412 protein-coding genes, 9 tRNA genes, 1 other RNA gene, 1 pseudogene, 3 riboswitches and 7 other annotated features (1 of these 433 only partly in view) are annotated in these 461,373 nt (G+C 35.3%); of the genes and pseudogenes, 287 read left to right on the top strand and 136 right to left on the bottom strand.

The features are described from left to right. Positions 1–1,351: the 3' portion of a malate:quinone oxidoreductase gene (locus tag SPD48_RS02115; RefSeq protein WP_336256398.1), read on the top strand. The gene continues 155 nt to the left of window position 1, outside the view; only the last 1,351 of its 1,506 coding nucleotides appear in the window; its start codon lies beyond the left edge, outside the window; its stop codon occupies positions 1,349–1,351. A gap of 41 nt (positions 1,352–1,392) precedes the next feature. On the opposite strand, the gene SPD48_RS02110 is transcribed toward SPD48_RS02115, so the two are convergent. Further along, complete coding sequence (locus tag SPD48_RS02110) at positions 1,393–1,602, bottom strand: hypothetical protein (RefSeq protein WP_336256397.1); 210 nt, start codon at positions 1,600–1,602, stop codon at positions 1,393–1,395. A gap of 578 nt (positions 1,603–2,180) precedes the next feature. Here SPD48_RS02110 and SPD48_RS02105 point away from each other — a divergent pair. Genes SPD48_RS02105 through SPD48_RS02095 form a run of 3 tightly spaced genes read left to right on the top strand, consistent with a single transcriptional unit; the run spans position 2,181 to position 4,207 of the window. Continuing rightward, positions 2,181–2,678 carry a MarR family winged helix-turn-helix transcriptional regulator gene (locus tag SPD48_RS02105; protein WP_336256396.1) on the top strand — a complete coding sequence of 166 codons (498 nt, stop codon included), beginning with the start codon at positions 2,181–2,183 and terminating at the stop codon, positions 2,676–2,678. Next, on the top strand, positions 2,659–4,014 hold the full coding sequence (locus SPD48_RS02100) for a serine hydrolase domain-containing protein (protein ID WP_336256395.1): 1,356 nt from the start codon (positions 2,659–2,661) through the stop codon (positions 4,012–4,014). The genes SPD48_RS02105 and SPD48_RS02100 overlap by 20 nt, the downstream gene beginning before the upstream one ends. Before the next feature lie 28 nt (positions 4,015–4,042). After that, positions 4,043–4,207, top strand: a complete 165-nt coding sequence (locus tag SPD48_RS02095) for a GNAT family N-acetyltransferase (RefSeq protein WP_336256394.1) — start codon at positions 4,043–4,045, stop codon at positions 4,205–4,207. 472 nt (positions 4,208–4,679) lie between these two features. Here the strand turns inward: SPD48_RS02095 and SPD48_RS02090 are convergent, their stop codons facing one another. Beyond that, a complete protein-coding gene (locus tag SPD48_RS02090; protein ID WP_336256393.1) occupies positions 4,680–5,732 on the bottom strand; it encodes an NAD(P)/FAD-dependent oxidoreductase in 1,053 nt (350 codons plus the stop codon). 140 nt (positions 5,733–5,872) lie between these two features. Here SPD48_RS02090 and SPD48_RS02085 point away from each other — a divergent pair, with 140 nt between their 5' ends. The 4 genes from SPD48_RS02085 to SPD48_RS02070 all read left to right on the top strand — a co-directional run bounded on the left by SPD48_RS02085 (position 5,873) and on the right by SPD48_RS02070 (position 10,034). Next, positions 5,873–6,718, top strand: a complete 846-nt coding sequence (locus SPD48_RS02085) for an ABC transporter ATP-binding protein (RefSeq protein ID WP_336256392.1) — start codon at positions 5,873–5,875, stop codon at positions 6,716–6,718. Next, on the top strand, positions 6,669–7,586 hold the full coding sequence (locus tag SPD48_RS02080; protein ID WP_336256391.1) for an iron-hydroxamate ABC transporter substrate-binding protein: 918 nt from the start codon (positions 6,669–6,671) through the stop codon (positions 7,584–7,586). The genes SPD48_RS02085 and SPD48_RS02080 overlap by 50 nt, the downstream gene beginning before the upstream one ends. Before the next feature lie 430 nt (positions 7,587–8,016). After that, positions 8,017–9,030 (top strand): FecCD family ABC transporter permease, encoded by a 1,014-nt coding sequence (locus tag SPD48_RS02075; protein ID WP_336256390.1) that lies wholly within the window; start codon positions 8,017–8,019, stop codon positions 9,028–9,030. Then, positions 9,027–10,034: a FecCD family ABC transporter permease gene (locus tag SPD48_RS02070; protein ID WP_336256389.1), complete on the top strand. Its 1,008-nt coding sequence runs from the start codon at positions 9,027–9,029 to the stop codon at positions 10,032–10,034. The genes SPD48_RS02075 and SPD48_RS02070 overlap by 4 nt, the downstream gene beginning before the upstream one ends. 121 nt (positions 10,035–10,155) lie before the next feature. On the opposite strand, the gene ffs is transcribed toward SPD48_RS02070, so the two are convergent. Next, positions 10,156–10,422: signal recognition particle sRNA large type (gene ffs, locus SPD48_RS02065), an RNA gene on the bottom strand. A gap of 69 nt (positions 10,423–10,491) precedes the next feature. Then, a complete protein-coding gene (gene tadA / locus SPD48_RS02060; protein WP_336256388.1) occupies positions 10,492–10,953 on the bottom strand; it encodes a tRNA adenosine(34) deaminase TadA in 462 nt (153 codons plus the stop codon). Between the two features lie 89 nt (positions 10,954–11,042). Here tadA and SPD48_RS02055 point away from each other — a divergent pair, with 89 nt between their 5' ends. Further along, on the top strand, positions 11,043–12,335 hold the full coding sequence (locus SPD48_RS02055) for a glycoside hydrolase family 18 protein (RefSeq protein ID WP_336256387.1): 1,293 nt from the start codon (positions 11,043–11,045) through the stop codon (positions 12,333–12,335). 99 nt (positions 12,336–12,434) lie between these two features. Here SPD48_RS02055 and SPD48_RS02050 read toward each other — a convergent pair whose 3' ends face one another. From SPD48_RS02050 to dnaA, 15 genes are all read right to left on the bottom strand, one after another. Next, positions 12,435–12,728: a TIGR04104 family putative zinc finger protein gene (locus SPD48_RS02050; RefSeq protein WP_336256386.1), complete on the bottom strand. Its 294-nt coding sequence runs from the start codon at positions 12,726–12,728 to the stop codon at positions 12,435–12,437. Positions 12,729–12,752: 24 nt separating this feature from the next. Beyond that, positions 12,753–13,565, bottom strand: coding sequence for a pyrroline-5-carboxylate reductase (gene proC / locus SPD48_RS02045; protein WP_336256385.1), 813 nt, complete (start codon positions 13,563–13,565; stop codon positions 12,753–12,755). A 61-nt stretch (positions 13,566–13,626) separates the two neighbouring features. Next, positions 13,627–13,841: a binding site (T-box leader), on the bottom strand. A gap of 173 nt (positions 13,842–14,014) precedes the next feature. After that, positions 14,015–14,107, bottom strand: a tRNA-Ser gene (locus SPD48_RS02040). Between the two features lie 178 nt (positions 14,108–14,285). Continuing rightward, positions 14,286–15,557, bottom strand: a complete 1,272-nt coding sequence (gene serS, locus SPD48_RS02035) for a serine--tRNA ligase (protein ID WP_336256384.1) — start codon at positions 15,555–15,557, stop codon at positions 14,286–14,288. 78 nt (positions 15,558–15,635) lie between these two features. After that, positions 15,636–15,845: a binding site (T-box leader), on the bottom strand. A gap of 49 nt (positions 15,846–15,894) precedes the next feature. Then, entirely contained in the window at positions 15,895–16,743 is an 849-nt protein-coding gene (pdxS, locus tag SPD48_RS02030) for a pyridoxal 5'-phosphate synthase lyase subunit PdxS (protein WP_336256383.1), read from the bottom strand. An 18-nt stretch (positions 16,744–16,761) separates the two neighbouring features. Beyond that, the gene (locus tag SPD48_RS02025) at positions 16,762–18,084 is read right to left on the bottom strand and encodes a D-alanyl-D-alanine carboxypeptidase family protein (RefSeq protein ID WP_442962090.1); all 1,323 of its coding nucleotides are present in this window, start codon (positions 18,082–18,084) and stop codon (positions 16,762–16,764) included. A gap of 102 nt (positions 18,085–18,186) precedes the next feature. Then, positions 18,187–19,653, bottom strand: coding sequence for an IMP dehydrogenase (gene guaB, locus SPD48_RS02020; RefSeq protein WP_336256382.1), 1,467 nt, complete (start codon positions 19,651–19,653; stop codon positions 18,187–18,189). 127 nt (positions 19,654–19,780) lie between these two features. Then, entirely contained in the window at positions 19,781–20,656 is an 876-nt protein-coding gene (locus tag SPD48_RS02015) for an HD-GYP domain-containing protein (RefSeq protein WP_336256381.1), read from the bottom strand. Positions 20,657–20,675: 19 nt separating this feature from the next. Beyond that, positions 20,676–23,147 (bottom strand): DNA gyrase subunit A, encoded by a 2,472-nt coding sequence (gene gyrA, locus SPD48_RS02010; protein WP_442962095.1) that lies wholly within the window; start codon positions 23,145–23,147, stop codon positions 20,676–20,678. Positions 23,148–23,233: 86 nt separating this feature from the next. Next, complete coding sequence (gyrB, locus tag SPD48_RS02005) at positions 23,234–25,159, bottom strand: DNA topoisomerase (ATP-hydrolyzing) subunit B (protein ID WP_442962089.1); 1,926 nt, start codon at positions 25,157–25,159, stop codon at positions 23,234–23,236. Between the two features lie 57 nt (positions 25,160–25,216). Further along, positions 25,217–25,462 carry an extracellular matrix regulator RemB gene (gene remB, locus SPD48_RS02000; RefSeq protein ID WP_336256378.1) on the bottom strand — a complete coding sequence of 82 codons (246 nt, stop codon included), beginning with the start codon at positions 25,460–25,462 and terminating at the stop codon, positions 25,217–25,219. A gap of 24 nt (positions 25,463–25,486) precedes the next feature. Beyond that, positions 25,487–26,602, bottom strand: a complete 1,116-nt coding sequence (gene recF / locus SPD48_RS01995) for a DNA replication/repair protein RecF (RefSeq protein WP_336256377.1) — start codon at positions 26,600–26,602, stop codon at positions 25,487–25,489. A gap of 24 nt (positions 26,603–26,626) precedes the next feature. Further along, entirely contained in the window at positions 26,627–26,854 is a 228-nt protein-coding gene (locus SPD48_RS01990; RefSeq protein WP_336256376.1) for an RNA-binding S4 domain-containing protein, read from the bottom strand. Between the two features lie 859 nt (positions 26,855–27,713). Further along, entirely contained in the window at positions 27,714–28,850 is a 1,137-nt protein-coding gene (dnaN, locus tag SPD48_RS01985) for a DNA polymerase III subunit beta (RefSeq protein WP_336256375.1), read from the bottom strand. Between the two features lie 178 nt (positions 28,851–29,028). Next, positions 29,029–30,378 carry a chromosomal replication initiator protein DnaA gene (dnaA, locus tag SPD48_RS01980; protein ID WP_336256374.1) on the bottom strand — a complete coding sequence of 450 codons (1,350 nt, stop codon included), beginning with the start codon at positions 30,376–30,378 and terminating at the stop codon, positions 29,029–29,031. A gap of 686 nt (positions 30,379–31,064) precedes the next feature. On the opposite strand from dnaA, the gene rpmH reads away from it, so the two are divergent. The 4 genes from rpmH (at position 31,065) to jag (ending at position 33,031) form a co-directional block, all read left to right on the top strand. Continuing rightward, positions 31,065–31,199, top strand: coding sequence for a 50S ribosomal protein L34 (rpmH, locus tag SPD48_RS01975; protein ID WP_336256373.1), 135 nt, complete (start codon positions 31,065–31,067; stop codon positions 31,197–31,199). A gap of 72 nt (positions 31,200–31,271) precedes the next feature. Continuing rightward, positions 31,272–31,613 carry a ribonuclease P protein component gene (gene rnpA, locus SPD48_RS01970; protein ID WP_336256372.1) on the top strand — a complete coding sequence of 114 codons (342 nt, stop codon included), beginning with the start codon at positions 31,272–31,274 and terminating at the stop codon, positions 31,611–31,613. Positions 31,614–31,643: 30 nt separating this feature from the next. Beyond that, positions 31,644–32,408 (top strand): YidC family membrane integrase SpoIIIJ, encoded by a 765-nt coding sequence (gene spoIIIJ, locus SPD48_RS01965; RefSeq protein WP_336256371.1) that lies wholly within the window; start codon positions 31,644–31,646, stop codon positions 32,406–32,408. Then, positions 32,405–33,031 (top strand): RNA-binding cell elongation regulator Jag/EloR, encoded by a 627-nt coding sequence (jag, locus tag SPD48_RS01960; RefSeq protein WP_336256370.1) that lies wholly within the window; start codon positions 32,405–32,407, stop codon positions 33,029–33,031. Before spoIIIJ ends, jag begins: the two co-directional genes overlap by 4 nt. 136 nt (positions 33,032–33,167) lie before the next feature. On the opposite strand, the gene SPD48_RS01955 is transcribed toward jag, so the two are convergent. Next, entirely contained in the window at positions 33,168–33,614 is a 447-nt protein-coding gene (locus SPD48_RS01955) for a hypothetical protein (RefSeq protein WP_336256369.1), read from the bottom strand. A gap of 309 nt (positions 33,615–33,923) precedes the next feature. On the opposite strand from SPD48_RS01955, the gene SPD48_RS01950 reads away from it, so the two are divergent. From SPD48_RS01950 to SPD48_RS01915, 8 genes are all read left to right on the top strand, one after another. Next, positions 33,924–34,901, top strand: coding sequence for a M20/M25/M40 family metallo-hydrolase (locus SPD48_RS01950; RefSeq protein ID WP_336256368.1), 978 nt, complete (start codon positions 33,924–33,926; stop codon positions 34,899–34,901). A 217-nt stretch (positions 34,902–35,118) separates the two neighbouring features. Continuing rightward, complete coding sequence (mnmE, locus tag SPD48_RS01945) at positions 35,119–36,495, top strand: tRNA uridine-5-carboxymethylaminomethyl(34) synthesis GTPase MnmE (RefSeq protein WP_336256367.1); 1,377 nt, start codon at positions 35,119–35,121, stop codon at positions 36,493–36,495. Positions 36,496–36,863: 368 nt separating this feature from the next. After that, entirely contained in the window at positions 36,864–38,750 is a 1,887-nt protein-coding gene (mnmG, locus tag SPD48_RS01940) for a tRNA uridine-5-carboxymethylaminomethyl(34) synthesis enzyme MnmG (RefSeq protein ID WP_336256366.1), read from the top strand. Between the two features lie 35 nt (positions 38,751–38,785). Further along, a complete protein-coding gene (rsmG, locus tag SPD48_RS01935; protein WP_336256365.1) occupies positions 38,786–39,502 on the top strand; it encodes a 16S rRNA (guanine(527)-N(7))-methyltransferase RsmG in 717 nt (238 codons plus the stop codon). A gap of 171 nt (positions 39,503–39,673) precedes the next feature. Then, the gene (gene noc / locus SPD48_RS01930; protein ID WP_336256519.1) at positions 39,674–40,537 is read left to right on the top strand and encodes a nucleoid occlusion protein; all 864 of its coding nucleotides are present in this window, start codon (positions 39,674–39,676) and stop codon (positions 40,535–40,537) included. Positions 40,538–40,569: 32 nt separating this feature from the next. Next, positions 40,570–41,343 (top strand): ParA family protein, encoded by a 774-nt coding sequence (locus tag SPD48_RS01925; protein ID WP_336256364.1) that lies wholly within the window; start codon positions 40,570–40,572, stop codon positions 41,341–41,343. Beyond that, positions 41,324–42,151 carry a ParB/RepB/Spo0J family partition protein gene (locus tag SPD48_RS01920; RefSeq protein WP_336256363.1) on the top strand — a complete coding sequence of 276 codons (828 nt, stop codon included), beginning with the start codon at positions 41,324–41,326 and terminating at the stop codon, positions 42,149–42,151. The genes SPD48_RS01925 and SPD48_RS01920 overlap by 20 nt, the downstream gene beginning before the upstream one ends. A 131-nt stretch (positions 42,152–42,282) precedes the next feature. Further along, positions 42,283–42,993, top strand: coding sequence for a DUF554 domain-containing protein (locus SPD48_RS01915; RefSeq protein WP_336256362.1), 711 nt, complete (start codon positions 42,283–42,285; stop codon positions 42,991–42,993). Here the strand turns inward: SPD48_RS01915 and yyaC are convergent, their stop codons facing one another. Further along, positions 42,994–43,605: a spore protease YyaC gene (yyaC, locus tag SPD48_RS01910; protein WP_336256361.1), complete on the bottom strand. Its 612-nt coding sequence runs from the start codon at positions 43,603–43,605 to the stop codon at positions 42,994–42,996. A gap of 905 nt (positions 43,606–44,510) precedes the next feature. Here yyaC and SPD48_RS01905 point away from each other — a divergent pair. The 5 genes from SPD48_RS01905 to rpsR all read left to right on the top strand — a co-directional run bounded on the left by SPD48_RS01905 (position 44,511) and on the right by rpsR (position 47,180). Then, positions 44,511–44,711, top strand: a complete 201-nt coding sequence (locus SPD48_RS01905; RefSeq protein WP_336256360.1) for a DUF951 domain-containing protein — start codon at positions 44,511–44,513, stop codon at positions 44,709–44,711. 172 nt (positions 44,712–44,883) lie between these two features. Then, a complete protein-coding gene (gene ychF / locus SPD48_RS01900; RefSeq protein WP_336256359.1) occupies positions 44,884–45,984 on the top strand; it encodes a redox-regulated ATPase YchF in 1,101 nt (366 codons plus the stop codon). A gap of 141 nt (positions 45,985–46,125) precedes the next feature. Further along, the gene (rpsF, locus tag SPD48_RS01895; RefSeq protein WP_336256358.1) at positions 46,126–46,416 is read left to right on the top strand and encodes a 30S ribosomal protein S6; all 291 of its coding nucleotides are present in this window, start codon (positions 46,126–46,128) and stop codon (positions 46,414–46,416) included. Between the two features lie 15 nt (positions 46,417–46,431). Then, entirely contained in the window at positions 46,432–46,914 is a 483-nt protein-coding gene (ssb, locus tag SPD48_RS01890; protein ID WP_336256357.1) for a single-stranded DNA-binding protein, read from the top strand. 41 nt (positions 46,915–46,955) lie between these two features. Continuing rightward, entirely contained in the window at positions 46,956–47,180 is a 225-nt protein-coding gene (gene rpsR / locus SPD48_RS01885) for a 30S ribosomal protein S18 (RefSeq protein WP_336256356.1), read from the top strand. 141 nt (positions 47,181–47,321) lie between these two features. On the opposite strand, the gene SPD48_RS01880 is transcribed toward rpsR, so the two are convergent. Continuing rightward, complete coding sequence (locus SPD48_RS01880) at positions 47,322–47,807, bottom strand: DUF1189 family protein (RefSeq protein WP_336256355.1); 486 nt, start codon at positions 47,805–47,807, stop codon at positions 47,322–47,324. A 216-nt stretch (positions 47,808–48,023) separates the two neighbouring features. On the opposite strand from SPD48_RS01880, the gene SPD48_RS01875 reads away from it, so the two are divergent. The 11 genes from SPD48_RS01875 to SPD48_RS01825 all read left to right on the top strand — a co-directional run bounded on the left by SPD48_RS01875 (position 48,024) and on the right by SPD48_RS01825 (position 61,365). Next, positions 48,024–48,974 (top strand): YybS family protein, encoded by a 951-nt coding sequence (locus SPD48_RS01875; RefSeq protein WP_336256354.1) that lies wholly within the window; start codon positions 48,024–48,026, stop codon positions 48,972–48,974. A gap of 30 nt (positions 48,975–49,004) precedes the next feature. Further along, entirely contained in the window at positions 49,005–50,975 is a 1,971-nt protein-coding gene (locus SPD48_RS01870; RefSeq protein WP_336256353.1) for a DHH family phosphoesterase, read from the top strand. Between the two features lies 1 nt (position 50,976). Continuing rightward, positions 50,977–51,423, top strand: a complete 447-nt coding sequence (rplI, locus tag SPD48_RS01865; RefSeq protein ID WP_336256352.1) for a 50S ribosomal protein L9 — start codon at positions 50,977–50,979, stop codon at positions 51,421–51,423. Between the two features lie 53 nt (positions 51,424–51,476). Further along, entirely contained in the window at positions 51,477–52,832 is a 1,356-nt protein-coding gene (gene dnaB / locus SPD48_RS01860) for a replicative DNA helicase (protein ID WP_336256351.1), read from the top strand. A 177-nt stretch (positions 52,833–53,009) separates the two neighbouring features. Continuing rightward, positions 53,010–54,296 carry an adenylosuccinate synthase gene (locus tag SPD48_RS01855; protein WP_336256350.1) on the top strand — a complete coding sequence of 429 codons (1,287 nt, stop codon included), beginning with the start codon at positions 53,010–53,012 and terminating at the stop codon, positions 54,294–54,296. Between the two features lie 228 nt (positions 54,297–54,524). Further along, a complete protein-coding gene (gene yycF, locus SPD48_RS01850; RefSeq protein ID WP_336256349.1) occupies positions 54,525–55,229 on the top strand; it encodes a response regulator YycF in 705 nt (234 codons plus the stop codon). A gap of 7 nt (positions 55,230–55,236) precedes the next feature. After that, positions 55,237–57,078, top strand: a complete 1,842-nt coding sequence (gene walK / locus SPD48_RS01845) for a cell wall metabolism sensor histidine kinase WalK (RefSeq protein WP_336256348.1) — start codon at positions 55,237–55,239, stop codon at positions 57,076–57,078. Further along, the gene (locus SPD48_RS01840) at positions 57,075–58,373 is read left to right on the top strand and encodes a YycH family regulatory protein (RefSeq protein ID WP_336256347.1); all 1,299 of its coding nucleotides are present in this window, start codon (positions 57,075–57,077) and stop codon (positions 58,371–58,373) included. Before walK ends, SPD48_RS01840 begins: the two co-directional genes overlap by 4 nt. Positions 58,374–58,375: 2 nt before the next feature. Then, positions 58,376–59,293, top strand: coding sequence for a two-component system regulatory protein YycI (locus SPD48_RS01835; RefSeq protein WP_336256346.1), 918 nt, complete (start codon positions 58,376–58,378; stop codon positions 59,291–59,293). 8 nt (positions 59,294–59,301) lie between these two features. After that, a complete protein-coding gene (locus tag SPD48_RS01830; protein ID WP_336256345.1) occupies positions 59,302–60,087 on the top strand; it encodes an MBL fold metallo-hydrolase in 786 nt (261 codons plus the stop codon). A gap of 90 nt (positions 60,088–60,177) precedes the next feature. Beyond that, on the top strand, positions 60,178–61,365 hold the full coding sequence (locus tag SPD48_RS01825) for a S1C family serine protease (RefSeq protein WP_336256344.1): 1,188 nt from the start codon (positions 60,178–60,180) through the stop codon (positions 61,363–61,365). 397 nt (positions 61,366–61,762) lie between these two features. Here SPD48_RS01825 and SPD48_RS01820 read toward each other — a convergent pair whose 3' ends face one another. Continuing rightward, positions 61,763–62,320: a GNAT family N-acetyltransferase gene (locus SPD48_RS01820; protein ID WP_336256343.1), complete on the bottom strand. Its 558-nt coding sequence runs from the start codon at positions 62,318–62,320 to the stop codon at positions 61,763–61,765. A 22-nt stretch (positions 62,321–62,342) separates the two neighbouring features. Then, positions 62,343–62,897, bottom strand: coding sequence for an O-acetyl-ADP-ribose deacetylase (locus SPD48_RS01815; RefSeq protein WP_336256342.1), 555 nt, complete (start codon positions 62,895–62,897; stop codon positions 62,343–62,345). A 244-nt stretch (positions 62,898–63,141) separates the two neighbouring features. On the opposite strand from SPD48_RS01815, the gene SPD48_RS01810 reads away from it, so the two are divergent. Continuing rightward, a complete protein-coding gene (locus SPD48_RS01810; protein ID WP_336256341.1) occupies positions 63,142–64,164 on the top strand; it encodes a hydroxymethylglutaryl-CoA lyase in 1,023 nt (340 codons plus the stop codon). A gap of 160 nt (positions 64,165–64,324) precedes the next feature. Here SPD48_RS01810 and SPD48_RS01805 read toward each other — a convergent pair whose 3' ends face one another. Genes SPD48_RS01805 through SPD48_RS01795 form a run of 3 tightly spaced genes read right to left on the bottom strand, consistent with a single transcriptional unit; the run spans position 64,325 to position 67,435 of the window. Continuing rightward, entirely contained in the window at positions 64,325–66,583 is a 2,259-nt protein-coding gene (locus SPD48_RS01805; RefSeq protein WP_336256340.1) for a carboxypeptidase-like regulatory domain-containing protein, read from the bottom strand. After that, complete coding sequence (locus tag SPD48_RS01800) at positions 66,570–66,896, bottom strand: hypothetical protein (RefSeq protein WP_336256339.1); 327 nt, start codon at positions 66,894–66,896, stop codon at positions 66,570–66,572. The genes SPD48_RS01805 and SPD48_RS01800 overlap by 14 nt, the downstream gene beginning before the upstream one ends. Next, on the bottom strand, positions 66,893–67,435 hold the full coding sequence (locus SPD48_RS01795) for an RNA polymerase sigma factor (protein WP_336256338.1): 543 nt from the start codon (positions 67,433–67,435) through the stop codon (positions 66,893–66,895). The genes SPD48_RS01800 and SPD48_RS01795 overlap by 4 nt, the downstream gene beginning before the upstream one ends. A gap of 161 nt (positions 67,436–67,596) precedes the next feature. Between SPD48_RS01795 and SPD48_RS01790 the strand changes: the two genes are divergently transcribed. Beyond that, on the top strand, positions 67,597–68,157 hold the full coding sequence (locus SPD48_RS01790) for a helix-turn-helix domain-containing protein (protein WP_336256518.1): 561 nt from the start codon (positions 67,597–67,599) through the stop codon (positions 68,155–68,157). Positions 68,158–68,186: 29 nt separating this feature from the next. Further along, on the top strand, positions 68,187–68,573 hold the full coding sequence (locus tag SPD48_RS01785) for a rhodanese-like domain-containing protein (protein ID WP_336256337.1): 387 nt from the start codon (positions 68,187–68,189) through the stop codon (positions 68,571–68,573). Positions 68,574–68,617: 44 nt separating this feature from the next. Here SPD48_RS01785 and SPD48_RS01780 read toward each other — a convergent pair whose 3' ends face one another. Then, positions 68,618–70,192, bottom strand: a complete 1,575-nt coding sequence (locus tag SPD48_RS01780; RefSeq protein WP_336256336.1) for a fatty acyl-CoA synthetase — start codon at positions 70,190–70,192, stop codon at positions 68,618–68,620. Between the two features lie 140 nt (positions 70,193–70,332). On the opposite strand from SPD48_RS01780, the gene SPD48_RS01775 reads away from it, so the two are divergent. After that, positions 70,333–70,506 carry a YfhD family protein gene (locus SPD48_RS01775; RefSeq protein ID WP_336256335.1) on the top strand — a complete coding sequence of 58 codons (174 nt, stop codon included), beginning with the start codon at positions 70,333–70,335 and terminating at the stop codon, positions 70,504–70,506. Between the two features lie 175 nt (positions 70,507–70,681). Here the strand turns inward: SPD48_RS01775 and SPD48_RS01770 are convergent, their stop codons facing one another. Next, on the bottom strand, positions 70,682–72,199 hold the full coding sequence (locus tag SPD48_RS01770) for an AbgT family transporter (RefSeq protein ID WP_336256334.1): 1,518 nt from the start codon (positions 72,197–72,199) through the stop codon (positions 70,682–70,684). A gap of 238 nt (positions 72,200–72,437) precedes the next feature. Here SPD48_RS01770 and SPD48_RS01765 point away from each other — a divergent pair, with 238 nt between their 5' ends. Next, on the top strand, positions 72,438–74,153 hold the full coding sequence (locus SPD48_RS01765) for an ABC transporter ATP-binding protein (protein ID WP_336256333.1): 1,716 nt from the start codon (positions 72,438–72,440) through the stop codon (positions 74,151–74,153). Positions 74,154–74,396: 243 nt separating this feature from the next. Here the strand turns inward: SPD48_RS01765 and SPD48_RS01760 are convergent, their stop codons facing one another. Both SPD48_RS01760 and SPD48_RS01755 read right to left on the bottom strand, forming a co-directional pair. Then, positions 74,397–74,960, bottom strand: coding sequence for a GNAT family N-acetyltransferase (locus SPD48_RS01760; protein WP_336256517.1), 564 nt, complete (start codon positions 74,958–74,960; stop codon positions 74,397–74,399). Between the two features lie 302 nt (positions 74,961–75,262). Further along, positions 75,263–76,927, bottom strand: a complete 1,665-nt coding sequence (locus SPD48_RS01755) for an FMN-binding glutamate synthase family protein (RefSeq protein WP_336256332.1) — start codon at positions 76,925–76,927, stop codon at positions 75,263–75,265. Positions 76,928–77,505: 578 nt separating this feature from the next. On the opposite strand from SPD48_RS01755, the gene SPD48_RS01750 reads away from it, so the two are divergent. The 7 genes from SPD48_RS01750 to SPD48_RS01720 all read left to right on the top strand — a co-directional run bounded on the left by SPD48_RS01750 (position 77,506) and on the right by SPD48_RS01720 (position 85,556). Continuing rightward, positions 77,506–78,969 (top strand): OmpA family protein, encoded by a 1,464-nt coding sequence (locus tag SPD48_RS01750; protein ID WP_336256331.1) that lies wholly within the window; start codon positions 77,506–77,508, stop codon positions 78,967–78,969. Between the two features lie 21 nt (positions 78,970–78,990). Then, entirely contained in the window at positions 78,991–80,031 is a 1,041-nt protein-coding gene (locus tag SPD48_RS01745) for a hypothetical protein (RefSeq protein ID WP_336256330.1), read from the top strand. Positions 80,032–80,045: 14 nt separating this feature from the next. Next, positions 80,046–80,918, top strand: a complete 873-nt coding sequence (locus SPD48_RS01740; protein ID WP_336256328.1) for a hypothetical protein — start codon at positions 80,046–80,048, stop codon at positions 80,916–80,918. Between the two features lie 146 nt (positions 80,919–81,064). Continuing rightward, positions 81,065–82,207 (top strand): hydroxymethylglutaryl-CoA reductase, degradative, encoded by a 1,143-nt coding sequence (locus SPD48_RS01735; RefSeq protein WP_336256326.1) that lies wholly within the window; start codon positions 81,065–81,067, stop codon positions 82,205–82,207. 139 nt (positions 82,208–82,346) lie between these two features. Continuing rightward, positions 82,347–82,586: a hypothetical protein gene (locus SPD48_RS01730; protein WP_336256325.1), complete on the top strand. Its 240-nt coding sequence runs from the start codon at positions 82,347–82,349 to the stop codon at positions 82,584–82,586. Beyond that, on the top strand, positions 82,587–83,936 hold the full coding sequence (locus tag SPD48_RS01725; RefSeq protein WP_336256324.1) for a tripartite tricarboxylate transporter permease: 1,350 nt from the start codon (positions 82,587–82,589) through the stop codon (positions 83,934–83,936). Between the two features lie 747 nt (positions 83,937–84,683). Next, positions 84,684–85,556, top strand: a complete 873-nt coding sequence (locus tag SPD48_RS01720; RefSeq protein ID WP_336256323.1) for a pirin family protein — start codon at positions 84,684–84,686, stop codon at positions 85,554–85,556. 197 nt (positions 85,557–85,753) lie between these two features. Here the strand turns inward: SPD48_RS01720 and SPD48_RS01715 are convergent, their stop codons facing one another. The 3 genes from SPD48_RS01715 to SPD48_RS01705 all read right to left on the bottom strand — a co-directional run bounded on the left by SPD48_RS01715 (position 85,754) and on the right by SPD48_RS01705 (position 87,753). Then, positions 85,754–86,482, bottom strand: a complete 729-nt coding sequence (locus SPD48_RS01715; protein ID WP_336256322.1) for a FixH family protein — start codon at positions 86,480–86,482, stop codon at positions 85,754–85,756. A gap of 72 nt (positions 86,483–86,554) precedes the next feature. Then, positions 86,555–87,145 (bottom strand): SCO family protein, encoded by a 591-nt coding sequence (locus SPD48_RS01710; RefSeq protein ID WP_336256321.1) that lies wholly within the window; start codon positions 87,143–87,145, stop codon positions 86,555–86,557. Positions 87,146–87,180: 35 nt separating this feature from the next. Further along, positions 87,181–87,753 (bottom strand): DeoR family transcriptional regulator, encoded by a 573-nt coding sequence (locus SPD48_RS01705; protein WP_336256320.1) that lies wholly within the window; start codon positions 87,751–87,753, stop codon positions 87,181–87,183. A 280-nt stretch (positions 87,754–88,033) separates the two neighbouring features. On the opposite strand from SPD48_RS01705, the gene SPD48_RS01700 reads away from it, so the two are divergent. From SPD48_RS01700 to SPD48_RS01650, 11 genes are all read left to right on the top strand, one after another. After that, positions 88,034–89,386, top strand: a complete 1,353-nt coding sequence (locus SPD48_RS01700) for a YjiH family protein (protein WP_336256319.1) — start codon at positions 88,034–88,036, stop codon at positions 89,384–89,386. 165 nt (positions 89,387–89,551) lie between these two features. Continuing rightward, positions 89,552–89,887, top strand: coding sequence for a DUF3870 domain-containing protein (locus SPD48_RS01695; protein ID WP_336256318.1), 336 nt, complete (start codon positions 89,552–89,554; stop codon positions 89,885–89,887). A gap of 252 nt (positions 89,888–90,139) precedes the next feature. Further along, entirely contained in the window at positions 90,140–91,171 is a 1,032-nt protein-coding gene (locus SPD48_RS01690) for a DctP family TRAP transporter solute-binding subunit (protein WP_336256317.1), read from the top strand. A gap of 106 nt (positions 91,172–91,277) precedes the next feature. Then, the gene (locus SPD48_RS01685; protein ID WP_336256316.1) at positions 91,278–91,772 is read left to right on the top strand and encodes a TRAP transporter small permease; all 495 of its coding nucleotides are present in this window, start codon (positions 91,278–91,280) and stop codon (positions 91,770–91,772) included. Then, positions 91,753–93,024 (top strand): TRAP transporter large permease, encoded by a 1,272-nt coding sequence (locus tag SPD48_RS01680; RefSeq protein ID WP_336256315.1) that lies wholly within the window; start codon positions 91,753–91,755, stop codon positions 93,022–93,024. The genes SPD48_RS01685 and SPD48_RS01680 overlap by 20 nt, the downstream gene beginning before the upstream one ends. 34 nt (positions 93,025–93,058) lie before the next feature. Next, positions 93,059–94,204, top strand: a complete 1,146-nt coding sequence (locus tag SPD48_RS01675) for a muconate/chloromuconate family cycloisomerase (protein ID WP_336256314.1) — start codon at positions 93,059–93,061, stop codon at positions 94,202–94,204. Further along, on the top strand, positions 94,201–94,668 hold the full coding sequence (locus SPD48_RS01670; protein WP_336256313.1) for a DUF3237 domain-containing protein: 468 nt from the start codon (positions 94,201–94,203) through the stop codon (positions 94,666–94,668). Before SPD48_RS01675 ends, SPD48_RS01670 begins: the two co-directional genes overlap by 4 nt. Before the next feature lie 12 nt (positions 94,669–94,680). Further along, on the top strand, positions 94,681–95,532 hold the full coding sequence (locus tag SPD48_RS01665; RefSeq protein ID WP_336256312.1) for an alpha/beta hydrolase: 852 nt from the start codon (positions 94,681–94,683) through the stop codon (positions 95,530–95,532). Continuing rightward, positions 95,532–96,227 (top strand): CoA transferase subunit A, encoded by a 696-nt coding sequence (locus tag SPD48_RS01660; protein WP_336256311.1) that lies wholly within the window; start codon positions 95,532–95,534, stop codon positions 96,225–96,227. Before SPD48_RS01665 ends, SPD48_RS01660 begins: the two co-directional genes overlap by 1 nt. Beyond that, entirely contained in the window at positions 96,217–96,867 is a 651-nt protein-coding gene (locus tag SPD48_RS01655; RefSeq protein WP_336256310.1) for a 3-oxoacid CoA-transferase subunit B, read from the top strand. Before SPD48_RS01660 ends, SPD48_RS01655 begins: the two co-directional genes overlap by 11 nt. Next, on the top strand, positions 96,864–98,069 hold the full coding sequence (locus SPD48_RS01650; protein WP_336256309.1) for a 3-oxoadipyl-CoA thiolase: 1,206 nt from the start codon (positions 96,864–96,866) through the stop codon (positions 98,067–98,069). The genes SPD48_RS01655 and SPD48_RS01650 overlap by 4 nt, the downstream gene beginning before the upstream one ends. Positions 98,070–98,117: 48 nt before the next feature. On the opposite strand, the gene SPD48_RS01645 is transcribed toward SPD48_RS01650, so the two are convergent. Continuing rightward, entirely contained in the window at positions 98,118–98,579 is a 462-nt protein-coding gene (locus tag SPD48_RS01645) for an Hsp20/alpha crystallin family protein (RefSeq protein ID WP_336256308.1), read from the bottom strand. Between the two features lie 208 nt (positions 98,580–98,787). Between SPD48_RS01645 and htpG the strand changes: the two genes are divergently transcribed. After that, positions 98,788–100,668, top strand: coding sequence for a molecular chaperone HtpG (htpG, locus tag SPD48_RS01640; RefSeq protein WP_336256307.1), 1,881 nt, complete (start codon positions 98,788–98,790; stop codon positions 100,666–100,668). A gap of 414 nt (positions 100,669–101,082) precedes the next feature. Here the strand turns inward: htpG and SPD48_RS01635 are convergent, their stop codons facing one another. Both SPD48_RS01635 and SPD48_RS01630 read right to left on the bottom strand, forming a co-directional pair. Continuing rightward, the gene (locus SPD48_RS01635) at positions 101,083–101,763 is read right to left on the bottom strand and encodes a DUF4956 domain-containing protein (RefSeq protein ID WP_336256306.1); all 681 of its coding nucleotides are present in this window, start codon (positions 101,761–101,763) and stop codon (positions 101,083–101,085) included. Between the two features lies 1 nt (position 101,764). After that, the gene (locus tag SPD48_RS01630) at positions 101,765–102,529 is read right to left on the bottom strand and encodes a polyphosphate polymerase domain-containing protein (protein WP_336256305.1); all 765 of its coding nucleotides are present in this window, start codon (positions 102,527–102,529) and stop codon (positions 101,765–101,767) included. A gap of 229 nt (positions 102,530–102,758) precedes the next feature. Between SPD48_RS01630 and SPD48_RS01625 the strand changes: the two genes are divergently transcribed. From SPD48_RS01625 to SPD48_RS01615, 3 genes are read left to right on the top strand one after another with little or no spacing between them, the layout of a single operon-like run. Then, positions 102,759–103,388, top strand: coding sequence for a class I SAM-dependent methyltransferase (locus SPD48_RS01625; protein WP_336256304.1), 630 nt, complete (start codon positions 102,759–102,761; stop codon positions 103,386–103,388). Positions 103,389–103,424: 36 nt separating this feature from the next. Continuing rightward, positions 103,425–103,781 (top strand): CidA/LrgA family protein, encoded by a 357-nt coding sequence (locus SPD48_RS01620; RefSeq protein WP_336256516.1) that lies wholly within the window; start codon positions 103,425–103,427, stop codon positions 103,779–103,781. Then, positions 103,778–104,467: an LrgB family protein gene (locus SPD48_RS01615; protein WP_336256303.1), complete on the top strand. Its 690-nt coding sequence runs from the start codon at positions 103,778–103,780 to the stop codon at positions 104,465–104,467. The genes SPD48_RS01620 and SPD48_RS01615 overlap by 4 nt, the downstream gene beginning before the upstream one ends. Positions 104,468–104,907: 440 nt before the next feature. Here the strand turns inward: SPD48_RS01615 and SPD48_RS01610 are convergent, their stop codons facing one another. Together SPD48_RS01610 and SPD48_RS01605 are read right to left on the bottom strand one after the other, a co-directional pair. After that, positions 104,908–105,969: an NAD(P)/FAD-dependent oxidoreductase gene (locus SPD48_RS01610; RefSeq protein ID WP_336256302.1), complete on the bottom strand. Its 1,062-nt coding sequence runs from the start codon at positions 105,967–105,969 to the stop codon at positions 104,908–104,910. Positions 105,970–106,073: 104 nt separating this feature from the next. Next, positions 106,074–107,309, bottom strand: a complete 1,236-nt coding sequence (locus SPD48_RS01605) for an MFS transporter (RefSeq protein WP_336256301.1) — start codon at positions 107,307–107,309, stop codon at positions 106,074–106,076. A gap of 191 nt (positions 107,310–107,500) precedes the next feature. Here SPD48_RS01605 and motA point away from each other — a divergent pair, with 191 nt between their 5' ends. The 6 genes from motA to SPD48_RS01575 all read left to right on the top strand — a co-directional run bounded on the left by motA (position 107,501) and on the right by SPD48_RS01575 (position 111,916). Then, positions 107,501–108,319 carry a flagellar motor stator protein MotA gene (motA, locus tag SPD48_RS01600; RefSeq protein ID WP_336256300.1) on the top strand — a complete coding sequence of 273 codons (819 nt, stop codon included), beginning with the start codon at positions 107,501–107,503 and terminating at the stop codon, positions 108,317–108,319. Further along, the gene (gene motB, locus SPD48_RS01595) at positions 108,297–109,094 is read left to right on the top strand and encodes a flagellar motor protein MotB (protein ID WP_336256299.1); all 798 of its coding nucleotides are present in this window, start codon (positions 108,297–108,299) and stop codon (positions 109,092–109,094) included. The genes motA and motB overlap by 23 nt, the downstream gene beginning before the upstream one ends. 196 nt (positions 109,095–109,290) lie before the next feature. Continuing rightward, positions 109,291–110,352, top strand: coding sequence for a 23S rRNA (adenine(2503)-C(2))-methyltransferase RlmN (rlmN, locus tag SPD48_RS01590; protein WP_336256298.1), 1,062 nt, complete (start codon positions 109,291–109,293; stop codon positions 110,350–110,352). A gap of 432 nt (positions 110,353–110,784) precedes the next feature. Further along, positions 110,785–110,997: a helix-turn-helix transcriptional regulator gene (locus SPD48_RS01585; protein ID WP_336256297.1), complete on the top strand. Its 213-nt coding sequence runs from the start codon at positions 110,785–110,787 to the stop codon at positions 110,995–110,997. A 4-nt stretch (positions 110,998–111,001) separates the two neighbouring features. Then, positions 111,002–111,433, top strand: coding sequence for a hypothetical protein (locus SPD48_RS01580; protein ID WP_336256296.1), 432 nt, complete (start codon positions 111,002–111,004; stop codon positions 111,431–111,433). After that, complete coding sequence (locus SPD48_RS01575) at positions 111,434–111,916, top strand: small multi-drug export protein (RefSeq protein ID WP_336256295.1); 483 nt, start codon at positions 111,434–111,436, stop codon at positions 111,914–111,916. A gap of 327 nt (positions 111,917–112,243) precedes the next feature. Here SPD48_RS01575 and SPD48_RS01570 read toward each other — a convergent pair whose 3' ends face one another. From SPD48_RS01570 to SPD48_RS01540, 7 genes are read right to left on the bottom strand one after another with little or no spacing between them, the layout of a single operon-like run. After that, positions 112,244–112,600: a Na+/H+ antiporter subunit G gene (locus SPD48_RS01570; RefSeq protein ID WP_336256294.1), complete on the bottom strand. Its 357-nt coding sequence runs from the start codon at positions 112,598–112,600 to the stop codon at positions 112,244–112,246. Next, entirely contained in the window at positions 112,578–112,862 is a 285-nt protein-coding gene (locus tag SPD48_RS01565; protein ID WP_336256293.1) for a Na(+)/H(+) antiporter subunit F1, read from the bottom strand. Before SPD48_RS01565 ends, SPD48_RS01570 begins: the two co-directional genes overlap by 23 nt. Further along, entirely contained in the window at positions 112,862–113,344 is a 483-nt protein-coding gene (locus SPD48_RS01560) for a Na+/H+ antiporter subunit E (RefSeq protein ID WP_336256292.1), read from the bottom strand. Before SPD48_RS01560 ends, SPD48_RS01565 begins: the two co-directional genes overlap by 1 nt. A gap of 22 nt (positions 113,345–113,366) precedes the next feature. Further along, positions 113,367–114,845 (bottom strand): Na+/H+ antiporter subunit D, encoded by a 1,479-nt coding sequence (locus SPD48_RS01555; RefSeq protein WP_336256291.1) that lies wholly within the window; start codon positions 114,843–114,845, stop codon positions 113,367–113,369. Continuing rightward, entirely contained in the window at positions 114,838–115,176 is a 339-nt protein-coding gene (locus SPD48_RS01550) for a Na(+)/H(+) antiporter subunit C (RefSeq protein ID WP_336256290.1), read from the bottom strand. The genes SPD48_RS01555 and SPD48_RS01550 overlap by 8 nt, the downstream gene beginning before the upstream one ends. A gap of 3 nt (positions 115,177–115,179) precedes the next feature. Further along, entirely contained in the window at positions 115,180–115,602 is a 423-nt protein-coding gene (locus SPD48_RS01545; RefSeq protein WP_336256289.1) for a Na(+)/H(+) antiporter subunit B, read from the bottom strand. Next, positions 115,592–117,991 (bottom strand): Na+/H+ antiporter subunit A, encoded by a 2,400-nt coding sequence (locus SPD48_RS01540; RefSeq protein WP_336256288.1) that lies wholly within the window; start codon positions 117,989–117,991, stop codon positions 115,592–115,594. The genes SPD48_RS01545 and SPD48_RS01540 overlap by 11 nt, the downstream gene beginning before the upstream one ends. Before the next feature lie 241 nt (positions 117,992–118,232). Between SPD48_RS01540 and SPD48_RS01535 the strand changes: the two genes are divergently transcribed. The 3 genes from SPD48_RS01535 to zwf all read left to right on the top strand — a co-directional run bounded on the left by SPD48_RS01535 (position 118,233) and on the right by zwf (position 122,069). Beyond that, complete coding sequence (locus SPD48_RS01535) at positions 118,233–118,925, top strand: histidine kinase (RefSeq protein WP_336256287.1); 693 nt, start codon at positions 118,233–118,235, stop codon at positions 118,923–118,925. Between the two features lie 416 nt (positions 118,926–119,341). Next, a complete protein-coding gene (locus SPD48_RS01530; RefSeq protein WP_336256286.1) occupies positions 119,342–120,388 on the top strand; it encodes a lactonase family protein in 1,047 nt (348 codons plus the stop codon). 226 nt (positions 120,389–120,614) lie between these two features. Next, a complete protein-coding gene (gene zwf / locus SPD48_RS01525; RefSeq protein WP_336256285.1) occupies positions 120,615–122,069 on the top strand; it encodes a glucose-6-phosphate dehydrogenase in 1,455 nt (484 codons plus the stop codon). 231 nt (positions 122,070–122,300) lie between these two features. On the opposite strand, the gene SPD48_RS01520 is transcribed toward zwf, so the two are convergent. From SPD48_RS01520 to SPD48_RS01495, 6 genes are all read right to left on the bottom strand, one after another. Continuing rightward, the gene (locus SPD48_RS01520) at positions 122,301–123,437 is read right to left on the bottom strand and encodes a hypothetical protein (RefSeq protein ID WP_336256284.1); all 1,137 of its coding nucleotides are present in this window, start codon (positions 123,435–123,437) and stop codon (positions 122,301–122,303) included. Positions 123,438–123,491: 54 nt separating this feature from the next. After that, the gene (locus tag SPD48_RS01515) at positions 123,492–124,604 is read right to left on the bottom strand and encodes a hypothetical protein (protein ID WP_336256283.1); all 1,113 of its coding nucleotides are present in this window, start codon (positions 124,602–124,604) and stop codon (positions 123,492–123,494) included. A gap of 12 nt (positions 124,605–124,616) precedes the next feature. Continuing rightward, entirely contained in the window at positions 124,617–126,035 is a 1,419-nt protein-coding gene (locus SPD48_RS01510; RefSeq protein ID WP_336256282.1) for an alpha/beta fold hydrolase, read from the bottom strand. Between the two features lie 13 nt (positions 126,036–126,048). After that, complete coding sequence (locus SPD48_RS01505) at positions 126,049–126,705, bottom strand: hypothetical protein (protein ID WP_336256281.1); 657 nt, start codon at positions 126,703–126,705, stop codon at positions 126,049–126,051. Next, complete coding sequence (locus SPD48_RS01500) at positions 126,702–127,001, bottom strand: DUF4176 domain-containing protein (RefSeq protein WP_336256280.1); 300 nt, start codon at positions 126,999–127,001, stop codon at positions 126,702–126,704. Before SPD48_RS01500 ends, SPD48_RS01505 begins: the two co-directional genes overlap by 4 nt. A gap of 324 nt (positions 127,002–127,325) precedes the next feature. Next, complete coding sequence (locus SPD48_RS01495; RefSeq protein WP_336256278.1) at positions 127,326–128,048, bottom strand: NAD-dependent deacylase; 723 nt, start codon at positions 128,046–128,048, stop codon at positions 127,326–127,328. Between the two features lie 432 nt (positions 128,049–128,480). On the opposite strand from SPD48_RS01495, the gene SPD48_RS01490 reads away from it, so the two are divergent. Beyond that, entirely contained in the window at positions 128,481–128,747 is a 267-nt protein-coding gene (locus SPD48_RS01490) for a hypothetical protein (RefSeq protein WP_336256277.1), read from the top strand. A gap of 122 nt (positions 128,748–128,869) precedes the next feature. Then, entirely contained in the window at positions 128,870–129,208 is a 339-nt protein-coding gene (locus tag SPD48_RS01485) for a hypothetical protein (RefSeq protein WP_336256276.1), read from the top strand. Between the two features lie 137 nt (positions 129,209–129,345). Here SPD48_RS01485 and gdhA read toward each other — a convergent pair whose 3' ends face one another. Further along, on the bottom strand, positions 129,346–130,674 hold the full coding sequence (gene gdhA, locus SPD48_RS01480) for an NADP-specific glutamate dehydrogenase (protein ID WP_336256515.1): 1,329 nt from the start codon (positions 130,672–130,674) through the stop codon (positions 129,346–129,348). A 241-nt stretch (positions 130,675–130,915) separates the two neighbouring features. Between gdhA and SPD48_RS01475 the strand changes: the two genes are divergently transcribed. The 4 genes from SPD48_RS01475 (at position 130,916) to SPD48_RS01460 (ending at position 135,929) form a co-directional block, all read left to right on the top strand. After that, on the top strand, positions 130,916–131,821 hold the full coding sequence (locus tag SPD48_RS01475) for a LysR family transcriptional regulator (protein ID WP_336256275.1): 906 nt from the start codon (positions 130,916–130,918) through the stop codon (positions 131,819–131,821). 73 nt (positions 131,822–131,894) lie between these two features. Beyond that, positions 131,895–132,084, top strand: a riboswitch (cobalamin riboswitch). A 158-nt stretch (positions 132,085–132,242) separates the two neighbouring features. After that, on the top strand, positions 132,243–134,474 hold the full coding sequence (locus SPD48_RS01470) for a ribonucleoside-diphosphate reductase subunit alpha (protein ID WP_336256274.1): 2,232 nt from the start codon (positions 132,243–132,245) through the stop codon (positions 134,472–134,474). Then, positions 134,471–134,905 (top strand): flavodoxin, encoded by a 435-nt coding sequence (locus SPD48_RS01465; RefSeq protein ID WP_336256273.1) that lies wholly within the window; start codon positions 134,471–134,473, stop codon positions 134,903–134,905. Before SPD48_RS01470 ends, SPD48_RS01465 begins: the two co-directional genes overlap by 4 nt. Continuing rightward, positions 134,889–135,929, top strand: a complete 1,041-nt coding sequence (locus SPD48_RS01460; protein WP_336256272.1) for a ribonucleotide-diphosphate reductase subunit beta — start codon at positions 134,889–134,891, stop codon at positions 135,927–135,929. Before SPD48_RS01465 ends, SPD48_RS01460 begins: the two co-directional genes overlap by 17 nt. Before the next feature lie 215 nt (positions 135,930–136,144). Here the strand turns inward: SPD48_RS01460 and SPD48_RS01455 are convergent, their stop codons facing one another. Together SPD48_RS01455 and SPD48_RS01450 are read right to left on the bottom strand one after the other, a co-directional pair. Beyond that, complete coding sequence (locus tag SPD48_RS01455) at positions 136,145–136,288, bottom strand: hypothetical protein (protein ID WP_336256271.1); 144 nt, start codon at positions 136,286–136,288, stop codon at positions 136,145–136,147. Continuing rightward, positions 136,285–139,323: an efflux RND transporter permease subunit gene (locus SPD48_RS01450; protein ID WP_336256270.1), complete on the bottom strand. Its 3,039-nt coding sequence runs from the start codon at positions 139,321–139,323 to the stop codon at positions 136,285–136,287. Before SPD48_RS01450 ends, SPD48_RS01455 begins: the two co-directional genes overlap by 4 nt. 271 nt (positions 139,324–139,594) lie before the next feature. Here SPD48_RS01450 and SPD48_RS01445 point away from each other — a divergent pair, with 271 nt between their 5' ends. From SPD48_RS01445 to SPD48_RS01420, 6 genes are all read left to right on the top strand, one after another. Continuing rightward, positions 139,595–140,053, top strand: coding sequence for a hypothetical protein (locus SPD48_RS01445; protein ID WP_336256269.1), 459 nt, complete (start codon positions 139,595–139,597; stop codon positions 140,051–140,053). Positions 140,054–140,536: 483 nt separating this feature from the next. Beyond that, positions 140,537–141,217, top strand: coding sequence for a response regulator transcription factor (locus SPD48_RS01440; RefSeq protein ID WP_336256268.1), 681 nt, complete (start codon positions 140,537–140,539; stop codon positions 141,215–141,217). A gap of 93 nt (positions 141,218–141,310) precedes the next feature. Further along, entirely contained in the window at positions 141,311–142,225 is a 915-nt protein-coding gene (locus SPD48_RS01435) for an ABC transporter ATP-binding protein (RefSeq protein WP_336256267.1), read from the top strand. Further along, a complete protein-coding gene (locus SPD48_RS01430) occupies positions 142,222–142,956 on the top strand; it encodes an ABC transporter permease (protein WP_336256266.1) in 735 nt (244 codons plus the stop codon). The genes SPD48_RS01435 and SPD48_RS01430 overlap by 4 nt, the downstream gene beginning before the upstream one ends. 14 nt (positions 142,957–142,970) lie before the next feature. Next, a complete protein-coding gene (locus SPD48_RS01425) occupies positions 142,971–143,888 on the top strand; it encodes a sensor histidine kinase (protein WP_336256265.1) in 918 nt (305 codons plus the stop codon). A 349-nt stretch (positions 143,889–144,237) separates the two neighbouring features. Beyond that, positions 144,238–144,600, top strand: a complete 363-nt coding sequence (locus SPD48_RS01420; RefSeq protein ID WP_336256264.1) for a VOC family protein — start codon at positions 144,238–144,240, stop codon at positions 144,598–144,600. Between the two features lie 175 nt (positions 144,601–144,775). On the opposite strand, the gene SPD48_RS01415 is transcribed toward SPD48_RS01420, so the two are convergent. From SPD48_RS01415 to SPD48_RS01400, 4 genes are read right to left on the bottom strand one after another with little or no spacing between them, the layout of a single operon-like run. After that, positions 144,776–145,624, bottom strand: coding sequence for an ABC transporter ATP-binding protein (locus SPD48_RS01415; protein WP_336256263.1), 849 nt, complete (start codon positions 145,622–145,624; stop codon positions 144,776–144,778). 2 nt (positions 145,625–145,626) lie between these two features. After that, a complete protein-coding gene (locus SPD48_RS01410; protein ID WP_336256262.1) occupies positions 145,627–146,019 on the bottom strand; it encodes a GntR family transcriptional regulator in 393 nt (130 codons plus the stop codon). A 14-nt stretch (positions 146,020–146,033) separates the two neighbouring features. Beyond that, positions 146,034–146,747, bottom strand: coding sequence for a hypothetical protein (locus SPD48_RS01405; protein ID WP_336256261.1), 714 nt, complete (start codon positions 146,745–146,747; stop codon positions 146,034–146,036). A gap of 13 nt (positions 146,748–146,760) precedes the next feature. Beyond that, positions 146,761–147,483, bottom strand: coding sequence for a hypothetical protein (locus tag SPD48_RS01400; RefSeq protein WP_336256260.1), 723 nt, complete (start codon positions 147,481–147,483; stop codon positions 146,761–146,763). A gap of 149 nt (positions 147,484–147,632) precedes the next feature. On the opposite strand from SPD48_RS01400, the gene SPD48_RS01395 reads away from it, so the two are divergent. From SPD48_RS01395 to SPD48_RS01385, 3 genes are all read left to right on the top strand, one after another. Then, positions 147,633–148,235, top strand: coding sequence for a superoxide dismutase family protein (locus SPD48_RS01395; protein WP_336256259.1), 603 nt, complete (start codon positions 147,633–147,635; stop codon positions 148,233–148,235). A gap of 589 nt (positions 148,236–148,824) precedes the next feature. Then, a complete protein-coding gene (locus tag SPD48_RS01390; protein WP_336256258.1) occupies positions 148,825–150,012 on the top strand; it encodes an MFS transporter in 1,188 nt (395 codons plus the stop codon). A gap of 29 nt (positions 150,013–150,041) precedes the next feature. Beyond that, the gene (locus SPD48_RS01385) at positions 150,042–153,188 is read left to right on the top strand and encodes a DEAD/DEAH box helicase (protein WP_336256257.1); all 3,147 of its coding nucleotides are present in this window, start codon (positions 150,042–150,044) and stop codon (positions 153,186–153,188) included. A gap of 276 nt (positions 153,189–153,464) precedes the next feature. Here SPD48_RS01385 and SPD48_RS01380 read toward each other — a convergent pair whose 3' ends face one another. Together SPD48_RS01380 and msrA are read right to left on the bottom strand one after the other, a co-directional pair. After that, a complete protein-coding gene (locus tag SPD48_RS01380) occupies positions 153,465–154,004 on the bottom strand; it encodes a GNAT family N-acetyltransferase (protein ID WP_336256256.1) in 540 nt (179 codons plus the stop codon). A gap of 132 nt (positions 154,005–154,136) precedes the next feature. Next, positions 154,137–155,264, bottom strand: a complete 1,128-nt coding sequence (gene msrA, locus SPD48_RS01375) for a peptide-methionine (S)-S-oxide reductase MsrA (protein ID WP_336256255.1) — start codon at positions 155,262–155,264, stop codon at positions 154,137–154,139. 140 nt (positions 155,265–155,404) lie between these two features. Between msrA and SPD48_RS01370 the strand changes: the two genes are divergently transcribed. After that, positions 155,405–155,554, top strand: a complete 150-nt coding sequence (locus SPD48_RS01370) for a hypothetical protein (RefSeq protein ID WP_336256254.1) — start codon at positions 155,405–155,407, stop codon at positions 155,552–155,554. 68 nt (positions 155,555–155,622) lie between these two features. Here the strand turns inward: SPD48_RS01370 and SPD48_RS01365 are convergent, their stop codons facing one another. After that, positions 155,623–157,194, bottom strand: coding sequence for a PucR family transcriptional regulator (locus SPD48_RS01365; protein WP_336256253.1), 1,572 nt, complete (start codon positions 157,192–157,194; stop codon positions 155,623–155,625). Between the two features lie 572 nt (positions 157,195–157,766). Here SPD48_RS01365 and SPD48_RS01360 point away from each other — a divergent pair. The 11 genes from SPD48_RS01360 (at position 157,767) to SPD48_RS01310 (ending at position 171,566) form a co-directional block, all read left to right on the top strand. After that, a complete protein-coding gene (locus SPD48_RS01360) occupies positions 157,767–159,140 on the top strand; it encodes an NAD(P)-dependent oxidoreductase (protein WP_336256252.1) in 1,374 nt (457 codons plus the stop codon). A 108-nt stretch (positions 159,141–159,248) separates the two neighbouring features. Continuing rightward, positions 159,249–160,547, top strand: a complete 1,299-nt coding sequence (gene preA / locus SPD48_RS01355; protein WP_336256251.1) for an NAD-dependent dihydropyrimidine dehydrogenase subunit PreA — start codon at positions 159,249–159,251, stop codon at positions 160,545–160,547. A 5-nt stretch (positions 160,548–160,552) separates the two neighbouring features. Further along, the gene (gene hydA / locus SPD48_RS01350; RefSeq protein ID WP_336256250.1) at positions 160,553–161,968 is read left to right on the top strand and encodes a dihydropyrimidinase; all 1,416 of its coding nucleotides are present in this window, start codon (positions 160,553–160,555) and stop codon (positions 161,966–161,968) included. A gap of 338 nt (positions 161,969–162,306) precedes the next feature. Continuing rightward, the gene (locus tag SPD48_RS01345) at positions 162,307–163,761 is read left to right on the top strand and encodes an NCS1 family transporter (protein ID WP_336256249.1); all 1,455 of its coding nucleotides are present in this window, start codon (positions 162,307–162,309) and stop codon (positions 163,759–163,761) included. A gap of 185 nt (positions 163,762–163,946) precedes the next feature. After that, on the top strand, positions 163,947–164,162 hold the full coding sequence (locus SPD48_RS01340; protein WP_336256248.1) for a hypothetical protein: 216 nt from the start codon (positions 163,947–163,949) through the stop codon (positions 164,160–164,162). A gap of 658 nt (positions 164,163–164,820) precedes the next feature. Further along, on the top strand, positions 164,821–166,056 hold the full coding sequence (locus tag SPD48_RS01335; RefSeq protein ID WP_336256247.1) for a Zn-dependent hydrolase: 1,236 nt from the start codon (positions 164,821–164,823) through the stop codon (positions 166,054–166,056). Positions 166,057–166,430: 374 nt separating this feature from the next. After that, entirely contained in the window at positions 166,431–166,583 is a 153-nt protein-coding gene (locus SPD48_RS01330) for a hypothetical protein (protein ID WP_336256246.1), read from the top strand. Beyond that, positions 166,584–168,155, top strand: a complete 1,572-nt coding sequence (locus SPD48_RS01325) for a sodium/proline symporter (RefSeq protein WP_336256245.1) — start codon at positions 166,584–166,586, stop codon at positions 168,153–168,155. It begins immediately after the preceding gene. Continuing rightward, positions 168,152–168,640 carry a hypothetical protein gene (locus SPD48_RS01320; protein ID WP_336256244.1) on the top strand — a complete coding sequence of 163 codons (489 nt, stop codon included), beginning with the start codon at positions 168,152–168,154 and terminating at the stop codon, positions 168,638–168,640. The genes SPD48_RS01325 and SPD48_RS01320 overlap by 4 nt, the downstream gene beginning before the upstream one ends. A 102-nt stretch (positions 168,641–168,742) precedes the next feature. After that, entirely contained in the window at positions 168,743–170,086 is a 1,344-nt protein-coding gene (locus SPD48_RS01315) for an aspartate aminotransferase family protein (RefSeq protein ID WP_336256243.1), read from the top strand. Positions 170,087–170,102: 16 nt separating this feature from the next. Then, complete coding sequence (locus SPD48_RS01310) at positions 170,103–171,566, top strand: CoA-acylating methylmalonate-semialdehyde dehydrogenase (protein WP_336256242.1); 1,464 nt, start codon at positions 170,103–170,105, stop codon at positions 171,564–171,566. A 758-nt stretch (positions 171,567–172,324) separates the two neighbouring features. Here the strand turns inward: SPD48_RS01310 and SPD48_RS01305 are convergent. Beyond that, positions 172,325–173,953 (bottom strand): long-chain fatty acid--CoA ligase, encoded by a 1,629-nt coding sequence (locus tag SPD48_RS01305; RefSeq protein WP_336256241.1) that lies wholly within the window; start codon positions 173,951–173,953, stop codon positions 172,325–172,327. Between the two features lie 146 nt (positions 173,954–174,099). Between SPD48_RS01305 and SPD48_RS01300 the strand changes: the two genes are divergently transcribed. From SPD48_RS01300 to SPD48_RS01285, 4 genes are all read left to right on the top strand, one after another. Next, positions 174,100–175,446, top strand: coding sequence for an MATE family efflux transporter (locus SPD48_RS01300; RefSeq protein WP_336256240.1), 1,347 nt, complete (start codon positions 174,100–174,102; stop codon positions 175,444–175,446). A 29-nt stretch (positions 175,447–175,475) separates the two neighbouring features. Beyond that, positions 175,476–176,093 (top strand): lysozyme family protein, encoded by a 618-nt coding sequence (locus SPD48_RS01295; protein ID WP_336256239.1) that lies wholly within the window; start codon positions 175,476–175,478, stop codon positions 176,091–176,093. A gap of 176 nt (positions 176,094–176,269) precedes the next feature. Continuing rightward, entirely contained in the window at positions 176,270–176,644 is a 375-nt protein-coding gene (locus SPD48_RS01290; RefSeq protein WP_336256238.1) for a RidA family protein, read from the top strand. Positions 176,645–176,695: 51 nt separating this feature from the next. After that, entirely contained in the window at positions 176,696–177,865 is a 1,170-nt protein-coding gene (locus tag SPD48_RS01285) for an iron-containing alcohol dehydrogenase (RefSeq protein ID WP_336256237.1), read from the top strand. A 26-nt stretch (positions 177,866–177,891) separates the two neighbouring features. Here the strand turns inward: SPD48_RS01285 and SPD48_RS01280 are convergent, their stop codons facing one another. Then, entirely contained in the window at positions 177,892–178,137 is a 246-nt protein-coding gene (locus SPD48_RS01280; protein ID WP_336256236.1) for a DUF1450 domain-containing protein, read from the bottom strand. Between the two features lie 181 nt (positions 178,138–178,318). Between SPD48_RS01280 and SPD48_RS01275 the strand changes: the two genes are divergently transcribed. From SPD48_RS01275 to SPD48_RS01245, 7 genes are all read left to right on the top strand, one after another. Next, positions 178,319–179,227 (top strand): DUF1002 domain-containing protein, encoded by a 909-nt coding sequence (locus SPD48_RS01275; RefSeq protein ID WP_336256235.1) that lies wholly within the window; start codon positions 178,319–178,321, stop codon positions 179,225–179,227. 106 nt (positions 179,228–179,333) lie between these two features. Beyond that, positions 179,334–180,866, top strand: coding sequence for an MFS transporter (locus tag SPD48_RS01270; RefSeq protein WP_336256234.1), 1,533 nt, complete (start codon positions 179,334–179,336; stop codon positions 180,864–180,866). Between the two features lie 143 nt (positions 180,867–181,009). Beyond that, positions 181,010–182,695, top strand: coding sequence for a peptide ABC transporter substrate-binding protein (locus tag SPD48_RS01265; RefSeq protein WP_336256233.1), 1,686 nt, complete (start codon positions 181,010–181,012; stop codon positions 182,693–182,695). A gap of 156 nt (positions 182,696–182,851) precedes the next feature. Further along, a complete protein-coding gene (locus SPD48_RS01260) occupies positions 182,852–183,784 on the top strand; it encodes an ABC transporter permease (protein WP_336256232.1) in 933 nt (310 codons plus the stop codon). Positions 183,785–183,786: 2 nt separating this feature from the next. After that, positions 183,787–184,710 (top strand): ABC transporter permease, encoded by a 924-nt coding sequence (locus SPD48_RS01255; RefSeq protein WP_336256231.1) that lies wholly within the window; start codon positions 183,787–183,789, stop codon positions 184,708–184,710. Between the two features lie 16 nt (positions 184,711–184,726). Further along, positions 184,727–185,755 (top strand): ABC transporter ATP-binding protein, encoded by a 1,029-nt coding sequence (locus SPD48_RS01250; RefSeq protein WP_336256230.1) that lies wholly within the window; start codon positions 184,727–184,729, stop codon positions 185,753–185,755. After that, positions 185,748–186,776, top strand: coding sequence for an ABC transporter ATP-binding protein (locus tag SPD48_RS01245; RefSeq protein ID WP_336256229.1), 1,029 nt, complete (start codon positions 185,748–185,750; stop codon positions 186,774–186,776). Before SPD48_RS01250 ends, SPD48_RS01245 begins: the two co-directional genes overlap by 8 nt. 856 nt (positions 186,777–187,632) lie before the next feature. Here SPD48_RS01245 and SPD48_RS01240 read toward each other — a convergent pair. Next, on the bottom strand, positions 187,633–189,252 hold the full coding sequence (locus tag SPD48_RS01240) for an ABC-F family ATP-binding cassette domain-containing protein (RefSeq protein ID WP_336256228.1): 1,620 nt from the start codon (positions 189,250–189,252) through the stop codon (positions 187,633–187,635). Positions 189,253–189,380: 128 nt separating this feature from the next. Between SPD48_RS01240 and SPD48_RS01235 the strand changes: the two genes are divergently transcribed. Continuing rightward, a complete protein-coding gene (locus SPD48_RS01235) occupies positions 189,381–190,364 on the top strand; it encodes a helix-turn-helix transcriptional regulator (RefSeq protein WP_336256227.1) in 984 nt (327 codons plus the stop codon). Between the two features lie 20 nt (positions 190,365–190,384). On the opposite strand, the gene SPD48_RS01230 is transcribed toward SPD48_RS01235, so the two are convergent. From SPD48_RS01230 to SPD48_RS01220, 3 genes are all read right to left on the bottom strand, one after another. Then, positions 190,385–191,041 carry a YpmS family protein gene (locus SPD48_RS01230; protein ID WP_336256226.1) on the bottom strand — a complete coding sequence of 219 codons (657 nt, stop codon included), beginning with the start codon at positions 191,039–191,041 and terminating at the stop codon, positions 190,385–190,387. Next, positions 191,013–191,945, bottom strand: coding sequence for an SGNH/GDSL hydrolase family protein (locus SPD48_RS01225; protein ID WP_336256225.1), 933 nt, complete (start codon positions 191,943–191,945; stop codon positions 191,013–191,015). Before SPD48_RS01225 ends, SPD48_RS01230 begins: the two co-directional genes overlap by 29 nt. A gap of 166 nt (positions 191,946–192,111) precedes the next feature. After that, positions 192,112–193,788 carry an aminotransferase class I/II-fold pyridoxal phosphate-dependent enzyme gene (locus tag SPD48_RS01220; RefSeq protein WP_336256224.1) on the bottom strand — a complete coding sequence of 559 codons (1,677 nt, stop codon included), beginning with the start codon at positions 193,786–193,788 and terminating at the stop codon, positions 192,112–192,114. Between the two features lie 147 nt (positions 193,789–193,935). After that, a riboswitch (SAM riboswitch) is annotated at positions 193,936–194,055 on the bottom strand. Between the two features lie 174 nt (positions 194,056–194,229). On the opposite strand from SPD48_RS01220, the gene SPD48_RS01215 reads away from it, so the two are divergent. Beyond that, positions 194,230–197,289, top strand: coding sequence for a hybrid sensor histidine kinase/response regulator (locus tag SPD48_RS01215; RefSeq protein ID WP_336256223.1), 3,060 nt, complete (start codon positions 194,230–194,232; stop codon positions 197,287–197,289). Between the two features lie 120 nt (positions 197,290–197,409). Here SPD48_RS01215 and SPD48_RS01210 read toward each other — a convergent pair whose 3' ends face one another. After that, positions 197,410–204,597: a Cna B-type domain-containing protein gene (locus SPD48_RS01210; RefSeq protein ID WP_336256222.1), complete on the bottom strand. Its 7,188-nt coding sequence runs from the start codon at positions 204,595–204,597 to the stop codon at positions 197,410–197,412. Between the two features lie 552 nt (positions 204,598–205,149). On the opposite strand from SPD48_RS01210, the gene SPD48_RS01205 reads away from it, so the two are divergent. After that, positions 205,150–206,268 (top strand): response regulator, encoded by a 1,119-nt coding sequence (locus tag SPD48_RS01205; protein ID WP_336256221.1) that lies wholly within the window; start codon positions 205,150–205,152, stop codon positions 206,266–206,268. Here SPD48_RS01205 and rarD read toward each other — a convergent pair whose 3' ends face one another. Beyond that, positions 206,269–207,195 (bottom strand): EamA family transporter RarD, encoded by a 927-nt coding sequence (rarD, locus tag SPD48_RS01200; protein ID WP_336256220.1) that lies wholly within the window; start codon positions 207,193–207,195, stop codon positions 206,269–206,271. Positions 207,196–207,403: 208 nt separating this feature from the next. Between rarD and megL the strand changes: the two genes are divergently transcribed. From megL to SPD48_RS01175, 5 genes are all read left to right on the top strand, one after another. Then, positions 207,404–208,570 carry a methionine gamma-lyase gene (gene megL / locus SPD48_RS01195; protein WP_336256219.1) on the top strand — a complete coding sequence of 389 codons (1,167 nt, stop codon included), beginning with the start codon at positions 207,404–207,406 and terminating at the stop codon, positions 208,568–208,570. A gap of 67 nt (positions 208,571–208,637) precedes the next feature. Next, positions 208,638–210,080, top strand: coding sequence for a cardiolipin synthase (gene cls / locus SPD48_RS01190; protein ID WP_336256218.1), 1,443 nt, complete (start codon positions 208,638–208,640; stop codon positions 210,078–210,080). Between the two features lie 31 nt (positions 210,081–210,111). After that, positions 210,112–210,618, top strand: a complete 507-nt coding sequence (locus SPD48_RS01185; RefSeq protein ID WP_336256217.1) for an acyl-CoA thioesterase — start codon at positions 210,112–210,114, stop codon at positions 210,616–210,618. A 16-nt stretch (positions 210,619–210,634) separates the two neighbouring features. Further along, entirely contained in the window at positions 210,635–211,873 is a 1,239-nt protein-coding gene (locus SPD48_RS01180; RefSeq protein WP_336256514.1) for an aminopeptidase, read from the top strand. A gap of 158 nt (positions 211,874–212,031) precedes the next feature. Beyond that, positions 212,032–213,870: a cation:proton antiporter gene (locus SPD48_RS01175; RefSeq protein ID WP_336256216.1), complete on the top strand. Its 1,839-nt coding sequence runs from the start codon at positions 212,032–212,034 to the stop codon at positions 213,868–213,870. A gap of 206 nt (positions 213,871–214,076) precedes the next feature. Here SPD48_RS01175 and SPD48_RS01170 read toward each other — a convergent pair whose 3' ends face one another. After that, on the bottom strand, positions 214,077–214,265 hold the full coding sequence (locus SPD48_RS01170; RefSeq protein WP_336256215.1) for an SE1832 family protein: 189 nt from the start codon (positions 214,263–214,265) through the stop codon (positions 214,077–214,079). A gap of 432 nt (positions 214,266–214,697) precedes the next feature. Between SPD48_RS01170 and SPD48_RS01165 the strand changes: the two genes are divergently transcribed. From SPD48_RS01165 to SPD48_RS01150, 4 genes are all read left to right on the top strand, one after another. Further along, on the top strand, positions 214,698–216,446 hold the full coding sequence (locus SPD48_RS01165) for a phospho-sugar mutase (protein ID WP_336256214.1): 1,749 nt from the start codon (positions 214,698–214,700) through the stop codon (positions 216,444–216,446). A gap of 296 nt (positions 216,447–216,742) precedes the next feature. Further along, positions 216,743–217,510, top strand: a complete 768-nt coding sequence (locus SPD48_RS01160) for a TerC family protein (RefSeq protein WP_336256213.1) — start codon at positions 216,743–216,745, stop codon at positions 217,508–217,510. 217 nt (positions 217,511–217,727) lie between these two features. Then, positions 217,728–219,158, top strand: a complete 1,431-nt coding sequence (gene aspA, locus SPD48_RS01155) for an aspartate ammonia-lyase (protein WP_336256212.1) — start codon at positions 217,728–217,730, stop codon at positions 219,156–219,158. Positions 219,159–219,387: 229 nt separating this feature from the next. Further along, on the top strand, positions 219,388–221,079 hold the full coding sequence (locus SPD48_RS01150) for a PucR family transcriptional regulator (RefSeq protein ID WP_336256211.1): 1,692 nt from the start codon (positions 219,388–219,390) through the stop codon (positions 221,077–221,079). 489 nt (positions 221,080–221,568) lie between these two features. Here the strand turns inward: SPD48_RS01150 and SPD48_RS01145 are convergent, their stop codons facing one another. The 8 genes from SPD48_RS01145 to SPD48_RS01110 all read right to left on the bottom strand — a co-directional run bounded on the left by SPD48_RS01145 (position 221,569) and on the right by SPD48_RS01110 (position 230,363). After that, positions 221,569–222,402 carry a hypothetical protein gene (locus SPD48_RS01145; protein ID WP_336256210.1) on the bottom strand — a complete coding sequence of 278 codons (834 nt, stop codon included), beginning with the start codon at positions 222,400–222,402 and terminating at the stop codon, positions 221,569–221,571. Positions 222,403–222,407: 5 nt separating this feature from the next. Then, complete coding sequence (locus SPD48_RS01140) at positions 222,408–223,439, bottom strand: polysaccharide deacetylase family protein (RefSeq protein WP_336256209.1); 1,032 nt, start codon at positions 223,437–223,439, stop codon at positions 222,408–222,410. A gap of 40 nt (positions 223,440–223,479) precedes the next feature. Beyond that, positions 223,480–224,403, bottom strand: a complete 924-nt coding sequence (locus SPD48_RS01135; RefSeq protein ID WP_336256208.1) for an NAD-dependent epimerase/dehydratase family protein — start codon at positions 224,401–224,403, stop codon at positions 223,480–223,482. Further along, positions 224,400–225,533, bottom strand: coding sequence for a glycosyltransferase family 4 protein (locus SPD48_RS01130; protein ID WP_336256207.1), 1,134 nt, complete (start codon positions 225,531–225,533; stop codon positions 224,400–224,402). Before SPD48_RS01130 ends, SPD48_RS01135 begins: the two co-directional genes overlap by 4 nt. Positions 225,534–225,723: 190 nt before the next feature. Next, positions 225,724–226,911, bottom strand: coding sequence for an O-antigen ligase family protein (locus tag SPD48_RS01125; protein WP_336256206.1), 1,188 nt, complete (start codon positions 226,909–226,911; stop codon positions 225,724–225,726). A gap of 59 nt (positions 226,912–226,970) precedes the next feature. Next, a complete protein-coding gene (locus SPD48_RS01120; protein WP_336256205.1) occupies positions 226,971–228,272 on the bottom strand; it encodes a lipopolysaccharide biosynthesis protein in 1,302 nt (433 codons plus the stop codon). Continuing rightward, a complete protein-coding gene (locus tag SPD48_RS01115) occupies positions 228,235–229,653 on the bottom strand; it encodes a polysaccharide biosynthesis tyrosine autokinase (protein WP_336256204.1) in 1,419 nt (472 codons plus the stop codon). The genes SPD48_RS01120 and SPD48_RS01115 overlap by 38 nt, the downstream gene beginning before the upstream one ends. Positions 229,654–229,685: 32 nt before the next feature. Continuing rightward, positions 229,686–230,363 carry a sugar transferase gene (locus SPD48_RS01110; RefSeq protein WP_336256203.1) on the bottom strand — a complete coding sequence of 226 codons (678 nt, stop codon included), beginning with the start codon at positions 230,361–230,363 and terminating at the stop codon, positions 229,686–229,688. Positions 230,364–230,908: 545 nt separating this feature from the next. Between SPD48_RS01110 and SPD48_RS01105 the strand changes: the two genes are divergently transcribed. The 12 genes from SPD48_RS01105 (at position 230,909) to SPD48_RS01050 (ending at position 242,807) form a co-directional block, all read left to right on the top strand. Continuing rightward, complete coding sequence (locus SPD48_RS01105) at positions 230,909–231,871, top strand: ornithine cyclodeaminase family protein (protein ID WP_336256202.1); 963 nt, start codon at positions 230,909–230,911, stop codon at positions 231,869–231,871. A gap of 11 nt (positions 231,872–231,882) precedes the next feature. Next, positions 231,883–233,112 (top strand): M20 metallopeptidase family protein, encoded by a 1,230-nt coding sequence (locus SPD48_RS01100; protein ID WP_336256201.1) that lies wholly within the window; start codon positions 231,883–231,885, stop codon positions 233,110–233,112. A gap of 4 nt (positions 233,113–233,116) precedes the next feature. Further along, positions 233,117–234,553: an aldehyde dehydrogenase family protein gene (locus tag SPD48_RS01095; RefSeq protein WP_336256200.1), complete on the top strand. Its 1,437-nt coding sequence runs from the start codon at positions 233,117–233,119 to the stop codon at positions 234,551–234,553. Between the two features lie 152 nt (positions 234,554–234,705). Continuing rightward, the gene (locus SPD48_RS01090; protein ID WP_336256199.1) at positions 234,706–236,016 is read left to right on the top strand and encodes an aminotransferase family protein; all 1,311 of its coding nucleotides are present in this window, start codon (positions 234,706–234,708) and stop codon (positions 236,014–236,016) included. Between the two features lie 277 nt (positions 236,017–236,293). Then, complete coding sequence (locus SPD48_RS01085) at positions 236,294–237,028, top strand: maleate cis-trans isomerase family protein (RefSeq protein WP_336256198.1); 735 nt, start codon at positions 236,294–236,296, stop codon at positions 237,026–237,028. Positions 237,029–237,091: 63 nt separating this feature from the next. After that, positions 237,092–237,586 (top strand): TRAP transporter small permease, encoded by a 495-nt coding sequence (locus tag SPD48_RS01080; RefSeq protein WP_336256197.1) that lies wholly within the window; start codon positions 237,092–237,094, stop codon positions 237,584–237,586. A 72-nt stretch (positions 237,587–237,658) separates the two neighbouring features. Continuing rightward, positions 237,659–238,948, top strand: a complete 1,290-nt coding sequence (locus SPD48_RS01075; RefSeq protein WP_336256196.1) for a TRAP transporter large permease — start codon at positions 237,659–237,661, stop codon at positions 238,946–238,948. A 109-nt stretch (positions 238,949–239,057) separates the two neighbouring features. Beyond that, a complete protein-coding gene (dctP, locus tag SPD48_RS01070) occupies positions 239,058–240,152 on the top strand; it encodes a TRAP transporter substrate-binding protein DctP (protein WP_336256195.1) in 1,095 nt (364 codons plus the stop codon). 396 nt (positions 240,153–240,548) lie between these two features. Next, on the top strand, positions 240,549–241,718 hold the full coding sequence (locus SPD48_RS01065; protein ID WP_336256194.1) for a M24 family metallopeptidase: 1,170 nt from the start codon (positions 240,549–240,551) through the stop codon (positions 241,716–241,718). A gap of 171 nt (positions 241,719–241,889) precedes the next feature. Beyond that, positions 241,890–242,030 (top strand): hypothetical protein, encoded by a 141-nt coding sequence (locus SPD48_RS01060; protein WP_336256193.1) that lies wholly within the window; start codon positions 241,890–241,892, stop codon positions 242,028–242,030. Positions 242,031–242,157: 127 nt separating this feature from the next. Continuing rightward, entirely contained in the window at positions 242,158–242,418 is a 261-nt protein-coding gene (locus SPD48_RS01055) for a DUF5327 family protein (RefSeq protein ID WP_336256192.1), read from the top strand. A 20-nt stretch (positions 242,419–242,438) separates the two neighbouring features. Continuing rightward, positions 242,439–242,807 carry a DUF423 domain-containing protein gene (locus SPD48_RS01050; protein ID WP_336256191.1) on the top strand — a complete coding sequence of 123 codons (369 nt, stop codon included), beginning with the start codon at positions 242,439–242,441 and terminating at the stop codon, positions 242,805–242,807. On the opposite strand, the gene SPD48_RS01045 is transcribed toward SPD48_RS01050, so the two are convergent. Both SPD48_RS01045 and hemQ read right to left on the bottom strand, forming a co-directional pair. After that, positions 242,802–243,065 carry a hypothetical protein gene (locus SPD48_RS01045; RefSeq protein WP_336256190.1) on the bottom strand — a complete coding sequence of 88 codons (264 nt, stop codon included), beginning with the start codon at positions 243,063–243,065 and terminating at the stop codon, positions 242,802–242,804. The two genes, SPD48_RS01050 and SPD48_RS01045, sit on opposite strands and share 6 nt — an antisense overlap. Before the next feature lie 134 nt (positions 243,066–243,199). Next, positions 243,200–243,949 carry a hydrogen peroxide-dependent heme synthase gene (gene hemQ / locus SPD48_RS01040; protein WP_336256189.1) on the bottom strand — a complete coding sequence of 250 codons (750 nt, stop codon included), beginning with the start codon at positions 243,947–243,949 and terminating at the stop codon, positions 243,200–243,202. 197 nt (positions 243,950–244,146) lie between these two features. Between hemQ and pta the strand changes: the two genes are divergently transcribed. Then, the gene (gene pta / locus SPD48_RS01035) at positions 244,147–245,118 is read left to right on the top strand and encodes a phosphate acetyltransferase (RefSeq protein WP_336256188.1); all 972 of its coding nucleotides are present in this window, start codon (positions 244,147–244,149) and stop codon (positions 245,116–245,118) included. A gap of 432 nt (positions 245,119–245,550) precedes the next feature. Here the strand turns inward: pta and SPD48_RS01030 are convergent, their stop codons facing one another. Then, entirely contained in the window at positions 245,551–246,408 is an 858-nt protein-coding gene (locus SPD48_RS01030; protein WP_336256187.1) for a lipoate--protein ligase family protein, read from the bottom strand. Between the two features lie 91 nt (positions 246,409–246,499). Here SPD48_RS01030 and SPD48_RS01025 point away from each other — a divergent pair, with 91 nt between their 5' ends. Together SPD48_RS01025 and SPD48_RS01020 are read left to right on the top strand one after the other, a co-directional pair. Beyond that, positions 246,500–247,792, top strand: coding sequence for an HD domain-containing protein (locus SPD48_RS01025; protein ID WP_442962094.1), 1,293 nt, complete (start codon positions 246,500–246,502; stop codon positions 247,790–247,792). 51 nt (positions 247,793–247,843) lie between these two features. Then, on the top strand, positions 247,844–248,353 hold the full coding sequence (locus SPD48_RS01020; RefSeq protein ID WP_336256185.1) for a YwhD family protein: 510 nt from the start codon (positions 247,844–247,846) through the stop codon (positions 248,351–248,353). Between the two features lie 153 nt (positions 248,354–248,506). Here SPD48_RS01020 and SPD48_RS01015 read toward each other — a convergent pair whose 3' ends face one another. Then, positions 248,507–250,519 carry a transglycosylase domain-containing protein gene (locus SPD48_RS01015; RefSeq protein WP_336256184.1) on the bottom strand — a complete coding sequence of 671 codons (2,013 nt, stop codon included), beginning with the start codon at positions 250,517–250,519 and terminating at the stop codon, positions 248,507–248,509. Between the two features lie 164 nt (positions 250,520–250,683). Between SPD48_RS01015 and SPD48_RS01010 the strand changes: the two genes are divergently transcribed. The 42 genes from SPD48_RS01010 to ilvA all read left to right on the top strand — a co-directional run bounded on the left by SPD48_RS01010 (position 250,684) and on the right by ilvA (position 298,334). Further along, positions 250,684–251,121, top strand: a complete 438-nt coding sequence (locus SPD48_RS01010) for a DUF1934 domain-containing protein (protein ID WP_336256183.1) — start codon at positions 250,684–250,686, stop codon at positions 251,119–251,121. Beyond that, complete coding sequence (gene argS / locus SPD48_RS01005; protein ID WP_336256182.1) at positions 251,118–252,788, top strand: arginine--tRNA ligase; 1,671 nt, start codon at positions 251,118–251,120, stop codon at positions 252,786–252,788. Before SPD48_RS01010 ends, argS begins: the two co-directional genes overlap by 4 nt. Before the next feature lie 227 nt (positions 252,789–253,015). Further along, complete coding sequence (locus tag SPD48_RS01000; RefSeq protein WP_336256181.1) at positions 253,016–255,124, top strand: heterodisulfide reductase-related iron-sulfur binding cluster; 2,109 nt, start codon at positions 253,016–253,018, stop codon at positions 255,122–255,124. A gap of 363 nt (positions 255,125–255,487) precedes the next feature. Beyond that, positions 255,488–256,675, top strand: a complete 1,188-nt coding sequence (locus tag SPD48_RS00995) for an acetyl-CoA C-acetyltransferase (RefSeq protein ID WP_336256180.1) — start codon at positions 255,488–255,490, stop codon at positions 256,673–256,675. A 63-nt stretch (positions 256,676–256,738) separates the two neighbouring features. Beyond that, positions 256,739–257,590, top strand: coding sequence for a 3-hydroxybutyryl-CoA dehydrogenase (locus SPD48_RS00990; protein ID WP_336256179.1), 852 nt, complete (start codon positions 256,739–256,741; stop codon positions 257,588–257,590). Positions 257,591–257,624: 34 nt separating this feature from the next. Then, the gene (locus SPD48_RS00985; protein WP_336256178.1) at positions 257,625–258,767 is read left to right on the top strand and encodes an acyl-CoA dehydrogenase; all 1,143 of its coding nucleotides are present in this window, start codon (positions 257,625–257,627) and stop codon (positions 258,765–258,767) included. 10 nt (positions 258,768–258,777) lie between these two features. Then, positions 258,778–259,917 (top strand): acyl-CoA dehydrogenase, encoded by a 1,140-nt coding sequence (locus SPD48_RS00980; RefSeq protein WP_336256177.1) that lies wholly within the window; start codon positions 258,778–258,780, stop codon positions 259,915–259,917. A gap of 24 nt (positions 259,918–259,941) precedes the next feature. Beyond that, positions 259,942–260,583 carry a TetR/AcrR family transcriptional regulator gene (locus SPD48_RS00975; protein ID WP_336256176.1) on the top strand — a complete coding sequence of 214 codons (642 nt, stop codon included), beginning with the start codon at positions 259,942–259,944 and terminating at the stop codon, positions 260,581–260,583. Between the two features lie 34 nt (positions 260,584–260,617). After that, positions 260,618–263,860 (top strand): fused isobutyryl-CoA mutase/GTPase IcmF, encoded by a 3,243-nt coding sequence (icmF, locus tag SPD48_RS00970; RefSeq protein WP_336256175.1) that lies wholly within the window; start codon positions 260,618–260,620, stop codon positions 263,858–263,860. 1,156 nt (positions 263,861–265,016) lie between these two features. Then, complete coding sequence (gene rpoE / locus SPD48_RS00965; RefSeq protein ID WP_336256174.1) at positions 265,017–265,436, top strand: DNA-directed RNA polymerase subunit delta; 420 nt, start codon at positions 265,017–265,019, stop codon at positions 265,434–265,436. A 190-nt stretch (positions 265,437–265,626) separates the two neighbouring features. Next, a complete protein-coding gene (locus SPD48_RS00960) occupies positions 265,627–267,219 on the top strand; it encodes a CTP synthase (RefSeq protein WP_336256173.1) in 1,593 nt (530 codons plus the stop codon). A gap of 117 nt (positions 267,220–267,336) precedes the next feature. Continuing rightward, positions 267,337–268,200: a class II fructose-1,6-bisphosphate aldolase gene (gene fba, locus SPD48_RS00955; RefSeq protein ID WP_336256172.1), complete on the top strand. Its 864-nt coding sequence runs from the start codon at positions 267,337–267,339 to the stop codon at positions 268,198–268,200. Between the two features lie 63 nt (positions 268,201–268,263). Next, on the top strand, positions 268,264–268,914 hold the full coding sequence (gene fsa, locus SPD48_RS00950; protein ID WP_336256171.1) for a fructose-6-phosphate aldolase: 651 nt from the start codon (positions 268,264–268,266) through the stop codon (positions 268,912–268,914). A 58-nt stretch (positions 268,915–268,972) separates the two neighbouring features. Beyond that, positions 268,973–270,262 (top strand): UDP-N-acetylglucosamine 1-carboxyvinyltransferase, encoded by a 1,290-nt coding sequence (locus SPD48_RS00945; protein WP_336256170.1) that lies wholly within the window; start codon positions 268,973–268,975, stop codon positions 270,260–270,262. A gap of 29 nt (positions 270,263–270,291) precedes the next feature. Then, a complete protein-coding gene (gene glpX / locus SPD48_RS00940) occupies positions 270,292–271,260 on the top strand; it encodes a class II fructose-bisphosphatase (RefSeq protein ID WP_336256169.1) in 969 nt (322 codons plus the stop codon). 324 nt (positions 271,261–271,584) lie between these two features. After that, a complete protein-coding gene (gene rho, locus SPD48_RS00935) occupies positions 271,585–272,865 on the top strand; it encodes a transcription termination factor Rho (protein ID WP_336256168.1) in 1,281 nt (426 codons plus the stop codon). Between the two features lie 129 nt (positions 272,866–272,994). Beyond that, complete coding sequence (locus SPD48_RS00930; RefSeq protein WP_336256167.1) at positions 272,995–273,240, top strand: type B 50S ribosomal protein L31; 246 nt, start codon at positions 272,995–272,997, stop codon at positions 273,238–273,240. 259 nt (positions 273,241–273,499) lie between these two features. After that, the gene (gene prfA, locus SPD48_RS00925; RefSeq protein WP_336256166.1) at positions 273,500–274,570 is read left to right on the top strand and encodes a peptide chain release factor 1; all 1,071 of its coding nucleotides are present in this window, start codon (positions 273,500–273,502) and stop codon (positions 274,568–274,570) included. A 1-nt stretch (position 274,571) separates the two neighbouring features. After that, entirely contained in the window at positions 274,572–275,438 is an 867-nt protein-coding gene (gene prmC / locus SPD48_RS00920) for a peptide chain release factor N(5)-glutamine methyltransferase (protein ID WP_336256165.1), read from the top strand. A gap of 78 nt (positions 275,439–275,516) precedes the next feature. Continuing rightward, positions 275,517–276,173, top strand: a complete 657-nt coding sequence (gene spoIIR, locus SPD48_RS00915) for a stage II sporulation protein R (RefSeq protein ID WP_336256164.1) — start codon at positions 275,517–275,519, stop codon at positions 276,171–276,173. A gap of 56 nt (positions 276,174–276,229) precedes the next feature. Then, positions 276,230–276,637, top strand: a complete 408-nt coding sequence (locus tag SPD48_RS00910; RefSeq protein ID WP_336256163.1) for a hypothetical protein — start codon at positions 276,230–276,232, stop codon at positions 276,635–276,637. A 109-nt stretch (positions 276,638–276,746) separates the two neighbouring features. Further along, positions 276,747–277,760 (top strand): L-threonylcarbamoyladenylate synthase, encoded by a 1,014-nt coding sequence (locus tag SPD48_RS00905; RefSeq protein WP_336256162.1) that lies wholly within the window; start codon positions 276,747–276,749, stop codon positions 277,758–277,760. Between the two features lie 87 nt (positions 277,761–277,847). Further along, the gene (locus SPD48_RS00900) at positions 277,848–278,405 is read left to right on the top strand and encodes a manganese efflux pump MntP (RefSeq protein ID WP_336256161.1); all 558 of its coding nucleotides are present in this window, start codon (positions 277,848–277,850) and stop codon (positions 278,403–278,405) included. Positions 278,406–278,535: 130 nt separating this feature from the next. After that, entirely contained in the window at positions 278,536–278,970 is a 435-nt protein-coding gene (locus SPD48_RS00895) for a low molecular weight protein arginine phosphatase (RefSeq protein ID WP_442962088.1), read from the top strand. 18 nt (positions 278,971–278,988) lie between these two features. Further along, on the top strand, positions 278,989–280,278 hold the full coding sequence (locus SPD48_RS00890) for a methyl-accepting chemotaxis protein (RefSeq protein ID WP_336256159.1): 1,290 nt from the start codon (positions 278,989–278,991) through the stop codon (positions 280,276–280,278). 38 nt (positions 280,279–280,316) lie between these two features. Beyond that, entirely contained in the window at positions 280,317–280,757 is a 441-nt protein-coding gene (rpiB, locus tag SPD48_RS00885) for a ribose 5-phosphate isomerase B (protein ID WP_336256158.1), read from the top strand. A gap of 35 nt (positions 280,758–280,792) precedes the next feature. Continuing rightward, complete coding sequence (locus SPD48_RS00880; RefSeq protein ID WP_336256157.1) at positions 280,793–281,332, top strand: TIGR01440 family protein; 540 nt, start codon at positions 280,793–280,795, stop codon at positions 281,330–281,332. Between the two features lie 101 nt (positions 281,333–281,433). Next, entirely contained in the window at positions 281,434–282,669 is a 1,236-nt protein-coding gene (gene glyA / locus SPD48_RS00875; RefSeq protein WP_336256156.1) for a serine hydroxymethyltransferase, read from the top strand. Between the two features lie 134 nt (positions 282,670–282,803). Then, positions 282,804–283,433 (top strand): uracil phosphoribosyltransferase, encoded by a 630-nt coding sequence (upp, locus tag SPD48_RS00870; RefSeq protein WP_336256155.1) that lies wholly within the window; start codon positions 282,804–282,806, stop codon positions 283,431–283,433. 23 nt (positions 283,434–283,456) lie between these two features. Further along, positions 283,457–284,572 carry a non-hydrolyzing UDP-N-acetylglucosamine 2-epimerase gene (gene wecB / locus SPD48_RS00865; protein WP_336256154.1) on the top strand — a complete coding sequence of 372 codons (1,116 nt, stop codon included), beginning with the start codon at positions 283,457–283,459 and terminating at the stop codon, positions 284,570–284,572. An 852-nt stretch (positions 284,573–285,424) separates the two neighbouring features. After that, positions 285,425–286,222 carry a molybdate ABC transporter substrate-binding protein gene (modA, locus tag SPD48_RS00860; RefSeq protein WP_336256153.1) on the top strand — a complete coding sequence of 266 codons (798 nt, stop codon included), beginning with the start codon at positions 285,425–285,427 and terminating at the stop codon, positions 286,220–286,222. A 17-nt stretch (positions 286,223–286,239) separates the two neighbouring features. Further along, positions 286,240–286,920 carry a molybdate ABC transporter permease subunit gene (gene modB, locus SPD48_RS00855; protein WP_336256152.1) on the top strand — a complete coding sequence of 227 codons (681 nt, stop codon included), beginning with the start codon at positions 286,240–286,242 and terminating at the stop codon, positions 286,918–286,920. A 10-nt stretch (positions 286,921–286,930) separates the two neighbouring features. Beyond that, the gene (locus SPD48_RS00850; RefSeq protein WP_336256151.1) at positions 286,931–287,557 is read left to right on the top strand and encodes an ATP-binding cassette domain-containing protein; all 627 of its coding nucleotides are present in this window, start codon (positions 286,931–286,933) and stop codon (positions 287,555–287,557) included. A 146-nt stretch (positions 287,558–287,703) separates the two neighbouring features. Further along, positions 287,704–288,603 carry a branched-chain-amino-acid transaminase gene (gene ilvE / locus SPD48_RS00845; RefSeq protein WP_336256150.1) on the top strand — a complete coding sequence of 300 codons (900 nt, stop codon included), beginning with the start codon at positions 287,704–287,706 and terminating at the stop codon, positions 288,601–288,603. A 683-nt stretch (positions 288,604–289,286) separates the two neighbouring features. After that, entirely contained in the window at positions 289,287–290,975 is a 1,689-nt protein-coding gene (gene ilvB / locus SPD48_RS00840; RefSeq protein WP_336256513.1) for a biosynthetic-type acetolactate synthase large subunit, read from the top strand. Then, positions 290,972–291,496 carry an acetolactate synthase small subunit gene (ilvN, locus tag SPD48_RS00835; RefSeq protein WP_336256149.1) on the top strand — a complete coding sequence of 175 codons (525 nt, stop codon included), beginning with the start codon at positions 290,972–290,974 and terminating at the stop codon, positions 291,494–291,496. The genes ilvB and ilvN overlap by 4 nt, the downstream gene beginning before the upstream one ends. A gap of 134 nt (positions 291,497–291,630) precedes the next feature. Beyond that, positions 291,631–292,629 (top strand): ketol-acid reductoisomerase, encoded by a 999-nt coding sequence (gene ilvC / locus SPD48_RS00830; protein WP_336256148.1) that lies wholly within the window; start codon positions 291,631–291,633, stop codon positions 292,627–292,629. Positions 292,630–292,653: 24 nt separating this feature from the next. Then, positions 292,654–294,204: a 2-isopropylmalate synthase gene (locus SPD48_RS00825; RefSeq protein WP_336256147.1), complete on the top strand. Its 1,551-nt coding sequence runs from the start codon at positions 292,654–292,656 to the stop codon at positions 294,202–294,204. Between the two features lie 21 nt (positions 294,205–294,225). Next, positions 294,226–295,287, top strand: coding sequence for a 3-isopropylmalate dehydrogenase (gene leuB / locus SPD48_RS00820; protein WP_336256146.1), 1,062 nt, complete (start codon positions 294,226–294,228; stop codon positions 295,285–295,287). Between the two features lie 27 nt (positions 295,288–295,314). Further along, positions 295,315–296,721: a 3-isopropylmalate dehydratase large subunit gene (leuC, locus tag SPD48_RS00815; RefSeq protein WP_336256145.1), complete on the top strand. Its 1,407-nt coding sequence runs from the start codon at positions 295,315–295,317 to the stop codon at positions 296,719–296,721. Positions 296,722–296,735: 14 nt separating this feature from the next. Then, positions 296,736–297,320, top strand: a complete 585-nt coding sequence (gene leuD, locus SPD48_RS00810) for a 3-isopropylmalate dehydratase small subunit (RefSeq protein ID WP_336256144.1) — start codon at positions 296,736–296,738, stop codon at positions 297,318–297,320. 81 nt (positions 297,321–297,401) lie between these two features. Then, on the top strand, positions 297,402–298,334 hold the full coding sequence (gene ilvA, locus SPD48_RS00805) for a threonine ammonia-lyase (protein WP_336256143.1): 933 nt from the start codon (positions 297,402–297,404) through the stop codon (positions 298,332–298,334). A gap of 26 nt (positions 298,335–298,360) precedes the next feature. Here ilvA and SPD48_RS00800 read toward each other — a convergent pair whose 3' ends face one another. Both SPD48_RS00800 and SPD48_RS00795 read right to left on the bottom strand, forming a co-directional pair. Continuing rightward, positions 298,361–300,424 (bottom strand): LTA synthase family protein, encoded by a 2,064-nt coding sequence (locus SPD48_RS00800; protein WP_336256142.1) that lies wholly within the window; start codon positions 300,422–300,424, stop codon positions 298,361–298,363. A 243-nt stretch (positions 300,425–300,667) separates the two neighbouring features. Beyond that, positions 300,668–301,288: a spore coat protein gene (locus tag SPD48_RS00795; RefSeq protein ID WP_336256141.1), complete on the bottom strand. Its 621-nt coding sequence runs from the start codon at positions 301,286–301,288 to the stop codon at positions 300,668–300,670. Positions 301,289–301,476: 188 nt separating this feature from the next. On the opposite strand from SPD48_RS00795, the gene SPD48_RS00790 reads away from it, so the two are divergent. After that, on the top strand, positions 301,477–302,817 hold the full coding sequence (locus tag SPD48_RS00790; protein WP_336256140.1) for a uracil/xanthine transporter: 1,341 nt from the start codon (positions 301,477–301,479) through the stop codon (positions 302,815–302,817). A 611-nt stretch (positions 302,818–303,428) separates the two neighbouring features. On the opposite strand, the gene SPD48_RS00785 is transcribed toward SPD48_RS00790, so the two are convergent. Then, the gene (locus SPD48_RS00785) at positions 303,429–304,184 is read right to left on the bottom strand and encodes an exodeoxyribonuclease III (protein ID WP_336256139.1); all 756 of its coding nucleotides are present in this window, start codon (positions 304,182–304,184) and stop codon (positions 303,429–303,431) included. A 238-nt stretch (positions 304,185–304,422) separates the two neighbouring features. Here SPD48_RS00785 and SPD48_RS00780 point away from each other — a divergent pair, with 238 nt between their 5' ends. Genes SPD48_RS00780 through SPD48_RS00765 form a run of 4 tightly spaced genes read left to right on the top strand, consistent with a single transcriptional unit; the run spans position 304,423 to position 307,551 of the window. Continuing rightward, positions 304,423–304,797 carry a GntR family transcriptional regulator gene (locus SPD48_RS00780; RefSeq protein ID WP_336256138.1) on the top strand — a complete coding sequence of 125 codons (375 nt, stop codon included), beginning with the start codon at positions 304,423–304,425 and terminating at the stop codon, positions 304,795–304,797. A gap of 11 nt (positions 304,798–304,808) precedes the next feature. Then, positions 304,809–305,498, top strand: coding sequence for an ABC transporter ATP-binding protein (locus tag SPD48_RS00775; protein WP_336256137.1), 690 nt, complete (start codon positions 304,809–304,811; stop codon positions 305,496–305,498). Continuing rightward, positions 305,495–306,331 (top strand): hypothetical protein, encoded by an 837-nt coding sequence (locus tag SPD48_RS00770; protein ID WP_336256136.1) that lies wholly within the window; start codon positions 305,495–305,497, stop codon positions 306,329–306,331. Before SPD48_RS00775 ends, SPD48_RS00770 begins: the two co-directional genes overlap by 4 nt. Before the next feature lie 11 nt (positions 306,332–306,342). After that, a complete protein-coding gene (locus tag SPD48_RS00765) occupies positions 306,343–307,551 on the top strand; it encodes a hypothetical protein (protein ID WP_336256135.1) in 1,209 nt (402 codons plus the stop codon). A 148-nt stretch (positions 307,552–307,699) separates the two neighbouring features. Here the strand turns inward: SPD48_RS00765 and SPD48_RS00760 are convergent, their stop codons facing one another. The 7 genes from SPD48_RS00760 to SPD48_RS00730 form a co-directional block, all read right to left on the bottom strand. Beyond that, positions 307,700–308,038, bottom strand: coding sequence for a thioredoxin family protein (locus tag SPD48_RS00760; RefSeq protein ID WP_336256134.1), 339 nt, complete (start codon positions 308,036–308,038; stop codon positions 307,700–307,702). Positions 308,039–308,288: 250 nt separating this feature from the next. After that, positions 308,289–308,858 carry a CotY/CotZ family spore coat protein gene (locus SPD48_RS00755; protein ID WP_336256133.1) on the bottom strand — a complete coding sequence of 190 codons (570 nt, stop codon included), beginning with the start codon at positions 308,856–308,858 and terminating at the stop codon, positions 308,289–308,291. Positions 308,859–309,413: 555 nt separating this feature from the next. Continuing rightward, positions 309,414–310,079, bottom strand: coding sequence for a beta-phosphoglucomutase (gene pgmB / locus SPD48_RS00750; RefSeq protein WP_336256132.1), 666 nt, complete (start codon positions 310,077–310,079; stop codon positions 309,414–309,416). Then, on the bottom strand, positions 310,057–312,375 hold the full coding sequence (locus SPD48_RS00745) for a glycoside hydrolase family 65 protein (protein WP_336256131.1): 2,319 nt from the start codon (positions 312,373–312,375) through the stop codon (positions 310,057–310,059). Before SPD48_RS00745 ends, pgmB begins: the two co-directional genes overlap by 23 nt. A gap of 22 nt (positions 312,376–312,397) precedes the next feature. Next, positions 312,398–313,231, bottom strand: a complete 834-nt coding sequence (locus SPD48_RS00740) for a carbohydrate ABC transporter permease (RefSeq protein WP_336256130.1) — start codon at positions 313,229–313,231, stop codon at positions 312,398–312,400. 12 nt (positions 313,232–313,243) lie between these two features. After that, positions 313,244–314,461 carry a carbohydrate ABC transporter permease gene (locus SPD48_RS00735; protein WP_442962087.1) on the bottom strand — a complete coding sequence of 406 codons (1,218 nt, stop codon included), beginning with the start codon at positions 314,459–314,461 and terminating at the stop codon, positions 313,244–313,246. Positions 314,462–314,863: 402 nt separating this feature from the next. Further along, complete coding sequence (locus tag SPD48_RS00730) at positions 314,864–316,162, bottom strand: extracellular solute-binding protein (protein ID WP_336256128.1); 1,299 nt, start codon at positions 316,160–316,162, stop codon at positions 314,864–314,866. 117 nt (positions 316,163–316,279) lie between these two features. Here SPD48_RS00730 and SPD48_RS00725 point away from each other — a divergent pair, with 117 nt between their 5' ends. From SPD48_RS00725 to SPD48_RS00695, 7 genes are all read left to right on the top strand, one after another. After that, positions 316,280–317,035: an AraC family transcriptional regulator gene (locus tag SPD48_RS00725; protein WP_336256127.1), complete on the top strand. Its 756-nt coding sequence runs from the start codon at positions 316,280–316,282 to the stop codon at positions 317,033–317,035. A gap of 208 nt (positions 317,036–317,243) precedes the next feature. Continuing rightward, entirely contained in the window at positions 317,244–318,260 is a 1,017-nt protein-coding gene (locus tag SPD48_RS00720; RefSeq protein ID WP_336256126.1) for an ABC transporter ATP-binding protein, read from the top strand. Beyond that, entirely contained in the window at positions 318,235–319,203 is a 969-nt protein-coding gene (locus SPD48_RS00715) for an ABC transporter ATP-binding protein (protein ID WP_336256125.1), read from the top strand. The genes SPD48_RS00720 and SPD48_RS00715 overlap by 26 nt, the downstream gene beginning before the upstream one ends. Before the next feature lie 138 nt (positions 319,204–319,341). Further along, a complete protein-coding gene (locus SPD48_RS00710; protein WP_336256124.1) occupies positions 319,342–321,003 on the top strand; it encodes an ABC transporter substrate-binding protein in 1,662 nt (553 codons plus the stop codon). Between the two features lie 234 nt (positions 321,004–321,237). After that, positions 321,238–322,239 carry an ABC transporter permease gene (locus SPD48_RS00705; RefSeq protein WP_336256123.1) on the top strand — a complete coding sequence of 334 codons (1,002 nt, stop codon included), beginning with the start codon at positions 321,238–321,240 and terminating at the stop codon, positions 322,237–322,239. A gap of 14 nt (positions 322,240–322,253) precedes the next feature. Continuing rightward, positions 322,254–323,165 (top strand): ABC transporter permease, encoded by a 912-nt coding sequence (locus SPD48_RS00700; protein WP_336256122.1) that lies wholly within the window; start codon positions 322,254–322,256, stop codon positions 323,163–323,165. A gap of 267 nt (positions 323,166–323,432) precedes the next feature. Further along, positions 323,433–324,074, top strand: coding sequence for a helix-turn-helix transcriptional regulator (locus tag SPD48_RS00695; protein ID WP_336256121.1), 642 nt, complete (start codon positions 323,433–323,435; stop codon positions 324,072–324,074). Positions 324,075–324,093: 19 nt separating this feature from the next. Here the strand turns inward: SPD48_RS00695 and SPD48_RS00690 are convergent, their stop codons facing one another. Together SPD48_RS00690 and SPD48_RS00685 are read right to left on the bottom strand one after the other, a co-directional pair. After that, positions 324,094–326,196 (bottom strand): heavy metal translocating P-type ATPase, encoded by a 2,103-nt coding sequence (locus SPD48_RS00690; protein ID WP_336256120.1) that lies wholly within the window; start codon positions 326,194–326,196, stop codon positions 324,094–324,096. Positions 326,197–326,198: 2 nt separating this feature from the next. Continuing rightward, positions 326,199–326,543, bottom strand: coding sequence for an ArsR/SmtB family transcription factor (locus tag SPD48_RS00685; RefSeq protein WP_336256119.1), 345 nt, complete (start codon positions 326,541–326,543; stop codon positions 326,199–326,201). 249 nt (positions 326,544–326,792) lie between these two features. After that, a riboswitch (TPP riboswitch) is annotated at positions 326,793–326,901 on the top strand. A gap of 96 nt (positions 326,902–326,997) precedes the next feature. On the opposite strand from SPD48_RS00685, the gene tenI reads away from it, so the two are divergent. From tenI to SPD48_RS00665, 4 genes are read left to right on the top strand one after another with little or no spacing between them, the layout of a single operon-like run. Further along, on the top strand, positions 326,998–327,609 hold the full coding sequence (gene tenI, locus SPD48_RS00680) for a thiazole tautomerase TenI (protein WP_336256118.1): 612 nt from the start codon (positions 326,998–327,000) through the stop codon (positions 327,607–327,609). After that, positions 327,610–327,813, top strand: a complete 204-nt coding sequence (gene thiS, locus SPD48_RS00675) for a sulfur carrier protein ThiS (protein ID WP_336256117.1) — start codon at positions 327,610–327,612, stop codon at positions 327,811–327,813. Between the two features lie 42 nt (positions 327,814–327,855). After that, positions 327,856–328,620 carry a thiazole synthase gene (locus SPD48_RS00670; RefSeq protein WP_336256116.1) on the top strand — a complete coding sequence of 255 codons (765 nt, stop codon included), beginning with the start codon at positions 327,856–327,858 and terminating at the stop codon, positions 328,618–328,620. Further along, positions 328,617–329,636: a thiazole biosynthesis adenylyltransferase ThiF gene (locus SPD48_RS00665; RefSeq protein WP_336256512.1), complete on the top strand. Its 1,020-nt coding sequence runs from the start codon at positions 328,617–328,619 to the stop codon at positions 329,634–329,636. Before SPD48_RS00670 ends, SPD48_RS00665 begins: the two co-directional genes overlap by 4 nt. A gap of 153 nt (positions 329,637–329,789) precedes the next feature. On the opposite strand, the gene trpA is transcribed toward SPD48_RS00665, so the two are convergent. The 6 genes from trpA to trpE are packed head-to-tail and all read right to left on the bottom strand — an operon-like array spanning position 329,790 to position 335,604. Then, positions 329,790–330,563: a tryptophan synthase subunit alpha gene (trpA, locus tag SPD48_RS00660; protein WP_336256115.1), complete on the bottom strand. Its 774-nt coding sequence runs from the start codon at positions 330,561–330,563 to the stop codon at positions 329,790–329,792. Next, positions 330,556–331,761: a tryptophan synthase subunit beta gene (gene trpB / locus SPD48_RS00655; protein WP_336256114.1), complete on the bottom strand. Its 1,206-nt coding sequence runs from the start codon at positions 331,759–331,761 to the stop codon at positions 330,556–330,558. The genes trpA and trpB overlap by 8 nt, the downstream gene beginning before the upstream one ends. Before the next feature lie 15 nt (positions 331,762–331,776). Then, positions 331,777–332,385: a phosphoribosylanthranilate isomerase gene (locus SPD48_RS00650; protein ID WP_336256113.1), complete on the bottom strand. Its 609-nt coding sequence runs from the start codon at positions 332,383–332,385 to the stop codon at positions 331,777–331,779. 1 nt (position 332,386) lies between these two features. Next, a complete protein-coding gene (gene trpC, locus SPD48_RS00645) occupies positions 332,387–333,175 on the bottom strand; it encodes an indole-3-glycerol phosphate synthase TrpC (RefSeq protein WP_336256112.1) in 789 nt (262 codons plus the stop codon). Further along, positions 333,176–334,201 carry an anthranilate phosphoribosyltransferase gene (trpD, locus tag SPD48_RS00640; protein ID WP_336256111.1) on the bottom strand — a complete coding sequence of 342 codons (1,026 nt, stop codon included), beginning with the start codon at positions 334,199–334,201 and terminating at the stop codon, positions 333,176–333,178. Between the two features lie 2 nt (positions 334,202–334,203). Further along, positions 334,204–335,604, bottom strand: a complete 1,401-nt coding sequence (trpE, locus tag SPD48_RS00635) for an anthranilate synthase component I (protein ID WP_336256110.1) — start codon at positions 335,602–335,604, stop codon at positions 334,204–334,206. 83 nt (positions 335,605–335,687) lie between these two features. Beyond that, positions 335,688–335,944 (bottom strand) — a binding site (T-box leader). A 50-nt stretch (positions 335,945–335,994) separates the two neighbouring features. Beyond that, positions 335,995–336,238, bottom strand: a binding site (T-box leader). Between the two features lie 311 nt (positions 336,239–336,549). On the opposite strand from trpE, the gene SPD48_RS00630 reads away from it, so the two are divergent. Next, positions 336,550–336,948, top strand: a complete 399-nt coding sequence (locus SPD48_RS00630) for a VOC family protein (RefSeq protein ID WP_336256109.1) — start codon at positions 336,550–336,552, stop codon at positions 336,946–336,948. Between the two features lie 46 nt (positions 336,949–336,994). On the opposite strand, the gene SPD48_RS00625 is transcribed toward SPD48_RS00630, so the two are convergent. From SPD48_RS00625 to SPD48_RS00600, 6 genes and pseudogenes are all read right to left on the bottom strand, one after another. Further along, the gene (locus SPD48_RS00625) at positions 336,995–337,501 is read right to left on the bottom strand and encodes a DNA polymerase III (protein ID WP_336256108.1); all 507 of its coding nucleotides are present in this window, start codon (positions 337,499–337,501) and stop codon (positions 336,995–336,997) included. 317 nt (positions 337,502–337,818) lie between these two features. Further along, positions 337,819–338,259 (bottom strand): annotated as a pseudogene (locus SPD48_RS00620) (IS110 family transposase); the annotation flags it as partial. A gap of 127 nt (positions 338,260–338,386) precedes the next feature. After that, on the bottom strand, positions 338,387–338,866 hold the full coding sequence (locus SPD48_RS00615) for a DUF2247 family protein (protein WP_336256107.1): 480 nt from the start codon (positions 338,864–338,866) through the stop codon (positions 338,387–338,389). Positions 338,867–338,878: 12 nt separating this feature from the next. Then, positions 338,879–340,531: an LXG domain-containing protein gene (locus SPD48_RS00610; RefSeq protein ID WP_336256106.1), complete on the bottom strand. Its 1,653-nt coding sequence runs from the start codon at positions 340,529–340,531 to the stop codon at positions 338,879–338,881. Between the two features lie 56 nt (positions 340,532–340,587). Beyond that, positions 340,588–340,854, bottom strand: coding sequence for a YwqI/YxiC family protein (locus SPD48_RS00605; protein WP_336256105.1), 267 nt, complete (start codon positions 340,852–340,854; stop codon positions 340,588–340,590). Continuing rightward, positions 340,855–341,262 carry a YwqH-like family protein gene (locus SPD48_RS00600; protein WP_336256104.1) on the bottom strand — a complete coding sequence of 136 codons (408 nt, stop codon included), beginning with the start codon at positions 341,260–341,262 and terminating at the stop codon, positions 340,855–340,857. A gap of 374 nt (positions 341,263–341,636) precedes the next feature. Here SPD48_RS00600 and SPD48_RS00595 point away from each other — a divergent pair, with 374 nt between their 5' ends. From SPD48_RS00595 to SPD48_RS00570, 6 genes are all read left to right on the top strand, one after another. Next, positions 341,637–343,004 (top strand): sigma-54 interaction domain-containing protein, encoded by a 1,368-nt coding sequence (locus tag SPD48_RS00595; protein ID WP_336256103.1) that lies wholly within the window; start codon positions 341,637–341,639, stop codon positions 343,002–343,004. A gap of 227 nt (positions 343,005–343,231) precedes the next feature. After that, positions 343,232–343,918, top strand: coding sequence for a CoA transferase subunit A (locus SPD48_RS00590; RefSeq protein WP_336256102.1), 687 nt, complete (start codon positions 343,232–343,234; stop codon positions 343,916–343,918). A gap of 24 nt (positions 343,919–343,942) precedes the next feature. After that, entirely contained in the window at positions 343,943–344,605 is a 663-nt protein-coding gene (locus SPD48_RS00585; protein ID WP_336256101.1) for a 3-oxoacid CoA-transferase subunit B, read from the top strand. A gap of 26 nt (positions 344,606–344,631) precedes the next feature. Beyond that, positions 344,632–345,411 carry a 3-hydroxybutyrate dehydrogenase gene (locus tag SPD48_RS00580; RefSeq protein ID WP_336256100.1) on the top strand — a complete coding sequence of 260 codons (780 nt, stop codon included), beginning with the start codon at positions 344,632–344,634 and terminating at the stop codon, positions 345,409–345,411. Between the two features lie 24 nt (positions 345,412–345,435). Next, a complete protein-coding gene (locus tag SPD48_RS00575) occupies positions 345,436–346,614 on the top strand; it encodes an acetyl-CoA C-acetyltransferase (protein ID WP_336256099.1) in 1,179 nt (392 codons plus the stop codon). Between the two features lie 34 nt (positions 346,615–346,648). Further along, the gene (locus SPD48_RS00570) at positions 346,649–347,932 is read left to right on the top strand and encodes a GntP family permease (protein WP_336256098.1); all 1,284 of its coding nucleotides are present in this window, start codon (positions 346,649–346,651) and stop codon (positions 347,930–347,932) included. Between the two features lie 200 nt (positions 347,933–348,132). Here the strand turns inward: SPD48_RS00570 and SPD48_RS00565 are convergent, their stop codons facing one another. Continuing rightward, entirely contained in the window at positions 348,133–348,690 is a 558-nt protein-coding gene (locus SPD48_RS00565; RefSeq protein WP_336256097.1) for a nitroreductase family protein, read from the bottom strand. Positions 348,691–348,885: 195 nt separating this feature from the next. Here SPD48_RS00565 and SPD48_RS00560 point away from each other — a divergent pair, with 195 nt between their 5' ends. The 5 genes from SPD48_RS00560 to SPD48_RS00540 all read left to right on the top strand — a co-directional run bounded on the left by SPD48_RS00560 (position 348,886) and on the right by SPD48_RS00540 (position 352,775). After that, entirely contained in the window at positions 348,886–349,902 is a 1,017-nt protein-coding gene (locus SPD48_RS00560) for a PTS transporter subunit IIC (RefSeq protein ID WP_336256096.1), read from the top strand. A gap of 188 nt (positions 349,903–350,090) precedes the next feature. Then, the gene (locus SPD48_RS00555; RefSeq protein WP_336256095.1) at positions 350,091–350,552 is read left to right on the top strand and encodes a nucleoside deaminase; all 462 of its coding nucleotides are present in this window, start codon (positions 350,091–350,093) and stop codon (positions 350,550–350,552) included. Further along, on the top strand, positions 350,539–351,420 hold the full coding sequence (locus tag SPD48_RS00550) for a fructosamine kinase family protein (RefSeq protein WP_336256094.1): 882 nt from the start codon (positions 350,539–350,541) through the stop codon (positions 351,418–351,420). Before SPD48_RS00555 ends, SPD48_RS00550 begins: the two co-directional genes overlap by 14 nt. Before the next feature lie 94 nt (positions 351,421–351,514). Beyond that, positions 351,515–351,967 carry a DUF2269 family protein gene (locus SPD48_RS00545; RefSeq protein WP_336256093.1) on the top strand — a complete coding sequence of 151 codons (453 nt, stop codon included), beginning with the start codon at positions 351,515–351,517 and terminating at the stop codon, positions 351,965–351,967. A gap of 22 nt (positions 351,968–351,989) precedes the next feature. Beyond that, positions 351,990–352,775: an MBL fold metallo-hydrolase gene (locus tag SPD48_RS00540; protein WP_336256092.1), complete on the top strand. Its 786-nt coding sequence runs from the start codon at positions 351,990–351,992 to the stop codon at positions 352,773–352,775. A 212-nt stretch (positions 352,776–352,987) separates the two neighbouring features. Here the strand turns inward: SPD48_RS00540 and SPD48_RS00535 are convergent, their stop codons facing one another. Then, complete coding sequence (locus tag SPD48_RS00535; protein ID WP_336256091.1) at positions 352,988–353,974, bottom strand: D-alanyl-D-alanine carboxypeptidase family protein; 987 nt, start codon at positions 353,972–353,974, stop codon at positions 352,988–352,990. A 101-nt stretch (positions 353,975–354,075) separates the two neighbouring features. Beyond that, on the bottom strand, positions 354,076–355,314 hold the full coding sequence (gene pepT, locus SPD48_RS00530; protein ID WP_336256090.1) for a peptidase T: 1,239 nt from the start codon (positions 355,312–355,314) through the stop codon (positions 354,076–354,078). A 92-nt stretch (positions 355,315–355,406) separates the two neighbouring features. On the opposite strand from pepT, the gene SPD48_RS00525 reads away from it, so the two are divergent. From SPD48_RS00525 to SPD48_RS00510, 4 genes are all read left to right on the top strand, one after another. Next, positions 355,407–356,240, top strand: coding sequence for a sulfurtransferase (locus SPD48_RS00525; RefSeq protein WP_336256089.1), 834 nt, complete (start codon positions 355,407–355,409; stop codon positions 356,238–356,240). 2 nt (positions 356,241–356,242) lie between these two features. Continuing rightward, positions 356,243–356,809, top strand: coding sequence for a DNA-3-methyladenine glycosylase I (locus tag SPD48_RS00520; protein WP_336256088.1), 567 nt, complete (start codon positions 356,243–356,245; stop codon positions 356,807–356,809). A 12-nt stretch (positions 356,810–356,821) separates the two neighbouring features. Beyond that, the gene (locus SPD48_RS00515) at positions 356,822–357,637 is read left to right on the top strand and encodes a sulfurtransferase (protein ID WP_336256087.1); all 816 of its coding nucleotides are present in this window, start codon (positions 356,822–356,824) and stop codon (positions 357,635–357,637) included. Positions 357,638–357,798: 161 nt separating this feature from the next. After that, on the top strand, positions 357,799–359,130 hold the full coding sequence (locus tag SPD48_RS00510) for a short-chain fatty acid transporter (RefSeq protein WP_336256086.1): 1,332 nt from the start codon (positions 357,799–357,801) through the stop codon (positions 359,128–359,130). A 1,000-nt stretch (positions 359,131–360,130) separates the two neighbouring features. Here the strand turns inward: SPD48_RS00510 and SPD48_RS00505 are convergent. Together SPD48_RS00505 and SPD48_RS00500 are read right to left on the bottom strand one after the other, a co-directional pair. Next, a complete protein-coding gene (locus tag SPD48_RS00505) occupies positions 360,131–361,699 on the bottom strand; it encodes a 2-isopropylmalate synthase (RefSeq protein WP_336256085.1) in 1,569 nt (522 codons plus the stop codon). A 58-nt stretch (positions 361,700–361,757) separates the two neighbouring features. Then, positions 361,758–361,997 (bottom strand) — a binding site (T-box leader). Positions 361,998–362,075: 78 nt separating this feature from the next. Next, positions 362,076–363,857: a methyl-accepting chemotaxis protein gene (locus tag SPD48_RS00500; RefSeq protein ID WP_336256084.1), complete on the bottom strand. Its 1,782-nt coding sequence runs from the start codon at positions 363,855–363,857 to the stop codon at positions 362,076–362,078. Positions 363,858–364,164: 307 nt separating this feature from the next. Between SPD48_RS00500 and fni the strand changes: the two genes are divergently transcribed. The 6 genes from fni (at position 364,165) to SPD48_RS00470 (ending at position 369,982) form a co-directional block, all read left to right on the top strand. Beyond that, positions 364,165–365,211, top strand: coding sequence for a type 2 isopentenyl-diphosphate Delta-isomerase (gene fni / locus SPD48_RS00495; protein WP_336256511.1), 1,047 nt, complete (start codon positions 364,165–364,167; stop codon positions 365,209–365,211). A 222-nt stretch (positions 365,212–365,433) separates the two neighbouring features. After that, positions 365,434–366,141 carry a DsbA family oxidoreductase gene (locus SPD48_RS00490; protein WP_336256083.1) on the top strand — a complete coding sequence of 236 codons (708 nt, stop codon included), beginning with the start codon at positions 365,434–365,436 and terminating at the stop codon, positions 366,139–366,141. 215 nt (positions 366,142–366,356) lie between these two features. After that, positions 366,357–367,310, top strand: a complete 954-nt coding sequence (locus tag SPD48_RS00485; protein ID WP_336256082.1) for an ABC transporter permease — start codon at positions 366,357–366,359, stop codon at positions 367,308–367,310. Then, positions 367,300–368,250: an iron chelate uptake ABC transporter family permease subunit gene (locus SPD48_RS00480; protein WP_336256081.1), complete on the top strand. Its 951-nt coding sequence runs from the start codon at positions 367,300–367,302 to the stop codon at positions 368,248–368,250. Before SPD48_RS00485 ends, SPD48_RS00480 begins: the two co-directional genes overlap by 11 nt. Beyond that, entirely contained in the window at positions 368,244–368,999 is a 756-nt protein-coding gene (locus tag SPD48_RS00475; protein WP_336256080.1) for an iron ABC transporter ATP-binding protein, read from the top strand. Before SPD48_RS00480 ends, SPD48_RS00475 begins: the two co-directional genes overlap by 7 nt. Before the next feature lie 20 nt (positions 369,000–369,019). Then, positions 369,020–369,982, top strand: a complete 963-nt coding sequence (locus SPD48_RS00470) for a siderophore ABC transporter substrate-binding protein (RefSeq protein ID WP_336256079.1) — start codon at positions 369,020–369,022, stop codon at positions 369,980–369,982. Between the two features lie 48 nt (positions 369,983–370,030). On the opposite strand, the gene SPD48_RS00465 is transcribed toward SPD48_RS00470, so the two are convergent. Next, positions 370,031–372,211 carry an MMPL family transporter gene (locus SPD48_RS00465; protein WP_336256078.1) on the bottom strand — a complete coding sequence of 727 codons (2,181 nt, stop codon included), beginning with the start codon at positions 372,209–372,211 and terminating at the stop codon, positions 370,031–370,033. Between the two features lie 237 nt (positions 372,212–372,448). Here SPD48_RS00465 and SPD48_RS00460 point away from each other — a divergent pair, with 237 nt between their 5' ends. The 6 genes from SPD48_RS00460 (at position 372,449) to SPD48_RS00435 (ending at position 377,590) form a co-directional block, all read left to right on the top strand. Further along, complete coding sequence (locus tag SPD48_RS00460) at positions 372,449–373,456, top strand: PstS family phosphate ABC transporter substrate-binding protein (RefSeq protein ID WP_336256077.1); 1,008 nt, start codon at positions 372,449–372,451, stop codon at positions 373,454–373,456. Between the two features lie 35 nt (positions 373,457–373,491). After that, on the top strand, positions 373,492–374,442 hold the full coding sequence (gene pstC, locus SPD48_RS00455; RefSeq protein WP_336256076.1) for a phosphate ABC transporter permease subunit PstC: 951 nt from the start codon (positions 373,492–373,494) through the stop codon (positions 374,440–374,442). A 38-nt stretch (positions 374,443–374,480) separates the two neighbouring features. Then, positions 374,481–375,353 (top strand): phosphate ABC transporter permease PstA, encoded by an 873-nt coding sequence (gene pstA / locus SPD48_RS00450; RefSeq protein WP_442962086.1) that lies wholly within the window; start codon positions 374,481–374,483, stop codon positions 375,351–375,353. Between the two features lie 14 nt (positions 375,354–375,367). Further along, positions 375,368–376,201 (top strand): phosphate ABC transporter ATP-binding protein PstB, encoded by an 834-nt coding sequence (gene pstB / locus SPD48_RS00445; protein WP_336256075.1) that lies wholly within the window; start codon positions 375,368–375,370, stop codon positions 376,199–376,201. Between the two features lie 186 nt (positions 376,202–376,387). After that, positions 376,388–376,711 (top strand): YxeA family protein, encoded by a 324-nt coding sequence (locus tag SPD48_RS00440; RefSeq protein ID WP_336256074.1) that lies wholly within the window; start codon positions 376,388–376,390, stop codon positions 376,709–376,711. A 15-nt stretch (positions 376,712–376,726) separates the two neighbouring features. Next, positions 376,727–377,590, top strand: coding sequence for an ROK family protein (locus tag SPD48_RS00435; RefSeq protein ID WP_336256073.1), 864 nt, complete (start codon positions 376,727–376,729; stop codon positions 377,588–377,590). Positions 377,591–377,646: 56 nt separating this feature from the next. On the opposite strand, the gene SPD48_RS00430 is transcribed toward SPD48_RS00435, so the two are convergent. From SPD48_RS00430 to SPD48_RS00415, 4 genes are read right to left on the bottom strand one after another with little or no spacing between them, the layout of a single operon-like run. After that, positions 377,647–378,348 carry a LutC/YkgG family protein gene (locus SPD48_RS00430; protein ID WP_336256072.1) on the bottom strand — a complete coding sequence of 234 codons (702 nt, stop codon included), beginning with the start codon at positions 378,346–378,348 and terminating at the stop codon, positions 377,647–377,649. Beyond that, entirely contained in the window at positions 378,345–379,763 is a 1,419-nt protein-coding gene (locus SPD48_RS00425; protein ID WP_336256071.1) for a LutB/LldF family L-lactate oxidation iron-sulfur protein, read from the bottom strand. The genes SPD48_RS00430 and SPD48_RS00425 overlap by 4 nt, the downstream gene beginning before the upstream one ends. 19 nt (positions 379,764–379,782) lie before the next feature. Beyond that, positions 379,783–380,499, bottom strand: coding sequence for a (Fe-S)-binding protein (locus SPD48_RS00420; RefSeq protein WP_336256070.1), 717 nt, complete (start codon positions 380,497–380,499; stop codon positions 379,783–379,785). 14 nt (positions 380,500–380,513) lie between these two features. Further along, the gene (locus tag SPD48_RS00415; protein ID WP_336256069.1) at positions 380,514–381,212 is read right to left on the bottom strand and encodes a FadR/GntR family transcriptional regulator; all 699 of its coding nucleotides are present in this window, start codon (positions 381,210–381,212) and stop codon (positions 380,514–380,516) included. Between the two features lie 960 nt (positions 381,213–382,172). Between SPD48_RS00415 and SPD48_RS00410 the strand changes: the two genes are divergently transcribed. From SPD48_RS00410 to SPD48_RS00385, 6 genes are all read left to right on the top strand, one after another. Continuing rightward, positions 382,173–382,853, top strand: coding sequence for a SurA N-terminal domain-containing protein (locus tag SPD48_RS00410; protein ID WP_336256068.1), 681 nt, complete (start codon positions 382,173–382,175; stop codon positions 382,851–382,853). 137 nt (positions 382,854–382,990) lie between these two features. After that, positions 382,991–384,346: a branched-chain amino acid transport system II carrier protein gene (gene brnQ / locus SPD48_RS00405; protein ID WP_336256067.1), complete on the top strand. Its 1,356-nt coding sequence runs from the start codon at positions 382,991–382,993 to the stop codon at positions 384,344–384,346. Between the two features lie 90 nt (positions 384,347–384,436). Continuing rightward, positions 384,437–385,126, top strand: a complete 690-nt coding sequence (locus SPD48_RS00400; RefSeq protein WP_336256066.1) for a response regulator transcription factor — start codon at positions 384,437–384,439, stop codon at positions 385,124–385,126. Positions 385,127–385,136: 10 nt separating this feature from the next. Beyond that, on the top strand, positions 385,137–386,114 hold the full coding sequence (locus SPD48_RS00395; protein WP_336256065.1) for a sensor histidine kinase: 978 nt from the start codon (positions 385,137–385,139) through the stop codon (positions 386,112–386,114). 103 nt (positions 386,115–386,217) lie between these two features. Beyond that, positions 386,218–386,985 carry an ABC transporter ATP-binding protein gene (locus SPD48_RS00390; RefSeq protein ID WP_336256064.1) on the top strand — a complete coding sequence of 256 codons (768 nt, stop codon included), beginning with the start codon at positions 386,218–386,220 and terminating at the stop codon, positions 386,983–386,985. Continuing rightward, positions 386,957–388,828, top strand: coding sequence for an ABC transporter permease (locus SPD48_RS00385; RefSeq protein ID WP_336256063.1), 1,872 nt, complete (start codon positions 386,957–386,959; stop codon positions 388,826–388,828). Before SPD48_RS00390 ends, SPD48_RS00385 begins: the two co-directional genes overlap by 29 nt. A 58-nt stretch (positions 388,829–388,886) precedes the next feature. On the opposite strand, the gene SPD48_RS00380 is transcribed toward SPD48_RS00385, so the two are convergent. Further along, entirely contained in the window at positions 388,887–389,783 is an 897-nt protein-coding gene (locus SPD48_RS00380) for a LysR family transcriptional regulator (RefSeq protein ID WP_336256062.1), read from the bottom strand. 374 nt (positions 389,784–390,157) lie between these two features. On the opposite strand from SPD48_RS00380, the gene SPD48_RS00375 reads away from it, so the two are divergent. The 11 genes from SPD48_RS00375 (at position 390,158) to SPD48_RS00325 (ending at position 401,923) form a co-directional block, all read left to right on the top strand. Then, a complete protein-coding gene (locus SPD48_RS00375; RefSeq protein ID WP_336256061.1) occupies positions 390,158–391,090 on the top strand; it encodes an ABC transporter permease in 933 nt (310 codons plus the stop codon). Beyond that, complete coding sequence (locus SPD48_RS00370; protein ID WP_336256060.1) at positions 391,091–392,050, top strand: ABC transporter permease; 960 nt, start codon at positions 391,091–391,093, stop codon at positions 392,048–392,050. It abuts the gene before it with no gap. A 9-nt stretch (positions 392,051–392,059) separates the two neighbouring features. Continuing rightward, positions 392,060–393,067 carry an ABC transporter ATP-binding protein gene (locus SPD48_RS00365; protein WP_336256059.1) on the top strand — a complete coding sequence of 336 codons (1,008 nt, stop codon included), beginning with the start codon at positions 392,060–392,062 and terminating at the stop codon, positions 393,065–393,067. Positions 393,068–393,080: 13 nt separating this feature from the next. Then, a complete protein-coding gene (locus SPD48_RS00360) occupies positions 393,081–394,733 on the top strand; it encodes a peptide ABC transporter substrate-binding protein (protein WP_336256058.1) in 1,653 nt (550 codons plus the stop codon). 94 nt (positions 394,734–394,827) lie between these two features. Continuing rightward, positions 394,828–395,787 carry an ABC transporter ATP-binding protein gene (locus SPD48_RS00355; RefSeq protein WP_442962085.1) on the top strand — a complete coding sequence of 320 codons (960 nt, stop codon included), beginning with the start codon at positions 394,828–394,830 and terminating at the stop codon, positions 395,785–395,787. A gap of 157 nt (positions 395,788–395,944) precedes the next feature. Next, positions 395,945–396,886, top strand: coding sequence for a dipeptidase (locus SPD48_RS00350; protein ID WP_336256057.1), 942 nt, complete (start codon positions 395,945–395,947; stop codon positions 396,884–396,886). 38 nt (positions 396,887–396,924) lie between these two features. Further along, positions 396,925–398,367, top strand: a complete 1,443-nt coding sequence (locus SPD48_RS00345; RefSeq protein WP_336256056.1) for a serine hydrolase domain-containing protein — start codon at positions 396,925–396,927, stop codon at positions 398,365–398,367. Next, positions 398,348–399,145: a serine hydrolase gene (locus tag SPD48_RS00340; protein ID WP_336256055.1), complete on the top strand. Its 798-nt coding sequence runs from the start codon at positions 398,348–398,350 to the stop codon at positions 399,143–399,145. The genes SPD48_RS00345 and SPD48_RS00340 overlap by 20 nt, the downstream gene beginning before the upstream one ends. A 33-nt stretch (positions 399,146–399,178) precedes the next feature. Further along, positions 399,179–400,015: a M55 family metallopeptidase gene (locus SPD48_RS00335; RefSeq protein ID WP_336256054.1), complete on the top strand. Its 837-nt coding sequence runs from the start codon at positions 399,179–399,181 to the stop codon at positions 400,013–400,015. 43 nt (positions 400,016–400,058) lie between these two features. Then, complete coding sequence (locus tag SPD48_RS00330; RefSeq protein ID WP_336256053.1) at positions 400,059–401,144, top strand: DmpA family aminopeptidase; 1,086 nt, start codon at positions 400,059–400,061, stop codon at positions 401,142–401,144. 65 nt (positions 401,145–401,209) lie between these two features. Beyond that, complete coding sequence (locus SPD48_RS00325) at positions 401,210–401,923, top strand: gamma-glutamyl-gamma-aminobutyrate hydrolase family protein (protein WP_336256052.1); 714 nt, start codon at positions 401,210–401,212, stop codon at positions 401,921–401,923. A 98-nt stretch (positions 401,924–402,021) separates the two neighbouring features. On the opposite strand, the gene hisC is transcribed toward SPD48_RS00325, so the two are convergent. The 8 genes from hisC to hisZ form a co-directional block, all read right to left on the bottom strand. Beyond that, the gene (hisC, locus tag SPD48_RS00320) at positions 402,022–403,080 is read right to left on the bottom strand and encodes a histidinol-phosphate transaminase (RefSeq protein WP_336256051.1); all 1,059 of its coding nucleotides are present in this window, start codon (positions 403,078–403,080) and stop codon (positions 402,022–402,024) included. After that, positions 403,073–403,705: a bifunctional phosphoribosyl-AMP cyclohydrolase/phosphoribosyl-ATP diphosphatase HisIE gene (hisIE, locus tag SPD48_RS00315; protein WP_336256050.1), complete on the bottom strand. Its 633-nt coding sequence runs from the start codon at positions 403,703–403,705 to the stop codon at positions 403,073–403,075. Before hisIE ends, hisC begins: the two co-directional genes overlap by 8 nt. 2 nt (positions 403,706–403,707) lie before the next feature. Continuing rightward, positions 403,708–404,460, bottom strand: a complete 753-nt coding sequence (gene hisF / locus SPD48_RS00310; protein ID WP_336256049.1) for an imidazole glycerol phosphate synthase subunit HisF — start codon at positions 404,458–404,460, stop codon at positions 403,708–403,710. 2 nt (positions 404,461–404,462) lie between these two features. Beyond that, a complete protein-coding gene (gene hisA, locus SPD48_RS00305) occupies positions 404,463–405,170 on the bottom strand; it encodes a 1-(5-phosphoribosyl)-5-[(5-phosphoribosylamino)methylideneamino]imidazole-4-carboxamide isomerase (RefSeq protein WP_336256048.1) in 708 nt (235 codons plus the stop codon). 346 nt (positions 405,171–405,516) lie between these two features. Then, a complete protein-coding gene (gene hisB / locus SPD48_RS00300) occupies positions 405,517–406,101 on the bottom strand; it encodes an imidazoleglycerol-phosphate dehydratase HisB (protein ID WP_336256047.1) in 585 nt (194 codons plus the stop codon). 13 nt (positions 406,102–406,114) lie between these two features. Next, complete coding sequence (gene hisD, locus SPD48_RS00295) at positions 406,115–407,389, bottom strand: histidinol dehydrogenase (RefSeq protein WP_336256046.1); 1,275 nt, start codon at positions 407,387–407,389, stop codon at positions 406,115–406,117. Then, positions 407,386–408,021 (bottom strand): ATP phosphoribosyltransferase, encoded by a 636-nt coding sequence (hisG, locus tag SPD48_RS00290; protein WP_336256045.1) that lies wholly within the window; start codon positions 408,019–408,021, stop codon positions 407,386–407,388. The genes hisD and hisG overlap by 4 nt, the downstream gene beginning before the upstream one ends. Positions 408,022–408,023: 2 nt before the next feature. Further along, complete coding sequence (gene hisZ, locus SPD48_RS00285) at positions 408,024–409,271, bottom strand: ATP phosphoribosyltransferase regulatory subunit (RefSeq protein ID WP_336256044.1); 1,248 nt, start codon at positions 409,269–409,271, stop codon at positions 408,024–408,026. Positions 409,272–409,399: 128 nt separating this feature from the next. Between hisZ and SPD48_RS00280 the strand changes: the two genes are divergently transcribed. The 10 genes from SPD48_RS00280 (at position 409,400) to SPD48_RS00235 (ending at position 418,150) form a co-directional block, all read left to right on the top strand. Beyond that, positions 409,400–410,197, top strand: coding sequence for a histidinol-phosphatase HisJ family protein (locus SPD48_RS00280; protein WP_336256043.1), 798 nt, complete (start codon positions 409,400–409,402; stop codon positions 410,195–410,197). Positions 410,198–410,282: 85 nt separating this feature from the next. Further along, positions 410,283–411,200: a UDP-N-acetylmuramate dehydrogenase gene (murB, locus tag SPD48_RS00275; protein WP_442962084.1), complete on the top strand. Its 918-nt coding sequence runs from the start codon at positions 410,283–410,285 to the stop codon at positions 411,198–411,200. Positions 411,201–411,272: 72 nt separating this feature from the next. Then, the gene (ytzI, locus tag SPD48_RS00270; protein WP_336256041.1) at positions 411,273–411,428 is read left to right on the top strand and encodes a YtzI protein; all 156 of its coding nucleotides are present in this window, start codon (positions 411,273–411,275) and stop codon (positions 411,426–411,428) included. A 126-nt stretch (positions 411,429–411,554) separates the two neighbouring features. Next, positions 411,555–412,181, top strand: coding sequence for a glycerol-3-phosphate acyltransferase (locus tag SPD48_RS00265; RefSeq protein WP_336256040.1), 627 nt, complete (start codon positions 411,555–411,557; stop codon positions 412,179–412,181). 23 nt (positions 412,182–412,204) lie between these two features. Next, positions 412,205–412,690, top strand: coding sequence for a DUF456 domain-containing protein (locus tag SPD48_RS00260; protein ID WP_336256039.1), 486 nt, complete (start codon positions 412,205–412,207; stop codon positions 412,688–412,690). Between the two features lie 244 nt (positions 412,691–412,934). Beyond that, positions 412,935–415,277, top strand: coding sequence for a xanthine dehydrogenase family protein molybdopterin-binding subunit (locus SPD48_RS00255; protein WP_336256038.1), 2,343 nt, complete (start codon positions 412,935–412,937; stop codon positions 415,275–415,277). Then, complete coding sequence (locus SPD48_RS00250) at positions 415,270–416,106, top strand: FAD binding domain-containing protein (RefSeq protein ID WP_336256037.1); 837 nt, start codon at positions 415,270–415,272, stop codon at positions 416,104–416,106. The genes SPD48_RS00255 and SPD48_RS00250 overlap by 8 nt, the downstream gene beginning before the upstream one ends. Next, complete coding sequence (locus tag SPD48_RS00245; protein ID WP_336256036.1) at positions 416,106–416,573, top strand: (2Fe-2S)-binding protein; 468 nt, start codon at positions 416,106–416,108, stop codon at positions 416,571–416,573. Before SPD48_RS00250 ends, SPD48_RS00245 begins: the two co-directional genes overlap by 1 nt. Next, positions 416,566–417,600 carry an XdhC family protein gene (locus SPD48_RS00240; RefSeq protein WP_336256035.1) on the top strand — a complete coding sequence of 345 codons (1,035 nt, stop codon included), beginning with the start codon at positions 416,566–416,568 and terminating at the stop codon, positions 417,598–417,600. The genes SPD48_RS00245 and SPD48_RS00240 overlap by 8 nt, the downstream gene beginning before the upstream one ends. Continuing rightward, a complete protein-coding gene (locus SPD48_RS00235) occupies positions 417,536–418,150 on the top strand; it encodes an NTP transferase domain-containing protein (protein WP_336256034.1) in 615 nt (204 codons plus the stop codon). The genes SPD48_RS00240 and SPD48_RS00235 overlap by 65 nt, the downstream gene beginning before the upstream one ends. 45 nt (positions 418,151–418,195) lie before the next feature. Here SPD48_RS00235 and SPD48_RS00230 read toward each other — a convergent pair whose 3' ends face one another. Beyond that, the gene (locus SPD48_RS00230) at positions 418,196–418,585 is read right to left on the bottom strand and encodes a hypothetical protein (RefSeq protein WP_336256033.1); all 390 of its coding nucleotides are present in this window, start codon (positions 418,583–418,585) and stop codon (positions 418,196–418,198) included. Positions 418,586–419,630: 1,045 nt separating this feature from the next. Between SPD48_RS00230 and thiD the strand changes: the two genes are divergently transcribed. From thiD to udk, 7 genes are all read left to right on the top strand, one after another. Further along, positions 419,631–420,467 carry a bifunctional hydroxymethylpyrimidine kinase/phosphomethylpyrimidine kinase gene (thiD, locus tag SPD48_RS00225; RefSeq protein ID WP_336256032.1) on the top strand — a complete coding sequence of 279 codons (837 nt, stop codon included), beginning with the start codon at positions 419,631–419,633 and terminating at the stop codon, positions 420,465–420,467. A gap of 36 nt (positions 420,468–420,503) precedes the next feature. Continuing rightward, entirely contained in the window at positions 420,504–421,052 is a 549-nt protein-coding gene (locus tag SPD48_RS00220) for a cysteine hydrolase family protein (RefSeq protein WP_336256031.1), read from the top strand. Between the two features lie 100 nt (positions 421,053–421,152). Continuing rightward, positions 421,153–421,377, top strand: a binding site (T-box leader). Between the two features lie 114 nt (positions 421,378–421,491). Next, complete coding sequence (gene serA / locus SPD48_RS00215; RefSeq protein WP_336256030.1) at positions 421,492–423,078, top strand: phosphoglycerate dehydrogenase; 1,587 nt, start codon at positions 421,492–421,494, stop codon at positions 423,076–423,078. Between the two features lie 132 nt (positions 423,079–423,210). Continuing rightward, positions 423,211–423,461 (top strand) — a binding site (T-box leader). Positions 423,462–423,524: 63 nt separating this feature from the next. Then, entirely contained in the window at positions 423,525–424,961 is a 1,437-nt protein-coding gene (gene proS, locus SPD48_RS00210) for a proline--tRNA ligase (protein ID WP_336256029.1), read from the top strand. A gap of 344 nt (positions 424,962–425,305) precedes the next feature. Then, positions 425,306–425,902: a response regulator transcription factor gene (locus SPD48_RS00205; protein ID WP_336256028.1), complete on the top strand. Its 597-nt coding sequence runs from the start codon at positions 425,306–425,308 to the stop codon at positions 425,900–425,902. Positions 425,903–426,083: 181 nt separating this feature from the next. Then, entirely contained in the window at positions 426,084–426,803 is a 720-nt protein-coding gene (locus tag SPD48_RS00200) for a helix-turn-helix domain-containing protein (protein WP_336256027.1), read from the top strand. Between the two features lie 118 nt (positions 426,804–426,921). Then, positions 426,922–427,557, top strand: a complete 636-nt coding sequence (gene udk, locus SPD48_RS00195; RefSeq protein ID WP_336256026.1) for a uridine kinase — start codon at positions 426,922–426,924, stop codon at positions 427,555–427,557. A gap of 397 nt (positions 427,558–427,954) precedes the next feature. Here the strand turns inward: udk and SPD48_RS00190 are convergent, their stop codons facing one another. Beyond that, positions 427,955–428,341, bottom strand: coding sequence for a thiol-disulfide oxidoreductase DCC family protein (locus tag SPD48_RS00190; RefSeq protein ID WP_336256025.1), 387 nt, complete (start codon positions 428,339–428,341; stop codon positions 427,955–427,957). 53 nt (positions 428,342–428,394) lie between these two features. Next, entirely contained in the window at positions 428,395–429,357 is a 963-nt protein-coding gene (gene trhO, locus SPD48_RS00185; protein ID WP_336256024.1) for an oxygen-dependent tRNA uridine(34) hydroxylase TrhO, read from the bottom strand. 253 nt (positions 429,358–429,610) lie between these two features. On the opposite strand from trhO, the gene kynU reads away from it, so the two are divergent. Genes kynU through kynB form a run of 4 tightly spaced genes read left to right on the top strand, consistent with a single transcriptional unit; the run spans position 429,611 to position 433,776 of the window. Next, positions 429,611–430,897, top strand: coding sequence for a kynureninase (gene kynU, locus SPD48_RS00180; protein WP_336256023.1), 1,287 nt, complete (start codon positions 429,611–429,613; stop codon positions 430,895–430,897). Between the two features lie 20 nt (positions 430,898–430,917). Next, a complete protein-coding gene (kynA, locus tag SPD48_RS00175; RefSeq protein WP_336256022.1) occupies positions 430,918–431,772 on the top strand; it encodes a tryptophan 2,3-dioxygenase in 855 nt (284 codons plus the stop codon). Between the two features lie 16 nt (positions 431,773–431,788). After that, positions 431,789–433,135 carry a sodium-dependent transporter gene (locus SPD48_RS00170; RefSeq protein ID WP_336256021.1) on the top strand — a complete coding sequence of 449 codons (1,347 nt, stop codon included), beginning with the start codon at positions 431,789–431,791 and terminating at the stop codon, positions 433,133–433,135. Positions 433,136–433,146: 11 nt separating this feature from the next. Beyond that, positions 433,147–433,776 carry an arylformamidase gene (gene kynB / locus SPD48_RS00165; RefSeq protein WP_336256020.1) on the top strand — a complete coding sequence of 210 codons (630 nt, stop codon included), beginning with the start codon at positions 433,147–433,149 and terminating at the stop codon, positions 433,774–433,776. Between the two features lie 126 nt (positions 433,777–433,902). Here the strand turns inward: kynB and SPD48_RS00160 are convergent, their stop codons facing one another. Then, positions 433,903–434,268, bottom strand: a complete 366-nt coding sequence (locus tag SPD48_RS00160; RefSeq protein WP_336256019.1) for a DUF4363 family protein — start codon at positions 434,266–434,268, stop codon at positions 433,903–433,905. Positions 434,269–434,277: 9 nt separating this feature from the next. Next, entirely contained in the window at positions 434,278–434,994 is a 717-nt protein-coding gene (locus tag SPD48_RS00155; protein ID WP_336256018.1) for a DUF421 domain-containing protein, read from the bottom strand. Between the two features lie 259 nt (positions 434,995–435,253). Here SPD48_RS00155 and SPD48_RS00150 point away from each other — a divergent pair, with 259 nt between their 5' ends. The 3 genes from SPD48_RS00150 to SPD48_RS00140 all read left to right on the top strand — a co-directional run bounded on the left by SPD48_RS00150 (position 435,254) and on the right by SPD48_RS00140 (position 437,262). Then, positions 435,254–435,454: a cold shock domain-containing protein gene (locus tag SPD48_RS00150; protein ID WP_207519268.1), complete on the top strand. Its 201-nt coding sequence runs from the start codon at positions 435,254–435,256 to the stop codon at positions 435,452–435,454. Positions 435,455–436,274: 820 nt separating this feature from the next. Further along, positions 436,275–436,949, top strand: a complete 675-nt coding sequence (locus tag SPD48_RS00145; RefSeq protein WP_336256017.1) for a class I SAM-dependent methyltransferase — start codon at positions 436,275–436,277, stop codon at positions 436,947–436,949. 13 nt (positions 436,950–436,962) lie between these two features. Next, positions 436,963–437,262, top strand: a complete 300-nt coding sequence (locus SPD48_RS00140) for a hypothetical protein (RefSeq protein ID WP_336256016.1) — start codon at positions 436,963–436,965, stop codon at positions 437,260–437,262. Positions 437,263–437,530: 268 nt separating this feature from the next. Here the strand turns inward: SPD48_RS00140 and SPD48_RS00135 are convergent, their stop codons facing one another. Next, positions 437,531–438,403, bottom strand: a complete 873-nt coding sequence (locus SPD48_RS00135) for an NAD(P)-dependent oxidoreductase (protein WP_336256015.1) — start codon at positions 438,401–438,403, stop codon at positions 437,531–437,533. 274 nt (positions 438,404–438,677) lie between these two features. On the opposite strand from SPD48_RS00135, the gene SPD48_RS00130 reads away from it, so the two are divergent. Both SPD48_RS00130 and typA read left to right on the top strand, forming a co-directional pair. Beyond that, the gene (locus SPD48_RS00130) at positions 438,678–439,289 is read left to right on the top strand and encodes a TraR/DksA C4-type zinc finger protein (protein WP_336256014.1); all 612 of its coding nucleotides are present in this window, start codon (positions 438,678–438,680) and stop codon (positions 439,287–439,289) included. A 107-nt stretch (positions 439,290–439,396) separates the two neighbouring features. Continuing rightward, positions 439,397–441,223, top strand: a complete 1,827-nt coding sequence (gene typA / locus SPD48_RS00125) for a translational GTPase TypA (protein ID WP_336256013.1) — start codon at positions 439,397–439,399, stop codon at positions 441,221–441,223. Between the two features lie 92 nt (positions 441,224–441,315). Here typA and SPD48_RS00120 read toward each other — a convergent pair whose 3' ends face one another. Both SPD48_RS00120 and SPD48_RS00115 read right to left on the bottom strand, forming a co-directional pair. Continuing rightward, positions 441,316–441,594: a YciI family protein gene (locus SPD48_RS00120; protein ID WP_336256012.1), complete on the bottom strand. Its 279-nt coding sequence runs from the start codon at positions 441,592–441,594 to the stop codon at positions 441,316–441,318. 27 nt (positions 441,595–441,621) lie between these two features. Continuing rightward, positions 441,622–441,804 carry a hypothetical protein gene (locus SPD48_RS00115; protein WP_336256011.1) on the bottom strand — a complete coding sequence of 61 codons (183 nt, stop codon included), beginning with the start codon at positions 441,802–441,804 and terminating at the stop codon, positions 441,622–441,624. A gap of 374 nt (positions 441,805–442,178) precedes the next feature. Here SPD48_RS00115 and SPD48_RS00110 point away from each other — a divergent pair, with 374 nt between their 5' ends. The 7 genes from SPD48_RS00110 (at position 442,179) to SPD48_RS00080 (ending at position 454,157) form a co-directional block, all read left to right on the top strand. Further along, positions 442,179–442,475, top strand: a complete 297-nt coding sequence (locus tag SPD48_RS00110; RefSeq protein ID WP_336256010.1) for a WXG100 family type VII secretion target — start codon at positions 442,179–442,181, stop codon at positions 442,473–442,475. 164 nt (positions 442,476–442,639) lie between these two features. Further along, positions 442,640–446,065 carry a type VII secretion protein EsaA gene (gene esaA / locus SPD48_RS00105; RefSeq protein WP_336256009.1) on the top strand — a complete coding sequence of 1,142 codons (3,426 nt, stop codon included), beginning with the start codon at positions 442,640–442,642 and terminating at the stop codon, positions 446,063–446,065. Further along, positions 446,040–446,537, top strand: a complete 498-nt coding sequence (gene essA / locus SPD48_RS00100) for a type VII secretion protein EssA (protein WP_336256008.1) — start codon at positions 446,040–446,042, stop codon at positions 446,535–446,537. Before esaA ends, essA begins: the two co-directional genes overlap by 26 nt. Positions 446,538–446,563: 26 nt before the next feature. Continuing rightward, on the top strand, positions 446,564–446,815 hold the full coding sequence (locus SPD48_RS00095; protein WP_336256007.1) for an EsaB/YukD family protein: 252 nt from the start codon (positions 446,564–446,566) through the stop codon (positions 446,813–446,815). 45 nt (positions 446,816–446,860) lie between these two features. Next, the gene (gene essB, locus SPD48_RS00090; RefSeq protein WP_336256006.1) at positions 446,861–448,183 is read left to right on the top strand and encodes a type VII secretion protein EssB; all 1,323 of its coding nucleotides are present in this window, start codon (positions 446,861–446,863) and stop codon (positions 448,181–448,183) included. Positions 448,184–448,221: 38 nt separating this feature from the next. After that, on the top strand, positions 448,222–452,676 hold the full coding sequence (essC, locus tag SPD48_RS00085) for a type VII secretion protein EssC (protein WP_336256005.1): 4,455 nt from the start codon (positions 448,222–448,224) through the stop codon (positions 452,674–452,676). 332 nt (positions 452,677–453,008) lie between these two features. After that, positions 453,009–454,157 (top strand): thiolase family protein, encoded by a 1,149-nt coding sequence (locus tag SPD48_RS00080; protein WP_336256004.1) that lies wholly within the window; start codon positions 453,009–453,011, stop codon positions 454,155–454,157. 50 nt (positions 454,158–454,207) lie between these two features. Here the strand turns inward: SPD48_RS00080 and SPD48_RS00075 are convergent, their stop codons facing one another. Both SPD48_RS00075 and SPD48_RS00070 read right to left on the bottom strand, forming a co-directional pair. Next, positions 454,208–455,068 (bottom strand): cytochrome c oxidase assembly protein, encoded by an 861-nt coding sequence (locus SPD48_RS00075; protein WP_336256003.1) that lies wholly within the window; start codon positions 455,066–455,068, stop codon positions 454,208–454,210. A gap of 117 nt (positions 455,069–455,185) precedes the next feature. Then, complete coding sequence (locus tag SPD48_RS00070) at positions 455,186–455,956, bottom strand: rhomboid family intramembrane serine protease (RefSeq protein ID WP_336256002.1); 771 nt, start codon at positions 455,954–455,956, stop codon at positions 455,186–455,188. Between the two features lie 179 nt (positions 455,957–456,135). Here SPD48_RS00070 and acpS point away from each other — a divergent pair, with 179 nt between their 5' ends. The 13 genes from acpS (at position 456,136) to SPD48_RS00005 (ending at position 461,283) form a co-directional block, all read left to right on the top strand. Then, positions 456,136–456,492: a holo-ACP synthase gene (acpS, locus tag SPD48_RS00065; protein WP_336256001.1), complete on the top strand. Its 357-nt coding sequence runs from the start codon at positions 456,136–456,138 to the stop codon at positions 456,490–456,492. Positions 456,493–456,637: 145 nt separating this feature from the next. Then, positions 456,638–457,666, top strand: coding sequence for a LolA family protein (locus tag SPD48_RS00060; protein WP_336256000.1), 1,029 nt, complete (start codon positions 456,638–456,640; stop codon positions 457,664–457,666). A 153-nt stretch (positions 457,667–457,819) separates the two neighbouring features. Then, positions 457,820–458,932, top strand: a complete 1,113-nt coding sequence (alr, locus tag SPD48_RS00055) for an alanine racemase (protein WP_336255999.1) — start codon at positions 457,820–457,822, stop codon at positions 458,930–458,932. A gap of 91 nt (positions 458,933–459,023) precedes the next feature. Then, positions 459,024–459,308, top strand: a complete 285-nt coding sequence (locus SPD48_RS00050; protein ID WP_442962083.1) for an antitoxin — start codon at positions 459,024–459,026, stop codon at positions 459,306–459,308. Positions 459,309–459,312: 4 nt separating this feature from the next. Beyond that, positions 459,313–459,681, top strand: a complete 369-nt coding sequence (locus tag SPD48_RS00045) for a type II toxin-antitoxin system PemK/MazF family toxin (protein WP_336255997.1) — start codon at positions 459,313–459,315, stop codon at positions 459,679–459,681. Positions 459,682–460,339: 658 nt separating this feature from the next. Beyond that, positions 460,340–460,414, top strand: a tRNA-Asn gene (locus SPD48_RS00040). Between the two features lie 3 nt (positions 460,415–460,417). Next, positions 460,418–460,508 (top strand) — tRNA-Ser (locus SPD48_RS00035). Positions 460,509–460,514: 6 nt separating this feature from the next. Beyond that, a tRNA-Glu gene (locus tag SPD48_RS00030) sits at positions 460,515–460,586 on the top strand. A 43-nt stretch (positions 460,587–460,629) separates the two neighbouring features. Beyond that, positions 460,630–460,704, top strand: a tRNA-Gln gene (locus tag SPD48_RS00025). A 129-nt stretch (positions 460,705–460,833) separates the two neighbouring features. After that, a tRNA-Lys gene (locus tag SPD48_RS00020) sits at positions 460,834–460,906 on the top strand. Between the two features lie 58 nt (positions 460,907–460,964). Then, a tRNA-Leu gene (locus SPD48_RS00015) sits at positions 460,965–461,047 on the top strand. Positions 461,048–461,122: 75 nt separating this feature from the next. After that, positions 461,123–461,196 (top strand) — tRNA-Gly (locus SPD48_RS00010). Between the two features lie 13 nt (positions 461,197–461,209). Continuing rightward, positions 461,210–461,283, top strand: a tRNA-Ile gene (locus tag SPD48_RS00005). Positions 461,284–461,373: the final 90 nt, after the last annotated feature.

The following is a 461,373-nucleotide window of genomic DNA, read 5'->3' as shown; positions in this document are numbered from 1 at the left end:
AAATAATGCTGGAACTGGACATGCGGCTCTGTGTGAACTTAACTACACAACCGAAAAGCCAGATGGCTCTATTGATATTAGTAAAGCGATCAATGTAAATGAACAGTTTCAGGTATCTATGCAGTTTTGGTCGTATTTAGTAAATAGTAACCTAATTCAGAATCCTGAAGAATTTATTATGCCATTACCTCATATGAGCATGGTACAGGGTGAAGATAATATTGAATTTTTAAAGAAACGTTTTGAAGCAATGACAAGCAATCCATTGTTTCAAGGTATGGAATTTTCCAAAGATCCTGAGAAATTAATGGAATGGATCCCACTTATTATGAATGATCGTGATTCAAATGAACCGATCGCAGCTACCAAGATTGATACTGGGACAGATGTTAATTTTGGCGCATTAACTCGCATGTTATTCGAACACTTGGAAAAAGAAGATGTGGAGATTAATTACAATCATCACGTCGAAGATCTTAAACAGACAAGTGATGGTACATGGGAGTTAAAAGTGCGTAATGAACAGGCTGGTAAATTAGAATATATCACTTCCAAATTCGTCTTTATTGGGGGCGGGGGCGGTAGCCTGCATTTACTGCAAAAAACAGGCATTCCAGAAAGCAAACATATTGGTGGATTCCCTGTTAGCGGGATTTTTATGGTGTGTAATAATCCTGAAATAATTGAACAGCATCATGCAAAAGTATATGGAAAGGCGAAGGTGGGAGCACCACCGATGTCTGTTCCGCACTTGGATACACGGTATATTGATAATAAAAAGTCATTATTATTCGGACCGTTTGCTGGATTTTCGCCAAAGTTTTTAAAAACAGGCTCCATGTTTGATCTCATTACTTCAGTCAAGCCGAATAATGTTTTAACAATGCTTTCAGCAGGCGCAAAAGAAATGGCACTGACAAAATACTTGATCCAACAATTAATGTTGTCAAAAGAACAACGACTTGAAGAATTACGTGATTTTATCCCAGATGCTAAGCTTGAGGATTGGGACTTTATCGTTGCCGGCCAACGTGTTCAGGTAATCAAAGATACGCCGGATAAAGGAAAAGGAACACTTCAGTTCGGTACTGAGGTAATTAGTTCTACTGACGGTTCAATCGCTGCACTGCTCGGTGCTTCTCCGGGGGCTTCGACTGCGGTATCGATTATGCTTGAGATCTTAAACCGTTGCTTCCCAGAACAAATGAAAGAATGGGAGCCAAAAATCAAAGAAATGATCCCTTCTTATGGTAAATTATTAATGGAAAATCCGGAGTTATTACGTCAAGTTCACGCGTCAACGGCAGAAGCACTTCACTTACATGATCATTTACAATTAAAAACTAGTTAACCAAAAGGAAGCATAAAATTATGCTTCCTTTTCCTATCATGTTAATCTTTCTCATGTTTGTCCTTTAACGAAGCCACGGCTCCCGCCTCTTCTTTAGGCCGTTCAAATCCCTTATCAATTTGACCAGCATTTTCTATATTACCTGAAGTTCGGTAACCAGCAATCTCTTCATTGGAAGTTGTTCCATAAATCCCCATTCCTCCAAGTTCAACATTTATATCTTCGTTACTATTTTTTTTATTTTTATCCATGAATTACACCTCCCAATCGGTAATATAACCAACTTAGAGAGAAATTATTTCCCAAAAGGACCACATTCAATGACTGCTACTTGATTGACATAGAATACCATCTGATTGAGTTGCAATTACCATACTTATTTCAAACTTCTTCATATTTTAGAATTTTAATAAAATGAACGTGTAAAAGAGTGCTGTACTGTTTTAGAGTAAAAGGTTGTGTAGGATACAGATCATTTAAAATGTACAAGAAGTCTCGATTGTTTTCACTATGCAATTGGAGAGAGCATGAAACATAGCAATCAAACGAAAAAATAGTTGCTGAAAAACCGTAAAAAGAAATTTCTAGATAGGTAAGCAGTAAATGGAGTAATCAATCTTCCGCTTGGGCGCACTTCTAAATTAAGAAGGCGTTCTTTTCGAATTTTGAACAAAAAACTCTATGAAATACTAATTTTTAAGAACTGTTATGATCATTGACTTTGGGTGGAACAGCAAAAAAAATAAAATTATATAATTAGTTAACCTTGACATATATTAAAGTTAACTTTATTATCAAGTTAACTTTAATATAAAGGTGGTATTAGTATATGGAAAAAAATGATGAGGATAAATTATTTGAACTTGTTACTGAAATAAATGAAATGCATTATACAATGAATAAAATTATCATAAAAGAATATCAATCTTTACTTGATGATGATCTTTCTAATAATCAAACAATTCTAATGGATATTGTTAAAGATTACGAAAAAATTTCTATTGGGGAAATTGCACGACTAATGAAAATAACATCGAGTGCTGTTGGACAGATTGTTAATAAACTAGAAGATGAAAATTATTTAATGAGGACGATTAATCCAAAAAATAGACGCGAAATACTTGTGCAACTATTAGATAAAGGAACCCGATATTTTGAAAAGGAAGAAAAAATAAATCGTGAAATTATTAATCGTTTTTACTCGCAAATGGAATTGAGTGAAATGGAAGAACTCAAAAGAATTCTCACAAAGCTAAGTAAGATTGTAGAAAAAAAATGTACAAAACAAGATCGGGAGGAAACGAATCATGACCAACACAAGAGTTAAATTAGAAAGATTATTCAATGATATTAAGGAAAGAGAATTGTTAAATGGTACGGTTCTCGTCGCTAAAAAAGGCGAGATTTTATACGAAGTAGCTTTTGGTGATGCTGATCTATCAACAAATCGTCCATTAACATCACAATCTGTTTTCAACCTTGCATCTGTTTCAAAGCCAATTACAGCAACCGCAATATTGTTACTTGTTCAGGAAGGTAAGCTAAATCTAGATGATTTTGTGCAAAAATGGATACCTAATCTTCCTTATGAAGGCATTACGATTAGACATTTACTTAATCATACGAGCGGACTCCCTGATTATTTAGATCTATTTGAGTTGAACTGGGATAAAAAGAAAATCGCTGATAATGATGACCTAATCAAGTATTTAATCAAATTCAAACCTGAGCGTCTCTTTGCACCAAATGAGCGTGTTGAATATAGCAATACTGGCTATATTTTACTTGCACTCATTGTCGAGCGTGTAACCGATATGAATTTTGCCGATTTTTTACAAGAGAATATTTTTAAACCAATTAATATGACTCGTACTCAAGCTATTGGCGTTAGAAAAGAAAATATCGAAATTGATGATTATGCATACGGTTATGTCTACGACGTATATGCAGGTGACTATATTTTGGCAGATGATTTTGAGGAGTCAAAAATGGTTACCTATTTAGATGGAATACTTGGTGATGGTGGCATTCAATCAACTATTGGGGATCTCTATCTTTATGAGCGTGCTCTAAGCACAGGTAATTTAATCAACGATGAATTACTAAAAGAAGCTTATAAACCAGCGGTGACAGAAACTGAAACACCATTTAAATATGGTTTTGGTTGGATTTTGGAGGATGATGAGGAAAAAGGGCAAATAATTTGGCATAGTGGTGGTTGGCCAGGTTATGCTACAAGTCTTAGACGCTTCGTTGACCATGATATTGTCGTCATCACACTAAGAAATAAAGAGCAAGATTTCGATTTTGAACAACAAGTCTTACATGCAATTGAGCAAGCTGCTTTCAATGAGCCTTATGAACTTGCGGAGGAAAAACCTCCTTTAGAACGTGCCCAAGTTATTCCAGTAGATGTTTTAAATCGTCTTGTCGGTGATTATGCACTAACAGAACATCCTGATTTAATCATTCATGTTTCATTAGAAAACAACAGACTTTTTATCGAGATGCCTGCTACAATGAAACTCGAATTACACGCTAAAACAGAGAAAAAATTCTTCTTAAGAGGATTATCAATAGATGTTCATTTTACAACAGAAGACGGTAAGGAATTAGTAAAGATTATTGATGGTACCGATGTACAAACAGCAGAGCGTCAGTAATTAACTGAGGATAAATGGGGTTTTAAACATGCAGATTACAACGGAACGACTACTTATTCGGCAGTTCAAGCAAGAAGATTTTCCCTTCGTTTATGCGTATGTGTCAGATGAGGAAACGATGCACTATCTACATTCACTGAGGACGATTTTACAATCTGAATATAATGACACAAAAGTAAAAAAAGACGGTTGATGTACATGCCAGTATAAAAGAATGCTCCCCTTTACGTAGACAGATTTTTATTAATTAATCTGTCTACGTAAAGGGGAGCATATTAATTTTTATAAGGTTCTTTTTTATTTTTGGAAAAATATAGGCTTGTTGAAAATGAAAACATAGCATTTAGTCAACGATAAATATCTACTGGAGCGATAGCGAAAGGAACTTCAATTGGCCGCACCCGAACCCTCTTGAAGGTAACACCTTTGTTCTTTCAAAAATAGTAAATGGATCTTTTTTAAAAATTATTCTTTTAAAAAAGAGGAATATCTAAATAAAATGTCGAAGTATGTAACTAGATCCAAAAAAAAATATAATTAAACTGCTAATGACAAACTTCTCATGAATAACAAAAACGTTAAAAACTAATGGTTAATAAATTAAATTCATCACACGAAAAATCCTTCTCTTTAGAAAGGAAGGCATACTCGAACTATTTTAGTATTTATTGGTTAATTATCTTGTCGATTAATTCTTTATTACGTTTCTTGAATAGATCGTTGTGTGAAGAAACCATTCCAACTTTTTCAGCATCAGGATCAATAAATTGCTTTGCCTTATTTACCGCATTAGCAGCATCTTGAAAGGCCCCTGCAATTAAATTTAATTTACCTTCATGCATTAAAATATCCCCTGCAGCATATAATCCGGGTACAGAAGATTCGCTATTAACATTTCCTGCAATGAAGTAATTATCAGCAATTTCAATTTCTACATTACTATTTTCAAGTAAGGAAGTATCTCGTTCATATCCATGATTTACAATGACTTCATCAACAGGTAAATACGTTACAGCCCCTGTCTCATGATTAGTTAATTCTACTTTTTCAATTATCTGATGATCTTTATTAGCAATTAGTTTAGTAATCGTTGTGTGAAAAAAACAAACAACCGAACTATTTTTAATTTGCATGGCTTGTGATTCATGACATGAAAAATTGTTTTTACGACAAGTAATAAAAACGTGCTTTGCGATTGATTCTAGCTCATTCGCCCAGTCTATAGCTGAATTACCTCCTCCCGAAATTACTACTGTTTTATCTTTAAAATGACTTAAAGATTTAACCGTGTAATTCAAGTTCGATACTTCAAATCTCTCCGCACCCTCAATTGCTAATTTCTGAGGCTTCAGTATACCACTGCCAACAGCAACAATTACTGTTTTAGAATAATGTTTTTGACCAGAAGCAGCTTGTAGGACAAATATTCCTTCTCGATTACGAGTAATGGATTCTATTTTCTCGTTTAATGTAACTTCAGGACTAAACGTTAATCCTTGTTTTACAAGTTGTTCCATTAATTTAATTCCTGGTAACGGTGTCAATCCCCCAACATCCCAAATCATTTTCTCAGGATACACATGAATCTTTCCGCCAAGTTCCGACTGATATTCAATTATCTTTGTTTTCAATCCTCGTAAGCCACTGTAAAACGAAGAATATAATCCTGCCGGTCCTCCTCCAATAATTGTTACATCAAACAAATTATCTCTTTCCACAACGATCTGCTCCTTTTCCGCTCATCTATTATCTATTAAATTGCCTCTTGACTTTCATAATTTATGTGTTTATGATTATGATTATACTGAAATTGATAATCATTATCAATTAAAATCAAAAACTTATTGGGGGTTTCAAGATGGTTCGACTTCATACAAACGAGTTAAACATTGGTTATGGAGAGTCTTTAATTGTAAAAGATCTTAATATAGATATTCCTAATAAGAAAATTACTACAATTCTTGGTTCAAATGGATGTGGTAAATCGACCTTATTAAAAGCACTAACACGTATTATTCCCCATTCTTCTGGCTCAATTGTTTTGGATGGAAAAAATATATCCAAAGAAAATACAAAGCGACTAGCTCAAAAAATGGCTATTCTCCCACAAACGCCTGAAAGTGCTAGTGGGTTAACAGTAGGGGAGCTCGTGTCCTATGGACGTTTTCCTTATCAAAAGGGATTTGGTAAATTAACAAAACGAGACTACGAAGTTATTGATTGGGCGTTGGAAGTAACGGGAACCATAGAGTTTAAATTTCGTTTAGTAGATGCATTATCAGGTGGTCAGCGCCAACGTGTTTGGATTGCAATGGCACTAGCACAAGAAACGGAGATTATTTTTTTAGACGAACCGACAACATACTTAGATATGGCACACCAGCTTGAAGTATTAGAACTTTTAAAAAGGTTGAACAAGGAACAGGATCGAACAATTGTCATGGTTTTACACGATTTGAATCAAGCTGCTCGCTTTGCCGACTATATCATTGCATTAAAACAAGGTGAAGTTGTTAAGAAAGGAACTTGTTTTGAAGTAATAAATCAAGATGTTTTACGAAAGGTGTTTCAAATAGATGCAGTGATCGGCAAAGATCCACGAACGAATAAACCAATATGTATCACATATGATTTAATCAAAGGAGAAAAAGAGAATGAAAAAATTACTGCTATCCATTCTGCTACTATTGCTAATTACAGTTAGTGCTTGTAGTAATAATGATAATGAAAAAGAGAGCAACTCTACTGATAAAGCTGATGAAACAATTACATATGAGTCGGAAGATGGTCCAGTAGAAGTACCGGCAAATCCCCAACGTATTGTCGTACTTTCAACATATGCAGGGGACGTATTAAAGCTAGGTGGAAATATTGTTGGGGCGGATTCATGGTCAATTGAAAATCCAAATTTTTCTGAAGGTCTTGCTGATGCAGAGGAAGTATCCGATGAAAGCTTAGAAAAAATAATTGAACTTGATCCAGACTTAATTATCGGATTATCAACGATTAAAAATGTAGATAAATTAAAAGAAATTGCTCCAACCGTTACTTTTACATACGGTAAGGTTGACTACTTAAACCAACATATCGAAATTGGAAAACTTTTAAATAAAGAAAAAGAGGCTACCGAATGGGTGAACGACTTTGAACAACGTGCGGAGAAACTAGGAGAAGAAATAAAAGCTAAAATTGGTGAAGATGCGACTGTTTCTGTTATTGAGGACTATGATAAGCAATTATATGTATTCGGTAATAATTGGGGACGTGGAACAGAAATTTTATATCAAGCGATGGAATTGAAAATGCCGGAGAAAGTGAAAGAAATGGCATTAAAAGATGGCTATTATGCTCTCTCATTAGAGGTACTTCCAGAATATGCAGGTGATTATATGATTTTAAGTCGTAACAATGGTTCTGATCCATCATACTTAGAATCAGATACATATAAAAATATTCCTGCTGTACAAAATGGTCATGTATTTGAAGTAGAGCAACGTTCCTTTTACTTTAATGATGCGACCACTTTAGAATTTCAATTAGATTTCTTTGAAGAGAAATTTCTACAAGACTAAGATATGGAGGTTGGGACAAAACAAAATAGTAGATATGAAACACGAACAATATTTCAAGTTAGCGAAAGAAATATACGGAGACTCCTGCCAGAAGAAAAGCCTCGATAAGACACTAAAAAGGCGACAAATATCGAAAGATTACAGACTAAAACCGCCCTTTGCGGGCAACGTCTGCATACCCCTTGCCGGGGCAGGAGGCTTATCAGCGAGCAGCGGTAAAGGAGACACTGTGAAAGCAAGCGATAGTGCGGCTTGAACAGGTGTTTTTGATGGGACGAACCTTGTGCAGTCCCAGATGTCGCTCTTATGCCAGTGGTGAAAGCAGAATATATTTCTGTAGCGACTATTATAAACGTATTCATTCGTGTTTCAATAACTCTTTCTAGCTTATGTTCCAACCTCTCTATTTTAATAAGGATAGATGAACTTTATGTCAAAAAAAAATATTTCTGCTAATAGATCATTTACTTATAAAATAGTAGGTGCGATAAGTTTATTATTTATTATGTTTTTTGTTGCTATACTTTTCGGTGCTGCCAATACAACAATAAAAGATGTATGGGTAGCAATGACAACAAATCATTCGAGTGAAGCTGTTTCTATTATTCGTGATATTCGTCTTCCACGGGAAATTTCAGCTGTTTTTGTCGGAGCTGCTTTAGCAGTTTCCGGAGCGGTTATGCAAGGGATCACAAGAAATCCTTTAGCTGATCCCGGTTTACTCGGTTTAACAGCAGGCGCTAATGCAATGTTAGCGATAACGATTGTATTTTTTCCAACTGTAAATTATTTTGGAACGATGATAGCTTGCTTCGTCGGTGCTTTGGTGGGAACGGGTATGGTATTTAGTATTGGTGCAGTAAGAAAGGGAGGACTTTCTCCATTTAAAATTGTTCTTGCTGGTGCAGCAGTCTCCGCGTTTTTGTATGCTATTGAGCAAGGGGTAGGGATTTATTTTAAAGTGTCAAAAGATGTTTCAATGTGGACGGCTGGAGGTTTAATCGGCACGACATGGATGCAAGTTAAAACAATTATTCCTTTTATTTTGCTTGGGATTTTAATTGCTATAATGCTTTCTAGACAATTAACGATACTTAGCTTAAATGAAGAAGTTGCTATTGGGTTAGGACAAAAATTAACAGTGATTAAACCAGCCCTATTTATTGTAGTAATTCTATTGGCTGGTACAGCTGTAGCGTTAGTTGGAAATATTGCTTTTATTGGGTTGATGATTCCTCATATTGCGCGTTCATTCGTAGGAACAGATTATCGTTACATCATCCCAATGTCTGCCATTATAGGTGCCATTTTCATGCTATTTGCTGATACGATTGCAAGGACGATTAATGCACCCTATGAGACACCAATTATCGCTGTAGTTGCTATATCAGGGTTACCTTTTTTCCTTTTAATTATTAAAAAAGGAGGAAGGGCATTCACATGATTTCTACATCATTTATTAAAAAACAACGTATTATCATTTTAGTACTTTGTCTGTTGATTATTAGTACAGTGTTTATTAGTACCGGTATCGGTTATTCTGCTTTATCTTATGATCGAATTATCCCAACCCTTCTAGGAAATGGGAGTTTTAAAGAAGAGTTTGTACTTTTTTCTGTTCGTTTACCGAGAATTATTATTACGTTATTAGCTGGCATGGCACTAGCTTTGTCTGGATCGATATTACAAAGTATTACGCGTAATGATTTAGCTGATCCCGGCATTATTGGTATCAATTCGGGAGCCGGTGTAGCTATTGCTATTTTCTTTCTCTTTTTTCCAATCGATGTCGGTACATTTACATATTTACTTCCGATTGTTGCTTTTTTAGGAGCCTTTATTACAATTGTTTTCATTTATCTTTTTTCATTCGACAAACATATAGGACTTCAACCAATTCGGTTAATCTTGGTTGGGGTGGGATTCTCAATGGCGTTATCAGGTTTGATGGTCGTTTTAATTTCTTCATCTGAACGAGAAAAAGTTGACTTTATTGCAAAATGGCTCGCGGGAAATATATGGGGAACTGATTGGCCGTTTATTTGGTCCATACTCCCTTGGCTTATTATCCTAATACCTTTCTCTTTATACCGAGCAAATCGCTTAAATATTTTAGGACTGAGTGAACCTGTGTCAATCGGACTTGGAATGTCTATTAAAAAAGAACGTATCGTCCTTCTTACAACTGCTGTTGCATTAGCAGCCTCTGCCGTTTCAGTAACTGGTGGTATTGCTTTCGTTGGTTTAATGGCACCCCATTTAGCAAAAGCATTGGTTGGGCCAAGAAATCAATTATTTATGCCAGTTGCCATTTTAATTGGTGGTTGGCTTTTATTAGTGGCAGATACAATTGGAAGGAACTTAGTTGATCCAGATGGACTTCCTGCTGGTATTATGGTTGCATTAATAGGTGCACCGTATTTTATCTATTTATTACTTAAAAAGTAGAAGCACATACAAGAGTGGAGCATTTGCCAAGCTTCCAGCAAATGCTCTGGTTTCAACTTTAGTCCAAATTAAAAACCTCTTGTCAATAACACTGACAAGAGGTTATGTTTTATATGTAATACCGTGCACCCATTATCGATACGACGTCCCTATGCGTTACTTAAGTTCATGGCTCGGCCTAGGCTACCCCACGGCACACAAGAATGACCACTTACTGCTGCTTCCTTCCGGATCTGACAGGGTTCATGGGTTCCTGTTGCGCGGGACCTAAACGTCAACACCAATCCCTTAAGGCAGGCCATAAAAACGCCGCACCTAAAATGGGAATTCAGTCTTGCTATAGCGGATTGCAAGTTATAGGGCACCGCTACCTCCCCACCTAGCACGGTACTCTCCATTATACATTTTTATTATTTAATTTGCAATAAGAACTGATTCATTGTAAAAAATTACATATTTACTGTTTTCTTTTCTGACGTAACTCACGGAAAAAATCTGTTAAAAGCGCGCTACATTCTTCTTCAAGAATGCCAGATGTAACTTCTACCTGATGATTAAATCTTTCCTCTTGAAGTAAGTTCATCAATGTTCCAGCGCAACCCGCTTTCGGATCATTTGCCCCATATACTACTCGTTTTATTCTAGATTGAACGATAGCACCCGCACACATTGGGCATGGCTCTAACGTAATATAAAGAGTACAGTCTTCCAATCTCCAGCTGCCAATTACTTCATTCGCTTGCTGAATAGCTATCAACTCCGCATGAGAGAGGGTTGATTGAGTTTTCTCCCGTACATTATGTCCTGAAGCAATGATCGTATCATCACATACAATTACTGCTCCAATTGGTACTTCACCAAGTTGTTTAGCTTTATGTGCTTCACTTATAGCGCTTTCCATATATTTTTTATCATTCACGATTTATCACTTCTTACATAAATATAGTATATTCTTTATCTTAATTTCATAGGTTGTAATTAGCATTCATATAGAAAGGAGGAAGAAAATTGCAAATACACGTTGTAGCCCGTGGGGATACCTTATTTACAATTGCAAATACATATAACACATCCATTTTTTCTATTACTGAAGCGAATGAACTGGAAACACCAAATTTAGTTGTTGGGCAAGCGCTCGTCATTCCAATTATCGGTCAGTATTACTTTGTTAAACAAGGAGATACGTTATTCTCGATTGCACGCCGGTTTAATATCTCCAGAGAAGAACTTGCACGAATAAATAATATTCAGCTTAATGCAGTCCTCCCTGTAGGTTTAAGACTCTATATTCCTCCGAGACCAAAGCCTACGATTACTAGTTTCGGTTATGCAGAACCAATTGGGAATACGGTCTCTCCAGTATTGGAAAACGCTGTCGAAAAAAATACACCTTTTTTAACATACTTGGCTCCATTTAGTTACCGAGTTAACCGTGATGGAAGCTTAACAGCACCACCGCTTGATCGATTTCGAGAAATAGCAGAAAATAATCGAACGTATCTTTCTTTTGTCGTAACAAATTTAGAAGGAGATTCTTTCAGTTCTGAATTAGCCCATATTATTTTAACCGTTCAAGCCGTGCAAAATAGATTAATCGATGAAATTATTAATACTGCTACGGCAGGCGGTTTCCAAGATGTCCATTTTGATTTTGAATTTATTCCCCAAGATGATCGTGAAGCATATAATGAATTTTTAAGAAAAATAAAACCTCGATTAGAACAAGCTGGATTATTATTATCAGCCGCGCTTGCGCCGAAAACAAGTGCAACACAACAAGGATTACTTTATGAAGCTCATGACTATAGAGTACACGGAGAAATTGATAATTTCGTTGTTTTAATGACGTATGAGTGGGGTTATAGTGCAGGACCTCCACTTCCTGTTTCTCCAATCAATGAAGTGGAACGAGTTCTAAACTATGCTATAACTGAAATTCCTCCCAATAAAATATTAATGGGACAAAATTTATACGGATATGATTGGACGTTACCTTTTGTTAGAGGAGAGAGTTTTGCGCGTGCAGTAAGTCCTCAACAAGCTATCCGGATCGCACGTGAAAATAATGCTGCTATTCAGTATGACGAAACAGCACAAGCACCTTTCTTTACCTATTATGACAACCAACGTCGAGAACATATTGTTTGGTTTGAAGATGCAAGATCTATTCAGGCTAAGTTTGATTTAATTAAGCGGTTAGATCTACTTGGTATTGCATATTGGAAGTTAGGTCTTTCTTTTCCGCAAAACTGGTTGCTGCTTAACGACAATTTTATTATTACAAAAAAAAGAGAATCATAAAAAAATTAAATTCATCAAACCATTACACTTCTCATTTTGTTATTTGCTTGAAAATCGTTGGAAAGATACCGTTCTCTACATCCAACGATTTTCATGTTTCTAGAACAATGGTTCTTCTTCTTTCGTTAGCCTTAAATTAACCGGATAGGTTAATAAGTATACGATGAGCGCGACCATTCCAAAAATAGTTCTCCATAAAAACAGAATATCCATGAATGGGAAAATGAATAACATAATAATCGAAATGGAGAGTGAAAAAAGAATATCTCTTAAACGAAACTTTCGGGCATAATTTTTCTCCTTACAATAAGGGCATGTTAAAAACAATAAATTTTTAACAGATTCTCCATAATGCCAATCCATTTGACAATGTGCACATTTCGGTAAAGACAAGTCCTTCACCTCCACTGTAGATTATTAATCTTCTCCTAATTCAACGGATCGTTTTGTCGCATTTTTAACACAATTTACTACTGCTTCTTGAAATTGATATTCTGACAATGTCTGAATGCCTGCTGCAGTAGTTCCGTTTGGACTCGTAACATTCTCTCTTAATACATTTACAGGATCTTTTGCCTGTTTTAACATTTCACCAGCACCAATAATTGTCTGAGTAATTAATTGTTTCGTCGTATTTTCGTCTAATCCTTCTTCATGAGCCGCCTTCTCCATTGCTTCAACTAAATAATATACATATGCTGGGCCACTTCCGGAAATTCCAGTTACGATGTGCATTTTATCTTCATCCACTACTGAAACAGTGCCTATTGCTTTAAAGAGCCTTTCTGCTATTAATAAATGAGCGTCCGTTGCATACTTTCCTTTTGTTATTGCAGTGGCCGAATAACCAACGGCAGCCGATGTATTTGGCATGGAACGAATGACAGCTACCTCTTTTCCTAATCGATCAGTAATAAAATCAGTTGATATTCCAGCAACGACGGAAATTACTAAATGATGCGGTTGAATAAATTCTCTCGTATCCAGTATAGCATTTTCCATATCATATGGTTTGGTCGCAAATATAACGACATCTGAATCTTGAATTACTTCTTCTTTGTTTGTATTACCAACTATATTATATTTAGCCTTTAATTCCTCAAGTCTTGCTTCATTTTCTTTATTGGCCACATAAATGTATTCACTTTTTACTACTTTTTTATTAACCATTCCTTCGATGATTGCTTCAGCCATAGAACCGGCACCGATGAAGGCAATTTTTTGAATCATTCTTTTAACTCCTTTTTCGTGCTTCATATTTTTCCATTAAAAAAACCTCATTTCATCCTATAATAAGGACGGAAAATGAAGTTAAATCCGCGGTACCACCTAATTTGACATCGTAAATGCCCACTTTATCGTTTTAACGCAACATGCGGTTAGTTTTTTTAACCAACGACTCCTAGTTAGGTTCAATTACGTCTTATCCAATGGAATCTTTCAGCCGATGAATTCCACTCTCTTTTGGCAAGGAACACAATTTACTCGTCTATTCATAGTCTTCATATATTCAATTATATTAGTTAAATATTATGTTGTTCTAGCCTTTTTGTCAACTGTTAAATACAGTTATTTTTATAATATACCATGTAAATGAATATATATACCTAATTGCTGTTTCAAATTAAAAAACAGCATCTAGGAAATAATCCAGGATACTGTTATAACTTTTATATGAATGGAGGAGGAAGAGGGATTCGAACCCCCGCGGGCTTTGACACCCCTGTCGGTTTTCAAGACCGATCCCTTCAGCCAGACTTGGGTATTCCTCCACTAGCAACATTTTATAATATACATGATTTTTTTCATGTTGTCAATATTTTTCTATTAATTTTTTTAAAAAATCCTGATGTGATATTTCATTAGAAACATTCGAACGTAATCAAAGTCTTTTTTATCTTTAAATCAGTTCGAATGTTTCGTTAGTGAAAGACCTTTCTTAATTTAACATTATTTAATAATGTCTTTCCCACCCATATATGGACGAAGCACTTCTGGAATGACAACTGACCCATCTTCTTGCTGGTAATTTTCAATAATTGCTGTTACCGTTCTGCCAATCGCAAGTCCTGATCCGTTTAATGTATGGACATATTCTAATTTTCCTTCATTATTTCGATAACGGATCCCAGCACGTCTTGCTTGGAAATCTTCAAAATTTGAACATGAAGAGATTTCACGATATGTTTCTTGTGCGGGTATCCATACTTCAATATCATACTTTTTAGCTGCAGTAAATCCTAAATCTCCTGTACACATACTCATTACTCGATAAGGTAATTCAAGCAATTGTAGTACCTTTTCAGCTTGATTGGTTAACACCTCTAAAGCATCATAAGAATCTTCAGGTTTTACAAAATTAACAAGTTCAACCTTATTAAATTGATGTTGTCTTATAAGTCCTCTCGTATCACGTCCGGCAGATCCAGCCTCTGAACGGAAATTAGCACTATAGGCAACGTATTTTTTTGGTAACTCATCTTCTTTTAAAATTTCATCACGATGATAGTTCGTGACAGGAACTTCAGCAGTTGGAATTAAGAAATAATCCCATTCTTCTATTAAAAAAGCATCATCTTCAAATTTTGGTAATTGACCAGTCCCTGTTAAACTTTTTCGATTTACTAAGTAAGGGGGGATCATTTCTACATAGTCATGTTCATCTGCATGTAAATCCATCATGAAACTCATAAGAGCTCTTTCTAACCGAGCACCTAATCCTTTATAAAAAACAAAACGGCTTCCAGTTACTTTTGCAGCCCGTTCAAAGTCAACAATCTCTAAATTAGTTGCAATATCCCAATGAGGCTGGACTTCAAAGTCGAAAGAAGGTTTTTCTCCCCAAGTTCTCACTTCTACATTATCTTCTTCATCTTCTCCAACTGGCACACTTTCATGTGGAATATTAGGTATTGATAACATGACATGTTCCAGTTTATTATCAACTTCTTCTAATTCAGTATCTAAATTCTTTATTTTCTTTCCAACTTCTTGCATTTCCTGAATTAATGAAGAAGCATCCTTCTTTTCTCTTTTCATAATAGAGATTTGCTTAGATGTTTCGTTTCTTTTTGCTTTTAATTCTTCTACTTCCATAATAATAACACGTCGGCGCTGATCTAATTGTACAAAATTATCTAATTCCGATAAATCTTCTCCGCGATGTGTTAATTTTTCTTTCACTTCTTCAAAATTATTTCTTAATAATTTACGATCTAACATACTAATGCTCCTTCCTAAGAAATTTTACAATTGTATGGTATTTTAACCATAAAACAAAAAACTCCCATCCCTAATAAAATCAGGGACGAGAGTTTTTCCCGCGTTGCCACCCAAATTGAAGATAATTATCTTATCTCCCAGCTTTATTGTTGGTAACGGAACAAGCCGAATTTATTTATCATAAATTTGTTCAAGGATGGATTCCTAACCGCTTTTTATCGATTTACACCAACCATCGACTCTCTAGGAAAAAAGCTAGTTAATACTAATTCCTATCATTACAATTTTTATTTATCTTTTCGTTAGCATATCATAAATTGAGGGAATTGCAATTTATTTATTTACTGCGATCAGCCATGCGATCAAAGCCTTGTAACGTACTCATTTCAATTCCTTTCATCGCTGTCCCTAAATCCTTAGATAATTCTGCAATTAACTTATAATCTTGATAATTAGCTGTTGCTTCAACGATTGCTTTAGCAAATTTTTCAGGGTTGTCTGATTTAAAAATTCCAGATCCAACGAATACTCCGTCGGCCCCTAATTCCATCATTAACGCTGCGTCGGCAGGAGTTGCTACACCACCTGCTGCATAATTGATAACTGGTAAACGTCCTTGTTCACGGATTTCCATTAATACATCAAATGGAGCACTGTTGTCACGTGCAAATACCATTACTTCATCTGCACTCATAGATACCAATTGTTTAATTTCTGCATTAATCTGACGTAAATGGCGTACCGCTTCAACAATATTACCTGTTCCTGGTTCACCTTTTGTACGTAGCATTTTTGCTCCTTCACCGATACGGCGAGCAGCTTCTCCAATATTTCGGCAGCCACATACGAATGGAACTGTAAAATCAGACTTTTTAATATGGAATACATCATCCGCTGGTGTTAAAACTTCACTTTCATCAATGCAATCGACACCTAAAGATTCAAGCACACGAGCTTCTACAATATGACCGATTCTTCCTTTAGCCATTACCGGAATAGAGACTGCCTCCATAACTTCTTGTGTAATTGTCGGATCAGCCATTCTTGCTACGCCACCTTCTTTACGAATATCAGAAGGTACCCGTTCCAATGCCATAACAGCAACTGCACCAGATTGTTCAGCGATACGTGCTTGTTCGGCATTTATTACATCCATGATGACGCCGCCTCTTTTAAAATCAATCATATTAAAATCCCCCTTGAATTAAAATAAGTCCATAAATTTATGGTATAAATTGGTGAAAAACTGACCAATTGCTCCTAACATAAGCATAAACCAATTTTTCTTTTCTACATCTTGTGTTGCAATTAGATCAACAGATACTTTGTTATCACCATCTAAAATATATCCAAAATCTTCCCCATCGTCAAATACGAGCTCAGCCGTTCCAACTTTGTCACCTTTTTTAATTGGTGCAACTAGTTCACCATTTTCATTAAATGCCTTTTCATCTAAATTGTACTCAACATGATAGTTTTCTTCTGTTCCTTTTCCAATCGGTATAGATATACCTTCTTTTAATGCAACATCCACGGTCTTTTCTTTCCCTTTGGCGACAGGAACAGATGGCTCATTTTGAAGCTTATAACCAGCTTTAAAGAGTTCTACTACCTCGAATTGATTAAATCCATAATCTAATAGTTTTGCAGTTTCTTTAAATCTTTCATCTTCACTAGCAGTCTTCATAACAACTGTAATTAATCTACGATCCTTTTGTTTTGCCGTAGAAGTAAATGTAAATCCTGCTAAGTTTGTATGCCCAGTTTTTAACCCATCTACGCCTTCAAAATAGTATTGCTTTAAGTAAGTTGCATCATGTGGAAGCATCCAATTCCAGTTTTGAATCGTTTGTCCATCAAATTCAGTTTCAGGAATGCTGGAAATATCTAAAACCTCAGGATAATCAGTAACTAAATGATAAGCGAGAAGAGCTGCAGAACGAGCAGAAAGAAGATTTGTATCGTCTGCTTTTGTTCCTTCTGGATGATTACCATCCAAGGACTTATTATCTAAACCAGTTGAATTTACAAATTTAAATTCAGATAAATTCATTTCCTCAGCTTTTGCATTCATCATTTTGACAAAATCACCTTCGGAACCCGCAATCAATTCTGCAAGAGCAATCGTTGTCGCATTATCTGAATTAATAGCCATTGCTTCATATAATTCTAATACAGTATAATCTTTATTTTGTGTTAATCCTACACCCGAGAAACTGTTGTTTGCTGAAATACTGTATGCATAATCACTAATTTGAGTCGTTGTATTCCAGTCAATTTCTCCTTCTTCTATTTTTTCTAATACGATGTATTCGGTCATCATTTTAGTCATACTAGCTGGAGGTAAAGCTTCATTTTCATCTTTAGCATATAAAATTTTTCCTGTATTTACATCGACGATGATTGCAGACTCTGCTTTCGTATCAACAGTCTTCGCTTCTATTACATTTGGTTGCAATAGAAGTAAAAAGGCCAAGAAAGAAAATACGAAATAGAACCAACCTTTTTTTCTAAATATATTATTCAATTTAAATTTACCTCCATTTGATTTATAAAACACTAGCTATTTTATCACGAATTGTAAGATTAAGAAATATCTTTTTTGTTACAAATTGTTTCAATCATTTAATTAATTTAATGAATAATTTGGTGCTTCTTTCGTAATTTGGACTTCATGTGGGTGGCTTTCCTTTAATCCTGCATTCGTAATCCGAATAAATTGTGAATCTGTTCGTAATGCTTCTAAATCTTTGGAGCCGCAATATCCCATACCTGCTCGCAATCCACCTATTAATTGATCCATTGTGTTTACTAATGCGCCTTTATAAGCAACTCGTCCCTCAATACCTTCCGGGACCAGTTTTTTCACGTCATTATCATCTTGGAAATAACGATCTTTTGATCCAGACTTCATGGCACTAATTGAACCCATTCCACGGTAAACTTTATATTGTCTTCCTTGGAAAATCTCCATTTCACCTGGACTTTCAGTCGTTCCTGCAAAGAGACTACCTAGCATTACAGCATGTGCACCAGCCGCTAACGCTTTAACAACGTCTCCCGAAAATTTAATTCCACCATCCGCTATAATAGGGACACCATGTTTTTTGGCTTCTTCTGCACAATCGTAAATGGCTGTCACTTGAGGCACTCCTATTCCTGCTATGACTCGAGTTGTACAAATGGAACCTGGTCCAATTCCCACCTTTACAATATTTGCTCCTGCTTCAATCAAATCTCTAGTCGCTTCTGCTGTTGCTACATTTCCAGCAACAATATTTAAATCCGGGTACTTTTCTCTAACTTCCTTAACGGCGTTTAATACACCTTGAGAATGTCCATGGGCTGTATCAATTACAATCACATCTACATGGGCTGCTACTAACTTTTCAATTCTAGCCATTGTATCTTTTGTTACCCCTACAGCTGCACCAACCAATAAACGACCTTGGTCATCTTTTGCAGAATGAGGATATTCAATAACTTTTTCAATATCTTTAATGGTTATTAACCCTTTTAAAACACCATTTTCATCAACCAATGGTAATTTTTCAATTTTATACTTTTGTAATACTTTTTGTGCTTCTTCTAATGTTGTTCCAACTTCACCAGTTATTAAATTTTCACTCGTCATTACTTCTGAAATAAGAATCGAATAATCATCGATGAAACGAAGATCACGGTTCGTTAAAATACCGACTAATTTTTGTTCTTCTACATTATTTACAATTGGCACTCCTGAAATTCGGAACTTTGCCATTAAATGCTCCGCATCATATACCTGATGTTCAGGTGTTAAGAAAAATGGATTCGTAATAACACCACTTTCTGATCGTTTAACCTTGTCGACCAATTCAGCTTGTTCATCAATAGACATATTTTTATGAATGACACCAAAGCCGCCTTGACGTGCCATGGCGATCGCCATGTCCGCTTCCGTTACAGTATCCATTCCTGCACTGATAAAAGGTGCCTTCATATTTAATGTAGAAGATAAAGAAGTATTTATATTAACTTCCCTTGGTAGTACTTCTGATTTAGCTGGAATAAGTAATACATCATCAAATGTTAAGCCTTCTTTTGCAAATTTATCCATCTGTTTTTCCTCCTCTATTGATCTATCTCATACATAAGATGTACAATTTTCCTATACGTTATTTAAAATAATAACCTAAAGTTTTAAAAAGAAAAAAGAACTTGCCTATAAAGGCTAGCTCTTAAATCTATTCAATAAAACCTTGCAGTTCATTTACTAATGTATCAACGACTAACTTATCTAATTTATTAATCCGATAATCTTCTAATACGCTTATTATTTCTTTCGGCGAGGTTGAATATACAGTAGTAAACATATTACTTACAGCAATAATTCTTGCATACATCTTTACTTTATGTCCTTTTGACTTTGCAGGGAACCCACTTCCATCAAGATATTCATGATGTTGTAAAATAGCTATCTTAGCCTGCTGGGTTAATGTTGGTTCATTTTCAATCATTTTATATGAAAATACAGGATATTTTTGCCAAGTTGAATTTGGAAGTTTTGATTTGAATACAGATGGTTCTAATGTTGCTTTCCCACAATCACTCATTAATGCAGCAAGTCCAATTTGAAGCCAATCTTTTTTTTCAAACCCTAATTTATACGATAGATAAACAGAGATGATACTTTTTGCAATACCATTTTGAAAAAAACTATTCTGCTCGGAATTTGCAAATAATAACAGGAAAGTTTCCATATTTTGATCAATTGTTTTTTCAAACAATGGGATACAAAACTCTCTTATTTTATACATATTGACTGGTACATTATTTTGCCAACTGATAAACAATTTTTCATAGTGAAAAACAGCCTGTTCAAATTCCTCAATAAACAATTGGTTGCCATGTATTGATAAAAATCTCTGTTCATTATCTGAAGTACTACTTTGTATCCTACTAGTAGCAACTGTTACTTTATCAATTAGAAAATGCTTAATAAATTCAATATGGGTCTCTGTTAATTTTGTGTTTTTTTCAACAATTGGATTACCCGATTTACCGAGCACATCCTTTTCCAGAAGCATTCCAGGTGTTAAATGATTCACTTTAACTTCCATTTCAACGCCCCTTTACCATCTATTCTTCATCTATATCAGCTTGATCAATTCCCTTTTCAACTGTTTCATTTGTTTCGTTATCTATCTCTTTCAGCTCTTCTTCCACTTCTTCGTCCTCAGCTACTTTAGCAACAGTAGCCACTTCTTCTTTACCTTGTAATCGAATTAATCGTACTCCTTGTGTACTTCTTCCTGTCACAGGGATACCTTCAACTGGAATACGAATTAAGACACCTTGAATGGTAATTAACATTAAGTCCTCGTTACCATTGACTATCTTAACAGCAACAACATGCCCGGTTTCTTCCGTTAATCTACAAACATAGTACCCTTTACCACCACGATTTGTTTTCCTGTATTGAGTCTCTAATGTACGCTTTCCAATCCCTTTATTTGTTACATGCAAGATATACGATTCTTCGTCAATGATTTCCATAGAGACTACTTCATCATCATCTCTTAAATCAATCCCACGGACACCTGCTGCCGTTCGGCCCATTGATCGGACAACATTTTCATCAAAACGGATAATATACCCATTTTTAGTTGCAATCCCAATATCCTTTGTTCCATCCGTTAAACGAACTGAGATTAATTCATCATCGTCTCGCAGATTAATAGCTATTAAACCACCACGTCTAATATTTGCAAAATGTGGTAACGATACTCGTTTTGACAAGCCCGCTTTCGTTGTGAAAAACAAGAAGCCATTTTCATCAAATTCTCTTACCGTAATAACTGTATTAATCCATTCTTCTTTTTCAATTTGCAAAAGGTTAATTATTGGTAATCCTTTAGCAGTACGTCCAAACTCAGGAATTTCATACCCTTTAAGACGATATACTTTTCCTTTGTTTGTAAAAAATAGGACGGTATCATGGGTGGATGTTGATACTAAGTGCTCTACAAAATCATCTTCATGTGTTTCCATCCCTTGAATACCTCGTCCACCCCGATGTTGTGTTCGATAAGTAGAGGATGGTAGACGCTTGATATACCCTTTATGGGTTAATGTAATAATGATATTTTCTTCAGGAATTAAATCTTCATCTTCAAAGAAGTCGACTCCGCCCAATGCTATTTCTGTACGGCGTTCATCATTAAACTTCTCTTTAATTTCTGTTAACTCTTCTCGAATTATAGCAAGAATTTTTTCTTCATCTGCTAAAATTTCCTTTAATTCTTCAATAAGGACTAACAGATCTTTATATTCTTCTTCTATCTTTTCTCTTTCTAATCCAGTTAAACGTTGTAAACGCATGTCTAAGATTGCTTGCGCTTGTTTTTCTGATAAGTCAAAACGCTCCATTAAACCTGTACGTGCAATTTCAGTCGTTTTAGATTGGCGAATGAGTGTTATTACTTCATCCAAATGATCTAATGCAGTTCGTAAGCCTTCTAAAATATGTGCTCTTGCTTCTGCTTTATTTAAATCAAATTGGGTTCGTCTCCGGATAATATTAATTTGATGATCTAAATAATGTTGTAAACATTCTTTTAAACTAAGGACTTTTGGTTTTCCATCAACTAACGCTAATGTGTTAATTCCAAATGTAGTCTGTAATGCTGTATATTTATAAAGATTATTTAAAACGACATTCGCGTTTACATCTCGACGGATGCGCATAACAATCCGCATTCCTTCACGGTCTGATTCATCATTTAATTCGGTAATACCTTCAATTCGTTTATCACGGACTAATTCAGCTATCTTTTCTATTAATTTTGCTTTATTCACTTGATAAGGTATTTCAGTTACTAAAATAGTCGACGTTCCATTTTTGTTTTCTTGTACTTCAACTTTAGCTCGAATCGTTATTGATCCACGTCCTGTTTCATATGCTTTCCGGATTCCGCTACGTCCTAAAATTATTCCTGCAGTCGGGAAATCTGGCCCATGGATATAATTTTCCATTAATTCATCTACAGTGATGTCTGGATTTTTACTAATTGCAAGGACAGCATCTATCGCTTCACCTAGATTATGTGGCGGGATATTAGTCGCCATACCAACTGCAATACCTGATGAACCATTGACGAGCAAGTTTGGAAAACGAGCAGGTAAAAAGACTGGTTCCTTTTCCGTACTGTCATAGTTGTCTTGGTAGTCAATCGTATCTCTGTTAATATCACGAAGTAATTCCATTGATAATTTTGACATTCTAGCTTCGGTATAACGCATTGCAGCAGCCGAGTCACCGTCTACTGAACCAAAGTTTCCATGACCATCTATTAGTAAATAACGATGACTAAAATCTTGTGCCATCCGAACCATTGCATCATAAATAGATGAATCTCCATGAGGGTGATATTTCCCCATGACATCTCCGACAATACGAGCTGATTTTTTATACGGTTTATCAGAATGCATACCGGATTCATTCATTGCATATAAAATTCGACGATGTACTGGTTTTAATCCATCACGCACATCTGGTAATGCTCGTGAAACGATAACACTCATCGCATAGTCGAGGAAAGAAGTACGCATTTCTTCGCTTATGTTTATTTGTTCAACATTTGATCGTTCTTCCACTTAATAAAAACCTCCCAATCGATGAATAAAAAATAGTAGATTTATATATCTAAATTTTTTACATATTCAGCATTTTCTTCTATAAAGTCTCTTCTTGGTTCTACTTTATCACCCATTAAAATATTAAAAACTTCGTCTGCGTCTATCGCATCTTTTAATTTTACTTGTAATAATGTTCTCGTATCTGGATTCATCGTCGTTTCCCAAAGCTGGTCTGCGTTCATTTCTCCAAGACCTTTATATCTTTGTAAGTTTGGCTTTGGAGTTTGAGGAAGTTCAGATAAAAGTGAGTCTAATTGATCATCCGTGTATACATAGTGCAATGATTTTCCTTGTTTCACCTGGTATAAAGGCGGCTGTGCGATATACACATAACCATACTCAATTAATGGTCTCATAAAACGATAGAAAAATGTTAATAATAATGTTCGAATATGAGCACCATCCACATCAGCATCTGTCATTATAACAATTTTATGATAGCGAGCTTTCGTGATATCAAATTCTTCACCTATACCTGTACCAAGTGCTGTAATCATCATACGCACTTCATTATTTGATAGTATTCGGTCTAAACGTGCTTTTTCAACATTCAAAATTTTGCCTCGTAAAGGTAGAATAGCTTGAAAATGTCTATCTCGGCCTGATTTTGCTGAACCACCCGCCGAGTCACCCTCTACAATAAATAATTCGCTTATTTCGGGATCTTTTGAAGAACAATCAGATAATTTACCAGGTAAATTGGATATTTCGAGTGCGCTTTTTCGCCGAGTTAATTCACGAGCTTTCCGTGCTGCCACACGGGCACGTGATGCCATCATTCCTTTTTCAACAATGACTCTTGCGGTAGAAGGATTTTCAAAAAGAAATTTTGAGAAAGCATCGCTAAAAACAGAATCTGTAACAGAACGAGCGTCACTGTTGCCAAGCTTTGTTTTTGTCTGACCTTCAAACTGCGGATCTGTATGTTTTATAGAGACAATAGCAGTCATACCTTCCCTAACATCTTCTCCTGTTAAGTTATCGTCATCTTCTTTAAACAAATTACTTTTTCTTGCATAATCGTTTATTACTCGGGTAAGAGCAGTTCTGAATCCTGCTTCATGAGTTCCACCTTCGTACGTATGAATATTGTTCGCAAAAGAGAATAAGTTGCTAGCAAATCCATCGTTATATTGAAGGGCTACTTCTACAGAAATATCATTGTCTTCCCCCTCGGCATAGATCGGATCATGGAGAGCATCTTTTGTTCGATTCATAAACTCCACATATGATTTTATGCCACCTTCATAATAAAACGATTCTCTTTCTTTATTTTCTCTTTTATCTTCTAAAGTAATTGTCAATTTACGATTTAAAAATGCCAGTTCTCTTAAGCGATTTTTCAATGTATCATAATCATAAACTGTCGTTTCAGTAAATATCTCTGGATCAGGTTTGAAATTAATAACCGTGCCCGTCTTATCTGTGTCACCGATGACTTCAATTTGTCCTTGAGGTTCTCCTTTTCGGAATTCTAAATAATGAACTTTTCCATCACGGTGAACATATACTTTTAAATGCGTGGATAACGCATTAACTACTGAAGCACCAACACCATGTAAACCACCCGATACTTTATAACCACCGCCACCAAATTTACCTCCGGCGTGTAGAACGGTTAAAATTAATTCAACTGCGGGCTTTCCTGAGTCTTCATGAATATCGATTGGAATTCCTCTTCCGTTGTCTCTAACTGTGATACTGTTATCTTCCTCGATTATTACATCAATTTGGTCACAATATCCGGCTAAAGCTTCATCGATACTATTGTCAGTTATTTCCCAGACTAAATGATGTAGCCCCTTTTCATTCGTTGAACCAATATACATACTTGGTCTTTTTCGAACGGCTTCCAGTCCCTCTAAAACTTGTATTTGTTCTGCGTCATAAGCTTGGTTACTCATTACTTTATCTTCCATAAACATTCACCTTCATTTCTTAATTAAGGAACAGCTTGCTATAGTTAGTTTTTCTTTAGCTATTCATCCTTGCATATATAATTCATCTCGTTTCTTTAAAGTGGACGTAGAAAATGGACTATAATAAATACAATCTTCCGTAATAATGACTGACTTCGCATCCTCTTCTGATCCATGGATGGAATCTTCTTCTTTATGCTTATTAATTAATTGTCTTAATTTTGGAGAAGAATAAGTAAGTTGATAATCTAATATAATTATAATCTTTTTAGATTCAACAACATCATCATTACCAATATAAATAAACAATATTTTTCCATTCCTTTTCATTTTTTAAAATGTAATGGATCCTTGGTTAACTGAATAAATAGATGCTTCTTTTAACGTATCATGATTAATTCCGTCAACTGTTGTTGTAGATACAAATGTTTGTACTTTCCCTTGAATTGTACTTAATAAATGTGACTGTCTAAAATCATCAAGCTCACTTAACACATCATCTAAAAGTAAAATAGGATACTCATTAATTTGATCATATATAAGATCAATCTCGGCAAGTTTTAAAGACAAAGCTGTTGTACGCTGTTGTCCTTGGGAGCCGTATAATTTTACATCTTTATCATTAATATAAAAAAATAAATCATCGCGATGAGGTCCGACAAGTGTCGTTCCACGATGTATTTCATTTTTTTCAATTTTCTCTAATGCTGCATAATATTTATTCTCCAGTTTCTCCTCATCATCATCTTCTAATACTTCAATACTGGAGGAATATGCAATCCTAAGTTCTTCCTGTTCTCGACTTATTTGAAAATGGATAGGAACTGCCCATTTTCTTAATAACTGTAAAAATAAAAATCGTTTTTTTAAGATAATTGCAGCATGTTGAATAAATTGATCATTTAATACATGTAATAGTGTTGTATCTGGTTGAGCTTGCTGTTGTAGTTGTTTTAATAAATGATTTCTTTGTTTTAATATCTTTTGGTATTGAGCTAAATGGTAAATATATACCGGCTCTATCTGTCCTAATTCCATATCAATAAATCGCCTGCGGATTTGCGGAGATCCTTTGACAAGTGAAAGGTCTTCCGGGGCAAACATGACAACATTTAAGGCTCCTATATATTCACTTAATCGTTTTTGTTCTAAGCGATTTAATTTAGCCTTTTTTCCATTTTTGTGGAATATTAATTCTAATGGAATTTCTTGATTATTTCTTTTTTGAATAATTCCCGATATTTTGGCAAAATCTTTATTCCAAGAAATTAACTCACGATCATTAGATGTGCGATAGGACTTTGTGAAGGCTAATAAATAAATAGATTCTAACAGATTTGTTTTCCCCTGAGCATTTTCACCAATGATTACATTTACTTTATTATCAAATGTAATCTCAAGGTTTTCATAATTACGGTAATTTTTTAATTGCAGTTGTCGTATGAACATTTAAAATTCCTCATTTGTAATGCGTTAACTATCATTACTTTTCACAATAAATGTTTCTTCCGTTTTGAGTTTTACTACATCATTATGATAAAGCTTTCTTCCTCTTCGATGTTCTATATCTCCGTTGACATAGACACCTTCTTCATTGATATATGCTTTAATAAATCCGCCTGAATCGAACATATTGGTAAGCTTTAATAACTGATTTAAAGTAATGAATTTATCTTCTATCAAAACTTCTTCTATTTTCATTCTTCACGATTCCTTTACATATTTTTTACAACAACATAGTAATGAGGATGATAAAATTAATAAGTTTAACTTTAAATCTTCTTATAACCTATTTTACTAAAGTTTTTGCTCGATTGGAAGCTTTACCCCTCCTAAGGGTAAAATCCGCTTCAATATGCTTAAAATGAATTTTTAACAGTATAAAAAGGAGAACAAAGTGGCTGAACATAGATAAAAAATAGTTTTTAAATCAAAAATGTAAAAAAGAATAGTTAAAAAACCTTAGCTTACTCTCTAATTTGCGTAAAATACGCATCAACTTTATTAATATTTTCGGAAGCCGCTTCGGCGAAATACTTCGCTTTCACCACAGGCATAAGAGCGACATCAGTTCAAGCTACGCTACCAATCGCTTTCACTGTGTCTCCTTTACCGCAGGCACGGCCTCAGCTTCTGTAGCTTCTCGTTAACGAGAAGCTACAGGGATCTTCGGACACGTTGCTGTTCCTGCAGGAGTCTTCGTATTTTGCCTACGCTAGCATGTAAATGTTATTCAATAGACAGAAAAATTGTTTTTGTCGATTCTTAATTTCATTCAAGAATGACCATCCCAGCGGAGGAAATATGTGGAGACTCCTATGGGAGCATAGGCCTAGGTGAGACTACGTAGTGCTTAGCACATAGGAGGCCGGGCAGCCGCCCATGGAAAGCGAAGCATATTTCCGCAGCGGTAAATCATCTCATCCCTAAATTTAGTTACTACGCAGTTTCCACAATATGCAGTCTCGTTATAAAAATAAAAGAGAAATCGAACAATGGATCCAATTATAAGAATCATTGTTTGGATTTCTCTATAAGTTAAAAACTTATTTTGAATATTTTAATATGTTCGAACTGGAAGGATCAGTTGTAATATATTCTCTTCTTCAGGTGTTTTAATAACAAAAGGTCTCATAGCACCCGTAAAGTTTATCTGAACTCTCTCACTATCAATGGTTCGAAGTGTATCTAACATATATCTAGAGCTAAATGAGATTTTTAATTCTTCTCCTTCAATAGCGATAGCACCTAGTTGCTCTTTTACATTTCCAATTTCAGGAGAATTACTTGATATTTCAATACTATTTTCATTAAGTGTATCTAAGCGGATTACATTGTTCTGATCTCTGCTTGATAATAGAGCAGCCCTTTCAATTGTATGTATAAGATCTTTTGTAAATACATGGATGGTAGTTTTGCTATCATTTGGAATTAATCGGGATGTCTCAGGATAATTACCGCTTAATAGTCTTGAAAGAAAATAAATATTTTCCGTATAAAATAGTACTTGATTGTTTATTATTTCCATATGAATTGTTTCATCGTTGTTATCAAAGATTTTATTTAATTCTTGTAAACTTTTCCCGGGAACAACGATATTTGCATCTTCAAGTCGATTTTGTTCTACAGGGATTGATCTCAACGCTAACCGATGGCTATCAGTAGCAGTAAATGTTAATAACTTGTCTTCAATAGTTATATTTACTCCCGTTAATATTGGACGAGTTTCCATTGGTGATACTGCAAATACTGTTTGTCGAATTAATGTTTTTAGATCTTTGCATTGAATGTTTAACTGTTCTTCACCTTCGTTTATTGCAATATGCGGATATTCACTACTACTCTGTCCATATAATGTAAAAATTGCTTTTCCAGATGTAATGATTGTTTTAAAATTCTCTTCAACCGTTACAGTAACTATTTCTTCAGGTAATTTTTTTATTATTTCAGGAAAATGTGGAACAGGTAGAACGATAGATCCAGGAGTTATATCAGTAATAATTTCTTCATCTTCTTTATTAATTGGAATTCGTGATTGAATCGTAATATCGGAATTACTCCCTGTTAATATGATATTTGCTGGTGTTACGTCAATTTTCATTCCTGTTAAAATCGGTATAACTGTTCTGGAAGATATAGCATTTGAAACAGCTTGTATGCTGTTAAGCAAATATTTTTTCTTAATTTTAAATTTCATTGTTTTCCTCCTAGATGGAACTATATATATATTTATTTATAAATAATTAGTAATAATAGTAATAGGGCCTGTTGATATGTGGATAAGTTTGTGTAAAGCTTAAAGCTAGTCCTTTTTCTATGTTATCAACATGTGAATATTAGGTCTATAAAATATTATTTATTCACATTTGTACACATTATAGATTATTTTTTATTTCTTCAATCAATGTATTTATTTCTGCTTGAAATTCATTATCTTTTGTTAAAAGCTCATTTACTTTTTTATGTGCATGTATAACAGTAGTATGATCACGTCCACCAAATTCTTCTCCAATTTTCGGTAAAGAGAGATCGGTTAATTCTCTACTTAAATACATAGCTATTTGTCGTGGAAAGGCGATTGTTTTCGTTCTTTTTTTAGATAAAAATTCATCGACGGTTACATTGTATTTTTCAGCTATAAAAGATTGGATTCCTTTTATAGTAATTTTCTTTGGTCGATTACTAGGAATGATATCTTTTAAAGCTTCTGTAGCTAGTTTTGTATCGATATCTTGATTAACTAAAGAAGAATAGGCAATCACTCGAATTAGAGCACCTTCTAATTCTCGTATATTTGTATCAATTTGATTTGCAATATATAACATGACTTCATTTGATATATCGTTAAGACCTTCTGCTTTTGCTTTCTTAGTAAGTATCGCAATCCTTGTCTCCAAATCAGGAGGGGAAATGTCGGTAATTAGTCCCCATTCAAATCGAGAACGTAAGCGATCTTCTAGAGTTGGTATTTCTTTTGGTGGACGATCACTTGAAATAATAATTTGTTTATTCTCTTCATGTAACGTATTGAATGTATGGAAAAATTCTTCTTGCGTTTGTTCTTTTCCAGCTAAAAATTGAATATCATCAACGAGTAAAATATCTACATTACGGTATTTATTACGAAAGTTTTCTGCTTTATTGTCCATAATAGAATTAATGAATTCATTCGTAAATTTTTCAGAGGACAAATAAATAACCTTTCGATCTGGATGGTATTCTCTAACATAATGACCGATTGCATGCATTAAATGCGTCTTTCCAAGTCCAACTCCACCGTATATAAATAATGGGTTATAGGACTTAGCAGGTGCTTCAGCGACTGCTAGAGATGCTGCATGAGCAAAGCGGTTTGCTGCACCAACAACAAAAGTATCGAAAGTGTATTTAGGATTTAACATATTTTGAATATCATCGGGGCTCGATTCCTTTGATTTCATTTCTTTTTTAACATCCGGTTCATCATTGCTTTGATGCTCATCAATTATTTCAAATTTTACAGAGAGTTCTGTACCAGTCATTTCAAATAAAAGAGTATCAATTACATCTGTGTATCGTTGATCCAACCAATTTTTAGTAAATTCATTCGGAACAGAAATTATTAATATATTGTCCTGTAAACTTTTTACAGTTGTCTGACTTAACCATGTATCATAACTTGGTTTGCTTATTTTAGACTTCATCTCATTTAGTATGTACTGCCATAATTCCTCTATGTTATCCAAGGGTTACACCTCTTTATATCATTAAAATAACTAGTTATAAGTGTAAAAATCCTTTCGCTAATTCTCTTAGAGTTGAGAAAGAAGGAAAGGAAATATAGTTTTTTATTTCAATTTATTTAAGATTCTTTATTTTGTTGCAACCAAAATTTAGCTGTGAATAACATTTTTAAATTATACAGTTTTCGTTGTATAAGGGACTTATTCACAATGTGGTTTTAAATATAAACAGAAGAAAGAAAATGTTAACATTTTATCCACAGCTTGGGGATAAGTTTATTGTTGATTAAAGTTATTAACATGTGGAAGCATTATAAGAATATCAAAATTTGCTAGATTATGCAATGTTTTTTATATAGTTATCCATATATTATTCATCTTGGGTATAAAAATTATCAACAACTGTTATTTTTGTGGTTAACTTGTCGATAATTGTAGAAAATTCACCTTGTTGATATTATATGATGTTAAAAGTTTGTGGAAAACTTATTTCATTTATATTTTATAGGTAAGACAGTTGGATGTTGACTATTAGCTTTCATTTACGTATAATTATCAAGACAGTTTTATGTCATGGAAACATAGAATGAAGAGTAGGTAATTTTAATAATTGAAAGATTGCTTCTCCTATTTATATTCGTTACGTTTCTAGATTAGTACCATTAAGTTTTTTTGAGGAGGTGCATGAAATGAAAAGAACATTTCAACCAAACAATCGTAAACGTAAAAAGATACATGGCTTCCGAGCACGTATGAGTACAAAAAACGGACGTAAAGTTCTAGCACGTCGTCGTAGCAAAGGAAGAAAGGTATTATCAGCATAGGCCACTGAAGCACGTCAGTGGTCTTTTTCAGTTTTTAAATGTATTAAGTTTAGGTTAAAGGTGATTGTTTTAATGAAAAAAGCTTACCGAGTAAAGAAAAATAGTGAGTTTCAAGAGATTTTAAAATCCGGTAAATCCTTTGCAAATCGTGAGCTTGTCATATACTATAAAGAAAAACCATTACAAACTCATTTTAGAATTGGAATTTCGGTTGGAAAGAAAATTGGGAACGCTGTTACAAGAAATAGGATCAAGCGATATATTAGAGAATCGTTTATTCAATTAGAAGACGACGTATTACCAGAACTGGATTTGGTCATCATTGCTAGAAAACCTACTATTAATATGGATTGTAAACAAATAAAAAAAAGTTTATTACATTTATTAAATAAATTAAATTTACTATATAAATAAAGCTATTTGTTTCGGTTAGGAGGAAGTTGTTTGCGTAAGAAAATCTACATATCTTTATTATTAATCGGTTTAGTTGCTTTATTATCAGGATGTACAGATATCAATCAGCCGATTAATGCAGAAAGTACAGGTATTTGGAATAAATATTTTGTTTATCCGATGTCTCAAGTAATTATCTATTTTGCTCAGTTATTTAAGGATAATTATGGTTTATCTATTGTAGTAGTTACATTAATCATTCGTTTATTTTTATTGCCTCTTAATGTTAAGCAATTAAAAAGTTCAAAAGCAATGCAAGATATTCAGCCTGAATTAAAAGAATTGCAGCAAAAATATAGCTCTAAAGATGCTAACACACAGCAAAAATTACAGCAGGAGACTATGGCATTATTTCAGAAACATGGTGTGAACCCGTTAGCCGGTTGTTTACCAATATTTGTTCAAATGCCGATCCTGATCGCAATGTATCATGCAATAATGCGAACACATGCAATTCAAGGACATGAATTTTTATGGTTTGCTCTAGATTCACCTGATTATATTTTACCTATAATCGCTGGGGCAGCTACATTTTTACAACAGAAATTGATGATGGCAGGTAGCCCTGCTGCTCAAAATCCACAAATGGTAGCGATGCTTTATATTATGCCGATTATGATCACTGTTTTTGCGTTTTTCTTCCCTGCAGCGTTAGCGTTATACTGGGTAGTAGGAAACATTTTCATGGTAGCTCAAACACTGTTTATTCGTAAACCAATGATGAAAGATGCGAGTACTGGAGGAGACAAAAAGTGAGAGAGGTAACTGCTAGTGGTCAAACAGTTGAAGAGGCAGTCCAATCAGCTTTAGAGCAGTTAAATGTTTCAAGAGATCAAGTCGAAATTGAAGTAATTGATGAAGGAAAAAAAGGATTTCTAGGTTTATTTGGATCTGCACTTGCTGTTGTTAAAGTAAGAGAGAAAAAGGACAATATTGCGGAGACAGAAGAGTTTTTAAAAAATGTCGCAAAAAATATGGGTGTAGAAGTAGATGTCCAAACAATAATCGAAGAAAATCATGTTACTTACCAATTATCTGGAGAAAATATTGCTATTTTAATTGGTAAAAGAGGTAAAACGTTAAACTCACTTCAATATTTAACTCAGTTAGTCTTAAATAAAAATGGAAGTCAGTATCATACAGTTACAGTAGATGCAGAAGGTTATCGGGATCGAAGAAAAGAGACGTTAATCGATTTAGCTCAAAAGATGTCTGGCAAAGCGATACGTATTAATCGTAAAGTTGCGCTCGAACCAATGCCAGCATTTGAACGAAAGATTATTCACAGTGCACTGCAGGAATCTAGTGAAGTTACAACGTATTCCGATGGAGTAGAACCACACCGGCATATTGTGATAAATCCAAAAAGTTTAGATTAAATAGTTATTTTATAAAGGAAGAGGATGAACATTAAACTTTGTTCATCCTCTTTTTTATATTTATATTGTTTGAACGAGAAGGTATTTAAACTCATTTCTTTAACAATAGCACGTTTAAATATGGAGCTTATTTATACTAAATAATTTCATTATAGATTAACCCATTGTCTTTTTTGATATCAATAATTTTTATTCTTTTTTCACTTTTGATAAATATAGTTTTGTATACTTTATGATGATTTTGATCTTCAAAGAGAATAACGCGTTTATTGTCTGTATCTGTTTCTACATTTACTTCTAATCCAGTAATATCTATATTTTCTTCAATAGCATTTTTTTCTTCAAAGTTTGATAATTTGTCATTTGTATCATTATTGTTCTCTGTTTCTACTTCATTTTCACTTGCTTTACTTTGATTTTGATCATCTATTTCTTTTTCACTCTCTTTACTCTGATCTTCGCCATCTACTTCTTGGTCAAACGAATTGTCTTCAGAACTGTCTGCTTTCTGAGAACTATTACATGCTGTCAGTCCAATTAAAAGTATAAAGCATATTAGAAAAGGTAGTACTTTTTTAATCATGATGTTTCTCTCCTTGTATGTATAGAATAGTATGTTTATATCATATTTTTATAAGAAAAATAAAGTATTTAAACTTAAAAACATGCAAGAATACTGCAGAAAATTTTTCCGTCTATTGAAGAATTATTAAGCTTGGGAAGCTAAGTTTTTTTACAGATAACTAGTAATGAAGACATAGTCGGAAAAACCTATAATCACTAATGTACAAGCTCTATTTCTATTACTATTGAATCAACTTTTGAAAAAATAAAGGAATTCTATTTATTTTTATTGTAATTATTATATATAACAAAAATATGAAAGAAGGATGTGGAATTTTTGAAAAGAATTTCTAGTATTCTTTTAGTTTTGTTGTTGTCATTTTCAATTCCTGTTTCAGCAGCGCCAAATGGACAATCCGGTCAAGCGTTTGATAATAAGATTGTTAAGCGGATTAAGGAGGATAATATTTATGAGCATGTTTCTTATTTGTCCGAAGTAATTGGCTCACGTCCGGCTGGTTCAGATGCGGAGCTTGAAACAGTAGATTACCTTGTTGAACAATTTGAGAGCTATGGATATACCGATGTAAATGTATATGATTTTACATTTGTTTCGCGTGGAAATACAATTACTTCTTATAATGTCGAAGCTGTAAAAAAACCGATGAAAAACCATGATACTGGCCAGCAAATTATTGTTGGAGCACACCATGATTCTGTACCAGCCGGACCAGGCGCAAATGATGATGCGTCAGGTACAGGGGCTTTATTGGAATTAGCGAGGGTATTTGCAAATACACCTACTGATACAACAATTAAATTTATTGCATTTGGTGCAGAGGAAAATGGATTGTTGGGTTCACGTAAATATGCTGAGGAAATGTCAGCTGATGAGGTTGAACGTACGGTAGCAATGTTTCAATTGGATATGGTAGGTAGTGCCGACGCAGGTGATTTAGTCATGTTTACTGCGGATGGAAAGAAAAACACAGTAACAGATCTAGGTGCTGCTGCAGGTTCCAGGGTAAGCGAGCTTGTCCCATACAGCGAGCTTGGTCGAAGTGATCATGTTCCGTTTCATAACCTTGGAATCCCAGCTGCTCTGTTTATTCATACTCCACTTGAGCCTTGGTATCATACTAAAGACGATGTAATAGAGCATGTCAGTAAGGAAAAATTAAAAGATGTTGCAAATATTGTAGGTGCTGCCGTCTTCCAAATTGCAAGAAAGGATACACCGGCTTTGGAAAGATCGAGAGTTGCACCAGTTCCAGTAGATTATTATTATGAAGAACCAAATCTATAGTAGACAATGTTGATAACTTAAAATAAGTAAAAAACATTTACTCACATGTGGGTAAATGTTTTTCTTTTGAAAAAAAGATAATTTGTGGATAAGTTTATTTTTTGATAAGATTATGGTATTCTGTTATATTAGTGACGTTTTGTTAACAGTTATTTTTCTGTGGATAAAAGCAGAAGTTTCTATATATTAATCATTATATAATCAGGAGGTGACATAGATGGAAATAGATACAATTGCGGCAATTTCTACTCCGGTAGGTGAGGGAGCTATTTCAATTGTTCGGTTAAGTGGACCTGACGCAATTAAAATAGCTGATAAACTATTTAAAGGGAAGAATTTAGAAAAAGTGAATAGTCATACGTTACATTATGGCAAAATCATTGATCCAGGGACGAATGAAATTGCTGATGAGGTAATCGTTTCTGTCATGAGAGCTCCTAAAACGTTTACGTGTGAAGATGTAGTTGAAATTAATTGCCATGGAGGATTAATGGCTGTAAACAGAATCTTAGAGATGGTTTTAGAATGCGGTGTTAGACTTGCTGAGCCTGGTGAGTTTACAAAACGAGCCTTTTTAAATGGACGTATTGATTTATCACAAGCTGAAGCTGTTATGGATGTAATTCAATCAAAAACAAGTCAAGCAATGAATGTAGCTTTAAACCAATTAGATGGAAAACTTTCTCGACTTATAAGGAAACTGCGTCAAGAACTAATTGAGACAATTGCTCACGTAGAAGTAAATATTGATTATCCGGAATATGATGATGTGGAAGAAATGTCCCATGAATTAATGAGAGAGAAAACGCGCTACGTTCACGAAGAAATTGAACGATTATTGCAAGTCGCAAAACAGGGGAAAATACTTCGTGAAGGAATTAAAACTGCGATTATCGGACGTCCGAATGTCGGTAAATCTTCCTTAATGAACTCATTGGTTCAAGAAGATAGAGCGATTGTGACTGATATTCCCGGTACAACAAGAGATATTATAGAAGAATATGTTAATGTTCGAGGGATTCCTCTTAAATTAATTGATACAGCAGGAATAAGAGAAACAAAAGATATTGTAGAGAAAATTGGGGTTGAAAGATCACGTAAAATATTACAAGAAGCTGATCTCGTTTTATTTATGTTAAACTATAATGATGAGCTTTCCGAAGATGATAAAGAAATTTTTCACATGCTCCATCAAATGAATTATATTGTTATTATTAACAAGACGGATCTTCCTCAGAAAATTAATATGGAAGAAATAGAAAAATTGGCAGATGGTAATGCTGTTATTACTACTTCGTTAATTCAAGAAGAAGGAATCGAAGAATTAGAAAATGAATTATCACATTTATTCTTTTCAAAAGAATTAATGTCGGATGATGTTACGTATGTTTCAAATATTAGACATATTCATTTATTGAAACAATCAAAAGAAGCATTAGAAGATGCGATGGAAGCATTAGAATTAGACATGCCACTTGATATTATTCAAATTGATGTGACTAGAACGTGGGAATTTCTAGGTGAAATTATTGGTGATACTGCAAGTGACAGTTTAATCGATCAATTATTTTCTCAATTCTGTCTAGGAAAATAAATTATTGTTTGAATGAATATCATAAGTACTAATTCAAATAGAAAATACGAGCAAATAACCAAATTATTTACTAATAGTTCATATATATAACAACTCATTACTAAGATTGAAACGAAAGGTGGCGACTCCTGCGGGATAAAAGGCATCGGTGAGACTCACAATGAGATAGTCAAGGAAGGCCAACTAACAACGCCCTTTGCGGGCAACGTCGGCATACCCCTTGTCGGGGCACCGCCCGAGGAAAGCGACCACCTGTAGTGGAAATCGATGTATTTCTGGAATCTAAAGAATGTTCGGGTTTGTGCTCGACTTAGTGAATTGTGAAATTGATTCGTTTAAATAACACGAAAAAGAAAGGGTGAAATAAAATGACATATGATGCAGGACATTATGATGTAATTGTAGTTGGAGCAGGTCATGCAGGATGTGAAGCTGCAATGGCTGCTGCTAAAATGGGTTCCAAAACGTTAATGTTAACGTTAAATTTAGATATGATCGCTTTTATGCCGTGTAACCCATCTTTAGGTGGACCGGCAAAAGGGATTGTAATCAGAGAGATTGACGCACTTGGCGGTGTAATGGGGAAGGTTATCGATAAGACATATATTCAAATGCGTATGCTTAATACTGGTAAAGGACCAGCTGTACGTGCGCTAAGAGCACAAGCTGATAAACCTTTATATATCCAAGAAATGAAAAGACTTATCGAAAATGAAGAAAATATCACATTAAAACAAGCAATGGTGAATGAATTAATAATTGAAGATGGAGTTTGTAAAGGTGTAATTACGGAAGCTCATGCTGCTTACCATGCTAAGACGGTTATTATCACGACTGGTACATTTATGCGCGGTAAAGTATTAATTGGCGACTTAGAATATGAAAGTGGACCAAATAACCAAAGAGTATCTATTAAATTATCCGAGAATTTAGAAGAACTTGGTTTTGATTTGGTACGTTTTAAAACAGGAACTCCTCCGCGTGTTAATAGTCATACAATTGACTATTCTAAAACAGAAATTCAACCAGGGGATGAGAAACCTCAAGGATTTTCATATGAAACTACTGAATATATTAAGGATCAAATTCCTTGTTGGTTAACCTATACGAATGAACGTACTCACCAAGTAATAAATGATAATTTGACATTATCTGCGATGTATTCAGGTATGAAAAGAGGAACAGGGCCTAGATATTGTCCATCAATCGAAGATAAAATTGTTCGTTTTAACGATAAACCTCGCCATCAAGTTTTTCTTGAACCTGAAGGTCGAAATACAGAGGAAGTTTATGTACAAGGATTATCTACATCTCTTCCTGAATTTATTCAAAATGAAATATTGCGTTCTGTACCTGGACTTGAAAAAGCGGAAATGATGCGTCCAGGATATGCGATCGAATATGATTCAGTTACTCCTACTCAACTTTGGCCAACTCTTGAAACAAAGAAAGTGGAAGGATTGTATACTGCTGGGCAAATAAATGGGACATCTGGATATGAAGAGGCAGCAGCACAAGGAATTATCGCTGGAATAAATGCGAGTCTAAAAGTCCAAAATAAAGAGCCATTTATCTTAGATCGTTCTCAAAGTTATATAGGAGTACTAATTGATGATTTAATAACAAAAGGGACGAGAGAGCCATATCGTCTACTTACTTCTCGTGCAGAATATCGCTTGCTTTTACGTCATGATAATGCAGATATTCGTTTAACGGAATTAGGATACAAATTGAATTTGATTACTGAAGAAAGATATGAAAAGTTCCAAGAGAAACTACGTCTTATTGATCTTGAGAAAGAAAGATTATTTAATACTATTATTAAAGTTACAGATCAGGTACAAATTATATTAAAAGATGCAAACTCTACACCATTAAAAGACGCTGTTAGAGCAATTGATCTATTGAAAAGACCAGAAATAACATATGATGTTATTGAGAAAATAGATGGAATGCAAGATATACCAGATGATGTGAAGGAACAAGTTGAAATACAAATCAAGTATGAAGGGTATATTAAAAAGGCGAATGAACAAGTGAAAAGAATGCTAAAGATGGAAGATAAAAAAATTCCTGAGAATATAGATTATGATTCCATCCATAGTTTAGCTGCCGAAGCGAGAGAAAAACTTAAAAACATTCGACCAATATCCATTGGGCAAGCATCAAGAATATCTGGTGTTAATCCAGCAGATATATCGATATTACTCGTCTACATTGAACAAGGTAATATTAAAAAAGTAGTGAGCGAGTAATGTCTATTTAGATAATTGATAAGGAGTTTATCAAATTGGATGAAAAGCTATTTAAAGAGGCTTTAAAAGAAAAAAACATTCTATTATCAGATAATCAAATAAATCAATTTCATGACTATTATGAGCTATTAGTAGAATGGAATGAAAAAGTGAATTTGACAGCTATTACAGACAAAGAAGATGTATATTTAAAACATTTTTATGATTCTGTTTCTGCAAGTTTCTATTACTCTTTTGAAAAGGACTTAACACTATGCGATATTGGAGCAGGTGCAGGATTTCCTAGTATACCTCTAAAAATTTGTTTCCCGAATCTACGAGTTACCATCGTTGATTCATTAAAAAAACGGATTAATTTTTTAGAAACATTAATTAGTAAGTTGAAATTAGAGAATGTAACAGTCATTCATTCACGTGCGGAAGATATCGGACAAAATAAAATATATAGGGAACATTTTGACCTAGTGACTGCACGTGCAGTTGCACGAATGTCCGTTCTATCAGAGTATTGTTTACCTCTATGTAAAGTGGGAGGTACTTTTATAGCATTAAAAGGTTCGAATAGTGAAGAAGAGTTAATAGATGCTAAGAAGGCAATCCATGTATTAGGTGGAGAGCTTATTCAAAACAACTTATTTCAGTTACCGAAAGAAAACAGTGATCGAGCAATTATTATAATTAATAAAACGAAAAAAACGAAAAAAACATATCCAAGAAAAGCAGGAACTCCACAAAAAAATCCAATTTGCTAGAACATTGTAAAAAATATAGGTAGTATCGTACTTTTTATAGTAATTTTATGATAAACTTAACTATATAGGTTAAGTTTCTTTCTTTTTGTCCTCATTTAACCCTTCTTTTGGATTAGTAGATTGTTTCACGTGAAACAATTTATAAATATTTTTAAAAAGGTGATGTTTATTATGCTGCAGTCCTTTAATCGGATCTTTACTAGTGGTAATAAATCAGATGATCAAGTATCGAATGACTTTGAAGATGTTATTCAATTAACTGTTGATCAAATAGTACCCAATGAGTTTCAGCCAAGAACTCAGTTTGACGATGATAAAATTAAAGAGTTAGCTCAAACACTACAAACTCATGGTATGATTCAACCTATTGTTGTCAGAAAAAAAGATGGAGAACAATATGAAGTTATTGCTGGTGAAAGAAGATTAAGAGCTGCTAAACTATTAGGTTGGGAGAAAATCTCAGCAATAATTCGTAATATGAGTGATACAGAGACAGCCTCAGTTGCGTTGATTGAAAACATCCAAAGAGAAGAACTTTCAGTAATTGAAGAGGCAAAAGCGTATGCACAATTAATAAAGATGCACTCTCTAACACAGGAAGCCTTGGCGCAGAGACTTGGTAAAAGTCAATCTACAGTAGCAAACAGACTACGTTTATTAACTTTACCGGAAGAAATTCAGTATTCTTTAATTGAGAAAAAAATTACTGAACGGCATGCTCGAGCGTTAATGAAGCTTAAAGAAGAAGCTATCCAGTTAAAGTTTTATAAAGAAATAATTGAAAAACAACTAAATGTTCGGGAAACCGAAGAACTAATAAATGATTTTCTTACTAAAGGGGAAGCGAAAAAGAAAGTTCGCTCTAGGTCTAAGTTTATAAGTAAAGACATTCGTATTGCAACTAATACAATCAGAAGGTCTTTAAAAATGATATCTGATACAGGTATAAAGGTAGAATCGAAAGAAGAAGAATTAGACGATTATTATCAGATAACGATAAGAGTAAAAAAGAATCAGTCAAAACCGAAGAAATAGAATGACAAGCTTTACAATAGGTAGGTGCCATAATGGGTAAAATCATAGCAATAACGAATCAAAAAGGTGGCGTAGGAAAAACGACATCAACAGTTAATTTAGGGGCTAGTTTGGCTCTTTTAGGAAATAAAGTTTTATTAATCGACATAGATCCACAAGGGAATGCAACTAGTGGAGTAGGCGTTAACAAGGGAGATATGGACAAGTGCGTCTACAATATATTAGTTGATGATTTAGATGCGAAAGAAGTTTGTGTGCCTACAGAAGTTGAAAATCTATCAATTATTCCAGCCACGATCCAACTTGCTGGAGCAGAAATTGAATTAGTACCTACTATTTCTCGCGAAGTGAAATTAAAAAAAGCTTTAGATGAAATAAAAGATCAATATGATTATATATTAATAGATTGCCCACCATCTCTTGGGTTATTAACTATAAATGCATTAACTTCAGCAGATAGTGTACTTATCCCTGTACAATGTGAATATTATGCATTGGAAGGATTGAGTCAACTTCTTAATACAATTAGATTAGTGCAAAAACACCTTAATAAACAATTAATGATTGAGGGAGTATTACTAACAATGTTAGATGCGCGAACTAATTTAGGAATCCAAGTTATTGAAGAAGTGAAAAAGTATTTTCAAGATAAAGTATATAAATCAATCATCCCTCGAAATGTTAGGCTTGGTGAAGCACCAAGTCATGGTAAACCAATAACAGTATACGATCCAAAATCCAGAGGAGCAGAAGTTTATCTAGAGCTTGCAAAGGAAGTGATGGAAGTTGGCCAAACGGTTAGGTAAAGGTTTAAACGCTTTGTTTCCAGATGTAGATGAACAATCTATTGAACAAATATCGATTGATGAATGTCGCACTAACCCTTATCAACCAAGAAAAACATTTGATGCAGATGCGATAGAGGAGTTAAAAACTTCCATCCTTGAATACGGTATTATTCAACCGTTGATTGTTAGGAAAAGTATTAAAGGTTATGAAATTGTTGCAGGGGAAAGACGTTTTAGAGCAGCTAAAGAAGCAGGTTTAGAACATGTACCCGCGATTGTGAAAGACTATGACGACCGCAAAATGATGGAGATTGCTTTATTGGAAAATTTACAGCGAGAAGATCTCACAGTTATTGAAGAAGCTGTAGCTTATAAAAATTTAATTAATGAACTGCATTTAACTCAGGAAGAATTATCAGCAAAAATAGGCAAAAGCCGCTCTCATATTGCAAATACGATGAGGTTATTATCTTTACCTGAAGACGTTATTCTTTTTATTAGCAATGGGGAACTTTCAATGGGACATGGAAGAGCACTTTTAGGCTTACAAGATAAAGAGCAGCTACCTTTATTAGTTGATAAAATAAGAAAAAATGATTTAAACGTTCGCCAAATTGAGCAAATGATAACTGAGTTAAATAAAAAGAAACCAAAACAAAAACGAGAAAAACCGAAAAAAGATATCTATCTTCAGCAATATGAAACAAAACTGAGAGATATTCTTGGAACAAATGTAAAAATTCAAAAGAATAAAGATAAAGGTAAAATAGAAATAGAATTTTACAACAATGAAGAATTAGAACGTTTTGTTCGTATGTTTCAATAAGGTAATAAAAATGATACATGAGACTGAGATACATCTATATGTAATCAGTCTTTTTACTTGGTGAAAATAAATGTTTCACGTGGAACATTTTTAAAAACACCTTAATCTTTTTAAATCAGTGAGGAAAAATCATGGTATTATTAGGAACGATAGTTAACGGTATATGTATAATAATCGGTTGTGTACTAGGCATGTTTTTGACGAAAATTAAAGATAAATATAAAGAAACAATTGTTCAAGGTATTGGACTAACTATTATCTTGATAGGTTTGCAAATGGCCTTACAAGTAAATTCTATTATTATCGTTTTGCTTAGTATACTTGCTGGTGCATTAGTGGGTGAGTTACTTAAGTTAGAAGACTTTTTAAATAAGTTTGGATATTGGGTTGCAAGTAAATTTACCAACAAAACTGAGGATGTGAATATAGCACAGGCATTTGTTACTGCATCATTGTTATTTGTGGTAGGTGCTATGTCTATACTTGGCTCTTTAGATAGTGGACTAAGAGGAGATCATGAAATATTATTTACGAAATCTGTTTTGGACGGATTCACGTCATTTATTTTAACAACAACATTGGGTATTGGTGTGATTTTATCAGTTGTTCCTGTAGTATTATATCAAGGAACAATAGCTTTATTAGCAACTCAAATAGAAAGAGTTATACCCGAACCGATTTTTGATAATTTACTAACGGATATAACTGCAGTCGGGGGATTATTAATTTTAGCCATAGGGTTGAATTTATTGAAAATAACAGAAATAAGAGTGACAAACTTATTGCCATCTATTATTATGGTAGCTATATTTGTATATATAAACCATTTGTTCTTTACTTAATTAGCTTGTCTTATTATGATTGTCTTTTACAATGTGTTTAGATTGATTAGATACATAGTGATTAAGCCAGAAATCAACCTTTTTAAGTACAAGTGCAATTTTATGGGACATATCATGTACGATAGATAAACGTGTGCTTTGTAAAACGGCGTAGTCCATAAATCCGCCAATATTTACTACGCCGGTTATATAAGCATCTCCAACAGCTGGCAACTTCTTATTTAAAGCTGCTCCAGGCTTTAGAGAGCCAATCCCAGTAATTAGATTACCAATCGAGGAACTTTTTCCGAGAGAGGCATCTACAGCAATAATAAAAGGTTTCCTGTACATCATATTAATTTCATTCATCGTTTCTTCTAAATTCACAGCGTGTATTGGATTATGTAAAGTCCCATAAACTTTTAAAAGCGATGGCATCATCTGTGTAAATATCGTTCCGGTTAATGGTCCGAGCGAATCACCCGTAGAACGATCGGTGCCAATACAAAGAACAATTAGTTGAGAATGATCTTGTGGAATATGTGTAATTAGGCGATCACTTGTCGATTTTAAAGCTAATGGGTCTTTATAATGAATGTAATTTGGCTCGTTATCATGGATATGATTGTTCATTCGTATATTCCTTCCGTCTATTTTTAACAGTATACGTTTTAAGGTGAAACAATATACATCTAAATAGAACAATCAAGATTGAATAAGTGAATATATTATTTTACTGAAAATGATATAATGAAAATTACGATCCACTTGATAAAGGAAGGTAATATAAATAAGAAGATAGCCTTAATCATCTACATTCTATTTTATTGAAACACCAAAACAGTTTTGTATAAAATACGTAAACTGTGTAGTAGTGAAAATTTGTAAACCTAGTAAACTGCAGCGTTGATTTCCGCCTACGAGCAGTTCGCTTTTACCACAGGCATAAGAGCGACATCAGTTTAAGCAACACTATAACTTGCTTTCACTGTGTCTCCTTTACCATGGGCACGGCTTCAGCCTCCTCGGAAGCAAAGACCACTTCCTGCTGGGTCTTCAGACTCGTGCTGGTCCCACAGGAGTCGACTGCCCTTTGGCTTCAATCAACCATTGTGATAGTGGTGTCAAAACGTACAGAACTGTTAACAAGTACACTCAGCGAAGGAAGTATGTGGAGACTTCTGCGGGAGGATAGGCCTCGGTGAGACCCTGCCCCGGCAAGGGGTATGCAGACGTTGCCCTCAAAGGGCGATTTTAGTCTGCCTTCCTTCAATAGTTGAGGAGACTCAACAGCCGCCCGCGAAAAGCGTAACATATTTCCATAGCGGTAAGGTAATTACTATCAAAATTACTGCACAGTTTATATCAAATGCCATGATGAAATATCGGAATATAGTTCTATTTTAAGCAATCAGTTAATTGAAAATACAAAAAGGAAGGAAATCTTAATTACCTCAATACTATCAAGGTTTAATTATCAATTTCACGCTGTGTTAATAACTGAAATCCCTCTAATTGATTTTAAAGGAGTAATAGAAATGGAGAATAAACAATTTTCATTAAATGATATTGTAGAAATGAAAAAACAACATCCTTGTGGTGAGAATAAGTGGAAAATTATTCGTATGGGAATGGATATTCGAATTAAATGTTTAGGCTGTGATCGAAGTGTTATGATACCAAGGAATGAGTTTCAAAAAAAATTAAAGAAAATAATAGAAAAAGGGTCAAAAGACTAAAGTTAGTACGTAACAAAGGAGCATTATGTAATTTTGCCTTATGGATTTTTGCATTTTAGTTAGTAAACAGGAAGGCAATATTTAATTTTTGTTATTTGTTACTTTTAATTAAACACATTATAATACGAATTAGTTCAACTGAACTAGGTAACCCTTAAGGAGTGGGAAATAGATGTCATTAACAGCAGGAATAGTTGGACTTCCCAATGTTGGAAAGTCAACGCTATTTAACGCCATTACTAGAGCAGGTGCAGAGTCTGCCAATTATCCTTTTTGTACGATTGATCCAAATGTTGGAATTGTTGAAGTGCCTGATGAGAGATTACAAAAGTTAACGGAAGTGGTAAACCCTAAAAAGACTGTTCCGACTGCTTTTGAATTTACTGATATTGCAGGTATTGTAAAAGGTGCGAATAAAGGAGAAGGTCTAGGAAACCAGTTTTTGTCTCATATTAGACAAGTTGATGCGATTTGCCAAGTAGTACGCTGTTTTGTGGATGAAAACATCACCCATGTAGCTGGTAAAATTGATCCGATTGATGATATAGAAACCATTAATTTGGAATTAATCTTAGCCGATCTTGAAACAGTAACTCGTCGTTTTGAACGCAGTGAAAAATTAGCACGACAAAAAGAAAAAACAGCAGTCCAAGAATTTAATGTAATGAAGAAATTAAAAGAAGGTTTAGAAGAAGAAATTCCGGCGCGATCCATTCAACTGACGGAGGAAGAATTAGTAATTGCAAAACAATTACATTTACTAACAGCAAAACCAATTTTATATGTTGCAAACGTAAGTGAAGACGACATAGTAGATATAGACGGAAATCAATATGTTGAACAAGTAAAAGAATTTGCTGAAAAAGATGGCGCCGAAGTTGTCGTCGTAAGTGCAAAAATTGAAGAAGAGATAGCAGAGCTCGATCAAGAGGAAAAAGAAATGTTTCTTGAAGAACTTGGAATTGAGCAGTCTGGTTTAGATCAACTAATTAAAGCTTCTTATCAATTATTAGGATTAGCGACATATTTTACGGCAGGGGAACAGGAAGTTCGTGCTTGGACGTTTAAAAAAGGAATGAAGGCACCACAGGCAGCTGGAATTATTCATACGGACTTTGAGCGAGGCTTTATCCGGGCTGAAACCGTCTCGTATGAAGATCTGATGGAAGCTGGATCTATGGTAAAAGCTCGTGAGAATGGGAAAGTAAGATTAGAAGGAAAAGATTATTTAGTTCAAGATGGAGATGTAATTCATTTCCGTTTCAATGTATAACGTAACGAAGGACATCCAAATCATTTGTTATTTAAATTGATTTTTGTTATAATTTTTATCTGTGGGTAATTTGAAAATTACTCCTTGCTCTGCCCGTTTATTGATAAGCAGAGCCGTATAGACCAAAAGGAGGTGCGTAGGATGAAAAATTATGAAATCATGTATATCATCCGTCCCAATATTGAAGAAGAAGCACAAAAGAGCTTAATTGAGCGCTTTAATGCAATTCTTACTGATAATGGGGCAGAGATTGATAAAGTGGACGAGTTAGGATCACGTCGACTTGCTTATGAGATTAATGATTATCGTGATGGCTACTATGTAGTACTTAACTTCAAAGGCGGTTCTGAAGCTGTAAATGAATTTGATCGTCAAGCTAAGTTCTCTGACGACATTATTCGTCACATGGTAGTACGTTTAGATGAAGAATAATAGGGAGTGATTCTGATGTTGAATAGAGTCGTATTAGTTGGAAGACTAACAAGAGATCCCGATTTACGTTATACTGCAAGTGGTGTTGCAGTTGCTAATTTTACTATAGCTGCAAACAGGCCTTTTAAAAACCAACAGGGTGAACAGGAAGCAGACTTCATTAACTGTGTTGTATGGAGAAAAGCTGCTGAAAACCTGGCAAATTATATGAAAAAAGGCAGTATGATTGGTGTTGATGGAAGAATTCAGACTAGATCATACGAAGGCCAGGATGGGAAAATGGTATATGTTACAGAAGTGATGGCTGAGAGTATACAATTCTTAGAGTCAAGAGGAGCTTCTCAACGAGATACATCCGGGTATAATCCGAACGATGCTTTTCAACATCAAGCACCATCCCAGTCACAACCATCAAGACAAATGGGAGAGCCACAAGCTAACCCGTTTCAAAATGATGGAGAACAAATTGATATTTCTGATGATGACTTGCCTTTCTAAATAAATTAATATATTAACAAACTGGTTAAAGGAGTGATACTATGAGACGTGGTCGTCCAAGACGTCGGAAAGTGTGTTTTTTTACAGCGAACGGAATTACACATATTGATTATAAAGACGTTGAATTATTAAAAAGATTTATTTCAGAACGTGGAAAAATTTTACCTAGACGTGTAACTGGTACATCAGCAAAATACCAAAGAAAATTAACTATAGCAATTAAACGCGCTAGATCAATGGCTTTACTTCCATTTGTTAGCGAGTAAATAATAAAATTCCTTTTCAATCTATTAAGATGAAAAGGAATTTTTATTTTAGTATTAAAATATTAGTTGGAGCTTTATAATATAACGTTTGGATTTAAAAAAACATAGAATTTTAGATACCAGTTAAAGCACAAAATCAGATTATTTCTGTGATTTCCGCTTTGGATAAATGAAAATAATTTTTATTAATATGAAGAAGATATAAAAAGCACTAATTAATAAAAAAAGCGGACTTAACGGATGAAAAAATGAAACAATAGAGAATGAAAGTAATGGAAGAGTAGTAGCAAATGCAGCCATTTTCCACATAATAGAATACCGTAATTTTCTCTCACTAAACCGGGCGAGTAATGTTCCAATATAAGCGAATAGTGATAAAATACTAAACACGATTAATACTAATGGTAAATAATAAAAAATAAAAAAGTAAATCAATAAAAAGAAGGTTTGTACCGAAGAAGAATCATTTACAATAACCTGTTCATATAGTGCCGGTAAAGAAGCTAAACCTAATAGGAAAAACAAATAAATAACAGTAATATCCATCCCAATACGATTTAAAGCAAAGACTGACTGCTTTATTGGCAGTTTAAAACTATGTATTAACGCATTCCAATAAACTTTCATCCATCTCTTCCTTTTAACTTTACAATTTTCTAATGAATACTATATCACTTTTCCAAAGGTTCTTACAGGAAAGAAGACAGGAAGAGAGAACTGATTTTTAAATCTGTGAATAATTTATATCAATCAAAGAAGAATTAAAATAGGCATCAATAACAATTCAACTTTAAATCTGATATTATTATGTAATAGGGTATTAACTAGTATAGAGGTGGAATGATGAATCAATCTAAAAAAATAACAGATGGAGCATTATTGACAGCAGTTTACATTGTCCTACTACTAATTGTAATATTCGTTCCATTTATTATGACATTTGGTATTTTTGTTTTACCTGTTCCATTTGTCATTTACGCAGCAAGACATGGGTGGAAGCCTACTATACTCATGTTGCTAACGACAACTTTGTTAACAATGGTCTTTGCAACCGTAGTATCGCTACCTGTTACTTTATTAGCAGGAATTGGTGGAATATTTATTGGAACAGCAATAAATAAAAAACTTGGAGCATATGAGGTATGGGCAAGGGGATCAGTAGGGTTTATTGTAGGAATGGTTTTCGTATTAATAATCGTACAATACGTAGTAAACATAAACATATATGAAGAAATGGATATCATGATTCAAGACTCCATTTCAATGACGCGTTCGATTATGGATCAGATAGGATTAGATGCAAATTCGGAGAAACAATTAAAGTTAATAGAAGAACAAATGTATACATTTAAAGACTTGTTACCTTCGAGTATTGCTATTGCAAGTATCTTTTTAGCTTTTGTTAGTCAATGGATAAGTAATAAAGTAATTAATCGAATTGAAAATAAAAAGCTCCAATTTCCTCCATTTAAACAGTTTAATCTTCCAACGGCTGTTATTTGGATATACTTCTTTGCTTTAATTTTATCATTTATTGATCTTGGAACGGATAGTGGGTTGTATTTAGTTGTTTTAAATGTCTTTGCCTTAACAACCATATTGATTACAATCCAAGGATTGTCATTTGTATTTTTCTATGCTGATTTTAAAAAAATGCATAAATCAATACCGATTATTATAGTTGTTTTTACTTTACTAATTCCTCAATTGTTTATGTTTCTCATTCGAATTATTGGTATAATGGATTTAGGTTTTTCATTAAAAGCAAGATTAGCAAGTAATAAAGAAAAGTAAAAAACAGCTAGTATATATTAGGAGTTGAACATGTTGGAGCATTATGAAAGAACAATTAGAAACAACTATATATGGGCGACATATGTTCTCTCTTTTCTGATGACAGGAGTTTTATTTTATTTTCAATGGTTAATCGGAGCTTTTTTTCTAATTCTATTGTGTATTTCATTTTATTACAATAAACGAGAAGAGAAAAGAATTAATAAACAACAGTTGAAATATTTATCGAAGCTCTCTTACCAAGTTGAAAATGCCGGAAAAAAAGTTTTTATAAATATGCCAATAGGAATTATTATTTATGATGACGATTATACCATTAAATGGATAAATCCATTTATTTTTAAAATAAACGATCGGCAAGATGTATTAGGAAAGACTCTGGATTTTTTTTCCGACGATTTAATCAATCAGATAAAATCTGAAAAAGAAGAGGTTTGGTTAACAATTAATCATTTGCAATTTAAGACAAAAATTGACCGAATCAATCAAACACTCTTTTTGTTTAATCGGACCGAGGAAAAACAACTAGAAAAGCTATATAAAGATGAACAAGTAGTATTAGCAACCATTTACTTAGATAATTACGAGGAAATTTCTCGCAATATGAGTGATAATTTAAAAAGTAAGTTAAACTCAGAAGTAACTGCTAAATTAAATAAATGGGCCGATGACTATCATTTTTATATAAAAAGAACATCTCAAGATCGTTTTGTTGCGGTTTTAACACAGGAGACGCTCTTACTGTTAGAAAAATCACGGTTTGAAATTTTAGATGAGATCAGATCTTTAAATATGGAAGAAGTTCAGAGAAATCCAATTACATTGAGTATTGGAATTGGAACGGGTAATGTTCCCATCCCTGAATTAGCAAAACTTTCACAATCCAGTTTAGACTTAGCACTTGGTCGAGGTGGAGATCAAATTGCGATTCGAGATGAAACAGGGAAGGTACGTTTCTTTGGTGGGAAGACAAACCCAATGGAAAAACGAACTAGAATTAGAGCTAGAGTAATATCTCATGCTTTAAAAGAGTTAGTAAAAGAAAGTGATAATGTACTTATTATGGGACATAAAGCCCCCGACATGGATTCATTAGGGTCAACTATTGGTGTGTTAAACATAGCTAATTCTAATGATGTAGAGGGATATATTGTATTTGATGAAAATGATGTCACAACTGGTGTTTCGAAAGTGATTGAGAAAGTAAAACAGGAAGAAGGATTATGGAAACATTTCATCGGTCCGGAAGAAGCAGAGGCAATTTATACAAGCAGAAGTTTAGTTGTCGTTGTTGATACGCATCGCCCTTCACTTGTGGCACACGAAAAATTAATCAGAAATGCAGAATATAAAGTTGTAATAGATCATCACAGGCGAGGAGAGGAGTTTATAGCTAATCCTACATTAGTGTATATGGAGCCATATGCTTCCTCGACCGCAGAATTAGTGACAGAATTAATTGAGTATCAACCTAATAAAAAGAAATTATCTACAATAGAGGCTACATCTTTATTGGCAGGAATTATCGTTGATACAAAAAGTTTTGCACTTCGAACAGGATCCCGTACATTTGATGCTGCATCTTATTTACGATCAAAAGGAGCAGATCCTGTATTAATTCAGAAGTTTTTAAAAGAAGACTTGGATACATTAATTAAAAGAAATAAGTTAATTGAACGGGCTTATATTTTTCATGATTCTTTGGCAATTGTTAAAGCCGATGATCAATATTACAATCAAATATTAATTGCCCAAACTGCAGACGCTCTACTAACTGTTGATAGGGTAAATGCTTCCTTTGTGATTGCAAGACGAAGTGAAGATGTAGTTTCTATTAGTGCTAGATCACTAGGTGAAGTAAATGTTCAAATTATTATGGAAGAGATGAACGGTGGTGGGCATTTAACAAATGCTGCTACACAAATAAAAGATAAGTCAATTGATGAGGTTGAAAATGAATTAAGAGAAAAAATAAATAGTTATTTTGAGGGGAGAACTTAACATGAAAGTAATCTTTTTGGAAGATGTAAAAGGAAAAGGTAAAAAAGGCGAAGTAAAAGATGTACCAGTAGGATATGCGAATAACTACCTATTTAAAAATAAATTAGCTGAAGAGGCAACTCCCGGAAACTTAAGAAAATTAAATGCGCAAAAACAAAAAGAAACAGAAAGAGCTCAAGAAGAGAAAGCAGCGGCAGAAGAACTGAAAAATAAATTAGCAGATACAACGGTACAAATGAAGGCTAAATCAGGTGAAGATGGACGATTATTTGGATCAATTACGAGTAAACAAATTACTGACACGTTAAAAAAGGAATATAAATTGGATGTTGATCGCCGTAAAGTTGAGCTGAAAGATCCGATTCGTTCATTAGGTCACCATTCAGTACCAGTGAAGCTTCATCATGAGGTGACAGGAACGATAAAGGTTCATGTTATTGAAGAATAATAAAAATTTTTCCATGCTATAATTTATAGCTGGAAGAAAAGGATGAATAAAGTGTGAATGAACGAACACCTCCACATAATATAGAAGCAGAGCAGGCAGTCATTGGAGCTATATTTTTAGAGCCAGATGTATTTTCAACGGCTTCTGAAAGGTTAGGCCCTACAGACTTCTATCGGGCCAGTCACGAAGTCATATTTGAAGCAATGTACCAATTATTCGAAAAAGGCGAACCAATTGATATTGTTACTGTAACCACGCTACTTGCTAATTCGGACAAGCTTGATATTGCGGGAGGAGTAACCTATTTAACAGATCTCGCTAGTAGTGTGCCAACGGCTGCAAATATTGATTATTACAGTAAAATCGTCGAAGAGAAGGCATTATTACGTCGTTTAATTAATACAGCAACAGATATTGTTACAAAAACTTTTTCTCGAGAAGATGAAGTAGAAGAAGTGCTTGATGAGGCAGAGAGAAACATTTTAGAAGTTTCAAGCCGAAAAAACGTCAATGCATTTAAGCCAATTAAAGATGTTCTTATAGATGTCTATGATAATATTGAACAATTACATCATGCAAAAGGTGATGTAACAGGAATTCCTACTGGTTTTAGAGATTTAGATCGGATGACATCTGGCTTCCAACGTAATGATTTGATAATTATTGCAGCTAGACCATCCATGGGTAAAACAGCATTTGCATTAAATATTGCTCAAAATGTTGCAATTAATACGGATGAAAATGTTGCTATTTTTAGTTTAGAGATGGGAGCAGATCAGCTCGTCCAAAGGATGTTATGTGCCGAAGGAAATATTAACTCGCAACGTCTTCGAACAGGGAAATTAGAGCAAGAAGATTGGGGAAAACTAACGATGGCAATGGGAAGTCTATCCCACGCTGGTATATATATAGATGATTCTCCAGGAATTCGTGTCACAGATATCCGTTCAAAATGCCGCAGACTGAAGCAAGAACATGGACTTGGTATGATTATTATTGATTACTTACAATTAATTCAAGGTAGTGAAAACTCCCGGGAAAACAGACAACAAGAAGTTTCAGAGATTTCTAGGTCTTTGAAAGGTTTGGCGAGAGAATTAGAAGTCCCTTTAATAGCCCTTTCTCAGTTATCACGTGGAGTGGAGTCCCGCCAGGATAAACGTCCGATGATGTCAGACTTAAGGGAATCTGGAAGTATTGAGCAAGATGCTGATATTGTAGGATTTTTATATCGAGATGATTACTATGATTCAGAATCTGAGCAACAAAACATTGAAATTATACTGTCTAAACAAAGAAATGGTCCAACAGGAACAGTGGAACTTGCTTTTGTTAAAGAGTTCAACAAATTTGTTGATTTAGACTTTAGATACGATAGCAGCGAAGTACCTCCCCCAATTCCAGTATAAAGAATTTGTATATGTGTAAACTAATGCTTAAAAACAGGAAATATACTGATATAACCGAACATTCTCAAGAAATAACTTATAAATGTTCGTGTTTCAGTTGACTTGATGCATGATAATTGATACACTTACAAATGTATTTAAGGAAAAATGACTTCAAAATATTAGTGGAGGTGCACGATGTCCTCAGTAGTTGTAGTAGGTACTCAGTGGGGAGATGAAGGGAAAGGAAAGATAACCGATTATCTATCCCAAAATGCTGAAGTAGTAGCTCGTTATCAAGGTGGAAATAATGCAGGTCATACGATAGTTTTTGATAATATTACGTATAAATTACATTTAATTCCTTCGGGTATATTCTTTCCCGAAAAAACATGTGTACTTGGAAATGGTATGGTAATTGACCCAAAAGCATTTGTAGAAGAAATAAAATATTTACATGATAAGAATATTTCTACAGATAAATTACGAGTGAGCAATCGCGCCCACGTTATCTTGCCATATCATTTAAAATTAGATATTCTTCAAGAGGAAGAGAAGGGTATCCATAAAATTGGAACAACGAAAAAAGGGATAGGCCCTGCATATATGGATAAAGCTGCACGGATGGGAATCCGAATTGCAGATCTATTAGATAAAGATGTATTTACTGAAAAATTAAAGCAAAACCTTAAAGAGAAAAACCGGTTATTGGAGAAAGTGTATGAAGTAGAACCGTTTCGTGTTGAAGATATTTTAGACGAATATTATGAGTATGGTCAACAAATAGAAAAATACGTTTGTGACACATCTGTCGTCTTAAATGATGCCTTAGACCAAGGACGTCGTGTCTTATTTGAAGGTGCTCAAGGGGTTATGCTTGATATTGATCAAGGAACGTATCCATTTGTTACATCTTCAAACCCAGTTGCGGGTGGAGTAACGATTGGTTCTGGCGTCGGTCCGACTAAAATCTCTGCTGTTGTAGGGGTGTCAAAAGCTTATACAACACGTGTTGGGGATGGGCCATTTTTAACAGAACTGACAGATGAGATTGGAGATCAAATAAGAGAAGTTGGTAAAGAGTACGGAACAACAACTGGAAGGCCGCGCCGGGTTGGATGGTTCGATAGTGTAGTTGTTCGCCATGCTCGTCGTGTCAGTGGAATTACTGATCTATCGCTTAACTCTTTAGATGTTCTGACTGGTATTGAAACGTTAAAAATTTGTGTAGCGTATAAATATAACGGTAAAATAATAAAAGAGTTTCCAGCTAATTTAAATATTCTAGCTAAATGTGAAGCAGTTTATGAGGAATTACCTGGATGGACAGAAGATATTACAGGTGTAAAAAGCTTACACGAATTACCTGATAATGCACGACATTATTTAGAGCGAGTAGCTCAGTTAACTGAAATTCCTTTGTCTATTTTTTCAGTTGGTCCAGATAGAACGCAAACAAATGTAGTTCGAAGCGTGTACAGATAAATATATAAAACGTATGATACAATCTATTTATACCAGATTGTTCGGATTTGATCTTAATAGGAAGTCCTTTCACTAATATTAAACTAGTGAAAGGACTTTTTTGCATCTAATTATAAAGGTAAGACAATTAAGCCGAAATAAGTTAAAATAGATAGATAGGATAAAACTAAACATAATCTTAAATGATAAAATAGATCATTATAAAATATAGAAAGCAGGGAGAATAAGATGGCTTTAAAAATATTAGTCGTTGATGATGAAAAACCAATAGCTGAAATATTAAAATTTAATTTAGAAAAAGAGGGTTATGATGTCGTTTGCGCGCATGATGGAAATGATGCAATCGAATTGGCAGAAAAGGAAAATCCAGATTTAATTTTACTTGATATTATGTTACCAGGTAAAGACGGGAATGAAGTATGTCGAGAAATTCGTAAAACGCAGAATATGCCAATTATTATGTTGACTGCAAAGGATTCTGAAATTGATAAAGTTCTTGGATTGGAATTAGGGGCAGATGATTATGTCACTAAACCATTTAGTAATCGAGAATTGATTGCTCGTGTAAAAGCAAATCTAAGAAGACAACAGCAAGTGATTGATGAGAGTACAGTAACGAAGAAAGAGATTAATATTGGAAGCTTAACAATCCATCCAGAGGCGTATAGTGTATCACGAGACGGAGAACATATTGATTTAACCCACCGTGAGTTTGAGTTATTTTATTATTTAGCTCGTCATATTGGACAAGTAATGACACGCGAACATTTATTGGAAACAGTATGGGGTTATGACTATTTTGGGGATGTAAGAACAGTAGATGTGACAGTTAGAAGATTACGTGAAAAAATTGAAGAAGACCCGAGTAATCCTCTATTAATTGTTACACGTCGAGGAGTAGGGTATTATTTGCGTAACCTAGACGAGGAGTAATTATTTTATGAAAAAAGTCGGTTTTTTTCGTTCGATCCAATTAAAGTTTATGATTATCTATATCTTGCTTCTAATTATCGCAGTACAAGTAATTGGTTCTTATGTTGCTCGCGAACTAGAAGTAGAATTACTTGATAACTTTAAGGAATCAATTAATGATCGGATCGATCTACTTGGTTATAATCTTGAACAAGCATTTAATAAAAAACGTACGGATGATCCATTAGAACCGACATTACAGGAAGATGTACAAAACATTGTTACAGATGTAGATGGTTCACGTGCCACAACGATTCAAGTTATTAACAACCAGGGAAGAGTACTCGGTACAAATGATTATTTAAATCAAGATATAATCGGAAAGAAGATAACTGAGGGAACGGTTCAAAGGGCAATAAAATTTAGAACATCAATTGACAGTACGTTGTTTAATAATAGAACTGGAGAGCGGATTTTTGTTCGAGTCGAGCCGATTCATGACCAGGAAAATAATGTTCAAGGCGTCATCTATTTAGAGACATCTCTAGAAGGTGTGTATGGACAACTCCAAAAAATAAATGAAATATTTTTCAAAGGTTCAGTGATTGCATTAGTAGTCTCGATGGGTCTTGGAATACTAGTAGCCAGAGCGATTACAAAACCGATAGTTGAGATGAGGCGACAAGCGCAAACGATGGCACGGGGCGACTTTTCTCAAAAGGTCAATGTATACGGTTCTGATGAAATCAGTCAATTAGCAGTGACATTTAACCATTTAAATGATCGTTTAAAACACTCGATGGCCACGATAGAAAATGAGCAGAAAAAACTAAGCTCCGTATTAGAGAATATGACTGAAGGTGTCATTGCAACGGATAATAAAGGTGAAATTACTCTAATCAATGAAGCTGCAGGAAGGTTTTTTAATGAAAATCCAAATAGTTTAATTAGTAAAGATTTATTAACACTATTAGATCTTGAAGATAAAGTAGAAGATATTATTGAACTTCAAGAAACAGGATCTATTGTTCTTGATTTAAGTGAAGAGAATAATATAATTTTAGTTCGAGCAAATTTCTCCATTATTTATGATAATCAAGATCACGATCAAGCAAGTGGTTTAATCGCAGTGTTAAGTGATGTTACAGAAGATGAGAAAATTGAACAGGAAAGAAGAGAATTCGTTTCTAATGTCTCACATGAACTTAGAACGCCGTTAACAACATTGCGAAGCTATATAGAGGCTTTAACGGATGGTGCTTGGGAAGATCCTGTTATAGCTCCTAAGTTTCTGGAAGTTACACAAAATGAGACAGAGCGAATGATCCGAATGGTGAATAGTTTACTACAATTATCAAGAATGGATAGTAAAGAGCTGTCATTGGTTAGAGAAAATGTAGAATTTGTTCATTATTTCCATGAAGTAATTGATCGTTTTGAAATGAACGTGAAAGATGGAAAAATTCAATTTGTAAGAGATATACCATCTGAATCGTATTATGTATGGATAGATAAAGACCGAATGACGCAAATTTTGGATAATATTATTTCTAATGCCATTAAGTACTCCCCAGATGGTGGAAAAATCACTTGCAAATTAGAAAAACATATTAGACAAATTGTGGTAAGTATAAGTGATGAAGGAATAGGAATTGAGTACGACAAATTGGATAAAATCTTTGACCGTTTCTATCGAGTCGATAAAGCAAGGACTAGGCAATTGGGTGGTACAGGATTAGGACTTGCTATTACACGTGAACTGGTAGAGGCACATTATGGTAGGATTTGGGTAAATAGTATAGAGGGTAAAGGATCAACCATCTACTTTACTCTCCCGCTTATTAATGAGAAGCGGAGGCGAGAAGTATGAAATATGAAACAGTGAAATCGTTTATTTTAGTTGTGTTAGTAGGAATAAGTTTTCTTCTCTCATTTATCTTATGGAGCTACCAGCCAAACTATGAAAATGTTTTGGACACCAGTTATGTAAATGAAGTAGATATTGGTGGATTGGAAAGAACAAAAAATGAAGTAGTTGAGCCAATAGAAATTGTTTTTAGAAATGGAGAAAAGGCGACTAGTTTTATTACCCCAAATGATCGTTACAGTTTTTATAAAGACATTGCTTCCTGGTCTCTGTACGATTATCGTTTGACAAACTCGAACGGTAGACCAGATGACAATAAAAAATTTGTTGAAATGGTATTTTCAAGTGCTATACCCGCCGATTTAGTTACGAACTTATTTACTTTTCATGACCAAATCGATCCACCTAGTTGGTCTTTTGAACGGGCTTTTTTAGTGCTTGATGAAAAACAACGCACTGTGGAATTGAAGATTATATCAGTAGATAACCGAAAACAAATAACTGCTACGATTGAAAAGGCAGAGGTATATGACGACATTTTAGCTATAATGAAAGATGAAAGTAAATCATCTGAATATATAAGTTTTGGAGTATCTAATTCACCAATCTACCTTCCGAAAGATCGAGTGAAGATGGCTAAAAAAACGCTAGCAGCTACTATTATTCGACCAGACGATTTTATCAATGCTTTATTTAGTAACCCAGCACTTGTAACTCCTAACGTAAGAGAAGCTTATTTTACAGATGGACAACGAGGTCTGAGAATTGTTCAAGACGGTAGGAAATTAGAGTTTTTTAATCCAATCGAGGCTACTTATAATATTTTAGATCCAATTGAACTGGTTGAAAAAAGCGTAAATAATATTAATGAACATAAAGGTTGGACAAACGATTATTTATTTGAAAATATTAATAAATCTTCTAACAATATTCGTTATCGTTTATATTATGAGGGTTATCCGGTATTTGATCATTATTCGTTAAGTATTATCGAACAGGAATGGCGTGAGCAAGAGTTATTTCAGTATACAAGATCACTTATTAAAATAGGAAATTTATTAAATTCTGAAGAGGTACAATTACCATCTGGACAAGAAATTAGTACTTTCTTGCAAAATGATAATCGTTTTAAAATTGAAAACATCCACGATATTCAGATTGGATATACAATGAGTCATTTAGATGATGCACATAGTTTAATGTTGGAACCTAATTGGTATATTTTATATCAAGGTGAATGGATTAAATTAAATTTAGAAGATTATCAAAAAGATTTACAAGTAACGGGAGGGGATTAACAATGCATTGGGGTCAAATAAAGTCATTATTAATCCTCAGTTTCCTAATTTTAGATGTATATCTATTTATGCAATTTTTAGATAAAAAAGACCAAGCAGACATTGGTATACTTGAACAGCAAACTTCTACGATTGAAGAACGTCTAAATGCAGAAGATATTACATTTAAAAATTTACCCGAACAAGAGTATGAAGAGGCGTTTATTTCTGTACAACAAAAAATGTTTAATAAAGATGAACTTTCTTCATTAAAACTCAATGAACTACAAAATACGTATCTTTTTAACAAATACTTTTTAATGTCGTCTATTAAAGAACCAATAAAAATAGAAGAAAAAGCTTCTAAAGAGGAAATAAATGAAATTTTTGAAGAATTGGTGTATTACTCAGAAGAATATTCATATTGGAATTGGAATAAAGAACTAAATGTATTAATCTTTTTTCAAAATAAGATGGATCGGCCAGTATATTATAATCAAAACGGGTTGGTTCTCCTATTTTTAAATAATCAAAATGAGGTTACTTTTTATACGCAAACGATGTTAGGGGATCCTGAACCTATAGCAGAAAAGAAAAAGTTAATTAAACCGATCCGTGCGATTGAAACGCTCTATCAAGATAGTGAACTCAAATCAGGGGATAACATATCGAAAGTAAATATTGGATTTCATACTAGGGTACCATTTGAAACAGGTGTTCAAGTTTTTGCACCGATATGGAAAGTGAATGTAAATAATGAAAAAGATTATTTTGTAAATGCGATTGAAGGATTTACTTTTTCAACGGATGAACAGGAATTTTTAGAACAAGTAATTGATTCAGCCTTAGAAAAAGTGCAAATTCCTTCTTTGGATACGGATCGAAATTTAGAAAAAATGATGAATCAATTGAATGAAAGATTAGAGAAAACATCGGGGTGAATCGAAAAATGACATTACGCTTTAGTGTTCTTGCTTCGGGAAGTACAGGAAATGCATTTTATTTGGAATCAAATGAAACGAAACTTCTCGTTGATGTAGGATTAAGCGGAAAAAAGATGGATCAGCTGTTTAATGAAATAAACGCTGACCCTAAAGAATTATCAGGAATTTTAGTTACGCATGAACATAGTGACCATATTAAAGGCTTAGGCATTTTGGCTAGAAAGTATAATCTGCCAATTTATGCGAATGACTTAACATGGAGAGCAATGGAGTCAAAGATTGGAAAAATATCGACTGAACAACGATTTCATTTTGAATCAAACAGTGTAATGACGCTTGGAGATATAGATGTAGAATCTTTTTCAGTTTCTCATGATGCAGCTGATCCGATGTTTTTTAACTTTTATAACGGAGATAAAAAAGTTTCGCTCGTTACCGATTTAGGTTATGTCTCTGATAAAATTAAAAAAACTGTGGAGGGAGCTAATGCCTATATTTTTGAAGCCAACCATGATGTCAGTATGTTACAGATGGGGCATTATCCTTGGAATGTGAAACGGAGAATTTTAGGCGATTCTGGTCACGTATCAAATGAAGATTGTGGATTAGCTCTTAGTGAAATTATTAGTGATAAAACGGAGCGAGTATATTTAGCACATTTGAGTAAAGATAATAACATGAAAGAGTTAGCAAGAATGTCAGTTGACCAAGTATTGAAGGAAAGAGATCTAAATATCCAATTATTTGATACGGATCCAGAAACGTCGACAAGTTTATATGAAGTAGGATAAAAGTTTTCTTACAAATAAAAATGGTGATTAAATGATATAATAATGGGGAATATTTTACATATTTTAACTCAGGAAAAAGGAGTTGTTTTTATGGGTTATTATAATGATAAACCAGCAAATAAAAAAGGTGGGGGTTGGTTAGTTCCTATCATTATTGGGCTTGTTGTCGGTGCATTGTTAATGGTAGTTGTTTATCCAAACTTTACAGGGAATAAATCAGTCGTTAATGACAATAAAAGTGAAAATGGGGATGTTACGAACGATAATGTAGCAAGGGAGCATGTCAATGTAGATGTTTCTACCCAAATTACGGATGTAGTCGAGAAAGTTTCTTCAGCAGTTGTTGGAGTGACAAATATTCAAAGACGGGCGGATTTCTGGCAAGAAGGGGAAGCCAGTGAGGCTGGAACAGGATCAGGTGTCATTTATAAAAAAGAAGGTGGATATGCATATATTGTGACAAATCACCATGTTGTAGAAGGAGCAGATATGCTTGAAGTCGTTTTGAAGGATGACACAAACTTGGATGCAGAGCTTTTAGGAAGTGATTTGTTTACTGACCTCGCTGTTTTAAGAGTTAAAGATGATAAGATAAAAACAACGATTGATATGGGATCATCCGAAGACCTAAAAGTCGGTGAACCTGCAATTGCAATCGGAAATCCTCTTGGACATATGTTTGCAGGATCTGTAACGCAAGGAATTATTAGTGGTAAGCAACGTACAATTCCTCAAGATTTTAATCAGGATGGACGACCGGATTGGCAAGCAGAAGTTATTCAAACGGATGCAGCGATTAACCCTGGTAATAGTGGAGGAGCTTTAATTAATATTCAAGGTCGATTAATAGGGATTAACTCTATGAAAATAAGTCAAAATATTGCTCAAGGGATTGGATTTGCAATTCCGATTGATACAGCTAGACCAATTATAAAAGAATTAGAAGAGACTGGAACAGTTACTCGTCCTTATTTAGGAGTTGAAATATATTCTCTAGAAGAAGTACCTAAAGTCGAGTGGAAAAATACGTTAAAGTTACCTGATGGTATAGAAGGTGGAGTATATGTCTGGAGTGTTGAGCCATTATCTCCTGCCGATCAAGCAGGTCTTGACCGATTAGATGTTATTACAGAATTTAATGGAGAGCAGGTATTAAACATTCTGGATTTACGAAAAGAACTGTATCAGAAATTGAAAATTGGTGATGAAGTAAATATTGTTTATTATCGAGATGGTAAGCAATTTGAAACGAATGTAAAACTTGGTGAACAAAAGTAAGAAATGCTGCTCATAAGGGCAGCATTTTTTTGTTATAAATACTTCTAAATTATGTTGGGATAAAATAAAGGCAAGCAAGCCCACTCAATCGGTTTATAGTATTATAAGAAAGTTGAAGAGATATTACCTGCAGAAAGGATGATACTTACGATTAATAAACAGTAATTTATTATATCAACATTTGACTAATACCTATTAGAAAAGTTATTCACAAAATTATCGAGTTATTAACAAACAGTGGATAACTTTGTGGAACAATTGTTTCCTTGTCGTTATATAGTAAAAAATGTCGAAAAAAAATCAATATGTATGTATTAATTGTGTGTATGTGAATAGTCGTGTGGATAAAATTAAAGCAATCTATTAAGTGCTTATCCACAGATAGAAAATAAATAACTTAGCTGTTTTGATCTTTATGGTTCCACTCTTCTTTTAACATACCATATATAATATGATCAACATAGTGGTCATATAACCATTCAGCTTGGCGAATTACTCCTTCATTAATAAAACCTAATCTTTCGGCGATAGCTCGACTTCGGGTATTTTTACTAGCTACACGAATATCAATTCGGTTTAAAGAAAGTTCTAGAAATCCATAAGAAATTAACGCTTCTACAGATTTTGTCATAATACCTTTTCCTTGGAATGATTCTGCTAACCAATAACCGATATATCCAATATTGTTTCGAAAATCTAATGTATTAAATCCGATTACACCAACTAAATTTTCTTCAAAAAAAATACCCGCAATGATGCCTTGCCGGTTATTGTAAACTTGAAATGAGTTTTTTATAAATGCCATTGAATCTGAATCAGATTTTATATCATTTAACCACGGCAACCATTTTTTAAGATGCTGTCTTGATTCGTTAGTTATTTTATAAAGTGCTTCTGCATCGCGTGCCGCTAACATCCGTAAATGTATTTGATGATCTACATGTAATTGGAACAAGTTAACCGCCTCCATCTGTTTATCAATTTTTTAAAGAAGTTATTTTATTTGTATATACTCGTAAATCTTCTTTAGAAAACAATGTGATAATTACCTTCCCAAAATTATTTTGATTTAAAAAGTCAGTAATCGTTTTAAGTGCAATTGATGATGCAAGTTCAATTGGGAAACCGTATGCACCTGTTGAGATCGATGGAAAGGCAATGCTTTTTAATTGCAAACTTTTAGCTAGTGATAGAGCATTCCAGTAACAATTAGCTAATTGTTTTTGCTGTAATTCTTTTAAATTTGGATCCCAGATGGGACCTACTGTATGAATAATAAATTTAGCCGGTAAGTTATAGCCTTTAGTAATAACAACTTCACCAGTTTTAAGGTGTTCACCATTTAAGTCTTTATTACGAATTGTTTGGCAGGCCTTCATTAGTTTAGGGCCAGCAGCTCTATGAATAGCACCATCTACCCCACCGCCACCTGATAGACTTCCATTAGCGGCATTCACAATAACATCTTTAAACTGTTTCGTGATGTCTCCAATACTAATTTCTAAAGTGTTATTATTTATATGCATTAACATGAAAACCCTCCTTTTTGACCAGAATAACTTTAGTATACTATACAAACTGAAACATTTTGTTGTTTTTAACAAAAACAGGTAATTTGCACTAGGAAAGAGAAATCATCATACTAGTTAAGAGAAAAACATGAGTTGACAAACCGGGTTTTTTTAATGTATAGTTAATTCAACAAAGTTGAATCGTATGAAACATAAGTTTAATGTAGGGAAATATCTTGAAAGCGGTTCCTAAGGAGGGGATTAAATGCAGTGGCCACAATATGTGCAAATTAAAGAAGTAGGACCAAGAGATGGTTTGCAAAATGAAAGAGAATGGATTTCTACCGAAGATAAAATTAAGTGGATTAATATGTTATCTGAATCAGGAGTAAAGGAAATAGAATATTCTGCTTTTGTACACCCTAAATGGGTTCCTGCGTTAAAAGATGCACGAGAAGTTGGTAAGCAAATCAAACGTAATCCCGATGTCACTTATTCTGCACTCGTACCAAATGAAAAAGGTCTGGAATACGCTCTAGAAGCGGGGATCGATATGGCTTCTGTTTTCATGTCGGCAAGTGAAACACATAATAAAAAGAATATAAATAAGTCTATCGACGAAACATACCCCGTATTACACAAAGTAATCTCCAGTGCAAAACAGGAAGGTAAACGTGTTACCGGATATATCTCCACGGTTTTTGACTGTCCATTTGAAGGAAAAATAAAAATAGACGATGTTTTGCGTGTGTGTGATCGACTGTTTGAGTTGGGTGTGGATGATCTATCACTTGGTGATACTATTGGGACAGCAGTTCCTTCTCAAGTGGAGGCCTTACTTGAAGAAGTGTTATACCGCTTTCCTAATAAAGATATTATCATGCATTTTCATGATACAAGAGGAATGGCGATAGCTAATATTGTTACATCAATGAACTATGGAATAAGACGTTTTGATTCTTCCATTGGTGGACTTGGAGGATGCCCTTATGCACCGGGTGCTGCGGGAAATGTTGCTACAAATGACTTGTTATATTTACTTCACGGCTTAGGTATATCAACAGGTATTGATGAGAATAAAATACAAGAAGCTGCTTTCTTTATTCAAGACAAGTTAAACAAGGAATTACCAAGCAGATCACTTGCCTATGAGATCGGCCAAAAGAAAAAAAGTCTTCAGTCAGTACAAGCAAAAACAAAGGTCGAGCCCATTCCGCAAAGAAAACGGGAGATTATTTATTATTTTATTAAGCACCAATATGAAAAACTTCGTAGTAAAGCACAGTAAATCAAGATTTTACTTTAAAAATGAACAATTATTGGCTAGGACTTTTGGAAAGTATTAAGTAGTATCCATCACCCACCAATATTTTTATACGGAAAAAGAGAAATCTTGGAGGGAATTAAAAACAACTACCCAGATTTCTCTTTGACATTTTATTTGTAAATTAATTCATTTTCCGCAACGCATTTATAAAGTCTTTTAGTGCTGGTTGATCAGATTTATTAAGTTGCTCCATTACTTCCTTATTCTCACCTATCATGTATAACGCAAGTATATCTTTTAATCCCTCAGTGTAATCCTCTGTTTGAGCTGCTTCGTTTTGCATTTGTCGAAGAATTGTTATCCAATTAGTTTTTTGTTCTTCTCCATGTGATCTTTCTGGGTACGTTTCAGCAAGTATTAGTGCCTTAGGAATTGATTCGTGCAAATAAAGATTAATTGCAATTAAATCTCCGATAAACTGATTACTTTTATCCATTTCCATCACTTTTATCCATTCTGTTTCAGCTGATTGTATGTCCCCCTGTTTCATAAGCGACTTTGCGTATAATGCTTTATCATATTCGGAAATATCTCCATTTAACATGGTAGAATACTGTTCAAAATAGTTGTTAAATGAATGCCAATCTTCTAAATCATAATAATATTCAACAAGCCTCCACACATCATCAGCAGTAGCAGCATGTTTATCGACCAAGTCAATTAAAAATGGCATAACGAGTTTACGTTCCATTGCTTCATCTTTTGCTTTCAGTCCGATTAATCTGGATATCATGCGTAAACTGTGTATATCATTTTGGTCTGATTTATAGGCCTCTTCATATGAATGAAGTGCTTCTTCTATTTTGTTATTCAAAAGTAATTGATCAGCATCCGTCAATTCTCGTTCTTTTAAATAGAAAAAAGGTAATTCACCAATCGAATCTTCATTAAGACGGTACCCGTTACTCCTTGAAAGAAGATTATCGTTTTGATCGTATGCTTCGACCGACCAAAAGAATATGCCTTCTGTGTTTGCAAAGGCCAACAAAGTGGAAGATTGAGAATGTATTTCCTCTAAATTATCTTCCGGAAATATCATACTTACCGTCTTGGCGTAGAAATCTTCAATGGGCACTTGTATATTGTTTTCTTTAATTTGACTTTTAAATTCAGTGCTTATAGAAGCTGATTCCAATTCTATGCCTAAATTAATCGCATAATATGCAGCATCTTCTACCTCTTCCCATTCAAAATTAACCATTTGATCATTTATAACTTCTTGATTTGTTGGGGATTTTATATTAATTAATTTATGGAGCGTAATATCGTACGTAATATTTTTTGTACCTGTCACATCAATCCAATCATCCATTTGAACGGGCCAGGTCCACCCATCAATCTGATCAAAAGAAAAACCTAGAAAAATTTGGTAACTTCCTGGGATAACTGTAGGAAACTCAAAATAACCATTTTCATCTGTTATTACTTTATATGGTTCATTCCACGACAAGCTTCTGTTTACATCGCTTTCCGCTCTTAAGAACACTCCAACATTTGCAACGGGGGTGCCATCTTTCCGGATAATTCGTCCTTCTACGTTACCAGTCTCAAATTCTTTTAATTGAAGAGATTGCTTTAACATTTGTTCCAATACTAAAAGTTCCTCATAAACAACCGAATTGTTAATAGATTCTGAAAGAACATCATTGTTAGTATCTTTCGTCCATTGTTCTTCGTACTCCTTTAAAGCTCTTTCCACCTCTTCTAAAGCTGTTTGGATTTTCCCTTGTTTTATAAGAGTATTCACTTTTAATTGGGCAATTTCTGCATGAAAGTAATATTCATCTGGCTGAATGGAATCAAGCATTTCATCAATTAAGCTTTCTGCTTTTTCATAGTTTGATCGATTGACCTCCATTTTGGCCCGCTCTAGTTGCAATTCTTTTTGATCCCAATAGTTTTCTGTATTCGAAAATCGCCCTATTGCCTCTTCAATAACTTGAGTAGCTCGATTATAATCTCCACTTCTCTCATAATAATAAGCCAATTCACTAGCAACAGTTACTAAATAACCATTGATCGGCCCCTTTTCTACATATTGCTCTAGAAAAGGCAACTTTTCTTCCCATGTGAATGAACTTTCTTTGTTTAAACCACTTACTTGAGAAAAAGAAGGTCCAACAATGACGTCAAACTGACTAGCGAGGCTGTAGTCTAGCATATAATCCGTTATTAATTCCCACTTTTGTGAAGTAAATAAATTAGCATTCATCAAGTTGATCATTTGTTCTTTACCAGCAATGTCACCTTCTTCCCACTTTTTTTTCGCCACATATAAACTAATTTGGGGTTGAATTAGGAAGATTATTAATAAATAGATTGTTATAATACCGGTAAACAACCAAATTAAATGTTTAACCTTTAATTTAACTTTCTTCATCTTTTGATTCCACCTTCAGTAATTCTTCTTTCCAATAAACATTTCCACCGGCTTCAATAAGGATTTTTTCTTTGTTTCTTCCAAGCCCATCATCCAAGATGATTGATTTAGTGGCGAAAGATAAAAAAAGTAATAGGAATACGGTACTTACAGGTAAGATAGGTAATTCAATTTCTTTATTCATAAACAATTTTATCCGCTGTTTCCACGATTTGTTATGAATGTGGTTGAGCACTTTTTGCTGACCTAAAAAATGAAGGTGGTTTAATTCTTTATTTAGTTGCTCTTTTAAATTGGATCTCTCTTTGTTCATCCCACATCCTCCTTCTTCTTTAAAAGATCTTTCAATAACAGCCGGCCCCTTTTTAAACGAGATTTGACTGTGTTTTCTTTCGTGTCAAGTTGTACTGCAATTTCCGTTATTTTATATTCATTGAAATAATATAACGTAATTACTTCCCGATATTTATAGTCTAATTGTTGAATTGCATCAACCATATTTTGTTTTGTATCCGCTCCAATTAACAAGTCATCATGAGTTTGATTGAGATCATCTTTTTGACTATTAATTATGTCAAAACTTGGAAAAACATGTTTCCAACTCCACTTTCTAAATCGAGCTCGACATTGATTGATCATGATAGCAGTAAGCCAACTCTTTAATTTTTTAGGATCATCGAGCTGTTCCATTTTTTGATAAGCTATTATGAATGTATCTTGCACAGCTTCTTCTGCTTCTTGATAGTCTTTTAATAATAAAACAGCAGTCCGTAACAAATAATCTCCATATTGCTCCATTATGTCATTTATTGCTTTTTCATCTATCTGTTTGATTCGGTTAACAAGGTGCAAATTCAGCTCTCCCCCTTCCCTTCACTATATAGATGCAAGTAACTTTAAAATAGTTGCATGATTTTAAAAATACATTTTAAATGATGTTACCATACTTACTATATGCATGATGATTTTTATGATAAAATTAATGATTAGAGAGTGTGAAGGGGTGAAATAGCATTAATCTTGATAATTTAGGGAAGAAAATTAAACAGCTTCGTTTACGTCAAAAAAAAACCCAACAACAAATAGCGGATGAATGTAATATTTCAAAAAGTTTATTATCTAAAATTGAGAACGGACAAACTTCTTCTGCGATAGCGACTTTATCTAAAATATCAAAAGTATTGGATGTCCCGCTTTCGTGGTTATTAGAGGATAATTCGGAACAAGATCTCGTATTATTATCAAAATCCGAACGCCAATCTAAAGTCGGTGATGAACATATGGGGTATTCCTACGAGTTACTTGCTAACCGTTCCCGATTTACTGGGGTTGAACCAACGATTGTTCATGTCACACCGAAAAATATTAATCTTAGAGAAGATGCATATACTCATTCACAAGATGAGTTTATATATATTTTAAAAGGAACAATTGAACTGTTGTACAATGGAAGCAGGAACTTGATGAAAGAGGGAGATACGGCTTATTTCAAAGGAACAAAGCCACATCTATTTATCCCTGTTGACAATAAAGGTGCGGAGGTATTAACATTATTTATTGAAACAAATGAATGAACGAGTAATTAAAAAGGGAGGAACGAAAGATGTCTCTTGATGTCATTAAATTTTTAGTGTCGATCATTTTTGCCCTGCTCGTATTAATAAAAATATTACCTGGCAGAGGAATAAATCAAATTACAGCGAACGATTTACGTAAACAACTAAAAGATGAATCGATTCAATTCATCGATGTTCGCCCTCCAGCAAAATATGACCAGTTCCATATATATGGATTTAAAAATATTCCACTAAGAGAAATTCGGAAACAAGCAAAAACATTATCAAAAGATAAACAGACAATCGTCATTTGTCAAACAGGGGCAAAAGGAAATGAAGCATGTAAACGATTGAAGCGAAGGGGTTTTACGAATTTATCGAATGTTAGAGGTGGATTAAGTACTTGGGAACCGATCCATATTGATCGAACATAATTAAGATGAAGAGTCCCACTCCTTTCATAGGAATGGGACCTTTCTTATTTTGCTTCGTATAGGGTACGTAAATCCTTTTTTAATACTTTTCCGCTTGGATTCTTTGGTAGCGTCTCTGTAAAATAAACAAATTTTGGAGACTTAAAGGCTGACAACTCCTGTTTGCAGTAATTTTGTACGGCTTGTTCAGATAAAGAATTGTTATCTTTTAAAACAATAATCGCCGTGATAGCTTCTATCCAATAATCATGCGGAATGCTGATGACAGCGACCTCTGCAACTTCCTTCATTTGATAAATGACTTCTTCAACTTCGCGGCTTGAAACATTTATCCCACCAGTATTTATAATATCTTTTTTACGATCTATAATTGTAATGTATCCATCTTCATCCATCGTACCAAGATCCCCACTATGGAACCAGCCATTTTGATAAGCTTCAGCAGTTTTTTCAGGTTCTTTCAAATAACCAAGCATCGCATGAGGAGTACGGTGAACTATTTCACCAATTTCCCCTCTTGGTACTTCGATATCATTCTCATCAACAATTTTCGTTTCGACATGTAATGTTGGTTTTCCAGCTGAACCAAGTTTTCGTAATTGATCCTCTGGTTGTAAAGCAGTAGCGAGCGGTGCAACTTCTGTTTGGCCGTAGAAATTCCAAAAGCGAGAATTCGGCAATCTTTTTGCTAATTCCCTTAATATTTCCCGGGGCATAATTGCTGCTCCATAATAACATTTTTTTAAAGATGTCAATTGAAAATTGTCGAATTCCGGGTGATGAAGCATTGCGATCCAAACCGTTGGTGGTGCAAATAATTGTGATGCTTGATGGTTTTCAATAGTTTCCATTATTTTGGAAGGATTTGCTTCATCCAGAATAATGCCACTCGAACCTAAATAAATACTAGGACCTAAAAATACATGAAGTTGGGCACTATGATAAAACGGCAAAGCATGAACTAATACATCTTCTGAACTCATTTTCCCATCAATAATACAACTAATATACTCATTTATAATACTTTTATGGGATAACATGACCCCTTTGGGAGCAGACTCAGTACCACTTGTATATAAAATTTGAGCGAGATCATCGTCTGCAATATCTGCTTCCACTGGTTCAGTACTTTGATTTTGTTGTAAAGTTGAAAGAGACGACCACTCTTTCAAATTCGTATCAGACTCTAATAAGTAGTGATGTTTAATGGATAAATTTTGAGATGCTTTATCTAAAGTAGGAGCATATTCTTCTGCGGCAAACATTCCATCGACTTCTGCGTGATTTAGTATATATGCAATATCACTTGTTGTTAGCATATAGTTAATTGGTATAAATACTGCACCTATTCTTGCAAGGGCAAATTTCACGATGACAAAGTCTAAACAGTTTTTCGATAAAACGACGAACTTATTTTCTTTTTTTACTCCCCTTTCCATCAAACCATGAGCAGTTTGATTTACCAAATCGTCTAACTGTTGGTAGGTCACACTTCTTTTATTATATGTAAGGGCTGTTTTTTCAGGGTACCGTGCAACTGTCCTTGTTAATAAATCCCCTAAAGTATTTCTTCTCGCCCTATTTATCATTGATGTAGATTGATCGCTATGAATATTCATGTAATCCCTCCACAATGTTTAATTTATTATTATTATATTTCGGAAAATTCAAAATAACAATGAAGAAATTAGATTTTCACATGAAAACGAGTCAATTTACATAAGCTAAACAAAATTAAAATAGAAAAGAGGTGCTAACCTTGGGAAGAGATGAACATAATAAGCCGCAAGGAAGAAATCGTTTTGCACAAACTCCTAAAAATCAAATAACGGAAAATATTGATATAGAATTCTCTCATGAATTAGTAGATGACGATGATAAAGAAGCAATCGCAAGGGCCCGAGCAGCGGACCAACGTGTGAAAGAGGACTAATTGATATTGTAAGGAAAAAAAGTTTGTAACCATAAAAAATCCGAACTATGCTGGAGTAGTTCGGATTTTTAATTGGATAAAATTTTTATTTAACAAAGTTGAGCATCGTTATCAGAAACGCTCTGATATACTATTCATTTAATTGACTAGAGTACTTTATGAAGTCTGATCCATCTTATTTATAATGGATCGGTGAACCTGGACCAAGATCTATTCCAAACAAGATCCACACAACGAGTAATAGAGTCCATGAAACTAAAAAGAAGATAGAATATGGAAGCATTACAGATATTAATGTACCAATTCCCATTTTTTTATCATATTTTTGTGCAAAGGCAATGATTAAAGCAAAATATGTCATTAATGGAGTAATAATATTTGTCGATGAATCAGCGATACGATAAGCCATTTGAGTTACTTCAGGGGAATAGCCTAGCTGCATCATTATAGGTACAAAAATAGGAGCCATCATCGCCCATTTTGCTGAAGCACTACCGATAAATAAATTGATAAATGCTGAAATGACGATAAAAACAATGAGTAATGGTATCCCGGTTAAATGAATCTTTTCTAAAAAGTTTGCTCCGTATACGCCGATCACAATTCCCATATTACTTTCAGTAAAAAAGGCAACAAATTGTCCGGCCGTGAAAGCTAATACAATGAACATACCCATCGTAGCCATCGTTTTTGCTAATTGATCTGCAACGTCTTTATCGTTTTTGATCTCCTTCGTTACTTTTCCATAGACGAGGCCGGGGACAAAAAATAACAAAGCGATAATAGGCACAAGAGCATCCATGAATGGAGATTGAATGATTGCTCCACCTTCACCACGAAGTGGCGCATTTGGCGGTAAGACAAATAAAGCAATGATAATGAGCACGATTGCAACGGATATTCCCGAAGAAATTAATCCCTTTTTTTCAATTGGCTGCAGTCCCTCTAATTTTTCACGATATATACCTTTATATTCGCCAAGTCTCGGTTCGACAATTTTTTCAGTAACCCAAGCCCCGACCAATGTAAGCAAGAATACGGATACAATAATAAAATAGTAATTCATTGCAACGTTCATCGTTGCTGCATATGCGGGATCAATAATTTTCGCGGCGTCAATCGTCATTCCACCTAGTAAAGGATCCACAGAAGTTATTATAAGATTGGCACTAAATCCTCCCGAAACACCAGCAAAAGCTGCTGCTAGTCCAGCAAGTGGATGCCTTCCTAACCCAGCAAAAATAACAGCGCCTAATGGTGGTAATACGACATACCCTGCATCAGAAGCGACACTGGACATGACTCCAGCAAAAACAAGCCCAGCTGTGATAAGTCGTTTGGGAATATTTAAAACGAATCCTCGTAAAAGTGCACTAATTAATCCTGTACTTTCAGCAACACCAATTCCAAGCATTGTGACTAGTACAATTCCTAAAGGAGCAAATCCAATAAAGTTTTCAGTAATCGATGTAAAAATGTATTGGATACCTTCTTTATTTAATAAATTATGAACCTGAACAATTTCCCCTTTGTTACCAGGATGTTCAACATTAATTCCAAATGAAGAAACTATTGCCGACAATATGATGACTATAAACGCTAATATGGCAAACAATGTCACGGGGTGTGGTAATTTATTGCCAATTGTCTCAACTCTATCTAAAGAACTTTGTAAAATACCCCTCTTTTTCAATCAATTTCCCTCCTAAAACTGTTCGTGTTAGTTTGCAACAAAAAGACTAATTATAAACTAACTACCCCATTATAGGAGGATTTGAACATTTTTTAAACAGTTTAAACAAATGTTGCAATCGTGAGATTTTTGAGAAACTTTTAAACATAAGGAATTTACCTTTATAAGTAGTGCAGTAGTATATTATTGCCATTTTATCGATACAAAACTATAATCGATGGAGGAAAGGAGTTTTATAATGATTCGTCGATTTTTCTCTTATTATAAGCCGCATAAACGATTATTCATTGTAGATTTTACAAGTGCAGTTATCGTCGCTATGTTAGAGCTTGCTTTTCCGGTAGCAGTACAATGGTTTATCGATGATTTATTACCGGGAAATAATTGGGATGTAATTATTAAAGTAAGTGTCGGTCTCTTTTTCATTTATTTATTAAGTACTTTTTTACAATATATTGTAACGTACTGGGGGCATAAATTAGGATTAAACATTGAAACAGATATGAGGGAAGAAATCTTTCACCATGTACAAAAACAGTCTTTTCGCTTCTTCGATAATACAAAAACGGGTCATGTTATGAGCAGAATTACAAATGATTTATTTGAGATTGGTGAACTTGCCCACCATGGTCCAGAAGATTTATTCATCGCTGTGATGACGTTTATTGGTGCTTTTTGGATTATGATTACAATTAATGTCCAGCTTGCGCTTATCATTTTGTTTATTGTACCAATTTTAATCTTTTTCATGACGTACAGTAATATTAAAATGAGTAAAGCTTGGCGAAAAATGTACGAGGATATCGCAGGGGTTAATGCTCGGATTGAGGATGCTGTTTCTGGAGCAAGAGTCGTTCAATCGTTTACAAACGAAACTCACGAAATGGATCGATTTACAGAAAACAACCAAATTTTTCGTAAATCGAAATTAACAGCATATAAAGTAATGGCATTCGTTCATTCCAATATTTACATGTTAATGCGCTTCATCACATTAGTCGTTTTAATTGTTGGAGCATGGTTAAGTTATAATGATAAATTGTCGTACGGTGAACTAGTCGCGTTTGTTTTATATGTGAATGTTTTGTTCAAGCCAATTGAAAAAATTAGTGCATTACTTGAATTATATCCAAAAGGAATGGCAGGATTTCGTCGTTTTATCGAATTGCTTGAAATAAATCCAGATGTAAAAGATAAAAAAGGAGCAAAGAACGTAACTCATTTAAATGGAGATATTTCGTTTAAAGATGTGACATTTACGTATGAAAAAACACAAGAGCCAGTTCTCAATGGAATTAGCTTTAACATTAAAGCTGGAGAAACGATTGCGTTTGTAGGACCTTCAGGTGCAGGTAAAACAACAATTTGTTCACTTATTCCACGTTTTTACGATGTACAAAAAGGTGAAATAACCATCGATGGTATGGATATTAGAGATATGACGATGCGCTCGTTAAGAAAGCAAATAGGAATAGTCCAACAAGATGTGTTTTTATTTACTGGGACATTGAGGGAAAATATTGCATATGGAAAGTTGGATGCGACAGATGAGGAAATTGAAGCAGCTGCAAAACTTGCGCATATGGAAGAATTTATTGCAGAATTGCCGAATGGGTATGAAACGCAAGTTGGAGAACGCGGTTTAAAGTTATCGGGCGGACAAAAACAACGGATTGCTATTGCTAGGATGTTTTTAAAAGATCCTTCCATTCTAATTTTGGATGAAGCGACTTCTGCCTTAGATACAGAAACAGAGGCAATTATTCAAGATGCATTAATGAATCTTGCTAAAGATCGGACAACATTGATTATTGCTCATCGACTGGCAACCATTAAACATGCCGACCGCATTATGGTAGTTACAAAGGATGGTATAGAAGAAGAAGGAACTCATGAAGAGCTGATTGCTAAGGGAGGAATCTTTGCTCACCTCCATGATATCCAACTTAAATAAGGAGATATAGTTAAATGGTTACTTTGTAGAGAAATCCATATGGATTTTTATAATTTATCCTTAAACGGTAGCTATTGTGGCAAAGAATATTAAAATTAAGGATTGCAGCGTTTGGTCGTAGAACAATGCAAACAAGAAATATCTATTAGTAAAAACTGTAGCATTTCTTCCTCGGACAAAAAAATCTGAATTTGTCCGAGGCAAGGCTGCTATACTGTCCCCTCTTTATTTTGTTATCAATGATTATCTTAATAAGTTCATATTCACAAATGTATTTTTTATGGAATGGTACTCTCTATCTAGGATGCTCATGAATACATCTGTTTCATATTTTCTATTAATAAATGCTCCTTCTCTTTCTATTCCTTCTTGAATAAAACCACATTTCTTATAGCATTTTATTGCCCTTTTATTATATTGGAGGACTCGTAAATCAACTCTATGCAAATTTAATTCGGTAAATGCGTAATGTAAAACTAATTGTGTAACTTCCGTTCCTAGGCCTTTTCCCCAAATAGAAGGATCAAATAGCCCAACTGCATACCTTGCTCGATTGTCCTCTTCATTTACTGATAATCTAGCTTGGCCAACACAACGCCCTTCAAATTCAACACACCATTCAAGTTTGTTAGATTGAATGGCTTCGATAAAATGAATTGCATCTAGCATTGTTTTAGAGGATAAATTAGTTGTATCTCCTCCATACATTCGGACAAGTTCTTTATTCACTTCGACGTTTAAATAGTCCGTCACATCACTTTCTTTTGGCGGTCGTAACAATAGTTTACTTCCTTTTATTACAGGCACATCGTTCAATAATGGTCATCCCCTAAATCAGTATTTATAACTATATGCTAAAATATTTAAAAAGTTTACCACTCAAAACAACCGTGCGAAATTCGAATAGTATTATGCAGATCGAAACAGTGATTTCCAATCGTACTGTAGTTTAATTCGACATGTAAGAATTAGGTACTTAACCAGAATATTAGTGAATTTTTTTAATAAAAAATAGGGATACATTTTAGTCTGCATCCCTACATGTTGTATATTTATATTTATTTTTTCAAAAAATAATTTATTACCTGAACAGACAAGCCACTTTTCATTTAACTCCCTACTAATTCCTTCTTTTTTTCAGTTTCTTCATGCGGAAGTTTGCTTATATCTTCTATTTTAGTTATATGAACTGGATGGTCAACTTTAACAAAATCTTCTACCTTGTTTACATCATTATTCGCTTCTCTTAGTGCAATATGACGCCTATTAAATTTAGAGGGAGAATCAATTCCACACGATGCTCCTAACATAAATAGACCCTCTCTCATTGTTCGTAAATAGTTAGCGGTACGGAAACGTTTTTCCTGTACGCTAACTCCTGCTTCTAGATGTGGCAAGTGAGAAGTAATTCCTACTGGACAAAGGTTTGTATGGCATTTACCTGCATTTATACAACCAACCGTGTTCATTGCTGCTCGGGCTACATAGATAAGGTCTGCTCCAAGCGATAAAGCGACGGCCATTTTGTCTGCAGTAGCTAACATTCCTGATGCAAAAATTTTCACTTTATCTCGAACATCGTATCTTCGTAATGTTCGATCTAAAATGTGGATGCCCGAATAAATTGGAAGTCCAAGACTATCAGCCATTTCTTGATAGGTTGCCCCTGTTCCCCCTTCTGCACCGTCAATTGCAATAAAGTCAGGATGTTCTCCAGTTTCCTTAATATATCGTGCTAACTCTTCAAAAGAATCATTGTCACCAGCTACTACTTTAATACCAACTGGTTTACCAGTTATTTCTTGCCAATGTGTTATCCAATTAAATAGCCCTTCCATGTCAGAAAATAATGGGGAGCGATTTGGACTTTCCACGTCCTTGCCCATTTCTATACCTCTAATTTGAGCAATTTCTGGCGTTATTTTTTCTTTAGGTAGTTTCCCACCCCGAACCTTTGCCCCTTGAGCTAATTTTAATTCAATTGCTTTTACTTCAGGACGTAAGGCATTTTTTAAAAATGTTTCTTCACAGTATAAACCATCTTTTCGAGCACCAAAAAGACCAGAACCAATTTGGAAGATTAAATTTGCTGTTTTTTCTTCTAATACGTTTTGTTCCACAAGTTGATCCAGATGGAACATAATCCCTTTTCCAAAACGTTCTTCTAAATCAAAATTGGAACTATTTGGATGTTCCTCCAGATAATCAACTACTTTTTCACTTAGTCGATCTCTAAGTTCTTGATCTCTGTTAACTACTTCATATACTTTGGATAGATGGTACGGAGATATACCACCCTCTCCTGTGTTCATAAAACTTCCTCCGCCAATCGCAACGCCTTGTGCGAGGGCTTTTACGGCACTTTTAGATAGCGCTCCATAACTCATTGCAGAAACACCAACTAACCCCTTAACATGAAAGGGATGTTTTCTATTTTCACCGAGAATGATTTGATTTTCATCTGTTAAATGCCAAGGTTGGAGTTGAACTTGATTTCGTTTTTCTTTCCTGCTCGTTACAGATTCATTCAAAATTTGATACGTATATGACTGGTACCGTTTCTTGTTATCAACACTTAATTCATTTACGTTTAACGGGAACATGGAATTCGTTAAATAAAAGCTAGTTTTAGAAAAGTCTTTCTTCGATCCAAATCCAATTACCGTGTTTGCGTATTTGCCCGCTTTAGCAATTGCTTCCTGTGTATCCCGATCGACTGGTTTTCCTTCTTTGTCATTTAAGAACCAATATTGTCGAAACTCTGGCCCTACCATCTCAAAAATATATCGTAGTCTACCTAGGACAGGGTGAGTTTTTAGTATAGAGTGCTGATTTTGATACTTATCTTTAATAAATAAGTAAATTAAGAGAATAATAATTCCATAGAAAAGTATTAAAGGTAATAACTTAAAAATGGACATAAATATTGATATGAATATTGACAGTTTAATCACCTCATCTTCATCATATCACCATTTTATTTATCTTAAAGTCTCATATGTAGATATTCGTCCTTTATCTAAAAAAAGTATAAGACTAATGCTTTTTTAGCATTAATTAGATTGATAAATTTAATGTCGAAAAATGTTCTGTGAAAAACGACAATCACATATATGGAGAGAAAGTTTTCCATATATATAGATAATTAAGCCTTGTAAAATAGTTTAGCCTTTCTTTTGTTTGTTCTAAAAGACCCGCCTATGCGTAATTTACAGGTTAAAACGAGAATAAAGTCCTGTGTTTTTTTCCTCATGTTTGCAAAAGGTAATTTTGCTATGCTAAAAATGGACTTTTAACGTTGATATAAAGCATAGTTAGTAGGTATAAATTATGTTATTTAGGAGGTACGAAAATGAATAAAGCCCCTTATTATCTCTTCTTATTTATTATTCCTTTTTTTCTGCTTGGTTGTTCGATGCTACCAACATTTAATAAGGAAAAGGAAGAAAAGGAAGTTGCGGAAGAGGTAGAAGAAAATAACGAGGCAACTGAAGTAAAGGAAGTAGAGGAGCCAGAAGAATCGGAGGTAGAAGAAGAGACTACTGAAGAAGAAGAGCCTGAAAGCCTTCATACCCAAGGGGATTACGATATATATATTGGCGGGGAAGTAATTGAAACAGAGGATAAAATTATCATTGAAGGCGAAAGTAATTTAATTCCTGGTTCTCGGGTAGTAGGTGAAGTATCTGTTGGTAAAAATGTAAGGTATTTTATTAATCCTACCGTAAAGGACTTTGATTATTTAGCGGATACGAGTGAAATCGTAAATGATGATGGTACCTTTTATATGGAATTAGAACACCCTAACCTTGATCAAGAAACAGAAGTATCCGTAAAATTCCATTTCGATGGCCAACAAAATGATGATGTTATAAGACATTACGGGGATCGAGGCCAAAAATTAGAAGGTCCTTACATATATAAACATCAAGGCGAAGTTGGAGGCAGAGGCCCAGATAATATTTATCAGAAAGCCGAAGTGAAAACGATCTTTACACCGGAGAAGGAGAAAGCGGTTAGACAATTTAAAGAGCCTGATTGGTATGAAGAAATTGATGATATTGGAGATTCGCGAGTATGGATAGAAGTGGATGAAATAAATGATGATGGTGAATATTTTTATGTCCACGGACGAAGTAACTTGATTGAGGGAAGTCGAGTGATCATTAAACGACAAAATCAAGAAGCTGAGGCGATGGTAAATCCAGACGGTTCTTTTAATTTTAAGTTTGATTATGAGTATAAAGAGGATGTTCCTTTTAAAATTGTTTTTGATCCGAATGATTATCAGTGGAATATTGTTGAGGAAACCTACGGTGCAAAAGGGCAAAAGCTTGTTGGGAATTTAGTTGAAACAAATGAATATAACAATAACCAAACAATTGTATTTGAGATTGAACATGAATCACAAGAGATCGATGTACCAGACAATGTTGAGTTAGAGATAGATGGCTCTGAAGTAACAATGTTGGTTCCAGATAATATTCTTTTTGATTATGATAAATATGAATTGAAAAAAGAAGCAAAAGAGACATTAAAAGAAATTAGTAAGACATTAGAAAGTTCTTTTAATAAAAAGGATCTTGATATTACCATTAATGGCCATACAGACAACAAAGGGTCGAAGGAATATAATGAAAAGTTGTCCAAACAAAGAGCGGACGAAGTCAAAAAGTATTTTGAAAGTCAGTTAAAAGCTTCAGAGATCCAGTTTACAACTGAAGGATATGGAGACACGAAACCGATAGCTTCAAATGATACGGAAGAAGGTCAAGCCAAAAATAGAAGAGTAGAAATTATTATTAATCTAAAGTAAAAAAAGGAGGGTCAATTAGTAATGAAAAAAAATTACTTAATTATAGGTATATTATTCTTAACATTACTTTTTACAGCCGGTTGTGGGCAAATTGTTGGGCAAATTGTCGATGGGGATTCAAGTTCCAATGAAGAAAAAGAAAGTACAGAAGCAAAAGCAGATAAAGATTCAAAAAAGTCCAATAAACTAGGAGACTATCAGATAGAATTTAGTGGAGAAGTAATTGAAGAAGATGGTCGGTTTATAGTGGAGGGTCAAAGTAACTTACTTCCGGGATCTAGAGTTGTTGGAGAAGTTATTGTGGATGAAGGTGAAACGGTCTTTTCAGATACATCAGAGCTGATAGAAGAAGATGGTAGTTTTTATATGGACCTTGAACACCATCAATATGGTGATGCAGAAATAGTGATTCGCTTTGATTTTGAAGGTGTGCAAGAAGATGAGATTAAAAGACATTATGGAGAAAAGGGACAAAAATTAGAAGGTCCATTTATTTACAAGCATGAAACATATGATGGTATTTTGAATAAAGCGGAGGTAAAGCTTAATTATACGTCTGGTGGAGGAAATGATTTAACGCTTAAAGCTCCAGAGTGGAATGAGCTTCCAGAAGATTATGGGGATCCAAGAGTATGGCTTGAAATTGATGATATTACAGAAGATGGTGAGTTCTTCTATGTCTCGGGCCGTAGTAACATATTAGAAGGAAGCACCATTGAAGTAAGCTACCAATATAATCGAGGAAAAACACAAATTAAGCCTGACGGGTCTTTTGATTTAAAGTTTGACTATGAATATTTAGAAGATAAAGAAATTGTAATCACATTTGAACCATCAAGTTGGCAATGGAATGAGATTGAAGAGGCATATGGTTCAACAGGTCAAAAATTAATAGGTAACTTAGTTGTTTCTGATAAGTACAATACAGATAAACAGTATATTGAAAAGCGTATCCCTTGGGACAATAAGTCTGCAAAAAGTAGTGATAACAAAGGTGAATCAGATGATGATTCTAACGAGACAGAAGAAGAGGCAGACTTAGAAGAGACGGATGAAGAATAGAGAGTAGGGTACTGATGAAGAATTTTAACAAAATAACAGTTTTCATATTGCTCGTTGCATCCATTATGTTATTTGCAAGCTGTGGAAAAAAGTCAGGTAGTCCAGAGGTATATTTGGGTGGAAAAGTAACTGAAAAAGGCGATAAAATCATTGTTGAAGGTGAGAGTAATTTAATCGAAGGATCAAGAGTTATTGGTAAAGTTATTGTAAACGAAGATGAAGTACTTTCAGATACGACTGAACTCGTCGATAAAAAAGGCAAATTCAAAATGGAATTAGATCATCATCAATATGGTGATGCAGAAGTGATCATTTTATTTGACTTTCTGCAAAGTTATCAGGAAGAGGAAATTGTCGAACATTACGGTGAAGGCGGAGAGAAACTGGAAGGACCTTATGTTTATTTAGATGAACATTGGGACGTGGATAAAGTAAATAAGAAGGCAGAGGTAAGATTGCCACTAAACGCTGATGAAAATGAAACAAAACATGTCTTTGCCGAACAAGAGTGGGGCAAGAAACCGAAGGATTATGGAGAAACCCGGGTATGGTTTGAAGTAGATGAAATAACAGAAGATGGGGAATACTTTTATTTAAAAGGCAGAACGAATATGCTTGAAGGAAGTAATATTAGAGCTTGGTATTCAGATCGTTCAAGTGCTAGAGATGACACAAGAGTAAACCCGGATGGTACCTTTGATTTTAAGATTGAGTATAAATATTCGGAAGACCCATACTTCATCATCAAATATGATCCTTACAATTCACAGTGGGAAACAATTAGAGAAGCTTATGGCTATGATGGAGAAAAGTTAGTTGGAAATCTTGTTGAAACGTCCAATGGATCACAATACTTAGAAGCTACAATTGAATATGAACATGAATAGAGTAAAAAAAGCTGCTTGAGAATATTCTTAAGCAGCTTTTTTTGGTGCGTTCGTTCTTATGGAAAAAAACATCATATTTTGTACTATGATGAAACATCGTTGAATATGATTTACTAAAGACTATAAATAATTTAGGAGGCACCATTTTGAATTCACGTATTCCTAATTTTTATAAACTAAATCCACAACAAAGAGTAGATGAAATAACGCGATCTTTAAAAATTACAAAGGAAGAATGGGAAAAGTTACATGAAAAAGGATTGACACTAGAAGAAGCAGATAAAATGATTGAAAATGTTATCGGGATCATGCCTGTACCTTTAGGGGTAGCAGCAAATTTTAAAATAGACGGAAAAGATGTTTTTATCCCAATGGCAACAGAAGAACCTTCTGTAGTTGCAGCAGCTAGTCATGCCGCAAAATTGGCTTATGACCAAGGTGGTTTCTATACTTCCTCTACCGGATCAGTTATGCGTGGACAAATTCAAATCATACATGTAAAAAAACCATATTATACGATGGCAAAAATTTATGAAAATAAAGATTTAATCCTTCAGGTTTGTAATCAACAAGATGAAACACTTGTTGCACTTGGAGGAGGGGCAATTGATGTAAAGGTCGATGTCTTATCTGAATTAAATATGCTCATTATTCACGTATTCGTAGACACTAAAGATGCGATGGGCGCAAATGTTGTTAATACGATGTTAGAAAATGTAACTCCTACGATTGAGGCTATTACGGAGGAGGAAGTTGGAATAAGAATCATTTCAAATTTAGCAGATCGTAGAATTGTTCGAGCCACAGCTACGTTTCATAATTATCTAAGTGAAATAAATACACAGAAATTTATCCAGGCATACGAATTGGCAAAATTCGATCCTTATCGGGCAGCAACACATAATAAAGGAATAATGAATGGAATATCGGCAGTTGCATTGGCAACTGGAAATGATACGAGAGCAATAGAAGCAGGAGCCCATGCTTTTGCAGCGAGATCTGGACATTATAAGACGTTATCACATTGGGAGATTGATAAAAATAACAATATTGTAGGGACGATTGAACTACCACTTGCTGTAGGAATTATTGGGGGAGCAACGATGTCGAACCCTGTAGCAAAATTATCTATAAAGATGATGAGGATTAGTCATGCAGAGCAGCTTGCAAAAATTATGGCAGCGACTGGATTGGCGCAAAACTTTGCAGCATTATCTGCACTTGTTACTGAAGGGATTCAAAAAGGACATATGAAGCTACATGCCCGAAAATTTAGCAAGGATGGCTGAGCAAATACAAATGAAATTGAATTCATCGTGCAAAAAATAGAAGGAAGCGGTATAATTTCATTTGATAAGATAAAGGAAATTGTCAAATCAATAAAAGAAAATAAATAGTATGAAAAGACTTTTTTTCGGAGGTGTGAAAATGAACGATGAAAATAAAAATTATGTAGAAGTATGGGAAGATAATGTAAAAGTTAAAGATCTCCTTATCTCTATGCTGCTTTGTATAGGCTTATCGCTTGGAGGATATATAATTGCACCTGGAGAAGCACCGCAACCTTTGATTTTCGGTCTTAGTGGAGGGGTAATTGGATTTATAATTAGTAGCATTATTATAAAGCCAAAGCGAAAAATAATTCAGTTAGAAGAGGATGAGAAATAAATGGATGGAGTAATAATACTTCAGATGATATTGGCAGGTATTGGTGGCGCTATTATCTATACGCTAATCGGTATTGCCCCTGGAACTGACGAAACGGCAGTATTGGCACCTGTTACAATAGCGCTTGCACTTTCTGGTGTTTCGCCATATGTTATTTTGTCATTTTTTATTGCTGCGATTGTAGCAAAAAAATTAACGGATTCAATTCCTGTTGCTATAGCAGGAATTCCTGGTGGTGTGATGGCCGCACCAATGGTAGAACATGCGATGGTATTAAAAAAGCATGGTTTACCAGATGTCAGTATTCGAAAAATGGCGTCTGGTTCCGTCATTGGAACACTCGTGTCGATTCCAGTTAGTTTTATCATTGCAAATATTATTCTTAAGTATTCAGAAACAATAAGTGAATATGCTGGTCTTATATTTTTCTTAGGGGCCGTTTTTTTAGCATTAATGGCAAAAAATAAACTATTATCTTTGTTAATGATTTTACCTTTCGCAATATTAATTCAAGGGTTAAGGCATTTGTATTGGGGATTAGAAATTGTACCTCCCGAGACAAACGTATTTGTTTCTTTTTTCTTAGGAATCACTATTGGTCCTATCGTTATAACTCTTTTTGACTTACTTAATAAAGATACGCGTAATAAGTTGCCGAAATTAGGAGATAAAGAAATTACCGTTAAAAAGTCAGAGCAAATTAAAGGAATTCCCAATCCATTTACTATATTAACGAAGAAAGAAAGTGCTACTTCGGCTCTCGGTAGTGTAATTGGTTCGATAACCTTTTTTCTCACCCCTGTAGGGATGACGGTGTTTCTTGGAGAGCTTTTAACGAGACATATTAAAGATCCAGTACAAAGAGCATCTCGAGCCATTTCAACAATGGATGGACTCACGAATGCGTCCTACATATCTGGAACTTTAATTCCATTATTAGCAATTGGATTGCCTTTGTCACCTATGGCGATCGGTCCAGCAGCCGGCTTATTTAATGCCCCACCTGTTTTTACACCTGAACATAATATTCATCATATTTTATCGATGGGTGAAATTATGACAGCGACAATTATTGGTGCAATCATTGCGTTACTTATTACATTTTATATAACGATTAAGTTTTCTAGTGAGATTTGTACATTTGTATTTAAATATATACCACACGAAGCGTTAATTGGTTTGTTCGCCGGGCTTGTCGTTATGTTAGCATACATGGATGCGGGTTGGATTAATATATTTGGGACGTTCTTAGTTGCAATTGTTTCAGGGTTCCTTTTTAGAAATGGTGTTAATTATGGTGTAATGTTTATGATTTTATATGCGGCACCGTGGGTTATGGGCTGGTTTTAATCTAATGTACAGAAAAGTTGTTGACGTTTACTCTCGACAACTTTTTCTATTATTATAAAGACTCTTAGCACAAAAGATATAAACTGTGCAGTTAAAATTGAGGGATGAACTGATTAACTGCTGCGGAAATATGTTCCGCTTTCCATGGGCGGCTGTTGAGCCTCCTTGTGCTTCGCACTGCGTAGTCTCATCTAGGTCTATGCTCCCATAGGAGTCTCCACATATTTCCTCCGCTCGGATGGTCACTGTTTACATAACTTAGAAATAGACAACCATAATCCTTTCTTTTACAAGCGTAGGAAAAATACGAAGACTCCTGCAGGAATAGCGCGAGTCCGAAGATCCCTGTAGCTTCTCGTTAACGAGAAACTACAGAAGCTGAGGCCGTGCCTGCGGAAAGCGAAGTATTTTTCCGTAGCAACTTTAAAAATTTAATAAAAGTGATGCAATTATTGCGAAGTTCATATCCCAACGATAAAATATCTTGGAATATAGTTGTATTTTCGAGCAACCAGTTACTCGAAAATCAACTAAGGAAGGGGAGCCTTAAACTCCCTAATACTATCAAGGTTTAATTATCTATTTCACGTAGATAATTAATTATATATAGGGAAAGAAAATTACAGATCTCCATGGCAATTTCAAAATATATTTATGCATATATCATATCGTTTGGATATTTCTAAATATGATTTAACATCGTTATAAGCATCCAAAATAACTGATAATAAGTGAGGAGTAAATATAATGGAAAAGACCGAACTATTTCAAAGAGATATTAAAGATTACTGGTATGTAACTTACAATAATAATGGGTATCCTCATGTTCAACAAGGATTTGTGCTTCCACCACATAGGAAAGAGGAATTCGATCCATTTATTCTGATGGCTGATGACTGGTTTAAACGAGGAACCTTTTCCGATCATCCTCATCGAGGATTTCAAACGATTACTTATGTAATTGATGGACGTTTGGAACATATCGATAATGGTGGAGGATATTCTATTTTAGATGCTGGTGATGTTCAATATATGAATGCAGGAAGTGGAGCGAGGCACGCAGAGGAAGCAGTAGATGATGACCTTATCCATACATTACAATTGTGGTTGAACTTACCAAAAAAATTAAAACAGACAAAAACATCTTATCAAAACATTTATTTAGAAGATGCACCAGTAGTTAATTTTGAGGGCGGTTATGTAAGAGTATACTCAGGGAATTTAGCTGGAGTAAACGGTCCATTAAATAGCCTGGTGCCAATTACAATGTCTGAAATTTATTTACAAAAAGGTGCAACATATACACATATTTTACCAGAAAACCATAACGCATTTATGTACATGTTGGCAGGTGAAGTAGAGGCAGGTACTAGCAAAACGAAGATAGGAAAAACAGGTACTGGCCTTCTGACATATAAAGAAAATGGAGACGAGAAATCGAAGAGCGAATTACTAATTACAGCAAATTCTCGAGCGAAAATGCTCATTTATTCTGGGGTGCCAATTAAAGAAAGCTATGTAGCTCGAGGACCTTTTGTTATGAATACTTTAGAAGAGATTAAACAAGCTTATGAAGATTTTAGAAATGGAAAATTTGGCCCACCGGCTATTAAAGAATAAAAAGTTAAATGGAATTATATATGCATCAACCTAGCAAAAATAATTAGGTTTCTACTTTACAGCTTTTCAACCAAAGCTCAAGTAACATTCCCTTTGAAACAAGAAAAGAGAAATCCGAATTGTTCAATTTATGTTGATAAAGTCGTTCGGATTTCTCTATGACTCAACTACTTAAGTTACGGCTTTTGTCATCACAACTATTTTACTTCAATTTCATATTCCGCATGTTCGTGTAAATCTTTATTATCTTTAACGTGAATCTGGATATGGTATTTACCCGCTTCTTCGAATGAATGTTGACCGACATATTCTCCCGCCTCGGTTTCTTCCGCATCTACCCAAAAAGTACTATCTTCTTCGCCATCTGGCCAGACTTCATAACGGACGTTTGCATCTTCAAGTGACTCTTCATCTAGCGTTAAATGAACCATTAATTCTGTTTCTTTTCCTGTTGCTATGTCTTCAGGTTCCGTAAAATGCATATCGAATCCTTCTGTGTGGAACTCACTATCGTCCTGCTCCTCATCATAATTGCCACCTTCGCCTACTGTTATCGATTTTTTAGGCATAGTGTGCTGACTTTGTGCATCTGTATGAGCATACATTTCAAAAACTCCATCGTGGTTAAAGGTGTATTCAGTTGTATAGGTTCCATCGCCATTATTTTCAGCTTCAATCAATTCACTATTTTCCTGGTCTCCCGTTTCCCATACTTCAAATTTAACCGTGGCATCTTTTTCAACTTCATCACCATATGTGACATTTGCTTTTAGTTCAATTGTTTCCCCAACATCTACAGTTTCAGGAACAATAAAGTCAACTTCTACAATCAGTAATTCTTCGTTTTCGTCTTTCTTATTTCCTCCACATGCTACTAAAAGTAATAATGAAAGAACAGTTATGAATAAGAACAATTTATTTTTCACTTTCTCACCCTCCAAATGGTTAAAATATTACCATGTATCCCAGTTCACTATGTTTTCTACAAATGCAGCAATTTAAAGTAGGTCTTCTTCCTGCAGTTTTGTTAAATCCTCAATAATATCTTCACTGCTGCGGCTGTCAATTCCATCATATCCCTTAACTACTTTTCCTTCTGGACTTACTAGAAAGAAGCGAGTGTCATGCAGCACCTGGTCACCATTTTCTGGCTCTTTTAAAGGAGCACGAAAAGACTTAATAGATAACTCTCTAATTTGTTTAAAATCATATCCTGTTAAAAAGCTCCATGTTTCAAAATTTGCTCCATATTGTTCTCCGTATTCTTTTAACACTTCTGGAGAATCGAATCCAGGGTCTACACTAAAAGATACAAATCGGATATTAATATCTTTACTATCTAATTCTTTTTGAAGTTCTGCCATATTATGTGTCATTGGCAAACAAACTGTTTCACAATTAGTAAAAATAAAATCCGCAATCCACCATTCTCCATTCAAATCGGATAAGCCGAGTGTCTCATCATCTTGAGTTGTAAATGAAAAATCAGCAACTTTCTCTGACATATCTGTTTCAATAGGAAGCTTATTGCAAGCACTTAGGAAGAGAATCGTTCCTATCAGGCTAATTAAAGTGAGCCACTTTCTCATCATTTTCCTCCTTATGTAAATATGATGAAGCTTAGTTAATCGAAACAACAAGAGGTTCCTTTCATTTTTTTAAATACTACTTCCATTGCATCTTTCATGGAGTAAACTGAGCCGCCAAACCCCTTCACAAACTTCTCTGCATGTTCTTGCCATTCAAAAGTTATTACTTGCGGCTGACAACATCCAAGATCTATAGAAGTGTCCATTACAAACGAGGCAAGTTGTGCACTGATGGTCGTCTGTCTAAAAAAATCATAACATATTGCTTGAACGACCTCATTACCTAGCTGTTTGTGACGTAACAATCCACAATGGGCACAGCATGCAATTTCAATTTTATTATTTGGTAAAATTAAACGATAAGCTAACTTTTCCTTGATAGGACGACTGCAATAAATACACATATCATTTGCTTGAAATGAAGTCGTATCTGGTAGTGAGACACCACCAAATGTTTTTATAACTTCCCCTTTCTCTACAAGTGGCTTTAAATCACGATGAATGGTCATCTCTGAAACACCAAGTTCCGTACTTAAATCGGAAATTTTAACATTCTTCTTTGTTTGAACCAATTCTTTAATTCGGTGAAGTCGTTCTACAGGTAACATATAATAACCTCCCCTAATCAATATATGTGGATTATAACAACTTTAAACATACCATAACATAATTTCACATATACTTCTCAACGGAATAATGAATTCTCTGTGAAAAAAATGTGACATAATACATATTAAATCAAGTACATTTAGAATTTTTTGAAATTAATTATTGGGTAAAAAAGGATTTGAAAGTATGCTAGTAACGTGTTAAAATTTCTATTGTCTAATGAATATATATTATCATTTTTGTATAAATATTTACGTGAATTGTAGGAGTTGGAAAGAGATGAAGAAGGAAAGTACGTATTCAGTTGGAAATTATTTAAAATTTATTATCCCATCTCTATTAGGGGTGTTTTTATTAATGGTACCTATTTCCGTGAATGGGGAGGTAACATTAGTAGTAGCTATTTGGGCTGATTTTATTGATAAATATTTAGGCACTGCCATGCCTGCTATCGCTGTTTCATTAATATGTATTTCTTTTATTTTAGCACTATTTACGACGATTTTTCGTCCACAATTTATAATGAATAATAGTTTTACAAGATCGCTATTTTTTGTGGGACCAATTGCTCTTACAACAAGAGGTTTAGGAACTGCATTTGGTATACTTTCTCTATTACAAATTGGACCAGAGTGGATATGGTCTGATGATACAGGGGGAAACATCTTATTTGGTTTATTGACGACATTAGTGGCAATATTTTTCTTTGCTGGTTATGTTCTTCCGTTGCTCCTTGATTTCGGATTGCTTGAACTATTCGGAACGATTATGAGAAAAGTTATGCGGCCGATCTTTACTTTACCAGGTCGCTCATCGATCGATAGTCTTGTATCATGGTTAGGTGATGGAACAATTGGTGTAATGCTTACGAACAAACAATATGAAGAAGGGTATTATACAAAGCGGGAAGCGGCTGTAATTGGGACAACTTTTTCCCTCGTTTCCATCGATTTTACCATTGTAGTTTTACTTGAATTAGATTTAGGCCATATGTTTCTTCCTTATTACGGAACGATTATCGTTGCAGGTTTAGCGGCGGCATTAATTATGCCACGTATACCACCACTATCAAGAAAAGCCGATACATTTTATGAAAAAGCTGTCCCTCATGAAGAAGAGCAAGTTCCTAAAAACACTTCTTTATGGAAATTAGGGCTACATCAGGCAGCTGATCGCGCTAAAAATATTACAAGTTTTATTCCTGTTCTAAAAGGCGGTACTCAAAATGTATTAACCATGTGGCTTGAAGTCGTGCCAGTAGTAATGGCAATAGGTACAATAGCGACGATTATTGCGGAATATACACCAGTGTTTACTTGGCTAGGTGCTCCATTTGTTCCAATCCTAAATCTATTGCAAATTCCGGAAGCTACTGCTGCAGCCCAAACGGTCGTTGTAGGTTTTGCAGATATGTTTCTACCAGCCATTCTTGGAAGCGGGATTGAAAGTGAAATGACTCGTTTTGTAATAGGCTGTTTATCGGTAACCCAGTTAATATACATGTCAGAGGTCGGAGCATTATTGCTAGGGTCAAAATTACCTTTAAATCTAAAGGATTTAATCATTATCTTCATTTTGCGGACGTTAATTACATTGCCAATTATTGCATTAATTGCGCATATTATTTATTGAATACCGGGATTGAATGGGTTTGAAAGTACAAGTGCAATGGTAAAACATTGCTTTGTACTGTAAACTAGATTCAAAGAAGTGTTTTTAAGACTTTAATAGATTTGTTTATCGGTTTCTGAAGTAGACAAATAGCTATTATATTCTTATTCAGAGAGGAGAAAAAAATTGTCGAAAGATGAAATGGCAACAATAATTGTAACGGCATATGCAAAAGCACCGCAAAACACATCAGTCTATGAGGCTTATAAACATATTGGTATTGTTCTGGAAATAGATCGAAAAACGAGGAAAATAGTAGATGCTGAGTTTACTTTGCTTACGAATTTAGCAAAAGATTACTTTAAAAGACTATTTATTGGTTATTGTATGGATGATGGTGTGGAAGGGATCTTGAAAAAGATAGATAAATGTTACTTTGCTCCATCAATGAATAGTTTTAATGTTGCGTTAAAATCTGCTTTCAGAAGATATGAAGAAAGAGCAAAACAGCATCTAAATTAAAGGATTGACAAACTAATAATCACATAGTACTATTAAAATTACAAGATATTCAAATATTAAGAAAAACACAATTTTGAATTCATAGAGGCGTTTAACCTCTATTTTAATTTAAGATACTCAGTTTTTCTGAACGTGGAATGGACATATTCTGTCTTTCTGCCTCAGTAAAATTGGGTATTTTTTGTGTTTTAAGGGGGGATTACAAGCAATTAATAAAATGATTTAGTGACCAAAAATATGAGGAGGATTTATATGAAATTAAGAATGTTTATAAGTATTGTGATGGTAGTATCTTTACTGGTGGGTTGTTCGTCTGGTACGACAAATAATGAAAGCGAAACCAAGGACACTGATAATCAGGAAACAATAAAAATTAGATTTTCACATGTTAGTACACCGACAAGTTTAAAAGGAGTAGCTACTGAAAAGTTTGCGGAACTAGTTGAGGAAAAAACGGATGGTGCAGTTAAAGTTGAAGTGTATCCATCAAGTCAATTATATGGTGACAATGATGAACTGGATGCTTTAATAGCAGGAAATGTTGAAATGATTAATCCATCCGTTTCTAAATTAGTTAAATTAGATAAACGTTGGCAATATACTGATATGCCGTTTCTTTTCCAAAGTACGGAACACGTTTACGACTTTTTTGATAGTGATTTAGGAAAAGTTTTATTGGAGAGCGATAGATTAATAGATAATGGAATTATAGGTTTAACTTTTTGGGCAAACGGTTTCAAAAACTTCTCGAACGATAAACAAGAAATTTCTTCACCAGAAGATTTTAAAGGTATGAAGTTTAGAACTCAGGCAGGTAATGTAATTGAATCGCAATTTAGAGCATTGGGAGCAGGTGCTACTACGATCCCGTGGGGGGAGACATATTCTGCATTACAACAAGGTGTAGCAGATGGAGCGGAAGTTACTGCTGATTTGATGAGTAGTGCTAATTTCCATGAAGTTCAAGAACATTTAACAATAAGTGAGCATGGACGACTTGATTTAGCTGTTTTAGTAAATAAAGAGTTTTGGGAAGGTCTTCCAGATGATATTAGAGATCAGATTAATGAAGCCTTAGAAGAAGCTACTGAATATGAGAGACAGCTTGCCTTAGAGTTTAATGATAAAAGTATTCAAGAATTAAAAGATGGTGGCATGAAGGTTAAAGAGTTGAGCAGTGAAGAAAAAGAAAAGTTAGAGCAAGCATTACAGCCTGTTTATGATGAGTTTAGAGAAGAAATTACTCCAGAATTAATTGATGGAATAAAAGGTTTAGCACAGTAAACCAACCGTATCAACGGAAATTTTTTCTGATCAGTTGGTTCTCCTTTTCGCCATAGAGAACCAACTGCTAAGTTTTAATTGAACCCATCTAGAGAGGAGAAGGAATATGGGTAGACTGAATAAGTATTGGACATTATTGGAAGATGTTCTTACTGGAATATTTTTTATTAGTGGCTTAGGACTAATTTTTTATGGAGTAATTCTTCGCTACGTATTTAAGACCCCTAAACCATGGGTTGAGGAAATTTCGATGTATTGTGTTCTTTGGGGAATACTTTTTGGATTATCAATCGCTTTACGAAATAACCAGCATATATCGATAGATCTATTTTATGATAAATTATCACCGACGATAAAACGCGTTGTAGACATTATCGCTAATTTTGTCGGTGTCGTATTTTGTGTTTGCTTAGTTTATTATAGTGCTGTTCTAGTTGTTTCAACACATAAAACCGGTATGGTATCAATGACAGTAGGAATACCAATGTGGTTGGTATACTTGATACTTCCCCTTTCGGGATTTTTCTTTCTCATTCGATTTATTGAGCGATTCATTAAAAATATGAGAAAGGCGGGAACGTATGATTCTTCTTCTATTTAGTATCTTTTTCGTCATGCTTATACTACGGATACCAATAGGGATAAGTTTAGCAGTATCTAGTAGTATCGTATTAGTTTTAAGCGGTTTTAATTTATCCATGTTTCCCCAAAAAATGTTTACTGCAATGGAAAGCTTTCCTTTATTAGCTATTCCAGGCTTTGTAACAGCAGGAGTAATATTAGCCAGGGGAGGATTAACGAAATATTTAATTAATGCATTAGAAGCTTGGTTGGGACATTTACCAGGCGGATTAGCAATAGTCACTGTATTAACATGTACAATCTTTGCAGCAATTTCTGGTTCTAGTCCGGCAACAGCTGCGGCAGTTGGATCGATTATGATTCCTGCAATGGTAAATAACGGTTATGACAAAAAGTATGCCATGGGATTAGTAGCAGCGTCCGGAACATTGGGGATGTTAATTCCTCCCAGTATCGTATTAATTATGTTTGGAATTATTGCTGAAATATCAATTGGAAAGCTATTTATTGCAGGGGTCATTCCCGGCATATTTTTATCAGGGGTTTTACTAGCTTCCGCAATATTTTATGCTCGGAAAAATAATTATAAATCCATGAAAAAGGCTAGTTGGGAAGAAAAGAAAAAACATACATTCAAAGCGGTTTGGGGAATGTTGCTGCCTATTATTATTATGGGAAGTATTTATACGGGGATAGCGACACCTACTGAGTCATCGATTATAGCGGTAGTGTACGGAATTATAGTATCGGCATTTGTTTATAAGGAGCTAAAATTTAGAGATACCCGAACTATCTTAGTAGAATCCATTAACGTAACTTCAATGATATTTTTAATCATTGGTGGAGCAAGTTTACTTAGTCTTTTTCTAACGAATGAGCAAATACCTGTAGCCTTAGGAGAATGGTTAGGAACGATTAACTTAAATAAATGGGGATTCTTTATATTAACAGGAATTTTATTTTTGATTTTAGGTGTCTTTTTAGAATCAGTTTCTATTATTTTAATTACACTTCCAATCTTGTTACCTATGGTTTATTACTTTGGTATTGATCCATTTCATTTTGCAATTGTTATGACTATTAATTTAGAGATTGGTATGATCACTCCGCCTGTGGGACTTAATTTATTTGTAGTTTCAGGTATAACCCGTGAAAAAGTAGAAGATGTAGTGAAAGGTGTTTTTCCGTTTATTATATTATTAATTTTAGCTTTAATCTTAGTAATAATTTTCCCTTCTATTTCATTGTGGCTAACAGAGTTTATGAAATAAAGCAGAAAATAAATGATGTGAAAGGAATTTGTAGATGAAGAACAATAAAACGTATATAAGTAAAGTAACAACTGATTTGTTAGATATCCCGATCAAAAGGCCTCATCAATTTTCGACAGAGAAGGTGTCTACCAAAAGCTTTGTATTATTAAAAATTGAATTAAGTAACGGTATTGTTGGGATTGGAGAAGGAACGACACCAGGAATATGGTGGAATGGCGAAAGTGTAGAAACGATGAAACTTGTCATTGATAAATACGTAACACCGATCCTTATTGGCGAAAGTCCGGAGTATATTGAAAGAATTCTACAAGTGATTAACAGACAAATACGAGTAAATCCTTTTGCTAAAGCGACAGTTGAAATGGCTTTATTTGATGCATTAGGGAAATTATATCAGGCTCCAGTTCATCAATTACTCGGCAGTCTATATCAGGATAAAGTCGCTGTACGATGGGCTCTTGCTTCAGGAACGGAAGATGGAGATATTGAAGAAGCTAAAGGGTATGTTGCAAATAAGATGTATGCCAACTTTAAGACGAAATCAGGTAAGGAAGCACCTGATGCAGATGCAGAACGTAATATTCGCATAGCGGAAGGAATTAAAGGAATCTCTTCCATCGGTATTGATCCAAACGGATCTTGGGATCGAATTACAACAATGAAATGGATGGATCGCTTTTTTGATGCGGGAATTAACTTTTTAGAACAGCCACTTGATCCGCGTGATATAGAAGGAGCGGCAATGCTTGTCGATATGAAAAAAGTTCCAGTAATGGCAGATGAGAGCTTAGCGACTGTTGAAGATGCATATACATTAGCGAAGGAAAAGGCAGCAAATATATTCTCCTTAAAAGTCCATAAATCTGGTGGAATGAAAAATACAATTAAAATTGCTGGTATTGCAGAAGCAGCAGGTATTTCTTGTTTTGGAGGAACGTCTTTGGAAAGCTCAATTGGAACGGCAGCTTGTTTACACGCAGTAGCTTCTATTCCTAATTTAGACTATGGAAGTGAATTTTTTGGTCCAACATGGCTTGCAGATGATCCGGTAAAAGAACCGTTACTGATTAAAGATGGTTTTATCCATGTGCCTAACAAACCGGGTCTCGGAGTGGAGCTAGATGAGGAGAAAGTTAAAAAATATCGCCGAAAAGAACAAGGAGAAGTGATTGTATGAGACATTTAGAGGCTCCGGAACTTTCATTTCTATGTGATATGGAATTAACAGTTGAAGGCGCCCATTTACCTGGAAAAACACCGATCGGAAATAGACGGATTATTCGTGTGACAGGCGGTAAATTGCGTGGCGAAAAGTTAACTGCTGAGGTCATTCCAGGGGGAGATGATTGGATTACTGTTCGAGAAGATGGAACGATAATCCAAGATGTACGTATCCTTTTACAGACGGAAGATAATGCATTGATTTTAATGACATATCGCGGGGTTCGGACTGGCTCAAAAGAGGTCTTGGGGAGACTGGATGCTGGTGAAGACGTAGACCCAAGTGAATATTACTTTAGAACAGCACCAATTTTTGAAACAGCAGATCCAAAATATGATTGGTTAAATCGCAGAATATTCATCTCAAATGGTATTCGTTTACCTAATGGAGTTAATTATTCTATTTATACAGTTGAATAAGATGGAGGGTAGATGAGAAACGTGAAACAAAAAATTAAAACAAAGAATGGTCGGACGCTTTACATTAATGATACACCCGGTGATAAAGGGACAATTATTGCCGCACACGGTTTAACCGGTAATCATAAACAATTTTACCATTATCAAAAAGCATTAACTGGTCAATATCGTTTTATAAGTTATGACATTTTAGGACGAGGAAATAGCGATGGAGCAATAGAAGAAACATCTATTTTTTCCCATGCAAATGATTTAATCGATCTCATTGAAACGCTGGAAATAGAACGGCCTATTTTAATGGGGTATTCAATGGGAGCATATATATGTTCACTTGTAGCAAGTAAATTATCACAAGTAGAAGCGCTCATACTGCTAGATGGTGCTGGGGAAGCAGACGATACTTCTAGACAACTTGTGTTGCCCTCTCTGAATAGGCTATCAAAAGTGTATAGTACAGAACAATCCTATGTTGATGAAGTAGAAGGTCTTTATACAAACTTAAAAGTACACTGGAATGAAACGTTGGCTGAAATAGTTAAATATGATATTGAACAGGATAAAAACGGGTGGACACATAAGTCAGACCCAATCTTAATTGAACAGGATTTTGAGAGTTTTTATACGTTTAAACCAGAGGAAGTTTTCCCACAAGTTTCGGCACATTCACTATTATTTATTGCAACTGGTAAAATAGCAGACAAAGCTCCTTTATTTCAGGAGGCAGGTTATGAGAAAGCAAGAAAGCTAGTCTCAACAATGGAAACAAAATATACAGATGTTAACCATTATGAACTTGTTTTTAATGAACAGCCTGAAATTATTAGTCAAATTGAAATGTTTTTAGCAACAAAGGGAGTGAAGTAATGGGCTTAGCAAAAGAAGTGAACGCAAAAGATATTATAAAACGTGTTAAATCGGGAGATACGTTAATGGTTGGTGGATTTGGTCTGATTGGAAGTCCTTTGACATTAATCGATGCCTTAATCGAACATAATGCAACAGATTTAACGATTATAAGTAATAATGTAGGGGAGGCTGGGGAAGGATTAGGCCTATTATTACGACAAGGAAAGATTAAAAAAGCGATTGGTTCTTATTTTACAAGCAATCGTGAAGCGGTGCAATATTACAATGAAGGTAAATTAGACATTGAGCTACTTCCTCAAGGAACAATGTCTGAAGCAATTCGGGCAGGTGGGGCTGGAATCGGTGGGTTTTATACGAAGACAGCAGTTGGAACAGAACTTGCTAAAGGCAAAGAAACAAAAGTGATAGATGGAGAAACGTACTTATTTGAAAAGGCGCTTAAAGCAGACGTTGCACTTATTCGAGCTTATAAAGCTGATACAAAGGGGAATCTAGTATATTATAAAACCGCGAGAAATTTTAACCCTAACATGGCGACCGCAGCGAAGTTTGTTATCGCGGAAGTAGATCAAATTGTGGAAGAAGGCGAACTTTCACCGGAAGAAATCGTTACGCCCCATTTATATGTTGATGCCATTGTAAAAAGTGAACTTATTTTAACAAAGGAAGGGGTAGTAGAGCATGGGTCCTAAAGAAATGATTGCAAAACGTACAGCCGAAGAGCTCGCTCCTCATTCGGTTGTTAACCTCGGTATTGGAATTCCTACCCTTGTAGCCGATTTTTTGAATAAAGAGGACTATTATTTACACACAGAAAATGGTCTTTTAGGTGTAACATCTGTGAGCGAGGAAGATATTGATCCTTTGCTTGTAAATGCGGGAAAACTCCCTGTTGGGGAAGCAATCGGCGCCTGTTATTTTCATAGTGCAGATTCATTCGCCATGATTCGTGGCGGTCACGTAGATGTGGCTATTTTGGGTGCGCTTCAAGTAGATGAAAGTGGAATTGTCGCTAATTGGGCAGTTCCAGGCAAAGGAATTATTGGTGTCGGAGGAGCAATGGATTTACTCACAGGCGCAAATAAAATTATTATTACGATGGGGCATGTATCAAAAGATGGCTCGCCGAAATTTGTAGATAAATGTTCGCTTCCTATTACTTCTACTCGAAAAGCAGATATGATTATTACAGATTTAGCAGTGTTTAAATGGAAAGAAACTGGCTATGAACTTATTGAGCTAATGGGAGATACGTCTTTAGAAGAAGTAGAGAAAAATACTACGGCAAAATATACCGTAAGTGAAGCACTGCAAAAGGAGAAAAGCAAATGAGCGAAGTAGTTATTATAGATGCAGTTCGTACACCAATTGGTAGATATAACGGTGCTTTAAAAGATGTTCGACCAGATGATCTAGGTGCTATCGTTATAAAAGCATTGCTAGATAGAAATCCAAACTTACCTGGACAGGAAATTGATGATGTTATTTTTGGAAATGCGAATGGAGCTGGAGAAGAGAATCGAAATGTCGCCCGTATGTCACTTTTATTAGCGGGATTACCTCAAACTGTAAGTGGAACAACGATTAACCGTCTTTGTGGATCAGGGCTTGACGCGATTAGCATGGGAGCTAGATCTATTTTAGCTGGTGAACAAGATATCGTTATTGCAGGTGGAACGGAGAGTATGACCCGCGCTCCTTTTGTCATGAAGAAGCCTGAATCTCCTTTTCCAAGAGGAAATATGGAAATGATTGATACGACGATTGGCTGGCGTTTTGTAAATCCAAAATTACATGACATGTATGGAACTGATTCCATGCCTGAAACAGCTGAAAATGTGGCTAAACGTTTCAACATTTCTCGGGAAGTGCAGGATGAATTTGCTGTACGGAGCCAGGAAAAAGCACGAATTGCGATGGAAAATAATCGTTTTAAAGAAGAAATTGTACCTGTTATTTATCAAGATAGAAAAGGGAATAAAATTGTAATTGATCTAGATGAACATCCTCGTCCAACAACTACAATTGAGAAGTTAAGCAAGTTGAAACCACTATTCTCGGAAGGAACGGTTACGGCTGGGAACGCATCTGGTATTAATGATGGTGCCTCCGCAGTACTATTAATGAGTCGTACACGAGCAAAAGAACTTGGTTTAACACCAATGGCAAAGTTTGTTTCATCAGCAACAGCGGGCGTGGAGCCTGCAGTTATGGGGCTTGGTCCAATTAATTCGACCAAAAAATTAATGGAAAAATCCAGCTTATCGGCAGGTGATTTTGATCTTATTGAGATTAACGAAGCCTTTGCATCTCAATCGATCGAATGTGTAAAACAGCTAGACTTGGATATGGAAAAAGTTAATGTAAATGGTGGTGCAATTGCTTTAGGCCATCCATTAGGTGCAAGTGGAGCAAGAATTCTAACAACACTTGTGCATGAAATGAAAAAATGTAATGCCAAAAGAGGTTTAGCGACTATGTGTATCGGAGTTGGGCAAGGAATCTCTGTTGCTATTGAAAATGTAAATGAATAAGAAAATAAAAAACATTAAGCAGGAAATACCTCCTGCTTAACGTTTATACTATTGAACATCGATTCGTCTCGGTTTGCTTTCCTGTGATTTCGGCAAGTTAATGAATAAAATACCATTTTTATTTTCAGCTTTTATTTCATCAGCATTTATATTGTTTGGTAGTGTGAAAGAGCGATAAAAGGATCCGTAACTATGCTCCACTACATGTGTTTTGTTTTCGTCATCATCTGATTTCATTTCCCGCTTTCGTTCTCCTTTAATCGACATTGTATTGCCCTCTAATTCAATGTTAATGTCTTTCGGATCAACTCCCGGAATTTCAACTTCAACTACATAGTGGTCTTTTTTCTCCTCAATATTACACTTTGGTGTAAAGGAGTTATTCTCGTTCCATAATGAAGTTGTTGGTAAAAAAGAATCGTTAAACATACGAGAAAACATTCCGTCTATTTCATTTTTAAATCGCTGAATCGGATGTTGGTCAGAGTTCCAAGGTTTTATTGGTTGCACACATCAACACTCCCTTTATATGATAGTCACTCTTTATTTTTCCACGATAAAGTCAAATTAAACATTAATAGTGTTATGATTAGAATATTACTTATAAACTAAAACCATTCCATGCTTCTAGTGAAAAAAGAGTCATATCAGTTGAATTTTACTTTTTTCATTTTAAAATATATATGGATACAAAATACTGTTAGGAGGCGTATGAATAATGGAAAAAAAGCAGTTTCAAGCTGAATCCAAACGGCTACTTGATTTAATGATCAACTCGATTTACTCTCAAAAAGAAGTTTTTTTACGTGAGTTAATATCGAATGCCAGTGATGCGATCGATAAAGTTTACTATAAAACATTAACGGATGATTCGCTCGCTTTTAATCGTGAAGATTACTATATAAAAGTAGCAGCTGACAAAGAAAATAACACATTAACAATTTATGATACAGGGATCGGAATGACGCAAGAGGAGTTGGAGGAGAACTTAGGAACGATTGCTAGAAGTGGTTCCCTCGCTTTTAAAAAAGAGAATGAAATGGAAGAAGACTTCGATATTATCGGGCAATTCGGGGTTGGCTTTTATGCGGCTTTTATGGTTGCTGATAAATTGACTGTTTTAAGTAAAGCATTTGGTAGTGACCAAGCATATAAATGGGAATCAGAGGGTGCAGAAGGGTATACGATTCAACCTGCAGAGAAGTCTGAAGTCGGTACGGAAATCACATTGACGTTAAAAGAGGATACAGAAGAAGAAAAATATAGCCAATTTGCAGAAGAGTTTCGTTTAAAAGAGATCATTAAAAAGTATTCTGATTTTATTCGCTATCCGATTAAAATGGATGTAACAAAAAGCAAACCAAAAGAAGATAATGAAGAAGAATATGTCGATTATGTTGAAGAAGAGACAATTAATAGCATGGTGCCGATCTGGCGCAAAAATAAGAGTGAACTTACAGATGAAGATTACGAAAATTTCTATCAAGAAAAGCATTATGGCTTTGACAAGCCGTTAAAACATATCCATACGAGTGTAGATGGGACCATTCGTTATCATGCTATTTTGTACATCCCTGCTACAATGCCATTTGATTATTACTCGAAGGAATATGAAAAAGGACTGGAGCTTTATTCAAATGGTGTGTTAATTATGAATAAGTGTGCAGAACTTTTACCAGACTATTTCAGCTTTGTAAAAGGGATGGTCGATTCAGAGGACTTGTCGCTCAATATCTCAAGAGAAATGTTGCAGCATGATCGTCAATTAAAAATGATTGAGAAAAATATTACTCGAAAAATCAAGACAGAATTACAAAATATGTTGAAGAACGATCGTGATAAATATGAAGAGTTTTACAATGTATTTGGTAGACAATTAAAATATGGTGTTTACAGTGATTTCGGGCAGCATAAAGATGTGTTACAAGACTTATTAATGTTCTACTCATCAAAAGAGGAGAAATTAGTAAGTTTAGATGAATATGTATCTCGTATGCCTGAAGATCAAAAGTATATTTACTATGCAACAGGTGAATCAAATGAACGAATTGCAAAACTCCCGCAGACAGAAATTGTAGCAGATAAAGGATATGAAATTCTTTACTTTACAGAGGATGTAGACGAGTTTGCCATCCGTATGCTCATGAACTATAAAGAGAAAGAATTTAAAAACGTTTCTAGCGGTGATCTAGGTCTTGAATCTGAAGAAGAGAAAAAAGAAGCGGAAAAAGAAGCAACAGATCACAAAGAGTTATTTGAGAAAATGAAAGAAATTTTGTCAGATAAAGTAAAAGAGGTTAAAGCTTCAAAACGCTTGCGTTCTCACCCAGTCTGCTTCTCAACAGAAGGTGAAGTTTCTATTGAGATGGAAAAAGTGATGCAACAAATGCCTGATGGACAAGGTGTAAAAGCGGATAAAGTATTAGAAATTAATACAAATCACGATGTGTTTAATGCATTAAAAGCCGCTAATGAAAATGATGAAGAAAAATTAAAACTATATACGAATCTCTTATACAATCAGGCGATGCTTATTGAAGGATTGCCAATCGGAGACCCGGTTGAGTTTACAAATGATATTTGTAAAGTGATGATTTAATAATTAGAAGAGGTTGGGACATAAGCTAGAAAGAGTTATTGAAACACGAGTGATTACGTTTATACTAGTCGCTACAGAAATATACTTCGCTTTCACCACTGGCATAAGAGCGACATCTGGGATTGCACAAGGTTCGTCCCATCAAATACACCTGTTCAAGCCGCACTATCGCTTGCTTTCACAGTGTCTCCTTTACCGCCAGCGCTGATAAGCCTCCTGCCCCGGCAAGGGGTATGCAGACGTTGCCCGCAAAGGGCGGTTTTAGTCTGTAATCTTTCAAAATTTGTCGCCTTTCAGGGTCTTATCGAGGCTTTTCTTCTGGCAGGAGTCTCCGTATATTTCTTTCGCTAACTTGAAATAGTTAGTGTTTGTGTTTCATATCTATTATTTTGTTTTGTCCCAACCTCTTCGTTTCTATTCCTCGCTATTTACGTAGGTAATCGAGACTTTTAAATTTGCATTTTTCTCTCGAAGTTGGTCAAGTAATTCTCGGTCTCTAACATTATTTTTAATGCGGATAGCATACGTATACAAAATCATCGTTCCTAAATTAGTAGTTTCTACTTGACGAAGATTATAACTTTCCGTAAATTCTTTAAATAAAGAGTCGAACATGTTCTCGTAATTTAAATTTTCAGGTACAGTAATTTTTAATAATTGTGTGTCTTTGCCTTTCCCATATTGAACTTTATAGAGCAGATAAAATATGAAACTTGCAAATAGTGTTAGGATAATCGCTAAATCAAAATGGTAGAGCCCACTTGTCATTCCTACGCATAGACCAAAAAAGATATATGCTATATCCTTTGCATCTGTCACAGCACTACGAAATCTAATGAGTGAAAATACTGCAAACAATCCAAAAGCTACACCTGCATTGCCACTGATTACATTCATGACAACAGAAACGATTACACTCATCATAATAATAGTGTGTACAAAGGATTGTGAATACCGCTCTCCTGTAAACGTAATTTGATATACTTTTGTAATGATTAAACTTAAGACCGTTGCAATAATCATTGCTAGAAGAACCATTGTCACTGTAGATTCACTCCCCGTTGTAGTTGTAAATAAAGTATTTAGTAGATCCAATTTAAATTCCTCCTCCAATTAATACATTTTCTTTTAACATACGTTGTGAAACTGTTTCTACTCTCAGATGTTCTAAACTAGTACAATACTTTGAAGCGCTCCGTTGCTCACACTCTAACTGTTGTAATATACGGGATAACCATAAAGGAACACTGTCGGTAACCTTTACCTCCAAGACAATTAAATTTTGATCAATAAATAATTCACCATATGATCCATTTTCAAGGAATAAATCCTCATCCCTGCATCGTAAATTAAAATCAAAAGTGAGCCGGAGATCAGAGTTGTTTATTCCATGAAGTGCTTTTCGATCATAGCTGATAATCATTTCAGGATGCAGATTATACAGATGTTGAAAATGATTAATTTCTTTAAAGACTTGATGGTTAGAAGTTTCGTAACTTTCTATGTTTTCTTCGACAGAGTTGGCTAAATATCGATAAGCTTCAGCAAGGGGTAAAACCATTCTGCGTTTGTTGACAACTTTTTTATGTTTTTGTTTAATTTCAAAAAATGCATTTCCATTCAAATCTGTATCATCATAGGTACGTAAACGGAGTTTTTGACGAAACTTTAATTTGTTTTTTGTTTCATAATAGATTTGAAAGTCTGGGCTTTCAAAGTAAAGACTCATCACTGTATAGAAACCATCTATCCCATATTTATCCGCTCGCATGTATGGGGAGATAGTTTCCATTAATTTTTCGTATTGGTCAAAAGTGATGAGGTATTTTAGTTCTTTCCTGTTAAAAATTTCAATAGCCACATTTTCACCTCCATATGCACTTACTCACTTATAGTACCTTTTGATTCTTAAATTGAGATGTGGGAAAGATTAGAAATTCATGATAAATAAATGAGATGATTCTTACTAATGAACCAATGTATTTAATAGAATAGGGGTCATGCATCATCTTTCAATGAAATTTTTTATATAATATGATAGATTAATAGTGTCTTTGTTACTCTATTGCTAGTGCGATAGGGGTTTTTTAATGTCAAATATTATGGGAATGGAGAAAGTATCATTGGCAGAAAGAAAATTAGATAGTAAGTTACAAATTAGAACGGTAGGTTTAAGAGAATGGGGTAGTAATACACCGGCATATAATCGTTATGAAGCGACACCATATTCGGCTTTAGACAAATTATTTCAATTATATACCTTCGAGAAAAATGACCGTCTGGTGGATTTTGGCTGTGGCCGGGGAAGAGTTACTTTTTATGTTCATAATAAATTTAACATTCCGGTAACAGGCGTGGAAGCACATGATAAAACGTTTGAAGAAGTGCTGAAAAATAAACGTACATATAGAAAAAAGCGTCAGCATATAAAAGCCCCAATTACTTTGGAATATGCTTTAGCAGAACAGTATGAGATCGATGAAAATGATAATTGTTTTTATTTCTTTAATCCTTTTTCAATAAAAATTTTTAAACGAGTTATTTCAAATATATTAAAATCTGTAAAAGAGAATTGTCGAACAGTAGAACTTATTTTATATTATCCACTACCTGAATTTAAGGAATATTTACGAGTAAGTACGCCTTTTGAAATGATCAATAAAGTTAAAGTTGCAGGTGATCATGGTAAATACGGGAAGTTTGTCATTTATCGAAACTAAAAGTAATAGAAAGCGGTGAAAATATTGTTGCATCTTATGAAGCTGATTATTCAAATAGCACTATTGTTTGGTCTATATTATATTGGCACATGGATCCAACAATATTTTAATTTGTTCATCCCTGGGAGTGTCATTGGACTTATTCTCATGTTTATCTTATTAACTACTGGTCTATTAAAAGCTAACTGGATCGAAAAAGGTGCTAGATTTATGATTACACATCTTGTTTTATTTTTCATTCCTGCAACTGTTGGACTATTAAATTATTATTATTTATTTAAAGGAAAAGGAATCCTGCTGATTGTCATTACATTTGTCAGTACTATAATTGTCATGATAAGTTCGGGCAAAACGAGTCAAATGCTTGCCAAAAGAAGGGATGTTAGCGAATGAGTGAAGTGTTCATCATTATCTCTGTCATTTTTGGAACTATAATAGCTTATCTCATTGCTAAGTGGCTTTATCAACGTTTTTATACCGCGTTATTACTCCCTGTGGCTACTGCGACGCTATTCATTGTTTTGTTTTTATTATTATTTAATATTTCTTATGATACGTATATGGTAGGCGGTGTATGGATTAATGCTTTTTTAGGACCTGCTGTTGTAGCCCTTGCTTATCCTCTATATGAAAATAGAGAAATATTAAAAAAACTGGCTATACCACTGCTAGTCGGAACATTTATTGGTTCATGTATAGGCGTTTTATCTGGAGTTATTCTTACAAAACTTGCGGGATTTGACAAAGAAATTCTTTACTCGATCATACCAAAGTCTGTCACGACACCTGTAGCAATGGATATTAGTTCATCGCTTGGAGGGATTGATACGCTAGCGGCAGTCTTTGTTATGGTTGCAGGTATTTCGGGAGCAATGGTTAGTACGTATGCGTTTCGGTTGTTTAAACTTACTAGCTCTTTAGGGCGCGGGGTTGGACTTGGATCGGCTTCTCATGCAATCGGAACTGCAAGGGCATTAGAGAATAGTCCGTTAGAAGGTTCTATTAGCACCATTGCAATGATTTTAAGCGCTGTATTTGTATCCATTATTACTCCATACATTTTAATGATAGTTGTTTGAATAAAAAAACAGACCAAAAAAGGATGTCGTTCACGTATAAAAGTAACATCCTTTTTCGTTTTAATCATGTCGGAACATATAAGAGGGAATGAACTGTATCAATCTGCCGCTGCAGGTAAGCTGCTTAGTTGTGAAAACGTAAAATTAGGAAATCCAATCGTCTCTTACCTTATTCTATCAACGAAGTTAATCGATCCTTTGCAATAGGGAGTTTTTAAAAAAGGAGAGGAGTTTATAACTACGTTATGTATGGATGGGAAACAGCTCAATAAGAGGCATATAATATAAAAATTGACTGGCACGAGTGATTGAAAGCATCTTCATACCAGCCAATTAGCTGTAGTGTAACTTTTGCTATCTATTTTATATTGCAGTTCATTTACTAAATGAATAATAATACATCTGTTATTAACTGGAGCATCGTACGAACCAGTTGATTTTTAATGTCGTTTTTGTAGCCAGAGTACTCCTGATTTTGTAAGCCGTGGTAGTAAACCAGTTAATGATTGTTGGAACATACTTCCAAAACCATCTGACTTTCCTAACGAACCGAGTGTTCCTCTTAATCTAATTTCTTTCGGTTCTTTCGGTTGTCTTCCATCTAAAATGTCTTCCAAGATTCTAGCAACTTGTTCTCCTTGTTGTCCGGCTAATTGTCCACTTGGTGAATGGACGGAGGAAGCATTATCCCCTATCACATAAATCTGTTCTTGTCCCGGAACTTGGAAAAACTTATTTACTACAATTTTGTTTTGGTTATCTTTTTTAAAAGGTAGCTCACGAACGATCTTATGGGGCTGTACACCAGCAGTCCAAATTGTGACGTCGTTCACATAACAAATTCCATTATTACAAACCCCATCTTTTTCAACGTATTCCACGTTTGCATGATGAAGTACCTCTACATCGTTTCTAATGAACCAATCTGCTACATGTGCTTGGATTTTTGGATCGAATGCACGTAAAACAGAGCCACCTCTATCTAATAAACGAATGTTTAAATCAGGTCTGCTTTCTCTAATTTCAGAAGCGACTTCAATTCCACTTAGTCCTGCACCAACTACCGAAATTTTTCCATACGCTTTTAAGTTACCGACAGCAAGGCCTGTATGTCTCGCTTTAGAAAAGCTTTGTACACTTTCTGTATATTCTTCGGCACCTTCAATTCCGTGATACGTATCTTCACATCCTAACGCAATAACAAGATAATCGTAGGTAACAACGGCACTTCGATCTCGGAAATAGATCTCTTTGTTTTCAAGATTAATTGACCTAACTTCTCCAAATTCATACTGCACTTGATCATGTAAAGGAAATTCAGTTCTTACATCTATATCTGCGGCTGTTCCTGCCACAATCGTATGGAATTCTGTTTTGTAAGAATGATATGGATTTTTATCTACTACAGTAATAAGTAAATCTTCTGGTAAGGCAGTACCTAAAAGTCCTGTAAGCACCTTTATTCCGCCATAGCCTCCACCTAATATGACTAAATTCTTCATAAAAATGACCTCCACAATTGGTGTGTCAAAATATTATTGTTCTACTTTTAAGATTACCAAATTCACAAAGAAAAAACTAGAAAATGTAATAGTTTCTTTAATAATTACGCATACCATTCCGCAACTTTTTCGTCCTTAGGAAGATAGAATGTTAATAGTCCAAGAAGTGGAAGCAATGAAACGAATATCATTGTTGGAAAAAGACCTATCCAGTCAATAAGTGAACCAAGTGCTACAGACCCTATTGCTCCCATACCAAATGCAAGCCCGACTATTAGCCCGGACATGGTACCTATTTTCCCCGGTATTAATTCTTGGGCATAAACAACCGTTACAGAAAAGCTGGACATTAATAAAAGTCCAATGATACATAAAAGTGCAATGGCAACAAACTGACTTACAAAAGGTAATAATATAGCCAATGGAGCTGGGGCTATTAAGGAAAATAGGATAACCTTTCGTTTTCCAAAGCGATCGGCTAAAGGACCGCCAAAGAAAGTACCAACTGCACCCATAAACAAAAAAGTAAATATATATAATTGTGCTTTAGCTATTGAAATATCGTATAAATCAATGGCATAAAAAGCATAGAAGTTTGATATCGCACTTTGATACCAAGATCGTGCAAAGACGAGGAAAATTAAGATCGTTAAAGCGCTGATAATAGCTTTTTTCGGAGCATGATTATTCCTTGATATTGCTTCTTTTTTGTGATGTTGCGTATATGTGTTCATTTGAGTCGAATACCACTTAGCGATATAAAGTAAAAATAATACTGCCAATCCAGCAACTAATGTAAACCAGATTGCACCAAATTGACCAAGTGGAACTAAGATTAGTGCTGTGATGATAGGTGCGAGTGCTTGACCGGTATTTCCACCTACTTGAAAAATACTCTGTGAAAGTCCCCGTCTCGGTCCGGCAGCTAAAAATGCTACTCGAGACCCTTCAGGATGAAAAGTAGCTGATCCTATCCCGATAAAGAACACGCTGATCAGTATCATTTCAAAATTTGGGGCAAATGCGAGTCCTAACATTCCGAGCATACTACTTGTTAACCCAATAGGAAGAGCATAAGGGAGGGGGCGTTTATCCGTATATATTCCAATAACTGGTTGCATAACAGATGCAACCATATTTAAAGTAAATGCAATGAGGCCAAGTTGGGTAAAGGTCAAACCTAATGAACTTTCTAATATAGGAAACATAGCAGGTATGACTGCTTGCAGAGAATCATTTAAAAGATGACACATCGCAATAATGAATAAAATGGAATAGACCGTTTGATTATCTTCTTTTCCAATAAGCTTTTTTGAACGTGATTTGACAGTTGAATTCATCTTTAGCCTACTTTCAGTGGATCGATTGATACTTCTCTTTAGAAATATAGCATATTATTGGCGTTATTGTAACTTTTTGTTTTTCACATAGATTCACTTGATACTTTAAGCCTATTTGCCGATATATATAGTAACTGTATTTATATAATTTTATTAAAAAATGTGGCAAGGTAAATTTTAGGAGGATTCAAGTGGATAAGACTTCAGTTATAGGAATTATATTAGGATTTATAGCAATTGGTGTAGGTATGGTTTTAAAAGGTGTTCCAATAGTTACTTTACTTAATCCAGCAGCATTTTTAATCATCATTGTTGGTACGGCTGCATCTGTATTAATTGCCTTTCCAACTCGCATAATTAAAAATATTCCTGCGCTATTTAAAATTCTTTTTATAGAAAAAAATGAAATAAATGTATATGAGTTAATAGACCGTTTTACTCTTTGGGCCGAGCAGACAAGAAGAGAAGGCTTGTTGTCCCTAGAAGGAAGTATGGAAGAGATCGATGATCCATTTTTAAATTCAGGTTTACAAATGGCTGTAGACGGACAGAACCCGGATTTTATACGGGATGTCCTCATGGAGAAAATTGCAGCAATGGAAAATAGACATGCTGAAGGAGCGCAAGTTTTCTCTCAGGCAGGTACGTATGCTCCTACCCTTGGTGTGCTAGGGGCTGTAGTGGGACTTGTGGCAGCATTAGGTAATATGGAGAATATGGATCTATTAGGAGCTGCTATTTCTGCAGCATTTATTGCTACGCTATTAGGTATTTTTACTGGATACGTTCTATGGCATCCATTTGCAAATAAATTAAGGCAAAAATCAAAGCAGGAAGTAAAAATAAAAGAGATCATGGTAGAAGGGATTTTATCCATCACGACTGGAGAGTCACCAGCTGTTATTAAGGACAAGCTAAGCTCTTATTTATCATCTAAAGAAATTGCTAATATGGAACAACAAAGCAGCGTAGAACAGGAGGGAGAGTATGTCGCGGAGGAAACGAAATAAAGACAACGAAGCAAAAACAGATGAATCCTGGTTGCTTCCGTATGCAGACATGCTCACACTATTACTAGCTCTGTTTATTGTACTATTTGCTATGAGTGAAATTGACGTTAAAAAGTTTGAACAGTTGGCTTATATTTTTAAAACGGAATTTAACAGTGGATCAGGTATCATGGATCAAGCTGTAAGTATTGTTCCTGAGAAGGACCCTGTTGATTTAGAGGGAAAAGAAGAGGACAGAGACAAAGAGGAAGAAGCATCCAAAGAGGATTCTGTTCAATTAAGAGAATATGAAGAGTTAAAAGCAATCCAAGAAAGTATAGAAACATATATTGCAACAAATAGTTTAACTGAAACTTTAGGTACCAAACTAACATCAGAAGGCTTGCTTATTACTGTAAGGACAGATATAACGTTTGATTCGGGAAGTGCTAAAGTAAAAAAACAAGGGATCGATATAGCCAAAGAAATTGCTGCTTTTTTAAATACGGATCCACCCCATGAAGTAGTAATTAATGGGCATGCAGATGATCGACCAGTGCATAATCAGGAATACGCATCAAACTGGGAACTTAGTTCAATGCGGGCTATTCAATTCATGTATTTACTTCTAGACAATTCAGATGTGGATCCTAAATACTTCAGTGCAAGAGGTTATGGAGAGTTTCGTCCAGTAGTTGAAAATAATAATGAAAAAAATCGGGCAATAAACCGTCGGGTAGAAGTACTTATTCAGCCAAATCATAATATTGAAGAAGAAGTAGAGCACAGAGAGTAGAATATAAACAATTAGAAGTAACATGATGATGACTTTTTTGAACTGGTGACAGCAGTGTAAATATAACCATTTCTTGCTTTAATATCCTTTAAAATTACTCTTACATCTAATATGAAAATGTATTTAATTGACTCAAGATATGTTATCATGTTAAAGGAGAAACTCAGAAGAGATTCAAAAAAAGAGGGTTAAAATAATGAAAAAATCAATATATAGTCTTCCATTTGATCAATTAACGGAACTCCTAGTTGATTCAGGTGAGAAAAAGTTTAGAGCTGAACAAGTGTGGGATTGGTTATATAAGAAGCGGGTTAAAAGCTTTGAAGAAATGAAAAACATTAATAAAGCTTGCCGTCAGTTGCTTGAAGAGAATTTTGTCATCCATTCAATGGCTGAAGAATTAAGACAAGAGTCTGCAGATGGTACTATTAAGTTTTTGTTTAAACTGAAAGACGGAAATTTAATTGAAACAGTTTTAATGCGCCATCATTATGGTCTATCAATATGTGTGACAACGCAGGTCGGATGTAATATAGGCTGTACATTTTGTGCAAGTGGAATTCTCGCAAAAAGTCGAGATTTAACAGGCGGAGAAATTGTTGAGCAAATCATGAAGGTACAGATGTTTCTTGATGAACGGGGAAAAGAAGAACGAGTTAGTCATATTGTTGTCATGGGTATTGGTGAACCTTTTGATAATTTTACTAATCTTGTTAATTTCTTATCCGTGGTAAATGACCAGAAAGGGCTCGCTATAGGTGCGCGGCATATTACTGTATCTACAAGTGGATTGGCTCATAAAATTTATGAGTTTGCTGATCTTGGGTTGCAAGTAAACCTGGCAATTTCATTGCATGCTCCAAATGATGAGCTTCGAACAAGTATTATGAAAATAAATCGGGCATTCCCAATAGCCAAACTAATGGATGCGATTGATTATTATTTAGAAAAAACAAACCGTCGCATCACTTTTGAGTATATTTTGCTAAAAGAGGTTAATGACAAGGAGGAGCATGCAAAGGAACTTGCTCACCTTCTCAGAAACAAACGTCATCTCTCTTACGTCAATTTAATCCCATATAACCCAGTAAATGAACATATTCAGTATGAGCGAAGTACTACAGAGGCGATTAACTTATTTGAAGAAACGTTAAAAGGCAAAGGAATTAATTGCGGAGTCCGCCTTGAGCAAGGAACCGATATTGATGCAGCATGCGGTCAATTGAGAAGTAAACAAATGAAGCGGAACGTTGGCTAATCAGAGAATCTAACCATATGAAATGGTTAGATTTTTTTATTTAATATTATTCAATTTCATAATTATCTTATTCGCTAGGAAATCGAACAAATATAAACGATATCCACTTAGGTGATTGAAACAGAAGGTGGTGACTCCTGCGGGAAAAGCATGAGTCTTGAGACTCCACAACGAGCAACTATAAGGAAAGCTGACTAAAACTAGCCGTTGCGGCCAATATCGGCATACCCCTTGCCGGGTCAAGGAGGCTCAAGCCATGCCCCGAGGAAAGCATCCACCTGCAGTGGAAATCACGTTTCTATCTTCATACATTTGCTTTTAAAAATGGTAAAGCCCTAATGTAATCTTTTCTTAACTAAATGTTATATATCCTTTACAATATGTTAATCATACTGTACAATTCTATTTGTATCCTACGAAAGGAGATTTTTTATGCTTCGTAATCGTGTAAGAGAATTAAGGGCACGGGATAATTATTCTCAAACAGAGTTAGGTAAGTTAATTGGGGTTACTCGGCAAACTATTGGACTTATTGAAAAAGGTGACTATGAGCCATCTGTAAAATTGGCTTTAAAAATTGCAGACGTGTTTGATCTTTCTTTAGAAGAGATTTTTTGGTTAGAAAAGGAAAGAAAGGCGGATTAAAAAGATGTTAGAAAGAATTTTAAGATCTCCTTTATTAATGATCAGTATTTTAATTTATTTAGGTATTGTTTATGTTGGAGTACAAGAAGGTTGGTCCAAAGCTTTACTATTTTATCCTTTTCTTATTTCATTTTTGATTTATTTCGCCTTTGTTTATATACATAACAAAAGGAATCCTGACAAGCGTATTAAATGGATCACATATATTCCATATGAACTAAGAGAAGATGATGAAGGTTTACAGTGGATTACGTTTAAAGCAACTCGCAAAGTATATATATTTTATTCATTTGCCATTCCTATAGGGATTGTATTATATACTTTTTTTCACGAAGTTATTTCGTATTTTACTATTTGGATGCTTGTCGGTTTTGGTATCATTCAGTATTTAATCTATTGGCTTGAAACGAAAGATATTTTAAAGGGGGAAGAATAAATGTTTCTTACTTATATTATTATTTTATTATTGGCCGCTATTCCATTTTTTGAAATTATGGCGATTATACCAATTGCAATTATCGGTGGACTTCCAGTTATACCTGTTATGCTAGTCGCTTTTCTAGGGAATTTATTCACAATTATTTTATTAATACTCTTTTTAGATAAATTTAGAGAATGGCGTAGAAAAAGAAAAGGGAAAGAACAAGAGGATTCTAAACGTCATAAACGTGCAAGAGCGCTCTGGGATAAATATGGACTTCCAGGTCTTGCTTTTATTGGTCCGTTTTTTGTAGGAAGTCATTTATCCGCTTTATTGGCGCTAACCTTTGGAGGGACAAAAGCAAAAACATTGTCTTTAATGACAGCGAGTTTACTTACTTGGACGATTGTTTTAGGCTTGGCAGCTTATTTTGGTTTCGACTACTTTATTGCGGATGAGGATGATTTAGGATTTATAACTCGATTAATTCATAGATAAAACAGGAGGGGAGACTATTATCCCCTTTTGTTTGCAGATAAGAAAGTATAAATTTCTTCTTACTGCCCACTGGCTAAAAGCACAACGTCCTAGGAATGCGCTTACTCGTCCCACCGTATCAACGCCAGTACTAGCACGTCTTGTGTGTCGTAAGTTCAGCTCAAACTCTTGCCATAAAGACTTGCACTCCAGAGCATAAATACATGCAACATCACCGCTGTCTTGCATCAGTATGGCTCTGAGGAAGGCCGACTAAGAGCAGGCTTTGCGCCTGACGTCGGCATACCCCTATGAAGGGGCATGTTTTCTTTAGTGATAAGCCGTTTTCTAATCATCTTTTTTTAATACGGGCTTTAATTCATCTTCAATCGTAGCATCTGCCATTTTTACGTTTGCCCGGTAAGCAGCACGCAGTACTAAATGTCCAGAGACAGGGGCAGTGATAAAGACAAAAACAATTCCGAGCATTAAACGAACACTTATATACCCTTCGCCAAGCCAGACATAAATAAATGTACCAACGAGCGTAATTAATACAGCGAGAGTAGTTGTTTTCGTAGCAGCGTGGGCCCGCGAATAAATATCATGAAAACGGATGATTCCTATTGCACTGACAACACTTATAATGCTGCCAAACAAAATTAATAAAGCTCCGATAAGTTCAAAGGTCACGTTTTCGTTCAATAATGACACCTCTTTCTAAAAACTTCGAGAAAGAAATTGTGCTGATAAAAGCTAATATACCTAACACGAGAATGACGTCATAAAATGCTCTCGTTTGAAAAAGAATGGAGACGATAGCCATCGTTGAAATTAAATTGACTCCAACAACATCCATAGCAATAACTCTATCTGGAAAGGTTGGTCCAGCTATAATTCGATAGAAGGTAATTAAAATTGCGACACCGAATAATACTAAAGATATATTTAGAATGGTTTCAATCATTATCTCGTCACCTCCATAATTGCCTTCTCAAACACTTTTAATGACCGTTCCAAGTCACCTTTGTATCGTTTAATATCCATGGCATGTATATAGAACACATTTCCTTCTTCGTTTACTTCCATAACAACTGAACCAGGGGTTAACGTTAATAGCAAGGCAAGTGTTGTTACTTCCCACTCTCCTCGCAAAATAGTTTTATATGTAAATATGCCAGGTTCTATATTAATTTTAGGGCTTAATATATGTTTGATCACGACAACACTTGATTGGAATATCTCTGAAATAAAAATAAAGATTAATTTAATAACAGAGATAAGCCGGTGTAAATAGAAATGACCGCCAAAAAACCTTCTCATAAGTAGGACGATAAAACTACCAATAAGAAATCCAGTTATGACTGTTTGGATTCTTAATATATCTTCATCTTTTAACAATACCCATAAAAAAGCGATAAATAAGTTCAATAAAAATTGTGCAGCCATGCGATTCATCTCCAATTCAAGTTTATTTGGACATTATGGCATCAATGTAGATGGATGGATTAACAAGTGTTTCTGCAGCATTTGAAAGATATGGCGACAGAGTTTCAGCGCCAATACCAAGCGCAAATGTAATTCCAACCAAAATTGCACTAGGGACAACGATCTTTTTAGGCAAAGGTATTTCTTCATCATCGCCTATAATTGTTTCGCCCCAAAAACAACTCATAAATACACGAGTCAACGAATACAGAACGACAAGACCAGAAGCAAAGCTCAATCCGAGTAAAACAAAGGACCCTGTTGCAATTGCGGCCTCACCTAATAATACTTTTCCGAGAAATCCACTTAATGGGGGGATACCTGCTAATGATAAGACACAAATAAAAAACATCCATCCGAGAACTGGATAGTTACGTATGAGTCCACTCATTTCATCCAGCTTTTCTGTTTTAGTTAAGTAAATCATTGTTCCTGCTAATAGAAATAAAAGTGCTTTTACAAACATATCGTGTATTAAGTAAAAGATAGCACCTTCAATTGCAGTCTGTGTCATAAGAGAAAGGCCAACTAAAATGAATCCAATAGCAATGACAACATTGTAGGAAACAATTTGTCGAATATTGGTATAGGCAAGCGCACCAATACAGCCACCTATTAACGTTAATCCTGCCATGACTCCAATGATTGTATGTGTAACTCCTTGTTCGTGATAAAAGAGCAAAGTAAAGATACGAAATAATGCATAAACCCCTACCTTGGTCAGCAATGCACCAAATAAAGCAGCAATTGCAGTCGGTGGTGTACTATATGATCCAGGTAACCACTGGTACAATAATAATGCACTTTTTAAACTGAAAACAATCAAAAATAGTAAGCTGATGATCGTTAAAATCGGTGTTTGGCCAACCTCAGCAATTCTTATTGACAGATGTGCCATATTTAAAGTACCAAGTGTTCCATATAAGTAAGCAATCGCAATTAGAAATAATGAAGATGATACTACGTTGATCGCAATATACTTAATCGATTCTTTTAACTGACGTTTTGAGGCACCTAAAGTAATTAACGCATAAGAAGCAAGCAACATTACTTCGAAAGTAACGAATAAATTAAATATGTCTCCTGTCAGAAATGATCCGTTTACTCCTGCAATAAGAAAATTTACAAAAGAATAAAAGTAATACTGTTCACGTCTAGTTCCAATTGTTGGCATTGCGTACAAAACACATAAGGCCGTAATAATAGTAGAAGTAATAACTAATAAAATTGCAAACGTGTCACCAACAAACAAGATACCAAATGGAGGGATCCAACCACCGAAGTCAAGGCTCATAATCCCATCTGTTTGGACTTTCTTTAAAATAAAAATACTTAAAAGGGCATTAATCATCAAAGAGGTAAATGTAATCCATCTTTGTCTTATAATATAAGTACGATAAAAAACGAGTAAAACACCGACAAGTAAAGGTATTACCATAGGAAGAACAAGCAAATTATTCATGGCGATACCCCCGTAGTTTACTTAAATCATCCGTTTGCGTTTGATTATTTACTTGATAAGCTAAGACGAGAAAAAAAGCAGTGACGGCAAAGCTGATCACAATGGAAGTCAAAATCAACGCTTGTGGTAACGCATCAACATATTTATCTGAGTTATTATCTATTATTGGCACTGTGTCACCTTTAAATCCGCCCATTGCCATTAATAATAAATGGACAGCGTGAGTGAGGACGGCAGTACCTAAAATAACTTTCGTCAAGTTTTTGGATAGTAAAAGATACGTTGCAACAGTTACCAAGACTCCCGATACGAGTATGATTAATGTTTCCATAACTTACACGTCCTCACTAATACTTAGAATAATTGTTACAACCACTCCTACAACAACTAAAGCAACTCCAGTTTCGAAAATAGTCACGGTTGTTAATTCAGTAGTCCCGAAAAAAGGGATGTCTACATGTGTAAATGACTGGTTTAAAAAAGGCTGACCGAAAATAGTTGCACCAACACCGGTTAGAAGGACAATTGTAGCTCCAAGAGCGGCAACATGTTTAAAGTCTACTGGAATTCCTTGTTTAACCGTTTCAATATCAAATGCAAGTAAAAGTAAGACAAAGCTTGAAGCTAGTACAAGCCCGCCGATAAATCCTCCACCAGGTGAGTTATGTCCAGCAAAGAACAGATAAAGGGCTAATGTTAAAATAATGAAGACAACTATTTTTGAGACAGATTGTAAAATAACTTCATTAATCTTCAATTTTTTTCGCCCCTTTATTACTTCTATATTTTATCAACGTATAAACACCAATTCCTGCGATGAATAGAACAATAGCTTCTAGCATTGTATCAAACGCCCTGAAATCGCCTAAAATTGTATTTACAATATTTTTTCCACCAGTCAATTCGTCAGAGTTTTCAAAGAAGACAGAAATAGACTGAAATAATTTTCCACTATTAACTGTTAAAGCAATTAATGTAAACACTGTACCAACAGAAATGGCAATTAAAAGATTTGTTCGCTTGACTCTTTGCTCTGAATTGTTGGCATCCCACTTAGGGAGAAAGTAAAAGCAAAGAAGAAATAAAGCCGTAGTTACCGTTTCAATTACGAGCTGCGTTAGCGCTAAATCGGGTGCTCGAAACAGGACGAAAAACATCGCGATAGCGAATCCGATAAATCCATTCACTAATATTGCTGTTAAGCGAGATTTCGACAGCAGAATAGTAATTCCTGCTACAACGATTGTGCCCGCTAATATCCATTCAAATGGATGAATGATCTTGTCGTTTTCTGTAGTAAAATTAAACGCATCAAGAAAATAGAGAGCCCCACCTAATAAAATAATAAAAAAGATGAATATATAGGTTAAGTAATTTTTTAAGTATCCTGTCATATAAAAGTCGGTGATTTTCTTTGAAGTTTTATCTACTGTATCCAAAATAAGATGATAAAAATTATCAAATGAAAAACTTCTAGGGAATAAAATAAAAACTTTCTTTAAATAAGAACGTAATAGATAAACGATTATTCCGAACAAGATAACTCCGATCGTCATCATAAGCTCCTGATTAAATCCATGCCACCACATAATGTTTCCAATTGTTTGTACATCAAACTCTGGATAAATACTCTGTACAGCTGGCTTTAATATCCATTTGCTAAGTGTGTTTGGAAAAAAGAAAATTAAAACGACAAATAACCCTAACGTAATTGGCGCAAGAAGCATACCAAATGGCGGTTCTTTTGCATTCGTTGTAGGTTGTTCTCTATAAGGACCAAAAAAGGTTTGAAAGACAATCATCATGCTATATACAAAGGTAAATATACTCGCGATCCAAGCAATAATAGGAAACAAGTTCGCAACTGATTGGATGGAGAAGATATCGAATTCTTTTACATTTAGCATAGCAGTGAAAAACATTTCTTTACTTAGAAAGCCATTAAATGGCGGTAATCCTGCCATAGAGAAACTACCGATCAATGCAATAGTAAAGGAAACTGGCATAAATGAGAGCAGTCCACCTAATCTACGTATATCGCGCGTTCCAATTTGATAATCAATAATCCCAATAATCATAAAAAGGGCACCTTTAAATGTAGAGTGATTAATCAAATGAAATAATGCAGCAAAAGTTGCTTGAGTATATAATACAGAACTTATAGGAATATCTGGATGTAAAGATAAAGAACCGACGCCAAATAATGTCATGATCAAACCGAGCTGACTGATAGTAGAATAGGCAAGCAATGCTTTTAGATCAGTTTGTCGAATGGCTGTAAGAGCAGCCCAGAATAACGTGATCAATCCAATCAAACTGACAGCCCAAAACCAAAATGATTCTCCTCCAAAAACTGGAGTAAATCTTGCGACAAGATAAATTCCCGCTTTTACCATTGTAGCCGAATGTAAATATGCGCTAATAGGGGTAGGTGCCTCCATCGCATCCGGTAGCCAGATATGAAAAGGAAACTGCGCAGACTTTGTAAAGGCTCCTAGAAGAACTAGTGCCATAATCGGAACAAGCAATGAGTGATTTTTTATTATGTCAGAAGCTGCTATTATTTCTCTGATACTAAAAGTGTCCGTTATATGGTGCAGCATCAGAAATGCAATAAGCATAGCAAAACCACCGAGCACTGTAATGAGCAATGCTTTCTTGGCCCCATAACGAGATCCTTTTCTTTGATACCAATATGCAATTAGTAAGAACGATGAGATACTCGTTAATTCCCAGAAAACATATAATAGAAGTAAGTGATCGGAAAAGATAACACCTAACATACTACCCATAAATAGCAGTAAATAAATATAAAAGTGGACAAGAGATTGTTCTGTTGATAAGTAATAGATAGAGTATAATACCACTAGGATTCCAATCCCTGTTATTAAAAGACCAAAAATCATACTTAGTCCATCTAAATATGTGAGAAAATTTATATTATACGAGGGTATCCAATTAAATTGATAACTGAACGTTTGTCCTTTTGCGACAGTGGAGATTTGCCGAGCTAAAAGGAAAAATAAAAGGCTTGGAATAAGGAGTACTAACCATCCGATGTGAAAACGTCTAAAATTCCTCAGAAAGAGTAAGATAAAAATTGCTGCTATAAATGGAAGAATAATCGCCATATTAATCGTAAGCAATTGTTTTCCTCCTTAATATGATAAAGTTTTCTTTTTACAGTAAGTGATTGAATATAAAAGTTTCTAGTTAATTATATACTATAAAAAATTTGAAAGCACGTGAACCATTCATCTTTTTTCACGAAAAATAAAAATCAATTTATCGACTTAATCAATATTCATAGAAAAAAGTTGTAACATAACGTATAATATGATGGTATATTCAAGAGTAACATTTAGGGAGTAGAGAGGGTGACGTATCATGGGGAATATTAAGAGCCATATGGACGAAAGAATTTTAGTCTGTGTTTATTATGGTCCAAATGGTGAGCGTTTAATCAGACGTGGTTATGAGCTGTCCCAGTTATCGAATAGCCCCTTTTATGTGCTAACAGTTGACCAACTTTCATCAGACGAATTCGATGCTGAAAAAGCAAATTATATAGATCATTGGAGAGAACTTTCTAAAGAATTAGGTGCTAAAAAATTCATTTTGAAAGATAACGAACCACGGCCAATCGTTAAAGCTATTAAAGAAGTAGCCTACAAACATAATATTACACAAGTTATTATTGGAGAAAGACCGCAAAATAGATGGGAAGAGATTACAAAGGGTTCCTTTGTAAATGCCTTATTAAGAGAACTCGTATTTATAGATATTCACGTAGTCTCCGTAGATCGTGCTTTAAAAGTCAGTGATGAAGCGATGTATGAAAAAGGGATTCGTGGCTATCTGAGAAAAGACGAAACAGGATTTGTACTATCTTTTACTAAATCGAAACGTAATTTGTTTGAAGGAGTTTTTTATAAAGAAATTGGTACAGACTTTAATAATGGTATATTTAAATTTGTCTGTGGTGGCAAGAGTCATCAAGTACGAGTAACAGAAGACCATGTCGTGGAAGAGATAAAAGAAGCTCCAAATATAAATATAAATGAAAAGCCAAGTGAGTAATATAAAGAATAGGCAACCTCTAAAAGATGATTTCTGTATTTCAGAAGTCATCTTTTTTAGATTTTTATTGATTGACAGATTTGGTAATGCGATTGTAGGTGGGGATGAGATTTCATAAAGGGAAGGCGCGCAGGCAGAAATAGTTGTGTGCGAGTTTGCAATTGTTGCAAGATTAAAATAGAATGTTGAAATGGGTGAAGTTTTGTCTTTTTGATAAGTTTGTTACTTCTGCCCAGATAGTATTGTGATGAAAGAATATGGCTTTACAAAGAGAGATGTAGTAAATTAAGAAAGAGTTATATATAATAAAAAAGTAAAATGTAGGGCAGTAAATTACATAGTAATAATTAGCATGCAAAAAGACTTTCTCTATACTCCCAACAATGAAATTAATGTGGAAATATAATAAAGGATGGATGCATATGTCAAAATATATAGGTTTTGCAGGAACGTATACACGCCAAACAAGTGAAGGGATTTACCGATTTGAACTGGATACAGTTCAAGGAGCTTTAAAAAATTGCGAGTTAGCTACTAAAGTTAGTAATCCTACTTACTTATCAATTGCAGAAAATAATCAGTTTTTATATTCAGTGGCCCAAGAAGAAAATCTTGGAGGTATCTATGCGTATAAAGTCAATCAAGAGTCATCTGCCCTTACAAAAATAGATGCTCAATTAACAGATGGTGCTCCTCCATGTCATGTAAATGTAAATGGTAATAAGTTAGTTACATCTAATTATCATCAAGGCACAGTAGGGATATTTCACGTGAATGAAGAGCAAGGAACTGTTAGTAAAGGTTCTTTTGTAACGCATACTGGTAATGGCCCTCACAAGCGCCAAGAAAAACCTCACGTCCATTATGCTGGATTTTCTCCAGATGAAAACTACATTTTTGCTTGCGACCTAGGGACTGATGAGGTTGTAACGTATAAAGTAGAGGATAAGGAATTGCACCGTATAGCGACATTAAAAGTGAAGGCGGGCAGTGGCCCACGCCATCTAACGTTTCATCCTAATGGAGAATACGCATATTTGCTAACCGAGTTAAGTTCAGAGGTTGTTGTACTAGCTTACGACAAAGAAAAAGGAACGTTTGAAGAAAAACAGTATATAAAAACCATACCGGATAGTTTTACAGAGACGAATGATGCAAGTGCAATTCAAATATCATCTGATGGCCGATTTGTCTATACCGGAAATCGTGGGCATAATAGTGTCGCTATTTTTCAAGTTAACGAACAAACGTTAGAACTATCGTTTATAGAACATGTTTCATCTAATGGTGAATGGCCACGGGATTTTGTTTTAGATCCAAGTGAGTCATTTCTTGTCGTATCGAACCAGCACACTGAAAATATTGTATTATTTAGGCGGGACATTGAATCGGGGAAATTAACTGAAACCGGATCAGAAATAGATGTACCTGAAGTTGTCTGTTTGAAGTTTCTATCATGCTAAGCAAATAGTAGCCTACAATAAAAAAGTTAACGAATAGACGTTAAAGGTTTCTATGTGCATCTGTCTATGTTCGCTTCAGTTCAGTTAAGGACAGTTTTCCTAATAGAACGCATGCCATTTACTGTCTTTATCTAATGGCATAACACCAAGTAATAAAAATAGTAAAACTTATCGTTAAACTTTTCTACTTATATAATTTTGCCATTCAATGAAGGAGACCTAAATTATGAATAATCAAAACCAACCCAAAGTGGCCATTATCATATTTGGAGCAACGGGTGATTTAGCTAAGCGAAAATTATTCCCATCTATATATCGTCTTGTAAAAAACAAAAAAATAGGTGAAAACTTTGTCGTATTTGGAACTGCACGAAGATCATGGTCCAATGAAGAGTTTCGTGATAAGGTAAAGCAATCCATTACAGATAAAAATTCTTCTGAAATTGATTTAGATGCATTTGTTTCCCATTTTTATTACCATCCATCTGATGTGACCAACTCTTCTTCCTATTTGGAGATGGAAGCTTTGTTGCAGGACTTGGAAGGAATCTATCAAACAGAGGGAAATCGGATATTTTATTTAGCTATGTCACCAGAATTTTTTGGAGACATTACGAATAGCTTGAATGATAATGGAATGAAAAACGGTGGTGGATGGACACGTCTAGTCATAGAAAAGCCGTTTGGAAATGATCTACCTTCTGCTAGGAAACTCAATCATGAAATCCGTGCAGCTTTTAAAGAAGAGCAAATTTATCGAATTGATCATTATTTGGGGAAAGAGATGGTACAGAATATAGAAGTTATTCGTTTTGCTAATGGAATCTTTGAACATCTTTGGAACAACCGATTTATTGCCAACATTCAGGTGACTTCAAGTGAAGAAATTGGTGTCGAGGATCGGGCTAGCTACTATGACCAATCAGGTGCTGTTCGAGACATGATGCAGAACCATATGTTGCAAATGGTTGCATTGCTAGCCATGGAGCCGCCAATAAAATTAACATCGGAAGAAATACGTTCGGAAAAATTGAAAGTCCTTCGTGCTTTGAGAAAAATAGAAAACGTCGACGATAACTTTGTCCGTGGACAGTATGGTGAAGGCCCGGATTACCCTATCGCTTATCAGCAGGAAGCGCCAGCGCTTGCAAAATCTAACACGGAAACATTTGTAGCAGGGAAAATCATGATTGATAACTATCGATGGGCAGGTGTCCCATTTTATATTCGCACCGGGAAGCGAATGAGCAAGAAATCAACACAAATTATTGTAGAATTTAAAAGTATTCCGATGAACTTATACTATAAAGATAAAAAAGAACAGCATCCGAATCTACTCGTTATCAATATCAGTCCAAATGAAGGGATTACTTTATATCTAAATGCTAAAAAATCCGGAACGGAAAATGAAGCAATTCCTATAAAATTAACCTATGATTATAATCAAATCAATGCAGCTAACTCTCCGGAAGCATATGAAAAACTTCTTTACGACTGCATGATCGGTGATACAACTAATTTTACTCATTGGGATGAAGTAGCTCTCACTTGGGAATATGTTGATCCGATCTTAAAAAAGTGGGAATCAACACCAGCGGAATTCCCTAACTATAAAGCGGGTAGTATGGGGCCTGAAGCTTCAGAGGAATTACTGAAGGAAGACGGTTTTCATTGGTGGTAATAATAATGTAGGCGTATATTGAATAAATTTTTAAAAGAAAGAATGGCTATTTAAACGTACTTTTTATCCTAGATTATAAAAGGTCTCTCGTTGATCGGAACGAAAGACCTTTTTGTATTTGTTGTCTATCATTAATATATTGACAGGCTAAAAAAGATACTAATATTAAAAGGAATTTTGGGAAGCATCCTTGAACTACTTTCTAATTTATTAATTTCTCCTTAACAGAGACTAATGCAACCCCAAATCAACCAAATAAATTGTCGGATTCTCTCTATCCTCTTGAAAATCTATAATGACATTAGTTGAACCAGCTGTACCCGTAATCGCAGCTTTAAAGTTTAAATATAATATAATAAAGTCTTCATTAAAATATTTAACCTTTCCAATTGAAACATCATTTACAGAATTCAATTCGAGTGCGTCTGAAATTTGCTTTAAATTCAGATCAAATTCAGCGAAATATTCTTCATTTCCGACTAAATATTCTTCAATTTCTTGGATACGTTGCTTTCCTTCGGATAACGGGTCTGCATTCCCGCCTAAATACACATATTGATTATCTTGACTTAGATAATCCAGTTCATTTATCCACTTTAATTCATTTTTCACTGTATCCGCAACTCCAAAACTATTAGCCGCTTTTATATATCTACCCTCAGAGTCTAACTTTACAAATAAATTTTCGTATGGGTTTAAATTACCTTTTACAATATTGTTGAGAAATTCATCAGTATACGTCTCTGAAACAAATGTATTTTGCAAATCTTGTGTTATAAAAACAGACATATTTTCTTTTGAGGAGCCATCTTCCTGTTTCACTTGTATATCAATTTGGAAACTTTCTTTATCTACTGCGACAATATTAAACATTACTTTGTCATTTACATCAACATCATATTCTTTTAAAAGATCTGGTAGTTTAAAACTCTTCTCACTTATTGATGTTTTAATATAGAATATATTTCCTTCTTCCAAATTAATCTCGGGTAAATGATATGCATCTTTATCATCAACAGATTGGAATAAAGATTCTTTGGATTCTCTGAGTTTTTCAATTTCCGTTTTTGGACTTTCAGCATCCAATATATGTTCATAATATTGTTTTAATTGTTCGTCATTGAATTGAATATATTCAATTGTTTTTTGCTGACTTCCAAGATTTTTCTTTGCATACACATTTACATTGTCCTTTGTAACTAAATGATATGTTACATCTGATGTAATATAGTCTTTTATAAATTGTTCAACCCTAGGAGAATGACCGGAAAAATTAGTTTCGTAGATAAATTGGGTTGGATCATTACTTTTACCACATGCAGGGAGCAGTAACACCCACATAAACACGAGAACTAAATAATTTTTCATAGAATATACTCCATTTAGTAAATTTTAATTTATAATGTTAGAACTTCTCCTTCATTAAGCAATAATCCCTAAATCAACTAAATAAAAAATAGGGTTATCTTTATTTTTTTGTAAATCAATAATGACGTTAGTAGAGCCCGCAGTTCCAGTGATTGCTGCATCAAATTCAAGATGTATCACGATAAGATCTTCATTAAAGTATACGGTATTTGCAGAGCCAATCCCAACTGAGTTAAAATCGAGTTCATCTGAGATTTCTTCATAATTTAATTTGAACTCAGCATAATACTGATCGTTTCCTTCAACGTAATCTTCTATCCTTTGGACTCGCTGGACACCCTCCTCTAATGGGTTATCCCTGCCATTTAAGTAGATGTACTTATAATCTTTGCTGAAAGAATGTTCACTTTCAACTTTAAATACTTCGTGAGTCTTCGTGTCTATTATCTTATAATCTATAACGCTTAATGACTCATTTATTGTTTTTAAAAGAGGATAATATGGTTTTAGCTGCCCTTGCTCAATTACACTAGTAAGTTCTATATCTTGAAAGATATCCATTTCTGATAAATCGTTTAAAGCGAAGAAATAATAAATTTCTCCGGAAATATCATTTTCTAATTGCAAAATAAATCCAAATTCATTTGTACTTTCAATATTCAATATTAATTCATCCGATAGATTTTTATCCAAATTTTCAGGTATTGAGAAGCTAACATTCTTCTGGTCCGTTTTTATTTTTAATACATTACCCTTATCTAATGTTACATCCGGTAAAAATTTATTCTCTTCATCTTCAATCTCGTGATGCAGTCTACCTTTTTTTTCATCAAATAATTCATGAAGAATTTTTTCGGGATGATCTGTTGAAAAAATAGGATCATAATATTCATTTAACTGCGAGGAAGTATGTTGAAAGTAAGTTAATTTATTACTATTCGTATTCATATTTCTATCGGAGTATATAAAGGCTTCTCCTTTAAAAAGGAGGATAGATTCATATCCTAAAATATAGCTTCGCAAAAACTCAGATAATGCTGGACTGCTTTCTTTAGGGAATTCATTTTGATATGTCACTTTCTTCTCACCTATTTCAAAATGATTTTCACAAGCAAAAAGTAGTAAGATAAAAATTAAAACAAGAATTACTTTTTTCCCTTTTTTCATATTAGGTCACTCCTACTCTAGATAGTGGGTGTTTATTTGTCGAATTAACTCAATAAAGTCTGTGTTCTTTATTTCCTTGGAATGAGCCGGCTTACTAATACTTTCTCCTTTTACATCATAAGAAAGGCGATTATTTATTAAAGCCCCTAATGACTCCGCGTGCTGACTATTTACTGAAACTGCCCCATCGTGAGTATCGGGAACTACAAATTCTTCTACTTGACCTTTAAACTCATTATAATACTTATGCGTAGTTGTATCTCGTCCAGCAACAGCTGTGATTTCCATCTCTTCTAACTTTTGATAAGCTTCGGGATTTGCAATTTTTAAGTGTTCAATATCCTCAATCATTGCTTCGCTTTTCATATCTGTATATACATTACTATGGAGTATTCCATCATCATTTCTTTGATTTTTTGAATTAAAATCCAAATAATTACTGTATTCGGTAGCGTTTTTATTAAAAAAATCTTTTGCTATCCCGGGGAATGTATTTGCCGTTCCACCGAGAAAATTTTTATTGTATGGAGTACCAATTGTTGTGATACTTCTAACATGGTCGGGATAATCCATTGCAAATTGAAAAGATCTTCTTCCACCATAGCTATGTGCAAACATATCAATCTTCGTATTATCATTTAATAGTCCCATATAAATTAGTTTTTCCGCCAAATCGTCACTTGTTTTTTGACGATGTTCATTTTTATACTCCGTTTCATAAACTAAATGAAGGCGCTTATCTTTGTTATGAATTTTAACATCTTCTAATCTTATTTTTATTGGTTCATTTTTACCATTTACTTTTTTGATTACAAAATATTCTACTTCCCCGTTCCTTTTTTCATGTACAATTATATCTCCGGAATATGCAGCTTCTACAGCACTTTCAAAAAAATTCTTTCCCGTATCTTCTATCCCATGCACATACACCGATACATTCTCAAATCCTGTAAAATCTCCGTCAATATTGTTAATATCATTATATAGCATAGTGATATCGTTTAATGCTTGCTGTAAAGGAGATCGATATGCACGAGCAACATTAGCAAATTTGGTATCAATTATCCCTATTTTGCGTTTCAAATCCCTATATTCATAAAGAACATGTTGTTCAATATCTGTTTTCAAATTAATGATATCCATTTTATCACTAAATGTAGGATCTTCTATCCGCTTGAACTTTGCCTCTTCGGCCTCCAAACATACTTCAAAATCCTTTATCCATTTATCTATGGTTACCTCAATTTCATCAGGGTTAAACAAAATCGTCTCGCTAGATATCGAGGCATCGATACTCCCATTATTTAATTGACTCCATGAAGTCGTAAAAGCTTTTTTTACTAACTTTGATGAAGTAGAACTAATGATACCCTCTGCTTGTGCTTTATGAATATTTAATATTTGATCAATAATTGGATTTCGCCGATACACAAATTACCCCTCCCTAAACAGCTTTCAGCTGGCTAGCCATATGATCAAGACGTACAATTTCCTGAACGAAGGTCTTTACTTCTTTTAATAGTTTCTCAATATGATTTTTCGTCTCTTCCATAATGGATTTTACCTTGTTTTGTGCCTCAGCCCAAACGCTTGTAAAATCATCCCAAGGTAAATTTGTTTCAGAAATTACCAAGTTGATCATTTCATTGAATGATGAAAATAATTCATCCATATTTGTTATGTTCGATTTAAAAGAAAGTGCCGCCTCTTTCATCGTTGCATCAAGTTTAATTTCCTCATCAATTCGTTCCATTGATAATGAATATTGCCACTCTGCTCGACCAGTAGGTTTTATGAAACCAGAACCTTCTTCGTCTGTTAATTCAATCATTGCCATGAAACTTTTCATGACATCGGCAAAATTTAATAAAACAGGAGCACTTTTACCCATTAGTTCAAGATGACTATTTAAATTTCCTCTTAATGAGGAGGCTGCTTTACCCCGTTGGTGGTCCAATTGGTCTTGAAAGTATGAAATTTGTTTGAAAACTTCATGAAATATCTGTTCTAACTCTCCGATTGCTTTTCCAATAGTGTCAGGTAACTTTTTATTATACTTTAAATAACTACCTCTGCCGCCGCCAGCACTAGCTACAATCATTTCATACTCTCTCCTTCATCACCTTTATACTCAGCTTCATACAATAATCTGTCTAATTCCCTCTCTTTTTCGTCTACATAACCGTAATGATAGACAACTTCAATATCTTTACGATCAAAAAGAATAAATTTTTCTTTGGAATTGACAAAGCCATTTGGATATTCTAATGCTGCAAAATCTCTAATCACATGATTCGTCTCCGAATATAGTTGCCGACCAATAATGAGCAATCTTCTAGAATCGTTTTTTAAACCGACTACACTCCCGACTGGTAGATAATGCTTTTTAAAAATCATTTTATTAATCTCCCTTTATTCATAAGATTCCGAAGAATTATTTTATTAAATTTTACCAGTATCTAGGAAAAGTTAAAAGTTTATTTAGACCTATTACTTTATGAGGAAAAATTTAAATAGTGAAGGGAATTTGTTAAATGCTTTTAAAGTTATAAGGGATAAAGACATAATATATACATATAAAACACCCCAAATGTTAGTTTTTAACTCTAACTTTTGGGGTGCGGCACCAAACTTACTCTCGGGGGTGTTCATAGTGATGAATATTAACTTAAAGCTATTTGTCTATTCTATTATTAATGTAGATTTGCTTAAATTGATGACCTATAATTTCTCGTTCACTTCAGTCAAAACTTCTTTAATTCCTTTATCTTGAATAACAAGGTCTGCATACATATCATAATCAGTCGGCTCTCGATTAACAATCACTAACTTTGCTCCATTTTCTTTAGCTAGTAATGGAAACATATTGGCGGGAGATACAGATAATGAGGATCCTAATACTATAAATAGATCAGATTGGGTTGTTTCATGCTCTGCTCGCATAAATGTTTCTTGTGGCAAGTTTTCACCAAATAAAACAATACCTGGACGAATGGTCCCTCCACATCCACATGTTGATGTTCCATCTAAATAAGCATTTCTTTCGTATTCCTTTTTACATTGATGACAATGAAATGTACGGAATGAACCGTGTAGTTCCATCATATTGCTGCTTCCGGCATCACTATGGAATCCATCGACATTTTGAGTAATAATTCCTTTTATTTTTCCGTCATTTTCCCATTTAGCTAAAACATGATGGCCTGCATGTGGTTGATATTTTGTAATTTCCGAAAGGCGATACTGATAAAATTCAGTGAACTCGTCTGTATTATGGAGCAAAGCATGTACGTTAGCCAGTTCATTTGGATTAAATTTCTCCCATAAACCACGATCCTTTGATCTAAAGTCAGGTAAGCCACTCTCTGTAGACATTCCTGCACCTGTGAAAACAATCGCATAATTGGAGTCTTGTAGTAACTTTACAAGTTCGTCCAATAACATCCTTCCTTTCTATATTTTTATATCGATACTTATGGTGAAGATATTAATGATTGATTATATCAAATATAACTGCTATTTCAATGTGATGCATGATGCTGAATAGAATATATAGTAACTAAAAGACTTTTATATTCGTATTAACCATAACTATATTTATTAGATTAATATATAGCATATATCCCAATTTTTATACACAATAAGTTTATTATTTATATATTGAAAATTTAGTATATTATGTTTATAAAGGGTTACTTTTTTCCACGAGGAAAGTTAGATCACAGTGGAAGGAGTAGCAGGTTCTTTAGAAGAGCGTAAAAAGAAATAGTTTCTGGTAGATGAAAATCTATGAAGATGCAGGAGGTTCTCTTAGAGAATAACAGCAAAATTTTCTGTGGAGTGCAAAATAGAAATTAAATAAAAAGGTAGTTGGATATGTTTATCTTTAATAGAGTAGAAGTTTATATCGGATATTCAATGGATGAACTTTCAAAGGTTAGAGAGGTTTTAAAAAGTAAGGGTATTAAATATACTTATAAAGTTATTGACCAATCAGCACAATGGAGAGCAAATGGAACAACGAGAGGAAACTTTGGAAGTATTGGAATTACGAAGAATTACGAAAACCAATATGTTGTTTATGTTAAGAAAAAAGACGCAGAGAATGCAAAATATTTTATTCATAGCGTTTTACATTCATAATTCTTATTACGCTAACGATTGCAATTGTCGTCCAACGTTGTGCCGGAATGGGCCATATTGTTTAACCATACCTATAAAACTATCGGAGTTATAGGTTAAATCTCTGAAAGGAGCAAATAAGAATGGAATTTAAGATTGGAAACGGTGCTTCTATTGTTCTACCTTCTTTATCCATTACAATTATCTCAATTATAATAATTGTCCTTTTAGTAAGATGGAGCAAGCAATTAGAAACACGACGTTTTACTATTTTCTTTTATTTTCTAATTAGCACTTATATTGCTCCAATTTATTCTCAAAGTACAAGAAATGGTGTCTTTGAGCTATGGCTCCCCATAGGGTTTATATTTATTTCCATTTATTTGTACGGTAATAAAAGATACCATCCATCTAAAATAAAAGCGAGTATCTTAGGACTTTGTATCGCATTGTATCAGTTAATTCTTCATTATACCGGATAGTTTGATGCGTCCGCAAACGGATGTGCTAGTTGAAGAAAAAAAGACATTACCTAGTTAACATTTCTAGTAGGTAATGTCCTTAATTTATCAATCTTCTCTTTGTATAGGTCTTAATAAAGTCAGTGCGAAAGTATGTTTTAAATGACTCCTTGTTCAATCATCGTATCAGCAACTTTGGTGAACCCGGCAATATTTGCACCAACGACAAGGTTTCCGGGGTGGTCGTATTTCTGGGCAGCTCGAGTACAATTACGGTAAATATTTTTCATAATATTTTGCAGTTCTTCATCCACTTGCTCAAACGTCCAGCTTAATCTAGAACTATTTTGGGCCATTTCAAGTGCAGAACATGCCACTCCTCCTGCATTCACTGCCTGAGCGGGGCCAAACATGACGCCATGTTCAAGAAATGCATCAATCGCTTCAATTGTACAAGGCATATTTGCACCTTCAGCGACTACTTTAACGCCGTTCTTAATAAGCATTTGTGCGGAGTCATCGTCAATTTCATTTTGAGTAGCACATGGTAGGGCAATATCACATGGTACTGACCAAATTTTTGAACAATCATCAAAGTATTCAGCTTCTGGATGTGATTTAATATATTCACTAATCCGGGCACCTTCTGAAAATTTAATACGTTTAATAGTTTGTAAGCTAAGTCCATTTTTATCATAGACATAACCATTTGAATCACTACATGCAACTACTTTTGCGCCAAGTTTTATCGCTTTTTCCATTGCATAAATAGCTACATTTCCAGAGCCAGACGTAATGACTGTCATATTCTTCATGCTCATCCGGCGATCTTTTAACATCTCATTAACGAAATAGATTGTTCCATATCCTGTTGCTTCCGTACGTCCTAAACTACCACCATAGTTTAGCCCTTTTCCAGTTAATACACCAGCATGATAGGCGCCTTGAAGACGTTTATATTGTCCGAACATATATCCAACTTCTCTTCTGCTGACACCAATATCTCCAGCTGGAACGTCAGTATCTGGTCCAATATGTTTATACAGTTCGGTCATAAAGCTTTGACAAAACCGCATAATTTCATTATCCGACTTACCCTTAGGATCGAAATCGGCGCCTCCTTTTCCTCCGCCAATCGCTTGACCAGTCAGTGAGTTTTTAAATATTTGGGTTAATGCTAAAAACTTCATTACACTTAAATTAACTGAAGGGTGAAATCGAATTCCTCCCTTGTAAGGTCCTATAGCACTGTTAAACTGAACCCGATATCCTCTATTCACTTGAACGTTGCCATTGTCATCGATCCATGGAACTCGAAATGAAATAATTCTTTCAGGTTCAATAATCCGTTCTAAAATATTAGCTTCTTTATATGTGCGGTTTTTCACAAAGACAGGTATAAGAGAATCAAAAAGCATTTTAGTAGCTTGTAAAAATTCTTTTTCATGCGGATCGCGAGCTTTCACTTTTTCATACGTACTATTCATATAATCTATAACAGCTTGCTCTTCTTTTGTACTATTTTCTTTCGTGTTTAACAATGATGATACCTCCTTTTCTAGCTAAGTAATTACCTCTTTTTATCTATTATTAAACAATAAGTCTAATTCTATAAGTTTTTACATAAGTATCCATATTTCTATTGTACAGAAATAAATCAATCTATACAATATTAATTATAGATATGACTTATGCTTTTATGAGATAATGGAAACAGAGGTGATTCGGATGGAACTAAGACAAATCAAATATTTTATGGAAGTTGCCAAAAGGGAACATGTAACAGAAGCAGCTAATAAATTACATGTAGCACAATCTGCTGTTAGCCGACAAATATTTAATCTAGAAGAAGAGCTCGGTGTTGATTTATTTATACGAGAAGGAAGAACGGTGAGACTGACCCGGATTGGAAAAGTTTTTTTAGAGCATATGGAACGAGCGATCAATGTAATAGATGACGCAAAACAAGTCGTCTCAGAGTATATTGATCCTGAAAAAGGGACTATCCATATTGGGTTCTCTGCAAGTTTAGCATCGTATATATTACCAACAGCTATTTACAACTTTCGAAAGCAATATCCTGATGTGAAATTTGAACTATATCAGGATTCACATAATGAATTAATTAATGCAGTGATAAAAGGGGATATAAATATTGCTGTTGTCGGTCCGTTACCGACAGATAAAGAGAAAATTAAAAGTAGTGTTTTATTTACAGAGGACATTGTCGCTTTATTACCATATAATCATCCACTTGCGAACCGTTCTTCATTAAAATTAATCGAATTAAGAGATGAGTCGTTTGTTTTATTCCCTGAAGGGTTTATTTTAAGAAAAGTAATTATGGAAGGCTGTATTCAGAGAGGTTTTCATCCTAAAGTCTCATTTGAAGGAAAAGATTTGGATGCGATTAAAGGTTTAGTCTCTGCAGGGTTAGGGGTAACGTTAATTCCAGAGGTAACAATAGTTGATTGTTTACCACGGGCAACCGTAAAAATTCCGGTAATTGAGCCAAGTTTAAAGCGTTCTGTTGGTGCAATTATTCCGAAAGAACGTGATTTACTACCAACAGAAAAGTTATTTTATGAATTTGTTAAAGCGTTTTTTACACGACTCGAACTTTATCAAAATTGATTGTAAAAAGATTGCTATCGAAATTTTTTTATGCTAGGATATTCAATATATAGTTAAACTCATAAAATTTAATACAATATATAGTTAATTAGGTGACACGAATGTGTTTTAAAAGGGAATCCAGTGCAATGCTGGAACTGCCCCCGCAACTGTAAATGTATTGAATAAGATAAGCAAACCACTGTACATTTTGTAAGCGTATGGGAAGGGATCTTATTCAGGTAAACATAAGTCAGGAGACCTGCCTTTTAACGAAGTTTCATTTCTCCGGGGTGAGGGATAATGGAGCGGCTGAACATTGAACTATTATTTGATTAGTTCGTTTACTGTCTTCTATTTGTTACATAAGCCGTTTATCCTATCCCGGGTAAATGGCTTTTTTATTTAGTATTCACTGTAAGTGACTTTAGGAGGAGATAGTATGGCAATTGCAAGTAAGCAAGCTAATGAAATAGAGAAGATTATTGAAACGGCTCATAAAGGTTTGAATTTGTCACTGAAAGAATTTACTGAAAAATCGCTTCGGTTGATAAATGAGAATACTAGTTTTGAAGAGAAGACAAATATTTTGATTAAAAATGCGTTAGAAAACATTAATGAAGCAAATCCGGATTGGACATTTCTTGCCAGCCAAATTTATTTACAGCAGCTTTATGAAAAAGCAGCGCAAAATCGGAAATATGATGCAACCGAGCGTTATGGCAGCTTTTATGAACTAATTAAATTACTAACTGATAAAGGGATCTACACACCAGCATTATTAGAAAAATACTCAGAAAAAGAAATTAATTATTTTAATGAACAGATTGATCCAGAAAAAGATAAACTATTTCATTATCTCGCGATCTATACATTAGCCACTCGTTATTTAGCAACTGACCATGATAAAAATGTCTATGAATTACCACAAGAGCGTTGGATGATCATTGCGATGCACTTAATGCAGGATGAAAAGAAAGAACATCGTAGTCAGTCAGTCCTTGAAGCATATTGGGCATTAAGTAATCTATATATGACGGTCGCCACACCGACCATGAATAACGCAGGAAAAACACATGGACAATTATCGAGCTGCTTTATAGATACGGTCGACGATAGTCTACAGTCTATTTATAATGTGAACACAGATGTTGCCCAGCTATCTAAAAATGGGGGCGGTATCGGTGTGTATATGGGGAAAGTCCGAGGACGTGGCAGTTCCATCAAAGGTTTTAAAGGCATGTCTAGTGGAGTTGTCCCTTGGATTCGTCAGTTAAACAATACTGCAGTTAGTGTAGATCAATTAGGGACAAGAAAAGGGGCTATCGCAATTTACCTTGATGTTTGGCATATCGATATTGAGCCTTTCCTTGACTTGAAATTAAATAATGGGGATGAGCGTATGAGAGCTCATGATATTTTCCCAGGTGTTTGTTTACCAGACTATTTCATGGAACAAGTTGAAAATAGAGGCGACTGGTATTTATTTGATCCTCATGAAGTAAGACAAGTGATGGGTTATTCCCTTGAAGATTTTTACGATGAAGAAAAAGGGAATGGAACATGGAGGAATAAATACCAGGAATGTATTGAAAATGAGCAGTTAACGAAGCGGAAGGTACCAGCTATTGAGATTATGAAGCGGATTATGGTTTCCCAGCTAGAAACCGGGACACCGTTTATGTTTTATCGTGATGAAGTAAACCGGAAAAACAATAATGATCATGAAGGAATTATTTATTGCTCTAATTTATGTACAGAAATAACGCAGAACCAGACGCCAACACAATTTCTAGAAGAATACATTGAAAATGACGATACGATTGTAAAGAAATATAAGACAGGTGACTATGTTGTTTGTAATTTAAGCTCTATAAACCTAGGACGAGCTGTTCCTGATAATGCCCTGGAGCGTCTTATCCCAATCCAGATAAGAATGTTAGATAATGTGATTGATATTAACACGCTGCCAATTAAACAAGCTCAGTTGACCAATCAGAAATATCGTGCTGTAGGACTAGGTACGTTTGGTTGGCATCATCTTTTAGCATTAAAAGGAATTGGGTGGGAAACGGAAGCAGCGTTAGAATTTGCAGATGAGCTGTATGAGAAAGTTGCTTATTTAACGATCAAAGCGAGTATGGAATTAAGTAAAGAAAAGGGAGCTTACCCTACATTTGAGGGCAGTAAATGGGAAACAGGCGCATACTTTACTGACCGGAACTATACAGATGATAAATGGAAAGAACTTCAATACGAAGTAAAAGCAAATGGGATGCGAAATGGCTACTTAATGGCAATAGCTCCGAACTCGTCAACGGCAATGATTGCTGGTTCAACAGCAAGTATCGATCCGGTTTTCCAAGTGTTTTATTATGAGGAAAAGAAAGACTTTAAAATTCCGGTAACAGCACCAGAATTAGATCATAAGACGTATAATATTTATCGCAGATCCGCATATATTGTCGATCAGCGCTGGTCAGTAAAGCAAAACGCGGTTAGACAGAAACATATTGATCAAAGTATTTCTTTTAATATGTATGTACCAAATACAATCAGGGCATCAGTTTTATTAGATCTGCATTTGCAAGCATGGAGAGAAGGATTGAAAACATCATATTATGTTCGTTCAACAGCAAATGATGTCGAAGAGTGTGAGTGGTGTCATTCATGAGATGTTTAGTTGCGTATCTTTCATATAGTGGGAACACAGAAGAGGTTGCTCAATTAATTAAGCAAAACTTAACTGAAAATAATATGGAAGTGGATATGCATGAAATAGGAATTGACCTGCCGATTGCTGATGTTTCAATCTATGATTATATTTTTATCGGAACATTTACATGGGATTATGGAAGTACTCCTGATGAGGTAAAAGATTTTATTTTAGAAGTAGGTTATAAACCAAATAATGTAGCAATTTTTGGTTCAGGAGATACTCAATTTGGCGGAGACACTTTATTTTGCAAAGCGGTAGACAAGTTAGCGGCCTTTTATAATAGTAAGTGGAATGGACTAAAAATTGAACAATCACCGCGTGGACATCAGGAAAAATATATTGAAATTTGGTTAGAGAGGGTGTTGGTAGATGCCAAAGCTGCTTGAGAGAGCAAAAACATTAGAACCACGCTTTCCAAATAAATCAACAGGAATTTTTGGAGGCAAATCAAGTGGAATATTAAATTGGAACGATATCGCTTATCCTCATTGGTATAAGATGTATAAACGTTTAGTCGGAAACTACTGGCAAGCAGATGAAGTAAATATGGCGAGTGATGTAAAACAATTTCCGGCTCTTACAGAAGAGGAAAAAGATGCTTATTTAAAGATTATTGGTTTATTGTCTACGTTGGATGCACCACAGACACGGACTGCACTGCTTTTTTCCTTATATGCAACCGATCCATCGGTGCAATCGATCATGGCGGTAATTGCGCAACAAGAAGCAGTGCATAATGAATCGTATTCCTATGTGTTGTCATCCGTCGTCTCACTTGCTGATCAAAACGAATCATTTGAATTAGGAAGAAAAGATCCAATTCTTTTAAAACGTAATGAAGCTATTATGAACCATTATAATAAATTCGTTGAAGAGCCAACGATTGAAAACATCTTGAAAACAATGGTATATACGATTTTACTTGAAGGAATGTTTTTCTATTCAGGATTTGCCTTCTTTTATAACTTGGCCAGAAATAACAAAATGGTCGGAACGTCTACGATGGTTAGCTATATAAACAGAGATGAACTAGAACATGGACGATTTATATCGGAAATGTTTCGCGCGACTCTCGCAGAAAATCCAGAATATAATACCGAAAGCTTTATTGATTGGGTATATAACAGTTTCAGAGAGTCAGTAGAGCTTGAAATTGAGTGGTCGACATATGTTTTGGAAAAAGTGGATGGTATTAATCTCGAGGAAATGAGCGGGTATATTAAATATCGAGCGAACAAAATGCTACGTATGATGGGCTTAAGTGAAATCTACGAAGAACATGTAGAAAATCCAATGAAATGGATTCGTGCCTATGTAGATAATTTCGATGGTACAAAAACAGACTTTTTTGAACAGAAATCCCGTCAATATACGAAAACAAGTGATTTAAACGGATTTGATGATTTATAAAAATAATTAGTTTTGGCTTCTTTACAACATTTTAAAATAAGCACCTGCCCATCAATGGGGAGGTGCTTTATATATGGAAACTTGTAATCGCCGATATTATGACCAAATTAGCCGATAAATCTATTTGCTCCGCCGATAACCTGGTCCAACCACCGATATAAACATTCGGATCGCCGTTATCCTAAGGATCCCCGCCGATAAAACGGATACCGCCGTTATATTTCGTCATACGCCGATAAATTAATTTGCTCCGACGATAAAATGGTCCAACCGCCGATATAAACATTCTCATCGCCGTTATCCCAAAGCAATCCGCCGATATTTAGCCCACTTTCATAGTTTGAACAATTCAGTTTCATTGAGCTTCCGATCGAGCTGTTACTTGAACTACCGATTTCTTCCTTCTAAATATCCGCTTCATTCCATTTCCAATATCCTCAAACAGTAGGTAAACAGCGGGAATTAAGATTAATGTGATAAAGGTTGAAAACAGTAATCCTGAAATAATGACTACAGCAAGTGGTGATTGATAATCGCTAGATGTTCCTGTCGCTAAAGCAAGTGGCAACATTCCGCCAACTGTTGTTAATGTTGTCATGAAAATCGGTCTAATTCGTTCTTGCGCAGCATTGACCATTGCTTCATTCACATCTAAACCGTTATTTCGTAGCTGTCTAACTCGATCAATAAGTAGGATTCCGTTATTTAAGACGATTCCAATGAGCATGATTACTCCAATTCCCGACATAATATTTAATTCCTTTTGAGAAATGAACAGTCCAATTAGTACTCCTGTAATTGTAAGTGGAATAATAAATAATATAATAATCGGATGTTTTAAACTATTAAATTGGATGGCCATGACGACAAAGACTAGAAACAGTGAGATAGCAAAAATAATGACTAAATCTTGTGCGGCCTTTTGTTGTTCTTCTAAATCACCAGTAAGTTCAACGGTGTAACCTCGGTCTATGTCAAGAACTTGAATTATTTTATTTATTTCTCGGTTAACTGCACCTAAATCTTGCCCCTCCATATCAGCAGTAATGCTGATATATCTTTTCCCATTTGAGCGGTCAATTTGTAACTGGGAAGAAGCCTCTTTTAATGAAATATAATTAGAAAGTTTCTTTTCTCCATCTACAGTCATTATCTTGTTATCTAATAGATCCTGTTTCTCGTGAATATTTTGATCATTCTTTACTAAAATAGGTACTGAATTCCCGTTAACAACCATTTCTCCGACCGGTGTATCAGTAAACTTTTCTAAGATATTCATGTACAGGTGAGGAGCAGAAATATTATCCTCATTCATATTACTTTCATTTAGTTCAATTAAAACTTCTTCTGCACTCTCTCCATTTTGTACCATCACGGATTTGATGCTCTCTAGTTTTTCTAATTCTTCTTTCACATCTTCTGCAATAGTTTGTAAAGTTGTAATGTTTTCACCGCTAACTCTCAGTCCAATTGGTGGATTTATTGTACCATCCATAGCAGCACCAACACTTTTAACTGGAAAGTCAGATTCAAGTGCTTGGAATTTATCTAATATTTGCTCGTTAATTTTATCTTGATCCATCGTTTTTTCTTCTTCTGGAGTCATATTGATGAGTGCAATGAAAGCACCTGTATTATCTAATATGACATTATTATCTACATCCGGTATTTCTTCCAATACTTCGTTCATTTTTAAAGCAATTTCGGCACGGTCATCAGTAGAGACTCCTGGTTCTAGTTCTACAATTACTTCTGCATAACGATTTAAAATATCCGGCATTAATGTCATTGGAATTTTGGCAAGTAATAAGAAAGAACTAAAAAATAATAGGATAAAAAGAGTAAGTACACCAAGACGTCGACGTTTTTTCTTTGTTAGCCACTCAATAATGCGACCATATTTGCCAATTAAATTAAGTTTTCCAACTTTTTTGGGCCTTGCTTTTAAAAAGTTCTCCGATAACACTGGAATTAGTGTGAACGCGACGATGACTGAGCTAATGAGTGTGACAGCAATAACAACTGTGAGTACAATCATCATTTTACCAATCTCATCATCTAGTAAAACAATTGGTACAAAAACGACAATTGTCGTCAGCATAGAGGATATTACAGCGCCTACAACTTCTTTTGTACCAGATATAACGGCTTCAACATTTGAATATCCTTCTTCCTTTTTCTTAAAAATAGATTCCAATACAACGATAGAGGCATCGACCAACATCCCAATACCCAACCCAAGTCCGACTAAACTTAATAAATTAAAGCTGTAATCAAGAAAGGTCATTGTTATAACAGCAAGTAATACGGAAGCAGGAATGGACAGTCCGATAATAAAGGTTGCTCGGAAACTGCGTAAGAACAATAATAAGACGATGACTGCAATGATTCCACCAATTAAAATATTACTCGTTACACCATCAATCGCACTCGTAACATAATCAGCTTGTGCAGCAATTTCTTCAATTTGAAGGTGGTTATCATGTTCTTGTTCAATTTTTTCTACTTCCGCTCGTATAGCTTCTGCCATGTCAATTTGGGTAAAGCCGTTAGATCTACCAATTTGTAGAAGTAAAAATTCTGGATTACCATTTTTCCAAGCGACATTCGTTTGTTCACTTGTTTCTTCTTTGACATTAGCAAAGTCTAATAACTTTTTCATTCCTTCATTCGTCTGAATTTGAATAGCTTTAATGTCATTTATATTGTTAAATTTTGTATTCCAACGAAGACTTGGATCCCCTTCTTCACGTTTAAAACTTCCAATTGATGTATTTGTATTTGACTGTTCAATGGCAGAAATAATATCTTCTTGGGTGATTTCGTAGGTCTCCAATTGCTTTGGTTTCAGCGTAATGGTTATTTCCTTTTCCTCTAATCCCGAGATAGCAACTTCATTTACTTCTTTCAGTGCTTCTAATCTTGGCTTTACTATATCTGATGCAAAATCAGACATTTCTTTTAAAGTTCCACCAGATATATCCATAAAAAATTCATATTGCCCTTGAGTAGAGGCTTGCATGACAGTAACATTTTTTACTCCGTATAATTCATTTGTTAACCCGTTTATTTCATTTTCAATTTCTTTTGATACTGCATTGCTATTATCATTCTCAAGGTCAACGATAAAAAAAGTATCATTTGTTGAAGTTGTAGATTCATAACTATCTACGCCTTTTGTGTTTTCCAACACCTGTTCTACCGGAATCGTAACAAATTGCTCTACATCTTCCGCAGGCATTTCTTCTGTCTCAATAACAATTAATGTTTGATTAAATGTTACTGATGGAAAAAGTTCTTTATCTAGGTTAGTAACTCCGTAAAATCCTAAACCAAAAATCAACGTAATAAATAAGCCGACTATGATCTTTCTTTTTAATAAAAAACGCAACACTTCCATACCCCCATTTTTAGAATTACCTTAATTGGTTAGTTAGTTATGTAACTAACTATATGTCTATAATAAGATTAAGTCAATCCTTTTTCATTGTATGCATTATCATAACAAGCTTTTATTTAGAGCAGAAGCGACTTTAGGTTTAAAAGGAATAAGACTAAGGGCGTATAATTGTTTATATATTTTGGAAAATGTTTACAAAAGAAGGGTATTTTATGATAGGGTAGAAATAAGAGGCACCTTCAAAAATTAAGGAGGTATTGAAGATATGCAAATATGGAAAGAAAAAAGATGGATTTCTCTATATGCTGTTGTATTACTTCTAACGATTTTTGTTTTAGCTGTATTAGATGTTCGATTAAGCGAACATGCACAACAAACATTTCAAATGTTTCCATACATAATTTCAATGACTATTATATATCCCCTTTTCGGGATGTTGGTCGGTACGTCTTACATTCTCAATGAACATAAAAAACGTGGAAAATGGAAACTAAACTTAGGGAAGATTTTAGTAATTGGTTTGCCAGCATTTTATCTTAGTTATTATACTGTTCTTGTTTTTTCAATCGATGCTCCGCTGCATTTTTTGTCAATTCCCGGTGGGTTTTTTAATAAGATGATGTTGTCAGGAAAAACTATGCATTTTTTTCAAATTTTATTAGGATACACAATACTGACGAGTTTTTATAAAGAAGAGAAAAAAGATCATTTAAACGTGTCTTAAACCGCGGGAGTCATTTAAAATATCGTGTAACTTACCAATACATCAAGACGGGATAAGGAGAAAGTGATCTACCAAAGGTAACTAAGATAAAAATCGAATGCTGTCTAAAGGCAGCATGTCCAGACAAGGATGAGTGTTAACGTAATACCAAAAAAGAAATGCAATATTAGGATTAATGATAATTAATAGTTTGGAGAAAGAAGAGAACCCCATAGCATAGTAAGATTTTTCAGGTAATGTAAACTTAGAAAAAACTATTTGGATAAATATATTTGATCACTATAGATATGAAATATAGATTGCCCCGTTTTGATAATCTTTTTTTCAAATCGGGTTTTTTAATGTAACGTAAAATACCAGTCGTTTTTTCTATTCTCATGATTCGGTCAACATTCTAATCATTTGATCGAACAAAATAAGCTATAATTATTTAATCAATAGTAATTAATTCAGAACGAAATGTTTCAAAGACGGGTGATAAAAATGAGTAAAGGTAAAAGAATTTTAATTATTGAAGATGATCAAGAAATTAGTAAGTTATTGAACCTGATTTTAACAAAAATAGGTATGGATTCGGTTGTCGCTTATTCCGGTACAGAAGGTCTCCTACAGCTGCAACAAAATACATACGATTTAATATTATTGGACTTGATGTTACCAGGTATAAGTGGGGAAGAATTAATAACACAGGTTAAGGAAAAGAGCGGTATTCCAATTATTGTGATTTCAGCCAAGGTTGATATAGAAGATAAAGTACATGTATTAAAAATGGGGGCAGATGATTATATAACCAAGCCGTTTAATCAAAAAGAGGTTATAGCTAGAGTTGAAGTTCAATTACGAAAATCAAATGCTCATCCAATACAAACGGCGGTGAAAGTATGGCGTGGACTGGAAATTAATTCAGAAAAACTAACTGTATCTTTAGAAAAAAACGAGCTGCAATTAACGAATGCAGAATTTGATATTTTATCCTTATTTGTAAGCCATCCTGAGCGTGCTTTTTCTAAAAGGGAGATTTATGAAAGAATCTGGAAAGGGACTTACTTAGGCGATGACAATACCATTAGTGTCCATGTCTCAAATATCCGTAAAAAAATTGCCCAAATATCTTCTGACGAGTATATAAAGACGATATGGGGAGTCGGCTTTATGCTGGTTTAATTCTTTATGATTTCTTTATGTTTTGTTTAAGGGATATTAAAGACATCTAAGCTAAACTGAATGTATCAATAAATTTAGCGAAGGGGTCGAAAGATGGATACCATTATTCAAACGTATCAATTGAGGAAAACCTTTAAAAAAGAAGAAGTTATTAAACCTCTAGATTTCTCTTTAAGAAAAGGAGAAATTTGTGCATTAATTGGTAAGAATGGTGCTGGCAAATCAACTATATTTAAAATGCTTTCGGGACAATTAATTCCAACTGCAGGAGACATTCAACTATTTGGCAAATCAGGTAAGGAATTAGCTCAAGCCAAAAAGAGAATGGGCTTCATGATAGAGACACCTGAGTTTTTCCCGGATTTTACTGCAACACAAAATCTAGAGTATTTTAGAATTCAACGAGGCATTGCTGAGAAAGAACGTATTTATGAGGTTTTACAAATTGTTGATTTAGCAAATGAAAAGAAGAAACGGTTTAAAGAATACTCCATGGGAATGAAGCAAAGATTAGGTATCGCCCTTTGTCTACTAAGTAGTCCAGATTGTTTAGTGCTAGATGAGCCAATCAATGGGTTGGATGCTGAAGGGATTATGGAGATTCGTCAGTTATTATTAAAGCTAAACCAAGAAAAACAAACAACGATTTTAGTTTCAAGTCATATTTTAACTGAACTGCAATTGCTGGCAACACGCTTTGTATTTATCAAGAATGGTGTAATCGTCGATGATTTAAGTAAAGAGGCTTTAGATGAAAAAAGTAAGAAACAAATTTGTCTTAAAGTTAATGATACAGCGAAAGCAGCACGGTTGTTAGAGCAAGCATATGGTGATATTCAGTATAAAATCCTTCCTGATCAAATAATCACTATCCAAAATCATGTAGAAGAAGGTGGCGAAATCAATCGACTCTTCAATGACAATGATGTGTTAGTGATGGAATTTCGTATAGAAGCACTGAAATTAGAAGAGTACTTCTTAGGATTAGTGGAGGGGGAACTAAAATGATTAATTATATGAAAAGTGAACATTATCGTTTGCTCCGTAAAAAAGGTCTTTATATAACGAGTGTGATTTGTTTATTGTTAATCGCTGCAGCAGCTGTTGTCTTATACTATTCTCAACATCTGGATCCCAATTTCCCTTATGCAACCAGTATGTTTTTTTATTCGAACGTAATTAGTGGAACTCTACTAATTATGATTGTAGGATTACTCTTTAATTCGGCTCTCACGGGGAAGGATATGTCTCTAATCAAACAATTTGTATCCTTTGGTGTCTCTCGGCACACGATCTTTTGGTCAAAGCTTATCCTAACTTTAAGTTACTTTCTGTTGCAATGTGTAATTGGTTTGCTCTTAACCATTGCATTAGGAGAAAATCTATTTGCTAGTGAAGAACAGTCAGTTAGCAATTTTTTGATAGCTAGTTCAAACATGATACCGATTGTGCTCAGTGGATTTTTTATGATTCATACGTTGAAAATGCTTAAGGTCAGTGAAGTCTATATCATTATCATATTCCTATTCATTTATGTTTTTTCTGATGATCTGTTATACATACTGTTCGATAATACTTTGTTTGATTATAATCCAAGTACGCTATTAAACGAAAACTTAATGAGCTTTATGAATAATTCTGCTCAATTCGATTATCGTCATTGGGTTACCGGTATCTTGGTTTCAGTAATTTCTTTACTAATAGGGGTAAAAGGATTCGCCAAACAGAATATTGATTGATGAAGAAAGGATGAATGAAAGTGAGTAGCTGGTTGATAATCATTATTTTGATTTTTCTATTAACTGTTTGTATCGGGATGCTTCTGCTCTTTCATTGGGATATTAGAAGGATGACGAAACAATTAGAGGAAATCATAGAAAATTTCGGTACAAATGAATTGGTTCGCACAAATACGCATAGTAAAAGCCTAATTCGATTTATTACGAAAATCAATCAGCTTATTCATTTATTCAAGCAAGATCAACAACACACGCAAAAGAGAGAAGAACGTCTAAAGAAAGAAATAACAAATATCTCTCATGATTTTAGAACGCCTTTAACATCGATGAAAGGATTTTCGGAAATGTTACATGACCCCACTTTATCTGAGGAAGAAAGGAAAGAGTTTTTAGTTATTATTCAAAGGAAAATTGACAATCTCACCATGATGGTCGATTTATTCTATGAGTTCTCACAAATTGACTCAACTGACAAGCAACTGATCATGGAACAGCAGTTTTTAGATCAAATTATCGTAGATGCTATGCTACTATTCTACAATGATTTTGAAAAAAATCAGTTAAAGATCCATGTAGATGAAACTCCCGTTTCTCCTATTTTTGCTGACAAGAAAGCTACAAATCGAATTGTGACAAACATTATTCAAAATTCGTTGCGGTATGCAAAAAGCTATGTAACCATTAACTTGATTGAAGAAAAAGACTATATACGGTTAAGAGTAATCAATGATATTGATGAGTTTGATCGTACAGAACTCCATCGAATTTTTGATCGAACATTTAGGATGGATACTAGTCGAACTGGAGGGCAGCTCGGATTAGGCCTGCATATTGTTCAACAGCTGATTAATAAACAAAACGGTAAAGTAGTTGCCGATGTTCATGAAGATGAATTTACGATTGACGTATCCTTTCGGAAATGGTTGGTTTAACCCAGTATTGGAAAAGGTAGCTGTAATTCAAATAAAAAATATTGATTTGTATTCATTCATTCCGACATTCTCCAATCGGTGTAATTCCGAACCAGTTCCCAATCTGCTGTCGGTCGTATTGTTCCCATTGCAACATTTTGCTTGTTGGATTTCTCACGTAGTATGTAAATTAAAAAGTACTCTTATTAGTTTTATTTAATAATAGAACCATGCCTTATAAAAGTGAGTTTTAACATTTCGACAATCGATCGCCGTTGTCACTCTTATGAATTCAATAAACAAAACATTTTTTTAGAAAAGTTATTTTATAGTGTTACAGTCAAGCTATTAATACATAGGAGGGATTCACATGATTCTTGGATTGCATCATGCACAGATAACTATTCCGAATGGGGCAGAAAAGGAAGCAAAACAGTTTTATTGCAATGTATTAGGCTTAGAAGAAATAGAAAAGCCGAAGTCACTTAAGGGGCGTGGAGGATTTTGGTTGAAGGTCGGGAATAGAGAGGTTCACGTAGGTACCGAAGATGGTTTTGATAGATTAACAACAAAGGCGCATTTAGCTTATTTGGTAAATGATATTTCATACTGGAAAAGTGTGCTAGAACAAAATGATATTCAAGTAATTGAAGGAATACCTATTCCAGGTTATGATCGATTTGAATTTAGGGACCCTTTTGGCAATAGAGTAGAAATGATCCAAGAAATATAAGACAAGATTCAGCAAAAGGGCGCGCTCAGATGAAATAACAACAAAAATAGCACAGAGAATTTTTGTGCTATATTTTGTTGTCAAAATATCTATCTATTAAGGTGCTATTTCAATGTTTTTTGCTTATTTCTCTCCCGTAACTGAACCTAGTTTTGTAGAAGTTATTCTTTTCATTTTATGATAAGAGTAATGTAATAATTTCCTCTAGTTCCAACGCAGAATTATTTATTGGTTGCATATGATGCTCTATAAAATACTTTTCTGTAAGAATAGCGTCATTTGAAATAATTTCATTCCCAGATCGCGAAATCTCTCCCGGAATAGGTGAGCCTTGCAGTTTATTAGGGAACCAATATTTACGATATCTTTCGACTAGTACGTCTTTTTCTACAGTGTCCAATTGTTTTCCGCTGCGCAACACCACAATATAATCTGCAAGCTTTTTAATATCTTCAGCTTGATGGCTAGCTAAAATAATCGAACGATCTTCTTCTTCCATCCATTCCGTAAGTATATCGATAATTAAATTTTTTGAAGGAATATCCATAAAACTTGTTGGCTCATCCAAGATTAACAGTTTAGTATTTCTTGGTAGAGTAAGTGCTAAAGTTAACTTTTGTTGTACACCTTGGGATAAATTAATAAATTTTTTATCTAATGGAATTTTCAATTCCTCGACCATTTGGATAAATAGCTTCTGATCCCAGTTCGGGTACCAGCGTGAAATAAGCTCCCTTAAGTCATTACCTGAAAAGGCATCGAAACCGATTACTGTCTGTGGCTGATAGGCAATAAACTTCTTCCAATCTTCTTTTTGTTCATGAATGAATTGACCAAATGCTTCAATCGTTCCCGAGTCAGCATTTACAAGATTCATAATCATCTTTAATAATGTACTTTTCCCTGATCCATTATCGCCCACTAAGGCTGTTACTGTTCCCGGCTCAATGGTTAAATTAATTGGTCCGAGACTAAAATTATCGATTTCTTTGGAAACGTCTTTTATTGAAAGAAAGTTATTCATGATTAGTTTCTCCTTTCTGTTTTCTGTAATGTCGTTTGGAATATTTCCTCAATCTGTTCTGTTGTATAGTCATAGCTAAGCGCTGTTTCTATTGCTTGATGAAATACATCAAAAACGGCAGCCTCTTTTGTTGCTTGTTTAAGAGAGGTATCCAATTCTGCAACAAAGGTTCCCTTACCTTGAATTGTTTTAATAAATCCATCGTTTTCTAAGTTTTGGTATGCTCTTCTCGTCGTAATAACACTCACCTCTAATTCTTTTGATAGGACACGGATAGAAGGCAGAGCAACTCCAGCCGACAAATGCCCACCGGCAATTAGTGCTTTTAATTGTTGTTCAATTTGATGATAAATTGGCTCTCGTGAATCTTTAGATAATTGAATAGGTAGTTTCACTTCTTCCGCCTCCTTTATAAGTAATCTGTCTTTTTCACTTTATTAAGCATGATTTTCATCCAAAAATTCCAACCGATAATAGAAAGAATAAGTGAAACAATAATAGAAATAACCGGATATTGACTAGCGATATCTATCGTCCAGGTAATGAGCCCGTTTTTATACCATTTATAAAAAGCGAACAAATAGAAAAGGAATAAACCAAATCCAATAAAACATCCATAAAAGATACTCCAACCTAAATTGGAGCTGATTTCAAAAGCAGGTGTAACACATCCAATATAGATTCCAAAACAAAACCACATTACTGAAAATGCAATATAAGCATGTAACGTCATTACCGATTGAAAGGACGGATAAAGAAGAATCAGCATCAGGCCATTTGATAAAAGCAATAGAACAAAATAAGTGATAAATCGATATTTAACAATCACTTCTTGTTTAATTGCTAATTTGTTTAAAGCAGTAAGAAAGGGTGCAGCATACTGAATACTTCTAAATTTTTGCAATTGAAAGTCCTTTGGTCGAGCAAGTTGTGAAAGAAATCCACTAAATGTCAGGGTAAAGAAAAAGTCTAATCCCATCGTTGCCTCTTTAAAATAATTTGGACTAATTGAGGTGATCAATAAATAAATCACGATAAACCCAAGAGCTAATAACGGGAATTGTTTCAATGAATGCTTTAGTTCAAACTTTGCAAGCAAAAATGCTTGTTTCCAAGCCGACATGAGATCACTCTCCTTAGTAATAGTCTAATTTTTTTATTGATTTTTCCATATGAGATATCCAATATTTCCAGCTGGTCGTAGTCAAGAGAACGGAAATAAAAATAGTTGGGATCGGCCATTCTCGGGCTAACATAAGAGTCCAAGCGACAATTCCATATCCAAATACAAGATAAAAAAGTAAAAATAGGGCCATAATGATTGCAAAAGTCAATAAAAAATAATAAAAGACTGTCTTAGTATTCATAAAATCTCCAGCATCACTGGCAGGTAAAGAAATTCCAAAATACAGGCCGTAACAGATCCAGATAAGGACAAAAATAATATACGTTTGTGGATCAATTTGAGCTCGAAACGAACTATCCAGTAAGTAATAAAAAGTAAAAGCAGTTAATGTATAAGGAAGAAAGTAAGCTATATAAATGAGCAGTCGACTTTTTGCAAGTGCTATTTTGGGAATAGGCAATTGAGTTTGCATCACTAAGGTCGATGAGGCATAAACATGACCGCTTATTTTTTTATATTGAAAATGTTTAGGACGTAACCAAAAAGGCGCAAAAATAAATATAAACAAAAAGAAAATATCAAACCCGACGTAATTTGATTCTAAATAGTTTTTGAAACTAGTTAAGTAAATAAAGGCGAATATAGAAAGAACAATCCAACATGAGAAAATATTAACAGCAGACTTTCTAAGTTCAAACTTTGCTAACCATAGCGCTTGTTTCCACGTTTCCATTTAAATACCTCCAACTGTTATACTGTTTATATCATTATATACAGTATATGACCAGTATAAACAGAAGTCAATTACATATTTATAAAAATGTTTAATTTTACGCAGATTGTCTAACATGATATTAGGTAATTAAATAGGAGGGGTAAGAAATGAAAGAATATCGTATATATCTTTTATTATTCATCGCAGTGCTTATAGTTGCGGCTTGTCAACATAGACCGAAAGAGCCTGAAATGCGGGAACAAGTGAAACAAGATGAAGCGATTGAAGTGGATAAAGAGAGTAACGAAGTAAAACCTTTTGAGGTAGAATTAATGGATCAAGAAGGAGTAGAAGTTGGTACAGCCACATTTGTCGAGGATGAAGATGGAGTTCATATTGCAGTTAATGCTCATCATTTAATCCCAGGTGAACATGGTTTTCATATCCATGAAAAAGGAATTTGCGAAACACCTGATTTCGAGTCTGCCGGGGGACATTATAATCCTGAAGGGAAAGAACATGGATTCGATAATCCTAGGGGCCCTCATGCAGGTGACATGGAAAATTTAGAAGTAAATGAAGATGGGATTGTAGAGCAGTTAGTAATTAATAATCAAATTACATTGGAGAAAGGGAAACCTAATTCATTATTTACTGATGAAGGAACTGCTCTGATGATTCATTCTAATCCAGATGATTATGTATCACAACCAGCCGGAAATGCGGGAGAAAGAGTAGCTTGCGGAGTTATTAGTAAAAAGAAAAAATAACATCTTAGACTGTGCTACAACATTTTAAATAGGTGGTAAAGCAATATAGATTATTCATTCAGCTGTTATAAAATATCGGCGGTGCTACTTTTGATAACGGCGCTATCCGTTTTATCGGCGGAAATCCTTCTAATAACGGCGGTGTGAATGTCTATATCGGCGGGTTGGGCAATTTTATCGGCGGAAGACGAATTATAACAGCGCTACCCGTTTTAAAGAACAGATAAATACGCCTTGTCGCTTTCCGTTACGAACTGATTTCTTTCTCTCAGTGTTCATTGCCATCTGAACTAATGATTGAAAGAATTTCATTCTGTTACTCATGTGCTATATTGCGGAAATCGACTAAGCGAGCTTACTGCTACTTTGGATCATTGACTATCTCATCATTCGGCATACTATTGTTCAAATTACAATATTCTCGCGCTGCCTCTCTATCTTAAGTCTTGCAATCGCCTAGATTTGAGTGAGAATGGTTTCTTAAGTTTTAGCCTTCCTTTTAAGAGGATATATTTGTTAATTGAAGTTGTTATCTTTCAAAATGGTTTTTTAATCATGTATACTATTATTTAGGAAAGGAAGGAGTTACATGAAATCGAATGCAGAGAGTTTCAATGATAACAAAATTTTTTCCAAAGATTTCGCATTCATTTGGATTGCGAACTTTTTTATTTTTTTAGGTTTTCAAATGACATTGCCAACACTTCCGATTTTTATTAACGAACTCGGGGGCAGTGATCAAATTATTGGTATAATTGTAGGAATCTTTACGTTTTCTGCATTACTATTTCGCCCTTATGCCGGCCATGCACTTGAAACGAAAGGTAGAGGTGCAGTTTATTTATTTGGCTTAGTTCTGTTTGTCATTTCTGTCGGTACGTTTGGATTTATTACTGGAATGGCTCTTTTAATCGTAATGCGAATTATTCAAGGGATCGGTTGGGGGTTTTCCACTACTGCATCCGGAACGATTGCTACTGATCTGATCCCACCGAAACGTCGTGGGGAAGGAATGGGATATTTCGGGTTGTCTGGAAATATGGCTTTAGCTATTGGTCCCGCGTTGGGATTGACTTTAGCAGGTGTGCTTTCTTTTCCGCAATTATTTTTACTCTGTGCCGGGCTCGGGCTTATCGCTTTTTTACTCGCATTAAATATTAAGTATAAAAAAGTGGATGAATCTCCACATAAAACAAAGATTGCCAGATTTGATGTGATTGAAAAAACAGCAATAAACCCATCGATCTTATTATTTTTTATTACGTTAACTTTTGGAGGGATTGCCTCCTTTCTCCCACTTTATGCTGCTGAAAAAGATATTGGCGGTATTCAACTTTATTTCATTTTTTATGCTCTCTTTTTAATGTTATCGCGAATTTTCGCAGGTAAGATCTATGACAAAAAAGGAGATTTGTTTGTTATTCCACCTGGAACGATCTTAATTTTTATTGCAATGCTATTACTGTCATGGCTTCCAAATATGACGACGCTGATTATCGCAGGTTCCCTGTATGGGTTAGGGTTTGGTACAGTTCAGCCAGCTTTACAGGCATGGGCAGTCGATAAAGCACCGCAAGATAGAAAAGGGATGGCAAATGCAACGTTTTTTTCCTTTTTTGATTTAGGAGTAGGGATTGGAGCAATGATTTTTGGACAGCTAGCATTTATGTATGGTTATGGAATCATTTATCTTGTTTCTGCAGGTTCGGTATTTCTCGCTTTTGTTTATTATCTGTTTATCGTTTTATCTGGTAGGCGGCAAATCCGGTCTATGTAAAAAAAACTATAAAGGTTAGGTATCAATCAGTGAAAACAATTAGTCGAAATCAAGTTCAACGATTATTTTCTGCTCATATTTATGAGCAAGGTCTGATTTATTATAAGAAAAAAAGAGTACTGGGACTTAGTTATAATAAACACTCTGAAGCTTGGTTTGCTGAGGTAGAAGGGTCGGAACTATATTATGTTGAAGTTGATTTAACTAAACTGAATGAAGGAAGAATTAGAACGTATTGTGAATGTCCGGCCTTTAATACGCATCATTCATGTAAGCATCTTGCGGCGGTAATGTTGGAAATAGCTAACCAACGATCCATTAGAGATTGGAATACTCAAGATACACATGAGTTTATAGAAGGGATTCTTTTAGGTGAGAGTCAGCCAACAACGGAAAAAATCCTTGATAAAACACCAATGAAAGTGGAGTATTATTTAAAGTTGGACCAGACGAACAAAATATGGTTAGAGTTGAAAACAGGAATTGATCATTGTTATGTGATTCGAAGTGTTCGAGAATTTTTACAGCATGTGTTACAGCATGAAGAACACTATTTTACGAAAAATTTCAGTTACGATCCGGATAGCTATTATTTTTTAAAACAGGATATGGACATTCTAGAAACACTTCAAGAGTTTATTCAAACAGGAGATCTGTTTACAGATCGCAGTTATGATGTGGAGAACGCCTATGATAGACGAGAGTTTCTCATTCCTCCAATGTCTTTTTTTCAACTATTGGAGAAAATAAAAGAACGAAATTTACTAGTGGAAATTGGTAACCAATATTATCAGGAAATTGAAATTAAAAAAAATGAATTTCCGGTTTCTTTTTCAGTAAACCAAGATAAGGATAAACAGTTGTTGTTAAAAATGAATGGTGTTGAAGGAATAAAGTATTTTCCAGAATATAATTTTGTCTTCCAAGAAGGAGTATTTTATTTCCCGACAGACAGCCAATTAAATGTGATGCGTCAGATTAGACGACTTGGCATTCGGAATCATGAACTTCCTATTTCACATGAGAATGCAGATACATTTTTCTCGGAAGCTTTGCCAGTACTTAAGCAGGCCTCTGATATTAATATAGAGGAAGAGATCGCGAAAGACATTATTGAATACCCTTTACAAGCAAAACTATATTTACATGAAGAAAATAATGTGATTGTTGGTCAACTTACGTATCATTACGGGCCGTTTGAGCTAGAACCATTTACCAAAAAGAAAGAGAAACAAATAATTATTCGCGATGTTCGTAAAGAACAACATATAATGAATTTAATTGAACAGTCGAATTTTCATTATAATGGAAAAGAATTATATTTAAAGATGGAAGATGATGAAGAAGTATATGACTTCTTATACACTATTTTGCCAAAATTAGATTCATATGTAGAACTGTTTTTAACAACTGATATTCAAAATTTAATTATTGATTATGAACCAATCCCTAGTGCTACTGTAAACGTTCAAGGGGATTCCAATTTACTTGAAATTGGTTTTGATATATCTGGTGTTAACGAAGATGAGGTAACGGCTCTTTTTGGAGCGGTCATTGAAAAGAAACGTTATTATCGTTTAAATAGTGGAGCTCTTATTTCGTTAGAAACAGAAAAATATGAAGCAGTAGGAAGACTTTTTGAAGAGTTAAAAATTAGAAAAGAAGATTTTCAGGATAGTAAAGTAATGTTGCCTGCTTATCGAGGTATGCAAATTGATGATCTGGAAGGTACTAAAATAAACTACCAACCATCCTTTCAAAAATTGCTCAATAAATTAAAATCTCCAGAAGAGCAAGTTTATGAGTTACCTGATGGATTACAAGCTGAATTAAGACATTATCAGGAAACCGGGTATCAATGGTTTAAATCATTAAGTTCGTATCATTTAGGTGGAATACTTGCAGATGATATGGGGCTTGGAAAAACATTACAAACAATTGCTTACTTACTTTCTGAGCCTAGTGATAAACCGCATTTAGTCGTTGTTCCCTCGTCAGTTATTTATAATTGGCGAAATGAATGTCGAAAATTTGCCCCTGAATTAAAAGTGGCTGTTGTTAGCGGTTCACCCGAAGAACGGGCGCAAATCATCGAAGAATCTCGGGATATGGATATTTGGATTACTTCTTATGGGACAGTTCGACAAGATATTAATCAATATATAGACATCTCTTTTCAAACATTAATTTTAGATGAAGCACAGTATATAAAAAATTATTTTACGAAAACATCTCGTGCGATACGAGATGTAAAAGCTGAAAAAAGGTTTGCTTTAAGTGGAACACCTATTGAAAATTCTATTGATGAATTGTGGGCGATTTTTCAAGTGATTTTACCGGGCCTTTTGCCAAGCCAATCCGAGTTTAGACAAATGGATCGTGAAAAAATTAGTACGTTAACTCGTCCATTTATTTTGCGCCGAGTGAAAACGGACGTATTAAAAGAATTACCTGAAAAAATTGAATCTGTCCATATATCTGAGTTAACAAAAGAACAAAAGGAATTATATATTGGTTATCTGCAACAATTACAGGAAGAAACTTCTGCTTCACTGAAGGGCAATCAATTTCAAAAGAATCGTATGAAAATTTTAGCAGGCCTTACCCGATTACGTCAGTTATGTTGTCATCCTTCTCTATTTATTGAAAATTATGAAGGCCGCTCGGGAAAACTGGATGAATTAATGGAAACAGTGCAAACAATGCTGGATAGTGGAAAACGAATGTTAATCTTTTCACAGTTTACATCGATGCATCAGTTAATCATACAAGAGCTGAATAAGTTGGGAGTCGAGTACTTTTATTTACATGGGCAGACACCATCCAAAGAGCGTGTAGAAATGAGTGAGGCATTTAATAATGGTGAGAAAAATGTATTCTTGATCTCCTTGAGAGCGGGTGGAACAGGACTCAACTTAACTGGTGCGGATACGGTCATATTGTATGATTTATGGTGGAATCCTGCAGTTGAAGATCAAGCGGCTGGTCGTGCACACCGGTTTGGACAGAAAAATATTGTTCAAGTTATTCGGTTTATTACAGAAGGAACGATTGAAGAGAAAATTTATGAATTACAGCAAAAGAAACGAGAATTAATTGATCAGGTAATACAACCTGGTGAAACAATGTTAACGAGCCTCTCAGAGGAAGATGTGCGTGAATTATTGAATATATAAACAAAAGTGGAGACTGAGACAAAAGTATTTTTTATTTAAACAAAAGACGAACAATACTAGAGGTATTATAGCTTTGAAAATATACTTCGCTTTCCACGGGCACGACCTTAGCTTCTGTAGCTCCTCGTTTCGAGTCGCTACAGGGATCTTCGGACTCGTGCTGTTCCCGTAGGAGTCTACGTATATTTCCTACGCTAAACTAACAAATTGTTCGCCTTTTCAGTTGATAATTTATTTCTGTCCCGGCTTCCTCTTTTCATATCTAAGTAGAAATAATTACTTAGAAATTGCATTCCATTCTTCTCGTAAAATTCCCATTCGAATCGAATCATAATAATTTCCTTCATAGAAACGAACTTGTCGTATCCGCCCTTCCAATCTCATACCGAGCTTTTCTCCTACACGAATCATACGTTCATTTCCTGACCAAGTAGTGAGTCCGACTCTTCGAATATCGAGAGATTCAAACAGATGGTTAATCCACAATTTTAAAGCACGTGTCCCGATACCTTTTGCCCAATTTTGCCCTTCATGGATGACAATGCCAAATTCTAACCATTTACACTCGGCATCCTCATAGTAGTAAGAAACTATTCCACAGACATTTTCATCAACAGTGATTACCCAGAAATTATCTTTATTAATTAAATCGGTGGCAGTTTCCATATATGTTTCAAAAGGAATAGACTCATGTGGAAAATACGGAGCATCCCATTTTTTCCATTCGGGGGCTTCATCTTTATAAATCAATTCCCAAAGCCGGGATAAATCCCTACCTTCAACAGGTCTTATTGCTAATTCTTTATCTTTATACATAAACGTCCCCTTTTCATCTATACGATTTTTTTATTAACATTTAATCCTATTTAATTTGATTTGTACCTTTCCAAATTTGTTACTGACATTTTTTAATTCTTTGATCAAACGCTAAATAATGTTTTGCTCTTTTTATTCGACAAGGTTCACCAAATGTCCATAGCCTTTTTCTTTCATTTCGTCCACATGGATAAATGTTAGAGCCGCACTATTAATACAATATCTTTTTCCGCCCTCGCTTTCCGGTCCGTCTTCAAAGACATGACCTAAATGAATATCACCAACTCTGCTCCTTATTTCAGTACGTGTCATATTTTCACTTATATCCTCGTGGTACGTAATGACATTTGGATCGATTGGTTTTGTAAAACTTGGCCAGCCACATTCAGCATTGTATTTTGTGCTACTAGAGAATAATGGTTCCCCAGTTACAATATCTACATAAATCCCTGGTTCATATGTGTCCCAGTAGTCGTTTTCATACGCATTTTCTGTACCATTTTCCATTGTTATCGTGTATTGTTCTTCGGTTAATTTTTCTTTAATTTCTTTTTTATTTGGTTTTTTATATTTAATAGGATCAATGCTGACACTGTCTAAAATGCTTAAATCGATGTGACAGTATCCATTTGGGTTTTTAGCTAAGTAATCTTGATGGTATTCTTCTGCTAAGTAAAAATTTTCTAACGGAACTACTTCTGTGACAATCTGTTTATCATAATTATTTTGTTCAACTTGTACAGCATGGTCAATTATTCTTTTATGCTGATCATTCATATAATAGATTCCGGTTCGGTATTGAATTCCAATATCGTTACCCTGTTGATTAAGCATTGTAGGGTCGATAACAAGAAAAAAATAAGCTAACAATTCTTCTAGAGTCACTCGTTCTGGGTCATAAATTACCTCAACCGTTTCCGCAAAGCCCTCTTTTTCACTGGAAACGATTTTATACGTGGGATTAGAACCTGATCCGTTTGCGTAGCCAGAAGCAGTATCAAAAACGCCATATATTCTCTGAAAATACGCTTCAATACCCCAAAAGCAACCACCTGCAAAGTAAATTTTCTCCAATTTACTAGATGAAAAGTCAATATTGGTATTTGGATTTTTTGTGTTCGAGCTAATAAATGGTGGATGTAAATCATGAGTAAAATTGTGATTTGCTGAACTTGAGGAAGTTGCTTGACGATCGGAAGTAGAACAAGCAGCCAATAAAATGATTAAGAAAAGAAGTGTAAAAAACCGAAAAGTTGGCAATAGAATAACCTCCCTAATTTTAGCCATATTTTAACACACTTTTACCACCTAAAAGAAGTTCACAAATTTGACACAAACTATTGCGTTTAAAAAAGAATTATATTAGAATATTACTACAATTCAGAAAGGGGCGATGCTATATGAAGACAGTTGCTGGAGGTTTTGTTAAATGGATCGTATCTTACTTAGCAGTTGTATTTGCTTTAATGCTAATGCCCGTCTTTTTGATAACAAAAGATGTATCAGCATTTGAAGGGATTATGAACTATTTATTCAATAATAATAGTTGATGGTATGGAGCACCTTTTCAGGTGCTCTTTATTGTTGTCGAAAATGATACGTACTGGCAGTTTATTTTTTAAAGCTTTACATATTTTAAAGCATGAATAGTAAATTCAATCATGAGGCGATTCTTTGAACTCATAAAGTCTTTACCTAAAAGGGTTTCAATTCTATTTAAACGATGATACAGTGTTTGACGTACGATATGTAACTCGTCGGCTGTTTCATTTTTAGCACCGAGATTTTTCAAATATATTTGTAATGTTTTTAACAGCTCTGTTCCTTTCTCTCGGTCATAGGTTAATAATGGTCCAATATAGTCTTGGATCATTTCCTTTATTTCTTCTTTGTCATTCATTTGGTCAATTAGACGATATATCGCCAAGTTTTCATAAAAAGGCTTTTCTAACACTTCGATGTTTTGCTGATAGTTTAATGTGGAAAGAGCCGTATGATAACTTTTCCCCAATTGTTCATAATTAGCAATTACTTTTCCAAAACTGATCCACTGTAATTCACTTCGAATAAGAGGATCATTATTATTTTTATAAACTGTCTCTAATGCTTCTTCAAGCCGTTCTAATAGTTTGCCAGATTGTTGATTGATTAACAATAGAATGTAATTGTTTATTGTATTATCTTGTACGGTTAATAATTGAAATCCGGCATGTAGTAAAATGGGACGTAAGAGCATACTAAGAACCGTTTCGGACCCCGAGTTCCCTTCATTTCGAAGTAATGATTTATGGAAAGGCTTCACCCCAATAAGTGCTTCTTTCAGTAATATACCGGGAGCTTCTTGACGTATTTTATAAATGATTTCTTCATGAGAAAGTGTACCTACAATTGCATCAATTATCCATTCGTTTTTCTTCATTCGATGTGCTTCTTTTTGTTGATGGTGTTTCCAAAAATATTGTCCAAGGATTTCACTGCATCTTTTCATAGCTAATTCATCATATTGAGTTATCTTATAATTTGATTCAATCATGTATAAGGATGCAATTTTATTGCTGAATAATTTGATTGGCTGTTCAAAATATGTGTTATTTTCATTCGCTTCAAGAATGTTAATCCATCGATACTGTTGCTTTTTAGAAAGAGAAGGGAAAAAACGGTATTGATTGTCGTAATTTAGTGCTATTTGTTTTTCCGTTTTTTTATGTAAAATTCTTAGGAAGTCACCCACATTACCATTAGAAAGTAGTTCCATATTTAACTCATTGTATAGTCGTTCTAAATCCCACCAAATATCTTCATGATAACCTATTAACAATTCGTGTAAATCTTTTGTAATATCAATAAATCGGACTTCTTCTGTAAATCCAATGATCGGAAAATGATGTTGGTCGGCAAGGTCGAGCATTTTTTGAGGAAGTGAATTGACATGTATAACCAGTTCTATACATAATGCTGAAGCGTTGTAGTCTAATAATTGTTGTAAGTACGATAAGCTTTTCTCTTCATTATTTGCCCATCCTAGTCCAGTTGTTAAAATGACTTCATTTCCATTTAACAAATGACCAAATTTAGCTACTTCAACAATATGAGCCCAGTTCACTGCACGATCTAGTCCTTTTTGTCCTGCTAATAATTTAGTATTTTTAAAGAAAGGTCTTTTCAAAATATCTCTCACTATTAAAGGCATGTTAAATCCCCCTCCTACTCATATGTTTATCATAATGTAAATGAAAGCGGTATCTTAATTTAACATTTTGTCCAATGCAATACAAATAATTTGAATATAAGATATATTCTAACTATACAAAAAGGTATTATAGGTAAAAAAATCGAATAAAGATAGTATAAACATAAACGACCTCTTACTAAGTACTTACATTATATTCAGAGCTTCCGTTTTATTTTATTGACTTCACGATTACTTCTAAGTTAAACATTCAACATTGATCAAGGAATCCAACTTTCCTTTTCATTCCTACATATTTCAATCCTTGAAAACAAAGATAATTAACATCCAAGATATAGCAGAGTTAATCATTCAATCTAGCGTTCAGAGATTTTTCTAGCTGGCACACTAAAAGATAGAGGGTTTTTTATAACGGCAATAATCGTATGATGTTTTTTACCTACTAGGAGGTGAACATTTGTTTTAATAATTTACCCTCTCCAGATATATCAATGAACGTTTTAGAATATATACAGGAAGATTATGAATAGGCAATCACCATGCCTAACATCTTATACGAGGAGGTTGAATGTATGAGCAATCTTACAAAGTCCAGAATTTCATTCGACAATTTAAGTAAAAACTTTGAGGAAGTCGATCCAGGATTAACAAATCAAGAAGCAGTCGAGGAAGCTAATCGATGTCTTTATTGCTATGATGCTCCGTGTATTACAGCATGCCCAACAGGAATCGATATTCCCACTTTTATTAAAAAGATTGCCTCGGGTAATTTAAAAGGTTCAGCAAAGACAATTATGATGGAGAACGCAGTAGGAGCTAGTTGTGCTCGTGTTTGTCCTACAGAAGAACTATGTGAAGGAGCATGCGTGCTCAATCACTCTACGACTCCGATTATGATTGGAAATTTACAGCGTTATGCAACTGACTGGGCAATCAAAAATGAACAAATATTATTTAAACCAGGTAAGAAAAATGGGAAATCAGTTGCAATTGTAGGTGGTGGTCCGGCTGGTTTGGCTGCAGCAAGGGAACTCGGTCTATTAGGTTATGCAGTTACTATTTTTGAAGCAGAAGAACAGGCCGGTGGATTAAACACGTATGGTATTGTTTCATTTAGACTTCCTCAAGCAATATCCTTTTGGGAAGTAAATCAAGTGGAAAGTTTAGATGTAGAAATTCGTACGAATACAGCCGTTGGTAAAGATATATCAGTGGAAGAAGTCCTTGAAAATTACGATATTGTTATTTTAACAACTGGGATGTCAAGTGTTCCAAATTTAGGAATTGACGGCGAAGATTTAGATGGTGTGTACGATGCGATTGAATTTGTAAAAGAAACAAAGACAAAGCCAATTACTAATCAATTACTCGGTAAGAAAGTGGTCGTAATAGGTGCTGGGAATACAGCTATTGATGGAGCTACATGTTCTGTTCGACTAGGTGCTGAAAATGTAAAAATACTTTATAGACGTACGATTGAAGAAATGACGGCATATGATTTTGAATATGAATTCGCCAAGCAGGACGGAGTCGAATTCAGATGGCTTACAACTCCAACAAAAATTATTGGAGATGATAAAGGTCGCGTTACAGGAATTGAATGTATAAAAATGGAGTTAGGAGAACCTGAAGCAGATGGGCGTCGTCGACCTGTGCCAATCGAAGGCTCAGAATTTACTTTAGAAGTTGATGCGGTTATTAAAGCGATTGGTCAATCGAGGTATGTTAATCTCATTGAACAATTTGGTCTCGACCATAAGGGTGGTGTAGTTCAAGTAAATTCAGAAACGTTTCAAACATCAAATGATAAGGTTTTTGCATGTGGAGACGTCATTTTTGGAAAAAATCAAGGAGAGGCAATGGTCGTTTCTGCTGCGCAACAAGGGAAAGAAACTGCTTATGCAATTCATAAAAAGTTGTTTAGCCATGTTTCCCCAACGGTATAGCCTACATCCAATCAGTTAGAAAGATGGAAGTAGCCTTTTATCTTTTAGCAATGAGCATGTAAAGGGCTCTTTAGTCAAATGAACATATAAAGTACAGGAGGTAATTAAATGGCAGATTTACGGGTGAATTTAGCTGGAATTGAGTCGCCTAATCCATTTTGGTTAGCTTCCGCTCCTCCAACGAACTCAGGCTATCAAGTACAACGCGCTTTTGAAGCGGGATGGGGTGGAGCTGTTTGGAAAACGTTAGGTGACCCAATTTTAAATGTTACATCACGATTTGCAGCAGTAAGCTTTAATGGGCAAAAAGTTGCCGGCTTTAATAATATAGAGCTTATTACAGATCGTCCTTTAGAAGATAATTTAAAAGAAATCTATGAAACAAAGAAACTTTATCCGGATCATACAATTATTGCTTCATTAATGGTTGAGCCAAAGCAAGATAAATGGCATGAAATTGTGAAGCGAGTTGAAGCAGTGGGAGTAGATGGATTAGAACTTAACTTTGGCTGTCCACACGGAATGGCTGAACGTGGTATGGGTTCAGCATCTGGGCAAGTGCCCGAATTAGTAGAAAAGCAGACATACTGGGTTAAGGAAGCTGCAAAAACTCCTGTTATTGTTAAGTTAACGCCTAATATAACAGATATTACCGTGACAGCTGAAGCCGCTAAAAATGGCGGAGCCGATGCGATTAGTATGATTAACACGATTAACAGCTTGGCAGGAGTTGATCTTGACACATGGAACACTATTCCTCATGTAGGAGGGAAGGGATCACATGGTGGTTATTGTGGCCCAGCAGTAAAACCAATTGCACTAAATATGGTTGGAGAGTGTGCTAGAAATCCACTAATAAATGTACCGATCTCAGGCATAGGTGGAATTTCCAATTGGCAAGATGCGGTTGAGTTTATGTTGATGGGGTCAACAACTGTTCAAGTTGCTACAGCAGCAATGCACCATGGCTTTAGAATTGTCGAGGATATGATCGAAGGATTATCAAATTATCTAGATGACAAAGGCTTATCATCAGCAATGGACCTTGTAGGCCAATCTGTTCCAAAATATACAGATTGGGGTAATCTTGACCTTAACTATGAGATTGTTGCAAGAATAAATAATGATATTTGTATTAATTGCAACAAATGTCATATAGCCTGTGAAGATACATCTCATCAATGTATTGATATGTTAAAAGATGAAAATGGAAATGACATATTAAGGGTCAGAGAAGAGGACTGTGTTGGATGTAATCTATGTGTAATTGTCTGTCCAGTTGACGGTGCGATCGATATGATTGAAATCCCAAGTGAACTCCCGGCAATGACGTGGAATGAACGCCAGGCTGCTTTAAGTATGGCTTCTAGTAATGTGAATGTCATAGATAAACTTTCCAAGGGGTGAGAAAAATGAAGAAAATTATCAAAAACGGAACAATTGTGACCGCTTCTGATACATATCAGGCAGATGTATTAATTGAAAATGGTGTAATTACCCAAATAGGAAAAAATCTGACCCTTAACGATACAGAAGTAGTTGATGCGACTGGCCATTACGTTTTTCCCGGCGGGGTTGACCCACATACTCATCTTGAAATGCCTTTTGGTGGGACGGTAACAAAAGATGACTTTGAAACAGGTACGATCGCGGCTGCTTTTGGAGGAACGACTACGATAATTGATTTTTGTTTAACAAATAAAGGAGAGCCTTTAAAAGACGCCATTGAAACTTGGCATGCAAAATCATCAGAAAAGGCAGTTATCGATTATGGGTTTCATTTAATGATCGGGGAAGTGAATGATGCTGTATTAGCTGAACTTCCTTCTGTAATTGATAATGAGGGAATTACATCATTTAAAGTATTTATGGCCTATAAAAATGTACTGCAGGCTGACGATGAAACACTTTTCCAAACACTGATTGCAGCAAAGGAACTTGGAGCACTCGTCATGGTGCATGCCGAAAATGGGGATGTAATCGATCATTTGGTTAAAAAAGCTTTAAAAGAAGGAAACACAGATCCTATTTATCATGCATTAACTAGACCACCGGAAATTGAAGGGGAAGCCACAGAAAGAGCAGCTACATTCACCGGTTTAGCTAATTCGCAATTATATGTTGTTCACGTAACATGTGCAGAAGCTGTTAGTAAAATAGCGGAAGCTAGAGATAATGGAATTGACATATGGGGAGAAACATGTCCGCAGTATTTAATGCTGGATCAAACCTATTTAGAAAGGGAAAATTTTGAAGGTGCTAAATATGTATGGTCTCCTCCTTTACGAGAAAAGTGGAACCAAGACGTACTGTGGACCGCATTAAAAACGGGTCAACTCCATACAATTGGGTCTGACCAATGCTCATTTGATTTCGTAGGGCAAAAAGATCTTGGAAAAGGTGATTTTTCTAAAATTCCAAATGGCGGACCGATGATTGAAGATCGAGTTAGCATTCTTTTCTCAGAAGGGGTTACAAAAGGCAGGATTTCTTTAAACCAGTTTGTTGATATTACTTCAACGAGAGCTGCTAAATTATTTGGACTCTATCCAAGAAAAGGAACAATAGCAGTCGGCGCAGATGCGGATATTGTTATTTTCGATCCAATGATTGAAAGAACAATATCTGTTGATACCCACCATATGGCAGTTGACTATAATGCTTTTGAAGGAATGAAAATAACAGGTGAGCCTGTTTCCGTTCTTTCTCGAGGTGAATTTGTTGTTCGAGATAAAAGATTTGTCGGTAAATTAGGCGCTGGACAGTATATAAAGCGTGCTAAATACGGTGAGAATTACAGAACAGATAACAGAACTTACACGATCTAACTATATTTACGTTGAAGTGGGGGAGATATTATCTTCTCCCTCCATTTTATATAGCTGGATAAATGTTTACGGGTAAATTATTCAGAATATTAAAAAATTATAGAAGGGAGTGTCTCAATGAAAGAAAGTTAATCATTAGGAACATGAGAGCTTAGGTAAAAAATATCTTTTATTTTATCGCCAACACGCAACATAAATAAAAGAACTGTCCAATTATTTTTGGATCCTTTTCTTCTCGTGAGCTCATCATAAGTGCATATCTCCATTGAAGAGGGTCATTGAAAGGAAGAAAATGAAATGTTCTTCGTTAAAAAATAATGAAAGAATGGAGAATGGTTATGAAGAATACTGATTATTTAAAATCCCCCGATTTGCTTCCATCTACCCAAAAAGAAAGGGTAGTTAGCACATTTGGATTTGGTGTGATGTGGGTAGGTATGGCTATCGTAATTTCAGCCTTTGCACTTGGGGGAGCAGGTATGGCGAACCTCTCGCTTTTCTGGGTCTTGGCCGCTTCCATGGTGGGGTGTATTTTAATAGGGCTTTTTATGACAATTACATCGGATGTGGGGATTGAACATGGCTTATCTTTCCCGGTATATATCCGTGCTCCTTTTGGAACCGTTGGTACACATATTCCTGCCTTGATTAGGGCAACAACAGCGTCTATTTGGTTTGGGATTAACACCTATTTTGGTGCGACGGCTATGAACGCTATATTTAATATATTTTGGGGATTTGATAATTGGTTTATCTGTTTCATCGTATTCATTGCAGTTCAATTAACGAATACAATTCTAGGAATTAAAGCAATTGAACGTTTTGCTAATTTGGCCGCTCCTACAGTTATCATCATAGCAATTTGGATGTATGTGATTTTGGGTAAAGAAGCAGCCTCCATTGACCGTAATGTATGGACGTGGATTGAAGAACCTGTTTCAGCAGGCTTAATGTTTACTGCCTTTATGTTAATAGTAACTGGGACGATGGGATACTGGGCAACCTTGGCAAATGACCTAATGAATATCTCTAGATATGTAACAGCACCAAGGTTTGAAAGAAATTGGTGGAAGCGAAATAAAGGTATGTGGGTAGGTAGTATCATTGTTATGCCTATTGTCCAAACATTTGTAGTTGCAATAGGGGCTATTGCTTATATTGCAGTAGGTGACTATGACCCTGTTGCCGCAATAAAGTTACTTTCAACTAGTGGTATTGTTTTAGCCGTTTTGTTTCTAATGATTGTGTTTGCCCAGTGGTCAACGAATACACCAGCAAACGTTGTGCCTGCCGCAACTGTATTTTCTAATATTGGTGGACCTAAAGTACCTTATTTTCTCGGAGTAATTATAGCCGGTGCTATCGCTGTGCTGTCGAGACCATGGGCCATTCTCGATGTGATTATACCATTCTTAATCATAAGTGGCGCTATTTTATCTGCAACAGTAGGAATCATTATTACTGACTATTATATCATTCGTAAGCGTCGATTAAATGTACCAGATTTATATGAGGGTGATGGTCAATATCGCTTTCATCATGGAATAAACTGGGCAGGCATGATTTCATTTATATTGGGTGGAGGAGTCGCATTATTATTCCAAACATATTCCTTCTTTGTTGGATGTATCGTCGCAGGGGTCGCATATTACTTTTTAGCCAAACACTGGTGGTTTAAAAAATATCAACAAGCGGAACTAGAAGACCCTAGTGACGAAAAGTATTTAGGAACTACTGTAGGGAGAGATTGGGTCATTGATGTAGAGAAGAAGGAAGATACAAAAGTTAGTTAATTGACTTGAGGTAGTTAAGAGAGCGCGGGTTCTAACATAATTAATCTTGAATGGATGTATGTCATGAAAAGGAGGTTATTCATATATTTGTTGGAATAGACGTACGTAACTGAAAAAAACTCAAGTTATAAAAAGTCATATATTAATAGGATCTTGTAGTTTTTATTGTGAAAGGTGGAATTGCAATGAGTGAATATAAAATATTTTTGCAAGAAAGAGACCAAATTGACTTTTTGATTCAAAAAGGATATAAAATTACAAAGGTTACTGAAAATTTGAACGGCGCATATATAGAGTTTGAAAATAATGAGCAGGAAGACAAGGAAGTATTGCATATCATTACCCCAGAGGGGAGAAAGTATTTTTCAGTCTTATTAATCAGCCAGCAGCAAGGTGCGTAAAAGTAGATATTTTAAAAAAGATAGATAAATAAATGTCCGGTTAGATTAAAGAAACTTGTTATTTCAGACAAAGAGTTGATCAATACACGGAGATGATAAGTTTTTTTCTTTAATGAATGAATTTCATAAGTACTAATTCTAATAGAAAATCCGAACAAATAACCAAATTATTTACTAATAGTTCATATATATAACAACACATTACTAAGATTGAAACGAAAGGTGGCGACTCCTGCGGGATAAAAGGCATCGGTGAGACTCACAGGGAAATAGTCAAGGAAGGCCAACTAACAACGCCCTTTGCGGGCAACGTCGGCATACTCCTCGTCGGGGCACCGCCCGCGGTAAAGGAGACACAGAGAAAGCAAAGCGCTAACGTTGCTTGACCTGATGTCGCTCTTATGCCTGTGGTGAAAGCGACCACCTGTAGTAGAAATCGATGTATTTCTGCAATCTAAAGAATATTCGGATCTGTGCTCGACTTAGTGAATTGTGAAATTGATTCAAGTAAAGTTTAATGAGGCCATTGCGGGATGGTCTATACTCCAAAGTAAAAAATTAGAGCTTATCGTTTAATTTCTATGCAATGCTGGTATAACAAATGAAGTGGTTTATCCATTATCAATCATAAATATAAAAAAGTTAGAGGTGTCATGAGATGAAAACGAATTTGTTAGCAGTGAAAAAAGGAAGAGTTCAAGAGAAAATTGAGGAGTTTGCTAAGTTTGGTGAAACTGCGAATGGAGGAGTAACTCGTCTCGCTTTATCGGAAGAAGATCGTTTGGTTCGTAATTATTTTCGAGAGTATTGTGAAAGGTTAGGGTTAGCTGTTAAGGTCGATGATATGGGCAATATGTATGGTACGTTAGAAGGCAAAGAGAATAAGCCTCCGATTGTTATTGGGTCTCATCTCGATTCCGTGAAAAAAGGTGGCAAATACGATGGCGCTTTAGGAGTAATTGCGGGCTTAGAAGTGATCGAAACGCTTATAGATAATAATATTACTCCAAGGATTCCTATAACAGTCGTAAATTTTACGAATGAAGAAGGTGCAAGATTTGATCCTGCTATGATGTCTTCGGGCGTCCTATCGGGAAAATTTCAGAAAGAAAAAATGATGGAATCAACCGATGTAAATGGGGTAACGTTCCGAGAAGCTTTAGATGCAATTAATTATGTGGGAGAATACGAAAATCGGTTAACCGAGGCAACTGCCTTTTTGGAGTTACATATTGAGCAGGGCCCTGTCCTTGATAATACCTCTACTTCAATAGGAGTAGTGGACTGTGTTGTAGGGATGGTATGTTATGAAATAGAAATAACCGGTGAATCGAATCATGCAGGCACAACTCCAATGAATATGAGAAGAGATTCACTTTTTGTTGCAAATGATCTAATAATGTCTGCTCGTGAATATTTAAGAAAACTAGATGAACAGTTAGTGTACACGATTGGAAGGATGAATGTTTTACCAAATATTCACACGGTCATCCCCGAAAAAACAATTTTTACAATTGAAGCTAGACATAAGGATCCTCAAGTGATTAGACAGGTCGAAGCGATTGTTGAGAGTTTAGGTAATTCCCCTTCCCGTGATTTAGCTACAATTGAGATTAGAAAATTATGGGATAGAGATACGGTATGGTTTGCGCCCCATCTCCGAGATTTAGTAGAGAAGTCGGCTGACGCTCTTCATTATTCGAATAGTAGGGTCGTTAGCGGAGCGGGACACGATGCTCAATTTATTGCGAGTTATATTCCTACAACAATGATATTCGTTCCAAGTATAAATGGAAAGAGCCATATGGAGAACGAGAAAACGGATTGGGAGGACTGTGAAAAGGGAGTTAATGTATTACTAAATACGGTAATTAGTCTCTTAGAGAATGAATAAAGATTTCTAACATAAGTAATTCAAGTATAGCATCCCGTTATCTCTCTAAGGACCTTGTGTAGAAAAGAGTTAGTGACAAGGGAACGAAAAGTAATTAATCGTTCCCTATTTTCTTTCAGTTGAAGTAATGGTTCATTTAGAGTTCAAGACAGAGTCCTCCATATATCTTGGCAATTACTCGTACACCTCTAGTTGAACTTTCCTCTTCTTAGTTAAAAACCTCTAAATTAATTCTTCGCGAGAGAAAATTATAAGATTAATCAGATCGTTAATGAAAGCGATGTCAACGTTTGACATAATGTCTAATGTCATAGATAGAAGGTTCACCTAATATAAATATAACATTATTGCCCAAAAGAAAGAGAGGTGTTCTGATGTTTAATCTGCCTCCAGAGACATTTTGGTTAGTCGTCCCATGGCCTTTTATCTGGTTAACCGCAGGAATTGTTATGTACTTCGTAAATAAACGGAAGGATGATTTGGAAGACGAATATTATGCAAATTTAGACGAAAAGGAGATGAAGTAAATGGGTTCGGACGCCATTGTTTTTATTATCTACTTATTCATTCTACTTTTAATCGGTTTGTATTTCTCAAGAAAAGCATCTAAATCAGTCGACAGCTATTTACTTGGAGATCGAAGTCTTGGACCCGCTGTAACTGCACTCACAATGCAGAGTACTTCTATGAGTGGATTTATGTTTCTTGGAGGACCGGCAGAAGCCTTCCAAAGAGGTTGGTATGCTATTCTTTATGGAATAGGTGACGCTGGAGGTAGTATTGTTAACTTATCTGTATTAGGAAAACGGATGCGGCGGATGTCTGAGTTATTAAAAGCTTTATCCTCAATTGAGTATTTAGAAAAGCGTTATGAAAGTACGGCAATCCGAATTGTTGGAGCAGTTATTTCTATTGTTTTTCTATTTGCTTACGTTTTTGCTCAATTTATAGCTTCTGGTAAAGCGCTTGAAGCACTAACAGGATTATCGTATGAAACAGCATTAATAATTGGGGTTAGTGTTATTATTGTTTACACAGTAACTGGCGGCTATTTAGCAGTTGTTTGGACAGACTTTTTCCAATCGATTGTCATGCTAGTAGGTATGGTAGGAATATTAGTTATGGGACTTATCCATGTAGGAGGATTATCAGGGCTTAATGCCTCCCTTGCAAAGATTGATCCCTCCTACTTAAGTATTTGGGGAAAAGATTTAGAATTTTATGGCCAGTGGGGAGTTATTATTGGTGCAATTTTAATTTATTCAATCGGTTATATGGGGCTACCACATGTCGTTGTACGGCATATGTCCATGAAAAGTACGAAGACAGTAAAGACAGCAACTTTATGGACAGCTATTTATAACCAAGCAATGGCATTTTCACCATATTTACTCGGATTAATTGGGATCATCTTACTCCCAAATATCGCAGATCCGGAAATGGTCGTATCAGAACTTGCGTATACGTTTTTCCCAGGATTATTTGCTGCAATTCTTTTATCGGCTGTTATGGCGGCCATAATGTCAACATCTGATTCGATCTTAATGCAAGCAGGCACCATTTTGTCACGAGACGTATATCAACGGTTTATGAATAAAACTGCTGATCAGAATCGGATGATTCTTGTTTCGAGGATTAGTATTTTACTTGCTGGGATTATTGGAATTATTGTAGCAATTAAACAACCTCCATCGGTTTTTGCTCTTGTCGTATTTGCTTTTGGAACGTTAGGTAATAGTTTTCTTGTTCCTTATATTTGTTCCGTTTACTGGCGTAATTCCAATAAAGTTGGTATTTTAACCGCTATGATAGCAGGTAGCATTTCTCATATTCTATGGACAACGTTTGATTGGCAAGCTAGCACTGGCATTCATCCGTTTTTAGGAGGGTTACTTGTTTCTATTTTAGGAATGATAATCGGAAATAGGTTTGGAACGCCACCATCGGAAGAAGTTTTTAAAATATTTGAAGAGGCAAAGGGTCCAAGGTTATTACCGAGTAATATCGAGAAAAATATTTCTTGTGAAATTAGTCCTGAAGCTAAAAGTATCTCTACTTTTGTTTCTAAACAATTGTCTATTGAGGGCCAATTAAAATGAGATCACTAAAAACGGAAATAATTTCATTCGAGAAAGAAACATTAAAGCAGTCACTTGAAAAAATGGATGCCAATGTCTCCTATAAAGTTAAAACATTAATATACTATCCATATTTATTTTATGAATTTCTTGTGGAACCAACTGGTCGGATAAATAGAGTTGGAAAAAAAGCAGGGTGTACAATCGATGGTATGAATAAAGTGGGGGCAGTAGCAGATCAGGCTCCTGAATTCATTGTTAAAAAGAATGTGGATGATAAATTTGTGCTGAGAAGAAATATAAGTATAGATGAAGCTAAGATAATAGCGGAAAAATTTTTATTTGAATCTATCTATTCCCGTATGAAAATTTTAAAGATGCCAACCTTGAGATTAAAGCATCATGTAGAATTTTATCGTCCTTATTGGATTGTGAAAGGAGAGAAGGAAAGGTCGGAATTTTATTTAACGGTGGATGCTATTACCGGTAAATATCATCCTTTATAGGTTAAAAGAAAATGGAAAATATTTAACATTCTGTCTAATGGCTAATGGAAAAAACAATATATCATTATAAGTAAGAGATTAGGAGAGAGAGGAGAGAGTTAATTGATTACGGACACTGGCGATTTATCAAAAAAAGATGAAAAATACGTTTGGCATGCAGTAAAGCCGTTTAATCCTGATTCTACTATTATAGCTGACGAAGCCACCGGGGCGTGGATTACAGATGTTGAAGGGAATAAGTTTCTTGATGCAATGGCTGGTCTTTGGTGTGTGAATACAGGATATGGCAGAAGTGAGCTTGCAGAAGTAGCTTATGAGCAATTAAAAAAAATGGCGTATTTCCCCATGTCCCAAAGTCATATCCCAGCTATCAAATTAGCGGAAAAGATTAGTGATTGGCTTGAAGATGACTATGTTGTCTTTTTCTCTAACAGCGGTTCGGAAGCGAATGAAACAGCATTCAAAATTGCTCGCCAATATCACCAACAAAATGGGGAGCCGAGCAGACAAAAATTTATTTCAAGATATCGGGGGTACCATGGTAATTCAATGGGGGCATTGGCAGCGACAGGGCAGGCCCAAAGAAAGTATATGTATGAGCCATTAGCACAAGGCTTTATTCATGTGACTCCCCCCGACATATATAGAAGTCCTTATCAAGGGACGTTGGAGGAACAAAGTCTGGCAGCCGCCGATGAGATAGATCGAGTCATGACGTGGGAATTAAGTAAAACGATTGCTGGGGTAATCATGGAACCAATTATAACAGGTGGTGGAGTGATTGTTCCTCATGAAAGTTATTTGCCACGAGTGAGAGAAATTTGCGACAAACATAATACGTTACTGATCATTGATGAGGTTATATGTGGTTTTGGCCGTACTGGTAAAAAGTTCGGTTTTCAGCACGCTGGAATTAAGCCGGACATTGTAACAATGGCGAAAGGAATTACGAGTGGGTACTTACCTTTAGCAGCTACGGCAGTTCGAAAAGAAATTTATGACGCATTTAAAGGACAGGGGGAATATGACCATTTTCGTCATGTAAGTACTTTTGGAGGTAATCCTGCGGCATGTGCATTGGCTTTGAAAAATATGGAAATATACGAAGATGAGAAATTAATTGAACGTTCGGAAGTTATGGGTGAAAAACTAAGGCAGAAATTATCTGAGTTAGAAGACCATCCTTTCGTTGGCCATATAAGAGGAAAAGGTTTATTAATTGGTATTGAACTTGTTAAGAACAAAGCAACGAAAGAACCTGCAGAAAGAGAATTCGTTGATTTAATTATCAGTTACTGCAGAAGCAAAGGCTTAATCATTGGTAAAAATGGTGATACAGTTGCAGGGTTTACCAATATTATCGCTCTTAGCCCACCTTTAAATATAACAGATGATGATCTAGAGTTTATTGTTACGATTTTAAAAGAAGCATTTGCTAAAAATTAGTTAAGGAGGAATAGGAATGACAACACAAGTTGCTCAAAAAGTAAAAAATTTTATCGGTGGAAAATGGGTAGAATCAAAGACGGACAGAACAGAACCGGTTTACAATCCAGCTACAGGTGAAATTATTGCACAAGTTCCAATCTCAACAAAAGAAGAGCTTGATGAGGCAGTTAAGGTAGCAGCGGAAACATTTAAAACATGGAAAGAGGAGCCTGTGCCTAAGCGAGCAAGAATTCTATTTAAATATCAGCAATTATTAGTAGAACATTGGGATGAATTAGCTAGGCTTATTACAGTAGAAAACGGAAAAAATTACACCGAAGCACATGGAGAAGTATTACGGGGAATTGAGTGTGTCGAATTTGCTGCAGGAGCGCCTACATTAATGATGGGTGAGCAACTTCCATCCATTTCACAAGGGTTGGATTCAGGGGTTTATCGCTATCCAATCGGTGTAATTGGAGGAATAACACCATTTAATTTTCCAATGATGGTACCTACATGGATGTTCCCAATGGCACTTGTGACAGGAAACACATTTGTCCTTAAACCATCTGAACGTACCCCTCTGTTAGCGAATCGATTGGCTGAATTGGTTGTGGAAGCAGGGTTACCAGAAGGTGTACTGAATATTGTACACGGTGCCCATGATGTCGTAAATGGTCTACTTGATCATGAGGATGTTGCCGCTATTTCGTTCGTTGGTTCTCAACCAGTAGCTGAATATGTATATAAGCGTGGAACTGCTAATCTGAAACGCGTGCAGGCTTTAGCTGGAGCAAAAAACCATTCAATCGTTTTAAAAGATGCAAACTTAGATCATTCTTCTACACAAATATTAAATGCAGCATTTGGGTCGGCTGGAGAGCGTTGCATGGCCTGCTCAGTAGTTGCAGTGGAAGAATCAATTGCAGATGAGTTTATCGATCAGTTAGTTCATAAAGCGAATGAAATTACAATTGGAAATGGGTTAGATGATGGAATTTTCCTTGGCCCGGTAATTCGTGATGCTCATAAAGAAAGAACACTTCAATATATAGAGACAGGAGAAAAAGAAGGAGCAAGATTAATCCGGGATGGCCGAAAAGATAAAAGTGCTCAAGATGGCGGCTATTTTGTAGGGCCAACGATTTTTGACAACGTTACAAGTGAAATGAAGATCTGGCAAGATGAAATTTTCGCTCCTGTTTTATCTATAAGTAGAGTGAAAGATTTAGATGAGGCCATTGAACTAACAAATAAATCAAATTTTGCAAATGGATCTTGTATTTTTACAAACAACGGTGGTAGCGTTAGAAAATTTAGAGAGAATATCGATGCCGGGATGTTAGGAGTGAATATTGGGGTTCCAGCTCCAATGGCATTCTTCCCGTTCTCTGGATGGAAAGATTCCTTTTATGGAGATTTACATGCGAACGGAAAAGATGGGTTACAGTTTTATACGAGGAAAAAGGTTGTTACTGGTCGCTGGGTTGAATAAATGAAAAAGTAAGGAAAGAAAATCCCGCATGGATTCAAACTGTTTTGAATCTATTGCGGGTTTTTATTTTGTTATTACGATGGAAAGTTTGACAATTTTCTACTAAAAAAGTAAATAAAGAATATTTTTTGGTTTACTATGAAGGCAAAGCTTTTATTTCTATCTGAATTATTCACTTTAATTCCATAATTCGCCGTTTTAGGTAACGATTAGATACTATTCGTTCCTTACATTCCATAATTCGCCTTTTTGGGTAACGATTAGATGTTATTCGTTCCTTTAATTTCATAGTTCGCCTTTTTGGGTAACGATTAGATGTTATTCGTTCCTTTAATTTCATAGTTCGCCTTTTTGGGTAACATTAGATGTTATTCGTTCCTTACATTCCATAATTCGCCTTTTTAGGTAACGATTAACCGTTATTCGTTACCTTATTTCCAATTTCATCGTTTTGAGCTAACGATGAAACTATATAAAAGAAGCAAAAATGTTTTTACGTAGATAAGATAAATAGCCACTCGTGTCAGGTGACACACTAGCATAGGTCCCCAGCTTGTCTCTTATAAGTTCTCGGTAGCATAACACTAGCAAATGCTCCCCTCAGTTCACGTCTTCTTCACTAGGGGAGCATAAAAGCAATGTGATTATTCGTCCGTTATTGATGCATAAATAATTACTTCATAGTTTTGCGGCCATTAAGAGTTACTGCTAAAAGAATGCTTTAGGTGGCTTCTTTTGTATGAATATATATCAATTAGCTAGATCTCTTCGCTCTCTGCTTGATAGTGTTCCAGTACGGATCTTCTAAGTTCACGTTTTAAAAATTTTCCTACGGAGGATTTTGGTATTTCTTCTACAAAAAGTACATCGTCTGGGATCCAAAATTTAGCGAATTGTGGTCTTAGAAAATCGAGTAATTCTTCTTTGCTCGTTTTATCAACATAGTTATCATGTAGAACAACACATGCTATAGGGCGCTCTTGCCACTTTTCGTCTGGCATAGCTACAACACAAGCTTCAAATACTGCATCATGCGCCATTAACACATTTTCAAGTTCTACAGAAGAAATCCATTCGCCGCCACTTTTAATTAAATCGCTCGTTCTGTCTACTATTTTTATCGTTCCTTCTTCATCTACTGTTACTACATCACCTGTGTGAAACCATCCATCGGTAAACGCTTTTTCTGAGCGCTCATCATTGTAATAGCTATCAGCAATCCACGGTCCACGTAGTAATAGTTCTCCCATAGTTTCATTATCCCAAGGAATTTCTCCTTCATCTCCAACCACTTTCATTTCCAGTCCGGGGATCAAAATTCCTTGTCTTGTTTTTTCTATAATCTTTTCTTCTTCTGATATGTCTTGTTGATAGCTTTTTAGTCGAGAATAGGTTGCGAGTGGTGTTGTTTCTGTTGCGCCGTATGCATGAAAGAAAGGGATACGATGTTTTTCTTCAAAAGCCCTAATCATTCCGATCGGTGCAGCGGATCCCCCGCATAGGACTCCTCTTAAACTACTAACATCGTATTCTTTTTGTTCTAATTCTTTTAATAAACCAAGCCAAATAGTAGGAACTCCTGCTGTAACAGTTACTCGAAAATCTTCAATAAAAGAAGCTAGTCTCTCAGGTGTAAATCGAGGTCCTGGCAAAACTTGAGTGGATCCAAACCATGTACAAGCAAAAGGTAGTCCCCAAGCATTAACGTGAAACTGAGGAACAACGGCCATTGCTACGTCAGACTCTGATAAAGCGGCTGTATCAGCTAAGCCTAATGCATAGCTATGTAATGCGATGGCACGATGTGAGTATAATACACCTTTTGGTTTTCCGGTCGTAGCAGATGTATAGCACATACCAGCAGGATCATTTTCATCAATATCTTTTATATATTCGTAATTTTCGTTTCCGTTCATGATTAAATCTTCATAGGAGTATACATTAGGTAGGTTGTTTGTAGGTAGTTCATCTTTGTCGGTCATCACAATATATGCTTTTACCGTTTTTAAATGGTGTTGGAGTTTATCTACGAGAGGTAAAATATCTTCATCAACAAAAAGTATTTGATCTTCTGCATGATTAATAATGTAAGCAATATGTTCTGGAGTTAATCGAATGTTTATTGTGTGTAATACCGCGCCGATGCCAGGAGCTGCAAAATAAATTTCAAGATGGCGATGTGTATTCCATGCCAGTGTGCCGACTCGATCGCCTTTTTTGATCCCTAGTCGATCTAAAGCACTCATAAGACAACGTGTTCGTTTGCCAATTTCTTTGTAGGTTAGCCGGTGGATTTTGTCATGTGTCTGTGAGATAACTTCTTTTTTGGGGAAAAAAGTTTCCGCATGTTCCATCATTGCTCCAACAGTTAACGCATGATTCATCAAATATACCAACCCCTTCTTAATATTCTATTTGTCTAATAATACCATATAATTGATTTATTTGAAAATACTGAAAAATGTTTAAATGTTTTCGCTAACAAAACAAAGTCTGATCAGATAGAATAGATTAATAGTAGGAGTCGATAGACATGGGGAAACAGTATAACTTTACAAAGGGAAATATTTTAAAACAACTCGTTTTCTTTTCAGGTCCGATCATGTTAGCAAACCTTTTACAGACGTCTTATCAAATGGTCGATAGTTTATGGATAGGAAACTTACTTGGTGCAGAAGCATTGGGCGCAGTTACTATATCTGGAGCAATTATTTTTACAATGCTCTCGTTTGTTATAGGTCTTAATAATGCGGCTTTAACTATTTTATCTCAACAAAAAGGAAAAGACAGTAAGACTGGGTTAAAAAACTATTTAAATGCTTTTGTAGTCATACTCACCATTCTTGCGATTATATTTAGTGTAGCTGGGTATGTATTATCGGAAGCGTTATTAAAATTGTTAGGTACTCCTGAGTCATTATTGCCACTCGCAGTCGGATACTTACAAATTAATTTTATAGGTATGCTGTTTTTATTTGGTTATAATTTTATCAGTACTGTCCTTCGGTCAATAGGCGATAGTAAAAGTCCATTAAAATTCGTTATGATTGCTGTATTGTTAAATATTTTTTTAGATCCATTATTCATAGCAGGATTTAAGATGGGCGTTAAAGGAGCAGCTTATGCAACGATTATCGCTCAAGGAATAGCATTTATATATGGGATGTATTACGTGCTACGAAATAATTTAGTTCCCTTTCAACTTCCATGGAGGCCGAAATGGAAAGAGGTTAAGTTGATCTTAAATTTGGGTATCCCAGCTGGATTGCAAATGTCTGTTATTTCTGCTGGCTCTGCCGCAATTATGAGTGTCGTTACGTTATTTGGAGGAGCAGTAGTTGGGGGCTTTGGCGCCGCACAACGTATTGACAGTATTATTATGCTGCCCGCTCATGCGCTTGGTACGGCTGTCAACAGTATGGCCGGTCAAAATATCGGAGTTTCCAATTGGCGTCGTGTCCATCAAATTACGAAATATGGATTACTGTATAATTTTTCAATCATGTGTTTAGTTGGAATTTTCATTATTATATTTGCCGAATACGGAGTCAGAATGTTTATCCAAGAAAGTGATGCAGTGATATTCGCTACAAAATATCTTCGTGTCATGGCATTTTGTTTTCCATTTTTAGGGATAAATTTTATTTTAAATGGTGTTGTCAGGGCTTCAGGTGCGATGTATCAAGTGCTCGTATTAAATATTATTTCTTTTTGGGTGTTAAGATACCCGTTGACATATCTCTTTTCTAGCATTTATGATGAAATAGGAATTGCTTTCGGAATGGGGGCAAGTTTTATGATAAGTAGTGTACTTGCTGCGGCATATTACCAATATGGAGGATGGAGAAAGAAAGAGTTATTTGAGCAACAAGTAAACTAGTAAATTAGGAAGTTAGGGGCACACATAGTATGAAAGGAAAAAAGTTTAAGATTCTTATTCGGGTGGTTGCCCTAGTTACGATGATGACTTTATTACTCGTAGGAGTGTCATTATATACAGCTAAAGATAAATTAAAAAATGGAACAATTGTTCAACATGTATTTACAAAAAGGGTAGAACAGCACCGGCCGACAGTTGAAAAGTATGCGAAGGAATATGAAATTGAAGAACATAGTGATGTATTGTTAGCAATGATGTTACAAGAGTCGGGAGGTCGTGGAGATGATCCCATGCAGTCTTCTGAAAGCCTTTGTGGAGAGGTAGGCTGTATTACAGATCCTGAACAATCGATTAAACAAGGAGTTGCTTATTTTGCAGAAACATTAAAGGCTGCAGATGGTAACATTGAATTAGCGGTGCAATCGTATAATTTTGGTATTGGTTTCATATATTACCTAAAGGAAAATAATAAAAGGTATAGTCAAGAAGAAATTATCGCATTTTCTCAAAAAATGTATAAAAATGCTCAAGATCCTACTCTATACAGTTGCTTACGAAAAGAGTCTAAACAGTTTGATGCGTGTTATGGAGACATATATTATGCGCGAGATGTAATGGAATATAGACAGAAATTTGCAACGAAGTAAAATTAAAAGTAACCTAATTAGTCTAGACATATTCTAAAATTAAATGATAACGGATACATTTTGTTAGCATATATGGAAAGTAATATAAGAGAAAGACAACTTTACTGTTTTAAAGAGGAGAATTAATTGTTATTATTAAAGTAAGCATGAATATAAACGGAGAGGAAGATGTATGAATGAAAGAAGTTTTTACAAATAAAGCACCAGCAGCTATTGGACCATATTCACAGGCAATCATTGCAGGAGACTTCTTATATGCATCAGGAGCGATCGGTATCAATCCGGAAACGGGGAATGTTGCAGAAGGTATTGAAAAACAAACCATTCAAGTAATGGAAAACTTAAGAACTGTCCTGATGGAAGGTGGAGCTACATTTTCGCAAGTAGTTAAATTTACTATTTACTTACAATCCATGGATAACTTTGGAACAGTTAATGAAATATATGGCCGTTATTTGAAAAAGCCTTATCCTGCCCGTGCAACGGTCGAAGTTAGCCGTTTACCAAAAGACGTATTAGTGGAAATTGACGCAGTTGCTTATTTAAAATAAAGGGGTTTTATAACTCCTTTATTTTTTTATATTATGAATGGGGGTGAAAATATGGAGTCTTTTATGTATTTTAATCCAACAAAACTTCTTTTTGGAAGAGGTCAACTGAGTCATTTACCGAAAGAAGTTTCTGCATATGGGAAAAAAGTGCTCCTTGTGTATGGAGGGGGGAGCATTAAGAAAAATGGACTCTATAATCAAATAATAACATTACTAGAACAGGCGGAAATTGAATGGGTAGAATTAAGCGGTGTAGAACCAAATCCACGAGTAACCACTGTTCGGAAAGGAATAGCCCTATGTAAGCGTGAAAACATTGAATTTGTCTTGGCAGTCGGTGGAGGAAGCGTGATTGATTGCGTGAAGGCAATCGTAGTTGGAGCGAAGACTGATAGAGATGTATGGGATATAATAAGCAGGAAGAGTAGAGCAGAAGATGGTTTGCCATATGGATCTGTTGTGACTATTTCTGGTACAGGTGCAGAAATGAGCTTAACCTCAGTTATTTCTGATTGGGAAACGAAAGAAAAACGTGCATGGGTTTCCTCTTTTTCAAGAGCTAAATTTTCAATCGTTGATCCATCTTTCATGACAACTGTGCCAAGAGAACAGACCGTCAATGGAATTGTAGACACGATGTCTCATATATTGGAACATTACTTTCATACGGGGAAAAATACACCGATCCAAGATCAATTTTGTGAAAGTGTTTTACGAACTCTAATCGACGTCACGCCTAAGCTGTTGGAGGATTTAGATAATTACGAGCTTCGTGAAACGATAGCTTATGCAAGTACGATTGCATTAAGTGATCAATTAAATATGGGGTTTGTAGGTGACTGGGCCACGCATCATATTGATCATGCACTCTCCGCAGTACATGATATTCCTCATGGGGGCGGTATGGCAATTTTATATCCTCACTGGATGAAATACGTGTTTGATAAACAAAATGTTAATAAGTTCAGTCAATTAGCAATAAACGTACTTGGTATAGATGCTACAGGAAAAACGAAAATGGAAATTGCAGAAAAGGGAATCGAAGCGTTAGCGCATATTTGGACCTCATGGGGAGCGCCATCTAAATTAAGCGAATATGACATAACTGATGAAACATTACCATTAATCGCACAAAAAACATTAGAAGCTGCCCCAAAATGCGGTAATTTTAAACGATTAAGCGAAACCGATGTCCTAGCCATACTTAATAGTAGCTTATAAATTACTTCAAAGAAAAAAGAATTAGCTTACGCATAAATAGCTAATTCTTTCTTAATTTCTTCTCTAATTTTCTCTAAACATTGTTCAGGTGTTTTTCCGTGAACTAATTTTCCATTAACAAGAGCATAAGGACTATTTGCACATAGTCCACAATAAGATAAGCAACTATTCATAATCACAGCAACTTCTGGAAATTCACCTTCAATAATTTCTTCTATATTTAATGTTGTGAGGAGGTTAGCACTACAAACGTCCACAATAACAATACCCATTAATTTTCACAAACCTTTTTTATTAACTTTTTGTAATGTAGTTATATCATTATTTTGATCATTGTTGCAATGGAATTGCTTATACATTGTAAAAAAAGATATTTTAATTCATAATTTTTTAATTGTATTTTGTGATAAGAAGGCATAGAATATGTATAAGTTTAAAAAAGGAGTTTATCAGATGAAATATATTAGTAAACTATTTATAATGCTTACGTTTGTATTTGGACTAGCTTTTAGTTCAACTCTGTTTGTACAATCAGCTTATGCAAAAGATGAAGGAATTAATGAATTATTAGGTGCACCAATTGTAGTTTATGGCGGAAATTTAACAGAGGATCAAAAAGCAGAAGTACGCAGAATACTTGATGTTGACCAAGATAATGTAACTGAAATGGAAGTAACCGGAAAAGATATCGCGCATTATATAGATGGAAATCCCAATTCAAATATGTATTCATCTGTAAAAATTACACATAAAGACAAAGGACATGGTATTGTTGTCAATATTGTGACAGCTGACAATATCACTCAAGTAACAAGTGAAATGTATAGCAATGCGCTACTTACAGCGGGAGTAGAAAATGCATTAATTGAAGTGGCATCACCATTACAGGTAACAGGCCATTCTGCGTTAACAGGTATTTATAAGGCATATGATGCGGCTGGTGCGGATTTAGATAAAGATAGAATGGAAGTTGCTAATGATGAGTTATCCATAGCAACTGAGTTATCCGAAAAAGAAGGATTAACGCAAGAAACTGTTACAGAATTAATGACTGAAATAAAGAAGGCAATTGCTGATCAAGACCCGGCTACTAGAGAAGATGTCGAAAAAATTGTTCAGGAACAACTTGATAAATTGGAGATCAATTTAAGTGAAGAGGATCGTCAATTGCTTACTGATCTATTTGAAAGAATGAGAGAATTAGATATTGATTTTGATAAAGTGAAACAACAGCTTGAAGACATTACTTCAACGATTAAAGATAGACTAGGGGATATAAATATCGATGAAGGATTCTGGGATAAGGTTTCAAAATTCTTCCAAGATCTAATCGATAGTATTGCAGGTTTATTTAAAGGTTAAGGCTCTGATTAGGAGCCTTTTTCTTTTGAAAGGGTAAAATTTTGTTGTTAAAAAGAAAACATTATCGAAAAGAAGCGTATTAGTATAGCTTAAAGCAGGTGATTTAGTGGAAAAGCAGATAAAGTCACAAAAATGGCCAATTATCTTATTTACAATTGGTGTATTTATGGCTGGTCTTGACAATGGAATAATTAGCGCAGCATTAACAACAATTTATAATTCATTTGGTGTTTCTCCAACTTGGGGAGCATGGACGGTAACATTATATACATTAGGTTTGGCGATTTCTGTACCGATAGTTGGAAAGCTATCCGATAATTATGGTAGAAAAAAATTGTTCGTTATAGAAATTTTGTTATTTGGTATCGGTTCCCTCCTCGTAGCGGTTAGTCCAAATTTTACAACACTTCTTATTGCACGGTTTATTCAAGCAATTGGTGGTGGAGGTATTTTTATCATAGGGAGTTCGCATGTGTTGGCGACAGTACCGAAAAAACAGCAAGGAAAATATCTTGGACTGCTTGGAGGCATGCACGGTTTATCAGCGGTCATTGGTCCTAATATAGGGGCATTAATTTTACATCTAACCGGAACATGGCAGTGGATGTTTTTAATAAATATTCCGATTGCATTGTTTCTAATTTTGATGGGGTTAAATAAAATTCCTGAAACAAAACAGCCATCTGTAAAAGCTCTTGATTTAAAGGGTACAATTTATCTATCTCTGGCTATTATCGCCCTTATGCTTGGAATAACTAATATAAACAGCCTGAATTTATTCGCGAGTATAACAAATATTACAGTTTTACCGTATATACTTGCTGGAATATTACTTCTTTATTTCTTTTTAGTTCATGAAAGGTTGCTAGAAAAAAAGGGAGGAGATCCGATTATTGCTTATTCACTGTTGCGAAAGCAATCGTTTCAGCTCACATTATTATTAGGTCTGCTTTCTGGTGGATTTTTAGCAAGTATTATTTTTATTCCTTCTTATGTGCAGCAAGTTCTTCAAGTACCTGTAGAAAACGCTGGATTTTGGTTAACACCACTTGCACTTGCTTCGGGAGTTGGAGCAGGACTAGGTGGATTTTTAACAGATAAGATTGGTGCGAAAAGAACCATTATCGTCTCAGGATTTATAGGATTAGTTGGATTTTTAATGTTCTTTTCTTTTGTTGATAACTTACTAACATTTGTAGTTGCCAGTGTGTTTGCTGGAGTAGGGCTAGGCTTTTTGCTTGGTGCTCCTTTAAATGTTCTAGTCGGAGAAAGTTCTAAAAAAGACCAATATGGGACATCATTGGGGACACTTTCTTTAATACGGCAAATTGGGTTGACTCTATTCCCGACAGTATTTGCAAGCTTTATAACTTCTGGGATAATGAAAATTGAGCCAACGATTCAAGCAGTTTTTGGAGAAATAAATATCCCTTTTGAACATATAGATAAAGGTGAGGGGTATGGAGAAATAATGGCCGAAATTGCGAAAGTAGAAGATCCGTACATGCAAGAGCAACTATATACGATTGTTGCAAATGTGATGAAATCGGGTTTTCAAGATATGTTTTTTATTGCAGTTATTATTTCGGCAATTGTAATTATCGTTAGTATTTATCTTCAAATGGCAAAAACAAACTAGATGAACCACCCCCTTAAAAACAAAAGATTCTGACTTTAACTCAGATTGTGGAAAAGTTAAAAAAAGTATGTATAATAAAAATTGCAGATACATATAAAATTTTACATATCTGTAAAACAATTTAAGGGGAGGGGTTCATAGATATGAACTGGAAAAAATGGTCATTATTATTAACTCTTGTTTTTGCGTTAAGTATTTTCCTGGCTGCATGTGGCGGAGGTCAAGATGGAGCGAGCAATGACAAAAGCAATGAAGATGCGAGTGAAAGTGAAGATGCAACAGAAAATGAAAGCGGTTCAGAAAAACTTGCTGAAGAACAAGTTTTAAACTTGAACATTAAATCAGAGCCGCCATCTTTACATCCAGGTACATCATCTGATACAACATCAAGTGCTGTACTTGACCAGATATTTGAAGGATTAACACGAGTGAATCTAGAAGGAGAACCAGAACTGGCAATGGCTGAAGAAGTTGATGTGTCAGATGACGGATTAACGTATACATTTAAAATTCGTGAAGATGCTAAATGGACAAACGGAGATCCTGTTACAGCCGAGGATTTTGAGTATGCATGGAAATGGGTCTTAGATCCAGACAATGCAGATACAGACTATGTGTACCAGCTTTATGTTATTAAAGGAGCTGTAGATGCCAAAGAAAATGGGGCTTCATTAGACGATGTTGGTATCACAGTAGAAGATGATCATACACTTGTTGTTGAACTAGAACAACCTACTGATTATTTCTTAGAATTAACTGCATTCCATACGTATTACCCAGTTAATAAAAATGTTGTAGAAAATAATGAAGAATGGGCATTAGATGCAGGGGATGACTATGTAACTAATGGACCGTTTAAACTAGTTTCTTGGGATCATAAAGATAAGATTGTACTCGAGAAAAACGATGATTATTGGGATACAGAAACAGTTAAATTGCAAACGATTACAATGCATATGGTTGGTGAAGAAGCTACAGCACTACAAATGTATGAGAATGATGATTTAGATTGGATCGGAGACCCAATTGATAATGTACCATTAGCAGCTATTCAATCCATGAAAGATTCAGGAGATTTACACATTTCTGACCGTGCTGGCTTATACTATTACACAGTAAACCATGAGGATGAATTATTTGCTAATGCAAATATTCGTAAAGCATTTGCATTATCGGTTAATCGTCAGGGCATTGTAGATAATGTGACAAAGAGTGAAGAGAAGCCTGCGATGGCACTAGTTCCACCTTCTATGTTCCCGGAGAATGAAACAGGGTACTTTGAAGATAATGATCCAGAGAAAGCAAAAGAGTATTTAGAAAAAGGTTTAGAAGAGTTAGGATTAGATAAACTTCCGACTGTTAAACTTTCTTACAACACAGATGAGGGGCATGCTGCAATTGCTCAAGCTGTTCAAGATATGTGGAAGAAAAACTTAGAGGTTGACGTAGAATTAAATAATGAAGAGTGGAACGTTTATCTTGATTCACTTGGAGAAGGAAATTACCAAATGGGTCGTATTGGTTGGATCAGTGACTTTAATGATGCAATCAACTTCTTAGAAATCTTTGAAACTGTTGGTGGAAACAACTATACAAATTGGGAAAATGAAGAATATCAGAATCTATTAAAAGAATCACGTGAAGAATTAGATTCGGATAAACGCCAAGAGATCTTAAAAGAAGCAGAAGATTTATTTATGGAGGAACTACCAATTATTCCAATTTACTTCTATACGAACACATATGCAAGCAAAGACTCTGTAAAAGGTATTGAAGCCTTACCGGTTGGTGGTTTTAACCTAAAATGGGGCTATATTTCAGAGGAATAAAAAATCTTTCGTTAGGTGAATGAAATAGGGGTGATTCATTTCACCCTTATTTCTATTTACTCACTCATATGTAAATGGTTACACGATGGATAAGACCCCATTATACTTCTTTTTATTTTAATTCTTTTAAACTATTATTTCTTGGGGGTGGGATGAGTGCTCAAATATATTTTAAAACGTATAGGGTTTATTTTAATTTCGTTATTCTTTATTGTAACGATCACATTTGCACTTATGCAAATGGCACCAGGTGGACCTTTTGCTTCTGAAAGAAAATTGCCGCCAAAAATTGAAGCCCAAATGAATGAAATATATGGATTAAATGATCCGATTCACGTTCAATATTTCGATTATCTAACCCGGATTGCAAAATGGGATTTCGGACCTTCATTTAAGTATGTTGGACAAAGTGTAAATGATATTATTAGTCGTAGCTTTCCTTATTCACTCATATTAGGGATGGAAGCAATCTTTTTAGCAGTATCGATTGGAGTCTTATTAGGAGTAATCGCTGCACTGTACCATAATCGTTTTGGAGATTATATAGCTATGATTATCGCTGTGCTCGGTATTTCTGTACCAAGTTTCATCTTAGCGACTATTTTGCAATATGTTTTCGCTGCAAAACTACAGATGTTTCCGATCGCTAAATTTGATTCTTTTGCCCATAGTGTATTGCCAGCAATTGCGCTTGCTGCGACACCGCTTGCTTTTATTGCCCGACTGATGCGATCGAGCATGTTAGACGTTTTAAATTCAGACTATATTAAAACAGCCAAAGCAAAAGGGTTAAGTGGCCGTGTAACGATTTATCGACATGGTATAAGAAATGCTATTTTACCGGTTGTTTCTTACTTAGGTCCTTTGGTTGCTACCATTTTAACCGGTAGTTTTATTATTGAAAAAATATTTGCTATACCAGGCTTAGGAAATGAGTTTGTAGAAAGTATTACTAACCGTGACTATACCGTAATTATGGGAACGACTGTATTTTTTAGTGTCATTTTATTATTTTCAATATTAATCGTAGATATTATTTATGGCTTGATTGATCCCCGGATTAAAATTACAGGAAAAGAGGGGGATTAATTATGTCACAATCACAGTTGAAACAAACGGATTTTGAACCGATTCATTATGAACAATCAGATGCAGAAAGAATAGCTGGCAAAAGCACTTCATATTGGAAAGATGCTTGGCGCCGCTTTAAACAGAATAAATTAGCAATTGCAGGTATTGTAATCATTGCACTACTTGGAATTATGTCATTTATTGGTAGTCCTTTATCAGGACATAATTATTTTGATAATGATTTAATCAACTCTAACCAGTCGCCTTCTGGGGAGCATTGGTTTGGAACAGATAATTTGGGACGAGATATATTTGCAAGAACATGGTATGGGGCAAAAATATCTTTATTTATCGGCTTAACGGCTGCTTTTATTGACCTGATCATTGGTGTCATTTGGGGGGCAGTTTCAGGATATGTAGGGGGCCGTGTTGATGAGTATATGATGCGTATTGCAGATATTTTATCAGGTGTTCCATATCTACTTGTAGTTATTTTATTAATGGTGATCATGAAGCCGGGTCTATGGACATTAATAATTGCAATGACAATTACCGGTTGGATCAATATGGCGAGAATTGTCCGGGGAGAAGTCCTACGTTTAAAAAACGAAGAATATGTCATGGCGGCAAGATCGCTCGGAGCAAACGGCTATCGAATCTTGTCAAAACATTTAATTCCAAATACACTAGGACCAATTCTTGTAACTTTAACACTAACTGTCCCAAATGCAATATTTACTGAAGCATTCCTAAGCTTTCTCGGACTCGGGGTACCAGCACCGCGTGCGAGTTGGGGTACGATGAGTGCAGACGCATTACAGTCATTCCTCTATTATCCATTTCAGCTATTTTTCCCAGCCTTCTTTATTTGTTTAACGATGCTGGCATTTAACGTAGTTGGAGATGGATTGAGAGATGCATTTGATCCAAAAGATCGTCGTTAGTAGGGAGGGTACTGAGATGAAAAAAATATTAGAAGTAAATAATCTGTCGGTTTCATTTAAAAGTCATAATGGAGAAGTCCAGGCCGTACGGGATGTTTCGTTTGATTTACATGAACAAGAGACATTGGCGATTGTTGGAGAATCTGGATCAGGAAAAAGTGTCACCGTCCAATCGATTATGCGTCTGATCGCAATGCCTCCCGGTGAGATTAAATCTGGATCCGTTCTTTTAAACGGTGAAGATCTTGTCAAAAAAACAGAAAAAGAGATGGAACAGATTCGTGGGAATGAGATGGGTATGATCTTTCAGGATCCGATGACATCGTTAAATCCAACGATGAAAATTGGCAGACAAATTACAGAAGGGTTAATTAAACATCAAAATTTATCGAAAAAAGTTGCCCACGAAAAAGGCGTCGAATTGCTAAGACTTGTAGGAATACCGAATCCTGAAACGAGAATTAACCAATATCCGCATGAATTTTCAGGTGGAATGCGGCAAAGAGCAATGATTGCAATAGCTCTATCATGTAATCCTAAAATATTAATTGCCGATGAACCTACAACTGCTCTAGACGTAACAATTCAGGCGCAAATATTGAATTTATTAAAGGATCTGCAAGTTCAAACAAATACGGCAATCATATTAATTACTCACGATTTAGGCGTTGTCGCAAATGCTGCACATCGGGTTGCAGTAATGTATGGTGGCAAGGTCGTGGAAAAAGGAACGGTAGATGAAATTTTTTATCAGCCTAAGCACCCATATACTTGGGGATTGCTAGGATCAATGCCGAAATTAAACGATGACACGGAAGAGTTGCAATCTATCCCAGGTACACCGCCAGATTTAAAAGACCCGCCAAAAGGGTGTCCATTTGCTGCTCGTTGTCCGTATGCAATGAAAGTTTGTGATCAGCATATGCCCGCTTATACCGAGTCATCTAGTACTCAAAAGACGGCATGCTGGCTATTGGATGAGAGGGCACCAAAAGTGAAACCTCCAGAAAGTATCTTTGCAGGAGGTGGACAAATAAATGGCTAATTCAAAAGAAAAACTTTTAGAGATTCGAGATCTACGGAAATACTTTAAAGTGGACCGGAATAATACATTAAAAGCGGTCGATGGATTAAATTTTGATATTTATAAAGGGGAAACTTTCGGACTTGTTGGAGAGTCAGGCTGTGGGAAGTCAACTGCGGGAAGAACAATTATGCGATTATATGAAGCGACTGAAGGAGAAGTATTATTCAAAGGTGAAAATGTCCATGGAAAAAAGTCGAAACAAGAATTAAAGCAATTTAACCAGAATATGCAGATGATTTTCCAAGATCCATATGCTTCATTAAATCCACGGATGACAATCGTTGATATTATTGCGGAAGGTTTAGACATCCATGAACTCGTAAAAACGAAAAAGGAACGGCTAGAACGAGTAAATGAATTATTGGAAACTGTAGGGTTGAATAAAGATCACGGTAACAGATATCCTCACGAATTCAGTGGGGGACAAAGACAACGGATTGGAATTGCACGCGCGCTAGCGGTAAACCCCAAATTCATTGTTGCAGATGAGCCGATTTCTGCTTTGGATGTTTCGATCCAAGCTCAAGTTGTTAACTTGATGAAAAAGTTACAAAAAGAACAGGGATTAACATATCTGTTTATTGCTCATGATTTATCGATGGTACGGCATATAAGTGATCGTGTTGGTGTCATGTATTTAGGGAATATGGCAGAGGTTGCAACGAGTGAGGATCTATATGAAAATCCACTTCATCCATATACACGTGTATTATTAAGTGCTGTCCCAGTTCCAGATCCTGTTCTTGAAAGAACTCGTGAACGAATTGAGGTTAAAGGAGAGTTGCCAAGTCCGATTAATCCTCCGAGTGGTTGCGTATTTAGAACGAGATGCCCGTTTGCTGAAGATGTATGTGCTGAGGTCAGACCTGTCTTTCAAGAGCATCAGCCGGACCATTGGGTTGCTTGTCACATGTATGATGAGAGATTTACAGAGAATTTTGTACATGTAGATACTGAAGCAGGAAAAAAAGTACTATAAGAAAAGATCTGAACTTAATTTAATGCCCTCTTTTAAGTAGACAAGTCATAAAATGAACACTGTATACTGAAAGGGGCTTTTTTATGCACTCAACTTTCGCAGCGTGAATTAGGTAAATAAACCTGTGTAGTATTAGGAAGTTTAGTGATACACTGCCTTAGTTGTATTTTTAATTAACTAGTTATTTGAAAATACAAGTACATTCCAATATATTTCCCGTCGCATTTGATACAAACTACGCAGTACCTAAAATTTGAGGATGAGCTGATTAACCGATACGGAAATATGTTTCGCTTTCCATGGGCGGCTGTTGAGCCTCCTTCGTGCTATGCATTTCGTAGTCTCATCTGGGCCTATGCTCCCATAGGAGTCTCCACATATTTCCTCCGCTGGAATGATCACTGTTGACTGAATTTGGGCATCAACAACAATAAAATTTACATACTAGCGTAGGCAAAATACGAAGCCTCCTGCAGGAACAGCGCGAGTCCGAAGATCCGTGTAGTTTCTCGTTAACGAGAAGCTACAGAAGCTGAGGCCGTGCCTGCGGTAAAGGAGACACAGTGAAAGCAAGTGGTAGTGTTGCTTGAACTGATGTCGCGCTTATGCCCGTGGTGAAAGCGAAGTATTTTTCCGAAGCGGCTTCCCGAAATTTATAAAGTTGAAGCTATTACGTCGTAGTTTACGTTTTTGTGCAAAACAGTTTTATCATGATAAGGTTGTCAAGATATCAAATGGAAGCATTTTCGAGTTAGTCTCCGTATCTGTTTAAATCACTTTTGTTAGTCTATAAATAGAAAAATGGCGAAACCTAACCGTTAATCGGTAAAGGTTCGCCACCAGGCTACTCAAAAAATTAAGCGTACATCTTTTTAATTTCTTTTTGTAATGCTTGGTCTCTTACGTACTCATCATAACTCATTTGTTTGTCGATAATACCAGTCGGTGTAATTTCAATTAATCGATTTGCAATACTGTTGACGAACTGGTGGTCACTTGAAGTAAATAGAATTGATCCTTTAAATTTGATTAGTCCATTATTAACTGAAGTAATGGATTCTAAGTCCAAATGACTTGTCGGTTCGTCAAAAATGAGCACATTTGCTTTAGATAACATCATTTTTGATAGCATACAACGCACTTTTTCTCCACCGGAAAGTACGCTTGCTTTTTTTAGTGCTTCCTCACCGGAGAATAGCATTCTACCTAAAAAGCTGCGTAAAAATGTTTCTGTCTGATCTTCTGGTGAAAACTGACGGAGCCAATCAACTAAAGGTAAATCATTGTTTTCAAAGAAAGCGGAGTTGTCTTTTGGAAAATATGCTTGGCTTGTTGTAACTCCCCAATGATACTCTCCACTGTCAGCTTCCATTTCACCCATTAAAATCTGGAACAAGGTCGTTTTTGCTAAGTCATCTTTTCCAACAAAAGCTACCTTATCATCTCTATTGATTGTAAAACTAACATTGTTAAGCACTTTTTGACCGTTAATTGTTTTTGTTAACCCATCAACTCGAAGTAAATCATTCCCTATTTCTCTTTCAGGGGAAAAGGCTACATACGGATAACGACGGGATGACGGCTTAATGTCATCTAATGTGATGCTTTCTAGTAGTTTCCGACGAGATGTCGCCTGTTTTGACTTGGATGCATTCGCACTAAATCTTGCAATAAATGCTTGTAAATCTTTGACTTTTTCTTCCTTTTTCTTGTTTTCTTCCTTTGCCATTTTAGCAGCAAGTTGACTCGACTCATACCAGAAATCGTAGTTTCCAATATAAATTTGAATTTTTCCGAAATCTACATCTGCAATATGAGTACATACCTTATTTAAAAAGTGTCGGTCATGTGATACGACAATGACTGTATTTTCAAAATGTAACAGAAAGTCTTCCAACCAATGGATAGCTTGAATATCAAGTCCGTTAGTCGGCTCATCGAGAAGAAGTATATCAGGATTACCGAAAAGAGCTTGAGCTAATAAAACTTTTACTTTTTGGTCGTTTTTCAAGTCTGACATTTTGACCTCATGTAGTGACTCATCAATTCCTAAGCCTGTCAGTAAAATAGCTGCATTTGAATGAGCTTCCCATCCATTTAATTCAGCAAATTCACCTTCAAGTTCAGCAGCTTTAATTCCGTCTTCCTCGGTAAAGTCTTCCTTTAAATAAATATTATCCTTTTCTTTCATTACTTCATACAATCTTTCATGACCCATTAAAACAGTTTCTAGAACTTGTTCTTCTTCATAGGCGAAATGATCTTGTTTTAAAACGGCCATTCGTTTGTCAGAAGGGATAGACACTTCACCTTTTTGAGGTTCTGTTTCCCCTGAAAGAACTTTCAAGAAAGTAGATTTACCTGCGCCATTTGCTCCAATCACACCATAACAATTTCCATTATTAAACTGTATATTAACATCTTCAAATAATTTTTTATCTCCAAATCTTAAACTGACATTGGATACATTTATCATCTTTTGTTTCCTCCGTTTATATATCGTCCTAAGTAAGCTTAAGGGATTATTTGTAATTCGTCAATAGATTAAATTATGGATAAAGCTGTTATAATTAAGACTAACTATCTTTTGAATAGGGGGATTCTATGAAACAAAGCAATAACTTCCGTTTGTTACAATTAAGAGATCTCTTGTTTAATGAAACAGATGAAGAGCATGAATATGATATTTATGAAATCGAAGAGAAGCTTGTTCAACTTTTAGATTTAAAAAGTATTGATCATCGAACCATTAAAAATGACATAGAAGCACTCCAAGAGATGGATTTTGATATTGTAAGAAACAGAAAAAAGTTCGGAAAAATATTTTATAGTCATCAAGATAAATATTTTGAAACGTATCAAATTCGTCTTCTCGTTGATGCGATTCTTTCTGCACGTTTTATCACTCCAAAAGAGAAGGATATTTTGATTGAAAAGTTAAAAGAATTAACGAGCATCCATATTCGTAAGACGTTACCTGAGCCAGTATTGTTCAGTCAGACTATAAATCACGATTATGAAAGAATTAAATATAATATCGATCGTTTGCATCATGCAATAACAGGTAGAAAAGTAGTTAGTTATCAATATGGAGATTTTAATGTACGAAAAGAGTTTGATTATAGAAGAGATGGCGAACTTTATTTTGTTGAGCCGTATGCGTTAATTTGGCAAAATGATTTGTATTATTTAATTGGTAAGTTTCAAGAGACGAAAGAAATCCGTCATTATCGATTAGACAGAATTAAAGAGATTACAATCTTGGACGAAACCTTTGTAAAAGAAAAAGGATTTGAACTACAGCCTTATGTTGATAATACATTTCATATGTACAGTGGAGAAGAGCTGCGTATGAAAATCCGATTCGATAATAGTCTAATCAATGCAATTTTTGATCGTTTTGGTATGGAGGTTGATGTGAGGGAAGACGGGGACGAACATTTTATTTTAAATACAAATGCAAAGCTATCTGATGGGCTTGTAAGTTGGATTTTAAAGTGGGGATCTCGTGCCAAAGTCATTTCACCTGATCTGTTAGTCGATAAAATAAGCGAAGAAACTAAAAAAATGGCAGCTAATTATAAATAGATGTGAAGGTGGCTTCACATCTATTCTCTTAATTCTATATTTTCTTCTTCAATAACGTCAATCCCTAATGTTTTATAAGGAACATTAATTTTAAAGGCGATATTGTTTGCTTCTAAGTCAAATTGCTCTACCCCGACTTTAAAGTTACTTTTGATTTTCATTTCCGTAAGTTTCACGTAGACTTCTTCTTCTCGAGGATTAATGACAACCCAGTCAGGGACAGGTAAATGCTTAGCGACATATTGCATGATTTTTTTATTAGGTAATTGCAATAATCCGACTGAGATTGACTTTTGTTTCAAAACAAGGTCACCATTATCCTGTACAATTGGCTCAAAATGGATTAGAAGTGGTACTGTTGTTGAAAATAGTGGTAATTCTCCATACAATTGAACATCATCATCTAGGTTTATGGAGTAATTATGATTTGTATTCGCAAGCAATTTGTCCAGATACGCATTTACTAAATTATTTAGATTTTGTTTAGTTGTTCGGACGACAAACTGAGAACTGTTTTCCACTTTATATTTATTGCTTGATATTTCTAATTCAGTTTTTGGTATTGGCGAATAAAGGTAAAAAGCGAGAAGCAAAATAATTCCCGCATTTATTATACAAAGAGTGATAAAGCGTTTTTTCCATTTTGAATTATTGAATTGTTGCCTCTGTATGTTCATCGCCGTCACCCTCATCCAACACATATTGTAATATACGATTCGCCATTAATCTATATCCTAAAGCATTAGGATGAAAATTATCATCTGAGAAGTAATTCGTTTCAGCGTTATCAAATAAATCTTTAATGGGGATATAGTGCACATTACTGTATTTTTCTGTAACGTCTTCCCCGATTTGATTCCAACTGTCAACAATATATTCTAATTCCTCAATGTCAGCAAAATATTCTTGAAACGGATTATAGAAACCAATTAAATAGATATCTGCTTCCCCGTTTATTTCTTGAATTTTTGTAAAAATATTTTCTAATCGCTGTTCATATCTAATTTGCTCTGAAGTGAATTTCTCGAGAGTTAAGTCTGTGAAATTTTCCTTAAAAACTTGCATAATATCGTTTGCCCCAATAGTGATTAATACAATATCAGCATTATCAAGCGCTTCTGTTACATCTTCATCTTCTAAGCGAATAAGTAATTGACCGCTACGGCTTCCTCTCTTAGCAAAGTTCTGAAATTGAGCTACTTGTTTATCTTGATTAATTGTATCATCTAAAATGCCTACATACCCGCTATTATTCGTTTCATCCCCACTTCCTTCTGTTAAAGAGTCACCGAGTGTTACTACATTTACATCATGGGTGAAGAAGAAACTGGAGGCCTTTTTTAATTTATCAGAAATAAATTCTCTAATAGGATCTTCTTTTACTTTTACTGCTACTTCTATATCTTCTTCCTCTTGCTCTTCTGGACTTGCAGTTTTATCATCTATGTTATGCTCATCTTTTGGTTGAACAATTTCCTTAATCGGTTTTGTAGGAGTAGGTTCTTCCTTGGCGAATATAAAAAGGATAAGTCCGCCTGTTAGTATGAGTATAATGAATATTAATTTTTTAATGGTAATCACACCTAAATCCTTAAATTAGTATATATATATTATAAAACATAACATGTTTATGTGTAAGTTGTATATTAACATAGTTTACCTTTAATATTTACCAATAAACTTAAAATGTTAAAAGAAAAAACCGCCTTATGCAGATAAGGCGGAAAACGAGTTAAATATTATTTGTTTATTTAATAAGTGATGCTTCTGGTTTATTGGAACGTATTCGTGCAGCTTCCTCTAATATGTCTTTTCCTTTAATGATTGTTACGTTAGGATCAACATATTCAATTGATGAAGGGTCTAATGTCCAAATGATTTTAAGTCCTTTATTCGTCAATGATTTTGATTCAGCATCAGATAATGGTTCGTCGGTAACAATGACGTCAATGATATCATCTTCGTTAGCTTCTTCAAGATTAATTATTTTATATCCTCGATTTTCAAGTGCATTTAATGTTTCCTTTAAGTTGCTATTTTCTTTTAAAGCGATTGTTTTTTGTCTTAAACCTGCACTACGATCAAATGGTGTAGAAAACAACCATTTAATTGCATCTTCTTCCGTTGTTTCTATCGTTGAAATTCCTGTAGCTTTTTTAATAGCTTCATCTAGTGTTTGAATGATATCCTCTATTGACTCAATTCCAACAGATAATCTGACAAGTTCTTCTGTTACCCCACTTTTCTTTAAATCTTCTGGGCTTAATTGTTGATGTGTTGTTGACGCAGGATGAATGATAAGCGATTTTGCATCCCCGACATTTGCTACATGTGACCATAGATCAATGGAATCAATTAATTTTTTCCCAGCTTCTAGACCGCCTTTAATACCAAACGTAATGACAGAGCCATATCCAGAAGAAAAATATTTATTAGCTAATTCATGGGAAGGATGATCTTGTAATCCAGGAAAATTAACCCACTCAACAGCAGGATGACTTTGTAAGTAACCTGCAACTTTTAGCGCATTTTCATTATGACGCTTTAGACGGACATGCAAGGTTTCTAGCCCTTGCAGTAATAAAAATGCATTATGTGGACTAATGGAAGCTCCTGTATCCCTTAATAATTGAACCCGTAGGCGAAGGGCAAAAGCGACGGGACCAAGATCTGCGAATCGGACGCCACCATAGCTTTCGTCAGGTTCAGTAAAACCCGGGAATTTTTCGCTATTCCAATTGAAGCGACCACCATCTACAACTACACCACCAATTGATGTTCCGTGTCCCCCAATCCACTTTGTTGCAGAATGAACAACAATATCGGCCCCCCACTGGATTGGCTTTGCAAACTTTGGAGCAAATGTATTATCGATAATTAAAGGAATTCCATGATCATGTGCAATAGTAGCTATTGTTTCAATATCGAAAACATGTAAACTAGGATTCGTTATTGTCTCCCCAAAAATTGCTTTTGTTTTATCGGTAATGGCAGCTTTAACTTCATCTGGATTTGTTCCATCAACTATTTTTACGTTAATACCAAAACGAGGTAATGTATGAACAAATAGATTGTATGTGCCTCCATATAAATTACTGTCTGCGACAATTTCATCTCCAGCACTTGCAACGTTTAAAATAGCATACGTAATAGCTGCCATTCCAGAAGAAGTTGCCACTGCAGCAGTTCCATCTTCTAATAAAGCAACTCGTTGCTCAAATGCATCTGTTGTCGGGTTCATAATTCTCGTATAAATATTTCCTGTTTCCGCAAGTCCAAATAAATTTTTAGCATGCTCTGTATCGCGAAAAACATAAGATGTTGTTTGATGAATTGGTACCGCACGTGAACCTGTAACTGGATCCGGCTCTTGACCTCCGTGTAATAGAATCGTATCGTCCTTTTGAAACTTGAATTCTGACATAGATAAAACTCCTCCTTGGATTTTAGAGAATACATCTCTATTTCTTTAATTAAAGCAATGTAAATCACTTTCAATGTAGAGGAGGATAAATAAAAACCCTCTTCTACGAAAGATAGAAGAGGGTGTTGTGTAAAAAACCGTTTCCTCCTCTTATCTTCCAGACTAAATTGTGTCTGTAGGATTTGGCACCTTTAAAAGATTTTATAAAAACCTTTTATGGTTGCTGGACTTCATCGGGCCTATTCCCTCCGTCACTCTTGATAAGAGATGTTCATATTTGAAATTACTAATTATTATACAGGTTGCATATAGAATGTCAACTATAAAACTTGGAATTAATTGAATAATAAAATATTTAGATTGAAAATTAATCTTGTAAAAGTAAGTACCTTCACTGATAATTAGTTTAATTATCCGTTTTTGATGAAGGGTTGAGAAACGATGTTGACTAATAATAAAATTTCCTATAAAAAAATATTTCTTTTAATAAGTATTTTCTTACTTGTATTAACAACCTTTCGTATTGGGTGGATTTTTTACCACAAAACTCCCGACCATCCTCACGCGGAAAAGGGAGTTATAGATTTAAGGGAGTGGAACTTTACAGATAGTCAGACAATTACACTCAATGGGGAGTGGGAGTTTTATCCGAATCAATTTATCCATTCAAATTTTGTTCCAGCAGATAACTATACGATTGTACCAGGATTATGGAATAGCATGGATGAAGATAAGGAAATAAACTATGGCACCTATCGATTAAAAATACTTTTACCGACTGTCGATAGTATAAATGAACAGGGGAATTATGGATTAATTTTTAAGGATCTTGAATCAGCGGCAAGCGTGTATGTTAATGGACAATTAGTAACAGAATCAGGTTTACCTTCAGATACAATTAGTCATTACGAAAGTAAGCTGGGAATCTATAAAGCTTTTTTTCATGCGGATAGTGATGAAATAGAACTAGTAATTGAAGTAGCTAACTATGAAAACACGTTTGCAGGAGGAATTCCCAACCCTGTTAAATTCGGATTAGGAGACGCTGTAGAAAAGAACCTGTTTTTTGCACATAGTGCACAGTTAATGGTCGTTTTAATCTTGCTTGTACATAGTGCCTATGCTTTTGGTTTATATATTATGGGGCGGAATGTATTTCATAAAGAACTAGTATATTTCGGTTTTTTACTTATTTTTGCTGCCTTTTCAGTCATAGTTGATGATGATAAATTAATCCTCAATTGGTTTCCAATTAACGCTGAATGGTCACTGAAACTAATCTATTTGTCATTCGCCGGGACTGTCTATTTTATTCTTAAATTTATAAAATATGTGTTTAACTTAGCCCAAGCTTTCTTTAATGTATTATTTGTAACATATGTGCTTCTAACGCTTGCTTTATTTATTATTCCGTCATCATACATGATGTTTGTCGGTTATGGAATTATGTTAACAAATGTGATTTCGTATACATTCATTTTTATTATTGTACTTCAGATAATTAAAAAGGGCGATTCCGATGCTATATTTATATTAATTGCTAATGTCGTTAATTTATACAATGTTTTATGGGGTTTGGCTCTTAATATGGGTCTGATAGATATACCTTATTATCCGGTGGATTATTTAATAGCTATTATGGCTTTTGCGGGATTCCTCTTTAAGCGTCAAACAAGTGTCATGCAATTAAATGTAAAACAATCGAGAGAACTGAAAAGAGCGGATAAAGCTAAAGACGAATTCTTAGCGAATACATCCCATGAATTACGCAACCCGCTTCATGGAGTCATTAATATTGCTCAAACGATATTAAATAATAAGTCAAATTCATTGTCAGTAGATGACCAGAACAGTTTAAAATTGCTTGTCCGAGTAGGTCAACATATGTCATTTACGTTAAATGATTTACTTGATTTATCGAGGTTGAAGGATAATAAGATTCATTTAAGAAATCAGCCAATTAACCTTCATTCCGTTGTTTCAGGTGTAATCGACATGATACGTTTTATGATGGAAAATAAAAAGCTTAAAGTAATTTTAAAAATCCCAAAGTCGTTTCCATCTGTTTATGCAGATCAACACCGACTAATCCAAATCTTGTTTAATCTGCTACATAATGCAGTTAAGTACACTAATGAAGGTAATATAACAATAGATGCAACCTATAGGGAGAAATTTGCAAAAATAACAGTGACTGATACAGGAATCGGTATGAGCGAGCAAGTACAGGAATCAATTTTTAAACCTTACCAACAGGAAGAGAAAAATCCGACCGTATTTGAGGGTGGGTTGGGCCTAGGTTTATATATTTGTAAACAGTTGGTCGAATTACATGGGGGAGAAATCTCAGTAAAATCGAGTATGGGAAAAGGATCAACATTCAGTTTCACCATTCCACTGGCTAAAGAAACATCTACAAAGATTGAGAGTATACAAGAAGTTGCAGCTTCTTATGAGATGGATCATGACAAATTAGTAGATTTATCAGAACAAAAGCCTGAGTTGACTAGTAAAAAAGCTAGAATACTTGCTGTAGACGATGATCCTGTTAACTTAAAAATTTTACGAAGTATCCTTAGCAGAGAGTATGAAATATTGACAGTATTAAATGGTGATGAAGTATTAAAGATGTTAGTTAAAGGTGAATGGGATCTTGTTATTGCGGATGTGATGATGCCAAATATGTCAGGTTACGAATTAACGCAAAAAATTCGAGAGCAATTTACCATTTCCGAACTTCCAATTTTACTTTTAACAGCACGAAGTCAACAAGAGGATATATATACAGGATTTCTTTCAGGTGCCAACGATTATGTCACAAAACCAATGGATGCACTAGAGTTACAAGCAAGAGTTAAAGCGTTAACGGAATTTAAACAATCAGTTAAAGAACAGCTTAGAATGGAGGCGGCTTGGTTACAAGCGCAAATCCAGCCTCATTTCTTGTTTAATACATTAAATACAATAGCTTCACTTGGAGTAATAGATACCTCAAGGATGTTTAAACTGCTTGAGGAATTTGGAAACTACTTACGACGAAGTTTTGACGTACATAACACGGATTCCCTTATTCCAATTGAAAATGAGCTAGATTTGACTCGTTCCTATTTATATATTGAGAAACAGCGTTTTGAGAATCGATTAAAAATTACATGGGATATACCAGATAAACTAAATTTTAAGATTCCACCATTATCGATTCAGCCAATTGTAGAAAACTCGGTTGAACATGGGGTTCTTAAACGGATTGAAGGGGGAAGGATTTGTATCCGAATCACATATCATGAAAAAAGCTATAAGATAGCGATCATCGATGATGGGGAAGGAATGGAGCAACAGAAGATTAGTCAAATTCTAAATGAACATCCAACTAAAGTGTTAGGAGTGGGGCTTTCAAATACGCATCGACGGTTAAAAAAATTGTATGGAAAAGGGTTAGCAATTGAAAGTAATATAGATGAGGGAACTAAAGTAACGTTTGAGATTCCAATAGAAGCGTAGATGAGAATGCGGTTGACGAAATCACCGTCTCCCTGTTTTGTTAAGAACAACATCTAAACAACAAAAGCTTTCACATACTAGTTCAGTATGTGAAAGCTTTGATTATTCTAACCTGAATTCTTATTTTTCTATTTTTCTACGGAATATGACTAGTGTAGCAAATCCAACGATTAATAACACAAGTCCAGCAAAAGCAAAACTGTAAATATTTGTAGCAGTTTTTGGTAATTCATTTCCGCTACCCGGCTCTGCTTTTTCAGGATCTTTCTGATCAGATGGATCTGTTCCGGTACTTACATCTGTTCCCGGTGTGCTAGGCTTTTCAGGCTCTACAGGTATAAGTGTATTTGTAATATCGTATCCGTTAATTGTAGTTTCGTAGCCCTCTACAACATCCTCAGTAATTGAGTAAACTATTTTTTTACCAGCTTCATATTTTGGTAAGTTTGTGAAGCTGTATACCCAATCGTCTGCTTCGGTTACTTCAATAGACTCAACTTGCTCACCATTTGCTAATAGATTTACTGTAATTGATTCTGGGCGAACACCGTCTTGGTTATCTGAATCATTCCAAGTTTTTGTTCCAGATACTTCTGTTACCTCAGGTGTGTAAGCATTTGTGATGATGATGTTGCCATGATCTGTATCATTCACTGAAGTTTCATATTTTGGTACATCTGTTAATTCAATTACTGAATATTCAATTGCTTCTCCTGCCGCTTTTTCATCTAATTCGTCCCAAGTGTAAGTCCAGTCGTTTTCTGAAGCTAGCTCTACCGGATCACCGTATGCTTCGCCATCAGCAGTTAGTTGTACTTCAATGCTTTCTGGACGAATGCCATCTTGGTTATTCGCGTCATCCCAGTGTTTCGTTACCGTTACAGCTGTTTTTCCTGGTGTATATGCATTTGTAATATTGAAGCCTTCGACCGTTTGTGAATAGTCTTTTACTGAATTTTCTGTAACTGTGTAAAGAATCTCTTCTCCAGCTGCAAATTTTGGTAAGTTTGGGAAGCTGTATTTCCAGTCGTCTGCTCCGGTTACTTTAGTTGATTGAACGTGTTCACCATTTGCTAAAAGATTAACAACAATTTCTTTCGGGCGAATACCATCTTGATTATCGGCATCATCCCAAGTTTTCATACCATTAATCTCAATCTCTTCAGGTGTATGAGCATTTGTAATGTTAAACCCGTCAATTGTAGTTTCGTAACCTTCTACATGATTCTCTGTAATTGAGTAAATTATTTCTTCTCCTGCTTTGTATTTTGGCAGATTTGAGAAGTTATAACTCCAATTATCTGCTTCAGTTACTTCCTTTGACTCGACAAATTCATCATTTGCTAATAGATTTACTGTAATTGAATCCGGACGGATACCATCTTGGTTATCTGCATCATTCCAAGTTTTTGTTCCAGATACTTCTGTTACCTCAGGTGTGTAAGCATTTGTGATGATGATGTTGCCATGATCTGTATCATTTACTGAAGTTTCATATTTTGGTACATCTGTTAATTCAATTACTGAATATTTAATTGCTTCTCCTGCCGCTTTTTCATCTAATTCGTCCCAAGTGTAAGTCCAGTCGTTTTCTGAAGCTAGCTCTACTGGCTCACCATAGGCTTCGCCATCAGCAGTTAATTGTACTTCAATGCTTCCTGGACGGATGCCATCTTGGTTATTCGCATCATCCCAGTGTTTCGTTACCGTTGCACTTGTTTTTCCCGGCTTGTGGTGATTGATAATATCTGTACCATCAATTTCCGTCGTATATTCCTCTACCGAGTTCTCAGTAACAGTATAGATAATTTCTTCACCAGCTTCATTTTTTGGGAGGTTTGTAAAGCTGTATTCCCAGTTGTCATCTGCAGTTACTTCCTTAGAGTCAACTTGCTCACCATTTGCAAAAAGGTTTACCGTAATTGAATCTGGACGTACACCGTCTTGGTCATTCGCGTCATCCCATGTTTTCTCTCCGGAAACTTCTATTGTTTCTGGTGTGTAACTATTGGTGATATTGAATCCTTCAATCGTAGTTTCATAGTTTTCTACCGGATCTTCTGTAACCGTATATTCAATCTCCTCACCATTTGCAAATTTCGGTAGGTCTGTAAAACTGTACTGCCAATTATTTTCTGCTGAGATTTCTTCTGTTGTATCAACTTGCTCACCATTTGCTAGTAAATTTACAGTAATGGAATCTGGACGTTTACGATCTTGGTCGTCAGCATCATCCCATGTTTTTGCTCCAGAAACCTCAGTTACCTCAGGTGTATAGCTGTTTGTGATGATAATGTTACCGTGATCTTCATCATTCACTGCTACATCATATTCCTCTAGTTCTGTTATTTCTTTTACAGAATACTTGATTGGATCTCCATTACTATTTAATGGTAGCTCTGACCATGTGTGGGTCCAATTACTGTCCTGCGTTAACTCGACTGGTTCACCATATGGTTCGCCACCTGCTGTTAATTGAACTTGAATGCTCTCGGGGCGTTTACCATCCTGGTTATTCGCATCATCCCAATGCTTCGTGACAGTGACTACTGTTTCTTCTGGTGTGTAGCTGTTCGTAATATCATAACCGACAATTTCTTGAGAATAATCTTCTACTGTGTTCTCGGTAACGGTGTAGGTAATTTCTTCTCCAGCTTTATATTTAGGCAAATCTGTAAAGCTGTATTTCCAATTGTCTTCTTCTGTTACTTCAACAGAATCGATTTGCTTACCATCTGCTAAAAGATTTACCGTAATGGTTTCTGGGCGATTACCGTCTTGGTTATTGGCGTCATCCCACTTTTTTGTACCTTCTACATTAATTAATTCCGGTTCATGGGTATTTGTAAGCTTGAAATCAAATGGATTGTCTTCATTAATTTCTACTTTACTTTCGTAACCCTTAACAGCTACTTCCTCGATTGTGTAGGTGATTTCATTCCCTTTACTGTCTGTTGCTGGTAATTCAGTGAATGTATCTTTCCAGCCGTTTCCTGCATTTAGAGTTAATTCTTTATCTGTTTCCTCATCATTTGCAAGTAGTTTCACTGTGATAGAATCAGGACGCAAACCATCTTGGTCATTTGCATCTTCCCATATTTTGTTCACGGAAATAGATACTTGTTCAACTATATATTCGTTTGTAATAGTCAAGCCATTTTCTGAAATGGTTTTCTCAAAATTATCTGGAACATCAACTTCATCTACGGTGTATTTATACTCATTTCCATCGATATCTGTTAGATCTAAGTCTTCCCAAGTATGTTCTGTTTCTCCATCTTCTAAGGTAACAGGTTCACCAAAGGCATCTCCATCTCTAAATAATTGAAGCTGGATAGAATCTGGTCTTAAGGATTCTCCGCCCTTCCATACTTTTGTTCCAGTTATGTCTGTTTTTTCCTTTGTATTCTCAAAATCTACTTCAACGACTTTTTTGTCTTTACCATATGGTTCATCTACGTTAATTTCTATTTCTTCATCTGCTAAGACATAACCATTTGGTGCCTTTACCTCTGTAAGGTAATAGGTTCTAAGAGGTAAGTTTCCTATTTCCAGAACACCATTTTTTGTAGTAAATTCTTCTCCAAATTGGACTCTTTCACCATTTAGTTCAAACTCAAGGATAAAGGTAGCTTCATTATTTGCAATTACTTCTTCTTCTTCGGAGTCTAGCTTTGTAACCGCGATAGCTCCTCTATTTGGATTGAAGTCTCCGCCTACCCAAGAGAATTGTCTCGCTCTTAGTTCATCGGATTCGACTGATTTTTCATCGATACCAGTTCCATTAAAACTAACAGTATTGTTAACTTCACCATCTGTTTCTGTTACAACAGTAGTGTAGTTTAACACTAAAGTTTCTTCTAGATCATCTAATAGTTTGATTTCTAATATGGTCTCGTCATTCTCATTTACGGTTACATTGAGAGAGTAATCATCACCTTCTACTAAAGCAGATCCACCTAATTTCGTAATTCCAAGACTTCCTTCTACATATATAAGTCCTTTACTAATTACGTCTTTAATAACCGCACTCTTAATTACTGATAGACTTTCATTCACTGTAATTTCCCAATTAATCTCGTCACCTGTGAATACTTCATTTCCTGTTAGTCCAACAGGTCCCTTTTCTAAGAAGGTATTATATTTATCATAATTAACTGTACCCGAAAAAAGATTTTCTTTCTCGCCAACTTTAACGGTTGCGTCGTTTGTATAATTTTGTTGGGATATGTCTGGAACTGTTGTTGTAAATTCGATGACATATCTTTCTTTTACTTCAAAATTATCATTAAATGTTAGAGTAAATTTATCATTTTCAACAGTAACTGAATAGTCATCTATTTTAGGTCCAGTAATTTTAGTTTCACCTTTTGCATCTACTTCATAAACAGATACTGTTATACTATCTTTATCAATTGTTCCTTCATAATCTAATGTATCGGTAATAACGACACCAGTTCCAAGGTCTTGCTTTTGGTAGTTCGTGTATAGTTGCCAAGCAATTTTTCTTTCAGAACCACTTTCCCAGCCATTTACTAGATTTCCTTCACTGTCTTCATGGACAAGTTGACCTTCTTTTTTACCACTGTTCCATGAATCTTGTCGTACTTTATGGCTAGCATCATCTTCTACATCAATTGTGTGCCCATTTTCAGTTGTTCCATCAAATTCAGCTTTATTTCTATAAAGTTCTTTTTCATCCCCATTAGAATGAGGAATCAAGACATTACCATCAACTTCTAATTGAGGGTCATAAGAGGTAGTGAAATTGACCACTAACTCCGCATTAGCTATTACTCGGTTAAAGGTAATAGTAAATCCGTTTTGATATCCGCCATCGATCGGTGAAACAGTGTAATCTTCTTCCGCTACAAGCGTCTCTTCACCAAGCTTAATACTAACTGTTTCTGGCAAGAGAATTAGTCCATCATTCGTGAAAGTATCTTTAATAATAAATCCAGAATTGATGTCTTCTCTTATTGGATTAACGTTCAAACGCCAGTTAATTGTTTTTTCATTGTAGTCAATTCCAGCAAAACTCTTTGTATAGGTGTTTGCACGTGGGTTAATTGTAACCTTTCTTTCTTCTCCGCCTTCACCAACGCCAACACCAGTTATACCAACAGTGTTAGTAAATGCATTACTATTGAAATCTTCAATACTTGTAGTGTATTTGATAGTAATTGTTTCTGTGCCAACATCCTCTAAGTTAATTGTCAATAAAGTCTTCCCATCTGCTGCAGCTTCTATGCTCGAAGTTACACCAGAGAAGTCCGTACCTTCGTCACCTGTAATTTCTATATCGCCTACATGGAGGGATAATCCAGCTGGTAGAGTATCTGTTACAGTAACATCATTTAATGGGTGTTTTGCTCTATTAACAGTAACTTCCCAAGTAATTGTTCGGTTTTCATAATCTACGTTACCCACTTCTACTTTTTCAAGAATAGGATCCCTTACAATATTAACTGTTGCATCATCATCGTTTAATTCATCTTCGCCATCATATAGTGTTGCTTCATTTAGGAAACCATTATTTTGTTGATATTCGCCTTTGTTAACTGCTGACCAATCAACTTTTGTTGTAAATTTAATTCTATAGGCATCCTCTTGCCCTAATGCACCTAAGTTTATCGGGAATTCCGTAAACGAATCCTTATGAGCTTCTCCTTCTGCCCAGTTACCTCCATTTTGTGTAATTTTAACTACTTGGATACTATCTACGGTTAAGCCATCAGGCAAGCTGTCTTCTACTATAGCTTCACTAATTAAACTACCATTTTTATTCACATCAATTTGCCACTGAATTTCGTCCGTTTCCCCAATCTGCCAACCATTCTTCTCAATTGGATTACTTCTCGTTAATCCATCTACAGTAGCCTTAGCAGGTAAAATTTGATCTCCATATTCAAACGTTGCATCATTGGTAAAGGATTCTACTGCGTAATTTTCAATGGTTGTTGTATATTGGACACGATAGCCGTTAAAAGGCGCAATTGTACCTAAATCTATTGGGAATTCAGATGGATTTAGCGTTGATGTTACATCAGCACCTTCTCTCTTATCTCCATCGAAGCCAATATTTAGCTCATGGATAACAAAATCTCTAGCATCCCCTAATCCAGCAGGGATGATATCTGCTAAAGTTGCGTCATTTATTTCTTCGTCATTGGTATTAATTACATCAATCGTCCATGTAATTTCTCTTGCATCATGCTTCGCATCAGGATGTCCTTCTTTTGTAATACCACTAATATCACCTTTTGGTTTTGCAATAACCGTGAGTGTTTTTTCACTTCGGTCATTGAAATGAATCTCTTGTTCAATATTTTCCCGGAATTTCTCTAAATTAAATTGCAAATTTAAACCTACAAATCCATTTTGAACTGTACTATCCTCAATGTTTTTATTAAAGACAAATCTAAGTTTGCCATCAATAATACTATACTCTCCAACATTTACACCGTTAGTTATTATTGGTTGATTTGTTATATTAACCTGTTTAAATATATCTGGAAGCTGTATCGAAGCGGTGTCGCCGTTTTTGGCATTACCGTCTGTTTCCCAATCAAATTCTATCTGGATAACAGTACCTTCATCTATATCGATAACGGCGCCGTCTTCTATCTCATTACCGTTAAGAGCGAAACTTTTGAATGTAAATATATTTCCTAAATCCTTTACTTCAAATGTTTCTATTTCTAAGGCATCAGAAGTTGTAATGTCTTCCTCTAGCGCATTGTCTTCTTCAATTATGTTCTCAGTTTTCAACAATTGTTTGTCGGATTCGTCAGCCGCTTTCACTTCCTTTTGCTCGGGATTATCTGTTTCTTGATTTGATACTCCCCTAGCCTTCTCCGACTGATCCGCTTGTTCTTCGGCCGCTAATACAGCTTTTACAACAAACTTTCCATTAGCTTCCGGATTTTCATTAACTGCTTCGTTAAAAGTTACCGTCACCGTTCCATTCGTTGCAGTTTGATAAATCCCCACTTTTGTCTCATCATTTGTTAATTCACCCTGCTGCTTTTCTACCATATGTAAGTCATCTGGTAGAGAAAATGAATCGGTGTCACCCTCTTCAACTTCAGCATGCGCAATTGACCAATTAACATGAACATATACTGTTGATTCAGCATCAAGCTCAGCAACAGTAACTTTTTGACCGTCTTTATCTGTAAGTGTAATATCGGTAAACACACTATTTTTTGATCCTTCCGCCTTTATTTGAGCAGGAGCGATAAACCCGTTTGTGATTGTCTGGAAGAATAATAGAAAAACAAATAATAAGCTTATTCTTTTACTCACCTAAACCTCCCCCTTCATTAGTTTTCCAATTTGTGGTTATCTAATCCAAAGAAAGATTATAGAGAGGCTATATATACAAAAACTTTACATTATATTGGAAATTAATAGAAAATATAAAGGTAATAGGATAAAATAATCATAAGTAAGCGAAATCATTTAAAAAATGAAGAGAAAAAAATTATATATGTTTATTTTTTATATATTTTTTCTCATTTTAATTTTTAGTGTGTCACAGAAAGTTCGTTTAAAATCCCTTCTCATCAGCTTTTCTGTAGGATAGTAAGTAGGAGTACTAGGTTAATGCTTCCTTTAATGTTTTCTATACATGCCAAACACCTCTTCAGCCAAGAAAGATGCAATTATAGGTAGTAATAAGTAGAATACTATATATAGAAACTTACTATATAACGATATATACAAAGAAATAGGTAGTAGGATGAATGTGAAAGAATGTACAAATAAAGAAATTTATCTAAGAAGAGTATATTGGACTAGTAAATTGGAATGAAACGGTATGCAGTTGATTTCCAATATAGAATAAGGGGGATACAAGTGAGAGTTACACTAATAGATGATGAGCCACTTGCATTAGAATTACTTGAACGTCAAATAATGAAAGTAACAAACGCGGAAATAATAAAGCTTACTTATTTGGATTTAGACAAACAAGCTGATTTAATTAATAATACTGATTTAATTTTTTTAGATATAGAAATGCCTGGTATAAATGGACTTGAGTTAGCGGATTATATTTTTGAAATGAATCCTCATCTTCAAATTGTATTTGTTACGGCATTTAATCAATATGCTGTACAGGCATTTGAGTTAAATGCTCTCGATTATCTTTTGAAGCCTGTTCAATTGGAACGTTTGAAGAAAACATTTGAAAGATTAAATGTTAGTAAGGTCCCGGTCACGATACCTCTTTCAAGTAAGTTACAAATAAAGGTATGTGGGGAGTTAATGTTTGAACAAAATGGTGAAAGTAATGTTGTCCAGTGGAGAACAGCGAAAACACAGGAGTTATTTCTTTTTTTACTCTACCATAATGAAAAAATAGTACGCAAATCAGAACTGGTGGAACTGTTATGGTCGAATTTTGAATTGGAACGTGCTTATTCACAGCTTTACACTACCATATATAATATTCGTAAAACGTTGAATAAATATGGTAACCATCTCATTATTAAAAGTGTTCAAGATGGTTACAAATTGATTAGAAAAGATGTTTCAATCGATATTGAAGAGTGGGAAGATAGAATAATGAAGGCACCACCAATCCATATAGAAACGGTAGATATATACGAAGAAATAATGAAACTGTATACAGATGCATTTTTACATAGTTATGATTATGTATGGGCAGAATCCGAACGATTTCGTTTAGAAAATTTATGGTTGAAAATAGCTAATAAAATAGGAGATATTTATACGAGGAACAATCGCTTGGAAGAAGCGGTTAAATGGTATGTTAAAATATGTAATTTAAAGCCAGATGATGAACAGGCAAACTTTTCTTTAATGAAGTTATATGCAGAATTAGATTATGGGCTTTTGGTAAACCATCAATATGCACAATTAGAAAAAGCCTTAAAAGATATTGATATTGTTATTAATTCTAAAATTAGACAATGGTATATGGATTGGAGAGAACTAAAAAGCAAAAGTTAATCAAAGAGAACTTTTGCTTTTTTCTTGTTTTATATTTGTTTTTTCTCTCTTTTGGATCGAAGTGCTCATATACAGAATTAAAGAAATCCAGATAAGCGAAAAAGTAAATAAATGCGCTGAAGTGAATTCTTCTCCAAATAGAAAGACACCAATAAATAGCATAATTGTTGGAGCAATATATTGTAAAAACCCAACCATCGATAATGGGATGAATTGGACTGAACTGCCAAAAAGCAATAATGGGACGGCTGTTGCAATCCCTGAGATCATCAACAATCCATTAGTACCTGCAGATCCATTGACGAACCCTAGGTTGACACCATACATAGAAAGTAAATAAATAAGGGCTACAGGTGTAACGATTAATGTTTCAATTGCTAAACTGAAAGTAGAGCTGAGATGAACGATTTTTTTTAGTAACCCGTATACTGCGAATGTAATTGCAAGACTAAGAGAAATCCATGGAAAGACACCATAACTTATCGTTAAATAAACAACACCTATTCCAGCTAACAGAAATGAGATAATTTGTGCTGGGGATAACTTTTCTTTTAAAAATAATACACCTAAGAGAACGCTCATTAATGGATTGATGTAATAGCCTAGACTTGTTTGAATTACATATCCTGCTTGAACTGCCCATATAAAAATTAGCCAATTAGCACTGATAATAAGAGAAGCAGCAGAAATGATGAGTATTGTTCGCTTATGACGTAATATTCTCTTACATTCTTTTATAAAGGATTTTAACCTTTTTGTAATCGTTATAAAAAGAATCATAAAAACAAAAGACCAAATTATTCTGTGAGCCAAAACTACTTCGGCACTTGCACTTTCTAACAATTTCCAATATATTGGAAGAAAACCCCATAATAAATAAGCACCTAATCCATAAAGGACTCCTTTTTTTATGTTCTGTTCTTTCATAAACAGTCCCCATTTCCCCTGTTGTAAAAATTATAAGCCTTGGGTATTAATTTACATGGAATACTTATGAAATTGCAATTTATCTGTTTTGGCACCAGAGAAGCAGTAAGAATCCTTAGCAATCCTTTCATGCAGCTGCTGAATAGATTATAATAGGATAGAATAGACTAAGATGATTTACGATATATTGAATATAAGGGGGAAAATCATGTCGAAAAAAAGGTTTGAAACGACTGTCATCCATGAAGGGTATAACGCAAAGGATATGCTTGGAAGTTTATCAACTCCTTTGTTCCAAACATCTACATATGAATTTCAATCGGCACAACATGGAGAGAGAAGTTTTCTTGGAGAGGAAGACGGTTATATTTATACTCGTCTAGGTAACCCAACTGTTCAAGTTTTGGAAAAACGAATTGCTGAACTTGAAGGAGCGGAGAGCGGACTTGCTTTTAGTTCAGGTATGGGTGCAATCTCTGCTGTGTTAATCTCCTTAACAAAAGCAAATGATCATATTTTATGTTCATCAGGTTTATATGGTTGTACGTTTGGCTTACTAATGATGATGAAAGAAAAATATAATATGACAGTCGACTTCTCTGACTTTACATCTAGAGAAGAGATACGAAGCCAAATTAAAGAAAATACGGCGTGTATTTACATTGAAACTCCTATTAATCCTACGATGCAATTAATTGACTTGAAATTAGTGGCAGAGGTAGCAAAAGAATATAATATTCCTGTCGTTGTAGATAACACATTTTCTTCTCCTTATTTACAACGTCCAATTGAACTTGGTTGTGATGTAGTTGTACATAGTGCCACGAAATATTTAAATGGGCATGGGGATGTCATTGCAGGACTGGCAGTAGGAAAAAGAAATTTCCTTGATCATGTCGCTTCCACTACTCAAAAAGATATCGGTGCAGTATTATCTCCATTTGATGCTTGGCTTCTTCTGAGAGGAATGAAGACTTTACCTCTTCGTATGGACCGGCATTGTGATAATGCTGAGAAAATAGTTAACCAATTACTGTTACATGAGAAGGTAGAACAAGTTTATTATCCTAAAAATGATAAAAGTGATATATTCAGCAAGCAAATGAAGCGGGGTGGCGGAGTTATTGCTTTTGAATTGAAAGGGGATAAGGAGGATGCACAAGCATTATTGAACCGATTAGAGTTCGTAAAAGTAGCTGTCAGTTTAGGGGATCCCGAAACATTGATTGAGCATCCTGCAACGATGACACATGCTGTCATTCCTAAAGATGAACGATTAAAGATGGGAATTACCGATAGCCTCATTCGTTTATCTGTTGGTTTGGAAGCATGGGAAGATATTTGGAACGATCTAGAACAAGCGTTAAATAGCTAAAATTTAGGAATAATACTTTGACAATATATGTTGGTTTGCATTGGTACTGGAAAAGGGGTGGATGCCTATGCAATTAGTTTCATTGTTATTAGGTTCCATTATGGTGATAAATTTTTTCTTGGCATTTACAATAATTTTCTTGGAACGGAAAAATGCAAGTTCGACCTGGGCCTGGCTGATGGTATTATTTTTTATTCCTGTTCTTGGATTTTTGTTATATTTAATTTTAGGAAGAACATTAACAAAACATCGAATCTTTACTTGGGACACTAAGAGTAGACTCGGGGTTGAAAAAGCAGTGAAATCCCAATTAGAAATTATTGAACAGGATCGACTCCCTTACAAGGAAGAGGTGCTAAGACAATATAAGGATCTGTATTATTTGCATCTCAAAAATAATGACGCAATTTATTCTCAAAATAATAAAGTAGAATTATTTACAGATGGAACTAAAAAATTTACCAGATTAATACATGATCTGGAAGAAGCAAAAGATCATATCCACCTGCTTTATTATATATTGCGACACGACCAGCTTGGCACGAAAATCGCAGATGTGTTAATTAAAAAGGCAAAAGAAGGAGTAGATGTACGGCTTTTATATGATGATATGGGTTCACGATCACTAAGTCGTAGCTATATTAAGCGTTTAGAAAATGCCAATATTAAAGTGGGTGCTTTTTTCCCTCCGAAAATTCCTAAAATTAACTTTAAAATTAACTTCAGAAATCATCGGAAATTAGCGATTATCGACGGGGAAGTCGGCTATATTGGTGGATTTAATATTGGGGATGAGTATCTGGGGAGGTCTGAGAAGTTTGGCTATTGGAGAGATACTCATTTAAGGATCCGTGGGGATGCTGTAAAAACAATGCAGACTCGATTTGTTTTAGATTGGAACCAAGCCTCAAGAGATCATATTGAATATGCAGAGCGTTATTTTATTGGAGGCGAAGAAGGCGATGTCGGAATCCAGATTGTCTCCAGTGGACCTGATCAGGAATGGGAACAGATTAAATATGGCTACATAAAAATGATTTTAGCTGCGAAAGAATATGTATATATTCAAACCCCATATTTCATTCCAGATGAGAGCTTAATGGATGCTTTACGAATTGCAGCCTTATCAGGTGTGAAAATTAAAATTATGATTCCAAATAAGCCGGACCATATGTTTGTTTACTGGGCAACATTGTCAAGTATTGGGGAGCTGCTGAATGAAGGTGCCGAGGTTTATCTTTATCAAAATGGCTTTTTACATGCAAAAACAATTGTAGTCGATGGGAAACTGTCTTCTGTTGGGACAGCGAATATAGATGTACGAAGTTTTCGACTAAATTTTGAGGTAAACGCCTTTTTATATGATGCTGATATTGCCAAGCAATTGGTAGAAGCATTTAACCAAGATATATTAGTTTCAACACAAATGACGAAAAGTCTTTATGAAAAAAGGTCTATGGGTATAAAGTTTAAGGAGTCTGTTTCACGTTTATTATCTCCCATACTGTAAAATCAGCGAAGACCATTAAGGAGTTGTTCATATGGAAAAGAAACCATGTTCAAATTCAAGGACAATTAAAACTGCACAAATACTGCCGCCAGATGCAAATGCATATGGAACATTATTCGGAGGAAAGCTAATGGCTCATATAGATGATGTTGCAGCCATCTCTGCCGTTCGACACGCACGAAAATCAGTAGTTACTGCTTCTACGGATTCTGTCGATTTTTTACAACCTGTAAAAGTAGGTGATTCCATTTGTGTCGAAGGGTTTGTAACATCTGTTCATAATACGTCGATGGAAGTATTTGTAAAAGTGGTAAAAGAAGGTCTTTTAACTGCTGAAAAGACAGTTTGTGCAACTGCATTTTTAACATTTGTGGCATTAGGGGAAAATGGAAAGCCAGATATTGTTCCGCGCATTTACCCAGAAACCGAGCTAGAGAAAGTACTTTATGAAGGTGCAGAGTTACGAAGAGAGCGTAGAAATGAAAGAAGAAAAGAATCGCAACGGATGGCAAAATTATTTGGAGCAGAAGAATTTTAATTGGAGGTGGATGAGTATGATCGATAATAAAATAAAAGAAAAATATGCTGATATTACGTTACAAAATGGAGTTAATTTACAACGAAATCAATCGCTATTTATAACTGCACCAATTGAAGGAGCTGATTTTGCAAGAATTCTTGCAAAAAAAGCGTATGAATTAGGGGCTAAAAATGTACATATAAACTGGGAAGATGATGAATTAACAAGATTGAAGTATGAACATGCAGCTGAAGAAGTAATGGAAACTTTTCCAGAGTGGAGAGTAAAGTTGCAAGAATCATTCGCTGAAGAAGGTGCTGCATTTGTTTCCATTCATGCAACCGATCCTGATTTATTAAATGGAATTGATTCTACTCGGATTGCAAAAGCAAGTAAAGCAGCAGGAGTGGCTCTTAAAGTATTTAGAGAATACATTATGAATGACAGGGTAACCTGGACAGTTATTTCGATCCCAACAAAGGCATGGGCTCAGAAGGTTTTCCCTGAAAAAAATTCAGAAGAAGCTGTAGCAAGTTTATGGAATGAGATTATTAAAACGGTCCGTGTAGATCAGGAAGATCCTGTTAAAGCTTGGGAAAATCATAATGATACGTTAAGAAAAGCACATGAAAAATTGAATGAGAAACAATATGAAAAGCTTATTTTAAAAGCCCCAGGCACACATCTGGAAGTCGGATTACCAGCAGGACATATTTGGCAAGGTGGAACGGCTGTTTCACAGAAAGGTATCAATTTTAATCCAAACTTACCAACGGAAGAAGTGTTTACTGTTCCACATAAATACAAGGTAAATGGGAAAGTTACTAGCACGAAGCCTCTAAATTATGGAGGTACTTTAATCGATGAATTCCAACTAACATTTAAAGACGGCATCGTAACAGATTATGAAGCTAAGCAAGGGGAAGAAGTGTTAAAGCATTTGCTGGAAACGGATGAAGGTTCAAGCAGACTTGGGGAAATTGCTCTTGTACCAGATGAATCGCCAATATCTCAGTCAGGGTTAATCTTTTATAATACATTATTTGATGAGAATGCATCTTGTCATATCGCACTTGGTAAAGCATATCCAACTAACTTAGAAGGTGGAGCAGATATGGACGAGAAAGAATTGGATCAACATGGAGTGAATGATAGCATGGTTCATGTTGATTTTATGATTGGTTCTGCTCAAATGGATATTGATGGTGTGAAGCCTGATGGTACAAAAGAAGCTGTGTTTCGTCATGGAACTTGGGCATTTGATTTATCATAAATTAAAAAATAAGAATGAATAGCACACGAAAAGTGTGCTATTTTTGTGAAAATTTTAAAATGATATTTTAACTCCTTTCTTCCTTTACATTCTATAAATTCATGACTACAATATTCTCTATATCTATAAATAGAGCATATATTAAGGAGGATATTTATATGGAAATATCCCTTTTATTTGTCATGATGTTAATAGGCTTTTTAGGTATTTTATCGCAATGGTTGGCATGGAAGTACAGTTTGCCGGCCATCGTTATCATGTCAGCGGCAGGTCTTTTAGTCGGTCCTGTCTTTGGGATTATGAATCCAGAAGAAAGTTTTGGGGCGTTGTATGATCCAATAATTTCAGTTGCTGTAGCAATCATTTTATTTGAGGGCAGTCTAAACTTAAGTTTTAAAGAATTAAGAGGACTTGGAAAACCGATTTTTAGGATTGCCACATTAGGCGCCTTCATCGCATGGATTTTAGGATCGTTAACGGCACATTATATGGCGGGACTTTCTTGGGAAGTTGCCTTTGTTATTGGTGGTCTTTTTATCGTAACAGGACCTACTGTTATTATGCCACTTCTACGTCAGTCAAAATTAAAGCCGCGTCCGGCAAAAATTTTAAAATGGGAAGGCATAATTGTCGATCCGATTGGAGTTTTATTAGCCGTTTTTGCTTTTGAAATCATCACCTTTTTTACAAGTGATGTAAAAGATGGATCTACATTGTTAATGTTTTTCATTGCATCTACTTTCGCAGTGTTTTTTGGTTGGTTTTGCGGAAGGACAATTGGCTGGATGTTTGAGATCGGCTATATCCCTGAATTTTTAAAATCTCCGGTTGTCTTCGCTGTAGTCATTTTCTGTTTTACTCTTCCAGATGAGATTACACACGGAACAGGATTATTATCGGTGACGGCAATGGGAATGACTTTAGCAAATATCGGAATTAGCTCGTTAAATGATTTTCGTCATTTTAAAGAAAATGTTTCTATCTTGCTCATCTCTGGTATCTTTATTATGCTTGCGGCATCTTTAAAATTAGAAACGATCTTACAAATATTTAGTCTTAATATACTTGGTTATGTATTGTTTATGATGTTTGCTGTTAGACCTTTATCTATTTTCTTATCTACAATCGGTTCAGGTCTTACTTTGCAGGAAAAATCTTTAGTTGGTTGGATCGCTCCTCGTGGTATCGTTGCTTTAACCGTATCTAGTTATTTTGCAACTATTTTAGAGGATGCTGGTTATGAAGATGCATCATTATTAACGACACTCACATTCGGCCTTGTCATTTTTACCGTTATTGCACATGGTTTTTCTCTTGGACCTTTAGCAAAGAAGCTACATTTATCTTTGGAGGGAAAGCCGGGTATAATAATCGTTGGAAGTAATCCTTTTACAGTTGAACTTGCAAAATCATTTGTGAAAACTGGTTCGCCAGTATTAATTGTCGATTCATCCTGGGAAAATTTACGCTATGCTCGAAATGCAGGTATTTCATTTTACCACGGAGAAATATTATCGGAACAAACAGAGTATAATTTAGATACAATCCCTTACGACTTTATCATTGCAGCGACTACTTATGATTCGTATAATTCACTGGTCTGTACTACCTTTATGCCAGAATATGGGCGGACCAATGTTTTTAAAGTGGATCCAGGTGAAGAAGGAAAAAATAAAGATATCGTTGATCGGGTCGGTGGAAGATCATTGTGTAAAGAAGAAATTTCTTTAGATGAGTTAAACGATAAAATTTCTAATCATTATTTGTTCAGGCAAACAATGTTAACAGAGCATTTTAACTATGAGCAATTTAAAGAGGAAAAGGATGCTGAATCTGTATATTTATATTTTGTAAAACCGAGTGGGCAAATTTATTTTTATGCAGACGATATGCGGGTGACACCTTCTGTAGGTGATACAGTTATCAGTTTAACACCACCAAGTAAAGAAATTAAAAAAATTCAAAAAAAGCTGGAATTAAACAGTGAAAATAATTAAAAAGAAGCGGTCGTTGGAGAGATGGAATAAATTCTCTCTAACGACCGGTTTTTCTGGAACGAAAAGATTTGTAATCGATGTTGACGCTAGCAAGTCATGTCCAGAGACTCACCTGCAATCTAAGGAAAACGAAGTATGTTTTCAGAGCAAGAATGCGATCATCAATATTGTTCAGATCTATATTTATTTTAAATTTTTTGTCCAGTTTATTGATGAATTTCAATCTCCTCTAATTGTTTGTTAACTTCAGCAATCTCCTTTTCCAAACGGATGAGTTGTTCCTCAGCAGAAGATACACGGCCACCAACAAATTCTAATTTATCCATATCACCTTGAATGCGAACATAATCAGATTTTAATTCTAATAATTTTGCTTCCAATTCTTTTTTCTTCATGGTCATCACTCCTATCCTTAGTTTAGTAGATTCCAAATGCAAATTACAAGTGTTATATTTTGTTAGATAGTTGAATGAATTTCATAAGCCTAATTCAAATAGAAAATCCGAACAAATAACTAAATTAATTACTAATAGTTCGTATATATAAACAACTGATTACTAAGATTGAAACGAAAGGTGGCGACTCCTGCGGGATAAAAGGCAGCGATGAGACTCACGGGAGCGTAGCGACAAGAGGCTCAGCAGCCGCCCGCGGAAAGCGTCCACCTGTAGTGGAAATCGATGTATTTCTGTAATCTAATGAATATTCGGATTGGAGCTCGACTTAGTGAATTGTGAAATTGATTCAATTAGATAAAAAATAGTAAGTAGAACAATTCGCTATTTTATGATATTATTTGACATATCACCTTCTTGGGAGGAAAAGCAGTGGATACTTGGAAAAATATGTTCCAACACTGGGTTCAAGCTGATAACTTAGATCCAATAGTTAAAAAACAATTAATTGTGATGAAAGATGATCATCAAGAACTTGAAGATTCTTTTTATAAAGATTTAACGTTTGGTACCGGTGGTATGCGAGGAGTATTAGGCCCTGGTACTAATCGAATGAATATATATACGGTAAGAAAAGCGGTTCAAGGTTTAGCATCTTATTTAAAAGAAAATCGAGTAAATTACAAAGATCGAGGAGTAGTCATTGCGTACGATTCTCGTTATATGTCGAAGGAATTTGCAATAGAAGCTGCTAAAGTATTAGGAGCTCACGAAATTAAAGCGTATGTATTTGAATCGTTACGACCTACTCCGTTATTGTCATTTGCTGTTCGTTATTTAAGGACATGTGCGGGAATTATGATTACAGCAAGTCATAATCCGCCACAATATAACGGTTTTAAAGTATATAATGAAGAAGGAAGTCAAATTACTTTAGAGGAAGCTAATGAAATGATCCATCATATTAATAAGGTGGAGGATGCGTTAGCAATTGTAGGTTTAAATGAAGATAAACTAGAAAAAAACAATCTTCTTCACTGGATGAACGGCGAAGTGGATCATGCATATTTGGAACAGCTAATAAAAATTACTAAAATGAATGAAGAGAATTTACAAGCAGAAAAGGAATTAAAGATTGTTTTTACTCCTTTGCATGGAACAGCTCTTTCTTTAGTAACAGAGGGACTTAAACAATTAAATTTTACAAATGTTCATATTGTTAAAGAACAAGCGGTTCCTGATCCTGAATTTTCAACGGTCCAATCTCCAAATCCGGAAGAGTTGCAAGCATTTAATGAAGCTATTAAACTCGGTGAAAAGGTTGATGCCGATCTTCTTCTTGCAACAGATCCAGATGCAGACCGACTTGGAGTTGCGGTAAGAAATAGTCAGGGTAATTATGTTGTTTTAACAGGGAACGAATTAGGTAGTCTAATGTTAGATTATATTTTAAAACATACAAATAAACAGGTGCTAAAAAACGCCCGAATGATTAAAACGATTGTTACAACTGAATTAGGTCGTGCAATTACGGATTCTTATGATGTGAAGACGATTGACACTTTAACAGGTTTTAAATATATTGGTGAGAAAATTAATGAATACGATACTACTGGTGAAACATTTATTTTTGGTTTTGAAGAAAGTTATGGATATTTAATCAATCCTTTTTCTCGTGATAAAGATGCAGTCCAAGCGACAATGATGGCTTGTGAAATGGCTGCTTACTGGAAAGATAAAGGATTCACTTTATTAGAAGCTTTGGATCAGTTGCATCTCCAACATGGCTATTATAAAGAAGGTTTAGAAGGAATGACGCTAGAGGGAAAAGCAGGACAAGAGAAAATTGCTTCGATAGTAACTTCCTTCCGTCAAAATGAAAGAGCTCATATTGGAGGGATTTCTACTTTATATATTGAAGATTATTTACAACAGAAGAGAATATTTAAAAAAGGAAATAATCTAAGCGAAAAAGTCGATTTACCAGTAGAAAATGTAGTAAAATATATTTTAGAAGATAATTGCTGGGTTTGTCTCCGTCCATCAGGCACTGAACCAAAAATAAAATGGTATTATGGTGCTTATGGGGAAACGAAACAGGAAATGGAGAAAAAATATCGTTTATTGCAGCAGGCTTTAAAAGAAATTATTGTACAACCTGCTGAATTAACTAGTAAATAAAAGTTTGTTTAGTTGCAGATGAAAAATAATGTAATATAAAAAGGGGAGTAGCTGTACAGTTAATGTCGTCACTACGAGAGTAATCTCCGGCTTAACTGGCAACGAACGTTGTTAGCAAGACCTTTATCATTATTTGTTTGAGAGCGAAATATGTATTCGTTTTTCAAGCATAATAAGGTAAAGGTCTTTTTGTATTTTTTAAGACGATTTTTTACTTTAACATTTTATTTACCGTTATACCAAGTATTTTGTCTTCGAAATTATAAAAAAAATTAACTTTTAAGGAGCGGTAGCTAGTGGATGTAAATTTATTAGTAGAATACTTATGGGTCTTAGTAATATTAATTGGATTAGAAGGATTATTAGCAGCTGATAATGCGCTTGTTCTTGCTATCATGGTAAAACACCTACCAGATGAACAACGTAAAAGGGCGTTGTTTTACGGACTGGCTGGTGCGTTTATTCTTCGGTTTGGTTCTTTGTTTATCATTTCATTTCTTGTTGATGTATGGCAGGTACAAGCAATAGGTGCAGCTTATTTATTGTATATATCGATTAAGCATCTATACGATAAAGCAGCGAATAAAGATAATATTAAAGTACCTAAAAAAAATGGAAATGGATTTTGGATGACTGTTCTAAAGGTGGAAGTAGCTGATTTAGCTTTTGCTGTTGATTCTATTTTAGCTGCTGTTGCTTTAGCAGTAGCTTTGCCACCTTCTGGATTATTTACTATTGGAAGTTTGGATGGAGCGCAATTTTTAGTGATATTTGCCGGCGGAATGATCGGAGTAATTATTATGCGTTTTGCAGCAAATATGTTTGTTCGTTTATTAAAGAAAAGACCAGGTCTTGAGGTTGCGGCATTTATTATTGTCGGCTGGGTCGGTGTGAAATTAGCTGTACTCGTTCTTGGCCATGAAGAAGTTGGAATTCTTTCAGAGCAGTTTATTCATTCTACGGGCTGGAAAATGACGTTTTATATCGGATTAATCGTTATTGCAGTCGCAGGCTGGTTCTTGTCTGATATTGGTAAAAAGGAAAAGGAAGTTAATACAAAATAACGGAGCGATTTAGTTGCATGCAAGATAATTATGCACATGAAATGAAGCGATTTATACAATAATAATAATAAGGAATAAGTGCTTCAAATTATATTGCAATTTCAATAGCAAGACTATATAATCAAATTGGAATCATGAAGAATTAATTATCATTATATATAATAAAATACAATATACTTAACAATTAACAGTAGTGTAAAATCAGGAGGATAAATAGATGGTGGCAAATCAGTTTCGTGTTGAAGAAGATTTACTTGGGCAAAAAGAAGTGCCTACAGATGCATATTATGGGATACAAACTGTGCGGGCACGTGAAAACTTTAATATAACAGGCTATACGATTGATTATGAATTAATAGAGGCAATTGCTTTTGTAAAAAAAGCAGCAGCACTTGCGAATATGGAAGTAGGTCGTTTAGATCACACGATTGGAAATGCTATCGTCAAAGCCGCTGATGAAATAATTGAAGGGAATCTCCACGACCAATTTATCGTAGATCCAATCCAAGGTGGGGCGGGGACTTCGGTTAACATGAATGCGAATGAAGTGATTGCTAACCGTGCTTTAGAAATTCTGGGGAAAGAAAAAGGAGATTATGATGTCATTCACCCTAATATACATGTGAATATGGCTCAGTCTACTAACGATGCTTTCCCGACAGCGATTCATATCGCTACGATAAAATTTATTGATCGTTTAGTTAAAACATTACAAGAGCTAGAAGCTACATTTTACGATAAAGGAAAAGAGTTTGATCATGTAATAAAAATGGGTCGTACCCATTTACAAGATGCTGTACCGATCCGGTTAGGGCAGGAGTTTCAAGCGTATGGTCGTGTTTTAACAAGAGATATAAGACGTATTAGTAACTCTCATGACGCATTACTTGAAATTAACTTAGGTGCAACTGCTGTAGGGACTGGATTAAATGCTGACCCTCAGTATATGATTAGAGCTGTGGAAATATTAACGGAATTAACCGGATATTCATTTAAAAATGCGGAGAATTTAGTTGATGGCACTCAAAATACGGATGCATATACAGAAGTATCCGCTGCACTTAAAATATGTATGGTAAATATGTCGAAAGTAGCTAATGATCTGCGTTTAATGGCTTCTGGTCCTCGGGCAGGATTTGCAGAAATCGATTTACCTGCACGCCAACCAGGATCTTCCATCATGCCAGGGAAGGTCAATCCTGTAATTTGTGAAGTAGTTAACCAAGTTGCGTTTCAAGTAATTGGTAATGATCAAACAATATCGATGGCTTCTGAAGCAGGTCAGTTCGAATTAAACGTAATGGAGCCTGTATTAGTCTTTAATCTTCATCAATCATTACGTATCATGAATCAGGTGTTTGATGCATTCAGAAAGTTTTGTATTGAAGGTATTGAAGCAAATGTAGAAATATGTAAAGAATATGTAGATAGAAGCGTAGGAATTATTACTGCTTTAAACCCACATGTTGGCTATGAAGTGGCAACAAAAGTTGCGAAAGAAGCAATTGAAACGGGTTTACCGATTCGAGAAATTATTCTAAGAGACGGGATTTTATCAGAAGTTGCAATCAATCAGATTTTAGACCCATTTGAAATGACACGCCCAGGAATATCGGGAGAACCAATTAAATCAAGCTTAAGAAAATAAATAAATCAATCAAATAGTAGTTTATAGGGAGGGCAATGTAAATGTCCTCCTTAATTATTTTTACAAGTTATATTTCCTCTGCTTCATATTCTCACTTTTGTTAACTCAAATACAGTTGTAGCTAGTATTCATGATCAATTACATGATAAAATAGTACTATGCAATATTATACAAAGATTATTATTACTATCGCTGCTGTATATTAATGATGAAATGGAGAGTGAAAAAAATGCCTATTACTGTTCAAGAAATAGTTAATCTCCCAATTTTTAATACAGCAAAAGTGAAAGCTGGCATTGAATTTTTAGACAAAAGGCAAGTGGAGTGGATGTCAGCAATAGAAGGTCCAGTAGAAAACTTTGTTCGTAAGCAGGAGTTTGTCTTAACGACAGCTATGGGCTGTGAAAATGACCCTGAATTACTTTTCAAATTTGTGAAAGATGTGTACGAATCAGGCGCATCGGCCTTAGCGATAGCCATTGGCCGTTATATATTTGATATACCGACAGAAATAATTAGGTTTGCAGAAGAAAAAGAATTTGTTTTAATTGAACTGCCTTGGGAGTTAAGGTTTGCTGATATTCAAAGGGAGACGATGAAAGAAATTAACCGGAGACAAGAAAGGTTCTCCGAAAACGCAAGACAAACGCAAAAGATATTGATTGATTTTGTGATTCAAGGTAAAGATTTATCGGATATACTTCAGTACGTAGAAAGAGAACTAAGTTGTGTAATCGTTTTCGCAGATAGTAAAGGACGCTTTAAATCTTCAAGTGTAAATCCAGAGGAAATAATTCGATTATGGCATACATTGGAAATAAATGAAAAAGAGAATATGGATGAATCAGCTTTTCGCCATATTCAAAAGGTTCCTTACAAAGAAGGCTATATGCTTAAAAAAGAGATTACATCAGGTTCACGTAATTTAGCTGAAGGTTATTTTATTATTTTAGTAAAAGATAAAAAGTTTTTGAATAACAGTGCACTTCAAGTACTTGAAAGTTTGTCAGCAGCGACGGCCCTATGGATTTCCCGCGAAGACGCCATTGTTAAAACTGAGATCAGGCTTCGTAATGAGTTTATATGGGGGCTAGCTAAAACCCCAGATATGAGTTTGGATAAAAATATACAGTCCCGTGCAAAATTATTTGGCTACAATTTGAATGTTCCCTACATATGTATGGTAGGGTATTCAGAAAATTTGGATAAGTTAACAGAAGGGCTGTATGAAGGACCGGAATTTGGTTTTAAAAGTATTATTTACTATATTGAGGAAGAAGTTAGGTATGCTGCATCCGTTGTAAATAAACAAGTTGCATTCACTTTCGACAATGACCGACTTATTATTTTCTTAGAATCACAGAATGACGAGCAGAGCACGGTTCATCATTTTCTAGATTTAGTGGATAAGCGATTGAATGCTTTAATACCTGGGGTACTTTTTTCATGGGGAATAGGTATGAATAATGATGGAATGATGGAGTTTCATCGGAGTTATAAAAAGGCAGATTCTGCATTAGACCTTGGCCTAAAACAAAAAGATCCAGGGGAAAGAATCAGTTTTGAAGATACCCAGCTAAACCGATTGTTACTACATCTTGCTAATAACCCTGAGGTTAGGGATATTACATTATCAACAATAGCACCGTTAATAGAATATGAAGAGAAAAGAGAAATGGATCTCATCGATACCTTTATAGCATATGACAATCAAAATGGAAATGTGAGTCAAGCTGCTCGAGTCTTGAACTTACATCGCCAGTCTTTACTATATCGATTAAGAAAAATTGAAAGTTTAACAAATTTGTCTCTTGATAATCCGGATGATGTTTTTCTATTAAATATTAGTATTAAAGTGTGGTTAACCGGAGCATTAAATACAAACAGAAAGGAAACATCATTACCAAACCTTAGTGAATGAACTAAGGTTTTTTTGTTAACCCAACATGGAATAACTTTGCAGTTAAAGTCCCGACTGCGACCATGTAAACAAAGTTGCTCAACGAAGGGCGTCTAAAAAGCTTTATCTTACAAATGTCTAAGACAAAGAAAGATATCCTTTGTCTTAGATTACTACCTAACATTTTGGATTTTTTTATTAATTATAGTGTTTAATTTGCGGCCACTATTGTCTTGACTTGCTCAACTTTTATGTAACATGTGCGACTTCAACCCCAACTTGCTCAACTTTTATGGCTATCCCCCTAAGCCAATAAAGGTCCATCTGTAGGAACTGTTTATAATGACAATATATAACATGCGATTACTGTGTTATCGGCGATTCGGCTTTTGATTACGGCGGATTGGCTACACATATTGGCGGGGGAGTGGATTTATCGGCGAAACAAACAGATTTCTCGGCGGTAGCCAATATATAACGGCGCTTACTATGTTATCCGCGGTAGAAAACTTACCTGTTTTCTACAGTAGTTAAATATTGACTGACTGGCAATAAGTTACCACGAATTAATTCAGGTTGTTTACGCCACTTAACCTTCAGAGCGAGTAACAAAAGTTTTCCCCGTATGTTTTGTGGGACATAACTATGATATTCAATTACTTGAAATCCCCCAAAGCCTTGTTTGAATTTATTGATATTCTGTTGGGGTTCATTATTTGCATCAATTGATAGACCAAGGAAATCATATGTGTCAAACTCCTGATTTTTAAAAAATAATATATCTTGCCAATGTAAGTATCGATTAGCCCTTCCTATTTCGAGATTAGGGATATCAGAGTTTGCGAATCGACCTGAGCAAGAATATAACATGATTGCCCGTTTACCCGTAATCGTATATAAATGGCTTGCCAGTTTTCTTCCATCTTTATGAAAAACATACGTTATGACAAGCTTCCCTAAATTCATGAAAGATATTAGTTTTCCCATTTTACATGATTCAATGTTTTTTTCTTTCGCAAAAGGATTAAAAAAAGCTGCAAATTCTTCAATGTCTTTTAACAATGGTTCAGTGATAAACTGAACATGCAAGCCATCTCTACTAGCCTTGTTTATTTGATACCTTGTTGTTCTGTTCATATCTTTACGTAATTGTTCAACGGGTTTATGTAGATCGATAAATAAAGTAAGTACCTGCTTATGAATAGTAAGAAACTTATTTGGATTAATTAACTTTTTCTGCTGAAGATATGCATGAACATCCGCTTTTGGCAACGTTTTCGGTACGATTGAATTTTGATATATTTCATTAAAAGTAAATGAATATTTACTCCAATGAATACCCATTTTATTCACATCCTTATTTTATCTAATTTTTTTATATTACTTGAATGTTTTACCTCGATAGTGACTTCTCTCATATTTCTACTTCTAAAACCATACTTTTGTTGTAAATAAGTAAAGTGTTCAAGTATTTTTTGTAAAAATTGGATGTTTTTATCCAAATGAGTTCCAAAGTTGTGTGGGTGCCACCATAAATGATAAACTTCACCTTTTATAGCTGCATACGTCATTGCCTGTTTAATTCGTTTCAATCGTCTTCCTTCTAACCAAGCAAGGTTTTTTGAATAAGGGATAAGAAATTTACTTGCCCGAATATTTACAGGATAGAGCTTATTATTTCTCGGTAACACATATGTTTGATGACCAAATAAATTAAAATAACGATCTAAAAATCGTAATCCTCGTTTAATATATCTTCTTTTTTCATTCGTTTTCATCCTATATATAGAACTGTTTTTATTGCCACGATAAGATGTTATTCCTTTCGAAAGACATGTTTTTAAATAATGTTGATTAATTTGATTACGCGGAAAAATGATGGTTGATATGTTATGACCATTGATTTGTGCGATATGTAAAGCTGCATCTAAGTCACTAGCAAATTGTTTATTTGTTTGTCCTTTTTCTAATGTATAATAATGTGAAAAGGTATGGGTTCCAATTTCTTGATAATCGGTGGAATAAATACGCTGAATTAAATTTGGAGCAAAATAGAGTTTTTTTTCATCTTGATGGATAGGATTATTTTCTATATAGTGGTAAGCTGAAAGTTTTTCATTAACATAAGTAGGTAGAATTGTAGGGATCATCTGGTTTAATTGTGTGCTATTTTTACAGTATAACATTCCAACAACGGCCCATGTTGCATGAATATTATAGTAACGAAAAAGTTGAAGAATTGCTAAAACGGCATCATGTGCTCCAAGTATATTATCTCGATAATTTTCTTTTGTTAATACATCGTGAACTCCCCAAAAAAGTTCAAAATCTAAAGAAATGATAAATGTCCCCTGATTTTGTTTGATAACTTTTTTTACCATTTGCTTTAAAGCTTCTCTCCTTTCAAACTCCCTATTGTACTCATTGCTTAGTAGAAGCTATCATACTGTTAAATGTTATCTTTAATCCTGTATCAATTGTATATTGTGGTTTCCAATTTAAAATATGACGTGCCAATGCATTTTTTAGCCTGCTATGTAGAATATCACCTGACTTTTTTGGTTTATAGCTGGTGGCAATTGCAGAACCAGATTGTTTCATTAAAAGTTGGACCAAATCATTTAGAGGTAATTTTGAATCACTACTAATATTAAGAATATGGGAACCAGAAACATTCATCGCCTGGATGCAAGCTTTAGCAACGTCTTTCACATAAATAAAATCACGTGTTTGCTTACCGTTTCCATAAATAATTAGGGGTAAATTTTTCCTTATTTTATCTATAAAAATCGATATTACTCCTGCTTCCCCTTCAATGGATTGTCCTGGACCATATACATTAGCGAATCTTAAGATACAATAATCTAAATTGAAAATTTCTTTATATAACTTGATATATTGTTCTCCAACGGCTTTTGATAGTCCGTAAAATGAAATGGGTTGAACGGGATGATGTTCATCAATTGGAATATAGTCTGGGATGCCATAGACCGCGGCACTTGATGCAAAAATAAATTTTTTCAGCTGATATTTTGCTGCATATTGCAGTAATTTAACTGTTCCATATCCGTTGGTTCTCATGTCGTAAATAGGATCTTTAATCGAATGTGAAACAGATATTTGTGCTGCTAAATGAATAATAATGTCTGGAAGTTCTTGAGCAAATATTTCTTCTACAATTGAATCGTTTATATCGGCTTGATAATAAGTAATGAGTCCTCGATAATCGACATGATTAAATGATGTTTCTTTATCTAAAATAATAGTCGTATGTCCTTCTTTTACGAGCATATCGATGATATGTAAACCAATAAATCCCAAGCCGCCCGTTACCATAACTTTCATCCTTCCATCACCTCCTTTATTTTACTTTGATGATTCAGAAGTACTTGTTCATAATACTCTTCTGTTTCCTGTAACATTTTAGTAAAAGTAAATTCTCTTTGATATTTTTTTCTAGCCTCGATCCCAAATTGATTTCGGGAATGAGTGTCTCTAAGTAGGGTAGTGATGGCTGTTGTTATTTCTTCAACATCGTCACGTTTTACAAGAAAGCCTGTGTGATTATGATCGATTAACTCTTTTATCCCTCCGACATTGGAAGCAATTGTTGCCAACCCTGCTCGCATGGCTTCAATAATACTTAGTGGTAGTCCTTCAGATTTTGTAATCAAAATAAACAAATCCGCTTTTTCTAAATGTTCATTTACATTCCGACTTTCGCCAAGAAAAATTATTTGATGATTTAGATTGGATTTCTTTGCATAAGATTTGACGTCATTTAGATTAGGTCCATCACCAATCAAGGTAAGCTGCCAGTTTTTATAATCAACCTTTGTTAAAGCATTGAGAAGCAGAATATGATCTTTGGGATATGCAAATCTAGCTACCATTACAATATTAATCAAGGTAGATTCTATTTTACTTTTATTTTTTTGCATCACATCATGAACACCATTATGAATTAATTGCATGTCAATATGGTTAGCAATCTTATATTTTTTTCCATCTGTATAATCATGTTTAGAAACTGTTATTATTCCTGTAGATAACCTTCCAATCAATCGTTCAATCAAAATGTAAGCTGTACGTTTGATGAAATTATTGGCACTTGAAAAAGACCAACTATGTGACGTGAAAACAGTCGGAATATTAAGTTGTCTCCCGACAATTCTTCCAATCACCCCCGCTTTAGAAGAATGCAGCGCTATTATATCAGGTTGAATTTCGTGCAAGATTTTTCTAACTTCAAATAATGCTAATGTGTCTGTTATAGGATTGATTGTTAGTTTTAAGTATTCTAATTCATAGTATTTAATTCCAAGGGCTTCTAAGTCGTTGGTCAGTTTTCCAGTACCATATGCTAATACACATACTTCATGTCCGTGTTCAATTAACCCTTTTGTTAAGTCAAAAACATGTATTTGTGCTCCGCCTAAAACATCCATTCTAGAGACCATTTGAACGATCTTCATGAGAATCATCCTTCCATACTAAATTAGACTTAGTCAAAGTGTATATGTGGAATTACATACAAAACATTTCATGCAAGATTTCTTGACAGCAAGATATCTTTATTCTCTATCCAATTACAAAGATAGTAAGGTTCGTTTGGTATAATGGAGTGAGGAAAGCAAGCATACCAAGTGGAGATAAAAGAATTTCTTATATACGTTCATTCTTAAAACGCTTAACTTCGATATCTATAAATGGCAGAGCCAATAAAAGCCATAAATGGCGCCAATGCATGGTATCGATAAAAATACTGTTAAATAAAATACCAATTAACGATGCAAGTATAATGGCATAATATCCTTGTATATTAGCTGGAGATATGATTAGTAGTTTAAAGGAGCGTGCTAAACAAAGTAGGTAAAAACTTATGAAAGATATAAATCCCAGAAAGCCGTTTTCAAACAATAATCGAACATACAAACTATGTGTTGAAAAGTCTAAAAATGTTTCCGACTGTCCAGGTCCAAATCCTAAGGGATATCTGATTAAATAATCTAATGCGTTCATTTGATTTTGAAAACGGTAGTTATCATATGATTGTAGTCCTAGCCGATCATAAAAAAGGTTACCAATCTTCGTTGACGTTATGAAATAAAATAAAATTGGTATAATAATGAGTATCAAAAGAAAAATTAATTTCAGTCTTTTCACTGTATTTTTTTTGACCACAAATAAATAAATAATAAAAGATAAAATAAAATGTCCCCATGCTGCTCTAGAGAAGCTTAATAAAACACCGAATGTCAGAAACAAAAAAACAAAGAAAAAACCTACTCCTTTTTTATGAAAAATGCCATAATTATTTAATTTCCAAAGGCTATATAAGGTAGGGGGGATTAAAAATGGCCCAAAAACATTAGGATCTTTAAAAAAACCTAGGATTCGATCACGATCTCCATATAATACATATTTTTCAATACTTGGTGCCCATCCAATATAAGCAATTATCCCAAACAAAACAGAAATCATTGCCGCGATGACATATCCATTGAAGATAAACGGAAGTATACTAGTTCCAAAGTAATTGCTAATTGCCGCAATACCAATCCATGAAATAATTAAATAAAAAGTAATCATTATATAATATAGTCCTTGTGATATGTCACCAATAAAAACCGATGAAATAAGATTAATTAAAATAAAGAATAATAGAAAGATAATTGGCCAAAAGTGTTTAACCTGAAAAGTGGCATATTGATAACAAAAAGCCAAGAATATTGTTAGCATCATGAAAAATTCATATGGAGCTGGTTCTACTTTGACAATCGAGCTTATAGCAATAGTGATAGCTAATAAGACTAGAAATAAATTATGTTGTTTTACCTGATATATCTCCAATAAAATCGCCTACTTTTATTGTTTCATTTGTAATGGTTTTTTGAAAAAATGTTTACGTACTACAAAGTTAATTTTTTGCGGTAATAAGATGTGCTGTACCAAGATGCGATACCTACTAAGAGAGACCCGAATGATCCCGCAATACTCATACATAAAATGATTTGCCATGCTTCTGTTAAAAAATAATTGGCATACAAAATTCCTGCAAGGAGTAATATTAATCGGCCTGCTTCAACGAATATTTGCATATGTAATAGTTCAAGTAAATAGAAATTCGTACTAATTGGAACGACTATAAACTGGATAAAATATAAAACGCACATACATAACACATAGGTTCCTGCTTCTTTCCATTCATTACCAAAGACAATTGGAAATACGGAAGGAGATAGGATAGATATGAAGGTGAACACAATGCATGCAATGAGTATAAGTTTCTTTACTGTCGTCCAAAAAAGCATTAAAAACTCTGAAAATGATTGATGCAATAGTTTGGCTGCTTTTGCTAAATATACTTGTTTCACCGAATAACCTAGTATTGCCTCCGGTAAGGCTAAAATTCTCCCAGCAATCAAATACCATCCTGCTGCTTTGACCCCTAATGTACCTGCAATAAAAAAAGTTGGAATATGGTTTGAAAGCCCCTCTAAAACAGATGACCAGCTAGAAATTAATGGGAAGTTTTTGTATCGAATGGCCATTGATTTAATTTTTTTCCATGAAATATGATTAATTGATGTTAAAATATCCTTTTTAAATGAGTATGCTAATCCTAGACCGCCAATCATTCGCCCCAATACTTCCCCAGCTATTAAAAAACCACCGGTATTAGATATAATTCCCAACCCCACTTGTGAGCTAATTTGTGTAATATTCATTCGCACTCTACCTTTGGCGATATTTGAATATTTTTCCTGCCGAAGAGCCCATAGTTGAAATACTTGAAACATACCTAACCCTAAGATACTTAAAGGAAGGCCGTACAAATAGGTTGCAAAGTTTTGAATACGAAACAAATCAATAAGTGGTTGAAGAAAAAGTATCATACATAGTGAAATAAATAGAATTGTGCCACAGAGAATAATGAGAGCTACGACCATTATATTGATAGAGTCTGAGTCTTCTTTAGGGAGTGGGATTGCTGTTTCATAATGTAGTGATGCAATAATGGAAACAGTATATAAAATTGCTGTGTAAACTGCATAAACGCCAAACTCTTCTGGCCCATATATTCTTGTTAAAATAGGGGTTACTAATATGATGGCCATTTGTGATAACATAGTTCCAGACATTAATACAGTTACACTACGGACAAAGTCATTTTTAATTAAATGTAGACTCTTCGCTAACCCTTGCTTCATTCTTTTTCCACCTTGTTCCATAGTTATAATTTTCGAGGATTTTTTTCTCCAATTTGGCCTTATTCAAGACGGTGCCAAGGATGGTAGCATGGACATTTTTAAGTTGATCTATTGCTTGGCGAACATGAGTTACTTTTGTTTTATCAGCTTGTATCACAAGCATACAGCCATCTACCTTCGTGGCTAAAATAGAGGCATCCGATAAAAATAATGGTGGACTATCAATAATAATTTGATCAAATTGACTTTTTAGTTCATCGAGCATTTCATCCATGTGTTTAGAAGATAATAATTCGGACGGTGTTGGAGGTAATGGGCCGGAAGCTATTAGTTTTAAGTTTGGTGTTGACGTTTCAATTAATATATCTTCTAATGAATTATGACCTGCTAAATAGTTGGTAAGCCCAATTCTTCCAAATCCTATCTCAGGTTTTTCTTTACGCAAATCAGCATCAATTAATACGGTTTTTTTATTATCTAGTGCCATTATTGCGGCTAAGTTTCGACTTGTTGTTGTTTTACCTTCATTCTTCGAGGTGCTTGTTACAAGAATAGTTTTTAAAGAGTTCACTCTAGCTTGAAACTGTAAGTTTGTTCGTAACGTTCGGTAAGCCTCAACAGTCGGTTCATTTCTTGGGATAATTCTACTCTTTAGTATGAAAGATAAATCTCTAATATCTTCTGAATAATATTTTTTCGATTTTATTTGGAAAGTGTTGATTTTTCCAATCAAAGGTAACCCGAGAAACTTTTCAACATCTTCTTTTGTGCTGACTTTCGTACGGAAATAGTAGGATAATAAGGTATAAATGACGACTGATAGAACGCCGATTGTAAATGACAAAATGGTTAAAAAAATAGGTTTTGGGAAAATAGGGTCTTTAAACTTATCCTTTGTTGCAGTCGTTAATATTTGGATGTTTTCAATATTCATTAACGTTTTAACTTCTTTTTGAATAGTTATTGCTATTAAATTGACAATTTCCACTGACTTTTCCAAATTATTATTTCTAACAAATAAGGAAACTATTTGTGAATCTGAACTTGCTTCAATATGAAGATTGTTTTTTAATTCTTCATTTGAATATGTATGGTCAAGCTCCTGGGAGACAATATCAATAATATAATCACTTTTAATAATGAATTGATATGTTTCAATTAGTCTTAAATTTGTTTCAATATCCATCGTTGTTAACTGTTCTTCAGTATTTGTTAATGGATAATTAATTAATAGATCTACACGAGATTCATAGAGGGGAGAGATAAAAAAATAACTAATAAGCAAACCGCAACAGGCAAACAGTAAGGGAATAATAATTAGATGTTTTAGTTTTTTCTTAAATATAATTAAAAAATCGTTTAATTGATATGTCATTTCCATTTACATCACCACTTTATTATTGTTTTAATTTGTTAAATGGCTCCTTCAGTTTTGATTACTTTAATAATAGTTAAAAAAAGGATTATTAGATCAAATGAGAGGGACTGATTTTTTACATAGTACAAATCATACTCGATTTTTTGTCCATGAGTCATATGCGATCTACCTTTAATTTGGGCATAGCCAGTTATACCTGGTTTTACAAGTAAGCGTCTTTTTTGATACTCATTATAGTATTTAGCTATTTTTAATGTTTCAGGTCTTGGCCCTACAAAGCTCATATCTCCTTTCAAAACATTTATTAATTGAGGTATTTCATCAATACTAAACTTTCGTAACCAAATACCGATTGTTGTGACATATGAAGATGGTTCTGACTTAAAAATAAAGTCATCTGCAATACCATTTATCCACAACGAGGTGTTTAATTCCTGTGCCATTTTATTTTCCTTCATCGTACGAAATTTCCATATTATAAAAGGTTGTGCATCTTTGCCTATTCGCTCTTGGCGAAAGAAAATTGGTCTTCCACAGGTAATTAATATTGCTAGACTGACCAATAAAAATAAAGGTGAAAAGATTATTATTAAAAGAAGACTAGCAAATATTTCAAGAGCTCTTTTTACGTTGAGATAATAGCTTATTTGATCCTTCCAAATTGTTTTATGTTCATTTTTTGGTAAAGAATATGATTTTACTTTATCTTGCATTTTGACCTCCTTCTATTAAGCGCTATTTGGAATGTAATTGGTCATGAGTAATTCGATTTATTTAATTAATACACTATATGCATAAAATTGTATTACATTCGTTTTTTTGGTTGATACAAATTCAAAAGGACTATTAATGCAAAGTTACTCATTGAATGAAAGTTGTTCTATCTTATATACAGCTTGGGCAATTTATCTTCCAAAGTCTGACGTATTAGGGTAGCAAATAAATTTAACTTTCTTTTCTTTCAATAAAAAGCGTGCACGTTTTTTATAGAGATTCGATTAAGGAATCTTTAATTCATTGTTAGACAGTCTAATGTATGGTGATGTTAGAGGGTAGGGTTATTCAATTCCCTGCTCTAATGGATTAAACGTACTTTTCTGTTCTAGGAGCTGTAAGCAGAATAATTCATACAATTTGTATATAAAGTTAATTGAAAAATTCATACATTGTTGCAATTGTTTCCTTACCAATGTCAATCGTATAATTGGGTTAGAGTAAATTCCTAATATTGTCTATAAATGTAAAAGGGGGCATGCGTATGCTGATTTTTACTGAAGACGAAATTCGACAACAACTTGAATTGAATGATGAAGTTATCGAAGAAGTCGAATCGGCATTTAAAATGATTAGCACTAACCAAATCGAAATGCCACCGACAATGCGTGTTAATGTCCCTAATCATAATGGTGAAATAATAGTGAAAACAGCTTTAATCACAGGATTGGAAATGTTTGCGCTTAAAGTTTCATCACACTTTTTTAATAACTTTAGTATTGGGTTTTCTAGTACTAGTGGTGTGATGATGCTGATGAACGCACTTAATGGAAAACCGGAGGCATTTTTTTATGATAATGGTTTTCTAACAGACCTGCGAACAGGAGCTGCAGGTGCAATCGCCGCTAAGTATTTAGCGAATGACGTTATAAATAAGGTAGGAGTTATCGGGACTGGTTCACAGGCGAAAATGCAACTTATGGCATTGAAGAAGGTTCGTGACTTTAAGACGGTGTATGTATATGGAAGAACTCAGAAGCGAATGGGAGAGTTTAAACAATATATAGAATCTGCTCTTCATGTCGATGTCCATATCGTTGAAACGCCAGAACAAGTTGTAAAGTCAAGTGAACTTTTAATTACTGCCACTCCATCTAACGAGCCAATCGTTAGGCATGAATGGGTGCCGGATGGAATGCATATTACGGCAGTTGGGGCAGATGCTGATCATAAGCAAGAATTAGATCCAGAAATTTTTAAGTATGCGAATATTATCTGTTGTGATGTCATTTCACAAAGTAAAGAACATGGGGAACTTCGAGAAGCATTTAACAAAAACATATTACATGATACGTCAAAAATTTATGAATTAGGCAACATGATTTTGCAGAAGGTAAAATACAGAAAATCTAGTCAAGATATTACTATTGCTGATTTAACAGGAACTGGAGCACAGGATACAAAAATTGCACTTTATGCATATAAAAAATTAACAGAAGAAAAGTGAGTTGATGTGTTATGAAAATAGTAGAGGGAGCTGAATCCTTATTTGAAAAGTTAACTTTATGGCGTCGATATTTACATGAACACCCAGAATTAAGCTTTGAGGAAGTTGAAACTTCAAAGTTTGTAGCCAACGAACTAGCAAAGATAGAAAACGTTTTTGTTGAAACAAATGTTGGGGGTAACGGGATTGTAGCAACATTAACGACAGGAGAAGGTCCGACTATCGCAATTAGAGCTGATATGGATGCGCTGCCAATTCAAGAAGAGAACGATCATTCCTTTGTATCTAAAAACGATGGAGTAATGCATGCATGTGGACACGATGCGCACACAGCGATGCTTTTAGGTGCGATTCATTTATTGGCTGAACAATTTCGTGAAGGAAAATTATCTGGAACGGTAAAGTTTATTTTTCAGCCTGCAGAGGAAAGTACAGATATACATGGACTTTCAGGAGCGCCATATATGATCCAGGCAGGTGCATTACAAGATGTAGAAGCGATAATTGCGCTTCATGTATGTCCATGGCATCCAGTTGGAGTTGTACAAATGAATAATGGTTTTAGTATGGCAAATGTAGATGTGTTTGAAGCGACGATCAGAGGAACAGGAGGACATGGTGGTTATCCACATTTGTCAACAGATCCTCTATGGATGTTAGGGTCTATTTTACAAACTTTTTATGGAACAGTCGGAAGAAGAATTTCACCTTTAGATATCGTTGCGGCAAGTATCGGAAAAGTTGAAGCTGGAGCGGTAAGTAATGTTATCCCTTCCGAAGTGAAAATTGAAGGAACACTAAGATCTTATTCCCCGGAAGCGAGGGAAAAGTTGGCAGAAGAAGTGGAGAATGTTTTTAAATTAGCAGAAACATTTGGTGGTTCCTATGAATTTGAACTAGAAAAAGGCGAGCCGGCTTTAAACAATGATATGGAAGTAAATATGATCATTGAGCAATCGATACATGAACTATATCCAGGTATGCAAATTCATTGGGAACCATTTGGAATGGGTGGAGAAGATTTTGGCTACATGACGGAGCAAATACCTGGATCAATGTTTTTCTTAGGTTGCTCTTTAGAAGACGGATTAGATCGAGATCTGCATACACCAATTTTTGATATTGATGAACGATGTTTACCGATTGGTACTGCAATTTTTGTTGCGGCTGTTAATAAGTTTTTAAACCGTGAAGAATTGCATCACCCCTTAAAAAGAAATTCAATTCAGAAAGGTGCGTGAGAATATGATGACAACTGTAAAAGGGAAGAAGATGTTTTTAGGTGGAAAGTGGATTGAAAAAGATGAAGTTATCCATGTATATGATCCACAAGATAATTCAGTAATTAGTACGGTACCAAAAGCATCAAAAGCTGATATATTGGCCGCGATTGAAGCAGCGGAAGAAGGCGCAAAAATTGCAGCAAACATGCCTGTCCATGAACGAATAACAATTATAAATAAAGCAGCGGATTATATTGAAAAGAATAGCGATATTTTTTCTGAAACCATTGCTAGTGAAGGAAGTAAGACAATCAAGGAAGCAAGAGGAGAAGTTGCAAGATGTGTGAATACACTTAGGCTTTCTGCTGAAGAGGCAAGAAGAATTATTGGAGAAACTATTCCTTTTGATCAAATGCCGGGCCATGAGAATAGAATTGGTTATTATTATAATTTCCCAATTGGAATTGTTGCAGCCATTACTCCATTTAATGATCCGCTTAATTTAGTGGCACATAAGGTAGGTCCTGCTATTGCATCAGGGAATGCGATTATTGTAAAACCTGCAACGCTCACACCATTAAGTGCACTTTTATTAGCCGAAGCATTTGATGATGCCGGTCTTCCTGGAAAAGTTCTTTCTGTGGTAACTGGAAGTGGTGGTGAAATTGGCGATACACTCGTTACACATCCTTCCATCCGCATGGTGTCTTTTACGGGAGGGTTGGAAACAGGCGAGAAAATTGCTAAAAAGGCCGGCTTGAAAAAATTAAGCATGGAATTGGGCTCAAATTCACCTGCAATTATTTTACAAGATGCAGACATAAATGAGGCAGTCAATAGTTGTGTTGCCGGGGCTTTTGGAGCGGTTGGTCAAAACTGTTTAGGTGTTCAAAGAATATTTATTGAAACTCCTAATTTCGATGAGTTTGTTCACAAATTTGTGAATGAGACAAACAAGTATAAAACAGGCAATAAAAAAGATGAAGCGACAGATATGGGACCATTAATTTCAGAAAAAGAAGCTATCCGTGTTGAAGAATGGGTCAATGATGCACTAAAGGATGGCGCAACTCTGCTTACAGGTGGAAAGAGAGATGGTGCATTTTATTCGCCGACAGTGTTAACGAATGTACCAACAGATGCAAAAATTGCAAAGGAAGAAATTTTCGGTCCAGTAGTGATTCTGTTTGAAGTGAAAGATCTTGATGAAGCAATTGAAAAGGCAAATCATGTAAATTATGGATTACAGGCAGGTATTTTTACAAAAGACATAAATCTTGCTTTTCAGGCAATTAAACAATTGGAAGTCGGAGGCATCATGATCAATGATAGTAGTGATTACCGAATTGATGGTATGCCATTCGGAGGAGTAAAAGGATCAGGCCTTGGACGTGAAGGAGTTAAATACACGATTCAAGAAATGACAGAACCAAAAGTCGTTAATTTTAAATTAGGATAAATTTTGTATCATTTGAAATTTGAAAATATACCATGTACAATAACCAAGTATAAAATGGAATAAGGTTAAATTCTATTAACATTTTTGGAAAAACTCCTTCATTCATTGTACAGATTGGTTAGTGCGCATGAATACACAAGGAGGAAATTAAAATGGCTCAAATTACGAAAGACAATAAATTAAAAGAAGAATTGGTAGAACTGGATAAGAAGCATTTTATCCATCCTACATCTAATATGAAACAATTGCAGGAAGAAGGACCAGCCTTTATTTTCACAGAAGGCGACGGTATTTATTTAAAAGATGTAGAAGGCAGAACTTTGATTGATAGTTTATCTTCTTTATGGAATGTAAACATTGGGCATGGAAGAGAAGAGCTTGGCGAAGTGGCTAAAGAACAGATGGGGAAATTGGCCTTTACATCGGCTTTCAGTAACTGGAGTCATGAGCCGGTAATTCGACTTGCGGCTGAAGTTGCCAAATGGGCACCAGGCGATTTAAATGCAACGTTCTTTACATCTGGTGGATCAGAGGCGAATGATTCTGCGTTTAAAACGGTACGTCATTATTGGAATATAAAAGGACGTCCTGAAAAGAAAAAAATCGTTTCTCGAAAAAAATCGTATCATGGGGTTGCTATGGGGGCAACAAGTGCTACAGGAATTCCAGAGTTCCATAAATTCACGCAATCTATTGCTCCAGACTTTTACTATGTTGATAGTACGATAGAGTCATTAAAAGAGCTAATTGAAAAAGAAGGGGCAGATACAATCGCTGCGTTTATTTCTGAGCCAGTTCAAGGTTCAGGAGGGGTAAACTTACCTAGTGATGGGTATTTTGAAGAAGTCCGTAAAATATGTGATGAAAATGACATTTTGATTATTTCTGACGAAGTAATTTGTGGGTTTGGCCGAACAGGTACAAACTTCGGCATGGAAAACTTCGGAATTACACCAGATATTATTACGATGGCAAAAGGAGTTACAAGTGGATATGCACCGCTTGGCGGAATGATTATTTCTGAAAAACTCCATAAAGAAATCTATGAAAAAACGGAAGGTAACTTCTGGCATGGGTACACGTATAGTGGGCACCCAACAGCTGCTGCAGTAGCATTGAAAAACTTAGAAATTATTAAAAATGAAAAATTAATTGATAATGTAAATGCAATGGGCGAAGAAATGTTAAAAGGATTCAAATGGATCCAGGAACAAAACGAAAAAGTTATTGATGTTAGAGGAATTGGTTTATTAGGTGCCATTGGTATTGAAAGACAGTCAGCTGATGTAGATCCAGTTGGTCCTAAGATAGTTGCAGAAGCATTAAAAAGAGGTTTAATTTGCCGTTCGGTTGTTTATGATGGTCAAGACACATTAGCGTTCGCTCCACCGTTCGTCATTAATAAAAAACAAATGGATGAGATGATTACAATTGTTAATGAGTCTATTAAGGCAGTTATATAAAATGAAAAATACAGGTGGAGTTACTTTATACTCCCCTGTTTTTTTTCAACATTAATGAAACATACTATTTCCATGTGATAAGTTGAATATTAACTGAAATTATTTGACTAAACAAATTGTCTAATGATAAATTATTAATTTCATACATATTAAACGTTGATTTCGTACATGCCGATTTTTATAATATAAGAAATAAACTTACCTTGTGATATTCTCTATGAACATCACGCTAATACTTGATCGAAGAACATCGAGATAAAGGATGGGAGAGAACATAATGGAATATGCCCCTTATGGTTGGAGAGCAAAAATAGGTTTAATATATATTGCTTCAGCTTACGCCATGGAAGTAGAATTTAACCAAATGGCGCCCGAAGGAGTTACCACGCATACGTCAAGAGTAGCTCTATGTGAGCGACCGGAACAATTTACAATAAGTGATTTGTCGACACTTCAAGAAGATGTATTAGAGGCAACAAAGCTACTTGCACAAGCTCCTTTAAATACGATTGCTTTCGGCTGTACGAGTGGAAGTTTTGTAAACGGTGTCAAGTATGACAAAGAATTTATCAATCAAATGGAAACGATCGCTAACATGCCTTGTACAACAACTGCGAATTCGGTTGTAGAAGCATTGAAATCACTCAATATTAAAAAAGTGGCAATTGCGACGCCCTATGAAAAAGATGTAAATGATTTAGCATATCAATATTTTACAGACTGCGATTTACAAATAACAAACATGACAGGTTTAGGCATTATGAATGATTATGAGATTTCAAATTTAGATATTCATTCGATTTATCAGATGGCAATAGATGTAAATACAGATGATGCAGAAGCGGTATTCATTTCTTGTACTGGTCTTTCAGCTGCAAATCTGATTAAAGTTTTAGAGGAAGATCTTCAAAAACCGGTAATCACTTCAAACCAAGCGACCTTTTGGCACACGTTAAGATTGAGTAATGTAAAAGCAAACTTAAAGAATTTTGGTCAGCTGTTTGATAGATAGAAAACACTTCATAATTGAACGAAGTTATGAAAGCGTATTGCAAAATAAAAGGGGGGTGTTATGATGGGTGCTTTACGTAAGATAGATGAAATTTGGGAGAAGATTGAGGCAGGAATATTAAGTATTACAACCATCTTAATTAGTTTTATGTTAGTAGGTAATGCGGTAAGTCGTTATTTTTTCAATAAAAGTTGGGCATTTACCGAGGAAATAGGCAAAGTTGGAATTATCGTTCTTACATTTATGGGGTTAGGTTATGCTGCTCGCAAAGGGATGCATATAGAAATGTCAGGATTTTATGATTTGATGCCTAAAAAGGTTCAACGAATTTTGGGAATATTCATTAATTTATTATCTGCTCTCGTATTAGTTTTCTGCACGTATTTAGCTATTAAGTATGTTCAACACTTACATACATTGGGTCAAGTTTCTACAATTTTAAGAACACCATTATATCTAACCATGATGTTTATTCCAGTTGGTTTTTTCTTAGCAAGTATCCGTTACTTTGTTGATTTTGGTAAACGGATCACCGAAACAGTGCAGGATGATTCATAACTGATAAACCATGAAAATGATCCGAAAAATAACAAGCAGAAAACAGAGTGAGAGCGGAGGGATAGAAAAACCATGTGGTTTATTATAGCTTTATTATTCATTATGTTGTTTTTAAATTTTCCAATTATGATTGTATTACTTGTGTCAGCTTTATTAATGACATTGATATTTGCACCGAATATGGATATGGTAATGTTTATTCAGCAGATGTCAAGCAGTATTGAATCGTATGTATTATTAGCAATACCTATGTTTATATTTGCGGCAGATATTATTGTTGAAGGTAGAACAGCTAATAGATTATTAGATTTTGTTAAAGACATGTTTGGACATATCCGTGGGGGAACGGGAATTGTTGCAGCGGCAACAAGTACGATGTTCGGTTCTGTATCCGGTTCCTCACAGGCAACGATTGCAGCAATTGGAAGACCGATGAGGAATAGAGCATTGGAATACGGGTATAAAGACTCGCATATTATCGGTTTAATTATTAACTCTGCAGGGATTGCAATCTTAATTCCACCGAGTATCGTAATGATTTATTACGGCATGTTGACCGGAACATCGGTAGGAGATTTATTTATCGCAGGGATTATTCCTGGTCTGATGGTGTTTTTCGGTTTTGCCCTTTGGGAATTCTTTATTGCTATTAAAAAAGATATTCCGGTTGAGCCGAAAGCGTCTTGGAAGCAGCGTTGGGATTCTTTTAAAAGAGCGCTATTAACGTTCGGATTTCCAATTCTTATTCTTGGTGGAATTTATACCGGAATGTTCAGTCCTACAGAAGCGGCAGCGTTTTCGGTACTTTATGCAGCACTTCTGGAACTTGTAATCTACCGATCGATTAAAATAAAGGATATTTATCGTATAGCTATTTCAACAGGGGTAGTGACAAGCATTGTATTTATTTTATTAGCAGCTGGCGGTGCTTTTTCTTGGATTATTTCTTATTTGAGAATCCCTCAGTTATTAATTGAGACAGTATTAAGCTCTGATCCATCTCAGCTTGAGATCTTACTCATTATGTCATTATTTTTCTTGATCTCTTGTATGTTTGTTGATTCGCTAGTAGCGATTGCAATTTTAACTCCAATCTTTTTCCCAATTGCTGTTGCGGCGGATATTCATCCGGTTGCAATTGGAATATTAATTACAATGCAAGCAACACTTGGTACGGTTACTCCTCCATTTGGGGTTAATATATTTACGGCTTGTGCCATATTTAAAAAGCCTTATCTGGATGTAGTGAGAGGAATTGTTCCATATATACTTATTTTCGTAGCGATAAATGCACTTTTAATTTTTTATCCGGAAATAATTATGGTTTATCAGGACATCCTTGGTACATCTAAGGGAGGTTAAACAGTCTTTAGACAGCATCTCATATTTTTATTTCTTTTGGGGGGTGTTTAGTTTCTACTAATAGTGGGGGTCTAAAAGTAGCACGCTAAATATAAAAGGAGGAAATAATTTGTATAATAAAAAAGGATTTTATTTACTTTTATTTATGTTTATTTTATCAATTGCTTTAGTAGCTTGTGGCGGGGGCAGTGATGATGCTGATTCTGGTACAGATACCGGTGACAGCGGAAGTGATGCTAGCTCAGGTGGAGAAGAAATGACATTAAAGTTTGCTCATGAAGAAGGTCAAGGAGATGTTCAAGATCTTTATGCAAACAAATTTAAAGAATTGATTGAAGAAAAAACAGATGGAAGAATTAAAGTTGATGTGTATACAGCAGGTACACTTGGCACGAACATGGATGTATTACAATCATTACAAACTGGAGCAATCGAGATTGCAATCACATCTCCAGGATTTTCAGGTGACGTTATCCCTGAGTCACAAATCATGGCAATTCCGTTCTTATTCTCTGATAACTTAGAAGTAAACAAGAAAGTCTTTAACGAAAGTGAAGCATTATATGGACCATTAGCTGAAAAATATGAAGAAAAAGGAATTACACCTTTTAAATTCTGGTTGGAAGGATTTATGTATTGGACGGCTAACAAAGAAATTACAACACCAGATGACATGAAAGGCGTTAAAATCCGTACGATGCCAACAAGCTTAATTATTAAGTCGTATGAGTTAATGGGAGCAAATCCAACACCGACTGATTCCGGTGAAATTTATACAATGCTTCAAACAAAAGGTATCGATGCACAGGAAAACCCACTGTTCTATATTGTTAGCAGTAACTTCCTAGAAGTGCAAGATTACTTAATGGATTCAAAACATCATATTTACACAACTGTAACTGCTGCTAACCAAGATTTCTTTGAAGGTTTATCCGAAGAAGATCAGCAGATCATCCGTGATGTTGTAGATGAAGTAAACGAATGGTCTTTCGATATGCAAGACGAAGAAGCTGAAAAAGCTCTTGAAAAAGCTAAGGAAGAAGACATTGAAATTATTGAGTTAACTTCAGAACAAAGAGAAGCATTTAAAGAGCTATCATTACCAGCGCGTGAAGAGTATAAGAAAGAAAGCGATGCTGCAAAAGAAATTCTTGAAACTCTAGAAAAAGAGATAGAAGAAGCTGAAGCAGAGTTAGCAGAGTAAATTATTTCTAAAAAGTAAATAAAGGTATTATTCCTTTTTAACACATTCATAAGGGAGTCTGATCTCATTTATTGAACCATTTGAATTGGGCTCCTTTTTTGTGAGGAAATTTAGCTTTAACAAGCGTTAATTTCTTTTAATGTCCCTTATAGTAGAAGGAATCTTCGACGGTCTTTCGCGAGGAAGCTGAGGCGATGTCCCGTGGAAAGCGAAGGATTCTGCTGAAGTGAATTTTTTGCGCTAAATTAATTTATAATTTTACGTCACAGTCTACGGATTTTGTGTACGTTACAAATGGTTTGTTGGGACGAACGAAAGTGAATTTTTTCTCCATGGCTGAGAAACTAAAAATATTGATCCCTTATACTTACATGACAAAACGAAAGGTAGGATAATATGTTACATTTTTCTAAATCAGAATTCCAAACGAGACTTATAAAGACAAAACAAAGCATGGAAAAACAAGGAATAGATGTATTATTAGTCACAGATCCAGCCAACATGAATTATTTGACTGGGTTTGACGCTTGGTCATTTTATGTACACCAACTGCTAATCGTCATCGCTGAAGAAGAAGAACCGATTTGGGTAGGACGAGGCATTGATGGTAGTGCAGCAGAAATTACTACATGGTTAAGTAGTAAAAATATCCTTCCATATTCGGATGACCATGTTCAATCGACAGTAAAACATCCAATGGATTTTGTAGCCGCTATATTAAAAGAAAAGGGCCAATCAAATAAAACGATTGCTGCAGAGTTTGATGCATATTATTTTACCGCCAAAAATTATATTCAACTAACAAAACAACTTCCAAACGCAACGTTTGTCGATGGAACTAGCCTTGTGAATTGGATTCGGATTATTAAGTCCGACCAAGAAATTAAATACATTAAGAGAGCTGCCACCATCGTTACAGAAACAATGCATAAAGGAATTGAAAGAATTAATGCCGGAGTAAGGGAATGTGATGTTGTAGCAGATATTTTCCATAAGCAAATTTCAGGAACGGAAGAATTTGGCGGAGATTATACATCAATTGTTCCTTTACTACCATCTGGAGAAAAAACATCCGCTTGTCATTTAACATGGACAGATGAGGTTTATAAAGAAGGGGATCCTGTCATTTTGGAACTGGCCGGGTGTCATAAACGATATCACTCTCCGCTTGCAAGAACTTTAGTGATAGGTAAACCTACTTCTGAAATGGAAGAATTAGCTGATGTAGCTATAGAGGGAATAGAGGCAGCTCTTGATGTTATTAAGCCGGGAGCTACTTGTGAAGAAGTAGAAATGGCATGGAGAAAGTCGATTGAAAAACGTGGTTTTGAAAAAGAATCCCGTATCGGCTATTCGACAGGACTAAATTACCCACCTGACTGGGGTGAGCATACAGCAAGTCTAAGACCCGGAGATAAAACTGTTCTGCAGCCAAACATGGTTTTTCATATGATACCGGGAATTTGGATGGATAACTATGGTATTGAAATTAGTGAAACATTCCGTGTCACTGAAAATGGAGTAGAAGTATTAGCTAATGTCGATCGAAAATTATTTATTAAATAATATGTCAAATAGGTTTTAGTCATTATTCGAAAGATTTCTCCATGTTCCTTTACTATGAAGAAATCTTTCGCTTTTTGTTGATTCATATATTTGAAAAAACTATTGCTAAAACATTTAGTCAATTGTATAATGATGGAAAATCGTTGTTTTTAGTAGAAAGGGGACTGTCGTGTGGTATTTGGGTGGATGGACGTTTGTGAATTAACAAAGAAAAAGCTCGACAGGGAACTTCAACCAAAAGAAATTGATTTTTTAAAATGGGTTTATGAAAAACATAAGCAGGAAGAAGCAGCTAAAATAAAAACGAAATAATGATCACGTAGGGAAAGTCTTATCCATAAATTTGGGTAGGGCTTGTTTGTTGTGAGGTTTAAAATTCCAAGTCATAAATAACAATGTTATACTAAACCTAAGTGTAGTATGGAGGTGTTCATCATTAATGGTAGTATCTAGTGAAACAATCATTAATAAGATGCAGAAAGAGTTAGAACAAGCAAAAAAGACTTCAGATGAGCAAGAAAAAAGAGAACATATTTCTAAAATAAAATTATTATGTGAGTTACTTCTCGAAGAAAATAAGGATACTAACATACAAACTACGAAGGAACAAAGAACTTTCGTAGCGGATCCTGTTAATAATGATATATCGGTTACACCTTCTGTGAATGACGATGATGGTACTTCTATCTTCGATTTTTAACATACGAAAGGAAATGAAAAATGAAGCTATTATTTATTATAGGTGCGATTAATGGATTTTTAGCTGTTGCATTAGGAGCCTTTGGGGCACATGGATTAGAAGGAAAAATATCAGAAAATGCTATAAAAACATGGGAAAAAGCTGTAACTTATCAAATGTTTCATACTGGCAGTATTCTTATAACAGCTGTTTTAATGTTAAAGTTCCAATCAAGCACTTTAATGTGGGCAGGTTGGATGTTTATTATTGGTATTTTATTATTCTCAGGTAGTTTATATATTTACTCTACTACCGGAATCCGATCATTAGCAATGATCACTCCATTTGGCGGGGTTATTTTTTTAATCGGCTGGATTTTACTTGGTTATGCTGTGATGAAAATTCTATAATTTTCTCATGGTAGTAAATAGCAAATAAGTGACGAAAATAATTAGGACTATCGCCCTTGCCAGCTGTTTTAATCCTTCGATTTGTCGAAATGAAATGTTAAGCAATAAGGCTTCGCAAATTAAACTGGCAGCTATCATATAAAATGAAACGATGATTAAAAGAAAAGTTGACTTTATCATAGCAATAAATCCAATAAGTATTGCAAGACCAAGTGATCCAATACTTAATAAATTATATTTATCTCGCTCATGCTGCATACTTTACACCTACTTACGGGAAGATGTTATTGATGTAATATATGTATGTATTAAGCAGGTTATGAGTAGAAGGATATTTATAAGCTGAGTATCAAAAAAGACTTTCATATAGTCCATGAAAGTCTTTTTATGTTTTATATACTTAAATAATCCGGTAATTCTTCTTTAGTAATTTTTGTTCCGATAAAAAACTCACCGAATTCGCCGTATCGTGAACTAACTTCATCAAAACGCATTTCGTATACGATCTTTTTAAGTTCTAATACATCATGTGCAAATAAAGTTACTCCCCACTCCCAGTCGTCAAATCCGATAGAACCGGTAATTACTTGCTGTACTTTACCTGCGTATTTTCTGCCAGTTTTACTATGCTCGTATAACAGTTTGCCACGTACATCTTTTTCTAACGTATACCAATTGTCGTTACCTTCGCGACGACGATTCATCGGATAAAAAGACATATAGTCAAATTTAGGTAAAGTAGGATATAGCCTTCCTTGAATATAGGGGCTGTTTTCCAAATCTTCTCCCGGTTTTTCAGGTTGATAACGAGAAATTTCAACTACTGAAAGATAAGAATGTGCAGGTATTAAAAACTCTGCAAATTTTGATTTATTAATTTCAGTTTCAATTTCATTAAGCTCTTCCATCGTCGGTCTTAAGAACATGAAGATAAAATCAGCTTTTTGACCAACAACTTTATAAAATGCATGGCTGCCTTTTTTTTCTTCTTCCACAGTTTCCCATTTAGAAAGCAGATCATTGAATTCTTTGATTGCTTCCTGACGCTCTTCTTCCTGAGCATATTTCCAAGACGTCCAATCGATGGAGCGTAAATCATGTAAACTATACCAACCGTCAAAAGTTTCGACTGCCTGTACCATAACTTATATTCCTCCATTACTCTGTAATTAAAGACAATCCTACTATACCACAACTGAAGCGAGAAATTCGACATTTGAAAAAATGTCATAAAGTTTTCTTGAATTATCAGTTGAGCTTGTTATAATTAAAGTTGTCTAATAATTCGATAAATAAGTAAATTGAATCATTAGTTTAAGTAACTTTCGGAGGGATCTTCATGAGTGATTTATTTTCAGCGTTAAAAGACAATTTAACAAAGGGTAAAAAGAAAAAAATAGTTTTTCCTGAAGCAACAGATGAACGAATCTTATTAGCCGCAGGTCGATTAGCAAATGAAAGTCTAGTGACACCCGTTTTAATTGGAAAAAGAAATGAAGTAGTTGAGTTAGCAAAGGAATTGAACGCGGATATTTCAGAGTGTGAGATCATTGATCCGGCCGATTATGTAAAATGGGATGAAATGGTTGAATCGTTTGTTGAACGACGTAATGGGAGAGTGGAAAGAAAAAAAGCGGAACATGTATTAATAGACGCAAATTATTTTGGGACAATGCTTGTACATATGAATGAAGCCGACGGATTAGTAAGCGGTGCAGCCCACTCTACTTCTGACACTGTCCGCCCAGCGTTGCAAATTATTAAGACGAAAGAAGGCGTCAGGAAAACATCTGGAGTATTTGTCATGGTGCGGAATGACGAAAAATATATGTTTGCAGATTGTGCAATTAATATTGCACCAACAAGTGAAGATTTAGCCGAAATTGCAATAGAAAGTGCAAGAACCGCAAAATTATTTAATGTTGATCCTCGCGTCGCGATGTTGAGCTTTTCAACAAAGGGTTCAGCAAAGTCGGAGGAGACAGAGCGTGTAATAGAGGCGGTAAAATATGCAAAAGAGAGAGAGCCAGAATTAATTATTGATGGAGAATTCCAATTTGATGCAGCGTTCGTTCCGAGTGTTGCTGCAAAAAAAGCTCCAAATTCAACCATTAAGGGCGATGCAACAGTGTTTGTTTTTCCAAGTTTGGAAGCTGGAAATATTGGATATAAAATTACCGAGCGATTAGGTGGTTTTGAAGCTGTCGGCCCAATTTTACAAGGACTCAACAAACCAGTCAACGACTTATCACGCGGATGTAGTGAAGAAGATGTATATAAATTAGCGTTAATAACAGCCGCACAAAGCTGAATGAAAGTGGCTAAATAAAACTAGCACGGAAAAGGCGAATAATATATTTGTTTAGCGTAGGAAATATACGTAGACTCCAACGGGAAAAGCGACAGGGGAACGCAGACTAAGTACGCCACGTCCTGTGGCAACGTCTGCACTAGTACATCCTGTACGTCGGAAGATCCCTGTAGCGACACGGAACGGGGAGCTACAGAAGCAGATCGCCGTCCCGTGGTAAAGGAGACACAGTGAAAGCAAGTGTAAGCGTTGCTTGAACTGATGTCGCGCTTATGCCTGTGGTGAAAGCGAAGTATATTTCCGAAGCTATCATCTGTCTGGCATAGTTAGTCTTTTCATTTACATTCAATTTTGAAACGTAAACGAATTCCTTAATATGAAATTATTAAAAGTTTCATTCTAGAATTGCATACTACGTTTTATAAAATAAGATTAGCTCGGGTTATACAGTTTGATTTTTTCATTTCTTTTTTGCATTTGTTCGAGTCTGTTATTAAAAATATCCGCCTCTAATGGCAATAAATCCGCTTCAAGTAGTTGATTTCCTTTGTCGATTAATAGTTCCTTTATTCGTTGGATGATTTGATTAACTGTATAGTTTTGATGAAGTAATTCATTAATAGATCCCATGACATTCGGAGTTATTTCAGGGTAACTATATTTGGTCTGTGCTCCTTGTTTACTAAGCTTGTAAAAGTCTCGTACAATAGAAGCGCGCTTATAACTACTTCCAGCTATATCTATATATATTTGGACTGCCACACCATTTCGGACCCTCCGTTGGGAAATCCCAGCAAATTTAATGCCATCGATACTAAGATCGTAATCCCCTGGACAGTAAGAACCTTTTATTTCAAATGCCTTTATTTCATTTGTCTCCTTATTAAAAAGATCTTGGATAAAATCAACCATTAAGTCATATCCATCATAAATAGATAGCTTGTTATTGCTTGGAAGGATAAGCGACATATTTAAGACGTCTTTATCTAAGAGAACAGCTAATCCTCCTGAGTTACGAATAATCGCATGATATCCTTGGTCTTTAATAAAATCTAGCCCTTTTGTTAAATATGGAAGTCTAGAATCCGGGATTCCTAGAACAATTGTATGCGGATGAACCCATATGCGAACTGTAACAGGGGCAACTCGATTACCTACTGCTGTTGCAATTGCATCGTCGATGGCAAATGAAGCCAATCCATTGTTAGGTTGATGAAATATAGTGGCTCCCTTTGAATGGTCAAGAAAGCGAATTGCTGAATGATTAATAAGTTGATAAATATTTTCCACGAATAAACTCCTTATCATTACGCTGTTTAATCTAATCTGAAACTATTATATAATAGAATGTAATAGTATGAAAAGAAACGGGTTGATTACTTTGGTATATAAAACAGAGCTATTAGACGAGGTGAAGGTTTTTAAAGACCCTGTTCATCGCTATGTTCGGGTAAGTGATCGTGTTATTTGGGATTTGATCGCAACTCCGGAATTTCAACGACTCCGTAGAATTAAACAATTAGGTACGACGTATTTAACGTTTCACGGGGCAGAACATAGCCGTTTTAATCATTCCTTAGGTGTTTATGAAATTGTCAGGCGGATGATTAATAAAATGGAAACACAAGAGGGATGGAATCATGAAGAACGATTAGTGAGTTTATGTGCGGCTTTATTACATGATCTTGGGCATGGACCATTCTCTCACTCTTTTGAAAAAGTCTTTAACCTAGATCATGAAGATTTTACTAAACGAATTATTTTAGAAGATACAAATGTGAATACAATACTTAACAGAGTAGAGCGTGGTTTTCCTGAAAAAGTAGCTCAAATAATCGATAAAACATACGAGGATAAATTAGTAATCAGTATTATCTCTAGTCAAATTGATGCTGATCGAATGGATTATTTGCTTCGAGATGCATATTATACAGGTGTAAGTTATGGGCAATTTGATATGGAAAGAATTTTACGTGTCATGCGTCCAACAAAGGATCAAATTGTCATAAAATCAACAGGTATGCATGCGGTAGAAGATTATATCATGTCGCGCTATCAAATGTATTGGCAAGTTTATTTTCATCCTGTGACACGGAGTGCGGAAGTAATATTAACAAAGATCTTCCATCGTGCAAAAGATTTATATCAACAAGGCTATCAATTCGAAATGGAGCCAACCTTATTACTTTCATTTTTTAAAAATGAAGTGAAACTTAAAGATTATTTACAACTGGATGAGCCGGTTATTTATTATTATTTCCAAAGGTGGCAAAATGAAAAAGATGAGGTACTAAGTGATTTATGCACACGTTTTATCAATCGCTGTTTATTTAAATATGTTGAATACAATCCCGAAAAGCATAAGGAACAATATGAAAATTTAAAAGATCTATTTTATCAAGCAGATATTGATCCAAACTATTATTTGGTTATTGATTCATCTTCTGATCTACCATACGATGTTTATCGGGCAGGAGAAGGTCGTGTTCCAATTTATTTACAAATGCCATCAGGGGAGAAAAAAGAATTATCGACTCACTCGGTTATCGTCGATTCAATAACCGGAAAAACAAGAGAAGATCATAAAATGTATTTTCCAGCTGAAAAAATTGATTTGATTTCTAATTCAAAGCTAAAAGAGCAGATCAAGAAGTTGTTATATTATCGATCATGAATGAATATGATACAATGGATGAAAAGATGAAAAAGGAGGAGCCTTGACAGTATGGATAATAATAAAAAACAAAAACAACAGTTTACTATTATTAAAGATGATTCAACAGATGGACATGGTGGTTATGGGATGGGCTCTATTTCTTTAGAAAACATGTCCTCCGTTATTGTAGATCCAAATGAAAATAAAGCATATGTCGATATGGATGCGATGCATGCAAGAAGTGAAATAGAACGCCGTGTACGTTATTTTTCAGACCGAAACGAAGTGCCTGACGGCTTATTATATTGGATAGTTTGGGTAACAGTAGAAAGAGGCGAAGAAGGTCCATATTATGCGGGAGTAGCAGCTAGTGAACTTCGCGTTGACCGTCCGAATAAACGCGCTTATAAATCAATGGCAGAACATGTTACACATATGGAAAAGTCATTAAAAGGGAAAATTGTAGTTGAACATATGGATGAGAAGTCAAAAAAGCTGTTAGGTGACTTTTTAAGAGAATTCGATGAAGAAATGTGGAAAAGTTCTAGCGATGAATTAAAAAATAGCTTTAAAAAGTGAACAGATTGTGACAAATAATGTCTATAATAGTAAAGTCTTGTACTTTATGAGTATCCTTTGTAAGATAGATATACATGGGCTACAACATGTATTGCTAGGACACTAAAGAAACCGACTCTAAAAAAAGAGTCGGTTTCTTTATTTGTTAAAAAATTAACGCAATAATTCAAATAGCTTTTTTAACAATCCTTCTTTTTGACCAGTTTCCTCCGATAGTTCTTCTGAGGGAAGATGTACATTACAATATTCAGTAGGCTCTGTCCCTTTTTCAAAAAAAGTTGCTCGCTTAATTGTACAATCATTTGTAGCCAACATCCCTGTTTCCGGATCGATTATTTTTTTAATAACCCCTTCTGGAACTGTGAAACTTACTTCTTCTTTATCTTTATGTGCAGCTTCCATCATTTCAGCCCATATTGTTTTAGCAATAGCTTTTTCATTTATTAATTTCATTGGCTGATTGTCGTCATATCCGGTCCAAACACCAGTAACTACTAGGGGGCTATATCCGATCATCCAACTATCAGAATCTGTCGTGCCAGACTTACCAGCATAAGGATGACTCAGATTATCTATTATAGAAGATCCAGTAACCTCCATATAGCCATTTAATCTTCTATCGAACATCCCTTGCATCAGGTGAGTTAGAATAAAGGCTTTATTTTTGTCTAATGCTTGTTTTCCTGTTTCTTCTTCTCTTTCATAGACTACTTTTCCATTTTGATTTACTATTTTATTAATCGTATAGCTGTTAATTTCACTGCCACCATTGGCAATCATTCCATAAGCTTGTACCATTTCCAAAAGGGAAATAGATGCACTACCGAGTGCTAATGATGGAACAGGAGGTAAGTCACCTTTAATCCCAAACTTTTTAGTTGTTCCCACGACCGTTTCAGGACTTAAAAAAAGATTTGTTTTTACTGCATAGATATTATCTGATAACGCAATTGCTTGGGCTAAAGAAATAGGTTCATATGCATAATATCCATTGTAATTACTAGGTTTATATACATCATTATCGCCAATTACGAATGCGGTTGGTTCGCTTAGAAGTTTTGTTGTTGGAGTATAGCCGTTTTCTAATGCAGCGTAATATAGAAGTGGTTTAAATGTGGAACCAACCATTCTTTTTGCATCAATTGCGCGGTTAAATGGACTATTTTGATAGTTCTTTCCACCTACTAAACTAATAATTGCTCCATCCTTAGGGTTAATTGCAATTGCTCCAATGTCCAAATCACTCTTTTCATCGAAATACGTTGAGACTTCTTTTTCAAATTGTTTTTGTAACTCTTGATTCAAAGTAGTATATATGTGATAACCGCTTGTTAAAATAGTCTCTTCTTCTCCTCTTAATATTTCTCTTGCTTCTCTCATAACGAGATCTTCGAAGTAAGGGGCAAGTGTATTATTCGTTATATTTGGTTGATCAAATTCAAGCTTCTCTTGTTTAGCATTATAATATGTCGCTTGATCAATACTATTTTCTCTTAGAAGTAATGTTAAAATAAACTCCTGACGTTCGAAAGCATTTTTTTCATTATTAAAAGGGGAATAATAGGATGGACCTTTGGGAACACCAGCTAGCATGGCAGACTCAGCAACCGTTAAATCATTTGCACTTTTATCAAAATATACATTACTTGCAGCTTCAATGCCATAGGCACCATGTCCATAATAAATAGAATTTAAATACCCAGTTAATATTTCATCTTTTGAATAAAACATTTCTAATCGAATGGTATAAAATGCTTCCTTGATTTTACGAACCCATGTTTTTTCATGTGTTAAATATAAATTACGGGCATATTGCTGAGTTATAGTGCTGGCCCCTTCTTTTAATCTGGATGAACTGATATTTTTAACAATTGCTCGCATAATTCCTCTGTAATCAAAACCATGATGCTCATAGAAATTCTTATCTTCAGCAAGGATGGTTGCGTCAATCAGATAGGTAGAGATGTCATCTAACTCTACTTGTTTATGATAATTATCTGTGTTACCAATTTTATTACCATTTTGATCATATAACACTGTAATATATTCATTTGATATGTCTGGAGGACCAAGAATGTAACTGGCAGTCAGCGTTGCTCCTAGCCCCAATGCAAGAAATATTCCGCAATAAATAATAAGCTTAAACAGTGTCCGTAGTAGTTTCATTATTGCCATCCTCTTTTTTTGTTGAATTATGTACATTATGGTAAAAAAATTATAAAAATAAACAAGGAATGGAAATTACCTTTTTCGGACAATTGAATGTTAATGGAAAATCGATATAATTATCGCTATAATATATGGATACAATATAACTTTAAGGAGCGCCAATGAAACTGGAAAGTAAAAATATTTCGATAGAACTTCGAACGGTAATTGAAGACCAAGGAAATAAAGAACTATCAATTATTAAACAAACAGGTACGTATATACGAAAAGGTCATCTGGAGGTTATTTCGTTTGTAGAAAAGTCGAATGATCTCGGTAATGTAGATACGTTAATCACGATCAAATCAGACAAAGTTAATATTAAACGCTCGGGAAAAATATCAATGAACCAGCAGTTCGTGAAAGGAAAGCGAACAGAATGTCTCTATCGACACCCTTATGGTTCCTTTTTATTGGAAATTCAGACAGAATCGATTTTACTAGAGCCTTTACGTGATGGAGAAGGAAAAGTCATTATTCAATACGATGTCATGATGAATAAAGAAGAAATCCGACACCATCATCTAACACTGACCTATATGGAGGAGAACAAAGAATGAACACGTTAGTAGAAGTGGAAGAAAAGGTAAAACAAGAAATTATCACGGCAATATTAGAAGCGAATCTAGCGGAGGAAGCACAAATTCCGTCAATTGTGTTGGAAAAACCGAAAGAAAAGTCGCATGGTGATTTTGCAGCAAATATTGCGATGCAATTAGCGAGAGTTGCCAAAATGCCACCTAGAAAAATTGCTGAAAAAATAGTGGAAAAAATAAACACAGAACAAGCTAATATTGAATCGATTGAAATAGCTGGACCAGGATTTATTAATTTTTTTATGAAACAAGACTTTTTAAGTAATGTTATAGGTACAATTTTGGACCAAGAAAAAAATTACGGCAAAACAGATGCTGGTAAAAATAAACGTGTGCAAGTAGAATTTGTATCTGTTAACCCTACTGGCGATCTACATTTAGGTCACGCACGGGGAGCAGCATTTGGTGACGTTTTATGTAATGTTTTCGAAACGGCAGGATATGACGTGGAGCGGGAATATTATATAAATGATGCAGGAAACCAAATTGATCAATTGGCAGTTTCAATTGAAGCACGTTATTTTCAAGCATTGGGTAAAGAAAGCGATATGCCAGAAGATGGCTATTACGGAGAAGATATTATCGAAGTCGGTAAGCAATTAGCCGAACAATATAAAGATGAATGGGTAGAAAAAGATCGAGAGGAAAGATTAGCATTTTTCCGTGATTATGGTCTTCAATATGAATTAGGAAAAATTAAACAAGACTTAGATGCATTTGGTGTATATTTTGACAACTGGTTCTCAGAAATGTCTTTATACAAAAATGATAAAATTAAAGAAACATTGGAGCAGTTAGATCAAAAAGGATATATCTATGAGGATGAAGGGGCTACTTGGTTCCGCTCGACTGATTTCGGAGATGATAAGGACCGTGTGCTAATCAAACGAGATGGTAGTTACACGTATTTAACTCCAGATATTGCTTACCATAAGGATAAATTAGAACGAGGTTTTGATAAAGTTATCAATATTTGGGGAGCAGACCACCATGGCTATGTAAACCGGATGAGTGCGGCAATTCAAGCATTAGGTTATTCGACCGAAAAATTTGGTGTCAATATTATTCAATTAGTAAATTTATTTGAAAATGGTGAAAAGGTAAGAATGAGTAAGCGGACTGGTAAAGCAGTTGCTTTAAGAGAATTGATGGATGACGTAGGTGTAGATGCGGTTCGTTATTTCTTTACGATGCGCTCGAGCGATTCTCAGTTGGACTTTGATATTGATTTAGCGCGTTCTAAATCAAATGAAAATCCGGTCTTCTATGTTCAATACGCCCATGCACGTATTTGTACAATGCTCGTTCAGGCGGAGGAAAAAGGATTTAACATTCAAAAAGAGTTTGATGTTTCCTTGTTAACTACCGATAAAGAGATGGATTTATTAAAGCATTTAGCTGAATTTCCTCAAATGATTGCAGAAGCGGCAAAGAGGGAAGCGCCGTATCGAGTCACTCAGTATGTATATGATTTAGCGTCTTATTTACACAGTTTTTATAATGCTGAAAAAGTGATTGACGAACAAAATGAAGCAGTAACAAAAGCTCGAATTGCACTGATGAAAGCAGTTCAAATTACAATCGCAAATGCTCTACGAATTTTAGGAATTAGTGCCCCACAGAAAATGTAAAAATGTTTGGTCGCCTAGCTATTGTATATGGCGACCAAATTATTTTATATAGTAAGGACCAATTTGAAAAGTATAAGATTATAAAATAAAGTTGACTGAATGGTCATTCATGTTTTATGATAGAGATAAGAACATCTTATTTATGGTAGAGGAATGATTATATCGATAGTGGAAAATGAAAGTGTAAACGTTATCACATAACTGATTATTGAAGAGGAGGAGCGTAAGTGGATACTTTTTTGCTCGTAAATTTGATTGCATTCATTGCTGTTACTGCTTATGGAATATTCCTTTTTGCAAAGGCAGTGTCTACTAGAGTAGCCTATATGAAACTCGGTAAGGAGTCAGAGTTTGATCTGGCTTTAAAAGAGCGTCTTCGTGATATCGGGGTTATCGTATTTGGTCAATCAAAATTAATGAAAGATAAAAAATCCGGAATTATTCATGTCATGATGTTTTACGGTTTCATCCTTGTACAGTTTGGCGCCATTGATATGTTTATTAAAGGATTGGCGCCGGGAAAACACTTACCATTCGGTATGTTTTACCCAGGATTTACTTTTTTTCAAGAGATCGTTACACTCACTATATTAGTTGCTGTTGTGTGGGCGTTCTACCGCCGTTATATTGAAAAACTCGTCCGCTTAAAACGAGGATTTTATGCGGGAATCGTACTTCTTTTTATCGGAACGTTAATGCTCTCCGTATTATTCGGGAACGCAATGCTTCAAATTTGGTTAGGCGAACCTGCTACATGGACAGAGCCGGTCGCTAGTATCATTGCACTTGCCTTTGGTTGGTTAAGTCCAACTGCCGCAATGGTATTATTCTTTGTTTTTTGGTGGATTCATACGATTACAATTTTGGCATTTTTAGTGTATATTCCACAGTCGAAGCATGCCCATTTAATAGCTGGACCAGTAAACGTATTTTTAAGTAAGCGGGTTCCAGGGAAATTAAAAACAATTAACTTTGATTTCGATGAAGAAACGGATGAAGAAGAGATTTCATTCGGGGTTGGAAAAGTAGAAGATTTTGACCAAAGGCAAATGATGGATTTTTATGCTTGTGTAGAGTGTGGAAGATGTACGAGTGTCTGTCCTGCCGCAACGACCGGAAAAATGTTATCACCAATGGATATTATGATTAAACTTCGTGATCACCTCAATGATAAAGGTGCAGCGATCACTGGAAAAGCTCCATGGGTTCCGGCATATGCTTTTGGTGACAGAGGCCCGAATAAATATGCGCATATGGATCGTGAGCAAGCAGTTGCCGAGGTGAATCAAATTAGTATGATTGGCGATGTCATCACTGAAGAAGAGCTTGCTGGATGTACAACATGCCGAAATTGTGAAGATGCGTGCCCAGTGATGAACGAGCATGTAGGCCAAATCATTGATATGCGCAGATATTTAGTTATGACGGAAGGGAAAATGGATCCAGAAGCACAGCGTGCCGTCATGAACATTGAAAGACAAGGGAACCCATGGGGATTGTCGAAAAAAGATAGAATTAAGTGGCGTGAACTGGATGAAGATGTGTACATCCCGACGATAAAAGAGTTGAAAAAAGAGAAGAAAGAATTTGAATATTTATATTGGGTAAGTTCGATGGGGGCTTATGACAGCCGCAGCCAGAAGATTGCGATTGCGTTTGCCAAGCTAATGAATCAAGCAGGTGTCAGCTTTGCGATTTTAGGAAATCGGGAAATGAACTCAGGGGATACCGCCCGCCGAATTGGAAATGAATTTTTATTTCAGGAAATCGCTGAGAAGAATATTAAGGAATTTGAAAAAAATGGTGTTACTAAAATTGTTACGATCGATCCGCATGCCTACAATATCTTTAAAAATGAATATCCAGACCTTGGCTTTGAAGCGGAGGTCATTCATCACACGCAAATGTTATATGACTTAGTAATGGATGGGAAATTAGAACCAAAAGGCCGGGTAGAACATCGATTAACATACCATGATTCCTGTTATTTAGGTCGATATAACGGCGTATATGATCCACCTCGGGAAATCCTTAAAGCAATTCCTGGTCTTGAACTTGTTGAAATGGTACGTACCCGCGATAACGGAATGTGTTGTGGAGCCGGCGGAGGGCTTATGTGGACAGAGGAAACGACAGGAAATCGAATTAATGTCGCTCGGACAGAACAAGCTTTAGAAGTTAATCCAACAATAATCTCTAGTGCATGTCCATTCTGTCTGACGATGCTAAGTGATGGTACAAAAGCGAAAGATGTCGATCAGGATATCGGCACAATGGATGTCGCAGAAATTTTAGCATTATCCGTATTCACAGAAGAAAAAATAAAAACAGCTTAAATAAAACCAAGGAGTCCTAGTGGGCTCCTTTTTTTCATTGAACTAACGGCCATTATTCAATCTTAAATGTGAGCCACTTTGTGGGAAACACCATGGACAAATCTTTGGCTACTTTACCAGTCGAGGCCAGTTACTTTAGTATAGTAGGAAATTTGGTCAGCCCTGCCCACTTAGCATAGCGGAATGAGTTAATTATAAGTTGATTTTTACTGATAGATGTATAAAATCACATAGTCACAAAGAGTAATATAAATATAGATAAAATGATTGAGCGTTCGCTCGACAAAAGAAAGCGTTATCATATATAATAGTAATTAACAGTTTTTACAAGTGATTTCAAATCTAGTAAGGGAGTTGTTCCAATTGTCAAAGACAGTGATTGTATCAGGAGCGCGAACACCATTTGGAAGATTTGGAGGCGGTTTGAAGGCGCTATCCGCATCAGAATTAGGTGGGAGAGCAATTCAAGCAGCTATTGAAAGAGCGGATATGCAAGGCGAAAATATTGATGAGGTTATTATGGGTAATGTACTTCAGGGAGGGCAAGGGCAGATTCCTTCACGCCAAGCCGCTCAAAAAGCAGGGATTCCTTGGAGTGTAAAAACCGAAACGATTAATAAAGTATGTGCGTCAGGGCTACGTAGTCTTACTTTAGCTGATCAGATCATTCGTTTAGGAGATGAAGATGTTATCGTGGCAGGTGGAATGGAGAGTATGAGTAATGCTCCTTATATTCTGCCAGATGCACGTTGGGGCTATCGAATGGGAGATAAAAAAGTTGTAGATATGATGGTACATGATGGCTTAACATGTTCGTTTACAGGTGTTCATATGGGTACGTATGGAAACAATACGGCGGATGAATTTGAGTTATCCCGGGAAGTTCAGGATGAATGGGCTTTTCATAGTCATCAGAAAGCAATCCGAGCAGTTGAAGAAGGTAAGTTTCGAGAAGAAATTATTCCAGTCGAGGTGCCACAAAGAAAAGGAGATCCTATTGTAGTTGACCAAGATGAAGCTCCTCGTAAAGATACAACGTTAGAAAAACTGGCAGGGTTACGTCCGGCATTTGATCGTGATGGAACCATTACGGCAGGCAATGCACCGGGAATAAACGATGGTGCATGTGCTTTTGTTTTAATGTCTGACAAGAAGGCTGAAGAACTAGGAAAAAAACCATTAGCAACAGTGATTGGGCATGCGGAAATAGCAGTAGAAGCGAAAAACTTTCCACAAACACCTGGATTGGTGATTGATAAATTGTTAGATAAAACAGGAAAAACTAAAAAGGATATTGACTTATATGAGATTAATGAGGCGTTTGCAGCGGTTGCGCTAGCAAGTTCAAAAATTGCAGGATTGGAGTCCGATAAAATTAATGTAAATGGAGGAGCGATTGCATTAGGACATCCAATTGGAGCGAGTGGAGCTAGAATAGTTTTGACGCTAATCTATGAATTGAAACGTCGTGGTGGAGGATTAGGAATTGCAGCAATTTGTAGTGGTGGCGGTCAAGGAGATGCTATTTTAATCGAAGTCCCTAAACAGTAGTTTGTTATTGAAATTGAGATAAAATTTGATGACTTTATAACTAAAAATGAGGAGGTTTATTTAATGGATGTAAGAAATATCGTTGTTGTTGGAGCAGGACAGATGGGTTCTGGAATTGCCCAAGTGTGTGCTCAGTCGGGATATCATGTTGTTCTTCACGATATTAATGAAGATATAGTGGAACGTGGTATAAATTCTATTCATCGTTTACTGACACGTGCAGTAGAAAAAGGTCGTATTACCGACATCGAAAAAGATGGGACATTGAATCGATTAACAACCTCAACAGACATTGGAAGAGCTCATGACGCGGATTTAGTAATTGAAGCAGTGATAGAAAACCTTGATGTTAAAAAAGAGCTATTTCAACAATTAGATCAAGTAGTTGCAGCTCATACGATCCTGGCAACAAATACGTCTTCTTTACCAATAACCGAAATTGCAGCGGTGACCAATCGCCCTGGAAAAGTAATTGGTATGCATTTTATGAATCCAGTTCCAGTAATGAAACTAGTAGAAATAATCCGTGCAATTCAAACTGATGAAGAGACGTATCTAAAAATTGAGAGTGTAGCGAAGGAGTTAAATAAAACGTCTGTTACTGTGAATGACTTCCCAGGGTTTGTCGCAAATAGAATATTAATGCCAATGATAAATGAAGCAATATACACAGTTTATGAAGGGGTGGCTAGCCCTGAAGATGTTGATACGGTGATGAAGTTAGGAATGAATCACCCAATGGGTCCACTGACCTTAGCAGATTTTATAGGGTTAGATACATGTTTATATATTATGGAAGTTCTATATGAAGGTTTCGGGGACAGTAAATATAGACCATGTCCACTTTTAAGGCAATATGTACAGGCAGGATGGTACGGGAAAAAGACTGGAAAAGGCTTTTATACGTACACATAAAAAAATATTCTCATCCGGAAAGCGAGGGTGCCGTATGAACATCCATTTTACTGAAGAACAGCTAATGATTCAAAAAATGGTCCGTGATTTTGCCGAGAAAGAGATAAAGCCTCAAGTGAATGAAATGGAAAAAGGAAATTTCCCTGCTTCTATTATTAAAAAAATGGGTGAACTCGGCTTAATGGGCATCCCAATTCCCCAACAGTATGGAGGAAGCGGGCTAGACTTGACATCTTATATCATTGCAATTCATGAAATTTCTAAAGTGAGTGCAGCTTTAGGTGTCATATTATCTGTACACACATCAGTTGGTACAAATCCAATTTTATATTTTGGAAATGACGAACAGAAGAATCGCTACTTACCTAAATTGGCTACAGGAAAGTATTTAGGAGCATTTGCCCTAACAGAACCGCAGGCAGGATCGGATGCAGCTAATCTTAAACTGCGGGCAACATTACAAGAAGATCATTATATTTTAAACGGATCAAAATTATTTATTACGAATGGAAAAGAAGCAGATACATTTATTACATTTGCAAGAACGCAAGATTCAGTAGGATCTAAAGGGATAAGTGCATTTATTATAGAAAAAGATAATCCAGGCTTTTCGGTTGGTAAAAGCGAAAAGAAAATGGGACTCCATGGATCAAGTACTGTTTCACTAAACTTTGACCAATGTAAAGTGAGGAAAGACCAATTGCTAGGAAAAGAAGGAGAAGGCTATAAAATAGCAATGGCAAATTTGAATGTTGGTAGAATTGGAATTGCTGCTCAAGCGCTAGGAATAGCTGAAGCTGCAATGGAAGCTGCTCTCAACTATACAAAAGAGCGAGTGCAATTCGGAAAGCCTGTTGCCCATCATCAAGGGGTTGCTTTTAAATTGGCTGATATGGCTACAGAAATAGAAGCTTCGAAGTTGTTAGTGTATCATGCTGCTCATTTAATACAAAAAGATAAAATGTGCAACAAAGAGGTATCGATGGCGAAGCTTTTTACAGCGCAAACAGCTCGTAAAGTGGCAATAGAAGCAGTACAACTATTTGGTGGATATGGCTACACGGAAGATTACTCTGTTGAAAGATTTTTTAGAGATGCGAAAGTGACTGAAATTTACGAAGGGACAAATGAAATTCAACGAATGGTTATTTCAAAAAATTTACTAAAAGATAGGTAGGAGAGATAAAATGGATTTCCAATTGACAGATGAACAAAGAATGTTACGCAAAATGGTTCGTGATTTTTCATTGAACGAGGTCGAACCGACAGCTGCAGAACGTGATGAGGAAGAGCGCTTCGATAGAGAAATATTTGATAAGATGGCTGAATTAGGCTTAACAGGCATTCCATGGCCAGAAAAATATGGAGGGATTGGATCTGATTATGTAAGTTACGTGATTGCTGTCGAGGAGTTATCACGGGTCTGTGCATCGACTGGTGTAACATTGTCTGCACATGTATCCCTAGCAAGTTGGCCGATTTATAAGTATGGAAATGAAAACCAAAAACTGAATTTTTTAAAGCGTTTGGCGGAAGGATCTGCACTTGGTGCATATGCATTATCAGAACCGGGAGCTGGAAGTGATGTCGCTTCGATGAAAATGACAGCTACCAAAGATGGTGATGATTATATATTAAACGGGAGTAAAGTATGGATTACGAACGGCGGAGTAGCTGATATTTATGTTGTTTTTGCTAAAACAGACACAGAAGCAAACCATCGTGGAATTTCGGCATTTATTGTCGAAAAAGGTACAGATGGATTTACGTTCGGTAAGAAGGAGAAGAAGCTAGGTATTCGTTCATCCCCTACTACGGAGTTGATTTTTGAAAATTGCCGGATACCGAAAGAAAATTTACTTGGTGCCGAGGGAGAAGGCTTCAAAATTGCGATGACAACGTTAGACGGTGGAAGAAGTGGAATTGCTGCTCAGGCGGTTGGCATTTCGCAAGGAGCTTTAGATGCGGCGACTACGTATGCGAAAGAGCGGGAACAGTTTGGTAAACCGATTGCTCACAATCAGGGTATTTCTTTTAAATTAGCAGATATGGCAACTGAAACAGAAGCGGCAAGACTCTTAACCTATAAGGCGGCTTATTTGGAGAGTGAAGGATTAGAATATGGAACTGCTTCCGCAATGGCTAAGCTATTTGCAGGAGATGCAGCAATGCGTCATACGGTGGAAGCAGTTCAAGTCTTTGGAGGCTATGGATATACGAAAGACTATCCTGTAGAGCGATATATGCGAGATGCAAAAATAACACAAATATATGAAGGAACGAATGAAATTCAACGGTTAGTTATCGGCCGTTCTGTAACAAAATAGAATATTCCGGAAGGGGAAACTAACATGACATCTGACCCGATTCTTTCTTCCATTAAAGATACATCACTTGTTGAAAAACGACGAAATCAAATCATTTCCGGAGCCTTAACTTTATTTAAAGAAAAAGGGTTTCACCGGACGACAACTAGAGAGATTGCTAAAGAATCAGGCTTTAGTATCGGAACATTATATGAGTATATCCGAACCAAAGAAGATGTGCTTTATTTAGTATACGAAGCAATAAACGACCACGTATATAAACATCTTGAAAAGGTAATTGATTCAAAAGAATCGTCTATAGATAACTTAGTGTATATTATTGAATCGTATTATCGATTAATGGATGAGATGCAAGAAGAAGTTATTATTTTGTACCAAGAAGTGAAATCTTTACAGACGAATGTAAAAGAAATTGTTTTGCAAAAAGAAAGAGAAATGGTCTTGATGCTTAAACGAGCAATCATGACATGTGTCTCTGACACGTTATCTGAGGAGGAAATTGAACTTATTGCAAATAACATTTTTGTTCAAGGACATATGTGGGGGTTTCGACGCTGGATGCTACATCGTCAGTTTACGATTGATAAATATATAGAAATGCAGACTACATTAATCTTACAAAGCTTATGTATAGATGAATCTCCGGGAGAAAAAGCACCTCAATGAAATTAACTATCTATGAAAGTGGGGGTAAGGAAAAATGAGCCAACCAGAGGTATATAAGCCGGAACATCACATTCGTATGGTGACTGCTTCTAGCTTATTTGATGGGCATGATGCTTCTATTAATATCATGCGGCGAATGTTGCAGGCAAGTGGAGTAGAAGTGATTCATTTAGGACATAACCGTAGTGCGAAAGAGGTTGTCACCGCGGCTATTCAAGAAGATGTGCAGGCGATAGCTGTTTCTTCTTATCAAGGTGGGCATATAGAATACTTTAAATATATTATTGATCTATTAAAAGAAAATAATGCTAGCCATGTGAAAGTATTCGGAGGTGGTGGTGGAACAATTATTCCTAGAGAGGTGAAAGAGCTTCATAATTATGGAGTAAGTTGGATTTTTACACCTGAAGACGGCAGGAAAATGGGCTTGCAGGGAATGATAAATGAGATGATCAAAATAAGTGATTTTTTACCGCCTATTGACCTCCAACAGGATGAACAAAGATTTTATCACGGAAATGATCAAGCGGTTGCTCGAATGATAACCTATATGGAAAGAGAATCAGAAGATAATAAGGAAAAGTTAACAGTATTAGGAAATATAAAACAGCAGAATGATAAAAACATTCCGGTTCTCGGCATTACAGGGACGGGTGGAGCAGGAAAAAGTTCTCTAACAGATGAGCTTATTCGAAGGTTTTTAAACGAAATTACAGATAAAAAAGTCGCAATTATTTCTATCGATCCGACAAAACGTAAAACAGGTGGTGCGCTGTTAGGTGATCGAATTCGCATGAATGCTATTTTCTCTGATCGGGTATTTATGCGTTCTTTAGCTACTCGAGGATCGAAAACGGAAATTTCAAAAGCGACCCAAGATATTATTGATGTGTTGAGAGCTTCAGATTTTGATTTCATAATTGTTGAAACGAGCGGTATTGGTCAAGGGGATGCGGAAATAACTGAAATTACTGATCTCTCGATGTATGTGATGACAAGTGAGTTTGGTGCGCCTACCCAATTAGAAAAAATAGATATGATTGATTTTGCAGATTTTATAGTAATTAATAAATTTGAGCAAAAGGGTTCTGAAGATGCCTTGACTCAAGTACGTAAACAGTATGAACGCAGTCATCTGTTATTTCATGAAGAACAGTCGAAATTCCCTGTCTTTGCAACGATTGCAAGTCAATTTAATGACCCAGGTACAAATGCATTATTTGCTGCTATCATCGATAAAATAAATGCAGAATACGGCTGGGATAATGATGTTCCTTTTGAACGTCATCTTATCCCTTCAAATCATAATAATATTATTCCAAATGACAGATTACATTACTTACGGGAAATTAGTAAGACTGTTCGCGACTACCACGATAATATTAAGAATCAAAGTGACATCGCTCGAAAGCTATATCATTTAAGTAATGTAAAGCAATTGATTGATGATGAGTCAATGAAGAAAACAATTGATCAAACGTTTGATCAATATAAAGAAAAGCTAGAAAGTGTAGAAAAAAGCCTCCTCTACAGTTGGGATAAATTGAAAGCAACATATGAAGGAGAAACGCTAACTTTTCCAGTACGTGATAAAGAAATAACGATTCAACTCACAACGACATCGTTATCCGGATTGAAAATTCCTAAAGTTGCGTTTCCTCACTATTCAGACTGGGGAGATCGTCTAACATGGCTAATGAAAGAAAATGTACCGGGACAGTTTCCGTACACTGCAGGAGTCTTTCCGTTTAAGCGGGAAGGTGAGGACCCTACGCGACAGTTTGCAGGTGAAGGTACTCCTGAACGAACAAATCGAAGATTCCATTATGTTTCAAAAGGAGAAGAGGCTAAAAGATTATCTACAGCATTCGATTCTGTTACTCTTTACGGGGAAGATCCATCATATGAACCTGATGTGTATGGAAAAGTTGGGGAAAGTGGTGTAAGTGTTTGTACATTAGAAGATATGAAAAAACTTTATGCTGGGTTTGACTTAATAGACCCCCAGACTTCTGTCTCTATGACAATTAACGGACCGGCACCAATTATACTAGCGATGTATTTTAATGCAGCTATCGATCAACAAATTGATAACTTCGAACAGGTTAACGGGCGTAAACCAACAGATAATGAAGCGGAAGAAATAAAACGTAAAACATTACATGTCGTTAGAGGAACCGTCCAGGCAGATATTTTAAAAGAAGATCAAGGGCAAAATACGTGCATTTTTTCTACTGAATTTGCTCTAAGGATGATGGGAGACATTCAGCAATATTTCATTGATCATCATGTACGTAATTATTATTCGGTGTCCATATCTGGCTATCATATCGCTGAAGCAGGAGCAAATCCTATTACTCAACTTGCATTAACATTAGCGAACGGCTTTACGTATGTTGAGTACTACTTGAGTAGAGGAATGAACATTGATGATTTTGCACCAAACTTGTCTTTTTTCTTCTCAAATGGGTTAGATCCTGAGTATACGGTTATCGGAAGAGTAGCTAGGAGAATATGGGCAATTACGATGAAAGAAAGATATGGAGCAAATGAACGTAGTCAAAAGTTGAAATACCATATTCAAACTTCTGGTAGATCTTTACATGCACAAGAAATTGATTTTAATGACATCCGTACAACATTACAAGCATTAATTGCTATTCAGGATAACTGTAACTCTTTGCACACAAATTCATATGACGAAGCAATTACAACTCCAACTGAGGAATCTGTCAGACGTGCGCTCGCAATTCAAATGATAATAAATAAAGAATTTGGATTAACGAAAAACGAAAATTCTTTACAAGGTTCATTTATAGTAAATGAATTAACGGATTTAGTGGAAGAAGCGGTGTTGACTGAATTTGAAAGACTGAATGATCGGGGAGGAGTCCTCGGAGCAATGGAAAGACAATATCAACGTGGCAAAATCCAAGAAGAGTCTCTTTATTATGAGAGTAAAAAACATTCGGGTGAATTACCGATCATTGGCGTTAACACATACTTAAGTCCAAATCCTCCATCAGAAGATGAAATTGATAAAATGGAGCTAGCGAGAGCGACTAAAGAGGAAAAAGAGCATCAAATTAAAAATTTAAAAGAATTTCAACATACGAATCGAAAGGTAACAGACGAAGCGTTAAATCGTTTGAAAACCGTCGCAAATGAGGGTGGAAATATTTTTGCTGAGTTAATGGAGTCAGTAAAAGTTGCAAGTTTGGGACAAATAACGAGTGCATTATACGATGTCGGAGGACAATATAGAAGAAATATGTAAAGTTAGTCGATGATCCGAATAATAATATTAAGTGTGTCCCATTCAACTGTAACTTGGTTGAAAATAAGTAAAGTATAAAAGATATAATCGTTGGATAAATAATTAAGGCTCGTGAAATGAGCCTTTTCCAACGATTTTTTATAATCATTCCTTTTCTTATTATTAATTCAGCGAGTCAAAACAGATGCTTGGATTAACTGGAAATTGCCCCCGGCCATTAACTTGACAACCTTATTACGATAAAGCTATTTTACATAAAAGAAATAAACTGCGCAGTAACTAAGTTTGGGGATGAACTGATTAACCGCTGCGGAAATATGTACCGCTTTCCAAGGGCGGCTGCCCGGCCTCCTATTTGCTACGCACTTCGTAGTCTCACCGAGGCCTATGCTCCCATAGGGTCTCCACATATTTCTTCCGCTTGGATGGCTACTGTTGACACACCGACAGCAACTATGCTTTCTCATTATTGAATAAAATTTATATACTAGCGTAGGAAAAAACGAAGACTCCTGCAGGAACAGCGACAGGGGAGCGCAGACTAAGTACGCCACGTCCTGTGGCGACGTCTGCACTAGTACATCCTGTACGTCGGAGGATCCCTGTAGCTTCACGTTAACAAGAAGCTACAGAAGCAGATCGCCGTGCCTGCGGTAAAGGAGACACTGTAAAAGCAAACGATAGTGCAGCTTGAACAGGTGTTTTTGATGGGACGAACCTTGTGCAGTCCCAGATGTCGCTCTTATGCCTGTGGTGAAAGCGCAGTGTATTTTCATAGCGAGTTATACGTTTAACTTTTTAATAAGTTCCTGCGCAGTTTACGTTAATTGTGACAGTGAAAAATCCTTGGAAAAAGTTGTTTTATCAAGCAATCAGTTACTCGAAAAAATTAACTAAGGAAGTGGATCTCTAAACTTCTTAATACTCTCAAAATTTATTTATCTATTTCACGCTGCGGAAGTTTAATTTATAAAAAAATTGCTATGTTTTCTTGACATAAAATTTGAAATAGATATCATATTTTCATGACACTTGATTATAATCTAAGGAATGGTTTATACTACGAAATTATTAGTGATAATTTATTAATTGTTAATTGTTTATTGTAGTGAGCTATTTAACGATATTTATATTAAGGTAAAGGAAGTGCGTTGCAGTGGGGTTAGAAAAATATAGTGATGAGCAAATCCAAAAAATGTCGATGATTGAACTTGCCAACATTATTTTGGCTGATGAGAAAAAAGAATTAAATTTTTTAGATCTCTTTTCAAAAGTTGCTGAATACAAAGGATTTACTCAACAACAAAAAGAAGATCTACTTGCAAGATTTTATACAGACTTAAACGTAGATGGCCGTTTTACAACATTGGGTTCGAATTTATGGGGCTTAAAAAGATGGTATCCAGTAGATCAAACAAGCGAAAAATCATTGGCTGAATCTAGAAAAAGAGATTTAGAAGAAGAACTTGACGATGATTTACTTGATGATGCAATAGATGAAGAGGAGCTTGAAGAGGACGAAGAGTTATTCGATGATTACGATGACTTGGATTACGATGAATTAGAAGAGGAATAATATTAGACTTATTTGGTAAAATATTGATGATAATTTGATTAGAGTATATCTTGACATTTACCAGTATAATGAGTAAAATTTTTATTGGGCTATACAAGAATAAATTGAACTCGTGAAATGCGTTTCCCCTAAGACTGGGAAACGCATTTATTATTTTAGACATTTAATGAAAAGAAAGAGGGTACTTAATTTGGCAAAATATATTTTTGTAACTGGTGGAGTTGTTTCTTCGCTCGGAAAAGGTATTACTGCTGCATCACTTGGCCGTTTGCTTAAAAATCGCGGGCTAAAGGTAACGCTACAAAAGTTTGACCCATATTTAAACGTTGATCCAGGTTCAATGAGTCCATACCAACATGGAGAAGTTTTTGTAACCGAGGACGGGGCAGAAACAGATTTGGATTTAGGACACTACGAGCGTTTTATTGATATTAATTTAAATAAATTCAGCAATATTACGACTGGAAAAGTCTATTCAAGCGTGATTCGAAAAGAACGTTCAGGAGAGTATAAGGGAGCTACAGTTCAAGTTATTCCGCATATTACGAATGAGATTAAAGACCAAGTTTATAAAGCTGGAAAAGAAACGAAAGCGGATGTAGTTATTACGGAAATTGGAGGAACAGTTGGGGATATTGAGTCACTTCCATTTCTAGAAGCGATTAGACAGATAAAGAGCGATATTGGTCGTGACCAAGTAATGTATATTCATTGTACACTTGTTCCATATATCAAAGCGGCTGGAGAAATTAAGACAAAGCCAACACAACATAGTGTGAAGGAATTACGTTCTTTAGGTATTCAGCCAGATGCTATTGTACTTCGATCTGAATTTGCTATTAGTGAAGAAAACAAAGAAAAAATTGCACTATTTTGTGATACAAGAAAAGAAGCTGTGATCGAAATGCTTGATGCCGATACACTTTATCACGTACCAATTGCCCTTCAAGAGCAAAATTTAGATGATTTAGTTTGCAATCATCTGGGTCTTGAGCAGCGAGAAGCAGATATGTCAGAGTGGAAGAAACTTGTGCAAAAAGTTCGTCACTTATCCCGGACTGTAGAAATTGGTTTAGTTGGTAAATACGTGGAACTGCCTGATGCATACCTATCTCTTGTCGAATCATTAAAACATGCAGGCTTTACGTTTGATACAGATATATCGGTTCATTGGATTAATTCTGAAACTTTGGATAAGGAAACAATACATGAAGAACTCTCCCATGTTGATGGTATTGTTGTACCCGGAGGTTTTGGAACAAGAGGAATTGATGGTAAGATAGAAGCAATACAGTATGCTCGGGAGAAAAATATTCCATTTCTAGGTGTTTGTTTAGGGATGCAACTTGCTGCTGTGGAGTTTGCGCGGAATGTTATTGGACTAAAAGATGCGCATTCAATTGAAGTCAATCCAAATACTCCTCATCCGCTCGTTACATTAATAGAAAATGAAGATAATGAATTAAGACTTGGTTCCAGTACAGTTGTTTTAACAGAAAATACAAAAGTGAAGCGAGCATACAATGGAACTGAAACAGTTGGTGAGAGACATAGACACCGTTATAAATTAAATAAAGATTATCGTAAACAATTGGTGGAACATGGTCTGCTCATCTCAGCAGTAAGTGAAGAGGAAGACGTTATAGAGGCAATTGAATTAAAAGACCATCCTTGGTTTGTAGCTTGTCAGTACCATCCTGAATTTAAATCAAGACCAACTAAAGCTCATCCACTTTTAGAAGGATTTGTTCAAGCAATCGTTCAAGAAAAATACGACAAATGATTATTAAATACCAATGAAGAACGCCAATATGTGTAAACTGTAAGTTGCATGATAATATTGGACTTGGTATTCTTATAATAAGCTACGACAAAACATAAATTAAAGGAGCGTTTAAACATGTCATTAGTTTCAATGAAAGAGATGCTAAATATTGCAAAAGAAAAACATTATGCAGTAGGTCAATTTAATTTAAATAACCTTGAATATGCACAAGCGATTTTAGAGGCTGCTGAAGAAGAAAAATCTCCTGTCATTTTAGGTGTTTCTGAAGGTGCAGGAAGATATATGGGTGGCTTTAAAGTAGTAGTTGCAATGGTAAAAGCTTTAATGGAGGAATATAAAATAACCGTACCAGTAGCAATTCATCTCGATCACGGTTCAAGTTTTGAAAAATGCGCTGAAGCAATTCACGCTGGATTCACTTCAGTCATGATAGACGGCTCCCATTTACCACTTGAAGAAAATATTGCTTTAACAAAAAAAGTTGTTGAACTTGCACATATTCATGGTGTTTCTGTGGAAGCAGAGCTTGGCCGTATTGGTGGACAAGAAGATGATCTTGTTGTAGATGAAGCAGAAGCAATGTATGCAATCCCTTCAGAATGTGAAAAATTAGTTAAAGAAACGAATGTAGACTGTTTTGCTCCAGCCTTAGGTTCTGTTCATGGACCATATAAAGGTGAACCGAATTTAGGTTTTGATCGGATGGAAGAAGTGATGAAACTTACAGACATTCCACTTGTATTGCATGGAGGTACCGGAATCCCTTTAAAAGATATTCAGCGTGCTATTTCATTAGGAACAGCAAAAATTAATGTGAATACTGAAAACCAAATTATGCAAACAAAAATGATTCGTGAAGTATTAGCGGCAGACCCAGATGTTTATGATCCGCGGAAATACTTGGGTCCAGGACGTGAAGCAATTAAAGAAACAGTAATTGGTAAAATGCGTGAGTTTGGTTCATCGCAAAAGGCGTAAGGTGATATACCAAACGCCTTTTTACTCAAACTGTATGATTATTTGAAAGGGGATAAAATGTAAATGAAATTTTTTATAGATACAGCTAATATTGATGAAATTCGTGCAGCTAATGATTTAGGAATACTAGGAGGGGTTACAACGAACCCGACTCTTGTAGCCAAAGAAGGTGTTTCTTTTCATGATCGTTTACGTGAAATAACTAGCATCATTACGGACAAATCTGTAAGTGCTGAAGTAATTTCTGAAGATGCAGAAGGTATGATTAGGGAAGGAAAAGACTTAGCTGCAATTGCACCGAATATTACAGTGAAAATACCAATGACTCTAGAAGGGTTAAAGGCAGTTAAAGCATTAAGTGATCTTAAAATTGAAACGAATGTTACATTAATTTTTAATCCTAATCAAGCCTTATTAGCTGCAAGAGCTGGAGCTACATATGTATCACCTTTTTTAGGGCGATTAGATGATATTGGTCATAATGGAATGGATTTAATTGCAACAATCTCTGAAATTTTTACTACGTTCAATATTCCTTCACAAATAATAGCAGCGTCTATTAGACATCCTCTACATGTGACAGAGGCTGCTCTAAATGGCGCACATATTGCAACGATTCCTTATAATGTGTTGGCGCAACTTGTAAAACATCCACTCACAGATAAAGGAATAGAGCAATTCCTATCTGACTGGGATAAAGTGAAAGATCTTTAAACGATTTTTTAGTAGGTAGCACATCAATAATTGGTTTTTTAAAAAGAGAGGGTTGTAAATGGATAAAATAATCGTTGAAGGAGGACGTCTCCTAAATGGAACTGTAAGGGTAAATGGTGCAAAGAACAGTGCTGTTGCCTTATTACCCGCAGCTATTCTCGCAGATTCCACTGTAACAATAGATGGACTTCCCGATATATCTGATGTCAATACTTTAACTATGATTTTAGAAGATATCGGAGCGAAAATTAAAAGAGACTCGAATCAAAAAGTACACATTGATCCTTCTTCTATTGTATCTATCCCAATTCCAAACGGAAAAGTGAAAAAGCTTCGGGCATCCTATTATTTTATGGGTGCAATGTTAGGGAAGTTCAAGCGGGCAGCAATTGGTCTTCCAGGTGGATGCTATTTAGGACCTAGACCAATTGATCAACATATAAAGGGTTTTGAAGCCTTAGGAGCGAAAGTAACAAATGAAAAGGGCGCTATTTATTTACAAGCTGATGAGTTAAAAGGTGCAAGAATATACTTAGATGTAGTAAGTGTTGGTGCAACGATTAATATTATGCTTGCGGCAGTATTAGCAAAAGGAAAAACAACCATTGAAAATGCTGCAAAAGAACCAGAAATTATTGATGTAGCGACATTGTTAACAAATATGGGAGCAAAAATTAAAGGAGTCGGCACTGACATCATACGCATTGAAGGTGTTGAAAAACTCCATGGCTGTACTCATACGATTATTCCAGATCGAATAGAAGCTGGTACGTATGCTATATTGGCAGCAGCACAAGGGGATAATGTAGTTATCGATAATGTTATCCCAGAACATTTAGAATCGTTACTTGCAAAATTACGAGAAATGGGTGTGAACATTCAGCAGAGGGATGAACAATTAGTAATAACTAGAAGTCCATCCCTTAAGAGTGTAGATATCAAAACGCTAGTTTATCCAGGTTTTCCAACAGACCTGCAACAACCATTTACTACACTATTAACTAGAGCAGAGGGAACTAGTATCGTTACGGATACGATCTATACGGCTCGTTTGAAACATATTGATGAATTAAGAAGAATGAACGCAAAAGTAAAAGTAGAGGGCGGTTCAGCAATTGTTACGGGACCCTCTCAACTGCAAGGAGCTCGAGTCAAGGCTTCTGATCTAAGGGCTGGCGCGGCACTTGTTATTGCTGGTTTAATGGCTAATGGAATAACTGAAATTACTGGTATTGAACATATAGAGCGTGGATACGAGAATATAACGGATAAACTACGGAGTCTTGGAGCATCTATTCGCCGAGAGCAAATGACTGAAACAGAATTAGAGAAATTCAATTCAAAATAAACTAACATAAACTAAAGGAGTTGACATCAATGGAAAGAAGTTTAACGATGGAGTTAGTTCGTGTCACAGAAGCTGCTGCACTTTCATCAGCGAGATGGATGGGAAGAGGGAAAGAAAACGAAGCAGATGATGCAGCAACATCCGCTATGCGTACAGTGTTTGATACAATTCCTATGCGAGGTACCGTCGTTATTGGGGAAGGAGAAATGGATGAAGCCCCAATGTTGTATATAGGTGAGAAATTAGGTACAGGTAATGGACCACTTGTTGATGTAGCTGTCGATCCTTTAGAAGGCACAAGTATCGTTTCAAGCGGTACGTGGAATGCTCTATCTGTCATTGCAATAGCTGATGGCGGGAATCTATTACATGCACCTGATATGTATATGCAAAAAATAGCAGTTGGACCTGAATCAGTTGGCAAAATTGATATAAATGCACCGACTATTGATAACTTAAAGGCTGTAGCAAAGGCTAAGAATAAGGATATTGAAGACATTGTTGCAGTTATTTTAAATCGTCCACGCCATGAACAATTAATACACGAAATAAGAGAAGCAGGTGCAAGAATTAAGTTAATCCAAGATGGTGATGTAGCCGGAGCAATGAATACTGCATTTGATAAAACTGGAGTAGACATATTATTTGGTATCGGTGGAGCTCCTGAGGGAGTTATTTCAGCAGTAGCATTAAAGTGTTTAGGTGGAGAAATACAAGGGAAATTAAGACCAACAAACGAAGAACAGATCTCCCGTTGTAAGAGGATGGGAATTCCTGATATGGATAAAGTATTTTATATGAATGATTTCTGTGGTGGAGATGATGCGATCTTTGCGGCTACAGGAGTTACGGATGGAGAATTACTAAAAGGAGTCCAATATAAAGGACAAAGAGCTACTACACACACAGTTGTAATGCGCGCAAAAAGTGGTACCATTCGTTTTATAGATGGCCAGCATAGTTTGAAAAAAAAACCAAACCTTGTTATGGAATCGTGATTTTTTGTATAGCATAAGTAAAGCAGAGTTGAATACCAGATAATAAACATGTATGATATATCTACCATATATTTTTTCGGAAAAGTTTTAAGCGTACGAACTTATCTTGAATATATTAATGATGAACATGCACAAATATAATCTCCCATTCGACTCCTCTTTTCTTAACGCTCTATGCGCGTTAATCTATTAATATAGAACTATATCTTCAATAATAAAAATAACCTATCTAAATTTAATAAATGATCAATATAATATACTTAGCTTAGAATACAATAGATAAAAATATACACGGGAAAAATAAAGAATAGGTGTGGTGATGAAGTGGCCGGTATAACTATTTCTCATTTGGAAGAATTAACGCTAAAGGAATTATATGCGTTAGCCAGAGAATATAAAGTTTCATATTATGCAAAATTAACAAAAAAGGAATTAATTTTTGCAATTTTAAAAGCACATGCTGAAAAAGATGGTTATTTATTTATGGATGGAATATTGGAAGTTATTCCTTCGGAAGGATTCGGTTTTTTACGTCCAATTAATTACTCCCCCAGCGCGGAAGATATTTATATATCTGCCTCACAAATTCGTCGCTTCGATTTAAGAAACGGTGATAAAGTCTCAGGAAAAGTTCGACCTCCAAAAGAAAATGAACGGTATTACGGATTACTCCATGTAGATGCAGTGAATGGAGATGACCCGGAGACTGCAAAAGAGCGGGTACACTTCCCAGCGTTAACAGCTCTATATCCAGATCGATGTATGAAATTAGAAAGAGAACCCCATAATCTATCTACTAGAGTAATGGATTTAATGACACCGGTAGGCTTTGGACAACGTGGCTTAATTGTTGCTCCCCCAAAGGCAGGAAAAACAATGCTACTAAAAGAATTAGCAAATAGTATTTCCGAAAATCATCCAGAAGCAAAATTAATAATTTTATTAGTAGATGAGCGTCCGGAAGAGGTAACGGATATTGAAAGATTCGTTCACCCTGATGTCGATGTTGTAAGTTCTACTTTTGATGAAGTGCCAGAAAGCCATATTAAAGTATCAGAATTAGTTTTGGAAAGAGCGATGCGATTAGTTGAGCATAAACGTGATGTTATTGTTCTTATGGATAGTATTACTCGTCTCGCAAGAGCGTATAATTTAGTTATCCCACCAAGTGGTAGAACACTTTCAGGGGGGATTGATCCAGCTGCTTTCCATCGACCTAAACGCTTTTTTGGAGCAGCAAGAAATATTGAGGAAGGTGGAAGCTTAACTATTTTAGCAACTGCCTTAGTAGATACTGGTTCAAGAATGGATGACGTAATCTATGAAGAGTTTAAAGGAACAGGAAATATGGAATTACATTTAGACCGTAGCCTCGCAGAAAGAAGAATATTTCCTTCGATCGATATTTTACGTTCAGGTACCCGAAAAGAAGAGTTGCTTGTTTCTAAAGACCATTTAGACAAAATGTGGATGATTCGAAAAACGATGCAAGATTCTCATGATTTCACTGAGCGTTTTATAAGAAGATTAAAGAGTACCAAAACGAATGAAGAGTTCTTTCAATCAATTGATGAAGAGCTTAAAAGTAAACGACAGCAGAGATAAGGCTTAATCAAATAATTGTAATTATCTTGCTTGCATTCAAAGTTCTTAACTGTTATAATATCAAGATGTGAGGAAGAGTATCGTTTACAATGAATGATTTACGTAATACAATGTAAAAGAGGTGGAAAGATGAAGAAAGATTTACATCCTAACTATCAAAAAGTTATTTTTCTTGATACAGAGTCAAACTATAAATTTTTAAGTGGTTCAACGAGAACTTCTGAAGAAAAGATGGAATGGGAAGATGGAAACGAGTATCCAGTAATCCGTATTGAAATTAGTTCAGATACACATCCTTTCTATACAGGTAAACAAAAAGCTGACAGAGTTGGCGGACGTGTTGACCGATTTAAGAAAAAATATAATATGAATTAAATCGAAAAGCTAAAGCGTTCATAAAGACTTATTGAAGCTTTTATTGATTAAAACTGGTCAATGCAAATAGTAAGTCTTGAATAGCTTTACTAGACATAGATTGACTTGTCTATAGATTTTTTCATTACACAAATATTGTTATACAAACAGGCAGGCTTCATGCCTGTTTTTTATTGGATTAAAATAGTTTCGTGATTATGAAGTAGTGTATACTATATATAAAATAATTATAAGAATGGTAAGAAGAGGTGATTCCTTCATGCTAGATCGATTGCAATCTTTAGAAGATCGATATAATAAACTTAACGAATTACTTAGTGATCCGGAAGTTATTAGTGACCCGAATAAAATACGTGAATATTCAAAAGAGCAATCTGACTTGGAAGACGCAGTTGTCGCGTATAGAGAATATAAGCATACGAAAACAGAACTGAATGATGCGAAAGAAATGTTAGAAGATGATTTAGATGATGACATGATTGAAATGGTTAAGATGGAAATAGATGAATTAACAGAGCGAAATGAACAACTGGAAGAAGACTTAAAGATTTTATTATTACCTAAAGATCCTAATGACGATAAGAACGTTATCATGGAAATCCGCGCAGCTGCAGGTGGAGATGAAGCAGCCCTTTTTGCTGGAGATTTATATAGAATGTATTCGCGTTATGCGGAAGCCAATAGATGGAAAACGGAAGTTATTGAAGCACATACAACTGGTGTTGGTGGATATAAAGAAATTATTTTTATGATTAATGGGAAAGGTGCTTTTTCAAAATTAAAGTTTGAAAACGGCGCACACCGTGTTCAACGTGTCCCAGAGACAGAAGCAAGTGGACGTGTCCATACTTCAACTGCAACTGTTGCTGTTTTACCAGAAGCGGAAGATGTAGAAATCGAACTGAATGAGAGCGATATTCGAGTAGACCGATTTGCCTCAAGTGGTCCAGGTGGACAAAGTGTAAACACGACGATGTCAGCAGTTAGGTTAACACATGAACCTACTGGAATAGTAGTTTCTTGTCAGGATGAAAAATCTCAAATTAAAAATAAAGAAAAAGCAATGAAAGTATTAAGAGCAAGATTATATGATAAATATCAACAAGAAGCACAAGCTGAATACGATGAATCTCGAAAATCAGCCGTTGGAACGGGAGATCGTTCGGAGCGAATAAGAACATATAATTTTCCGCAAAATAGAGTTACAGATCATCGGATTGGATTAACGATTCAAAAATTAGATCAGATCTTAGCAGGAAAATTGGATGAATTTATTGACGCTCTTTTAATAGACGATCAAACGAAAAAACTTGAACATATAGGTGAATAATATGTGTGAGTCATCAAAACAATATGAAGTCCTGAATTGGGCTTTTTCTTTTTTACAAAAAAATAACCGAGAAGAAAGAGTAGCAGAAATATTACTCCAACACTTGTTGGGGATGTCACGGTCTGAATATTTTGCCAATATGCAAGAGAATATTGGCGATTCCATTATCAAACAATTTAAAGCAGATATCCATAAACATGTGATGACAGGAGTACCAGTCCAACATATTACTGGCTATGAGGAATTTTTTGGACGGGAATTCGAAGTCAATCAGCATGTTCTAATACCGCGATTTGAGACAGAAGAATTAGTGCAGCATGTTATCCATATTGTAGAAAAAAACCTTGCAGAAAATCAGCCGGTTACTATCGTTGATGTCGGTACAGGTAGTGGGATAATTGGTATAACACTGGCATTGGAGTTAGCGAATGCAACTGTATATGCGACAGATATTTCTACACAAGCGCTTCAAGTCGCTAAGAGGAACGCTAAAAAGCATGGTGCGAATATACAATTTGTGCAAGGGAATTTTTTAGAAGGGATAACCGAGTATTGTAACCCGCATGTTATTGTTTCGAATCCTCCTTATATAGCTGAGACAGAAAGAGACTTCCTTTCAGATACTGTAAAAAATTTTGATCCGGATTTAGCGTTATTTGCTTCTAATAATGGGCTTGCCGCTTATCATGAAATTATTGGTCAAATCGCCTCCCTTTCTGATAGATCGGAGCGTTACATTTGTTTTGAAATTGGCTATACCCAGTCTTCGGCAGTTACAACAATTTTGGAGCAAAAACTTTCCCCGAAACAAATAAAAACAATAAAAGACTTAAATGGTAAGGATCGAATTATATCCGCTCAGTTGTAGGGAAAAAATAATAGAGTGTTTATATTTTTATTCCGTTGCCCATACTGTAAATAACTTTGTATGGCGGGGGATAATACAATGAAAAAAGGAATTATATTTATTATATTGATAGTTTTGAATGTTTTTGGATTGCAGGTAGAAGAAGTAGGTACGGAACAATCGCATCAAGTCATTCCTGATGAAGCAATTCGTCTGCGAATATTAGCTAATAGTGATTCTGATGAAGACCAGGCGATCAAACGAATGGTACGAGATGAAGTGAATAAGTACATCAATGAGCTAGTAATAGATATAGATAATATAGAAGAAGCTAGGACAACAATTGATAATCAGATTCCTAAGATCGAAGAAATAGTAGAAACTACATTAAAGGAACAAAATGTTTTACACTCTTTTACCGTTGAGTATAGTTCAAATGTGACATTTCCAATGAAAATATATGATAATTTCGTATATCCGGCTGGAGAATATGAAGCAGTGCTTATTTCTATTGGTGAGAGTAAAGGTTCCAACTGGTGGTGTGTTTTATTTCCACCATTATGCTTTATTGACTTTTCAAATGGGTCTACTGTAGCAGATTCAGAAACGGATGAACTAGATGATGCTAATGAAGAAGAATCAATCGAAGAGGATGAGATAGAACAAGAAGAATCTATTGCTCGTGAAGAAGATGAGGAAGATGAAGAAGAAATGGAAGTGAAGTTTTTTCTATTTGAATGGCTGGGATTATCATAATTTCTTTGTTACAAACATAAAGTATTAAAAGAAAATTAATGATAGAGGTGGACTGAATGAATATCATTGAAGCTTCTCATGTACCTAAAGAACGTTTGGAACGATTTTTAGAGAATAACGACCAGGTAGAGATAAGTTCATTGCTTGATACTGGATATGTAGTAGAGTGTGATGAGAAGATAATAGGCTGTTTCGAACTAGCGCCGATCGAAAACGGAGCCTTTTGGTTAAAGCAATTATACATTATTCAGAATGAGGCGGTTAAACTGCCTGTCCTATTAGAATTTGTTTTAATTTTTGCCAAACAAAAAGAGGCTAAAGTCGTCTATGCTCATAGTGAACAGCCCGTGACAGATCTTTTACTAGAGTCACTTAGTTTCTCACTGCAAACGAATCAATCGTTACAATTGCAGCAAGCGGTTAAGCGTAAAGGTCATTGGTGGTCCTACAAATATGCCAATTAGATGAAAAAACAGTAAAGTTAAGCTTGTACAAAAATAGTACAAGCTTTTTTTATTTGTGCTTGACAGTAACTATCGACTAAAATGATAGATAGAAAAGAGGTCAAGCAAAATGGAAACAAAACATTTAATTGCTAAAGATAAATTTTTGAATGAATCGATAAAAAAGGCTGCAATATTATTAAAAAAAGGTGAAATCGTGGCGATCCCAACTGAGACCGTTTATGGATTAGGAGCTGATGCAACGAGAGAAGAAGCGGTTGATAAAATATATCGAGCAAAAGGGCGCCCTAACGACAATCCATTAATTGTTCACATCGGATCTAAAGAACAACTTTTTGAATTAGTTACTGATATTCCTCCTTATGTAGAGGATTTAATTGATAAATTTTCTCCAGGGCCGATCACATATGTGCTTAAGAGCAGTGGAAAAGTTGCAAAAAATGTTACTGCTGGTTTAACAACTGTTGGAGTAAGAATACCAGATAATCCAGTAGCCTTGGAATTACTTCGTTATTCTGAAATCCCTATAGCTGCACCTAGCGCGAATATTTCGGGAAAACCGAGCCCAACAACTGCACAACATGTTTTGGACGATTTGGAAGGTAAAATTTCAGCAGTTTTAGACGGAGGGCCAGCCAAAGTAGGGGTGGAATCAACAGTAATTGATTGCACTGAGGCACAACCTGTTGTGTTAAGATTAGGCAAAATTACAACAGATGAAATTCAGCAAGTGGTTGGGAATGTAGAAGTTGCATCCACACTATCTGATAATTCCGAGAAACCAAAATCACCCGGTATGAAATATAAACATTATGCTCCAGAAGTGCCGCTAATACTCGTTAAACAAAAAAGTCAAATGGAACAAGTCATTAATAAAGAGAAGTCTAAAGGTAGTCGAATAGGGCTCTTAGTCAGTGCAAGTAATGCAAAGCAATTTCAGGCAGAGAAAATAATCGTCTTAGGTGAAAATGAAGAAGAGATCGCTGAAAGATTGTATAATGCCCTGCGTTCTTTTAAACAAGAAGAAATTGATGTAGTGATATGTGAGTCATTTCCAACTAGCGGAGTCGGAAGAGCGGTAATGGATCGAATTGAAAGAGCAGCAACAAGTATAATCGATTAGTTACCTTTGAATCGCGTCTTTTTTGCGCAAACATATTCCCTTGTCTTTTCGCATAGATTGTACAAGCAAGGACAAGGGGGAACGCATATGTTGATTCAGCAATTGAGTGAGATTGGAGCTCTGCTATTGATGGCAGTTGCGTTAGGATTAGATGGTTTTTCAGTTAGTTTAAGTATAGGAATGCAAAATATACGATTAAAAAGAGTCGCGATCATAGGGCTAACCATTGGATGTTTTCATATCATATTGCCTTTTATAGGTTTTGTGGTAGGACAATATTTAACATCAAAAGTAGAGTATGTTACTTCTGTTGCTGGTGGGTTTATTTTAATTATAATTGGATCTTATATGGTTTTTTCTGCACTACAGACAAAAAATGAATTTCTAATAAACCCAGAAGGAATAAAACTATTGTCAGTGGCCATTATTGTGAGTGTTGACAGTTTACCAGTAGGACTCAGCTTAGGATTGTCAGGTGTCAAAACAATATTTATTATTTTCTGTTTTGGTATTATTACAATGATCCTCTCATGGATTGGTCTATTAATAGGAAAAAAAGCTCACTCTCTCCTTGGTACTTATAGTGAAATATTAGGGGGAGTAATTTTATTTATGTTTGGGTTGAACATTATTTTTGCCAGTTAATATAGATTATTTCAAATTTACATAAATAGTAGTTTTAACCTATAAAATAAATGATTCTTTTTCACTATATTATTAACAATTGGAAAAAATTTGTGCTATATTAAACTTAGGGATAAAAAGGATGATAGGAATGAATATTTTATTTGTTTGTACAGGAAATACGTGTAGAAGTCCTATGGCTGAAGTTTTATTAAAAGATAAGGCACCACATCTTTTTGTACAATCTGCGGGAATTTTTGCCTCACCAAATGAGGAGGCAAATCAGAATGCGATCAAAGCATTGGAGGAAAGAGGCCTAAAGATAGATCATTCCGCCCAAACGGTTACGAAGAAACTATTGAATTGGGCAGATCTTGTTCTTACGATGACAGAAGGACATAAACGTCTCTTAATAGATCAGTTTCCGGAGTACCAAAATAAATACAATACGCTAATTGAATTTTCTACAAATAACCAAAATGGTGATATTATCGATCCATTTGGTGGAGATTTATTTAAGTACGAACAAACATTATCAGAGATGGAGAAGTATATTGAAGCAATAATTAAAAAAATAGATACCTAAGTATTGGGGGAAAAACTTATGAGGAAAAAATACAGATTTAATTTGCAGAAAAAGTTAGTCGTTTTTACAACATTACTGGCATTAATAACCTATTCCTGTAGTGCATTATTCATTTATGTTATTCATGATTATGTAAAACCGTATTGGAATGTTTCAGAGCAATTATTTATTGTACTTACTTTATTGTTAGGAATAATCTGGTCAGGAATTTTAGCATTCTTAGCTGCTCGGTTTATTACGAAACCTTTGCAAAGACTTGAGCAGGCCGCTTCTCGTGCTGCAGAAGGAGATTTAAAGCAGGAAATTAATATACCGAAGTCAGATGATGAAATTCGCTCCCTTAGTATTGCTGTAGATGCAATGTTTAAGAACATACAAAATATGGTACATAATATTGATCGAAATTTTACAAACACAAATAAGACCGTTTCTCAAATGAAAGAAGTTACAGAAGTTGCTACTAAACACTCTGTTGCAATTAATGGAGCGACAGAAGATATTTCTCAAGGTGCTATCAGTTCTGCAGAAGCGACACAGCAGACAGCAGAAGCTGTAGAAGAGGCGACAAATCTAGCACAAGAAGTGCAAACTAAAGCGGAACAATCAACAGAGAAATCTGAAAAGATGTTGCAAATTTTATCCGAAAGTAAAGTTGTTGTGAATCAGCTTGTACATGGTGTTCAAACTCTTGCTAACGAACAGGAGGTTTCATTAAAAGATGTTGAGAAGCTAAAGTCAAATGCTTTACAAGTAGAATCAATCATTACGATGGTTGGTGAAATAGCAGAACAGACAAATTTGCTTGCTCTAAATGCGTCAATTGAGGCAGCACGTGCTGGAGAACATGGTCAAGGATTTGCGGTAGTAGCTGATGAAATTCGAAAACTTGCAGATCAAAGTGCGCAAGCAGTCCAACAAATTTCCTCTTTAATAACAGCTATTCAGAAAGACGTTACACTTGTTGTACATAAAATAAATGAGCATGTAGAACGGGCAAATGAAGAAGCGAAAAGTGGCGAGTTAACAAATGAATCTTTTGAAGAAATGTCATCATCTGTTACTGAAGTAGCAAATGAAATCTCAACAATTCGTGAACTTGTTAACCGTCAGTTACATTTTATCGAATCAACTGTACAACAGTCACAAGAAGTAGCGGCTATTGCTGAGGAAACTTCTGCGGCGACGGAGGAAGTAAGCGCTGCAGCTACAGAGCAAGATGCTACGATCAAAGCAGTTGATAAATTGGCACACGAATTAGAGGATCAAGCTCAGGAATTAAAGAAACAAATCAACCAATTTAGTGTATAATAAGTGTTAATCAATCACCTATAGAGGAGGAAACTCATTTGAAAGTAATAATTTCAGGTGACCATGCAGGCATGACACTTAGAAATGAAGTCAAATCTGTCTTAGATGAATTAGGATTTACGTATGAAGACGTCGGGGCAGATTGTACAGCATCAGTTGATTATCCTGATTATGCATTCCCAGCAGCAGAACGTGTAGCAAATGGAGAATTTGATCGTGGGATATTTGTGTGCGGTACAGGCATTGGTATATCTATTTCTGCAAATAAGGTGAAAGGAATCCGTTGTGCATTAGTACATGATGTATTTTCTGCTAAGGCTACTAGACAGCACAATGATTCGAATATATTAGCAATGGGTGAACGTGTAATTGGTCCAGGCCTTGCTAGAGAAATAGTTAAAACATGGCTCACAACAGAATTTGAAGGTGGGCGACATCAAAATCGTATTGAAAAAATTTCTACCTATGAGAAGGAATAAATCTAACGATACTCATTTATAAGTGAGGTTTTAACATGCTTAATGAAGTAAAGAAAGATTTAGAGCGTATAACATTAGAATGGTTGGAGAACGATTATTTAAAACCAGATAATCTTTTTGTCGTCGGCTGTTCGACGAGTGAAGTTGCAGGAAAGCATATCGGGACTTCAGGAAGTGAAGAAATTGCCGAAGTAATTTTCTATTCATTGAATCGCCTTGCGAAAGAAAAAGGTATACACTTGGCATTTCAATGTTGTGAACATTTAAACAGAGCTTTAGTCATTGAAAAAAGGGTGCAAGAGAATTTAAATCTCGAACCTGTTTCTGTTATTCCTGTCCCTACAGCGGGTGGTTCTATGGCATCATTTGCATATAACCACCTTGGAGATGCAGTCGTTGTAGAAGAGATAGCGGCCCATGCAGGTATGGATATCGGAGACACAATGATAGGTATGCATTTAAAGAAAGTCGCAGTACCCCTCCGGTTTAATCAAAAAACAATTGGTAATGCCCATGTTACAGCGGCAAGAACAAGACCCAAATTAATTGGCGGATCACGAGCAAAATATGCGTGATTAATAAGAAAATAAACACAGCTTAAAGCAATTTATGTAAAAATAAATTGTTTTTTGTTATGATAAGTTTATATTCTTTTTTAGGAGGAACGAAAATTAAAATGGACCATTTAAAACAGGCAGATCATGAATTATTTGATGCTATTCAAGCAGAAAAAAAACGTCAACAGGATAATATTGAATTAATCGCCTCTGAAAACTTTGTTTCGGAAGCAGTTATGGAGGCTACGGGTTCTGTTTTAACGAATAAATATGCGGAAGGTTACCCAGGTAAACGTTATTATGGTGGCTGTGAACACGTTGATGTGGCTGAAGACTTAGCAAGAAATAGAGCTAAAGAAATCTTTGGTGCAGACCATGTGAACGTCCAACCACATTCAGGTGCACAAGCAAACATGGCAGTATATTTCTCTGTTTTAAAACCAGGGGATACTATTTTAGGTATGAATTTAAGCCATGGCGGGCATTTAACACATGGAAGCCCGGTTAACTTCAGTGGTATCCTTTATAACTTTGTTGAATACGGAGTAGATAAGGAAACAGAACAACTTGATTATGAAGTTATTCGTGAAAAAGCAAAAGAAGTAAAACCAAAAATGATTGTTGCAGGAGCAAGTGCTTATTCACGTACTATCGACTTTGCTAAATTCCGTGAAATTGCAGACGAAGTTGGAGCATATTTATTTGTTGACATGGCTCATATTGCAGGTCTTGTTGCCGCTGGAGTGCATGCTAGTCCTGTACCATACGCTGACTTTGTAACGACGACAACACATAAAACATTACGAGGACCTCGTGGTGGTTTAATTATGTGTAAAGAAAAATATGCGAAAGCTATTGATAAAGTCGTTTTTCCAGGTATACAGGGTGGTCCATTAATGCATATTATTGCTGCCAAAGCTGTAGCTTTTAAAGAGGCATTATCAGATGATTTTAAACATTATGCAGAGCAAATTGTTAAGAATGCAAAAGCTTTAGGTGAAGTTCTAACAGAAGAAGGTATTCGCATTGTATCAGGTGGAACAGATAACCATTTGTTATTACTCGATGTATCAAAATTAGGTTTAACAGGTAAAGTTGCAGAAGAGGCTTTAGATTCAGTTGGTATTACAACAAATAAAAATACAATCCCATTTGATTCAGAGGGTCCTTTTATCACTAGTGGAGTAAGAGTTGGTACTGCAGCAGTTACTACACGTGGGTTCAAAGAAGAAGATATGGAAGAGGTAGGAAAAATCATCTCGCTTGTTCTACATCATATTGATGATGAAGAAAAGAAGCAAGAAGCTTCAGAAAGAGTTGCAAATCTTACGAAAAAATTACCATTATACGCATAAATTGGAGAAGACACCTTGTTTTTTAGGTGTCTTTCTTTAAGTTAAGAATAAAAGAAGACATCTTTAGACAATTTGCCAAGAAAAATGTAAGATGGTAACGGTAAAAAAATTATCGAAAATTGGAGGGTGGCAAGATGGGCAATCTTTATATTTTAGATCATCCATTAATTCAACATAAATTAACGATCATTCGTGACGAAAATACAGGTACAAAGCAATTTAGAGAGCTTGTAGATGAAGTATCCATGTTAATGGGATTTGAGATTACACGGAATTTACCGGTTAAAAATGTAGAAGTAAAAACACCGGTAACGACAGCAAATGCACAAGTATTAACGGGAAAGAAAATTGGCTTAATTCCTATTCTACGTGCTGGGCTTGGCATGGTTGATGGGATGCTTCAGTTGTTGCCAGCTGCAAGAGTAGGTCATATTGGGCTTTATCGAGATCCCGAAACATTTTTGCCTGTTGAGTATTATATAAAATTACCTTCTGATATTTCAGAAAGGATGTTAATTGTACTCGATCCAATGCTTGCTACAGGTGGTTCTGCAAATGATGCAATTGATTCACTTAAGAAACGAGGAGCAAAATCTATTAAGTTAATGTGCTTAGTAGCTGCCCCTGAAGGAGTAGAATTAATTCAAAAAAACCATCCTGATGTTGACATATATTTATGTGCATTGGATGAATCGTTAAATGAAAAGGGATATATTGTTCCAGGGCTTGGTGACGCAGGAGATAGATTGTTTGGAACAAAGTAAATTGTTGTTTGGAGCGATCATAAATGGGTAATCGAATAAAAGTATTATCAATCTTCGGTACAAGACCAGAAGCGATCAAAATGGCCCCTTTAATTAAAGAGTTTGAACACCGTGCGTTAGAATTTGAGTCGATTGTAGCTGTCACTGCTCAACATAGAGAAATGTTAGATCAAGTTCTGGATGTCTTTCAAATTCAGCCGGACTTTGATTTAAATATGATGAAACAGAGTCAGTCTTTAGCTCAAATTACAACTTCGGCATTAAATGGACTAGATGAAATAATGAAAAAAGTAAACCCTCATCTCGTATTGGTCCATGGGGATACAAGCACGACTTTTGCAGCGTCCCTTGCAGCTTTTTATAATGAAATACCTCTTGGTCATGTAGAAGCAGGCTTGAGAACCTATAATAAATACTCGCCTTTTCCCGAGGAGATGAATCGACAATTAACTGGTGTTCTGGCAGATTTTCATTTTGCACCTACGGAGAGAGCCAAGCTTAATTTATTACGAGAGGATAAAAGGGAAGAAGATATTTATATAACTGGTAATACAGCGATAGACGCATTAAAAACAACCATTACATCTACATACAGTCACCCTATTTTAAATAAGTTAAAAAACGATCGCTTACTATTGCTAACAGCACATCGCCGGGAGAATCTTGGAAAAAATTTAACAAGTATGTTTCGAGCAATTAAGCGGCTAGTTCAAGAACATGAAGATATTCATGTCGTTTATCCTGTTCATCTGAATCCGACTGTTAAAAAAGCTGCTACAGAGCTTTTAGGAGATGATGAGCGAATAAATTTAATTGAACCTTTATCTGTGAATGATTTTCATAACTTTATGGCTAAATCTCATATCATTTTAACTGACTCTGGTGGTATTCAGGAGGAAGCTCCATCTCTTGGAATACCAGTATTGGTTCTTAGGGATACAACGGAGAGACCTGAAGGGATTAAAGCAGGAACATTAAAATTAGCTGGAACAGATGAAGAGACAATATTTGAATTGGCAAACGAGTTATTAACAAATGAGACTATGTATCATGAAATGGCGAAAGCTTCTAATCCATATGGTGATGGAGAAGCTTCAAAACGTATCGCAGATATTATTGCAAAAAATATAAAAGTATAAACGACTCTTATAATCAGATTGAACTCCGAACGAAGAGATAGAACCTTCTCGTTCGGAATTTTTTTATCTATATCGAGAAAAATTTAACGGATGAATGTACGTAAACTGCGCAGCAACTAAAATTTAGGAATGAATTGATTAACCGCTGCGGAAATATGTTTCGCTTTCCATGGGCGGCTGTTGAGCCTCCTTCGTGCTATGCACTTCGTAGTCTCATCTAGGCCTATGCTCCCATAGGAGTCTCCACATATTTCCTCCGCTGGGATGGTCACTGCTAATAGAATTTAGGGATCGACAACAACAATATTTACTACTATTACATGCTAGCGCAGGAAAAATACGAAGCCTCCTGCAGGAACAGCGCGAGTCCGAAGAACCCTGTAGTTTCTCGTTAACGAGAAGCTACAGAAGCTTACGCCGTGCCCGGGGTAAAGGAGACACAGTGAAAGCAAGTGTTAGCATTGCTTGAACTGATGTCGCGCTTATGCCTGTGGTGAAAGCGAAGTATTTTTCCGAAGCGTCTTCCGGAAATTAATATAGTTGATGCAGTTACTGCAAACCGTGCAGTTCTATACTATTCTGTCCCTTACTTATACCTCAGATGAGTTGGATGAATTAGCCCTTTATTTTTCATAAATAATTTTGCTATTTCTTCCGTAGTTAATAAGGTATTTTGTGGCAAAAAATCACTCCTCAAAAGAATCGTCTACTACTAGTTTATCATTCTTCATCCGATTCCCTTTTACTTCATTCAGACTCGTAAAACAACTGATGTTTACTTATTTCTATACACTAGATATAATCAAACATAACTATTATTATAAGATGAAATATCTTGGAGGCATATAGTAAATGCAGTTTTTAAAACGATCGTTATTATTCGTGTTAATTCTATTAATTATTGCTGGTTGTAATAATGGAGAAGAAGGTAAGGGGAAAATTGTTGATTCAACCAATAAAAATCAAGAAGAATTATTCGTATCAGCGGCGGCTAGTTTAACAGAGGCAATGGACGAAATTACAGAATTATATGAGGCGAATCATGATGTTAAGTTAACGTTTAACTTTGCAGGCTCTGGAAAATTAGCTCAACAAATTCAGCAAGGAGCTCCAGTAGATGTCTTTATATCAGCAAATGAAAATTGGATGGATTCATTAGAAGATGAAGGATTAATAGATACAGATACTCGAAAAGATATTATAGGAAATAAATTAGTGTTGATCGTAGCGAAGGATTCTGAAATGGATATTGATTCTTTTAATGAGATCGATAAAGCTGAATTGGACCAAATTGCTATAGGGAATCCTGAAAGTGTCCCGGCAGGAGAATATACGGAAACGATTTTAAAAAATATACATAAATGGGATGAGCTTGAAGAGAAATTTGTATATGCGCAAGATGTTAGACAAGTCTTAACCTATGTTGAAACAGGAAATACTGATATTGGCTTTGTATATGAGAGCGATGCACTTAGTTCAGATCAGGTAAAGATTTTAGCAGAAGCTGATCCATCGATGCATGATCCAATAATTTATCCAGGAGCTGTTACGTCCGACTCAACTAGAAAAGAAGAAGGATATGCATTTCTCGAATTTTTATTATCTGAATCAGGTCAAAAAACATTAAATAAATACGGATTTAGTAAATAGTCTCAAGGGGAATAAATATGGATCAAATTAACTTTTTTCCACTTTGGTTATCATTAAAAACAGCAAGTATTTCAACAGTTATTGTCTTTTTGACAGGAGTGTTTTTATCGTACCTTGTTTCACGTAAAGAGTTCTTTGGAAAAAGTATAATCGAAGCAGTATTTTTGTTACCCCTTGTTTTACCCCCGACAGTAGTTGGATTTGGCCTTTTGTATATTTTTGGAAAAAATGGGATGATTGGAAAAATTCTAATAGATCTTTTTGATTTTCAGATTGTATTTACTTGGTATGGAGCACTGATTGCTTCGATCGTCGTATCATTTCCCTTAATGTATCAGAGTGCTTCAGCGGCTTTTAAACAATATGATAAAAACCTAGAAAATGCAGCCTTAACGATGGGGAAATCACGTTGGATTGTATTTTGGACGATAGCGTTTCCGTTGGCTTGGCCAGGTCTTTTAGCAGGACTAGTTCTAGCTTTTGCAAGAGGATTGGGAGAGTTTGGAGCTACGCTTATGCTAGCGGGTTATATACCAAATGTAACTGAAACAATCCCATTGGCTATTTATTTTGCTGTTGAGTCAGGAAAGATGGAAATTGCCAAATTTTGGGTAATCATTATCGTTGCTTTAGGTTTCTTTGCTATTTTATGGTTGAATTGGTGGAGTGCAAGAAATATGATGAAGCATAATCGATAGGAGAATTAACATGCTTACTGTACATATTAAAAAACAATTATCTCATTATTTATTAGATGTAGCATTCCGTGTTGATAAGGAAATTGTCGTATTGTTTGGACCGTCTGGTTCAGGTAAGACAACAATTTTAAATAGTTTAGCAGGCTTGACGAAAATTAATGATGGATATATTAAGTTAAAAGAAAGATATCTATGTCTTAAAGGGAAATCTCTCGTACCTGTTCAAGATAGAAATATTGGCTATTTATTTCAAGATTATGCTTTATTTCCTCATAAATCTGTATGGGAAAATATTGCTTATGGGATGAAAAATGAACCATTTACCCGGAGTTTAATTGAAGAATTAAATATAGGTCATTTATTAGACCAATACCCACATGAAATATCGGGAGGAGAAAAACAACGTACTGCTTTAATCCGTGCACTTGCAACAGAGCCAGAACTTTTACTCTTAGATGAGCCTTTTTCCGCTTTAGATGAAGATACAAAAAAGCTTAGTTATGAACAGCTACTTGCCATTCAAGATCGTTGGAAGATACCTGTTTTGTTAGTAACTCACAATTCATATGAAATAGAAAAATTAGCAGATAAAGTTTTACATATCCAAAAAGGTATGTTACAAGAAATTGGATCATGAAAACCTTTACAGCAGTTTTTCTTTTAACAAACCTATTGACTGATGATTAAAAAGGTTGTATCATTATCGTCACATTAGTTAGTTAATTCAAACATTTCGTCTCATCAAAGAATTTTTGCATATTAAAGTAGAAAGAAGTGCTGACGTTGAGTAATCAATTAATTTATGTAAATGGTGAATTTGTCGAAAAAGAAAAGGCCGTTATTTCAATCTATGATCATGGATTTTTATATGGAGACGGTGTTTTTGAAGGGATTAGAGTGTATGAAGGCAATGTGTTTAAACTAAAAGAGCATATTGATCGTCTCTATGAATCAGCACATTCTATTATGTTATCTATCCCGCATACAAAAGAGGAACTCCAGCAAATTATTGTTCAAACAGTAATAAAAAATAATTTGACTAGTGCATATATTCGGGTTGTTGTTTCAAGAGGGGTCGGTGACTTAGGTTTAGATCCAAGAAACTGTTTAGCACCAACCATAATCGTTATTGCAGAACCGTTAGCAATCTATTCAGAAGAACTATATGAAAAAGGACTTAAAATGGCTTCTGTTGTAAACCGAAGAAGCAGTCCAGATGTTTTAAATCCACAAGTGAAATCATTAAACTATTTAAATAATATATTAGTAAAATTATCATCAGTTCAAGCAGACGCTGATGAAGCACTCATATTGAATAATCAAGGTTATGTGACAGAGGGATCAGCAGATAATATTTTTATTATCAAAAATGGCAAGATAAAAACTCCGCCGATTTACTTAGGTGCATTAGAAGGCATTACTCGAAATGTAATTATTGAGATTGCGAATGAGCTTAATTATGTTATGGATGAAAGCCCGTTTACATTGCATGATGTTTATATTGCCGATGAAGTCTTTTTAACAGGTACTGCAGCAGAGGTAATCCCGGTTGTAAGTGTCGATAATCGTGTGATCGGTAATGGGGAGCCAGGGGCTATTACGAAAGAGTTACTGACAGTTTTTAGAGAGAGAACATTAGTTGACGGAGTATCGTGTATTCAAAAAGAACAACCAACAATTTAAGTTTTGCCTGAATTATTGGAACATTACATTTTTGTGAATTTTATATATTTTACTGTATTTTTATAAAAAATAGCGTATAATATAAGAATAATTATTACCGAATATAAATATAATGTTTTGAAAACATATAATATATGAACTCGATGACGGGAAAAAAGGAACAGGGTCATATGTAATTACAGAGATCTGGGGATGCTGAAAGCCCAGAATTACATCCTATTCTGACATCATCCTTGAGTGCTATACTGAACGGTTTCCTACTAGGTATAGTCAGGTGTTTATTATGAGCACCTGTTATCAAATTGGACTTCAATTTTCGAAGTCTAGTAAGACAGTATTCGTGAGAATATTGTAAATACCTGGGTGGTACCGTGAAAAAGTGCTCTTTTCTCCCCATGAATCTATGCTAATAGGTTTGGGAGGAAAGAGCTTTTTTATTTAGCTATTAGGAAAGTGGAAAACTTTTCTACTGCATGAGTGCAACAAAGGCTTTCACCAAGTTGGTGACTAGCTATGTTTACTAATGGAGGTAGGGGATGAGGTTGTTTTGTAATTATTATTTGAAAATTTAAACTGCAATTTCCACATAGAGATAACTAAGTTAAAACAAATTCTTGTAAGGAGGAAGAAAATTGAAGGCAGAGGCAAAAGAGTTGAAAGTTGAGACAACAGGACCCAAAGCTATGGAACAACCAAAAACGGGTGCAGATCTATTAATTGAATTACTTGTAGAAGCTGAAGTAGATACAATTTTTGGCTATCCAGGTGGTGCAGTTTTACCAATATATGATGCAATTTACCGAAGCGAGGCTCCTTTCAAGCATGTGTTATCAAGGCATGAGCAAGGCTCTATCTTTGCAGCAGAGGGATACGCACGGGTAACCGGAAAACCTGGTGTTGTTTTAGCGACATCTGGACCGGGTGCAACAAACTTAATAACAGGAATTACAGATGCAATGATGGATTCGTTACCGCTCGTAATTTTCACGGGGCAAGTAGCTAATCAGGTCATTGGAACAGATGCATTCCAAGAATCAGATGTCTTAGGAATCACAACGCCAATTACAAAATATAATTATCAAGTTAAAAATATTTCTGATCTTCCCCGTGTAGTGAATGAAGCATTTCATATCGCGACAACAGGAAGACCTGGCCCGGTGGTAGTTGATATTCCTAAAAATATTTCTGAAACATTAACGATTGATACATTTGAGACAGATTTTTATTTACCTGGCTATCAACCGACCGAAAAGCCAAATCCGCTTCAAATTATTAAAGTATCAGAAGCGCTGAGTAAAGCGAAAAAACCGGTAATTTTGGCAGGCGCCGGAATTTTATTTTCCAAAGCAACAGATGAATTAAAAGAATTTGTTGAAAAATATGAACTGCCCGTTGTAAATACACTCTTAGGATTAGGAAACTTTCCAGGGTCCAATCCATTATCATTAGGAATGGGTGGAATGCATGGATCCTACACAGCTAACATGGCGTTATATGAATGTGATCTTTTGATCAATATTGGGGCACGATTCGATGATAGACTGACAGGTAATTTAAAACATTTTGCTCCAAATGCAAAAGTAGCACATATTGACATTGATCCGGCCGAGATCGGTAAAAATGTCCCTACAGAAATTCCAGTCGTTGCAGATGCTAAAAAGGCATTACAAGCACTTTTGAAAAGGAATATCTCTAAGCCAAACCATCAAGAATGGATGACGAAATTACAAGAAAATAAAGAAAAATATCCATTATGGTATGAAAGATCAGATGAAGCTATTTCTCCACAATGGTTTTTGGAAAAAATTCATGAATTAACGAATGGAGAAGCGATTGTTACAACTGACGTTGGTCAACATCAGATGTGGACAGCGCAATATTACACACTCGATAAACCACATAACTGGGCGACATCAGGAGGACTCGGATCAATGGGATTTGGTTTTCCAGCAGCAATTGGAGCTCAACTTGGAAGACCAGACGATGTTGTTATTTCAATCTCCGGTGACGGTGGTTTTCAAATGAACATGCAAGAGCTAATGTTATTAAAGCAATATAATTTACCAGTAAAAGTAATCATTTTAAATAACTCAGCACTAGGTATGGTACGACAATGGCAAGAAAGTTTTTATGACGAAAGGTACTCTGAATCATTATTTGATACAAACCCAGACTTTGTAAAACTTGCAGAGAGTTACGGTATCCGTGGGATGAAAGTCGAGAAAGATTCAGACGTAGAAGCTGCACTAAAAGAGATATTAGCTCATGATGGTCCAGTAGTTGCTGATTTCAGGATCATTAGAAAAGAAAAAGTATATCCAATGATTGCTCCTGGAAAAGGAATTCACGAAATGATAGGGGTGACGAAATGAAACGTATTATAACCGCAACCGTGCAAAATCGGAGTGGCGTGCTTAATCGAGTGACTGGAATGATGCAAAGAAGACAATTTAATATTGAAAGTATCTCTGTAGGTGAAACAGAAACTCCAGGAATATCAAAAATGACATTGGTTGTAGAAGTAAGTGATCATCAAAAAATTGAACAGTTAACAAAGCAATTAAACAAACAGATTGATGTCATTAAAGTTTCTGATATTACAGATAAAGCGATTGTTGCCAGAGAGCTAGCCCTAATAAAAGTGGCGAGTTCTCCGCACTTAAGTACAGAAATCCAAGGGTTAATTACACCATTTCGTGCATCTGTAATTGATATTAGTAAAGATAGTATTACAATCCAGGTAACTGGTAAACCAGAAAAGACAGATGCACTTATCTCACTTTTACGTCCTTATGGAATAAAAGAATTAGCCAAAACGGGTGTGACTGCATTTTTACGCGGGCACCAACCTCAACAAGCACAGGTTACAGATCTAAACCAGTTTTCAGTGTAGGCAGAGGAACTTTACTAGCCGTATTCTATTTGTGTCTGCGAAATAGCCCAAAGGTATATTCGCACTAAAAATCATATTTTCTTATTTGAAAATAAATATAAAATATAGCATATATGCAAAAGGAGAAATTATTTATGTCAAAAGTATTATACGAGAAAGATATTAACAAAGAGGTACTCGAAGGTAAAAAGATTGCAGTAATTGGATATGGATCGCAAGGACATGCACATTCATTGAACTTACGTGATAGTGGATTTGACGTTGTAATTGGAATCAGACCAGGAAAATCACAGCAAAAAGCAGAAGAAGATGGTTTTGAAGTTCTTCCTGTTGATGAAGCAGTTAAACAAGCTGATGTAGTTATGGTATTACTTCCAGACGAACTACAAGCAAAAGTTTATGAAGAAAGTATTAAAGATAACTTAAAAGAAGGCAGTGCTTTAGCATTTGCTCATGGATTTAATGTTCATTATTCTCAAGTTCAACCACCAGCAAATGTAGACGTATTTCTTGTTGCTCCAAAAGGACCAGGACATTTAGTGCGTAGAACATTTGAAGAAGGCGCTGGAGTACCTGCATTATATGGTGTGTATCAAGACTACACAGGAAAAGCAAGAGAAATTGCATTGGCATATTCAGTTGGCGTTGGTGGAGCAAGAGCAGGAGTGCTTGAAACAACTTTCCAAGAAGAAACTGAAACAGACCTTTTTGGTGAACAAGCTGTACTATGTGGAGGACTTACAAGCCTAGTTAAAGCAGGTTTTGAAACTCTTACAGAAGCTGGTTATCAGCCTGAAGTAGCTTATTTTGAAACATTACATGAGGTTAAACTAATCGTTGATTTAATGTACGAAGGCGGATTAGAAAACATGCGCTATTCGATTTCAGATACAGCACAATGGGGAGATTTTGTTTCTGGACCACGTGTAATCAATGAAGATACGAAAAAGCGTATGAAAGAAGTATTAGCAGATGTACAATCAGGTGAGTTTGCGAAAGACTGGATCTTAGAAAACCAGGCAAACAGACCTAGATTTAATGCAATCAATGCTCGTGAAAATCAACATCCAATCGAAAAAGTTGGCCGTGAACTTCGTGAGTTAATGCCTTTTGTAAAAAATCCATTGAAATAACACGGACATTAGGATGTGAAACGATTGTCGAAAATTAACATTTTTGATACGACATTACGAGATGGTGAACAATCACCAGGTGTAAATTTAAATAAACTTGAGAAGTTAGAAATAGCAAAACAACTAGAGCGCTTTGGAGTAGATAGAATGGAAGCGGGATTCCCCGCTTCCTCCAAAGGCGATTTCGAAGCAGTAAAAATGATTGCCGATACAATTAAAAATACATCTGTTACAGGGCTTGCTCGCTCTGTTAAAACGGATATTGATGCAGCATGGGATGCGTTAAAGGGTGCCGATGAACCTTGTCTACACGTCTTCATCGCAACTTCCCCGATCCATATGAAATATAAGCTTCAAAAATCTCCTGAAGAAGTTATTAAATTGGCCGTTGACATGGTAAGTTATGCCAGTAAAAAATTCTCAAAAGTTCAATGGTCAGCAGAAGATGCTTCTCGTTCTGATCTAGCCTTTCTAGCTCAAATAATTGAAAAAGTAATTGATGCAGGTGCATCAGTAATTAATCTTCCTGATACGGTAGGGTATGGAACGCCTGCTGATTACGGTCATATGTTCAAATATATGAAAGAAAATGTTCCAAATATCGACAAGGCGATTTTATCTTGTCATTGTCATAATGATTTAGGGCTAGCTGTTGCCAATTCCATTGCAGCTATTCAAAATGGAGCAGGGCAAATAGAAGGAACAATTAATGGAATAGGTGAAAGAGCGGGAAATGCTTCGTTAGAAGAGTTAGCAGTGGCATTTCATATCCGGTCGGATGAATACCCATTTGAAACAAACTTAAATTTAATTGAAATTAAGCGGACGAGCGATCTCGTTTCAAAACTGACCGGAATGCATATACAGGCAAACAAAGCCATCGTTGGGAAAAATGCATTTGCTCATGAATCGGGAATTCACCAAGATGGTGTATTGAAACATGCATCTACGTATGAAATTATTACTCCTGAATTAATTGGTTTGTCCTCGAATATACTTTTTTTAGGAAAGCATTCTGGACGTCATGCTTTTGGTGATAAAGTAAAACAAATGGGTTTTGAATTATCAGAAGATAAACTAAAAGAAGCATTTGGTAAGTTCAAGTTATTAACAGATTCTAAAAAAGAAGTGACAGATGATGATTTATTTACAATTTTGACTGAAATACAGACTGATTCATCTGCTGCTAATAAATATGAACTAAAAATGTTCCAAGTACAATATGGATCAAACAATATTCCAACCGCTTCTGTAGAATTACTTACGCCAAATCAAGATATCGTTCAAGAGGCTTGTACAGGAAGCGGAAGTGTGGAAGCATTATATGCCACATTAGATAAACTGATAGATGAAGAGCTTGAATTAATAGACTATCAAATTAGCTCAGTTGGAGGAGGAAGAGATGCCTTGGCTGAAGCTCACGTTCAAATGGTAGTAAATGGTGAGCAGATGAATGGAAGAGGCTCTGCTCAAGATGTGATGGAAGCATCTGCAAATGCTTTTTTAAATGCAGTGAACCGATATCTTATTCAAAAACATACAGAAGAAATTAGAAAAGTAACCACTAATCATTAATGTGTGGGAGGAGGAAGTCTTATGAAAAAAAAGATAATTGTCTTACCTGGTGACGGGATAGGCAAGGAAATTATGGATGCAGCAGTCGAAGTATTGTCCACTGTTTCACATAAATATAATCATGAGTTTATTTTCGAACAGCATGAAATTGGTGGTACTTCTTATGATAAATACGGGGAGCCGCTTACAGACGAAACGGTCGAGGCATGTTTGCGTGCTGATGCAATTTTACTTGGAGCAATCGGAGGACCTAAATGGGACTCACTCCCACCGCATTTACGCCCGGAACAAGGATTATTAAAAATTAGAAAAGCATTGAACTTATTTGCGAATATTCGACCGATTAAAGGATTTAAGCCATTGTTACATGCTTCTCCTTTAAAAGAGTCTGTTATACAAGGAAGCGATATTTATATAGTAAGAGAATTAACAGGTGGTTTATATTTCGGAACGCCGAGAGAACGACGTGAAGATGGAAATGTTGCAGTTGATACATTGCTCTACCACCGAGAAGAAATTGAACGAATTGTTGAAAAAGGATTTGAAAGTGCGAGACTTAGAAATAAACATTTAACATCTGTTGACAAAGCAAATGTACTCGAATCAAGTCGTTTATGGCGAGAAATTGTCGAGGAGAAAAAAGCAGACTATCCGGATGTTAAAGTTGATCATATGCTAGTTGACTCAGCTGCGATGAAGTTAATTACTGATCCAACTTATTTCGATGTAATTGTAACAGAAAACTTATTTGGAGATATCTTAAGTGATGAGGGATCTGTTTTAACGGGATCAATTGGTATGCTTCCGTCTGCAAGTCTATCAGAAACAATTGGTTTATTTGAACCAGTTCATGGATCTGCACCTGATATTGCCGGAAAAGGAATTGCAAATCCGCTCGGCATGATCCTCTCAGCCGCAATGATGCTTCGCTATTCTTTTAATTTAAATGAAGAGGCATCGTTAATTGAACATGCTGTTGAAAAAAGTTTAGAACAAGGATATCATACATCAGATTTAAACATAAAAGACGGGAAGCAAGTAAATACAAAAGAAATGACAGAGATTGTCATTCGTAATTTGTAATTATTTGCTATATACGGAGGTGTTCATATGGCAAAGCCTAAGACGATTATCGAAAAAATTTGGGACAAAAAAATTGTTCACGAAGAAGAAGGGAAACCAGATTTAATATATATCGATCTACATTTAATTCATGAAGTTACCTCTCCACAAGCGTTTGAAGGTTTACGATTATCTAATCGTCGTGTAAGACGACCTGATTTAACGTATGCAACGATGGATCATAACGTTCCAACGAAAAATAGAGAAACTATAAAAGACCCTATTTCAAAAATTCAAATGGAAGCTTTAGAAAAAAACTGTAAGGAATTTGGGATCGAATTAGCTGATATGTTCCACCCAGATCAAGGAATTGTTCATGTTATTGGACCACAGTTAGGGTTAACTCAACCAGGTAAAACAATCGTTTGCGGAGATAGTCATACGTCTACACACGGTGCATTTGGAGCAATTGCATTTGGGATAGGAACTAGTGAAGTAGAGCATGTTTTTGCCACACAAACATTATGGCAAGATAAACCTAAAACATTAAATGTTAAAGTTGAGGGAGATTTAGGGCCAGGTGTTACTGCAAAGGACTTAATCCTAGCAATTATTGCGAAATATGGAGTTCGAATGGGTACCGGATATATTATTGAGTATACTGGAGAAGCTATTCGTAACATGTCGATGGAAGAGCGTATGACGATTTGTAATATGTCTATTGAAGCAGGAGCAAGAGCTGGTTTAATTAGTCCGGATGAAACGACGGTTGAATTCCTACGGGGTAGAAGACATGTTCCAAAAGGGGAAGAATTTGATCAACTAGCCAATGAATGGTTAAGCTTAGCAACAGATGAAGGTTCAACATATGATAAAGTATTAACTATTCAGGCAGACGAAGTCGAACCACAAGTAACATGGGGAACAAACCCAGGAATGGGTGTGCCAATAAGTGGGTCTACACCTAACCTTTCAGAAGTTGAAAATAAAGAAGATGTAAGACTTGCTCTTGAGTATATGGGATTAGAAGAGGATCAGTCGATCACATCGATTGAGATTGATCATGTATTTATCGGTTCTTGTACAAACTCTAGGCTAAATGATCTTAGAAAAGCAGCAAGTATTGTAAAAGGAAATAAAGTAAAAGATTCTGTTCGCGCAATCGTCGTGCCTGGTTCTTTCCTTGTTAAAATGCAAGCAGAGGAAGAAGGATTGGATAAGATTTTTACAGAGGCAGGATTTGAGTGGCGTGACGCAGGGTGCAGTATGTGTTTAGGAATGAATGATGATATAGTTCCTCCAGGTGGAAGATGTGCCTCCACTTCGAACCGAAATTTTGAAGGCCGCCAAGGAAATGGTGCACGTACACATTTAGTTAGTCCCGAGATGGCAGCAGCTGCAGCAATTGAAGGACATTTTGTAGATGTTCGCACATATGAAAAAGCAGTACACTAGGAGGGGGAGATTTCATGGAAGCTATTAAGAAGCATACCGGACTTGTTTATCCATTAAATCGTTCGAACGTTGATACGGATCAAATTATTCCAAAACAATTTTTAAAAAGAATTGAAAGAACCGGATTTGGTCAATATTTATTTTATAATTGGCGCTTTGACGATGAAGGAAATAAACGAGAGAGTTTTAGTTTAAATGATTCAAAATATGAAGATGCATCCATATTAATTGCTGGTGAAAACTTCGGATGTGGCTCTTCAAGAGAACACGCACCATGGTCGTTAATGGATTATGGTTTTAAAATTATTATTGCCCCGAGTTTTGCAGATATTTTTTACAATAATTCATTTAAAAATGGTCTCGTACCAATTAAAGTAAGTGAAGAACAAGTGAAAGATTGGCTAAAGCATGCGGAAGAAAAAGAATTAACTTTATCAGTTGATTTGGAAAATAAAGTAATCTATGATCAAGATGGTAAAGAAATTAGTTTTGATATCCCAGAGTACCACAGACAGAACTTAATGAATGGCTGGGATGAGATAGCGTTAACTTTACAACTGGAAGAAAAAATTAGCAATTACGAACAAACTAGACTATAGTATTTAGTAAGTGGAAATAGGGAGTGTGGAGTTATTGGGGATTTATTAACGGGTGAAAAAGTTTATAAGGCGTTAGAACGTTTGAAACCAATCGTTCACCGGACACCATTAATTACATCAGAAACCACGAATAAAATTGTAGATAAAAAAGTGTATTTTAAAATGGAGAATCAGCAAAAGACTGGTGCCTTTAAATTTCGAGGTGCAACATTTAAATTAATGCAACTTTCAAATGAGCAACTTGAAAAAGGGGTTATAACTGCGTCTGCAGGAAATCATGCACAAGGTGTGGCATATGCTTCTAGAAAATTAGGAGTAAAGGCAACGATCTATATGCCTAAACAGACCCCACACAGCAAGATTGAGGCAACTCAAAATTACGGTGCAGAAGTAGTCTTGACTGGTAGTTCTTTTCAGGAAGCATACGAAGCGTCGATGGTTCGACAAAAAGAAACTGGAGCAACGTATGTACACCCTTTTGATGATTATGATGTGATGGCCGGTCAAGGAACAATTGCAATGGAAATGTTAAGGCAAGAAGACAGGATTGACACGTTTCTTGTGCCAATAGGTGGAGGTGGACTGATTAGTGGAATTGCTGTAGCAGCCAAACATGTGAATAAAAATATTCGCATCATCGGCGTTCAAGCAGAACGTATTCCTGCTGCATATAACAGCTACCATCATATAAGACCAACACAACCTCTACGTGCTGATACAATAGCAGAAGGAATTGCCGTAAAAAACCCAGGTGAGCTCACTTTGCCACTTATTAAAAAATATGTGGATGATATTGTAACAGTTACTGAAGAAGAAATAGCTAGTGCAATACTCTATATGCTTGAGCGGAACAAAACATTAATGGAAGGTGCCGGAGCAGCGGCTCTAGCAGCTTTATTCGCTCATAATGACTATATTAAATCAAGACATTGTGGTGTGATTGTGAGTGGAGGAAATTTTGATATTGATAAAATTCCATTAATCCAGCAATTAGCCAATAAACATTCAGCATAGCACATAATAAAAAGCAATGAGGGAAATTAATCCTCATTGCTTTTTTGGTTTTCATCCATAATGGAGTTTTTTTGCTGATTTAGTGCATCTTTATCTAGATAATCACTATCAATAGCTTCCTCTTCTTCTTCATCTAACCATTTATCTTTTAAAAATTGACTTATTGTTAGTTGATTATCATCATAGAAATAGTCTTTATGATTTACTGGTTCCCAATTTTCAGTAGGCGTATAGAATCTTAATAAATCACCCTGTAATACTTTATCAGATAAACTTAATTCATGTTCGACTTTAGCCTTGATGCTCTCCAACTCTTCGTTTGGTTCGATCTCTTCACCAGTTTTATTATCATAGAAGACACCTTTAACCATTGCGTAGTCTTCCGTAAAGAAGTCCCCATTTCGGAATGCAACTAGTCCATTATGCTCTTTGGAGAATAGGTCAGTTCCAAATTGAATATAGTCTTGTGCTTTAATTCCAAGTAAATGAAGTAAAGTCGGAACTACATCCACTTGACCTGCGTATTCACTTACTGTTCCTTTACCTTCAACGCCAGGTATTTTAATCATTAAAGGAACTCGTTGTAATTCGGCATATTTAAAAGGTGTTATTTCTTCACCAAAAAGTTCACTTAATGCACGTGTATGATTTTCAGAAATACCATAATGGTCACCGTAAAGGATAATTACGGAATCTTCATATAACCCAGCTTCTTTTAAATCGTTAAAAAACTGTTCAAGCGACTCATCAAGATAGCGAGCTGTCTGGAAATAGCGATCAACAGAACTGTCATTTGTTTCAGCTGGATCAATTGTAGCCTCTTCCTCATCGATTAAATAAGGATGATGATGAGTTAACGTCATTAAATGCGCATAAAATGGTTGTTCCATAGATTCTAATATAGGCATAGATTCCTTGAAAAATGGTTTATCTTTAAGGCCGTAACCAATAACTTTATCATCACTCATATCGTAATAAGCTTCATCAAAGAAGTAGTCTACACCAAGTTGTTTATAAATTTCGTCTCTGTTCCAAAACGATTTACTATCTCCATGGAAAACAGAGCTTTTGTATCCTTGCTCCTGATTCAAGATCGCTGGTAAAGCTTGATACGTGTTTTTTCCTTTTGTAACAAAAGCTGAACCTTGCGGTAAGCCGTATAAAGAAGTATCCATAATTAACTCAGCATCTGCTGTTTTACCTTGTTCTGTTTGATGGAAGAAATTTTCATAATACGTAAATTCATCTGCATGTTCATTAACTAACGAATTAATAAATGGGGTTACTTCTTCACCATGTAATTTGTAATCTATTAAAAATGATTGAAAAGATTCTAAATGAATCTTAATAATATTTTTCCCTTTTGCTACACCAAATAGTTCTGGATCTGGCTCAGCATATTTATTATCTGTATAGTTTTGGACTTCTGTTATATCATTACTGTCTGCTAAAACTCTCTCAGTAGAAGTTTTTAAGTTTTGAAGTGCATCATAGATAGTAAAATTATATGCTCCTAAATATTTTACAATATAATTTCTATCAAAGGTTCTTTTAAGCAATTGTGGACGATCTGCTTCTGCTAAACCTAAATTGATAGAAAAGATAAGGACGCCGAGAGCAATAATTGTTACCGGTCTTCTCAACTTCATACGCTCACTGGACCAAATTTGTCTGCTCCAAATAAACACTGCAATCAAAATTAAAATATCTAATGAATAGAAAATGTCTGTCCAAGTTACTAAACTAGCAATACTACTGCCTAAACTACCAAAGTTACCCGTTTGAGTAAGGACTGGCAATGTAATAAAATCACTGTTAAAGCGGTAAAAGACGACATTTGCATATAATAATAAACTCATTAATGAATGAATTACAATAATATAACCCCCAACACGGCGACCTCTGGCAAATAGTGCAATTCCCAGAAAGACTAGTGTAGAACTGATAGGGTTAATCAACAATAAAAAGTGCTGCAACATATTTTGAATGTCCAAGTTGAATTCGGTCAGATAGATTACATAGGATTTAAGCCATATTAAAACAGCTGCAATAGTGAAAAATCCCATTTTAGAAGAAACAAAATTCCTCATTTTTTATTCACCTCTACTATTCCAATTAAAATGGATGGTTGGACAAATATATATAATACTAAAGTGGAGTGAAAAAATCAATGACTTTCACAAAATTGTTATATTTACACTGCCTTACTATATACCCTTCAAAAGTAAAAAATAAACATAAAAGAATCACCTATATTAATTGGATAGGTGATTCTTCAATAAATATATGCAGAAACATGTAAATAATGATAAATTTCATTATTTACCTTTTTGTTAATGAGACATATTGCCTTGAACTGGAGCGTGGCTATTAATAATTGCCTGCATGTCCTGAGGCTGTAGCTGTGCCACTTGATAATATTGATGTTTGTTTTGATAAAGATACATTTCATAAGCCATTTCAATCACGTTAGGAATGCTATCAGCAAATATTCTTCGTAATACAGGGTTTGTCGCTTCTAATGCAGTAAGTGTAAAACTAGAAGCAATTGCTTTTAGATGTCCTAGTATACCGTTCGAAATACACTCGTCATTTAATTCGTTAATAGACTGGATAGGTGTTTTTGGTGAAGAAGGTTTCATTCCATATACACTTTGATTATTTTCTTCCATTAAGTAAGTCTGTGTTTTAACTGCAGGATCTTTACCACTTTTGAACGTATCTAAAATTGTGTTGTACATTTGAGTTAAAAATGTCTTTTGTCGTTGCATAATCGTAGAAAGTTCTTGATCTTGAACATGTTGATCATAAATAACGTAATGCTCTAAACCACCTGTAAGTGCTCCTATTGCTTCATCTACTTCTAATAATTCATGACCACCAAACTGCTGTTGGGGTGGCATTCCAGATGACTTTTGCTGCTGTTCATTAAACTGTTGATTCTGATTCAACAAAATAATTCCTCCTTTAAAGTATTTACCATTATTTTTAACAATTTGGAAAAATATATTCGTAAGATAAAAGTAAATAATTCTGTATAAATAATCCGACTATTTCTAAAAGTATATAAACTATTTAAAGTACGGATAAGAATGTGATAAGATATAGCAAAGTAATTTGCAAAGAAAAGAGTGAATACCTAGTGCATGAACTAAAAGAAACAAAAAGCTGGATAGCAGGTGTACAATGGTTCTTTTTTATTTTCGCAAACATTGTTATTATTCCAATCACAGTTGGAGAAGCTTTTGGTTTGGCTCAACATGAAATTGTCCCACTCCTACAATTATCTTTTATAGTTACGGGTCTTGCATGCTTAGCTCAGGCAATTATTGGACATAGACGTCCCATTTTAGAAGGGCAGTCGGGTTTATGGTGGGGGATTTTTTTAACATTAGTTGTTACAACCTCTGCACAAGGAATGCCTCTTGAAGTCCTAGGGGGAAGTTTGGCACTTGGAGTAATTATTTCTGGAATCATCACTATTTTAATCGGTATCACCGGGATTGGACCGATGATTGCTCGACTTTTTAACCCCGGCGTAATGGGAGTATTTATGTTTCTTCTAGGGTTGACCCTAATCCAAATTTTTTTAAAGGGAATGCTCGGTATTCCATTTGGAAAAGCTGCAGATTCTGCAACGATCGATTTACCTGTTGCAGGAATCGCTATTTTCATTGCTTTACTCGTTATTGTTATCAGTATTAAATCTCCTGCGAGAATTCGAAGTTATGCATTATTAATCGGAATAATTTTAGGATGGATTTTGTATACGATTATTTTTGGTACGGATCCTAATCCAAGTAAAGAAGTAGCGACCTTTAAATTATTTCCGTTTGGATCATTAACTTGGGATGTTGGTGTCGTAGTGACAGCTGTATTGGCGGGTTTGTTAAATATTTCGAATACATTCGGTTCTTTAAAAGGAACGGATGCAATGTTTCAAACGACGACAACAAAAAAAGATTATTTGTCATCTTTCTCCATTACAGGAATCGCTACCGTTGCAGCTGGATTTTTTGGGTTAGTTCCATATGCTCCGTTTGTATCATCCATTGGATTTTTAAGACAAACGAATATATTTGACCGGCTACCCTTTATTATTGGCAGCTTTTTATTTTTTATTATGGGTGTAATTCAGCCGGTAGGAGCTTTTTTTTCTACTTTGCCACTAAGTATTGGAAGTGCCGTTCTGTTCGTAGCCTACTTGCAATTATTTAATTCATCTATGGAGTTTTTTAAAGGAGTATTATTTAATACATTAAATGTATATCGTTCAGCTATTCCACTATTTGTCGGTACGATTATTATGGCTTTTCCAGCCAGTTATTTTGAGTCAATTCCAGCATTTATCCGGCCTTTTATGAGTAATGGGTTATTGGTTGGAATAATTTTAGCTTTAGTGTTAGAAAATATACTGAACTGGGATCGTGTAGGTGCAACAATAAAAGATTATCAACAAATGACAAAAGAAATCGGTAAATAACTTTTATCGATTTCTTTTGTCTTCAACTTTCGCACCAACAAAGTGAGTTTAAACAGATGCGTGTATTAACTCGAAAATGCTTCTCCTTACTATCTTGACAACCTTATGATGATAAAACTGTTTTTTGTAAAAAATTGTAAACTGCGGCGTAGTGACGCCAACTTTATTAATTTCCGTTAAGCCGCTTCGGAAAAATACTTCGCTTTCCGCAGGCACGGCCTCAGCTTCTGTAGTTTCTCGTTAATGAGAAACTACAGTGATCTTCGGACTCGCGCTGTTCCTGCAGGAGTCTTCGTATTTTTCCTACGCTAGTATGAAACTTTATTCAATTGATAGAAAATATTGTTGTTCAGTCAACAGTGATCATCTCAGCGAAGGAAATACTACGCAGTGCGTAGCACAAGGAGGCTCAACAGCCGCCCATGGAAAGCGAAACATATTTCCGCAACGGTTAATCAGATCATCCCTAAATCTTAGTTACTATGCATCAAATGCGACGCTGAAGTATTTTGGAATACAGCTAAGGAAGTGGGGTTCTAAACTTCCTAATATTACTAAGGTTTATTTTTCAATTTCATGCTGTGAAAATGAGTTACAAACTAATGAAATCCTTATACATTTATTTCAAGTAAAATTGGACAGTGATCACTCCCTAATATTTTAGCGTCAATATCCGCATTTTTGATATGGTTAATTAAGCGCTGAGATACGATAAAATAGTCGATTCTCCATCCGATATTACGCTCGCGAACAGTTTTCATATATGACCACCAAGTATATAACCCTTCTGTTTTCGGATGGAAATACCGCAATGTATCAACGAAACCTGAATCGAGCAGCCGACTAAACTTAGCTCTTTCTTCCAAGGTGAATCCAGAATTTCCTTCATTTGCTTTCGCATTACGAATGTCAATAGGTTGATGGGCAACATTCAAATCGCCGCATAAAATGACTGGCTTTTGTTTTTCAAGCATATGAATATGATCGAATAATTCATCTTCCCATTGAAGTCGAAGTTCAAGGCGCGTCAAATCCCGTTGTGCATTTGGAGAATATACATTTACTAAGAAGAAATCGTTAAACTCCATTGTAATTATTCTACCCTCTGGATGTTCATTCTGTTCACCAAGTCCATATTGAACAGAAATAGGTGTATGTTTTGTAAAAATAGCTGTTCCTGAATATCCCTTTTTAAGGGCATAGTTCCAATAAATTTCATAGCCATCTACACAAAGATCTATTTGTCCTTCTTGTAATTTGATTTCTTGGACACAAAAAATATCTGCATTTACCTCATTAAAGTAGTCTAAGAAACCCTTTCTAACACATGCTCTTAATCCATTTACGTTCCAAGATATAAGTTTCATTGGTATCCCCCTATCAATAAACAAAGTATAATACGATTTGTTATTAATTTCATTTAATAAAAATTGTCTTGACAATTTTACTGTATTAGACGTACAATACAGTAAGTGTATGAGTTGCATAATACAGATTAAATTATAAATGATTAGTTGGTTGGACATTTTTTTTAAAGTTGGTGTACTATCTATATAATACATAAATGGCAACTTTACATACATATTGAAAGTAGGGGTTGGTGAAATGCGTTTAAAGTTGGATAGTCGTGCCCCTGTATATGTACAGGTGATTCAATATTTTAAGGAACAAATCGCCAGCGGTACATTAGAGAAAGGGGAAGAAATTCCTTCGCGACGAGAGTTAGCAAGTCAGCTGAAAATAAATCCTAATACCGTTCAACGAGCGTATAAAGAAATGGAGGAAGCGAAATTGATATATACGGAAGGTAATATGCCTAGTAAAATTACGAATGATGAAGAAGTGATTAAAAGCGTCCGTGATCAGTTGTTAGAGGAAGCAATACAGAATTTTATTAGTTCAGTCCATACGCTTAATATTCCACTTGAAGAACTTATACCGCTCGTAAAAGAGAATTATGAACAGGTAGAAAGAAAGTAGGGAAGAATAATATGATTGAAGTGAAGGACATAACAAAATCATTCGGTAGAAAAAGAGTATTAAATGGTGTCTCTTTTACAGCAAATAAGGGAGAGATTACATGTTTAATCGGAGTGAATGGAGTCGGTAAAACAACAGTCATGAACGCAATCATGGGATTAACTCCTTTAAAAAGTGGTGAAATATTAATTGATGGCAAAAAGCTTACGAAAGAGAGTTATGAACAGATTACATTTATTCCAGATACAATAACAATGCCTCCTACAATGCGGATTAAAGATGCATTTGATTTTATGAATGACTTTTATCAATCATGGAATCAAAAAAGGGCAGAAGAATTATTAACTTTCTTTAAGTTGCAAAAAGATGACCGTATTTCAGACTTATCAAAAGGAAATAAAGCAAAGGTAAACTTACTTTTAGGGCTTGCACTCGATGTTGATTATGTACTAATGGATGAGCCTTTCTCGGGAATAGACATTTTTAGTAGAGAGCAAATTGCTAACGTATTCACTTCTCACTTAATTGAAGATCGTGGAGTTATTATTACAACACATGAAATTGGTGATATTGAACATTTAATTGATAGGGTAGTATTATTAAATAACGGTGTCGTAGTTAGTGAATTTAATGCAGAGCAGGTACGCGAAGAACAGGGTAAGTCAATCGTTGATGTAATGAGGGAGGCATTTCACGTATGAAAAACTTTTTTAAATTATTAAATTTCGAGTTGAATCGTTTTTCTAAGTTATATTTCGTATTGCTTTCTTCGATTGGTATTATCCAGATCATAATAACAGTTTTAAAGGCAAGAGCCTATTTAACACGAGCGAATAATGCTGTTTTAAAGGGTGGAATGACGCAGCATGAATTTATTGAGATGTATTCTAAGTTCAGTATGATAGACGTTATTCATTCGATCCTTTTTGCTGGTACTTTAGCAATTGGTATAGCGGCAATACTATTTTATATATTTTTTATATGGTATCGAGATTGGTTTGCTAAAAATACATTTGTTTATCGGTTGTTAACATTACCGACATCTCGTATGAATTTGTTTTTTACGAAAGTAATCACGATAATGATGTCCGTCTTAGGTCTTGTAACTTTTCAATTAATGATGCTAAATATTGAGAAGACAATCGTGAAGTGGATCATTCCAAAGGTATATCGAGAGGATTTAAGAATCGTAGATATGGTTTCTGCTTCTGAGTATTTACCAATTATTCTTCCTCAAGGTATTGCTGAATTTTTTATTGCTTATGGATTAGGTTTAGGATTCGTCGTCATAGTATTTACAGCTATTTTATTTGAGAGAAGCTTTCGTTTAAAAGGAATTATATTTGGATTACTTTATGCATTTATTTCAATAACTATATTTATTTTACCAATCACTATTCAGCTTTTAATGTATGAAAATTTATATTTATATCCAATGGAATTACTGTTTGTGCAAGCTGTCACTTGGGCAGTAATCGTAGCCGCATCATTACTTGTGAGTAGGTATTTATTGAAAAATAAGGTGACGGTGTAAGGAGGGCAAACATGCGAAAGTATTGGAAGACAATTGCGCTATCTGTTTTTATTGTAATTGGTATAAGTATGTTTTACATAAATGTTAATACTGTTACCAAAGAGTTTCCTCGTTTTAACTTTAAAATAATAGAAGGAAATGAAGAGGCAGTTGATAAATTAGTTATTAACGGAGACTTATATAATGGTATGACTAATTTTGAACAGTTCCGTGTTAATAGTACCGGTACAACATATTTGCGAGACGAACCTTTCAGTAAACGAATAATAGGTTACTACCAAGATATTTACGGGGAAGATTTGCAAAAGGAATATCGGACCTTTATGCGTGGGAAGTCAACCGACCCTGCAAAGTTTTATGAAACGGATGAAATTTTAGCATATGCAGAAACTCCTTATTCTTTCTGGTCGTATGATACGTATGAATTTGAAATAGATATATTAAATAAGAAAACGAAAAAAACAGTTTCCTTTTCAACGCCTATACCAGATAGAGCAAACTATTGGTACGTGGCGCCGTATGGAGTATATGTAGATGAGAATGAAATATCGATTATTACTTTAAATGAACAGGTTAATGAAGATGTAATTGAAAATACTTCTGTTCATGTTTACACGTATAATATAGACACTGAACAATTGGTGGGTGAAGAGGTAATCGACTCATTAAATTATTCTTCTTCTGAAGATGGATATAATGATATCCAAGTAATGGCTATCGATGAAAATATATTTATTTCGCAACAAAAAGTAAATTATATAGAAACAGAAGATGATTTTGCGTACGAAAAAGTAAATACTGAAAAAATAATTCATTATAATGTTAACACTCATACAAAAGAAGAATTTACTTTACCTGAAAAGCAAGAAATAGGTATGCCAATTACGATAATAGGTGATGAGCTTTTTCTTGCGAGCATTAATGACAATAAGTTAGAAATAATTAGTCTCAATCTGATCGAGGGTGAAATAAATAGCCAGAAAGAAATAGAAGTATCTAATAGTTTCCTTTCTTTATATGATTTATATCAAGCAAAGGTGAAAGATGGTAAGTATTATTTCATCCCAAGCTCAGAAGATTTCAATGAGACTACAATGATAACTGTAGTTGATTTAGAGTCTTTAACAGTTGATTATTTAGGGGAAATTGAGCCAGTTGGTTCATCAGCTATTGATGAAGAAGTTGAAATGTACTTCAGTTATCCGGAGTTAAGAAAGTAAAACGAATTAAGTTGGAGAAGTCAGGATAGAAGCATTTATTCTTAAAAAACCGAACGTTGATTCATTGGAAGTTGAATCCGCTCGGTTTTTTTATTTTAAAGACGGTTTGAACTTAGGATGTAAACTATGCGGCTGTAAAAAAGTAGGGTTATATCTCAGTACCAATATTTTTGTATATTTTTTCTATTTTTTTGATAAACAATTCCGTTTGCACAAATCTTGCTTCGCGTATGTATTCTTTTCCGTTTACGAATAATAAAAGAACAGGAGCAGTAAATATCATAAATTTTCCAGCAATTTCGGGAACTTTGCTAGCATCCACTTGGCAAGATTTAATTTTTGGATAATTTTTTAAAATTTTTTCAATCTGTGGACGAAGCCCATGACAAACACTGCAATTTGGTTGGGTGACATAAATAAAAGCAAGCTGATTTAATTGAATAAGTTGCTCAATATCATTGATCTTTGTTAATTCTTGAAAACCCATACCGTATTCTCCTCTTCCTTTTATTCTCAAAATTGTGCAAGATTGACACAGATGTTGGTGCCACTCGAAAATTAGTCTATTTAATTTCCGCCATACTATAGACGACAAACCTTTTAGTATAAATTTTACAATTAATTTATCCTTTATTTAATTGTGCTATACTTAGCATACATATTTTTATTTTCAATTGCTCTTAATTTGTATTAGTAAAGAAAAAAACTGCGCTTTTTTGCGCAGTTTTAAAAATATTTTATAGTGGTTCAGGCGTGATTGGATCCAAGCAAGTAATTCCGCAGAAGCAATCCAAATCTAAAGTAATACATACTCCTGTTTCACGGAAGTTATCAATTCTTCTACGGCCGAATTTGTCGCAAAATGAATCTTTATCATGATGGCGATCACGATCATGATCATGGTGTCCTCTTTCTTCACCATGCTCTTTACCATGGTGATCTCCGTCTCTTCTACGACTAACAGGTAATAATAATTCAACATTTACACAACTTTTGGATCCTCTAACAAAATCTCTTACTCTTAAAATTGGAGATTCAACACATTCAAAATCTCTGTCTCTTCTACCTCTACTTATAAAGCCAGCCCCAACGAAAGGTTTACAGCTTTCTTTACATATTAACATGAAAGGAATCGTAGTTTCATTTCTCCGCCTTCTCACTCTCTGTGTTAATAAGTCTTCGATGGAATTTTCACAACTTGTGACACATTCATCAACTGCTTCACGTTGTGCGTTAAGAATCCTCCTGACTATTTCTTTTATACATCCATCTCTGTCAAACCGTTCTCGTTCTACATGGCAACCCATAAAAAAGCAACTCCTTTTAGTATTTTTTCTTATTACACTAACACTATATGTAGGTAATTGTTTATAGGTTGTTCAATCGTCTATTTTCTAGTAAAAATGAGTGAATGTCATAGAAAAAAGCATAAATGTGCTAGTTAAATAGGATAAATAACGATTCTTTATCTAATAACGAACATAGTATGAACTATCCGACCAAGTCTTGGAAGGTAATTCCCAACCCATGACTATAAAAAGCCAGCTGATCACTGGCTTTTTTTTATTGGGGATATAAATTATTAGCTTATATTCTCGTTCGTTTTCCAATACGCTAAATAAACGATACGATATGAAAATGAAGCAACTAAGATATAAACTAGTAAATGGTTTTATTAGATTATCATCCTAGAGGACTCCTATAAGAATAACCAGTTATTTTACAATGAAATGAACGAGCTTAAAAACCGTGAGTTTAGAGTCTTTGTACGATTTGAAGAAGAACTGTTACAGTTTAAGTAAATCTATCATCGTTTTTTAAAGTAAAGAAGGTCGTAACATATGTTTCCAAAAGTACTTGAATTACCTTTTTTCAGTCCACACGTGTAATAAGCGTGGTAACGTTAATTCGTAAGTCGTTGAGCAAACATAATCTGCATGAGGTAACTGGTCTTTTTTTCCAACCCCCACTGCTACCATTCCTGCTTGTTTAATCGAATGAATTCCACTTTCGGCATCCTCAATTCCAATACATAGATCAGGTGAAACGTTTAATAAGCTCGCTGCTAATAAAAAGATATCTGGTGCCGGCTTACCACTTTTTATTAATGTTGGATTAGCAATTATGTCAAAGTAATGCAATAATTCCAATCGCTCTAGAATGGCACCAGCATTTTGACTGGATGATGCGAGACCTATTTTATATTTATTTGTTTTTAACTCTCTTAATAAATCTAAAATTCCGGGTAATATATGTTTTGGAGTTAACGTTGCGATTAGTTGTACATAGTGTTTGTTCTTTTCCTCGGCTAAAAACTCTAACTCTTCAGCAGTATACTGATGTAATCGATTATGTTCCTTAAGTATTGTTTTTAAAGAGTCTATACGACTTAACCCTTTTAGTTTAGTGTTAAATGTATGATCTATCGTTATATTTATTTCCTTTGCAAGTGAACTCCAAGCTGTGAAATGAAGGGCGGCAGTATCAGTAATAACACCATCTAAATCAAAAATAAATGCTTTTACCATTTAACATACCTCTACTTACCGAATTTGTTATTACTTCTTTGTTAATCAGTTGGACAGGTTTATCCCATACATGAATGAGCAGTGGACTTCCTTTTAACAATTCAATTGTAAAGGTTTTTTTAGTCATAATGATATGGAGCATTCGTCCTTTATATTGTATTGAAAATGTGTATTTGTTCCATTTTGTTGGAAGTTGAGGGCGGAAATAGAGCCCTGATTCTTTTATCCGCATACCTGCAAAGCCTACAACAATTCCCATCCATGTTCCGCCCATGTTAGCCATGTGTAATCCGTCTTTTGTATTTCCTTGAACATCATCAAGATCAAGACGAGCTGCTTGTAGGTAATAGTCATAAGCTTTATCTAAGTAAGTTAATCTGGCAGCCATCATACTAAAAACGCAAGTGGACAAAGAAGAATCATGAGGTGTTATTCTTTCATAATAATCATAAGAATTTTTCATGACTACTTCTGACTGCTCATCTTCTTGGAGTAAATGTGCTAATACTGTGTCAGCCTGTTTGCACACTTGATACCGATAAATGGTTAATGGGTGATAATGCAATAAAAGCGGATATTTGTCCTTTGAAGTATGTTTAAAATCCCATTTTGCTTTTTGTAAAAAAGTATCATCTTGTGGATTAATTTTTAGCTTTTCATCAACCGGTAAATACATCTTTTGTGCTGCTTTTTCAAAACAGTCTAATTCTTTATATGAAATATTTAAACGAGATTTTAGTTTACCCCAACATTCTGTATCTGTCTCCTGAAGAAAGGTGCAAATTTTCACTGCCCATCTAAGGTTTTGTTTTGCCATCACATTTGTATAATAATTGTTGTTTACAATACAGGTATATTCGTCCGGGCCTGTTATAGCGTCAATTCTAAAAGAGTTCTTGGTAAAGTGACCAACATCCATCCATAGTCGCGCAGTTTCTACAAGCATCTCCGCTCCCGCTTGCTTCATAAATTCCACATCGTCTGTTGCTAAATAGTACTGAATATAACTATGAGCAATATCTGCACTTATATGATATTGAGCCGTACCAGCTGGAAAGAAAGAAGAACATTCTGTCCCAGAAATTGTACGCCAAGGAAACAAAGCACCTTGGCTATGCCCCATTTCATAAGCGCGTTGTTTTGCTTGTGGCAAAATGGAGTATCGATAGAAAAGCAACTTCTTTGCCATTTCCGGATTTGTCATTGTGTAGATCGGTAACAAATAAATTTCCGTATCCCAAAAATAATGACCTTCGTATCCTTCGCCTGATAGTCCTTTTGCAGCAATGTTTGATCGACCATCTTGACCGGTTGATTGAAGAATATGAAATAAATTAAATCGTATTGCTTCTTGCAATGAATGATCTTTCTCTATTATAATATCTGTTTTTTTCCAAAAAGATGCTAAATAATCCTGTTGTTCCGTTTGTATATCAAAAAAAGAGAAGACGGAAGCTTCTTCTCTAGCCAATCCAAGGGTTTGTTCCAGATTAGTGTAACGAAGAGTATCAGCAAAAAAAGTTCGTTTACCAATAGTTGTTTTTTCTTTTAATACAAATGTGGCTTTAGAAATAAGTTCCCCATTTTGCATAAAATGATTGTAAGTCACATGATCATGATGAACCTTTAATTCCGAAAGAGCAGCGACAGATAACTCAGATACTTTCGTTTGTAATTCGATATAGCTTTGACCATTTTGTTGTTTCATATGTTTAACAAACAACCTCTTTGAAGCATCATTACCAACTCGTGGATCATTTGGATTGGTATAATTCGTTACGTTCCCATTTAATGAACTAATAATTTGAATTGGAATATTTTTAGTCACGGGACATAAGAAAATCTGTTGAAAAAACAAGTTTTTTCTTTTAAAAGAAGCAAGTCGTTTAAAGGTAATTTTAAGTTCGTGACCCTGTTTAGAACGCCAATGGATATAACGTTCTGAAAAGCCTTTATCCATATGCAATGCTCTCTTATAGTCTACAACTTTACCTGTTAAGAGAGAAAGTTTTTCACGGTCTTCTCCGGTTCCAACCCAAATCACAATTGATTGGGGATCAATAACATTTAAAAGTTTTTGTTGATAGTCAGGAAAGCCATGCATTTTTTCTCCGTATGGGATCGGCACATCATCGTAAAATCCATTGATATATGTTCCTACAATGGAATCTGACGATGCATTTTCCTCTTCTAAATTTCCTCTTATTCCAATATATCCGTTACCCGTAAAATATAAGCTTTCTTCTAATGCTAATTGTTTTCTATCTGTAGAATTTGTATAAATCGACCATGACATGTTTTTTCACACCTTATTATGATTATTCTTTTACACCACCGGAAGTTAGACCGGAAACAATTTGTTTTTGAAATAAAAGTACGATAATTAGCGTTGGGATAGTTACAATGGTGGTAGCCGCAGCTACTTCTCCCCATAAAATTGAAAATTGTGTACGTAAAAATGAAATTGCTACAGGAACTGTATGGTAAGAAGAATTAGAATTTAACGTTATAGTTAATAAAAATTCATTCCACGCAGCGATAAACGTAATGATAGCAGTTGTAAATACGCCGGGTGCAGCAAGTGGAAAAACAATTTTAGTTAATGTTTGAATCCTGGTTGCTCCATCTATCGTTGCGGATTCTTCTAATGCAAGTGGAATTTGATTAAAATGCGTAACTAAGATCCACACAGCCATTGGCAATGTAATTGTTGAATAGGGAAGGACAACAAAATAGCTGTTTAACCAATCTAATTTATAAAACAGGTTATAAATGGGACCTGTAATAATCATTTGTGGAAACATTGAGACAGCTAATACTATACCTAACAAAAAGCTTTTTCCTATAAAATGAAATCTTGAAATTGCGTATGAGCAAAAAGTTGCAACGGCAATGACATAAATAGTCGTCACTGTGGCGACTACAAAACTATTAAACACAGCGCGTAGGATTCCTTTTTCAATTAAAACGGTTGAATAATTCTCTAAGGTAGGATTTTCCGGTATGATACGGAATGCTCCGGCTCCATAAATTTCCCCGCTTGTTTTAAACGAAGTAATAAAAATCCATAAAAAAGGAAAAAGCATGGCAAATAAAAAAATGATAAGAATGAAACTAGCCGGGATTTTCCACTTTTTATTCGTTGATTTCATGATTTTTCCTCCTTAATTTCTGTCTAACAAGTTTGAGCCAAGTAATCGGACGAAAATTATTGCTATAATTGCAACGCATAGAAACATAACCATCACAACAATTGACCCATAACCGAAATTCGTTTGACCAAACATTAATTTGTATGCGTAAACAGATAACGTTTCTGTAGCCCCTCCTGGTCCGCCACCTGTTAGTACATAGATCAAATCAAAGACTCGAAATGCATCCAATGTTCTAAATAAAAGTGCTACTAGGATAGACGTTTTTAGAAGCGGTAATGTTATTTTGAAAAAGCTTTTTATTTTTGACGCTCCATCAATTGAAGCAGCTTCATATAAAGAACCAGGGATGTTTTGCAATCCTGCTAATAATAAAAGTGCCATATATGGTGTGGTTTTCCATACATCGGCAAGAATTGTGGAAATCATGGCTCCTGTTGCGGTTAATAATAAGTTTTGTGACTGTTCAATTAAACCAACAACTTCAAAAAAGTGAGCTACAATACCACTAGTACCGTCATATAAGTATCCCCACATTAAAGCAGCTACAGCAGTAGGGATTGCCCATGGTATTAATGAAGTGGTGCGAATAAAACCTTGCCCAAATATCGCTTTATTTAATATAAGTGCGAGTCCAAGCCCAAGCATTAGTTCCAAACTTACTGAGACGATGGTAAATATTAAAGTATTAATAAGAGCGATCATGATTCGTTTGTCTGTAAATACGTTTGTATATCCTTTTCCACCCGTAAAATTGGAAGGAATAATACTATTGTTTACGTCTTCCATAATTATTGGCAAACTCTCCCGATGAATTAAGGAATACGTATTGTTTAAATGAGTGATTAAAGAAATTCCATCTTTATATAAATACTCAATTTGCTCACGGTCCTCGGTAGATAGGGTAAGTATGTCTTTATGGTCTGAAAAACGGTTAGAAACATCATTCATGTTTTGGACGTACGCTTCAATTAATAATTTGTCTTCTGGAGATGATATGTTCTGTAAATCTTCTTCTAAAAACATTTCGATATAAAGTGTTGTTTCATTGAATAAGCTTGTATTAAATCGTTCATTTATAAAAAGTCCTGCTTTTTGTTGCTCATTCAGTTTAAAATCAAATAATGTATACGAAATCGACTGGAAAACAGGCCAGAGTGAAAATACACCGATTAAGACTAGTGTTGGTAATAAATAGAGCCATCCAGTAATTCCTAATTTTTGCTTCACTTTATCACCCTCTGTAATACTCATTTGGTAGGGATAAAGAGATTGGGACATAAATAAAACTAGCAACAGAAAAGGCGAACAATATGTTTGTTAAGTGTAGAAATATACGTAGACTCTCCTACGGGAACAGCAAATGTTTTTCGTTGGGACGAACGAATGTGCAGTCCCACGAGTCCGAAGATCCCTGTAGCGACTCGAAACGAGGAGCTACAGAAGCGGATCGCCGTGGCCGAGGTAAAGGAGACACAGTTCAAGCAAGTATAAGCGTTGCTTGAACTGATGTCGCGCTTATGCCTGTGGTGAAAGCGAAGTATATTTCCGAAGCTATCATACCTCTAGTAACGTTCGTCTTTTCTTTAATAAAAAATACTTTTGTCCCAAACTCATATACATGTAGATACCTTATTCTTCTAATGCTTCTTTAATTTCAGAACTTACCTCATCTAGTCCTTCGCCCGAACTTAGATATTTATGGGCTTCGATTTGGATTGTGTCGGATACTTTGTTGTAATCAGGAGAAACAGGTCTTGCAATTGTTTCTTGTAACGCTTGTTGAAAACCTGGAAAGGAAAGGAGATCATTTGCGCCCAAGACATCTTCATTCTCTAATAACGCATTAAATCCAGGTATATACCCACCTTCTGTAGATAATATTTTTTGTCCATCTTCACCGGCAACGAAGGAAATAAATTCCCAAGCACCTTCTATATTTTTTGAGTTTTTATTAATTCCTAATAGCCAACCTCCAACAGACCCCCCATTAGGTAAAGGAGCGATTCCTACTTGGTCTAAAGTTAATTCAACCCCATCTTCCTCTGCTTGTATTCTGCCAAATTGATAAGGCCAGTTACGTGCAAAGACAGCCTTGCCTTGTTCAAAATTTGTATGTGTTTCTGCTTCTGTGAAGTTTAGTAGATCTTTTGGACTGAAAGGGGCGCTTGTAAATTCATACATTATATTAAGCCCATCTTCAATAGCTGAATATGTCTTCGTAAATTCCGTTACATTAACAGTAAGTCCTTCATATTGTTTAGACTGATATAAAAAACCGTATTCAGTTTCTTCTTCTCCCGTATATTTTTCAGCCATTTGATATAATTCCTCGTATGTGTAGTCGCCGCTTTCAAGTTTAGCAGCATCATCCTCATTAACAATATCAGTGCGGTAATAAAGTAAACCCAAATCAGGGAAATATGGTAGTGTATATTGTTTTCCTGTAAAGTTTCCGGAGTCCATTGACCCTGCATTAAAATCATCTTTACTTAAACCTTCATCTTTCATAAAGACATCGATGGGTTCCAAAAATCCTGCACCTGCAAATTCACCGGCCCATACAACATCCATGGAAATGACGTCATATTCACCTGACCCGCTCGTGAGTGAATTGAGCAGTTGATCGTGCATTTGAGCAGAATCATTGGTTAAGGCATCCCATTCCACTTGATAATTGCTTTGTGTTTCGTTGAACGCATCAATTAAAGCTTGTGTTCCGGGAGTGTCATCATTTTGAATTCCGACCTTAATCGTAATTACATCATCTGATTCACTTTCCTCGTCCGATTCAGTTGCCTCATTTATATCTTCTGCTTCTTGAACTTCGGCAGATGTATCTGATTGCTCATCCTGACTTTTTGAACAAGCGACTACAAACAAGATGGATGACAGTAAAATCATTGATAATACCCATTTCAAACGCCTCATTATGTTGCCTCCTTTTCATCTATTGGTTGTATTGTAAGTGCTTTCAACATAAACTTATATTATGTATTTACTAAAATTAATAAAAATTTACGATGTTTAAGGAGGTGAAGATGTTTTTTGAGAAACTCTACAAAAATAAAACAAAATGTTATTCAACAATTTTTAGAAGCACGCAAAGAAAACGAGGAGTCTTTTTTTTCACACCCGTCCTACACGTTGGAAAAAGAACTTCTATATTGGATTTCCCAAGCAGATGAACAACAAGCTCTAGCCGTTTTAAAAAAGATTAATACATTAGAAAAAGCACGACTTTCAAGAGAACCATTTCGCTCTTTAAAAAATTCACTTATTTGTTCTTGTACTTTATTTGCACGTGCAACTATTGAGGCGGGCGTTACTCCTGAAAATGCGTTTAATTTGAGCGATGTTTTTATTCGAAAGATTGATCAAGCAGATGATCTACTGCAAATAAGATCTATTGAGTCTGAAATGGTGCATTATTTTATAAAAGCAATAAAAGACTATCAAAAGAACCCCTATCAAAATGATATTGTCGATAAGGCAATACATTATATTCACGATCATATTTTACATCCATTAACATTACATCAAATTGCAATAGAAATAAATGTAAGTCCGAATTACTTATCAGCTTTATTTCATGAAATAGTTGGGATTCCATTAAAAGAATATATTAATCGTAAAAAAATTGATGAGTCTATTTATTTTTTAAAGTATACAGATTCTACCTTATTGGATATTGCTCTATTATTTAATTATTGCAATCAAAGTTACTATTCTTCTTTATTTAAGCGATTCAACGGAATGACTCCCAAACAATTTAAGCAAAAAAACCATTTAATGAAAGAATGAAGTGAGAAAACATCACTAACATCGTTACATAAAAATGAGTGGAAATACCCCCTTTTTTTAACTTTTAACCAATATTTACCTAGATAATCTTGACAATTTGTCGTAATCGAATTATTGTTAACGTAAGCTTTTATTACCATATATGTAATTTTATCTCATAATATTTAAGCGGTTACATTTTAATTACATAAATATTGGAGGAAAGGGAATGACGGAAGTAATTTTAGAGATAAATGAGTTGCGGACTCATTTCTTTACAGATGAGGGAGAAATTCCTGCAGTTGATGGGGTTAGTTTCCACGTAAATAAAGGGGAAGTTGTTGGGATTGTTGGAGAATCTGGATGTGGAAAAAGTGTTACCTCTTTATCAATTATGCAACTTGTACCTGATCCTCCTGGGAAAATTGTGAGCGGAGAAATTAACTTTAAAGGTGAAAACTTAGTTAAGGCTAGTAATAGACGAATGAAAAAAGTTCGCGGAAATGAAATTGCTATGATATTTCAGGAACCGATGACTTCACTTAATCCACTTTTCACGATTGGTAATCAATTACAAGAATCCATTCGAATTCATGAGAAAGTAAGTAAAAAAGAAGCACATCTAAAATCTATAAATCTCTTAAAATTAGTTGGCTTGCCTAGAGCAGAAGATGTAATTAATGAGTATCCACATCAGCTGTCTGGAGGAATGAGGCAACGAGTAATGATCGCAATGGCTATGGCATGTGAGCCTGATTTACTTATTGCAGATGAACCTACGACAGCACTAGATGTGACTATTCAAGCGCAAATTTTAGATTTAATGCGTAAATTAAATAGTGAAAAAGATACAGCTATATTGTTAATTACGCATGATCTTGGGGTAGTTGCTGAAATGTGTGATCGAGTCATTGTGATGTATGCAGGGCAAGTTGTGGAAGAAGGAACAGTAAGAGAGGTATTAAAAGACCCGCAACATCCTTATACGCAAGGGCTGATTCGTTCGCTGCCTCGTCTTGAAGAAAAAAATCAGAAGCTGTATTCAATTAAAGGCACAGTCCCCCGTCCAAAAAAGGGCAGAATTGGTTGCAGATTTGCCCCGCGTTGTGAGCTGGCATTTGAGAGATGTTTTGATGAGAACCCAGATTTGTATACGGTTCAAAACATCCGAAAGAGCAGATGTTTTTTACATGATGAACATGAAGGAGAGACAGTTAAAAATGGCCAAGCCACTATTGGAAGTTAGCGGTTTAAAGAAACATTTTGATATAAAGGGTGGAGTTTTCGGGCGAAAAGTTGGTACTGTCCAAGCTGTAAATGACATCTCTTTTACCGTAATGGAAGGGGAGATATTAGGAATAGTTGGTGAATCTGGTTGTGGGAAATCAACAACTGGAAAGGCTATTTTGCGGTTGATTGAACCGACAGAAGGTAAGGTAACATTTGAGGATCATGATTTGACGAATTTAAGTGATGAAGAAATGCGAAAATTGAGAAGAGATATGCAAATGATTTTCCAAGATCCGTATGCATCATTAAATCCAAGGCATACGGTTGAAAAAATCATTTCCGAGCCTTTATTAATCCATGGAGTAAAATCTTCTGAACAGCGTAGTCAACGAGTGAAGGAGCTACTTGAGGTAGTCGGGTTAAATCCATATCATGCAACCCGTTACCCTCATCAGTTCAGTGGAGGGCAAAGGCAACGGATTGGAATTGCAAGAGCACTTGCAAACAATCCAAAGCTAATTATTTGTGATGAACCTGTTTCTGCATTGGACGTTTCCGTTCAGTCACAAATTTTAAATTTAATGAGTGAATTACGAGATGAATTTAATTTAACTTACATATTTATCGCACATGATTTAAGTGTTGTAAAGCATATTAGTGATCGAGTAGGGGTGATGTATTTAGGAAATATGGTCGAGCTAACGGAAAAAGATAAGCTTTATGAAGATCCTAAGCATCCGTATACACAAGCATTATTATCTGCAGTACCATCACTCGACCCTGATATACGCAAAGAAAGAATTATACTCCAAGGCGATGTACCAGATCCTGCAAATCCACCGACTGGATGTGTTTTTCATACAAGATGTCCAAAGGCTATGGAAGTATGTAAACAGGAAAAACCTATGTTTTCAGAAGTTGAAGATCGTCATTTCGTTGCTTGTCATTTATACAATTAGGCAGCGAATGATTTATCTTATAAAAGTAAAACGAATCACTTACATGCCATGATAGCGGATGGTGATGAGCTTTTACTTAGTAAATATACAAAGTAAAAAAGTATATTTACGAAAAATAATATAGTAGGGGGAAAATCAATGAGGGTAAGATGGACACTTTTATTGGCGCTACTTTTTTCACTAAGTTTTATTTTAGCGGCATGTGGTGGCGAAAATGAGCAGTCTGGAACAGAAAGCTCTGATGCTCAGGAAGAAGAAGGCAGCGAAGCTTCCGAGGATAGTGGTGGGGATAAGACGTTAATATTTGCGAGAGGTGGGGACTCTGAGAGTTTAGATCCCGGGAGTACATCTGATGGAGAGTCTTCTCGTGTAACTCAGCAAGTCTTAGAAACATTACTCACGTTTGAAGCAGAGTCATTTGAACTGGAGCCTGGTTTAGCCCATGATTGGGAAGTATCAGATGATGGATTAACATATACATTTTATTTGGAAGAAGGCGTCAAATTTCATGATGGTACTGATTTTAATGCAGAAGCGGTTAAAATAAATTTTGACCGATTTGCAGATCCGGAACATGAGTATGCGTTTGCTGATCATGAATACGTATATTTTATGTATGGTACAATGTTTGGCGGTCATAAAGGTGATGATGGCCATGTTGTAGATGAGGTAAAAGTAGTTGATGAACATACAGTTCAATTTAATTTAAATAAACCTTTAGGGTTCTTCTTGCAGAACATGGGGATGTCCTACTTTGCAATTACATCTCCGGCAGCATTAGAAGAATATGGACCTGAAATTAATGAAAACCCAGTGGGAACGGGCCCATTCAAATTTGTTAGTTGGACAAAAAATGAGTCGATTGTATTAGAAAAGAACGAAGAGTATTGGAAAGAAGGTTTACCAAAATTAGATAAAGTTATTTTTGAAGTTATCCCTGATAATGCAGCAAGATTAATTGCTCTGCGTTCAGGTGATATCGATATTATGGATGGATTAAATCCGGATGACGCAGCAGGTGTTGAATCAGATGATGATTTAATTTTATATAGTCGTGCAGAAAATAACTTTGGATATATTGGATTCAATGTTCAAAAAGAACCATTAGATAACGAGTTTTTAAGACAGGCGATTAGCCATGCAATTGACCGAGAAGCTATCGTTGATGCATTATATGCCGGGTATGGTACAGTTGCGAAAAACCCATTACCACCAAGCTATTTAGGTTATAACGATGACGTAGAAGGGTATCAGTATGATGTAGAAAAGGCAAAAGAGTTATTAGCTGAAGCAGGGTATGCAGATGGATTAGAGATTGACTTATGGACAATGCCTGTAGCAAGACCATACATGCCAGATCCAGAAACGACTGCTGAAATTGTACAAAATAACTTAGCCGAGATTGGAATAACAGTAAATATCGTTCGTGAGGAATGGGCTCCATACTTAGAAAAAACGATGAATGGAGAACATCAAATTTATATGCTAGGTTGGTCGGGTACAAATGGTGACCCAGATTATTTCATTAGTAGTCTATTGCATGGTGACTTGATCGGAGACAGTAACCGTGAATATTATCAAAATGAAGAAGTTGACAAACTTTTAAATGACGCAAAGGTAGAAATTGACCAAGATAAACGTGCTGAAATGTACAAAGAAGCGCAAGCTATTATTGCTGAAGATGTGCCGATGGTTCCATTAGTACATTCTACTCCGGTTATGGCATCATCAAGTAATGTGAAAGATTATGTACCACATCCATCTACAAGTGAATCGCTTGAAAATGTTGACTTAGAATAAGTTTTCATAAAAATTTTAGGCATAAGAAGAAGGCAGTGATGAAGTAAAACTTTCCGAAGTTACATGGCAGTTCATGAGCAATATGGTTTTAAAACAGTTAAATGAAAGAATCCGAACTCATGAAATGTATAGTAAATATTCACTCATAGTTCGGATTTTCTTTTGACTAAAGGAAATTTATCATAGCTTCTTTTTTTATAGAGTATTTTAGCTTGAAGGAATTGAGGTGACATAATGCTATCTTACACAATGAGGCGTTTATTAATGTTGATTCCTGTATTGTTAGGTATGACATTAATTACATTTTCAATCGTACACTTAATACCCGGGAACCCAGCTCAAGTAATTTTAGGACAGAGTGCAACGCAAGCAGCAATTAAGGAATTGGAAGAAAGTATGGGTTTAAATGAACCATATTTTGTCCAATATTTTTTATATGTTAAAGGTTTGTTGCAAGGTGATTTAGGAACATCTTTAAAGACGAAAGCAGCAATTGCAAAAGAAATTTGGCCGTATATTGCCGCTACTTTTGAATTAACATTTTTTGCTATGTTATTTGCTGTATTTGTCGGTGTCAATGCAGGAATCATTAGTGCATGGAAACAAAACTCATGGTTCGATTTTATAGCTATGTTTGTAGCACTTATTGGGGTATCGATTCCTGTGTTTTGGTTGGCATTAATGCAACAATGGGTATTTGCACAAGAATTAGGCTGGTTTCCTGCTAGTGGAAGGCAAAATAGTAGAGATCCTGTTGATGCAATTACTTATTTTTATGTAGTCGATACTATTATTAAAATGGATGGTGCAAAATTAATTTCTACGCTAAAGCATTTGGTTTTACCGAGTATCGCTTTAGGAACCATTCCAATGGCAATTATTGCCAGGATGACAAGGTCAAGCATGCTCGAAGTGATGAAATCCGATTATATTAGAACTGTACGGGCAAAAGGTTCAGGGCAATTTTTAATTATTTATAAACATGCTTTAAAAAATGCTTTGATTCCAGTTCTAACTGTTATTGGACTTCAGACCGGGGTCTTACTTGGAGGAGCTATATTGACGGAGACAATCTTTAGTTGGCCAGGTGTAGGAAGGTATATATTTGAAGCGATAAATTATCGTGATTATCCAGTGATTCAATCGGGTATTTTAGTAGTCGCATTTATTTTTGTCATCATTAATTTAATTGTAGATTTACTATATTCGTATATTGATCCGAGAATTAAATATTAGAAGGGGCTGATAATATGAGAAGTGAACAAAAGACCGATGAACTATTATCTGACCCCAGTATTCTAGAAGAGGAAGAGCTAAAAGCAACTTCACCTTGGCAAGATGGATATAGACAATTAAAGAAAAATAATTTTGCTATAGCAGGTTTTGTTATAATTTTACTATTTATCTTGCTAGGATTATTTGCTCCGTTACTTACTCCTTATGGATACGAAGAACAGGTATTGGTTGATCGACTTAAGCCGCCATCCTCTGATCATTGGTTAGGAACAGATGATGTTGGACGAGATATTTTTACGAGAATTGCTTACGGAGCCCGAATTTCGCTTCAAGTTGGATTTTTTGCTGTTTCTGGGGCGTTAATTTTTGGAACATTACTTGGAATTATAGCGGGTTATTTTGGCCGTTGGATTGATATGCTTATTTCAAGAATTTTTGATATCCTCTTAGCATTTCCAAGTATTTTATTAGCTATCGCAATCGTGGCAATTTTAGGTGCGTCATTACAAAATGCATTAATCGCAATTGCAATCATTAATATCCCGATTTTTGGGCGCCTTGTTCGTTCAAAGGTTATCAGTTTAAGAGAAGAAGAATTTATCATGGCAGCGAGAGCGCAAGGCATGAAAAATGGACGGATTATTTTTCATCATATACTGCCGAATAGTTTGGCACCAATTATTGTCCAAACAACACTTGGGTTTGGTACAGCAATATTGGAAGCGGCTGCACTCGGATTTTTAGGGCTCGGTGCTCAACCACCAACTCCTGAGTGGGGAAAAATGCTTGCAGATTCACGAGACTTTATTCAATTAGCGCCATGGACATTAATTGCTCCAGGAGTCTCTATCATGCTTGTAGTGTTAGGATTTAACCTAATTGGTGATGGATTGAGAGACGCGCTAGATCCGCGAATGAAAAATTAAAGATTATAAAAATTATTGTAAAGAAAAACTTGGATAACATTCCAAGTTTTTTTATCCTTTAAGGCGTTTTACAACGATATTCATCCATTTTTTTAGAAGAATCTCTTGCAAATATACCTTAAAAGAAAACAATAGGCGAAAAACTCAATAGGAAATAAACGTTAGATATTGTTTTGCTTGCAATATTTATGTATAATATTGCATAAATATAAGAGACGGAATTTTTGATTAATCGGATTTTTAAAACGATTAACTGGGGGTCAGAACATGGAACGAGAACAAATGTTAGATTTTTTGAAGAGAATCGCCGATGGAATTGCCAGAATGTTCGGGAACAACTGTGAGGTGGTTATTCATGATATGGAAAATGATGAATCATCCATTTTATATATAACGAACAATCATGTGACTGAACGAAAAGTAGGGGATAAATTAGATTTCTTAGGAATAGGGGAAATTGACGACCTGTTTAAAGGTACGGATTTGATCAATATAAAAGGAATATCTAACAATAATCATTTACTGAAATGTTCCACTTTTCATGCAAAAGGAGAGAATTATCATTTTGCTCTTGGGATTAATTATGATTATACGAGTCTGCTCCTGGTGGATAATGTTTTAAAAGATTTAACACATGTAGGGGATGCTATTAATATTGTTGCATCCGAAAAAGATGAAAACCTTGAACGGAAATTAGATGATTATTATAAGAAAGCGGTGGACCATGTAGGAAAACCTATTCCATTTATGAGAAAGAAAGAACGTGTGGAAATGATACGTTTTTTACATGATAAGGGAGCCTTTTCTATCCATAGAAGCATTCCGATCATAGCTAAAAAAATGAAGATATCTCGTTATACTATTTATAATTATTTAAAAGAGATAAAGGGACAGGCGCAACAAATTTAACGCCTGTTCCTTTTATTGTTTATATATTTTTACTATCCATAAGTCGCATGGAGTTTAAGACAACAAGAAGAGTTGCACCTACATCGGCTATGATTGCCATCCATAACGTTAACCAACCAGGTATGACAAGGAGAAGTGCGATTATTTTAAGGCCTAGAGCAAAAGAAATATTTTGTTTAATTATATTTAAAGCCTTTCTGCTAAGTGAGATCGTATATGGTAGTTTTGTTAAGTCATCATTCATAAGCGTAACGTCTGCTGTTTCAAGAGCGGCGTCTGTCCCGGCACCGCCCATTGCAATACCAACTGTTGCATTTGCCAGAGCCGGTGCATCATTAATTCCATCTCCAATCATTGCTACTGAATGATCAGATTGTATTTCTTTTATTTTAGCTAGTTTATCTTCTGGCAAAAGATCTGCATAAACATCAGTTATACCAATTTCTTCTGCAATGGAATCAGCAGTTAACTGATTATCTCCTGTTAACATAACTGTATTTTTAATTCCTAGTTTCTTTAATTTATCGATTACATTCTTGCTAGTATTCCGAACCTGGTCAGCTACAGCAATGATTCCTATGATATCTTTTTCTGTACCAAGTAACATGGCTGTTTTTCCATTCCGCTGTAAAGTGGAAATTTGTTCTCTTGGAATTAACTCCTCCATTCCAATACCATCAAAGAGGGCAGGGTTTCCAATATAATACGTATTGGAATTAATAACAGCCATGGCTCCTTTACCTGTAATGGATTGAAAGTTTTCTGCAACATCTGGTTTAATCTGTCTATCTTTTGCTTTTCGAATAATTGCTGAAGCAATCGGATGTTGTGAAAATGTTTCAATTGCTGCGGCAATATTTATCACATCATCAGCATCCACGGAAGAAAGAGGGATGATATCGGTTACTTCAGGTGTACCTTTTGTTAATGTACCAGTCTTATCAAAAGCAATTACATTTAGTCGCCCTGTTTCTTCTAAATGAACACCACCCTTAATTAAAATTCCGTGACGAGCAGCATTCCCGATAGCAGTTACGATCGCAACAGGTGTGGAAATAATTAGCGCACAAGGACAGCCAACAACGAGGGTAGCTAATCCTAAATAGATCCAGTGAGACCATTCCCCGCCAAACAATAGTGGAGGTATCACACCAATTAACAATGCCAAGATCAAAATAGCAGGGGTATAGTAGGTTGCAAATCGATCAACAAAATGTTGTGCAGGGGCTTTCTCAGCCTGTGCATCTTCTACTAAATGAATGATTTTAGCCAATGTCGTATCTTGAACCAGTTTTGTAACTCGAACCTCTATGGAACCTTCTTCATTAATCGTACCAGCAAACACGTCGTCTCCAATGGTTTTATGAACAGGAATTGATTCTCCAGTTATTGCGGCTTGATTAATGGAAGTTTTTCCACTAATTACTTCTCCATCCATGGCAATTTTTTCACCGGGCTTGATGACCATAACATCGTTTACATTTATTTGTTTTACGTCAAGGTTAATTATTTCATTACCTCTCCGTACTGAAGCTTGATTGGGAGCGACATTTACTAATGTCTGGATCGAATTTCGTGCTTTATCAATCGAATAACTTTCCAATGCTTCACTTAGTGCGAACAGTAATACAACTATTGCACCTTCAACCCATTCTCCAATAAGAGCAGCTCCAATGATCGCTATAGTCATCAACGTTTTCATATCAAAGTAAAACCGAAATAGATTCTTGATACCTGCAATAAATAAACTGTATCCACCAACAACTATAGATAAGATAAACACACTTATGGTGACTGGACTGTTCGTGCCAATGGTCATCCTCATAAAAATCCCAACGAGTAACAGTAAAAAAGCAATAATAGTAGTTATATTTTCACGTTTGGTTAAAAAAGCTTGTTTTTCAGGGATAGTTTCTTCTTCTTCAAATATTTTTATATTATCAAATGAGCCAGCTCTTTCTAATTGTTTAATTGTAACTTCTCCTTGGACGGAGACTTTTGCAGCAGCAAAATTAACATGAGCATCTTTGACAGTGTCAATTTCCCGAATGTTTTTTTCAAATTTTGCAGCACAGTTTGCACAGGATAATCCTTGGAGCTTATAAGTAACTTCATTTGTCATCTCTATTCACCTTCTTTCGCATGTACCATTGCTATATAAACGAGTTGTCTAACATGATCATCATCTAATGAATAAAAAACCACTTTTCCTTGTTTGCGGTATTTTGCTAATTTCATATTCCGTAAAAGGCGTAAGTGATGAGAAGCGGTTGCGGTAGTAGAGTCAATAATATGTGCCACATCATTCACACATAATTCTTCTGTTAAAGTAAGTGCATAAGCAATTTTTAAACGAGTTGGATCAGCTAATGCTTTAAATATAAGTTCTACATCATTTACATCATCCATTAATGGCTTTATTTGACTCACTTTATCCCGATCATAATAAAATTCTGTTGTTTCCGGCATTTTTTCACATCCATATATTCAAATAAGTATTTGATTATAGTATATGATCCGTTTATTCTAATGTCAATCAAATAATCAAATGTTTATTTGATTAATAAAATGTCTTATTCTTTTAAGATTCTCTTAACCTTTTTAATTATTCTAAATACCCATTTTCTGAGGGGTGAAACAAAGTAAAATTAAATTAGTGCCTCATATGTGATTGACAAAATATCAAATCATGATAATATGTGATTAAATTGAATAGTTCATTTACACTAGGGGTGCTTGTGTTACAAGCTGAGATCGAAGTATAACTTCGGGATTCTTAGAACCTGATCTAGTTAAGGCTAGCGAAGGGAAGTGATGTTTTGTTATTAATTCATAATAGCAGACCACTTTCCTGTGTATTTTTACAGAAAAGTGGTTTTTTATTTTTTATTTAACAATCGAGGACGAAAGAAAAGGGGGCAGTATGACAACTTTACATATTATTTCAACTGGCAGGCAGCCACTCGATAAATTTGTCGACAAGATAAGGCAGATTCACCATGAGATTGATTATATTCATTTGCGAGAGAGGAGTTGGACAGCAAAACAATATATTTCTGCTATTAATCAAATGCTTGAAATGGGAGTGCCAAAGACTAAAATAATTATCAATGATCGAGTAGATATCGCGGTAACTCAAGATGTCGGAACCGTTCAATTGGCCTCTCATAGTATCGATGTAAAAGAGGTTAAAAATAAATTTCCTCATTTACAAATTGGTAGCTCCGTTCATTGCGCAAAAGAAGCGGTAGAAAGAGAAAAGGATAGAGCCGATTACTTAGTATTTGGACACGTTTTTGAGACAAGTTCAAAACCTGGTCTTCCATCCCGTGGCATCAAGCAATTAGAGGAAGTGGTCAATCAGGTAACTATTCCTGTAATCGCTATCGGAGGAATTACTCCATCCAATGTTCATTCATTGTTACCAGTCGGAATAGGTGGAATTGCTGTTTTATCAGGTGTTTTATTAGCTGAAGATAGTCAAGCAGCTGTAATAAAATATCGTAAAGCATTAATGGGAAATGAGGTGAACTAGATGAACTTAACGATTAATGGTGTAAAAATGAAGATACCAAAAACAGTACAAACAGTGACAGACTTAATTGATCATCTCGAATTAAGCAGTCCAGTAATTATTGTTGAACATAATGAAGTAATTTTACAAAATGAAATCCATGGACAAGTAAGTGTGAGTGAAGGCGATAAAATAGAGTTCGTGCAATTTGTAGGTGGAGGTTAAATAGAAGCATAGTTTACTAGTACATAAAATGGAGGGACAATCATGTTAACAATTGGAGAGTATCAATTTAAATCAAGACTATTTTTAGGTACTGGAAAATTTTCAGACTTTGACATACAGAAAGAAGCGGTCATCGCATCTGAAACAGAAGTGTTAACTTTTGCTGTAAGAAGAATGAATATTTTTGAGCCTAGTCAACCAAATTTTTTAGAAAAGATAGATTTGGATAAGTATAAATTTCTACCAAATACAGCTGGAGCTAAGACGGCAGAAGAAGCAGTAAGGATTGCAAACTTAGCTCAAGCTTCGGGGATCTGTCATATGGTCAAGGTTGAAATTATTGGTTGTGATAAAACATTACTGCCAGATCCGGTAGAGACACTAAAGGCATCTGAATTACTTTTAGAAGAAGGATTCACTGTTTTAACGTACACGTCAGATGATGTTGTGCTTGCAAGAAGATTAGAAGAATTAGGAGTGCATGCGATCATGCCGGGAGCTTCACCAATTGGCTCAGGGCAAGGGATTATCAATCCGCTAAATTTACAATTTATTATCGAGCAAGCGAATGTTCCGGTCATTGTCGATGCAGGGATTGGTTCGCCAAAAGATGCAACATATGCAATGGAACTTGGAGCAGATGCTGTCTTATTAAACACAGCAGTTTCTGGCGCAGATGATCCGGTTAAAATGGCAAAAGCGATGAGACTAGCAGTGGAAGCAGGGAAATTAGGCTTTGAAGCTGGGCGTATTCCCATGAAAAGAACAGCTGTTGCTAGCAGTCCGTTAGAAGGGTTAAGTATATAATGGATCGCTATTCAAGACAGATTTTATTTCCGCCGATTGGAGAAAAGGGTCAAAAAAAATTAGCTGACAAACATGTACTTATCATTGGTATAGGAACATTAGGAACACAGAGTTCCGAAATGCTTGCCCGTGCCGGTGTCGGTAAATTAACGATTGTCGATCGGGACTATATTGAATGGAGCAATTTGCAGAGGCAACAATTGTATATAGAAGAAGATGCTAGAAAGCGTACACCTAAAGCAGTAGCTGCTAAAAAAAGATTGGAAGAAATTAATTCTGAAATCAAAATTCATGCACATATTATGGATGTCACACCAGAGGAATTAGAGTCCCTTGTAGTTGGTGTAGATTTAATCATGGATGCAACAGATAATTTTGATATTCGAATGATGATCAATGACATTTCTCAAAAACATCGTATTCCGTGGATATACGGTTCATGTGTCGGCAGTTATGGGATGAGTTTTACCATTCTGCCTGGACAAACACCATGTCTGCATTGCTTAATGGAAACCGTACCGGTTGGTGGACAAACATGTGATACAGCAGGGATTATTCATCCGGCAGCTAGCCAAGTTGTTGTTCATCAAACAACTGAAGCATTAAAAATGTTAACGGATAATGAAGATGCATTAAGGGGAAAATTGATTTCATTTGATGTTTGGACAAATCAAACGGTACAAATGGATGTATCTCCGATGAAAAAGCCTCATTGTCCTTCTTGTGGGGAGAATCCTACTTATCCATTTTTACAATTTGATGAACAGACAAAAACAGCTGTGTTATGTGGAAGGGATTCTGTTCAGGTGAGACCGCCGACAGCTCAACAGCGAAATCTTAAACAGTTAGCAGAACAACTGAAAAAAACTGGCGGAGAAATAGAAGTAAATAATTTTCTTCTGTCATTTCGTATCGGTGAAGAAAGAATGGTTATTTTCAAAGACGGAAGAGCACTTATTCACGGAACGAACGATGTTGAAAAGGCGAAAACATTATATCACCGTTATTTCAGTTAGGATGAGAATATCGGATTGCAAAAAAGTACAAATTGAAGAGAGCTACTGCCCTAAAGTTAGATCATATTGTTCGTGCAGTAGAAGAATGGTAGAAATAAAATATATTAAAAAATGCTGTTTCTTCTTCCGAAACAGCATTTATTTTTGCATAAATTATAGACTTGCTTCTATTAAATTGTGAACTTCATCTATCTTGTCGTGATGCAGTAGATCAACAATCTTACTTCCGACAATAACCCCATCACAATAGTTGCTTAATTCGTGAGCCTGTTCTGGACTTGATACACCAAACCCCGCCAATACAGGCACATTACTATGTTTTTTTAACGTTTCTAAATAGGAGTAGACACTTTCTTGGTGTGTTGCTCTTGCTCCAGTTGTACCAGTTACGGAAACAGCGTATAAAAATCCTTCTGATCGTTTAGCAATTTCTTTTAATCGATCTTCTGTACTTGTTAATGCAGCTAAGCGTATAAAGGCAATATTATGTTTTGTAAAAGAATCTGCAACAACGGACTCTTCTTCTAATGGTACGTCTGGGATAATTAAGCCATCTACTCCGACCCGAGCACAATCCTCTGCAAATTTTTCAATTCCGTATGCATACACCGGGTTTAAATACGTCATTAAAATGATTGGAACTTCTCGTTCTTCTTTAAACGTTTCTAATATATCTAGTATTTTTTTTAATGTTGTGCCGTTCTCTAAGGCGCGGATGCTCGCTTCTTGAATCGTTGGGCCATCTGCCACTGGATCGGAAAAAGGAATCCCTAATTCAATCGCAGCAACCCCACTATCTTGTAAGAACTCGATACGCTGTTTTAAGATATCAAGTCCTCCGTCTCCGGCAACAATATATGGTACAAACAAATTTTCGTTGTTTTCGATTTTTTTATTAAAATAGTTTGCGATTTTTTCTTTACCCATTTTGCACTCCCTCTAATCGTTCTTTGACTTGTTGTACATCCTTGTCTCCGCGTCCTGATAAACAGATAACAATGGATTGCTCCTTACCTACTTGCTTTGCTAATTTCATTGCGTATGCTACTGCATGAGAACTTTCTAATGCAGGAATGATCCCTTCCGTTTTCGATAATAATTGAAAAGCTTCCAATGCTTCTTGGTCGGTAATTGCATCATAGGTAACCCGTTTTGTTTCCGCTAAATGACTATGTTCAGGCCCCACTCCCGGATAATCAAGACCTGCAGAAATGGAGAATGCTTCTTGAATTTGCCCAGATTCCGATTGCAGTAATTTAGTCATGGTTCCGTGCAAGACACCTGTTTTACCGACAGTTAGGGTTGCTGAATGTTTGTTTGATTCAAGCCCAAGTCCACCTGCTTCTACTCCATACAGTTTAACGTCTGAGTCTTCAATGAATGGATAAAACATTCCCATAGCATTACTGCCACCCCCAACAGCGGCGACGATGTGATCAGGAAGTTTTCCCGTCTTTTCTACAATTTGTTTTTTTGTTTCAGTTCCAATTATGGATTGGAAATCACGAACAATTTTTGGAAAAGGATGAGGTCCAACTACAGAACCGAGAATATAATGCGTATCTTCTACATGGCTAACCCAGTAACGTAATGCTTCATTAACCGCATCTTTTAATGTTCCACTACCTTGAGAAACACTTACCACTTTTGCTCCGAGCAGTTCCATTCGAAATACATTTAATGCTTGTCTTTTTACATCGACTTCCCCCATAAATACAATGCACTCTAAATCAAGCAGTGCACAAACAGTTGCTGTTGCAACCCCATGTTGACCCGCACCAGTTTCTGCTACTACTTTTTTCTTCCCCATCCGTTTTGCAAGCAAAGCCTGCCCGATGGAATTATTGATTTTATGAGCTCCTGTATGGTTTAAATCTTCTCTTTTTAAGAAAATTTTTGCACCATCAAGATAGCGGGACAGATTTTCAGCTTCGTAAAGTGGGGTTTCCCGTCCGACATACTGTTCTAAATAATCATTTAATTCTTGAAGAAATGTTTCATCTTTTTTTGCCTCTTCAAAAGCTGTTTCTAATTCAAGAAGGGCAGGCATTAATAACTCTGGAACAAACCGGCCTCCAAAATTTCCATAACGTCCTCGTTGGTCTGGCATTGAATATGTTGTCAATTTGATTCAACCTCTCTAAATAGTTTCATATGTTGCTTGTTGTATAAATTGATGGATTTTTTCGTGATCTTTTACACCGTCTGTTTCTACGCCACTGGATACATCTACTCCAATAGGGTGAACAGTATCAATTGCTTCCTTAATATTGTTTATATTGAGCCCTCCGGCTAATAATAGTTTACGTCTATCAATCTTTAACTCATTTAATTTTTTCCAATTAAACGTATTGCCGGACCCTCCTCTAAATGTTTCACCAGGACTATCGATTAATAGATAATCATAAGGATAGTCTTGAATGGTTGCAGCATCCACTTGATCAATCGAGAAAGCCTTAATAATAGGATATGGAATTTTGGTCGCCAGTTGTTTTGGCTCATCTCCATGTAATTGAATGTAATCTAATCCAACCAAATTTGCAATAAGTTTTATATTTTCTAAAGATTCATTTACAAAAACTCCGACTTTCTTTAGGGATGGTGATAAATGCTTTGCAATTTCAGCTGCTTTTACAGGAGCTATTCTCCGCTTACTTGGGGCAAAAACAAATCCGATAAAATCAGCTCCAGCATTTTGAACAACTTTAGCTGTCTCAAGAGAAGTGACCCCACATATTTTTACAAACATGTTATAACCTCGCTTTTTTCGGTAATAAAACTTGTAAGTCATTTAGTGTTTGAGCAACATTGTTTGAACGCATTAATGTTTCACCTACTAAAATTACTTCAGCCCCAGCTTTTGCGACTGTTTCAACGTCCTTCTTCGTCTGAATTCCGCTCTCACTAATGATGATTGTTTCTGGATCAGTTATCATGTTTGTCAGTTTTGCAGTGGTGTTAAGATCGACTGAGAATGTTTTTAAATCTCGGTTATTAATTCCTATAATGGTCGCTCCTAGTTTTAATACCCTTTCCATTTCTTCTTCATTGTGCAATTCACATAATACCTCTAAGTCATTTGTTTTTGAGTATTCAAATAACTTTTCAAGTTCATGATCGTTTAAGGCGGCAGCAATAAGTAAGATTATATTTGCGCCCGCTGCTTTTGCTTGGTCAATCTGGACAGGATCAATAATAAAATCTTTACATAAGATTGGAATATTGACAGCTGCACGTACCGCACGTAAATCTTCCATTGTTCCTTTAAAGAAAGGAGTATCTGTTAAGACAGAGATGGCACTTGCTCCATTTTCAGCATAAAGTTTTGCTTGTTCCACTGGGTTTACGTCAGCATTAATTGTTCCTTTGGAAGGGGAGGCACGTTTTATTTCTGCAATTACCCCCATGGTTGATTTTTCTTGTATGATCTCTTGAAATGTTTGTATATTTTTGTTGAAAATTAATTGATTAAACGTTTGATTACGTAGCTTCTCTACTTCTTTTTTCTTTTCCGCAATGATTTTATCTAAAATGGTCATTTATATCGCCTCACTTGTTAATATTTCACTATATTTAATTAAAGTATTTAATCGGTTTAATGCTGCACCTGATGCAATGCTTTCACGAGCGATCTCCAGGCCGTCCTTTACCGTAGACGTTTTTCCGTTTGCAAATAATCCAATTGCGGCATTTAATAAAACTGTATCAAGATAAGGACTAGCTTCATTGTTTAAGACACTAAGTAAGATCTTGGCGTTTTCTTTTGCATTTCCACCTTCAATCTCTTTAATGGTGTAGGTTGGTAAACCGACTTCATTAGGATGCAATGTAAATGAAGTAATTTCTTCATTCTCCAATAATACTAAATGATTTTCTCCTGCCAGTGATGCCTCATCCATATAACCAGCTCCGTTTAAGACAACTGCTCTTTTACGTCCGAGTTTTTTAAGAGATTCAGCTATAGTTTTTAATTTATCACGTTGATATACTCCTACTAATTGAGATTCCAAATGAATTGGATTTGTTAATGGCCCGATCAGATTAAAGATAGTAGGGAGTCCAAGCTCTTGACGAATTTTCATGAATGGTCTTAATTTCGCATGTACATGAGGGGCAAATAAAAAGGCAATATTATTTTCCTCGAGCATTTCTTTCGTATGTTCCTTGGAAAATGCTAATGAAACTCCTAAATGTTCCAACACATCTGCACTTCCCGTTTTACTAGAAATACTGCGATTTCCATGCTTTGCGACAGTTACTCCTGCTCCTGCCAGAACAAAAGCAGTCGTTGTACTGATGTTAAAACTATTTGACCTGTCTCCACCTGTCCCGCAATTGTCCATAACATTGGGTAAATTAATTTCACTCAAATCAGAATGCGCTCGAATGACTTCTACAATGCCGGCAATTTCATCGGAAGTTTCTCCTTTAATACGAAGGGCAGTTAAAAAAGCAGCAATCTCTGTGTCAGTAATCTCTTCGCTAAAGCAGTTATTCGTAGCTTCTTTCATTTCTTCAACACTTAAACTTTCTTGATTTATTAATTTCTCAAGATATGTTTTCATTCCTATACTCCTTTCATCTCTTTATTTAAGTTTGTTAGTGATTTAGCTTTATGAAGTGTTTCGAAATATTCATTTTCAGGAATGGAATCTGCGACAATTCCTGCACCGGTTTGCAAATACGCTCGATTATGTTTCACTACGATGGAACGAATAGAAATGGCTAAATTTATATCATGGTTAAAGGAAATATATCCAATGCCACCTGCGTAAAATCCTCTTCGTTCTGTTTCGATGTCATTGATGATTTGCATCGCCCGTTCTTTCGGTGATCCTGAAACCGTCCCAGCAGGTAAGCAAGCAATTAATGCGTCCATACTCGTTTTGTCCTCTTGTAAAGTTCCATGTACCTCCGAGACGATATGCATAACATGTTCATATTTAACAACATCTTTATAAACCGGAACATGTATACTTTCTTTCTCACAGGCAGCAAGTAAGTCCGTTTTACTTAATTCAACTAGCATATCATGCTCAGAAAGTTCTTTTGGATCTGTCAATAATTCTTTTTTGAGTGCTTCATCTTCCGCTAGTGATTTACCCCTTCGTCTTGTACCTGCGATGGGATTTGTAACAACTTGATCTCCCGTTGTTTGGACAAGACTTTCAGGTGATGCACCTATAATTAAATAATCCGTAAAATCAATATAAAACATATAAGGTGACGGATTTGAAGTGCGTAATTCTCTATAAAACGAGAACGGATCCCCATCTAATTCAGCGATCATTCGCTGTGAAATGACAATTTGGTCAGCTTCTTTATTTTCGATAAATGTCTTTGCTTTTTTCACATTTTCAATAAATGTTTCTTTTGGAATCTTCGGCTCAAATGTTATGGAGTGCAGTTTTGGATCAGGAATTGTGATCTGCTTATCTAATTGTTCATTAATTCGTTCTATACGTTCTTCTAATTTCTCTTCCGCCGATTCATCGATGTTTAGTGTGAGAATATGTGCCTTTTCTGTACGATGCTCATAAATAATAATTGTATGATATACCATGAAATGATAGTCAGGCATATTTAATTCATCTGTTAGTTGTTCACCGATATTGGCAAATTGCCGAATGGCATCATATGCAACATAACCGATCGCTCCGCCTGTAAAAGGAAGAGGGAGCTCGCAATCAATTTTCGGGAAATTATTTGTTAAGTACTCAATAGCTGTTTGGTTTACTATTTTTTCTTCTTTCGTTTCTAAGTCGATAACTTTTGTTTCATTGCCAGATCCGATTATTTCCTGAAATGGGTTGGCGCCAATATATGAATACTTTCCTTTTGTTTCATGTTGAAAGGAACTCTCAAGCAAAAACTTCTTTGGTCCTTCTAGTCGTTTAAATATACCAACTGGTGTTAATGTATCTGCATTTTTCAGGATTAATTTATAGTTAACTTTTTGTTTAATCATTTTTCATTCCTCCAGATTAAGAATCAAGATATTTACATCTGATTGAAAATAAAAAAACCTCTACAAACACTAAAACAGTGCTTGTAGAGGACGATTCATCATCGCGGTGCCACCTCAGATTAAAGAAGGTTTCCCTTCTTCATCTCATTTCAAATACGGGATACTAATATCCGATATTCTATCCGTGTAACGTCGGAAAAACATTTTTCCCTACTAGCAGATACTTTTCAGGAAAACTCTTGTAAGTCCATTCGGTCCTTATCTACATACTGGGATCCCACCATCCCCAGCTCTCTTTTATGCTTCTTAAAGACGTACTTCTCTTACGCATCGATTTGATATGGTATAAAGTAAAACTTTTTTAAAAATAAAAAAACCCTTCATCCGAAAAAAAAGGACGAGGACTTCGCGGTACCACCTTTATTAGCTAATAATAGCTCACTTTGGTAATAGAACAAGATACAGTTCTATTTGTCTCTTATAACGTAGAGTCAAATTCGTCAAAGCCTACTCCATAATGTTTCGGTTTGAAAGCTCGAAAGTCCATTCATCTACTTAGTCACACCAGTTCTCAGCACCACTGGCTCTCTAAAGTGCCTAAAAGTAAATTACTACTCTTTCTCATCGCTAAATATTTTAAGTTGTTATAATTTTAAGTGAATTTTTTTAAAAAGTCAAGAGAAATTAATAATATGTTTTGCTAAAGATACCGTTTGTTTGTAAAAGTAACGTGAAAAAGAGGAAGGGGAGTATCATTCCAATATCTAGTCAAACCTAAGGTAATCCTTAAAGAATGATAGCATTTGCTTATTTCCACCTGCTAAAAATCAACTAATACAACAGTTCGGATGGTAAGAACTGCTTGAAAATTCTCATGGGATTAAATGACAAATTATGGTACATTTATAACAGATAGACAATTATACATATTTAGGAGGGGTACAATTGATTTTTGAAATGACTACTCAGGTTCGGGTTTCTAACATAAAAGAAGGTCGAGAGTGGTACGAAACACTGCTGAATAAGAAGCCTGATTTTACTCCACACGATGGATTTGTAGAGTGGGAACTCATTCCTGGTTGTTGGTTGCAAGTTGCAGAAGGAACTCTTACTGAGGGTAATGGACCATTACGTTTTGGAATTACTAACATTGAAGCAGAAAGAGATAGACTTGTAGCAGAGTTAAAAATTGATAGTTTTGAAATACACTCAAGACCAGAAGTTCCAGTGAAATGGGGAACTTTCACAGACCTTTGGGGAAATCGACTTGGACTTTTTGAATACTTGGATAAGAGAGAGGAACAAGAACGTATTAAACCTATCATTGGAACATTAGAAGTTTAGGGGAAATTCTTGTAAGAAAGGGATTAGCCAATCAAAGTTTACAAGTCTATTCTTCACATACTTGAATAATCTCTTTAGGTATAGATTCAAAAATTAACACTTCTGGTTTTGGATAGGACTTCTTTATCAAATACTCTTCAAATGGCATCATACTTTTCCAATATAGTTTAATCCAATATTCAATAGTTTCTCCAGTATAAAAGTTTAAAGCTTCCTCATCAAAGTCTTTAAAATCCTCATAGAATGCTTGGTCATAGATCGAAAAGGAAATATCACCATCAAATACTAGGATTTTATCCGTAAATACAGGAAAGCAAAAAGATTTAGAAAAACGATTAGTTATGTCAACACCTATTGCTTCTTTAAAGTTAAGCCAATCAGGTGTATTGGAAGGCCTTAATAGTTCTGTTATCTCAAATTTTACTCTGCCACCATTACTGTATCTATTATTTGACTTAGTAGAATATTGAATGCCACCACTCATGACTTCTTTCAGCGAGACGTGATGTTCGTGATTTTTAGGCAAATATGCATGATACAATAAATTACTCAAGTATCTCACCTGCTATATATTTATTTTATTGGAACATAAGGGAAATGCGAGCATCTGCTTGGGTTACCTAGGTTTTCAAATACTTTATGACTTCCAGTCTGTGTATCAGGTGTGCTGATATTCCTGTCAAATTCTTTATAATACTTAGTTATTTTTTGGATTTGGATTATTAGGATTCGTCAATTGAATAAGCTTTATCGGGATTAGTCATTATTTCTTGTCTTCACTTGGCTACATCAACATCTTCACCATATTGTGACCTATTAGGAGTAGAAGTAAAGGTCTACTTGGATTATACATATGTTTTTCAGAATGTGGCCTGGCATCGTGTCTAGTTGAAAGTTTAGTAAACTCATTAACCCTTTTAATTCTCGTTCTACATAACGAATTTCCTGCTTCTTAAATGAAATGTCTCGGATGATGCTCTTTACTAGAAAGTCCCGTGTTTCTTGGTGTTCTAATATTGTGTTTCCATCCTCTTTCACCACCTTTAAAGTCCCACTCGCTTTTTTCACCGAACATGTATTGTTGCTGAATTCTAATAAAAATATAGTCAATTGCTTAACACTTAACCCCTCTAAACACGGTGGAGACGGGTATCGTTCCCAAAATGCCAATGCTGTTTTTCTATCTACTTCGGAAAAAAACTTTTTATAGCCTGGATAGTGGTGACTTAATTGAATATGCATTTGGTTCTTTAAAGCACCTTGTGCCTTTACTAATGCACTTCTTCAAGTGACCAGTTGTTGTATCGACCAATTTTTTTCTACGGTGCTTTTGTCCGTGCCCGAGAAACCCACAAATTGGCTTAAAATACCCATAAATTGCTTTTTCTCTTGTTCTTTTAAGTTCTTCTTTCTCTGTCCTCAGAATCAAGTAAAATAGCTAACTAAATCTCGCACCCTCTAATTTTAAAAAATTATTAAACCTATTTACCATATCTTCTTTCGTAGTTGGAACTTCTTGAGGCATATAATTAACAAAACTCACCATATCTTCTGGGTAGTGATGATTTCCATAAAACTCTGCAATTTTATTTAATAATTCATTATCTTCTTTACATCTTTCTTTTATTCCAGATAAATAAACAAATCTGAGTTTTCTATTCTCCTCTTTTAATATTGGGCTTTCTTCATCTAATTGGGGGAAATAATTAGTTTTTATTTCTAACATCACTTTATCTAAATCTTCACTAGATACTCCCCATGCAAGTTCACTAACAATCCCACTTTCATCACCAATCTCCATCAACTCTACCGCATAGTCAGAAATAACGTCTTTTTTAAAATAATTTTCTTGGACACCTACAAAAATAGTTTTCCAGTCATACTTAATATGTCTATTTTTTAAATCTTTTAAGTTCATATTATTCACTTCCTACTTTTTTGGAATTTGATTTGGCTTACCCGTTATAACTCCATTTTCAATGAATCTCCTGTGGTTCACGTCACCATTTGGCTCAACAATCCATTCAAAAACACCTTTTTTGCCATTATTACTACCTGTTATTTGGAATAATTCTCTTTTAATGCCGTCCCCTCCTACTAGCGGAAACTCCTCCGCAAATCTTGAATAATTATCAATAACATCAGAAAAACCATGTTCCTTTGATACATGAGGGAACTCTTTTTCTATAAAAGGTTTCCCTTTTTCGTCTCTTCCCCAAACTGGTTTTACTTCATCAACCTTTTTCCCACTTCCAACTCGTGTTCCATCTATAACAGGACCTTCAAGTTCTTCAATTACTTTAGAATTAGCTCCACTGACTTTCTGACCAGCTTCACCCGTACCCTTATCGGACACCATCTCTCTACTATTTCCACTATTCTTTTTACCCGTTAACTGCTCTAAAATATAATCAGTATTATATACATTGTACGCTGTTGGTTGGTACTCTATTGTGAGTATACGATCATTTCCAATGATATTTGTATATACACCTGGACTTTCTATCGTTAGAGGATGTGTGCCCTTTAGCTGGTTCATTCGCGACATATTTCTTGATGTTCGGACTGCTGTACCTGCGCCTTTTGGGCCTATCAGTTCAATTCCAATTGTCCCAAATATATAGGAGAACCATCGTGCTTTGCTCTCGTTATCACCTTTGACGACATTTTTAATATAGGAATCTGTTAAAGCTTTGCTTATATATAGAGAGGTCTCTACTGGGCGGAATCTCGCATTTCCTATAAAAAGCAGTAAATCAGAAATCACTCCAAATGGATCTTTAAAAAGGTCATAGATTCCCTCCACTGTATCTTTTCCAACATCATAGAATCCGAGTCCTACCCCTTTATATGTGTTCGGGTCCCTCATCATATGGAGAATGCTTGTATCTGTTTGATCAAGTTGGGATTCTCCTCCATATATCGTTTCTCTTACCTTTTTGAAAGATGGAAGATTAAATGCGGATAAGGGCTTGAAATTTATAATGGAAGAATTGTCTCCATAAGAAATTGCCATTTCACTCAAGTAATCTTGTAAAAGATCCAAATTTTCTTCCACATCGTTTAATGCCTTTGTTTGTTGGTGATCCACTTCATACAAGGTTTCCACCAATGCACTAGAGATATTTCTACCTTTTTCCGCATATTGGCTAAACTCTTCCATATTTAATGGAGAAAGGGAGATAAGATCGGAAATGCTTCTCATCGATTCGTTTGCTAATGTAATTAAACGATACGTCATCTCTTCCGCTTTGTCTATTCCACTTTTAATCTCTTCATCTATAAAAGCCTCACGGAGGAAACCATTCTTATCGCCTTCGAATTCCCCAAAAGATGTTTTCATCCCTTTTAAAATAAAAAAATAATCTGTTAGAGATTGGTGAAGAAAAATGAGAAATGTTTGATGAACTTCTTGATAAAAATTACGAATCGCCTTGCCTGTTTCTCCTTTTAATTCTGCTTCTGACTCGGTTATTCCCCGTACTGCACGTTGGATAGCTGAAATTTGGCTTTGAATTGTTTGTATGTCTTTATGTATCGACTGTACACTATCAGATAAACTTTTAACATCTAAAACCTTCACACACATAACCATCCTTTAACACGCTACTTAAATAGCTCATTATAAAAAACTCGGTATTACTTGAAAAGAGTAGTCGCTAAGTTTTGATCCTTTTCAATGAATGCTTCAACAGTTTTTTCTGTTACAGTGATGTTTTTTAATAATAAGGCTTGGTACTGTGTTAGCAACGAAGAATAGGCAGCATTTATTTTATTTATCCGCTCTATACATTCGAGTTCGTTTTTTCCTTTTACTTCAGAGAGAGTCGATGTTAATGCCTTAGTGGAAGAGGATAGCGTGGAAATAGCTTGTTTAATGGTAGCTTCATTAAGATTTATTTCCATTTACGTAAGTGCCTCCCTTTGTTTACTTCTTAAATAACTTAACTGTGTACGTTTTGCTTGTAACTGATTTTCCAAGTTGATCATAGTTGCCTCTAGCTGACTTATTTTTTGTTCTATTTGTTCGATTCGTTTAGTTAGCTGGTCATGAGGAATTGTAAGGTAACTGCCTTTTAATTCGTATTGTCTATACATAAGGAATTCATTTGCAAGCTCTCCTTGCCAAGTATCTTTTGTAAGTGAAGGTTTGGAAATTTCTTTTTGTCTATCTATGAATTTCTCAAATGATAAAAGCAACCGATTTTTGGTCCTCTTCAGTCGTTCCACATCTTGACGCAGGCTACTGAGTTCATTAGCTATGAAACGAATGGAATCTTCTGTTCTCCTAATTTCGTAAGCAAAAATAGCCATATGGTCATACTCCTCCTACCGAAATGTGTGGATAATATTACCAAAGAGCAGTTTGTATTTCAAACCTTTCTGATAGAATTTCAAAAAAATAACCGTTTATTACTAGATACGTATTTCGTCTAAACGGAAAGGACTAATTTTAATTCATGTAAAAAGTACTATAGTATTTGTTATGGAGAGTACATAATCAGGGGAAACATTGTAGTGAATTGTTTTCAATTACATGTCGAGGTAACGTGTCATGGGTGTATTTTATTATACCCCATCAAAATTCTTATCAATTAGAAACTAGATTGCAAAACAGGATTATATATTTATAATTATACGTAGCGTGGTTATGTAGATTAAGATGACTATATTCAAGAGGTGAATATATGTATAAAATGCCAAAAAGTTATCAAGATGAAATGTTTGCAATATTATTTGAAAATGCTTATCACTGTCTCGTAATTGTTGATAGTCAAGGGTTAATTACTTATTTAAATCAGACGTATTGTGACTTTTTAGAAGTGAAAAAAAATGTAGCTATTGGGATGCATGTTACAGATGTTATTGAAAATACAAGAATGCATATCGTAGTTCAAAATGGGAAAGAGGAAATTGCAGATTTACAATATATTCGTGGAAACCATATGATTGCTAATCGTATTCCTGTTTGTGTAGATGGAGAAATAGTTGCAGCTGTTGGTACTGTACTCTTTCGTGATACGAAGGAATGGAAGATGATGAATAGTCATATTAAAGATCTTTTACTTGAATTGGAAGAATACCGAAACCGTTTTGAAAACAATCATGGAGCAACCTATTCTCTCCATGACATTGTTGGAAGTTCTAAAAAATTAGAAAATATTAAAGAAAAGATTAAAAGAATTGCACCAAGTGAAGTCTCTGTTTTAATTAGGGGCGAAAGCGGAACGGGAAAGGAATTATTTGCTCACAGTATTCATCAGCTAAGTGAGAGAAATAATAAGCCGTTTGTCAAAGTAAATTGCGCTGCTATACCTGAGAATTTATTGGAATCAGAACTTTTTGGATATGCAGAAGGTGCATTTACAGGCGCAAAAAAGGGTGGAAAAATTGGAAAATTTCAGCTTGCTGAAGGTGGGACTTTATTTTTAGATGAAATTGGTGACATGCCAATTGGGGCTCAAGCTAAAATATTAAGGGCATTACAGGAAGGCGAAATTGAAGCAGTTGGATCAATAGAGTCAAAGAAAGTAGATGTACGGGTTATTGCTGCAACAAACCAGCCTTTGGAAAGATTGATTCAGGAAAATAAATTCCGGGAAGATTTATTTTATCGGATTAATGTTGTTCAAATTCATATCCCTCCACTTCGAAAAAGGAGAGAAGATTTACGAATTATTTCTAAATACTTTCTACATCAAATAACAAAACGGGTTGGCAAGAGGATAATCGACTTTGAAGATGAGGTCATGAACATGTTTATGACATACCGATGGCCGGGGAATATACGGGAATTAGAAAATGTAATTGAATCAGCTGTCCATCTAACAAACTCTGAAATGATAACATTGGATGATCTGCCAGACCATCTGCAGCCAACTGCAGATAAGTTACACGACCACCAGAGGACGTTAAAAGAGGTGTTGGAGCATACAGAAAAAGAAATGATCAAACAAGCATTGAATAAAGTAAATGGAAATAGGAATGAAGCTATGAAATTATTGGATATTGGGAAATCAAGTTTATATGAAAAAATAAATAAATACAGTTTATGATTTTCCGTAATTCCGGAAATGTATTCCGTGTTTTCGGAAAGTGTGTAAATGAGTAAGGCCAATGAGAGTGCTTACAATAAAAAAAGAAGTAAATGAACTCTGTTTTCCAGATCTTTGGAATACAGAGTTTTTTATATGTTAAGAAAAATGAGTAGGCACAAGGGATTTTGCAAATTAAAAGTTGGCATGACTCTTGCATGTTATAGGGGGTGAAGGAGGCATAGGTGATGAAAAAGATTTATAAATCATTTGAAGAAGCAGTACGAAAGATAGAAGATGGATCGACGATTATGGTTGGAGGATTCGGGCTTGTTGGGATTCCGGAAAATCTAATTCTCGCATTAGTCGAATCAAAAGTGAAAAATTTAACAGTTATTTCTAATAACTGTGGAGTAGATGACTGGGGACTCGGACTATTGTTACAAAATAAGCAGATTGATAAGATGATAGGTTCTTATGTGGGGGAAAATGCAGAATTTGAAAGGCAAGTACTATCTGGAGAACTCGAAGTAGAATTAACCCCGCAAGGTACTCTTGCAGAAAGAATTCGAGCAGGTGGAGCTGGAATTCCTGCCTTCTATACACCAGCAGGAGTGGGTACGCCTATTGCTGAAAATCAAGAAGTACGAACATTTAATCAGAAAGAGTATTTACTTCAAACAGCGTTAAAGGCTGACTTTAGCCTGGTTCGTGCGGCGAAAGGAGATACTTATGGAAATTTGATGTACAACAAAACTGCTCGAAACTTTAATCCAATAATGGCTGCTGCAGGTAAGGTGACGATCGCTGAGGTGGAAGAATTAGTAGAAGTTGGTTCTTTAAATGCCGATAGCATTCATACCCCTGGAATTTATGTTCAAGGAACGATTCAGGGGAAACAAGAAAAAAGAATTGAGCGTGTGACATTACGTTAAATGCTTAAGGAGGAAATAAATTTAATGGGAAAGCAACTTACGAAAGCCGAGGTTAGAGAAAGTATTGCAAGACGAGCCGCTAAAGAAATCAAAAGCGGATTCTATGTGAATTTAGGTATTGGTATGCCGACATTGGTAGCGAACTATATTGAACCAAATAAAAAGGTGATTCTACACTCTGAAAATGGGTTACTAGGAATTGGACCGTACCCAACGGAAGAAAATGTAGATCCTGAATTAATTAATGCTGGGAAAGAAACGGTTACTGAAGCGATTGGAGCCTCTTATTTTGATAGTGCAGAATCGTTTGCAATGATACGAGGCGCACATTTAGACCTTGCGATACTTGGTGGAATGGAAGTATCTGAAAAAGGTGATTTAGCAAACTGGATGATTCCAGGGAAAATGATTAAAGGTATGGGCGGGGCAATGGATTTAGTCCATGGAGCAAGTAAAGTTGTCGTTATTATGGAGCATGTAAGTAAAAAAGGTGAATCAAAAATACGTAAAGAATGTACTCTTCCGTTAACTGGTAAAGGTGTAGTTGATCGTATTATTACGGAACGAGCTGTAATGGATGTGACCGATCAAGGAGTAGTTTTAATAGAAGTATTAAATGGTTGGACCAAAGAAGAGGTAATTAAAGGTACAGATGCCAACCTTATCATTAGTGAAACAATTGCATAACGAGTTAATTAGGAAGGATGATAAACATGTTTGTAGAAGATAAAGTTGTTTTTGTGACAGGTGCAGCAAGTGGGATTGGGAATCAAATTGGGAAAGAATTTGCAAAAAACGGAGCAAAGGTAGTCTTAACGGATATAAATGAAGAACAGTTAAACAAAGAAATTGAACAAATGAAAGCGAATGGTTATGACTGCTTGGGCTTGAGATGTGACGTAACAAATGAAGAAGAATTAACAGAGGCTTTAGATAAAACCGTCGAGCATTATGGGAGATTGGATGTATTAATTAATAATGCGGGCATGCAATATGTAGCGGCAATAGAGGATTTTCCTACAGAAAAATTTGAGTTTATAAACAAGTTGATGGTTGTTGCGCCATTTATGGCGATCAAACATGTGTTTCCGATTATGAAAAGACAAAAATTTGGTCGAATTATCAATATGGCATCCATTAACGGGATTATCGGTTTTGCAGGAAAAGCTGCCTATAATAGTGCGAAACATGGCTTGATTGGATTAACGAAAGTGGCAGCGTTAGAGGGCGCGGATTTCGGTATTACCGTAAATGCAATGTGCCCCGGATATGTAGATACACCGCTCGTAAGAAATCAATTTGAAGATTTAGCAAAAAATCGTAATATCTCCTTGGAGAAAGTTTTAGAAGAAGTTCTATATCCACTTATTCCACAAAAAAGGCTTTTACAAGTACAAGAGATTGCTGATTACACCATGTTTTTAGCAAGTGATAAAGCAAAAGGTGTCACAGGGCAGGCAGTAGTTTTAGATGGGGGATATACAGCACAATAATAGAATTTTTCAGGAGGCAAAGTAATGAAGGAGATTTATATATTAGAAGGGGCACGTACAGCTTTTGGAAGTTTTGGAGGCGCTCTCAAAGATATGGATTTGACCTTATTAGGGACAATTGTTAGTAAAGAAGCAATAAAAAGAAGTAGCATTTCTCCAGAAAATATCGATCTATCCGTTTTAGGGAATGTAATCCATTCATCCAAAAATGCTCCTTATTTGGCAAGGCATATTGCCCTTCAAACAGGAATTCCTATTGCTAGTCCAGCACTTACAGTGAATCGGTTATGTGGTTCGGGGCTTCAGGCCGTTATTTCAGCAGCTCAATCTATCAAACTAGATGAAGGAGAAGTAGCGTTAGCAATAGGTGCTGAGAATATGAGTTTATCCCCTTATGCTATACGAGGAAGTAGATTTGGCACGAAGCTTGGTAAACCACAAATAGATGATATGCTATGGGCTGCTTTAACGGATAAGTATATTGGATGCGGAATGGGAGTTACAGCGGAAAATTTAGCAGAAAAATATCAAATTTCACGTGAAGACCAGGATGAGTATGCTTATTTAAGTCATCAACGTGCAGGTATAGCGAGAAAAACGGGAAAGTTTTCTGAAGAGATTATAGCTGTTGAGTTACAAACAAGAAAAGGTAAAAAATTAGTAGAAGAAGATGAGCATATTCGTGAAGACACAACAGTTGAAAAACTAGCAAAATTAAATCCTGCATTTAAAGAAAATGGAACAGTAACTGGAGGGAATGCTAGCGGGATTAATGATGGTGCTGCAGCAGTTGTTATTGCCGGAGAGGAATTTGTTCAGAAGAATGATGTATCTCCAGTTGCAAAAATAATCTCCTGGGGCGTCTCAGGAGTTGATCCAGCTATTATGGGTATTGGTCCGGTCGCTGCGATAAAGATTGCATTGGAGAGAGCAAATTTAACATTAGATGACATGGATCTATTCGAAATCAATGAAGCATTTGCGGCTCAATATATCGCTGTTGAAAAAGAACTCGGACTAAACAGAGAAAAAGTAAATGTTAATGGTGGAGCAATCGCATTAGGTCATCCAATTGGTGCAAGTGGGACACGTGTTCTTTATTCACTTATACAAGAACTTAAAAGACAACATGCAAAATATGGAGTCGTCTCTCTCTGTATTGGTGGAGGGCAAGGAATCGCAATGATTGTAGAAGCACTTTAGTAATTAATTATTATTAATAAAATGGAGGGGTCTTATGTTTGGTATATTTGCTGGACTTGTTGTATTAATGGTTTTAGCATATTTAGGTTGGTCTATCATATGGATAGCACCAATCGCTGCCGGAATTGTTGCATTAACTGGGGGACTGGACTTACTTGATGCCTATAAGGACACCTATATGGGCGGATTCGTTGGATTTGCCCAAGCATGGTTTCCAGTATTCATGCTTGGTGCAGTCTTTGGCAAGCTAATGGAAGATACGGGAATGGCAAGATCTGTTGCTGTTGCCATGACTAGATTAATAGGAACCAAAAGAGCTATTCTTGGTGTGTTTATTTCTGCAGCAGTTTTAACGTATGGAGGTGTTAGTTTATTTGTGGTCGTATTTGCAGTTTATCCGTTAGCTTTAACGTTATTTAAAGAAGCTGATATTCCAAGACGTCTCATTCCAGGAACAGTAGCACTGGGGGCGTTTACTTTTACCATGACAGCGATCCCGGGTACACCACAGATTCAAAATCTTATCCCTATGGAATATTTTCATACGACTGCAACAGCAGCACCTATTATGGGTATCGTAGCTGGACTAATTATGGGAGGCGGAGGGTATTATTATCTTCGTTGGCGTGAAAAGAAGTTAAAAGCAAATGGTGAGGTTTATACAGAACCAAAAGATAGTAAAATTGTTAATGTTGAAGGAAGTGCGCCATCATTCTTACTTTCTTTATTGCCATTATTGACTGTGCTTGTCACACTAAACTTATTAAAGTGGGATATTATTTTGTCACTAATAGCAGGAATTGTATTAATTTTATTGCTGAATATTCATAAATTTAAACGTTTTGTTAAAGCCATTAATGAAGGAGCAATTGGTTCAATGACTGCAATTATTAATACGAGTGCTGCGGTTGGTTTCGGTTCAGTTGTAAAAGCTGTACCTGGATTTGAGAAACTGACAGAAATGTTAATGGGTATAAAAGGAAATCCACTTATTTCTGAAGCAATAGCGGTTAATGTGTTAGCCGGCTCGACAGGTTCCGCTTCAGGAGGAATGGGAATTGCTTTAGAAGCGCTAGGCTCAAAATATTACGAAATTGCACAAAGCTCTGGAATAGATCCTGAGCAATTTCACCGAATAGCTTCACTTGCTTCAGGTGGACTTGATACTTTACCACATAACGGAGCGGTATTGACCCTTTTTGCAATAACGGGGATGACACATAAAGATAGTTATTTAGATATATTTATTGTCGCAGTTTTAATTCCAATTATTTCAGTTGTTGTTGCAATATTATTAGCATCGATCGGTATCTATTAAATTATAATCAACGACCTATTAATGGTTTTGTGTAATGATACTAGAAGCTGGGATATAAATAAAATTAGCAATTGAAAGGACGAACAATATGCAGGAAATATACGTTGCCTTTAGAAAGCAAGGATATTTCCGGAGCTATTATACATCTAGCATCGTTCGTCTTTTCTATCATAAAAATTCTTATGTTACAGTCTCTTAAATTAGCCTATATATTTTGTGAATTTATCTGCAAGTGGTATACGGTCTTTTTTGATAGGCTGTTTCTCAAAATAACCAAGATGAACAAAACCTACAATTTTTTCATTTTCAGCGACATTTAATAATTCTTTTACTTTCGGATCGTAAATATGGGGATTTGTTTTCCATACAACACCTAAGTCATGCTCCCATGCAAGTAACCAGAAATTTTGAATCATACTTGCAGTAGCTCCATAGTTCTCATCCCATTGTTTTTGTGCTTCAGGTTCTTCCATAATAACGACTAGAATAGCATTAGGTTCATTTAAATAATCTTCTCGGTTTTGTTGCATTTCCACTGGATATGTTGCAGCAACTTTTTTTGCAAAAGATGGTAAATTATCTTTATCCACAAAGAGAAATCGCCAAGGCTGTCTCATGCCGTGAGTCGGCGCCCAAATAGCATCTTCTAGCAACTCCCGAACAGTTTCTTCCTCAACCTTTTTATTTGTATAACCTTTTTTAACTGACCGACGTTCTCTAATGATGGTAGCTAAATCAGATTTATTTTTTATATTCATGTGAGTCTTACCCCCATAAAGTGTGTATTTTCATAGCATAATCATCCAAATTATAACGAAATAACTATTGTTAAGCAAATACAACTCGCCAAGCTTTATTTCTTACAATTAAAAATACTAGTGACAAGACACCTGTAAATATGTATACTGTATATGAGAATTGTTGTGTGAAAGAGTTCACAAAGGAGGATAAAATTGAAACAGTATTTAGCAGACAAAGGGATCACATTATCAGCAAGGGAATACATCATAACTGCCTTAAGTTATATGGCGTTAGGATTATTTTCATCTTTAATAATTGGTTTGATTTTTAAAACGATTGGTGAGCAATTAAATATCGCTTCATTTGTAGAAATCGGAACGTTTGCAATGGATTCGAAAATAATGGGAGGGGCAATTGGAGTAGCGATTGCTCATGGCCTAAAAGCTCCACCGTTAGTTCTTTTTTCAGCACTCTTTGCAGGAGCATTTGGTGCTGAACTAGGGGGACCGGCTGGCAGTTATGTGGCAGTGCTTTTCGCCACTGAATTCGGTAAACTTGTTTATAAGTTAACAAGAGTCGATATTATTGTAACGCCATTTATTACAATTTTTATTGGATATGTTACTGGGAAGTTAATCGGGATGCCGATAAATACGTTTATGCTTTGGTTTGGTGACATTATTAATTGGTCAACAACTCAACGTCCTTTTATCATGGGAATATTGGTAGCTGTCCTAATGGGATGGGCGTTAACCGCTCCGATTTCAAGCGTAGCAATAGCCTTTATGCTTTCACTTGATGGTCTTGCAGCAGGAGCAGCTGCTATCGGGTGTTCTGCACAGATGATTGGTTTTGCTGCTTCAAGTTACCGGGATAATGGTGTGGGTGGATTTTTAGCTCAAGCAATTGGAACTTCCATGCTTCAAGTTCCGAATATATTAAGAAATCCAGCTATTATCATTCCACCAACAATGGCAGGCGCCATTCTTGCACCGATTGGAACCGTCTGGCTTCAAATGGCTAATAATACTGCTGGAGCTGGAATGGGTACAAGTGGTCTTGTTGGGCAAATAATGGCATTTGAAACTATGGGTTTCACAATGCAGGTGTTTTGGGCGGTATTAATTTTACATATTATCGCTCCTGCTTTCATTAGTTTTCTTTTTACTGTCTTTTTTAAAAAGTTAGGCTGGATTAAGCTAGGCGATATGAAAATCAGCTATGAATAATAAAGAGTCTGTTAAAGAGGTAATTGACTAAGGATAACGAATCGTTGACGATAAGTAACCGTTAATCTTAGAAACAAAACGAATCAAGTTATTATAAGAAATTAATGGATAAATAAGTTACAATAAGATAAGTGGTAGGAATCAACTCATTATTATAAGATGATGGTATTGCTTAGGAGGTATGAATAGTGGATCAATTTATGCGGAGGGCAATCGACCTTGCAATAGAAAATGTTCGTCAAGGGGGACAGCCTTTTGGTGCTGCACTGGTGAAAGATGGAGAGATTGTATCGGAAGGAGTAAATGAACTCCATAAACATTTTGATGTGAGTGGTCATGCCGAATTAATTGCGATACGAAAAGCACAAGAAAAGTTGCAAACACATGATTTAGCCGAATATACAATGTACGCTAGCGGAGAACCATGTCCTATGTGTTTAACTTCAATGTACTTTGCAGGGATAACAGATGTTTATTACTGTGCATCTGTAAATGATGCAGTCGAGGTTGGTTTAGGTATGTCGAAAGTTATTTATGATGATTTAACAAAGCCTAATGAGGACCGTAAACTTATGATGAAGCATATGCCTTTGGAAGAGTCTCAGGAAAACCCGATGGAAATTTGGAAAGACAGTAATGCAAATGGATAATATGGAACGTCTTGCAAAAATTGCTTTAGAAAACGGTAGAGATTACTCAGGCTTAGAAACAATTAAGAAAATAAAAGGTGGTTCTATAAACGAAGCATATTATATTCAAACAGTAGATGCGGAGTTTTTTATGAAGTTTCATCTTAACTCACCTAAAGGCTTTTTTAAAAGCGAAGCAACTGGTTTACGTATTATTAAGGAGACCGGAAGAATCTCAGTTCCTAATTTTCTATCCTATTCTGATCAGCCTGGAAAAGCTTTTCTGCTTCTTGAATGGATTGAAGGAAAAAAGACAGATGATACAGAAACAGTGCTTGGTCAAAAACTAGCTCATTTACACCAATGTTTTGGGCGGATGCATGGTTTTCAAAACGATACATATATTGGGCTTTTGCCTCAGCCGAATGAGCTAAACGCAAATTGGCTAGAGTATTATAAGGAGTATAGACTTGGTTCACAAATTAACCAAGGAATTGAAAAAGGACTTATCAAAGATCAGCGTCGTGTGCGATTAGAAAAGTTAATGGAACAATTGGAGAAGTATATACCTAGTTTTGTTGAGCCGTCTCATCTGCATGGTGATTTATATTCAGGTAATTGGATAGTGGGGCCAGGAGGGGAACCATTTATCGTTGATCCTTCCTTTTTATATGGCGATCGTCATTTTGAAATGGCTTATACAGAATTATTTGGAGGGTTTTCTAGTAAGTTTTATGATGCTTACGATGAGATCTATCCTTTACGAAAAGATTACGATGATATAAAGCCGTTATACCAACTTTATTATTTATTAGCTCATTTAAACTTATTTGGTGAGTCTTACGGAGAAAATGTTGATTCTATATTAAGCAGATATGTAGGAGAATAAAGAGTACAGAAAAAATGAATAAAAATGATACCTCCAATTGTTGAAATAGTGTATGGTTAGATTGTAGACTAATAAGCAGCTTGGAGGTTTTTATATGTCCTTATATGACGTTCTAATCACTATCCATATTTTTTCTGCTATTGTAGGTCTAGGTCCCGGGTTTGTGATGATTTATATTGTAACAAAGGCAGAGACGATGACCGAGCTTAGGCATGCATATAAAGTAAGGAATCGAATCCATTTATTTGTTATGGTTGGTGGAACATTATTAATCATTACCGGAATAGCTATGGGATTAATTCGCCCTTACCTTTTTGGGCAGTTTTGGTATTTCAGCAGTATAATCCTCTTTCTTATTGCATTAAGTGCTGGCCCAATTGTGCTTGCCCCAAATTCAAAACCCATTAAAAAGTTGTTGCAGCAATATGAAGGCGAGAAAATACCAGAAACGTATTATCCGTTAGCAAAACGACTTTTTTTCTATGAACGAATAACAAATATACTATTTTTTATAATAATTTTATTAATGATAACAAAACCTTTATAGAAAGATGATTTGAGGTAGTAAGATGAAAATGAAGTCTTTTGAAGATCTTAGTCAAGTAGAGATGACTATTACACGTGGGGGACAAAAGCTACTTGTCTCTATTTTTCTGATTGATGAATTATTAATTGATACAGGACCTGCTAGAAGTGCAGATTATTTAATTCCGCTTTTTCAGCAGTGGACGTTTAATAACGTCGTTTTAACTCACCATCATGAAGATCATACAGGATTGGCAAATTGGATCCATTCACATAAACAAGTACCTATTTATATTCACGAAAGTGGAGTAGATATATGTAAGGAGAAGGCAAAACTGCCTTTATATCGACATTTATTTTGGGGAGCTAGGAAACCATTTGAAGCGAAAGCTTTGCCGGAAACACTTTATACAGAAAGGTATAGCTGGGAAGTGATCCATACACCGGGACATGCAGATGACCATGTAGCACTTTTTAATAAAGAAAAAGGCTGGTTATTTGGAGGGGATTTGTTTGTTCAACCGACTCCCAAAAGTATGTTTCGATTTGAATCTGTACCAGAAACGATCCAATCATTACGAAAAGTATTGGCATATGATTTTGATATTTATGTTTGTTCCCATGCTGGAATCATTTTTGAAGGGAAAAAAGCGATAAAAAAGAAACTCGACTATTTAATTAGTCAACAACAAGAAATATTATTCTTATATAATAAAGGTCTTTCTCCTAAGCAAATTCGAAAACAGCTTTTTCCACGGCGTCACCCGATGCATTACTTTTCATTTTTTGAAAACTCTCCCATGCACTTTATTCATTCTATTATTGGGTAAAAAGCAAAGGGGTTTATAAAAAAGTCGAACCATCAAATTGCTTCGTAAGCTAGATGGTTCGACTTCTTTAGTTTATTATTGGAAAGCTTTATCCGATCTACATGCGCTACTCTACATTGTTCGAATTTACTTAGCATGTTCCCCGTGCTATTCAGCGTCACGACAAGGTTTATGTTTAAATGTAGCGTTTTTCCCCGCAGTCTTCCGCTAGTTTAATAGTCAGCACCTAAATATTCTTCTAATGTGATGTCGGCGGCGGCAATTTCTGCAGCTGCTTTTTCACCGACATAGCGTAAATGCCATGGCTCATATTGGTACTTTGTAATATTTTCTTTTCCCTCTGGATAGCGGATTATAAATCCATATTCGTGAGCATGTTCTTTAACCCATTGCCCTTCTGGTGTTTTACCAAAATCAGTCGTTAAATCAAACTGGGCAGATTGTGAAGTTACATCCATTACTAAGCCTGTCTGATGTTCACTTTCTCCGGCACGAGCACTGTATGTGTTTGCATGCTCTTCTCCATGACGTTCTACATTAGCAGCAAAAATTGCTTCTTGTCTGTCATATGAACGAAAGCCTGATTGAGCAAACAATTCGATCCCTTCCTGATCGGCTTTTTCGAACAGATTCTCCAGTGCAGTTGCTGCCTCTTTTCTTAGTTGCTTTTTAGGATCGTCTTCTTCAAATGGAAAACGAACGTCTGGAACAACTAGATCTTGAGGTTCAAAATCGTTAGGTAATGCATAATTTTTATTAACTAAAACGAGAATATCATACGGATTTTCAACAATCTCTACAAATTCGTCCGGGTGGGAAGGCTCTTCTAATATGCTGGCAACTTCAATAGACTCATTGTTGTTTAAAATCTGTTCTATTACTTTTTTAACATCCTCGTTATACGTACCAGATACAGATAAATGATCATTCTGTAACTGAATATCCGTTATGGCCCATGTTGTTAACGAGTCATACTTGCCAGAAGGTTCTACTGGATATCCAATTTCTATTAATACGTTTTGAAGAGCAAGGACTTGCTCGTTTTCATCGCCTTTTTGCAATGATTCTTCTGGTAGCTCTTTCACAGTTTCCTCATCATCATTTGGTGTAGACTCATTTCCAGCTTCTTTTTCTTTTTCAGAACTGCAACCGACTATGAAAATAGCTATAAGTAGTATAAGTATAATTCTTCTTTTCATTTTTCTATATCCTCCATATCGCTAGCTATTTTCTCATAAAATCAGAATGAAAAGCAATTAAAAATTTTTATAATCCATGTTAAAAATAGATGTCATCTAATCTATTTTGATTCCCCAAATCGTTTACATATTTCTAGAATTACTTGTACTGCTTTTTCCATATTATCAACTGAAATAAATTCATATTTACCGTGAAAATTTTCTCCGCCAGTAAAAATATTAGGTGTTGGAAGGCCCATAAATGAAAGTTGAGAGCCATCTGTACCTCCACGAATCGGCTCAATTATTGGTTCAATATGTAAAGACTTCATTGCTTCCTTTGCTACGTCAACAATTTCCATTACAGGTTCGATCTTTTCACGCATATTAAAATATTGATCTTTTATTTGCAACTCAATTGAATCTTTTCCATGCTTTTGTTGAAGTTCTTTAACGATGTTATGGATGAGTGATTTTCTCGTTTGGAATTTTTCTTTGTCGAAGTCACGAATAATATAATAGAGTTCGGTTTCTTCAACAGATCCTTCGACAGAAATGAGATGGAAAAACCCCTCATATCCTTCAGTATATTCAGGCGCCTCTTTTGTGGGAAGCATATTCATAAACTCATTAGCTATTTTTGTTGAATGCACCATTTTTCCTTTAGCCGTACCAGGGTGAACATTATTCCCTTTGAAAACTATTTTTGCAGCGGCGGCATTAAAGCTTTCATACTGCAATTCTCCTAGTGGTCCACCATCGACTGTATAAGCAAAGGCAGCATTAAATTTTTCTACATTGAATTTATGTGGTCCACGGCCAATCTCTTCATCAGGAGTAAAAGCAACACGAATTTTCCCATGTTCGATTTCTGGATGTTTGTGTAAGTATTCCATTGCCGTCATAATCTCAGCAATTCCTGCTTTATTATCGGCTCCTAATAAGGTTGTTCCGTCTGTTGTAATAAGAGTATGTCCTTTATAATTAGTAAGTTCAGGGTATTCCTTTGGCGACATAATTACATCCAACGCCTGATTTAAAATTAATTCATTTCCATCGTAATTTTGCCACACTAATGGATTCACGTTTTTTCCTGTAAAATCTGTAGCAGTATCCAAATGGGCTAAAAAGCCAATGGTAGGGAGATCCTTTTCACTTGTAGCAGGTAAGGTAGCCATTACATAGCCATTCTCATCCATGGTGACGTCCTCCAACCCGATGTCTGTAAGTTCTTGAACGAGCATCCGTGCGAGTTCTAGTTGGCCCTCTGTTGTTGGAGTAGTATCGCATTGTTCATTTGATTGGGTATCTATTTTGGCATAACGAATAAGACGTTCTTGCAATATAGCTTTTAAATTCATTAATAACTCCTCCAATTTTCAAATAATGAAGTCTTATTAAAAAATGGTATGGTAAACTAAAAGAAAGTGCAACTATTAAGGAGGAAGAATAAATGACTTATATAATGACACCAACGGAATTGAAGGAAAAAAGCCGTAATAATAATTTGGTTATTATCGATGTTCGATCTAATTTAACCGACCCCGATCAAGGTGAAGCTTTATATAAGGAAGGTCATATACCTGGTGCATACTATTTGCATTTGGAAAAAGACTTATCAGGAGAAGTTAAGAAACATGGAGGAAACCACCCACTACCAGATGTTGAGATATTTGCGGGAAAACTCGGTAAAATGGGGATTGATGAATCAAGCAGTGCAGTTATATATGATGCTAAAAATGATATGTTTGCGGCAAGAGCTTGGTGGCTTTTATATTATATGGGACATGAGTCATGCTATGTGTTGGATGGTGGATATACTGCTTGGAAAAACGCGGGGTATGATGTGACAAAAGAAATTCCAACAGAAAAAAATGCTCATTTTACTCCACGTTTACGAAAAGACATTGTTGTTGATATGCACGAAGTAAAACATAGAGATAAACAAAAAAGTCTTTTAATTGATTCACGAGCAAGAGATAGATATTTAGGTAAAACAGAACCTTTATATAAAAAAGCAGGCCATATTCCGGGTGCTAAAAATTATTTTTGGCAAGAGGTTTTAGATGAATCGGGACAGTGGAAAAATGTTGAACAATTAAAGGAGCACTTCTCTTCTTTAAAGGACTCGGAGGATATTATTGTTTCTTGCGGCTCAGGTATATCAGCTTGTCCTAATTTTATAGCACTTAAGATGGCAGGTTATCATCATGTAAAACTTTATCCAGGTAGTTTTAGTGATTGGATCTCATATGAAGACAATCCGATTGAAACGGTCGAGGAATAATAATGGAAAAAGAACGATGCAAATGGGTAACAAATGACCCGTTATATATAAAATATCATGATGAAGAATGGGGAAACATGGATAGATTTAATGATGATCGCTATCTATTTGAAATGTTATTATTGGAAGGGGCACAAGCTGGATTAAGTTGGATTACAATTTTAAAAAGACGAGAAAATTATCGTCATGCTTTTGACAATTTTGATCCCAAGATCATCGCAACTTACACTTCGGATAAAAAAGGAGCACTTTTAGAAGATAAAGGGATTATAAGAAATAAGCGAAAGATCGAGTCGGCAATCCGAAATGCAAAAGCATTTCTCCAAGTACAAGAGGAGTATGGGAGCTTCCACGCCTTTTTGTGGGAAATAGTAGGCAGAAGGCAGATAATAAATCATTGGGAATATCATGAAGAGGTCCCAGCTAAAAGTGTAGAATCAGAAAAACTAAGTAAAGAGCTTAAAAAAAGAGATTTCTCTTTTGTGGGCCCTGTCATTTGTTATTCTTTTATGCAAGCAGTTGGTCTAATTAACGATCATACAAAATCTTGTTTTCTATACGGGGAATAAAGGGGGATGTGTATGTCGATTATCATCGATGAACTGGAATTAAGAAAAAAGTTAGACGATAAAGAGATCGTAATTTTGGATGTCCGTACTAAATATGATGATTTTGAAACAGGAGAAGCAGCCTATAAACATAGTCATGTACCGGGAGCATTATATGTAGATGTTAACACATATTTTAAAGGTACAAATACTTTTTTGCCAGATATTGACATGCTTGCTAAAAAATTAGGGGATTTAGGAATACGTGATGATACATCCATTGTGCTTTATGACCAAGGAAATCATCGAGCTGCAACGAAAGCATGGGTTGTTTTTAATTACATTGGACATGAGCCTGTTTATATTTTAAATGGCGGGTTTAAAGCATGGGCCGAAGCGGGAAATGAAGTGACAACTGAAACACCAGCTTTTTCCCCTACTATCTATCATGTAAAAAGAAATGAAGATATTGTCGTAAGTATAGATCAAGTTAAAGCTAGCTTAGAAACAGAGAATGCAATGTTAATAGATTCTCGGTCCTATGATAGATATAGTGGAAAAGTGGAACCTAAATATAAGAAGGCTGGCCATATTCCGGGAGCAAAAAATTATCATTCGAAACGAGTGATGAGTGAAAAAGGATTATGGAAAACAACAGAGGAGTTACGTTGTCACTTTAAAGATCTTCAGCAAGATGAGGAAATTATGGTTTCATGTGGTTCCGGAAATTCAGCCTGTATTAATTTCGTTGCATTAATTGAAGCCGGGTTTAAAGAGGTTAAAATTTATCCTGGAGGGTTTAGTGAATGGATAAAAGATGATCATAATGAGGTCGAGAAAACAGACTAAGTTAACTAAAAGAAATATAATGAAAAAATTTGTCTAAAGACCTTACAAAAGATGCGATATAAAGGATTGCTTACCAGCATAAAGTGACTTTAAGATGAATATATAAAGAACAATAGTTGAAAGTAAATTTGATAGAATAGTTCAATAAAGGGGAAAAAGTTATGAGGAGTATTACAAATTTTTTTGATCGAGTTGTTCAACGTTATTTACCAGATGCTTTTTTATTTGCCGTTATCTTAACGTTAGTTGTTTTTATTATGGGTATTTTTATGACAGGAAGTTCCCCGATTCAAATGGTAGAGTTTTGGGGAGTCGGATTTTGGGATTTATTAGCGTTCTCGATGCAAATGGCATTGATTGTAGTAACTGGTTATGTACTAGCTAATACACCAATCGTAAAAAAGATATTACAAAAGACTAGTAGGATAGCAAAGTCACCTGGACAGGCAATCGTCCTTGTTACATTTGTTGCTTCCATTGCGTCTTTAATAAACTATGGATTTGGATTAGTTGTCGGTGCGCTACTAGCCATTCAAGTTGTGAAGCGAGTGCCTTCTGTTGATTATCGATTACTTGTAGCAAGTGCGTATAGCGGATTTTTACTATGGCATGGTGGGTTATCCGGTTCCATTCCTTTACTAATTGCAACTCCGGAACATTTTTTAGAAGATACGATTGGTACGATACCTGTTACGGAAACATTATTCAGTAATTTTAATTTATTCATCGTTTTCTTTTTACTTCTTACTATGCCTTTTTTAAATTGGATGTTAATGAAGTCAAGAGAAGGGTTGGAAATTAAAAATCCAGTTGATTGGGAGAATAATAATTTTGAAGATACGTATGAAGAAGCGGCTTCTGAATCAGCTTTAACTCCATCTGAACGATTGGAAAACAGTCAGATCATTTCTATATTGATTGGACTATTCGGAGTCGTATTTATTATTTATCACTTTGCAACTAATGGATTTGATTTAAACATTAATTTAGTTAATTTAATCATGCTTTTCCTAGGTATCTTGTTGCACCGAACACCTAGAAGATTTTTACATAGTGTCAACAATGCGGTGAAAAATGTTGGAGGTATTATCGTTCAATTTCCATTTTATGCAGGGATCATGGGGATGATGGTTGAGTCTGGTTTATCAGAACAAATGTCATTATGGTTCGTAAGTATTTCGAATGACTTTACCTTCCCTCTATTTACTTTTATTAGTGCTGGGCTAGTTAACTTTTTTGTCCCATCGGGAGGGGGACAGTGGGCTGTACAAGGGCCTATCATGATTCCAGCCGGTATCGAAATAGGAGCTGATACAGCTAAGACGGCAATGGCAGTAGCATGGGGAGATGCGTGGACCAACATGATTCAGCCATTTTGGGCATTACCACTTTTAGCTATTGCTGGACTGAAGGTAAGAGATATTATGGGATTTTGCGTTATCATTTTGATCTACAGCTTTTTCCCAATTGCAATTGGTTTGCTATTCTTTTAATAAAAGCCATATGCTAATCAATGGGATTAGAATCCAACCCAATGTAACAAATTCACATTGGGTTTGCTCCTATCCATTGTGCAGATTAAACAGCAATAAATTTATGAAAAAAGCTTAATAACTCAACTTTCGCACCAACAAAGTGAGTTTAAACAGATACGTGGATTAACTCAAAAATGGTTCCATTTGATATCTTGACAACCTTATCATGATAAAACTGTTTTGCACAAAAAACGTAAACTGTGACGTATTTTAAGTTCCCTCTTCCAAACCTATACTGCATCGTTGATTTGCGCTCCGGACATTCGCTTTCCGCGGGCAACGCTTCAGCTTCCTCGGAAGCCAAAATCGCTTTCTGTGGGATCTTCAGCTGTTGCTTTCCCGCAGGAGTCGATTGTCCTCTGCTCAATCAATTACCAAAATAAAGCAATTTACGCTGTATAGCAGAAAACGAATCACAGCGAAGGAAAAATAATTCGCTTTCACCACAGGCACGGCTTCATCCTCCTTGCCCTGATAAGGGGTATGCCGATCGCAAAGGACGCTCTTAGTCGGCCATCATTAATTACTGCTGTGGGGTCTTCAGACTCGTGCTTTTCCCCCAGGAGTCGACTGCCCTTCGGCTTCAATCAACCATTGTAATAGAAGTATCAAACTGTTAAGAATTATTTACTAAACACACCTAGCGGAGGAAATATGTGTAGACTCCTGTGGGAGGAAAGGCCTCGGTGAGACTACGTAGTGCGTAGCACGAAGGAGGCTCAACAGCCGCCCACGGAAAGCGAAACATATTTCCGCAGCGGTTAATCAGCTCATACCTAAATTACTAGTTACTGCGCAGTTTATATCAACTGTGACAGTGAAAAAATTCTTGGAATATAGTTGTATTTTCAAGCAACCAGTTAATTGAAAATACAACTAAGGAAGTGAATCTCTAAACTTCCCAATACATAATAAAAACGGTACAGCGTTAAATTTGCTCGCTGTACCGTTTTACTGATTAAGCTACGGGAAGTAGGTTTTCGACAATTATATTGTTTATTACATTAATATATGCTAACGCACTTGCTTTAATGACATCTGTATCCGCAGCGTTTGCATTATATTTTTCCCCATTGAATTCAACGACGACTTTAACCTTACCTAAAGCTTCTTTTCCTCGTGAAACACTGCTGATTTTATATTCTAATAAATTAATATCAAGACCGACAATATCGATAATCGCTGTATATAAAGCGTCGATTGGCCCTGTACCAACTGCACTGCCGTCTAAAATCTGCTCGCCTTTTTTAACTTTAATGCTAGCGGAAGGGAAGATCGTATTGCTTACAACTTGCAGATCCACTAATTCATAGAAATTATCGGCATAATCTTGAATCTCTTTCTTATCCGCATGATGTTTAGCGAAGTAATTTTTCACAATTACGTAAAGATCATGGTTATAAATTTCCTTCTTCTGATCTGCTAATGTTAGAAAATCGGCAAAAATCGCTTCAAAATCATCAGCAGTCATTTCAGAAAAGCCTAATTTTTCTAATGTATCTTTTACCGCATGCCTACCAGAACGTGCTGTTAAAACTAATTCCATATCGTCTAATCCAACTTCTATCGGATTAATTATTTCATAAGCATCTCGAGATTTTAACAAACCATCTTGATGGATCCCCGAGGAGTGGGCAAACGCATTATCTCCAGTAATAGCTTTATTTACTTGTACTTCAAGCCCCATTAAGCTACTGACAAGGCGAGATGTGTTCATAATCTCTTGTGTATTAACATTTGTTTGAGCGTTGTAAACGGAGGAACGTGTATTGATTGCCATAACAACTTCCTCTAACGCGGCATTTCCTGCACGCTCACCAATTCCATTAATCGTACACTCTACTTTATCTGCACCATTTTTTATCGCAGCTAACGTGTTAGCTGTTGCCATTCCAAGATCATTATGACAATGTACACTTAATAAGACGCTATCATTTAAGTTCTTTAAACGATTATTCAATTTATAAATTAGCTCTCCAAACTCTTCAGGTTCAGCAAAGCCAACTGTATCTGGAACGTTAATCATCGTAGCACCAGCTTTTACAACTGCCTCAATTGTCTTCCATAAATACTCAAAATCACTTCGCGAAGCATCTTCTGTAGAGTATTGAACATCAGGAAGTAACGTTTTTGCATATTTAACAGCTTCTACCCCGATATCTAAAATCTGATCTTTTGACTTACTAAATTTCTTTTCCACATGAATATCGGAGGTTCCAAGTACCATATGGATAAGCGGTTTTTCGGCATGTTTAACACTATGGTATACTGAATCGATGTCTGCCTTAACAGCTCTTGCTAATGCAGTGATCATGATATCATCTGTGTTACCAACCTTTGTCGCTATTTCTTTTACTGCATTAAAGTCTCCTTCTGAAGATGCTGGAAATCCTGCTTCTATAATATCAACTTGCAGACGCTTTAACTGTTGTGCCACTTCTAATTTCTCATGTAAATTCAGTTTAGCCCCTGGTACTTGTTCTCCATCACGTAATGTTGTATCAAACACCCAAATTTTTCTTGACAATTGAAGCACTCCTTTTATAAGTATTTTTATAATTAAAAAACCCCGCCTCTATATAAAGTATAGAGACGAGGTGTTTACTCGCGGTACCACTCTAGTTAATTAAATCATTATTAATTCAACTCATTTTCAATGGCTATCACCATCTATCCATTTAACGGTAGAAAACCGACATCCGTTACTAGAAGTTCACGGAGTAGCTCTTGGACGAGTTCAAAGGTAAATAACTACCGATTCTCACTACCCATCGGCTCCCTGAAAGCTTATCTATCCCTTTACTATTTCCAATCATTGCTTCAAAATTATTTAATTAAATGTAATTATAACGTTCTGTATTTTACCTGTCAACAAATTTTCTAAAAATATTTTATTTTATAAACTATAATTTAAATACAGTGATTTCTTGACCTAATTGCTCTGCCAGCTCGGATAATTCGTCCGCCTTACGAGAAATTTCATCCATTGAACTAGATGTTTCTTGAGTTGAAGCTGAAGATTGTTCAACTCCTGCAGCAGCCTCTTCGGAAACAGCCGCAATATCTTCAATTAAATTATTCATCTGCTCACTATTTTCAGCAATTTCCTTGAGACGATTTGCTACATCAGTAACACTACCAACCATTGTATTAATAAAGTAATCGATTGAATCGAAGTTTTTATCCGTTTTTTCAATTTGATTAATACCTTCTTTTACTTCACTATATCCGTCATTTAGTGAGGTTACAACTTCATTAGTCTCTGTCTGGATACTACCTACTATAGTTGTGATTTCGGTTACAGAGCTCGTTACTTGTTCAGCAAGTTTTCGGACTTCATCTGCAACCACTGCAAAACCTCGACCATGTTCCCCAGCTCTAGCTGCTTCAATTGCTGCGTTTAATGCAAGCAAGTTTGTTTGATCAGCAATATCTTTAACCACTTGAACTAGTTGTGAAATTTCATCTGATTGCTGGTCAAGTCCACGTACTTTATCAACTGCTTCTGCTACAATTGAATCAATCTTGTTCATTTGTTTTACAGACTGTTTCATTAGATTGGAACCGTCTGAAGTTAGTGCTAATACATCTTTAGATGAATCAGCAATACCTTGTCCTTCTTCTTGTGAAGTCCTTACTGAATCAACAAAATGTTTCATTTGCTCTGATAAATCTGAGGCACTGTTAGCCTGTGTTTCAGCACCTGTAGCAAGCTCCTCCATCGTCACAACCATTTGGTCGCTACCTTCTTTAACCTCTCTAGCTGATTGGGTCAAAATATCACTGCTCGTAGAAACGGACTGTGAAGCCTGGGCAACCTTATGTATAACATTACTCATATTACTGCTTAATGTATTAACTGCTTCCGTTAATTGACCGATTTCATCCTTGCCTTTATAATCCATTTGTTCTACTGCCAAGTTCCCATCTGCTATTTCAGTAGTAACTGAAACTACTTTTTTCAAACTGCTTGAAATGATACGACTAATGAAGATCATTATAACGAGTCCAATCACAATACTAACAATATTAACTGTAATTAAAAATATGATACTTCTGTCCATACTATCATTTACATTTTCAGTAGCAATACCCTGCTCTTCATTTACTGCATCTATTAATCTATTTAAAAGTGCAACACTTGATGTTTTTTGAGTACCAATTTGGATTCGTGAATAAATTAATTTTTCATCTTCTGGATCTTTTCCTGCTATTTCATTTAAAAAGATATCGCTAATTTTTTCATTATTATCCACTACTCTTGCAAATAAGAATTCATTTTCCCCTGAACCTTTAAACTCTTTTCCAAGGCGTTCAAAAATCGCATCTAATCCATCATTAATCTCATGAAACTCATCAACATATCGATTGTTTCCAACGATAATATAGTTTGAAATTAAGGAATCTTGTTGTTCTACATATAATGCTAATTGAGCCATATCATTGGCAAGGTTACTTTTATGTATAATTTCACTTACGCTTTGTTTAGCAGTTGATAGTTGGAGAAACACAACAACTGTCGCAACAATAAATAGTAATACAGAAATAATAAAAACACTTAAATATTTTGTACCAATCGAAATATTTTTGAAAAAGGACGCCTTATTCGATGTTTTTCTCGTGCTTCTCTTCGTTTTCTTCTTAAAACGAAACATTTTAAAAAATGATTTTATTTTGTTTTTCATGAATATTCCTCCATAGAATAATATTGGCAGCAATATAGCAATGTTTGAAAATGGAAATGAGAATATGGTATAAAGGAAACTCTATTTATTATAGTCTAAAATAACTAAAAAGAGAAGGGGAATAATAAATATAATTGGTAAATTTGTATTATAAAAGGAAGTGGATAAAACTTTAGACCTAATTAGATGGATGTGTAAAGCTGGCTGTAAAATCACTTTCCTTTCATTATAAGGTTGAAGTAAGTAAACTATTTAATATAGAAGGAAATAACCTTTGATTATAATAAGTTTAAAGGAAGTGCTGGAAATGGAAGCAGATATTAATGTAAGGAAAACGGAACATATAAGATTATGTTTGACGGATCAAGTAGAGGGAGTGAATAAAACGACAGGATTAGAAGGAATTTCATTTATTCACAATGCTCTACCAGAAATTAATTTCAATGATATCCAGCTAAATACGACCTTTTTAAATAAAGCGTTAAAAGCGCCTTTTCTTGTAAGTTCTATGACAGGAGGGTCAGAACTTGCATCCAAAATTAATATAAATTTAGCGCAAGCAAGTGAGGAAAAGGGGTGGGCAATTGGCCTTGGTTCTACTCGGGCACTTCTAGAGAGTCGAGCTCATGAAGATTCCTTCTTGATCAGGCGTCATGCAAAAACTGTCCCATTAATAGCGAATATTGGGGCTGTTCAGTTTAATTATGGATACGGTGTGGAGGAATGCCAACGTATTATTGATATGACAGAGGCGGATTCGCTTGTACTCCATTTAAATAGTCTTCAGGAAGTTGTTCAAGATGGTGGAGACTTAAATTTTGAGCAATTACTCCCCAAGATAGAAGAAGTTTGTAAAAAATTAACTGTCCCAGTTGGTGTAAAAGAGGTTGGATTCGGAATTGATGGTATAGTTGCGGAAAAACTGTATAATGTCGGAGTTTCTTATATAGACGTAGCAGGTGCAGGCGGGACTTCTTGGAGCCAAGTGGAAAAGTTACGTTCAAAAGAACCACTTCGTAAAGCCGCTGCAGAAGCGTTTAATAGCTGGGGCATACCGACGAAAGATTGTATTGTTTCTGTTCGTAGTAAACTTCCTACTACACCAATTGTAGCGAGTGGTGGAATGAAAACAGGATTAGACGCAGCGAAGGCGGTAACGATAGGTGCAGATATTGTTGGATTTGCTAGGACGTTACTTCAAGCGGCAACTGAATCTGTAGACTCAGTTCTTAACACGATGGAACAAATTGAATTAGAAATGAAAATGGCAATGTTCGGCATAGGAGCTAAAGATTTGGAGACGTTAAGAAATACAAAACGGGTTACAATTATGGGCCGTTCATTATTAGAGTAAATAAAGAAGGATTAACTTATTCACTTGTAGAGAGTGCTTTTCTACAAGTGTTTTTTATTTATCAATTTCGTACTATTGTCTTAAGTTATGAAGCAGATTTACATATGTTTATTCAGGATTAGTTGGTAGGATAAATTTATAACTTTTTTTCAAGCAGAATAGTATAAGGACAAGTTTATAGTGTGATAAACTACACGTAAGAGCGAACGGGGTGTATCCAAAGTGAGAATTGAAGTTTGGTCAGATTTTACTTGTCCATTTTGTTTTATAGGAAGAAAAACACTTGAAATGGCATTACAACAATTTAAACATAGAGAATATGTGCAAATTGAATACAAATGCTATCAACTAGATTCAAATGCAGGTAAGGAAAAAACTGAAGACATATATAGCATGTTGATGAAAAAATACGGTTTATCCATAGAAAAAGTGAAGGAAATGATGGACCAAATTTGTATACAAGCTGAACAAATTGGTTTGCATTTTCAATTTGAAAAATTGCAACATGCTAATACGTTTCATGCCCATCGACTTGTAAAGTTTGCGGAACGTGAAGAGAAAGAACAGCTCATTATTGACCTATTATTTAAAAAGCATTTTATAGAGCATGAGAATATTGGCGAACGAGATGTCTTGTTATCTATTGCAAAAGAAGCAGAATTAAATGAATCTGATGTAGATTCTTTATTATGTTTAAATAACTATGCAAAAGCAGTAAAAAACGACGAACAAATGGCAGAGGAAATTGGAATAAGCGGTGTGCCCTTTTATATATTTAATGATCAACATGCTGTAGCAGGCGCTCAACCATTAGAAGTGTTTGTTACTATTTTAGAGGAACTGTGGAATGAAGAAATAGTACAAGAAAAAGGGAACAATACTAATAATCAATGTAAGAGCTCCTACTGTACGGGAAATGACTGCGAATAAAAAGGAATCTTTTTAACTGATGTAAGAAAGATGGCATCAGTTTTTCTGTTTGGTTTAAAGATGAGTAAAAGATTCATGAAAATTCCACATTATTAATATTGCTAAGAAAAATTAGATATGCTATACTCAATTCGACGACCTAATTGATAATGAATATCATTCTTATTTAAAATTAATAGTATTTAAGAATGATAATAAATAGAGAGAGATATGATATGAAACTACGCTATTTAGCTACAGCATTAATCATTTTATCAGCAGTATCTGTTTTTATCGGTGTTACAGATCTTTCTCCAACTGATTTGCTAAGCTTAACGGAAGATCAGAGAGAAGTCTTACTTATTAGCAGAATACCAAGATTAATCAGCATTTTGATCGCTGGAGCAAGCATGAGTATTGCCGGTTTGATCATGCAACAGCTGAGTAAAAATAAATTTGTTTCTCCAACAACTGCTGGAACATTAGATTCAGCCAGATTCGGAGTACTTGTTTCGTTAATGGTTTTTACCGCAGCAAGCCCATTACTCAAAATTACTGTGTCCTTTGCATTCGCATTACTCGGCACCGTTATTTTTATGAAAATTTTGGAGAAAATTAAATTTAAAGATCCTGTTTTCATCCCTTTAGTAGGATTAATGTTTGGCAGTATCATTGATTCCATGGCAACTTTTTTAGCTTATAAAAATGATCTTATCCAAAACATGACATCCTTTATGCAAGGTGATTTCTCAATGATAATGAGCGGGAATTATGAGCTGTTATATGTAAGTATTCCTACATTGATCATTGCGTATTTTTATGCAAGTAAATTTACTATTGCAGGCATGGGAGAAGAGTTTGCCAAAAATTTAGGATTAAATTACCGGCAAGTAGTGAATATAGGATTAATTATTTCTGCATTAGTGACATCATCTGTCGTTTTATCTGTTGGGATTATTCCTTTTCTTGGATTAATTATCCCAAATATAGTTACCATTTACCAGGGTGATCATTTAAAAAACAACTTAATACATACAGCATTGTTAGGAGCCTTATTTGTTCTAGTATGTGACATCATTGGCAGACTGATTATCTACCCATATGAAATTCCAATTAATTTAACAGTTGGAGTAATTGGTAGTGCAATTTTCATTTATCTGCTGTTAAGGAGAAAGAAATATGGGCTATAAAAAGAAAACAGTCATACTTGCAATCGTAGCATTACTCCTGGCACTTCTTTATGTTTTTTATAATTTAACTGGTAATATTGACTATATTTTGCCAAGAAGGATTATCAAAGTAGTTGCTATTATCCTTACTGGTGGTGCAATTGCTTTTTCAACAACTATATTCATGACAATTACGAATAACCGGATTTTGACGCCAAGTATTATGGGTTTAGATTCCCTATACTTGCTCACTCAAACATTTATTGTTTTTATCTTCGGTTCAAAGTCAATGATCATGATGAACAGTAATCTCAACTATTTATTATCAATTGGTGTTATGGTCGTTTTTTCATTATTGTTTTATCGTTTATTATTTAAAGGGGAGAATAACAATATTTATTTCCTCTTATTAATAGGAATGATTTTAGGAACATTTTTTGGTAGCTTTACATCGTTTATGCAAGTGTTAATTGATCCGAATGAGTTTATGATTGCTCAGGATAAAATGTTTGCGAGCATAAACAATGTAAATACGAATCTCGTGTATCTATCCATTATTTTAATTATCGTCGTCGTATTATATTTTATACGTTTTTATAAATATTTAGATGTATTAGCTTTAGGGAAAGATCATGCAACAAATCTAGGTGTACCATATGAATATGTCGTAAAACGCCTCTTGATTGTCGTGGCGGTAATGATTTCCATTGCAACGGCATTAATTGGTCCAATTACTTTTTTAGGTTTGCTCGTTGTAAATATTGCATATGAGTTTATCAAAACATATAGGCATCTATATCTGATATTAAGTTCAGTTTTAATCAGCATTATCGCATTATTAGGTGGTCAGTTTATCGTTGAAAAAGTTTTTACGTTCGAAACTACATTAAGTGTCATCATTAACTTTGTCGGTGGAGTGTATTTCATCTATTTATTACTAAAGGAGAATAAGTCATGGTAGATATTAAAAGTGTCTTTAAAACGTATAATAAAAAAGTGGTCATTGAGGATGTATCTTTAACGATTCCGAAAGGGAAAATCACTTCTTTTATCGGACCGAATGGTGCTGGGAAAAGTACGTTAATCTCTATGGTGAGCAGACTGATTGCTAAAGATGAGGGCATGATTTTGATTGACGGAGAAGATATAAGCAAGTCAAAAGATAGTGAACTTGCCCGTAAAATATCTATTTTAAAACAGTCAAACTCAATGAATGTTAAATTGACTGTTAGAGAACTTATTTCTTTTGGGCGTTTTCCATATTCAAAAGGTAATTTGAAAAGAGAAGATTGGAAAAAAGTAGATGAAGCAATCGATTATATGGAACTTCGAGATATTCAGCATAAATATTTGGATGAGTTAAGTGGTGGACAACGCCAACGGGCATTCATCGGAATGGTGCTAGCTCAGGATACCGAATATATTTTGCTTGATGAGCCGTTAAATAATTTAGATATGAGACACTCTGTTCAAATAATGAAGACATTAAGACGCCTTGTAGATGATCTTGGGAAAACGATTGTTATCGTGATTCATGATATTAATTTTGCTTCATGTTATTCAGATGAAATCGTTGCTTTAAAAGATGGAAAAATTGTTAAACACGGACCAACTTGTGATGTGATTGATCAATGTGTTTTAAAAGATATTTATGATATGGATATTGAAATAAAAGAAATAGAAGATCAACGGATTTGCGTATACTTCTAATGTTGAGAGGGAAAATGAATATGAAAAAATTATTATATGGTTTGTTAATAGCAGCTTTAGCTGTTTTAGTTGTAGGATGTGGATCTAGTAATAAAGAATCAGATGCTGAAAAAACGGAAGACACACCAGAAGAAGCAGCAGCTGATACAGTAACAGTTGAGCATGAACTAGGCACAACGGAAGTGGCAAAAAACCCTGAGAAAATTGTCGTGTTTGATTTTGGTGTGCTCGACACATTAGATAAATTAGGGATAGAAGTAGTGGGTGTACCACAGTCTGGTGTAATTCCAACTTACTTAGAAAAGTATGCGGGTGAAGAATATGAGAATATTGGTTCTTTAAAAGAGCCTGATTTTGAAAAAATCGCCGAAATTGATCCAGATTTAATTATCATTTCCGGACGTCAGGCTGATTTATATGATCAACTACAAGAATTAGGAGATACTATTTATTTAGGTGTAGATACAACAAGATATATGGAATCATTTGAGGAAAATGTAAGAACAGTTGGAGAGATTTTTGGCAAAGAGGATGATGTAGAAACTGCATTAAGTGATATAGAAGCCTCCATTGCAACTCTTAAAGAAAAAGCGGAAACAGCAGATCAAAATGCATTAATTGTGTTAGCAAATGATGATAAAATTAGTGCTTACGGAACTAACTCTCGATTTGGAATTATCCATGACGTGTTTGGTGTTCCACCAGTAGATGAGAATATTGAAGTTTCTACTCATGGCATGAACGTATCTTTTGAATATGTTGCAGAGAAAGATCCGGACTTATTATATGTTGTAGATAGAAGTGCAGCCGTTGGCGAAGAGTCATCTGCGGAACAGTTAGTAGAAAATAAGTTAATGGAAAAAACAAAAGCATATCAGAATGATAATATCATTTATTTAGATCCTGAATATTGGTATCTGTCTGGTGGCGGATTAGAATCTGTTGCTGGAATGCTTGAAGAAATTGATGCAAGTATAGAATAATCATAAAGCTGCTAAGAGAGTATGCCCCCTCTTAGCAGCTTTTATTTATTACTTTTTCGGGTGCGTCAAGATTAAGAGCGATGGTAAATAGAAACCACGGATAATAAATGTATCAAGCAATATACCGAATGCCATAATTGTTCCGAATAAGAACAATTCCTGAATTGGTTGAGTAATGAGAACAGAGAAAGTAGCAGCTAGGATTAATCCTGCAGATGAAATAACCCCACCTGTAAAGGTTACCCCTTTTCCAACTGCCTCTGTCCAATCATAATGAGCGGCAAATTCTTTGACTCTCGAAACGAGCATAATATTATAGTCAATACCTAAAGCCACCATAAAAATAAACGTATATACCGGTATGCGATAACTGATTTCTTCATATCCTAATAGATGATGAAAAATAACCCAGCTGAAACCTAATGTCGCGGCATAGGAAAGTAATATGGTCCCCATCATGATTACTGGAAGAAGGATAGATCTAGTTTGAAACCCAAGCACTATAGTTAATAACACGACGACAAGGGTAAATAAAACAACCATATCCCGGACATTCATTTGCTTCACATCTAATTGACTTGCTGTTTGTCCCGCAAGATGAATCTCTATAGCATCTGTATCAAATCCACTTTTTGTTACAATTTTATCGGTATTCTCGCGGATTTTCTCTATCGTATCAATTGCTGCATGATCATACGGATTATCACTTAAGATGAGTTGAAACTTTACTGCTTTTTCAGATTCAGCTAAGAAATTTCTTGACAAATCTTCCTCACCCCGGATCATTCCGTCCGTTATTTTAGAATTAACTGTACTAACTCCATTCTGTACTTCCAGCTCTTCTTGTAACGATTGAATATGCTCCAAAAACTCTTTATCAATTGCACTATTATTTTTCGTTTTAACAAGAATATCGACCGGCGCTAACTCTCCAGGTGGATAATTTTCTTCTAGCAATTCAAACCCAACTCGAGAAGAAATATCTTCTGGAAAAGATTTAAGTAAATTAAATGAAAAGTTAATTGGAATAATATTAAGGGTTCCAACTAGCAAAAATATACTAAGAACTAAGGTGATCATTTTCGGACGTTTCACGACAATATTACTAATCCAACTCCATAATGTATGTTTTTCCTTTTTCTCATCATTTAATTTTGGGACCGATGGCCAGAAGGCACGTCTTCCAAGTAATGCAAATATAGCCGGGATAAGAGTTAGACCTGCAAGCAAAATAAAGAGGACTGCTACAGTAAATACGGGTGCAAAGTAATTGTATGGTTTAAAGACTGTTACAAAGAGCGATAATATTGCTAGAATTACAGTTCCTCCGCTAAAGAAAATTGGCTCGGAAACATGATAAATTGCTTCTTTCATTGCGCCATATTTTGACTCATATTTATAAAGTTCTTCTCGAAATCTTGAGAAAATAAATAAACTGTAATCGGTTATAACAGCAAATAATAAGACGAGCATAATGGAAGTTGCTTGTCCATCAATCACGAAGATATCAAACTTTCCTAACAGACCCAATACTCGATCGACTACACCATAAACGATGCCAGCTATAACAAGAGGCATAATTGCTAACAGTGGTGATCGATAAATAAAAATTAAAATGATAAAAATTAATCCAACTGTTGCAAGCATTAATACAAAATCTGCATTTTTAAATAATGCAGTTGTGTCGGAAGTAATGCCCGCTGGTCCTGTGATTTCAAATTGAATAGTATCTGAACCAATAGCATCCCATTTTTCGTTTACCTGTTGAAACACGTCAAACGCGTCGACTGCATCGACATTCGCTTTTAACGCTAAGTTAAATAAGAGGGTTGATTTATCCTCTGAAAACATCTGTGCTTGAACCTCTTTTGGGAATTCATGAAAGGGGAGAGCACTAGATATATCAGTAGGTTTCTCATCCGACTGCAGCCACTTACTAAACGTTTCAATTTTTTCAATGTCTTCTTCGTTTAATCCCTTTTCTTGATGAAAGACGATTAATCCAGTTAGTCCGTCCTCTGTCGGAAACTCATCTTCAAGCAATTGGTCTGCTATTTCTGACGGTTTATCATTTCGAACACTTCCTTCTGTACTATTATTCTCATAATCTTTCGCACTAGGCGCAAATACACTTAGTAGTATGATTGCGCCTAGCCATACAGCTACGGTTATTTTTGCACCCTTAGAGGTGCTAATCGACTTTACCATCTTTCGAACTATTGCGAGCATAGAATACCATCTCCTTAAAAAAATTTACTACATCTTATAGTTTAGAAGTCTAATATGAACGCAAAGTGAATTAAATATTTCATTGTTCATTAGGTAGATAACTTACATGCTTTTCAAAAGGATAAATAGAAGTGATTTAAAACTTTACATAAAATTTACTCCAAATTAATCGTTAATAAACAATTCGATTTTATACTAAAGCTGTAAGTGAAAATAACTAAAGGGAGAGGAACAAGTATGAAATTATTAAAAAGTAGTTGGAGACTAATCGTAATCGGAATCTTGGCGGTTATATTAGCAGCTTGTCAAAATTCTGCATCCGGAAACTCAGAAGGGGAAACAAACGGTAATGCAGATTCGGATACAAAAACTGCAGAAGAAGAGGGGAACACAGAATTAGAAGGTAGTGTAGTAATTGACGGATCGGGCACTGTGTATCCACTGATGGCAAGAATTGCTGAAGAATATATGATAACTAAACAAGAGGATGTTTCTGTTGAGGTTAGTAGATCAGGGACAAGTGCAGGTTTTGAAAAGTTTTTAGTAGAAAACGGTACAGATTTTAATGATGCTTCTAGACAAATCAAAGATGAAGAAGCGGAGAAAGCTGAGGAATTAGGAATAGAGGTAAAAGAGCTTAAAGTTGCTTTAGATGGTCTAACGTTTGTAGTTAATAAAGATAATGATTGGGCAAGTGAAATGACTGCAGAAGACTTAAAAAACATTTTCTTAGCGGATGGTGAAGTGACCAATTGGTCTGATATTAATCCTGATTGGCCGAACGAAAAAATTAATACGTATGGCCCAAATGAAAACCATGGAACATATGAATTTTTCTTTGAAAATGTGTTAGAAGAAAACGACCTAGTTGAAGATATAAATTTACAACAAGAATATTCAACTCTCGTAAACTTGATCGAAGATGATAAAAATGGAATTGCGTTTTTCGGATTTGGATACTATGTGACAAACCAAGATAAGTTGCAAGCAGTAAGCGTAGATTTCGGAAATGGCTCAGTTGAACCTTCTTTAGACACGATTGCTGAAGATGGGGATTATGCGCCCTTTACAAGACCAGTATTTACTTATCTAAATGTAAATCACGCAAAAGAAAAACCTCAAGTACTAGATTTTACTGAATATGTTCTGGAAAGCATCAATGAGTTTGCTGGTGAGACAGGATTTGCTCCAATTCCAGGAGATGAAATTAATGAAAATTTAGAGTTTATTCGGGAACTTAAGTAACTTCATGAATAGTTTAATAGAAGAGAGGTTTACTTATGGCAATATCACCTGAAACGAAAAAGATAGATGTACAACAGATTATTGAACAAAGTTATCAAAAAAACCAGTGGCGTAGAAATGGTGAAAAGGTAATTCCTGTCCTGTTATTTTTAATCGCCAGTATAACTGTTTGTACAACGATAGGGATCATTTACATTCTAATTTCAGAATCGATCCATTTCTTTAAAGAAGTATCTTTTCTGGAATTTTTCACTGGGACTGTACTTAAACCATTAAGTTCAAATCCCTCATTTGGAGTTCTTCCATTATTGATGGGGACATTCACTTCTACGTTGATTGCGATGTTCGTAGCACTTCCTATTGGCTTAATGTCAGCAATATATTTAAGTGAATATGCTCCAGCTAAAATAAGGAGAGTATGTAAACCACTTCTTGAAGTGTTAGCAGGAATTCCGACTATTGTATATGGCTTCTTTGCTTTTACGCTTGTTACCCCTTTATTAAAAAACATTATTCCAGGGCTTGAAGCAACAAATATTTTGAGTCCTGGAATAGTGATGGGAATCATGATCATTCCAATGATCGCTTCATTATCTGAAGATGCAATGAATGCTGTACCTTTTTCGATGCGTGAAGGAGCACTGGCTATGGGGGCAACAAAACTTGAAGTAGTAATTAAAATTGTAATCCCAAGTGCATTATCTGGAATTATTGCATCGATTGTTTTAGCTATCTCTAGAGCAATTGGGGAAACAATGATCGTTACAATTGCAAGCGGAAGTACAAAGAATTTTTCCTTCGATGTCACAAAATCGATGCAAACAATGACTGCATACATCGTTGAGGTAACAGGTGGGGACGCACCCGCAGGTTCAACCATTTATTACAGTCTTTATGCAGTTGCTATGACATTGTTCGTTTTTACTCTTTTAATGAATTTAATTGCAAGATTTATATCAAAAAAGTGGAAAGCACAATATGAATAAACAAAAAGTGGGAGGTGTATCTCATCGAGTACGTTGATATGAAACATATTGAAAAACGAATGAATATTCGAATTGTGTTAAATAAGATAGCGAAAATTGTTTTTCTATTAGCGACTTCATTCGGTATCGTTGTTTTAGGTGTGTTACTATATAAAGTATTTTCTGATGGACTAAGTTGGATAAACACGGGTTTTTTGACAAATAAACTTTCAACAAGTCCAGAGAAAGCAGGAATATTAGGTCCAATTCTTGGTACAGTATGGCTGATGCTCGTGGTTGCACCAGTGACAATGATTATAGGAGTAGGAACAGCGATTTATTTGGAACTTTATACGAAGAAAGGGATAATTCGATCACTTATCCAAACAAATATAGCAAATTTAGCTGGTGTTCCATCAATCGTTTATGGCATTCTTGGCATGACCGTTTTTGTACGTGGTCTTCAATTAGGTAATATAGTCTTAGCTGGAGGGCTTACGATGGCTTTACTTATTTTACCGATATCAATCGTTGCAAGCCAGGAAGCAATCAGGGCTGTACCGCCCCATTTAAGTGAAGCATCTTTCGGGATGGGAGCAACAAAGTGGCAAACCATTCGAAATGTTATCTTACCGTCAGCATTACCGAGTATTCTAACTGGAGCCATTTTATCTTTATCAAGAGCGATCGGTGAAACAGCACCATTAATTGTCATAGGAATTCCAGCATTTTTAATTTCTTTACCAAGTAGTATTTTTGATAAATTTACTGTCTTACCGGTTCAAATTTATTACTGGACATTGGATTCAACAATGGTTCGAGAATATGCAAATTTAGCTGCTGCTACGATTATTGTTTTATTAGTATTACTTCTTGGATTAAATCTGACAGCTATTTTAATTCGTAATAAGTTTCAAAAAACGTATCAATAAGGAGAGAGAAAAGTATGAATACAGTTACCATAGAACGTCCAAAAGATAATCAAGGATCAAATGTGAAATTGTTAAAGTCAGTCGAAGCTAAAAGTAAAACAATTTTTGAAGCTCAAAACTTTAATTTGTGGTATGGAGATACACATGCATTAAAAAATATAAATCTTACGTTTCACGAAAAAGAAGTGACTGCAATTATTGGCCCCTCTGGTTGTGGGAAATCTACTTATCTGAAGGCATTAAATAGAATGGTAGATTTAATTCCAAACGTCCGTATAACAGGTAAGATACTGTACGATAATAAGAGCCTTTATGACCCAAGTTTACGTGCAGAAAAATTACGAACCCAAGTTGGGATGGTCTTTCAAAAGCCGAATCCCTTTCCTAAGTCCATTTATGAGAATATTGCATATGGGCCTAAAATTCATGGAATAAAAAATAAAATGATTTTAGATGAAATTGTAGAAACAAGTTTGCGCAATGCTTATATATGGGATGAAGTAAAGGACCGTTTGCATGAAAGCGCGTATCGTCTTTCTGGGGGACAACAACAACGACTATGTATAGCTAGATGTTTAGCCATTGAACCAGAGGTTATTTTAATGGATGAGCCCACTTCCGCTCTAGATCCTAAATCTACTTTGAAAGTAGAGGAACTAATCAGAGAGTTAAAGGGAAAATATACGATTGCTATAGTCACCCATAATATGCAACAAGCAGCGAGGATCTCTGATCGAACCGCCTTTTTCTTAGATGGAGAAGTAGTTGAATTTGCAGAAACAAACGATATTTTCAATCGTCCAAGTGACAGAAGAACAGAAGCATATATTAACGGATTATTTGGATAAACTAGATTTTTAAAACTATATATCCCTATCAAACTATCTGATTATGGATAGTTTTTTATTTTTTTACATAGGAAATGACTGATTAATACTATTGAAAAAATTACAAGAAAAATAGATGACTAATTAGGCTCGAATTTGGGTAATTTGATGTATAATATACTTACTTTTTGTAGGAGGAATTGTCCAATGAACAAACGAGTTTTATTTAGTAGCATCATCTTTTCTTCGCTAGGAGTTGTTTTTATTGGCGGATTTCTGTTTTTTAACACAAACACTGTTCATCTTTATGGCACGATTCCTGAAGAATATGTCACTAGTAATTTTGATAAAGTAGAGTATACACTTCCAATTGTTGATGAAGAGGGAAACCATGGAACTCAAACATTTATCATTGAAGATACTATTCAGAAAGGTAAAGTTATAAAACTATATGTTAGAAATGATAAAGTGAAAAAGTATGAGTTTATTAGTAAAGAAGATTTACCTGAGAAAGTTAAAAAAAACTTATGATTTGGGGGGCTTTTTGTGATTGGTGCAATCGAAGCAGGTGGTACTAAATTTGTTTGTGCTGTTACAGAAGATGGAGAAAAGATCCTAGATAAAGTAATGATTGCAACAACGACACCAGCCGAAACACTTCAAAAGGTAGTTGCTTTTTTTGATTGTTTTTCAATTCATGCAATAGGAATAGGTTCTTTTGGCCCCATTGATGTAAATAAAGATTCTCCACACTATGGATATATCACATCTACCCCTAAGGTAGGTTGGGACTATTTTAATTTCATTGGATCAATAAGAGAGAAATACAAGGTGCATGTTGCTTGGACAACAGATGTTAATGCTTCGGCATATGGCGAATATCATAAAGGAGCGGCTAGAGATGTTTCGAGTTGCCTCTATTTAACGGTTGGTACTGGTATTGGGGGAGGAGCGATTATAAACGGTAATATCTTAGAAGGATTTAGTCATCCGGAGATGGGTCATATTTTAGTGAGGAAAAATAAACAAGATTTATTCAAAGGAATATGTCCATATCATGAGGATTGCCTGGAAGGATTAGCTTCTGGACCTGCTATTGAAGCTCGATATGGTGTCACTGCAACAACTTTATATAATCGAAAAGATGTTTGGGAGTTGATTGCTGATTATTTAGCACAAGCAATTTTTACATATACACTGGCTTTACGAGTTGAGAAAGTTATCATTGGTGGGGGCGTAATGAATCATACAAATTTATATATAATGATTCGACAAAAGTTTAAGCAATTAATGAATGATTATATTTCAACCCCAAATTTAGAGGAATATATCGTTGCTCCCGCATTAAATGATGAGCAGGCGTTAATAGGTTGTTTTTTATTGGCTCAAGACCTGCTAAATAAGAATTGAAAAACTCGCTGTCGATTCGTTTTAGCAGCGAGTTTTTTTATCTGCTCTTTACTAAATTATTCGATAATAATGTAAGATGCTTGTACAGGCCCATGTACACCTACTACTAAATTCAACTCTATATCAGCACTATTGCTTGGCCCAGTAATAAAGCTAATGCATGAAGGGAGCAATTCCCCATTTTTATTTTTTTCGTGAATAAGACGAGTTGCATGGGACATTCTTGGTACGAGCGTTTCTTTAGGAATGATCGCAATATAATTTACAGGAAGGAGACTAATTGTTCGGCTATTCGCTTTATCATTAAATAATGTCACCGTTCCAGACTCGGCAAGTGTGAGATCACTAAACGTAATTCCGATATTCGCTCTCTCCGAATAACGGACATTCTCATTTCTTTTATCTTCACACCATTCGCGGACTTCGACCCCATCAGATGTTAATTTTTTATACAATCTATCCAGTCCAAACCGTACATTTCGTTCATCTTTTGATGAAATGATTGGACCGCCACCATACTCGATAATTGTTTCATGTAGAATGGTAGGCAAATTTTCTTTTGAAGTCTTTTTAAAAGTAGTATGAATCACCTTGCATTGTTCTTCTAAAACGTCTACCAACTCATCTTTAGTGAAGTGATTCATCACCTCCCATTGTGGCTGGTTTTTCCAAACAGGTTTTATTACTTGATTTTTTTGTCGAGGGCGATTTAATTGGTTTGCAATCCGGTTTAAAAACTCTTCTCTGTTTTGGATCATTTATCTTCTCCTTTCTGCCTCTTTTGAAACCAAGAACGAAACGATTGTTTGTTAGGCGCTGGAAAATCGCGTGTAGTTGTCCAGGCTTTCAACGGACCGGGTCCATTTTTGATTTTCTCCGACTTGATCCATGGTGCCAGTAGAGGTCTAGCCATTTTTGTACTAAGTTTATAAGCGGCTGGATGAGAAGCCCATTCTGCAAAACCGTTCATCATCATTTTCTCAGAAAGAGAAGGGTTTTCTTCTGTAATGACTTGTCGATGTTTAATTAATAGTTCATGAAGCGGAATTTTAACCGGACAAGCTTCCGTACATGCAGCACAAAGAGATGAAGCATAAGGAAGTTCTTCATGCTTTTCATATCCATCTAAAAGGGGAGTAATCACCGCACCAATTGGACCTGGATAAATTGAGCCATAGGCATGGCCGCCAATATGTCGATAAACTGGGCAAACATTAATACAAGCTGCACAACGAATACAATGAAGTGCTGATTGAAATTCAGATCCAAGAATTTTTGATCTTCCATTATCTACGATAACAAGATGAAATTCAGATGGCCCGTCAATTTCTCCCTCAAGACGGGGGCCGGTTAATGACGTAATATAGCTGGTCAACTTTTGACCCACTGCAGCTCTCGTTAATAAACTTACCAAAACATCAAGTTCTTCCCACGTCGGAACAATTCTTTCCATTCCCATCACTGCTATATGGGTGTCAGGTAGAGATGTTGCAAGTCTAGCATTTCCTTCATTTGTGACGAGTGTTACTGTTCCTGATTCTGCAACTGCAAAATTACACCCGGTAATCCCAATATCGGCTGATAAAAAGTCTTTTCGCAACTGCTCACGTGCAAAAAGAGTAAGATCTTCAGGCTGAGAAGTTCCATTATATGCTCGTTGCTCTGAAAACACTTCGCGAATTCTCTCTCTGTCTTTATGTAAGGCGGGTGCAACAATATGAGAAGGAGGATCTTCATCTAATTGGAGGATCCATTCACCTAAATCCGTTTCAACAACTTCCACTCCTTCTTGTTGTAAAACAGCATTTAAACCAATCTCTTCTGTCACCATCGATTTTGCTTTTACTACTTTTTGACCATTTTTTTGCTTTACTATATTGTTAATATAATCTGTTGCTTCTTTTGCTGTTTGGGCAAAAAATACATTGCCTCCTCTTTTCACAACTTGATCACTTAATTGCTCCAAATAATAATCAAGATGTTCGATCGTATGGCTGCGAATTTCTTCTCCTAAAGTCCGCCATTCCTCCCAATTCCCGAGTCCTTCTTCCGAGAGCACACGATTTGTTTTTAAACGTTCTTGAGCTTCTGCAACTGCATTGCGCATAAATCTATCTTCTAATCCTTTTTTGACTCGTTCTTTATATGTTTCGTTACTGATCTGAATACCCATAAGCCTCCTCCTTTTTGCATTAATTCCAATTCAATATTTCAGCAATATGGATGATCTCCACTTTTTTTCCTTCTCGATTCATTCTGCCACCTATATTCATTAAACAAGCCATGTCTCCTCCGACTAGGTAATGAGCTTCTGTTTCTGATACATGCTGGGATTTTTCTGTTGCCATTTCTGTTGAGATGGCAGCATTTTTTATCGCGAATGTACCTCCAAAACCGCAACAGTCTTCTTTCATAGGAAGTTCCACTAAGTCGATCCCTTTAATATGTTGTAATAGTTTAATAGGTGCATGTTTTACCCCTAGTATTCTAGTCATATGGCAAGATGGATGATAAGTTACTTTCCCGGTAAAGGTCGATCCAACATCAACTACTCCAAGGATATCTACTAAAAATTCAGTCAATTCAAAGGATTTATTTGCTAAATCAATCGCTCGCTTCTCCCATACTTCATCCCCTGCAAAAATTTTGGGGTACTCTCTTAACATGCCTACACAAGAGCCGGAAGGTCCGACTACATAGTTGGAGTGTTCAAAAGCCCTCATCATTTGCTTCATTGCTTTTTTAGACTGATCCAAATAGCCACTATTAAATGCTGGTTGTCCGCAACATGTTTGGGCTGTTGGGAAATCTACTTCACAACCAACCCTTTCTAAAATATCAACCGTATGTTTTCCGACAGTCGGATAAACCATATCACAGACACATGTAATAAATAACGATACTTTCATCACCTTAAACCTCCTTATCTATTAATATATGGCTCGAGAAATGTCTCAACTCTCTTTAAATGCTGAAGCATATATTTTTCTGCTTGATCAGGTTGTTTATTTATAATCGCTTGATAAATTAGTTCATGGTCCTTTATTAAAGGTTCCGCTGTTTCTTCTTTATTAAGGATAATCTTTTGGGCATCATGAATGGTCTCAATCATGATTTTTGAGATGCTTTCCAATAAGCTCATTAACATTTTATTTTGGGAAGCTTGAATGATTAAATAATGAAAATGATAGTCAGCGGTCTCATCAAGTTGATTATTTTTCATTTCATCAATTGCTTGTTCTATTTTTTGAATATCCTCCTGCGTGTGGTGAAGGGCAGCTAAACGAACTGCTCCTGATTCTAAAATCTTTCGAACTTCAAGTAATTCTTTAATATCTTCCTTCTTCATGATAATAGAAGCAGTGACAGGGATTGATAAAGAAGCATGATTAAAATTAGCAATAAATGTTCCTTCTCCGTGCTGAATGTGAACTAAGCCCATCATTCTTAATCCTGTTAGTGCTTCTCTTATAACAGATCTGCTCACACCAAAGTTTGATGCTAGTTTCTCAATTGACTCTAGCCGCTCTCCAGGCTGTAACTGACCTTTTTTAATCATAGAAACAATGTGATCAATTATTTTTTCATAACTTTTTTTAGTATTAATTGCTGTGTATTCCATTGAACGCACCTTTCTTTGTTTACTCATATGGTCATCAGACGTCTGATGTGTTTAATGAAGCTTAACATACTTAAATAATCGGGTCAATGTATAGTTGATGCTAAAAAATAAAAGATTCAGACATGCATAAGTGATAACTTTTTAGAAAGGTTTATCCTTGTTTATTACTTCTCAACTTTCTCACAAACAAAATGATTTTAAACAGATATGTGGATTTACTCGAACATGTTTCCAATTGATTTCTTGACAACTTAATTATGATAAAACTATTATGCACAAAAAACGTAAACTGTGACGTATTTTAAGTTCTCTCTTCCAAACCTATACTGCATCGTTGATTTGCGCTCCGGGCAACGCTTCAGCTTCCTCAGAAGCAAAGATCGCTTCTTGCGGGATCTTCAGCTGTTGCTTTTCCCGCAGGAGTCGACTGCCCTACGGCTTCAATCAACCATTGTAATAGAAGTATCAAACTGTTAAGAATTATTTACTAAACACACCTAGCGGAGGAAATATGTGTAGACTCCTGTGGGAGGAAAGGCCTGGATGAGACTACGTAGTGCGTAGCACAAGGAGGCTCAACAGCCGCCCACGGAAAGCGAAACATATTTCTGTAGCGGTTAATCAGCTCATCCCTAATTTAGTTACTGTACAGTTTATATCAAATGTGACGATGAAACATCTTGGTATATAGTTGTTTCAAGCAACTAGTTAATTGAATATACAACTAAGGGTGAAACTCTAAACATCCTAATACTACTAAGGTTTATTTATCTATTTCACGCTGAGAAGTTAAGTTACTTACATTTAGCTAAATGTAGAATATTAATTGAAATAGTTTCCAGTCTTTTAACTACCAAAAATTAACCAAGTTTTTTTAGTTATTATTACTTGATAAAGCTAGATTGAATGTGTTTGAATTAATAATGGACGAATTTATTTTAAAAAAGGAGATCTAATCTTATGAAAAGATTTATCATAGGAAGCCTTGTATTTCTGTTGGCAGGGATTCTTGTTGCATGTGGGGATGACGATAAAAAGGAAGCTGAACAACCTACATCACCTTCAGTCGAGATTTCAAATGAAGAAAAAGTTGATGATGATAAAGTTGTTGCCGTAATAAACGGAGAGGATGTAACAGGGAGAACATATAATCTAGTATATACTCAATTAAAACTTTATGCTGGCCAATTTGGTGAAGAAGTAGAGATGGGAGAATTGAAACAAGCAACAATAGATTCAATCATTGATCGTCAATTGGTTATGCAACAAGCGAAAGAAGAAGGCATTGAAATTACAGATGAGATTGCTGAATCGGAGTTTGAAACAATAAAATCTGAAAACAAGGAAGCACTTGAAACCTTATTAGAGCAATATCAGATTACAGAAGAAGGATTTAAAGATCAATTAAAGTTTGAAATGACGATGAATGAATATCAAGCAAAAGTGATCAAAGTATCTGTGACTGACGATGAATTAAAAGAGTACTATGAAAAAGCAAAAGAAGGAAATGAAGATATTCCAGAATTCGATGAGATTAAAGATACACTGAAAAAACAAGTACTCAAACAAAAAACGGATGAAGAACTCGAAGCTAAAATTGAAAAAGCAAGAGAGGAATCGGAAATCGAAGAAAAGATTTAATAGAATTGGTGCCATATACAATGGCTCTTTGCTAAATTGACAGAAAAGTATAATTACACAAAATATCGACGCAATTAAAGCGGATTCGTATTTTTCATCCGTGTGCCGAGCGTCTAGACATATAGGAAAGGAACATCATGAACAATAAACTTAAACTATCTTCTCACGTAGCAATTGGATTTATGCTATTTGCATTATTTTTTGGAGCCGGGAATTTAATTTTTCCTGCTCAGTTAGGACAGTATGCTGGTACAAGCATCTGGCCTGCAGTAATTGGTTTTTTAATTACTGGTGTAGGATTACCCTTTCTAGGGATCTTAGCGATGGGGTTTTCAGGAACGAATAATTTACAAGAATTAGCTGGAAGGGTTCATCCGGCATATGGGGTCTTTTTTACTGCTTTATTATATTTAACGATTGGGCCATTTTTCGCAGCGCCGAGAACGGGTACGGTCGCTTATGAAGTTGGTATCGCACCATTTGTTGGAGAAGGCTCAGAAAAGATAGGATTATTTATTTTTACGGTTATCTTTTTTGCTATTGCCTTTTTGTTTTCGTTGTATCCAGCAAAATTAGTAGATAATATAGGGAAAATCTTAGCACCAGCACTCGTATTATTACTTGCAGTTCTTTTATTAACAGCTATATTTAACCCAATGGGGTCTATTCAGTCTCCTGAAGAAGCCTACCAAACTGGTGCTTTTGTTAAAGGATTTTTAGAAGGTTATAATACTATGGATGCATTGGCTTCATTAGTATTTGGAATTATCATTATTACTGTTATCCGTTCGTTTGGAGTCACCACAAAAGGGAGAATCTTTGCCGAAGCTTCCAAGTCAGGTTTGGTTGCCATTCTACTACTAGGTATTATCTATGTCGGAATTGCTTTTTTAGGAGCGACAAGTGTATCTATATTAGGTATATTTGATAATGGTGGTCCAGTATTAAACGGGGCAGCAGATCATTATTTTGGAACGCTAGGAACAGTCATTTTAGCAGCAGTAATCATTTTGGCTTGTTTGACAACAGCAATCGGTTTAATAACCGCCAATGCGGAATATTTTCATACATTATTCCCATCGATTAGTTATAAACTATTCGTTGTATTTTTCTCATTATTAACATTTGCTTTTGCGAATTTTGGATTAGCTAATATTATTAATTTCTCTATCCCTGTATTAATGTTTCTTTATCCTCTGGCAATTGTACTGATGGTACTTTCATTTGTCTCGCCATTATTTAATCATTCACAGATGGTTTATGCATCAACAATTACTGTTACATTTCTCATTAGTATATTTGATGGGTTAAAAACACTTTGTGATCAATTTGGATTGGAATATTTTGGTTGGATGAAACCGATCATTTCTTTTTATGGAAAGGTCTTACCATTTTATGCCGAGGGCCTAGGATGGTTAATACCAGCCGTGATCATCATTATCATTACTGGATTAGTTGCTAGAACACAAAGAAAAAATAGAATAGAAAACTAATAGAAATTAATAATAATTTATAAAATACATCTTATTACTATATAATTATGTAGTAATAAGATGTATTTTTGTCTTTTTGGAGGAAAAAATATGCAAAAAATATTAATTGTTGAAGATGACCAAAAGATAGCTCAACATTTAGAAAGAGAGCTAAAAAAATATGGATATGATGTATTTACGGTTATTGATTTTACAACTGTATTAAGTGACTTTAATTCTTTTCGTCCTCATCTCGTATTATTAGATATAAATTTGCCTAGCTTCGATGGCTTCTATTGGTGTAGACAAATTCGAAAAACATCTACTTGTCCCGTCATTTTTATCTCTGCTCGAACTGGAGAGATGGATCAGGTGATGGCATTGGAAAACGGGGGGGACGACTTTATTACGAAGCCGTTTTCTCCGGAGATTGTATTGGCCAAAATTAAAAGTCAGTTAAGACGTGCTTATGGTGAATATTCTACTGTAAATAAAGAAAGAATTGTTGAAGAAAGTGGGTTACAATTGTACCCTGAACGACTTGAGTTAACTTTTAATGGACAAACTGTTTCAGTGTCGAAAAATGAAGCAAATATTATGGAATTGTTAATGGAACGTTATCCTAGGGTTGCTGGACGTGAAATACTATTAGAAAAATTATGGGACGATCAAACATTTGTTGATGAGAATACGTTAAATGTCAATATAACAAGAGTTAGAAAGAAGTTAAAAGAGCTTGATATTCATGGTGCGATTGAAACAGTTCGAGGTGTCGGCTATCGTCTTCTTATTACATGGTGAGGGGATATACATGAAATTATTTTTAAGAGAGCATAGACTACTAATCATCATACAACTTCTTCAATTTGGTACAATCGCAGGGGTTTTTTGGCTTGCAGGTTTTCGATCTGTTTACATTCTATTATACAGTATTTTTCTAGGTTGTTTTTTATTGTTTTGCTATCTTTTATATCATTATTTAAGTCGAAAAAAGTTTTATCAACGACTAACTGTACCGATGAAATCCATTGACGATTCCTTGGAATCGCTAGATCAAGTACCAATCTCAGAAAGTTTAAGTAATCTATTAAAAACGCAGTATAGTACTTATCAACAGCAGATAGTTGCTATGAGTAAGGATCAGGAAGAACATCTAATATTTATGGACCGCTGGATCCATCAAATGAAAACACCATTATCTGTTCTAGAATTAATGGCGAAGGACCTTGATGAACCGGAGTCTTCTGATTTTAGAGAAGAACTGGATCGCCTAAAGCATGGTCTGAATATGGTGTTATATATGGCAAGATTAAGAACGATTGAAAAAGATTTTCATATCAAAAAAATAAATTTAGTTAAATTAATTCAAGACGTAAACCAGGAAAATAAACGATTTTATATTAGAAATAACATTTACCCTCAACTATCGGAAGAGATGGAAGACGTGACCATTGAATCAGATGAAAAATGGTTATTTTTTATGTTGAATCAATTACTGCACAATGCGATCAAATATTCTTCTGGACAATCTGATAAGGTGTTTATTCGAATAGGTAATAATAATGGATTTCCATTTATAGAAATTACAGATCGGGGAGTTGGTATCCCGAAGGAAGATATGAATCGTATTTTTAATGCCTTTTATACAGGAGTAAATGGCCGCAATTTTAAAGAGTCGACTGGTGTAGGGCTTTTTTTAGTAAAAGAAGTTGCAAACTACTTAGGACATACCATTGAAGTGAATTCCGAGGTCGGGTCTGGCACGACGTTTCGAATTAAATTTGGGTAGGAACATTCCTTACAACTTTGTAAGATAAGTGAAAGGAAATTCTATAGAAAGAACACAGCATCCGTTATAAGCTATAAGTAATAAAGGAAAAGAGGTATTTTTTATGTTAGAAGTAAAAAATGTAAGCAAAGTTTACGAAGGAAAAGTACCATATCGTGCTTTAACGGATATTAATTTACAAGTTGACAAAGGTGAATTTGTAGGAATTATGGGCCCGTCCGGAAGTGGAAAAACGACACTTTTAAATATCATTGCTACGATTGATGAGCCTACGAATGGAGAAGTAATCATTGAAAATAAACAGCCGCATCAAATGAGCAAAAATAAATTGGCGAAATTCCGTAGACAAGAATTAGGATTTGTCTTTCAGGATTTTAATTTACTTCACACATTAACAGTAGAGGAAAACATTGTGCTTCCTTTGACGCTTGATCGAAAGTCCGTGAAAGAAATGAAGCAGAAGTCTCAAGTGATTGCAGAAACACTTGGTATAAAAGAAATAATGAATAAACGTACGTATGAAATATCAGGAGGTCAAGCACAACGGACAGCTGTCGCAAGAGCAATGATCCATGAGCCAAAACTTGTTCTTGCAGATGAACCGACAGGAAATCTTGACTCAAAAGCATCTAAAGATGTGATGGAAATGCTAACATTAATGAATAAAGAACACGACACAACTATGATGCTCGTAACACATGATGCTCAAGCAGCAAGCTACTGTGATCGAGTGGTATTTATTCGTGATGGAAAGCTATATTCTGAAATTCATAAAGGTGATAGCCAAAAAGTTTTCTTCCAACAGATAATCGATACACTTTCTTTAATGGGAGGCAATGACAATGACCTTTCGTCAATTCGCCTTTCATAATGTTTTTCGAAATAAGCGATTATATGTTGCTTATTTTTTAAGTAGTATGTTTACTGTCATGGTATTCTTTACATTTTTGAATTTTGCCTTTCATCCTGAGTTATCAGGTGAGGAAATGAATTCTAGTGTTTTACAAGGGATGTCAGTCGCAGGCGGGATTATTTATGTTTTTTCTTTTTTCTTTATTCTTTATTCGATGAGTTCATTTTTACAGTCAAGAAAAAGAGAATTTGGTGTATTAATGGTCCAGGGTATGTCGAATAATCAAATACGTTGGATGGTTTTCCTTGAAAATATGGTCATTGGATTTTTTGCAACAGGAATAGGAATTGCACTTGGATTAGTTTTTTCAAAAGCAATTCTTCTTATTGCGGAGAATATATTAGTTTTAGATGGTAGCTTAAATTTTTATTTTCCAACAAGAGCGTTAATAGTGACATTCATTTCATTTATGATTTTATTTTTCTTTATTTCAATTTTTGTCACCTTTGTACTTCGAACAAATAAATTAGTGAAATTAATTAAGGGAGATAAAATTGGAAAAAGTGAACCAAAAGCATCCATCTGGTTAACAATACTAGCCGTCCTTTTGGTAGGAAGCGGATATGCGATTGCTTTATATGTAGAAGGGGTAGCAGTTGTTCTTGCTTTATTTCCTGTTGTAGCACTTGTTACAGTAGGAACTTACTTTTTATTTACTCAATTAAATGTTTATGTTGTTAGAAAGCTAAAAAGCAGTAACCGTTTATTTTGGAAGAAAACAAATATGCTTTTGTTTTCAGATTTATCGTACAGGATGAAAGATAATGCACGATCCTTTTTTATGGTAGCAATTATTTCCACAGTTGCATTTAGCGCAATTGGGACACTCGTTGGACTTAATTCTTATTTAACAAGTGGGCTAAAATCTGCCCATCCTATTTCATTTGTTTATACGCCAAAAGATGATAACACAGAAATTAAAAAAATTGAACAAACGCTTGATGAATATGATTTAACGTATGATAAAGCTGAAATAGTATTAAATTATTACAATCAGAATGAGGATTCAATTTTAATTACAACTGCCGAGACGTATAATGCCTTTGCACGGCTTATAGGTGAAAAAGAAATAGAGTTACAAGATGACCAAGTGACAGTAGTGGAACAAAATACTGTAAATATGTTGGTACCTCAAGATAATTTAGAAAACACATATATTACTTTAGAAGATGGAACGAATGCGAATGTGAATAAAAGCTTGTTAGGTATTGCAAAGCCCGATGTTTTACCAGAAGTAATGCATTATTATATTGTTGGTGAAGGAATTTATAATCGGCTTCCATCATCCGAATACAAGCAAAACGTAATTGGTTGGCAAGTATCAGACGGTGAAAAAGATAAATTGATCGCAGCTGGCCAGAAGGTTTCTAAAGACTTTCCCGGAGTCATGGCAGTGGACTTTATCGTACATGATGTTAATAAAATGTGGAGCCCGATTATGTTTGTCGGATTATTTATTGGAATCGTGTTTTTCGTATCGGCAGGAAGTTTCTTGTATTTCAGGCTATACACAGACCTTGACGATGATAAGCAAAAATTTATGGCAATTAGTAAAATTGGGTTAACGACAAAAGAAATGAATGGCGTCATTAGTAAACAAATCACTCTTTTATTCTTTGCGCCAATTGTCGTCGCGTTAATCCATGGAGCAGTTGCATTAACAGCCTTATCACATATGTTTGGTTATAATTTATTTATTGAATCGGCAATTGTTCTTGGAAGTTTCTTTGTTATCCAAGTTGTATATTTTATAATTGTTCGTTATTTTTACACAAATCAAGTGAAATTAGCTGTAAAATAGCAAAAAGGACTGTAGGGCTTGATGCTCTTCAGTCCCTTTTTAAGTTTGCACTAAAGAGTTATTTCATCATTTGTTTAATTTGAGTGGATACAAAGTCTACAAAAAATTTTAATAAACCTTCTATTTTTGTATCTTTTAAAAAGATAATTTGATATGGACGACTAAGTTGGGGTAAGTCGCTAATATTTACAACACGAAGATTATCTGCCCTTAATTCTTCTTCTAAAGATAATCTAGGCAAAATACCAATCCCCATTTTTTTTATGATCATTTGCTTCACGAGCTTAATATTATCCGTTTCTAAAACGATGTTCGATTCTATTTTTAAATTGTGAAATGCTTTATTAATCAAAGTCCAATCGATTGAACCACGATTAAATAAGATTAACGGCTCATTGGCGACATCTTGCAAAGAAACATGCTGTTTGTGGTAAAAAGGATGGCTTGGGTACGTCACTAACACCAGTTCATCGTCGAATAAATGAATGGAATCAAGTTTGGGATGATTAACGGAACGAGTAATCCCTAACGGTACTTCATAATTTAGAACCATATCTAATACGTTATGGGTATGTCCTGTATGAACGGTTAGTTTAATTTTTGGAAAGACTTTATAAAACTCACTAATTATTTTTGGTAAAATAAAATCTGCCATAATTAATACAGATGAAATACTTATTTCTCCTTCAGTAATTAAATTACGATTTTGAATGGAATGGATTCCTTCATCCATTTGTTCAAGAATTGTTTTAGCATATGGTAAAAAGATTTCTCCTTCTTTAGTTAACGTGGCATTTTTATCATTTCGGTTAAATAATGAACAACCTAAGATTTGTTCTAATGATTTGATACGAGCACTTACTGTTGGTTGGGATATAAATAAAATTTCTCCAGCTTTACTAAAACTACCAGTAAATGAAACATATAAAAAAGCTTCTAGTTGATTCAAATTCATTTTTATACCACCTATGTTATCAATCTTTTGTAAAGATGCATTGAAAAATATTCATCATAAAATTCTATTTTTTTCATATCTTTATATTAATTATATAGTAAATATGGTCATTTTCATCATACTTAAGGCGGATAAATAAAGGGTTATTAGTTTTTTAAATAAGTAGAACAAATAATATTAATTGGAAATATAGGGTAAAATTCCATATAATTAAATAAAATTATTAAGTTTATGGAAATGAATACCACTTAAACATAAGTTTTTCATCAATAGAAAGCGCTAACAAAACCATTTTAGGTAAAAACATACAAGTTAAATGACGTAGCAAATTTAGAGTAAAGAAAAACACTAGTTGATAAATAGGGGTGAGTAGAATGTTACGTTATATTTTAAAGCGCTTACTTATTATGCTAATTACACTTTGGATCATCATTTCATTAACATTTATTTTAATGGTAAGTATTCCAGGTTCTCCATTTAATAGTGAAAGTTCCTCTAATGAAACTGTTCAAGCAAACTTAGAAGCGCATTACAATTTAGACAAACCTTACTATGTTCAATATCTCCTTTACATAAAATCGATTGCTACATTTGACTTTGGTCCCTCTATTAAACAACCAGATCACTCAGTAAATGACCTTTTAGGCAGGGGCTTTCCGATATCTTTTGAATTAGGGATCATTACGATCATTGTCGCTGTATTATCAGGAATTACGTTAGGTGTGTTCGCAGCTTTACGACATAATGGAATGATAGATTATTTAGCAATGGGGTTTGCAGTGCTAGGTATTTCAATTCCAAACTTTGTTTTAGCGACATTATTAATCCAACATCTCGCGGTGAATTTGGAACTGTTACCTGTAGCAACTTGGTCTAGCCCGGCTCATATGGTTCTTCCAACATTAGCATTAGCTACCGGCCCAATGGCGATTATCGCTAGACTTACAAGATCATCCATGTTGGAAGTATTGACACAAGATTATATTCGAATGGCAAAGGCAAAAGGGCTAAATCCATGGAAGATTATTGTAAAACATGCTCTTAGAAACGCGTTAATGCCAGTTGTAACAATATTAGGTACATTAATTGCAAGTATCTTAACTGGTACGTTCGTTATAGAAAAAATTTTCGCTATCCCAGGGATGGGAAAATACTTCGTTGATAGCATTAACCAACGTGACTATCCAGTTATTATGGGGACGACCGTGTTTTATAGCGCCTTTTTAATCATTATGCTTTTTTTAGTTGATATCGCTTACGGCATATTAGATCCAAGAATTAAAGTTCATCGGAAAGGAGGAGAATAAATGAAAGCACTTCATGAAATGCAACCTGAAAAAAATTCTCCTTCCGAAGCACCTGACGAATGGTTCCGATTACTAGAAAAAGAGCAAGGGATGGGGGAAGTAGTAGCACGTCCTTCACTCTCCTATTGGAAAGACGCATGGAATAGATTAAAGAAAAATAAGTTGGCGATGGTAGGATTAATATTCCTTATATTACTAACATTCATGGCAATTTTTGGTCCCATCCTTTCACCTTACGAGGTAAATACGCAAAATTTACCTGAACAGTATCAAAAACCATCTGCTGAGCATTGGTTTGGAACAGATTCAGCCGGCAGAGATGTATTTACAAGAACATGGTATGGAGCACGTATTTCCTTATTTGTTGGATTAATGGCTGCATTAATCGACGTATCCATCGGGATTATTTATGGAGGTATTGCCGGTTATAAAGGCGGCCGTACTGACAATGTCATGATGCGAATCGTTGAAATTTTATACGGCCTTCCTTATTTATTAGTTGTCATTTTATTACTCGTTGTTCTTGGGCCAAGTTTATTTACGATTATAGTAGCTTTAACAGTGACCGGCTGGGTCGGGATGGCAAGGATTGTAAGGGGGCAAGTCCTCCAAATAAAAAATTACGAATTCGTTCTTGCCGCTCAATCGTACGGGGCTAAAACATCGAGGATTATTCGAAAAAATCTGTTACCGAATACGATGGGACCGATTATTGTACAAATGACATTAACAGTACCTTCCGCTATTTTTGCCGAAGCTTTCTTAAGTTTTATAGGGTTGGGTATACAAGCACCCTATGCGAGTTGGGGAGTAATGGCAAATGATTCGTTAGGTGCTATTTTATCCGGAAACTGGTGGACATTATTTTTCCCAGCTTTCTTTATCTCATTTACAATGTTTGCTTTTAACGTACTAGGTGATGGATTACAAGATGCACTTGATCCAAAGCTAAGGAAGTAGGGGTGAAATATGGAGAAAATAGTAGAAGTAAAGAATCTTCATGTAACTTTCTCCACTTATGGAGGAACAGTTCAAGCAGTAAGGGGAGTAAATTTTCATGTTAATAGAGGAGAGACCCTCGCCATAGTGGGGGAGTCGGGATGTGGGAAAAGTGTAACATCTAACGCTATTATGCGATTAATCCCCAACCCACCCGGAAGAATAACACAAGGTGAAGTGTTGTTTAAAGGTGAAGACTTAATAAAAATTAGCGATAAAGAAATGCGTTCCATTCGAGGTGTTGATATCTCTATGATTTTCCAAGACCCGATGACAGCACTAAACCCAACTTTAACGGTTGGAAATCAATTGACAGAAGGGTTACGTCAACATCATAAAATAGATAAAAATCATGCTAAGAAAAAAGCACTCGAAATGTTGAATCTTGTAGGGATACCAAATCCCGAAGAAAGGATGAATCATTATCCACATCAATTTAGTGGAGGGATGAGACAGCGTATCGTTATTGCTATTGCTTTAATTTGCGAACCTGATTTATTAATTGCTGACGAACCGACAACAGCTCTTGATGTTACCATTCAAGCGCAAATTTTAGAACTATTTGACAAAATACAGAAAAGAACAGGTATAGCAGTTATTTTAATTACGCATGATCTTGGAGTTGTTGCTAAAGTTGCTGATCGTATTGCAGTAATGTATGCCGGTAAAATTATTGAAACAGGAACGAAACGGGAAATTTTTTATCAGCCATCACATCCTTATACCCGGGGACTTTTAAACTCTATTCCTCGTTTAGATATGAGGAAAGAACAATTAGCACCAATTGATGGTACACCACCTGATTTATTCTCACCTCCTGCAGGATGTCCGTTTACCGCACGGTGTCCATATGCCATGGAGGTGTGTAATAAAGTTTATCCCGCACAAACACGACTTAGTCAATCACACCATGTGGATTGTTGGCTCCAAGATGAGCGGGCGAAAAAAGTAATGGCTTCTTTAGCGGTAAAATCATGAGGGGGGTAAAAACATGAGGAAATATTTGTTGTTATTATTTGTATTATTAACAGCGGTTGTTCTAGTTGCTTGTACAGCGAATGAAGATGCTGGAAAAGAAGAATCGCAAACGACAGATGAAGGGACTGAAGAAGGTGAGACAGAGGAAGATGGCGGGGAAAAAGTACTTCGTTTAAATAATGATGTAGAACCTACTTCCTTTAATCCTTCGATTGGATTTGACGCTGTGTCTTGGGACCCGTTGAATAACTTGATGGAAGGGCTAACTCGTCTAGATCAAGAATCTCAACCGGCGCCGGGTGCAGCAGAAGAATGGGATATTTCCGACGATAAATTAACGTATACTTTTCATCTCCGTGAAGATGCAAATTGGTCAAATGGTGACCCTGTTACAGCAGAGGATTTCGTTTATGCATGGAAATATATGTTAGATCCGGAAACTGCCTCATCTGCAGCTTTTCTAGCCTATTTTATTGAAGGCGCTGAAGAATACAATGCTGGAGAAGGATCTGCTGATGATGTAGCAATCAATGCGATCGATGAAAAAACATTAGAAGTCGTCTTAACTGCACCAACTGGATTCTTTTTAGATTTATTAACGAATCCAGCATTTTTTCCAATCAATCATAAAGTAGCAGCAGAAAATGAGAATTGGCATGCAGAAGCTGATTCATTCGTAGCAAATGGTCCATTTAAGCTAGAATCATGGGAGCATGACAATGAAATGATATTTGCTAAGAATGAGCATTATTGGGATGCTGACACAGTTAAATTAGATAAAGTCCACTTTGCCATGGTAAATGATGAGAATACACAATACCAAATGTTCCAAAGTGGAGAACTTGATACTGCTGAGATTCCTCCTGAGTTATCAGATGAGCTAATCGAAGGTGACAATGTCTATATCGGTGATTATGGTGGATTGGAATTTTACCGCTTTAACGTCACGAAAGAACCATTTGATAACAAAAAGATTCGTCAAGCCTTTTCTTATGCGATCGATCGAGAGTCAATTGCGGAATATGTTGTAAAGAATAAAGTTGAACCAGCATTCGGTTATGTGTCTCCCGGTTTTACTAGTCCTACGGGAGAAGACTTCCGTGATGTAAATGGCGATTTAGTTGCACTTGACCCTGAAAAAGCAAAACAATTGCTTGAAGAAGGAATGGAAGAGGAAGGATACGACGAATTACCTGAAGTGGTATTATCGTATAACACGACCGATAGTAATAAGGCAGTTGCTGAATCGATTCAAGATATGTTGAAAGAAAATTTAGGTGTTGAAGTGAAATTAGAAAACCAAGAGTGGAATGTGTATGCTGAGGCCCAGCAAAACTTAGAACTTCAATTCTCAAGAAGTTCATTCATAAACGACTATTATGATCCAGTGAACTTTTTAGAAAGCTTCGTAACTGATTCATATATGAACAGAACTGGTTGGTCAAATGCAGAATATGATGAGTTAATTGAAAAAGGTAAGTCAGAGCCAGATGAAGAAAAACGTTGGGAATCTTTATATGAAGCTGAAAAACTACTTGCAGAAGAAGCGATCGCAACGCCGATTCGTTTTTATAACACGGTGGTACTCGAAGCAGAAGGGGTATCAGGCATACTAAGGCATCCTGTTGGATACTTTGACTTGAAATATGCAGATATTGAAAACTAATAAAATTATTGATCGAAGGAATGGCTCGCTTAGATAGGAGCCACTCCTCATTTATACGATAAAAGTAAGTCTTCAGTGAGTTGGGGTGAATTGGATGAAAGATGCTATTTTACAGGTGAACGATTTAACGAAACACTTTAATATTGGAAAAGGATCAGTTTTACAAGCAGTCAATGAAGTTAGTTTTGAAGTGAAAAAAGGAGAAATATTTGGACTCGTTGGTGAATCGGGTTGTGGAAAATCAACGATCGGTCGTACAATTATGGGACTTTATAATAAAACATCCGGTGATGTCCTTTATGATGGTGAAAATGTTCATGAGCTTTCAGATGATGATAAATGGTCGTTTTATCGTAAGATGCAAATGATTTTTCAAGACCCTTATGCTTCTTTAAATCCTCGATTTACAGTTAGTGAAGTAATTTCAGATCCAATGGAAGTTCATGGGATGAGTAGGAACCGGAAAGAGCGGATGGAAAAAGTATATCAACTATTAGAAGAAGTAGGTCTAAATCGTGATCATGCGAACCGTTATCCACATGAATTTAGTGGAGGACAACGTCAACGAATTGGTATTGCACGAGCGCTTGCCCTAGAGCCAGAATTCATCATTGCTGATGAGTCTATTTCCGCACTTGATGTGTCTGTACAAGCACAAGTTGTCAATTTATTAAAAAGATTACAGATGGAGAAAGGTTTAACATTTTTATTTATCGCTCACGATTTATCGATGGTTAAATATATTTCAGATCGAATCGGTGTGATGTATTTAGGGAATTTGGTTGAATTAACAGTTAGCAATCAACTTTATGAAACGCCGCTTCATCCATATACAAAGGCATTACTTTCGGCTATTCCGATACCTGATCCGGATATTGAAGAAACAAGAGAACGCATCATCTTAAAGGGAGAGCTTCCAAGCCCCATTAATCCCCCAAGCGGTTGTACTTTTAGAACTCGTTGTCAAATGGCAATGAATATATGCGCGCAAGTAAAGCCTGAATGGCGAGAGGTTGAGCCGAATCATCTTGTTGCTTGTCATTTATATAATTAAACCTAAAAGTAAAGAAGAATTTTAATCATAATATGATAGCACTTCGATGTTTAGACAGCTTTTTCTTTATTATTAATTTAACATAAAAATAATAGTAGATAGGTAACTTTATGATTCATTTTTATGAAAGGATGAATAGACAAAGGAGAGTCGTTTGATGAAAATAATCGACACACATTGTGATGCTCTATATGAAATGCAACAGGCGAAACGCAATAATACGTTCTTGGACTTTAAAAAGGAAAAAACGTTAGACACGAATTTAGAAAGGTTGAAAGAAGGAGAACTTTTATTGCAATGTTTTGCAATATTTATCCCTCCAGAAGTTCCGACAGATAAATTATGGGAGTACGCTTTAGAACAGGCCGAATTGTTTCATACGGAAATTATTGAAAAAAACTCAGAAATGAAGTTTATTAAACACTGGGATGAGATAGATAGTTTAAAAGATAGGGAAATAGGCGCAATTTTAACATTAGAAGGTGCTGATGCATTCGGAAATGACTTAGATAAATTAAGAGAGCTATACGATCTTGGAGTAATGTCGGTAGGACTTACATGGAATCATGCTAACTTATGTGCAGATGGTGTAGGAGAAGAACGGGGTGCCGGTTTAACCGCTCTTGGGAAAGAAGTTGTCAAATTAAATAACGAACATCGCGTTTTAACTGACGTATCTCATTTATCAATTAAAGGCTTTTGGGACGTGATGGAACTTGCACACTATCCAATCGCTAGCCACTCTAATGCTCGAAGTGTTTGTGACCATCCACGCAATCTTTATGACGATCAAATCAAATGTTTGTTTGAGAAAACTGGATTAATTCATGTCGTTTTTAACCCGCCTTTTATAAGAGAAAATGCGAATAAGGTAAAGATTTCCGATTTGATCAAACATATTGATCACTTATGTTCATTAGGTGGAGTGAACAAAATTGGTTTTGGATCCGATTTTGACGGAATAGATTGTTATATTACAAACTTGGAGAATAGTGCTAAGTATCAAAATTTAATTAATGAACTATTAAAATACTATTCAGAGGATGAGGTAAAAGGTTTTGCCTATCAAAACTTCCTGAAATTTAGTGCCAGTATATGAATCATGACTTAACATAGCTGTTGTTTAGGAGGAAATGTATGAAGAAGTTCAATGAATTTGAAGAACGCATCGAACATTTACTGGATACATATGAAGTGCCGGGCTGTATTGTTGCCATCGCGGAATATGGAAATATTGTTTACGAAAAAAGTGTTGGTTTTAAAAATAAAGAAAAAGCATTACCAATTGATCGAGATACTGTATTTGGTTTAGCTTCTTTAACAAAATCATTTACTTGCACGGCTGTAATGCAATTGGTTGAAGAAGAAAAAATAAATCTTCATGCCCCTATTACTGATTACTTGCCAAATTTCAAAATTGAAAATAAAAATGACTTAGAAAAAATAACGGTACATCATTTTATGAACCACTCATCGGGTATCCCTCCACTTCCTTCATTAGATTATGCGATGCGCAGGAAGCGAAACGATGAATTTTTAGTTGACTACTTAGAATCAAATGCCGATGAGATAACAATAGATACATTTGAATCGTTAATGAATTATATATCCGATGCTAACGTTCAGTTATTTGCTCAGCCTGGTAAGTTATTTAGTTATTCGAATGATGCATATGGATTATTAGGGGCGGTTATCGAACAGGCAAGTGGCATTCCATATGAACAATACGTAGTTGAAAACATCATTCATCCTTGTGGAATGAAACGAACCTATTTTACAAGGGAAGAGTATGGAAATGATGAGAATATAACAACATGTTATGAGCTAAATGAATTAACAGAGGGAAATGTCGTTTATGAAGTACAAGATTGGTGGGATGCACCCGCCATGCGAGCAACTGGATTTTTAAAGTCTACCGCTAGAGACATGATTACATATAGTCAACTTTTTATAAACAAAGGAATAGTAAATGGAAAACGAATATTAACGGAAAAAAGTGTCCAACAAATGGTATATCCATATTTAAAAATGGATCCAGAACGATTTTACGGGTATGGCTTAACGATTACTCCTAATTATTTTGGTGATACTCTCATCGAACATGGAGGAAGTTTACAATCGATTTCTTCAAAATTTGGGATGATATTAGAAAAAGGGATATCTGTAATCGTTTTAGCAAATTTATCCGGTTTTCCTGCTTCTCGTACGATGGAGTTAGCGTTAAATGCCTATTTTAATCGGGATATAGATGCTCATCATTTCGCATATGAGGCATATTCAGTAGACGATGAAACATTGGCAAGTTATAAGGGAACATATCGTTCTGGCGAATTAGAAGATATTACGATCGAATTAAACAACGGTGAGGCGGAATTTTATTATAAGGGGAAAAAGTATCCAATTAAGTGGATTCGAAAACATGTTTTTCTTGCTGAAATGGACGATACTTTGGAGCCGATTGAAATAGTAGTAGATAAAAACGGAACTCCAACAGCGATGTCTATTTTCCACCGGATTGTTCCGAAATTAACTGATGCCGGGAATTTAAAAGGAGTTTATCATGGAAAATTTAACGATTAAATTAGAGAGGATCATTGAAAACGCAGAAGGAAATTGGGCGATTGCAATTGAAGATTTAAACGAGAAAAAAAGTTGGCATATGAATGCGCATAAAACTTTTTTTGCAGCAAGTATTATAAAACTACCAATTCTAGCGACTGCTTTTAAGATGGCTGATAGAGGATTGTTGAAGTTAAGTGATACGTTAGAAGTAAAAAGAGAAGATATCGTTGGGGGAGCCGGGGTAATACAACATTTATCACCCGGAATTAAATTATCTTTATTTGATCTTATGATGTTAATGATCATTCAAAGCGATAATACAGCCACGAATATGATCATTGACGAAATTGGAGTTAAAGAGATTCAAGATACAATGGTTGAAATAGGGATGAAAAACAGTACATTCTACAATAAACTAATGACGGTTCCAGTTAAAATAGAAGGGAGAAATATCATTACTGCTCATGATGTTTCTCTCTTTTTGAAAAAAATTGCGACTGGGATATTAAGTTCTTATTATGCTTGTGAGCAAATGATCAATATTATGAAAAGGCAGCAACTTCATTATTTGACGAGCACATTACCTAAAAACGAGGAACCATTTATCGGTGTTCAACCTGAGTGGGTGTTTGCTAGTAAAACAGGAAGTGTTACAGGAGTTAAGCATGATGTAGGTATTTTATATATGGGTGAACGTGTTGTAACGGTTACAATCCTATCTGAAGAGTGTCATCAAGATTCCGCCTTAAGAGTTCTGAATGAGATTGGGAAGGAATTATATCTTTATATGAAATAAACATCATCAACTTGCGTTCAATGGAGGGAAGTTATGAAGATTTACATCGTAGCAGATGGGGAAGGAATCTCGGGAGTAGTTAGTTCTGATGAAATGCATCCAACAGGTAGTCGTTTTGAAGAGTTTAGAAAATTAATGACAATGGATGTCAATGCAGCGATTGATGGGGCGTTTGAAGCAGGAGCAAGAGAGGTTCTTGTAAATGATGCACATTGGTCGAGTTTAAATATTATTTATGAAAAGCTAGATGCAAGAGCTGAAATAATTCGGGGAGGTTCAAATAAACGGTTATCGATGGTAGAGCAAGTGGAAGGGCATGATGGGGCGCTGTTCATTGGTTTACATGCAAAAGTAGGACATTCCCACGGGGTGGCAAATGAAACGATGGTAGGGCCAGAAATGTATGAGATGAGAATGAATGGAATGCCAGTTGGTGAATTGGAGATAAATGCAGCACTAGCAGGTTATTTTGACGTACCCGTTCTAATGGTTTCCGGGGATGATTGTTTGGCAAAAGAAGCAAAAAGATCATTAGGAAATATTGAAACAGCGATTGTGAAATATGCGATTGATCGCTGGACAGCTCGATGCTTATCTTTGGAGAACAGTCATAAGGAGATAAAAAATAAAGTCTCACAAGCTGTACATCGAATAAAAGAAATAAAACCTTATACGATAGATGGACAAGTGGAATTGGAAATTGAATGGACATCTACAGCCGCTTGTAAACGTGCTAGTCAGGTTCCTGGGTCCTATATGAAATCACCGAGAATTATTGCCTATAAAGGAAACGATATGTTGGAGGCGTGGCATGGGATCCAAGCTTGTCTAAACTTGGGGATCACTGGCTTTGATCCGTTATACGGTTAATGAATACATTTAAGTGAATAAGGTTTTAAGGAGATGTTTCGTATTGCCTAGAGTTAAAATTAGAGAATTAGGTTTTAAAATAGGTTATTTACCTACGGGAGTGAAAAATTGTATTACAGATGTTGAAGGTGTTCAGGTCGGACATGAAACATTAAATTATCCACTAAAACACGGTGACTATGCTTGTACAGGAGTAACGGCAATATTACCCCATGGACGTAATATTTTTAAAGAAAAGATTGCTTGTGCAAGTTATGTATTGAATGGATTTGGTAAAACGACCGGATTAGTCCAACTAAATGAGTTAGGTAGATTGGAATCTCCAATTATGCTAACGAACACGTTCGCTGTCCCGGCAGTTATCCAAGGGACATTACAATACTTACTAGATCAAAATATAGAAATAGGAGATGGAACAGGTACAGTAAATGTGGTAGTTGGTGAATGTAATGACAGTTATTTAAATTCAATACGAACATTTCCTGTGCAACCCCATCATGCGCTTCAGGCCATTCAAAATGCATCGACAAACCGTGTTCAAGAAGGGGCGGTCGGTGCCGGAACTGGTATGGTCTGTTTCGATTATAAAGCCGGTATTGGTTGTTCGTCACGTATCATTTGCTTAGAAGGTGAAGGTGTAAACGAAAAATATACATTAGGGTGTTTAGTATTAAGTAATTTTGGAAAACAACATGAACTAAAGAGATATAATGAATTTTTACATCGTTCACTAGATTTACATAATCATGAACCAAATGTTGATACAGATGGTTCAATTATGATTATTTTAGCAACTGATGCTCCGTTAAACGAACGACAATTACAGAGGGTAGCTAAACGGACTGGAATTGGGTTAGGACGGACAGGAAGTCATATGGATCACGGAAGCGGTGATATTGTGATTGCTTTTTCTACGGCACAAACATTTCCTCATTATACAGATGCAGTGACAGAACAAGTTATCCAGTTACGGGATGATAAATCAATTATGAATACATTTTTTACGGCAGCTGCTGAGGTGACATATGAGGCTATTTTAAATTCATTAAGTAATGCAGAAACGACAGAAGGAAGAAAAGGTAGGATAGTTAAAGAACTTCCTTTAAATGCAATAAATGTAGAAGAATGAACCAAACTTTTTATCGTAAAAACAATATAATATAAATGATGTTAGTGTATAAGGAGGAATGAATAATGAACCCAGTTATTGGAATTACACCATCGATAAATGAAGACAGCCATACTTATTTTGTTAATATCGATAATATGAATGCGATCGTACAATCAGGAGGAACACCAATTATTTTACCTTTAATAGCTTCAACGAATAATATTAATCAGATTGCAGACATGATTGATGGTTTATATTTAACTGGTGGAAATGATATTGATCCAACATTATTTAATGAAGAGCCACATCCGAAATTAGGTAGAATTAACCCAGCGCGTGATGAGTATGAGATTGCGCTAACGAAAAAAATGATCGAACAAAATAAGCCGGTTTTAGGTGTTTGCAGAGGGAGTCAAATTTTAAATATAGCGCTTGGTGGAACCATGTATCAAGATATTTATTCACAAAAAGAAGGGGAACTACTGCAACATCAGCAAAATGCCCCTGCAGATCATTCATCTCACTATATACATGTAGCTGAAAATAGTTTATTATCTCGTTTAGTAGGTAAAGATAAAATAAAAGTAAATAGTAGACATCATCAAGCGAATGACAAACTCGGTTCTGCATTAACGGTTAGTGGAACAGCGAGTGATGGTGTGATAGAAGCGATAGAAGGGGATTCTGAAACATTTGTACTTGGACTTCAATGGCACCCGGAGAACTTAATAAATAAAGGCGATGAGTCTTCTAAAAATATATATGCTGGTTTTATTCAAGCATGTAAAAGTAAGTAAAAGTTATTTTGAATGAAAATATCCTCCATCTCGTAACAAGTGCACAACCGATTTGGAGGATATGTTGTTTAAATTAAGAGATTTAATTGAACGCAAATTTAAATTAATATGTGTTTAATCTCTTCTATTAATTGTTGCATTTCTTCATCCGTACCAATCGTTATTCTAACAAAGTTGTCGATAGGTTCTTTACCGAAGTAACGGATGAGAATATCTTTGTCGCGTAATTCTTTATACAATGTTTCTGCTTCAATACCTTGATGACTCGCAAAAACAAAGTTTGTTGCGGAAGGAAGAACTTGAAACCCAAGCTCTTCAAGTTGATCGGTTGTCCAACCTCTTATTTTAATAATTTTCTCGGTTGTTTCTTCAAAATAAGGTTTATCGTTAATCGCTGCAGTCGCTCCAGCCATTGCTAAGCGGTCAACTGGGTATGAGTTGAATGAGTCTTTTATTCGGATCAATGCATGGATTAATTTTTCGTTTCCTAGAGCAAAACCGATTCTCAATCCTGCTAAAGCACGTGATTTAGACATCGTTTGAATAACGAGTAAATTATCATATTTATTGACCAGTGATACTGCTGATTCAGGAGCATAATCGATATAAGCTTCATCGACAATAACTGCTTTGTTAGGATTGTTTTTCACGATAGTTTCAACATGTTCAAGCGGTAAGTATATACTTGTAGGTGCATTTGGATTTGGAAAAATCACACCGCCTTTTGAATTGAAAAACTGTTTAATGTCTAATGAGAAGTCATCTTTTAACTTTACTTCTTTATAAGGAATATCAAAAAGCTTCGCATATACAGGGTAAAAGCTATACGTTATGTTCGGAAATAATATTTCTTTTTCAGGTTCAAAAAAAGCCATAAATGAAAAAGCAAGAACTTCATCAGAACCATTTCCGATAAACACATTTTCCATTTTAAGTCCATAGTACGTTCCGATCGATTGCCGTAAAGTTTCCATTGTTGGTGATGGGTACAGTCGTAAATTTCGTCCAACTTCTTCAGTAATTGCCTCAATTACTTTCGGTGAAGGTGGATATGGATTTTCATTTGTGTTTAGTTTTAATATGTTATTCTTATTTAGTTGTTCTCCAGGAATATACGGTTCTGCTCGTTTAGCCATAGAACTCCAAAGACTATTCATTGCTATCTTCCTTTTTTTGCACGTGCCGTTCATAGAGCACATCCTTAATATCGGACAAGCTAACACCTGTAATATTCATTAATACAAGCGTATGATAAACGAGATCGGCGATTTCCCATTTAATTTCTTCCTTATCGTTATTTTTAGCGCCGATAATAACTTCACTCGTTTCTTCACCGACTTTTTTTAAGACTTTGTCAATTCCTTCTTTAAATAAGTATGTTGTATACGAACCATCTACTGGATTGTTTTTTCTATCTTCAATAATGTCTATTAAATTATGAATAACATCTCGTTTAGGATTCGCATTCTCTTTAATCGTATGATGAAAACAAGTTTGTTCTCCTGTGTGGCATGCAGGACCAAGAGGTTGAACGGTGACAAGTAAAGCGTCTTGATCACAATCAAGGGCAACACTTTTTACCTTTTGTCTATTACCAGAGGTTGCACCTTTATTCCATAATTCTTTTCTTGATCGACTGTAAAACCACGTTTCTTCCGTTTCAAGAGTTTTCTCAAATGCTTCCTCATTCATATAAGCTAGCATTAAGACTTTCCCTGTTACATCATCTTGGACGATAGCCGGTATGAGACCATTTTCATCAAATGAAATTTTTTCTATCATTTTTAAATCTCCTCTACTGGGATGTTGAAGTTTAATAAATACTCTTTTAAATCAGTTATATGAATTTCATCATAATGGAAGACAGAGGCAGCAAGGGCTGCATCGACGGTACCTTCTGTTAAAACTTGTCTAAAATGATCCATTTCGCCGGCTCCGCCACTCGCGATGACGGGGATATTTACAGCCACCTTTACAGCTTGGTTTAATGCTAAATCGTATCCTTCTTTTACACCATCTGCATCAATAGAGTTTAAGAGAATTTCGCTTACGCCTAGTTCTTCGCCACGTTTCGCCCATTCAATTACGTCGAGTCCCGAATCATTCTTACCACCACGTGTAAATGCATGCCAGACGTTTGGTGCGATTTCTTTAGCGTCAATTGATAATATGAGTCGATCTTTGCCAAATGCTTCCGACGCTTCTTTTAAAAGTTCCGGACGATCAATGGCGGCACTTGTAATCGATACTTTTGTTGCTCCTGCTTCCAGCACTTCAGCAACATCTTCTATTGTCTGAATTCCACCTCCGACATAAAGAGGGATTTGGATAGCATTCGCAATATTAGTTACAATTTGTAAAAATGCCGGACGGTCTTCTCCTGTAATATCAAGGACGAAAAGAACGTCTGCATGATCCAATTCATATTTTTTAGCAAGTTCTATCGCATCAGCAACATCTTGAATGTCTTGAAACTTTTTGCCTTTGACAACTCGACTATTTTTAATATCTAAGCAGGGAATAATTCGTTTTGCCATATTTATTCCTCCAATAACGATTCAAATTTAAGTTTTCCATCATACAAAGCTTTCCCAATAATGGCCCCATAAACATTTAGTTTTTTTAAGTTCTCTACATCTTCTTTTGTCGTCACACCACCGGATGCAATAACATTCATTTCTGTTGCTTCGTTTATCGTTTGTTGCTCTAATAAGTTTGGACCTTGCAACATGCCATCCTTAGCGATGTCCGTGTATACAATGGTTTGAACTCCAACTTTTTCAAGTTTTTTTACTAAGTCAAGAGCAGTAACATCACTTGTGTCAGTCCAGCCGTCTGTAGCAACATATCCATTTTTTGCATCGATGGACACGACCACTTGTTTACCAAACTGAGAAATCGCTTCTTGTAAAAATGTTTGATCGGTTATTGCGGCTGTTCCGAGTATCACACGAGTTACTCCATTATCTAGATAGTTTTTCACGGTTTCAATTGAGCGAATACCTCCACCGACCTGAACAGGAATAGAAACTGTATTTACGATATCGATAATGATCTGTTTATTAATAGACTCTCCTGTCTTCGCTCCATTTAAGTCGACAATATGAATATATTCCGCACCCTTTTCTTCCCATTGTTTCGCCATCTCGACTGGCGAATCACCGTATACCTTTTCTCTATTATAATCACCTTGAATAAGGCGAACACACTTACCATCTAAAATGTCTATTGCTGGAAAAATAATCATTTTTTATCTCCTTTAATAGTTAAGGTTGTTTTAAAAGTTTAAACTGCAGCTTGTATATATTCCTGAAAAACGTTTATTGGTTTCATGTGTAAGATACGTAGAATGTGCAGTTACACATAAAAAAAGTTAAGCGTATAACTCGCTGCGAAAATACACTGCGCTTTCCGTGGGTGGCTGTTGAGCCTCCTTCGTGCTACGCACTTCGTAGTCTCACCGAGGCCGTGCCCACGGAAAGCGAAGTATTCTGCCGAAGCGGTATATCAACACCAAATTATAGGGGTTATTGCGCAGTTTTCATCTACTATGATGGTTCCAAATCAAATCACTTATTTAAATGGACCATTGTCTACAATAATCCTTTAGTTGAAGGAACTCCTTTTACTCTCGGATTTAAACTGCTTGCTGCGTCCAAAGCGCGTGCAAAAGCTTTAAAAATTGCTTCAATCATGTGGTGTGTATTTGTCCCGTACTCTAAATTTATATGTAACGTTACACCAGCATGGTTAACGAATCCTTGAAAAAATTCTTGCACAAGCTCTGTATCGAAGCTCCCTACTTTATCTTTCAAACTTTCCACACGGTAGACGAGATGAGGTCTACCACTAATATCAATGTGAACAGTTGCCAAAGCCTCATCCATAGGTATCGAGACAGTAGCATAGCGAGTAATTCCTACTTTATCACCAATTGCCTGTTTGAAAGCCTGGCCAAGGGCAATTCCAATATCTTCTGTTGTATGGTGTTGGTCGACTTCTATATCACCATCACATTTTACATCTAAATCAAAAAGGCCATGCCCAGTAAATAGGACTAACATATGATCTAGGAAACCAACTCCTGTATGAATATTACCTTTACCTTCTCCATCAATTAAAAAGTTTAAGTCGATTTCAGTTTCTGCAGTCTTTCTCGAGATTGAATGTTTCCTCAAAATTTATCATCCTTTATCCATTTTTTCGTCGTATTTTAATAGAACTTGCGTGTGCACCAAGTCCTTCCATCGTCGCTAATGTTTCAATATAATCTGCTTCTTTTAGTAGAGCTTGCTCTGAGTAGCGAATAATGCTCGACTTTTTCATAAAATCATATACACCAAGTGGAGAAGCGAATTTTGCAGTTCCACTAGTTGGAAGTGTATGGTTCGGACCAGCTAAATAATCTCCGAGAGGTTCTGGTGAATAATTACCTAAGAAAATTGCTCCGGCATGTTTTACGTCAGGTAAATGATCGGTAGCATTTTCAATCATTAGTTGTAAGTGTTCAGGTGCAATTTCATTCACTAATAAAAATGCTTTTTCTAAGGTTTCGGCTACAATTATTTGGCCATTGCTATCAATGGAAGCCTGAGCAATTTCTTTTCTTTCCACTTCTGCTAATTGTTTAACCACTTCTCGTTTAATTTCTTTAGCGAGATTTTTACTAGTTGTAATGCAAATCGATGTTGCAGCCTCATCATGTTCAGCTTGTGAAAGCAGGTCTGCAGCAACATAGTCTGCTCTTGCTGTTTCATCAGCTACTATGCATATTTCACTTGGACCGGCAATCATATCAATGGCTACATCACCATACACCCATTTTTTCGCTCTTGCGACATAATCATTTCCAGGGCCGACAATTTTATCAACTTTACGAACTGATTCTGTTCCATATGCAAAAGCTGCAATTGCCTGAGCGCCACCCATTTTAAATATATTTTTAACTCCAACACTTTTTGCAGCTACAAGTACATGTGGATTCACCTTACCATCAGGCTGAGGAGGCGTTGCAATGTAAATTTCCGGAACTCCGGCAAGATGTGCTGGAACTAAATTCATTAATACAGTTGAAGGGTAAGCGGCTTTCCCACCTGGAATATAAACGCCAACTCGATCCATAGGTGTTACTTGCTGCCCAAGCATGACTCCGTCCGCTTTGTTTATAAACCATGATTTCTCCACTTGGGCTTCATGAAATGTTTTAATGTTTTCTTTCGCTACATGTATCGCCTGAATGAATTCTTCACTTACAAGCGATTCAGCCTCTTGAAATTCCTCGTCACTAACGATTAATTGATTTAACGATACATGATCAAATTGTTTGGCATAAGAATATAAAGCTTGATCACCATGTTGACGTATATTTTTAATTACTTTTAAAACAATTTGATCAATTTGATTATTTCGTTCGACTTCACTCGTTTTTTTATTAAGTTGAAATTCATTGTATGTTATTATGTTCATTCGTTATCCTCCAAAACGACTTTTAATTGATCTATAAAATGTTGAATATCGTCAGTTTTCGTTGCAAAACTCGCTTTATTCACTACAAGTCTTGTGCTAATCTTTTCTACATCATCCAAAATGGTTAATCCATTTTCTTTAATTGTACTTCCTGTTTCGACGATATCTACGATGCAATCAGACATATTAATAATCGGAGCAAGTTCAACCGAACCATTTAATTTGATTGTTTCAACAGTTATCCCTTTTCTGAAAAAATAGCGTTTAGCTACATTAGGATATTTAGAGGCTACTTTAATCGTTTTTCCTTTTGTTAATGGGATATCTTTTAAACTAGCTACGACGAAGCGGCACTTTCCAAGATGAAGATCTAATAGCTCGTATAAATCTGCTTCCGCTTCTAAAATATTATCGCGCCCGACAATGCCGATATCAGCTGCCCCTTGTTCCACATACGTTGTGACATCAACAGCTTTTACATAAATCATTTTAATCGACCGATCATTATTGAAAAAAACTAGTTTTCTACTTTTCTCATCGAAATCAGGAAACGAAATCCCTGCCTTTTCAAGGAGGCGAAGTGAATCTTTTGCAGTTCGGCCTTTTGCTAAAGCTAAAGTAAGTTGTGACAATTTTATCGTCTCTCCTTAACCCGGTGAAGTAATGATAATACGTCTTCTGCATTTGAAAATGGAAGTTGTTTATCCTTCATGATTAATATATTTTCATTTTCCTTTATATGAATGGAAAAAGTTGATATGGGAATTCTACTCTTTTCTTGAGAATCCAAGTAAGTTAAAACAGTAAAGTTTTCATTCCTTAATTTACTTGCCAGTTGTAATCCTTGTTGCTCCTCTTGTTGGTTAAACGTGACAACAATATCGACAGGCTGAATTGAAGGAAGCGTTGTATTATCAATTCCTTCTATTAACAAATTAACATCACATGCAAAACCAATTGCAGGAAGATTAGAGTGAAATTGATTCGCCAACGTATTATATCGGCCTCCCATAATGATCGGTTTACCGACTTTTTCAATAAAGCCTTGGAAAATCATATCTGAGTAATAATCCATATGGTTAATTAAACTTAAGTCAATAACGACATTTTTGACTACCCCATATGCATCTAATACATCATATATATTTTTTAAATTTTGTAAGGTATTTTTCATTTCATCATTTAATGGCAAGTTGTTTGCTTTTAAAATCACTTCTAGCGGATTGCCATATAAAAAAGGTAGGGTAGATACGACTTTCTTTACTTCTGAATCTACAGATAAACGATTTAAAAACTGTTCTATTTCCGTTACATTTTTTGCTTGAATATATTGTTTTAATTCAGATAAGTCCTGCTTTTCCAAGTTCATATCCGTTACTAATTGTTTAAAAAACCCTGCATGTCCAAGCTCAATTTTAAAATTATTAACTTGAATATCTTGAAGCATTTGAATGGCTAAAGCAATAATTTCAGCGTCTGCTTGAGGAGACGGATTTCCGAAATATTCAACTCCTGCTTGGGTGCTCTCACGATGATCTTTTGTCTCTGCAGCCTGGCGGAAAACATCTTGCACATAGAAATATCGTAAGTCTTCTCTCAATTCATTATTATGCAATGCAATTTGTTGAGTAATCGGAATCGTGACATCTGGTCGGAGGACAAGCACTTGTCCAGTATTATCAATCGTTTTAATCATTTCTTGATGATTAACAGTTCCATTCATTTTTGCATATAAATCATATTGTTCAAAAGTTGATGTGATGATTTCTTGATAACCAAAGGTTGCAAAACGCTGTTTAATTTTTTGAATTAATTTTTGGCGTGCATGAATTTGCTCTACATTAATTACAAGGTCATTTTCTATGTTATGATATAAGTACATTTAAAAGAAACTCCTTTATAATCTTACCACTCTATCACTCTATCGCTTTATCGTAGTAAAGTGAATGGTATTTATATACTTTAATAGTAAACGAAGAAATTGTCAATTACAAACTGGAGGAATTAATGATGTTTGATTATCATATGCACAGCGATTTTTCTGCTGACTGCGAAACACCAATGGAAGATACAATTGAATCTGCGATAAAAAAAGGATTTAAAGAAATCTGCTTTACAGAACATATTGATTATGATTATCCAGATCCAACGATTGAGTTTGATTTGGATCTCTCACGTTACAATGAGAAAATCAAAGCAATGCAACAGCGTTATCAATCACAAATCTCGGTAAAAAAAGGTGTTGAAATTGGAGTTCAGCCGCATTTATTAAAGAAATGTGAAGAAGTTTTAGAGAAAGAAATGTTTGATTTTATTATCTGTTCTTTACATGCTGCAGATAGAAAAAATTTGCACCATGGGGAATTTTTTAATAATAGAACTCCAGAAGAAGCATATGAATTATACTATGAGGAATTACTGTATTGTGTAAAAAACTTCCATTATTATTCAGTCTTAGGTCATTTGGACTTAGTAAAACGATATAAAAAATTAACGACGGACGCTAATTTTTATGATATTATTCGTAACATATTTACGACAATCATTCCGGATGGAAAAGGTATCGAAGTGAATGCTTCCGGTTTTGCATATGGATTAAACAGTGCTATGCCAAGTGTTGATATTATTAAACTGTATAAAGAATGTGGCGGTGAGATTATTACAGTCGGTTCAGATGCTCATCAGGCAGAACATGTTGGTCATCGATTTAAAGAAATCTATCAGATGCTGGATGAGGTCGGGTTTAAATATATTGCGACTTATAGCAAATTAAAGCCGGAATTTCACTCAATCAAACAGTTTATTTAAGTTTAAGAAGGGACAAATAACTATTTATTTAATATAATAGCTTTAGGCTTTTTGCTTAGAATGATTGAGTTGAGGAATGATTTTAGTGAATATATATGAACAGTTAATAAATATTGTTACAGTAGATAATGTAGTTGAAAACAAATCGTTAAAAAATCACACGTATACTCGTTTAGGAGGAAATGCTGACTATTTTGTCACTCCTGAAACGTATGAACAAGTTCAACAAGTGGTAAAATTTGCAACAAAAGAAAATCTCCCTTTTATGCTACTTGGAAACGGGTCGAATTTAATTATAAAAGACGGTGGAATCCGCGGAATTGTTATGTACTTAGGGAAGTTAGGAGATATTCGTGTTGACGGCAAAACGGTAATTGCTCAAAGTGGAGCACTTATAGCCGATGTATCGAAACAGGCACTAGAAAGCCATTTAACCGGATTGGAATTTGCTTGTGGAATTCCTGGTTCGGTCGGTGGAGCTCTGTTTATGAATGCTGGTGCATATGGCGGTGAAATTAAAGATGTCTTACTTCAAGCAACAATTGTGGATCGTGAAGGGAATATAAGCAAAATAAAAGCGAAAGATTTAGACTTGTCTTATAGAACGAGCAATATACCTAAGAATGGTTATATTGTACTTGAAGCCGAATTTGGTTTAGAAGTGGGCGACTATGACGAAATTAAATCGATTATGGACGATTTAACGTATAAGCGAGAATCGAAGCAACCTTTAGAATATCCTACTTGTGGAAGTGTATTCAAGCGTCCGCCAGGTTATTTTGCGGGAAAGCTCATTCAGGACAGCGGTTTACAAGGAAAGCAGATCGGTGGAGCTCAAGTTTCGTTAAAACATGCTGGATTCATTATCAATAAAGAGGAAGCAACAGCTAATGAATATATCACTTTAATAGAATATGTGCAAAAGGTTGTAAAAGAAAAGTATGGTGTTGATTTAGAGCGGGAAGTCCGAATTATTGGAGAAGATAGAAGAGAAACATACTAAAAATGGATTTTATCTAGTAAAATACGTACGATACAAATAAATTAAGATGAAGGTTAGGTGTTAAAAGTGGCGATGTCAGCGTTTGTTATCAGTATCCTTCTGACTGTAGGTATTCTAATTTTATCATTACTAACAATATCAAAAGGATATGGATATAAGCATACGATTGATCCGTTAGTAGATGAAGAAAAGGAGTATCAGGAAAAAGTTAGTGAGGAAAGACGTTAAGGCATTGGCTGAAAAAGAACCTAAGCTTAGATAGACTAGGTTCTTTTTCTTATTATATTCATAAGGTGGAATAAATTGTTATAAAGTTGTTTTTACAGTATGATTATTGAAAAGGAGGGGAGAACAATGTATCTTCTTCTTATAATAATAATTGTGGGATATTTATTCGGCTGCATAAATGGGGCCCAGCTTGTAGGTAAATATAAAAATATTAATATTAAAAATAATGGGATGAAAAATGCAGGTGCTACCAATACGACTGTTTTATTAGGTTTGAAGTTTGGGGTTATCGTTGCGTTTATCGACGTAATTAAGGCAATTATTTCTCTTGGTCTCGTTGCAATAATATTAGATAATTTTAATGTACTATTTGAACACCAAACATTGCTCTTATATGTCAATGCGTTATTTGTCATTATTGGTCATAACTTTCCAGTGACAATGAGCTTCAAAGGTGGAAAAGGAACAGCATCATTCTTTGGAGTGTTATTATATTTAGATTGGAAATTTGCAGTCTTGGGACTCATTATTTTATTAATTTTTGCCTTTGTGACTAACTATTTCGTGACCGGTACCTCTATGTTATATCTATCTTTTATAATGTATACGACTTATACGTTTGGAAGAGCTGCCACATATATTGCATTTTTATTTATATTTTTATTTATCATGAAACATGTAGAGAATTTTAAACGGATCATGAATAAGGAAGAAGTAAAGCTGTCCACAATATTTAGAAGAGAGGCAAGTTAATTTAACTATAGGAGATCAGATTAATGGAAATTATTATCTGGGCGTTAATTATTGTTTTATTCATTGTAAGCATGATCGGAGTTTTTGTACCTGTTATTCCAGCTGTCGCTTTAATCTGGTTAGGATTTATACTTTACCATTTCTTCCTTGAGCCCCATCAGTTATCAGTATTTTTTTGGGTAGTGATGGCTGTTTTTACTATTATCTTAGTAATTGCTGACCTCTTGACGAACCGCTACTTTGTCAATAAATTTGGCGGGACGAAAGGCAGTCAATGGGGTGCTATTATAGGCGTCATTATCGGAACATTTATATATCCGCCGTTAGGAATAATTGTTGTTCCATTAATCCTTGTTTTTTTAATTGAAATGGTACAACATAAGACCGCAAAAGAAGCGAGTCTTGCATCGGTTGGCGCATTAGCAGGATTTTTAAGCGGTGTTATTGCTAAATTTTTAATCCAATTTATTATGATTGCATGGTTTTTTATAACGATATTCCTCCTATAGAGAACACGAAGAAAGATGTTAACGGACCCCATCTTGCAAAGTAGAGATAGAGAGGGATATTTCGTGTTTGCACTGTTTCTTAAATATTCATACGAATAGATTTATGAAGGCTTCCGACTATGAAGGTGTACGGAAGCCTTTTTTGTTTTGGCTAAACGATACATATTCCTTTATTCATTTTGAATAAATACTAGACGAATGGAGATATTAAATCGTAACTATTACCAAAATAAGGATGGAATATATGGATACTCAAAACCTAACTTATGTCGGAAAAGATATCCCGCGGATTGATTTAAAAGACAAAGCCTATGGAAAAGTTCGCTATACAAATGATGAGTCAAAGCCAGGAACATTAAGTGCAGCATTACATATAAGTACTCATGCCCATGCTAGATTGAAACATGTAGATGTAAATGAAGCTTTAAAGTCACCAGGAGTACACGCTGTAATTACGGGAGAAGATTTTCCGTATCAGGTAGGACCGCTACTTGGTGATAGACCTCCCATTGCTTATAAAAAAGTTCGCTATTATGGCGAACCAATTGCAGTCGTTGTGGCAGATCAGGAACATCAGGCGAAATATGCTGCGGGGCTTATTAAAGTGGAATATGAACCCCTTCCTGTTCTCCAATCTCCCCGGGAAGCTATAAAAAAGGAAGCTCCATTAATTCATGAAAATATGAAAGATTATACAGTTATGGTCAAAGGAGTTCATTCAGTGCCTAATACAAATATCGCAAATCTTACTAAAATTCGTAAAGGAGATATGAAGACGGGGTGGAAAGAAAGTGATATTACAGTGGAAGAAAAATTTTCTTTTAAACCGGCCGACCATGCAGCACTTGAAACGAGAGTCTCTAGAGCAGAAATATTAAAGGATGGTCATGTATATATATATTCAGCAACTCAAGGACCTTTTTATGTCCAAAAATTATTAAGCGAATGTTTTAATATTGAACCAGGAAAAATTTCAGTAGAAACTCCTTTAGTTGGTGGAGCATTTGGTGGAAAGGGATGCGTGCAATTAGAATTTATTGTTTATTTAGCCTCTCGGGCAGTAGGTGGCAGGATGGTCAGCCTTGTAAATACAAGAGAGGAAGATTTAATCTCTTCACCTGTACATATAGGCTTGGAAGCAAATGTGAAACTTGGCGCTACCAAAAATGGAAAGCTGAAGGCTGCATCGTATGAATTTTATTTTAATACAGGCGGTTATTCAGATATGGGAGCCGGAATGAGTAAGGCTGGAGCGGTTGACTGCACAGGACCGTATAAAATTGATCATGTTCATTGTGATTCATATTGTGTTTATACAAATATGCCTTATGCTACTTCCTTTAGGGGGTTTGGACATCCTGAATTAACTTTTGTTATGGAACGCGCAATGGATTTATTAGCTGAAAAGCTTGCTATCGATCCTATTGAACTTAGATTAATGAATGCAATTAAACCAGGTGATACGACTCCTACACAGACTCATTTAAATTCGAGTAATATTGGCGATGTTTCTTCTTGCCTCAGACGAATTAAAGAGTTAATTAATTGGTCAGAAGGCCAAAGCACAACTACTCAAGATGGGAAGGTCCGCACAAAAGGAATAACAAGCTTTTGGAAGACTTCAAGCACACCACCCAATGCAACAGCTGGAGTAATTCTAATCTTTAATATAGATGGAAGTGTAAATCTAAATAGTGCAGCGATCGAACATGGTCAAGGGACAAAAACAGTACTTGCTCAAATTTTAGCGGAAAAGTTACAAATGGATATGAAAAAAATCCATGTAACAATGGAAGTAAATACTAAATATGATCCACATCAATGGAAAACAGTGGCTAGTAGTACTACATACTTAGCGGGTCGGGCAGTTATGGCGGCAGCAGAAGATGCTATTTTTCAATTAAAACAAATTGGTGCAGTTGCTTTAAAATGTTTACCAGCAGATGTTGTGGTAGGAAATGGGAAGGTATATATAAAAGATAGTCCTGAATTTTACGTGAATATTAAAGATGTAGCAGTAGGTTATAAGTTTCCAAATGGAAATTCAATAGGTGGTTTAATCATTGGGGGAGGTTCCCATATTGTTCGTCATTTAACTCCTCTTGATCCGGAAACAGGATATGGAAAACCCGGTCCCCAGTGGACGGTCGGGGCTCAAGCAATTGAAGTAGAGTATGATCCACAAGAATATACGTACAAAATAATCAAAGCGGCGACAGTTTTAGATGCTGGAAAAGTAATTAATCCGAATGCTGCAATTGGACAAATGCGTGGTGGCATGTATTTAGGATTAAGCTGGGCAAGTAGAGAGACGTTTATGTTTAATGAAGAAGGAAGAGTTTTAAATCCGCAATTCAGATCATACGATATATTACGAGCTAGTGAAGTCCCGGAATATTTAGTGGATTTTATTGAAACACCATTGGTTGATGGACCATATGGGGCACGAGGGATTGGCGAATATGGAGTAATCGGAATGGCTGGTGCCCTTTCAAATAGTTTATCTATTGCTAGCGGATCTTCATTAAATCAATTGCCTCTCACTCCAGAATTTATTTGGGAATCTGTGGAGGGGAGAAATGATTAATTTTGATTTTGAGTATTGTAAACCGAAAACATGGGCTGAAGCGATTAAACAATATAACAACTATCGCTCGCAAAATAAACAAGTGATGTACGTTGCAGGAGCAACCGAGTTTATTAGTAGAGCACGGATGGATGAAGTCAATCCTGAAGTAATCATTGACATAAAGGAAATTCAAGAATGTCGTGTTATCCATCAGCAAAATTCTGAACTGATAATTGGAGCGGCAGTTACATTAACGAATGTAGCCGATTCAAATGTATTTCCACTTTTAACAAAGGTAGTTAAGCAGATTGCAACAAAGACGGAGCGCAATAAGATAACTATTGGTGGAAACCTTATGAGTAACTTGCCTTATAAAGAGGGGATTCTCCCTTTTTTGCTTGCTGATAGTAAAATTGTCATCGCGACAGATAAAGGCTTGGAAAAAAGAAGTATATTACAAGTTTTTACCGATTCGATAAATTTAAGAGACGGAGAATTCATTGTACAAATCATTACTGATATTGAGATCATAAAGCAACCATTCTTCACTGAAAAAAGGACGAAACAATCGAGCGTAAATTATCCTATTTTGACAAGTGCAGCAATAAAGGTAGATGGATTGACTAGAGTTGCATTTAGTGGGTTATGTCCGTATCCATTTCGCCTTCAGCAGATTGAGAATTTAGTGAATGATCCATCTGTTAAAGGTGAAAAACGTATTCAAAAGATAATGAAACAGTTGCCTGCCCCAATTGTAGAAGATATGCATGCTACACAGAAATACCGAGCATTCGTTTTTGAAAGGATTGTATCAAAAATAATCGAACAAATGGAGGCTGTCTCCTAATGTTAAACCAAGTAGTTAAATTAACGATAAATGGAATTGAAAAAGAAGTATACGTGAGAAATGCAGAGACGCTTATTCATACATTGCGTCATGAACTCGGTTTAATGGGCGCGAAACCTGCCTGTAACAATGGAGATTGTGGTGCATGTACAGTTTTAGTTGATGGCCTGCCCCTAAACTCTTGTCACACACTTACGGTAGAGAATGAAAATCGGTCCATTACTACCATTGAAGGATTAACAGATACGACCATACAAGAAAGATTTATAAAAAACTGGGCGATTCAATGCGGTTACTGTACACCCGGATTTGTGTTAAATAGTTATGCACTTATTGAAACCGAACCCGATGCAGATGATGCAACGATTGATGAATGGCTTGATTCCAATATTTGTCGTTGTACGGGATATCAGGAAATTAAACAAACGGTTAAAGAAGTTATTCAAATGAGGGGAACGAATGAATAAACTTTATGAGATATTAGATACAGTATCCTTAGGTGTAGAGAGAGCCGTATTGGCGACAATAATAAAGGTTGAAGGTTCAGCTTATCGGAAAGAAGGAACTTGTGTACTTTTTACTGAATCAGGCAATCAAATTGGCATTATTAGTATTGGTTGTTTAGAAGATGATTTAGCTATACGTGCTGAAAATCTTCTGAACGATCCGAAACGTTTGTCCGAACGGATAATGTATGATATGAGTGCAGAAGATGATTTAGGCTGGGGACGTGGTGTTGGTTGTAACGGGAAAATACATATATTACTAGAAGAGGTAACTACAGATGTAAGAGAACGTCTTATGGATCTCTATGTGAAATTACAAAAAGGGCTTCATGTTATAGCAATCAAAGATTTAAGCTCAATTCCTAACATGATTCAAACTGTTTATCAGACTAAGAAGAAGCATTTAGGTTTTCAAGAAAGTGAACTATATGAATTGATTAGAAAAAATAGATTGAATCGATTAGTTGAGGAAAAGTATTATCAATATTTTCAACCAAAGCATAGATTGTTTATCTTTGGAGCAGGTGCAGATGCCATGCCACTTGCAAATTTGGCTATTCAAACTGACTTTTCCGTCTTTATATGGGATTGGCGCCCTGAATATCTATGTTCAAGTCTTTTCCCAGGGGTAACCTTCGTTGAAAACATGGAGGATATTACGTTGAATAGTAATGATTTGGTTGTTCTGATGACTCATGATTTTCAAAAAGACAAGGAGATCTTTAGGAAATTAATAAAAGTAAAATTACTTTATCTAGGTGTCCTTGGTCCAAGAAAGCGAACAGCAAGACTGTTGGATGAAGAAAAAATCCCCTCTCAAATAACTTCGCCTGTAGGATTAAAGATTGGTGCTGAAGGACCAGATGAAATAGCTGTTAGTATTATTGGTGATCTTATACGGGTAAAGCGAGGAGTGGCTAGCTTTGAGCAAACCGAAAATAGTGGGAATATATCTGGCCGCGGGGAAAAGTACCAGGTTCGAAAATAACAAACTATTCGCTACTTTTAAAAATAAGCCGCTTGGGTCAATTGGTCTTGAAGCGGCAATTGAATCTAAACTTGATGAAATAATTATTATAATAAGACCCGGAGATAAGCTCAATTGGACGACGAAGCAAATTAAATTGTCAAAAACAAGATGGATAAAAAAAGAGTGTACAGAAGCATATAAAGGGCAGTCATATTCGTTAAAATGCGGTTTAACACTTGCGGAAAAGTTAGGAGCTGATGCAATTGTCGTTCTTTTAGCTGATCAGCCATTTGTAACTCCAAAATTTATTGATAGGCTTATCGAATCTTTTTATAAAAACTCAAAATCCTATTTTATTGGAACAATTGGATTGATATGTCCGCCAATTCTTATTTCTTCCAATTTATTTTCGAAAATATACGAAATAGAAGGAGACCGGGGAGCTAGTGAAATTATTCAAGCAGAAAAAAAGAATGGTTTATTTTTGAAGAAAGATAGCCATGATTTATATACGTTTTTCGATGTGGATACGAAAACAGATTTTGAAAAACTTAAACAATTGTATTGACTGGAGGCTGGGACAAATACTTATGTCCCGACCTCATTAAAATTTTTACTTAGAAGAAATAGACTGTTGAATTAATTGAAGTGTACTGGCGGCTTTTTCTATTTGATAATCTAATTGTTTTAATTGTTGTTGTTCTCCCTTAGAGAAGCCAAATACCATCTCGGGAGCTGAAATTTGTAATTGTTGTAAAAGTTGAGTTGCATTTGAAAGCCTATCATCGGCAAGTCGAAGTTGCGGCTGAATAGGGTTTGTTCCCTTTACTTGGCGGACAGCTTGTTGTGCCTCTTGCAATGACTGGTTAATAGCATTTAATATTTTAGCGATATGTTGTTGCTGTTTTGTTTTAAGAGCCATATTTGCTTTATCTTTAGGTTTTAATTCTGATTTCATTGCTTGTTGTTGTGTATATTGTTGCTCGACTGTTTGTTTTGGCATATTGTATATCATCCTTTAATAATTCTGTATATAGGTATATTTTCCGCCAAATCTAAATCCTATGCATAATCCGTTTATTCAAAGGGATTCATTCATCCATATTTTAGAGATTAAACTAAAATTATTAACTCAACTTTCGCAGCGTGAAATAGATAAAAAAACTTGGCAGTACTAGGATGTTTTGAAATTCACTGTATTTTCAATTAACTGGTTGCTTGAAAATGCAACTATATTCCAAGATGTTTTATCGTTGCATTTGATATAAACTGTGCAGTAGTGAAAATATCTAAACGTAACTTCACCATTGATTTCCGCTTTCGGGCAGTTCGCTTTCCGTGGGCACGGCTTCAGCCTCCTCGGAAGCAAAGATCGCTTCCTGTGGGGTCTTCAGACTCGTGCTTTTCCCACAGGAGTCGACTGCCCTCTGCTGCAATCAACTATCACGAAATGGCATCTGTAGACTTTCTTAAGCAATAACAACATCATTCCAGCGGAGGAAATACACGGGGACACCTGCAGGAGGAAAGGCCTAGGTGAGACAACGCAGTGCGTAGCACAAGGAAGGCTCAACAGCCGCCTGCGGAAAGCGCAGTGTATTTCCGTAGCGGTATATACCTTGTAACTTGTCTGCATTTTCGTTGCGACAATCAACGATTTGGAACTAGGCTTACAAATTTTCATTACCGCACAGTTTACTTTTTAGGTGCAAAAAAACTTTATCATGATAAGGTTGTCAGGATACAAATGGAAACATTTTCGATTTAATCCACGTCTCTACTTAAACTGATTTGTTTTTGCGAAAGTTAGGTTACTAAATAAAGTGCTATTGGGTCCATATTTGATGGACTTTTTTTACTCGATATGTGATATATATTAAAATAGACTAATGTTAATCCCTTTAAAATTGATTATCATATAGTCTATATTGTTTGAAATCAAAATGACTATGTTATAATCATATTTAAAGTACAAAATTTTCTGTTAAAGAGGAAGCTACTTAAATTTAGATACATATGAGTTAATCTATATAGAAGGGATTTTTATCATGAGTAAGCCATCAAGAGTTTTAACAATAGCAGGGTCTGCTGCTGGAGGAAGTGCTGGGATCCAAGCTGATTTAAAAACATTTCAAGAGTTGGATGTATATGGGATGAGTGTTGTAACAGCGATTGTTGGACGTCATCCAGTAACAAATAAAAATGTTCATCCGCAAACGATTGAAGCCATTGAGGCTCAGTTCGCTACAGCGAATATGCAAGTAGGCTTCGATGCGTTAAAAACAGGTATGTTATTTTCTAAGGAAGTTATAGAAAAAACGGCTGAATTGATTTCCACGATTGATATTAAAGATATTGTTGTGGATCCGGTAATGGTAGGAAAGTTAGATTCTAAGCTTCTAAAAGACGATGCAATCGAAGCGTTGAAGGAAAAATTAATTCCGTTATCAAGTGTGATCACACCTAATATGGTCGAAGCTTCCATTTTGTTAGATGATCGGCCTTTACATACGATTGATGATTTAAAACAAGCAGCGATAGATCTTCATGAACTTGGTCCAGACTATGTTCTCGTAAAAGGAGGAAGACTTAAAGGTCCAGCTGTCGATGTTTTATATGAAGGAACGACAATTACTACTCTTGAAGCACCACGAATTAATACTGTTAATACGAGTGGGGCTGGATGTACGTATTCCGCAGCTATCACAGCTTATCTTGCTAAAGGGAAGTCAATTCATGAAGCTGTACTGCTTGCAAAAAGTTTTATTACTACAGCAATTGAACATAGCTTTACGTATACTGATCAAGTAGGGCCGACGTATCATGCTGCGGAAAGAAAATACGGAGAAGCACATGAAATAATTGTAAAGACGGAGACCATTTAGGAAAGTTTATTTATTACTTTTTTATGGAGGATAATAATGAAGCGTGCTTTAATTAATGTGGACTACACATATGATTTTGTTGCAGAAGATGGAAAGTTGACTTGCGGAGCTCCAGGCCAGGCAATTGAAAAGAAAATTGTCGCAATCACTAAAGAGTTTATTGATGCCGGTGATTTCGTTACATTTGGGATTGATGCACATGAAGAAGACGATACATTACATCCGGAATCAAAGTTATTCCCGGCACATAATATTGTCGGTACAAGCGGAATGGAACTTTATGGTTCATTAAAAGATTTGTACGAAAAGCATCAGCATGATGAACATATCTTTTATTTTGAAAAAACTCGCTATAGCGCTTTTGCAGGGACAAATTTAGAATTAAAATTAAGAGAGCGTGATATTAAAGAGGTTCATTTAGTAGGGGTCTGTACAGACATTTGTATATTACATACTGCAGTAGACGCTTATAATAAAGGATATAATATCGTTATTCATAAAGATGCAGTCGCGAGTTTTAACCAAACAGGACATGAATGGGCTTTAGAACATTTTAAAAACACGCTAGGTGCACGAGTAATTTAAGTATATTATATTTATTCAAACTTATGTCAAATTATGCTGTCTAAAAATGTTGACAAACGACTCGAATTTGCTATTATAAAGTAATAAAATAACTAATATAAAAATTATGATGATAAAGATACGTTTATTATTTTTAAGACTATAGAGAGCTAGTGGTTGGTGAAAACTAGTGCTTAGAGTAATAAATAGCCCTTTTGAGTAGACGAATTGAATCCAGTAGATTCGTACGTCTGTGTGCGTTAAACACATAACCAACGAAGACTGTATAATATATTTTTCAGTGAAAAAGGGTGGTACCGCGTAAAGTTAACTTTTCGCCCCTTGTATTTTAGGGGTGAAAAGTTTTTTGTTTTAAAAAACGGGAAATTCAAAATTTTCTTGTGATAATTCATAAAGTTTTTCAACTCTATACATGGTTAAGAATAAGAGGAGGATTAGCATGGTTTTTAAAATCTTAATTAGTGACCCATTAAGTGAAGATGGTATCTTTCCATTAAGAGAAGCAGAGAATGTTGAGGTTGTTATTGACACAGGGCTGTCTGAAGGTGATTTATTAAATAAAATTGGTGAATTTGATGGTCTGTTAGTGAGAAGTCAGACTCAAGTGACACGAGAAGTAATTGAAAAAGGCCATAATTTAAAGGTCATCGGTCGTGCTGGGGTTGGTGTCGACAATATTGATCTTGATGCTGCTACAGAAAATGGAATCATTGTTGTAAATGCTCCAGATGGAAATACAAACTCAGCAGCTGAACATACGATGGCAATGATTATGTCATTAGCACGTAACATCCCACAAGCTTATTTATCTATTAAAGATAAAAAGTGGGACCGTAAATCATTTGTCGGAGTCGAGTTACGAGATAAGACATTAGGTATTGTAGGTCTTGGTCGTATAGGAGCTGAAGTTGCACGCCGTGCCAAGGGTCAGCGGATGAATGTGATCGCATATGATCCGTTTTTCTCGAAAGAAAAGGCAGAAGCAATGGGAATAGGTTATGGTACATTAGATGAAGTACTGGAAGCTGGAGATTTTATAACTGTTCATACGCCTTTACTAAAAGAAACACGCCATATTATTAATAAAGAAGCGTTTGCCAAAATGAAAGACGGAGTTCGTATGATTAACTGTGCCCGTGGTGGAATCATTAATGAAGATGATTTATACGATGCAATCGTAGAAGGGAAAGTGGCCGGGGCAGCTCTTGATGTGTTCGAAGAGGAGCCAGCTGTTGATCATAAAGTATTAGAATTAAAAGAAGTTATTGCTACTCCACACTTAGGGGCAAGTACAGTAGAAGCACAGGAAAATGTTGCAATTGATGTAAGTCATGATGTGGTTCGAATTTTATCAGGAGGACTAGCTAGAAATCCGGTAAATATTCCATCCGTTCCTCGTGAAGTAATGCGAAAAATAGAGCCATATTTCTACTTATCTGAAAAACTTGGTTTATTTTTAGCCCATCTGACGGAAGAAGCTATTGAAGAAATAAATATTAATTACGCTGGGGATTTAACAGCATTAGAAATCGCTCCATTAACACAAAACACGTTAAAAGGATTGTTAAGCCGTTATTTAGGCACCCATGTAAATAATGTAAATGCATCTTACTTAGCTGAACGAAAAGGGATTACTGTTCATGAAAATAAAACATCCGCTGCTCGTGGATTTACTAACTTAATTACCGTAGAAATTATAACGAAGTCTACTAAGCGAAGAGTATCGGGTACATTATTAAATGGCTTAGGTGCTCGAATTGTAAAGGTAGATGATTATAGTATGGACGTTATCCCTGAGGGGCATTTGGTTCTCGTCCATCATACGGACCAGCCAGGTGCGATTGGACGTGTAGGTAACTTACTAGCTGAAAACAATGTAAACATCGCAACAATGCAGGTGGGGCGTCAACATATTGGTGGAAGTGCCATTATGATGTTAACCATTGACCGACCGTTAACGAATGAAGAATTAGAACAAATTCGTGGTATGGAAGGGTTCGATCGCGTAACAACTGTTGATTTATAAAAAGAGCTGTCTGTAAATTGATGATGATCATTTTACAGGCAGTTTTTTTATATATAATAAATCATTTTAGGAATTTCTCTTTTGATGTGCTTGACTTTATGGAATGCTACATATATATTAACAATATATATTGAACAAACAATGAAGAGGAATAGTATAACTTATGGTCTTTTACAGAAAGGAAATGGGGATGGAAATTTCCAAAGGTCTGAGTTAGAACCTGCCTGTCCGAGTTCGCATTCGAAATAAATCATTTAGATTTTATAAGATTTGCGCGGTCAATACCGTTATCATGTTAAGTGTGCATATGATTGGTTATGAATAGCTTTCATAAAAGATCTTATGCAAACAAGGGTGGTACCACCAAAACCTCGGTCCCTTTTCTGGATGGCGAGGATATTTTTATGCCTTTTTGGCAATAGATTAACATACATGAGGTGTTATAAATGAGTAAGAATAAGCAATTTGTTGAAAAAGTAACTGCAATGGAAGAAGATTTTCCACAGTGGTATACAGATGTCGTTAAACAAGCAGAGTTAGTTGACTACGGTCCTGTCCGAGGAACGATGATTATCGAGCCATACGGGTTTGCACTTTGGGAAAATATTCGGGATGAGCTGGATCGTCAAATTAAAGAGACAGGTCATTCCAATGTTTCGTTTCCTCTTTTCATACCTGAAAGCTTACTACAAAAAGAAAAAGATCATATTGAAGGTTTTGCACCGGAAGTAGCTTGGGTTACACATGGTGGTGAAGAAGAACTTGGTGAACGGATTTGTGTCCGTCCTACTTCAGAAGTACTATTTTGTGAATACTATTCCAATAAAATTCATTCGTATCGCGATTTGCCGAAGTTATACAATCAGTGGAGCAATGTTGTCCGTTGGGAAAAAACAACTCGGCCATTCCTTCGTTCATTAGAATTCCTTTGGCAAGAAGGACATACAGCACATGCGACACATGAAGAAGCTGCAGAAGAAACGGATAAAATGTTAAATGTATATGCAGATGTTGTAGAAAATTATTTAGCAATCCCTGTCATTAAAGGACGTAAAACGGAATCAGAGAAATTTGCTGGTGCGAATTATACATTGACGATTGAATGTCTAATGCATGACGGTAAAGCACTTCAGGCCGGTACTTCTCACTTGTTTGGCACTGGATTTGCTGAAGCATTCGATATTCAATATTTAGATAAAGAAGGAAAACAACAATATGTTCATCAGACATCTTGGGGTATAACGACTCGTTTAATCGGAGCACTAATAATGGTACACGGAGATAATAGAGGACTAGTTATTCCGCCACGGATTGCTCCAATTCAAGCAATGATCGTTCCAATTGCACAACATAAAGAAGGCGTTTTAGATAAAGCATATGAATTACGCGATAAGCTCGCTCAATATGTTCGCGTTGATATTGATTCAAGCGATAAAATGCCGGGTTGGAAATTTAATGAGTGTGAAATGAAAGGATATCCTGTGAGAATTGAGCTGGGCCCACGAGATATTGAAAAAAACCAAGTCGTTATTGTTCGCCGAGACACGAATGAGAAAGAATTTGTTGCAATCGATGAATTAGAAGAGCAATTACCAAAAATTTTGGAAGATATTCAGCAAAATCTATTTGATAAAGCACTTGCACACCGAAACACGAAAACGACTGCTGTAAAAAGCTTTAAAGAAATGGAAAAAGCTTTAGAGGATAACCCTGGCTTCATGAAAGCAATGTGGTGTGGTGATGAAGCATGTGAAGAAAAAGTGAAAGAAGAATATCAGGTTACATCTAGATGTATTCCTTTCGAACAAGAGAAAATCGATGATAAATGCTTCTGCTGTGGTCGCGACGCCGACCAAATGGTTTACTGGGCAAGAGCCTATTAAATAAATAGATGTATCTTATAACAGACCTTTTTATAAGGTCTGTTTTTTATTAAAAATTTTTAGTTAAAATAGGTGCTTTTTAATGAGTTAGATTAATATAGTTAATTAGCATCATAATTTATTCGACATTTAGTTACTATTAAGTGCTTTTTCCCCGATAATAAAGGAGTGGTTTGATGTTATCTATACAAATAAATGTATAGGATTAAAGTTGTTCGTATGATTTAATTAAAGTAGTAGGATATATTTGGTAAATGAAGGGGGATAAAGAGTAGTGCAAACCAAACATTCTACATGACCGGCATATTTTACTTCATACTTTTTCATCAAGGGGGAAGAGAAAGTTGAGAGAAGGTAAAATCTTAATTGCTGAAGATGAGAGTAATATTTTGTACTTGCTTGAATTATTTCTAAAGAAAAATAATTATGACGTAGTTACTGCGTTGAACGGAAAGGATGCATTAGAAAAGATTAAAGAATATTTACCAGATCTTGTTATTTTGGATATTATAATGCCTAGAATAAGTGGGCAAGAGGTGTGTAAATATATGCGTGAGGACCCCGCTCTTATGAATATCCCAGTCATTTATATAAGTAGTTTGACTAGTAAAAATGATATTATTTCCAGTCTAGAATTTGGTGGAGATGATTATATAACAAAACCTTTCGATCCCAATGAAGTAGTAGCTCGTGTAAAAGCTGTGCTTAGGCGGACAAGAGGAAGTAAGGCCAAATCAGTTTATCCGCTTGAATCCTTCACTTACCAAGAAACCAAAATATTGCAAAGTATGGGAAAAGGATACACTAATAAAGAAATTGCTTTAAATCTATCATTAACTGAAGGAACGGTGAAGGTGTACAATCATGTTATTTATCAAAAGTTGCATGTTAAAAACAGAACACAAGCTATTATACGTGCGAAAGAGTTAAAAATTATCTAGGAAACATTAACTTTAGTTAATTGGAAAGTTAATTTAAGAGAGGTAAACTAACAATGTCTGAGGAAGTCTCAATTTTTTACTATGCAGTTAATTGACTGGGAGATCCTAAACTAAAAGATACGTCACCTTGACACTGACGGTAATTTTTAGGAAGAGGTGGGGGAAAATAAAAAGTACTGAGTTGGATATTATAGAGACTATAAATTTAGAAAAAATTAATCAATTAGAATTAGAAGAAATTATTACTTTCTATGATCAAAAATTCTTTAAGCATTTGCAAAGAAAAGAGTATGTTACATGTGAAAAATATTTAGAAGATTTTTGTTATGAATTGCTAGAGCTCTCGGATGAAGAACAAACATTTGTCGCCAGGACGTTTTTTGTTAGTATTATTACGGATATTATCCGAGTTAATAATCGGAAAAATTTATTGCATCCAAGAATTCTATCATTTTCTTATTCGATTATTGCCCAAATTGAACAATGGAATAATCTTTCTGAATTTCTACTGTCGATCCCTTGGTTTATAGATTGTTTAAAGGATGAGATTATTGCGCATCATGTATTATTTGACGGTAATATCTATGTTGAAAAAGCACTTAAGTTGATTCAATGCTATCTATCAGATAATAAACTTTCAGTAAATTGGATTGCGCGACAATTGCAGATTTCAACTACACATTTATCTAATTTGTTCAAACTACAAATTGGTGAAAATATTTCTAGTTACATATCAAAACGCAAACTAAATGAAATTATATATGAAATGAAATATACGAATCAATCTTTAGAAGAAATTCGAAAAAAGTATGGATTTATGAATCACAGCAATTTTATTCAACACTTTAAAAAACATCAAGGAATGACCCCTTTACAATATAGACAGACATATATCGACTAAGTTTGTAAACCAATGTCAGAATATTCGGCATATTGTCGAGAAGAGTAAAGGATAGATTATTTTTGTACTCTCCTGTATGATTTAGTAAGAATTAAAGATAAAACAGGAGAGTAAGGTCATGTTTAAAAATAAACCAGTAGTCATCGGTGTGGCAGGTGGTAGTGGTAGTGGTAAAACCTCTGTTACGCGTTCTATTTGTAAACGATTTTGCGATAAGACAATTCTTGTGATTGAACAGGATTATTATTATAAAGATCAAAGTCATTTATCATTTGAACAACGGTTAGACACGAATTATGATCATCCGCTTGCATTTGATAATGATCTGCTTGTCAGCCACTTAAAAGACTTAATTAATTTAAAGCCAATTGAGAAACCTGTATACAACTATAAATTACATACACGGTCGGAACAGGTTATTAAAGTAGAGCCGAAACAGGTAATAATAGTGGAAGGAATACTGATTTTAGAAGATCCTAGACTAGTTGAATTAATGGATATTAAATTATATGTGGATACGGATTCGGATGTTAGAATCATTCGAAGATTGTTGCGAGATATTAAAGAGCGGGGAAGATCTCTAGACTCAGTTATTGATCAATATATTAACGAAGTGAGACCGGCTCACCTTCAATTTGTCGAACCTACAAAGCGTTATGCGGATATTATTATTCCAGAAGGTGGAGAAAATCACGTTGCAATCGATATTATAGCAACAAAAATCGAAAAGATATTAGCGAATGAAACAGAGTGAGACTGGGACAAACGTATTTTTATTATAAAAGACGGATTATGGTAGATTTATGATTGCTTCGTAAATAATACTCTTGGACCTTGATACAACGCTCCGAAAATACCCTTGCTTTCCATAGACACGGCCTAAAACTATGTAGCTTCTCGTTTCTGAGTCGCTTGTAAGGATCTTCGGACTCGTTGGATTCGCACGATCGTTCGTCCTATCGAACTTTTACTCTCCTCTTGTGCGGACAGGAGGTCCAAGTCGGTGTTGGTCACAAATCTGATGGAGACGAAAACGTAGCTACAGTTCAAGGATGTGACCGCATTTGGCAAGAAGTAGATGCATATTTTTTCATTAACAATATTATTCGTCCTTTTAGTGACTAGCTTTATTTATGTCCCAGTTTTCCTTTTTATAAAAATCTTTTTTTATCTTCTGGAGATGGAATTTCACAGACTGTTTTATTAATTAATTTATATCGATTTTTAGCAATGATGTTGTAAATAAAATCTCGAATAGGTACAGGGATAATAATGAAAAAATAACATAATTTCCATAAAAACCGTAATTCCTTACTTATTTTTAAAGCTGCTGTGGATTTTGAATAGAAGTGATTATTACTAATTAATATTAAACTATTTTCATGGGCAGGAACGTTGTACTCATTTAAAAGTGATTGCCCAATCTCACTTTGTAAAGAAGCAAATGAAAAAATGGCTTTAGGATCTCTTTTAATTATAAACTGTACACTCCCATTGCAAAAATGACATTGCCCATCAAATAGGATGATTTTTTTCATCTACTTTCACTTCCTTCCTAGTAAAAAAAGACGACCATATAAGGTCGCCCCGTTTAAGCTTGTTGCTTTTCTTGTTCAATTACTTCTAAACGTCTCTGTATTTCTTCTTCCGATAATTGATGTTCTTTCACATATAAATTGTTAGGACTGCGTCGACACGCATCCGTGCAACCGCGCATATATTTATGTTCATTTTCTTCTGAACATAAAATTTGCTTGTTGCAGACAGGATCTGCACAGTTAACATATCGCTCACATGGTTTGCCATCGAAATGATCTTTCCCAATGACAACATGTTCAGTATGATTAACCGGTACAGTTAAACGATTATCGAAGACATAGCATAAACCGTCCCATAGTTTCCCTTTTACTTCGGGATCTTTACCATATGTTACGATACCACCTTCCAATTGAGCGACGTCTTCAAAACCTTCCTTAATGAGCCATCCAGTAAATTTTTCACAGCGAATACCGCCAGTACAATACGTTAAAATACGTTTACCTTCAATTAAGTGTTTATTTTCTTTAACCCATTCTGGTAATTCTCTAAAGTTGTGGATGTCTGGACGAATCGCACCGCGAAAATGTCCTACATCATATTCATAATCATTTCTTGTATCTAAAATAACCGTATTTTCATCTTGCATCGCTTCATAAAATTCTTTTGGCTTTAAATATTCGCCAGTCAACTCATTTGGATCGACTGGATCATCTAAACGTAGTGTAACGAGTTCCTCTCTAGGTCGAACATGCATTTTTTTAAAAGCGTGTCCATCATGTTCATCTATTTTAAAAAATATATCTTTAAAGCGAGGGTCTTGATGCATTTTTTCCATATATGCATTTGTTTGATCAACTGTCCCTGAAACCGTCCCATTAATCCCATTATGTGAGACTAAAATACGACCTTTCAAACCGAGACTTTTACAAAATTCTAAATGCTCTGCTGCAAATTGTTCGTGATCTTCAATCGGAACAAATTCGTAGTAGAGAAGTACTTGATACTTTTCTTTCATTGTTATTACCACCTGTTTTTTATATTTACAAGATATAAAAAATTATACTTTGCTATATAAATTTTAATTCGTAGCAATCATTTATGTCAAGAGTTTCAGCACGATGTTACTAACTCTGTTGAATTTGTGAATGACGATAAATCAATGAAAATTTATATCTTAATGTCTAGTGATAGAATTGAATGGCTATTTACACTTCTTTCTCTGTTCTGTATATTGTATATAATGATGATCAGAGAAGGAGGGTGCTCTTTTGTTGTTTGATGGTGAACTGATTACAAAATCAATTGCAGAAAAGTTAGATCAACAAGATGAATTAAATAAATACCGCAATGAATTTTATATTCCAAAAGGAAGTATTTATTTAGATGGAAATTCACTTGGTTTGCTTTCAAAGCGTTCAGAGGAAGCTCTTTTAGTAATGCTAGAATCTTGGAAAAAACTAGGGATTGATGGATGGACAGAGGCAGAGGAACCGTGGTTTCATTTATCGGAGCGATTAGGAGAAATGACTGCCCCTTTAATAGGAGCAAAGGCAGAAGAGGTTATTTCGACTGGTTCGACTACAATGAATTTGCACCAGATTTTGGCCACCTATTTCAAACCTGATGCCAAAAGAAATAAAATTATTGTAGATGAACTCAACTTCCCAACAGATATCTATGCGATAAAGTCGCAATTACGGCTTCATGGGCTTAATAGTGAAGAACACTTAGTCAATATCAAAAGCTTGAATGGTCATTTATTGTCAGAGGAAGATATTGTCGCACAAATGACAGAAGAAGTAGCAATGGTTATTTTAAGCGGAGTACTCTATAGAAGTGGTCAAATAATTGATATGGAATATATAACTAAATCAGCACATAAACAGGGAATTTTAGTTGCTTTTGATCTTTGCCATTCGATTGGTTCAGTAGAACATGAATTAGATAAATGGGATGTTGATTTTGCTTTTTGGTGTACATATAAGCATTTAAATGGGGGGCCAGGCTCTGTAGGGGGACTGTATATTAATGAGCGCCACTTTGGGGCAGAACCAGGGTTGGCTGGATGGTTCGGATCAGACAAATCAAAACAATTTGATTTAGAGCATTCAATGACTAGGGCGATGCATGCAGGAGCGTTACAAACTGGAACACCCCATGTATTAAGTGCTGCACCATTGCTTGGCTCTTTATCTATATTTGAAGAAGTAGGAATGAAAAGAATTAGAGAAAAGTCTCTTCAATTAACGGAATTTATGACGAAACTTATCGATCAAGAATTACATAATTTTTCTTTTGTTAATCGAACTCCAATAGAACCATCCAAACGTGGGGGCCATATCTTTGTCGAACATAAAGAAGCTGCAAGAATATGCAAGTCGTTAAAGGAACATGGCGTTATACCGGATTTTAGAGCGCCAAACGGCATTCGTTTTGCTCCTGTAGCTTTATATAATAGCTTTACAGATGTATGGGATGCAATTCAAATAATGAAGGAAATTATGACGGAGGAAAAATTTAAACATTTTGAAAATAATCGAGATGTTATTGCCTAAAAAGATTAGGAGGCAGGAAAATGTCAAAATCAATTTCTGACCTTTATGAAAACTTAAAAAAGGAAAATGGCATTCATACGAACTTTAGTCAGGATATGACCTATAGTGAATATCTTCATTTGGATACTGTTTTGTCCAGCCAACATCGACTTTCGGGACACCATGATGAAATGTTGTTCATAATAATCCATCAAGTGAGTGAGTTATGGATGAAACTTATTTTACATGAACTAAATGCGGCAATCGAATCCATTTCTGAGGGGAAATTATCCAATGCTTTTAAAATGCTTGCACGTGTATCCCGAATACAAACCCAAATTATTCAGGCCTGGGACGTGTTATCTACGTTAACGCCTGCAGAATACTTGGAATTCCGTGATAAATTAGGAAAAGCTTCTGGATTCCAATCTTATCAGTATCGATTAATTGAATTTGCATTAGGATATAAGTCTAAACATATATTAAAAATTTATAATAATAAACCGGTAATCTATCAAGCTCTACATGAAGCTTATCATGCCCCAAGTATTTATGATGTATCTATTCAGGCGCTTTCAAAAGCTGGATTTCCGATTAATAAGTCACTCATTAACCGTGATTTTTCAGTTGTTTATAGTGGAGATCCCTCTGTCAAAGAAGCTTGGGAAAAAGTTTATACGAATGTAGAAAAATATTGGGACTTATATGAATTAGCGGAAAAATTAGTTGATATTGAAGATTGTTTACAACAATGGAGATTTAGACATATGAAGACCGTTGAACGAATCATTGGGTTTAAAGTAGGTACTGGAGGATCTTCGGGAGTCAATTATTTGAAGGAGGTATTGGACCATCGTTTCTTCCCGGAATTATGGGATTTAAGAACAAAATTATAAGGATGGAGGGTATATGATGAAAGAAAAAAGGGATCAATGGACCTCAAAGTTAGGGTTCATACTCGCTTCGGCCGGTGCAGCAATTGGATTGGGAGCAATTTGGAAATTTCCTTATGTAACAGGAATGAGTGGTGGAGGAGCATTTTTTCTTATTTTTGTTATCTTTACATTAGTCATAGGCTTACCAATGTTAATTTCCGAATTTATTATAGGAAGAGGTACTGCAAGGGAAGCGATAAGCGCCTATAAAAAGTTAGCACCAGACAGTCTATGGGTTTGGGTTGGCAGAATTGGAGTATTAGGTTGTTTTTTATTACTGACTTTTTACAGTGTCGTTGGAGGCTGGGTACTAATTTACAGCGGTATGAGTATACCTGGTAAAATTATTTCAGAAAGTGCTAATTATGAAGCTTTGTTCGGCTCAATAGTAGGCAGCCCGGGGATTACGATGTTAGGTCTTCTCCTTTTTACAGTCGCAAATGTTCTCGTTATTTCTTTAGGTGTTCAAAAAGGAATTGAACGAGCGAATAAGTATATGATGCCTCTTTTATTTATCTTTTTTATCATTTTAGTTATTCGTTCCCTAACACTGGAAGGTGCACTTGAAGGGGTAAGATTTTTTCTAGCTCCTGACTTTAGCAATATTACACGTGAATCTATCTTATATGCACTCGGGCAATCATTCTTTTCTTTAGCTGTCGGCTTTTCTTGTATGATTACATACAGTTCATACTTAAAGAAAGATGTAAGCTTAACTTCTTCCGCAGGTACCGTAGTAGGGATGAACATCTTCGTCTCCTTGCTCGCAGGTTTAGCTATTTTTCCAGTCGTATTTGCTTTAGGATTTGAGCCGGCTGAAGGGCCAGGGTTATTATTTATGGTGTTGCCAGCAGCATTTGCACAGTTGCCATTAGGCTCAGTTTTCTTAAGTTTATTTTTATTATTGTTTCTATTTGCAACACTTACTTCTTCGTTCAGCTTATATGAAATCATTGTCGCGGCTTTTACGGCAAATGGGAAGTACTCCAGAAAAACAGTTACTTGGATATTAGGTGCAGTCCTATTAGTCGTTGCTATTCCGTCAGCACTTTCTTCAAGTACGCTTTCAGGAGTGGAGATTTTTAACAAAAGTATTTTTGATGCGACAGATTATCTTGTAAGTAATATTATGTTGCCTTTAGGAAGTCTGTTGATTGCTATTTTCATTATTCATCGAGCAGATAAAGCGCTCGTTCAGGAAGAATATCATTTAGGTGGCAAAGACTCAATTAGTCTGTATCCTGTCTGGCGATTGCTTATGACTTGGGTCGTTCCGTTAACAATTATTATAGTCTTCTTAAACACACTCGGCATTGTAAAGTGAGGTGAACAAAGATGGAAAGAAAGTGGATTGACATTACACAACCATTAACAAATACTATTGCTAGTTGGCCTGGGGATGAAACGTTTGAATTTAAATTAAGTTGTACGAAAGAGCAAACTGGTTCGGTAAATATTGGACATATCTCTACTAGTGTTCATACAGGAACTCATGTAGATGCTCCATATCATTTTGATGAGGCAGGTAAAAAAATAGATGAAATCGATATAAATATGTATATCGGTCCTGCAAAATTAATAGATGTTACGGCATATGAAATAATTGATATGAAGGTTTTAGAAAAATATGAGCTAGATGGAGTTAAACGTTTATTATTAAAAACAGAGAACGAGCGCAATCCGAAAGTGTTTCCTGAAAATTTTACGGTGATCGATAGAGATGCAGGAGATTATTTAAGGAAAAAAGGAATAGTCTTATTAGGTACAGATGCTCCCTCGGTTGATCCTGTAGATAGTAAATCTTTAAAAGGACATCATAGTTTAGCTGAAAATGGAATATATATTTTAGAAAATTTATTATTAAATAATTTAATGCCTGGTGATTATGAATTAATTGCACTTCCGCTTCGAATTGTAGGGGCGGATGGGAGTCCTGTTCGAGCTGTTATCCGACCATTGGATTAATAAAATTAGGGCTGTCTGAATAAGCGCTAGACAGAAAATACGGTACACTTTGCTAATCATGGTAAGATTATTTAAATATACTTGCCAGAAGCAAGATTGTATTTCGTTATATCTGATATGACAGCCCTATTTCCCTAGCTCCTTCCATATATGTCGTGCTTCAGCTAATTCGGCCATGGCGCCTCCAACATCTTCTGCTTTAATAAATCCCTCTGTTCGATCCAATGATTTATGTAAGGTGCTTATTTCTCCTCTTTCTGCACTGAATTGGATTCGATGGACTACTTTTGTCCATGCTTTTTTTGCCTCATCTAAATGCTGTGAAGCTTTATCCCATTCATTATTTAGCACTTCTGTTTCCATTTTTGCAATTAATTCCATTACATCATCCTCTGTTCCAAATGGTCGTTTTAATAGAGCACCTGTTGTCATAACAGCAATAAAAATAGCTATTAAAATAATCGGTATGATAATCCGGACACTTCGTTTCACTACACTCACCTATTCTAAGCTTTTTTGTTCTTTCGGATCAATTGAATCTTTATAACCATCAATAAACATATTGCCTGTTTCATCAATAAGGGCTAAAAAAACTTCTTCAAATGCACCAAATCCGTAAGCACGTATTTGATTGAGGAGCCAGTCTTTATCTTTATCGATGTATAATAAATTTTGTTCCATCACTTTACCATCGTAGATTAATTCTTTGCTCATTCCTTTATAGGGAGTTAAAAGTCCAATATCTTTTGGAGTAAGGGGTTGATATTCAGATTTTTTTAAGATGGAAAGTTCTCCACTTGTTTCGAAGACTGCATACTCTACTTCACTAATATCAAATATTTGTTTTTCACGCAGTAGTTTTAGTAAATCGGAAGCCCGATACTTTATCTTCTTTAATGTTTCTTCCATTATTTTACCATTCATAATAACGACAGCAGGCTCACCGTCAATATATTTTGCTATTGTTCTTCCTTTTAGAACAGACCACTGAAAAATAAAAACAAGAATTGTCCAAGTCAATAAACCTACCCAATGAGGCCAAGCTCTACTCGTTAGATCTGTTGTGAGAGTAGCTGCTATTGAACCGATAGTAATCCCTGTTATATAATCAAAGAAGGATAATTGACTAATTTGTTGTTTACCTAATATTCTGGCAAAAATAAGTAAAGAAATAAAAGCGATAATAGATCGAACGACAACGACAAGAGTTTCAATCAAATGACCTCACCTCAATTATGTTTTACCTTATGTTGTGTAGATGTTGTAGAATTATGTTAAAATTTGAAGAATTAAGTCGTGTCGAAAAAATATTTTAATAATTGTTGTTATTCGCTTGCATTTTTTTAAGATAAAGGGTAAAGTTAGTAATAGCAAAAGGCAATTGATTAAAAAAATACTTTACGATCTCTTTAACAAGTGGTGTAAAAGTATTGATTCAATTACTTTGCACGATATTTGTATAAGGAGGTCATTCTTAATGATGACTGGTAAAGTTAAATGGTTTAATGCAGAAAAAGGCTTCGGATTTATCGAGCGTGAAGATGGAGACGACGTATTCGTACATTTCTCAGCTATCCAATCTGAAGGTTTCAAAACTCTTGAAGAAGGTCAAGACGTTGAATTCGAAATCGTCGAAGGAAACCGTGGACCACAAGCAGCTAACGTTTCTGCGCTATAATATATTTGACAGTGAAAAGCTTATCTCTATAATGAGATAAGCTTTTTTAAATAGGACTACATATGGAAATCCAATCGTAGTAATTGTTTACTTAACTTTCGCAGCGTGAAATAGATAAAAAAACCTTGGTAGTATTAGGAAGTTTAGAGATTCATTTCCTTAGTTGTATTTTCAATTAACTGGTTGTTTGAAAATCCAACTGTATTCCAAGATATTTCATCGGCGCACTTGATATAAACTGTGCAGTAATTGCATCAACTTTATTAAATTCAGGAAGCCGCTTCGGAAAAACACTTCGCTTTCACCACAGGCATAAGAGCGACATCTGTTCAAGCTGCACTATCGTTTGCTTTTACAGTGTCTCCTTTACCGCAGGCACGGCCTCAGCTTCTGTAGCTTCTCGTTAACGAGAAGCTACAAGGATCTTCCGACGTACAGGATGTACTAGTGCAGACGTTGCCACAGGACGTGGCGTACTTAGTCTGCGTTCCCCTGTCGCTGTTCCTGCAGGAGTCTTCGTATTTTACCTACGCTAGCATGTAGTTTTTATTCAATGAAAGAAAGGATTGTTGTTGTCGATTCTTAAATTCAGTCAACAGTGTCCATCCCAGCGTAGCATATTTCTGTAGCGGTAAGGCAATTACCTTCTAAAGTTGCTGCACAGTTTACTTTTTTTATGCAAAACAGTTTTATCATGTGTTAATGTTATCAAGATATCAAATGGAGTCAATTTCCTGTTAAGCCATGTATCTGTTTAACCTTACTTTGTGAAAGTTGAGGTGTTTACAACAATAAATATGTTTTAAAAGGAGTGCTTGATGTGAATTCGTCTGACTGGGAGATTGCAGCAAAACAAGAGTGGGATGATCGAGCAACGTTTTGGAATGAGCGAAGTGAAGTTATGTGGAAAAAAGGCAGTCGAAAAGACATTGTCCCTTTTATGAGTAACTACTTACATAAAGATAATAAAGTAATTGATATAGGCTGCGGCAATGGATATGGTACCAATATGTTAAACAAGGCTGGTTTTCAAGCTGAAGGAATTGACCTTTCTCCGGAAATGATAGAGTTAGCGAAAGAGCGCTTTAAACATATATCCTTTCAACAAGGAAGTATTTTGGATTTACCCTATCCTTCGAATAAATTTGATGGGGTTTTAGCAATTAATGTTTTAGAATGGATAAAGAATCCCTCCTTGGCTCTGATGGAGATTAAACGTATTCTTAAACAAAAAGGCTTAGTATGTGCAGGGATTTTAGGGCCAACAGCTAGACCAAGAATGCATGGATATCGTCGAGTTTATGGTGAAGAAGTAATTATTAATTCAATGATGCCTTGGGATTTTGCTCAACTTGCAATTGAAAATGGATTTACACTTTTAGATAGTTTTGGAGTGCATAAAAAAGGAGTAACAGATCAAAAAATAGAAGGGTTTCCATTAGAATTAAAACAGGCTGTATCTTTCATGTGGGTTTTTATATTTGAAAAAAAGTGAGTAGGTGTTCATCATGAAACTGAGTAGAAAAGATCAGTTGATCATTGAAAATTATCAGAATGAAGAGCAAATGATGGTGTTAATATTTGCTCAATGGTGTGTAAATAATAATTTGGATGCAATTACTCTTTATAAAGAAGCGTATCCTAGTCAACCTGAAAATAAAGCATTGTTAGAAGCGATAGAGAACACGGTTCCTAAAGAGGAATCGGAAGAAATTTCAATTGAAGTTGTCCAGCAAGTTTTACAATTATTTGGGAATGACGATCTAGCTTTTGTGATTGAAGAAGTTGCACAAAAGCGGGAGAACTAGAAAACTCGGCTTTGTCTGCTAAAAAAGGTTGAGGCTGGGACATAAGCTAGAAAGAATTATTGAAACACGAATAATTACGTTAATAATAGTCGCTACAGAAATATACTTCGCTTTCCGCCAGCGCTGATAAGCCCTTTTAGGCTTCGCCTTTCAGTGTCTTATCGAGGCTTTTCTTCTGGCAGGAGTCTCCGTATATTTCTTTCGCTAACTTGAGATATTGTTCGTGTTTCATATCTACTATTTCGTTTTGTCCCAACCTCAATCCTCGTTATTCAAAATATTTAATTAATGCATGAATTCCGCTTTCATCTTCGCCCTGATTGGCTAGTTCTTCGTACATTTCTAATGCCATAGTTAAACTTGGAGTAGGAAGGTTCATTTCTTTTGCAGATTCCTGTGCGATTTTCATATCTTTTATAAAATGTTTAATGGCAAATCCAGGCGCAAAATCACCTTTTATCATCCGTGGTGCGTAATTGGATAACGACCAGCTACCAGCGGCTCCTGTAGAGATAGACTCTAGTACAGTAGATGGATCAAGTTGAGCTTTTTTTGCATACATTAGTGCTTCACAAATACCAATCATGGCAGGCGCAATTGAAATTTGGTTGACCATTTTGGTATGTTGACCTGCACCAGCTTCACCTTGTAATATAATATTTTCTCCCATTGTTTCAAAAATAGGTAACATCTTCTCAAAAGCTTCTTTATCTCCGCCAACCATAATAGCCAATTTAGCTTCACGCGCTCCAACATCTCCTCCTGAAACCGGAGCATCAAGTGCATATACATCTTTTTCTTTTGCAGCCTTGTATATGTCAACTGCTAAAGAAGGTTTGGAAGTAGTCATGTCAATGATATAAGTACCTGATTTGGCATTTTTGATAATACCTTTTCCACCCAAATATACTTCTTCAACATCAAGTGGAGTGCCAATAATTGTAATAATTACATCAGAGGCTTTAGTCAGACTCTCTACCGAATCCTCCCAAACTGCACCTGCCTTGAGCAAGTCTTCTGCTTTTTCTTTTGTGCGAGTATGAACATGTAAAGGATAACCATTATACAGTAAATGTTTTGCCATACTTTTTCCCATAACACCAGTACCGACAAATCCTATTGTTTGTTTCTGTGTCATCATATCCACTCCCTCTTTTACAATAAATTAAAAATTTCAATAATTATAATTGCCATCTAATCCACATATTAACATACATTTTACTGTAAAAGAAAGAATCATTTTACTAATAACACACATAGTATAAAGAAGAACAAAAGTGAGTTGTACAAGGTCTTAATAGAAAAAGCAATGTTTAAAATGGAATAAATAAGGCATATAAACTTTACAGGTTATTTTTATTATTGGCCACCTTAGTATCAAAAACTTTATCAGATTATTGGAGGTTGATGATTCAATGCTGACAAATGAGCAGACAAATGAATTGAAAGAGATATTATTAACTAGACAAAGTCAAATGATCCGCCAGGTGCAAGACCGTTTTGGTCTAGAAACGTCATTTACAGATGCTGTTGGTGAATTATCAAGCTACGATAATCACCCAGGAGATATGGGTACTGAAATGTATGAACGAGAAAAGGATATTGCCTTGAATGAGCACGCCGAAAGAGAACTCGAAGAAATAAATGAAGCCCTTCATGCAATTGATGAAGGGACTTATGGTATATGCAAAGTTTGTAGTCTGGATATCGCATACGATCGATTAAAAGCTGTACCGACTGCAGACACTTGTCGAGAACATGCGGAAGATGATGAAAGGATTTTTAAACGAAATCGTCCAGTAGAAGAAGAAGTGTATAGTCCGAATATTAATCCAGATGAAGTTACGGCAGAAACGCAAGTAGGTTACGATGCTGAAGATGCATGGCAAGAAGTAAGCCGTTATGGCACCTCGGAAACTCCTTCAGACTTTTTCGGTGATAGGGATAGTTATAATGAAATGTATCCGAATAGTGATGAAGATGTTGGTTATGTGGAAGACGTAGAGCGATATTCTTCTCATGACTAATTATGCACTTTTTTTATTAAAATTAAGATAAAACATCTCAGAACTCGTAACTCATATGGTATACTAGTAACGCTTTAAGGATTTTTTACAATGAGGAGCGTACATCCATGAAATTAAGAGAAGATATCCGGAATATTGCAATTATTGCCCATGTTGACCATGGAAAAACAACATTAGTTGATCAATTGTTAAGGTATTCGGGAACATTTGCAGAACATGAACAAGTGGAATCACGGGCGATGGATTCTGGAGATATTGAGAGGGAACGAGGAATTACTATCTTAGCCAAAAATACTGCGATTCACTATAAAGATAAAACAATCAATATATTAGATACACCAGGTCACGCAGATTTTGGTGGAGAAGTTGAACGGATTATGAAAATGGTTGATGGTGTTATACTAGTTGTTGACGCCTATGAAGGGACGATGCCACAAACTCGATTCGTTTTAAAAAAAGCACTTGAGCAAGAGTTAAAACCTATTGTCGTGTTAAATAAAGTGGACCGTCCTAATGCTCGCCCAATTGAAGTAATTGATCAAGTGTTTGATTTATTTGTTGAATTAGGAGCGAATGATGAGCAACTTGATTTTTCTGTACTATATGCTTCGGCATTAAATGGAACATCAGGTTATGAACCGGAAATTCAAGAAAAGACAATGGAGCCAATTTTTGATACGATTGTTGAAAAAGTTCCTGCGCCTATTGATTTAACAGAAGAACCATTACAATTACAAGTTACATTACTTGATTATAATGACTTCGTCGGTAGAATCGGTATTGGTCGCATATCGCGTGGGAAAATAAAAGTCGGGGATCAAGTAGTTGTTATGAAGCAAGACGGTTCGAAGAAAAATTTCCGAGTAACTAAATTGTTTGGATTTCTTGGGTTAAAACGGATTGAAATTAATGAAGCAAAAGCGGGAGATATTGTCGCGGTTTCCGGAATGGACAAAATTAATATCGGTGAAACAATTTGTCCGGTAGATCACCCAGAGGCTTTACCGCCGCTTCATATAGATGAACCGACTTTACAAATGACATTTCTCGTAAATAATAGTCCGTTTGCAGGGAAAGAAGGAAAATATATTACGTCTGCTAAAATTGAAGAACGCTTAAAAACGCAATTAGAAACAGATGTAAGCTTGCGTGTAGAACCTACCGATTCTCCCGATGCTTGGACGGTTTCTGGTCGAGGTGAGTTACACTTATCAATATTGATCGAAAATATGCGCAGAGAAGGATATGAACTGCAAATATCTAAACCTCAAGTTATTTTGAAAGAAATTGATGGCAAAACATGTGAACCGATGGAACGAGTGCAGATCGATGTTCCAGACGAGTATACTGGATCAGTGATGGAATCGATTGGTGAACGTAAAGGTGAAATGTTGGATATGATTAATCATGGAAATGGACAAGTTCGACTCATTTTCAAAGTTCCATCACGAGGGTTATTAGGGTACACAACTGAATTCTTGTCCCAAACAAGAGGTTATGGAATTCTTAATCACACCTTCAGTGACTATGAACCGGTTGTGAAAGGGTATGTTGGAGGGCGACGCCAAGGAGTTCTCGTAGCACTTGAAAACGGAAAAGCTTCCACATATGGTATTCTTCACTTGGAAGACAGAGGTACAATCTTTATTGAGCCTGGAACTGAGGTTTATGCCGGAATGATAGTTGGAGAACATAACCGAGAAAACGATTTAACCGTAAATATTACTCGTGAGAAACATTTAACGAATATCCGTTCCGCAAATAAAGACCAAACGTCAATCATTCGAAAAACTAGAGATATGTCATTGGAAGAAGCGATCCAATATTTGAATGATGATGAATATTGTGAAGTAACTCCAGAGTCAATTCGCTTACGGAAAAAGATTTTAAATAAAAATGAACGTGAAAAAATGGCGAAGAGAACAAATAAATAAACATAATCTTCCCTATCTAAAAATCGTTGATAATACTTCTGCATGAAATATGCATTAGATATATAATCAACGATTTTTATTTTTTTTACAGTTTATTCACTTATTTTGTAATCTGTTTGCATATCCCATTCATGTACTTCATATCCTCTAGCTCCAACTTCTACATAAGGATCTTGCTTTACCCATTCTGTAACTTCTTCTAAGTTATTTCCTTGGTATATTATTAAACCTCCAGCCCCATCTACAAGTCTACCGTATAATAAAACTCTTTTTTGTTTTCGCATTTCTTCCAAAAAATCGAGGTGTTCTGGACGATGTTTTTGACTCTTTGCTTCATCTTTCATTGTTAAAAAAGCTGCATAATATTTCATCATTATTCCTCCCTGTATATACTAAATTTAAATGGAATCTTTATTACTTTCATTATTTGGAATATATCTTGTAAAATAAGCTGCACATAGTAAAAATAAGCAGGCTAGTCCCCATGCTGCTATTCCGTTCCACCTAACATCGAACCGGAAGCTTACTATGACAGATATCATACTTAACCCGATACATATTGCAGTTAAATAACGTTTCATCGGAAACCCTCCAATATTTAACCTTATAAATTATCTTACCATAAATTTCTTAGAAGTTAGGGAGAATATACTTTTAAATAAAAAAGTATAAATAATGAAATAAACAGAAAAAACCTAGTCGCAAAGACCTTCGAGCAAGATAGTTCTTTATGATTATTTTAATATTACAAAAACAGGAAAATAGTATGTGATATATGTTAATGTTCATATTTTAAGGAAAAAATTCACGCGACATAAGAATCATTTTTAGAAATTTACTTAAAAGCCATTGACATTGATTTTGCTATCTTTTACCATACCTTTTTAAGGTAAGTAAACTCGTAGTTTTATCTGCGGGACTATATACCTAAATAAAGTAAAGGAGATGAGTGATTATGTCAGGGCAAATTAAAATGACTCCAGCGGAACTAACGCAGAAAGCTGGCCAATACGGCCAAAGTGCTGAAACAATCAGAGAAGTCTTAGGTCGATTGGAAAGCTTACAGAGGGAGTTAGAGGAGCAATGGCAAGGTCAAGCTTTTCAAAGCTTTAATACACAGTTTGAAGATTTAAGACCTAAAGTAACTAACTTTGCTCAACTTATGGATGATATTAAGGATCAGCTGACAAAAACGGCTGATGCAATGGAACAACAAGACCAAGCATTATCACAAAACTTCGGTTTCAGATAAACAATAGGGGACGAATTGTTTCCGCACACATTTCGAGTCACATAACTCCCGTTGTGTGACTCATCATTCTGTTTAGAGAACATATTAATTTTTAAGTAATTAACTTCATTTTCCTCATGTCAAAAGATAGTAAGATAATAAAAATCTAATGGAGTTGTCAGAACATGAAAAATTTTAGATGGCAAGGGATCGTTTTTTTCTTCATCATATTTATTTTATCAATTGGTTTGTCTTACCTTGCTTTTAATGAAAATTCAATTGAACATGTTGACAAAGAGCAGAAAATGGCAATTGCACTCGTAAATGAGGACGAAGGAGCTTCTTTTAATGAGGAAGAAATTGTCTTTGGAGATGAGTTTGCAAATAGCGTTACAAAGGACAATAAGCACGATTGGTATGTTGTAAGCCGAGGAGTAGCGGAAAGTGGATTTAATCGCGGCTCATATGACATGATGATCGTTATTCCAAATGACTTCTCAGAAAGGTCTCTGTCAATTCATTTGGAAAGACCAGAACCAGTGTCATTACACTATAAAATAAATGCAACCGGACATGAAAACGTTAGAGCAGAAGCTGAAAAAACGGCAGGGCAAATTTTAAATGACTTTAATAAGCGTCTTATTGACGTTTATTTTGCCAGCATTATTGGAAATTTACAGGAAGCTCAAGATAATATTGGTGAAATAATAGAAAAGGAAAAAGAGTATACCAAATTATATAATACCCAAATAAATTCTCCTTTATCAAACTATACGGATCAATTTAAAACTGTGAAAGATTATACACAAATATCCAAGGATAGTTATAAAGGGTTAGAAGATATATTAAAAAACTTTGGCGACAATTTATCAGAGGATACAAAAAGTAAGCAACAGTTTACAGAAGAGATTAACTCTGTTATTAAAACACAAGAAGAAAGTGGTAAAATTGCAATGACATTTGGGGAAGCTTTGGATCAGTTTGCAACCCAAATGAGACATGAAGATGTCATAAAAAGACTTGCTGAAATAGAACGTTCAAACAGATTAGTTCATGAGGAATTTCAGAGGGCTAAAGAAGAAGAACCAAGGACAAAGACAATTATTTCGAATGCTAATTTAATTGAACGAAGATTTGAGATGATGAGTTCTGAGGTCGATAATTTTAGAGAGGACTTAGACGAAAAAATACATAAAGATTTACAGAGACAACTTCAAAAGCGTCTAGAAGATACATTTAAGGATGATTCCTTTGTTAATGTGAAGATTAATGATCTATTTGCAGGTTTAGATGATACGGTTCATAAAGAGATCCGAGAGCAGATCAGAAGATTGCCGACATTAAAAATTGAAGAAATTAAAGACCTTGGGCTGGCAAAAGAAACGGAAAGAGATCTTACTAACATTGTAAAAGTTAGCCAGAAATATAACATTGATTATGAAAACCGCCCGGGTTCGGGTAATAATAGAAAGATCGAAACAATCAAGGATAAGCTAGACCGTATAGTGGATGATTTAGAATCTGGATTCACTGTGACAGATACAATTGAATTGACTGATCATAATCAAGGTGAAGTGTATTTTTCTCTGGAGAGATTACCTAAAGAATATAAATTTGAACATATTGAAATAAATGGGTACCGATTAAGAGACTTTGATCCAGGTACAGCTGTAAAAATCAAGCCAACAAAAAATGAACTTACAGTTACTCTTGCATTAAAATTGAGAGAGGAATTTAAAAGTGAGATTGATCTTTTCTCACCATTAGAGTGGGAATGGAGCCTTGCACAGGAAGGTGTTGAGAAAGAAACCCCTTCTGAAAATATCCCGCCAGAAAACAATGGTGAGGACGAACAAAAGCCTGATGATAATGATCCGGGTGAAAATGATGAAGTAGAAGAAGGAACGAGCGATCATTCAGATCAACAACAAGAAGAAATAGATCAAGGTGAAGAAGGAAATCCTGGAGAAACTGAAGAAGATGGTGATGCACCAACAGATGAGGACGGTAATGAGCCGCCAACAGATGGAGAAGAAGATGAAGGAAAAGAAGAAGAGGAAGAACCAGAAGAGCAACCGATAAGAGAGATAGAAAATAATTATTTAAACCAAAAAGTCCAAAGTTCTTTATTGAAAGATTTGAATGAAGAAGAAATAATGAAATCAGTTAATGAACTGGTCGAGTTTGTAAGTAATTATTATCGCTTATTCTCTCTATATGAATTATATTTCGGCTTCGATATGAAAGATTCTGAGTTTGAGAAAAATCTAAATAAAATTATAGATAAAAAAGACTCACCACTCACGACTTTAGTAACCGAAGATTCCTTATATCATATGATTTATGAAAAAGAAATTAAAGATTTAATTAAAGATCATATTTTAAAAGATGTGACTAACCAAATAACTGATGATGTAAATCGGTCTATGACATTGATTGATGATATTGTCAGGAAATATCAAGATGATGTAAGGGCATATCAGAAGGAATCGGAAAGCTTAGCTGAAAAGATCCGTCAAACAAAAGAATCAGCGGATTCCTTAAATAGTGAAGTAGGAGCTTTGTTAGAACAATTAGCACTTTGGCGTGATACAAGTAATGAGTTAGTGAGTGAACAGACAGTCTTCCTTACAAATGATCAAGATGTGCAATTGGCCATCATGAGTTTAGATAGTGGTTATCAGCCGTTATTATTAGCTAGTGAATCAATTGCGGACCAGGCAAAAGTAAATTTTGAATCAGCGGATCATGTGTATCAAACATTTGATGCGATTGATGAACAAGCAGAGAACATTCAGACTAGTGGTGTTAATTTAGTAACACAAGCGAAAGAATTAGCGAATAAATTAACAGATAAGGCGCTTGAAGACGCTGATTTCGCCGATAATTTTAATGATGTTTTAGCGAATAGCCGAATTGGTGATAGGCAGAATGAGAATTTATATCGCTTCTTAGCAAATCCTGTTGAAACGAAAAACAATGGGGTTATTACGAAAGGAGAATCGTTCACTCCTTACTTCCTAGTCATTATTTTGACGGTAGTTACACTCTTTACCGCCTATGTTATCTCATCTATTCAACAGCGAAGAAATGTCGAGGGAGATGCTTTCAAGGAGGAAAGAGCACTATTAAATTCAAATTTACCGATTGCCACTATTACTGGAGGAATTGGGATTATTGAAGGGTTAGGTATAGGCCTTCTCTCATTCTATTTATTACAGTTTGATCAAGGTGAAATGTATGTGTGGATTGGGGTTATTATCCCATTGACACTAGCTATGTTATTGATAACTACTTATTTACTAAGACAGTTAAAGATGGTTGGGATGTTTATATTGCTGTCTATTTTAAGTATCTATTTATTGCTTACAAAATCACTTGGATTTAAATTTGAAAATAAACAATTGGTAGATTCATTACGACAAATTTCTCCTTTACAGTATGTAGAGAATCTTCTAACTAAGCTAATTGAAGGTAATTCAGTTGCTGTAATCTCAATAATAATACTCGTGTTACTTGCTATAGGAGGATTTATCCTTAATCTTTTCGTCATTCAGAAAACTGGTAATAAAGAGGGGATGGAAAATGAGAGTATGTCAGAAGCAAATTAGTATTTTGCTTCTCTTTTCCCTCTCTATTTTCTTTTTTATGCCAACTTCTATATTTGCAAATGAAGAAGGTACGGGAAAAGGGAAAATGCAAATTAAAACAGATCGGATTTTAAAGAACCCTGATGAAGAAAATGAGATTATGGAAACAGAGCTTGATAAAAGTTTCCCGGATTTATTTAAAGAAGAGGTTAAGGAAAAAATAGCAACAAAACAATTGAAAGATAAAGAGGAAACAGAAGAGATAAGAAGTGCCATTTTTTTTGAAGAGATGAAGGCATCAACATCTCTTAATGATATTAAAAATGAACTATTTACAGAAAACTATGAGTCTTCAAAGGCATTTGCTGGAGAAGAATTAGATAAAGAAACATCTAATAAGGTTTCTTCATTCGTATTCTATGGTAGTATTACAGCATTTCTTATGATAATTGGTGGAGGAATCGTATTCTTACTAAGAAAATGGGAGATGTAACTTAATTAGTAATGGAGATGAGTTAATTGATAAAAGAAACTCATATAAATGTAACGGTAGACTTTTCAAATTGGGGTGCGAATGTATATGATCTTCGAATCCCTAAACATCAGACGGTAAAACAGTTATTAATAAATCTGCAAGATACATTGGGGATCCAAATGCCTAATCAGTCCCGATTCGTAATAAAAGTACCAACAAAACAATTAGTTCTTGCGGATGATGATAGTCTGTTAGATTATCCTGTTGCAGATGGGGATATTTTTATTGCTTTATGAGTTCTCGTAAATTATGATCAATCGCTTCTTAAGGAGTTGCAATAAATGAGTAAAAAGGAAATAAAAATAGGATCTTTATCATTAACGTTTATGGTTGAAGGGGAAGAATGGAAACTAGATATTCCAAAGTCTCGTACGCAAATAATGTATACCGAACAATTAAAATTGATTATGAACAGTAGCGAATATTTTGTACCTTTAAAAGTGGAAGAAGAAGAGGACACATACCGATTTAATTTCACTGTTTCTAAACGATTGAAACAATGGGAGCAAATCAAAGGATTGAGTCGTAATAAAAAATTAAGGGCTTTATGCAATATATCAAAGCTCTATCCATTATTATCGACTAGAATCACATTCACCTTTCACCCTAACAATATTGTTTTTGATGATAATTTAATGCCATTACTAGTTTATAGAGGGATTAGAAATCAATTACAACCATATGAATTAACAGAAGAAGATATTTTAAAACAATATAAGTCTTTGGTTATATCCCTTTTTTCAAAAAAGTATACGTTTGATGATTTATATAATGGTTCGCTTCAAAATGCTACCGATACGAAATTTGAGCGGCAAGTAAATGAAAAAGGTAGCATGAGCGAACTTTTATTATTTTTAGAAGAAAGCTATCGGGAAGAACAACACTATATGGAAAGACAAATGCAACTTGTTCCAAAGAAACGCTTTCGTTTGTTTAAACAATTATCTATTTGGATGACCGTATTATCAGTTATTGTTATATCCCTTTTGCTCTATAATACGTTCATTAAAATACCTTATCAAGACAGACTATTAGAAGCGCATAATGATTTTCTGGCAAATGATTATAGTCAAGTAATTCAGACATTGAAAAATGAAGATGTAGAAAAACTTCCATATCAAGCAAAATATATTTTAGCTTATTCGTATATCAAAGTTGAACCTTTATCAGATAAAGAGCAAGAAGTGATTATGAAAAATATTAGTTTGAAAAGTGATAAGTATTATCTTCTGTATTGGATTTACAATGGACTTGGTGATTTTGATAAGTCGATCGATACTGCAAAATATATGGATGATCCACAGTTAATTATTTATGGATTGATAAAGAAAATCGAACAGGTTAAGAATGATCCTGAATTAACTGGCGCGGAGAGAGATGATGAAATACGAAGCTTACAAGATGAATTAGGGAAATATAAAGAGGAATATGAATTAGTCGATGAGGAAGAAGAAACTAAGGACGAAGAGGAACAGGATATGATAGAAGATAATCCGGTATCTGAAGAAACAGATCCTATTGAAGACGAAAAGGAAGAGCAGAAAGAGAAAGAAGCAGAAAACAACAAGAAGGACAATGAAAAAGACAAAAAGAGTAAGGAATAAATTTTACTCAGCTCATCAATCTGGAGGAAGAGTGAACGATGACTCAATATGAATTGATAGTTAGTTATGATGATCAGTTACATAAAAGTATTCTGTCGCAAGATGTAGAGTCGGAATTAACGATAGGAAATAGTTTATCAAATGATGTTACCTTTGAGGGATTGATAGAAACGATATCGGTTAATTGGAATGGCGATAGTTGTATGGTAAATGATAGATTGTTAGAGATGAATGACTATCTAGAATTTACCGTAGAACAAAGAACGATGAAGTGCTATTTGATTGCGCTAGATCCAAAAAGTATGTATGTATTTGATTGTACATCCGCCCTGAACATCACGATTGGTCACAATGCATACGATGATGTGCAGATAGCAGATACTACTATAGATTTGGTTTTTACGCGTAATGATATTACATCTCCTTTTCAATTAAACTCAAACAATGGAGAAGTTTTTCATAATCTCAGTAAGGTAAATGAGGAAACGGTAGTAGATGTAGGGGATCATCTTTTTTTTGATGGTGTCAAAGTGACGATAGGAAATAGTGAAATCCAGTTTATTTCTCCAGATAAAGAGATCCTTTCTAATCTGGTTTCTTTAAATAAATCGACAAGTGTATATGATGAAGAATATCCAAATTATCACCGCTCTCCAAGAATCATTTATCGAGAGCCTGAAGAGAAGAAGGTAATTGCTAAACCGTCAGCAAAACCAACTAAACCGAGCGAACAGCTAATGAGAACGATCATTCCTCCACTTGTAATGATTGGAGCTTTAGCAGTAGTTTCGATCTTTCAACCAAGAGGTATATTCATCATTGTCATGTTGGCAATGACAGTAACAACTGTCATTTTATCGGTAACTTCCTATATTAAAAGCTCTAAACAATATCGAATTGATATGAAGGAAAGAACAAAAAGCTATAAACAATACTTAAAGACAAAAACAAAAGAATTATTTAAAGCTACTGAGGAACAGAGACATGCATTAAACTATCATTTTCCAAGTGTAAGTAAAATAAAGGAAATGGCGAAAGAAGTAGATGCACGAATTTATGAAAAAACAATGTTTCATCATGATTTTTTACATTACCGTGTAGGCTTGGGAAATATCGATACAAGTTTTGAGATTGACTTTAATGAAGAAGAATTTACTCAGGAAAAGGACGATTTAGTAAAGGAAGCTAGGCATTTGCATCGTAGGTTTAAAAAAATGGAGTCTGTTCCAATTACTGCATCCTTGATGAATGGTCCGGTCGGTTATATCGGCCAACGAACCTTAGTATTGGAACAATTGCAGTTGATGGTCATGCAGACTGCTTTCTTTCACAGTTATCATGAGTTACAATTTATCGTTATCTTTCCAGAAGAAGAGAAGTCGGAATGGGAATGGATGCGATGGTTACCTCATGCACGACTGAAAGATTTAAATGTTCGTGGTTTCGTTTATCATGAACGTTCACGAGACCAAGTGCTTACATCTTTGTATCAAATATTAAAAGAAAGAAAACTATATCTCTCTGAACAAGATTCAAGAGAAAAACATTATTTTACACCACATTATGTCGTTTTAATTACTGATGAAAAAATAGTATTAGATCATACGATTATGGAGTTTTTTAATGAAGATCCTAGGGAGCTTGGTGTTTCCCTTGTTTTTGTTCAGGATGTATTGCAATCCTTGCCAGAACATGTAGATACAGTAATTGATATCCGTGACTCTAAAAGCGGAAATGTTTTATTAGAAGAGGGGGAATTAGTGAATCAAGCGTTTATTCCAGATCATTTTCCGTCACATTTTAATAAAGAAGATATTTCTAGATCGCTTGCTCCACTAAATCATTTACAAAGTTTAAAAAGCTCGATCCCCGAAGCGGTTACTTTCCTGGAAATGTATGGTGTTGAACGAGTTGAAGAGTTTAACTTAAGGGAGTACTGGGCGCAGAATGAAACGTATAAAACGTTAGCTGTCCCACTCGGATTAAGGGCAAAAGATGATATCGTCTATTTAAATTTACATGAAAAAGCTCACGGGCCACACGGATTGGTTGCTGGTACAACCGGGTCAGGTAAATCAGAAATTATCCAATCGTATATTCTATCTCTTGCAATTAATTTTCACCCATATGAAGTAGCCTTTCTGCTCATCGACTATAAAGGTGGGGGAATGGCAAATTTATTTAAAGATTTACCTCATTCATTAGGAGCCATAACCAACTTAGATGGGGCACAATCAATGAGGGCATTGGCTTCTATTAAAGCTGAACTTAAAAAAAGGCAAAGATTATTTGGTGAACATGATGTAAATCATATTAATCAATATCAAAAGTTGTATAAACAGGGAGAAACATCTGATCCAATGCCACATTTATTTTTAATATCAGATGAGTTTGCTGAGCTAAAGGCAGAACAGCCCGACTTTATGAAAGAACTAGTTTCTACTGCGAGAATTGGACGTTCATTAGGAATTCATTTAATTTTAGCGACCCAAAAACCTACTGGTGTTGTTGATGACCAAATTTGGTCAAACTCAAAGTTTAAGCTTGCACTCAAAGTTCAAGATGCAGGCGATTCGAATGAAATATTAAAGACTCCAGATGCCGCAGAAATTACCTTACCGGGCCGCGCTTATCTTCAAGTTGGTAACAATGAAATTTACGAACTGTTTCAAAGTGCATGGAGTGGTGCAGATTACAAACTGGATAAGGATGATCCGGAATTAGTCGATACAACTTTATATGCTATTAATGAGCTAGGTCAATATGACATATTAACAAAAGATTTAAGTGGATTGGATAAAAAGGAAGAGATTGAAAAGACAAAAACAGAACTTGAAGCGATCATTGACTATATAGACGCATTTACAAAAGAACAACATATTAAAGAACTTCCAAGTCCATGGCTGCCACCATTAGAGACGAATATCTTTGCTCCTGATTTATGTGCACGTGACTTTAAAGAAAATTGGACTAAAGAGAAAGAACCTTTACGTCCTATAATCGGTTTAGGTGATTTTCCGGATGAGCAAGATCAGCGCGTGTTAGAAATTCCGTTAACGAAAGACGGACATCTCGCTGTCTTCTCCAGTCCAGGGTATGGTAAATCAACATTTATCCAAACGGTCGTTCTTGACCTTGCTCGGGTTCATAGTCCAAAGGATTTTCATGTTTATTTGTTAGACTTCGGTACGAATGGCCTTTTACCATTAAAAGATTTACCACATATAGCAGATATATTATTAATAGATGAAAACGAAAAAGTAGAAAAGTTAATTAGAAGGCTTGAAGCAGAAATCAAAGACCGGAAGCGGTTATTGAGTCAATACGGCGTAGCAACTATGGATATGTATGAAAAAGCCAGTGGTAAAACAGTACCGCATATTTTACTTGCTATTGATAATTATGATGCTGTTCGAGAAGCTGATTTTGTTGAGTCATTTGAACGGTCCGTTACGCAAATAGCGAGAGAAGGCGGTAGTATCGGAATCCATTTAATTATTAGTGGAAGTAGACAAAATGTAATGAGGATGGCACTTCATTCGAATATTAAAACACAAATCTCGCTATTCTTAATAGATGATCTCGAGACTCGCTCGATCGTTGGCCGTACACAGCTTGAAATTGAAGAAATTCCTGGTCGGGGGTTGATTAAGCTTGAAGAACCAACTGTCTTCCAAACTGCTCTTCCAAATAGAGGAGAGGACACTTTACAGGTCATTGAAGGTATTCAAAGCGAAGCAAAAGAAATGGATGCTTTCTGGGATGGTGAACGACCAGAAGAAATACCGATGATGCCGGATGGTGTGATAGAGTTTAATAAATATAAAGAAATGAAGGCTACTAAGAAATTACTTAAAAAAAATATGTTGCCGCTTGGGCTTGATTTTGAAGATGTATCTCCATTACCATTTGATTTTAATAAATATGGTCATTTAATCGCAGTTGGTGACAGACTTGATCGGATCGAAAAAGTCCAAATTGCCCTCGGTAAGAATATGACGTTACTAAAAGAAGTGTATAAGACAATGCTACTCGATTCGCCTGAACAAAAACTGGAGAAAATCGGCGAGCAATTAGATGCATATATTACCCAGCCTGATCAATTAGTAGGTTTAAAGAATGACTTGTTAAGCGAAGTGAAATATCGAGTAGAGAATAAAACAGATGAACCAAAGTGGCTAATTATGATTGCTAATTTTAAAGACTTTTGTCAACAAAGTATGATTACGAATGAGGAAATGACAAGTCTTATGGGGGCCGCTAAATTTGGTATTCATCTAATTATGTGCAGTGAATACAGTTATCTTGGGCAAAGTTATGAGCAAATACCTAAGTTTGTAAGAAGTCAGGCATTAGCAGGCTTAGTTAATATGCGTCTTGGGGATCAGGACATCTTCAAGCAACGATTTATTTCAAATGAAAAATCACCAGAAGCCTATGAGTGTTATTTTGCAATGGATCATCAGCATGTGAAAATAAAAATACCAAAATAAGATTTTGTTTAGTTGAAAGGTTTTATAAAAGTGTTTTTGTAAAGAAAAATTCGAAAGCTGATTCAGTATATTTGTATTGAATCAATTCGGATTTTTCTTATTTTTATGTAACGATTAGACGCTATTCGTTACTTTATTTCTAAGATTGTCCATTTTGGGGGAAGGATTGGATACTATTCGTTATATTAATTTCCTAGATTCGCTTTTTTACTTAGACGTTTCGCTTAATTCATTGTTGAGAAACTACATCGTTAGAATGCTTTTATTAAAGCGGTTTCATAATGGAAGGTAACATTGTATAATAATGGTAGAAGAAAAAAAGAGGTGTAAGTATGCGAGAAGTTGTTATAGTTGAAGGTTGTCGTACAGCTGTTGGGCGAAGAAATGGTGCGTTGAGCCATTACCGGGCAGATGATCTTTTTGCAGTAATACTTGAGGAAGTAGTGCGTCGTGCAGGGATAGATAAATCTGCTGTAGAGGATGTGATTGCCGGTTGCGTGACGCAAGTTAACGAGCAAGCGATGAATATTGCTCGAACGGCTGCTTTAATTGCAGGATTTCCAGTGTCTGTCCCGGGAGTAACAATTGATCGTCAATGTGGATCGAGTCAGCAAGCGGTTCACTTTGCTTCCCAGGCGATTGCTTCAGGTGATATGGATATTATTATTGCTGGGGGAGTTGAAAGTATGACAAGAGCCCCGATGTTTGCAAACATCGGAAATACCAAACCTAGTGAAAAACTTACTTCCAAACATGAGATTGTAAATCAAGGAATTTCCGCTGAAATGATTGCTGATAAATGGGGTTTTTCAAGAAAGGAATTAGATGAGTTTTCTTTAAAAAGTCATCAACTAGCTCTAAAAGCAATGAGCGAAGGGCATTACGACAATGAAATCGTTCCAATTGAAGTAGAAGGAGAAGATGGGGATCCCTATCTGTTTAAACAAGACGAAGGCCCAAGAAGTGAGACATCATTAGAAGTTTTAGGTAAGTTAAAGTCCGTATTTAAAGAAAATGGTAAAATTACGGCAGGAAATGCAAGTCAAATGAGCGATGGGGCAAGTGCCGTTTTACTTATGTCTCGAGAAAAAGCAGATGAGTTAGGATTAAAGCCACGTGCTAAAATTATTGCTCGTACAGTTATTGGTTCAGATCCAACTTTAATGTTAACTGGACCAATAGAAGCGACAAGATTAGTATTGAAAAGAGCGGGGCTTTCTATAGAAGATATAGACCGTTTCGAAGTAAATGAAGCTTTTGCACCAATCCCCCTTGCTTGGCTGCAAGATATGAAAGTAGACCCTGAAAAATTAAATGTAAATGGAGGGGCAATAGCTTTAGGTCATCCTTTAGGTGCTACAGGAACGAAACTATTTGTATCATTAATGAATGAATTAGAACGGATTAATGGTAAATATGGTTTACTTGCTATTTGTGAGGGAATGGGAATGGCGAATGCGACCATTATAGAGCGGGTGTGAAAATAAAATAAACGAAAAAAGAAGCTATCTTGTAAGCTTCTTTTTTATCGTTATTTTTTATCTCTGTCCAAATGGATTACAACCCCACGTGCATATCGAATATGTTCTTCTTCTACTTGTCCTTCTTTCGCTTCTTCTTGTTTTCCCCATTTAAATAATAAAATTAATAAGGCAAAAGAATAACTTCCTAATTGTAATACTTTTAAAATTCCTCCAGCTAACTGTTGATCGTAAATCGAAGTTAAGGCATGAATTAATTCTCTTTCAACGGGAATATACACTGGAAAGTGAGCGTTTTGAATAATGACATAAAAAAATCCAATTGGAAAGAGTGCAAGTGAAGCTAAGAAAATATAGAGTGCCCGAAGTAAATAATCGAGTCCTTTTATTTCTGGAACCGGATGGATAATGACCCACCACATAAAAATAGCACTTCCAAATAAGATAACCTGTGTGATAAAAGATAGAACGATATTTGTATGAACGATATTGAAAACAGCTGGGATAAGATAAATCGTCAGCAATCCATTAAAAGTAATTAGTGTTAGCCAAGGGTGAGCTAGGATGTTAAGTGCAAATTTAGTACGATGATTCCAAATATATTGACGCAGAAAATTAACAGGAAAACTTAAAATAAATAAAGGAATTGCTATAAAGTAAGTTAGAGTAAGTTGTAAAACATGGGCACTAAATAAATAATGGGTTGCAATGACATCTAATGGTGTAGCTTTTACAACTGTAAAAAGAATGATTGCAGTGTAAAAGTAAAACTTTTGGCTAGCTGAGACTGGATAAATAGGTGACTTGACTAATTTTCTATTATAAAGAAAAACAATGATTATTAATATAAGAATCCAATGCAGCTTAAATAACGTATAAAGGGAATGATGCTCGAGTAAGTAATCTAACAAAATATTCACCACCACTTCTATTAGTAGTTATTTTTATACAGTGGCAATACGCTACTCTATCTATTTTAACAAATGAATATTAATTCGCAAAATCAAGATGGGTAAGTGATCATTTTGTCAGAAAAAACGGCTCATTAATCCTAATAAGGCGAGTAAACCCAAAATAATCCATAAAATATATTTGCTTATACCTCTAGGGAGAATTCTTTTTCTACTCCATCTATTCGGATTAAATTGTACATCTCTGCCGTTTCTTTTTTGACGGGATAGATTCCGTTCCATAGAAAAAGGTTGCGTATTAATCAAAATAATGGGCCCAAGAGCAAACCCGCCAATAAAACCGAAGATATGTGCTGCAATATTAATGTTTGGTTGAACAAAAGTCATGAACAATCCCATAATAAATATGACAGTTACTATCTGAGCATTACCCCGGTCGATTAAATCTTTCCGGAACAAGCTCATAAAGATATAAATTCCTAATAAACCGTAAATGGCTCCAGATGCACCTAAATGTGGAGTGATCGATACAGGAGCAATTATATATGTACCAACATTTCCTGCTATACCAGTGAAGAAATAAGCAAAAATAAATTTTGTTTTACCAAGCATTTGTTCAAGAGCTGGTCCAAATAAAACAAGCGCAAAGGAGTTAAATACTACATGACCTAAGCCACCGTGTAAAAAAATAGGGGTAATTAATCGCCAATATTCTCCTTGTGATACAGACAGATTATGACCGATTCCCCAATTAATTATTGTATAACCAATAGGTAAGTGCAAAACATCAATGATTAACCAAAGTAGAAGATTAATGGCAACGAGTATGGAAATGATCGGATAAAAACGCATAAAATCTTTAACACTTCGTTCTGTACGTACAAACATATTATCCTCTCCGTTTTAAATAGCTTTGATTTATAATATAATCCTTCTAAAACATGAAGTCATGTATAATGATTAGTATTAAGTGTGTAGGTACTAAATAAACATATAAAAAGTATTTGAATTGCAGTTTGAAATGAAGTTAAATAAGAAGTGATTTTTTCGAAAGGTAATGAATAGATATGATAAATGGAATTGGAATCGATATTATTGAGCTAAATAGAATAAAAAATGCTGTATTACGAAATGAACGTTTTATTGAGCGCATTCTAACAAAACGTGAGCAGGCACGCTACCATTCGTTTAAACAGCACCATCGTAAAATTGAATATCTCGCAGGTAGATTTGCTGCAAAAGAAGCATTTGCGAAAGCAACAGGAACTGGAATTGGTAAATTAAGTTTCCAGCATATTGAAATAGTCTCAAATTCAAGTGGAGCTCCTACTATCTATGTGGAAGGATACGAGTCAAAGAATATTTATATCTCTATCTCCCATAGTAAAGAATATGCTGTAGCACAAATTATCATCACTAAGTAACCATTGATTTTTATCCTTGATAAATAAAATAACTTTTGCATAAATGTAAAACTTGTCTCATATAGTTTAGTGCAGGTGAGAAGGAGTTCTTGTTAAAAAACAGAGCAGTCCTTTTTAGCGAATATGAGACAAAGGGGATAGGTGTATGACGAAAAATAAAAAGCATTTCACATTGCTAATTTTTATCGGTCTACTTTCGTTAGTGGTTGCAGGGTGCGGTAGTAAGTCCCAAGAAAGCGTCATTAAAAAAATTGAAGGAACATTAGGTGACATGAACGGTTACAAAGTAGAGGCACAAATGACGATGAAAACAGGACAAGAAGAAAGAAGTTATGAGGTAGATGTCTGGTATAAAAAAGGACAAGAGGACTTTTATCGAGTCGGACTTGAAAATGAGGAAGAGGAAGGCGGGCAAGTTATCTTGAAAAATGAGGAAGGAGTATTTGTATTAACTCCTGCCCTCAAAAAAAGTTTTAAATTTCAAACTGACTGGCCGGAGAATAGCAGTCAGCCATATTTATATCAATCCTTAGTCAATGATGTTTTAATCGATAAAGAAGCAACGTTTACTGATACAGAAACTCATTATGTTTTTTTAACAAAGACTAACTATCAAAACTCAACGAACCTACCCTATCAAGAAGTATCCTTCGATAAGAAAAGTTATACACCAACAGGGGTTAAAATTATGGACAAAGATAAAAATGTTCTCGTAGAAGTTACTTTTGACGGCATGGATATGAATCCAGACTTTGCTAAAAGTGATTTTGATCGAGAGGCTATTCTTGAAGAGACATTGGCTGATACGTCAGTTTCTAATATGGACCAATTAGAAGAAATATCTGTCATGTATCCATTAAAAACATTGGGTGCTGAATTAGTTGAAAAGCAAGAGGTAACAATCGATGAGGGAGAACGTGTAATCATGACATTTAAAGGCGAACGGAACTTTACCCTTATTCAAGAAAGAACAGATGTTGTTCCGACTTCAGGAGACATGGTGCAGGAGGTAGTTGGAGACGTTGTAAACTTAGGATTCAGTGTGGGAGCGATCACTAATAATACGATCGAATGGAACTATAACGGGACCAATTTTTATTTAGCAAGTGAAGACATGACAATGGAAGAACTAATTGATGTCGCCTCGTCCATTGAAGGGCAAGAAATAAAATAAGCGCATTTTGAGCAGTCTCTGAATAAGGGTCTGCTTTTTTTGTTTGTCTACGGATTTGCTAACGCTTACAATGGGGTTGAAATATAGAAAATTATAGAGTAGAATTCAAGCAGAACTACAATTATTAATGGCCGTGTTGAAAGGAGTAACTATATGAAACAATACCGAAATACTTGGGCTGAAATAAATTTAGAGGCAATTGGATATAATATACAACAACTAAAAAAATTACTCCCTGATAAACGAAAAATAATGGGCGTAGTAAAGGCAAATGGATATGGACATGGAAGTGTTCAAGTTGCCCAAACAGCGCTCAATGTAGGTGTAGACTTTTTAATGGTGGCTCTCTTAGAAGAAGCAGTTAAACTAAGAGAAAATGGAATAAAAGCACCTATTTTAGTCATTGGAAGAGTTCCACCAGCATATGCTTATGTAGCTGCAAATCTAGGCATTACCCTTTCTGTATTTCAAATCGACTGGTTGAAAAATATTGATAATGATAAATTTGAAAAAACATTAGATCTTCATGTGGAATTTGAAACGGGAATGAATCGAACAGGAGTCTGTACGTTGAATGAATTAGAAGAAATCGTTGAGATGGTTCGACATATGGATAATGTAAAGCTCACAGGTGCATATACTCATTTTGCAACTGCTGACGAAATAGGATCTGAATTGTTCGAGGAGCAGTGTAAACGATATGAAAAAATGTTAGAGTCTCTTGCGACGCTTCATCCAGGACCACTAATGACCCATATAGGTAATAGTGCCGCAGGTATTCAATATCCGGATAAAATGCACCAGTATACTCGTTTTGGAGTGGCAATGTATGGCTTGTATCCATCTATTCCGATCAGAGGATTAAATTCAGTAGATTTAAAACAGGCAATGTCATTGCATAGTGAATTAATTCAGGTGAAGAAAATAATAGCCGGTGAATGTGTTAGCTATGGAGCAACTTTTTGTGCAGAAAAGGATACATGGATAGGAACTGTTCCAATTGGATATGGAGATGGATGGAGAAGAAGCTTGCAGGACTTTCATGTATTATTAAATGGAAAAAAGATGCCTATTGTTGGTCGTATTTGTATGGACGTGATGATGATAGAACTAGATCAACCATATGAAGTTGGTCAAAAGGTTACTTTAATCGGTGAAAATAACGGTGCTATAATAGAAATGGATGATCTAGCGAACCATTTAGATACAATTAATTATGAGATACCATGTATGCTGACAAGTCGAATCCCACGAGTTTATGTATAAAAAAAGTGACTATTTCCTTTTGCAATTCGGTAGGTAAAATGATACTATTAAAGAAGAATTTCATAGGTCGTTTAACTATCAGCGGAGGTGTATGGTGTTGCCAGACAGGTTAGAGGAAGTCTTAGTCAGATTACCAAAAAATCTATTCATTGAGGTGGATGGAATGGCAAAGCATGAGAATAAGGATATTAATGACTTAATTTATCAAGCGACGAAAAATTATGTCCAATATAAAAAAGAAATTCGTCAACTTCATGAGTCTATGCAAAAAGGCTATGAAGAGATGGCCAGAATTAATTTAAATCTTTGTTCGGAAGCATTTTTAGCTGAAGAGGAGGCTAAAATTACCTCAGACCGCTTAGTGATCGGGGTGTAGCGATTTGATCGTTCAAAGGGGCGAAGTATATTTCGCTGACCTCTCACCGGTAGTAGGGTCTGAGCAGGGAGGCGTGCGGCCGGTGTTGGTTATCCAGAATGATATCGGTAATCGATTTAGTCCAACTGTTATCGTTGCTGCAATTACCGCCCAAATCCAAAAGGCAAAACTACCGACCCATGTTGAAATTAGAGCTGAAAAACATGGATTTGAACGTGATTCGGTTATTCTACTAGAACAAATTAGAACATTAGATAAGCAACGATTAACAGATAAAATAACGAAACTAGATACAGATACAATGAAAGAAATAAATCATGCTTTGGAAATAAGCCTAGGTTTAGGTTTTAAAAGTCTATATGATGACCAATAATGGCAGGCTCCCTTGAATTATATAATATGAGGGAGTTTTTATTTTGTGCAATAATAGGTGGATGGAATATGAGTTTTATCAAAGATCTCTAATAGTTACAATTAGAGAGAAATTTCCTTACTGACTTTCTGAGATACTTACTTTATTAAGAAGACTTCTTCTATATATATTAAAAAACCTCCGATACTTTTCGGAAGATTTTTTGAATAAATGTTTTTCGACGTTATGGTACAGAAATTCAATCATGCCAAAAAAGGATAAAATATGATGTGTGATTTCTACTAACACTATTATAGTTGCTAATGGAAATGAAGTTATCCTTTTATTTAATAAACCATCGTTTCGGAATAGTATATAAGGAAGAAAAATAAACGTAAATATTAATTGAAGATATTTTTTTATTTTAACAACAAAAAAATTGACTACACTATGCTCTGCATGTTAGATTTAAAGAAGTTAAAAATACATAAAAAATAATTTTTATTTGTCTGTTGACAACCTTTAAAAAATAATGTATATTAATTCTTGCTGCTGTAATTTTGCAGTAACAAATGATAACTAGTTCGATGAATATGAATAGGTTTGTGATGAGTGCAGTAATATAACAAGGCACTGATTTATTAACTAACACCTCATTAAACTTCTATATTAAACATATTCCACAGTAGCTCAGTGGTAGAGCAATCGGCTGTTAACCGATCGGTCGTAGGTTCGAACCCTACCTGTGGAGCCATTTGGGGAAGTACTCAAGAGGCTGAAGAGGCGCCCCTGCTAAGGGCGTAGGTCGCGTAAGCGACGCGAGGGTTCAAATCCCTCCTTCTCCGCCATTTTTTGGCCCGTTGGTCAAGTGGTTAAGACACCGCCCTTTCACGGCGGTAACACGGGTTCGAATCCCGTACGGGTCATTCTTATCTATTTGAATAATAGGTAAGCTTTATCAGAAATGATTGGGCTATAGCCAAGCGGTAAGGCAACGGGTTTTGGTCCCGTCACTCCTAGGTTCGAATCCTAGTAGCCCAGCCATGAATTCATTTTATCTGTGATTTTTAGAGTTTTAAATGGATGCTCTATTCTTTGATATTTAACGAATGCAAATGAATGAGATGTATGACTATAATTGCTTATAAAATGTAAAACATCGAATAGATACACGAGCCATTAGCTCAGGTGGTAGAGCATCTGACTTTTAATCAGAGGGTCACAGGTTCGAGTCCTGTATGGCTCACTTGTTTTTTGTTTCGTAGAATATTCAATAGTCTTAGGACAATTGAATTGCAAGTCTTGCGGTCGTGGCGGAATGGCAGACGCGCTAGGTTGAGGGCCTAGTCGGGGAGACTCGGTGGAGGTTCAAGTCCTCTCGACCGCATACAAAACTTTTTTAAAAATGTACTTGCAACCTTTTTTTGAATGTGATATATTAGTTCTTGTGTTTAAAAAACAAGCGGGTGTAGTTTAGTGGTAAAACTCCAGCCTTCCAAGCTGATGTCGTGGGTTCGATCCCCATCACCCGCTCCAAACTTTTTAACATGGGCCTGTAGCTCAGCTGGTTAGAGCGCACGCCTGATAAGCGTGAGGTCGGTGGTTCGAGTCCACTCAGGCCCATATCGTTTCAAAAAAAGAAACGAAAAAGTATTGACACCGAAATTAATAAGTGTTATACTTGAGAAGTTGCCTCTTAGAGAGGTAATGAGT

The organism is Pseudogracilibacillus sp. SE30717A (genome assembly GCF_037071985.1).
Classification (GTDB): Bacteria; Bacillota; Bacilli; order Bacillales; family Amphibacillaceae; genus Pseudogracilibacillus.
This window is presented reverse-complemented; position numbering and strand designations above follow the sequence as displayed.

Coding starts and splice junctions, on each gene's coding strand:
- SPD48_RS02110 (WP_336256397.1), bottom strand. CDS start 1,602: ATGGATAAAAATAAAAAAAATAGTAACGAAGATATAAATGTTGAACTT.
- SPD48_RS02105 (WP_336256396.1), top strand. CDS start 2,181: ATGGAAAAAAATGATGAGGATAAATTATTTGAACTTGTTACTGAAATA.
- SPD48_RS02100 (WP_336256395.1), top strand. CDS start 2,659: ATGACCAACACAAGAGTTAAATTAGAAAGATTATTCAATGATATTAAG.
- SPD48_RS02095 (WP_336256394.1), top strand. CDS start 4,043: ATGCAGATTACAACGGAACGACTACTTATTCGGCAGTTCAAGCAAGAA.
- SPD48_RS02085 (WP_336256392.1), top strand. CDS start 5,873: ATGGTTCGACTTCATACAAACGAGTTAAACATTGGTTATGGAGAGTCT.
- SPD48_RS02080 (WP_336256391.1), top strand. CDS start 6,669: ATGAAAAAATTACTGCTATCCATTCTGCTACTATTGCTAATTACAGTT.
- SPD48_RS02075 (WP_336256390.1), top strand. CDS start 8,017: ATGTCAAAAAAAAATATTTCTGCTAATAGATCATTTACTTATAAAATA.
- SPD48_RS02070 (WP_336256389.1), top strand. CDS start 9,027: ATGATTTCTACATCATTTATTAAAAAACAACGTATTATCATTTTAGTA.
- proC (WP_336256385.1), bottom strand. CDS start 13,565: ATGATTCAAAAAATTGCCTTCATCGGTGCCGGTTCTATGGCTGAAGCA.
- serS (WP_336256384.1), bottom strand. CDS start 15,557: ATGTTAGATCGTAAATTATTAAGAAATAATTTTGAAGAAGTGAAAGAA.
- pdxS (WP_336256383.1), bottom strand. CDS start 16,743: ATGATTGATTTTAAAAGAGGCGGCGTCATCATGGATGTAATAAATGCC.
- guaB (WP_336256382.1), bottom strand. CDS start 19,653: ATGGATAAATTTGCAAAAGAAGGCTTAACATTTGATGATGTATTACTT.
- SPD48_RS02015 (WP_336256381.1), bottom strand. CDS start 20,656: ATGGAAGTTAAAGTGAATCATTTAACACCTGGAATGCTTCTGGAAAAG.
- gyrA (WP_442962095.1), bottom strand. CDS start 23,147: ATGCGTACTTCTTTCCTCGACTATGCGATGAGTGTTATCGTTTCACGA.
- gyrB (WP_442962089.1), bottom strand. CDS start 25,159: ATGTTTATGGAAGATAAAGTAATGAGTAACCAAGCTTATGACGCAGAA.
- recF (WP_336256377.1), bottom strand. CDS start 26,602: ATGTTCATACGACAACTGCAATTAAAAAATTACCGTAATTATGAAAAC.
- SPD48_RS01990 (WP_336256376.1), bottom strand. CDS start 26,854: ATGAAAATAGAAGAAGTTTTGATAGAAGATAAATTCATTACTTTAAAT.
- dnaN (WP_336256375.1), bottom strand. CDS start 28,850: ATGAAATTTAAAATTAAGAAAAAATATTTGCTTAACAGCATACAAGCT.
- rpmH (WP_336256373.1), top strand. CDS start 31,065: ATGAAAAGAACATTTCAACCAAACAATCGTAAACGTAAAAAGATACAT.
- rnpA (WP_336256372.1), top strand. CDS start 31,272: ATGAAAAAAGCTTACCGAGTAAAGAAAAATAGTGAGTTTCAAGAGATT.
- SPD48_RS01955 (WP_336256369.1), bottom strand. CDS start 33,614: ATGATTAAAAAAGTACTACCTTTTCTAATATGCTTTATACTTTTAATT.
- mnmE (WP_336256367.1), top strand. CDS start 35,119: ATGGAAATAGATACAATTGCGGCAATTTCTACTCCGGTAGGTGAGGGA.
- mnmG (WP_336256366.1), top strand. CDS start 36,864: ATGACATATGATGCAGGACATTATGATGTAATTGTAGTTGGAGCAGGT.
- noc (WP_336256519.1), top strand. CDS start 39,674: ATGCTGCAGTCCTTTAATCGGATCTTTACTAGTGGTAATAAATCAGAT.
- SPD48_RS01925 (WP_336256364.1), top strand. CDS start 40,570: ATGGGTAAAATCATAGCAATAACGAATCAAAAAGGTGGCGTAGGAAAA.
- SPD48_RS01915 (WP_336256362.1), top strand. CDS start 42,283: ATGGTATTATTAGGAACGATAGTTAACGGTATATGTATAATAATCGGT.
- yyaC (WP_336256361.1), bottom strand. CDS start 43,605: ATGAACAATCATATCCATGATAACGAGCCAAATTACATTCATTATAAA.
- SPD48_RS01905 (WP_336256360.1), top strand. CDS start 44,511: ATGGAGAATAAACAATTTTCATTAAATGATATTGTAGAAATGAAAAAA.
- ychF (WP_336256359.1), top strand. CDS start 44,884: ATGTCATTAACAGCAGGAATAGTTGGACTTCCCAATGTTGGAAAGTCA.
- rpsF (WP_336256358.1), top strand. CDS start 46,126: ATGAAAAATTATGAAATCATGTATATCATCCGTCCCAATATTGAAGAA.
- ssb (WP_336256357.1), top strand. CDS start 46,432: ATGTTGAATAGAGTCGTATTAGTTGGAAGACTAACAAGAGATCCCGAT.
- rpsR (WP_336256356.1), top strand. CDS start 46,956: ATGAGACGTGGTCGTCCAAGACGTCGGAAAGTGTGTTTTTTTACAGCG.
- SPD48_RS01880 (WP_336256355.1), bottom strand. CDS start 47,807: ATGAAAGTTTATTGGAATGCGTTAATACATAGTTTTAAACTGCCAATA.
- SPD48_RS01875 (WP_336256354.1), top strand. CDS start 48,024: ATGAATCAATCTAAAAAAATAACAGATGGAGCATTATTGACAGCAGTT.
- SPD48_RS01870 (WP_336256353.1), top strand. CDS start 49,005: ATGTTGGAGCATTATGAAAGAACAATTAGAAACAACTATATATGGGCG.
- rplI (WP_336256352.1), top strand. CDS start 50,977: ATGAAAGTAATCTTTTTGGAAGATGTAAAAGGAAAAGGTAAAAAAGGC.
- SPD48_RS01855 (WP_336256350.1), top strand. CDS start 53,010: ATGTCCTCAGTAGTTGTAGTAGGTACTCAGTGGGGAGATGAAGGGAAA.
- yycF (WP_336256349.1), top strand. CDS start 54,525: ATGGCTTTAAAAATATTAGTCGTTGATGATGAAAAACCAATAGCTGAA.
- walK (WP_336256348.1), top strand. CDS start 55,237: ATGAAAAAAGTCGGTTTTTTTCGTTCGATCCAATTAAAGTTTATGATT.
- SPD48_RS01840 (WP_336256347.1), top strand. CDS start 57,075: ATGAAATATGAAACAGTGAAATCGTTTATTTTAGTTGTGTTAGTAGGA.
- SPD48_RS01835 (WP_336256346.1), top strand. CDS start 58,376: ATGCATTGGGGTCAAATAAAGTCATTATTAATCCTCAGTTTCCTAATT.
- SPD48_RS01830 (WP_336256345.1), top strand. CDS start 59,302: ATGACATTACGCTTTAGTGTTCTTGCTTCGGGAAGTACAGGAAATGCA.
- SPD48_RS01825 (WP_336256344.1), top strand. CDS start 60,178: ATGGGTTATTATAATGATAAACCAGCAAATAAAAAAGGTGGGGGTTGG.
- SPD48_RS01815 (WP_336256342.1), bottom strand. CDS start 62,897: ATGTTAATGCATATAAATAATAACACTTTAGAAATTAGTATTGGAGAC.
- SPD48_RS01810 (WP_336256341.1), top strand. CDS start 63,142: ATGCAGTGGCCACAATATGTGCAAATTAAAGAAGTAGGACCAAGAGAT.
- SPD48_RS01805 (WP_336256340.1), bottom strand. CDS start 66,583: ATGAAGAAAGTTAAATTAAAGGTTAAACATTTAATTTGGTTGTTTACC.
- SPD48_RS01800 (WP_336256339.1), bottom strand. CDS start 66,896: ATGAACAAAGAGAGATCCAATTTAAAAGAGCAACTAAATAAAGAATTA.
- SPD48_RS01785 (WP_336256337.1), top strand. CDS start 68,187: ATGTCTCTTGATGTCATTAAATTTTTAGTGTCGATCATTTTTGCCCTG.
- SPD48_RS01780 (WP_336256336.1), bottom strand. CDS start 70,192: ATGAATATTCATAGCGATCAATCTACATCAATGATAAATAGGGCGAGA.
- SPD48_RS01765 (WP_336256333.1), top strand. CDS start 72,438: ATGATTCGTCGATTTTTCTCTTATTATAAGCCGCATAAACGATTATTC.
- SPD48_RS01755 (WP_336256332.1), bottom strand. CDS start 76,927: ATGGTAGGGCCAGAGTTTCGACAATATTGGTTCTTAAATGACAAAGAA.
- SPD48_RS01750 (WP_336256331.1), top strand. CDS start 77,506: ATGAATAAAGCCCCTTATTATCTCTTCTTATTTATTATTCCTTTTTTT.
- SPD48_RS01745 (WP_336256330.1), top strand. CDS start 78,991: ATGAAAAAAAATTACTTAATTATAGGTATATTATTCTTAACATTACTT.
- SPD48_RS01740 (WP_336256328.1), top strand. CDS start 80,046: ATGAAGAATTTTAACAAAATAACAGTTTTCATATTGCTCGTTGCATCC.
- SPD48_RS01730 (WP_336256325.1), top strand. CDS start 82,347: ATGAACGATGAAAATAAAAATTATGTAGAAGTATGGGAAGATAATGTA.
- SPD48_RS01725 (WP_336256324.1), top strand. CDS start 82,587: ATGGATGGAGTAATAATACTTCAGATGATATTGGCAGGTATTGGTGGC.
- SPD48_RS01720 (WP_336256323.1), top strand. CDS start 84,684: ATGGAAAAGACCGAACTATTTCAAAGAGATATTAAAGATTACTGGTAT.
- SPD48_RS01710 (WP_336256321.1), bottom strand. CDS start 87,145: ATGAGAAAGTGGCTCACTTTAATTAGCCTGATAGGAACGATTCTCTTC.
- SPD48_RS01705 (WP_336256320.1), bottom strand. CDS start 87,753: ATGTTACCTGTAGAACGACTTCACCGAATTAAAGAATTGGTTCAAACA.
- SPD48_RS01700 (WP_336256319.1), top strand. CDS start 88,034: ATGAAGAAGGAAAGTACGTATTCAGTTGGAAATTATTTAAAATTTATT.
- SPD48_RS01690 (WP_336256317.1), top strand. CDS start 90,140: ATGAAATTAAGAATGTTTATAAGTATTGTGATGGTAGTATCTTTACTG.
- SPD48_RS01685 (WP_336256316.1), top strand. CDS start 91,278: ATGGGTAGACTGAATAAGTATTGGACATTATTGGAAGATGTTCTTACT.
- SPD48_RS01680 (WP_336256315.1), top strand. CDS start 91,753: ATGATTCTTCTTCTATTTAGTATCTTTTTCGTCATGCTTATACTACGG.
- SPD48_RS01675 (WP_336256314.1), top strand. CDS start 93,059: ATGAAGAACAATAAAACGTATATAAGTAAAGTAACAACTGATTTGTTA.
- SPD48_RS01670 (WP_336256313.1), top strand. CDS start 94,201: ATGAGACATTTAGAGGCTCCGGAACTTTCATTTCTATGTGATATGGAA.
- SPD48_RS01665 (WP_336256312.1), top strand. CDS start 94,681: ATGAGAAACGTGAAACAAAAAATTAAAACAAAGAATGGTCGGACGCTT.
- SPD48_RS01660 (WP_336256311.1), top strand. CDS start 95,532: ATGGGCTTAGCAAAAGAAGTGAACGCAAAAGATATTATAAAACGTGTT.
- SPD48_RS01655 (WP_336256310.1), top strand. CDS start 96,217: ATGGGTCCTAAAGAAATGATTGCAAAACGTACAGCCGAAGAGCTCGCT.
- SPD48_RS01650 (WP_336256309.1), top strand. CDS start 96,864: ATGAGCGAAGTAGTTATTATAGATGCAGTTCGTACACCAATTGGTAGA.
- htpG (WP_336256307.1), top strand. CDS start 98,788: ATGGAAAAAAAGCAGTTTCAAGCTGAATCCAAACGGCTACTTGATTTA.
- SPD48_RS01625 (WP_336256304.1), top strand. CDS start 102,759: ATGTCAAATATTATGGGAATGGAGAAAGTATCATTGGCAGAAAGAAAA.
- SPD48_RS01620 (WP_336256516.1), top strand. CDS start 103,425: ATGAAGCTGATTATTCAAATAGCACTATTGTTTGGTCTATATTATATT.
- SPD48_RS01615 (WP_336256303.1), top strand. CDS start 103,778: ATGAGTGAAGTGTTCATCATTATCTCTGTCATTTTTGGAACTATAATA.
- SPD48_RS01610 (WP_336256302.1), bottom strand. CDS start 105,969: ATGAAGAATTTAGTCATATTAGGTGGAGGCTATGGCGGAATAAAGGTG.
- SPD48_RS01605 (WP_336256301.1), bottom strand. CDS start 107,309: ATGAATTCAACTGTCAAATCACGTTCAAAAAAGCTTATTGGAAAAGAA.
- motB (WP_336256299.1), top strand. CDS start 108,297: ATGTCGCGGAGGAAACGAAATAAAGACAACGAAGCAAAAACAGATGAA.
- rlmN (WP_336256298.1), top strand. CDS start 109,291: ATGAAAAAATCAATATATAGTCTTCCATTTGATCAATTAACGGAACTC.
- SPD48_RS01585 (WP_336256297.1), top strand. CDS start 110,785: ATGCTTCGTAATCGTGTAAGAGAATTAAGGGCACGGGATAATTATTCT.
- SPD48_RS01580 (WP_336256296.1), top strand. CDS start 111,002: ATGTTAGAAAGAATTTTAAGATCTCCTTTATTAATGATCAGTATTTTA.
- SPD48_RS01575 (WP_336256295.1), top strand. CDS start 111,434: ATGTTTCTTACTTATATTATTATTTTATTATTGGCCGCTATTCCATTT.
- SPD48_RS01565 (WP_336256293.1), bottom strand. CDS start 112,862: ATGATTGAAACCATTCTAAATATATCTTTAGTATTATTCGGTGTCGCA.
- SPD48_RS01560 (WP_336256292.1), bottom strand. CDS start 113,344: ATGGCTGCACAATTTTTATTGAACTTATTTATCGCTTTTTTATGGGTA.
- SPD48_RS01555 (WP_336256291.1), bottom strand. CDS start 114,845: ATGAATAATTTGCTTGTTCTTCCTATGGTAATACCTTTACTTGTCGGT.
- SPD48_RS01550 (WP_336256290.1), bottom strand. CDS start 115,176: ATGGAAACATTAATCATACTCGTATCGGGAGTCTTGGTAACTGTTGCA.
- SPD48_RS01535 (WP_336256287.1), top strand. CDS start 118,233: ATGGGGAATATTAAGAGCCATATGGACGAAAGAATTTTAGTCTGTGTT.
- SPD48_RS01530 (WP_336256286.1), top strand. CDS start 119,342: ATGCATATGTCAAAATATATAGGTTTTGCAGGAACGTATACACGCCAA.
- zwf (WP_336256285.1), top strand. CDS start 120,615: ATGAATAATCAAAACCAACCCAAAGTGGCCATTATCATATTTGGAGCA.
- SPD48_RS01520 (WP_336256284.1), bottom strand. CDS start 123,437: ATGAAAAATTATTTAGTTCTCGTGTTTATGTGGGTGTTACTGCTCCCT.
- SPD48_RS01515 (WP_336256283.1), bottom strand. CDS start 124,604: ATGAAAAAAGGGAAAAAAGTAATTCTTGTTTTAATTTTTATCTTACTA.
- SPD48_RS01505 (WP_336256281.1), bottom strand. CDS start 126,705: ATGATTGTAGCTAGTGCTGGCGGCGGCAGAGGTAGTTATTTAAAGTAT.
- SPD48_RS01500 (WP_336256280.1), bottom strand. CDS start 127,001: ATGATTTTTAAAAAGCATTATCTACCAGTCGGGAGTGTAGTCGGTTTA.
- SPD48_RS01495 (WP_336256278.1), bottom strand. CDS start 128,048: ATGTTATTGGACGAACTTGTAAAGTTACTACAAGACTCCAATTATGCG.
- SPD48_RS01490 (WP_336256277.1), top strand. CDS start 128,481: ATGTTTATCTTTAATAGAGTAGAAGTTTATATCGGATATTCAATGGAT.
- SPD48_RS01485 (WP_336256276.1), top strand. CDS start 128,870: ATGGAATTTAAGATTGGAAACGGTGCTTCTATTGTTCTACCTTCTTTA.
- gdhA (WP_336256515.1), bottom strand. CDS start 130,674: ATGAATAGTACGTATGAAAAAGTGAAAGCTCGCGATCCGCATGAAAAA.
- SPD48_RS01475 (WP_336256275.1), top strand. CDS start 130,916: ATGGAACTAAGACAAATCAAATATTTTATGGAAGTTGCCAAAAGGGAA.
- SPD48_RS01470 (WP_336256274.1), top strand. CDS start 132,243: ATGGCAATTGCAAGTAAGCAAGCTAATGAAATAGAGAAGATTATTGAA.
- SPD48_RS01465 (WP_336256273.1), top strand. CDS start 134,471: ATGAGATGTTTAGTTGCGTATCTTTCATATAGTGGGAACACAGAAGAG.
- SPD48_RS01460 (WP_336256272.1), top strand. CDS start 134,889: ATGCCAAAGCTGCTTGAGAGAGCAAAAACATTAGAACCACGCTTTCCA.
- SPD48_RS01455 (WP_336256271.1), bottom strand. CDS start 136,288: ATGAAACTGAATTGTTCAAACTATGAAAGTGGGCTAAATATCGGCGGA.
- SPD48_RS01445 (WP_336256269.1), top strand. CDS start 139,595: ATGCAAATATGGAAAGAAAAAAGATGGATTTCTCTATATGCTGTTGTA.
- SPD48_RS01440 (WP_336256268.1), top strand. CDS start 140,537: ATGAGTAAAGGTAAAAGAATTTTAATTATTGAAGATGATCAAGAAATT.
- SPD48_RS01435 (WP_336256267.1), top strand. CDS start 141,311: ATGGATACCATTATTCAAACGTATCAATTGAGGAAAACCTTTAAAAAA.
- SPD48_RS01430 (WP_336256266.1), top strand. CDS start 142,222: ATGATTAATTATATGAAAAGTGAACATTATCGTTTGCTCCGTAAAAAA.
- SPD48_RS01425 (WP_336256265.1), top strand. CDS start 142,971: ATGAAAGTGAGTAGCTGGTTGATAATCATTATTTTGATTTTTCTATTA.
- SPD48_RS01420 (WP_336256264.1), top strand. CDS start 144,238: ATGATTCTTGGATTGCATCATGCACAGATAACTATTCCGAATGGGGCA.
- SPD48_RS01415 (WP_336256263.1), bottom strand. CDS start 145,624: ATGAATAACTTTCTTTCAATAAAAGACGTTTCCAAAGAAATCGATAAT.
- SPD48_RS01405 (WP_336256261.1), bottom strand. CDS start 146,747: ATGTCGGCTTGGAAACAAGCATTTTTGCTTGCAAAGTTTGAACTAAAG.
- SPD48_RS01400 (WP_336256260.1), bottom strand. CDS start 147,483: ATGGAAACGTGGAAACAAGCGCTATGGTTAGCAAAGTTTGAACTTAGA.
- SPD48_RS01395 (WP_336256259.1), top strand. CDS start 147,633: ATGAAAGAATATCGTATATATCTTTTATTATTCATCGCAGTGCTTATA.
- SPD48_RS01390 (WP_336256258.1), top strand. CDS start 148,825: ATGAAATCGAATGCAGAGAGTTTCAATGATAACAAAATTTTTTCCAAA.
- SPD48_RS01380 (WP_336256256.1), bottom strand. CDS start 154,004: ATGTATAAAGATAAAGAATTAGCAATAAGACCTGTTGAAGGTAGGGAT.
- SPD48_RS01370 (WP_336256254.1), top strand. CDS start 155,405: ATGAAGACAGTTGCTGGAGGTTTTGTTAAATGGATCGTATCTTACTTA.
- SPD48_RS01365 (WP_336256253.1), bottom strand. CDS start 157,194: ATGCCTTTAATAGTGAGAGATATTTTGAAAAGACCTTTCTTTAAAAAT.
- SPD48_RS01360 (WP_336256252.1), top strand. CDS start 157,767: ATGAGCAATCTTACAAAGTCCAGAATTTCATTCGACAATTTAAGTAAA.
- preA (WP_336256251.1), top strand. CDS start 159,249: ATGGCAGATTTACGGGTGAATTTAGCTGGAATTGAGTCGCCTAATCCA.
- hydA (WP_336256250.1), top strand. CDS start 160,553: ATGAAGAAAATTATCAAAAACGGAACAATTGTGACCGCTTCTGATACA.
- SPD48_RS01345 (WP_336256249.1), top strand. CDS start 162,307: ATGAAGAATACTGATTATTTAAAATCCCCCGATTTGCTTCCATCTACC.
- SPD48_RS01340 (WP_336256248.1), top strand. CDS start 163,947: ATGAGTGAATATAAAATATTTTTGCAAGAAAGAGACCAAATTGACTTT.
- SPD48_RS01335 (WP_336256247.1), top strand. CDS start 164,821: ATGAAAACGAATTTGTTAGCAGTGAAAAAAGGAAGAGTTCAAGAGAAA.
- SPD48_RS01330 (WP_336256246.1), top strand. CDS start 166,431: ATGTTTAATCTGCCTCCAGAGACATTTTGGTTAGTCGTCCCATGGCCT.
- SPD48_RS01325 (WP_336256245.1), top strand. CDS start 166,584: ATGGGTTCGGACGCCATTGTTTTTATTATCTACTTATTCATTCTACTT.
- SPD48_RS01320 (WP_336256244.1), top strand. CDS start 168,152: ATGAGATCACTAAAAACGGAAATAATTTCATTCGAGAAAGAAACATTA.
- SPD48_RS01310 (WP_336256242.1), top strand. CDS start 170,103: ATGACAACACAAGTTGCTCAAAAAGTAAAAAATTTTATCGGTGGAAAA.
- SPD48_RS01300 (WP_336256240.1), top strand. CDS start 174,100: ATGGGGAAACAGTATAACTTTACAAAGGGAAATATTTTAAAACAACTC.
- SPD48_RS01295 (WP_336256239.1), top strand. CDS start 175,476: ATGAAAGGAAAAAAGTTTAAGATTCTTATTCGGGTGGTTGCCCTAGTT.
- SPD48_RS01290 (WP_336256238.1), top strand. CDS start 176,270: ATGAAAGAAGTTTTTACAAATAAAGCACCAGCAGCTATTGGACCATAT.
- SPD48_RS01285 (WP_336256237.1), top strand. CDS start 176,696: ATGGAGTCTTTTATGTATTTTAATCCAACAAAACTTCTTTTTGGAAGA.
- SPD48_RS01280 (WP_336256236.1), bottom strand. CDS start 178,137: ATGGGTATTGTTATTGTGGACGTTTGTAGTGCTAACCTCCTCACAACA.
- SPD48_RS01275 (WP_336256235.1), top strand. CDS start 178,319: ATGAAATATATTAGTAAACTATTTATAATGCTTACGTTTGTATTTGGA.
- SPD48_RS01265 (WP_336256233.1), top strand. CDS start 181,010: ATGAACTGGAAAAAATGGTCATTATTATTAACTCTTGTTTTTGCGTTA.
- SPD48_RS01255 (WP_336256231.1), top strand. CDS start 183,787: ATGTCACAATCACAGTTGAAACAAACGGATTTTGAACCGATTCATTAT.
- SPD48_RS01250 (WP_336256230.1), top strand. CDS start 184,727: ATGAAAAAAATATTAGAAGTAAATAATCTGTCGGTTTCATTTAAAAGT.
- SPD48_RS01245 (WP_336256229.1), top strand. CDS start 185,748: ATGGCTAATTCAAAAGAAAAACTTTTAGAGATTCGAGATCTACGGAAA.
- SPD48_RS01240 (WP_336256228.1), bottom strand. CDS start 189,252: ATGATAAATGTATCCAATGTCAGTTTAAGATTTGGAGATAAAAAATTA.
- SPD48_RS01235 (WP_336256227.1), top strand. CDS start 189,381: ATGAAACAAAGCAATAACTTCCGTTTGTTACAATTAAGAGATCTCTTG.
- SPD48_RS01230 (WP_336256226.1), bottom strand. CDS start 191,041: ATGAACATACAGAGGCAACAATTCAATAATTCAAAATGGAAAAAACGC.
- SPD48_RS01220 (WP_336256224.1), bottom strand. CDS start 193,788: ATGTCAGAATTCAAGTTTCAAAAGGACGATACGATTCTATTACACGGA.
- SPD48_RS01215 (WP_336256223.1), top strand. CDS start 194,230: ATGTTGACTAATAATAAAATTTCCTATAAAAAAATATTTCTTTTAATA.
- rarD (WP_336256220.1), bottom strand. CDS start 207,195: ATGAAAGAACAGAACATAAAAAAAGGAGTCCTTTATGGATTAGGTGCT.
- megL (WP_336256219.1), top strand. CDS start 207,404: ATGTCGAAAAAAAGGTTTGAAACGACTGTCATCCATGAAGGGTATAAC.
- cls (WP_336256218.1), top strand. CDS start 208,638: ATGCAATTAGTTTCATTGTTATTAGGTTCCATTATGGTGATAAATTTT.
- SPD48_RS01185 (WP_336256217.1), top strand. CDS start 210,112: ATGGAAAAGAAACCATGTTCAAATTCAAGGACAATTAAAACTGCACAA.
- SPD48_RS01180 (WP_336256514.1), top strand. CDS start 210,635: ATGATCGATAATAAAATAAAAGAAAAATATGCTGATATTACGTTACAA.
- SPD48_RS01175 (WP_336256216.1), top strand. CDS start 212,032: ATGGAAATATCCCTTTTATTTGTCATGATGTTAATAGGCTTTTTAGGT.
- SPD48_RS01170 (WP_336256215.1), bottom strand. CDS start 214,265: ATGAAGAAAAAAGAATTGGAAGCAAAATTATTAGAATTAAAATCTGAT.
- aspA (WP_336256212.1), top strand. CDS start 217,728: ATGGTGGCAAATCAGTTTCGTGTTGAAGAAGATTTACTTGGGCAAAAA.
- SPD48_RS01150 (WP_336256211.1), top strand. CDS start 219,388: ATGCCTATTACTGTTCAAGAAATAGTTAATCTCCCAATTTTTAATACA.
- SPD48_RS01145 (WP_336256210.1), bottom strand. CDS start 222,402: ATGGGTATTCATTGGAGTAAATATTCATTTACTTTTAATGAAATATAT.
- SPD48_RS01140 (WP_336256209.1), bottom strand. CDS start 223,439: ATGGTAAAAAAAGTTATCAAACAAAATCAGGGGACATTTATCATTTCT.
- SPD48_RS01135 (WP_336256208.1), bottom strand. CDS start 224,403: ATGAAAGTTATGGTAACGGGCGGCTTGGGATTTATTGGTTTACATATC.
- SPD48_RS01130 (WP_336256207.1), bottom strand. CDS start 225,533: ATGAAGATCGTTCAAATGGTCTCTAGAATGGATGTTTTAGGCGGAGCA.
- SPD48_RS01120 (WP_336256205.1), bottom strand. CDS start 228,272: ATGAAGCAAGGGTTAGCGAAGAGTCTACATTTAATTAAAAATGACTTT.
- SPD48_RS01115 (WP_336256204.1), bottom strand. CDS start 229,653: ATGGAAATGACATATCAATTAAACGATTTTTTAATTATATTTAAGAAA.
- SPD48_RS01110 (WP_336256203.1), bottom strand. CDS start 230,363: ATGCAAGATAAAGTAAAATCATATTCTTTACCAAAAAATGAACATAAA.
- SPD48_RS01105 (WP_336256202.1), top strand. CDS start 230,909: ATGCTGATTTTTACTGAAGACGAAATTCGACAACAACTTGAATTGAAT.
- SPD48_RS01100 (WP_336256201.1), top strand. CDS start 231,883: ATGAAAATAGTAGAGGGAGCTGAATCCTTATTTGAAAAGTTAACTTTA.
- SPD48_RS01095 (WP_336256200.1), top strand. CDS start 233,117: ATGATGACAACTGTAAAAGGGAAGAAGATGTTTTTAGGTGGAAAGTGG.
- SPD48_RS01090 (WP_336256199.1), top strand. CDS start 234,706: ATGGCTCAAATTACGAAAGACAATAAATTAAAAGAAGAATTGGTAGAA.
- SPD48_RS01085 (WP_336256198.1), top strand. CDS start 236,294: ATGGAATATGCCCCTTATGGTTGGAGAGCAAAAATAGGTTTAATATAT.
- SPD48_RS01080 (WP_336256197.1), top strand. CDS start 237,092: ATGGGTGCTTTACGTAAGATAGATGAAATTTGGGAGAAGATTGAGGCA.
- SPD48_RS01075 (WP_336256196.1), top strand. CDS start 237,659: ATGTGGTTTATTATAGCTTTATTATTCATTATGTTGTTTTTAAATTTT.
- SPD48_RS01065 (WP_336256194.1), top strand. CDS start 240,549: ATGTTACATTTTTCTAAATCAGAATTCCAAACGAGACTTATAAAGACA.
- SPD48_RS01055 (WP_336256192.1), top strand. CDS start 242,158: ATGGTAGTATCTAGTGAAACAATCATTAATAAGATGCAGAAAGAGTTA.
- SPD48_RS01050 (WP_336256191.1), top strand. CDS start 242,439: ATGAAGCTATTATTTATTATAGGTGCGATTAATGGATTTTTAGCTGTT.
- SPD48_RS01045 (WP_336256190.1), bottom strand. CDS start 243,065: ATGCAGCATGAGCGAGATAAATATAATTTATTAAGTATTGGATCACTT.
- hemQ (WP_336256189.1), bottom strand. CDS start 243,949: ATGGTACAGGCAGTCGAAACTTTTGACGGTTGGTATAGTTTACATGAT.
- pta (WP_336256188.1), top strand. CDS start 244,147: ATGAGTGATTTATTTTCAGCGTTAAAAGACAATTTAACAAAGGGTAAA.
- SPD48_RS01020 (WP_336256185.1), top strand. CDS start 247,844: ATGGATAATAATAAAAAACAAAAACAACAGTTTACTATTATTAAAGAT.
- SPD48_RS01015 (WP_336256184.1), bottom strand. CDS start 250,519: ATGAAACTACTACGGACACTGTTTAAGCTTATTATTTATTGCGGAATA.
- SPD48_RS01010 (WP_336256183.1), top strand. CDS start 250,684: ATGAAACTGGAAAGTAAAAATATTTCGATAGAACTTCGAACGGTAATT.
- argS (WP_336256182.1), top strand. CDS start 251,118: ATGAACACGTTAGTAGAAGTGGAAGAAAAGGTAAAACAAGAAATTATC.
- SPD48_RS00990 (WP_336256179.1), top strand. CDS start 256,739: ATGGATGTAAGAAATATCGTTGTTGTTGGAGCAGGACAGATGGGTTCT.
- SPD48_RS00985 (WP_336256178.1), top strand. CDS start 257,625: ATGAACATCCATTTTACTGAAGAACAGCTAATGATTCAAAAAATGGTC.
- SPD48_RS00980 (WP_336256177.1), top strand. CDS start 258,778: ATGGATTTCCAATTGACAGATGAACAAAGAATGTTACGCAAAATGGTT.
- SPD48_RS00975 (WP_336256176.1), top strand. CDS start 259,942: ATGACATCTGACCCGATTCTTTCTTCCATTAAAGATACATCACTTGTT.
- icmF (WP_336256175.1), top strand. CDS start 260,618: ATGAGCCAACCAGAGGTATATAAGCCGGAACATCACATTCGTATGGTG.
- fba (WP_336256172.1), top strand. CDS start 267,337: ATGTCATTAGTTTCAATGAAAGAGATGCTAAATATTGCAAAAGAAAAA.
- fsa (WP_336256171.1), top strand. CDS start 268,264: ATGAAATTTTTTATAGATACAGCTAATATTGATGAAATTCGTGCAGCT.
- SPD48_RS00945 (WP_336256170.1), top strand. CDS start 268,973: ATGGATAAAATAATCGTTGAAGGAGGACGTCTCCTAAATGGAACTGTA.
- glpX (WP_336256169.1), top strand. CDS start 270,292: ATGGAAAGAAGTTTAACGATGGAGTTAGTTCGTGTCACAGAAGCTGCT.
- SPD48_RS00930 (WP_336256167.1), top strand. CDS start 272,995: ATGAAGAAAGATTTACATCCTAACTATCAAAAAGTTATTTTTCTTGAT.
- prfA (WP_336256166.1), top strand. CDS start 273,500: ATGCTAGATCGATTGCAATCTTTAGAAGATCGATATAATAAACTTAAC.
- prmC (WP_336256165.1), top strand. CDS start 274,572: ATGTGTGAGTCATCAAAACAATATGAAGTCCTGAATTGGGCTTTTTCT.
- spoIIR (WP_336256164.1), top strand. CDS start 275,517: ATGAAAAAAGGAATTATATTTATTATATTGATAGTTTTGAATGTTTTT.
- SPD48_RS00910 (WP_336256163.1), top strand. CDS start 276,230: ATGAATATCATTGAAGCTTCTCATGTACCTAAAGAACGTTTGGAACGA.
- SPD48_RS00905 (WP_336256162.1), top strand. CDS start 276,747: ATGGAAACAAAACATTTAATTGCTAAAGATAAATTTTTGAATGAATCG.
- SPD48_RS00900 (WP_336256161.1), top strand. CDS start 277,848: ATGTTGATTCAGCAATTGAGTGAGATTGGAGCTCTGCTATTGATGGCA.
- SPD48_RS00895 (WP_442962088.1), top strand. CDS start 278,536: ATGAATATTTTATTTGTTTGTACAGGAAATACGTGTAGAAGTCCTATG.
- SPD48_RS00890 (WP_336256159.1), top strand. CDS start 278,989: ATGAGGAAAAAATACAGATTTAATTTGCAGAAAAAGTTAGTCGTTTTT.
- SPD48_RS00880 (WP_336256157.1), top strand. CDS start 280,793: ATGCTTAATGAAGTAAAGAAAGATTTAGAGCGTATAACATTAGAATGG.
- glyA (WP_336256156.1), top strand. CDS start 281,434: ATGGACCATTTAAAACAGGCAGATCATGAATTATTTGATGCTATTCAA.
- upp (WP_336256155.1), top strand. CDS start 282,804: ATGGGCAATCTTTATATTTTAGATCATCCATTAATTCAACATAAATTA.
- wecB (WP_336256154.1), top strand. CDS start 283,457: ATGGGTAATCGAATAAAAGTATTATCAATCTTCGGTACAAGACCAGAA.
- modA (WP_336256153.1), top strand. CDS start 285,425: ATGCAGTTTTTAAAACGATCGTTATTATTCGTGTTAATTCTATTAATT.
- modB (WP_336256152.1), top strand. CDS start 286,240: ATGGATCAAATTAACTTTTTTCCACTTTGGTTATCATTAAAAACAGCA.
- SPD48_RS00850 (WP_336256151.1), top strand. CDS start 286,931: ATGCTTACTGTACATATTAAAAAACAATTATCTCATTATTTATTAGAT.
- ilvB (WP_336256513.1), top strand. CDS start 289,287: ATGGAACAACCAAAAACGGGTGCAGATCTATTAATTGAATTACTTGTA.
- ilvN (WP_336256149.1), top strand. CDS start 290,972: ATGAAACGTATTATAACCGCAACCGTGCAAAATCGGAGTGGCGTGCTT.
- ilvC (WP_336256148.1), top strand. CDS start 291,631: ATGTCAAAAGTATTATACGAGAAAGATATTAACAAAGAGGTACTCGAA.
- leuB (WP_336256146.1), top strand. CDS start 294,226: ATGAAAAAAAAGATAATTGTCTTACCTGGTGACGGGATAGGCAAGGAA.
- leuC (WP_336256145.1), top strand. CDS start 295,315: ATGGCAAAGCCTAAGACGATTATCGAAAAAATTTGGGACAAAAAAATT.
- leuD (WP_336256144.1), top strand. CDS start 296,736: ATGGAAGCTATTAAGAAGCATACCGGACTTGTTTATCCATTAAATCGT.
- SPD48_RS00800 (WP_336256142.1), bottom strand. CDS start 300,424: ATGAGGAATTTTGTTTCTTCTAAAATGGGATTTTTCACTATTGCAGCT.
- SPD48_RS00785 (WP_336256139.1), bottom strand. CDS start 304,184: ATGAAACTTATATCTTGGAACGTAAATGGATTAAGAGCATGTGTTAGA.
- SPD48_RS00780 (WP_336256138.1), top strand. CDS start 304,423: ATGCGTTTAAAGTTGGATAGTCGTGCCCCTGTATATGTACAGGTGATT.
- SPD48_RS00775 (WP_336256137.1), top strand. CDS start 304,809: ATGATTGAAGTGAAGGACATAACAAAATCATTCGGTAGAAAAAGAGTA.
- SPD48_RS00770 (WP_336256136.1), top strand. CDS start 305,495: ATGAAAAACTTTTTTAAATTATTAAATTTCGAGTTGAATCGTTTTTCT.
- SPD48_RS00765 (WP_336256135.1), top strand. CDS start 306,343: ATGCGAAAGTATTGGAAGACAATTGCGCTATCTGTTTTTATTGTAATT.
- SPD48_RS00760 (WP_336256134.1), bottom strand. CDS start 308,038: ATGGGTTTTCAAGAATTAACAAAGATCAATGATATTGAGCAACTTATT.
- SPD48_RS00755 (WP_336256133.1), bottom strand. CDS start 308,858: ATGGGTTGCCATGTAGAACGAGAACGGTTTGACAGAGATGGATGTATA.
- pgmB (WP_336256132.1), bottom strand. CDS start 310,079: ATGGTAAAAGCATTTATTTTTGATTTAGATGGTGTTATTACTGATACT.
- SPD48_RS00745 (WP_336256131.1), bottom strand. CDS start 312,375: ATGTCATGGTCGATTTATACAAATTCTACAGATAGAAAACAATTAGCA.
- SPD48_RS00740 (WP_336256130.1), bottom strand. CDS start 313,231: ATGAAATCAACGAATAAAAAGTGGAAAATCCCGGCTAGTTTCATTCTT.
- SPD48_RS00730 (WP_336256128.1), bottom strand. CDS start 316,162: ATGAGGCGTTTGAAATGGGTATTATCAATGATTTTACTGTCATCCATC.
- SPD48_RS00720 (WP_336256126.1), top strand. CDS start 317,244: ATGACGGAAGTAATTTTAGAGATAAATGAGTTGCGGACTCATTTCTTT.
- SPD48_RS00715 (WP_336256125.1), top strand. CDS start 318,235: ATGGCCAAGCCACTATTGGAAGTTAGCGGTTTAAAGAAACATTTTGAT.
- SPD48_RS00710 (WP_336256124.1), top strand. CDS start 319,342: ATGAGGGTAAGATGGACACTTTTATTGGCGCTACTTTTTTCACTAAGT.
- SPD48_RS00705 (WP_336256123.1), top strand. CDS start 321,238: ATGCTATCTTACACAATGAGGCGTTTATTAATGTTGATTCCTGTATTG.
- SPD48_RS00700 (WP_336256122.1), top strand. CDS start 322,254: ATGAGAAGTGAACAAAAGACCGATGAACTATTATCTGACCCCAGTATT.
- SPD48_RS00695 (WP_336256121.1), top strand. CDS start 323,433: ATGGAACGAGAACAAATGTTAGATTTTTTGAAGAGAATCGCCGATGGA.
- SPD48_RS00690 (WP_336256120.1), bottom strand. CDS start 326,196: ATGACAAATGAAGTTACTTATAAGCTCCAAGGATTATCCTGTGCAAAC.
- SPD48_RS00685 (WP_336256119.1), bottom strand. CDS start 326,543: ATGCCGGAAACAACAGAATTTTATTATGATCGGGATAAAGTGAGTCAA.
- tenI (WP_336256118.1), top strand. CDS start 326,998: ATGACAACTTTACATATTATTTCAACTGGCAGGCAGCCACTCGATAAA.
- thiS (WP_336256117.1), top strand. CDS start 327,610: ATGAACTTAACGATTAATGGTGTAAAAATGAAGATACCAAAAACAGTA.
- SPD48_RS00670 (WP_336256116.1), top strand. CDS start 327,856: ATGTTAACAATTGGAGAGTATCAATTTAAATCAAGACTATTTTTAGGT.
- trpA (WP_336256115.1), bottom strand. CDS start 330,563: ATGGGTAAAGAAAAAATCGCAAACTATTTTAATAAAAAAATCGAAAAC.
- SPD48_RS00650 (WP_336256113.1), bottom strand. CDS start 332,385: ATGTTTGTAAAAATATGTGGGGTCACTTCTCTTGAGACAGCTAAAGTT.
- trpC (WP_336256112.1), bottom strand. CDS start 333,175: ATGACCATTTTAGATAAAATCATTGCGGAAAAGAAAAAAGAAGTAGAG.
- trpD (WP_336256111.1), bottom strand. CDS start 334,201: ATGAAAACATATCTTGAGAAATTAATAAATCAAGAAAGTTTAAGTGTT.
- trpE (WP_336256110.1), bottom strand. CDS start 335,604: ATGATTAAACAAAAAGTTAACTATAAATTAATCCTGAAAAATGCAGAT.
- SPD48_RS00615 (WP_336256107.1), bottom strand. CDS start 338,866: ATGAACTTAAAAGATTTAAAAAATAGACATATTAAGTATGACTGGAAA.
- SPD48_RS00605 (WP_336256105.1), bottom strand. CDS start 340,854: ATGGAAATAAATCTTAATGAAGCTACCATTAAACAAGCTATTTCCACG.
- SPD48_RS00600 (WP_336256104.1), bottom strand. CDS start 341,262: ATGGCTATTTTTGCTTACGAAATTAGGAGAACAGAAGATTCCATTCGT.
- SPD48_RS00595 (WP_336256103.1), top strand. CDS start 341,637: ATGTATAAAATGCCAAAAAGTTATCAAGATGAAATGTTTGCAATATTA.
- SPD48_RS00590 (WP_336256102.1), top strand. CDS start 343,232: ATGAAAAAGATTTATAAATCATTTGAAGAAGCAGTACGAAAGATAGAA.
- SPD48_RS00585 (WP_336256101.1), top strand. CDS start 343,943: ATGGGAAAGCAACTTACGAAAGCCGAGGTTAGAGAAAGTATTGCAAGA.
- SPD48_RS00580 (WP_336256100.1), top strand. CDS start 344,632: ATGTTTGTAGAAGATAAAGTTGTTTTTGTGACAGGTGCAGCAAGTGGG.
- SPD48_RS00575 (WP_336256099.1), top strand. CDS start 345,436: ATGAAGGAGATTTATATATTAGAAGGGGCACGTACAGCTTTTGGAAGT.
- SPD48_RS00570 (WP_336256098.1), top strand. CDS start 346,649: ATGTTTGGTATATTTGCTGGACTTGTTGTATTAATGGTTTTAGCATAT.
- SPD48_RS00565 (WP_336256097.1), bottom strand. CDS start 348,690: ATGAATATAAAAAATAAATCTGATTTAGCTACCATCATTAGAGAACGT.
- SPD48_RS00550 (WP_336256094.1), top strand. CDS start 350,539: ATGCAAATGGATAATATGGAACGTCTTGCAAAAATTGCTTTAGAAAAC.
- SPD48_RS00545 (WP_336256093.1), top strand. CDS start 351,515: ATGTCCTTATATGACGTTCTAATCACTATCCATATTTTTTCTGCTATT.
- SPD48_RS00540 (WP_336256092.1), top strand. CDS start 351,990: ATGAAAATGAAGTCTTTTGAAGATCTTAGTCAAGTAGAGATGACTATT.
- SPD48_RS00535 (WP_336256091.1), bottom strand. CDS start 353,974: ATGAAAAGAAGAATTATACTTATACTACTTATAGCTATTTTCATAGTC.
- pepT (WP_336256090.1), bottom strand. CDS start 355,314: ATGAATTTAAAAGCTATATTGCAAGAACGTCTTATTCGTTATGCCAAA.
- SPD48_RS00525 (WP_336256089.1), top strand. CDS start 355,407: ATGACTTATATAATGACACCAACGGAATTGAAGGAAAAAAGCCGTAAT.
- SPD48_RS00520 (WP_336256088.1), top strand. CDS start 356,243: ATGGAAAAAGAACGATGCAAATGGGTAACAAATGACCCGTTATATATA.
- SPD48_RS00515 (WP_336256087.1), top strand. CDS start 356,822: ATGTCGATTATCATCGATGAACTGGAATTAAGAAAAAAGTTAGACGAT.
- SPD48_RS00510 (WP_336256086.1), top strand. CDS start 357,799: ATGAGGAGTATTACAAATTTTTTTGATCGAGTTGTTCAACGTTATTTA.
- SPD48_RS00500 (WP_336256084.1), bottom strand. CDS start 363,857: ATGAAAAACAAAATAAAATCATTTTTTAAAATGTTTCGTTTTAAGAAG.
- fni (WP_336256511.1), top strand. CDS start 364,165: ATGGAAGCAGATATTAATGTAAGGAAAACGGAACATATAAGATTATGT.
- SPD48_RS00485 (WP_336256082.1), top strand. CDS start 366,357: ATGAAACTACGCTATTTAGCTACAGCATTAATCATTTTATCAGCAGTA.
- SPD48_RS00480 (WP_336256081.1), top strand. CDS start 367,300: ATGGGCTATAAAAAGAAAACAGTCATACTTGCAATCGTAGCATTACTC.
- SPD48_RS00475 (WP_336256080.1), top strand. CDS start 368,244: ATGGTAGATATTAAAAGTGTCTTTAAAACGTATAATAAAAAAGTGGTC.
- SPD48_RS00470 (WP_336256079.1), top strand. CDS start 369,020: ATGAAAAAATTATTATATGGTTTGTTAATAGCAGCTTTAGCTGTTTTA.
- SPD48_RS00465 (WP_336256078.1), bottom strand. CDS start 372,211: ATGCTCGCAATAGTTCGAAAGATGGTAAAGTCGATTAGCACCTCTAAG.
- SPD48_RS00460 (WP_336256077.1), top strand. CDS start 372,449: ATGAAATTATTAAAAAGTAGTTGGAGACTAATCGTAATCGGAATCTTG.
- pstC (WP_336256076.1), top strand. CDS start 373,492: ATGGCAATATCACCTGAAACGAAAAAGATAGATGTACAACAGATTATT.
- pstA (WP_442962086.1), top strand. CDS start 374,481: ATGAAACATATTGAAAAACGAATGAATATTCGAATTGTGTTAAATAAG.
- pstB (WP_336256075.1), top strand. CDS start 375,368: ATGAATACAGTTACCATAGAACGTCCAAAAGATAATCAAGGATCAAAT.
- SPD48_RS00440 (WP_336256074.1), top strand. CDS start 376,388: ATGAACAAACGAGTTTTATTTAGTAGCATCATCTTTTCTTCGCTAGGA.
- SPD48_RS00430 (WP_336256072.1), bottom strand. CDS start 378,348: ATGATCCAAAACAGAGAAGAGTTTTTAAACCGGATTGCAAACCAATTA.
- SPD48_RS00425 (WP_336256071.1), bottom strand. CDS start 379,763: ATGGGTATTCAGATCAGTAACGAAACATATAAAGAACGAGTCAAAAAA.
- SPD48_RS00420 (WP_336256070.1), bottom strand. CDS start 380,499: ATGAAAGTATCGTTATTTATTACATGTGTCTGTGATATGGTTTATCCG.
- SPD48_RS00415 (WP_336256069.1), bottom strand. CDS start 381,212: ATGGAATACACAGCAATTAATACTAAAAAAAGTTATGAAAAAATAATT.
- SPD48_RS00410 (WP_336256068.1), top strand. CDS start 382,173: ATGAAAAGATTTATCATAGGAAGCCTTGTATTTCTGTTGGCAGGGATT.
- brnQ (WP_336256067.1), top strand. CDS start 382,991: ATGAACAATAAACTTAAACTATCTTCTCACGTAGCAATTGGATTTATG.
- SPD48_RS00400 (WP_336256066.1), top strand. CDS start 384,437: ATGCAAAAAATATTAATTGTTGAAGATGACCAAAAGATAGCTCAACAT.
- SPD48_RS00395 (WP_336256065.1), top strand. CDS start 385,137: ATGAAATTATTTTTAAGAGAGCATAGACTACTAATCATCATACAACTT.
- SPD48_RS00390 (WP_336256064.1), top strand. CDS start 386,218: ATGTTAGAAGTAAAAAATGTAAGCAAAGTTTACGAAGGAAAAGTACCA.
- SPD48_RS00385 (WP_336256063.1), top strand. CDS start 386,957: ATGACCTTTCGTCAATTCGCCTTTCATAATGTTTTTCGAAATAAGCGA.
- SPD48_RS00380 (WP_336256062.1), bottom strand. CDS start 389,783: ATGAATTTGAATCAACTAGAAGCTTTTTTATATGTTTCATTTACTGGT.
- SPD48_RS00375 (WP_336256061.1), top strand. CDS start 390,158: ATGTTACGTTATATTTTAAAGCGCTTACTTATTATGCTAATTACACTT.
- SPD48_RS00370 (WP_336256060.1), top strand. CDS start 391,091: ATGAAAGCACTTCATGAAATGCAACCTGAAAAAAATTCTCCTTCCGAA.
- SPD48_RS00365 (WP_336256059.1), top strand. CDS start 392,060: ATGGAGAAAATAGTAGAAGTAAAGAATCTTCATGTAACTTTCTCCACT.
- SPD48_RS00360 (WP_336256058.1), top strand. CDS start 393,081: ATGAGGAAATATTTGTTGTTATTATTTGTATTATTAACAGCGGTTGTT.
- SPD48_RS00355 (WP_442962085.1), top strand. CDS start 394,828: ATGAAAGATGCTATTTTACAGGTGAACGATTTAACGAAACACTTTAAT.
- SPD48_RS00350 (WP_336256057.1), top strand. CDS start 395,945: ATGAAAATAATCGACACACATTGTGATGCTCTATATGAAATGCAACAG.
- SPD48_RS00345 (WP_336256056.1), top strand. CDS start 396,925: ATGAAGAAGTTCAATGAATTTGAAGAACGCATCGAACATTTACTGGAT.
- SPD48_RS00340 (WP_336256055.1), top strand. CDS start 398,348: ATGGAAAATTTAACGATTAAATTAGAGAGGATCATTGAAAACGCAGAA.
- SPD48_RS00335 (WP_336256054.1), top strand. CDS start 399,179: ATGAAGATTTACATCGTAGCAGATGGGGAAGGAATCTCGGGAGTAGTT.
- SPD48_RS00325 (WP_336256052.1), top strand. CDS start 401,210: ATGAACCCAGTTATTGGAATTACACCATCGATAAATGAAGACAGCCAT.
- hisC (WP_336256051.1), bottom strand. CDS start 403,080: ATGAATAGTCTTTGGAGTTCTATGGCTAAACGAGCAGAACCGTATATT.
- hisIE (WP_336256050.1), bottom strand. CDS start 403,705: ATGATAGAAAAAATTTCATTTGATGAAAATGGTCTCATACCGGCTATC.
- hisF (WP_336256049.1), bottom strand. CDS start 404,460: ATGGCAAAACGAATTATTCCCTGCTTAGATATTAAAAATAGTCGAGTT.
- hisA (WP_336256048.1), bottom strand. CDS start 405,170: ATGATTATTTTTCCAGCAATAGACATTTTAGATGGTAAGTGTGTTCGC.
- hisD (WP_336256046.1), bottom strand. CDS start 407,389: ATGAACATAATAACATACAATGAATTTCAACTTAATAAAAAAACGAGT.
- hisZ (WP_336256044.1), bottom strand. CDS start 409,271: ATGTACTTATATCATAACATAGAAAATGACCTTGTAATTAATGTAGAG.
- SPD48_RS00280 (WP_336256043.1), top strand. CDS start 409,400: ATGTTTGATTATCATATGCACAGCGATTTTTCTGCTGACTGCGAAACA.
- ytzI (WP_336256041.1), top strand. CDS start 411,273: ATGTCAGCGTTTGTTATCAGTATCCTTCTGACTGTAGGTATTCTAATT.
- SPD48_RS00265 (WP_336256040.1), top strand. CDS start 411,555: ATGTATCTTCTTCTTATAATAATAATTGTGGGATATTTATTCGGCTGC.
- SPD48_RS00260 (WP_336256039.1), top strand. CDS start 412,205: ATGGAAATTATTATCTGGGCGTTAATTATTGTTTTATTCATTGTAAGC.
- SPD48_RS00255 (WP_336256038.1), top strand. CDS start 412,935: ATGGATACTCAAAACCTAACTTATGTCGGAAAAGATATCCCGCGGATT.
- SPD48_RS00250 (WP_336256037.1), top strand. CDS start 415,270: ATGATTAATTTTGATTTTGAGTATTGTAAACCGAAAACATGGGCTGAA.
- SPD48_RS00245 (WP_336256036.1), top strand. CDS start 416,106: ATGTTAAACCAAGTAGTTAAATTAACGATAAATGGAATTGAAAAAGAA.
- SPD48_RS00240 (WP_336256035.1), top strand. CDS start 416,566: ATGAATAAACTTTATGAGATATTAGATACAGTATCCTTAGGTGTAGAG.
- SPD48_RS00230 (WP_336256033.1), bottom strand. CDS start 418,585: ATGCCAAAACAAACAGTCGAGCAACAATATACACAACAACAAGCAATG.
- thiD (WP_336256032.1), top strand. CDS start 419,631: ATGAGTAAGCCATCAAGAGTTTTAACAATAGCAGGGTCTGCTGCTGGA.
- SPD48_RS00220 (WP_336256031.1), top strand. CDS start 420,504: ATGAAGCGTGCTTTAATTAATGTGGACTACACATATGATTTTGTTGCA.
- serA (WP_336256030.1), top strand. CDS start 421,492: ATGGTTTTTAAAATCTTAATTAGTGACCCATTAAGTGAAGATGGTATC.
- proS (WP_336256029.1), top strand. CDS start 423,525: ATGAGTAAGAATAAGCAATTTGTTGAAAAAGTAACTGCAATGGAAGAA.
- udk (WP_336256026.1), top strand. CDS start 426,922: ATGTTTAAAAATAAACCAGTAGTCATCGGTGTGGCAGGTGGTAGTGGT.
- SPD48_RS00190 (WP_336256025.1), bottom strand. CDS start 428,341: ATGAAAAAAATCATCCTATTTGATGGGCAATGTCATTTTTGCAATGGG.
- trhO (WP_336256024.1), bottom strand. CDS start 429,357: ATGAAAGAAAAGTATCAAGTACTTCTCTACTACGAATTTGTTCCGATT.
- kynA (WP_336256022.1), top strand. CDS start 430,918: ATGTCAAAATCAATTTCTGACCTTTATGAAAACTTAAAAAAGGAAAAT.
- SPD48_RS00170 (WP_336256021.1), top strand. CDS start 431,789: ATGAAAGAAAAAAGGGATCAATGGACCTCAAAGTTAGGGTTCATACTC.
- kynB (WP_336256020.1), top strand. CDS start 433,147: ATGGAAAGAAAGTGGATTGACATTACACAACCATTAACAAATACTATT.
- SPD48_RS00150 (WP_207519268.1), top strand. CDS start 435,254: ATGATGACTGGTAAAGTTAAATGGTTTAATGCAGAAAAAGGCTTCGGA.
- SPD48_RS00140 (WP_336256016.1), top strand. CDS start 436,963: ATGAAACTGAGTAGAAAAGATCAGTTGATCATTGAAAATTATCAGAAT.
- SPD48_RS00135 (WP_336256015.1), bottom strand. CDS start 438,403: ATGATGACACAGAAACAAACAATAGGATTTGTCGGTACTGGTGTTATG.
- SPD48_RS00130 (WP_336256014.1), top strand. CDS start 438,678: ATGCTGACAAATGAGCAGACAAATGAATTGAAAGAGATATTATTAACT.
- typA (WP_336256013.1), top strand. CDS start 439,397: ATGAAATTAAGAGAAGATATCCGGAATATTGCAATTATTGCCCATGTT.
- SPD48_RS00120 (WP_336256012.1), bottom strand. CDS start 441,594: ATGAAATATTATGCAGCTTTTTTAACAATGAAAGATGAAGCAAAGAGT.
- SPD48_RS00115 (WP_336256011.1), bottom strand. CDS start 441,804: ATGAAACGTTATTTAACTGCAATATGTATCGGGTTAAGTATGATATCT.
- SPD48_RS00110 (WP_336256010.1), top strand. CDS start 442,179: ATGTCAGGGCAAATTAAAATGACTCCAGCGGAACTAACGCAGAAAGCT.
- esaA (WP_336256009.1), top strand. CDS start 442,640: ATGAAAAATTTTAGATGGCAAGGGATCGTTTTTTTCTTCATCATATTT.
- essA (WP_336256008.1), top strand. CDS start 446,040: ATGAGAGTATGTCAGAAGCAAATTAGTATTTTGCTTCTCTTTTCCCTC.
- essB (WP_336256006.1), top strand. CDS start 446,861: ATGAGTAAAAAGGAAATAAAAATAGGATCTTTATCATTAACGTTTATG.
- essC (WP_336256005.1), top strand. CDS start 448,222: ATGACTCAATATGAATTGATAGTTAGTTATGATGATCAGTTACATAAA.
- SPD48_RS00080 (WP_336256004.1), top strand. CDS start 453,009: ATGCGAGAAGTTGTTATAGTTGAAGGTTGTCGTACAGCTGTTGGGCGA.
- SPD48_RS00070 (WP_336256002.1), bottom strand. CDS start 455,956: ATGTTTGTACGTACAGAACGAAGTGTTAAAGATTTTATGCGTTTTTAT.
- acpS (WP_336256001.1), top strand. CDS start 456,136: ATGATAAATGGAATTGGAATCGATATTATTGAGCTAAATAGAATAAAA.
- SPD48_RS00060 (WP_336256000.1), top strand. CDS start 456,638: ATGACGAAAAATAAAAAGCATTTCACATTGCTAATTTTTATCGGTCTA.
- alr (WP_336255999.1), top strand. CDS start 457,820: ATGAAACAATACCGAAATACTTGGGCTGAAATAAATTTAGAGGCAATT.
- SPD48_RS00050 (WP_442962083.1), top strand. CDS start 459,024: ATGGTGTTGCCAGACAGGTTAGAGGAAGTCTTAGTCAGATTACCAAAA.